The organism is Enterococcus sp. C46, assembly GCF_040887565.1.
Lineage (GTDB): Bacteria > Bacillota > Bacilli > Lactobacillales > Enterococcaceae > Enterococcus_B > Enterococcus_B lactis.
The window spans coordinates 57,672-497,248 of record NZ_JBFOGA010000002.1; the positions used below are offsets into that span (position 1 = coordinate 57,672).

The 439,577-nt window shown below is 38.7% G+C and carries 405 protein-coding genes, 24 pseudogenes, 1 riboswitch and 2 other annotated features (1 of these 432 only partly in view); of the genes and pseudogenes, 321 read left to right on the forward strand and 108 right to left on the reverse strand.

Translation table 11 applies throughout. The features are described from left to right. The 3 genes in view from citF to AB3I27_RS03440 are tightly spaced (each overlapping or abutting the next) and all read left to right on the forward strand, a layout consistent with a single transcriptional unit that may run on beyond the window. On the forward strand, positions 1-137 hold the final stretch of the coding sequence (gene citF, locus AB3I27_RS03430) for a citrate lyase subunit alpha (protein ID WP_104760348.1). 1,396 nt of this gene lie to the left of the window's left edge; the window shows 137 of its 1,533 coding nt (coding positions 1,397-1,533); the start codon falls outside the window, past its left edge; its stop codon occupies positions 135-137. Beyond that, a complete protein-coding gene (gene citX, locus AB3I27_RS03435) occupies positions 130-711 on the forward strand; it encodes a citrate lyase holo-[acyl-carrier protein] synthase (RefSeq protein WP_002309871.1) in 582 nt (193 codons plus the stop codon). The genes citF and citX overlap by 8 nt, the downstream gene beginning before the upstream one ends. Further along, on the forward strand, positions 671-2,074 hold the full coding sequence (locus AB3I27_RS03440; RefSeq protein WP_002309870.1) for an oxaloacetate decarboxylase subunit alpha: 1,404 nt from the start codon (positions 671-673) through the stop codon (positions 2,072-2,074). The genes citX and AB3I27_RS03440 overlap by 41 nt, the downstream gene beginning before the upstream one ends. Before the next feature lie 70 nt (positions 2,075-2,144). Here AB3I27_RS03440 and AB3I27_RS03445 read toward each other — a convergent pair whose 3' ends face one another. Continuing rightward, positions 2,145-2,648 (reverse strand): VanZ family protein, encoded by a 504-nt coding sequence (locus AB3I27_RS03445; protein WP_104760349.1) that lies wholly within the window; start codon positions 2,646-2,648, stop codon positions 2,145-2,147. Positions 2,649-3,271: 623 nt separating this feature from the next. Between AB3I27_RS03445 and AB3I27_RS03450 the strand changes: the two genes are divergently transcribed. From AB3I27_RS03450 to AB3I27_RS03480, 7 genes are all read left to right on the forward strand, one after another. Continuing rightward, positions 3,272-5,257, forward strand: coding sequence for a peptide ABC transporter substrate-binding protein (locus AB3I27_RS03450; RefSeq protein WP_002312321.1), 1,986 nt, complete (start codon positions 3,272-3,274; stop codon positions 5,255-5,257). Positions 5,258-5,338: 81 nt separating this feature from the next. Continuing rightward, on the forward strand, positions 5,339-6,820 hold the full coding sequence (locus AB3I27_RS03455; RefSeq protein ID WP_002313930.1) for an ABC transporter permease: 1,482 nt from the start codon (positions 5,339-5,341) through the stop codon (positions 6,818-6,820). Positions 6,821-6,845: 25 nt separating this feature from the next. Next, on the forward strand, positions 6,846-7,757 hold the full coding sequence (gene oppC / locus AB3I27_RS03460; protein ID WP_050396368.1) for an oligopeptide ABC transporter permease OppC: 912 nt from the start codon (positions 6,846-6,848) through the stop codon (positions 7,755-7,757). A 10-nt stretch (positions 7,758-7,767) separates the two neighbouring features. Then, positions 7,768-8,856 carry an ABC transporter ATP-binding protein gene (locus AB3I27_RS03465; RefSeq protein ID WP_222896949.1) on the forward strand — a complete coding sequence of 363 codons (1,089 nt, stop codon included), beginning with the start codon at positions 7,768-7,770 and terminating at the stop codon, positions 8,854-8,856. Continuing rightward, positions 8,846-9,775, forward strand: a complete 930-nt coding sequence (locus AB3I27_RS03470) for an ATP-binding cassette domain-containing protein (protein ID WP_002316542.1) — start codon at positions 8,846-8,848, stop codon at positions 9,773-9,775. The genes AB3I27_RS03465 and AB3I27_RS03470 overlap by 11 nt, the downstream gene beginning before the upstream one ends. Before the next feature lie 126 nt (positions 9,776-9,901). Further along, entirely contained in the window at positions 9,902-10,333 is a 432-nt protein-coding gene (locus AB3I27_RS03475; RefSeq protein ID WP_002313932.1) for an HIT domain-containing protein, read from the forward strand. A gap of 271 nt (positions 10,334-10,604) precedes the next feature. Further along, positions 10,605-11,630, forward strand: a complete 1,026-nt coding sequence (locus AB3I27_RS03480) for an FUSC family protein (RefSeq protein ID WP_147606806.1) — start codon at positions 10,605-10,607, stop codon at positions 11,628-11,630. Positions 11,631-11,732: 102 nt separating this feature from the next. On the opposite strand, the gene AB3I27_RS03485 is transcribed toward AB3I27_RS03480, so the two are convergent. Both AB3I27_RS03485 and AB3I27_RS03490 read right to left on the reverse strand, forming a co-directional pair. Next, positions 11,733-12,209 carry an NUDIX domain-containing protein gene (locus AB3I27_RS03485; RefSeq protein WP_087063492.1) on the reverse strand — a complete coding sequence of 159 codons (477 nt, stop codon included), beginning with the start codon at positions 12,207-12,209 and terminating at the stop codon, positions 11,733-11,735. A 73-nt stretch (positions 12,210-12,282) separates the two neighbouring features. Then, the gene (locus AB3I27_RS03490; RefSeq protein ID WP_002320656.1) at positions 12,283-13,182 is read right to left on the reverse strand and encodes a hypothetical protein; all 900 of its coding nucleotides are present in this window, start codon (positions 13,180-13,182) and stop codon (positions 12,283-12,285) included. A 408-nt stretch (positions 13,183-13,590) separates the two neighbouring features. Here AB3I27_RS03490 and AB3I27_RS03495 point away from each other — a divergent pair, with 408 nt between their 5' ends. The 3 genes from AB3I27_RS03495 (at position 13,591) to AB3I27_RS03505 (ending at position 14,506) form a co-directional block, all read left to right on the forward strand. Next, a complete protein-coding gene (locus tag AB3I27_RS03495; RefSeq protein ID WP_002309857.1) occupies positions 13,591-13,812 on the forward strand; it encodes a helix-turn-helix domain-containing protein in 222 nt (73 codons plus the stop codon). A gap of 119 nt (positions 13,813-13,931) precedes the next feature. Beyond that, positions 13,932-14,153 carry a helix-turn-helix domain-containing protein gene (locus tag AB3I27_RS03500; protein WP_002335117.1) on the forward strand — a complete coding sequence of 74 codons (222 nt, stop codon included), beginning with the start codon at positions 13,932-13,934 and terminating at the stop codon, positions 14,151-14,153. 236 nt (positions 14,154-14,389) lie between these two features. Beyond that, positions 14,390-14,506 (forward strand): putative metal homeostasis protein, encoded by a 117-nt coding sequence (locus AB3I27_RS03505; RefSeq protein ID WP_002288644.1) that lies wholly within the window; start codon positions 14,390-14,392, stop codon positions 14,504-14,506. Between the two features lie 338 nt (positions 14,507-14,844). Here the strand turns inward: AB3I27_RS03505 and AB3I27_RS03510 are convergent, their stop codons facing one another. The 5 genes from AB3I27_RS03510 to coaA form a co-directional block, all read right to left on the reverse strand. Next, positions 14,845-15,507, reverse strand: coding sequence for an ATP-binding cassette domain-containing protein (locus AB3I27_RS03510; RefSeq protein ID WP_222896950.1), 663 nt, complete (start codon positions 15,505-15,507; stop codon positions 14,845-14,847). 355 nt (positions 15,508-15,862) lie between these two features. After that, positions 15,863-17,623: an ABC transporter permease gene (locus AB3I27_RS03515; RefSeq protein WP_235688704.1), complete on the reverse strand. Its 1,761-nt coding sequence runs from the start codon at positions 17,621-17,623 to the stop codon at positions 15,863-15,865. Positions 17,624-17,684: 61 nt separating this feature from the next. Further along, a complete protein-coding gene (locus AB3I27_RS03520; protein WP_002309853.1) occupies positions 17,685-18,077 on the reverse strand; it encodes a bacteriocin in 393 nt (130 codons plus the stop codon). 514 nt (positions 18,078-18,591) lie between these two features. Beyond that, positions 18,592-20,157, reverse strand: coding sequence for a glutamine-hydrolyzing GMP synthase (gene guaA, locus AB3I27_RS03525; RefSeq protein WP_002298578.1), 1,566 nt, complete (start codon positions 20,155-20,157; stop codon positions 18,592-18,594). A gap of 58 nt (positions 20,158-20,215) precedes the next feature. Then, on the reverse strand, positions 20,216-21,139 hold the full coding sequence (gene coaA, locus AB3I27_RS03530; RefSeq protein ID WP_002288627.1) for a type I pantothenate kinase: 924 nt from the start codon (positions 21,137-21,139) through the stop codon (positions 20,216-20,218). A gap of 195 nt (positions 21,140-21,334) precedes the next feature. Here coaA and AB3I27_RS03535 point away from each other — a divergent pair, with 195 nt between their 5' ends. From AB3I27_RS03535 to deoD, 12 genes are all read left to right on the forward strand, one after another. After that, positions 21,335-21,940 (forward strand): class I SAM-dependent methyltransferase, encoded by a 606-nt coding sequence (locus AB3I27_RS03535; RefSeq protein WP_002309852.1) that lies wholly within the window; start codon positions 21,335-21,337, stop codon positions 21,938-21,940. Positions 21,941-22,248: 308 nt separating this feature from the next. Beyond that, on the forward strand, positions 22,249-23,265 hold the full coding sequence (locus AB3I27_RS03540; protein WP_002291103.1) for a LacI family DNA-binding transcriptional regulator: 1,017 nt from the start codon (positions 22,249-22,251) through the stop codon (positions 23,263-23,265). Between the two features lie 140 nt (positions 23,266-23,405). Further along, entirely contained in the window at positions 23,406-24,707 is a 1,302-nt protein-coding gene (locus tag AB3I27_RS03545; protein WP_002312334.1) for a pyrimidine-nucleoside phosphorylase, read from the forward strand. A gap of 45 nt (positions 24,708-24,752) precedes the next feature. Further along, on the forward strand, positions 24,753-25,415 hold the full coding sequence (deoC, locus tag AB3I27_RS03550) for a deoxyribose-phosphate aldolase (RefSeq protein ID WP_002291107.1): 663 nt from the start codon (positions 24,753-24,755) through the stop codon (positions 25,413-25,415). A gap of 18 nt (positions 25,416-25,433) precedes the next feature. Beyond that, positions 25,434-25,832, forward strand: a complete 399-nt coding sequence (locus AB3I27_RS03555) for a cytidine deaminase (protein WP_002309848.1) — start codon at positions 25,434-25,436, stop codon at positions 25,830-25,832. Positions 25,833-25,897: 65 nt separating this feature from the next. After that, positions 25,898-26,980 carry a BMP family protein gene (locus AB3I27_RS03560; protein WP_002291111.1) on the forward strand — a complete coding sequence of 361 codons (1,083 nt, stop codon included), beginning with the start codon at positions 25,898-25,900 and terminating at the stop codon, positions 26,978-26,980. 211 nt (positions 26,981-27,191) lie between these two features. After that, positions 27,192-28,754, forward strand: a complete 1,563-nt coding sequence (locus AB3I27_RS03565; RefSeq protein WP_002291113.1) for an ABC transporter ATP-binding protein — start codon at positions 27,192-27,194, stop codon at positions 28,752-28,754. Continuing rightward, complete coding sequence (locus tag AB3I27_RS03570) at positions 28,747-29,880, forward strand: ABC transporter permease (RefSeq protein WP_002291115.1); 1,134 nt, start codon at positions 28,747-28,749, stop codon at positions 29,878-29,880. The genes AB3I27_RS03565 and AB3I27_RS03570 overlap by 8 nt, the downstream gene beginning before the upstream one ends. Then, on the forward strand, positions 29,880-30,836 hold the full coding sequence (locus tag AB3I27_RS03575) for an ABC transporter permease (protein WP_002309847.1): 957 nt from the start codon (positions 29,880-29,882) through the stop codon (positions 30,834-30,836). Before AB3I27_RS03570 ends, AB3I27_RS03575 begins: the two co-directional genes overlap by 1 nt. A 98-nt stretch (positions 30,837-30,934) precedes the next feature. Continuing rightward, a complete protein-coding gene (deoB, locus tag AB3I27_RS03580) occupies positions 30,935-32,101 on the forward strand; it encodes a phosphopentomutase (protein WP_002309846.1) in 1,167 nt (388 codons plus the stop codon). 24 nt (positions 32,102-32,125) lie between these two features. After that, positions 32,126-32,944: a purine-nucleoside phosphorylase gene (locus tag AB3I27_RS03585; RefSeq protein WP_002291120.1), complete on the forward strand. Its 819-nt coding sequence runs from the start codon at positions 32,126-32,128 to the stop codon at positions 32,942-32,944. A gap of 16 nt (positions 32,945-32,960) precedes the next feature. Continuing rightward, positions 32,961-33,668, forward strand: coding sequence for a purine-nucleoside phosphorylase (gene deoD, locus AB3I27_RS03590; RefSeq protein ID WP_002309845.1), 708 nt, complete (start codon positions 32,961-32,963; stop codon positions 33,666-33,668). A 381-nt stretch (positions 33,669-34,049) separates the two neighbouring features. On the opposite strand, the gene AB3I27_RS03595 is transcribed toward deoD, so the two are convergent. The 4 genes from AB3I27_RS03595 to rpiA form a co-directional block, all read right to left on the reverse strand. Beyond that, positions 34,050-34,916 (reverse strand): carbohydrate binding domain-containing protein, encoded by an 867-nt coding sequence (locus AB3I27_RS03595; RefSeq protein ID WP_087063506.1) that lies wholly within the window; start codon positions 34,914-34,916, stop codon positions 34,050-34,052. Positions 34,917-35,468: 552 nt separating this feature from the next. Beyond that, positions 35,469-36,155: a 2,3-diphosphoglycerate-dependent phosphoglycerate mutase gene (gpmA, locus tag AB3I27_RS03600; protein WP_002294321.1), complete on the reverse strand. Its 687-nt coding sequence runs from the start codon at positions 36,153-36,155 to the stop codon at positions 35,469-35,471. Positions 36,156-36,325: 170 nt separating this feature from the next. Next, the gene (locus tag AB3I27_RS03605; protein ID WP_047929618.1) at positions 36,326-36,907 is read right to left on the reverse strand and encodes a recombinase family protein; all 582 of its coding nucleotides are present in this window, start codon (positions 36,905-36,907) and stop codon (positions 36,326-36,328) included. Between the two features lie 132 nt (positions 36,908-37,039). Next, complete coding sequence (gene rpiA, locus AB3I27_RS03610; protein ID WP_368022905.1) at positions 37,040-37,723, reverse strand: ribose-5-phosphate isomerase RpiA; 684 nt, start codon at positions 37,721-37,723, stop codon at positions 37,040-37,042. Positions 37,724-38,041: 318 nt separating this feature from the next. Between rpiA and rpsL the strand changes: the two genes are divergently transcribed. The 37 genes from rpsL to truA (AB3I27_RS03795) all read left to right on the forward strand — a co-directional run bounded on the left by rpsL (position 38,042) and on the right by truA (AB3I27_RS03795) (position 60,740). Continuing rightward, entirely contained in the window at positions 38,042-38,455 is a 414-nt protein-coding gene (gene rpsL, locus AB3I27_RS03615; protein WP_002294318.1) for a 30S ribosomal protein S12, read from the forward strand. 83 nt (positions 38,456-38,538) lie between these two features. Next, positions 38,539-39,009, forward strand: a complete 471-nt coding sequence (rpsG, locus tag AB3I27_RS03620) for a 30S ribosomal protein S7 (protein WP_002290440.1) — start codon at positions 38,539-38,541, stop codon at positions 39,007-39,009. A gap of 93 nt (positions 39,010-39,102) precedes the next feature. Then, positions 39,103-41,190 (forward strand): elongation factor G, encoded by a 2,088-nt coding sequence (gene fusA, locus AB3I27_RS03625; protein WP_002309841.1) that lies wholly within the window; start codon positions 39,103-39,105, stop codon positions 41,188-41,190. A 171-nt stretch (positions 41,191-41,361) separates the two neighbouring features. Next, complete coding sequence (gene tuf, locus AB3I27_RS03630) at positions 41,362-42,549, forward strand: elongation factor Tu (protein WP_002290442.1); 1,188 nt, start codon at positions 41,362-41,364, stop codon at positions 42,547-42,549. Between the two features lie 402 nt (positions 42,550-42,951). Next, positions 42,952-43,260, forward strand: coding sequence for a 30S ribosomal protein S10 (gene rpsJ, locus AB3I27_RS03635; RefSeq protein WP_002290443.1), 309 nt, complete (start codon positions 42,952-42,954; stop codon positions 43,258-43,260). A gap of 30 nt (positions 43,261-43,290) precedes the next feature. After that, positions 43,291-43,920, forward strand: a complete 630-nt coding sequence (gene rplC, locus AB3I27_RS03640) for a 50S ribosomal protein L3 (protein ID WP_002290445.1) — start codon at positions 43,291-43,293, stop codon at positions 43,918-43,920. 27 nt (positions 43,921-43,947) lie between these two features. After that, the gene (gene rplD, locus AB3I27_RS03645; RefSeq protein WP_002290446.1) at positions 43,948-44,571 is read left to right on the forward strand and encodes a 50S ribosomal protein L4; all 624 of its coding nucleotides are present in this window, start codon (positions 43,948-43,950) and stop codon (positions 44,569-44,571) included. Continuing rightward, positions 44,571-44,861: a 50S ribosomal protein L23 gene (gene rplW, locus AB3I27_RS03650; RefSeq protein WP_002290449.1), complete on the forward strand. Its 291-nt coding sequence runs from the start codon at positions 44,571-44,573 to the stop codon at positions 44,859-44,861. The genes rplD and rplW overlap by 1 nt, the downstream gene beginning before the upstream one ends. A 38-nt stretch (positions 44,862-44,899) precedes the next feature. Continuing rightward, entirely contained in the window at positions 44,900-45,733 is an 834-nt protein-coding gene (rplB, locus tag AB3I27_RS03655; RefSeq protein ID WP_002290451.1) for a 50S ribosomal protein L2, read from the forward strand. Between the two features lie 42 nt (positions 45,734-45,775). Beyond that, the gene (gene rpsS / locus AB3I27_RS03660) at positions 45,776-46,054 is read left to right on the forward strand and encodes a 30S ribosomal protein S19 (RefSeq protein ID WP_002288655.1); all 279 of its coding nucleotides are present in this window, start codon (positions 45,776-45,778) and stop codon (positions 46,052-46,054) included. A 22-nt stretch (positions 46,055-46,076) separates the two neighbouring features. Continuing rightward, a complete protein-coding gene (rplV, locus tag AB3I27_RS03665) occupies positions 46,077-46,424 on the forward strand; it encodes a 50S ribosomal protein L22 (protein WP_002290452.1) in 348 nt (115 codons plus the stop codon). 13 nt (positions 46,425-46,437) lie between these two features. After that, positions 46,438-47,094 carry a 30S ribosomal protein S3 gene (gene rpsC / locus AB3I27_RS03670; protein WP_002288659.1) on the forward strand — a complete coding sequence of 219 codons (657 nt, stop codon included), beginning with the start codon at positions 46,438-46,440 and terminating at the stop codon, positions 47,092-47,094. A gap of 2 nt (positions 47,095-47,096) precedes the next feature. After that, positions 47,097-47,531 carry a 50S ribosomal protein L16 gene (gene rplP / locus AB3I27_RS03675; RefSeq protein ID WP_002288661.1) on the forward strand — a complete coding sequence of 145 codons (435 nt, stop codon included), beginning with the start codon at positions 47,097-47,099 and terminating at the stop codon, positions 47,529-47,531. Next, positions 47,521-47,709, forward strand: a complete 189-nt coding sequence (gene rpmC, locus AB3I27_RS03680; RefSeq protein WP_002288664.1) for a 50S ribosomal protein L29 — start codon at positions 47,521-47,523, stop codon at positions 47,707-47,709. The genes rplP and rpmC overlap by 11 nt, the downstream gene beginning before the upstream one ends. Before the next feature lie 24 nt (positions 47,710-47,733). Then, a complete protein-coding gene (gene rpsQ / locus AB3I27_RS03685; protein ID WP_002288668.1) occupies positions 47,734-48,000 on the forward strand; it encodes a 30S ribosomal protein S17 in 267 nt (88 codons plus the stop codon). Between the two features lie 57 nt (positions 48,001-48,057). Continuing rightward, positions 48,058-48,426: a 50S ribosomal protein L14 gene (gene rplN / locus AB3I27_RS03690; RefSeq protein WP_002288669.1), complete on the forward strand. Its 369-nt coding sequence runs from the start codon at positions 48,058-48,060 to the stop codon at positions 48,424-48,426. A 36-nt stretch (positions 48,427-48,462) separates the two neighbouring features. Beyond that, a complete protein-coding gene (rplX, locus tag AB3I27_RS03695) occupies positions 48,463-48,771 on the forward strand; it encodes a 50S ribosomal protein L24 (protein WP_002288670.1) in 309 nt (102 codons plus the stop codon). Positions 48,772-48,798: 27 nt separating this feature from the next. After that, a complete protein-coding gene (gene rplE / locus AB3I27_RS03700) occupies positions 48,799-49,338 on the forward strand; it encodes a 50S ribosomal protein L5 (RefSeq protein WP_002288671.1) in 540 nt (179 codons plus the stop codon). A gap of 18 nt (positions 49,339-49,356) precedes the next feature. Further along, positions 49,357-49,542, forward strand: a complete 186-nt coding sequence (locus AB3I27_RS03705; RefSeq protein ID WP_002288673.1) for a type Z 30S ribosomal protein S14 — start codon at positions 49,357-49,359, stop codon at positions 49,540-49,542. A gap of 35 nt (positions 49,543-49,577) precedes the next feature. Further along, the gene (gene rpsH, locus AB3I27_RS03710) at positions 49,578-49,976 is read left to right on the forward strand and encodes a 30S ribosomal protein S8 (protein ID WP_002288675.1); all 399 of its coding nucleotides are present in this window, start codon (positions 49,578-49,580) and stop codon (positions 49,974-49,976) included. Between the two features lie 31 nt (positions 49,977-50,007). Next, positions 50,008-50,544, forward strand: coding sequence for a 50S ribosomal protein L6 (gene rplF / locus AB3I27_RS03715; protein WP_002309839.1), 537 nt, complete (start codon positions 50,008-50,010; stop codon positions 50,542-50,544). A gap of 160 nt (positions 50,545-50,704) precedes the next feature. Beyond that, a complete protein-coding gene (rplR, locus tag AB3I27_RS03720) occupies positions 50,705-51,061 on the forward strand; it encodes a 50S ribosomal protein L18 (RefSeq protein WP_002288679.1) in 357 nt (118 codons plus the stop codon). Between the two features lie 20 nt (positions 51,062-51,081). Beyond that, positions 51,082-51,582 carry a 30S ribosomal protein S5 gene (gene rpsE, locus AB3I27_RS03725; RefSeq protein ID WP_002288681.1) on the forward strand — a complete coding sequence of 167 codons (501 nt, stop codon included), beginning with the start codon at positions 51,082-51,084 and terminating at the stop codon, positions 51,580-51,582. Positions 51,583-51,596: 14 nt separating this feature from the next. Beyond that, entirely contained in the window at positions 51,597-51,776 is a 180-nt protein-coding gene (gene rpmD, locus AB3I27_RS03730) for a 50S ribosomal protein L30 (protein WP_002290455.1), read from the forward strand. Positions 51,777-51,818: 42 nt separating this feature from the next. Then, positions 51,819-52,259 (forward strand): 50S ribosomal protein L15, encoded by a 441-nt coding sequence (gene rplO, locus AB3I27_RS03735; protein WP_368022906.1) that lies wholly within the window; start codon positions 51,819-51,821, stop codon positions 52,257-52,259. Next, positions 52,259-53,554, forward strand: coding sequence for a preprotein translocase subunit SecY (secY, locus tag AB3I27_RS03740; RefSeq protein WP_002345495.1), 1,296 nt, complete (start codon positions 52,259-52,261; stop codon positions 53,552-53,554). Before rplO ends, secY begins: the two co-directional genes overlap by 1 nt. Before the next feature lie 61 nt (positions 53,555-53,615). Beyond that, a complete protein-coding gene (locus AB3I27_RS03745) occupies positions 53,616-54,263 on the forward strand; it encodes an adenylate kinase (protein WP_002288690.1) in 648 nt (215 codons plus the stop codon). A gap of 190 nt (positions 54,264-54,453) precedes the next feature. Continuing rightward, on the forward strand, positions 54,454-54,672 hold the full coding sequence (gene infA, locus AB3I27_RS03750) for a translation initiation factor IF-1 (RefSeq protein ID WP_002288695.1): 219 nt from the start codon (positions 54,454-54,456) through the stop codon (positions 54,670-54,672). A 32-nt stretch (positions 54,673-54,704) separates the two neighbouring features. Beyond that, positions 54,705-54,821, forward strand: coding sequence for a 50S ribosomal protein L36 (gene rpmJ, locus AB3I27_RS03755; RefSeq protein ID WP_002288710.1), 117 nt, complete (start codon positions 54,705-54,707; stop codon positions 54,819-54,821). A gap of 17 nt (positions 54,822-54,838) precedes the next feature. Then, positions 54,839-55,204: a 30S ribosomal protein S13 gene (rpsM, locus tag AB3I27_RS03760; protein WP_002288713.1), complete on the forward strand. Its 366-nt coding sequence runs from the start codon at positions 54,839-54,841 to the stop codon at positions 55,202-55,204. A 27-nt stretch (positions 55,205-55,231) separates the two neighbouring features. Then, positions 55,232-55,621 (forward strand): 30S ribosomal protein S11, encoded by a 390-nt coding sequence (rpsK, locus tag AB3I27_RS03765; RefSeq protein WP_002288714.1) that lies wholly within the window; start codon positions 55,232-55,234, stop codon positions 55,619-55,621. 79 nt (positions 55,622-55,700) lie between these two features. Further along, positions 55,701-56,639: a DNA-directed RNA polymerase subunit alpha gene (locus tag AB3I27_RS03770; RefSeq protein ID WP_002288715.1), complete on the forward strand. Its 939-nt coding sequence runs from the start codon at positions 55,701-55,703 to the stop codon at positions 56,637-56,639. A gap of 27 nt (positions 56,640-56,666) precedes the next feature. Next, positions 56,667-57,047, forward strand: coding sequence for a 50S ribosomal protein L17 (gene rplQ, locus AB3I27_RS03775; RefSeq protein WP_002288716.1), 381 nt, complete (start codon positions 56,667-56,669; stop codon positions 57,045-57,047). Between the two features lie 271 nt (positions 57,048-57,318). Further along, positions 57,319-58,158 (forward strand): energy-coupling factor ABC transporter ATP-binding protein, encoded by an 840-nt coding sequence (locus tag AB3I27_RS03780; RefSeq protein ID WP_002290456.1) that lies wholly within the window; start codon positions 57,319-57,321, stop codon positions 58,156-58,158. Then, a complete protein-coding gene (locus AB3I27_RS03785) occupies positions 58,134-59,003 on the forward strand; it encodes an energy-coupling factor ABC transporter ATP-binding protein (RefSeq protein ID WP_002290457.1) in 870 nt (289 codons plus the stop codon). Before AB3I27_RS03780 ends, AB3I27_RS03785 begins: the two co-directional genes overlap by 25 nt. After that, complete coding sequence (locus AB3I27_RS03790) at positions 58,993-59,790, forward strand: energy-coupling factor transporter transmembrane protein EcfT (protein ID WP_002312339.1); 798 nt, start codon at positions 58,993-58,995, stop codon at positions 59,788-59,790. Before AB3I27_RS03785 ends, AB3I27_RS03790 begins: the two co-directional genes overlap by 11 nt. Before the next feature lie 203 nt (positions 59,791-59,993). Continuing rightward, the gene (gene truA / locus AB3I27_RS03795; protein ID WP_002290460.1) at positions 59,994-60,740 is read left to right on the forward strand and encodes a tRNA pseudouridine(38-40) synthase TruA; all 747 of its coding nucleotides are present in this window, start codon (positions 59,994-59,996) and stop codon (positions 60,738-60,740) included. 327 nt (positions 60,741-61,067) lie between these two features. Here truA (AB3I27_RS03795) and AB3I27_RS03800 read toward each other — a convergent pair whose 3' ends face one another. Both AB3I27_RS03800 and rpmB read right to left on the reverse strand, forming a co-directional pair. Beyond that, on the reverse strand, positions 61,068-63,737 hold the full coding sequence (locus AB3I27_RS03800; RefSeq protein ID WP_002313939.1) for a YfhO family protein: 2,670 nt from the start codon (positions 63,735-63,737) through the stop codon (positions 61,068-61,070). A 238-nt stretch (positions 63,738-63,975) separates the two neighbouring features. Next, positions 63,976-64,164: a 50S ribosomal protein L28 gene (gene rpmB, locus AB3I27_RS03805; protein WP_002290463.1), complete on the reverse strand. Its 189-nt coding sequence runs from the start codon at positions 64,162-64,164 to the stop codon at positions 63,976-63,978. Between the two features lie 269 nt (positions 64,165-64,433). On the opposite strand from rpmB, the gene AB3I27_RS03810 reads away from it, so the two are divergent. The 16 genes from AB3I27_RS03810 to gshAB all read left to right on the forward strand — a co-directional run bounded on the left by AB3I27_RS03810 (position 64,434) and on the right by gshAB (position 86,146). Then, a complete protein-coding gene (locus tag AB3I27_RS03810) occupies positions 64,434-64,796 on the forward strand; it encodes an Asp23/Gls24 family envelope stress response protein (protein WP_002290464.1) in 363 nt (120 codons plus the stop codon). Between the two features lie 51 nt (positions 64,797-64,847). Continuing rightward, on the forward strand, positions 64,848-66,530 hold the full coding sequence (locus tag AB3I27_RS03815) for a DAK2 domain-containing protein (RefSeq protein ID WP_002290465.1): 1,683 nt from the start codon (positions 64,848-64,850) through the stop codon (positions 66,528-66,530). A 117-nt stretch (positions 66,531-66,647) separates the two neighbouring features. Further along, a complete protein-coding gene (recG, locus tag AB3I27_RS03820) occupies positions 66,648-68,684 on the forward strand; it encodes an ATP-dependent DNA helicase RecG (RefSeq protein ID WP_222896956.1) in 2,037 nt (678 codons plus the stop codon). A gap of 48 nt (positions 68,685-68,732) precedes the next feature. Then, a complete protein-coding gene (plsX, locus tag AB3I27_RS03825; RefSeq protein WP_002290467.1) occupies positions 68,733-69,734 on the forward strand; it encodes a phosphate acyltransferase PlsX in 1,002 nt (333 codons plus the stop codon). A 120-nt stretch (positions 69,735-69,854) separates the two neighbouring features. After that, the gene (gene acpP / locus AB3I27_RS03830) at positions 69,855-70,097 is read left to right on the forward strand and encodes an acyl carrier protein (protein ID WP_002290470.1); all 243 of its coding nucleotides are present in this window, start codon (positions 69,855-69,857) and stop codon (positions 70,095-70,097) included. 267 nt (positions 70,098-70,364) lie between these two features. Then, a complete protein-coding gene (locus tag AB3I27_RS03835) occupies positions 70,365-71,369 on the forward strand; it encodes an ABC transporter ATP-binding protein (protein ID WP_002309832.1) in 1,005 nt (334 codons plus the stop codon). Further along, a complete protein-coding gene (locus AB3I27_RS03840; protein WP_222896957.1) occupies positions 71,370-72,314 on the forward strand; it encodes an ABC transporter ATP-binding protein in 945 nt (314 codons plus the stop codon). After that, positions 72,314-73,276 (forward strand): oligopeptide ABC transporter permease, encoded by a 963-nt coding sequence (gene opp4B / locus AB3I27_RS03845; protein ID WP_002290474.1) that lies wholly within the window; start codon positions 72,314-72,316, stop codon positions 73,274-73,276. The genes AB3I27_RS03840 and opp4B overlap by 1 nt, the downstream gene beginning before the upstream one ends. Before the next feature lie 26 nt (positions 73,277-73,302). Then, positions 73,303-74,217 (forward strand): ABC transporter permease, encoded by a 915-nt coding sequence (locus AB3I27_RS03850; protein ID WP_002290475.1) that lies wholly within the window; start codon positions 73,303-73,305, stop codon positions 74,215-74,217. Positions 74,218-74,243: 26 nt separating this feature from the next. Then, positions 74,244-76,025, forward strand: a complete 1,782-nt coding sequence (locus tag AB3I27_RS03855) for an oligopeptide ABC transporter substrate-binding protein (RefSeq protein ID WP_002290476.1) — start codon at positions 74,244-74,246, stop codon at positions 76,023-76,025. Positions 76,026-76,773: 748 nt separating this feature from the next. Beyond that, positions 76,774-77,040 carry an ATP-binding cassette domain-containing protein gene (locus tag AB3I27_RS03860; RefSeq protein WP_368022907.1) on the forward strand — a complete coding sequence of 89 codons (267 nt, stop codon included), beginning with the start codon at positions 76,774-76,776 and terminating at the stop codon, positions 77,038-77,040. 536 nt (positions 77,041-77,576) lie between these two features. Then, a complete protein-coding gene (gene rnc, locus AB3I27_RS03865) occupies positions 77,577-78,263 on the forward strand; it encodes a ribonuclease III (RefSeq protein ID WP_002287896.1) in 687 nt (228 codons plus the stop codon). Positions 78,264-78,282: 19 nt separating this feature from the next. Continuing rightward, positions 78,283-81,864 carry a chromosome segregation protein SMC gene (gene smc / locus AB3I27_RS03870; protein ID WP_235042674.1) on the forward strand — a complete coding sequence of 1,194 codons (3,582 nt, stop codon included), beginning with the start codon at positions 78,283-78,285 and terminating at the stop codon, positions 81,862-81,864. A gap of 8 nt (positions 81,865-81,872) precedes the next feature. Continuing rightward, a complete protein-coding gene (locus AB3I27_RS03875) occupies positions 81,873-82,682 on the forward strand; it encodes a Cof-type HAD-IIB family hydrolase (RefSeq protein WP_002313942.1) in 810 nt (269 codons plus the stop codon). Positions 82,683-82,693: 11 nt separating this feature from the next. Continuing rightward, positions 82,694-83,692 (forward strand): signal recognition particle-docking protein FtsY, encoded by a 999-nt coding sequence (gene ftsY / locus AB3I27_RS03880; protein ID WP_002287900.1) that lies wholly within the window; start codon positions 82,694-82,696, stop codon positions 83,690-83,692. Positions 83,693-83,878: 186 nt separating this feature from the next. Continuing rightward, positions 83,879-86,146, forward strand: coding sequence for a bifunctional glutamate--cysteine ligase GshA/glutathione synthetase GshB (gshAB, locus tag AB3I27_RS03885; protein ID WP_002313943.1), 2,268 nt, complete (start codon positions 83,879-83,881; stop codon positions 86,144-86,146). A gap of 87 nt (positions 86,147-86,233) precedes the next feature. Here the strand turns inward: gshAB and AB3I27_RS03890 are convergent, their stop codons facing one another. Next, positions 86,234-86,686 (reverse strand): YueI family protein, encoded by a 453-nt coding sequence (locus tag AB3I27_RS03890; RefSeq protein WP_002345490.1) that lies wholly within the window; start codon positions 86,684-86,686, stop codon positions 86,234-86,236. Between the two features lie 149 nt (positions 86,687-86,835). Here AB3I27_RS03890 and AB3I27_RS03895 point away from each other — a divergent pair, with 149 nt between their 5' ends. Genes AB3I27_RS03895 through AB3I27_RS03910 form a run of 4 tightly spaced genes read left to right on the forward strand, consistent with a single transcriptional unit; the run spans position 86,836 to position 90,466 of the window. Further along, complete coding sequence (locus AB3I27_RS03895; protein ID WP_002309823.1) at positions 86,836-87,786, forward strand: ABC transporter permease; 951 nt, start codon at positions 86,836-86,838, stop codon at positions 87,784-87,786. Beyond that, entirely contained in the window at positions 87,779-88,738 is a 960-nt protein-coding gene (locus tag AB3I27_RS03900; RefSeq protein ID WP_002309822.1) for an iron chelate uptake ABC transporter family permease subunit, read from the forward strand. Before AB3I27_RS03895 ends, AB3I27_RS03900 begins: the two co-directional genes overlap by 8 nt. Then, entirely contained in the window at positions 88,735-89,490 is a 756-nt protein-coding gene (locus AB3I27_RS03905) for an ABC transporter ATP-binding protein (RefSeq protein ID WP_002309821.1), read from the forward strand. Before AB3I27_RS03900 ends, AB3I27_RS03905 begins: the two co-directional genes overlap by 4 nt. 22 nt (positions 89,491-89,512) lie before the next feature. After that, on the forward strand, positions 89,513-90,466 hold the full coding sequence (locus tag AB3I27_RS03910; protein ID WP_002309820.1) for a siderophore ABC transporter substrate-binding protein: 954 nt from the start codon (positions 89,513-89,515) through the stop codon (positions 90,464-90,466). Between the two features lie 139 nt (positions 90,467-90,605). Here AB3I27_RS03910 and AB3I27_RS03915 read toward each other — a convergent pair whose 3' ends face one another. Further along, positions 90,606-90,902 carry a hypothetical protein gene (locus tag AB3I27_RS03915; protein ID WP_002290488.1) on the reverse strand — a complete coding sequence of 99 codons (297 nt, stop codon included), beginning with the start codon at positions 90,900-90,902 and terminating at the stop codon, positions 90,606-90,608. A 229-nt stretch (positions 90,903-91,131) separates the two neighbouring features. Between AB3I27_RS03915 and AB3I27_RS03920 the strand changes: the two genes are divergently transcribed. From AB3I27_RS03920 to AB3I27_RS03930, 3 genes are all read left to right on the forward strand, one after another. Next, on the forward strand, positions 91,132-91,713 hold the full coding sequence (locus AB3I27_RS03920; protein ID WP_002312367.1) for a GNAT family N-acetyltransferase: 582 nt from the start codon (positions 91,132-91,134) through the stop codon (positions 91,711-91,713). A 63-nt stretch (positions 91,714-91,776) separates the two neighbouring features. Further along, positions 91,777-92,133 (forward strand): iron-sulfur cluster biosynthesis family protein, encoded by a 357-nt coding sequence (locus tag AB3I27_RS03925; protein ID WP_002287910.1) that lies wholly within the window; start codon positions 91,777-91,779, stop codon positions 92,131-92,133. Between the two features lie 9 nt (positions 92,134-92,142). After that, positions 92,143-93,042: a metallophosphoesterase gene (locus AB3I27_RS03930; protein ID WP_002313946.1), complete on the forward strand. Its 900-nt coding sequence runs from the start codon at positions 92,143-92,145 to the stop codon at positions 93,040-93,042. Between the two features lie 147 nt (positions 93,043-93,189). On the opposite strand, the gene AB3I27_RS03935 is transcribed toward AB3I27_RS03930, so the two are convergent. Beyond that, positions 93,190-93,975 (reverse strand): DeoR/GlpR family DNA-binding transcription regulator, encoded by a 786-nt coding sequence (locus AB3I27_RS03935; protein WP_002329750.1) that lies wholly within the window; start codon positions 93,973-93,975, stop codon positions 93,190-93,192. 174 nt (positions 93,976-94,149) lie between these two features. Here AB3I27_RS03935 and AB3I27_RS03940 point away from each other — a divergent pair, with 174 nt between their 5' ends. The 11 genes and pseudogenes from AB3I27_RS03940 (at position 94,150) to AB3I27_RS03990 (ending at position 106,839) form a co-directional block, all read left to right on the forward strand. Beyond that, positions 94,150-94,461, forward strand: a complete 312-nt coding sequence (locus tag AB3I27_RS03940; RefSeq protein ID WP_002309816.1) for a PTS lactose/cellobiose transporter subunit IIA — start codon at positions 94,150-94,152, stop codon at positions 94,459-94,461. Between the two features lie 15 nt (positions 94,462-94,476). Next, positions 94,477-96,138 (forward strand): annotated as a pseudogene (locus tag AB3I27_RS03945) (PTS transporter subunit EIIC). Between the two features lie 11 nt (positions 96,139-96,149). Next, a complete protein-coding gene (lacG, locus tag AB3I27_RS03950) occupies positions 96,150-97,553 on the forward strand; it encodes a 6-phospho-beta-galactosidase (protein ID WP_235042675.1) in 1,404 nt (467 codons plus the stop codon). Between the two features lie 17 nt (positions 97,554-97,570). Continuing rightward, positions 97,571-97,999 carry a galactose-6-phosphate isomerase subunit LacA gene (gene lacA / locus AB3I27_RS03955; RefSeq protein WP_002312375.1) on the forward strand — a complete coding sequence of 143 codons (429 nt, stop codon included), beginning with the start codon at positions 97,571-97,573 and terminating at the stop codon, positions 97,997-97,999. Positions 98,000-98,012: 13 nt separating this feature from the next. Continuing rightward, positions 98,013-98,543, forward strand: a complete 531-nt coding sequence (gene lacB, locus AB3I27_RS03960; RefSeq protein WP_002329748.1) for a galactose-6-phosphate isomerase subunit LacB — start codon at positions 98,013-98,015, stop codon at positions 98,541-98,543. Further along, positions 98,540-99,466, forward strand: coding sequence for a tagatose-6-phosphate kinase (gene lacC, locus AB3I27_RS03965; RefSeq protein ID WP_235042676.1), 927 nt, complete (start codon positions 98,540-98,542; stop codon positions 99,464-99,466). Before lacB ends, lacC begins: the two co-directional genes overlap by 4 nt. A gap of 12 nt (positions 99,467-99,478) precedes the next feature. Then, positions 99,479-100,447, forward strand: a complete 969-nt coding sequence (lacD, locus tag AB3I27_RS03970; protein ID WP_368022908.1) for a tagatose-bisphosphate aldolase — start codon at positions 99,479-99,481, stop codon at positions 100,445-100,447. Between the two features lie 549 nt (positions 100,448-100,996). Then, entirely contained in the window at positions 100,997-101,722 is a 726-nt protein-coding gene (locus AB3I27_RS03975) for a WxL domain-containing protein (protein WP_025476944.1), read from the forward strand. Between the two features lie 146 nt (positions 101,723-101,868). Further along, entirely contained in the window at positions 101,869-103,854 is a 1,986-nt protein-coding gene (locus tag AB3I27_RS03980) for a MucBP domain-containing protein (protein ID WP_368022909.1), read from the forward strand. A gap of 162 nt (positions 103,855-104,016) precedes the next feature. Further along, positions 104,017-105,144: a DUF916 and DUF3324 domain-containing protein gene (locus tag AB3I27_RS03985; RefSeq protein ID WP_235042691.1), complete on the forward strand. Its 1,128-nt coding sequence runs from the start codon at positions 104,017-104,019 to the stop codon at positions 105,142-105,144. 396 nt (positions 105,145-105,540) lie between these two features. Then, positions 105,541-106,839 carry a helix-turn-helix domain-containing protein gene (locus AB3I27_RS03990; RefSeq protein WP_265328425.1) on the forward strand — a complete coding sequence of 433 codons (1,299 nt, stop codon included), beginning with the start codon at positions 105,541-105,543 and terminating at the stop codon, positions 106,837-106,839. A 92-nt stretch (positions 106,840-106,931) separates the two neighbouring features. Here the strand turns inward: AB3I27_RS03990 and AB3I27_RS03995 are convergent, their stop codons facing one another. After that, positions 106,932-107,666: an MIP/aquaporin family protein gene (locus AB3I27_RS03995; protein WP_002290500.1), complete on the reverse strand. Its 735-nt coding sequence runs from the start codon at positions 107,664-107,666 to the stop codon at positions 106,932-106,934. Between the two features lie 326 nt (positions 107,667-107,992). Here AB3I27_RS03995 and AB3I27_RS04000 point away from each other — a divergent pair, with 326 nt between their 5' ends. The 6 genes and pseudogenes from AB3I27_RS04000 (at position 107,993) to AB3I27_RS04025 (ending at position 112,518) form a co-directional block, all read left to right on the forward strand. Then, positions 107,993-108,403: a CidA/LrgA family protein gene (locus AB3I27_RS04000; protein ID WP_002312390.1), complete on the forward strand. Its 411-nt coding sequence runs from the start codon at positions 107,993-107,995 to the stop codon at positions 108,401-108,403. After that, complete coding sequence (locus AB3I27_RS04005; protein ID WP_002309803.1) at positions 108,396-109,097, forward strand: LrgB family protein; 702 nt, start codon at positions 108,396-108,398, stop codon at positions 109,095-109,097. The genes AB3I27_RS04000 and AB3I27_RS04005 overlap by 8 nt, the downstream gene beginning before the upstream one ends. Further along, positions 109,097-110,676: pseudogene (locus AB3I27_RS04010) on the forward strand (helix-turn-helix domain-containing protein). Before AB3I27_RS04005 ends, AB3I27_RS04010 begins: the two are co-directional and overlap by 1 nt. Positions 110,677-110,695: 19 nt before the next feature. Next, entirely contained in the window at positions 110,696-110,917 is a 222-nt protein-coding gene (locus AB3I27_RS04015) for a DUF2829 domain-containing protein (RefSeq protein ID WP_002290506.1), read from the forward strand. Continuing rightward, positions 110,914-111,675 carry a 3-oxoacyl-ACP reductase gene (locus AB3I27_RS04020; protein WP_002312393.1) on the forward strand — a complete coding sequence of 254 codons (762 nt, stop codon included), beginning with the start codon at positions 110,914-110,916 and terminating at the stop codon, positions 111,673-111,675. Before AB3I27_RS04015 ends, AB3I27_RS04020 begins: the two co-directional genes overlap by 4 nt. Positions 111,676-112,008: 333 nt before the next feature. Beyond that, positions 112,009-112,518 carry a QueT transporter family protein gene (locus AB3I27_RS04025; RefSeq protein WP_002309800.1) on the forward strand — a complete coding sequence of 170 codons (510 nt, stop codon included), beginning with the start codon at positions 112,009-112,011 and terminating at the stop codon, positions 112,516-112,518. 74 nt (positions 112,519-112,592) lie between these two features. Here AB3I27_RS04025 and AB3I27_RS04030 read toward each other — a convergent pair whose 3' ends face one another. Both AB3I27_RS04030 and rpsD read right to left on the reverse strand, forming a co-directional pair. Further along, positions 112,593-113,132: a biotin transporter BioY gene (locus AB3I27_RS04030; RefSeq protein WP_235042679.1), complete on the reverse strand. Its 540-nt coding sequence runs from the start codon at positions 113,130-113,132 to the stop codon at positions 112,593-112,595. A gap of 138 nt (positions 113,133-113,270) precedes the next feature. Then, positions 113,271-113,882, reverse strand: a complete 612-nt coding sequence (gene rpsD / locus AB3I27_RS04035; RefSeq protein WP_002294265.1) for a 30S ribosomal protein S4 — start codon at positions 113,880-113,882, stop codon at positions 113,271-113,273. A 261-nt stretch (positions 113,883-114,143) separates the two neighbouring features. Between rpsD and AB3I27_RS04040 the strand changes: the two genes are divergently transcribed. From AB3I27_RS04040 to AB3I27_RS04075, 8 genes are all read left to right on the forward strand, one after another. Further along, positions 114,144-114,995: a formate/nitrite transporter family protein gene (locus tag AB3I27_RS04040; protein WP_235042680.1), complete on the forward strand. Its 852-nt coding sequence runs from the start codon at positions 114,144-114,146 to the stop codon at positions 114,993-114,995. A 28-nt stretch (positions 114,996-115,023) separates the two neighbouring features. Further along, complete coding sequence (locus AB3I27_RS04045) at positions 115,024-115,659, forward strand: DNA alkylation repair protein (protein ID WP_002312395.1); 636 nt, start codon at positions 115,024-115,026, stop codon at positions 115,657-115,659. A gap of 19 nt (positions 115,660-115,678) precedes the next feature. Further along, positions 115,679-116,452: a Cof-type HAD-IIB family hydrolase gene (locus AB3I27_RS04050; RefSeq protein ID WP_002309794.1), complete on the forward strand. Its 774-nt coding sequence runs from the start codon at positions 115,679-115,681 to the stop codon at positions 116,450-116,452. Positions 116,453-116,738: 286 nt separating this feature from the next. Next, positions 116,739-117,536 carry a TIGR00282 family metallophosphoesterase gene (locus tag AB3I27_RS04055; RefSeq protein ID WP_002290518.1) on the forward strand — a complete coding sequence of 266 codons (798 nt, stop codon included), beginning with the start codon at positions 116,739-116,741 and terminating at the stop codon, positions 117,534-117,536. After that, positions 117,511-117,927 (forward strand): YlbF family regulator, encoded by a 417-nt coding sequence (locus AB3I27_RS04060; protein ID WP_002348044.1) that lies wholly within the window; start codon positions 117,511-117,513, stop codon positions 117,925-117,927. Before AB3I27_RS04055 ends, AB3I27_RS04060 begins: the two co-directional genes overlap by 26 nt. Then, the gene (gene mutS / locus AB3I27_RS04065) at positions 117,911-120,556 is read left to right on the forward strand and encodes a DNA mismatch repair protein MutS (RefSeq protein ID WP_235042681.1); all 2,646 of its coding nucleotides are present in this window, start codon (positions 117,911-117,913) and stop codon (positions 120,554-120,556) included. Before AB3I27_RS04060 ends, mutS begins: the two co-directional genes overlap by 17 nt. Before the next feature lie 17 nt (positions 120,557-120,573). Beyond that, positions 120,574-122,682 (forward strand): DNA mismatch repair endonuclease MutL, encoded by a 2,109-nt coding sequence (gene mutL, locus AB3I27_RS04070; protein WP_368022910.1) that lies wholly within the window; start codon positions 120,574-120,576, stop codon positions 122,680-122,682. A 20-nt stretch (positions 122,683-122,702) separates the two neighbouring features. Further along, positions 122,703-123,263, forward strand: coding sequence for a nucleoside triphosphate pyrophosphatase (locus AB3I27_RS04075; RefSeq protein ID WP_002290524.1), 561 nt, complete (start codon positions 122,703-122,705; stop codon positions 123,261-123,263). 84 nt (positions 123,264-123,347) lie between these two features. Here AB3I27_RS04075 and treP read toward each other — a convergent pair whose 3' ends face one another. Then, positions 123,348-125,336, reverse strand: coding sequence for a PTS system trehalose-specific EIIBC component (gene treP / locus AB3I27_RS04080; RefSeq protein WP_002329741.1), 1,989 nt, complete (start codon positions 125,334-125,336; stop codon positions 123,348-123,350). A 222-nt stretch (positions 125,337-125,558) separates the two neighbouring features. Here treP and treR point away from each other — a divergent pair, with 222 nt between their 5' ends. The 10 genes from treR (at position 125,559) to AB3I27_RS04130 (ending at position 132,654) form a co-directional block, all read left to right on the forward strand. Beyond that, a complete protein-coding gene (gene treR / locus AB3I27_RS04085) occupies positions 125,559-126,272 on the forward strand; it encodes a trehalose operon repressor (RefSeq protein ID WP_002309789.1) in 714 nt (237 codons plus the stop codon). A gap of 76 nt (positions 126,273-126,348) precedes the next feature. Further along, on the forward strand, positions 126,349-126,795 hold the full coding sequence (gene msrB, locus AB3I27_RS04090; RefSeq protein WP_002309788.1) for a peptide-methionine (R)-S-oxide reductase MsrB: 447 nt from the start codon (positions 126,349-126,351) through the stop codon (positions 126,793-126,795). A gap of 168 nt (positions 126,796-126,963) precedes the next feature. After that, the gene (gene ruvA / locus AB3I27_RS04095) at positions 126,964-127,566 is read left to right on the forward strand and encodes a Holliday junction branch migration protein RuvA (RefSeq protein WP_002309787.1); all 603 of its coding nucleotides are present in this window, start codon (positions 126,964-126,966) and stop codon (positions 127,564-127,566) included. 12 nt (positions 127,567-127,578) lie between these two features. Then, complete coding sequence (gene ruvB, locus AB3I27_RS04100; protein WP_002309786.1) at positions 127,579-128,580, forward strand: Holliday junction branch migration DNA helicase RuvB; 1,002 nt, start codon at positions 127,579-127,581, stop codon at positions 128,578-128,580. Between the two features lie 28 nt (positions 128,581-128,608). Continuing rightward, entirely contained in the window at positions 128,609-129,187 is a 579-nt protein-coding gene (locus tag AB3I27_RS04105; protein WP_002290530.1) for a TetR/AcrR family transcriptional regulator, read from the forward strand. Between the two features lie 52 nt (positions 129,188-129,239). Further along, complete coding sequence (locus AB3I27_RS04110) at positions 129,240-129,722, forward strand: low molecular weight protein-tyrosine-phosphatase (RefSeq protein ID WP_002344732.1); 483 nt, start codon at positions 129,240-129,242, stop codon at positions 129,720-129,722. Positions 129,723-129,838: 116 nt separating this feature from the next. Next, a complete protein-coding gene (locus AB3I27_RS04115) occupies positions 129,839-130,213 on the forward strand; it encodes a hypothetical protein (RefSeq protein WP_002289815.1) in 375 nt (124 codons plus the stop codon). A gap of 697 nt (positions 130,214-130,910) precedes the next feature. Beyond that, positions 130,911-131,513, forward strand: coding sequence for a hypothetical protein (locus AB3I27_RS04120; protein WP_235042683.1), 603 nt, complete (start codon positions 130,911-130,913; stop codon positions 131,511-131,513). Between the two features lie 91 nt (positions 131,514-131,604). Then, positions 131,605-132,303: a hypothetical protein gene (locus tag AB3I27_RS04125; protein WP_047929630.1), complete on the forward strand. Its 699-nt coding sequence runs from the start codon at positions 131,605-131,607 to the stop codon at positions 132,301-132,303. Between the two features lie 168 nt (positions 132,304-132,471). Beyond that, the gene (locus AB3I27_RS04130; protein ID WP_047929631.1) at positions 132,472-132,654 is read left to right on the forward strand and encodes a hypothetical protein; all 183 of its coding nucleotides are present in this window, start codon (positions 132,472-132,474) and stop codon (positions 132,652-132,654) included. On the opposite strand, the pseudogene AB3I27_RS04135 reads toward AB3I27_RS04130, so the two are convergent. The 10 genes and pseudogenes from AB3I27_RS04135 to brnQ all read right to left on the reverse strand — a co-directional run bounded on the left by AB3I27_RS04135 (position 132,610) and on the right by brnQ (position 141,736). Continuing rightward, positions 132,610-132,820: pseudogene (locus tag AB3I27_RS04135) on the reverse strand (hypothetical protein). The gene AB3I27_RS04130 and the pseudogene AB3I27_RS04135 overlap by 45 nt on opposite strands. 446 nt (positions 132,821-133,266) lie before the next feature. Further along, positions 133,267-133,722, reverse strand: a pseudogene (locus AB3I27_RS04140) (transposase); the annotation flags it as partial. 755 nt (positions 133,723-134,477) lie between these two features. Next, positions 134,478-135,044: a hypothetical protein gene (locus tag AB3I27_RS04145; RefSeq protein WP_002309782.1), complete on the reverse strand. Its 567-nt coding sequence runs from the start codon at positions 135,042-135,044 to the stop codon at positions 134,478-134,480. Positions 135,045-135,249: 205 nt separating this feature from the next. Then, positions 135,250-135,402, reverse strand: a complete 153-nt coding sequence (locus AB3I27_RS04150; protein WP_002335130.1) for a cyclic lactone autoinducer peptide — start codon at positions 135,400-135,402, stop codon at positions 135,250-135,252. Further along, positions 135,374-135,973 carry an accessory gene regulator B family protein gene (locus tag AB3I27_RS04155; RefSeq protein ID WP_087063734.1) on the reverse strand — a complete coding sequence of 200 codons (600 nt, stop codon included), beginning with the start codon at positions 135,971-135,973 and terminating at the stop codon, positions 135,374-135,376. The genes AB3I27_RS04150 and AB3I27_RS04155 overlap by 29 nt, the downstream gene beginning before the upstream one ends. A gap of 91 nt (positions 135,974-136,064) precedes the next feature. Then, positions 136,065-136,817, reverse strand: a complete 753-nt coding sequence (locus tag AB3I27_RS04160; RefSeq protein WP_235042684.1) for a LytTR family DNA-binding domain-containing protein — start codon at positions 136,815-136,817, stop codon at positions 136,065-136,067. A 14-nt stretch (positions 136,818-136,831) separates the two neighbouring features. Next, entirely contained in the window at positions 136,832-138,097 is a 1,266-nt protein-coding gene (locus tag AB3I27_RS04165) for a GHKL domain-containing protein (RefSeq protein WP_321533503.1), read from the reverse strand. 268 nt (positions 138,098-138,365) lie between these two features. Next, a pseudogene (locus AB3I27_RS04170) lies at positions 138,366-138,881 on the reverse strand (hypothetical protein); the annotation flags it as partial. A gap of 104 nt (positions 138,882-138,985) precedes the next feature. Continuing rightward, positions 138,986-139,846, reverse strand: a complete 861-nt coding sequence (locus AB3I27_RS04175) for a hypothetical protein (protein ID WP_065763814.1) — start codon at positions 139,844-139,846, stop codon at positions 138,986-138,988. A gap of 537 nt (positions 139,847-140,383) precedes the next feature. Further along, the gene (gene brnQ / locus AB3I27_RS04180; protein ID WP_002344727.1) at positions 140,384-141,736 is read right to left on the reverse strand and encodes a branched-chain amino acid transport system II carrier protein; all 1,353 of its coding nucleotides are present in this window, start codon (positions 141,734-141,736) and stop codon (positions 140,384-140,386) included. A gap of 146 nt (positions 141,737-141,882) precedes the next feature. On the opposite strand from brnQ, the gene AB3I27_RS04185 reads away from it, so the two are divergent. Beyond that, on the forward strand, positions 141,883-142,473 hold the full coding sequence (locus AB3I27_RS04185; protein WP_368022911.1) for a TMEM175 family protein: 591 nt from the start codon (positions 141,883-141,885) through the stop codon (positions 142,471-142,473). Between the two features lie 165 nt (positions 142,474-142,638). On the opposite strand, the gene AB3I27_RS04190 is transcribed toward AB3I27_RS04185, so the two are convergent. The 4 genes from AB3I27_RS04190 to AB3I27_RS04205 form a co-directional block, all read right to left on the reverse strand. After that, positions 142,639-143,988, reverse strand: coding sequence for an amino acid permease (locus AB3I27_RS04190; RefSeq protein ID WP_002293445.1), 1,350 nt, complete (start codon positions 143,986-143,988; stop codon positions 142,639-142,641). Between the two features lie 168 nt (positions 143,989-144,156). Further along, entirely contained in the window at positions 144,157-144,897 is a 741-nt protein-coding gene (locus AB3I27_RS04195; protein WP_002293446.1) for an amino acid ABC transporter ATP-binding protein, read from the reverse strand. A gap of 12 nt (positions 144,898-144,909) precedes the next feature. After that, positions 144,910-146,502 carry an ABC transporter permease subunit gene (locus AB3I27_RS04200; RefSeq protein ID WP_002293447.1) on the reverse strand — a complete coding sequence of 531 codons (1,593 nt, stop codon included), beginning with the start codon at positions 146,500-146,502 and terminating at the stop codon, positions 144,910-144,912. A 137-nt stretch (positions 146,503-146,639) separates the two neighbouring features. Next, a riboswitch (Lysine riboswitch) is annotated at positions 146,640-146,814 on the reverse strand. A gap of 254 nt (positions 146,815-147,068) precedes the next feature. Next, positions 147,069-147,365, reverse strand: coding sequence for a hypothetical protein (locus tag AB3I27_RS04205; protein WP_002293448.1), 297 nt, complete (start codon positions 147,363-147,365; stop codon positions 147,069-147,071). Positions 147,366-147,540: 175 nt separating this feature from the next. Between AB3I27_RS04205 and AB3I27_RS04210 the strand changes: the two genes are divergently transcribed. From AB3I27_RS04210 to AB3I27_RS04235, 6 genes are all read left to right on the forward strand, one after another. Further along, entirely contained in the window at positions 147,541-148,266 is a 726-nt protein-coding gene (locus AB3I27_RS04210) for an NAD-dependent protein deacylase (protein WP_235042686.1), read from the forward strand. After that, positions 148,259-149,101 carry a chorismate mutase gene (locus AB3I27_RS04215; RefSeq protein ID WP_368022912.1) on the forward strand — a complete coding sequence of 281 codons (843 nt, stop codon included), beginning with the start codon at positions 148,259-148,261 and terminating at the stop codon, positions 149,099-149,101. The genes AB3I27_RS04210 and AB3I27_RS04215 overlap by 8 nt, the downstream gene beginning before the upstream one ends. 2 nt (positions 149,102-149,103) lie before the next feature. Continuing rightward, positions 149,104-149,625, forward strand: a complete 522-nt coding sequence (locus AB3I27_RS04220) for a transcription repressor NadR (RefSeq protein ID WP_002316587.1) — start codon at positions 149,104-149,106, stop codon at positions 149,623-149,625. A gap of 147 nt (positions 149,626-149,772) precedes the next feature. Then, on the forward strand, positions 149,773-150,153 hold the full coding sequence (locus AB3I27_RS04225) for a hypothetical protein (protein WP_235688701.1): 381 nt from the start codon (positions 149,773-149,775) through the stop codon (positions 150,151-150,153). Between the two features lie 231 nt (positions 150,154-150,384). Continuing rightward, complete coding sequence (locus tag AB3I27_RS04230; RefSeq protein ID WP_235688798.1) at positions 150,385-152,460, forward strand: hypothetical protein; 2,076 nt, start codon at positions 150,385-150,387, stop codon at positions 152,458-152,460. A gap of 216 nt (positions 152,461-152,676) precedes the next feature. After that, positions 152,677-154,962, forward strand: a complete 2,286-nt coding sequence (locus AB3I27_RS04235; RefSeq protein WP_325908064.1) for a hypothetical protein — start codon at positions 152,677-152,679, stop codon at positions 154,960-154,962. 249 nt (positions 154,963-155,211) lie between these two features. Here the strand turns inward: AB3I27_RS04235 and def are convergent, their stop codons facing one another. Next, positions 155,212-155,775 carry a peptide deformylase gene (gene def, locus AB3I27_RS04240; protein ID WP_002309767.1) on the reverse strand — a complete coding sequence of 188 codons (564 nt, stop codon included), beginning with the start codon at positions 155,773-155,775 and terminating at the stop codon, positions 155,212-155,214. A gap of 249 nt (positions 155,776-156,024) precedes the next feature. Here def and rpsO point away from each other — a divergent pair, with 249 nt between their 5' ends. The 6 genes and pseudogenes from rpsO to AB3I27_RS04270 all read left to right on the forward strand — a co-directional run bounded on the left by rpsO (position 156,025) and on the right by AB3I27_RS04270 (position 164,192). Further along, a complete protein-coding gene (rpsO, locus tag AB3I27_RS04245) occupies positions 156,025-156,294 on the forward strand; it encodes a 30S ribosomal protein S15 (RefSeq protein WP_002289282.1) in 270 nt (89 codons plus the stop codon). A 187-nt stretch (positions 156,295-156,481) separates the two neighbouring features. Then, a complete protein-coding gene (pnp, locus tag AB3I27_RS04250) occupies positions 156,482-158,608 on the forward strand; it encodes a polyribonucleotide nucleotidyltransferase (RefSeq protein WP_002344721.1) in 2,127 nt (708 codons plus the stop codon). A 193-nt stretch (positions 158,609-158,801) separates the two neighbouring features. Continuing rightward, positions 158,802-159,068 (forward strand): GlsB/YeaQ/YmgE family stress response membrane protein, encoded by a 267-nt coding sequence (locus tag AB3I27_RS04255; RefSeq protein WP_002293441.1) that lies wholly within the window; start codon positions 158,802-158,804, stop codon positions 159,066-159,068. 143 nt (positions 159,069-159,211) lie between these two features. Next, positions 159,212-161,203 (forward strand): KUP/HAK/KT family potassium transporter, encoded by a 1,992-nt coding sequence (locus tag AB3I27_RS04260; protein WP_325908063.1) that lies wholly within the window; start codon positions 159,212-159,214, stop codon positions 161,201-161,203. 215 nt (positions 161,204-161,418) lie between these two features. Next, complete coding sequence (locus tag AB3I27_RS04265) at positions 161,419-162,720, forward strand: hemolysin family protein (protein WP_002309763.1); 1,302 nt, start codon at positions 161,419-161,421, stop codon at positions 162,718-162,720. Positions 162,721-162,981: 261 nt separating this feature from the next. Further along, a pseudogene (locus AB3I27_RS04270) lies at positions 162,982-164,192 on the forward strand (IS110 family transposase). Between the two features lie 262 nt (positions 164,193-164,454). Here AB3I27_RS04270 and AB3I27_RS04275 read toward each other — a convergent pair. The 3 genes from AB3I27_RS04275 to AB3I27_RS04285 form a co-directional block, all read right to left on the reverse strand. Then, a complete protein-coding gene (locus tag AB3I27_RS04275) occupies positions 164,455-165,825 on the reverse strand; it encodes an MATE family efflux transporter (protein ID WP_002293436.1) in 1,371 nt (456 codons plus the stop codon). A gap of 181 nt (positions 165,826-166,006) precedes the next feature. Then, positions 166,007-166,330, reverse strand: coding sequence for a DUF960 domain-containing protein (locus tag AB3I27_RS04280; protein ID WP_002289744.1), 324 nt, complete (start codon positions 166,328-166,330; stop codon positions 166,007-166,009). Positions 166,331-166,655: 325 nt separating this feature from the next. After that, a complete protein-coding gene (locus AB3I27_RS04285) occupies positions 166,656-167,264 on the reverse strand; it encodes a 50S ribosomal protein L25/general stress protein Ctc (protein ID WP_002309762.1) in 609 nt (202 codons plus the stop codon). Positions 167,265-167,592: 328 nt separating this feature from the next. Between AB3I27_RS04285 and AB3I27_RS04290 the strand changes: the two genes are divergently transcribed. The 7 genes from AB3I27_RS04290 to AB3I27_RS04320 all read left to right on the forward strand — a co-directional run bounded on the left by AB3I27_RS04290 (position 167,593) and on the right by AB3I27_RS04320 (position 173,330). After that, a complete protein-coding gene (locus AB3I27_RS04290; protein ID WP_002312433.1) occupies positions 167,593-168,309 on the forward strand; it encodes a 16S rRNA pseudouridine(516) synthase in 717 nt (238 codons plus the stop codon). Positions 168,310-168,321: 12 nt separating this feature from the next. Further along, on the forward strand, positions 168,322-169,017 hold the full coding sequence (locus AB3I27_RS04295) for a YjjG family noncanonical pyrimidine nucleotidase (RefSeq protein WP_002309760.1): 696 nt from the start codon (positions 168,322-168,324) through the stop codon (positions 169,015-169,017). Positions 169,018-169,100: 83 nt separating this feature from the next. After that, positions 169,101-169,730, forward strand: coding sequence for a uridine kinase (gene udk / locus AB3I27_RS04300; protein ID WP_002289751.1), 630 nt, complete (start codon positions 169,101-169,103; stop codon positions 169,728-169,730). A gap of 338 nt (positions 169,731-170,068) precedes the next feature. Then, positions 170,069-170,671 (forward strand): TVP38/TMEM64 family protein, encoded by a 603-nt coding sequence (locus AB3I27_RS04305; protein WP_002293431.1) that lies wholly within the window; start codon positions 170,069-170,071, stop codon positions 170,669-170,671. A gap of 21 nt (positions 170,672-170,692) precedes the next feature. After that, a complete protein-coding gene (locus AB3I27_RS04310; RefSeq protein WP_002293430.1) occupies positions 170,693-171,181 on the forward strand; it encodes an N-acetyltransferase in 489 nt (162 codons plus the stop codon). 324 nt (positions 171,182-171,505) lie between these two features. Then, positions 171,506-172,879 carry a hypothetical protein gene (locus AB3I27_RS04315; RefSeq protein ID WP_235042688.1) on the forward strand — a complete coding sequence of 458 codons (1,374 nt, stop codon included), beginning with the start codon at positions 171,506-171,508 and terminating at the stop codon, positions 172,877-172,879. Then, positions 172,863-173,330 (forward strand): YaiI/YqxD family protein, encoded by a 468-nt coding sequence (locus tag AB3I27_RS04320; RefSeq protein WP_002309757.1) that lies wholly within the window; start codon positions 172,863-172,865, stop codon positions 173,328-173,330. The genes AB3I27_RS04315 and AB3I27_RS04320 overlap by 17 nt, the downstream gene beginning before the upstream one ends. A 181-nt stretch (positions 173,331-173,511) precedes the next feature. Here the strand turns inward: AB3I27_RS04320 and AB3I27_RS04325 are convergent, their stop codons facing one another. Next, on the reverse strand, positions 173,512-175,257 hold the full coding sequence (locus AB3I27_RS04325; RefSeq protein WP_325908122.1) for an AarF/UbiB family protein: 1,746 nt from the start codon (positions 175,255-175,257) through the stop codon (positions 173,512-173,514). 195 nt (positions 175,258-175,452) lie between these two features. On the opposite strand from AB3I27_RS04325, the gene AB3I27_RS04330 reads away from it, so the two are divergent. From AB3I27_RS04330 to AB3I27_RS04355, 6 genes are all read left to right on the forward strand, one after another. Further along, positions 175,453-176,529, forward strand: a complete 1,077-nt coding sequence (locus AB3I27_RS04330) for a D-alanine--D-alanine ligase (RefSeq protein ID WP_002309755.1) — start codon at positions 175,453-175,455, stop codon at positions 176,527-176,529. A gap of 152 nt (positions 176,530-176,681) precedes the next feature. Further along, positions 176,682-178,034 carry a UDP-N-acetylmuramoyl-tripeptide--D-alanyl-D-alanine ligase gene (murF, locus tag AB3I27_RS04335; protein ID WP_002312441.1) on the forward strand — a complete coding sequence of 451 codons (1,353 nt, stop codon included), beginning with the start codon at positions 176,682-176,684 and terminating at the stop codon, positions 178,032-178,034. Positions 178,035-178,355: 321 nt separating this feature from the next. Next, positions 178,356-179,867, forward strand: a complete 1,512-nt coding sequence (locus tag AB3I27_RS04340) for a DEAD/DEAH box helicase (protein ID WP_002309752.1) — start codon at positions 178,356-178,358, stop codon at positions 179,865-179,867. A 129-nt stretch (positions 179,868-179,996) separates the two neighbouring features. Beyond that, positions 179,997-180,347: a holo-ACP synthase gene (acpS, locus tag AB3I27_RS04345; RefSeq protein WP_002293418.1), complete on the forward strand. Its 351-nt coding sequence runs from the start codon at positions 179,997-179,999 to the stop codon at positions 180,345-180,347. Between the two features lie 15 nt (positions 180,348-180,362). Continuing rightward, positions 180,363-181,484: an alanine racemase gene (gene alr, locus AB3I27_RS04350; protein WP_002313979.1), complete on the forward strand. Its 1,122-nt coding sequence runs from the start codon at positions 180,363-180,365 to the stop codon at positions 181,482-181,484. Positions 181,485-181,494: 10 nt separating this feature from the next. Continuing rightward, positions 181,495-181,857 (forward strand): type II toxin-antitoxin system PemK/MazF family toxin, encoded by a 363-nt coding sequence (locus tag AB3I27_RS04355; protein ID WP_002289874.1) that lies wholly within the window; start codon positions 181,495-181,497, stop codon positions 181,855-181,857. A 171-nt stretch (positions 181,858-182,028) separates the two neighbouring features. Here AB3I27_RS04355 and rpsN read toward each other — a convergent pair whose 3' ends face one another. Next, complete coding sequence (gene rpsN / locus AB3I27_RS04360; RefSeq protein WP_002293413.1) at positions 182,029-182,298, reverse strand: 30S ribosomal protein S14; 270 nt, start codon at positions 182,296-182,298, stop codon at positions 182,029-182,031. A gap of 187 nt (positions 182,299-182,485) precedes the next feature. Between rpsN and AB3I27_RS04365 the strand changes: the two genes are divergently transcribed. From AB3I27_RS04365 to AB3I27_RS04375, 3 genes are all read left to right on the forward strand, one after another. Continuing rightward, entirely contained in the window at positions 182,486-183,433 is a 948-nt protein-coding gene (locus tag AB3I27_RS04365) for an NADP-dependent oxidoreductase (protein WP_002313980.1), read from the forward strand. Between the two features lie 307 nt (positions 183,434-183,740). After that, entirely contained in the window at positions 183,741-186,446 is a 2,706-nt protein-coding gene (locus AB3I27_RS04370; RefSeq protein ID WP_104841458.1) for a YhgE/Pip domain-containing protein, read from the forward strand. Positions 186,447-186,797: 351 nt separating this feature from the next. Beyond that, positions 186,798-188,621 (forward strand): APC family permease, encoded by a 1,824-nt coding sequence (locus AB3I27_RS04375; protein WP_002309748.1) that lies wholly within the window; start codon positions 186,798-186,800, stop codon positions 188,619-188,621. Between the two features lie 97 nt (positions 188,622-188,718). Here the strand turns inward: AB3I27_RS04375 and AB3I27_RS04380 are convergent, their stop codons facing one another. From AB3I27_RS04380 to AB3I27_RS04395, 4 genes are read right to left on the reverse strand one after another with little or no spacing between them, the layout of a single operon-like run. Continuing rightward, on the reverse strand, positions 188,719-189,396 hold the full coding sequence (locus tag AB3I27_RS04380) for an ABC transporter permease (RefSeq protein WP_002316601.1): 678 nt from the start codon (positions 189,394-189,396) through the stop codon (positions 188,719-188,721). Next, on the reverse strand, positions 189,393-190,310 hold the full coding sequence (locus AB3I27_RS04385) for an osmoprotectant ABC transporter substrate-binding protein (protein ID WP_002309746.1): 918 nt from the start codon (positions 190,308-190,310) through the stop codon (positions 189,393-189,395). Before AB3I27_RS04385 ends, AB3I27_RS04380 begins: the two co-directional genes overlap by 4 nt. Continuing rightward, positions 190,307-190,948 carry an ABC transporter permease gene (locus tag AB3I27_RS04390; RefSeq protein WP_002313982.1) on the reverse strand — a complete coding sequence of 214 codons (642 nt, stop codon included), beginning with the start codon at positions 190,946-190,948 and terminating at the stop codon, positions 190,307-190,309. The genes AB3I27_RS04385 and AB3I27_RS04390 overlap by 4 nt, the downstream gene beginning before the upstream one ends. A gap of 3 nt (positions 190,949-190,951) precedes the next feature. After that, the gene (locus AB3I27_RS04395; RefSeq protein WP_002309744.1) at positions 190,952-192,127 is read right to left on the reverse strand and encodes a betaine/proline/choline family ABC transporter ATP-binding protein; all 1,176 of its coding nucleotides are present in this window, start codon (positions 192,125-192,127) and stop codon (positions 190,952-190,954) included. A gap of 192 nt (positions 192,128-192,319) precedes the next feature. Here AB3I27_RS04395 and queA point away from each other — a divergent pair, with 192 nt between their 5' ends. Then, positions 192,320-193,351 (forward strand): tRNA preQ1(34) S-adenosylmethionine ribosyltransferase-isomerase QueA, encoded by a 1,032-nt coding sequence (gene queA, locus AB3I27_RS04400; protein WP_002293403.1) that lies wholly within the window; start codon positions 192,320-192,322, stop codon positions 193,349-193,351. An 864-nt stretch (positions 193,352-194,215) separates the two neighbouring features. Then, entirely contained in the window at positions 194,216-196,855 is a 2,640-nt protein-coding gene (locus AB3I27_RS04405; RefSeq protein WP_002312450.1) for a cation-translocating P-type ATPase, read from the forward strand. A gap of 228 nt (positions 196,856-197,083) precedes the next feature. On the opposite strand, the gene AB3I27_RS04410 is transcribed toward AB3I27_RS04405, so the two are convergent. Continuing rightward, entirely contained in the window at positions 197,084-197,782 is a 699-nt protein-coding gene (locus AB3I27_RS04410) for a DUF975 family protein (RefSeq protein WP_002293400.1), read from the reverse strand. A gap of 216 nt (positions 197,783-197,998) precedes the next feature. Here AB3I27_RS04410 and tgt point away from each other — a divergent pair, with 216 nt between their 5' ends. The 9 genes and pseudogenes from tgt to AB3I27_RS04455 all read left to right on the forward strand — a co-directional run bounded on the left by tgt (position 197,999) and on the right by AB3I27_RS04455 (position 208,597). Further along, on the forward strand, positions 197,999-199,144 hold the full coding sequence (tgt, locus tag AB3I27_RS04415; RefSeq protein WP_002294183.1) for a tRNA guanosine(34) transglycosylase Tgt: 1,146 nt from the start codon (positions 197,999-198,001) through the stop codon (positions 199,142-199,144). A 96-nt stretch (positions 199,145-199,240) separates the two neighbouring features. After that, positions 199,241-199,621: a preprotein translocase subunit YajC gene (yajC, locus tag AB3I27_RS04420; protein ID WP_002320627.1), complete on the forward strand. Its 381-nt coding sequence runs from the start codon at positions 199,241-199,243 to the stop codon at positions 199,619-199,621. A 304-nt stretch (positions 199,622-199,925) separates the two neighbouring features. Further along, entirely contained in the window at positions 199,926-202,523 is a 2,598-nt protein-coding gene (gene adhE, locus AB3I27_RS04425; protein ID WP_222896968.1) for a bifunctional acetaldehyde-CoA/alcohol dehydrogenase, read from the forward strand. Positions 202,524-202,751: 228 nt separating this feature from the next. Further along, positions 202,752-203,858, forward strand: a complete 1,107-nt coding sequence (locus AB3I27_RS04430) for a glycoside hydrolase family 105 protein (RefSeq protein ID WP_002309738.1) — start codon at positions 202,752-202,754, stop codon at positions 203,856-203,858. A gap of 16 nt (positions 203,859-203,874) precedes the next feature. Then, positions 203,875-204,903 (forward strand): TRAP transporter substrate-binding protein, encoded by a 1,029-nt coding sequence (locus tag AB3I27_RS04435; RefSeq protein WP_002316606.1) that lies wholly within the window; start codon positions 203,875-203,877, stop codon positions 204,901-204,903. A 5-nt stretch (positions 204,904-204,908) separates the two neighbouring features. Beyond that, positions 204,909-205,388: a TRAP transporter small permease gene (locus tag AB3I27_RS04440; RefSeq protein ID WP_002309736.1), complete on the forward strand. Its 480-nt coding sequence runs from the start codon at positions 204,909-204,911 to the stop codon at positions 205,386-205,388. 15 nt (positions 205,389-205,403) lie between these two features. After that, positions 205,404-206,699: pseudogene (locus tag AB3I27_RS04445) on the forward strand (TRAP transporter large permease). Positions 206,700-206,709: 10 nt separating this feature from the next. Continuing rightward, positions 206,710-207,534: a sugar phosphate isomerase/epimerase gene (locus AB3I27_RS04450; RefSeq protein ID WP_002309734.1), complete on the forward strand. Its 825-nt coding sequence runs from the start codon at positions 206,710-206,712 to the stop codon at positions 207,532-207,534. Between the two features lie 163 nt (positions 207,535-207,697). Further along, the gene (locus AB3I27_RS04455; protein ID WP_002309733.1) at positions 207,698-208,597 is read left to right on the forward strand and encodes an AraC family transcriptional regulator; all 900 of its coding nucleotides are present in this window, start codon (positions 207,698-207,700) and stop codon (positions 208,595-208,597) included. Between the two features lie 115 nt (positions 208,598-208,712). On the opposite strand, the gene AB3I27_RS04460 is transcribed toward AB3I27_RS04455, so the two are convergent. Further along, on the reverse strand, positions 208,713-209,582 hold the full coding sequence (locus AB3I27_RS04460; RefSeq protein WP_222896971.1) for an AraC family transcriptional regulator: 870 nt from the start codon (positions 209,580-209,582) through the stop codon (positions 208,713-208,715). 152 nt (positions 209,583-209,734) lie between these two features. On the opposite strand from AB3I27_RS04460, the gene rhaB reads away from it, so the two are divergent. The 10 genes from rhaB to AB3I27_RS04510 all read left to right on the forward strand — a co-directional run bounded on the left by rhaB (position 209,735) and on the right by AB3I27_RS04510 (position 219,177). Further along, positions 209,735-211,195 (forward strand): rhamnulokinase, encoded by a 1,461-nt coding sequence (rhaB, locus tag AB3I27_RS04465; protein ID WP_002313985.1) that lies wholly within the window; start codon positions 209,735-209,737, stop codon positions 211,193-211,195. Beyond that, a complete protein-coding gene (gene rhaA / locus AB3I27_RS04470; RefSeq protein WP_002313986.1) occupies positions 211,192-212,448 on the forward strand; it encodes an L-rhamnose isomerase in 1,257 nt (418 codons plus the stop codon). Before rhaB ends, rhaA begins: the two co-directional genes overlap by 4 nt. Before the next feature lie 13 nt (positions 212,449-212,461). Continuing rightward, complete coding sequence (gene rhaD / locus AB3I27_RS04475; RefSeq protein ID WP_002309729.1) at positions 212,462-213,307, forward strand: rhamnulose-1-phosphate aldolase; 846 nt, start codon at positions 212,462-212,464, stop codon at positions 213,305-213,307. A 1-nt stretch (position 213,308) separates the two neighbouring features. After that, entirely contained in the window at positions 213,309-213,620 is a 312-nt protein-coding gene (gene rhaM / locus AB3I27_RS04480) for an L-rhamnose mutarotase (RefSeq protein WP_002293379.1), read from the forward strand. Positions 213,621-213,701: 81 nt separating this feature from the next. Beyond that, entirely contained in the window at positions 213,702-214,853 is a 1,152-nt protein-coding gene (gene fucO / locus AB3I27_RS04485; protein ID WP_002312462.1) for a lactaldehyde reductase, read from the forward strand. Between the two features lie 126 nt (positions 214,854-214,979). Beyond that, the gene (locus AB3I27_RS04490) at positions 214,980-215,738 is read left to right on the forward strand and encodes an IclR family transcriptional regulator (protein ID WP_325908119.1); all 759 of its coding nucleotides are present in this window, start codon (positions 214,980-214,982) and stop codon (positions 215,736-215,738) included. 99 nt (positions 215,739-215,837) lie between these two features. Then, a complete protein-coding gene (locus tag AB3I27_RS04495; protein WP_002320629.1) occupies positions 215,838-216,482 on the forward strand; it encodes a bifunctional 4-hydroxy-2-oxoglutarate aldolase/2-dehydro-3-deoxy-phosphogluconate aldolase in 645 nt (214 codons plus the stop codon). Positions 216,483-216,488: 6 nt separating this feature from the next. After that, positions 216,489-217,496: a sugar kinase gene (locus AB3I27_RS04500; RefSeq protein WP_024636233.1), complete on the forward strand. Its 1,008-nt coding sequence runs from the start codon at positions 216,489-216,491 to the stop codon at positions 217,494-217,496. 15 nt (positions 217,497-217,511) lie between these two features. Next, a complete protein-coding gene (gene kduI / locus AB3I27_RS04505) occupies positions 217,512-218,354 on the forward strand; it encodes a 5-dehydro-4-deoxy-D-glucuronate isomerase (RefSeq protein ID WP_002288239.1) in 843 nt (280 codons plus the stop codon). A gap of 19 nt (positions 218,355-218,373) precedes the next feature. Then, positions 218,374-219,177 (forward strand): gluconate 5-dehydrogenase, encoded by an 804-nt coding sequence (locus tag AB3I27_RS04510; RefSeq protein ID WP_002320630.1) that lies wholly within the window; start codon positions 218,374-218,376, stop codon positions 219,175-219,177. Between the two features lie 116 nt (positions 219,178-219,293). Here the strand turns inward: AB3I27_RS04510 and fni are convergent, their stop codons facing one another. From fni to mvk, 4 genes are read right to left on the reverse strand one after another with little or no spacing between them, the layout of a single operon-like run. Beyond that, positions 219,294-220,349: a type 2 isopentenyl-diphosphate Delta-isomerase gene (fni, locus tag AB3I27_RS04515; protein WP_002313987.1), complete on the reverse strand. Its 1,056-nt coding sequence runs from the start codon at positions 220,347-220,349 to the stop codon at positions 219,294-219,296. After that, positions 220,346-221,431 (reverse strand): phosphomevalonate kinase, encoded by a 1,086-nt coding sequence (locus AB3I27_RS04520; RefSeq protein WP_002309723.1) that lies wholly within the window; start codon positions 221,429-221,431, stop codon positions 220,346-220,348. The genes fni and AB3I27_RS04520 overlap by 4 nt, the downstream gene beginning before the upstream one ends. A 12-nt stretch (positions 221,432-221,443) precedes the next feature. Then, positions 221,444-222,421, reverse strand: a complete 978-nt coding sequence (gene mvaD, locus AB3I27_RS04525; RefSeq protein WP_002293367.1) for a diphosphomevalonate decarboxylase — start codon at positions 222,419-222,421, stop codon at positions 221,444-221,446. Then, positions 222,414-223,358: a mevalonate kinase gene (gene mvk, locus AB3I27_RS04530; protein WP_002309722.1), complete on the reverse strand. Its 945-nt coding sequence runs from the start codon at positions 223,356-223,358 to the stop codon at positions 222,414-222,416. Before mvk ends, mvaD begins: the two co-directional genes overlap by 8 nt. Positions 223,359-223,673: 315 nt before the next feature. Between mvk and AB3I27_RS04535 the strand changes: the two genes are divergently transcribed. Both AB3I27_RS04535 and AB3I27_RS04540 read left to right on the forward strand, forming a co-directional pair. Then, positions 223,674-224,333 carry a deoxynucleoside kinase gene (locus tag AB3I27_RS04535; protein WP_002316609.1) on the forward strand — a complete coding sequence of 220 codons (660 nt, stop codon included), beginning with the start codon at positions 223,674-223,676 and terminating at the stop codon, positions 224,331-224,333. An 84-nt stretch (positions 224,334-224,417) separates the two neighbouring features. Then, on the forward strand, positions 224,418-225,323 hold the full coding sequence (locus tag AB3I27_RS04540; protein ID WP_222896972.1) for a magnesium transporter CorA family protein: 906 nt from the start codon (positions 224,418-224,420) through the stop codon (positions 225,321-225,323). 1 nt (position 225,324) lies between these two features. Here the strand turns inward: AB3I27_RS04540 and AB3I27_RS04545 are convergent, their stop codons facing one another. Beyond that, complete coding sequence (locus tag AB3I27_RS04545; RefSeq protein WP_002345456.1) at positions 225,325-225,957, reverse strand: pentapeptide repeat-containing protein; 633 nt, start codon at positions 225,955-225,957, stop codon at positions 225,325-225,327. 150 nt (positions 225,958-226,107) lie between these two features. Beyond that, positions 226,108-226,233, forward strand: a sequence feature (ribosomal protein L20 leader region). A 43-nt stretch (positions 226,234-226,276) separates the two neighbouring features. On the opposite strand from AB3I27_RS04545, the gene infC reads away from it, so the two are divergent. The 6 genes from infC (at position 226,277) to AB3I27_RS04575 (ending at position 231,915) form a co-directional block, all read left to right on the forward strand. Further along, positions 226,277-226,801 carry a translation initiation factor IF-3 gene (infC, locus tag AB3I27_RS04550; protein ID WP_002293357.1) on the forward strand — a complete coding sequence of 175 codons (525 nt, stop codon included), beginning with the start codon at positions 226,277-226,279 and terminating at the stop codon, positions 226,799-226,801. A 71-nt stretch (positions 226,802-226,872) separates the two neighbouring features. Then, positions 226,873-227,073: a 50S ribosomal protein L35 gene (gene rpmI / locus AB3I27_RS04555; protein ID WP_002289309.1), complete on the forward strand. Its 201-nt coding sequence runs from the start codon at positions 226,873-226,875 to the stop codon at positions 227,071-227,073. Positions 227,074-227,125: 52 nt separating this feature from the next. Then, complete coding sequence (rplT, locus tag AB3I27_RS04560) at positions 227,126-227,485, forward strand: 50S ribosomal protein L20 (RefSeq protein WP_002293355.1); 360 nt, start codon at positions 227,126-227,128, stop codon at positions 227,483-227,485. Between the two features lie 251 nt (positions 227,486-227,736). Then, positions 227,737-229,074 (forward strand): hypothetical protein, encoded by a 1,338-nt coding sequence (locus tag AB3I27_RS04565; RefSeq protein WP_002309718.1) that lies wholly within the window; start codon positions 227,737-227,739, stop codon positions 229,072-229,074. A gap of 47 nt (positions 229,075-229,121) precedes the next feature. Next, positions 229,122-231,251 (forward strand): hydantoinase/oxoprolinase family protein, encoded by a 2,130-nt coding sequence (locus AB3I27_RS04570; protein WP_002309717.1) that lies wholly within the window; start codon positions 229,122-229,124, stop codon positions 231,249-231,251. Continuing rightward, the gene (locus AB3I27_RS04575; protein WP_002344704.1) at positions 231,226-231,915 is read left to right on the forward strand and encodes a hypothetical protein; all 690 of its coding nucleotides are present in this window, start codon (positions 231,226-231,228) and stop codon (positions 231,913-231,915) included. Before AB3I27_RS04570 ends, AB3I27_RS04575 begins: the two co-directional genes overlap by 26 nt. Positions 231,916-232,374: 459 nt before the next feature. On the opposite strand, the gene AB3I27_RS04580 is transcribed toward AB3I27_RS04575, so the two are convergent. From AB3I27_RS04580 to AB3I27_RS04595, 4 genes are all read right to left on the reverse strand, one after another. Beyond that, the gene (locus tag AB3I27_RS04580) at positions 232,375-233,061 is read right to left on the reverse strand and encodes a GntR family transcriptional regulator (protein ID WP_002313993.1); all 687 of its coding nucleotides are present in this window, start codon (positions 233,059-233,061) and stop codon (positions 232,375-232,377) included. Positions 233,062-233,195: 134 nt separating this feature from the next. Continuing rightward, a complete protein-coding gene (locus AB3I27_RS04585; protein WP_002315615.1) occupies positions 233,196-233,390 on the reverse strand; it encodes a hypothetical protein in 195 nt (64 codons plus the stop codon). A gap of 50 nt (positions 233,391-233,440) precedes the next feature. Then, the gene (locus AB3I27_RS04590; RefSeq protein WP_002309714.1) at positions 233,441-233,881 is read right to left on the reverse strand and encodes a thioesterase family protein; all 441 of its coding nucleotides are present in this window, start codon (positions 233,879-233,881) and stop codon (positions 233,441-233,443) included. Positions 233,882-233,884: 3 nt separating this feature from the next. Beyond that, a complete protein-coding gene (locus AB3I27_RS04595) occupies positions 233,885-234,730 on the reverse strand; it encodes an NAD(P)H-hydrate dehydratase (protein ID WP_222896975.1) in 846 nt (281 codons plus the stop codon). 148 nt (positions 234,731-234,878) lie between these two features. Here AB3I27_RS04595 and pepV point away from each other — a divergent pair, with 148 nt between their 5' ends. Then, the gene (gene pepV / locus AB3I27_RS04600; protein ID WP_002294157.1) at positions 234,879-236,297 is read left to right on the forward strand and encodes a dipeptidase PepV; all 1,419 of its coding nucleotides are present in this window, start codon (positions 234,879-234,881) and stop codon (positions 236,295-236,297) included. Between the two features lie 56 nt (positions 236,298-236,353). Here the strand turns inward: pepV and AB3I27_RS04605 are convergent, their stop codons facing one another. Continuing rightward, positions 236,354-237,301 carry a glycosyltransferase family 2 protein gene (locus AB3I27_RS04605; RefSeq protein WP_002289860.1) on the reverse strand — a complete coding sequence of 316 codons (948 nt, stop codon included), beginning with the start codon at positions 237,299-237,301 and terminating at the stop codon, positions 236,354-236,356. A gap of 222 nt (positions 237,302-237,523) precedes the next feature. Then, on the reverse strand, positions 237,524-237,874 hold the full coding sequence (locus AB3I27_RS04610; RefSeq protein WP_002309710.1) for a PepSY domain-containing protein: 351 nt from the start codon (positions 237,872-237,874) through the stop codon (positions 237,524-237,526). A 199-nt stretch (positions 237,875-238,073) separates the two neighbouring features. Between AB3I27_RS04610 and pepA the strand changes: the two genes are divergently transcribed. From pepA to ytpR, 4 genes are all read left to right on the forward strand, one after another. Further along, positions 238,074-239,153, forward strand: a complete 1,080-nt coding sequence (gene pepA, locus AB3I27_RS04615) for a glutamyl aminopeptidase (RefSeq protein ID WP_002294156.1) — start codon at positions 238,074-238,076, stop codon at positions 239,151-239,153. A gap of 142 nt (positions 239,154-239,295) precedes the next feature. Further along, positions 239,296-239,616: a thioredoxin family protein gene (locus AB3I27_RS04620; RefSeq protein WP_002292632.1), complete on the forward strand. Its 321-nt coding sequence runs from the start codon at positions 239,296-239,298 to the stop codon at positions 239,614-239,616. Positions 239,617-239,637: 21 nt separating this feature from the next. Further along, positions 239,638-240,102 (forward strand): universal stress protein, encoded by a 465-nt coding sequence (locus tag AB3I27_RS04625; protein ID WP_002292633.1) that lies wholly within the window; start codon positions 239,638-239,640, stop codon positions 240,100-240,102. Between the two features lie 195 nt (positions 240,103-240,297). Further along, complete coding sequence (gene ytpR / locus AB3I27_RS04630; RefSeq protein WP_002313997.1) at positions 240,298-240,903, forward strand: YtpR family tRNA-binding protein; 606 nt, start codon at positions 240,298-240,300, stop codon at positions 240,901-240,903. A 38-nt stretch (positions 240,904-240,941) separates the two neighbouring features. Here the strand turns inward: ytpR and AB3I27_RS04635 are convergent, their stop codons facing one another. Further along, a complete protein-coding gene (locus AB3I27_RS04635; RefSeq protein WP_002290101.1) occupies positions 240,942-242,231 on the reverse strand; it encodes a S1C family serine protease in 1,290 nt (429 codons plus the stop codon). 427 nt (positions 242,232-242,658) lie between these two features. Between AB3I27_RS04635 and rlmH the strand changes: the two genes are divergently transcribed. The 8 genes and pseudogenes from rlmH to AB3I27_RS04675 all read left to right on the forward strand — a co-directional run. Next, positions 242,659-243,138 (forward strand): 23S rRNA (pseudouridine(1915)-N(3))-methyltransferase RlmH, encoded by a 480-nt coding sequence (rlmH, locus tag AB3I27_RS04640; RefSeq protein ID WP_002287841.1) that lies wholly within the window; start codon positions 242,659-242,661, stop codon positions 243,136-243,138. A gap of 84 nt (positions 243,139-243,222) precedes the next feature. After that, the gene (locus AB3I27_RS04645; RefSeq protein WP_002294762.1) at positions 243,223-243,732 is read left to right on the forward strand and encodes a DUF1456 family protein; all 510 of its coding nucleotides are present in this window, start codon (positions 243,223-243,225) and stop codon (positions 243,730-243,732) included. A gap of 99 nt (positions 243,733-243,831) precedes the next feature. Next, positions 243,832-244,482, forward strand: coding sequence for a hypothetical protein (locus tag AB3I27_RS04650; RefSeq protein ID WP_002311759.1), 651 nt, complete (start codon positions 243,832-243,834; stop codon positions 244,480-244,482). 450 nt (positions 244,483-244,932) lie between these two features. Next, complete coding sequence (locus tag AB3I27_RS04655; protein WP_002291914.1) at positions 244,933-245,871, forward strand: 2-dehydropantoate 2-reductase; 939 nt, start codon at positions 244,933-244,935, stop codon at positions 245,869-245,871. A gap of 12 nt (positions 245,872-245,883) precedes the next feature. Then, entirely contained in the window at positions 245,884-246,936 is a 1,053-nt protein-coding gene (locus AB3I27_RS04660; protein WP_002291912.1) for a PTS sugar transporter subunit IIC, read from the forward strand. 265 nt (positions 246,937-247,201) lie between these two features. Beyond that, a pseudogene (locus AB3I27_RS04665) lies at positions 247,202-247,838 on the forward strand (DUF998 domain-containing protein). A gap of 190 nt (positions 247,839-248,028) precedes the next feature. Further along, positions 248,029-248,820, forward strand: coding sequence for a peptide-methionine (S)-S-oxide reductase MsrA (msrA, locus tag AB3I27_RS04670; RefSeq protein WP_104759996.1), 792 nt, complete (start codon positions 248,029-248,031; stop codon positions 248,818-248,820). A gap of 599 nt (positions 248,821-249,419) precedes the next feature. Further along, a pseudogene (locus AB3I27_RS04675) lies at positions 249,420-249,710 on the forward strand (IS982 family transposase); the annotation flags it as partial. Between the two features lie 17 nt (positions 249,711-249,727). Here AB3I27_RS04675 and AB3I27_RS04680 read toward each other — a convergent pair. After that, positions 249,728-249,952 (reverse strand): annotated as a pseudogene (locus tag AB3I27_RS04680) (hypothetical protein); the annotation flags it as partial. An 80-nt stretch (positions 249,953-250,032) separates the two neighbouring features. After that, positions 250,033-250,535 (reverse strand): annotated as a pseudogene (locus tag AB3I27_RS04685) (LexA family protein). On the opposite strand from AB3I27_RS04685, the pseudogene AB3I27_RS04690 reads away from it, so the two are divergent. Next, a pseudogene (locus AB3I27_RS04690) lies at positions 250,498-250,733 on the forward strand (helix-turn-helix domain-containing protein). The pseudogenes AB3I27_RS04685 and AB3I27_RS04690 overlap by 38 nt on opposite strands. Positions 250,734-250,968: 235 nt before the next feature. Next, positions 250,969-253,083: an ATP-dependent protease ClpL gene (gene clpL, locus AB3I27_RS04695; protein ID WP_368022913.1), complete on the forward strand. Its 2,115-nt coding sequence runs from the start codon at positions 250,969-250,971 to the stop codon at positions 253,081-253,083. Positions 253,084-253,263: 180 nt separating this feature from the next. Here the strand turns inward: clpL and AB3I27_RS04700 are convergent. Beyond that, positions 253,264-253,578, reverse strand: a pseudogene (locus AB3I27_RS04700) (transposase); the annotation flags it as partial. A 72-nt stretch (positions 253,579-253,650) separates the two neighbouring features. Here AB3I27_RS04700 and AB3I27_RS04705 point away from each other — a divergent pair. Both AB3I27_RS04705 and AB3I27_RS04710 read left to right on the forward strand, forming a co-directional pair. Then, the gene (locus AB3I27_RS04705; RefSeq protein ID WP_002341366.1) at positions 253,651-253,887 is read left to right on the forward strand and encodes a hypothetical protein; all 237 of its coding nucleotides are present in this window, start codon (positions 253,651-253,653) and stop codon (positions 253,885-253,887) included. 218 nt (positions 253,888-254,105) lie between these two features. Beyond that, a complete protein-coding gene (locus AB3I27_RS04710; RefSeq protein WP_002314345.1) occupies positions 254,106-254,297 on the forward strand; it encodes a hypothetical protein in 192 nt (63 codons plus the stop codon). A gap of 432 nt (positions 254,298-254,729) precedes the next feature. On the opposite strand, the pseudogene AB3I27_RS04715 reads toward AB3I27_RS04710, so the two are convergent. Beyond that, a pseudogene (locus tag AB3I27_RS04715) lies at positions 254,730-255,768 on the reverse strand (IS630 family transposase). A gap of 138 nt (positions 255,769-255,906) precedes the next feature. On the opposite strand from AB3I27_RS04715, the gene AB3I27_RS04720 reads away from it, so the two are divergent. Continuing rightward, a complete protein-coding gene (locus tag AB3I27_RS04720; protein ID WP_104760431.1) occupies positions 255,907-258,150 on the forward strand; it encodes an FctA domain-containing protein in 2,244 nt (747 codons plus the stop codon). A 295-nt stretch (positions 258,151-258,445) separates the two neighbouring features. Here the strand turns inward: AB3I27_RS04720 and AB3I27_RS04725 are convergent, their stop codons facing one another. Together AB3I27_RS04725 and AB3I27_RS04730 are read right to left on the reverse strand one after the other, a co-directional pair. Next, a complete protein-coding gene (locus AB3I27_RS04725; RefSeq protein WP_002331389.1) occupies positions 258,446-258,895 on the reverse strand; it encodes a DIP1984 family protein in 450 nt (149 codons plus the stop codon). 301 nt (positions 258,896-259,196) lie between these two features. Then, positions 259,197-260,090 carry a neutral zinc metallopeptidase gene (locus AB3I27_RS04730; protein WP_104760432.1) on the reverse strand — a complete coding sequence of 298 codons (894 nt, stop codon included), beginning with the start codon at positions 260,088-260,090 and terminating at the stop codon, positions 259,197-259,199. Positions 260,091-260,303: 213 nt separating this feature from the next. Between AB3I27_RS04730 and AB3I27_RS04735 the strand changes: the two are divergent. The 5 genes and pseudogenes from AB3I27_RS04735 (at position 260,304) to AB3I27_RS04755 (ending at position 264,654) form a co-directional block, all read left to right on the forward strand. Further along, positions 260,304-261,941, forward strand: a pseudogene (locus AB3I27_RS04735) (transcription antiterminator). Beyond that, positions 261,938-262,369 (forward strand): PTS sugar transporter subunit IIA, encoded by a 432-nt coding sequence (locus AB3I27_RS04740; RefSeq protein ID WP_002336738.1) that lies wholly within the window; start codon positions 261,938-261,940, stop codon positions 262,367-262,369. Before AB3I27_RS04735 ends, AB3I27_RS04740 begins: the two are co-directional and overlap by 4 nt. Positions 262,370-262,381: 12 nt before the next feature. Then, positions 262,382-262,663 carry a PTS sugar transporter subunit IIB gene (locus tag AB3I27_RS04745; RefSeq protein ID WP_002308010.1) on the forward strand — a complete coding sequence of 94 codons (282 nt, stop codon included), beginning with the start codon at positions 262,382-262,384 and terminating at the stop codon, positions 262,661-262,663. 2 nt (positions 262,664-262,665) lie between these two features. Continuing rightward, positions 262,666-263,915: pseudogene (locus tag AB3I27_RS04750) on the forward strand (PTS ascorbate transporter subunit IIC). A gap of 1 nt (position 263,916) precedes the next feature. Further along, positions 263,917-264,654 (forward strand): annotated as a pseudogene (locus AB3I27_RS04755) (sugar isomerase domain-containing protein). Between the two features lie 251 nt (positions 264,655-264,905). Here the strand turns inward: AB3I27_RS04755 and AB3I27_RS04760 are convergent. Then, a complete protein-coding gene (locus AB3I27_RS04760) occupies positions 264,906-265,745 on the reverse strand; it encodes an aldo/keto reductase (RefSeq protein WP_002301441.1) in 840 nt (279 codons plus the stop codon). Between the two features lie 141 nt (positions 265,746-265,886). After that, on the reverse strand, positions 265,887-266,714 hold the full coding sequence (locus AB3I27_RS04765; protein WP_002316032.1) for a manganese catalase family protein: 828 nt from the start codon (positions 266,712-266,714) through the stop codon (positions 265,887-265,889). A 191-nt stretch (positions 266,715-266,905) separates the two neighbouring features. Here AB3I27_RS04765 and AB3I27_RS04770 point away from each other — a divergent pair. The 5 genes and pseudogenes from AB3I27_RS04770 to AB3I27_RS04790 all read left to right on the forward strand — a co-directional run bounded on the left by AB3I27_RS04770 (position 266,906) and on the right by AB3I27_RS04790 (position 271,093). Continuing rightward, a pseudogene (locus tag AB3I27_RS04770) lies at positions 266,906-267,852 on the forward strand (magnesium transporter CorA family protein). Positions 267,853-268,486: 634 nt separating this feature from the next. Continuing rightward, entirely contained in the window at positions 268,487-268,735 is a 249-nt protein-coding gene (locus AB3I27_RS04775; protein ID WP_002292290.1) for a GlsB/YeaQ/YmgE family stress response membrane protein, read from the forward strand. Positions 268,736-268,934: 199 nt separating this feature from the next. Beyond that, complete coding sequence (locus tag AB3I27_RS04780) at positions 268,935-269,339, forward strand: organic hydroperoxide resistance protein (RefSeq protein WP_368022914.1); 405 nt, start codon at positions 268,935-268,937, stop codon at positions 269,337-269,339. 132 nt (positions 269,340-269,471) lie between these two features. Then, positions 269,472-270,515 carry a hypothetical protein gene (locus AB3I27_RS04785; protein ID WP_002292292.1) on the forward strand — a complete coding sequence of 348 codons (1,044 nt, stop codon included), beginning with the start codon at positions 269,472-269,474 and terminating at the stop codon, positions 270,513-270,515. Between the two features lie 14 nt (positions 270,516-270,529). Further along, positions 270,530-271,093, forward strand: coding sequence for a restriction endonuclease subunit S (locus AB3I27_RS04790; RefSeq protein WP_002294754.1), 564 nt, complete (start codon positions 270,530-270,532; stop codon positions 271,091-271,093). A gap of 751 nt (positions 271,094-271,844) precedes the next feature. Here the strand turns inward: AB3I27_RS04790 and AB3I27_RS04795 are convergent. Genes AB3I27_RS04795 through AB3I27_RS04805 form a run of 3 tightly spaced genes read right to left on the reverse strand, consistent with a single transcriptional unit; the run spans position 271,845 to position 275,222 of the window. Continuing rightward, positions 271,845-272,726 carry an ROK family protein gene (locus AB3I27_RS04795; protein ID WP_002310603.1) on the reverse strand — a complete coding sequence of 294 codons (882 nt, stop codon included), beginning with the start codon at positions 272,724-272,726 and terminating at the stop codon, positions 271,845-271,847. A gap of 21 nt (positions 272,727-272,747) precedes the next feature. Continuing rightward, positions 272,748-273,731 (reverse strand): LacI family DNA-binding transcriptional regulator, encoded by a 984-nt coding sequence (locus AB3I27_RS04800; protein ID WP_002310605.1) that lies wholly within the window; start codon positions 273,729-273,731, stop codon positions 272,748-272,750. A gap of 12 nt (positions 273,732-273,743) precedes the next feature. Then, the gene (locus AB3I27_RS04805) at positions 273,744-275,222 is read right to left on the reverse strand and encodes a sucrose-6-phosphate hydrolase (protein WP_002314000.1); all 1,479 of its coding nucleotides are present in this window, start codon (positions 275,220-275,222) and stop codon (positions 273,744-273,746) included. Between the two features lie 227 nt (positions 275,223-275,449). Here AB3I27_RS04805 and AB3I27_RS04810 point away from each other — a divergent pair, with 227 nt between their 5' ends. Together AB3I27_RS04810 and AB3I27_RS04815 are read left to right on the forward strand one after the other, a co-directional pair. Then, the gene (locus AB3I27_RS04810) at positions 275,450-277,405 is read left to right on the forward strand and encodes a sucrose-specific PTS transporter subunit IIBC (RefSeq protein ID WP_002335153.1); all 1,956 of its coding nucleotides are present in this window, start codon (positions 275,450-275,452) and stop codon (positions 277,403-277,405) included. Next, a pseudogene (locus AB3I27_RS04815) lies at positions 277,395-278,871 on the forward strand (alpha-glucosidase). Before AB3I27_RS04810 ends, AB3I27_RS04815 begins: the two are co-directional and overlap by 11 nt. A 195-nt stretch (positions 278,872-279,066) precedes the next feature. On the opposite strand, the gene AB3I27_RS04820 reads toward AB3I27_RS04815, so the two are convergent. Beyond that, a complete protein-coding gene (locus AB3I27_RS04820) occupies positions 279,067-279,483 on the reverse strand; it encodes a PRD domain-containing protein (RefSeq protein WP_002310610.1) in 417 nt (138 codons plus the stop codon). Between the two features lie 203 nt (positions 279,484-279,686). Between AB3I27_RS04820 and AB3I27_RS04825 the strand changes: the two genes are divergently transcribed. The 16 genes from AB3I27_RS04825 (at position 279,687) to AB3I27_RS04900 (ending at position 295,600) form a co-directional block, all read left to right on the forward strand. Then, positions 279,687-281,573 carry a heavy metal translocating P-type ATPase gene (locus AB3I27_RS04825; protein ID WP_104760325.1) on the forward strand — a complete coding sequence of 629 codons (1,887 nt, stop codon included), beginning with the start codon at positions 279,687-279,689 and terminating at the stop codon, positions 281,571-281,573. Positions 281,574-281,644: 71 nt separating this feature from the next. Beyond that, entirely contained in the window at positions 281,645-281,872 is a 228-nt protein-coding gene (locus tag AB3I27_RS04830) for a heavy-metal-associated domain-containing protein (protein ID WP_002310613.1), read from the forward strand. A gap of 4 nt (positions 281,873-281,876) precedes the next feature. Beyond that, a complete protein-coding gene (locus AB3I27_RS04835) occupies positions 281,877-282,419 on the forward strand; it encodes a ferritin-like domain-containing protein (protein WP_002310614.1) in 543 nt (180 codons plus the stop codon). Between the two features lie 244 nt (positions 282,420-282,663). Further along, the gene (locus tag AB3I27_RS04840; protein WP_104760326.1) at positions 282,664-283,359 is read left to right on the forward strand and encodes a DUF4767 domain-containing protein; all 696 of its coding nucleotides are present in this window, start codon (positions 282,664-282,666) and stop codon (positions 283,357-283,359) included. Positions 283,360-283,694: 335 nt separating this feature from the next. Next, positions 283,695-284,915 carry a serine/threonine transporter SstT gene (gene sstT / locus AB3I27_RS04845; RefSeq protein ID WP_002312678.1) on the forward strand — a complete coding sequence of 407 codons (1,221 nt, stop codon included), beginning with the start codon at positions 283,695-283,697 and terminating at the stop codon, positions 284,913-284,915. A gap of 151 nt (positions 284,916-285,066) precedes the next feature. After that, positions 285,067-285,702, forward strand: coding sequence for a DUF998 domain-containing protein (locus AB3I27_RS04850; protein ID WP_104760363.1), 636 nt, complete (start codon positions 285,067-285,069; stop codon positions 285,700-285,702). A gap of 189 nt (positions 285,703-285,891) precedes the next feature. After that, positions 285,892-286,635: a tRNA pseudouridine(38-40) synthase TruA gene (gene truA, locus AB3I27_RS04855; RefSeq protein WP_002312684.1), complete on the forward strand. Its 744-nt coding sequence runs from the start codon at positions 285,892-285,894 to the stop codon at positions 286,633-286,635. Positions 286,636-286,876: 241 nt separating this feature from the next. Then, on the forward strand, positions 286,877-287,680 hold the full coding sequence (msrA, locus tag AB3I27_RS04860; RefSeq protein WP_002310626.1) for a peptide-methionine (S)-S-oxide reductase MsrA: 804 nt from the start codon (positions 286,877-286,879) through the stop codon (positions 287,678-287,680). 106 nt (positions 287,681-287,786) lie between these two features. Then, on the forward strand, positions 287,787-288,776 hold the full coding sequence (locus AB3I27_RS04865) for an aldo/keto reductase (protein ID WP_368022915.1): 990 nt from the start codon (positions 287,787-287,789) through the stop codon (positions 288,774-288,776). A 288-nt stretch (positions 288,777-289,064) separates the two neighbouring features. Next, the gene (locus AB3I27_RS04870; RefSeq protein WP_104760362.1) at positions 289,065-289,763 is read left to right on the forward strand and encodes a FadR/GntR family transcriptional regulator; all 699 of its coding nucleotides are present in this window, start codon (positions 289,065-289,067) and stop codon (positions 289,761-289,763) included. 149 nt (positions 289,764-289,912) lie between these two features. Continuing rightward, on the forward strand, positions 289,913-291,229 hold the full coding sequence (locus AB3I27_RS04875) for a PTS sugar transporter subunit IIC (protein WP_002312687.1): 1,317 nt from the start codon (positions 289,913-289,915) through the stop codon (positions 291,227-291,229). 17 nt (positions 291,230-291,246) lie between these two features. Then, on the forward strand, positions 291,247-292,662 hold the full coding sequence (locus AB3I27_RS04880) for a glycoside hydrolase family 1 protein (RefSeq protein ID WP_002312688.1): 1,416 nt from the start codon (positions 291,247-291,249) through the stop codon (positions 292,660-292,662). Between the two features lie 312 nt (positions 292,663-292,974). After that, on the forward strand, positions 292,975-293,295 hold the full coding sequence (locus AB3I27_RS04885; protein ID WP_002292494.1) for a PTS sugar transporter subunit IIB: 321 nt from the start codon (positions 292,975-292,977) through the stop codon (positions 293,293-293,295). Between the two features lie 24 nt (positions 293,296-293,319). Beyond that, complete coding sequence (locus AB3I27_RS04890; protein ID WP_002310632.1) at positions 293,320-293,637, forward strand: PTS lactose/cellobiose transporter subunit IIA; 318 nt, start codon at positions 293,320-293,322, stop codon at positions 293,635-293,637. A gap of 28 nt (positions 293,638-293,665) precedes the next feature. After that, positions 293,666-294,919, forward strand: a complete 1,254-nt coding sequence (locus AB3I27_RS04895; protein ID WP_002310633.1) for a PTS sugar transporter subunit IIC — start codon at positions 293,666-293,668, stop codon at positions 294,917-294,919. 222 nt (positions 294,920-295,141) lie between these two features. Further along, the gene (locus tag AB3I27_RS04900) at positions 295,142-295,600 is read left to right on the forward strand and encodes a GNAT family N-acetyltransferase (protein WP_104760361.1); all 459 of its coding nucleotides are present in this window, start codon (positions 295,142-295,144) and stop codon (positions 295,598-295,600) included. A gap of 125 nt (positions 295,601-295,725) precedes the next feature. On the opposite strand, the gene AB3I27_RS04905 is transcribed toward AB3I27_RS04900, so the two are convergent. Together AB3I27_RS04905 and AB3I27_RS04910 are read right to left on the reverse strand one after the other, a co-directional pair. Next, positions 295,726-296,040, reverse strand: a complete 315-nt coding sequence (locus tag AB3I27_RS04905) for a YrhK family protein (RefSeq protein ID WP_002316627.1) — start codon at positions 296,038-296,040, stop codon at positions 295,726-295,728. Between the two features lie 30 nt (positions 296,041-296,070). Next, on the reverse strand, positions 296,071-297,204 hold the full coding sequence (locus AB3I27_RS04910) for an alcohol dehydrogenase catalytic domain-containing protein (protein WP_002292500.1): 1,134 nt from the start codon (positions 297,202-297,204) through the stop codon (positions 296,071-296,073). A gap of 290 nt (positions 297,205-297,494) precedes the next feature. Here AB3I27_RS04910 and AB3I27_RS04915 point away from each other — a divergent pair. Beyond that, positions 297,495-298,368 (forward strand): annotated as a pseudogene (locus tag AB3I27_RS04915) (hypothetical protein). 288 nt (positions 298,369-298,656) lie between these two features. Here AB3I27_RS04915 and AB3I27_RS04920 read toward each other — a convergent pair. Both AB3I27_RS04920 and AB3I27_RS04925 read right to left on the reverse strand, forming a co-directional pair. Beyond that, on the reverse strand, positions 298,657-300,351 hold the full coding sequence (locus tag AB3I27_RS04920) for an oleate hydratase (protein WP_065772619.1): 1,695 nt from the start codon (positions 300,349-300,351) through the stop codon (positions 298,657-298,659). A 56-nt stretch (positions 300,352-300,407) separates the two neighbouring features. Continuing rightward, complete coding sequence (locus AB3I27_RS04925) at positions 300,408-300,536, reverse strand: hypothetical protein (protein WP_002287569.1); 129 nt, start codon at positions 300,534-300,536, stop codon at positions 300,408-300,410. Positions 300,537-300,955: 419 nt separating this feature from the next. Here AB3I27_RS04925 and cas9 point away from each other — a divergent pair, with 419 nt between their 5' ends. The 6 genes from cas9 to AB3I27_RS04955 all read left to right on the forward strand — a co-directional run bounded on the left by cas9 (position 300,956) and on the right by AB3I27_RS04955 (position 305,325). Beyond that, on the forward strand, positions 300,956-302,308 hold the full coding sequence (cas9, locus tag AB3I27_RS04930; RefSeq protein ID WP_235688725.1) for a type II CRISPR RNA-guided endonuclease Cas9: 1,353 nt from the start codon (positions 300,956-300,958) through the stop codon (positions 302,306-302,308). Beyond that, complete coding sequence (gene cas1, locus AB3I27_RS04935; RefSeq protein WP_002310645.1) at positions 302,309-303,175, forward strand: type II CRISPR-associated endonuclease Cas1; 867 nt, start codon at positions 302,309-302,311, stop codon at positions 303,173-303,175. Beyond that, positions 303,172-303,516 (forward strand): CRISPR-associated endonuclease Cas2, encoded by a 345-nt coding sequence (cas2, locus tag AB3I27_RS04940; RefSeq protein WP_002310648.1) that lies wholly within the window; start codon positions 303,172-303,174, stop codon positions 303,514-303,516. The genes cas1 and cas2 overlap by 4 nt, the downstream gene beginning before the upstream one ends. Further along, on the forward strand, positions 303,506-304,168 hold the full coding sequence (gene csn2, locus AB3I27_RS04945; protein WP_025478102.1) for a type II-A CRISPR-associated protein Csn2: 663 nt from the start codon (positions 303,506-303,508) through the stop codon (positions 304,166-304,168). The genes cas2 and csn2 overlap by 11 nt, the downstream gene beginning before the upstream one ends. 429 nt (positions 304,169-304,597) lie before the next feature. Then, positions 304,598-304,963, forward strand: a complete 366-nt coding sequence (locus AB3I27_RS04950; protein ID WP_002310651.1) for a DUF1622 domain-containing protein — start codon at positions 304,598-304,600, stop codon at positions 304,961-304,963. Beyond that, positions 304,960-305,325 (forward strand): DUF1622 domain-containing protein, encoded by a 366-nt coding sequence (locus AB3I27_RS04955; RefSeq protein WP_002292507.1) that lies wholly within the window; start codon positions 304,960-304,962, stop codon positions 305,323-305,325. Before AB3I27_RS04950 ends, AB3I27_RS04955 begins: the two co-directional genes overlap by 4 nt. A gap of 161 nt (positions 305,326-305,486) precedes the next feature. On the opposite strand, the gene AB3I27_RS04960 is transcribed toward AB3I27_RS04955, so the two are convergent. Beyond that, positions 305,487-306,914 (reverse strand): helix-turn-helix domain-containing protein, encoded by a 1,428-nt coding sequence (locus tag AB3I27_RS04960; RefSeq protein WP_104760358.1) that lies wholly within the window; start codon positions 306,912-306,914, stop codon positions 305,487-305,489. Positions 306,915-307,619: 705 nt separating this feature from the next. On the opposite strand from AB3I27_RS04960, the gene AB3I27_RS04965 reads away from it, so the two are divergent. Further along, on the forward strand, positions 307,620-310,172 hold the full coding sequence (locus tag AB3I27_RS04965) for an HAD-IC family P-type ATPase (RefSeq protein ID WP_104760357.1): 2,553 nt from the start codon (positions 307,620-307,622) through the stop codon (positions 310,170-310,172). A gap of 6 nt (positions 310,173-310,178) precedes the next feature. On the opposite strand, the gene AB3I27_RS04970 is transcribed toward AB3I27_RS04965, so the two are convergent. Continuing rightward, on the reverse strand, positions 310,179-311,618 hold the full coding sequence (locus tag AB3I27_RS04970) for a helix-turn-helix domain-containing protein (RefSeq protein WP_002310654.1): 1,440 nt from the start codon (positions 311,616-311,618) through the stop codon (positions 310,179-310,181). 143 nt (positions 311,619-311,761) lie between these two features. Between AB3I27_RS04970 and AB3I27_RS04975 the strand changes: the two genes are divergently transcribed. Continuing rightward, positions 311,762-312,124 carry an MmcQ/YjbR family DNA-binding protein gene (locus AB3I27_RS04975; RefSeq protein WP_002348321.1) on the forward strand — a complete coding sequence of 121 codons (363 nt, stop codon included), beginning with the start codon at positions 311,762-311,764 and terminating at the stop codon, positions 312,122-312,124. 187 nt (positions 312,125-312,311) lie between these two features. Here the strand turns inward: AB3I27_RS04975 and AB3I27_RS04980 are convergent, their stop codons facing one another. Then, on the reverse strand, positions 312,312-313,169 hold the full coding sequence (locus AB3I27_RS04980) for a LysR family transcriptional regulator (RefSeq protein WP_368022918.1): 858 nt from the start codon (positions 313,167-313,169) through the stop codon (positions 312,312-312,314). A 119-nt stretch (positions 313,170-313,288) separates the two neighbouring features. On the opposite strand from AB3I27_RS04980, the gene AB3I27_RS04985 reads away from it, so the two are divergent. From AB3I27_RS04985 to AB3I27_RS05140, 32 genes are all read left to right on the forward strand, one after another. After that, positions 313,289-314,200, forward strand: a complete 912-nt coding sequence (locus tag AB3I27_RS04985; RefSeq protein WP_002345435.1) for an ACP S-malonyltransferase — start codon at positions 313,289-313,291, stop codon at positions 314,198-314,200. Between the two features lie 6 nt (positions 314,201-314,206). Next, positions 314,207-315,853 carry a malonate decarboxylase subunit alpha gene (gene mdcA, locus AB3I27_RS04990; RefSeq protein ID WP_002310660.1) on the forward strand — a complete coding sequence of 549 codons (1,647 nt, stop codon included), beginning with the start codon at positions 314,207-314,209 and terminating at the stop codon, positions 315,851-315,853. 101 nt (positions 315,854-315,954) lie between these two features. Then, positions 315,955-316,254, forward strand: a complete 300-nt coding sequence (locus AB3I27_RS04995) for a malonate decarboxylase subunit delta (RefSeq protein ID WP_002292523.1) — start codon at positions 315,955-315,957, stop codon at positions 316,252-316,254. Beyond that, positions 316,244-317,920, forward strand: coding sequence for a biotin-independent malonate decarboxylase subunit beta (gene mdcD, locus AB3I27_RS05000; RefSeq protein WP_047927897.1), 1,677 nt, complete (start codon positions 316,244-316,246; stop codon positions 317,918-317,920). Before AB3I27_RS04995 ends, mdcD begins: the two co-directional genes overlap by 11 nt. 3 nt (positions 317,921-317,923) lie before the next feature. Next, positions 317,924-318,514 carry a malonate decarboxylase holo-ACP synthase gene (locus AB3I27_RS05005; RefSeq protein ID WP_002335165.1) on the forward strand — a complete coding sequence of 197 codons (591 nt, stop codon included), beginning with the start codon at positions 317,924-317,926 and terminating at the stop codon, positions 318,512-318,514. Positions 318,515-318,537: 23 nt separating this feature from the next. After that, positions 318,538-319,623, forward strand: a complete 1,086-nt coding sequence (locus tag AB3I27_RS05010) for an acyltransferase (RefSeq protein WP_104760355.1) — start codon at positions 318,538-318,540, stop codon at positions 319,621-319,623. A 21-nt stretch (positions 319,624-319,644) separates the two neighbouring features. Next, entirely contained in the window at positions 319,645-320,487 is an 843-nt protein-coding gene (gene mdcB, locus AB3I27_RS05015) for a triphosphoribosyl-dephospho-CoA synthase MdcB (protein WP_368022916.1), read from the forward strand. Positions 320,488-320,625: 138 nt separating this feature from the next. Beyond that, positions 320,626-321,390, forward strand: coding sequence for a TIM44-like domain-containing protein (locus tag AB3I27_RS05020; RefSeq protein ID WP_002310667.1), 765 nt, complete (start codon positions 320,626-320,628; stop codon positions 321,388-321,390). Positions 321,391-321,878: 488 nt separating this feature from the next. Then, positions 321,879-323,960, forward strand: a complete 2,082-nt coding sequence (locus AB3I27_RS05025; protein ID WP_104760353.1) for a PTS sugar transporter subunit IIA — start codon at positions 321,879-321,881, stop codon at positions 323,958-323,960. 35 nt (positions 323,961-323,995) lie between these two features. Beyond that, positions 323,996-324,298: a PTS sugar transporter subunit IIB gene (locus AB3I27_RS05030; protein WP_002292534.1), complete on the forward strand. Its 303-nt coding sequence runs from the start codon at positions 323,996-323,998 to the stop codon at positions 324,296-324,298. Positions 324,299-324,323: 25 nt separating this feature from the next. Continuing rightward, the gene (locus tag AB3I27_RS05035) at positions 324,324-325,613 is read left to right on the forward strand and encodes a PTS sugar transporter subunit IIC (protein ID WP_002312716.1); all 1,290 of its coding nucleotides are present in this window, start codon (positions 324,324-324,326) and stop codon (positions 325,611-325,613) included. An 18-nt stretch (positions 325,614-325,631) separates the two neighbouring features. Further along, on the forward strand, positions 325,632-326,039 hold the full coding sequence (locus AB3I27_RS05040; RefSeq protein ID WP_002330731.1) for a hypothetical protein: 408 nt from the start codon (positions 325,632-325,634) through the stop codon (positions 326,037-326,039). Positions 326,040-326,061: 22 nt separating this feature from the next. Next, positions 326,062-326,931, forward strand: a complete 870-nt coding sequence (locus tag AB3I27_RS05045) for a class II fructose-bisphosphate aldolase (RefSeq protein WP_002310673.1) — start codon at positions 326,062-326,064, stop codon at positions 326,929-326,931. A 1-nt stretch (position 326,932) separates the two neighbouring features. After that, entirely contained in the window at positions 326,933-327,553 is a 621-nt protein-coding gene (locus tag AB3I27_RS05050; RefSeq protein ID WP_002312719.1) for an AAA family ATPase, read from the forward strand. A gap of 328 nt (positions 327,554-327,881) precedes the next feature. Next, positions 327,882-328,487, forward strand: a complete 606-nt coding sequence (locus AB3I27_RS05055; RefSeq protein ID WP_104760352.1) for an NUDIX hydrolase N-terminal domain-containing protein — start codon at positions 327,882-327,884, stop codon at positions 328,485-328,487. A gap of 134 nt (positions 328,488-328,621) precedes the next feature. Beyond that, positions 328,622-329,074: a MarR family winged helix-turn-helix transcriptional regulator gene (locus tag AB3I27_RS05060; protein ID WP_002310676.1), complete on the forward strand. Its 453-nt coding sequence runs from the start codon at positions 328,622-328,624 to the stop codon at positions 329,072-329,074. A 36-nt stretch (positions 329,075-329,110) separates the two neighbouring features. Beyond that, on the forward strand, positions 329,111-329,608 hold the full coding sequence (locus AB3I27_RS05065; protein ID WP_002316636.1) for an N-acetyltransferase: 498 nt from the start codon (positions 329,111-329,113) through the stop codon (positions 329,606-329,608). 17 nt (positions 329,609-329,625) lie between these two features. Continuing rightward, complete coding sequence (locus AB3I27_RS05070) at positions 329,626-330,336, forward strand: B3/4 domain-containing protein (protein ID WP_104760351.1); 711 nt, start codon at positions 329,626-329,628, stop codon at positions 330,334-330,336. A 140-nt stretch (positions 330,337-330,476) separates the two neighbouring features. Beyond that, positions 330,477-330,899 (forward strand): VOC family protein, encoded by a 423-nt coding sequence (locus AB3I27_RS05075; protein ID WP_002349820.1) that lies wholly within the window; start codon positions 330,477-330,479, stop codon positions 330,897-330,899. Between the two features lie 19 nt (positions 330,900-330,918). Then, the gene (locus tag AB3I27_RS05080) at positions 330,919-331,143 is read left to right on the forward strand and encodes a hypothetical protein (RefSeq protein WP_002294687.1); all 225 of its coding nucleotides are present in this window, start codon (positions 330,919-330,921) and stop codon (positions 331,141-331,143) included. Between the two features lie 244 nt (positions 331,144-331,387). Beyond that, complete coding sequence (locus AB3I27_RS05085) at positions 331,388-332,701, forward strand: NCS2 family permease (RefSeq protein ID WP_104760350.1); 1,314 nt, start codon at positions 331,388-331,390, stop codon at positions 332,699-332,701. A gap of 570 nt (positions 332,702-333,271) precedes the next feature. Further along, positions 333,272-334,894 (forward strand): alpha-glucosidase, encoded by a 1,623-nt coding sequence (locus AB3I27_RS05090; protein ID WP_104760323.1) that lies wholly within the window; start codon positions 333,272-333,274, stop codon positions 334,892-334,894. Positions 334,895-335,057: 163 nt separating this feature from the next. Continuing rightward, a complete protein-coding gene (locus AB3I27_RS05095; protein ID WP_002310682.1) occupies positions 335,058-335,492 on the forward strand; it encodes a MarR family winged helix-turn-helix transcriptional regulator in 435 nt (144 codons plus the stop codon). Positions 335,493-335,594: 102 nt separating this feature from the next. Then, a complete protein-coding gene (locus AB3I27_RS05100; RefSeq protein ID WP_104760322.1) occupies positions 335,595-336,686 on the forward strand; it encodes an NADH-dependent flavin oxidoreductase in 1,092 nt (363 codons plus the stop codon). Between the two features lie 29 nt (positions 336,687-336,715). Further along, positions 336,716-337,393 carry a type 1 glutamine amidotransferase domain-containing protein gene (locus tag AB3I27_RS05105; RefSeq protein WP_002310684.1) on the forward strand — a complete coding sequence of 226 codons (678 nt, stop codon included), beginning with the start codon at positions 336,716-336,718 and terminating at the stop codon, positions 337,391-337,393. A gap of 344 nt (positions 337,394-337,737) precedes the next feature. Then, a complete protein-coding gene (locus AB3I27_RS05110; RefSeq protein WP_104760321.1) occupies positions 337,738-339,033 on the forward strand; it encodes an FAD/NAD(P)-binding oxidoreductase in 1,296 nt (431 codons plus the stop codon). Continuing rightward, positions 339,023-340,483 carry a helix-turn-helix domain-containing protein gene (locus AB3I27_RS05115; RefSeq protein WP_002316639.1) on the forward strand — a complete coding sequence of 487 codons (1,461 nt, stop codon included), beginning with the start codon at positions 339,023-339,025 and terminating at the stop codon, positions 340,481-340,483. Before AB3I27_RS05110 ends, AB3I27_RS05115 begins: the two co-directional genes overlap by 11 nt. Positions 340,484-340,618: 135 nt before the next feature. Further along, on the forward strand, positions 340,619-342,115 hold the full coding sequence (glpK, locus tag AB3I27_RS05120; protein WP_002314031.1) for a glycerol kinase GlpK: 1,497 nt from the start codon (positions 340,619-340,621) through the stop codon (positions 342,113-342,115). A 13-nt stretch (positions 342,116-342,128) separates the two neighbouring features. Next, positions 342,129-343,952: a type 1 glycerol-3-phosphate oxidase gene (gene glpO / locus AB3I27_RS05125; RefSeq protein WP_025478097.1), complete on the forward strand. Its 1,824-nt coding sequence runs from the start codon at positions 342,129-342,131 to the stop codon at positions 343,950-343,952. Next, positions 343,953-344,669, forward strand: coding sequence for an MIP/aquaporin family protein (locus tag AB3I27_RS05130; RefSeq protein WP_002292560.1), 717 nt, complete (start codon positions 343,953-343,955; stop codon positions 344,667-344,669). It begins immediately after the preceding gene. A 305-nt stretch (positions 344,670-344,974) separates the two neighbouring features. Then, positions 344,975-346,903, forward strand: a complete 1,929-nt coding sequence (locus AB3I27_RS05135; protein ID WP_104760320.1) for a mannonate oxidoreductase — start codon at positions 344,975-344,977, stop codon at positions 346,901-346,903. A 119-nt stretch (positions 346,904-347,022) separates the two neighbouring features. Beyond that, positions 347,023-347,577 carry a CDP-alcohol phosphatidyltransferase family protein gene (locus AB3I27_RS05140; RefSeq protein ID WP_002310692.1) on the forward strand — a complete coding sequence of 185 codons (555 nt, stop codon included), beginning with the start codon at positions 347,023-347,025 and terminating at the stop codon, positions 347,575-347,577. Positions 347,578-347,736: 159 nt separating this feature from the next. On the opposite strand, the gene AB3I27_RS05145 is transcribed toward AB3I27_RS05140, so the two are convergent. Both AB3I27_RS05145 and AB3I27_RS05150 read right to left on the reverse strand, forming a co-directional pair. Then, positions 347,737-348,051, reverse strand: a complete 315-nt coding sequence (locus AB3I27_RS05145; protein WP_002330734.1) for a DsrE family protein — start codon at positions 348,049-348,051, stop codon at positions 347,737-347,739. Positions 348,052-348,064: 13 nt separating this feature from the next. After that, entirely contained in the window at positions 348,065-348,325 is a 261-nt protein-coding gene (locus AB3I27_RS05150) for a metal-sensitive transcriptional regulator (RefSeq protein ID WP_002292566.1), read from the reverse strand. 167 nt (positions 348,326-348,492) lie between these two features. On the opposite strand from AB3I27_RS05150, the gene AB3I27_RS05155 reads away from it, so the two are divergent. The 6 genes and pseudogenes from AB3I27_RS05155 to AB3I27_RS05180 all read left to right on the forward strand — a co-directional run bounded on the left by AB3I27_RS05155 (position 348,493) and on the right by AB3I27_RS05180 (position 355,631). Further along, complete coding sequence (locus tag AB3I27_RS05155; protein ID WP_002316644.1) at positions 348,493-348,807, forward strand: rhodanese-like domain-containing protein; 315 nt, start codon at positions 348,493-348,495, stop codon at positions 348,805-348,807. 1 nt (position 348,808) lies between these two features. Beyond that, a complete protein-coding gene (locus AB3I27_RS05160; protein WP_002310698.1) occupies positions 348,809-350,464 on the forward strand; it encodes an FAD-dependent oxidoreductase in 1,656 nt (551 codons plus the stop codon). An 82-nt stretch (positions 350,465-350,546) separates the two neighbouring features. Further along, the gene (locus AB3I27_RS05165) at positions 350,547-352,682 is read left to right on the forward strand and encodes a UvrD-helicase domain-containing protein (RefSeq protein WP_104760319.1); all 2,136 of its coding nucleotides are present in this window, start codon (positions 350,547-350,549) and stop codon (positions 352,680-352,682) included. Between the two features lie 174 nt (positions 352,683-352,856). After that, a pseudogene (locus AB3I27_RS05170) lies at positions 352,857-353,366 on the forward strand (hypothetical protein). Then, on the forward strand, positions 353,363-354,667 hold the full coding sequence (locus tag AB3I27_RS05175; protein WP_104760318.1) for a glycosyltransferase: 1,305 nt from the start codon (positions 353,363-353,365) through the stop codon (positions 354,665-354,667). The pseudogene AB3I27_RS05170 and the gene AB3I27_RS05175 overlap by 4 nt, the downstream one beginning before the upstream one ends. Before the next feature lie 106 nt (positions 354,668-354,773). After that, a complete protein-coding gene (locus tag AB3I27_RS05180; RefSeq protein ID WP_104760317.1) occupies positions 354,774-355,631 on the forward strand; it encodes an LPXTG cell wall anchor domain-containing protein in 858 nt (285 codons plus the stop codon). Between the two features lie 110 nt (positions 355,632-355,741). On the opposite strand, the gene AB3I27_RS05185 is transcribed toward AB3I27_RS05180, so the two are convergent. After that, positions 355,742-356,062, reverse strand: coding sequence for a putative heavy metal-binding protein (locus tag AB3I27_RS05185; protein WP_002292575.1), 321 nt, complete (start codon positions 356,060-356,062; stop codon positions 355,742-355,744). A 101-nt stretch (positions 356,063-356,163) separates the two neighbouring features. Between AB3I27_RS05185 and dhaM the strand changes: the two genes are divergently transcribed. The 12 genes and pseudogenes from dhaM to AB3I27_RS05245 all read left to right on the forward strand — a co-directional run bounded on the left by dhaM (position 356,164) and on the right by AB3I27_RS05245 (position 363,952). Continuing rightward, positions 356,164-356,610, forward strand: coding sequence for a dihydroxyacetone kinase phosphoryl donor subunit DhaM (gene dhaM, locus AB3I27_RS05190; protein WP_002316646.1), 447 nt, complete (start codon positions 356,164-356,166; stop codon positions 356,608-356,610). Next, on the forward strand, positions 356,585-357,595 hold the full coding sequence (gene dhaK, locus AB3I27_RS05195; RefSeq protein WP_002316647.1) for a dihydroxyacetone kinase subunit DhaK: 1,011 nt from the start codon (positions 356,585-356,587) through the stop codon (positions 357,593-357,595). The genes dhaM and dhaK overlap by 26 nt, the downstream gene beginning before the upstream one ends. Before the next feature lie 28 nt (positions 357,596-357,623). Then, entirely contained in the window at positions 357,624-358,229 is a 606-nt protein-coding gene (dhaL, locus tag AB3I27_RS05200) for a dihydroxyacetone kinase subunit DhaL (protein WP_002314035.1), read from the forward strand. Between the two features lie 125 nt (positions 358,230-358,354). Continuing rightward, complete coding sequence (locus tag AB3I27_RS05205) at positions 358,355-359,014, forward strand: HI_0552 family protein (protein WP_002344616.1); 660 nt, start codon at positions 358,355-358,357, stop codon at positions 359,012-359,014. 379 nt (positions 359,015-359,393) lie between these two features. After that, positions 359,394-359,908 (forward strand): annotated as a pseudogene (locus AB3I27_RS05210) (hypothetical protein). Then, entirely contained in the window at positions 359,908-360,102 is a 195-nt protein-coding gene (locus AB3I27_RS05215) for a hypothetical protein (RefSeq protein WP_002344614.1), read from the forward strand. Before AB3I27_RS05210 ends, AB3I27_RS05215 begins: the two are co-directional and overlap by 1 nt. Positions 360,103-360,407: 305 nt before the next feature. Beyond that, complete coding sequence (locus AB3I27_RS05220; protein ID WP_226072233.1) at positions 360,408-360,863, forward strand: hypothetical protein; 456 nt, start codon at positions 360,408-360,410, stop codon at positions 360,861-360,863. Beyond that, positions 360,863-362,224 carry a DUF2974 domain-containing protein gene (locus tag AB3I27_RS05225; protein WP_104760315.1) on the forward strand — a complete coding sequence of 454 codons (1,362 nt, stop codon included), beginning with the start codon at positions 360,863-360,865 and terminating at the stop codon, positions 362,222-362,224. The genes AB3I27_RS05220 and AB3I27_RS05225 overlap by 1 nt, the downstream gene beginning before the upstream one ends. A 16-nt stretch (positions 362,225-362,240) precedes the next feature. Then, positions 362,241-362,552 (forward strand): hypothetical protein, encoded by a 312-nt coding sequence (locus AB3I27_RS05230; RefSeq protein WP_002310709.1) that lies wholly within the window; start codon positions 362,241-362,243, stop codon positions 362,550-362,552. A gap of 18 nt (positions 362,553-362,570) precedes the next feature. Next, positions 362,571-362,834, forward strand: a complete 264-nt coding sequence (locus AB3I27_RS05235; protein WP_002312757.1) for a hypothetical protein — start codon at positions 362,571-362,573, stop codon at positions 362,832-362,834. Positions 362,835-363,060: 226 nt separating this feature from the next. Then, positions 363,061-363,258, forward strand: a complete 198-nt coding sequence (locus AB3I27_RS05240; RefSeq protein WP_002310711.1) for a hypothetical protein — start codon at positions 363,061-363,063, stop codon at positions 363,256-363,258. Between the two features lie 34 nt (positions 363,259-363,292). After that, positions 363,293-363,952 carry a Crp/Fnr family transcriptional regulator gene (locus tag AB3I27_RS05245; protein ID WP_002314039.1) on the forward strand — a complete coding sequence of 220 codons (660 nt, stop codon included), beginning with the start codon at positions 363,293-363,295 and terminating at the stop codon, positions 363,950-363,952. A 79-nt stretch (positions 363,953-364,031) separates the two neighbouring features. Here AB3I27_RS05245 and AB3I27_RS05250 read toward each other — a convergent pair whose 3' ends face one another. Both AB3I27_RS05250 and AB3I27_RS05255 read right to left on the reverse strand, forming a co-directional pair. Next, a complete protein-coding gene (locus AB3I27_RS05250; RefSeq protein WP_104760313.1) occupies positions 364,032-365,642 on the reverse strand; it encodes an ABC transporter permease in 1,611 nt (536 codons plus the stop codon). A 12-nt stretch (positions 365,643-365,654) separates the two neighbouring features. Further along, positions 365,655-366,536 (reverse strand): ABC transporter ATP-binding protein, encoded by an 882-nt coding sequence (locus tag AB3I27_RS05255; RefSeq protein ID WP_002310716.1) that lies wholly within the window; start codon positions 366,534-366,536, stop codon positions 365,655-365,657. A gap of 253 nt (positions 366,537-366,789) precedes the next feature. On the opposite strand from AB3I27_RS05255, the gene AB3I27_RS05260 reads away from it, so the two are divergent. Beyond that, positions 366,790-367,389 carry a TetR/AcrR family transcriptional regulator gene (locus AB3I27_RS05260; protein WP_002292597.1) on the forward strand — a complete coding sequence of 200 codons (600 nt, stop codon included), beginning with the start codon at positions 366,790-366,792 and terminating at the stop codon, positions 367,387-367,389. A 69-nt stretch (positions 367,390-367,458) separates the two neighbouring features. On the opposite strand, the gene AB3I27_RS05265 is transcribed toward AB3I27_RS05260, so the two are convergent. After that, positions 367,459-368,760 (reverse strand): polysaccharide deacetylase family protein, encoded by a 1,302-nt coding sequence (locus AB3I27_RS05265; protein WP_002316650.1) that lies wholly within the window; start codon positions 368,758-368,760, stop codon positions 367,459-367,461. Between the two features lie 262 nt (positions 368,761-369,022). Further along, positions 369,023-369,228, forward strand: a binding site (T-box leader). Positions 369,229-369,333: 105 nt separating this feature from the next. Between AB3I27_RS05265 and tyrS the strand changes: the two genes are divergently transcribed. The 5 genes from tyrS (at position 369,334) to AB3I27_RS05290 (ending at position 376,738) form a co-directional block, all read left to right on the forward strand. Beyond that, a complete protein-coding gene (gene tyrS / locus AB3I27_RS05270) occupies positions 369,334-370,590 on the forward strand; it encodes a tyrosine--tRNA ligase (RefSeq protein WP_002310719.1) in 1,257 nt (418 codons plus the stop codon). A 291-nt stretch (positions 370,591-370,881) separates the two neighbouring features. Beyond that, on the forward strand, positions 370,882-372,759 hold the full coding sequence (gene tdc / locus AB3I27_RS05275; RefSeq protein WP_002286400.1) for a tyrosine decarboxylase: 1,878 nt from the start codon (positions 370,882-370,884) through the stop codon (positions 372,757-372,759). A gap of 242 nt (positions 372,760-373,001) precedes the next feature. Next, on the forward strand, positions 373,002-374,423 hold the full coding sequence (gene tyrP / locus AB3I27_RS05280) for a tyrosine-tyramine antiporter (protein ID WP_002286392.1): 1,422 nt from the start codon (positions 373,002-373,004) through the stop codon (positions 374,421-374,423). 108 nt (positions 374,424-374,531) lie between these two features. After that, positions 374,532-375,899, forward strand: coding sequence for a Na+/H+ antiporter NhaC (gene nhaC, locus AB3I27_RS05285; RefSeq protein WP_002310724.1), 1,368 nt, complete (start codon positions 374,532-374,534; stop codon positions 375,897-375,899). Between the two features lie 242 nt (positions 375,900-376,141). Next, positions 376,142-376,738, forward strand: coding sequence for a hypothetical protein (locus tag AB3I27_RS05290; RefSeq protein WP_021465269.1), 597 nt, complete (start codon positions 376,142-376,144; stop codon positions 376,736-376,738). Here the strand turns inward: AB3I27_RS05290 and AB3I27_RS05295 are convergent. The 5 genes from AB3I27_RS05295 to AB3I27_RS05315 form a co-directional block, all read right to left on the reverse strand. After that, complete coding sequence (locus tag AB3I27_RS05295; protein WP_368022917.1) at positions 376,724-378,745, reverse strand: RNase A-like domain-containing protein; 2,022 nt, start codon at positions 378,743-378,745, stop codon at positions 376,724-376,726. The two genes, AB3I27_RS05290 and AB3I27_RS05295, sit on opposite strands and share 15 nt — an antisense overlap. 315 nt (positions 378,746-379,060) lie before the next feature. Continuing rightward, positions 379,061-380,086, reverse strand: a complete 1,026-nt coding sequence (locus AB3I27_RS05300; RefSeq protein WP_010731896.1) for a LacI family DNA-binding transcriptional regulator — start codon at positions 380,084-380,086, stop codon at positions 379,061-379,063. A gap of 21 nt (positions 380,087-380,107) precedes the next feature. Beyond that, complete coding sequence (locus AB3I27_RS05305; RefSeq protein WP_104760310.1) at positions 380,108-381,115, reverse strand: aldose epimerase family protein; 1,008 nt, start codon at positions 381,113-381,115, stop codon at positions 380,108-380,110. Next, a complete protein-coding gene (pgmB, locus tag AB3I27_RS05310) occupies positions 381,108-381,773 on the reverse strand; it encodes a beta-phosphoglucomutase (RefSeq protein ID WP_047927984.1) in 666 nt (221 codons plus the stop codon). Before pgmB ends, AB3I27_RS05305 begins: the two co-directional genes overlap by 8 nt. Beyond that, complete coding sequence (locus AB3I27_RS05315) at positions 381,766-384,060, reverse strand: glycoside hydrolase family 65 protein (protein WP_047927983.1); 2,295 nt, start codon at positions 384,058-384,060, stop codon at positions 381,766-381,768. Before AB3I27_RS05315 ends, pgmB begins: the two co-directional genes overlap by 8 nt. A 258-nt stretch (positions 384,061-384,318) precedes the next feature. Between AB3I27_RS05315 and AB3I27_RS05320 the strand changes: the two genes are divergently transcribed. Continuing rightward, the gene (locus AB3I27_RS05320; RefSeq protein WP_002310738.1) at positions 384,319-386,484 is read left to right on the forward strand and encodes a PTS transporter subunit IIBC; all 2,166 of its coding nucleotides are present in this window, start codon (positions 384,319-384,321) and stop codon (positions 386,482-386,484) included. Between the two features lie 188 nt (positions 386,485-386,672). Beyond that, positions 386,673-387,503, forward strand: coding sequence for an endonuclease/exonuclease/phosphatase family protein (locus AB3I27_RS05325; protein WP_104760309.1), 831 nt, complete (start codon positions 386,673-386,675; stop codon positions 387,501-387,503). Positions 387,504-387,604: 101 nt separating this feature from the next. On the opposite strand, the gene AB3I27_RS05330 is transcribed toward AB3I27_RS05325, so the two are convergent. After that, positions 387,605-389,305, reverse strand: a complete 1,701-nt coding sequence (locus AB3I27_RS05330; protein WP_002316660.1) for a hypothetical protein — start codon at positions 389,303-389,305, stop codon at positions 387,605-387,607. A 503-nt stretch (positions 389,306-389,808) separates the two neighbouring features. On the opposite strand from AB3I27_RS05330, the gene AB3I27_RS05335 reads away from it, so the two are divergent. Together AB3I27_RS05335 and AB3I27_RS05340 are read left to right on the forward strand one after the other, a co-directional pair. Next, positions 389,809-390,969, forward strand: coding sequence for a class C sortase (locus AB3I27_RS05335; protein WP_002314050.1), 1,161 nt, complete (start codon positions 389,809-389,811; stop codon positions 390,967-390,969). 15 nt (positions 390,970-390,984) lie between these two features. Next, positions 390,985-391,428, forward strand: coding sequence for a GNAT family N-acetyltransferase (locus AB3I27_RS05340; RefSeq protein ID WP_002310743.1), 444 nt, complete (start codon positions 390,985-390,987; stop codon positions 391,426-391,428). 485 nt (positions 391,429-391,913) lie between these two features. On the opposite strand, the gene AB3I27_RS05345 is transcribed toward AB3I27_RS05340, so the two are convergent. Then, the gene (locus AB3I27_RS05345; protein ID WP_002314051.1) at positions 391,914-392,444 is read right to left on the reverse strand and encodes a phenolic acid decarboxylase; all 531 of its coding nucleotides are present in this window, start codon (positions 392,442-392,444) and stop codon (positions 391,914-391,916) included. 104 nt (positions 392,445-392,548) lie between these two features. Here AB3I27_RS05345 and AB3I27_RS05350 point away from each other — a divergent pair, with 104 nt between their 5' ends. Then, positions 392,549-393,103, forward strand: a complete 555-nt coding sequence (locus tag AB3I27_RS05350) for a PadR family transcriptional regulator (protein WP_002293202.1) — start codon at positions 392,549-392,551, stop codon at positions 393,101-393,103. Between the two features lie 156 nt (positions 393,104-393,259). Here AB3I27_RS05350 and AB3I27_RS05355 read toward each other — a convergent pair whose 3' ends face one another. After that, on the reverse strand, positions 393,260-393,733 hold the full coding sequence (locus AB3I27_RS05355) for a MerR family transcriptional regulator (RefSeq protein ID WP_002293203.1): 474 nt from the start codon (positions 393,731-393,733) through the stop codon (positions 393,260-393,262). Positions 393,734-393,870: 137 nt separating this feature from the next. Between AB3I27_RS05355 and AB3I27_RS05360 the strand changes: the two genes are divergently transcribed. The 3 genes from AB3I27_RS05360 to AB3I27_RS05370 all read left to right on the forward strand — a co-directional run bounded on the left by AB3I27_RS05360 (position 393,871) and on the right by AB3I27_RS05370 (position 396,689). Continuing rightward, on the forward strand, positions 393,871-395,343 hold the full coding sequence (locus AB3I27_RS05360) for an MDR family MFS transporter (protein WP_002293204.1): 1,473 nt from the start codon (positions 393,871-393,873) through the stop codon (positions 395,341-395,343). Continuing rightward, positions 395,340-396,050: a DUF4811 domain-containing protein gene (locus tag AB3I27_RS05365; protein WP_002310747.1), complete on the forward strand. Its 711-nt coding sequence runs from the start codon at positions 395,340-395,342 to the stop codon at positions 396,048-396,050. Before AB3I27_RS05360 ends, AB3I27_RS05365 begins: the two co-directional genes overlap by 4 nt. 354 nt (positions 396,051-396,404) lie before the next feature. Next, positions 396,405-396,689, forward strand: a complete 285-nt coding sequence (locus AB3I27_RS05370; RefSeq protein ID WP_002310749.1) for a DUF1905 domain-containing protein — start codon at positions 396,405-396,407, stop codon at positions 396,687-396,689. Between the two features lie 42 nt (positions 396,690-396,731). Here AB3I27_RS05370 and AB3I27_RS05375 read toward each other — a convergent pair whose 3' ends face one another. From AB3I27_RS05375 to AB3I27_RS05385, 3 genes are read right to left on the reverse strand one after another with little or no spacing between them, the layout of a single operon-like run. After that, complete coding sequence (locus AB3I27_RS05375; protein WP_002310750.1) at positions 396,732-397,151, reverse strand: hypothetical protein; 420 nt, start codon at positions 397,149-397,151, stop codon at positions 396,732-396,734. A 1-nt stretch (position 397,152) separates the two neighbouring features. After that, positions 397,153-397,737, reverse strand: coding sequence for a UbiX family flavin prenyltransferase (locus tag AB3I27_RS05380; protein WP_002293209.1), 585 nt, complete (start codon positions 397,735-397,737; stop codon positions 397,153-397,155). Between the two features lie 46 nt (positions 397,738-397,783). Then, positions 397,784-399,259 (reverse strand): UbiD family decarboxylase, encoded by a 1,476-nt coding sequence (locus tag AB3I27_RS05385; protein WP_047927977.1) that lies wholly within the window; start codon positions 399,257-399,259, stop codon positions 397,784-397,786. A gap of 188 nt (positions 399,260-399,447) precedes the next feature. Between AB3I27_RS05385 and AB3I27_RS05390 the strand changes: the two genes are divergently transcribed. Next, entirely contained in the window at positions 399,448-399,750 is a 303-nt protein-coding gene (locus tag AB3I27_RS05390; RefSeq protein ID WP_002312788.1) for a hypothetical protein, read from the forward strand. A gap of 263 nt (positions 399,751-400,013) precedes the next feature. Here AB3I27_RS05390 and AB3I27_RS05395 read toward each other — a convergent pair whose 3' ends face one another. Next, on the reverse strand, positions 400,014-402,350 hold the full coding sequence (locus tag AB3I27_RS05395; protein WP_002345400.1) for an ATP-binding cassette domain-containing protein: 2,337 nt from the start codon (positions 402,348-402,350) through the stop codon (positions 400,014-400,016). 141 nt (positions 402,351-402,491) lie between these two features. Here AB3I27_RS05395 and AB3I27_RS05400 point away from each other — a divergent pair, with 141 nt between their 5' ends. From AB3I27_RS05400 to AB3I27_RS05415, 4 genes and pseudogenes are all read left to right on the forward strand, one after another. After that, positions 402,492-403,160, forward strand: coding sequence for a response regulator transcription factor (locus tag AB3I27_RS05400; protein WP_104760306.1), 669 nt, complete (start codon positions 402,492-402,494; stop codon positions 403,158-403,160). A gap of 2 nt (positions 403,161-403,162) precedes the next feature. Further along, a pseudogene (locus AB3I27_RS05405) lies at positions 403,163-404,206 on the forward strand (ATP-binding protein). Between the two features lie 365 nt (positions 404,207-404,571). Then, positions 404,572-404,766, forward strand: a complete 195-nt coding sequence (locus AB3I27_RS05410; RefSeq protein WP_002310761.1) for a hypothetical protein — start codon at positions 404,572-404,574, stop codon at positions 404,764-404,766. Between the two features lie 35 nt (positions 404,767-404,801). Further along, positions 404,802-405,095 (forward strand): hypothetical protein, encoded by a 294-nt coding sequence (locus tag AB3I27_RS05415; RefSeq protein WP_002310762.1) that lies wholly within the window; start codon positions 404,802-404,804, stop codon positions 405,093-405,095. A 262-nt stretch (positions 405,096-405,357) separates the two neighbouring features. On the opposite strand, the gene AB3I27_RS05420 is transcribed toward AB3I27_RS05415, so the two are convergent. Then, entirely contained in the window at positions 405,358-406,239 is an 882-nt protein-coding gene (locus AB3I27_RS05420) for a LysR family transcriptional regulator (protein WP_002310764.1), read from the reverse strand. 161 nt (positions 406,240-406,400) lie between these two features. On the opposite strand from AB3I27_RS05420, the gene AB3I27_RS05425 reads away from it, so the two are divergent. The 10 genes from AB3I27_RS05425 to AB3I27_RS05470 all read left to right on the forward strand — a co-directional run bounded on the left by AB3I27_RS05425 (position 406,401) and on the right by AB3I27_RS05470 (position 414,899). Beyond that, on the forward strand, positions 406,401-407,129 hold the full coding sequence (locus AB3I27_RS05425; protein WP_002293223.1) for a DUF554 domain-containing protein: 729 nt from the start codon (positions 406,401-406,403) through the stop codon (positions 407,127-407,129). 155 nt (positions 407,130-407,284) lie between these two features. After that, entirely contained in the window at positions 407,285-407,602 is a 318-nt protein-coding gene (locus AB3I27_RS05430) for a PadR family transcriptional regulator (RefSeq protein ID WP_002310766.1), read from the forward strand. Further along, positions 407,595-408,203, forward strand: coding sequence for a DUF1700 domain-containing protein (locus AB3I27_RS05435; RefSeq protein WP_047927975.1), 609 nt, complete (start codon positions 407,595-407,597; stop codon positions 408,201-408,203). Before AB3I27_RS05430 ends, AB3I27_RS05435 begins: the two co-directional genes overlap by 8 nt. 14 nt (positions 408,204-408,217) lie before the next feature. Continuing rightward, positions 408,218-409,048, forward strand: coding sequence for a DUF4097 family beta strand repeat-containing protein (locus AB3I27_RS05440; protein WP_104760305.1), 831 nt, complete (start codon positions 408,218-408,220; stop codon positions 409,046-409,048). A 137-nt stretch (positions 409,049-409,185) separates the two neighbouring features. Beyond that, positions 409,186-409,674 (forward strand): DUF5348 domain-containing protein, encoded by a 489-nt coding sequence (locus AB3I27_RS05445; RefSeq protein ID WP_002346166.1) that lies wholly within the window; start codon positions 409,186-409,188, stop codon positions 409,672-409,674. A 49-nt stretch (positions 409,675-409,723) separates the two neighbouring features. Then, positions 409,724-410,596, forward strand: coding sequence for an SPFH domain-containing protein (locus AB3I27_RS05450; RefSeq protein ID WP_002293231.1), 873 nt, complete (start codon positions 409,724-409,726; stop codon positions 410,594-410,596). A 169-nt stretch (positions 410,597-410,765) separates the two neighbouring features. Continuing rightward, a complete protein-coding gene (locus AB3I27_RS05455; RefSeq protein WP_002310770.1) occupies positions 410,766-411,128 on the forward strand; it encodes a YxeA family protein in 363 nt (120 codons plus the stop codon). A gap of 12 nt (positions 411,129-411,140) precedes the next feature. Next, positions 411,141-411,893: an ABC transporter ATP-binding protein gene (locus tag AB3I27_RS05460; RefSeq protein ID WP_002312797.1), complete on the forward strand. Its 753-nt coding sequence runs from the start codon at positions 411,141-411,143 to the stop codon at positions 411,891-411,893. Between the two features lie 13 nt (positions 411,894-411,906). Then, positions 411,907-413,709 carry an FtsX-like permease family protein gene (locus AB3I27_RS05465; RefSeq protein WP_104760304.1) on the forward strand — a complete coding sequence of 601 codons (1,803 nt, stop codon included), beginning with the start codon at positions 411,907-411,909 and terminating at the stop codon, positions 413,707-413,709. A gap of 149 nt (positions 413,710-413,858) precedes the next feature. Continuing rightward, a complete protein-coding gene (locus AB3I27_RS05470) occupies positions 413,859-414,899 on the forward strand; it encodes an aldose epimerase family protein (RefSeq protein WP_235042729.1) in 1,041 nt (346 codons plus the stop codon). Positions 414,900-414,951: 52 nt separating this feature from the next. Here the strand turns inward: AB3I27_RS05470 and AB3I27_RS05475 are convergent, their stop codons facing one another. The 6 genes from AB3I27_RS05475 to AB3I27_RS05500 form a co-directional block, all read right to left on the reverse strand. Beyond that, a complete protein-coding gene (locus AB3I27_RS05475) occupies positions 414,952-417,108 on the reverse strand; it encodes a glucosaminidase domain-containing protein (RefSeq protein WP_235042727.1) in 2,157 nt (718 codons plus the stop codon). Between the two features lie 359 nt (positions 417,109-417,467). Next, the gene (locus tag AB3I27_RS05480) at positions 417,468-418,841 is read right to left on the reverse strand and encodes a PTS transporter subunit EIIC (protein ID WP_002316674.1); all 1,374 of its coding nucleotides are present in this window, start codon (positions 418,839-418,841) and stop codon (positions 417,468-417,470) included. Then, a complete protein-coding gene (rbsD, locus tag AB3I27_RS05485) occupies positions 418,841-419,236 on the reverse strand; it encodes a D-ribose pyranase (RefSeq protein WP_002293242.1) in 396 nt (131 codons plus the stop codon). The genes AB3I27_RS05480 and rbsD overlap by 1 nt, the downstream gene beginning before the upstream one ends. A 21-nt stretch (positions 419,237-419,257) precedes the next feature. Beyond that, positions 419,258-420,181: a ribokinase gene (rbsK, locus tag AB3I27_RS05490; RefSeq protein ID WP_002310777.1), complete on the reverse strand. Its 924-nt coding sequence runs from the start codon at positions 420,179-420,181 to the stop codon at positions 419,258-419,260. A gap of 108 nt (positions 420,182-420,289) precedes the next feature. Further along, positions 420,290-421,303 (reverse strand): ribose utilization transcriptional repressor RbsR, encoded by a 1,014-nt coding sequence (locus tag AB3I27_RS05495; RefSeq protein ID WP_002310778.1) that lies wholly within the window; start codon positions 421,301-421,303, stop codon positions 420,290-420,292. An 81-nt stretch (positions 421,304-421,384) separates the two neighbouring features. Beyond that, on the reverse strand, positions 421,385-421,987 hold the full coding sequence (locus AB3I27_RS05500; protein ID WP_235042726.1) for an isochorismatase family protein: 603 nt from the start codon (positions 421,985-421,987) through the stop codon (positions 421,385-421,387). Positions 421,988-422,167: 180 nt separating this feature from the next. On the opposite strand from AB3I27_RS05500, the gene AB3I27_RS05505 reads away from it, so the two are divergent. From AB3I27_RS05505 to treC, 3 genes are all read left to right on the forward strand, one after another. Then, a complete protein-coding gene (locus AB3I27_RS05505; protein WP_002310780.1) occupies positions 422,168-422,869 on the forward strand; it encodes an ABC transporter ATP-binding protein in 702 nt (233 codons plus the stop codon). A 9-nt stretch (positions 422,870-422,878) separates the two neighbouring features. Continuing rightward, the gene (locus AB3I27_RS05510; RefSeq protein ID WP_235042725.1) at positions 422,879-425,590 is read left to right on the forward strand and encodes an FtsX-like permease family protein; all 2,712 of its coding nucleotides are present in this window, start codon (positions 422,879-422,881) and stop codon (positions 425,588-425,590) included. A gap of 451 nt (positions 425,591-426,041) precedes the next feature. Further along, a complete protein-coding gene (gene treC / locus AB3I27_RS05515; protein ID WP_002314064.1) occupies positions 426,042-427,670 on the forward strand; it encodes an alpha,alpha-phosphotrehalase in 1,629 nt (542 codons plus the stop codon). Between the two features lie 60 nt (positions 427,671-427,730). Here the strand turns inward: treC and AB3I27_RS05520 are convergent, their stop codons facing one another. After that, complete coding sequence (locus tag AB3I27_RS05520; RefSeq protein WP_002293256.1) at positions 427,731-428,912, reverse strand: AI-2E family transporter; 1,182 nt, start codon at positions 428,910-428,912, stop codon at positions 427,731-427,733. Positions 428,913-429,160: 248 nt separating this feature from the next. Here AB3I27_RS05520 and AB3I27_RS05525 point away from each other — a divergent pair. Then, positions 429,161-430,689 (forward strand): annotated as a pseudogene (locus AB3I27_RS05525) (zinc ABC transporter substrate-binding protein AdcA). A gap of 67 nt (positions 430,690-430,756) precedes the next feature. Here the strand turns inward: AB3I27_RS05525 and AB3I27_RS05530 are convergent. The 3 genes from AB3I27_RS05530 to AB3I27_RS05540 all read right to left on the reverse strand — a co-directional run bounded on the left by AB3I27_RS05530 (position 430,757) and on the right by AB3I27_RS05540 (position 433,521). Beyond that, the gene (locus AB3I27_RS05530; RefSeq protein ID WP_002293258.1) at positions 430,757-431,485 is read right to left on the reverse strand and encodes a LytTR family DNA-binding domain-containing protein; all 729 of its coding nucleotides are present in this window, start codon (positions 431,483-431,485) and stop codon (positions 430,757-430,759) included. A gap of 12 nt (positions 431,486-431,497) precedes the next feature. Further along, on the reverse strand, positions 431,498-432,778 hold the full coding sequence (locus AB3I27_RS05535; protein WP_104760300.1) for an ATP-binding protein: 1,281 nt from the start codon (positions 432,776-432,778) through the stop codon (positions 431,498-431,500). 140 nt (positions 432,779-432,918) lie between these two features. Beyond that, a complete protein-coding gene (locus AB3I27_RS05540) occupies positions 432,919-433,521 on the reverse strand; it encodes an accessory gene regulator B family protein (protein WP_002310790.1) in 603 nt (200 codons plus the stop codon). Between the two features lie 225 nt (positions 433,522-433,746). Here AB3I27_RS05540 and AB3I27_RS05545 point away from each other — a divergent pair, with 225 nt between their 5' ends. Beyond that, positions 433,747-433,953, forward strand: a complete 207-nt coding sequence (locus tag AB3I27_RS05545) for a hypothetical protein (protein ID WP_002293266.1) — start codon at positions 433,747-433,749, stop codon at positions 433,951-433,953. 184 nt (positions 433,954-434,137) lie between these two features. After that, entirely contained in the window at positions 434,138-434,857 is a 720-nt protein-coding gene (locus AB3I27_RS05550; RefSeq protein ID WP_002312814.1) for a deoxynucleoside kinase, read from the forward strand. Between the two features lie 79 nt (positions 434,858-434,936). Here AB3I27_RS05550 and AB3I27_RS05555 read toward each other — a convergent pair whose 3' ends face one another. Then, on the reverse strand, positions 434,937-435,620 hold the full coding sequence (locus AB3I27_RS05555; protein WP_002310796.1) for a YoaK family protein: 684 nt from the start codon (positions 435,618-435,620) through the stop codon (positions 434,937-434,939). A gap of 220 nt (positions 435,621-435,840) precedes the next feature. On the opposite strand from AB3I27_RS05555, the gene AB3I27_RS05560 reads away from it, so the two are divergent. From AB3I27_RS05560 to AB3I27_RS05570, 3 genes are all read left to right on the forward strand, one after another. Next, positions 435,841-438,027, forward strand: coding sequence for an ATP-dependent helicase (locus tag AB3I27_RS05560; RefSeq protein WP_002314068.1), 2,187 nt, complete (start codon positions 435,841-435,843; stop codon positions 438,025-438,027). 348 nt (positions 438,028-438,375) lie between these two features. After that, a complete protein-coding gene (locus AB3I27_RS05565; RefSeq protein ID WP_002286258.1) occupies positions 438,376-438,786 on the forward strand; it encodes a Spx/MgsR family RNA polymerase-binding regulatory protein in 411 nt (136 codons plus the stop codon). Positions 438,787-438,799: 13 nt separating this feature from the next. Continuing rightward, positions 438,800-439,156, forward strand: a complete 357-nt coding sequence (locus tag AB3I27_RS05570; protein ID WP_104760299.1) for a Spx/MgsR family RNA polymerase-binding regulatory protein — start codon at positions 438,800-438,802, stop codon at positions 439,154-439,156. Positions 439,157-439,577 lie beyond the last annotated feature (421 nt).

The following is a 439,577-nucleotide window of genomic DNA, read 5'->3' on the forward strand; positions in this document are numbered from 1 at the left end:
AATTTACGATTACTGAACTGAAAGAAAAAGCATATGGGATCGTAGGGACACCAGAACCGATCAATTGTGGCGAAAAGATTGTTGCTTTGGTCGAATATAGAGATGGGACGATTATCGATGTGGTAAAAAATGTGTAATCAATTATTCCAAGGAACAACTGTTGGTTTGGAGCAAATGCTTACAGCACGTACGAAACGAGCAGAAATCCAAAAAGAAATGTTATCGATGAAAGAAAATACTGTTTTGCTTTGTGCAACGTTGAATATACCTGGGCCTGTCAAATACTCTGTAGGATTAGCAGAACTATTTGAACAGATCATTGAAGTTGTAGAAGATGCGATAGCTTTACATGCCATCCTTCGTTTATATCGAAAAGAAGTCACTGGACCAGAATATTATTTGCTACTTTCAATGCCTGAAAAGGAAGCGAAGGAGACCATGTTAGAAATCGAAGAAAGACATCCGTTTGGGCGTCTGGTTGATCTAGATATTTTGTGTTTAGTTGACGGGCAGCCGAACCCAATCAGCAGAAGCAGTTTAGGTCATCCCCCAAGAACTTGTTATCTCTGTCAGGAGCAAGCAAAAGTATGTGGACGTTCACGAAAACATAGTATGAAAGAAATGCAGGAAGCGATTCTGCTAATTACAGCAAAGGGGAGGGGAAAAAATAATGGCAAAAAAAATCCGATTGATGGAAACAGTCTTACGTGATGGACAGCAAAGTTTGATTGCTACACGTATGCCAACAAAAGATATGCTACCAATCTTGCATACAATGGATCAAGCCGGTTATTCTGCCTTGGAAGTATGGGGAGGAGCAACATTTGATTCTTGTATACGGTTTTTGAATGAAGATCCTTGGGAAAGATTGAGAAGTATCCGAAAAGAAGTAAAAAACACAAAATTGCAGATGCTTTTGCGCGGACAAAATTTATTAGGCTATAAAAATTATGCAGATGACGTGGTACGATCTTTTGTCGAAAAGTCAATCCAAAACGGGATTGATATCATAAGAGTGTTTGATGCATTAAATGATACGAGAAACCTGCAAACGGCGATTAGTGCTACAAAAGAAGCTGGTGGTCATTGCCAAACAGCAATCTCATATACCACAAGTGATGTTCATACGGTGGAATATTTTACTGAATTAGCAAAAGAAATGGTTCAAATCGGTGCAGATTCTATTTGTATCAAAGACATGGCGGGCGTATTGACCCCCAATACCGGATACGAATTAGTTAGGCGTATCAAAGATGCTGTAGATGTTCCTTTGGAGATCCACACGCATGCAACTAGTGGAATTTCAGAGATGACTTATTTGAAAACAGCTGAAGCAGGAGCAGATATTATCGATACAGCAATTTCTTCATTTGCTGGCGGAACGAGCCAACCGGCAACGGAGTCTATAGCGATGGCTTTGGAGGATATGGGCTTCGATACAGGATTGGATCTACAAAAAACAGAAGAAATCGCAGAATATTTCAATCCTATCCGAGATCGATTTAGAGAAGAAGGACAATTGAATCCAAAAGTAAAAGATACAGAACCTAAAGCATTAATTTACCAAGTTCCTGGAGGAATGCTTTCCAATCTGTTAAGTCAATTGACTGAACAAGGACTGCAGGACAAATATGAAGATGTATTGAAAGAGGTACCGAGAGTACGGGCAGATCTAGGATTCCCGCCGCTTGTTACGCCTCTTTCCCAGATGGTAGGAACTCAAGCATTAATGAATGTGATTACCGGCGAACGCTACAAGCTTGTCCCAAGTGAAATCAAAGATTATGTACGAGGCTTATATGGGCATCCACCAGTTCCTATACAGAAAGAAATAAAAAAATTGATCATTGGTGAGGAGAATGTAATCACCGTTCGTCCAGCAGATTTCATTGAGCCCCAACTTCCAGCTTTTCGTCAAGAAATTTCAAATTATGCAAAATCTGAGGAAGATGTCTTGATGTATGCTTTGTTTCCAATACAGGCAAAAGATTTTCTAGGAAGAAGAGAAGATCGATTTTACGATGTCCCACTCCAAATGGTAGAGGTGAAAATCGATTTTTTTGAAAATCAATAATTGAATAAAAAAGGACTGTCATAGGTACACACTGGAATGTATCTGTGACGGTCCTCTTTTATGAACGATTTTATCGAAGACGGATAGTACGTGTCAAAAATAAAAAAGCTACGATTAGAAATAACAATAAAATGTACTCCAAAATAACGGCTAGGCGATCCAACTTATTTGTCGATATGTGTTTGTTTAAAAGCTGATAGAACCATAATCCAATCAGACCTCCTGTTGTATTAGTAATTACATCAGTGATATCCGCTACGCCAATACCGAATAGGAATTGAATAAACTCTGCGAAGAAGCTTACAAGGAAAATGATCCCTAATTTTTTAGAAAAGGAAAGCCCTTTGAAATTGACATCCAAAAGCACCCCAAAAGGAAAAAAGACAATCAAGTTATAAGTGGTCTCGCGCAAAACCGTCGTATTTTCAAAAGAAAAAGTAGAAAAAGGGACGAGATTGACATTGCTATAAGAATAAGTGAGAAATTGTGGAAGATTAAATGACAGCTTGAATAAAATCAACCATAATAGAAAGAATAAATAAATACCTAATAAAAATTTTGATACATACCGCATAGACATCTCCTCCATTTAAAAAGTATACCATCGAAAACCGCTGAAAAATCATAAAAAAGTATGAAGTTTAAGGGCCAATGTAGTTATCGTACGAAAATTAGAAGCTTTTTTTGTTGGGAATCCGGTTTCTTTTAAATGAGTTTAAAATGAGAAAATATTCAAATATATAACTTAAGTAATTTTTATTCATCCACTTTTTCCTCTCAAAGATTATTTTTAATAATTATATAAATTACATGCATATATATATTATTTTTCGTATAAAAATGGAATATGCTATACATGAAAAAATTATGGAAAGATAAGTCTTTCAACACTGTTTTCTTCGTATTCATTCGTTTTACGCTTATTTCATTAATGATATTTACTTTTTTATTTTCTTGATGATAAAAAGAAAAAGTTAGATAATTGCATATATAGTTATATATATAAATTTCAGATAATTCGAATTATTTTGCTGAATCACCTTGACATTGCCTAATACCAAATGTATTATTTCAATAACTTTCATTATCTTTTAATTATTTCAGGTGATTTATTAATTAAACATGTTGCGCAATTATCTGGTTAATAGGGGTTGAAAAGGGTGAAAGCAGTATAAATAAGAGGGGGATATACATTATATGAAAAAAGTTTTAGCTTTGCTTCTAGTAAGTGCCGTTATGCTGGGAGCATGCGGGAGTAATGCAAAAGGGTCTAGCTCTTCAAAGAAAAGTGACCTTGTATCAGAATATAGTTCTGTATATGTAACAGATCTTGAAACGCTAGATTACACATTCTCATCCCGTAAAACGAATAGTGACCACTATACTAACTTTGTGGAAGGTCTTTTGGAAAATGACCAATACGGGAACCTGAAAGGCGATATGGCTAAGTCATGGGAAGTTAGTGATGACGGGTTGACTTATACGTATCATCTTCGCAAAGGTGTTCCTTGGGTGGATAGTGAAGGAAATGAGTATGGGGCTGATGTGACAGCCAATGACTTTGTTACTGGGTTGAAACACGCGGTAGATGTACAATCAGAAACGTTATATATCGTGGCAGATAGTATCAAAGGCTTATCTGATTATATAGATGGTAAAACGAATGATTTTTCTACTGTTGGGGTAAAAGCAGTAGATGACTATACGTTGCAATACACATTGAATAAACCTGAACCATTCTGGAACTCAAAAACGACTTACGGTATCTTATATCCAATCAATGAAGAGTTCCTAAAATCAAAAGGGAAAGATTTCGGTAAACCAACACCAGACTCCATCCTTTATAATGGACCCTTCATCCTTGCAAACAATACAGCTAAATCAGTTATCGAATATACGAAGAATGAATCTTATTGGGATCCTAAAAATGTCCATTTAGACACAGTAAAATGGACCTACAATGATGGAAGTGATCCCGATGGGTTATTTAAATCTTACGAAAATGGAGAATTATCTCTTGCTCGTGTTTATCCAAATTCACCAGGATATAAAGACGTAACAAAAGCTTATCCAGATGGTGTGACTTGGTCTCAAACAGGTGGATCCACATACAATTTAACATTTAACTTTAACCGAGGTACATTTGATGCAACTTCAAAAACAACAGATAAAGAAAAAGAAGATACACAGAAAGCTATTTTAGATCGCAATTTCCGTTTAGCTATTCTATTCGGATTTGATAAGAAAAGCTATAACGCACAAAGTGTAGGAGAAGAAGGAGCCAATAAAGCATTACGTAATACACTTGTTCCTACCGATTTTGTAGAAATTGGCGGAAAACCTTACGGTGATACAGTGGCAAGTAAATTAAAAGCACTGGATTCCGATGCTTTTGGCGATGTAAATTTATCTGATGGACAAGATGGGTATTATAACGCAGACAAAGCCAAAGAATATATGGAAAAAGCAAAAACAGAACTAGAAGCAAAAGGTGTGCAATTCCCTATTCATTTAGATATGCCAGTTGAGGAAACTTCTGAGATTAGTGTCAACATGGTCAAATCTTTGAAAAAATCAGTGGAAACTTCTTTAGGATCAGATAACGTAGTGGTTGATGTTCAACTATTGAATGAAGATAAATATTTAGCTGCTACTTATCAAGCAACGACCGGACAAGCTGGCGACTTTGACATTACAAATGCCTCTGGTTGGGGTCCAGACTACACTGATCCATCTTCTTACTTGAATATCTATGATTCACGCAAAGGGGATATGATCCATACACTTGGACTGGAAGCTTCTGCCGTAGTACAAGGAACGGATCCATCAACTGCTGCGAAAAAAGCAATCAACTTACCTGAATACGACGCATTATTGGATAAAGCCGCTGCTATCACTGATGATTTAGATGCTCGTTACACTGCTTATGCAGATGCAGAAGCTTGGTTGTTAGATAATGCTTTGCAAGTACCAATTTATGCGGATGGTGGGACGCCGCGTGTCACAAATGTAGTGCCATTTAGTGGACCATATGGTTGGGCAGGAATTGCTGCAAACAAACTGAAATATGTAGAAGTACAAAGCGATATCGTCACAACAGATCAATACGACAAAGCGAAGAAAGCTTGGGAAACGAAAAAAGAAGAAACTGCGAAAGAAGCAGAAACAACAAGTTCTAAGTAATTTAGCTGAATGAATAGTAAAAAAGGCTTTCAATTTCTATTGTAGCCTTTTTTACTTATATGATGAAAGAGAGGGAAAATTGTGAAAAGATACCTTTTATTTAGAGTCCTGCGCTCTATACTTAGTATTTTTCTTGTAACTACCTTAACCTATGCGGTGATCTATTCACTTGTTCCGAGAAAAACGATATTTCAAAATGATGTGAATTACGGAAAATTAAAGGCAAAACCAGATGAACTGGCAGATTATGAAAACACAGCTTTCAGCAAGATGGGTTATATCGAATACCACACGACGAAAGAACTGAAAAAAGAAGTAGGAAGTAGTTCATCAGAAAAAGCCTCTTCTGAGCAGTTAGAAGAAAAATACCAAGATTGGGCGAAGAAAAATGGTTGGACGCTCAAACAATTTCCAATCAGCAAAGAATATTATGCGACAAAAGATATCCCATTAGTAAAACGCGTAGTGAATTTCTATGCGAATATGATCCAAATCGATCACCCTTGGAAAGTAAAAGATGCCAGCAATCCTAACTTAAAACATTCTCTGCGTATCGAAAACGATGAGTTGGTCGGTTGGGCACTTGTCGGTTCAGGAACACAATATAAATACCAGATCTATTTCAATGGACAATTTCCTTATATCCATCAAAATATCGTTCATTTGAATCTAGGCACTTCATATCCGACATTTGCTGGACAAGCGGTAACAAGCATCCTTTCAGGAGGACAAGGGAAAACAGAAAGTACAGAGACAACATTTAATGATGATTTTACAGCGCGCTCTTCTGCTAACATCTATCTCCGTCAATATCAGAAAACAAAAAACATCTCTTCACGAGACAAAAAATATTTTTCTGATAATTATGTCATCACAGATACGAATTACCAAGACCCATCGATGATCGGCACATCATTTCGTATGGGAGCCATCGCTGTTGTTATTGCTTATGCGATCGGCATACCTGCTGCGATGTTGATGGCTCGTTACAAAGGAAAGATACCAGATAAAGCAGGGATCGCTATCGTAACGGTGCTGATTTCCGTGCCAAGTCTAGCCTTTATCTATTTCTTCCGATTTATTGGAAGCAGCTGGTTTTCTTTGCCAGATTCCTTCCCAGCATTGGGCGCACAAGATATTCGCTCCTATATATTACCGACAGTGATTCTAGGACTATTGTCTGTTTCTGGAATCGTTATTTGGCTGAGACGTTACATGATCGACCAACAGTCTTCCGATTATGTTAAATTTGCGAAAGCAAAAGGTTTGAATGCGAAAGAAATTGCTAGAAAACACATTTTCAAAAATGCAGCTATCCCAATCGTCAATGGGATTCCAGGAAGTATCATCGGAGCGATTGCTGGGGCGACGATCACAGAAACAGTGTTTGCTGCACCAGGTATGGGGAAAATGCTACCTGATGCGATCATTACCCATAACAATCCATTAGTTATCGCAATCGTTTTTGTCTTTACCACAGTATCCGTATTTTCAATCTTAGCCGGGGATATTGCAATGGCATTAGTCGATCCGCGAATCAAACTATCGTCAGGAGGAAAATAGCTTGGAAAATGTGAAAACAGAACAAATGAATGAATTCATTTTTGTAGAAACGAATTCGTTAGCTTCAGAAAAGATTGATACGCCGAAGTATTCGTATTGGCGTTCGGTCATGCGTAAATTCTTTTCAAATAAAGTTGCGATTTTTATGCTGATACTGATGCTGGCTGTCTTATTGATGAGCTTTATCCAGCCATTATTCAGCGGATATAAATTTATGGATGTAAAAGATATCAATGACTTTACGAAACGCTATAATCCACCAAGTGCAAAATTTTGGTTTGGTACAGATGCTAACGGCATGTCCTTATTCGATGCAGTTTGGGCAGGGGCAAAAACATCAATTTCCATCAGTGTCATTGCTACATTGATCACTACAGTTATTGGTGTAGTAGTAGGGGCGATTTGGGGAACATCTAAAGCAATTGACCGTTTCATGTTGGAAATTTACAACATCATCTCGAATGTGCCAACTTTACTGATCGTTATCGTTCTCTCTTATACGTTTGGTTCCGGATTTTGGAATTTGATTTTTGCGATGTGTGTGACGAGCTGGCTGAGCGTAGCTTACTTTATTCGGGTACAAGTCATGATCATCCGCGACCGCGAGTATAATCTAGCCTCAAAAACACTAGGAACACCGACCTTGCGGATGATTTTTCGTAATATCCTGCCTTATCTGATTTCTATCATCGTGACAGATATATCTAGAGCGCTACCTTCGTTTATTTCATATGAAACATTTCTTTCATTCTTAGGCGTTGGGTTAAGCAGTGATGTTCCTTCCCTCGGACGATTGATCGCAAAATATACGAATAACATGAGCAATTACCCTTATCTTTTTTGGATTCCTGTGACTGTACTGGCGTTAGTTTCTGTTTCTTTATACATCGTAGGACAAACTCTTGCAGATGCGGCAGATCCAAGAACACATATTTAGGAGGCAAACAATGGAGAATCAAACAATTTTATCAGTAGAAAACATCTCGGTCAGCTTCCATGTTCGTCACCGTGAATTAAAAGCGATCAGAAATGTCTCATTAGAGCTAAAAGAAAAAGAAACATTAGCCATCGTTGGTGAATCAGGATCAGGAAAATCAGTTCTGACAAAAACATTCACCGGGATGCTGGAACAAAACGGCAATATCACTTCAGGAACGATCCGCTATAAAGACAAGATATTAAGCGAATTGAAAAAGGATGAAGAATGGGAAGATATTCGGGGAAAAGAAATCGCGACGATCTTCCAAGATCCTATGACTTCACTGAATCCTATCAAAAAAATTGGCTCACAAATCTCAGAAGTCATCATCAAACACCAGAAGAAATCAGCGAAAGAAGCGAAACGCTTAGCTGTCGAATTGATGGAAAAAACAGGAATTCCTAATGCGGCAAAAAGATATGATGAATATCCTTTCCAATACTCTGGTGGGATGAGACAACGGATCGTCATTGCTATTGCATTGGCTTGCCGACCTAAAATCTTGATTTGTGATGAACCGACAACCGCTTTGGATGTAACGATCCAGGCACAAATCTTGGAACTAATCAAAGAGCTTCAGGAAGAATATCAATTCACAACGATTTTTATCACCCATGATTTGGGCGTTGTCGCGGCTATAGCAGACAAAGTAGCTGTTATGTATGCTGGACAGATCATCGAAAGCGGAACAGTTGAAGAAATTTTTTATGATCCAAAACATCCCTATACATGGAGCTTGCTTTCTTCTTTACCACAATTAGCACAAAAAGGAGATGTGCTTTACTCTGTACCAGGAACACCACCTTCTTTATATAAAGATATCCAAGGAGATGCTTTTGCGCCTCGCAGCGCCTATGCGATGAAGGTCGATTTTACTAGTGAACCGCCTATGTTCCAAGTATCCGAAACCCATTTTGCGAAGACTTGGCTGTTGGATCCTCGTGCACCGAAAGTACTTAAACCAAAACAAATCGAAAATCTTCATGAAAAAATGATTGCTTTGGCTGCAGAATTGGATAGTGAAGAACAAGACGGGGGGAAGCAAGTTGTCAGCTGATAAAAAAACTTTGTTAACTGTAAAAGATTTAGAAATCACTTTTGGAGAAGGAAAAAGCAAGTTCGTAGCTGTCCAAGACGCCAACTTTGATATTTATAAAGGAGAAACATTCTCTCTCGTAGGAGAATCTGGTTCAGGCAAAACGACGATTGGCAGAGCAATCATTGGGTTAAATCCGACAAGCAAAGGGGATATTCTCTTTGAAGGGAAAAAGATCAATGGTCCCTTGTCGAAAAAAGAACAAGCAGAAAAAATCCGTAAGATCCAAATGATATTCCAAGACCCATCCGCATCGTTGAACGAACGGGCAACAGTAGAATATATTATCTCAGAAGGCCTCTATAATTTTAACCTGTTCCACTCGGAAGAAGAACGTTTGGAAAAGGTGGCAAAAATCATCAAAGAAGTCGGACTACTTCCAGAGCATATGTACCGCTATCCTCACGAATTTTCCGGCGGTCAAAGACAACGGATCGGAATCGCTCGTGCATTAGTGATGGAACCTGAATTAGTCGTAGCAGACGAACCAATCTCTGCTTTAGATGTTTCGATCCGTGCGCAAGTGTTGAACTTACTGAAAGATGCACAAAAAAAACGAGAAGTGACATATCTTTTTGTCGCTCATGATCTATCAGTCGTACGTTTTATTTCAGATAGAATCGCTGTGATCAGACAAGGACATATTTTAGAACTAGCTGAAACAGAAGAGTTATTCAACCATCCGATTCATCCATATACAAAGGCATTGCTTTCAGCTGTGCCTATACCAGATCCTATTTTAGCAAGGAAAAGAAAATTACATGTGTATGATCCTAGCATACACGATTATACAAAACACGGTCCGGTTTTCGAGGAAGTACGCCCCGGACATTTTGTATACGGGAATCAAAAGGAATTAGAAGCGTATCGAAAATTGTGAGATCTGCAGTTTGACTGAGCACCGAAAATCAGGTGATCAAACATAATAGTTAATCGATATTTTGGTAAAAGCAAGGGGAAGACAGAGGAGTCTTACCCCTTCTTAGTCCACAAAGGGGTGGATGAATTGGAGGATTGTTTATTTTGTAAAATAGTGAATGGAAGATTGCACCGAAGAAAAATAGTTGAGAGTGAAAATATTCTTGTATTTTTAGATAACGCAAGAGATGTCGATGGTCATATGATCGCTCTAGTCAAAAAACATTGGGTCAATTTAATTGATTGCGAGCAAGAACTATTTATCGAATTGATGAACGTCATTCGAGCGGTTTCTCTTCATTGTGTCGAAAATTGCGGTTTTGATGGCGTCAATTTGATCAAAGCAGAAGATGAGACAGTAGAAGAACATGTCTCTCACCTTCATTTCCATATTATTCCTAGAAAAAAACAAGATGGGGTGGATGCTTGGCCCTTATTTACCGGCGCGATGAATGATTTAGAGACTATGCACCAGCTTCTTGATATGAGACAAAGGACAGGAGAAAAATCCAGTGCATAAAAGAGAAGAATGTACGCTCTTAGATACGATTCATTCGGTTTTTAATAAAAAAAGATAAGGTAGCGAGTTGCTTAGAAAACTTGCTATCTTTTTTTGTTAAAACGACTCGGAATGTTTGTTCTTTGTTCTGACTTTTCCAAGCCTTTTTCTTCTTGATACTAATTTTATGAAAAATCAAGAAACAATTGTTATACTAGGTAATGCTGACAAACGGGATTGGCATTGCATTTTGATTCAGCTTCTTTTCAAATCACTAGGAAGGAGGGATAGATTGTTCAAGACTTATTTTCGTTTCAATAAAATACAAGATAATCCTTTTCGTATCATGAACCTGATGCTACTTATCTTTATCGTATTGTGGTTAGGTTACATAAATCATGACTTTTTGATTTCAAGTTTTTCATCCTTAGGGATCTTTACTTTTTTCTATTATCAAAACATACCGATGAAATCTTTGTTGAAACGTATGTTTTTGATTGGTTGTGGTCTTTTGTTTGCTTTCGTTCTAGGGATTTTGTCAACTTATGTTTTATGGCTTGAACCATTTGCTGTAGCTTTGGTTGCTTTTTCCAGCAGATTTGTGTTGCGATTATTCCATATCTCTAAACCAGGTGGCTTGTTTTTTGCGATGCTTTCTGCCATGGGAACGAGCATGCAGCTGCCAATCGCTCAATTACCGATCGTCTCGCTTTATTTTTTTATGGGTGTCGTTTTTGCCCTGATTGCGGCAGTGATTACAAAATTACTGGATTCACGGCCTGAGCAGACAATTGAAAAAGCGACTCTAAAAGAAAGGTTTTATGAAGAGCCTTTGGTGATCATTGATTCTGTTTTCTACAGTGCCGCCTTGTTTCTGTCCGTTTATGTCAGTCATGGCTTGAATCTGCATAATCCTTATTGGTTGACCTTGTCATGTGCATCGATTTTGCTGGCGGAAAATTTGGATGCGATGAAGCATCGACAAGTCCAATATCTGATTGGATCGATGGGTGGGTTATGTGTGTCAGCAGTCTTGTCATTTGTGCCGTTCACGCAACTGCAGACGATTTTTCTGATTACGTTTCTTTATGGAATCGCACAATTTCTAGTTGCTAGAAATTACGCGGTTGCTAATATTTTTCTTAATCCCATGGCGTTGATGCTATCTACACTTATTCGCGGGGCCTATCTGATGTCTTTGATCGAATATCGTTTTTTAGGAATCATCATAGGAAGTTTCATCGGTTTAGGTGTTGCGTGGGTAATGAATGTCGGACTGCAACATTATTTAAATGTCGTTCGAAAGAAATTAGAATAGAAGGACAAATAGAAGTATATGTGCTAAAAAAGGTTGTGAAAAAGTCATTTTCACAACCTTTTTCTTAATACTCAAAACTGAGCGGCTTTTTCACAACCTCATCTAATCGAATGATACCTCAAAGCGGACAGAAGAGGGGAATTCCGCAATGATTTCGTTTAACATAGTTGGTTTCACGTTTTTTACCTCTTTTCTGTGTTTCCAAACTGGTCGCACTTTTTCTTCTGATGCAACGATTTTATGTCTATCCGAGTGAGCTACATGTTTCAAAAGATAGACGAAATTGATTTGCTGATAGGCTTTATCTGTGTTTCCTTCAATTGAAAAGGTAGTTTCAATAAGGGCAAGCAAACGGACGATTTCTGTTTCATAACCAGTTTCCTCCAGCATTTCGCGAACAACGGCTTGTCGACTTGTCTCCAAACGTTTGACCGCTCCGCCAAGCAACACTTGGATGACCTGTTTATCGTTTTCCCTGCTCAAAAGAATATCATCTGTTTCCTCATTCCATAAAATTCCAGATGCCCGTATATCAAATTGAAAATTCTCTTCTACCATACGCAAATCATTTGTTTCCATTCCAACGCCCACCAATCTTTTTCGCAAAAAATTTTTATTTATGTTGGCGGATGGATAAACTTTTTTGAGATAATCAACGTTTTACTTGAAAGTCGTACAGATATTCTTGCTTTCTCCATAGTGAAGGTTCTACACGTCGCTTTTCCGTAAGAGACAAGCTAATTAGGTCGAGTTCCCAAATGATTAGATTATTATCATGATCATGGGTAGCAATCGCTACGTGTTCATCATCAATCACGGAGACAATAAATACCCCACTAAGATCCATGTTTGTCGGGAGTTTTTTAGTAGTTTCTGCAGTCTCAAGATCAATAAAGTAGATCGTGCCGTTACTTGAAAAGTAAACAAGCTGATCTTTATAAATAAAACTTCCTTTTGAAAAACTGAATCCTATATCTTCCAGTATTATTTCTCGGTCTGTTTCTTTAAATGTATACGATGAATCTTTCAGCGAATAGCTAAATAATCCAGCTCGCCGATTATTAGCAAAATCAAAAGCCACTCCGTATAAGTGGTTTTCATGAACATTTAGCCGATAACCTATCAGATATTCACTCCCTTCTATATTGGGGAACGAACCAAGGTTCTCACTGATAAGCGTATCTTCAGAAAGATAGAGTCTATCAACAAATAATTTTCCTATTTCTTCGTCACGTAAAATATAGAGAGACTGCTCATCGTTTCCAGTCGAAAAAATATGCCCGTTGATAATCGTATAGTCATTATTAAAATAAAGATTGTTTTGATAAAGGATGTCATTGGTATCTGGATAGCCATGATTGAACAAAGTAACCAGCTTCCCGTCCAATATGACGCTGTCTATTCCTGTATGTTCTTTTGTTTGGCGCTTTTCCTTTTCGATTTTTCCTGAATGAGGTGTATAAACGAAGTCATGCGTTCGATCAGATAAAAAGACTTTTTGATCATGTTGTACGAAAGTGCCTAGTTCCAGTCCTTCTGTTTTTAAAATCACTTGATCCTTCTTTCCGATACCAACGAATCTGCCAGATGTTACAAACTTGTCCATTGTATTCGAAAAATAGAGATAATAATCATAATCACCTGTCAGTTTCTTTTCCTACACCAGTACATCCCGATATCCCTAACAATAAAAGGAACCCCAAGCTAAGAAATAGGTATTTATATTTCATGACATCTCCTTGTTAACGGTCATATTCTAAAAAACATTCCCATATTATTCCACCTATTACCGATTTTTTCATTCTCTAACACTCCTTTTATTTTTTTATATTTCAACAATTACAGTGTATTCTAACTAGCAATCAAATGTAAGACACAAATCATTGCGCCATATATTCAATTCCTAAATTTTCCGTTATAGTTAATATGGGAGAGAATACTTAAATGAAAGGAGCGAGGGATGGAGATCCATCAGTGGTTGCGTGAGAAGAGAAGGGAAAAAGGGTATACTCAAAAATGGGTGTCACTTCAGTTACATATTACAAGACAAGGTTTGTCCAATTGGGAAAATGGCCGGTCATATCCAAGTTATGAGATGCTCTATAAATTGATTTGTTTGTATGGATGCTCAGCTAAAGAGATTTCAGAACTGTTTACAAGAGAAAGAGAAACAAAGAACTAGGATACACCATTTCTTTTTTAAGATCCCAATCGTTATAGACTCTTTTCAATTACAAATGTTTCTAATATAGTTGATATTGAGGGAAATGGATGCGGTTTAACAACGAGGAGGATGCTTGGATGGTATTTGCTCGATGGCTGACAAAAAAAAGAAAAGACCGAAGTTATACACAAGATTTCGTTGCACGACAATTAGGTATCACAAGACAAACACTTTCCAAATGGGAAACAGGTCTATCGCGTCCCAGTTACGAGATGTTACAAAAAATTTTTCGTTTTTACGACTGTTCGCAAAAAGAAGTAGCTGAATTGTTTAAGACAATCGGAAACGGTAAGATGTGAATGTGGGAAGAATAATTGGTAGATCATATGTAATAATAAAACTTATTTCCGAAGAAGCACCTTTTGGAACACTATTCATTCGGAAAAAGTGATTGTGACACGACTTTTGCCATAGCCACGTTTTAGCAGGTTGACTTTCTTTTTGACATTTGATACCATTCAGAATACAAATCGTAATTATTTCGATTTGCATTCTTTAACATGACTACAATCAAAGAAGAAAGTGGGTCGTCTATATGGAAAAAACAGATATCTCAAGTGCGTATCGCCGTTTGAAAAGCCCAAATATCAAAACACGAAAACGTGCGTTGAAAATCATCAAAGATGTGAAACGAAATAGTGGAAAAAGGTAAGAAGAAGGAAACTTAATAAAAAAATGAGGTTGTGACAGAAGTGGTCAGCTTCAAGAAATAAGAAGGAATTGACGAAATTTACTTCTCACATTTTTGTGTAATTTCGGCTTATTTCCGAAGAAGCTACTTCTGGAACACCGGTTATTCGAAAAAAGGAACTGCGACACGATTTTTGTCACAGTTCTATTTTCAATTATTTTTGTTTATTCCCACTCGAAAATAAAAAGATAGCGTATAGAATTATTTCGCTAATCTAAAGGTTTGCAACATATTATAATATGTTTAGAATACGATGGATTTTATAGAGTATTATCATTTTATTTACTTATTTCTACGTATTAATGTGTTAAAATTTTTTCTTGCTTATCTAGGACAGTTAAATCTAACGTATTTTTAGTAAAGTTTATAAACTTTTTGTCATGAGTCACAAAAACAACGGTAGCATGATGTTCGACATTCAATTTTTTTATGATGCGAAAGACTAATTCAGCATTTTTTTCATCAAGATTACCTGTAGGTTCATCTGCAAAAATATAAGAAGGTTTTTTTAAAATTAATCTAGCTAACGCAATACGCTGCTGTTCTCCGCCGCTTAATTCATAAATCTTTTTCTCTAAAACATTGGATAGACCTACTTCGAATAAACTGTGTAACATCATTTCTTTTTTCACTTTTTTATTCATTTTTTGGTTTTTTAATGCTATAAGTAGATTACTTTCGACACTTTCATCGTTTATTAAACCGAAATTTTGAAAGATATAGCCAATCTTATCTTTTTGTAGTAAATGAACTTCTTTAGCACTAGGATTTTCTATACCTTCAAATATGATTTTTCCACTATCAGGTTTTTCCAGCAAGCCTAACAAGTTTAATAAAGTTGTTTTGCCACTCCCGCTTTTTCCATAAATACATAAAAAGTCACCATCTTTAATCGTTAAGGAGAATTGTTCAAAAATTTTATTTTTTCCATATGAAATACCAACGTTTTTTATCTCTATCATCTCTAAACTCCTTTTTTTTCTATGCTTGGCTTGTTAATAGAAGTGCTTAAGTAATACATGGTTAATAAAGTGATAAGTAATTCTAAAATGCTCCAGCAAGTAATTATAAAAATAATATATTGGTTTCTATAAAGGATGAATAATACTGATACAAGAATGATATCTAATAAGATAATTGGCATGACTATTGGAGTAAAGAGTTTTATAAAAGAGTATCCAAAAAGTCTCTTAATATGCAAGCTATATCTATATTTTTCTACGATTAATTGGTAGGATGAAAAAACATTAAAAATTTGGATTACAGTTAAACAAATCAATAGAATTCTTATAGTGTAAATCAATGTTTTCTTTGTATTCAATTCTTCAGCTCGGAAATTGTAAATTGAAATAGTATTCTGGATGCTTGGTAAAGTATTTGTTTTGATAATGGTCGGTAATAAATAATTAAATCCATCCTTTTTTCTGTTTGAACAAAAGAAGATGTCGTCAACCAGGCTGCATAAAAACTAGCATCTAGATTTCCTGTATCTACTATAGAGATTGGATCAACTATAGTAAAGTCTTTTTTATCAATGTGAGGATTATACGTAAAATATTTTTGATGACTTTTCACATATATGATGTTTATTTTTGCATTTATCGGTTCTGAAGACGCGCTCGTAGCTCGCCTCAAAAAAGAAAAATATTCCAGATATTGCGATTCAATTTCTTTTTCAAATTTATTCAAGAAGTCAGGCACTAATAGATTCAAATGGTTAGGTGAATAGATTATTTTATCTATAGGAGATTTTCCTTGAGTATCTATGATCGGGTTGTGCGCGAAATAGTTTTTATTGATAATGATCGATTTTCCAACAGGAGAAGTCAATTGTTCAATATCACTATGAGTATTCATTTCATAGAGCGGTTTTCCATTTGATAGTTTTTCATAATTGGATGAGTTTATTAGGAATAATCCTTTTTTATTTGTTGCCTCGTTAAAAAAATTTTTCAAATTTTTCTCGTAAGGACGATATTCATCTGGATCATTCGTGATAAATCTTAATTGTGTGGCATAGATATTCTTTGTTTTCTCCCAATAGACATTTTGATTTTGGTGCTGAACCAATACCTGTTGATCTTTTAATAATGAAGTACCTAAAATAATAATGGTTGTTGCAACTGCTAATTTACAGAATAGATTAAAGGCTATCCCAAAGCTGCTGTAATTGTTGCCTTTTAAATTATTGGGATGATTCGAGCGATAAATGAGTTTAATAGATAGATAAATACAGATAGAATACAGCGTAATGAGTAAAAGAGTGGTCAATAATGACAAAGAGAAAAAGGAAATTATAAATGGCATTCCTTTATAACGGATAAAAAAGTATGGGACAATAATAAGGCTGACGATAGATAAACTCAATAAAAGTACACGTATGATAGGAATTGTAAAAGAACTTAAAGTATCTTGGATACTCCAGCCAAATAGTTTAAATAGAGTGATTTTTTTAGTTTGTTTAATAAGAAGTTGGATCAATATTGCTAAATTAACTACCAATAATAGAAACCATACTAAAATCAATAAATATTTGTCGAAAAACTCTTTGCGGACATTTAGGTTGTAACTATCATTGTTATCGGTTTGTATAGTTCCTAGTTTATTGATATCTCTGAGAAACGCGTGGATCTGTTTTTGAGTGTTTCCCTGAATATAATAGACGCCTGAAATCCCTGTTTCAGGAATGTCGGCGAACTTTTTTAGCTCTAGGTCAATTTTTGAATTTGTCCAAACGAAATCTTTTCTAGATTTTAAAGTATCTGTACTGCTTTCATTTGGATTCCCTAGAGTAGTAAATTCATTCTTCATTGTTTGATTTGTATATATTTTTAAATCGGAGTCACTAGAAAATATATATTTAAAGATTTCAATTTGATTGTTGTTTGCTGTTTCAATAATAAAATCAGCTTGTTGCTGAGGTTCTCTTAACATTGAATTAGATTCGACTAGAATAGTAATCTTTTCTTTATCTTTATAAAGTAATTTATTTAACTCTAATTGGTCAATAACTGAAAGGAAAATAAAAACAGTTAATATTAATTGGGCAATTATTCCTATGTAAACATATTTTTTCATAATATCTCCTTTAATAATTACTTAAACAGATAGCTTCATACTGTGATTTTTTGTGTTTTAATTAACGAAAGTTATAATATGCTTTATTTCCACCAAAAAGAGTCCAGCCAACACTTGCGTTACTCCATTGATATGGCGCTTTCCAACCACCACTATTAAACGTTCCGTTTCCGTTCTCGCATGAGGCATGGCCCTCTTTTGTATAGTGTTGGTATTCAGAAATATTACGGTTGCCATTCTGGCCTCTACGCCACCAGCCACCACCAACGGCACTTGAAGCATATCTTGATGAACTATCGTTTTTATTATCTTTTGTTTCAATTACAGTAGTATATGCATCTACATTTTCTTGCCCACCAGAGTATAAAGAGTCCTGTGTAGCATTAGCAATAGGTACTACTATTCCAATGGCTGTTCCGGAAATTAACAAAGTACTAATAATTATTTTTTTCATTTATATCTCCTTTTAGTATAAAGCTATCTCAATTAAAGATAGCGCTTACAACGATGGTTGTCAATAGTTGAAAATAAAATGTCAAGCAATTAGCTCAGAATATTTTTTCTATCGGAAAATGTTTGTATTGATTAAGGTAATACTAGAGTTATCGAATATATTTTTATTATGGTTTACCTTATTTAAAATTATTATTGTTATTTAGTATTAACTATAAAAGTTTCATTTTTTATTATTTGAGAACACATATTGAATCATGTCCAGAACTGTTAAATAATTAGCAAGAAATATTTGGTAAGGAACAAAGAAGACTAAAGGAGCGGACATATAAAAAACGCTTATGAAGTACTATTGAAGGAATTTTCATGTTTTGTCAAAAGTAAATCAATTAAAATTACGTATAAAGTAATTGATGAAATCTTTTAAAAACTTTGTAACTGTGATAAAAGTGTGATAATGAAAAAACAAACAGCCAACAAACATTGACATATCAAAATTTGTTGGCTATTTTTGATTATTCCCACTCCACTGTTGCTGGTGGTTTAGAAGTGATGTCATACACGATACGGTTGACATGGGCTACTTCGTTTACGATACGTACAGAGATTTTTTGCAAGACTTCCCATGGGATACGGGCAAAGTCAGCTGTCATTCCGTCGATTGAAGTCACCGCACGGATACCGACTGTGTAGTCGTAAGTACGTCCGTCACCCATAACACCGACAGAGCGGATTCCTGGAAGAACAGTGAAATATTGCCAGATATCACGGTCAAGTCCAGCAGCTGCGATTTCTTCACGCAAGATAGCATCAGATTCGCGTACGATTTCTAGCTTGTCTTCAGTGATTTCGCCAAGAACACGAATACCAAGACCAGGGCCAGGGAATGGCTGACGCCAAACGATTGAATCAGGCATGCCTAATTGAGTACCTAATTCACGGACTTCGTCTTTGAATAGTGTGTTTAATGGTTCGATCAATTCAAATTGCATATCTTCTGGCAGTCCACCTACATTATGGTGAGATTTGATCGTTTGTGCTGTTTCTGTACCAGATTCGATAACGTCAGTATACAACGTTCCTTGTGCTAAGAAAGAGACGCCTTCTTCACCAGCAAGTTTTGTTGCTTCGTCATCAAAAACATATACGAATTCATTCCCAATGATTTTACGTTTTTGTTCTGGGTCAGATACACCTTTCAACTTGTCTAAGAAGCGATCTCTTGCATCGACTTTGATGATGTTCAAGCCGAATTTTCCGCCTAGACTTTCCATTACTTGTTCCGCTTCGCCTTTGCGTAGCAGACCATGGTCAACGAAGATAGATGTCAATTGGTCACCAATCGCTTTTTGTAAAAGAACCCCAACGACACTAGAATCAACGCCGCCTGAAAGACCAAGCAAGACTTTTTTGTCACCAACTTGTTCACGGATTTTTTCTACTTGCATATCGATAAAGTTATCCATTGTCCAGTTACCTTCACAGTGACAAACATCAAAGGCAAAGTGGCGCAGCAATTCGATTCCGTATTCGGAATGACGTACTTCTGCATGGAATTGGATACCGTAAAAATTACGTGTGGTGTCTTGGATAGAAGCAATCGGACAATCTTTGCTTGTTCCGACTGTTTCAAAGCCTTCAGGAACTTTGGTTACCAAGTCGCCATGGCTCATCCATACTGTTTGTTGTTTTGGTGTTTCTTTAAACAAGACAGCTTGATCGCTTGTTACTTCTAACAAGGCTTTCCCATATTCGCGGTTTTTAGCAGGCTCTACGGAACCGCCAAGTTTGTATGTGATCAATTGCATACCATAGCAAATCCCTAATACAGGAATACCTAAATTGAAGATCTCAGGATCGATCCCAAATGCATTCTCATCATATACACTGTTTGGTCCGCCAGAAAGAATGATTCCCTTTGGATTCATCGCTTTTACTTCTTCTGCAGTAATGCGGTGGCTCAATAATTCGGAAAAGACTCCAAGATCACGAATACGTCTTGTGATCAATTGGTTATACTGACTACCGTAGTCTAATACGATAATCTTTTCAACGTTCGTCATATCGGCAACGTTTGTCAAATTTATTACCCCTATCCCTTTAAATTTTATCTCAAAATAGTCAAACTATTTTAAAATGCTAATATTTTCGCATGAAAATCGAATCGATGATATGATTTTCAGTTTTATGGAGAATTATATCGGCTCTTCCTCGTGTAGGCAAGATATATTCCTGTAAATTTTTCAAATTCACATTTTTCCATACATCTTTTGCCATTTTAAAGGCTTCTTCACGATCTCCGATAGCAAAACGATAATAATAATTCTCTGGATTTTGGAAAGCCGTATCCAGTAACGCGCCAAAACGATCCAAATACCATTTTTCGATCAGCACGGGATCGGCATCGACATAGACAGAAAAATCAAAAAAGTCGCTGACGTAGATTTGCTGATTCGCAGGTAATTGAAGCGTATTGATCCCCTCAACGATCAAGATATCAGGTTGCTGGATCAGCTCGTACTTATCTGGAATGATATCATACACATCATGTGAGTAAACAGGTACTTTTATCTCTTCCTGACCAGATTTTACACGATTCAAGAAGTCGATCAGCATCTCCATATCATAACTTTCAGGAAATCCTTTGCGATCCATAATTCCACGCTCTTTTAATATACGATTTGGATAAAGAAATCCATCAGTCGTGATCAGCTGAACATTTCTTCGTTTGAAGGTACGAGACAAAATCGTCTGCAGCAGTCTGGCTGTGGTACTTTTTCCAACGGCTACGCTTCCGGCGATCCCGATAATAAAAGGCGGTACTTCTACGTATTTATGAAGAAATAAACCTTTACTCAAGAACAAAGATTCGAATTCTTTCATATATAGATATATCAGATGAGCAAGAGGTACGTAGATATCTCGAACATCCTGCATGGAAATGCGGTCATTCAAACTTTTGATATTATCTAGTTCATCTTGTGTCAAAGGTGCTTGCCCATTACGATAAAATTCTCGCCATTCTTCTCTTGCCACACGGTAGTAGTTCATTGGATCATTCATATTAGCCTCCTGCGTTCTCCCATCAATGGAACTATTTTAACACAAAATAAACACAAACCCCACCACTTAAGAGAGATTGCCAATCTTTTTGTACAATCTTTATAATAGAAAGAAAAGGAGTTTTATTCTTGACTTGCGCACGGATACATAAAAGGATAGACTGTTGACATGAAAGAAATGAGAAGGATGGAAGACATGACAAATCATTACTATTCTGAACGCCCAGATACGGCGCACGATTTTGAACAATGGGCTTTTGAGTTAAAAGGCAGAACCTTTCAATTTGTAACTGATTCTGGTGTATTTTCACGTGAAACAGTGGATTATGGTTCACGTGTCCTGATTGATGCTTTTGATTGGGAAGAGTTGCCTGACGAAGGAAAGATCTTAGATGTGGGATGCGGGTATGGACCGATTGGGCTAGCTTTGGCATTTGCGACACAACGGTTTGTTGAAATGGTCGACATTAATGAGCGAGCAGTGAGTCTAGCGCAAGGAAACGCAAAGCGTAACCAAATCGAACAAGTGGACATCCACCAATCAAATATCTATGAAGTACTTCATGAAGAAACCTATGCAGCTATCGTCAGCAATCCGCCAATCCGTGCTGGAAAAAAAGTCGTACATGAAATCTTGACAGGCGCATATCCTCGATTGAAGCAGGGCGGTACACTGACAATTGTGATCCAGAAGAAACAAGGAGCGCCGAGTGCGCAAAAGAAGATGGAAGAAACATTTGGCAATGCAGAAATCGTTACAAAAGATAAAGGATATTATATCATCAAAAGTGTGAAAGAATAACTAGCTGAAAAATAATAGAGCGACGAAAAAGTGGAACTGGGCGTGCATGTAAGGGTACGTATCAGTTCTTTTTTTGCTGAGAAGTTTTTAAAAAACAAAGAACTATTTTTTCTTCAAAAATAAATAGTAGGAACAGAGTCGTTGTTTTTTGCGATAAAATAAATAAGATACAGAACTTGTATAGAAGGCTGCCAAGTTGGTAGATAAAGGAGATTTTTATCAAAAAACATACTTTCTTTTTTTCTCTATTCTTTTCTTGGGGGTTTTGGTACACTGATAGGGAATTTAGATAGAAGGGAGCCACTAGGGTGAAGCTGACCATCAGAGATATTGCAGAAATGGCAGGGGTATCAGTAACAACTGTCTCACAGATTTTGAATAACAAAGGAAGCCGATTTAGTGATAAGACAAGAAAAAAAGTGTTGTCGATCGTGAATGAACATCATTATAAACCCGATTATTTCGCTTCAAATGTGATCAATCGACATTCAAAGACCATCGGAATGATCGTTCCTGATGTCACCGATTTCTTCTTCTCCAAACTGATCGAAGGTGTAGAGAGCTATTTGAATCCTTTGGGCTATGTGATCATGTTATGCAATTCTCGTCATAGCCAAGAAAATGAGATCAAGTATTTACAAGAGCTTTCCCACCGCTCAGTGGACGGGATCTTGCTGGCAACACCAAATATTTTACCTGAGAAATACGCATTAGACAGCGGATTTTATCAAAAAATGCCGATTATTTTAATCGATCGCGGATTGAATCGTCGGGATAACGGACGGCTTATCGTAAAGGAATATGAGGGAGCCTATCAAGCTGTTTCACTATTTATTGAAAGTGGCCATACGAAGATCGGCATGCTGAAGGAAACCACTGGATACTATCAATTAGAAGAACGTTTCAACGGATATCGTCATGCGCTGAAAGATCATGGCCTGCCTTTTAATGGGAAATTTGTTGAACATGGAGAGTTGACTGTCCAAGGTGGATATACTGCATCAAAAAAATTACTCAAACATAAAGATATTACGGCTATTTTTTGCGGGAATGATGCCATGGCGATTGGCTGTTATCAGGCGATAGATGAATTGGGCAAAAAAATCCCAGAAGATATTTCAGTCATAGGATTCGATGGATTAAAGCTGTCAGAATACATGATTCCGCAATTGACGACAGTGCAGCAACCAAGTTTTGATATTGGATTTTATGCTGCGCGTTTCCTGATTGATACGATCGAATTTCCTCAAAGAAAAGTTCCGAACAAAGTGTTCGAAACAAAATTAATTATTCGTGAGAGCGTAAAAGTATTGACAAAGGGCTAACTCGGCGGTATATTGCTTATGTAAGCATTTACAAAGGCGAGTTAGTGCTTTTTTTATTTTTAGTAAACCAGTTTACTAAAGTGGTTTACCTTTTCTAAAAATAATGTATAATACCGAATGAAGACAAGGAGGATCAGGCAATGCGAATGGTGGATCTGATTGAAAAAAAGAGGGATGGAAACGAGCTGTCGAAAGAGGAAATCGAGTACATCGTCACGAACTATACGAATGGAAAGATTCCAGATTATCAAGTCAGTGCATTATTGATGGCAATTTTTTATCAAGACATGACAAATGAAGAAATCACGAACTTAACATTGGCGATTGCTAATTCTGGTGATGTCATCGATTTGAGTTCTCTTGAAGGAATAAAGGTAGATAAGCATTCGACAGGTGGCGTTGGTGACACGACCACATTGATTTTAGCCCCCCTAGTAGCTAGTGTCGGAGTGACAGTGGCTAAAATGTCTGGACGCGGTCTAGGTTACACAGGTGGCACATTAGATAAGCTAGAAGCAATTCCCGGATTTCAGATCGAGCTTTCGGATGAAGCATTCGTACGCATTGTCAATGAAAGCAAAGTAGCAGTAATCGGTCAATCAGGAAACTTGGCACCGGCGGACAAAAAATTGTACGCTTTGCGTGACGTCACAGCGACCGTTGATTCTCTTCCGCTGATTGCCAGTTCGATCATGAGTAAAAAGATCGCGGCAGGAGCAGATGCAATCGTTTTGGATGTGACCACTGGAGACGGTGCTTTCATGAAGAATATCGAAGATGCAAGACGTCTGGCAAAGACCATGACAAGCATTGGCAAACTAGCGAACCGAGAAACAGTGGCGGTAATCTCGGATATGTCAGAACCTCTTGGCGAAGCAATCGGAAATAGTCTAGAAGTTGTCGAGGCAATCGAAACATTACAAGGAAATGGTCCAGAAGATCTAGTAGAAATGTGCTACGCCTTAGGAAGCCAAATGGTTGTCCTTGCTGGCAAAGCTAAAACAATCGATGAAGCAAGAACGTTGCTTCAAGAAGCTCTGGAATCAGGTAAAGCGTTAGCAAAATTCAAAGAAATGATCCAAAATCAAGGGGGAGACCCAACCATCGTGGAACAACCAGAACGAATTTTGACTGCACGTTACACAATGGAACTTCCTGCTAAACAAAGCGGAGTCGTGTCAAAAATCGTGGCAAACGAATTAGGAATTGCTGCAATGATGCTAGGTGCTGGGCGTAAAACCAAAGAAGACGATATTGATCACGCCGTTGGATTGAAACTGCATAAAAAAATCGGGGACACTGTGACAAAGGGCGAGTCATTATTGACAATCTATAGTAATGATGAAGAAATCTCTTCGGTTATTGAATTATTATATAAAAATATTGAAATTGGCGAATCAGCAATGAAGCCAACATTGATTCATGACATTATCACAGAATAAAAGGAAAAAAGCGGATTTACCGTTTGAAAGAAAAGGGGAAAAGAAATGGAACTAAACCGAATGATCGACCATACTATTTTGAAAGCAGACGCATCTAAAGAAGCTGTGATGCAAATTATCGAAGAAGCGAAAAAATATCATTTTTACTCTGTCTGCATCAATCCAGCATGGGTTGCGCTAGCAAAAGAACAATTACAAGGCGAACCAGTAGCCGTATGTACAGTGATCGGGTTTCCTTTAGGAGCAAACACATCCGAGACAAAAGCATTTGAAACGACAGATGCCATCAATAACGGTGCTGATGAAGTCGATATGGTCATCAATATCGGTGCGTTGAAATCAAAAGATGATCAAAAAGTTCAAAAAGATATCGAAGCAGTTGTTGAAGCAGCAAAAGATCGTGCACTTGTCAAAGTGATCATCGAAACATCTTTATTAGATAGAGAAGAAATCATCCGAGCATGCGAATTAGCAAAAGCTGCAGGCGCTGATTTTGTCAAAACATCAACTGGTTTCTCAACGGGTGGTGCAAAGGTAGAGGATGTCCGCTTGATGCGTGAAACGGTAGGACCTGAAATGGGCGTTAAAGCTTCTGGCGGTATCCATAACGAAGAAGAAGCAATGGCAATGATCGAAGCGGGTGCTACAAGAATCGGAACAAGCGCAGGAGTAGCAATCGTATCTGGTTCAACTGGCGAAGGCTATTAATTTTCAAAGGAGAAACTCATGGCAGAACTCAAACAAGAATGGATCAACATAGCTATTGAAGCGTTAGATAAAGCATACGTTCCTTATTCCCATTTTCCGGTAGGTGCTTGTCTCGTAACAGAATCAGGCAAGATTTATCAAGGTATCAACATCGAGAATGCATCATTTGGATTAACGAATTGTGCCGAGCGCACAGCTTTCTTCAAAGCCGTATCAGAAGGAGAAAGATCGTTTACCCATTTAGTCGTAGCAGGGCACACCCCGGATCCTATTTCTCCATGTGGTGCATGTCGGCAAGTAATGGCAGAGTTCTGTGCTCCTGATATGCCGGTTACGCTAGTGGGAGACAATGGTGTGACGAAGGCAACGACCGTTCGAGAACTACTGCCTTATGCATTTACTGAAAAAGATCTATAACTCATGTTCATTCAGTCAGCTGACTGTTGAAAAATAAAACAATTATTTTAGGAGGCTTTACAGAAATGAAAAAAGCAAAATTATTTGGTTTAGGTGCTGTCGCACTAGCAGCAGGGTTATTTTTAGGTGCATGCGGCAACAACGGCTCTACTGATTCATCCGGTGGCAAAAGCTCATCAGACACAACAACTGCAGCATTGATCACAGATACAGGTGGTGTAGACGACCGTTCATTCAACCAGTCAGCTTGGGAAGGATTACAAAAATGGGGGAAAGATCAAGGTCTTTCACGAGGCAATGATGGCTTCCAATACTTCCAATCTTCAAACGAATCAGATTATATCCCAAATATCGACCAAGCATTGAATGCTGGATTCAAAACGATTTTTGGTATTGGTTATAAACTAAAACCAGCGATCCAAGAACAAGCAACGAACAATACAGGTACGAACTTCGTTATCATCGATGATGTGATTGACGGATTAGATAACGTTGTATCTGCTACATTCAAAGACAACGAAGCTTCTTATCTTGCAGGGATTGCAGCAGCTTACACGACTGAAACGAACGTAGTCGGCTTTATCGGCGGCGTAAAAGGTGAAGTAATCGATCGTTTTGATGCTGGATTCAAAGCCGGTGTTGATGCAGGTGCGAAAGAACTAGGAAAAGAAATCAAAGTATTGAACCAATATGCTGGTGACTTCTCTGCTCCAGATAAAGGACGTTCAATTGCTCAAGGTATGTATGCACAAAATGCAGATATCATCTTCCATGCTTCAGGTGGTACAGGTAATGGTGTATTCCAAGAAGCAAAATCATTGAACGAATCAGGCGACAAAAAAGTTTGGGTTATCGGTGTTGACCGCGACCAATCAGACGAAGGCGAATACACATTGAACGGCGAAAAGAAAAACTTCACATTGACATCTACACTGAAAGCAGTAGGAACAGTAGTAGAAGATTTGGCACAAAAATCAGCTGACGGTAAATTCCCTGGTGGTGAACACACTGTTTATGGATTGAAAGAAGACGGTGTTGGTCTAACAGAAGGACAACTTTCTGACGAAGCGAAAAAAGCAGTGGATGAAGCAAAAGAAAAAATCATTTCAGGTGACGTAAAAGTTCCAGAAACTCCTGAAGAAAATTAAAACCATTTCTATAGCCTTGTTAGACACATGTTTGACAAGGCTATGGTTTGATTAGAACAAGAATTGTTCATTTATCCAAGCTGCCTTGAGACAGTTTGGATAAGGGAACAATTCCCTGAAGTAATGTTTGTTTCAAAAGAAGAACGCTCGCTAAGCGTGAATCTTAGTCAATCGTTGCCCTAGATAGAAATCGTTAGGATGTGAAAAAAAGGTGGTTCAAGAAAATATTGTCATAGAAATGCAGAATATTACCAAAGAATTTGGAACATTCAAGGCAAATGACAACATCAATTTACAAGTAAAGGCAGGAGAGATTCATGCGTTGCTTGGAGAAAACGGTGCTGGCAAATCTACATTGATGAACGTGCTTTCCGGATTATTAGAGCCGACATCAGGAAAAATTTTGATGCGTGGGAAAGAAGTACAAATCACAAGCCCGACAAAAGCCAATCAATTAGGGATTGGGATGGTCCATCAGCACTTTATGCTTGTTGATGCCTTTACTGTAACAGAAAACATCGTGTTGGGAAGCGAACCTAGTCGTGCAGGGATGCTTGACCATAAAAAAGCGCGAAAAGAGATTCAAAAAGTTTCTGAACAATATGGATTATCAGTCAACCCAGATGCTTATGTTCGTGATATTTCAGTTGGGATGGAACAACGGGTAGAAATTTTAAAAACACTTTACCGAGGAGCAGATGTACTGATTTTTGATGAGCCGACAGCTGTATTGACCCCTCAGGAAATTGATGAATTAATCGTGATCATGAAGGAATTAGTCAAAGAAGGCAAGTCAATCATTTTGATTACGCATAAGTTAGATGAAATCAAAGCAGTAGCTGACCGTTGTACAGTTATCCGCCGTGGAAAAGGAATCGGTACAGTCAACGTTAAAGACGTTACCTCACAGCAATTAGCTGATATGATGGTCGGAAGAACGGTTTCATTCAAAACGATGAAAAAAGAAGCGAAGCCTCAAGAAGTCGTTTTGTCTATTGAAAATCTAGTGGTGAAAGAAAATCGTGGATTAGAAGCCGTGAAAAACTTGAACTTAGAAGTTCGTGCTGGCGAAGTACTTGGTATCGCTGGAATCGATGGAAACGGGCAGTCGGAGTTGATCCAAGCTTTAACTGGTTTGCGAAAGGCAGAAAGCGGACATATCAAGCTAAAAGGGGAAGACATCACCAATAAAAAACCTCGAAAGATCACTGAACATGGTGTAGGACATGTGCCAGAAGACCGTCATAAATATGGGTTAGTCCTAGATATGACATTGTCTGAAAACATTGCCCTACAAACGTACCATCAAAAACCTTACAGTAAAAACGGTATGCTGAATTATTCAGTGATAAATGAACATGCCAGAGAATTGATCGAAGAATATGATGTTCGAACAACGAATGAACTTGTTCCTGCAAAAGCTTTATCAGGCGGAAATCAGCAAAAAGCAATCATCGCTCGGGAAGTCGACCGAGATCCTGATCTGTTGATCGTTGCAAATCCAACTCGTGGACTGGATGTAGGTGCGATCGAATTTATTCATAAACGTCTGATCGAACAAAGGGACAAATACAAAGCAGTGTTATTGATTAGTTTCGAATTAGAAGAAATTTTAAATGTTTCGGATCGTATTGCTGTTATCCATGAAGGAGAAATCGTCGGGATCGTTGATCCGAAAGAAACATCTGAAAATGAATTAGGTCTATTGATGGCGGGCTATACCTTAGAAGAAGCACGAAAAGAGTTAGAAAAGGGGGCTGGCGCACATGAATGATCGCAGCGAGAAATTCCGTAATTTATTAGTGCCTGTACTTTCAGTTGTTTTAGGATTAATCTTAGGCGCGATATTGATGGCTGCTTTTGGTTTTCAGCCCATCCAAGGTTATTCTTCTATGTTAGATGCAGCTCTTGGTTCGCAAAGAGGAATCGGTGAAACATTAAGGCAAGCAACGCCGTTGATTTTTACAGCATTAGGGTTTTCTGTAGCTAACTCAGCTGGGTTCTTCAATATCGGGCTTTCTGGACAAGCACTTTGCGGATGGATCGTCAGTGTCTGGGTGGCACTTGCTTTTCCAGATCTTCCAAAAGTCGTTTTGCTTCCATTGTGTGTGATCCTAGGTGCCTTAGCAGGTGCGATGGCAGCGGCTGTTCCTGGGTTGCTACGAGCATTTTTTGGAACAAGTGAAGTGATCGTAACGATCATGATGAACTATATCTTATTATACGTAAGCACATTTGCTTTACATGAAGTGATGCCTGAAAGCTACCGATCAAGTTTGGACTCTTCCAATATGATCAGTCAAAATGCATCGTTGCGGTTACCTTGGTTAACACAAGCTTTTGGCGGCTCTCGCGTAAACTCAGGTTTGTTTTTAGCCATCATCGCGCTTATTTTTGTTTGGCTATTGATGAAGAAAACGACTTTAGGATTTGAGATCCGTTCCGTTGGTTTGAATCCTTTTGCTTCTGAGTATGCAGGGATGAGTAGTAAACGTACGATCGTTTTGTCGATGGTCATTTCTGGCGCTTTGGCAGGGCTTGGCGGTGTGGTTGAAGGATTAGGAACGTATCAAAACTTCTTCGTTCAAACGACTTCACTATCTATTGGATTTGATGGGATGGCTGTTTCCTTACTTGGATCTGGATCAGCAATCGGTATTCTTTTATCAGCGATTTTGTTCAGTATTTTGAAGATCGGCGGACTTGGCATGCAGACAGGAGCTGGTGTTCCGTTTGAGATCGTCAATGTATCGATTGCTCTGATTATCTTCTTTGTTGGGATCAATTTCTTGATTCGTTTCGTCATGGCTAAGTTCTTCCAAGGAAAAAAACAAGAAGAAATCGTTGCGACAATCGAAGCGAAGCCAACGAATCAAAACCATGAAGGAGGCGAACTATAATGTCGACTATCGAATTAATTGCCTTGATTCTTACTTCAACACTGGTTTATTCAACACCGTTAATTCTAACATCACTAGGCGGAACGTTTTCTGAACGCAGCGGGATTGTAAATGTAGGGTTAGAAGGAATCATGGTCATGGGTGCTTTTAGTTCCATCGTTTTCAACTTGACGATGAGCCCCTCACTTGGTTCCATGACGCCATGGATCGCTATTTTAGTGGGTGGCGTCGTAGGTATCCTATTTTCTTTGATCCACGCAGTAGCAACAGTCAGCTTGCGTGCTGACCATATTATCAGCGGTACAGTGATCAATCTGATGGCACCAGCTTTAGGTGTTTTCTTGATCAAAGCATGGTATGGGAAAGGTCAAACAGATAACATCACGCAGAATCTGGGATATTTCTCTTTCCCAGGTTTAGCAGATATTCCGGTCATTGGACCAATTTTCTTCAAAAATACATTCTTGCCTGCTTATTGTGCAATTTTGATTGCTGTCATTGCTTGGGTGATCATCTTTAAGACGAAATTCGGCTTACGCCTCCGTTCAGTTGGTGAAAACCCTCAAGCTGCCGATACATTAGGTATCAATGTATATGCTATGCGTTATTCAGGCGTGCTGATTTCAGGCTTGTTAGGCGGTATGGGCGGTGCTGTTTTTGCTCAGTCGATTTCCGGTAACTTTTCAGCTGGTACGATCGTTGGACAAGGGTTCATCTCCATGGCTGCTATGATCTTTGGTAAATGGAATCCTTTAGGCGCAATGGGTGCCTCACTGTTCTTTGGTTTTGCACAAAGCTTGAGTATCATCGGTGCACAATTACCAGTTATTTCTTCGATTCCACCAGTATTGCTGCAAATTGCTCCATATCTGCTGACAATCATTGTGTTGGTTGTTTTCTTAGGGAAAGCTTCTGGACCAAAAGCAAACGGGAAGAACTATATCAAATCAAAATAATCTTTTAGCGAATAAAAAGGGTGGGTTACGGGAAGTGTTTTTCGTCTCGCCCTTTTTGTTTTAAAGGTAATAAAAATAAAAAGAAAGAAGGAATAATCATGTTTAAACGCGTACATCTAATCGTCATGGATTCAGTAGGAATTGGAGAAGCACCAGATGCCGAGAAGTTCGGTGACGTTGGTTCTGATACATTAGGACACATTGCAAAAGAAGCAGGATTGAATATTCCGCATTTAGAGCAGCTTGGTTTGGGAACGATTCGGCCTCTTGAAGGTGTGGAATCAGTGAAAGATCATCAAGGCTATGCGACGAAATTAGAAGAAGTTTCTGTAGGGAAAGATACGATGACAGGCCATTGGGAAATCATGGGATTGAATATCAAGACGCCGTTTCGTGTGTTTCCGAACGGATTCCCTGATGATCTGATCAAACAAATCGAAGAGTTTTCTGGCCGTAAAGTCGTATGCAACAAACCATATAGCGGAACGGCTGTTATTGACGATTACGGTGAACACCAAATGAAGACAGGTGATTTAATCGTATATACTTCTGCCGATCCTGTCCTTCAGATCGCGGCACATGAAGAAATCATTCCTTTAGAAGAACTATACCGGATTTGCCAATTCGTTCGTGATATAACAAAAGATGACCCGTACATGATTGGTCGAATCATTGCACGTCCATATGTGGGAGAACCAGGAGACTTCACACGAACAAGCAATCGTCATGATTATGCGTTGAATCCATTCGGACACACCGTCCTTGATTCTTTGAAAGAAGCAGGAAAAGATGTGATTGCTGTAGGAAAGATCAACGATATTTTCAATGGACAAGGAATCACTGAATCTGTCCGCACGAAAAGTAATATGGATGGCGTCGACCAGTTGCTGAACGTTATGAAAAAAGAGTTTACAGGTATCAGCTTTACCAATTTAGTAGATTTTGATGCATTATACGGTCATCGCCGGGATGTAGTCGGTTATGCGCATGCGATTGAAGAATTTGACTTGCGGATCCCAGAATTGCTTGAAGCGATGGAAGAAGACGACTTGCTAATGATTACAGCCGATCACGGAAACGATCCGACATTTACTGGTACCGATCATACACGAGAATATGTACCGTTATTGGCTTACAGTAAAAAAATGAAAGAACAAGGGGCGTTGCCTCAAGGATATTATTCCGATATCTCCGCAACGATTGCTGAGAACTTTAGTGTTTCTTCGACTGAAAATGGCGAAAGCTTCTTAAAATTATTAAAATAATCTTTTTAAAATAGGAGAAAGCAAATGACCAAGTTAAGTGAGATGTTACAAGAAACGACCCAGTTTATCCTTGATAAAGGAGTAAAAGAAATTGATTTTGGTTTGATCCTAGGTTCAGGATTAGGTGAATTAGCAGATGAAATCGAAGATGCTGTAATGATTTCTTATGATGAGATCCCGTTCTTTCCTGTTTCGACAGTAGTTGGACATGCAGGACAGCTGGTTTACGGATCTCTAGCAGGTAAGAAAGTGTTAGCCATGCAAGGAAGATTCCACTACTATGAAGGTCATTCCATGCAAACAGTGACCTATCCAGTACGTGTGATGGCCGGACTAGGTGCCCATTCAGTCATTGTGACCAACGCATGTGGCGGTGTCAACGAATCCTTTGTACCAGGAGATTTGATGCTGATTACCGATCACATCAATTTTACTGGTGAAAATCCTTTGATCGGTCCGAATGAAGATGAAATGGGCCCTAGATTTCCAGATATGAGTCAAGCATATACGCCTGACTATCAAGCAACAGCAAAAGCAGCAGCAGAAAAACTAGGTTTGGATCTTAAAGAAGGCGTATATATGGGCTACTCTGGACCAACTTATGAAACGCCTGCTGAGATTCGGATGTCTCGAACAATAGGGGCCGATGCAGTAGGGATGTCGACTGTTCCAGAAGTCATCGTAGCAGCTCACAGCGGATTAAAAGTGTTAGGAATTTCTTGCATTACCAACTTAGCAGCAGGTATGCAAGCGAATCTGAGCCATGAAGAAGTTGTAGAAACAACTCAGAGAGTCAAACAATCTTTTAAAGCATTGGTTAAAGAAACATTGACATTATTGTAATAGGAGGAGCAACAAAATGAGTGTGCATATCGAAGCGAAAGAAGGCGAGATTGCCGATAAGATTTTACTTCCAGGCGATCCTTTACGAGCTAAATATATTGCGGAGACTTTTTTTGAAGAACCAGTTTGCTACAATCAGGTCCGTGGTATGCTAGGCTTTACCGGCAAATATAAAGGAGAACGTATTTCTGTTCAAGGAACAGGGATGGGGATGCCATCAGCCACCATCTATGCCCATGAATTGATCCAGTCATATGGCGTAAAGAAATTGATCCGAGTAGGTACATGTGGGGCATTGTCAAAAGATGTCCATGTTCGTGATTTAGTACTAGCGCAAGGCGCAGCAACCAGCTCTTCGATGATCGAAAAAAATTTCCAAGCCTTTCATTTTCCACCAATCAGTGATTTCAATCTATTACTGAAAGCATATGAGATAGCGAAAGAAAAGGGCTATACGGTTCATGTAGGAAATGTCCTTTCGGAAGATTCTTTCTACAAAGATGATTTGACAGAGACATTCCAATTAGCTGAACTTGGCGTCTTAGGAGTTGAAATGGAAGCAGCCGCTCTTTATTACTTAGGCGCGAAATACCATGTGCAGACATTAAGTTTGATGACCGTTAGCGACCATTTGATTACTGGAGAAGAAACAACAGCTGCAGAACGTCAATCGACGTTCAATGAAATGATCGAAGTAGGATTGGAAACGGCGATTCAAGGGTAAAGTAATAGCTAAATAGCAAGAAAGTGTGACTGCCTAAACTTCTATTAATAGAAATTAGGCAGTCACATTTTTTGCAGAAACTGTCTCACATAACCTGAAATCAATGACAACCGTTGCTTCAGTTACTTCGAGAGTCCTCCTAAAGTCAACCATTTGAATGTCTAAAATGTGAATCGACATTCTTTTTAAATTGCAGACGAATGGCACAATCTTAATCAAAAAAAAAGAACAGAAAGAAGCGAGTTACGCTCTTTCTGTTCCGAACTAGGCCACCAACAGGAGATGACAAATGGGTCATCTCCTGTTGGTGGTTTCGTCTAAATGAATACCTTAATCATTCAATTGCTCATGTGATGATGCTTGAAGAATGAAAAATTCAACTTAAATCAAGTCTGCATCAATAATAAGTGTTTCGAATAATACAGCGTGCTCAAGTGAGGAACTTGATCCAGGACGTCCTGGTAGGCGATATACTTCTACTCGCTGTCCTGCTTTTCCAGGAATTCCGTGACGTATTTGAATATTACCATCAACTATTCTTGGAATGCTATAGAATGCTGTGCCGTTAAATGTTTCAAAACGATATCTTCCATCAATGTAAACGACCCATCTTTCTTGATTACTGTGAAAAAGTTCAGGTGTCAATGTTAAATAAGCAAATGCTTGAGAGCCTTCTCGCCCTACAGACAACATGTTTGTTTCTGTTACGCCTGTTTCCACTTGGATATTGTCATATTTCGCCCAACCATTCCATGTAGAAGCAAATCGTATAAGGTATGTATTTTCATCGTCTGGAGTCGTAAAAGTAAGTTTGCTACGTTCCCAGTTCTCATTATTATGTTCACTGCGCTCTAATACATCAAAACCGACATCATGATTCATGATCCCTAATTCAACACGTCCTGGTGCTGATTCGCTTGCTGCAACATCATAACTAAATGTATACGTGGTACTTGGTTTTAATGTCACGTATTGATGAACATTTTCACCATCTCTTGCTAAAGCAAAGTTATTTCCATTAACGGTTTGCAGTGTGGGATTATTTGGCTCTTGGCCACTAGTGATCCAGTGATCAAACCCGTCATTAAAGTCACCATTATGGATATACAATTGTTGCTCAATGGCCTGTTTACTTGTACTAACGAAGTCAGTTGTTGATAGACTTGTTGCGAATGTCGAAACGGATCCTCCTAAACTTAAAAATACCATACCTGCTGCCATCACTGTTTTTAAATTATTTTTGATCATCTTGTATCTCCTCGCTCTCTATTTTTATTTTTGATTTTGTTTGTAAGATGCAGCCGTGTAATCTGTCTGTATCTCACAAATTAATCATAACCGAGAAAATAACGGTCTTGTAAACGCTTTTTTCTATATAACATTTATTATTAGAAAAAAATGATAAAATAAATAGTTTTATGAGGTTGACTTCTATCTAAATTCCATTTATTAGCAACATAAGAAAAGATGGAGAGTTGTGGTGATAGCTCATACAAATGAAACTTCCTCTTAGAAACAGGATAAAAGAATGAAATTTAAATAAGTTTCTACAAAAAATGTTTGCTCCACATCTGAATGTTTGTCAGACATTCTTTTTTCTCTCAATGCTACGCCTTCTCTCTTAATTTTTTATTTATTCAAACAGTACTTACTATTATAATCATATAGTTATTATGTAAATTGATGTCATTCGCATTAGATAGCCAAGACTACCGTCTTCCGATATCTAAAAAAACAGCCCCTTCATCTCTTACAATAATAGGAGGTGAGAGGGCTGTCTTACTTACAATAGAGTATCTATTATAGGTAGTATTTTTTAGCTACTGTTAAGTCATCATTTAATTCATAAACAAGTGGTTGACCTGTTGGGATTTCAAGATCCATGATGTCTTCGTCAGAGATACCTTCGATATGTTTAGCTAGAGCGCGTAATGAGTTACCGTGTGCAGCTACTAAAACAGTTTTGTTGTCTAGTAATGCTGGAGCAATTTCATCTTGCCAGAATGGCAAAGCACGTTCTAATGTTACTTTCAAGTTTTCGCCACCAGGAATATCGCGTTTGTCTAACATTGCGTAACGACGGTCGTTTGCTGCAGAACCTTCGTCAGTTTCTTCCATTAATGGAGGAAGAGTATCGTAAGAACGACGCCAGATGTGTACTTGTTCGTCGCCGTATTTTTCAGCTGTTTCTTTTTTGTTCAAACCTTGTAATTTACCATAGTGACGTTCGTTCAAGCGCCATGATTTGATTTGTGGTACCCAAAGTTGATCTGAATATTCTAAAATCAAGTTACATGTTTTGATTGCACGAGTTAAAACAGAAGTATAGGCAACATCAAATTCGATTCCAGCTTCTTTGATTTTGCGTCCGCCTTCTTTTGCTTCTTCGATTCCTTCTGGTGCTAGGTTTACATCAGCCCAACCAGTAAATTGGTTCAATGCATTCCATTCACTAAGACCGTGACGAGAAAAAACTAATTTTGGCATGTTTAGCTCTCCTTTAAGATAGGTTTATATTTCTGAAAATTTCAGTTCTGTTTTATTGTACAATTTTTTGGAAGAGATTTCCATCGAAAAATTGGATAAGATTCTATGAGAAAACGAGTAGAGAAGATAAAAAAACGAACAGCTGCGAAAGCACTGTTCGTTTTTAGGCATTAGATGCATAATTGCTCGATTTCTTTTTCAGGCAAATTGATATATTTATAACATGTTCCAACTGAAACACCGCATTTTGAAGAAATAAATTGGATTGTTTCTTTTTTTTCATAATAGAGACGCCGGATTTTTTTGATCGTTTTTGCATCAATTTTTGGTCTTCCGCCGATTTTTCCTTTTTTACGAGCTTCATCTAATCCAACTAATGTACGTTCTTTGATCAATGCGCACTCCATGTTTGCTAGGTTTTCCATCAATTGGAAATAGATTTTTCCCATTTCGCGCGTATCGATTCCTTCATCAATGCTAATCAAGTGCAGCCCGCGGTCTTTGAATAATTGCGTAAGTTCTGTTAATTGCCGTGTAGATTTGCCCAATCGATGAAGTTGGCAGACGACTAGTGCATCGCCTTGCTGCATGTCAGCAATCACTGACTCCAAATGAATAGCAGTAGCATCGTTTTGTTCCACTTCATATGTCTCATGGAAAATTTCTTGACAACCAAAGTCAGATAATTGTTCAACCTGAGTTGTTAAATCAACATCATTTATGGTTGTGCGTGCATAACCAATAATTTTCATGGTGATTCCTTTCTAGCAGTGATTTTCTAACTGGATATAACAGTAAAAATGTAGCATAAAGTACGTCAAAAAGATAGTTTTTTCGCAAATTTTCCGCTGTCTTTTTTTATTGGATGATCAAGCAGTTTTTCTTTATTTATGGTGGATGGCATCAAGAATCTCAACACCTTTTTCTGAGCCAACAACAACTTTTGAAACCATATTTAGGAAAAGTCCATGTTCGACTACCCCAACAAGTTCATCTAAATAGGTAGCTAAGCTTTCTGGTTGTTCAATAACTTCTAGATGCAGATCAATGATATAATGACCACCATCTGTGGTTAGGACTTCGCCGTTTTCGTCTGTACGCAAAACAGGTTGGAATCCTTTTTCGTCAAAAATATGAAGTAGCTGTTGGGAGCCATAAGGGATGACTTCAACTGGGAGTGGGAACTTCCCGAGTTTATGGACTAATTTAGAAGAATCAACGATCCAAATCGTTTCTTTTGAGTACGTAGCGACTATTTTCTCGAAAAGCAAAGCAGCACCGCCGCCTTTTATTCCTTGAAAATCAGTACTGATTTCATCAGCACCATCTATCGTCAGATCGACTACTGGGACTTCGTCGATACTCTTTAGCGGTATTCCTAATTTTTCCGCTTGTTCTTTTGTCGCATTTGAAGTAGTGACTCCTGTGATACGTAATCCTTCTTCACGCATGCGGCGACCAATCTCTTCTACCATATAATAGGCGGTTGAACCGGTCCCGAGACCAACGATCATCCCGTCCTTTACGAATTTCGCGGCTTCAATGCCAGCTAATTGTTTTAAATTCATCTTTGCATCCACCTTTTTTTAGTTTGAGCTTCGTGCTTTCCTCACTATTTTAGCGTGATTTACGGCAAAAAGATACCATTCTTTTTTATTCCAATAAAGCTTTTTCAAAAAAATTTCCGTCTCTTGTTGACATGCTTTTTCATTCATGATATTCTAACAAAGGTGCTTTATCTACAGGTTTCTGTGAAGAAACGTGCTGACTGTTTATCAAAGCATATTTGATAAGGATGCAGACATTGCATTTATTTTTTATCGCAAAAAAAGAACCACCTGGATGTGTGGAACTAGACGCAAATCGTGGGAAGGAGGAAACAAGGAATGCCTACAATTAACCAATTAGTACGTAAACCTCGTAAATCAAAGGTGGAAAAATCTAATTCACCTGCTTTGAACAAAGGATATAACAGCTTTAAGAAAACTCAAACTAACGTAAACTCACCTCAAAAACGTGGGGTAGCAACTCGTGTGGGTACAATGACACCTAAAAAACCGAACTCAGCTTTACGTAAATATGCACGTGTTCGTTTGTCAAACTTAATTGAAGTTACTGCTTATATCCCAGGGATTGGTCATAACTTACAAGAACACAGTGTTGTATTATTACGCGGTGGTCGTGTAAAAGACTTACCAGGGGTACGTTACCATATCGTTCGCGGTGCTTTAGATACTGCTGGTGTTAACGACCGTAAACAAAGCCGTTCTAAATACGGAACTAAAAAACCTAAAGCTTAATTTTAATTATTAAACAAATGAAACTTGCTTCTATTATATAGAAGTAATTACTATGAACAATATTTCGGAAGGAGGAGTTACGGATGCCACGTAAAGGTCCTGTTGCAAAACGTGATGTTTTACCAGATCCTATTTATAACTCAAAATTAGTAACTCGCTTGATCAACCGTGTAATGGTTGACGGAAAACGCGGGATTGCAGCTAACATTATCTATAATGCCTTTGATTTGATCAAAGAATCTACAGGTAACGATCCATTAGAAGTGTTTGAACAAGCAATGAAAAACGTTCAACCTGTTCTTGAAGTTAAAGCACGTCGTGTTGGGGGTTCAAACTACCAAGTACCAGTTGAAGTTCGCCCTGAACGCCGCGTTACTCTAGGTCTTCGTTGGGTAGTAAACTACGCTCGCTTGCGCGGTGAACACACAATGGAAGAACGCTTAGCAAAAGAAATCATGGATGCTGCAAACAACACAGGTGCTTCTGTTAAAAAACGTGAAGACACTCATAAAATGGCTGATGCCAACCGCGCGTTTGCTCACTATCGCTGGTAAGATTCTCTCTGTTTGGTCGGCTTTTATAAGTCGACCTCAGATAGTGTCCTTATTTTTAGCAACTAGATAGTAAAGAGAGGAGAAACAAGGAGAATGACCAGAGAATTTTCTTTACAAAACACTCGTAATATCGGTATCATGGCCCACATTGATGCTGGTAAAACGACTGCTACTGAACGTATCTTGTACTATACTGGTAAAATCCATAAAATTGGTGAAACTCATGAAGGAGCTTCACAAATGGACTGGATGGAACAAGAACAAGAACGTGGTATTACGATCACTTCTGCTGCTACTACAGCACAATGGAAGGGTCATCGAATCAACATCATCGACACACCAGGACACGTAGACTTCACAGTTGAAGTTGAACGTTCCTTGCGTGTACTTGATGGTGCTGTAACTGTTCTTGATGCACAATCAGGTGTTGAACCTCAAACTGAAACAGTTTGGCGTCAAGCAACAACTTACGGTGTACCTCGTATCGTATTTGCAAACAAAATGGACAAGATTGGTGCTGACTTCTTATATTCAGTATCAACTTTACATGACCGTTTGCAAGCAAACGCTCACCCAATCCAATTACCAATTGGTGCGGAAGACGACTTCACAGGAATTATCGACCTTGTAACAATGAAGGCTGAAATGTATACAAACGATCTTGGAACAGAGATTGAAGAAACAGAAATTCCTGAAGAATACCGCGAATTAGCTGAAGAATGGCGCGAAAAATTGGTTGAAGCTGTAGCTGAAACTGATGAAGAACTTACTTTGAAATACTTAGAAGGTGAAGAAATCACTGAAGCTGAGTTAAAAGAAGGTATCCGCCGCGCAACAGTTAACGTAGAATTCTACCCAGTACTATGTGGCTCAGCATTTAAGAACAAAGGGGTTCAATTACTATTGGACGCTGTTCTTGATTACTTGCCATCACCGTTAGATATCCCAGCAATCAAAGGGATTGACCCTAAAACTGATGAAGAAGTAGAACGTCCTGCAGACGACAGCGCTCCTTTCTCAGCTTTAGCATTTAAAGTTATGACTGACCCATTCGTAGGTCGTTTAACTTTCTTCCGTGTGTACTCTGGTGTTTTAAAATCAGGTTCATACGTACAAAACGCAACAAAAGGCAAACGCGAACGTGTTGGTCGTATCCTACAGATGCATGCCAACTCTCGTTCAGAAATCTCTGAAGTTTACGCTGGAGATATCGCTGCTGCTGTTGGTTTGAAAGACACAACTACTGGGGACACACTGTGTGATGAAAAGAATCTAGTTATTCTTGAATCAATGGAATTCCCAGAACCAGTTATCCAAGTCGCTATTGAACCTAAATCAAAAGCTGACCAAGATAAAATGGGTGTGGCTTTACAAAAACTATCTGAAGAAGATCCTACTTTCCGTGCTGAAACAAACGTGGAAACAGGCGAAACAATCATCGCTGGTATGGGTGAACTTCACTTAGATATCATCGTTGACCGTATGCGTCGTGAATTCAAAGTTGAAGCTAACGTAGGTGCGCCTCAAGTATCTTACCGTGAAACTTTCCGTGCCGGCACTCAAGCCGAAGGTAAGTTTGTACGTCAGTCTGGTGGTAAAGGTCAATACGGTCACGTATGGATCGAATTTACACCAAACGAAGAAGGTGCTGGTTTCGAATTTGAAAATGCGATCGTCGGTGGGGTTGTTCCTCGTGAATACATTCCAGCTGTTGAAACTGGTTTGAAAGATGCTATGGAAAATGGTGTCTTAGCTGGCTATCCATTAGTAGATATCAAAGCTAAACTTTACGATGGTTCATACCATGATGTCGATTCAAATGAAACTGCCTTCCGTGTTGCTGCTTCTATGGCATTACGTGCAGCAGCTAAGAAAGCTAATCCAGTAATCCTTGAACCAATCATGGCTGTAGAAGTTGTTATCCCTGAAGATTACTTAGGTGATGTTATGGGTCACGTAACTGCTCGTCGTGGACGTGTTGAAGGTATGGAAGCTCGCGCTGGCGGCCAACAAGTTGTTCGTGCGATGGTTCCACTTGCTGAAATGTTTGGTTATGCTACAACTCTTCGTTCTGCTACTCAAGGTCGTGGTACATTTACAATGACATTTGACCACTACGAAGATGTACCAAAATCAGTACAAGAAGAAATCATTAAGAAAAATGGCGGAAAAGCTGAATAATTTCTTAAAACCGGATAGTCCTGCAAAGAGATTATCCAAAGAGACTATATTTTTAATATAGTTTCGTGTAAAATAATTATCGATGATATGGGCATGTGATGTACCTAGTGTACATCATATACCTATCAGACAAATAAAAAATATATTGTATTTTTAGGAGGACATTTTAAAATGGCAAAAGAAAAATTTGACCGTTCTAAACCACACGTTAACATTGGTACTATCGGACACGTTGACCATGGTAAAACTACATTAACAGCTGCAATCACAACTGTACTATCTAAGAAAAACGGCGGCCAAGCTATGGCTTACGATCAAATCGATGGTGCTCCAGAAGAACGCGAACGCGGAATCACAATCTCAACAGCTCACGTTGAGTATGAAACAGATACACGCCACTACGCTCACGTTGACTGCCCAGGACACGCGGACTACGTTAAAAACATGATCACTGGTGCTGCTCAAATGGACGGAGCTATCTTGGTAGTTTCTGCTGCTGACGGCCCAATGCCTCAAACTCGTGAACACATCCTATTGTCTCGTCAAGTTGGTGTTCCTTACATCGTTGTATTCTTGAACAAAGTAGACATGGTTGATGACGAAGAATTACTAGAATTAGTTGAAATGGAAGTTCGTGACCTATTAACAGAATACGAATTCCCTGGTGACGATGTTCCTGTAGTTGCTGGTTCAGCTTTGAAAGCTCTAGAAGGCGACGCTTCATACGAAGAAAAAATTCTTGAATTGATGGCTGCAGTTGACGAATACATCCCAACTCCAGAACGTGACAACGACAAACCATTCATGATGCCAGTTGAAGACGTGTTCTCAATCACTGGACGTGGTACTGTTGCTACAGGTCGTGTGGAACGTGGACAAGTTCGCGTTGGTGACGAAGTTGAAGTTGTCGGTATTGCTGAAGAAACTTCAAAAACAACAGTTACTGGTGTTGAAATGTTCCGTAAATTGTTAGACTACGCTGAAGCTGGAGACAACATTGGTGCTTTACTACGTGGTGTTGCACGTGAAGACATCCAACGTGGACAAGTTTTAGCTAAACCAGGTACAATCACACCTCATACAAAATTCTCTGCAGAAGTATACGTGTTGACAAAAGAAGAAGGTGGACGTCACACTCCATTCTTCACTAACTACCGTCCACAATTCTACTTCCGTACAACTGACGTAACAGGTGTTGTTGAATTACCAGAAGGAACTGAAATGGTTATGCCTGGCGACAACGTAACAATGGAAGTTGAATTAATCCACCCAATCGCTATCGAAAACGGTACTAAATTCTCAATCCGTGAAGGCGGACGTACAGTTGGTGCCGGTGTCGTTACAGAAATCAAAGCTTAATTGATTTAAGCAAAACTAAGCAACATTTATTCGGACGTAATCGCTTGGAATGAAGATCTCAGGATCTTTGTTCCGAGCTTTTTTATTTATTGTAGGATCAGGGAAAAAGACAGGAGCATTATAATAGAAGAAACACGAAATAAAAGAGTCAGTATTTTCTAAATGAAACTTTATGAAAACAAAATGTTTTTTACAAGAAAAAGCCTTGCGTTGTGAGTTTATATATATTATAATGACAAAGGTGCGTTTACTTTAGTGAATTGCACAGACGTAATCAGATTGATTTCGTCGGCTAAGAAACGAGAGGTTGCGACACGCCCGGACGCTTTGCCACGAACGAGCGTGACGGAAATTTTCGTGGAGCTATGTCTACTTTTCAAAATAGGCGAAGGAGGGAACAAGATGGCAAAACAAAAAATTCGTATCCGTTTAAAAGCGTATGAACACCGTATTTTAGATCAATCAGCGGATAAAATCGTGGAAACTGCAAAAAGAACTGGAGCTAGCGTGTCTGGTCCAATTCCATTACCAACTGAACGCAGTCTTTACACAATCATTCGTGCGACTCATAAATACAAAGATTCACGCGAACAATTCGAAATGCGTACACACAAACGTCTTATCGACATTGTGAACCCAACACCAAAAACTGTTGATGCTTTGATGAAGCTAGACTTACCATCTGGTGTAAACATCGAAATCAAATTATAAAACTAAAACAAAAATAATGGAGGTGTACTCATGACCAAAGGAATCTTAGGGAAAAAAGTGGGAATGACACAAATCTTCACTGAATCTGGTGAATTAATTCCAGTTACTGTTGTAGAAGCTACGCCAAACGTAGTACTACAAGTGAAAACAATGGAAACGGATGGCTACGAAGCTATTCAAGTTGGTTACCAAGATATGCGTGAAGTTTTATCAAACAAACCTGCGAAAGGTCATGTTGCAAAAGCAAACACGGCTCCTAAGCGCTTCATTCGTGAATTCAAAAATGTTGAGCTAGGAGAATATGAAGTAGGAAAAGAAATTACAGTAGATGTTTTCCAAGCAGGAGACATTATTGATGTAACAGGTACTACGAAAGGTAAAGGATTCCAAGGGGTTATCAAACGCCATGGACAAAGCCGCGGACCAATGGCTCACGGTTCTCGTTACCATCGTCGTCCTGGGTCAATGGGTCCAGTTGCACCTAACCGTGTATTCAAAAACAAACGTCTTGCTGGCCGTATGGGTGGCAACCGCGTAACTATCCAAAACTTGGAAGTTGTACGTGTAGATGCAGAAAGAAATGTTATCTTGATCAAAGGTAATGTTCCTGGAGCGAAAAAATCTTTAATCACTATCAAATCAGCTGTGAAAGCTAAATAATTGTAGGAAGAAAGGAGGAACTAAGGAATGCCGAATGTAGCATTATTCAAACAAGATGGAAGCCAAAACGGTGAAATCACACTTAACGAAGAAATCTTCGGAATTGAACCTAATGAAAGTGTTGTTTACGATGCAATCGTAATGCAACGTGCGTCATTAAGACAAGGAACACACGCGGTTAAAAACCGTAGCGCTGTTCGTGGCGGTGGACGTAAACCATGGCGTCAAAAAGGAACAGGTCGTGCACGTCAAGGATCTATCCGCTCACCACAATGGCGTGGAGGTGGCGTAGTCTTTGGACCAACACCACGTTCTTACAGCTACAAACTTCCTAAAAAAGTTCGTCGTTTAGCAATGAAATCTGTATTGTCAGAAAAAGTTGCTGAAAACAACTTGGTAGCAATCGAAGGCTTGAACTTCGACGCACCAAAAACAAAAGAATTCAAACAAGTTCTTGCTAACTTATCTATCGACTCTAAAGTATTGGTTGTTCTAGAAAAAGGTAACGACTTTGCTGCTTTATCAGCACGTAACTTACCAAACGTTTCTGTAGTAACTTCTGATAATGTGAGTGTGCTAGACGTTGTATCAAATACAAAAGTGTTAGCAACACAAACTGCTCTTACTCAAATTGAGGAGGTGCTTGCATAATGAACTTACTAGACGTAATCAAACGCCCAGTGATCACTGAAAAATCAATGCTTGCCATGGACGACAAGAAATACACTTTTGAAGTGGACACTCGCGCAAACAAAACTTTAGTAAAACAAGCGGTAGAAGCTGCTTTTGACGTTAAAGTCAAAAACGTGAACATCGTGAACGTACGTGCGAAATTCAAACGTATGGGCAAATATGCAGGATATACAAAAAAACGTCGCAAAGCGATCGTTACATTGACTGAAGATTCAAAAGAAATCCAATTATTCGAAGCTGCTGAATAAGCGCTAATAGATAACTCATTAAATTAGGAGGGAAAAACGTGGCGATTAAAAAGTACAAACCTACCTCAAATGGTCGTCGTAACATGACAGGTTCTGATTTTGCTGAAATCACAACATCAACACCTGAAAAATCATTGTTACAACCATTGAAAAACCATGCTGGACGTAACAACAACGGCCGCATCACTGTACGTCATCAAGGTGGCGGACACAAACGCCAATATCGCGTGATCGACTTCAAACGTAACAAAGACAACGTTGTTGCAACTGTTCAAACGATCGAATATGATCCAAACCGTTCAGCTAACATCGCGTTAGTACACTATGAAGATGGAGTGAAAGCTTACATCTTAGCACCTAAAGGACTAGAAGTGGGTATGAAACTTGTTTCAGGTCCAGAAGCAGATATCAAAGTCGGAAATGCTCTTCCATTAGAAAACATTCCAGTTGGTACTGTTATCCACAACATTGAAATGAAACCTGGTAAAGGTGGACAATTGATCCGTTCTGCTGGTACAAGTGCTCAAGTACTTGGTAAAGAAGGCAAATACGTATTGATCCGCTTGAACTCTGGTGAAGTTCGTATGATCTTAGCTGCATGCCGCGCAACAATCGGTTCTGTAGGTAACGAACAACACGAATTAATCAACATCGGTAAAGCTGGACGCTCTCGTTGGATGCGTAAACGCCCAACTGTACGTGGTAGCGTAATGAACCCTAATGATCACCCACACGGTGGTGGTGAAGGTAAAGCTCCTATTGGACGTAAAGCACCAGTTTCTCCTTGGGGTCAACCAGCTCTTGGTTACAAAACTCGTAACAAAAAAGCTAAATCAGACAAACTTATTGTTCGTCGTCGCAAAAATAAATAATTACTTTGACCATGTGTCGCACATTTTGAGAGGAGGTTCACCATGGGTCGTAGTTTAAAGAAAGGACCTTTTGTCGATGAGCATTTAATGAAAAAAGTTGAAGCTCAAGCAGGGGTTGAAAAGAAAAAAGTTATCAAAACTTGGTCACGCCGTTCAACAGTTTTCCCAAGTTTTGTTGGATATACCATCGCAGTTTATGATGGACGTAAACATGTACCAGTTTACATCCAAGAAGACATGGTAGGACACAAATTAGGTGAATTTGCACCTACAAGAACTTATCGTGGACATGCTGCTGACGATAAGAAAACGAAACGCTAATTTGAGGGGAGGATAAATCCAAATGGCAGAACAAATCACATCAGCTAAAGCAACTGCAAAAACAGTTCGCACTTCACCTCGAAAAGCCCGTTTAGTAATTGACCTTATCAGAGGTAAAAGTGTCGCAGATGCAATTTCAATCTTGAAATTCACACCAAACAAATCTGCTGGAATCATTGAAAAAGTATTGATGTCAGCAGTTGCGAATGCAGAAAATAACTTTGACTTAGATGTTGAAAACTTGGTAGTAACCGAAGCTTTTGTTAACGAAGGACCTACAATGAAACGTTTCCGTCCTCGTGCAAAAGGATCAGCTTCTCCAATCAACAAACGTACAAGTCATATCACGGTAGTCGTATCAGAAAAATAAGGAGGGATAATCAGTGGGTCAAAAAGTACATCCAATTGGAATGCGTGTAGGCATCATCCGCGACTGGGATGCTAAATGGTATGCTGAAAAAGAGTATGCTGAGTTCTTACACGAAGATTTAAGAATCCGTAAATTTATTTCAACTAAACTTGCTGATGCTGCTGTATCAACAGTTGAAATCGAACGTGCAACAGGTCGCGTAAACATTTCAATTCACACAGCTAAACCAGGTATGGTTATTGGTAAAGGCGGTTCTGAAGTCGAAAGCCTAAGAAAAGAATTAAACAAATTAACTGGTAAAAGAATCCACATCAACATCGTGGAAATCAAAAAACCAGATCTAGATGCAAAATTAGTAGGTGAAGGAATCGCACGTCAATTAGAAAACCGTGTTGCTTTCCGTCGCGCTCAAAAACAAGCGATCCAACGCTCAATGCGTGCTGGCGCTCAAGGTATCAAAACTCAAGTATCTGGTCGTCTAAACGGAGCAGATATCGCTCGTTCAGAAGGATACTCAGAGGGAACTGTTCCTCTTCATACTTTACGTGCGGACATTGATTACGCATGGGAAGAAGCAGATACAACATACGGAAAACTAGGAGTTAAAGTGTGGATCTATCGTGGAGAAATTCTTCCAACTAAAAAAAACACTGAGAAAGGAGGGAAATAATCATGTTAGTACCTAAACGTGTAAAACACCGTCGTGAATTCCGCGGAAAAATGCGCGGGGAAGCTAAAGGCGGAAAAGAAGTAGCATTCGGTGAATACGGTTTGCAAGCTGTTGATTCACATTGGATCACAAACCGCCAAATCGAAGCTGCTCGTATCGCAATGACTCGTTACATGAAACGTGGTGGGAAAGTATGGATTAAAATTTTCCCTCACAAATCTTATACTGCCAAAGCAATTGGGGTACGTATGGGTTCTGGTAAAGGGGCACCTGAAGGATGGGTTGCACCAGTAAAACGTGGTAAAATCATGTTTGAAATCGCAGGCGTTCCTGAAGAAGTAGCTCGTGAAGCGTTACGTCTAGCTTCTCACAAATTACCAATGAAAACTAAGATCGTAAAACGTGAGGAAATGGGTGGTGAATCGAATGAAGGTTAAAGAAATCAGAGAATTAACCACTGCCGAAATGCTTGATCAAGAAAAACAATTAAAAGAAGAATTGTTTAATCTTAGATTCCAATTAGCAACAGGTCAATTAGAAAACACTGCACGTATTAAAGAAGTACGTAAATCGATTGCACGCATCAAAACTGTGTTGCGTGAACAAGCTAAGTAATTATGGAAGGAGGCCATTAAGCGTATGACTGAAGGAAGAAATCAACGCAAAGTTTATCAAGGTCGCGTGGTTTCAGACAAAATGGATAAAACAATTACCGTTGCTGTCGAAACAAAGAAAAACCACCCTATCTATGGCAAACGCATGAACTATTCTAAGAAATACAAAGTGCATGATGAAAACAACACAGCAAAAGTTGGCGACATCGTGAGAATTATGGAAACTCGTCCATTATCAGCTACAAAACGTTTCCGTTTGTTGGAAGTAGTCGAAGAAGCAGTTATTATCTAATAACACGAGATTTTCCTATATAGATTGAATGCAAAATCTGAAAGGAGGATACACAACGTGATCCAAGCAGAAAGTCGTTTAAAAGTCGCTGATAACTCAGGCGCACGTGAAATTTTGACGATCAAAGTCCTTGGTGGATCTGGTCGTAAAACTGCTAACATCGGTGATGTGATCGTTGCTACGGTTAAACAAGCAACGCCAGGTGGGGTTGTCAAAAAAGGTGACGTCGTTAAAGCCGTTATCGTTCGAACAAAATCAGGAGCTCGTCGTACAGACGGTTCATATATTAAATTTGATGAAAATGCTGCAGTGATTATTCGTGATGATAAAAGCCCTCGTGGAACACGTATCTTTGGGCCAGTTGCACGTGAACTACGTGAAAACAACTTCATGAAGATCGTTTCACTAGCACCAGAAGTTTTATAATCTTGAGACACTTATCAAAGGAGGTGCGAAACAGTTATGTTTGTTAAAAAAGGCGATAAAGTTAAAGTTATCACTGGAAAAGACAAAAACAAAGAAGGCGTTGTACTAGCAGCGTTCCCGAAAAAAGATAAAGTTATTGTCGAAGGTGTAAATGTCGTTAAAAAACACCAAAAACCTTCTCAAGCTGCTCCTCAAGGTGGAATTGTTGAGATGGAAGCGCCAATTCATGTTTCTAACGTGATGGTGGTTGACTCTACTGGTGTAGCTGGCCGAGTTGGCTACAAAGAAGTAGACGGCAAAAAAGTCCGTGTTTCTAAAAAAACCGGTGAAGTTTTAGATAAATAAAAGTTTAAGGAAGGAGGGTCTTACTGAATGAACCGCCTAAAAGAAAAATATCTTAAAGAAGTAACTCCATCATTGATGGAAAAATTTAACTATAGCTCTGTTATGCAAACACCTAAAGTTGAAAAAATCGTCATCAACATGGGTGTTGGTGATGCGGTATCAAACGCTAAAAACTTAGATAAAGCAGTTGAAGAATTAACTTTGATCACTGGTCAAAAACCAATGATTACAAAAGCTAAAAAATCAATCGCTGGATTCCGTTTACGTGAAGGAATGCCAATTGGTGCAAAAGTTACATTGCGCGGAGAAAGAATGTACGAATTCTTAGACAAATTGGTTTCAGTTTCACTACCACGTGTACGTGACTTCCATGGTGTAAGTAAAAAAGCCTTTGACGGTCGTGGAAACTATACTTTAGGTATTAAAGAACAATTGATCTTCCCAGAAGTAGATTATGATTTAGTAGATAAAGTACGTGGTATGGACATCGTTATTGTAACAACAGCAAACTCTGATGAAGAATCTCGTGAGTTGTTGACACAATTAGGCATGCCATTCCAAAAATAATTAAAGGAGGCGAACTACGTGGCTAAAAAATCAATGATTGCTAAAAACAAACGTCCTGCAAAATTTTCAACACAAGCTTATACTCGTTGCGAACGTTGCGGACGTCCACATTCAGTTTATCGTAAGTTCCATCTTTGCCGTATTTGCTTCCGCGAACTTGCCTATAAAGGTCAAATTCCCGGCGTGAAGAAAGCTAGCTGGTAAAAAGTAAATTCGCATAAGAAGGAGGTAAAAGATCAATGGTCATGACAGATCCAATTGCAGATTTTCTAACTCGTATCCGTAACGCAAACATGGTTAAACATGAGTCTTTAGAAGTACCTGCATCAAAAATTAAACGTGACATCGCTGAAATCTTGAAACGTGAAGGTTTCGTTCGTGATGTTGAATACATCGAAGATGACAAACAAGGCGTGATCCGTGTTTTCCTAAAATTTGGTAAAAACGGCGAACGTGTTATCACAAACTTAAAACGTATCTCTAAACCAGGTTTGCGTGCTTATGTCAAAGCTGACGAAGTACCAAAAGTATTGAACGGTTTAGGTATCGCAATCATTTCGACTTCTGAAGGTGTTGTCACTGATAAAGAAGCTCGTGAAAAAAATATCGGCGGCGAAGTTATCGCTTACGTATGGTAATCAAGTAGAATCTACAAGGAGGTGTCTTTAAGTGAGCCGTATCGGAAATAAAGTCGTTGTTATCCCTGAAGGAGTAACAGTTACTCAAGAAGGAAACAACGTTACAGTTAAAGGACCAAAAGGTGAATTGACTCGTACTTTCTCAGCAGATATCAAAATGAATATCGAAGGAAACGAAGTGACTTTCACTCGTCCAAACGACAGTAAAGAAATGAAAACAATTCATGGAACAACTCGTGCGAACTTCAACAACATGGTTGTAGGTGTCAGCGAAGGTTTCCAAAAAGCGTTAGAACTAATCGGGGTTGGGTACCGTGCACAATTACAAGGATCAAAACTTGTATTGAACGTTGGTTACTCACATCCAGTAGAAATCACACCACCAGCTGGAGTAACTGTTGAAGTACCAGCTAACACACAAGTAATTGTTAAAGGTGCGAACAAAGAAGAAGTTGGCGAATTAGCTGCAAATATTCGTGGAACTCGTCCTCCAGAACCTTATAAAGGTAAAGGTATTCGTTATGTTGGCGAATATGTACGCCGTAAAGAAGGTAAAACTGGTAAATAATCGTTTAGAAAAATTGCATAGAAGCCAGCAGCAGGAAAAAGGCATTTGGCTGAAGTTTACCTTCAAAAAAATAAATTTTTACTTGTGCCGCAGCTTCTATTTTTCGAAACGTATTTACTGCTTGAAATAGTAGTACAATAAAAATAAAGAGGTGACAATTGTGATTACAAAACCAGATAAGAACAAAACACGTCAAAAGAGACATCGTCGTGTACGTAACAATATCTCTGGTACTGCTGAGCGCCCACGCTTGAACGTTTTTCGTTCTAACAAAAACATCTACGCTCAAATTATTGATGACGTAGCGGGTGTAACGCTAGCAAGTGCCTCTACCTTGGATAAAGAAATTTCAGGTGGAACAAAAACAGAAGCAGCACAAGCTGTCGGTAAACTAGTTGCTGAACGTGCAGCTGAAAAAGGCATTAAAGTAGTAGTCTTTGACCGTGGTGGATACCTTTACCATGGCCGTGTGCAAGCTTTAGCTGAAGCTGCTCGCGAAAATGGACTAGAATTTTAGAAGAAGGAGGAATACCATTCATGGTTTATATCGATCCAAAACATTTGGAATTAGAAGACCGCGTTGTTGCAATTAACCGTGTAACAAAAGTTGTTAAAGGTGGACGTCGTCTACGTTTTGCTGCTTTAGTTGTTGTCGGTGACAAAAACGGACACGTAGGATTTGGTACAGGTAAAGCTCAAGAAGTTCCTGAAGCAATCCGTAAAGCAATTGAAGATGCGAAGAAAAACTTAGTTGAAGTACCTATGGTTGGTTCAACAATCCCACACGAAGTAATCGGTGCTTTTAGTGGTGGTAGAATCCTAATGAAACCTGCTGTAGAAGGTTCTGGGGTTGCTGCTGGCGGACCAGTTCGTGCCGTATTAGAATTAGCTGGGGTAGCAGATATCACTTCTAAATCTTTAGGCTCAAATACACCAATCAACGTTGTTCGCGCAACAGTTGAAGGTTTGAAACAATTGAAACGTGCAGAAGAAGTTGCAGAACTTCGCGGCAAATCAGTTGAAGAATTAATCGGATAAGGAGGACAACAATAATGGCTGAATTAAAAGTTACTTTAAAACGCAGTATTATCGGACGTCCTCAAAACCAACGCGATACAGTTAAAGCGTTAGGTCTTACAAAGATTAACAGTTCAGTGGTTAAGCCTTCTAATGAAGCAATTAAAGGCATGATCAATACTGTTTCTCACCTAGTGGACGTTGAAGAAGTTTAATTAAAAAAATCAGAACTAGAATATTAAGGAGGTGCCAAACCTATGAAACTTCATGAATTAAAACCTGCTGAAGGTTCACGCCAAGTACGTAACCGTGTTGGTCGTGGTACTTCATCTGGTAACGGAAAAACTGCCGGACGCGGACAAAAAGGACAAAAAGCCCGTTCAGGCGGTGGTGTGCGTTTAGGATTTGAAGGGGGACAAACACCATTGTTCCGTCGTTTACCAAAACGAGGATTCACAAACGTGAACCGTAAAGACTATGCAGTCATCAATCTTGATGTATTGAACCGCTTTGAAGACGGAGCTGAAGTAACTCCTGTTGCTTTAGTTGAAGCTGGAATCGTGAAAAACGAAAAAGCTGGAATCAAAGTATTAGCTAAAGGGGAACTAAACAAGAAATTAACTGTGAAAGCAGCAAAATTCTCTAAAGCAGCTCAAGAAGCAATTGAAGCGGCTGGTGGATCAATCGAGGTGATCTAATGTTTAGACTATTAAAAGATGCTTTTAAAGTAAAAGACATTAGATCGAAAATCCTATTTACTGTATTTGTGTTGTTTGTATTTCGCCTAGGTGCACATATCACTGTACCAGGCGTAAATGCTGCTTCATTGCAAAACCTTTCTTCTTTGCCATTTTTCAACATGTTGAACTTGGTAAGTGGTAGTGCGATGCAAAACTTCTCCATTTTCTCAATGGGGGTTTCACCATACATTACTGCTTCTATCGTCATTCAGCTTCTTCAAATGGACATCGTGCCTCGATTTGTTGAATGGTCGAAACAAGGGGAAGTTGGTCGTAAAAAATTGAATCAAGCCACTCGATATCTGACATTAGTATTGGCATTTATCCAATCTGTCGGTATCACTGCTGGATTCAATCAATACGCTCAATTAGGTTTCGTGAATAATCCTAACGTAGCAACTTACGTAACGATCGGGTTGATTCTAACAGCCGGTACGATGTTTGTTACTTGGCTAGGAGAACAGATCACAGAAAAAGGTATCGGAAATGGCGTATCAATGATCATTTTTGCAGGGATCATTTCTAGATTGCCTGAAAGTATCAGAGAAATTTATGAAGATTACTTTATAAATATCGATCCTTCAGACATATGGAAATCTGCTATTTTTGTGGCCATTTTATTAGTAGCGATCTTATTGATCGTGACATTCGTAACATTTTTCCAACAAGCTGAACGCAAGATCCCGATTCAATATACGAAACGCGTCGCTGGCGCGCCTACAAGCAGCTATCTGCCGTTGAAAGTAAATGCAGCTGGAGTTATTCCAGTTATCTTTGCTAGTTCGTTTATTGCTACGCCAAATGCTGTTTTACAAGCATTGAGTGGTAGATTCGGTTCTGAAAACTGGTATAAAGTGATGATGGAGATCTTTAACTATAATACAGCACCTGGTGCTACGATTTATACGATTCTGATCGTTGCCTTCACTTTCTTCTACGCCTTTGTACAAGTAAACCCTGAGAAATTAGCGGAAAACTTGCAAAAGCAAGGAAGTTATATACCAAGCGTACGCCCTGGTAAGGGGACTGAAGAGTATGTCTCAAGATTACTGATGCGCTTAAGTACAGTTGGTGCAGTCTTCCTTGGTTTGGTGGCATTGCTTCCAATCATTGCTCAAATGGTTTGGGATCTTCCACAATCAATCGGATTAGGCGGTACAAGCTTACTGATCGTTATCGGTGTAGCTTTAGAAACTGCGAAACAGTTAGAAGGCTTAATGCTGAAACGTAAATATGTTGGATTCATTGAGTAAGAAAGCGTGTTGAGGTTCTTCCTCAACACACGTTCTCACACATTTATTAGGAGGGAAAACAATGAACCTCATTTTAATGGGGCTGCCAGGCGCAGGTAAAGGAACACAAGCTGAAAAAATCATTGACGCTTATGGTATTCCGCACATCTCAACAGGAGATATGTTCCGCGCAGCGATGCAAAACGAAACAGCTCTTGGCCTGGAAGCAAAGTCTTATATGGATAAAGGTGCATTAGTTCCTGATGAAGTAACAAATGGAATCGTGAAAGAGCGACTAGCTGAACCAGATACAGAGAAAGGCTTCTTATTAGACGGCTTTCCACGTACACTAGATCAAGCAAAAGCTCTGGACGCAATGCTAAAAGATTTGAATAAAAAAATTGATGCTGTCATCGATATCCATGTTGGTGAAGAAATCTTGGTCGAACGTCTAGCCGGCCGATTTATCTGCAGCAATTGTGGAGCAACTTACCATAAAATTTTCAACCCTACAAAAGTTGAAGACACATGTGATCGTTGCGGTGGGCATGAATTCTATCAAAGAGAAGATGATAAACCTGAGACGGTTAAAAATCGTCTGGCTATCAACATCAAAAATAGTGAACCAATCTTGGCTTATTATAAAGAACAAGGTTTGCTAAACACTATTGATGGTGCTCGTGAAATCGATGCTGTATTTGCAGATGTACAAAAAATCATTGAAAAATAGCACGATTGCCCGTAGCCGACTTGCATTATGCAGTTACTCTTGTCAAGTTCAATAAATTATGATAGAATATGTCAGTCCGACTTCTAGAGAATCCTCTAGATGATCCATTTTGAGAATTTTGAGGTGGGAACTGCAGTTTCCGCCATTTTATCGTGTGAAAATGCGAAACAAGTACAAGGAGGTACTGTGCGTGGCAAAAGAAGATATGATTGAAGTCGAAGGTACAGTCGTCGAAACTTTGCCGAATGCAATGTTTAAAGTTGAACTAGAAAACGGACACCAAGTTCTTGCTACTGTTTCAGGTAAAATTCGTATGCATTACATCCGTATCTTACCTGGTGACAAAGTAACGGTTGAATTGTCTCCATACGATCTTAACCGTGGCCGTATTACTTATCGCTTTAAATAATTGTACTCCGTAAAACTACAGGAGGTATTATCATGAAAGTAAGACCATCAGTAAAACCAATGTGCGAACATTGTAAAGTAATTCGTCGTAAAGGACGCGTTATGGTGATTTGCCCAGCAAATCCAAAACATAAACAACGTCAAGGATAATTGGAGGTGCTATAAATATGGCTCGTATTGCAGGAGTAGATATTCCTCGTGATAAACGTGTGGTAGTTTCACTTACTTATATCTATGGTATTGGTAACACTACTGCTAAAAAGATCTTAGCTGATGCTGGTGTATCTGAAGATGTTCGCGTTCGTGAATTAACGAATGAACAAACAGATGCTATCCGTGCGGAAGTAGATAAATTAAAAGTTGAAGGGGATCTTCGTCGTGAAGTGAACTTGAACATCAAACGTTTGATGGAAATCGGTTCTTACCGTGGAATCCGTCATCGCCGTGGATTGCCTGTTCGTGGACAAAACACGAAAAACAATGCACGTACTCGTAAAGGCCCAGCTCGCGCTATCGCTGGCAAGAAAAAATAATTCTTAAGTGAAGGAGGTTAAAACTTCATGGCAGCAAAAAAAGTGAATCGTAAACGCCGTGTGAAGAAGAATATAGAAGCAGGTATTGCACATATCCATTCTACATTCAATAACACTATCATCATGATCACTGATACTCACGGAAATGCATTAGCGTGGTCATCAGCTGGTTCATTAGGTTTCAAAGGAAGCAAAAAATCAACTCCTTTTGCCGCTCAAATGGCAGCAGAAACTGCTACAAAAGCAGCAATGGAACACGGATTAAAGACTGTTGAAGTAACAGTTAAAGGACCTGGTTCTGGACGTGAAGCAGCAATTCGTTCATTACAAGCTACAGGTTTAGAAGTGACTGCAATTCGTGACGTGACTCCAGTTCCTCATAATGGTGCCCGCCCTCCAAAACGCCGTCGTGTTTAATGAGTGCCGCTCATTTTGAGTTTTATCAGTAACGTCATTGAACAAGACACTTTTCGTTTTGAAAGGGGTAAAGATAAGAATGATTGAGTTCGAAAAACCAAGAATCGCAAAAATTGATGAAGAAAAAGATTATGGCAAGTTCATCGTTGAACCTCTTGAAAGAGGGTATGGGACTACTTTAGGGAATTCCCTACGTCGTATTTTATTATCTTCTTTGCCAGGTGCTGCCATCACTAATATTCAAATCGATGGTGTACTGCATGAATTCTCTACCATCAAAGGTGTTAGAGAAGACGTCACTCAAATCATCTTGAACATTAAAGGCTTAGCGCTGAAAATGTATGGCCAAGAAGAAAAAACCCTTGAAATCGATATTACCGGACCTGCTACAGTAACTGCTGGCGATATTATCGTTGATAGTGATGTAGAAATTCTTAACAAAGATATGTACATCTGTAGTGTCTCTGAAGGAGCTACGTTCCATGCTCGCTTAACAGTGAAACCTGGACGTGGTTATGTTCAAGCAGATGAAAATAAAAAAGAAGATATGCCAATTGGCGTTCTTCCAGTCGATTCAATCTACACACCTGTTCGTCGTGTGAACTATCAAGTTGAGAACACACGTGTTGGACACCGTGAAGATTTTGATAAATTGACGATGGAGATTTGGACAGATGGTTCAATCGAACCGTTGGAAGCAATGAGTCTATCTGCGAAAATCATGACTGAACATTTGGATATTTTTGTGAACTTAACTGATGAAGCAAAAAATGCTGAAATCATGGTCGAAAAAGAAGAAACACAAAAAGAAAAAATGTTGGAAATGACGATCGAAGAGTTAGACTTGTCTGTTCGCTCTTACAATTGTTTGAAACGTGCAGGAATCAATACTGTACAAGAACTTACAAATAAATCTGAGCCTGAAATGATCAAAGTCCGTAATTTAGGACGTAAGTCATTAGAAGAAGTTAAAGCAAAATTGCACGACTTAGGTTTAGGTTTACGTAAAGAAGATTAAAACCTTTTACGAAGGAGGGAAACCAACGTGAGTTATCGTAAACTAGGACGCACATCTAGCCAACGTAAAGCGATGTTGCGTGATTTAACAACTGATTTATTAATCAACGAACGTATTGTGACTACTGAAGCTCGTGCGAAAGAAGTTCGCTCAACTGCAGAAAAAATGATCACTTTAGGTAAACGCGGAGATTTGCATGCACGTCGTCAAGCTGCGGCTTTCGTACGTAATGAAGTTGCCAGCGTGCGTGAAGAAAATGAGGACATCGTCATTGAATCAGCTTTACAAAAACTATTCAACGATATTGCACCTCGTTACGCAGAACGTCAAGGCGGATACACACGCATTTTGAAGACAGAACCAAGACGCGGTGATGGTGCACCAATGGTTGTCTTAGAACTTGTCTAAAATCACACTAATAACATCACTTTATAGATGATTCTTTTAGAGTGTTATGATGTTGGAAGATATTTTTCCGAGTCTAGCTCAGCGCTGCTCCTCAAGCGAATATCGCTTGGGGAGTAAGCACTCATCATAAAGTGTTTTTTTATACCTTCAATTAACTGTCATGACATCTCTGCTTGAAGGCATAAAAAAACATTTTAAGCGAGAAATAATTGAAAATTTTGTCTTTTTTTGATAGTGTTAGTAGGAACTTTAGGATGAAGAAGGAGTAATCATGGAGCCAATTATTGAATTAGAGAAAATAAATTATAAATATCAGCCAGATGATCTTCGCCCCGCATTGAAAGATGTCTCCTTTACAATTGATAAAGGTGAGTGGATCGCTATTATTGGACACAATGGTTCAGGAAAATCGACACTTGCCAAAACAATCAATGGGCTACTTCTGCCAGAATCAGGGGTCGTGAAAGTCGGAAATCAAGTATTGGATGAAGAAAACATTTGGACGATCCGGCAAATGGTTGGAATGGTTTTTCAAAATCCAGACAATCAGTTCGTTGGTTCGACAGTAGAAGATGACGTTGCGTTTGGTCTTGAAAATCAAGGGATTCCCAGAGAAGAAATGCTGATACGTGTGAAAGATGCACTTGAGAAAGTTAGAATGGCTGAGTTTGCTACACGCGAGCCTGCTCGTTTATCAGGAGGACAAAAACAACGTGTTGCTATTGCCGGCGTGGTTGCCTTACGACCTGATATCATTATTTTAGATGAAGCAACAAGTATGCTAGATCCAGAAGGCCGTGAAGAAGTGATTTCTACGATCAAGAAGATCAAAGAAGAAAGTCAATTGACCGTTATATCTATCACTCACGATATTGATGAAGCAGCTAATGCCAATCGGATATTAGTGATGAGGCAAGGAGAACTTGTCCGTGAAGGTACACCAAAAGAAATCTTTTCTGCGGGACCCGAACTGATTGATTTAGGTCTAGATCTACCATTTCCTGAAAAACTGAAGCGTGCACTGAAAGAACGCGGGGTAGATGTGCCAAGTGAATATATGACAGAAGAAAGGATGGTGGATTGGTTATGGACATCCGTTTTGAACAAGTAGACTTCACTTATCAGCCGAATACACCATTTGAACAACGAGCCTTATTTGACATCAATATGACGATCAAAGAAAACAGTTATACAGCATTAGTAGGGCATACCGGAAGCGGGAAATCAACTTTACTCCAACATTTGAATGCGCTTGTTAAGCCAACAAGCGGTACCGTCCATATTGGAGAACGCGACATTCAGCCAGATACGGATAATAAAAATCTAAAGCCGATCCGAAAAAAAGTCGGCATCGTCTTTCAGTTTCCAGAAGCACAGCTATTCGAAGAAACGGTGGCAAAAGATATTGCCTTCGGTCCTAAAAACTTTGGTGTCAGTGAAGAAGAAGCGCTGATACTAGCAAAAGAAACGTTAGAACAAGTTGGACTGGATGAAAGCTATTTGGACCGTTCACCATTTGAACTTTCAGGAGGGCAAATGCGTAGAGTAGCAATCGCTGGTGTGCTTGCCATGAAGCCTGAAGTACTTGTATTGGACGAACCAACGGCAGGACTTGATCCTCAGGGCAGAAAAGAAATGATGGAGATGTTTTGGCGTCTTCATAAGGAACAACAGATTACTATTGTTTTAGTGACGCATTTAATGGATGATGTAGCCAATTTTGCAGACTATGTCTATGTACTGGAGAAGGGGCGAATCGTTAATAGCGGGCAGCCTCAAGAGGTTTTTCAAAACATCAAATGGCTAAAAGAAAAACAGTTAGGCGTACCTACTGCCACAGAATTTGCAGAAGAATTAATGGCTAAAGGGATGGACTTCACTACCTTACCTTTAACAGCTGAAGAATTAGCAGACGCCATCGTCCATTCTGCTGGAGGAAATGCCCATGATGAATAAATTGATATTTGGTCGTTATATGCCAGGAGATTCCTTGATCCATCGATTGGATCCCCGAGCCAAATTATTAGCCAGTTTTTATTTTATTGGTATCATTTTTTTAGCAAATAATTGGGAAACATATCTTGTATTGGCAGTTTTCACATTATTTTCCGTCTTCTTATCAAAAGTAGACTTGAAATTTTTTATCCGAGGTATTCGCCCATTGATTTGGCTGATCCTCTTTACTGTAGCTTTGCAAATCTTGTTCACCAGCGGAGGAGAAACTTATTGGAGTTGGGGTGTTTTCCATATCACTGAATTTGGTGTGATGAACGGTCTCTTTATTTTCTGCCGATTCGTGTTGATTATTTTTATGTCGACGCTACTCACGCTTACTACACCGCCTTTGGAATTATCTGATGCGATTGAGTACTTGCTTCGTCCATTGAAAGCCGTACGGTTCCCAGTCCACGAAATTTCTTTGATGCTGTCGATTGCTCTTCGTTTTGTGCCTACATTGATGGATGAAACAGAAAAGATCATGAACGCTCAGCGCGCGCGTGGTGTTGACTTTGGTGAAGGCAATCTAGTTCAGAAAATGAAAGCAGTCATTCCTTTGCTGATTCCTTTATTTGTCAGCAGTTTCAACCGAGCGGAAGATCTTGCGACCGCTATGGAAGCAAGGGGCTACAAGGGCGGGGAAGGAAGAACGAAATATCGTGTCTTGCATTGGCATAATAGAGACACGATGGTTATCATTGCTTTTATATTATTAACCGTGCTGCTGATCTTTTTAAGAGGATAAACGTTCAGTGGACCGCTATCTATCCTTTTCTTGCTAATCTATTTGCAAGAAAGTATGCGAGCAGTGTATGACAAGAAACATTAGGGTCTGTGGCAGACTAATGTCACAGGCCTCTTTCTTTTATTTGAAAAAAAGAACAAACAACATTATCTGGAAAAACCACTATTTCTAGACAACTTTTTAGAAACAAAGGAGAGAAAACCATGGTACGTTACAAAGCAATCATTGCATACGACGGAACAAATTTCAATGGGTTCCAGAAACAGCCAAATGGACGTACTGTTCAAGAAGAAGTAGAAAAAACATTACAAAAAATGGCAAATGGGAAAGAAATCACGGTCTTTGGTTCGGGAAGGACAGATGCCGGAGTACATGCAATCGGGCAAGTGATCCATTTTGATTATCCAGAAGAACGCCCGTTAGAACGAATGCGTTTTGCGTTAGATACCCAGTCACCAGAGGATATCGCTGTAAGACAAGTAGAAATCGTTTCAGAAGAATTCCATGCAAGATATTTGGTCAAAGAAAAAACTTATCAATTTCGAGTAGATATAGGGAAACCACGCAGTCCTTTTCGACGCCATTATGCAAGTTATTTTCCTTACCCCCTTGATTTGGAAAAAATTCAGCGGGCACTTCCTGATTTATTAGGGACCCACGATTTCACCTCTTTTTGTGCATCAGGAAGCTCGATAGAGGATAAAGTACGTACGATCTACGAGGCTAAGATGGAGGTTAATGAAACAAAAGACGAATTGTTGTTTACTTTTAGGGGAAATGGCTTCTTGTATAAGATGATACGGATCTTAGTAGGAACGCTTTTGAAAATTGGCAATGGCCGATTGCCTGAAGATAGTATCCCAGATATTATTGCGAAAAAAGATCGTAATGCAGCAGGACCTACAGCACACCCTGAAGGACTTTATTTGTATGAAGTGAAATATGAATAAGAGGTTGTGAAAAAGCGGTTCTGCATCAAGTAATAAGAACAGCCAAACCAAAATAGTTTCTCATATTTTGCCATTTGTTGAGCTAATACCGAAGGACAGTTGATTGAACACTGTTTAAGGAAGAGGTTGTGAGCCTGCCATTTAGCTCTGAGTCACAAGAAACAATTTCAAAAAACAGATTCTCACGTTTGATGAATATCACAACTTGTGAACGAAGCATGGATAAGTGAACCTTCTTTTTGCCACACTACTTTTTTGTAACTAAAAACGATGGAACGTTGTTTTGATTGCCCTTGGCAGACAGTCTGAACAGGTTCCATCGTTTCTTTATTTTCTTCGTCTTCTTCTGTGTGTATTTCGCGGTTTTTCTTCTATTGTTGGATCAATCGTGCCATAGAAGGGTTGATTGCGGTCAAGGTACCAGACATAGAGAATAAACAATGCAATGCATAGTACAAAAAGGATTGCACCTATTATAAATCCTTCAGGCAAGTAGCTGAAAGTAACCGTGTGTTTACCTGCTGGAACTTTTAGCATCAAGAATGCGTTTTTGAAGTTGCTGACTTTGACTGGCTTCCCATCGATTTCGGCTTTCCATCCTTTGTCGTAAGGAATAGTTGTCACCAACATAGAATCTTCTGCGGTATCTACAGTTCCAGAAGCTTTTCTGCCAGAGGCTTCCATTTCGACACCTTTTTCTTTGATCTGATTCATTGCGGCTTGATAGGCTACAACATCTAGACCAACGACTTTCGGCTCCATGAAACTTACTTCTTTCGTCCCATAAAAACTTGCAGTAAATGTCACCGTTGTCTCTTGGGGATAATAGCCAAGATCATAGTATTGTCCAGAAATATTGATTTGCGTTTTCCTCGATGTACCATTGACAGTAATCGTTGCACTAGAACTTTCTAATTGTGCAAAATTGGTTGGGAACAAACTTAAGTAAGCTTGTGTATTTGCAGGTACATGGACTTCCCATGTGAGCTCTTTCGGTTGATTGTCTGCCGTCTCTGAATAAGTCACACCAGTCGTTGTTTTTGTGATTGTCGTATTTAACTGATTCTTCAAAGTAGGCGTATAGAATGTAAAATACTGTTCATTTAGACCAGATAATGTATTGATCAAGTTTGTCTGACTAGTTAAATTATCTGTTACGGGCTGCTCAATATCATTAACGGATAACGGTGCGGTAAATGCCAGTGGCAATGCATTGACATTCTGATACAGTGTATAGTCGCCGCTTTGACCAGCTTGGCGGAAGCCATATTTGCTGAACGTGCTTTCGTTCTTAGAAATGTTGTATTTGATCCCTGTAAAGCCATCCATCAGCAAAGTATTATTATTGTAACGGATATTCAAATTTGTCCCTCTTGAACGAAACCCTAATGTATCCAGATAAGAGGAAGAATTACGATTTCTTATAGAAGAAAACAAGCTGATGCCACTGTAACCGTAGTTGATCGAATCGTTTGGCGATACCGGATCCAGATTTTCTAAGCGGTAAAACGAGTCAGAATCTTCTTTTGTTTCATTTACAAGAGCTTTCAAGTCAGGAGAAGGATCCGTATACAAACTGCGGGAAGCATAATTCCAATCATCAAGGATACCATGGATCATGCTGTTCGTATTGACTAGAGCCTCAGCAGACATGATCAATAACAACAATATACTTAGATGATTGAAGGAAAGTTTTTTATGCTGATAAAATCCCACAGCAAAAGCATAGATCCCTAAGAAAACAACTGTCAATACAAAGGAAGTCATCGTCACATAGGTGTAGCTTCCTTCAGGTTTGATGCCCCATGCCACCGCAAAGAGAGCAGCTACGACCAAAATGATTCCTAACAACAGCCCACGATCGTCTTGTTCTATCTTTTCCCATCCTTTTCCTGCAAGCAGGAGAACTAAGAAAGAGAACAGATAGGCATAACGGAATAAAAACATATTCGGTGCATGCATACCATGCCAGAACAAATTCAATGGGACAAGATAAAAACTTGCGATAAGTATGGCGAAAAGACCACCGTACAAAAACTTATTTTTCAACGGTACTTTCCGACTGGCAAAATAAAACAAGCAAAGGACCAACGGAAGTAGACCTGCGTAAATGAACGGAATCGAACCGTATTTTGTGGTGTCATAAACACCAATCATGTTTTTCATGATCAGATCCAGATAAGAAGTCGCTTCTGTTTTCAACGTAGTGATTTGACTCAATGCTTCGCCATTTGAGCGAAGATCCAGTACTGCTGGCAATACAATGATCATTGAAGCGCCGCCTGCCAGTAAAGAAGTGATCCCATAAGGAACAATCGATTTTTTGTATTCTGACCAGTTTGTCAATAGACGGGCAATAAAATATAAGAAAGAAAAGACACCAATCATGAAGCCCATATAAAAACTGGATAGAAACAAGAGCAAATAGCTGATGAATAAAAGTTTCGGCCGTTTCAGATCCATGACACGATGAATCCCCAAAATCACTAATGGAAGATAAACAAATGCATCCAGCCACATGATGATCTCCGAATGTGCAGTAATGAATGAGATCAATGCGTAACTGACGCTAAGTGCAACATGCCCCCAGCGAGGAATCTTGAACGTGCGTGCAAGAAACCAAAAAGCTAATCCGGCACAGCCGACTTTAAGTAAAGTCAGAACATAAAGTGCATCTGGCATCATCTGGTTTGGAAAGAAGAAAACCAGTGGCGTGAAGATCCCGCCGAGATAATAAGAAATCAAAGATAGATAATTCAAGCCCAGAGAAGCATTCCATGTATAGAAAATACTTTGCTTTCCAAGAAGGACATTTCGGAAGCTTGCATGAAAATTAGAAAATTGTGAAAAGGCATCACTTGCCAAAATACTTCTGCTGCTCCCAGGATAGATCCCGATACTTAAATAAACAAGTGCTAAAATCAAAAACGGAATCAGGAAACTAGCTGCTGCGTAGCGTCCGTTTTCTCTAAAGAATGACTTTAAGTTTTTTTTCATATTTATTTTCCACCAAATTTCTATGAAGTTGTATTTAGTTTATCATATCCTTGTTTTTCTCTGCTTAAAAAGAGTCTAGTTTTCATAAAAAAATAAAATTTGGGAATAAATAACTTCACAATTTGTTCGTATAACAAAAATAAACACAAAAAAAGGGGAGGAATCAAAAATTCCACCCGCCAAAATTTTTATTAAATAAAAAACCGTTCACTATCTGAACGGTCCAAGTATCATTCAATTAAACGCGTTCAACTTTTCCTGATTTCAAAGCACGAGTTGACACCCAAACTTTTTTAGGTTTTCCGTCGACCATAACGCGAACTTTTTGTAAGTTAGGTTTAACAGTACGTTTTGTTGAGTTCATAGCGTGTGAACGGTTGTTTCCACTTTTTGTCTTGCGACCTGTAAAGTAACAAACTTTTGCCATGGTAATTTCCTCCTTTGCCTTGATTTGGAGCAATAGAATAATTCAGCTCATACCAGACTAACATATCATATAGATTGGAAATTTGCAAGTACATTTTCATGGATACAATTGACATTTGTGAAGAATAATTGTAAATTAAACAGGGTTATACCTGAAATTTTGCAAGGTTTTTGAGTACTTTGGGTAACTGCCTTTTATTTCAAGTTGCGCTATGATAAAATATGATAGAAGAAAAATGGGAGTATTTTACCCGTTAAGGAGGCTCATTCATGGCTGTAAAAATTCAAACGTCAGCTGGAACCATTGAAATTACCAATGATGTAATTGCAACAGTTGTTGGTGGCGCCGCGACAGATGTGTTCGGTGTTGTAGGAATGGCCAGCAAAAATCAAATTAAAGATAATATTACTGAGATTTTGCGTAAAGAAAATTACTCAAGAGGAGTAGTTGTCCGCCAAGAAGATAATGGTATTGCTGTAGATGTTTATACGATTATCAGCTATGGTACGAAAATCTCTGAAGTTTCTCGCAACGTCCAAGAAAAAGTGAAATACAATCTAGAGGCATTATTAGGTGTAGCTGCCAATTCGGTTAATGTCTTTGTACAAGGTGTTCGTGTACTGCCAGACTAGGCAGGAGACTGGCTGATAACTCAGCAGTCGATCTGAAGGAGGATTATCTAGGTGAGTGTAACAGAAATAAGTGCAAGCCAGTTCCAGGAAATGGTGCAGGCTGGTGCGAATCGTCTGCAAGTAAATGCAGAATACGTCAATTCATTAAATGTATTCCCTGTGCCAGATGGTGATACGGGAACAAATATGAATCTATCTATGACTAGTGGAGCGAAGGCAGTAGTAGATTCAACCTCAGAAAAAGTAGGAGAATTAGCAGCAATGCTTTCAAAAGGATTGTTGATGGGTGCGCGCGGAAATTCCGGCGTTATTTTGTCTCAATTGTTCCGAGGATTTTCTAAGCAAATTCCAGATGTTGTCTCATTAAATGCTTCTGATCTTGCTGCAGCATTCACTCATGGTGTTGAAACTGCGTATAAAGCAGTAATGAAACCAGTAGAAGGAACGATTTTGACAGTAGCTAGAGAAGCAGCAAAAGCTGGAGAAAAGAAAGCTAAGAGTACAGACGATGTCGTTGAAGTGATGACAGCTGTTGTAAAAGGAGCAAAACGTGCTTTAGCTAAAACCCCAGACTTGCTTCCAGTCCTAAAAGAAGTCGGTGTTGTAGACAGTGGAGGACAAGGATTGCTGTTTGTTTATGAGGGCTTTTTAAGCGCATTGAATGGAGAATTCCAAGCGGATGAAACATATGAACCTTCTCCAGCAGAAATGGATGATATGGTCAATGCAGAGCACCATCGCAGTGTCCAAGGACAAATGGCGACAGAAGATATCCATTTTGGTTATTGTACAGAAATCATGGTGAAAATCGGTGAAGGACCTACTGTTGATAGCACGTTCGACTACGAAGAATTCCGTAACTATTTAGATGGTATTGGAGATTCTTTACTTGTGGTCAATGATGACGAGATCATCAAAGTTCACGTGCATACAGAAAACCCAGGAGAAGTCTTGAACTATGGACAAAAATTCGGTTCATTAGTCAAAATCAAAGTCGACAACATGCGCTTGCAGCATGAGACGATTTTGGAACATGATGAAGAAGTGAACGAGTTTGCGAAAAAAGAAACACCACGTATCCCGTATGGTATCGTAGCAATCGCTGCTGGTAAAGGCGTCCAAGAGCTGTTTGAAAGTTTAGGCGCTAATTATGTTATCAGTGGTGGGCAAACAATGAACCCAAGTACGGAAGACATCGTTAAAGCGATCCAAGAAGTGAACGCAGATAAAGTGATTGTCTTACCGAACAACAAAAACATCTTCATGGCAGCTGATCAAGCGGCAGAAGTAGCAGATATCCCAGTAGCAGTCGTTCCTTCAAGAACGATTTCTCAAGGATTGACGGCTATGCTTTCATTCAATGATCAAGCTTCTTTAGAAGAAAACAAAGAAACGATGACAGAAATGTTGTCTAGCGTCGTAAGTGGTCAAGTCACTCACGCAATCAGAGATACCTCAATCGACGGTGTAGAGATCAAAGAAGGCGACTTTTTAGGCATGATTGATGGAAAAATCATGATCTCTAACCCAGATATCACAGCAACAGCGTTAAGTACACTAGAACAAATGATCAATGAGGACACAGAGATCGTAACGATCTTAGCAGGTGATGAAGGAACAGTTGAACAAGCAAATGAATTTGCTGAGAAACTAACAGAAAAACATCCTGATTTGGAAATCGAGATCCACCAAGGAGATCAGCCTGTCTATCCTTATCTATTTTCTGCTGAATAATTCCTGTGACAGAATATCTTTCTAACACAGTATTCATTCATAAAAGGCCTTCGGTTAGTGATCAGGTATGATCACTGACCAAGTCCTTTTTTTGTTAAAGGAGGGAGGAAAAAATATATGCGTTCTTTAGATGATCCAATCACTATGCTGGCAGGAGTCGGAGAAAAAAGAGCAGCTAGTCTTGCCAGCTTGGGTATCCAAACGATTGAAGACTTACTGACTTATTATCCTTTTCGCTACGAAGATATTCAGGAAAGAAATCTAAACGAGATCCAAGATCAAGAAAAGGTTACTTTGAAAGGAATCGTAGTCTCTCCTCCTGTGATGAATCGATTTGGTTATAAAAAAAGCCGATTGCAATTTCGTATGATGCAAGAACATGATGTGTTCAACGTTTCTTTTTTTAATCAACCTTATCTAAAAGAAAAAGTCATTTTATCGGAGGAAATCGCCGTATACGGTAAATGGGATGCAAAGCGTAAAGCCTTGAACGGGATGAAGATTTTAGGTTCTCAAACAATGGATGACTTTTCGCCGATATATCACGTCAATAAATCGATTCGTCAAACGACATTAGTTGATCTAATCAAAAAAGGGTTCCAAGAATACGGCACATTGATCGAAGAAAACCTGCCGAACAACCTTGTGGAGAAATATCGACTACTTGACCGAGCTTCCGCTGTAAGAAGTATGCACTTTCCGAAAAACCACGAAGAAAATCACCAAGCCAAACGACGTGTCGTTTTTGAAGAATTCTTTTTATTTCAAATGCGTCTTCAAGGATTGAAAAAAGCAGAAAAAGCAGAAACAAATGGCTTGGAGATCCTTTATGATGTCCAAAAATTAAAAGAATTTACTCAAAAGCTACCTTTTGAACTGACAAATGCCCAAAAACGAGTAACGAATGAAATCTGTCGGGATCTTCGCAGTCCTCAACATATGCAGCGACTTTTGCAGGGAGATGTAGGTAGCGGAAAAACAGTGGTTGCCGCAATTGCATTATATGCCACCGTTACAGCGGGTTTCCAAGGTGCGTTGATGGTGCCTACCGAAATCTTGGCACAACAGCACATGGAAAGTTTGCAACAGCTGTTTGATCCCAATGAAGTAACGGTCGCATTGCTTACAGGGTCAACGAAAACAAAAGAACGACGTGAACTCCTTGAAAAACTAGAACGAGGAGAAATCAACGTCGTGATCGGTACACATGCATTGATCCAAGATGGAGTTGAATTTCATAATTTAGGTCTAGTTATTACGGATGAACAGCACCGTTTTGGTGTGAATCAGCGGAAAGTCCTTCGTGAAAAAGGCTGGCGACCTGATGTCTTGTTTATGACAGCCACTCCGATCCCTAGAACGCTAGCTATCACAGCGTACGGTGAAATGGATGTATCGATCATTGATGAACTTCCAGCTGGGCGTATCCCTATTGAAACACGCTGGGTAAGAACACCTCAATTAGACAGTGTACTGGATTGGACAAGGAAAGAACTGGCAAGAGGACATCAAATGTATGTCATCTGTCCACTGATCGAAGAATCAGAAGCATTAGACGTAAAAAACGCAGTGGAAATCTATGAAAAACTTCGTGAACTATTTGCGCCAAAATATGAAGTTGGCTTGTTACATGGTAAAATGAAGAATCAGGAAAAAGAAGTGATCATGGAAGCTTTCAAAGATAACCAGATGCAGATATTAGTTTCTACTACGGTAATAGAAGTAGGGGTAAACGTGCCAAACGCAACCGTCATGCTGATTATGGATGCGGATCGATTTGGTTTGGCACAGCTGCATCAGCTTCGTGGACGTGTTGGACGCGGAAGTGATGCTTCCTACTGTATCTTAGTTGCTAATCCCAAAAATGAACTAGGCGTGGAACGGATGAAAATCATGACAGAGACCACCAATGGTTTTGTACTAAGTGAAAAAGATCTGGAATTACGCGGTCCCGGTGAAGTATTCGGCTTCCGACAATCTGGTTTACCTCAATTTGCGATTGCTGACTTGGTGACGGATGGAAATGTTTTGGAGGTAGCCAGAGAAGAGGCTGCAGCTCTTTGGCAGATAAAGAATTGGCAGATGATGCCTGAGTATCAGCCTCTAGCACAAAGCCTCCAGATAGAAAATCAGGATAATCGTTATTTCGATTAGCAGACTATGCTATACTTTATAATGATGATGGAAAAAGGAGTGGGAACAATGAAAATTGCCGTAGATGCAATGGGCGGAGATCACGCACCTCAAGCAATTGTAGAAGGCGTGGCTTTAGCTCAGCAAGATTTTCCAGAAGTAGAATTCTTACTTTACGGAAAAGAAGCAGAAATCAAGAAATACTTAACAAATGAAAAAAACATCACGATTATCCATACAGACGAAAAAATCAATAGTGATGATGAGCCAGTAAAAGCGATCCGACGGAAAAAGACTGCTTCAATGGTCCTTGCTGCACAAGCAGTGAAAAACGGCGAAGCGGATGCTATATTTTCAGCAGGGAATACAGGTGCGCTGCTAGCAGCGGGTTTGTTCATCGTAGGACGTATCAAAAATATCGAACGCCCTGGCTTGATGTCTACCTTGCCAGTAGTAGGAAAAGAAGGTGCCGGTTTCGATATGCTGGATCTTGGCGCTAACGCAGAAAACAAACCAGAACATTTGTTGCAATACGGTATTTTAGGTTCTTTCTATGCACGTAAAGTCCGAGGGATCGGACGTCCCCGCGTTGCTCTTTTAAACAACGGAACAGAAGCCACAAAAGGTAGTGAAGTGACGAAAAAAGCCTATGAACTTCTTCAGAATGAAACCAGTTTGAATTTCATTGGAAATGTAGAAGCGCGCGAGTTGCTCAATGGGGTGGCTGACGTAGTAGTCACAGATGGATTTACAGGCAATGCTGTTTTGAAATCCATTGAAGGAACGGCAATGAATATGATGGATCTATTAAAATCCGCTATTCTAAACGAAGGGATCAAAGGGAAAATGGGCGCCATGCTTTTAAAAGACGGCTTGCGTTCTTTAAAATCTGAAATGGATTATTCCAAACATGGCGGAGCTGTTTTGTTTGGCTTGAAAGCACCAGTCATTAAAACCCACGGAGCAACAGGTCCTGATGCTGTCCGCTATACGATCCGCCAAATCCACACGATGCTTGAAACAAATGTAGTAGGGCAGTTAGTCGAACAATTTGAAAAAAGCGAAGAATAATATTCAGATAGCTGAGGCAATCCGGTTCGTTAAAAAAAGGTGGACAATCCTGAAAAATGTCAGTAAAATTAGCCATGGTGTAGGTAATTGACAAGTGTATGATTCTTGGAGGTGAAAAAGTTGACTCGCGAAGAAGTATTTAACAAAGTAGCGAAAATTATTTCAAATCATTTTGAGATAGATACCGATAAAGTGTCGGATGAATTGAACATCAAAGATGATTTAAAAGCTGATTCAATTAGTATTATGGAGTTCGTTTTAGAACTTGAAGATGAATTCGGTACAGAAATTTCAGATGAAGACGCTGAACAAATTGAAACAGTTGGCGGTGCAGTAGATTATATTAGCAGCCATCTCAAATAATTTCAATAAAAGCAAAGAAGGATAAAAAGTTATATGCAACTTTTTATCCTTCTTTTTTTAATCTTTCTGACACGGAAAAGACATTTTTCTGATAATTCTGGCGATAATTAGAAATTATGTTGCAAAGTAAAGCAGTTTTCTATATAATTATTAATAATTCATTACACAAAGATAAGAATAACCTTTGTTATAAAACGCTTTATTCTGTGTAATGTTCTTTCTTTACTAAGAAAAACTTCCGTTTAGGAAGCAGAGAGGGGTATTCGATTGTCAGATAATCAATTATTAGAAGTTCAGAACCTACATACAGGCTTCCGACTCAAAGATGACTATTATGATGCAGTAGATGATGTTTCATTTACTTTAGACAAAAACGAGATCTTAGCAATCGTTGGGGAATCTGGGTGCGGGAAAAGTACATTAGCTACTACGATTATGGGATTACTTGATCCTAATAACACAAAAATTACAGGTGAAATTTTATATAACGATCTGAATTTAATCGAACTGAACGAAACGCTTTATAATAAAATCCGCGGAAATGATATCGGAATGATTTTCCAAGATCCGTTGTCTGCATTAAATCCTCTCATGAGAATCGAAGACCAGATCAAAGAAGGACTTTCCTATCACACAAAGATGAATGCAGAACAGCGTCAAGCTCGCGCACTGGAATTACTAGAACAAGTAGGGATTCCTAATCCAGCAAGAGTTGGACGTCAATATCCCCATGAATTATCAGGCGGTATGAGACAACGTGTCATCATCGCGATCGCAATCGCCTGCAAACCTCCAATCGTCATTGCAGATGAACCGACGACAGCCCTAGATGTAACCATCCAAGCACAGATTCTTGATTTACTGAAAGATCTTCAGGAAGAAACAAAAACAGGAATCATCCTGATCACTCATGACTTAGGAGTCGTAGCAGAAATGGCTGATCGAGTGGCAGTGATGTACGGCGGACAGTTTGTTGAAGTAGCGGGTGTAAAAGAACTGTTTGATCATCCGAAACATCCTTATACGCGCTCTTTATTGAACTCTATACCTCAAGAAGGAAATCATGATGCAGAACTCCATGTGATCGAAGGTGTGGTTCCTTCTCTGAAAAACATGCCTCGTAAAGGGTGCCGATTTGCTCCACGTATTCCGTGGATACCAGCAAGTGATCACGAAGAAGATCCTATCCTTCATGAAGTCGCTCCGAACCATTTGGTACGTTGCTCTTGCTACAAGCATTTCCACTTTAGAGACGAAAAAGGAGAGGTGTAGATGACAGAATTAATCACAATCAAAGACCTGAAAGTTCATTACCCTATTCGCAGTGGATTCTTCAATCGAGTAACGGATCATGTATATGCTGTAGATGGTGTGGATTTTATTATCGAAAAAGGAAAGACGTATGGTTTGGTGGGAGAGTCCGGTTCCGGAAAATCCACTACAGGAAAAGCAGTCGTTGGTTTAGAAAAGACGACAGCTGGACAAATCATGTATGAAGGAAAAGATGTAACGAAGCGAAGCAACCGAAAAAAAATGGGTTATAACAAAGACGTACAAATGATTTTCCAAGATTCAATGTCTAGTTTGAATCCTAAAAAACGAGTATTGGATATCATTGCAGAACCTATCCAAAATTTTGAACGGTTAAGCGATCAAGAAGAAAAGAAGAAGGTAAAAGGATTGCTAGATATCGTTGGGATGCCGGAAGATGCACTTTACAAATATCCTCATGAATTTTCAGGGGGACAACGCCAACGTCTAGGAGTAGCCCGCGCTGTTGCTACTAATCCAAAATTAATCGTGGCCGATGAACCGGTATCTGCTCTGGATCTATCTGTTCAAGCACAAGTATTGAATTTCATGAAACGGATCCAGCAAGAATACGGTCTCAGCTATTTATTTATTTCTCATGATTTAGGTGTAGTAAAACATATGTGCGACAACATCGCAATTATGTACAAAGGTCGATTTGTAGAAATCGGTACAAGAGAGGACATTTATAATGACCCGCGCCACATCTATACGAAACGTCTGCTTTCAGCAATTCCGCAAATCGATGTAGAAAATCGGGAAAGCCACAAAGAAAATCGCCGAAAAGTAGAACAAGAGTATATCCAAAACCAAAGAGAATACTATGATGCGACTGGCCGAGTCTACGATTTGCGTACGATCACAACTACACATAAAGTGGCGTTGAAAGATGGAGGTGCGAGCTAATGTGGAAAACGATTCTGCGACGTGTTTTATTGATGATCCCGCAAGTTATTATTTTAAGTGTTCTGATCTTCTTATTAGCCCAAGCGATGCCAGGGGATCCATTTACTGGTTTGATCAACCCAAACCAAGATCCGGCAGTGATCGAACAAATGCGACAATCAGCTGGATTGAATGACCCATGGTATGTCCAGTACTTCCGTTGGATCGGAAATGCTTTGCAAGGCGATTTTGGTCAAAGTTTCTTATACAAACGCTCTGTTGCTGACCTAATCGGTGAACGGATCATCAACACGTTATATCTATCGATCTTGACAGTTGTCCTTACTTATTTGATTGCTGTGCCTCTAGGGATGCTAGCAGGCCGGTATCAAAATTCGATCTTGGATAAGATCGTCGTGATTTATAACTTCTTTAGTTTTGCTGTTCCGTTATTCATCTTCGGCTTGATCATGCTGTTTGTTTTTGGTTATCGTTTAGGCTGGTTCCCAACAAGCGGTTCTCAAACACTAGGTTTGCAAGGGGGATTTATCACTCAGTGGATAGATCGCTTGAAATATATTCTGCTACCATCGATTACCCAAGCATTTCTGGCGACTGCCGTTACGATCCAATATCTGCGAAGCGAAGTAATCGATTCGAAGTCGCTTGATTTTGTCAGAACAGCCCGTTCCAAAGGGGTACCGACGAATAAAGTATTCAGTAGACATATCTTCCGGAATGCAGCGTTGCCGATGGCTTCGCAAATGGGGTATGAAATCACTTCGTTGATTGCTGGTTCTGTAGTTATCGAAAAGATTTTTGGCTATCCAGGAGTCGGGAAACTATTTATTGACTCTATTGGTCAACGAGACTACACCGTGATCACATCCTTAGTATTGATTTTAGGAATCGCGACGCTAGTGGGGACGTTACTGTCAGATATCATTATGAGTATCGTTGACCCGCGTATTCGGATTCAATAAAACCAATCAGAAAGGAGAATGGATCGATGAGTGAAAAAAACAATACAGCAGTTCAAGAAAGTATCCCTCCTATGGGGATACGAATGATTGCTCGAGAATTTAAAAAAGATAAAATCGCTATTTTTTCATTAGGTTTGCTAGTGGTTTTATTATTAGTGATTTTTATCGGTGCGATGCTGACCGATCAAGATAAAGTGATGTATGTTAGTATTTTTGACAAATATGCTGCCCCAGGAGCAGTTTCGACACAAGGACAAAAGTTCATTCTGGGAGCAGATGAAGGCGGACGTGATGTATTAGGTCAATTGATCATAGGTGCTAGAAACTCTGTCACGATCGGATTTGCGATCACGATCCTTACTTCGATCATCGGGGTTGGATTAGGGATCATCTCTGGCTACTACGGAGGGATCATTGACAACATCTTGATGCGAATTGTTGATTTTATCATGATTCTACCGATTATGTTGATCATCATCGTCTTCGTTTCGATTATTTCCAGATACAATGTCTGGTCCTTTATTTTCATCATGAGTGCATTTTATTGGGTAGCTAAAGCCCGATTATTCCGAAGCAAGACATTATCTGAAGCAAGAAGAGATTATGTCAGTGCCTCAAAAACAATGGGAACAAGTGATTTTAAAATCATGTTCCGCGAAATTATGCCGAATCTAAGTTCATTGATCATTACGAACTTGACAATGAACTTTGCGGCAAACATCGGTATCGAGACAACTTTGACTTTCTTAGGTTTCGGTTTGCCGGCAAATGTACCTAGTTTAGGTACACTGATCGGTTATGCAAGTAATGGAGAAGTCTTAGTGAATCGGCAATGGATCTGGTTACCCGCATCAATCCTCATTTTAGTTTTGATGTTGAGTATCAATTATGTTGGACAGGCATTCAAGCGTTCTGCAGATGCACGCCAACGGTTAGGCTAGTTATAGAAGCGAAGGGGGAAATAGGAATGAAGAAAACGATTTTTGGATTTGCAACGCTGATGTCTGCTGTTGTTCTTGCAGCATGCGGGGGCGGAGGTACAGATACTTCTGGAAATAACTCTGGAGGCAACAGCAATAACAAAGAGGAATTAACTTTTCCAATCGCAACAAAAAACAATGATGATGCAATCGAAGACGGTGAATTAGAAGCTGCGGTCGCAACGGACAGTCAGTTCAAAGGATTGTTCCAGTGGGAGTTTTATCAAGATTCTTTTGATGCAGCTTTCATGGCTCCTTCTCATGAAGCGTTATTTGCAAGTAACGATGATTTCCGAATCACCGATGATGGAGCAGCTACACTTGACCTAGATCAAGATACGAAGAAAGCAACAATCAAAATAAAAGACAATGTCAAATGGTCAGATGGTGAAGACGTAACAGCTGATGACGTGATTTTCCCATATGAGATCATCGGTCATAAAGATTACACTGGTATCCGATACGACGATACGTTCCGTAATATCGTAGGGATGGAAGAGTATCATGATGGAAGTGCCGATACGATCTCTGGTATCAAAAAAGTGGATGACAAAACAGTTGAGATCGAATATAAAGATGTAAACCCAAGCATGCTGCAAGCTGGTGGCGGGATTTGGTCTTATGCAGCACCGAAACATACATTGGAAGGTATAGCAATCAAAGATATGGAATCTAGCGATCAAGTACGTAAAAACCCAGTAACTTTCGGACCGTACTACATGAGCAACATCGTAGCTGGAGAATCTGTGGAATACTTGCCAAATGAGCATTACTGGAATGGTACGCCTAAACTGAAAAAAATCACGATGAAATCTGTACCAACAGCCAGTGCAACTGAAGCATTGAACTCTAAATTATACGATATGATTTTCCAAATGCCAACAGACACATATGATACGTATAAAGAAATTTCCGGCTATACAAATTTAGGTCGTGAACAAACATCTTATACTTATCTAGGATTTAAACTAGGTAAATGGAACGCGGAAACAAAGAGTGTAGAATACAACCCGGATTCAAAAATGGCAGATAAATCATTACGTCAAGCAATGGGCTATGCTTTAGACAATGATGCAGTAGGCGAACGTTTCTATGCAGGATTAAGAAGCAATGCTACTTCATTGATCCCTCCAGTATTCCAATCTTATCATGATGATGAATTGAAAGGATTCACGCAAGATTTAGACAAAGCGAAAAAACTATTGGATGATGCCGGCTACAAAGATGTGGACGACGATGGGTTAAGAGAAGACAAAGATGGAAACAAATTAACCATCAACTTTGCTTCGATGTCTGGTGGAGAAACAGCGCAACCATTGGCAGATTACTATATCCAACAATGGAAAGAAATCGGTTTGGATGTCCAATACACAACAGGTCGTCTGATTGAATTCAACTCTTTCTACGATAAATTAGAAAACGATGATCCTGAAATCGATGTTTACCAAGCTGCTTGGAATACAGGAACTGATCCAAATCCAAGTGGACTATGGGGACCGAATGCAGCATTCAACTACACTCGTTATGAATCAGAAGAAAATACAAAATTGATCAACGATATCAGTTCAAGCCAAGCATTTGATGAAGACTATTTGAAAGAAGCCTATCAAAAATGGCAACAGTATGCGTTTGAAGAAGCATTTGCGATTCCAACGTTGTTCCGTAACGAAGTATTGCCAGTGAACGACCGCGTCAAAGACTGGGATTGGTCTTATGATGTACCAAACCCATGGGCAAATGTTTCTGTTACAGCAGATTCACGTTCATAATCAATAAAAATGACCGAAAAAGGGCGATGTCCTTTTTCGGTTTTTTTTATTATCGTTATTTTTGATAGCAAATAAAAATAAATGTAGTTTTTTAAAACTTTATTTTAAAAACACGTTGAATATAAATGTGTCATTATATATAATTTAAATAGATTTTAAAGAAGGAAAATGTATAAAATGTGTGTTATTTAATTTAAATTGAATAAAAATTATTGTTATTTTAAATTGATGGGAATTTTTCGCGTAGTTAATAAAAGAGAAGGTTCACACTTATCTCTTTTTAAAATAAAAAAAGGGGGACCGAACGACTGTCGCCTTTGCTTGTTCAAGTATGTTTCAATAGTCACTCGTGAGACACTTTAGGCACTCAAAAAAGGGAGCGGATACAAATGAAGAGAAATGTGAAAAAGATGATAGCAAGTTCATGTACACTTATTGCCTTGAGCAGCTGGATCGCACCAATCAATGCCGTTAGTGCGGCTGATCCAACCGCTTCTTTCTTCTAAACGATGAAAAAAATCTATCGCTTCTTTTTTCTATTCACAGTCACCAGTTTTTTATATGCTATTTCTTTTGTTGGAACCGAAATGATCAAATCAGCGATTCCAGAAATCCATTCATCGATCATCATCGAAGCAGCGAGTGGTGAAGAAAATCAGCAGGAAATGTACCAGACGATTACTTGACCTTGGTCTCAAAAGAGGAGCAGAAAATCAAAGAATCCCTCGAAAAATTTCAGGTAGACCATTTGATAGACAAAAAAATATTTCTCTTAAGCGGAGGAGAACAGCAGCGAATTGCTCTTGCTCGTTTATTTTTGAAAGAACCAAAGATCATCTTTGCAGATGAGCCAACAGCCTCTCTTGATCAAAAGAACAAAGGAATCGTCCTTCAAGCATTACAAGAACTGAATGCAAAAGGAGCTACGGTCCTTGTGGTCACCCATGATCCAACATTGGCAGCAGAATTCGATCATGTGTTGGACATGAATGAATGGAAGAAATCAATCCAATAAACCTTATTTATGTGTTCATTCTGTTGGTTTTGTCTGATAGTTTACCAGTGATTGGACTGTTTTTTTCAATCGTTTTATTGAAAAGTCATCAGCCAAAGATTCACCCACGATGGATAAAATGGTGTGTGTTCATTTCGCTCCTTTTTCAAGTGTTACTAACGGTGTTTCTTCTATTGAGCATTCATGTTTCAGAGGTTCAGCTAGGACCCGCCGTCCAAGAAGTCATTTAAAACATACGAGAATAAGGGATTGTACAAAAAAGGAATGTGACAATAGTCGTGTCACATCCTTTTTTTGTATGAACAGTGTTCAATCAGCTATTCCACGGTATTCGTTCAAGAAACGGCAAAATATGAGAAGCTGTCTTTTTGTTTATTTCTCTAATACTCCGAACTAAACGGCTTTTTCACAACCTCTCGTCAATCACTAGGATTATTAAAGCTTTACTTACCTTTTACCCGAACCATTTCAAATTTAACAAAAAACCAGTATAATAAGGAAGTATCGAAAAAATATCCATAAAAGGAATGTGGAAAATGGACAACCAGCTGACAAAAGAACTAAAAGAAAATTATAACATCGTTTTTCACGATCTAAATTTGCTTGAACAAGCTTTTACCCATTCATCCTATGTGAATGAGCATCGCAATCTGCAATTATCGGATAATGAACGACTTGAATTTTTGGGAGATGCCGTTTTAGAATTGATGGTTTCTCAGTATTTATTCCGTTTATATCCTCATTTGCCAGAAGGAAAATTGACAAAAACACGAGCAGCGATCGTTCGCGAAGACAGCTTATCGAAATTTGCCAAAGAATGTCACTTTGATCAATATGTTCTGTTGGGCAAGGGAGAGGAGAATTCAGGAGGACGTACGCGACCAGCATTGCTTTGCGACCTATTCGAAGCTTTTTTAGGCGCGTTATATCTTGACCAAGGATTCGACACGACCCATGCGTTCATCGAAAAAGTGATTTTTCCTAAAGTCAAAGCAGGTGCTTTTTCACATGAGATGGATCATAAAACAAAATTGCAAGAAGTCTTACAAAAATCAGGTGATGTATCGATCGAATACCGATTGATCAATGAAGAAGGTCCAGCTCATGAACGAGTATTTTGGATCGAAGTTTATGTAGATGATCAATTGATTGGCACTGGACAAGGAAAATCGAAAAAATTAGCAGAACAAGCTGCGGCGGAAAATGCATTAGCAGCACTGTAAAAGTAAGTGAGGGAAAGCTTTGTATTTGAAACGAATTGAAATAGCCGGTTTTAAATCATTTGCAGACAAGACAGTCATTGATTTTGAAAACAGCGTCACAGCAGTGGTTGGACCAAATGGCAGCGGAAAAAGCAATATTACAGAAGCTATCCGCTGGGTATTAGGAGAACAATCTGCTAAAAGTTTGCGAGGCGGAAAAATGCCGGATATCATCTTTGCCGGTTCCGATACCCGAAAGCAGCTGAATATTGCAGAAGTCACAGTGATTTTAGACAATAGTGATCATTATCTGCCATTGGAGTACAATGAGATCAGTGTAACCCGCCGTTATCGACGGACTGGGGAAAGCGAGTTTTTCATCAATAAACAAAGCTGCAGATTAAAAGATATCCAAGAATTGTTCTTAGATTCTGGATTAGGAAAAGAATCATTCTCAATCATTTCTCAAGGAAAAGTAGAAGCAATTTTCAGTAGTAAACCGGAAGACCGTCGTGGGATCTTTGAAGAAGCAGCTGGTGTGTTGAAATACAAGCAGCGGAAAAAGAAAGCAGAACAAAAGCTTTTTGAAACAGAAGACAACCTCAGCCGCGTCCAAGACATCATCCATGAATTGGAAGAACAGTTAACTCCTTTGGCCGCCCAGAGTGAGGCAGCAAAGGAGTTTTTACAGCTAAAAGAAACACTGACTCAAACCGATGTTTCTTTGATGGTTGCTGAAATCAAGACAGCAAAAAAAGATTGGGACAACAAACAAGCACAGCTTGCGAAATTCAATCTAGAATTAGGTGAACTATCTGAGTCGATCCAAGAACAAGAATCCATTTTGGCGAAGCAGCGTAAAGAAAATGCGCAAGCCGACCGTCTGATCGAAAAAAATCAGCAAGTATTATTAGATCTTTCGGAAAAACTGAAGCAGACAGAAGGACAAAAAGATGTTTTGCAGGAGCGGACAAAGCATACACAAAAAAGCTCGCAAGAATATCAAACTTCATTAGCAGAAGCACAAAAAAAGGTTAAACATTTTGAAAAGCTTCAAGAAAGCTTGATGAAAGAAGCAGCAGAAAAAGAAACAGAGATCCAAAAAGCTGAAGCAAATCTCATAAAAACACAGCAAGAATTAGAAAAATACCAAAAATCAACGAAAGAATTATTGGCAGAATTAAGAGATCAATATGTTGATTTAATGCAAGAACAAGCAGCTGTAGGAAACGAACTGAAGTATCTGGAACGTCAATATGTACAAGAAACAGCAAAAAGCAAGCAGACGTTAGCCAAGCAATCGGAAGTAGAAGCATCAGTAGACCGATTGATCTTACAAAAAGAAGAATTGATACAAAAGCAGGCGCAGCTAAAATCATCTTTAACTGAAACAAAAGAGAAGTTAGAAATGATCCAACGAAACGGGAAAAAGTTCCAAGAAGCATTAGCAAAAGAACAGCCTAAAATGTATCAATTGATGAATCAAGTCCAGCAGCTGCGTGCTCGTCAGAAAAGCCTTCAAGAGATCCAAGAAAACTATTTTGGTTTTTACCAAGGCGTTCGATTGGTCTTGCAGCATAAACAGCAGCTTTCCGGTATTGTCGGAGCAGTAGCTGAACTGATCGACGTCCCTGCAGATTTCACGTTAGCCATCGAAACAGCTTTAGGTGGAGCAGCTCAACATGTTATCGTTGAAAATGAAAAAGATGCTCGGCAAGCCATCACGTATTTGAAACAGCAAAGAGGAGGAAGAGCAACATTCCTTCCGCTGACGACAATCAAACCAAGACAGTTACCAGCTCATATATTGACACAAGCGGCAGCTATAGAAGGGTTTATAGGGATTGCCAGTGAACAAGTTGCTTATCCTGATCAAATCCAAACAGTGGTTCAAAACCTGTTAGGAACGATCCTTTTAGCAAAAGACTTAACTAGTGCCAATGCGATCGCACAAACGATCCGCTATCAATACCGAGTGGTTTCCTTAGAAGGTGACGTGATGAATGCCGGAGGATCCATGACAGGTGGAGCGAACAAACGAGGAAACCAAGGCAGTTTGTTTGTACAAAACCAAGAATTGAAACAGTTGACTAGTGAATTCGAAGAAGCAGATAAACAACTTCAAGTGCAAGAAAAGAAAGTTCAGGAGCTGCAACAAGAAACAGCTCGTTTAGCCGAAGAACAAGAAGTTTTGCGTACACGAGGCGAACAATTACGTTTTGAAGAACAAGAAGCGACAAATCAGCTGCAAAACATCATAAACGAACTTGAACGTTTTGAAAAAGAAAAGCAAATCTCAACTTTTGAGACACGTGAGCTACAGCAGTTTATCGAAGATTACGAAAAACAAACGAACGAGTTGAAAGACAAACAAACAAATCTTGAAACGCAACGTCAACAAATCGACGAAGAAATCAAATCTTTAAGTCAAGAAAGTGACCAGATGGAAGCCAGAAGAGCACAAGTGCAAAGTCAAAAAGCACAAGAACAAGCAGATCTTGCTGTCTTGAAAGAGCAGTTTAATCATCTGCAGATCCAGCTCCGCGGTGCCCGAGTCCAAAAAGCAGAGGCAATCGAACGCCAAGAAGCGATAGAAAAACAGTTGGCGACATTGACAGCAGACTTTTCTGATCATGAAGTCACAGAAGAAAGTTTGGAAAAACAAATTAACGAATTATCTGCTCAGCGAGAAACATTAAAAGCCGAGTTGGCAAAAGCCAAAGAGCAGCGAGATAGAAGGCAAAGGGAGATCGATGAGCTTGAAGCAGTCTTGGCAGAGCGTAATCGTGAGCAAAAAGCACGACTGTCGGAACAATCCAAATTAGAAGTCCAAAAAGACCGAGCTGAAATGATTTTAGATAATCATTTGACCTATCTGCAGTCAGAATATCAGCTGACATTTGAGAAAGCTTCCCACGACTATCAAGAAACAACCAATATTGAAGACAGCAGAATAAAGGTTGCCTCCTTAAAAGAACAAATTGAAAAACTGGGGCCAGTAAACTTAAATTCAATCGAACAATACGAACAAGTCAGTGAAAGACATACCTTCTTAGCGACACAGCGAGATGATCTGTTAGCAGCGAAAAACCAGTTGTTTGAAACGATGGATGAGATGGATGATGAAGTGCGGACAAGATTCAAAGAAGTATTTGAAGCTATCCGTCAAGAATTCAAAATTGTCTTTCCCAATATGTTTGGCGGCGGTAAAGCTGAATTAGTACTGACAGAACCAACTGATCTGCTGAAAACAGGTATTGAGATTGAAGTACAACCTCCTGGCAAGAAACTGCAAAGTTTAAGTTTGCTTTCCGGAGGAGAACGAGCACTTACAGCCATTGCGCTGCTCTTTTCTATTATCCGTGTCTGTCCTGTTCCGTTTTGTATCTTAGATGAGGTAGAAGCAGCGTTAGATGAAGCAAATGTAAAACGTTTTGGTCGTTACTTAAGCGACTTCCAAGATGACACACAATTTATCGTAGTCACACACCGCAAAGGAACGATGGTCGCAGCAGATGTACTGTACGGAGTGACGATGCAAGAATCCGGTGTATCAAAAATCGTTTCTGTACGGATGGAAGATATCAATGAAGAGGCGAAAATCAACGAAACGAAAGTGTAGGAACGAAAATGATCAAATTAGTAGCAATCGATTTGGATGGTACATTATTAAATGAACAAAAGCTGATTTCAGATGAGAATAAACAAGCATTAGCACAAGCAAAACAGCAAGGGGTCAAGATCGTTCTATGTACAGGACGCCCCTTAGCGGCGATGGCGCATTATCTGCAAGAATTAGGGCTGGTAGATGAGGGTGATTACAGCATCACTTTCAACGGCGGTTTAGTACAAAAAAACGATACTGGTGAAATCATGGAAAAGAAAGTGATGGAAGTATCAGATATCCAACGCTTATACAAATTGGCTCAGCAATTGGATCTGCCACTAGATGTTTTGTCTGACAATGTGGTTTTACAGCTGCCTAGTGCCCCAAGAAAGCAATCCTTGTACAATGTGTTGAATAAGCTGCTGCAATTCCAACCAGCGGATATAAGCGATATTACAGATGAATTTGTGCTTAATAAGGCAGTAATCGCTTATGACCAAGAAGAATTAGATCCTAAAATCAAAGAAATACCAGTAGAATTCCATGAAATGTATGAGATCATCAAAACGAGAAGTATGCTTTTGGAATTTATGCCAAAAGGTGTCACAAAAGCTTATGGTATTTCTTTATTGGCAAAAGATCTTGGTTTGAAACAAGAAGAAATCATGGCAATCGGTGATGAAGAAAATGATTTACCGATGATCCAATACGCTGGTCTAGGCGTAGCGATGGAGAATGCTGTGCCTTTCGTCAAAGAAGCAGCAGATTTTGTGACAGTCAGCAATGAAGAAAATGGCGTAGCCAAAGTGATCCAAAAATTTGTATTAGATTAGGGGGGAGTCAAATGGGATTTTTTGATAAAATCAAGCGTGCTTTTACTGGCGAAGAGAAAACGGAAGAAGTTGAAGTACAGGAGAAGTATGACAAGGGTTTAGAAAAGACGCGTAAAACATTTGGTGAACGGATGAATGAGCTGTTTGCCAATTTTCGAACAGTCGATGAAGACTTTTTTGAAGAATTAGAAGAAACACTTATCGGGGCAGATGTAGGTTTTGAAACAGCGATACGAATCACCGAAGCGTTACGTCAAGAAGTGAAACTCAGAAATGCGAAAAAATCGGCAGAAGTTCAAAATGCGATCATCGAGAAACTTGTGGATCTCTATGAAGCGGAAGGAATCAATGAAGTAAATGAACTAAATATCCAAGAAGACGGACTAACAGTTATTTTGTTTGTCGGCGTCAATGGTGTAGGGAAAACAACAAGTATTGGTAAACTTGCTCATCAGTTCAAAAACGAAGGTAAAAAAGTATTGATGGCAGCAGCAGATACCTTCCGTGCTGGAGCAATCGACCAATTAGTTGTCTGGGGCGAACGCGCTGGTGTTGAAGTTGTTCGTGGCAATGCAGGCGGCGATCCAGCAGCTGTCGTATTCGATGCTTTGGAAAGAGCAAAGACAGAGCAGGCAGATGTTTTATTAGTTGATACTGCAGGCCGACTGCAAAATAAAGTGAACTTGATGAACGAATTAGAAAAAATAAAACGAGTAATCCAGCGGGAATTACCAGAAGCACCCCAAGAAACACTACTTGTATTAGATGCAACAACTGGTCAAAACGCGATGGTTCAAGCAAAACAATTCAAAGAAACAACAGATGTGACCGGTCTTGTTTTGACAAAATTAGATGGTACAGCAAAGGGCGGTATCGTACTTGCTATCCGTAATGAACTGCATTTACCAGTGAAATTGGTCGGGTTGGGTGAAGGCATCGATGACTTGGAGCCGTTTGATCCAAACGATTTTGTCGTTGGATTATTCAAAGGATTACTAAAAGAAGAATAACCCATGTCTAAAAAGCAGGAGCTGTAACAAAAGTTGCAGCTCCTTGTTTGAATGATTGTTTTTAACATAGCTGTGTTTTTGATGCCTTCATTTTTATACTTATTTGTAAGCGGTTCTCAAACAATTTCGTTCTTTTTCTTAGACTTTTTGATTATAATTAGATTCATATGAATTGGAGGTCACTTAATGATGAATTTTAAGCAATTATTATTGCATGTCAATGCGCGCCCTTTTATCGACCAAGCTCGATTTGGTATAGAACGGGAAGGACAGCGGGTTGATCTTGCAGGAAATCTAGCAAAAACCGATCATCCAGCAATCTTTGGCGATCGATCCTATCACCCCTATATCCAAACAGATTTTAGCGAAACACAAACAGAAATGATCACCCCTGTTACCGATTCTATTCCCGAATTATTTCAGTATCTGGCTGCTGTTTATGATGTGACTGCTCGTTCTATACCGAAAGAAGAGATGATCTGGCCATTAAGTATGCCACCTGCCTTACCGGAAAAAGACGAAGAAATCATTATTGCAAAATTAAAAAATTTCGAAGATGTTTTGTATCGACGTTACTTAGCAAAAGAATACGGGAAGCGAAAACAAATGGTGAGCGGTATCCATTTCAATTTTGAATTTGGCGATGAGTTGCTAAGAACATTGTTCAGCCATCAGGAAGAATTTCAAGATTTTTCTGAATTCAAAACAGAACTTTATTTGAAAACAGCGAGAAACTTTATGCGCTATCGCTGGATGATCACTTATTTATTCGGTGCTTCACCGATGAGTGAGAAGAACTATTTTATAAATGAATCACATCCGCAAGAACCTGTTCGCAGTATTCGCAACAGTGCGCTGGGGTATACGAATCATCCAAATGTGAAAGTTTCCTATGCTTCTATGAAACAGTATTTAGCAGATATTGAGCGAATGATCGAAGAAGGGAAACTTTCAGAGGAGAAAGAATTTTATACACCGCTTCGTTTCCGAGGTGGAAAGAAAGTCGCAGATTTAGCAACAACAGGCGTTCGTTATATTGAATTGCGGAATATCGATCTGAATCCTTATGCAAGGCTGGGAATCAATCCAGAACAAGTTCGTTTCTTACAATTATTCCTGATGTATATGCTATGGACAGAAGAAAAAGAAGACAGTGACCAATGGGTGGCAGAAGGTACGACTCGAAATAACAAAGTAGCACTAGAACAACCATCAGATCAAACAGAATTTCATCAAGAAGGTAGAGAAATTCTTGAAGGGATGAAGCAAATGCTGGTTGAATTGGATTGGTTGGATTCTCTTTATTTAGTAGAGGAAGCATTGACTCAAATGGATTATCCTGAACAAACGTTAGCAGCGAAACTCTATCAAGAAGCACAGTTATCGAGTCAGCAAGAAGTTGCTGTGGCATTGGGGCATCAATATTATAAAGAAAGTCATGAACGTCCCTATCAGTTGGCCGGTTTTCGCGAAATGGAACTTTCTACTCAGATATTTATGTTCGATGCCATCCAAAAAGGCGTCCAAGTCAAAGTATTAGATGAGTCGGATCAATTTTTGCGTCTGCAATTCCAAGACCATGTAGAATATGTGAAAAATGCAAACATGACAAGTAAGGACAGCTATATCGTTCCACTTATCATGGAAAACAAAACAGTAACGAAAAAAGTTTTAAAAGAAGCTGGGTTCCGAGTACCAGGAGGCGCAGAATTTTCATCCATGGAAGAAGCCGTAAAAGCTTATCCAAGATTTGCCGATCAGGCATTTGTGATCAAACCTAAGTCCACAAATTACGGATTAGGTATCACGATTTTCAAGGAAGGGGCTGATCTGGAGGATTATCAAGCAGGATTGGCGATTGCTTTTCGTGAAGACAGCTCGGTTTTAGTAGAAGAATTTATGCCGGGAACGGAATATCGTTTCTTTGTAATCGGTGGAGAAGTCCAAGCCATCATGTTGCGAGTCCCTGCTAATGTTATTGGTGACGGTATCCGAACAGTGAAAGAACTTGTTGAAGAAAAAAATAGTGACCCTTTGCGTGGAACGAATCATCGTGCACCGTTGGAATTGATCCAATTAGGCGAATTAGAACAATTGATGTTGAAAGAACAAGGGTTAACGATCGAATCAGTTCCCCAAGCCAATCAAATTGTTTATCTAAGGGAGAACTCAAATATCAGTACGGGCGGTGATTCGATCGATATGACTGATGAATTTTCTGAAGCTTACAAAAAAATCGCCGTTTCTGCGGTAGAAGCACTAGGAGCTAAAATCAGTGGTATTGATTTGATCATACCAGATAAAGAAATCGATCCTACAACCGATAAAAAAGCATACGGGATCATCGAAGCAAATTTCAATCCAGCGATGCATATGCATGTTTATCCTTTTGCAGGAAAAGGCAGAAGATTGACGATGAATGTATTGAAATTGTTATATCCTGAAATATTTTAAACGAAAAAGCTTTTGACAGATTGTCCTATTTGATGTCAATCTGTTCAAAAGCTTTTTTGCATGTAAAAATTTATGTGTTTTTTCGTTTTAAAATAAACGATCCCAGAAGCTTTTTTTCTTTTTTGGTTTTTCTTTTTCAGATGGCGAAGAGTTTTCTTCTGGGTATTTTTTTTCGATATCGATCACAGGTTCATTTACTGCTTCTTTTGCTGTTAAGAGCAATCCGAATTCCTCAGGATTTGCAGTGACGTAATCGTTGACTACAGTAAATCGGCTATTGTTTTTCGTTGCTATCTGGATATATTGGTTTTGGACAGAAAGGGGTAGAGCCCCATTCAAGAGTATGGAAGCATCTGGATGTTTTTTGAGTTCTTTTAAAAAGTTTTCTTTGTTTTTCGGTTGGATCATTTCAGCAACAGTCATACTAAGATAGCAACGTTCCCTGAATGTCCCTAAATATTTATGCTGTTCTTCAGGGTTCACTAAAGGTGTACCATAAAGTCCCTTATCCAAATGGCTTTTTACATCATCTTGTGCCATAAAAAATACCCTCCTTCTTCTCTTTGTCTTTCTTACGATTATAGCATATTCCCAATAATACCTAAAACATATGAAAAAGCGGTTGCTTTTGTTCAACGATTCACTTAAAATAAGAATGAAAATCATTCTCAATTAGAAAGGTGGATTGGATGCGCTACGGACGACTAGTAGCATTATTAGTTATTTTAAGTAGTATTTCATTGTTCATTGGAGTATCAAATGTACAATTGTCAGAATTGCTCCAGTTAAATGGGCAAAGTTTACAAATTTTGCTAGCGACTCGTTTGCCGCGAACGATTTGTTTGATCCTTGTGGGAGCGACTAGTAGTATTTGTGGGTTGATTATGCAACATTTGACCCAAAATAAATTTGTTTCACCAACGACTGCGGGCACGATGGATAGTGCGCGTTTAGGTATTTTAGTGGCCATGATTTTCCTACCTGGTGCATCCTTGATCGTCCGATCCTTGACTGCATTTTGCTTTGCTTTTGCAGGAACATTGCTTTTTTTATCCCTTACGCGATTGTTCCCCCAGAAAAATCAATTGATGCTTCCGTTGATTGGGGTCATGTTAGGGAATATCATTGGTTCAGTTGCTACTTTTTTTGCTTATCAATTCCAGTTGGTACAAAATATGACTTCGTGGCTTCAAGGGAATTTTGCGACTGTGATACGAGGAAATTATGAGTTACTGTATGCTGTTGTTCCATTGCTGCTCTTGGTTTGGCTATTTGCTTACCAATTTACGATTATTGGTCTGGGCGAATCGTTTGCAGTAAATTTGGGAATAGATTACCAGAAGATGCAGTTTTTAGGCATTGGCTTGGTTTCATTGGCTAGTGCAGTCATGTTGATCATGGTGGGAAGCATTCCTTTTATCGGAGTGATTATTCCGAATCTTGTCTCTAGAATATATGGAGATCAAGTGCACAAAACCATTGGCGTAACTGCTTTAGCAGGTAGTTTGTTCTTAGTATTTTGCGATCTTGTCGCTCGTGTGTTGATTTTTCCTTATGAAATACCAGTCAGTGTGATCGTTGGAATCATCGGTGGGGCTATCTTCCTTTGTCTTCTGATAAGGGGGCGACGATATGCTTAAAAAAAAGCCGTCTATTTTTATTGGTATGCTTGTTCTTGTTCTATTTGTTACAGGAGTGTACTTGATGATCCATACATATGGAAACTGGCATTTTGCGTGGGTATTGAGGAGCAAGAAAATTTTTGCATTTATCCTTGTCTCGCTAGCTGTCAGCAGTGCTACGATCAGCTTTCAGACAATTACGCATAACCAGTTTTTGACTCCTTCCGTATTGGGACTTGAGTCGTTATACGTCCTTGTCCAAACGGTCCTTTTCTTCTTTATCGGAGGAGTGACGATGCTTCAGCAGACAGGTACAGGTTTTTTCTTATTGAACGTTGGGCTGATGGTCGGGTTGAGTCTGTTGTTATTTTTCTTTCTTTTGAAAAAAATGAAAGCAAATCTTTTTTTGTTACTGATGTCAGGGATGATTTTAGGCACGCTTTTTGGTAGTGTCAGTACCTTTTTACAAGTCATCATGGATCCAAATGAATATGATTTGCTTCAAGGGAGATTATTTGCAAGTTTTGGCAATATCCAAAGCCAGTATCTTTTGCCTGCTTCTTTGATTATTATCGGCTGCTGGTTCCTGTTATTTCGATATCGACATGTGCTAGACGTTTTCCATCTTGGGAATGAACAAGCTGTAAACCTTGGGATAGACACAGATCGATTTGAATTTTTTATTTTATGTTGTGTCAGTCTTTTGACAGGAACAGCAACGGCTCTTGTAGGTCCAGTTACTTTTTTAGGGTTTATTGTCGCAAATGTCAGTTACCGTATATTTTCTACTTATCGTCATGGTCTGCTATTTATCGGAAGCTTTCTAATAGCTATGCTGTTTCTGACAGGCGGACAGCTCGCAGTAGAGCAGATTTTCGGCTGGAATACAACAGTGAGTGTCGTTGTTGAATTTGTCGGAGGAATTTATTTTGTCACAAAATTGATTCGCGAAAGGAAGAGTATCCTATGATCGATTTACAAAAGGTCAATAAACTGTACCATGGAAAATCAGTGGTCAAAGATGTACAGTTAACGATTCCTGAAAAGAAGTTGACTGCTTTTATCGGTCCAAATGGTGCTGGAAAGTCAACAGTGTTGTCGATGATCAGTCGTTTGATACCAAAAGATACAGGTGAAATCTATTTAGACCATAACGAAGTAAAGGCTTGGAGATCCAATGAATTAGCCAAAAAATTGTCGATCCTGCGACAATCGAATGAAATAAATGTCCAAATCACCGTGAAAGAATTAGTAGAATTTGGACGATTTCCTTATACGAAAGGAAAATTGACGACAAAAGATCAGAAAATCGTTCAGGAATCACTGGAACACCTCGGGCTAGAAGAAATAGCAGATCAATCGATTGACACTCTTTCAGGAGGTCAACTCCAACGTGCGTATATTGCAATGGTGCTAGCGCAAGACACGGATTATATTTTACTGGATGAACCTTTGAACAATCTAGATATGAATTTTGCGGTTCAAATCATGCAGATTTTAAAAAATTTAGTACAAAAAATCGGAAAAACGATTGTTATTGTTCTTCATGATATCAACTTTGCTGCAAGTTATGCAGACGAAATTATTGCAATGAAAGATGGGAAGTTATTCACGCAAGGAACGACCCAAGAAATGATAAAAAAAGATGTATTGGATGAATTGTACGAAATGGACATACGGATTTGTGAGATTGAAGGCCGCAGATTCTGTCTTTATTTCTAAAACTAACATTAGGAGAGAAGAGATGAAAAAATTAGTAGTAGGTATCTTGATTCTAGCATCATTTGGTTTAGCAGCATGTGGAAATAGTAACAATACCAGTCAGGCAGACACAAAGAAAAGCAGTACGCAAGCTGAAACGGCATTAACGATAAAAGACAGTAATGGTGATCAAATCGAGGTGCCAAAGAATTCTGAAAAAGTCGTCGTATTCGATAATGGTTCTTTAGATACGATGGATGCTCTTGGTGTTGGAGATAAGGTAGTTGGAGCAGCTACGAGCAGCCTTCCTGAGTATCTTTCCTCCTATAAAAAAGTGGAATCAGCAGGTGGGATCAAAGAACCAGACTTAGAAAAAATCAATCAACTTCAGCCAGATCTGATCATCATTTCTGGTCGGCAAAGAGATTTTCAAAAAGATCTAAGTCAAATCGCTCCGACCATTTTCCTTTCTTTAGATGCGAAAAAGCCATGGGAATCTTTCCAGCAAAATGTCACTACTTTAGGGGAGATCTTTGGCAAGCAAGAAGAAGCCAAAACTCAATTAGAGGAATTATCCAATGCAATCGATCAGACGAAAAAGAAAGCAGAAGCGTCTGACAAAAAAGCACTAGTCACACTTGTGAATGAAGGGCAATTATCAGCCTATGGATCAGGTTCTAGATTTGGTTTCATCCATGATTTATTTGGCTTTGAACAAGCGGATGATCAAATCGAAGCATCCACTCACGGTCAAAGTGTTTCTTATGAATATGTGCTAGAAAAAAATCCGGATATCTTATTTGTGGTAGACCGAACAAAAGCTATCGGTGGAGACGATAGCAAAGATGATATTTCTGCCAATGAACTGGTAGCACAAACGAATGCTGGTAAAAATCAGCAGATCATCTCCCTTGAACCAGATGTCTGGTATTTAAGCGGGGGCGGTTTAGAATCAATGAAACTGATGATTGAAGATGTGGATCAAGCATTTAAGTAGAATCAATAATAATCGAAAAAATTGAACCGACCTCTAAAAGTTAGATTTTCCAGCTAATTTTTAGAGGTCGATTTTTATGTGTTTGGGCAATCTTTTTTCTTTAATACTAAGGTCAGAGCGCTGATTTCATAACCTCTATTCACGCATGTGTCTCAGCAAGCGGTTGATAGTTGATGATCTGCATTTTTCGATAAAAATCGGCGGGAAGCTTACTCCAACGTTTTAATAATTGATAGAAATAACTTTCTTCTGCTTTGATCTTATACTCGCTTAATATCAATCCAAAACTATTCGTTTGTTTTGCAGCTAATTTTTTATAGATATCCAATGCTTTTGTTTTATCTTCATTGACAAAAAGTGTTTTTACTTCAATATAAGAACCCTCGATGTTTTGTGTTTCTTCGATAAAATAGATACTTTTTATATATTCTTTCATAGTGATTCCTCCAAAGAAGTCTTTTTATTTGATAAGTTTACTTTACCGAAGAGTTGTTAATAATCCGTGAACAAAAAGTTATTCTTTTTCCAATAGTTATTAAGGGATGTTTATTTTTTAGAATATATTTTGTTATTTAAGGAATGGATAAGGTTGGACAAATAACAGGTTGCTTTTTGGGGCCTGCTTCGCTATAGTAGAGAAAAAATAACGAAAGAAGCGGATTTAGATGGGAGAAGAAATTAAAACAGACCTTGTACTGGCAGAAAATCAATGGATAGAAACAGAACGACTTATTTTACGACCCGTCACTTTAGCAGATACAGAGGATGTATATGAATATGCAAGTGATGAGGTAACGACACGGTTCCTCTTTCCCGCAAACCAATCATTAGCTGAAACAAGAGCAAATATTGCTACATCCTTTATAAAGGACCCTTTAGGAAAATATGGTATAGAACTAAAAAAATCAGGTAAACTGATCGGAACGACAGATATCCGTGTGAATGACCATAATGGGACTGCCGAAATTGGTTATGCGCTAAATTCTGCCTATTGGGGTAATGGCTATATGCCTGAAGCTACCGCTGCTTTGCTGAAACTAGGTTTCGAACAATTAGATCTTGTAAGGATCTTTGCTACCCATGACGTGAGAAATTCCAATTCGGGACGGGTAATGGAGAAGTTACATATGAAAAAAGAAGGATTGATCTCAGATGCTGAGCGAAGAAATGGTGAAGTGGTTTCTTTAGTGATAAGAGGAATCACAAGGTCCGAATGGTTGGCTCTCCAACAAACAGAAAACAGCTAAAACCAGACAAATTAGTTGCATCTGATGAATAAAGTGATTATTCTATGACGTGAGGTGATACAGATGAAATTAGAAGTGACAAAAGAAGCACAAGAAGTATTGAAAAATAAATTAGAAGCAGATGATCAACTGTTATTAGATATCGAAAACGGCGACGGTCCATTTGCAGAAAGCCAAGTCAGTTGCCAATTAGACACGGCATTTCGATTGATCATTGTCAAAAAAGATACACAAACAGATCTAAGTCTTTATTCTGTAGTGGCTGATACACCAGTTGGACCAATCAAAATCAAAGACAGTGCAATACTTTACATGGATGATCCATCAACACTTGCTTTAGAACCAACTTATAATAGTTTACAATTAAAAGGACCCAGCGGCTTGAGAAAAGGCAACTTGCAAGTTGTTCGAAAAGACTAGAGGGATAAAATGGGAAAATTGGCGATCATCAGCGACTTACATGTGGACATCAATAAATTCGGCGAATCAGAGCTGAGGCAGCTTTGGCAAGTTTTGCAAAAGCACAAGATCACTCGGCTTCATCTAGCCGGAGATACGGCCAATAAAGTAGATCGTTGCCTAGCTGTTGTCGAATTTTTCGTCAATAAAGGATTATCTACGACCTTTCATTTCGGCAATCACGAGTTGGCAGATGTGCCCAATGAACAGATGATGGACCATTTTCCAGACCCACATTTTTTAAATGAACGGTATATTGCTTTAAATGAGCAGACCGTTCTTTTAGGGATGAATGGCTGGTACGACTATCAGTTTTCTGAATTGAAAGATTACGATGCAATCGTACGAATGAAACGTTTGTATTGGTATGATCGGTTTATCCAGCGTGGGAAAACAGATCTCGAGGTCAATGCAGAAATGCTTGCAGCTGCAAAAAATTTGCTAGACCAGTTGGAAGCAAAAAAACTTGAGGTCATTCTATCCACTCATTTCGTTCCTAAACGAGCATTTATCGTGTATCAATCTGCTCCTTATGAGCGTTGGAACAAATTAAATGCGTTTTTAGGATCAGAATCATTCGGAAAATTACTAGACCATTACTCAAATATCAAACAAGTAGTTTTTGGTCATACGCATCGGCGGTTCGAAGATCAGTTGATCCATGGAGCAATTTATAGTTGTCGACCATTCGGTTATTATTATGAATGGCAACTGACTCGTGATTTTGTTTTGAAAGAACAGTTGTTAGACAGCTATGATCCTATGAAATTACGTGTACTCTTGCGTGCCCATCACCCAGCTTTTCATGCCTATCAAACACAACATTTGCAAGAAGAATTTGAACAAGCGATGACGATCATTTCGTATTGAAAGAAACAGTTACACCTGTGTATGATTGATCGATAAACCATTCTAGAAAAACAAAAAAACTTGGTACACGAATGTTGTACCAAGTTTTTTTGTTTTTCTATATCTATGGCATCATGAGAGAAAGCAATAGTGGAAAACTCATTCTATTCAAGATAAATCAAGTCGTACCTTAGAAGATAATATAGGGATCTTCTTTCCAAATATTTCTTGATCTTCCGCAGTAATCATTGAGTCAGTGATTAGGTAGTCAGCGTCTTTTAAAGAATAAAAACTGTAAAAATCTTTTTTATTTATTTTGTGGTGATCAGCAACAATAAATCTCTGTTCAGCAATATTCAACGCACATTTTTGAGTTAATCCTTCGTCTTCATTTGAAGTATAGATAGCAGATGTATCTAATCCATTTACTCCGATAAAGCTTTTCATCACATGGATTCCAGAAATAAAATCATTTGCAATCGTCCCCACAAATGCACCTGTTTTACTCCGATAAGAACCGCCAATCAAAATCAATTCAAATCTTGAATCATGTTTGAATTTGTCGAATACATGTATGGAATTCGTGATAATCTTGGCATGGTTCACGGTTAAAAACTCATAGACCAGTTCGATGGTTGTACCTGCACCCAAAAAAACAGTCTCGTCTTCGAATATATTCTCAGCAATGATCTTTGCAATCTCCAATTTTTCATTGAGATGGATATGTTGTTTTTCTCGATGGCTTAGCTCAGTAAGTATATCGTTCTTATTGTCTTCAATAATTCTTGCACCGCCATGTACACGAATGATCAGTCCTTTATCTTCTAATTCTTGAAAGTCTCTGCGAACAGTCATGTCAGTTATTTTAAGTTCATTGACGATGTCTCTTACTTTTAAGAATTTATATTGGCTCAATAAATCCATCAAATACTTTTGACGTTCTTCTTTTATCATTTTTTTCTTGCCCCTCGTTCAAGTCCTTCTTTTATGTCCGAATTAAACATATTATATTTTGAAAATAAAGTCAATTTTAAACAGTAAATCTGCTATTGACAGGAATGGATTCTTCTTTTATGATATGTTTGGAAGAAACAAAAACAAACAAAAATAAACAAAAAGGAGAAGTCGATGAATAAAGAAGAAGCAGCAATGATTGGATTTGAAGTAGTTGCATTTGCAGGAGAAGCACGATCCAAATTAATGGAAGCGCTTGAAGAAGCGGAAAAGAAAAATTTTGAGCAAGCAGAGCGGCTAGTAGAAGAAGCTCATACCAGTTTGATGCAGGCACATAAATCTCAAACACAAATGTTAGCAGCTGAAGCAAACGGTGAATCAGTCGAAATCGGTTTTATCATGGTCCATGCACAAGATCACTTGATGACGACGATGTTGTTGAAAGATACGATCAGACATTTATTCAATATCTACAAAAAAGCGTAAGGGGGCAGAAGCAGTATGAAACAGCTGATACAAACAATCGAAAAGATGAAACCTCATTTTGAAAAGATTTCGAATAATCCTTACTTGAGAGCGATTAGAGATGGCTTTATCAGCCTTATACCAGTGATTCTTTTTTCAAGTTTCTTTTTGTTAGCTGCTTATGTTCCAAATGCTTTCGGTTTCCATTAGGATACATCAATCGAAACGATTCTAATGAAGGCTTACAACGGATCAATGGGTATTCTAGGTTTGCTTATGGCAGCTACTGTGACAAAAAGTTTGACGGAGACTTTTAATAATAAACTACCTAAAACCAATCAAATCAATCCTACTTCAACGATGATCGCAGCATTTATTGGATTTGTGATTATTGGCGTGGATGCGATTGAAGGCGGTTTCTCTTCTGATTTTATGGGAACAAAAGGATTGTTGACAGCTTTTGTAGTCGGATTTATTGTCCCAAACGTCTATCGTTTCTGTGTCAAAAACAATATCACTGTAAAAATGCCTGAAGAAGTTCCAGGGAATATTTCGCAGACATTCAAAGATCTTATCCCAATCACGTTAGCAACTGTCTTTTTTTGGTTATTCGACTTAGGGTTCAGGCATTTAGCAGGAACAGGATTCTCAGAAAAGATTATTGAATTGTTCCAGCCAATTTTTAGTGCTGCAGATGGATATTTAGGACTGGCATTGATTTTTGGGGCAATGGCTTTTTTCTGGTTTGTCGGTATCCACGGACCTTCTATCGTAGAACCTGCAGTTGCGGCAATCTATATTACAAATGTTGAAGCGAATCTTCAGCTCTATCAAAGTGGTGAACATGCACCACGGATTCTTTCTCAAGGGATCCAATATTTTGTCGCTACTTTAGGTGGTACAGGGGCTACGCTTATCCTAACATTCATGTTTGCTTTTTTGGCAAAGTCGAAGCAAATGAAAACGATTGGTCGTGCTTCTGCTATCCCTGTGTTATTTGGTGTGAATGAACCGATCCTATTTGGTGCACCAGTTGTTTTGAACCCGATTTTCTTTATTCCTTTTGTGACTGCGCCAATCTTAAATGTGTGGATTTTTAAGTTTTTCGTTGATACTTTAGGGATGGATGGATTTATTTATAATTTGCCATGGACAACGCCTGGACCAATTGGTTTGATTTTAGGAACAGGATTTGCTGGATTAGCAGTTTTATTAGTCATACTATTACTGATCGTTGATTTTTTAATATATTTTCCATTTTTCAAAGCATATGACAATGAATTAGTGGCAAAAGAAACCCTTGAGGAAGTAAAGGCTGAACCGATTTTTACAGAAGAACCTCCTATAGCTGAACAAGTGACTACAGGGTTAATGGAAGAAGGTGGTCAAAAAAATGTATTGGTTCTATGTGCAAATGGTGCAACAAGTTCTATGTTGGCTAATGCAATCAAAAAAGGTGCTAAAGCTCGAGCTATCGATATTGAATCTACAGCAATGGCTTATGGGCAACACAAAGATTTAATCAATGAATTTGATTTGATCGTTTTAGCTCCACAAATGGCTTCAATGTTTAAAGAATTGGAAGAAGATGTAAAAAATTACAAAACAAAAGCTGTTTCTACTAGTGGAGCGGAGTATGTGGCTTTAGCGAAAGCGCCGAATCAAGCAGTAGATTTTGTTTTTAAGAATTTAATTTAAGGAGGTAAAGAATGAATAAGTTTCCGGAACATTTTGTTTTTGGTGCTGCGACAGCTGCTTTTCAAGCAGAAGGTGCACTATTAGAAGGAAATCGAGGGAAGAATTATTGGGATGATTATTTAAAAGAGCAAGGTATGTTTGATCCAAGTCTAGCAAGTGATTTTTATCATAAATACCCAGAAGATCTAGAATTATGCCGTACATTCGGTATCAATGGTCTTCGTATTTCTATTGCTTGGTCACGGATATTTCCTTCAGGTGTCGGAAAATTTGATCCATCCGGTGTCCAGTTTTATCACAAATTGATTGATGAATGTATAGCTAATGGAGTGGAACCCTTTGTTACCTTGCATCACTTTGACACCCCTTTATCTTTGTTCGAAAAGGGCGATTGGCTTTCTCAAAAAACGATTATTGCTTATGTTGATTTTGCGGAGTTTTGTTTCAAAGAATATGGGAACAAAGTAAATTATTGGATCACGTTCAATGAGCCTTGGTCTGTAGTAGCTGGTCAATACATTATTGGTCATTTTCCACCGAATATAAAATACGATCTTCCAAAAGCAATCCAAGCTATGCATAACATGATGGTTGCTCATGCAAAAGTAGTTGAAAAGTATAAAAAGGCGGAGTACCTAGGAGAAATCGGTATTGTCCACATCTTGGAATCAAAATATGGTATCACTAATCATCTTGAAGATACACGTTCTGCAAGAAAAGAACATATTTTAGCAAATCAATTTTTATTAGATGCTACTTATAGGGGACATTACGCTGAAGATACTTTGGAGAACATTGAAGAAATTCTTCGCGAAAATAAAGGAGTGTTGAAGACTACACGTGAAGAATTTGAGATGTTAGCTTATGCAGCTGATCAAATTGATTTTATTGGAGTCAATTATTATGCTAGCCATTTCGTAAAAGCTTATATTGGTGAATCTACTATCCATCACAACGGTACGGGAGAAAAAGGAAGTAGTCGTTTTGCATTGAAAGGGGTTGGAGAAAGAGTCAATAACCCTGAAGTTCCAACAACAGACTGGGATTGGCCAATTTATCCGCAAGGGCTAGAGGATATGTTGGTCTTTATCAAGGAACGGTATCCAAACTATAAAAAAATCTATGTAACAGAAAATGGAATGGGCGAAAAAGATGTGTTATGTGACAAGCAAGTGCAAGATGATTCTCGAATCGCTTATATTTTCGTACATTTGAAAACCATTTTAAAAGCTATTGAGCGCGGGGTAAATGTAGAAGGTTACTTTGTATGGTCATTGATGGACGTGTTTTCATGGACAAATGGCTATAAGAAACGCTATGGTTTATTTTATGTCGATTTTAAAAATCAAAATCGATATGCGAAAAAAAGTGCCTATTGGTATAAGAAAATCAGCAACAGCAAATTGCTTGAATAAGGAAGAGAGGTAAGAAGATGCGTATAGTAATCGGTTCGGATAAAGATGGAATGCAACTGAAAGAAGTGATCAAGAAAGATCTAATCGAAAAAGGATTTATGATAGCAGATAAAAGTGAGACACCTTCTGAAGATTTTGTAGCATCTGCTTTAGCCGTCGCGAATGATCTAATGAATAATGAAGGAAGTTTAGGTATTACAGTAGACGGTTACGGAGTAGGAAGCTTCATCTCAGCAACAAAAGTCAAAGGGATGATTGCAGCAGTAGTTTCAGACGAACGTAGCGCTTATATGACTAGAGAGCACAATAATTCTCGCATGATTGCTCTTGGGTCGAAGATCGTAGGAGAAGAGTTAGCGTTATCAATCGTAAAGGAATTTTTACAAGCAACTTACGCAGGTGGTAGACATCAAGTTCGTGTAGATATGTTGAATAAAATGGCATAAAAAAGGAGAAAGTATGAAAATCGCAATTGGTTGTGACCACATCGTCACAGATACTAAAATGGCTCTATCAGATTTTTTGAAAGCAAAAGGACATGAAGTATTAGACATAGGAACCTATGATTTCACACGGACTCATTATCCTATTTATGGAAAAAAAGTAGGAGAAGCAGTAGTGATGGGAAAAGCAGATCTAGGGGTCTGTTTATGTGGGACCGGGGTAGGAATCAATAATGCAGTAAACAAAGTTCCAGGTATTCGGAGCGCATTAGTGCGTGATATGACAACAGCTATCTATGCAAAAGAACAATTGGATGCAAATGTGATCGGGTTTGGCGCTCGGATTACTGGAGAATTTTTGATTTGTGATATTCTTGATGCTTTCATTCAGGCAAAATATCAAGAAACGGATGAGAACCAGCAACTGATTGCTAAAATCAAACAAATCGAAAAAGCTAATGAGTATCAAATTGATCCGAATTTTTTTGATGAATTTATCGAAAAATGGAATCGCGATGAATACCAAGATTGTGAGGCTAATCAATGATTCTAACGATTACGATGAATCCTTCAATCGATGTTTCTTATCCATTAACAGAATTTAGTTTAGATGCAGTCAATCGTGTGAAAAATGTGAAAAAAACAGTCGGTGGGAAAGGATTGAATGTCACACGCATTTTGAAACAATTAGATGCAGAAGTGATGGCGAGTGGATTAATTGGTGGGGTTTTAGGGGAAGAAATCAAAGAGAGGTTAACACAAGATAATATCCTTCATGAATTTTTGTCCATCAAAAGCGAAACACGAAATTGCATCGCTATTTTACATGAAGGTCAGCAGACGGAAATCTTAGAAAGTGGACCAATTGTTTCTACACAAGAGGCTTCTGACTTTCTCAATCATTTAGGAAAATTGGCAGTAAAAGCTGATGTTATTTGTTTTTCTGGTAGTTTGCCTCAAGGACTTCCGATAGATTTTTACCAGCAAATGATACAAGTCTGCAGACCCAAGCCGGTCATGTTAGATTGTTCTGGCGAAGCATTGATGACAGTACTTAAAGGAGAGTCTAAACCGTATTTGATTAAGCCAAACATACAAGAACTAGCGGAGTTATTAGATCAGCCTATCACTACAGATGTGAAGAAACTGAAAGTAGCTTTATCGGATCCGTTATTTGCTGGTATTGACTGGGTTGTAGTCTCGATGGGTAGAAAAGGTGCATTTGCTAAACATTCGAATCGATTCTATCATGTGATGATTCCTTCAATCAAAGCCGTAAACCCTGTAGGTTCTGGTGATGCAATGTTAGCTGGTTTAGCGGTTGCTATTGAAAAAGAAAAATCAGTTGATGTGGTGCTGAAGCAAGGAAATGCTCTGGGAATACTAAATGCACAAGAAGAAACCACGGGTTATATTGAGTTAGTAAATTATCATACATTAATTAAGCAGATGCAAATAAAAGAAGTCTAGGAGGATATCAATTTGAATGAAGAAAAACGACGATTTATCAATCGCTTATGTAGTAGCGAGGGGATAATTGGTGCTTTAGCAATCGACCAACGTGGTGCATTGAAGAAAATGATTGCTCAATTCAAGGGAAGTGAAGCAGAAGACACAGAGATTGTAGAATTTAAGAAAATCGTTGCCTCTGAATTAACGGAATATGCATTATCTATTTTATTAGATCCAGACTACGGGCTACCTGCTGCTGATGTAAAGAACGAAAATTCAGGATTATTGTTAGCTTATGAGAAAACCGGCTATGATACCTCCACTCCTGGACGCCTCCCAGATTTGTTAGCTTCTTGGTCAGTCAAGCGCTTGAAAGAAGCTGGTGCGGATGCATGTAAAACCCTGCTATATTATGATATTGATGAATCTGAAGAAATCAATCATCAAAAGCACGCCTTTATTGAACGAATTGGTTTGGAGTGCCAAGCAGAGAAGTTACCATTCTTTCTAGAATTGCTGTCTTATGATGCAACCATTCCTGATTCAACATCGAAAAAATATGCACGCGAAAAACCCCATAAAGTGATTGAAATGATGAAAGAATTCTCTAAAACACGTTACGGGGTGGATGCACTAAAAGTAGAAGTGCCAGTCAATATGAAATATGTCGAAGGGTATGGGATAGATGAAGCTATTTATACAAAATCAGAAGCAGCAGCTTTTTTCAAAGAACAAGCTGAATCTACTCCTCTGCCTTACGTTTTTTTGAGTGCTGGTGTAACCTCTGGATTGTTCCAAGAAACCTTACATTTTGCAAAACATGCCGGTTCTACTTTCAACGGTGTTCTTTGTGGTCGTGCCACTTGGGCTGATGGAATCAAACATTATGTCCTTGATGGAAAAGAGGCAGCAATTGAATGGATGAATACACAAGGACGAGCAAATATCGAAAGCTTAAATACCGTATTGAAGGAAACCGCGACACCTATTGAATTTTAATAGGTTCTAATATTTTTTCTGTTATTACTACGGGAGTGATGGAATATCATCAACGACAAAGAAAATCCCTGTTAATTATAAGGATAAGTAAGAGCAGTAGATCCATTTATTGTGGATATGCTGCTTTTTTGCTGTGAAGAATAGTTGGCGAATGTTTATTTGATCGATCGATTCATAACATAGGGAGTACTAGATGCAAGCGTTTATTCTTTTTTTATCTGATACTGTCAAAAAATAATATAATATGTATTTTTTATTTACTTATAATAACTATTGATTGCAGTCTTGACAGTCAAGTCATATTTGATGGATGGGGGTGTGAGATGTACAAATGATTTTAAAGACTATGACAGCTACAGTTCTAATTTTAATTGCATCAAGCGGCAATAGAAAAATAAGAATCAAAACGGACTGATAATCATCTAACAACTAATCGACATATATGAGCAGATACGGAACGATATTCTTCTCTCTCATAAGTTCCGTAAAGCAAACATGTGCTATGGATCGATTGTATATTTATTAAAAAAAGAAAGAGGAATGGCAATGATGAAAAAAGAAACTATATTAGTGGCAACGATGTTATTCAGTATGGCAGTAAGTACGACTTTCGTCTCTGCAGCTGAAGTATACCCAAAGGAATATAACACAGACGGAACAATCACATTTGAAGCAGGAGATGAGGGAATAACTCCTCCAGTTGATCCGGAAGATCCTGATCCCAACGTCCCTGTCGATCCAGTAGACCCTCCAAGTCCTGGAACAGGAGGAGCATTATCGATTGACTATGGATCAAAATTCAAATTTGGGACTCAAAAAATTTCTACTGCAGATAAAACGTATTATGCATCTGCTGATGAAATGACTGATGGTTCTAAAAAACCGACATATGTCCAAGTGACAGATAAAAGAGGAACACTATCTGGGTGGAAATTAAGTGTAGCCCAACCAGAACAATTTAAAACTGCCAGTGGGGACGAACTAGTTGGAGCACAGCTGAAGTTTACGAAAGGGCAAGCTGTTTCTTTGGTTGATCCAACATATACACCTGAAACGGTCAATTCTGAATTAACGCTGACACCAGGAGGAAATAATACGTTAGCAATCAATGCTAAATCAGGAACAGGTGTGGGGACTTGGGTCTATCGATTTGGTGCGAATGAAAATGAAAATAAAGATGCGGTACAGCTTTCGGTACCTGGTACATCTGTCAAGTTAGCGCAACAATATTCTACTAAATTAATTTGGACATTAGAAGATACACCCAATAACTAGTTTACTTACAAGAACAGTTGAAAATAAGCATGTAGTCAAACGGTTTTGTGAAGACAATCTAAACAAAGGTTGGTAAAGGCCAAGCTATATTAGTTTGGACAGGAACAGTTCATCTGGGAATTCAACGATCAGGAGGAAAAGATATAGTGAAAAAGAGAAGGATCGTGCTCATTTTAAGCAGTCTATTAGCGACTAATATCTTTCCGATTATAGGGTATTCTTTGGAATCGAATCAGTTGGTCAGTGATAATAGAAGAGTCGAAGAAAGCAAAGAGGCTTCGACACTCGATCGTTTAACAGAATCCAGCCAGATCCAAGAAAGCAGTGAGAATTTAAGTACTACTGACAGTAAAGAGACCACTGACAAAGAAGAATCTGAAGAGTTAATCAAACAGCCATTGGAGAATGCCCCGACTTATCGAGTGGGGCTGCCTAATGATCCCAATATTATTTCTATTGATAAGATTTTTCAACAACCTATCGGTACCAGCACGTCCATATTGGAAAACGGGAAGCTATTGCAACTGAATCCAGCAGAGAGGTCTCAAAGAGGAGCTATTTGGTCAAACAATAAAATCGATTTACGCTCAGATTTTACATTTAAATGTTATTTATATTTAGGAAATCAACGAGATAAAGCAGGAGATGGTATGACTTTTACATTGACTGGTGATTCTAGAATGGCTAATGATCCCAGTCAAGTTATCGGTTCCCCAGGTATGGGAATTGGTTCTTATTCGACTCGATCAGGACAGCCTTATGTCGCAAATGCACTCTCGATTGAGTTCGACACATATAAAAATAGTGGTTCTTCTGATCGAATGGATCGTGAAATAACTGCCGATAATAAGGGACATGGGCATGTCGCCTTTGTCACTCCTAAACCAAATAACAACAATTATTCCGGAGAGCATACTGGCGTAACAGTAGCACCTACCTTTCTCTCTGATGGTACATGGCGTACATTAATCATTCAATGGGACGCGTCTCAAAGAAGTCTCACCTATGATCTGGAAGGTGTCGGACGCTCTTCTCACATTGTACCTGATCTCATCAGTCAATTCGGTTCTACACAAGTAAATTGGGGATTTACTTCTTCAACAGGTACATTTTTTCAAGAAAACGCTATTGCTATGACGCAACTTCCATCTAATGTGTCATCAACAGCTGATGTAAAAGTCAATGATAGTGATTATGGGGCCATCGCTGAAGTTGAAAGAAACGATAAGATAACTATCAGAAATACATTGAAAGTTACTGGGAATTTTCTTGAAGATAAGAAATTGGAGACTAGTATAGACCTAGCACAAGAATTAAATATTCCTGAGCGTATCTTGATCAACGGAAATCAAGTTGATACCAAAGATATCCTGATAACAGGAAACCGAGTCACACTCAATCTAGGAGATTATTTTGTTCTTGGAGATACATTGATTATTGAGTTGGAAACAGATTTGCGAGAAGTCATTCCCGAAAAGGTACTCACTATGCACTTTGAATATCTTGAGGATGCAAAGTTAATTGAGCAGTCAAATGATATAAGTCTGACGATTGCGAAGCTGAAGGAAATAGATGTCCATGTTTACTATAAAGAGAAAGAGAGTCAAAATGATCTCGCAGAAATGAAAACAATCACTGGAAAAATCGGAGAGAATTATAAAGAATTTCCTATTGATATTGAGGGATATGTTTTTGACTCTGATTCAGCGAATACAGAAGGTGTCTTTTCCGAAAATACAGCGGATATCTATTTTTATTACAGAAAAGGAAAGCTTTATCTTTCAGCGGCTCCTCAGTATGTTGATTTTGGGCAACACAAAATATCCAATAAACCATTAAGTGTATTTGGGCAGTTCTCAGGTGGATTGAAAATCATGGATGAACGGGCTTCTGGAGGTTGGACATTACAATTGAAACAAGAAAAAGTTCTTACAAATGGAACGTTTGAACTCCCGGAAGCTCTTTCGTTTGTTACTTCTGAAGAGACAACGGTTATAGGGTCATCTGCTGTTACGATTTTTGAAAGTGACCAAAAAGGCGAAAGTGATTTGTCTGCTATTTTAGATTCTACATCTCAACATGGAATCAGAATAGATATTCCTGTAGAAAATCAAAGGATTGGAACATTTTAGGGGAAACTATCCTGGATTCTTGCAGATGTTCCAGAAAATTAATAAAAAGAGAAGATGAGGACAAAAGCATGGTGCACCAAGGACAACAGGAACCATAAATACTTATTTCCTGCACAGCTTAAAATGGCAGAGACACGCTTTTGTTCCCATCTTTTCTTACATATGATGAAAGGAGCGATTTACTTGAAACCAAAACAGCAATTATTTGTAACACTCCTAGTTATTATAGGGACACTTTTTAACCATTTACCAGTGACAGCTAGTGCATTCAATTTTTCGGTGACGCCAATAACTTCGGAGAATCAAATCGATAAAAGAAAAACTTATTTCGATCTCCAACTTGTTCCAGATCAGGAAGTAGAATTAAAAGCAGAATTGAGAAATGATACGGAAAAAGAAGTGAAAATCGACATTTCTGTGAATAGCGCAACGACTAATTCAAACGTGATGGTTGAATATGGAAAAAATGAGATTGAAAAAGACGAAAGTCTAATCTTTGATCTGATCGACTATGTGAGTTATCCAGAGACAGTGACACTGGAACCTAAAAGCGTTCAAACCGTGGTTTTTCATGCTAAGATGCCAAAAGATCGATTCGATGGTGTATTGGCCGGTGGGATCACATTCAAAGAAATTGTGACGGAAAAGGATCAAACAGAAAACAAGGATCAAAGCTTATCGATTGAGAATGAATACGCCTATACTGTTGCCTTGTTAATGCGACAGACACTGAATGAAGTTGCTCCTAACTTAGTTCTCCATGAAGTTAAACCTGATCAAATCAATGCAAGAAATGTCATTTTAGCAAACGTTCAAAATGATCAAAAAACCTATATCAATCAGGTAGTTATTGAAACAAAAATTACAAAAAAAGGGCATTCTGAAGTTTTATATCAGGAGGAAAAAGAAGGATTGCAGATTGCGCCGAATACAAACTTTTCTTTTCCAACAGCTTTGAATGGTCAGCCACTAACTCCAGGCGAATATCATCTCACAATGACCATTCTAGGAAATGAAAATGAAAACGGAAAATTCTCAAGAAAAAAAGAAAATACCATCATCAACTATACCGACCAATGGATATTTGAAAAAGCGTTTATGATAGACGAGAAAGAAGCCAAGGAATTGAATACGAAGGATGTGACGATTAAAAAGGCCAATAATTGGATCTACATCTTAGAAGCGCTGATTTTCTTGTTGTTCGTTTTAATACTTATCCTTTGGTTTATTTTGAGAAAGAAGAGAAAGAAAAGTAAGATCAAAATAATAAATATTTTCCTTATTGCGTGATATTTACGTTCTTTTTCGATAGTATAAAACGCTTTTGTATTAGCGTAGATGCCTATAAGTAAATGATATAATCATTATAATAGGTCTAACAGCAAGAATGGTCAATAAACGGATCCTCCAGTTTGTGTAGCGTACAGTTGGGACGATGTAGGAAATACGAATAAGAAGGGATAGTAGCAGTGAAGGAATGGAAACAGCAATATACGTAGAAAGAGCTGATCGCTAATGAATTATGAGTTTTTTTTAAGCAAGGAAGATTATAGAAGTTATTCATTACTTAAATATTTAGAAGCAAGCTCAAATTTATCAGAATCAATCTCGGATATTCAAGAGAAACTATCGTTATCGACATTTCTCTTGAAAAAAACTATCGATAAGCTAAAACATGATTTACAAATGTTCGATTTAGAGAAAAACTTTCGTCTAACTGTTAGTGAATTGGTGATATGTTTGGAAATCAATGGTAAAAGTTCTAGTAATGCCCTATTATCTCGCTATATAACAGATTCTTTATCCATAAAAATGGTATTGGCTTTCTTTCAGGAAAAATATATCTCAATAGAAAATTTTGCTGAACAGCATCATGTGAGTTATTCTGTGGCTTATAAAGTATTGCAAGGGCTGAAAAGAAATCTAAAAAAGTATCAAATTTTTTTTGAGAAGAGAAAGTTGACAGGAAATCCTAAAAACATCCGCCTTTTTTTATATAATCTTTTTAACTCAACAGAAATAAGTGTTGAAAAGTTGTATTCGCTACCTATAATTATAAAAACAGAAAAAATGGTAAAAAATTTAAATCGGTATTATCCTCTTTCCGCTTATGAAAAAAAGAAATTATTCCACTTTTTAGCAATCAATCTATTGTCTGAACAAGAAGATTCTTTAGATATTGCCAACAATCAGCCGCTGTTTTTCTCAGATATAGGATTTTTCTATCTAAAAGGAGTACTGGAGACAGAATCAGTTGTTTTTATCTGTAAGACACTCTCGTGGCTTTATCTCCATGATAAGTTAGATCAAAAGTATTTGAGGAAAAAAGAAGATGAAACAATCGAATGGTTGAATGAGCGGTTCATTGAAAGTTTTGAAAAACGGTTTAAACGGTTACCGAAAGAAACGAGAAAATCGATCCAAAACGAGTTAACCAAAATACATTTTAAACTTTTGCATTATACCCTTAATAAATCGGATGAATTTCCACTAGATATTTCTTTTTTTAATCAAAACTATCCTACATTTTATTGCTATCTGTTAGAGTATATGAATGATCTAATGTCAAAACACAAAGAGTTGCTTCAAGATAAATTTTTTCTTTTTTTCAGTTATTTATTGTTATTGATCAATCACATACCCGTTCAACTGGTTTCTGAGCCAGTAAAAATCATTATCGATTTTTCTTATGGTGCTGCCTATAATCGATTTATCAAGAAAAATTTAAGTTTGTATATTAATCTGAATACGGAAGTGATAGAGGCTGGAAAGTCTGATTTTCCGGATGTTATAATCACGAATAGAAACAATTTATATGAAGAAAGTGTGTCCCAAGTAGTGGTTTGGCTTGATCCGCCAAGAGCAGTAGACTGGGGGAACCTTACAAAGATTTTGTTGACTATCCAAGAAGAGAAATACAAAGACAGCAAAATTGACAAGCAAATAGACGATTTTCCTGAAGAAATCATCGACAGGATCGAATAGTGAATTTCTTTTAGAAAGTCCGTCTGCTTTTTCTAAAAATAAAAAAACTTGGTACGCAATCGCTGTACCAAGTTTTTTTATTTAGCTTTTAATTAAGCCATAAATAATAATTTATATAAGAATACTGCTACGACACCAGCACAGATAGGTGCAACAACGGGTACCCATGCATATCCCCATTGAGAAGAACCTTTATGTTTCAATGGAAGTAGTGCGTGTACAAGACGTGGTGCAAAGTCACGAGCTGGGTTCAGGCCAGGACCTGTAGGACCACCAAGTGAAGCAACTAATGTCCATACAAGGAAACCAAGTGCTAAGTGAGCTGTACCAAGGTTATCTTGGAAGAATGGTGCTTTTGTAATACCTAAAGCTCCAAAGAATAAAACGAATGAACCAAAGAATTCATTGACGAAACCATTGAATTTAGAACCAACACTGTTGATTGTTGAGAATGTACCTAACACATGGTTTACATCTTCTGTTTGGTCGTAGTAAGGTTTGTAACAAGCCACTACGATCAATTGTCCGATCGCTGCACCAATCAATTGTGCAATGATATAAGGAACAACTTCAGCCCAAGGGAACAATCCGTTAGACGCTAAGGCGATCGTAAATGCTGGGTTGATGTGGTTACCGCTGATTCCGCCAAAGATCATTGCCGGCATCATAACCCCAAATCCATATCCGACAGCAATCAGCATCCAGTCGCTGCCATATCCTTTTGTACCTTTTAAATCTACGTTTGCTACAGCACCGTTACCTAGCACGATTAGTAATGCTGTACCAATCATTTCCGCCGCAAGACGGGTCATTAGTGAGTAATCCATAAATACCTCCAAATGTTATAAAAATGCAAAAAAAAAAGAAACATCAACACGAAAAGCCTCGGTGCAGTGTTTCGTGTCGGAAGGATTTCTGCAGTCTTAACAAATGTGAATAAAAAAATGATTTCCATTACGTATAAGAAACCAGACCAACAGCAAAACTCCAACTCTTTTTAAAAGTTCTCCACAAATCACCAAGCTTAACTATAAATATACCAAAAAAAAAACGTTTTTTTTCTCAAAAATTGTATCTTAGAAACAGCATGTTTTGAAACTTTCAGAAAAGGTTTGTTAGTAAAATGAAAGCTATACGTAAGGAGTGTTGTTTGATGAAATTTTTTCAAGAGTTTTTCATTATTATTTTCTTTTCTGTATTAGGAGAAGGTATCCGAATTTTTGCTCATTTACCTATTCCTGGGAGTATCTTAGGTATTCTTTTTTTATTTTTAGCATTTGAAATGCATCTTGTTGATCCTGAAAAAATCGGAGCAACTGGTGATTTTTTATTGAATAATCTAGCTATTTTATTTGTTCCAGCTGGTGTAGGTTTATTGGAATATTTCGATGATATCGCTTCGATATGGCCTATTTTACTGGGGGCAGTCGTCGTGTGTTCCATCGTCACGATGGTCGCAGCGGGAAAAACGGCAGAAGGGGTAGAAGCTTTGCTAGGCTATGTCCGTAAGAAAAAAGCAAGCAGGGTATCTGTAAACGAAATGGAGGAGAATCAAATTGACTGAGTTTTTTGTGAATCCATTATTTGGCTTAAGTTTGACTTTAGGAGTGTACGTATTATCTGACAAATTTTTGCGGAAATATAAACTGCCTGTTTTGAATCCTCTCGTATTATCGATTGTTGTTATTATCTTATTTTTGCATTTTTCTGGCATCAGCTATAAAGAGTATAATATCGGCGGCAATTTTTTGACTATGCTGATTACTCCTGCGACAGTGGCACTTGCCATCCCGCTTTATAAAAACTTCCGTTTGCTGAAAGAAAATTTTTATCCTGTAATGGCTGCGATTTTAGCAGGAATAGTCGCAAATTGCTTGGTTAGTGTAGGGATCGGTTATTTTTTCTCTCTTCATAAAGAGATGGTCATCTCATTACTACCGAAATCTGTAACGACGGCTATTTCTGTCGATTTGTCTCATACGATGGGCGGGGTGAATGCCGTGACTCTTGCAATTGTTGTCTCTACAGGTATTTTTGGCTCGCTGATCGCTACTCATATTTTCCGCTTATTCAAGATTGAAAGTCCCGTTGCTCGCGGTGTGGCGTTAGGAAGTACTTCTCATGCTATCGGTACAGCAAAAGCAATCGAGATTGGCGAAGTAGAAGGGATCATTTCAGGGCTTGCGATATGCGTAAATGGGATATTGACCGTTTTGTTGCTACCGTTATTCTTTCAGCCTTTTGCTGGCTTGTTTTGATGCGAAAACCACTATTTTATGCTACAATAACCAAAACGTTCTAGCATAAAAAGGAGGGAAAGACGTGTATTTGTCTTCCGAGTATCTTAAACAATTTGATAAAGATCTATATTATAAGATTCTCCTCCTAGAAAGTTTTGAGGATCAAGCTTGGCATACTGCTGCACAATTAGCGCAAGTTGTTCAGCTGGATGCCCGCAGTGTGTCGAAATACCTAAACGAGCTGTCTAAAAACTATCAGCAGTTTAGCGGTAAGACGCACCCTTTGTTTACAAAAAATCACCGTTCTGGTTATAACTTTTATGATGCGCTCGATTCGATTGAACATGAGCGTTTTTTGATCTATCTCGTGCAAAGTACGCTGAAATTCCAGCTGCTGCACGACATTTTTTTTGAAGAATTCCACACGATGTACCAATTTGCGCAAAAGCATTACATTAGTGAATCCACTGCTCATCGAAAAATCAATAAATGGAAACAGCAACTGCAAACTTATGGCATTCGTCTGCAACGAGGTACATATATCGCGCAAGGCGAAGAAGAAATCATTCGACTTTACTTGCATATGACATTCTGGCAGTTGTTTCGAGGGAAAATCTGGCCGTTTGAAACGATTTCTCAAATGGACGTAAAGAATATGGCAGAACATATCATGGCTTTTTTCAACGTTCGTTTGAATGAAATCAAAAAAAGACGTTTGGAATACATGCTAGGTGCCTTTTTTTTAAGAAAATCACAGAAGCATTATGTGGTATTGAATGAGAAAAAAAGACGGCTGATCGCAGACAATCTGTTGTTCCAGCGATTCTGCCAAGTCATGGAGCCGGTATTTCCTAATTATTTTCAAGTAGAAGACGAATTAGGCGCATTATTTCTTGTTCTGATGACGCGTGAAGAATATTATAGTGATCCTAAGATACGGAAGAAAATTTTTGATTTCCATCAACAAGCAGAAACACCGCCTTTTGCAGCTCTTTCTGAAGCAAAAGCAGCTCTTTCTCTTTATCAAGAAGAGCAGGAGTTACCAGCGGAAGATCTGACCTTTGAGGCAGAAAACTATTTGTTCAGTAGTCATTTTTTCGCCTATCTTTTTCCTAACGCAAAAGAAACGATTGATGGAAACAGTAGTGACTTCATTAATCATTTAGTCATTGAAAACAAGGAATTAAAACAATGGTTAGTACGCTTTTTTGAAAGCAGACACAAACAGCCTAATCATCTGGCGTTTAAAAATCATGCGTTTTTGATGGGACGGTATCTGACTGTGTTTAAAACATTAGGAGCCTTTACTCCACAGCTTCCAAAGATCACGATCCTCTTGATGACAGATTTTCCATTATTTGAAGAGCAACTGTTAGAGGAGGGGTTACGGACGTTTTTCCGTAATGATTATCAGCTGATTTTTCTACCAACGGATTATCGGGGAAGAGAAGTAGATCTTCTGATTTCAACAAGTAAAGTTCATCGAAAACCGTGGGCGGATCTTGACTATTTTATTGTGACCGAAGAATTAAAATTGATAGATTACATTCAGCTATCTCAAAAATTTGAAATGATTCAAAAACAATCAAAACAATAACAAAAAAAGGAGAATAAAGATGACATTTGAAGAAATTTTACCAGAATTGAAAAAAGGTGCAAAGATTATTCGTAAAGGATGGAGTGGATTTGAGCTGTATGTTGTTCTCGTATCCGATGATGAATTTGATGGCTGTCCGGTGACGCCTTACTTATTGATCAAAACAAGTGATGAAGGTTTTTCTAGCTTTGCTCCTACAGTTTGCGATATTTTAGCAGATGATTGGGCGATCGTAGAATGAAAAACCGTTATCCAGATTTAGCTAAACAGGTCGTATTTATTACAGGAGCTGCTTCTGGTATTGGTGCCGCGCAAGCCCAAGCTTTTCTGGAACAAGATGCCTTTGTTTTTGGATTAGATCAAAAATTTGGAAAAATGGAAGAACTTTCTTTTCGATTTCCTGAAACTTTTGCCTACGCACTAGGGGATGTCCGACAGAGGAAGGAACTCCAACAAGCGGTATCGAAATGCCAGAATCATTTTGGTGAAGTTACAATTTTATTGAATACTGCGGGGGTACTAGATGCATACAAATCCTTGATGGAAACTGACGAATCGCTGTGGGATCTGATTTATGAAACGAATGTGAAAAGCATGTATCATCTAACAAACATCATCCTTCCTGATATGATCCGCCGAAAAAGCGGAACAATCATCAACATGGCTTCGATTGCGGGTTTGGTTGCTGGCGGAGGTGGGATTGCTTATACAAGTGCCAAACATGCAATCGTCGGTTTTACCAAACAACTCGCTCTGGATTACGCAGAGCAGGGGATCCGAGTAAAAGGAATTGCTCCAGGAGCCATCCAAACGCCGATGAATGCGGCTGATTTTGAAGGGAAAGGTGAGATGGCAGAGTGGGTGGCAAATGAAACACCAGTCAAGCGATGGGCACAGCCGGAAGAAGTAGCGGAGCTGACATTATTTCTTGCCTCTCCTCAAGCAAGCTATATACAAGGAACGATTATTCCAATCGATGGTGGCTGGTTGCTAAAATAACCTTGTGTTTTTTTCAAGCTTCTGTATGATAAGAAATAAAGAGAGAACCAAATGGTTGATGATAAAAGAAAGTCGATGATTGTTCCCGGCATTTGATGTCAGACAGCTTTTTCACAACCTTCTAATATAAACAGTGTTCAAAAGCTTGCAACTGCGGTAATAAGTCCAACCAAATGGAAAATAGGAGGAGCTATTTTTATTTGACTGTTCTTATTACTTGTTGCAGGGCAGCTTTTTCACAACCTTCTGCGGCACTTCAGTTGGAATTTTCTTCCCATCCTTTGGTCGCAGTCATTACCAAGATAAAATTATCTTGCAAAGGAGAAATAGAACATGGAAAAAAATAATACCCGTTCAGCCAAACGCTGGACAACGACAGATGTGACTTGGATGGCGCTAGTCACTGGTTTATATGTGGCAGTGACGCTGGTTTTGTCTGTTTTTAGCTTTGGAGTGATTCAGATTCGTCTCTCGGAGATGTTCAACTATCTGTCCTTGTATAACAAAAGATACATCGTTGCGGTAACAGCAGGAGTAGCTTTGGCTAATATTGCTTCTCCTCTTGGACTGATAGATGTTGTAGTAGGAAGCGTCAGCACGCTGATTGTATTGCTTATCAACTATAAAATCACTAGTCGCATCAAAAACATGAAAATCAAAATGGCTGTGACAGCATGCGTATTCGCTTTTTCCATGTTTACAGTAGCTGGTCAGCTAACGATTTTATATCAACTACCTTTTTTCTTGAATTGGTGGGTGATTGCTTTAGGAGAATTGGCATCAATGATTGTCGGTGGGATAATTATTTATTGGATCAGTAAAAAAGTAGATTTGACAAAATAAAGATCTGTTTAAATTAAAATATGGCAGCGTGGAAGAGACCGGATGTTGAGTCTTCTTCCATGCTGCTTTTTTGTTCAATTCGTTCGAAGAAATCGATTTAGCCGTTTCTTCAACAAGACACCGATATAGGCTGCTCCAGTTGCTTTGATTGATTCCGGCAGTAAAAAAGGCAGCAGCCCACTGGCAAATGCAGTTGTAAAAGTAAGGTCGCCACTTATCTTCAGCCAGATCGTCCCACAGACTAATGCGGCAAGAGAACCCATTAGATTGGCAAAGATTGCGTACAAGTAATGAGCGTCTGTTTTTTCGATCATCCAGCCAGTTAGCCATGTTTGAAAGAGAAATCCAATCAAATATCCGCCAGTTGGACCAAATAAAACAGCTATGCCGCCAGTCATCCCTGAAAATACAGGAAGACCGATCAAACCCAGTAAAAGATAAACCGTAACAGATATCAATCCCAGTTTTCTTCCGAGAAAAGTGGCTGTCAGTCCAATAGCAAATGTTTGCCCTGTCAAAGGAACCAAACCAAAAGGAATGGTCATCTGAGAAAGGACAGAAATAATCGCGGCAAATTCCGCAGCAAGTATCAATTCTTTCAATGTTCGGTTCATAACGCCCTCTTTTCGTTAACTTAATATTTTTTATTGGTTAACGAAATTGTAAAACAAAGTGATTGCTTTGTAAATAGAAAATAAAAAAAAGACCAGCTATCCAATAGATAGCGGCCTTTTTCAAGAAAGCTTTTGAAATTATAAGCTTTGGTTGTAGTATTCAACGACAAGAGCTTCGTCGATTTCTGGATATAGTTCGTCACGTTCTGGTAAACGAGTTAATGAACCTTCCAATTTTTCAGCGTCAAAGCTTACGAATGCTGGACGTCCAACAGTTGCTTCTACAGCTTCTTTTACTGTTACGATGTTTTGTGATTTTTCACGAACTGAGATCACTTGACCCACTTCTACGTGGTATGAAGGGATATCAACGCGTTTGCCATCAACTAAAATGTGACCATGGTTAACTAATTGACGTGCTTGACGACGAGTCGTTGCAAGTCCTAAACGGTAAACAACATTGTCTAAACGTTGTTCTAGTAAGATCATGAAGTTAACACCGTGTTTACCTTCTTTGATTTTGCTAGCTTTTACGAACAAGTTACGGAATTGACGTTCGTTCATTCCGTACATGTGACGAAGTTTTTGTTTTTCAGTTAATTGCATGCCGTATTCTGATTGTTTGCCACGGCTGTTAGGTCCGTGTTGACCTGGTGCGTAAGGGCGACGTGCTAATTCTTTTCCTGTGCCTGACAATGAGATGCCTAAGCGACGAGAAATTTTCCATGATGGTCCTGTATAACGAGACATTAAAATTTCCTCCAATGAATATAAGTTTTTGGAGTAAAATAATCCGTTGAAAAATTCATAATCATATAGTTTGTTCTTCAATCTTCACCTTTGCAGCCGCGGTTACACAATCGAACCCGAGACGGGGCAACAAACTAGGGATGAGTTATTATTTTTCTGCTGCATTATTTTACACAAACTACAGTATATGATAGATCATCCATGAATGTCAAGATAATTAGTATGTAAAAACGCTTTACAAACCTAGGCTCTCTTTATAAAATGAGAAGGTATGTGCAAATGGAAAAAAGTGAAGGAAGTTTAAGGAGAAAATCAATGAATCCGGTATCACCATTATTTGAGAAAATCGATGCTTCAATTGAAAAGAAGGCGAACCTTTTTGAAAACAGCTTTTCACGTTACGCTGTTCGAGCGGTTCTTGCCTGTTTGTTTTTGACTTTAGGAACGGCTGTGGCATTTGCGATTGCGATGAAGGGGGAAGATATCGCGCACGGTCTAGGAAAGATTTTATACGCATTTATGTTCAGCTGGGGGCTGGTCATGATTCTATACATGAACGCCGAATTAGGAACATCGAATATGCTTTATATGACCGTGGGTGTTTTACGGCAGAGACTTGCTTTAAGTAAGGCAGCCAAGATTCTATTTGCCTGTATTTTTTTCAATATGATTGGCGGTATGTTATGTGGATTTCTTATTTCTATGACTACGCCATTTCAAGATTTAACGTTGGACAACTTTATGTTAGAATCAATAGCAGTAAAACTAGCAAAACCTGCAACAACGATTTTGGTGGAAGGGATGTTTGCGAATATCGTTGTCAATACCGCTGTACTGATTAGCATGCGGATGAAAGAGGATGCTGGGAAAGTAATCACGGTCGTATTCATTATTTTCATTTTTGCTTTTTTAGGATATGAACACGTGATAGCGAATTTTCCTGCCTTTACGCTTGCTTACTTTGCTTCTCATGGTCAGATGGATGGAATGACAGCCAGTAATGTGTTACATAATTTGTTTTTTGCTTTGGCAGGGAATTATATTGGTGGCGGTTTAGTGATGGGACTGGGTTATGCTTGGCTGAATCAATCAAAATCATCCTATGTGGACTAAAAAGTCGTTCATTAAGGGAGGAAATACTATGGAAGTGTTAGTTTTTCCAAAAAATGAAGAAAAAGCGTTACAAATGGAAAAGTACATGAAAAATCTCTTTCCTTTTGCTGGAGTACCTAAGCCGGAACGCGCTCTTTTGCAACAGCCGTTATTGGATGAAAGCAAACATTTATCTGTTTCTGAAGTTTTAGCTTTTGTTCATTACTATTATGAACAAATCGAAAGAGAATATCAGTATGTGGCGATCGATTTAGTCCAAAAAAACATCAAACGGTTTACCTTTGAAGAGCTAGTTACATTGTTACCACTAGTCCAGAAAAAAGAATGGTGGGACAGCATCGATTCTTGGAGAAAAGTATACAGTACATGGTGTAAAGTCCATCCAGAGCAACGTAAAGAAGTCTTTCAGTTGTTCGAAAAAAAGGAAGATTTCTGGTTGCGTCGAATAGCAATCACGTTGCAATTAGGTTATAAACAGCAAACAGACACAGCACTATTGATTCGAGCAATAGACGAAGACCGTCAAACAAAGGAATTCTTTATCCAAAAAGCAATCGGTTGGGCATTGCGTGATTATAGTAAGACCGATGCTGCTTGGGTAAAAAGTCAGCTGACAACAGATTTGAGCAAGTTAGCTGTTCGAGAGGCAAGCAAGTATTTATAAGAAAGCGAGACGACAAGAGATGAGACGCAAATTATTTGCTTTTGATATTGATGGAACGTTGTTAGATTCAAATAAACAAGCTTTAGATAGCACGAGAGAAGCATTGGAAAAATTACGCAAAGCCGGTCATCTGGTCACGATTGCTACAGGGCGGAGTCGATTCCATGCGCAAGAAGTCATTCGAGATCTGGATTTTACGAACTACATTTTATGTAATGGAGCGGCCGGTTTTTTAGACCATGAACAAGTATATAAGAATTTACTAGATCGCGAACAGTTAGATGCATTCGTCCAGGAAGCGCATCATGAACAGATCGACACAGCTTTTGTCAGCTTAGACAATATCAAACGTTCTTCTTCCAATGATGTAACGGTGATGGAAGAGGCGATGCATTCTTTCGGCGCTGTCTTGCCTGAACTAGATCAGTTTTTTGCAGAGGAACAAGAAATCTATCAAGCGTTAGCATTTTTCGATCAAACCTATGATGGAAAATTCTCTTCATATGATAAGATCCGATTTGTCCGTTGGCATGAGAACAGTGTAGATGTCGTTCCCCAAAACGGTTCTAAAGCGGCGACGATCCTACACTTAGCAGAACAAGTAGGTATCCCGCATGAAGATATTATCAGCTTTGGTGACGGACAAAATGACCGTGAAATGTTGCGTATGTCAGGAATCGGAATAGCTATGGGGAATGCTGTGCCAGAAGTACAAGCAGAAGCCAAGATGGTCACTGATACAAATGATCAAGATGGCATCTGGAAGGCATTGAAAGAGTTAAGTGTGATTTAAAAGAGGTTGTGAAAAAGCTGTCCTGCATCAAGTAATAAGAACAGATTTATGAAAATTGTTTCTCAAATTTTTGAAAAATTTCGGCTTATTTCTGAAGAAGCAGCAGATGGAACAACGTTTATTCGGGAAATGGGACTGTGACAAGATTTTTGCCACAGTCCCATTTCTTTATTTTATTTTTCAAATCTAAGAAATATCAGGAAAGTGTTCCTTTTGTTTGACCTTTTCTTTCTTATTGAAAACAACTATAATATAGAGTGATGTTAAAAGAGAAGAGGAATTTAGTGTGCGGGTATTGTTTATTGGTGATGTAGTAGGTTCAATGGGACGAGAGATGATTACTGAATATCTTCCTAGGTTGAAGAAGAAGTATCGTCCGCAAGTAACGATCGTAAATGGTGAGAATGCCGCTTCTGGACGTGGAATCACAGAAAAAATCTATAAAAAATTTTTGCAAGACGGTGTAGATGTCGTGACGATGGGAAATCATACGTGGGACAACCGCGGGATTTTTGAGTTTGTAAATGAAGCCAAAAAGATGGTTCGGCCGGCAAATTTTCCGGAAGGGACGCCTGGACAAGGGATGGTCTTTGTCAAAGTGAATCAGATCGAATTGGCAGTAATCAACATGCAAGCTCGTTCTTTCATGGTGGACTTGGATGATCCTTTTCGTAAAATGAAGGAACTAGTAGAAGAAGCTAGGAAACGTACGCCAATCATTTTTGTAGATTTTCATGGAGAAACAACAAGTGAAAAACAAGCGATGGGCTGGTTTTTAGATGGGAAAGTTTCAGCAGTGGTCGGTACACATACACATGTCCAGACAAATGATGCGCGAATTTTGCCAAAAGGTACAGCGTATCTGACAGACGTTGGGATGACAGGACCCTACGATGGTATTTTGGGTATGCGCAGAGAACCTGTGATCGAAAAGTTTCTGACCGCATTACCAAAACGTTTTGAAGTTGTCGAACAAGGCCGATCGATTTTAAGCGGCTGTATCTTAGAATTGGATGATACGACAGGTCATGCAAAAGAAATCCAGCTGATTCAAATCAATGAGGATCGACCGTTCATGGAGTAGAAAGAGAGGCAGTTTTTTGCAGCAGGAGCCGGAAATTCAAAAAGAAGTAAGGAAACTGACAAAACTTTTAAGAGAAAATGAAACGATCATTCGCTACAAAGCACTTGAAGAAAAGATCCAGCAAAACCAGTATTTAGCTGAGTTGAGAGAGAAAATCAAACAAGCGCAAAAAGAAGCTGTTCATTTTGCCCACTATGACAAACCAGCAGCAGAACAAGAAGCAATCAAGCGAGCGGATCAATTCATGAAAGAATTTGATCAGCATCCGCTTGTTATAGCTTATAGAAAACAGCTGTTGGAAGCAGATGATCTGCTTCATCATTTAACAACGATGATACAAGAAGAAATCAATGGACAAATAGAGGAGGAAAAACATGCCTCAAAAAACTAAAAACACTCCTATGATGGAACAATATCTAAGCATCAAGGCACAATACCAAGATGCTTTTTTGTTCTATCGTTTAGGAGACTTTTATGAATTATTTTATGAAGATGCGATCAAGGCATCACAGCTTTTGGAATTAACGTTGACGAGCAGAAATCGAAATGCAGAAGAACCTATTCCTATGTGCGGTGTACCTCACCATGCAGCACAAGGATATATCGATACCTTGATTGAAAAAGGCTATAAAGTAGCAATTTGCGAGCAGGTAGAAGATCCAAAGACGACTAAAGGGATGGTCAAGCGCGAAGTGATTCAGCTAGTCACTCCTGGTACAGTCATGGACAGCAAAGGATTGTCGGCAAAAGACAACAATTTTTTAACAGCTGTAGTTAGTCAAGGAAATGAATTTGGCTTTGCTTATGCCGATCTAAGTACGGGAGAATTGAAGACGGCTCGGTTGCATGATGAAGAAGCTGTTTTAAATGAAGCCTCTGCATTGCAGACAAAAGAACTCGTATTAGGTAGTGAGATCACTGATACCCTTCGTGAACAGCTAAGCGGGCGTTTAGGGCTAGTCTTTTCTCAACAAAATGAGATGGAAGAAAATGCCGAATTTAGCTTTTTGACAAGTGAACTAGTCGATCCGCTGGAAAAAGAAGCAACTGGTAAACTATTGACTTATTTAGCGGTGACACAAAAGCGGAGTTTAGCTCATATCCAAAAAGCAGTAGAATACCAACCAGATCATTTTTTGAAAATGGATTATTATTCAAAATTCAACCTAGAATTAAGCCAATCTATTCGGACTGGGAAAAAGCACGGCACCCTTCTATGGTTATTAGATGAAACAAAAACAGCAATGGGTGGCCGCTTACTAAAACAATGGCTAGACCGTCCGCTTATCCAGGCAAAACAAATTAAAGCAAGACAAGAAATGGTCGCTTCTTTGCTAGACAGTTATTTTGAACGTATCGATTTGCAGTCAGCATTAACGAAAGTCTATGATCTGGAACGCCTAGCAGGTCGAGTAGCTTTCGGTAATGTCAATGGGCGAGACTTGATCCAGTTGAAAACGTCTTTAGAACAAGTGCCAATGATCAGAGGGTTGATTGAAGGAATTGATCAAGGTCAATGGCAAAGTCTGCTTTCAGAAATGCAACCGATGGACCATCTCGTCCAATTGATTGACCAAGCTATCCAAGATGATCCGCCGTTACAAATAACGGAAGGAAACATCATCAAAGATGGATTCAATGAGCAGCTCGATACGTACCGTTCTGCTATGAGAAACGGAAAGAAGTGGCTAGCAGAACTTGAAGCAAAAGAGCGTCAAGAAACAGGAATCAAGAACTTAAAAATCGGATTTAACCGCGTTTTCGGTTATTATATAGAAATCACAAAAGCAAATCTTGGGAATGCAGAACTGGAGAAGTATGAACGAAAACAAACCTTAGCAAATGCAGAGCGTTTCATCACACCAGAACTAAAAGAATTGGAGACACAAATCCTCGAAGCAGAAGAAAAATCTGTTGATTTAGAATATCAGTTGTTTTTAGCTGTGAGAGAAGAAGTCAAAAAGGCTATCCAACCGCTACAAGTACTTGCAAAAGCAATCAGCGCAGTAGATGTGCTACAAAGTTTTGCAACAATCAGCGAACGCTATCAGTATGTTCGGCCAGAACTTGTCAGTGACAAGCATCAGCTTCTGATCAAAGACGGACGACATCCTGTAGTAGAAAAAGTATTAGGACATCAGGAATATATCCCTAATAGCGTAGAAATGGCAGAAGACGAAATGATTTTGCTGATCACAGGACCGAATATGTCTGGTAAAAGTACGTATATGCGCCAGTTGGCATTAACTGTTCTGATGGCGCAAATGGGCTGTTTCGTTCCGGCAAAACAAGCAGTTTTACCTATTTTTGATCGGATTTTTACCCGAATTGGTGCAAGTGACGACTTAATTGCTGGACAAAGTACTTTTATGGTAGAGATGATGGAAGCCAATCAAGCCCTACGTTATGCGACGCCAAACAGTTTAATTTTGTTTGACGAACTCGGGCGAGGAACAGCAACCTATGACGGAATGGCGTTGGCCCAAGCAATCATCGAATATATCCATCGTCATGTACAAGCAAAAACACTCTTTTCTACCCATTATCATGAACTGACGGTACTTGAAAAAGAACTTCCGCAGCTTAAAAATGTCCATGTTGGAGCTGTTGAAAAAGACGGAGAAGTTGTCTTCTTGCATAAAATGATGGATGGACCTGCGGATAAAAGCTATGGTATACATGTGGCAAAAATCGCAGGATTGCCTGCCAATCTACTTGAGCGAGCAGCAGATATCCTGCATACGCTAGAAAATGGCGATAACGGACACCATACTGTTCCAGCTGAAATAGGAGAGAAGACTAAAACAGCCAAACAGGAGCAAATAAAACCACCTGCAGAAAAAGTAAACCAAGACCCTATACAAGACAGTGTCAAAGAAGAAACCCAACAACTTTCTTTATTCGGTGAATTATCCGAAAATGAAACAGAAGTCATTGAATCACTGAAGCAAATAAATTTACTAGAAATGACGCCAATGGATGCACTAAACACATTATATGAATTACAAAAACAACTGTAGGAAGAAGGCGGATATCGATGGCCAAAATCCAAGAATTATCTGAACTTTTAGCTAATCAGATCGCTGCGGGAGAAGTAGTGGAACGACCAGCTTCTGTCGTGAAAGAATTAGTGGAAAATGCAATTGACGCCGGTAGTACTCAGATTGATATCTTAGTTGAAGAAGCGGGACTGCGGACGATCCAAGTGATTGATAACGGAGAAGGCATTTTGGCAGACGACGTAGAGAATGCCTTCAAGCGGCATGCGACAAGTAAGATCCATAATCGTGACGATCTTTTTCGCATACGAACGCTGGGCTTTCGAGGGGAAGCTTTGCCAAGTATTGCCTCTGTTTCTGAGATGACTCTGGAAACGGCGAACCAGGAAGAAAAACAAGGTACTTATCTTTCGCTCAAAGGTGGCGAGGTCATGGAGCATCGGCCAGCACCTCTGCGTCAAGGAACGAAGATTACCGTCAGCAACCTGTTCTTCAATACGCCAGCCCGCTTGAAATACGTGAAAACACTGCATACAGAATTAGCGAACATCGGGGACATCGTCAATCGTCTGGCATTAAGTCATCCAACAATTGCTTTTCGTTTAGTACATGATGGAAACAAAATGTTGGCAACTGTTGGAAATGGCGATTTGAAACAAACGATTGCGGGAATCTACGGATTATCTACCGCTAAAAAAATGTTGAAAATCGAAGGAAAAGATCTAGATTTTGAGTTATTTGGTTATGTTTCATTGCCAGAGGTGACTCGTGCCAGTCGGAATTACTTATCGACGATCATCAATGGACGTTTTATCAAGAATTTTTCCTTAAATAAAGCAATCGTTGCAGGTTATGGATCAAAATTAATGGTCGGCCGTTTTCCTATTGCTATATTGGAAATCAAGATGGACCCGCTTTTAGTCGATGTAAATGTCCATCCGACGAAGCAGGAAGTCCGGTTGTCGAAGGAAAAAGAACTAACAGAGCTAATTAGTAACGCCATTCAAAAAGCATTGTCACAAGAAAACCTGATTCCAAGTGCCGCGGATAATCTACGGTTCAAGAAAAAAGTACCAGATCAGCCTAAAACGGAACAAATCGAAATCGATTTGTCCTATGCTTTTGAAGAAGAAAAACCTAAAAAGCCAAGTAGTTTGAATTTTGACCGAGAGACAGGAACCTTTTTTGTAGAAGAACCAAAGAGCACATTTGTTGACAGATCTGTTGATAAGTCTGTGGAAAATGTTAAAAACTTTTCTGGCTTTTCTGAAGGAAACACTAGTTATCCAGAAAAAACAGCGAAAACGGTGGATAAGTTTGGTGAAAATGTTGATAACTTTGTAGAAAAAACAGTGGAAAAATCTGAAAAGAAAGAAATTCCTACTGTGGATAACACGAAAGAAACAAATAAAGAACAGATAGATATATCCTTAGAAGAGAATGAACAGATTTACGAGGAAGAATTGACACTGCATCCTGAATTTGATTTCACTCACGGAAACGACAAAACATTAGAACAAGCGATCAAGAAACTAGAAACGGAAACACCAGTTCAACGTTTTCCTCAATTGGAATATTTTGGACAGATGCACGGAACGTATCTTTTTGCCCAAAGTAGCGACGGATTGTACATCATCGATCAGCATGCTGCTCAAGAGCGTATCAAATATGAATATTTCCGGGAAAAAATTGGGGAAGTATCTGATGATCTACAAGAATTACTTGTTCCATTTGTGTTGGACTATCCAAACAGTGATGCTTTGAAACTAAAAGAGCAAAAGCATTTGCTAGAAGATGCAGGGATTTATTTAGAAGAATTTGGTCAAAACAGCTTTATTGTACGGGCCCATCCTACTTGGTATCCCAATGGTGAAGAAGAATCGATTATTCGCGAGATGATCGACATGCTATTGACGACAGGAAGTGTGAGCGTAAAAAAATTCCGTGAAGCAACAGCAATCATGATGAGCTGTAAACGATCGATCAAAGCCAACCATTATTTGAATGAAGCACAAGCACGTGTGCTGCTGAAAGATTTAGCACAATGCGAAAATCCATTCAATTGCCCCCATGGCCGCCCAGTATTGATTCACTTTACCAACTCGGATATGGAAAGAATGTTCAAACGGATCCAAGATCCGCATTAAGTCAGAGAGAAGAGGGAAACATGAAGATTATACTAGCGTCCCAATCACCAAGAAGAAAAGAGTTATTGGCTCACATCGTTTCAGAATTCGAGATCGAACCTGCTGATATTGATGAAACGCCATTTCCAGACGAACTGCCAGTCGATTATGTACGCAGAATGGCTGAAGAAAAAGCACGAACTGTTTGGGAACAAAAAGAAAAGAAAGACAGCTTAGTGATTGCTAGCGACACGACTGTTGTTCTCAACCAGGAGATCATGGGTAAACCAGAAGATATGGCTGAGGCTGAAGTCATGTTGAAAAAATTAAGCGGGGAAACACATACTGTATACACAGCAGTTGTTTTAAAAACAAAGGAGCGAGAAGAACGAATACTAGCAGAAGCACATGTCACTTTTTATCCACTGACAGATGAAGAAATCAATCGTTACTTGGAGACGGGAGACTATGCGGATAAAGCAGGGGCATACGGCATCCAAAATGCTGCCAGTGTATTCGTCAAAGAAATTTCTGGAGATTACTACAGTATCGTAGGGTTTCCGATTGGTGCTGTCAATCAGGCACTGAAAACATTCAATTAAACAAAAAAAGCGGACTATCTGATTTTCGATTGAAATCCATGATAGCCCGTCTTTTTTATTGAAAAGATTACTTATCTACTCTGACTAAGATTTTACTTCAGCGTTACCGACTGCTTCGCCTGGGCGAACAAGTCCTGATTGGTCAAGGGATAGACCAGCAACTTTTTCGTTATTAGTTAAAGCAACAATAATGTCAGTTTTCTTACCAGCTTGTTCTATTTCTGGCAATTCCATTTCAGCAATCAGAGTTTCTGGTGTGACAAGATCTCCTTCTTTCACGAATACAGTGAAAGGAACGCCTTTTAGTTCAACGGTATCTAATCCCATGTGAACGAGTACTTCCAGCCCCTCATCAGAAAGAATACCAATGGCATGTTTTGTTTCAAAAACACTCGTCACTTTACCATTTACTGGTGCATAGACTTTGCCATTTGACGGTTCGACAGCATAACCGTCACCCATCATTTTTTGTGAGAAAACTGGGTCATTTACTTCAGTAATTTCCTTGATGTTCCCAGCAGCCACTGCGAATAATGTTTCTTTTGTTGCAACTGCCGTACCAGTTGCTGAAACAGGTTCAAAAGACTGTGGCATTGCTGTTGCACCATTCGCTGTTTGAAGCTGTACATCAGCAGCATTTTCAGGAACAGCAGGATCAATCTTATTCAAGATTCCCTGGCGTCTAAAGACGATCGTCAAGCCAAATGGAATGATGATAGCGATGATCATTGCGATGATGAAAGGTACCCATGTTTCTGCTTGGATAGCTAGTATTCCTGGTAACCCACCTACTCCGATCGCGTTTGCTCGAACATCCATCAAGTTGGCAAACATGCCAGCTAATCCAGAACCGACCATTGCTGCGACGAAAGGATAGACGTATTTCAAATTGATCCCGAACATAGCAGGTTCAGTTACGCCTAAGTAACAAGAAATCATTGCTGGAATCGAGATTTGTTCTTCTTTTTTGTTTCCACGATGCAAGAAGACGATGGCTAAGACTGCAGAGCCTTGGGCGATATTTGATAAAGCAATCATCGGCCATAAATTCGTTGATCCGAAATCTGCAATCAGCTGCATATCAATCGCATTGGTCATATGGTGGAGACCAGTAATTACTAAAGGTGCATACAGGAACCCGAATACAGCACTAAACAACCAGCTGATAGAAGACGTCAACCCGGTATTTACGATAGTTGAAATCCAGCTTCCGACTGTCCAACCGATAGGACCTAAAATAACGTGAGCAGCTAAAACAGTTGGTAACAATGAAAACAATGGAACAAAGATCATTGAAATCGACTGAGGGATATATTTGCGGAAGAAGATCTCTAGATACGCTAACATAAACCCTGCCAGCATAGCTGGAATAACTTGTGCTTGATAACCGATCATTTGGACTTGAGCAAAACCAAAATCCCAAAATGGAATATCTGCTGCAGCTGTGGAAGCTACACTATAAGCATTTAATAATTGCGGAGAAACTAATGTAATTCCTAAAACGATTCCTAATATTTGTGTAGTACCCATCTTTTTCGCAATACTCCAAGTGATACCTACTGGAAGAAAATGGAAAATTGCTTCACCTGGCAGCCATAAAAAGGCATTGACGCCATTCCAAAATTGCGAGTGTTCAACGATCGTTCCACCAAGACTTTCAAACTGGATACCTTCAAGTACATTTCTGAAACCAAGGATCAATCCGCCGACGATAATTGCAGGAATCAGTGGTGTAAAGATTTCTGCCAAGACGGCAATGGCGCGTTGTACGGGATGAAGGTTTTGTTTTGCTGCTGCTTTTCCTTGTTCTTTAGAAACCCCTTCAACTCCGGATACTGCAACGAAGTCGTTATAAAAAGTAGAAACATCATTTCCTATGATGACTTGGAACTGCCCAGCATTCGTGAACATCCCTTTCACACTAGGAATATCTTCGATTGCTTTTTGATCTGCTTTTCCAAGATCATTTAGGACAAAACGCATACGAGTTGCACAATGACTAACTGCAGCAATATTTTCTTTTCCGCCGATATCATGTAGCAGTTTCTCGGCATCTGCTTGATACTTTGCCATATCAATAAACCCCTTTCTTTTAACTTGTCTATGCAAGTTGCTTCTTTGTTTACTATACTTTTTTTCGGGAAGAATTGCAAGCGTTTTATCCAAAAACGTCCAGAAAAATGATATCGTTTTAAAAAGCATAAAATAAGCTTTTCGTAAAAAGAGGAACATTGAAATACAAAAAGAGCTGTAGTATAGTGAAGAAATGATGGAAGAACGAGTGAGGGAAAAAACATGAACAAGTTCAATGAAATTTTTTTAGATTTGGAACAGAAAATTTTAGCGAAAGAATATCCTCCGCATTCGCTTTTGCCTAGTGAGAACCAATTGATCAAAATCTACGGTGTTTCACGAGAAACAATTAGAAAAGCACTGAATCTTTTGACGACGGAAGGATATATTCAAAAAAAACAAGGAAAAGGGTCGATCGTACTAGATCGAAACCGCTTTGATTTTCCTATTTCTGGGCTGACAAGCTATAAAGAGCTACAGGAAACCCAACGTATTCCAAGTGAAACGATCGTTCATACGTTAGAAGAAACAGAAGTAACAAAATCACTGAATGAGATTACTGGCTGGGAGATTGGTGCACCTGTCTGGCATTTGATACGCGAAAGAAAAATCGATGGTGAAGTGGTTATATTAGATACTGATTATCTATTAAAGGAGATTGTTCCTCATTTAACCCCAGTACAAGCACAAGGGTCGATCTATGAATATTTTGAAAATGAGCTTTCTTTAACGATTGCTTACGCACAAAAGGAAATCACAGTAGAAGAAGTAACAGATATCATGAAAACAACGATGGATCTTCACGATGACACTTACGCAGTAGTCGTCAGAAGTCTTGTTCATTTGGAAGATACCCGCTGTTTTGAGTATTCTGAGTCGGTACACCGATTAGATAAATTCCGTTTCGTTGAGTTTGCCCGGCGCCGAAAAGTGTAAATGATTCGAAAGAAAGCAAATTGTTGGCATCTGTCTGCTTTGGCGCTATGATAGGAACACAAAGGGGGCATTTTTAATGGATAAACCAACAAGACCAGAAAAAGAAGAACTGAAAGAAAAATTATCACCGATGGCTTATGCAGTCACACAAGAAAATGCAACAGAACGTCCATTTACCGGAAAATACGATGATTTTTACGAAAAAGGGATCTACGTCGATATCGTCAGCGGCGAACCGTTATTTAGCTCTGCGGAAAAATATGACGCTGGTTGTGGCTGGCCATCATTCAGCAAACCAATAGCGAAAAGACAAGTACGTGAAAAAGCCGATTTTTCTCATGGCATGCATCGAATAGAAGTCCGAAGCAAAGAAGCAAACTCTCATCTCGGACATGTATTTACCGATGGCCCAGTAGATAAAGGCGGTCTGCGTTACTGCATCAATTCTGCCTCACTAAAATTCATTCCCTATGAAAAGATGGATGAACTCGGTTATGGCGAATACAAATCACTGGTAGAATAATGAAAATACAAAAAGAGCGGTACAATACGGGGATTCACTCGATCGTCCGCTCTTTTTTATTCAAGCGATTGCTATTTGAAAGAAACGCTCCCCAGACTCCTTTTTTCACAAGGTGAAATGTGCTACAATAAAGGGAACGTATGTGTGCAAAAGAAAGAGGACTAGAATATGTATGAATATCTGACAGGTGTGGTTACCTTTATCAACCCCTATTACATAGTAGTAGAAACCAATGGTATCGGCTACCAGATTGCACTAGGAAATCCTTACCGCTACAGCAGCAAACTAAATCAAAAAATAAAAATTTATGTCCATCAGGTGATCCGCGAAGATGCACATCTTTTGTATGGATTTGATTCTTTAGAAGAAAAACAACTGTTTTTGCGATTAGTCAGTGTTTCAGGAATCGGTCCAAAAAGTGCTCTTGCGATCATGGCAAGTGAAGACCACTCCGGTTTGATCCAAGCAGTGGAATCCAGTGATGTCACTTATTTGACAAAATTTCCAGGGGTAGGGAAGAAGACGGCGCAACAAATGATCTTGGATCTAAAAGGAAAATTTGGTGAGCTGAGTATCGATACGCCCTTCAGTCTATTCGATGAAGCAACTACAAAAGACGCTACCGCTCTATCTGAAGCAATGGAGGCTCTCTCAGCTCTTGGTTACAGTGATAGAGAAATCAAACGTGTAGAAAAACAATTAAAAGAAGTCGATAATCAGACAACGGATGAGTATTTACGCCAAGCACTCAAGCTGATGATGAAAAAATAAGGAGGAGACCAAATGACAGATGAATACTTGTTATCACCAGAAACTGGCGAAAATGAACTGAGTTTGGAAAAATCTCTTCGTCCGCAGTTGCTTTCTCAGTATATCGGGCAGAGAAAAGTCAAACAAGAGCTTCAGATCTACATCGAAGCTGCCAGAAATCGGGAAGAACCATTAGATCATGTTCTGTTGTATGGGCCTCCTGGATTAGGGAAAACGACGATGGCTATGGTCATTGCTAATGAGATGAACGTGAACATTCGTACGACAAGCGGCCCCGCTATCGAACGTCCGGGTGATTTAGTAGCGATCTTAAATGAACTGGAAGCAGGGGATGTCCTATTTATCGATGAGATCCATCGATTGCCTAGAGTAGTAGAAGAGATGCTTTATTCGGCCATGGAAGATTTTTATGTAGACATCATGGTAGGACAAGGACCAACCGCACATCCGGTCCATTTTCCTCTTCCTCCCTTTACTTTGATTGGGGCGACGACGCGAGCAGGTATGCTTTCTGCACCTTTACGCGATCGATTTGGCATCATTTCACATATGGAATATTATGACGAACAGGATCTGCAGGAGATCGTTTTACGTTCTTCGGATATTTTTCAAACAGAGATCATTGAAGAAGGGGCATTGGAAATTGCTCGCCGATCGCGAGGAACGCCTAGAATCGCGAATCGCTTACTCAAACGGGTTCGTGATTTTGCGCAAGTTCAAGGAGACGGGAAAATCGATCGTCCTATAGCAGATCAGGCTCTTACTTTGCTACAAGTCGATCAAGCTGGTTTGGATTATGTTGACCAGAAATTGTTACGGACGATGATCGAATTATATGGCGGCGGACCCGTAGGATTAAGCACGCTTTCCGTAAATATAGGAGAAGAACGAGAAACAGTCGAAGATATGTATGAACCGTACTTGATCCAAAAAGGATTTTTAAAGCGTACACCTAGAGGGCGAATGGCTACGGCTTATGCTTATGAACATTTCGGATACGACTATCATATGTGATTTTTGCTTTTAGATTGGAGGAAAATGAATGAGTGATACAACACGTACGAAACAATTGATCAAAAACGTATTGATTGATTTGTGCCAAACACAATCTTTTCGAAAAATCAGCGTCCAAAAAATCGCAAATGAAGCAAAAATCAATCGTCAAACATTTTATTATCATTTTACAGATAAATACGATTTGCTTCGTTGGGTCTATTGTGAGGATGCCTTGCATTATTTAGACCCGCAATGTCTTACTCTTGATAATTGGGAAGAGCAAGCATTGAAAATGCTGAAAGCAATTGCTGAAAAGAAAGAGTTTTACGCAAATACTGTGCTTTCTGACCAAGAAATTTTACAAAAAGAATTCTCTCAACTAATCCAAAAATCTTTTATCAAGATTTTTGAGCAAATGGATGAAGAAAGACAGCTTTCTGCAAAAGATAAACTATTTTATGCTCGTTTTTTTTCTTACGGTTGCAGCGGCGTGTTAGTCAATTGGATCACGAATGAATATGAAGAAACACCGATGGAAATCGCTATGCAGCTTTTCCGTTTAGCTAAGGATACGGAATTATACTCTTATCGTCTTTATGCAAAAGAAGAGTTGGAAGAACAGTAATAGAAATAATCTTTCGTTGAAAAAGCCATGATCGTTAAAAGGAGATGGGAAAATGACAAAAATTTTATTTGTTTGTTTGGGAAATATTTGCCGTTCACCAATGGCAGAAGGCTTGTTGAAGAAACGAGTAGCATCAGAAGGAAAGGAAGCAGAGTTTTTTGTGGATTCTGCTGCTACAAGTACGTATGAAGTTGGAAAGACACCGCACTCTGGAACGAAAAAAATATTAAACCAAGAAAATGTAGATATGACGAATATGGTTGCTCGTCAAATCACGCCCCACGATTTTGAAACTTTTGATTGGATCATTGGCATGGATCAAGAAAATGTAGAAGAACTGAAAAGAAGAGCACCACGCTCAGCACAGGAAAAAATCCATTTGTTTTTAAGTAGCATCCCTGGAAAAGAAAAAGAAAATGTTCCTGATCCATACTATACCAATAACTTTGATGAGACATATCAATTGATCACAGAAGGGTTAGATCATTGGTGGAACATTTGGATGGATGAAAATAAAATAACAAACAATTTCTAAGATTAGCGCTTTCTTTTTTTAGAGATGTTAGAGCATTTCCTTGTTTTTTTGTAAAATGTTAGGTAAAATAAGATTAATTAAGTAACACTTTCTTAGCTAAAGGAGGAGTGCATTCGATGAACGAAGAGACAGTATCACCAATGAAGAAGCTTACGAAGTTAGTTACTCATACCTCGTATCAACTTTTTGATTCTTTTGTAAATGACACTGAAGAACATGCTAAGAATGTACGATTGCAAGGAAAGTTTATTCTTGAGCTGCAAAAAGCTGCGACTGAACATAGTTTAGTTATCTTACAAGTAAGAGCGAATCGTTTGAGTAGCAAGTATGAAACGATCTCAGGTTGGGTGGCGACAAAAACGGTCGAAAAAGACCGAGTAATGATCCGCCTACAAAACGAAGAGCAGCAGATCCGCATGGTTCCCGTAGAACAAATTGAAAAAATAACAATCCTTTCGCCAGCAGGAGAACAGGAACGGTTATCAAAATAATTTATACCAGATAGAAAAGCACGTATGAGCTTGTACCATCAATCATTACTAATCAAAAATAACCGAATGCTTTAAGCGGATATCGATAAAACGAAACGTTTTACGATGAGTATCACAGCATGAGAGCATTCGGTTGATTAGTTGAATCGATTGTATGGGACAAATTTTTTTGATAAAAAAAGGTCCTGCTAGCCGGGGAGCTAGCAGGATAAGGAGTTAAAAATGAAAAAGTGTTGTTAGGGTTGTTTGTTGGTATGCTTATATAATAGTCATTAGTTGTGAATATTTTGTGACGAAAGTTTTCGAAAGTTGTTAAGTTTTTTTGCGAAATTTATTTTTATATCATGTATTTGTCTAAAATTTTATACTATAAAAAGATACGTTGTGCAATCAGCTACCCTTTGGTATTAGTGCAAAAAACGGTAAAATAGCTCCTTATATTTTGCTGTTTTGCTTTTCTAATACTTAAGCCAAGGCGCTGATTTCACAACCTTTTTTTACAAATCAAGCGATTCCCATGAGTCAAGAACTATCTTTTCTTCAAAAAGAAATAATAGGAATAGAAGCTTTGATAGTTGCGATAAAATAAAAATGGATAGATAAAATTCGAGAGAAACATGTATTGACGTAGCAGATGAAAGGGTCAGATTTGTTAGTGTATCAGGAGTGCCGTTAGAAGAACAAAAGGAGAGAGAAGATGGAATTATTAGAAAAAGAAACTGTTAGTTTATACTTAAGACATGATTGGACTCCATTCCATTATGTTTTTTTAAAAGAGGAAAAGTATAGTGGGATAAACAGTCATCAGGAAGCAGTTTTAGAATTTCTTAATTGCTCAAACAGGTTTCGAGAGTGTCTGCGTCTGATGTGGAGTGATAGAAATCCTATGAAAATAGATCATGAAGCATATGCTCGTAAATTTCATGAGCTTAACGAAGAAAAAATCAACTATACGGATATCCGATTTTTTGACAAGATGAAAGAGTACCCTATTTATGTGAATAAAGAAATGATGAAGGCGAAAAGAGTCACCCCTAAAGCATTATGGGCTGAGGATGGTATCTATCGGACTTCTTTTCTTAATGCACCTCAAGGAGCGGCAGGAACGGAAGAAGAATTTAACCAGTTGAATGATCGTCTTTTCCCAGATAAAGATCATCTGCACATTTACCTTTGGAATAATGAATTTACGAATTATTATAATAATGGTCGTTATTGGGATGGCGCTTATGTGTGGTCAGTGTATGACGAAAAAAGAAAGCGATTTACTGTTTTCGATGCTATATTGGTATTGGATTGAATTACTTCATAATAGTGAGATAGCGAGAATCTACATCTTTAAAATCCTCATGTAATGAAACGAGAGGTAGTAAAAATCGGAGGAGGACAAAATGAAACTTTTGAAGGAGGTAACAGATCAATTATACAAGAAGTATATTCTAGATTTAGATTATGTTATTTTATCTGTATCAGATTATCAAGGATTAGATAGCCATCAAGAAGCTGCAATCATATTACTGAAATATGTAAATAATGAATGGTATAAAGGTGTTAGAGGGACAAAAACTATACGTAAACCTACGCCGTTTGTAGAGTTCATATTCCAAAAATGGTTACAGCAAAAAATGAAAGGTAAACCATCGGGTATGACTTTTCGTGAATATTTTCGTGAGCGTCGGAGTTTAAAAAGAACTGTAGATAACTATTGGCGAACGGAAAAGCCGATAAAAATGAGATTAGTACATACCGACTGGATATCTTTTGATCATGTGGCTGGTTACCCAATTTATTTGAATAAAGAGCGAATGATTCCATCGCCCATCGATTTTGAAGAAATGCTTCAGCCAGAAAGTCTTTATGAAAAGGTTTTTTTTGAAACGCCTTATGGACTTTATGTAACAAAAGAAGAATATTTAGAGCTGAATAATTATTTGTTCCCTAATAAAAAGAACTTAGTAGCCTATAGCTGGAATGACAGTTGGTCTAGTTATTTCACACCTGGGAGAGGATGCCGTGGAGCGCATATGTGGACGATTTATGACTCTTTAGAAAAGAGGATGGTTGCCATTGGTACTTCAACGACGGATTAGTTTATATTTGTAAGAGTTAGCTAATATTACTGAATATAAAATGTATCAAAATAAAAAACCCGCGTTGCGGGTTTTTTGTAGACTGTAGACAAAGAAAAAAATTTCTTTGTTCTACAGTTTTTCTGTTACAATTAAAGAAAACGTTTGCTTTTAGAGGAGGAATGTATAATGATGTCCAAACAAACAATGGATAGTCGGATGGAAGAAGCCAAAATTTCGCTAGATGCACTTGTTCCTAAAAATCATTTGGTCCGTAAAATTGATAAATCATTGTCATTTGATTTTATTTATCCAGCTGTCTTCTTTTTATTGGCTTACTTTTTGAAATACTGTTATAACTTTCACAAATAACTTCTCAACCAAACTCTCATGCACTCTTTCCAAAAAAATATACGCTCTGACTTTCATAATCAATTGTCGTTAGTTGATCTAACAGTAATTTTCCTGTTTGTTCATGTCCAAATTGAGGAACTGTATTCAATAATAGATTATCACCTTGTCTAGGTTTTCTCACCATTTTTCATTACCTATAGCTTCACCTAAATTTTTGAATTACCATGTGATTTCTTTCGTCAGTGTAATTTTCAAATAACTGTTCAATCGTTAGCTCATTTTCTAAATTTACTACGAGTATTGTGCCCTGATTAATTTGATTTATTAATAAAATTTAGTTAATAGAGTGATAGAAAAAAGCTTCTTACAAACCGATTTCTCCCTTAAATCCTCATTATACAATGATTCTTTCTAATCGACTTGAGGAACTATATCCATTGGAATAGAATAAACTACATCAAATATACTGATAAATTTTCTTGATAGAAATATATTAGTGATGTTAGTATCATATCTTAAACATCTTTTCGTAAAGACAGAAATAAATTAAACTTATCTACGAGAAGATGTTGTAAACGGCCAAGTTAAAATGTAGAAAAGGGGGTGCGGACGTTTTCTTGCACCTTTATTCTATAAAATACCTAACTGTTTACGATAATCTATCGAGCTAAGTCCAACCAGCGAGCATTTGATTTGTTTCTGATTGTACCAAAGAATATACTCGTCTAACTCAGCGATGAATTGATCAATAGAGACCAATTTCCAATCATGACCATAAAAAAATTCATTTTTAAGACGACCCAAAAATCCTTCACAGGCTGAATTGTCTGGAGAATATTCTTTCTTTAACATTGAACGAATTAAATTGCCTTGTTTCATTCGTTCAATCCATCCTGGCCAGCGATAATGTGCTGCCCCACGATCAGAATGAACAATAGGAGAGTTCCCTGGACTCAAAGTAGCCACGGCGTTGTCTAACATAGAATTGACCATTTCAGCATTCGGTTTTGTACTTATAGTCCAACTGATAACCGCACCGTCAAAACAGTCGATTATAGGTGACAGATACACTTTTCCTGAAGGAATGTATTGTTTATTTTTCTCTGTAGATAATTTATTTCTAGCTAAGTAATATAATGAATAAAAAATAGAGATCAAAAACTTAAAAGTTTTTGACCCAATAAATTTTTCAAGCGACTCTATCTTGCACAGTCTAATTGACCTTTAATACAGTCTATATTTGTAGAGAATCAAAAAGCCCAACAAGGCATGCTCCGTTGACCTTTAAAAAAGTAACTTTCTGAACTAATTAATTGTGCTACTAAAAGAGCTGTGAAATGAGAAATAAAAAAGGGGGCAAAAACTTTTAAGTTTCTGACCCTTTTGATTTATTTCTTTTACTTACTTCTTAAAACTATCTAAAATCATTTTTTTTACTTAGATGTCGCTCATTTAATGTGAACCCAATAACAGCAACTAATAGCGCTATAACTGAAAGTATAACATCGTAAGAAGTTATATCATGAAATCTAAGTATAGGTGAAACTAATGTAACAAGACTGCACAAAAATATTCGTTCGCTCCTATGAGATTGCGGATCATACGTCATACTTTTCCATGTTACATTTACGATATTTTTGCGTAGCAAATATGTCCACAAAACAATCACTAATAGGATAGTTACGACAATTAGAATCCACGCAATCAAACCATAATACTTAATTTGCTGTATTAGAGAAGATGCTATTACCAAAAGAACATATAGTCCAATCAACCCTATATATCTCTTTTTCTTATTATTAGCCATCGCTAAACACCCTCTCTTTAAATGCACCGATTAATTAGGAAGCTTTCCAAGTTACATGATCTAAATACATATAAATTGCACCACCTGAAGGATGCGCCTGAACAGCTGTAATGGATTCTTTACAACGACTTCTAAAGCCATTGAAGCCAAGTCCTACAAAACCGCCAACAATACTACCAGGTATTCCACCTAGAGCGCTTGAAAAGATTGCTATTGCATCTCCAATTGCTCCCATTCCATAAGTTTTATTAAACATTGCAATTAAATTTTTACCATCTGCTGTTGATGTATATCTTATTTTAACACCAATATAGATAATTGACGAAGTATATCGAAGATTAGGACTGTTTGGATCAAGAATATGTTCATTTCCATTCTCGTCAATTCCTATAATTTCAAAATTTTGAAAATCATTTTGATCTAAAATAGAAGATGCTCCCAATGTTTGGTTCAATGTTACCGGTAATGTAGTTGAATTTGTAGTCGTAGCAGTGGATGTTGGAACCTCTGCCGCTGAAGCAGTTACAGTTGGAACAACTGTCGATCCAATAATAGAAACACCCAGTGTAGCAACAACAATTTTCGACACAGTTTTTAACATAAGTACACCTCTTCATTATATAATTTTTAACTAAATCTCAGGACTAGAAATTTCTTTTTCATTCCTCTTTTCACCTCAGTATTATCCTAAAAAATAGTATTTGATAAAGAATAAATATTTAATAAAATAGAACACAAGCTCAGAAAACAACCTAGTTTTTTAACAGATTATCTTTGCTTCTGATAAATTGTCGTTTAACCTATGTCTATTTAACTATCTCTTTTAACTCGTCAGGCATATCAGGTTCATAAGTCGCTAAAAAACAGCAATTTTGAATTGAATGACTGAAAATACTTAGTGCTAGAGTTGCTAAACATCCTAAAAGAACTCTATTCAACTTTAAAACTTTTACCAACACGATACCTCCTCTTTAATTCATTAAGTAATACCAATAAGTTACTGATAAAAACTCCCCAAACCATGAATACCGTTAGGTCTGTAAAAGGTGATAAAACACAAAGAATTAGAATATTGATAGTTGTTAAGAGAGGTTTTATGCGACTGTGATTTCCTACATCCTTACCAACGTATTTAGTATATGAAGGAGCAAACCGCCATGTCACAGCGATGAAAGTAATCGACACAATAACCAACCCCAATAAAGAGAACCTAAAATTCATCCAGTTTAAAAGAACAGCTGAGATAGGGAAACTAAAAATCCCAAAGAGAGTACATATCAAGCTGTTTTCAAAATGAAATCCATAGTTATTATGTCTCAAAATGCAAAAAGTAACATTAGATAAAAGCGTTTCCAAAAACACCCCGAAAATAATAGCACTTAGATATATGGCGAGCGCTTTAGATAAATTAACAATTAGAATTGTCAATCCATAATTAATTTTGAGAGAATCTTCTCTAGAGAATTCAAAATAGTTTACCATTTTTTTTAAAAGCAAATCAGATAATCTCTCTTCGATACTATTTCCCATTGGATTGCTCCTCTCTTACAAAAACAATGATAATACAGAAATTGAATCGACAACGAAACTTTCAAAAGAAACGTTTTTCATTTCATAAGTGTTAAGATAATGTTTTTTGCTTCTCTTTTAATTTAAATAGTAACCCTTTTAGATAACGTACTGATACATTACATTTTTGTCCATCAATCATTTGAATTAATTTTGTTTTAGTATTGACTACTTCAATATTGTTAATATTAACCACAGTAGACTGGTGACAACGATAAAATGCACTGTTGTAAGCAGAAATGTCCTTGATATTTGCATAAAATTCTAATTGCCGATTAAGCAAATGAACACTCAATTTATGAGCTACAGGTGTTGTTTCAAAAAATAAAATGTCATCTATTACAAGCTTGATGTCTGTGTAATTACTGCGTATCAGGATAAATTCTCGTTTATCAGGAGAAAACTTACTAATCCGATTAACGGTAGTATTTATTACTTCGATTATCTTTGGTTTAAGTTCCTCTTCACTCTTTTTCTGAATGAAGTCTAAAGCTTCAACTTTATGCAAAAAAGAAAGAAACGCCATCTCAGTATGGCTGGTGATGAAAACAATTTTTGCATGCGGATAACTTTCTCTTAACTGAGATGCTAAGATTATCCCATTCATTTCATGATTTAGTTCAATATCTAGTAAAAATAAATAATCATGTTGTTCCTGCGTTCTCCACTTTAGAATATCGTTTGGAAGATCAGTAGAAAGTTCTAATCGAGCATCTAAATCTACCATCATCAAATAATTCTTTACAATACGTTCAATTGATTGCCGTTGATCCTTATTATCCTCGCAAATAAATATCTTTAGCATTTGTATTCTCCTTCTTAATTAACAGTTAAAATTTGACAAAACTTATTGTCCTGAATAGATGTTTCTAGGGATAAATGGGCTTCGTGTGCAACAATAGAATCAAGGTTAGATAAACCCAAACCTCTATTCGATCCTTTTGTTGAATACCCTGAAACCTTCAACTGGTGAAGAGGTGGTAAATTTTCAGATACCGAGTTTGAGATAATAAAACTTACACTTCCCATATCTTTTAAAATGGCACATTCAATAAACCCTTCAGATTTCGCCATTCGGGTTGCTTCTACAGCATTATCTAAAATAATGCCAAGAGAGCGAACTAAAACTAATTCATCAACAGCAACAGAATCGACTTCATTAAAAACAAAAATTGATACCTTAGTTCTTTTTGTATCCACTGAATTGAGTTTAGATAAAAAAATGCTCTTTAAAGAAACTACCTTTAGATTTCCTAACTCCGATAGTTCTAATGAATTATCAAAAATTGTTTTTGATGTTTCCAAAATATTCTGTTTAAAGTATTTCGTAAGTTCTTCAAGATTACCTCGCTCGATATAATTTCCCATTGAAATTAACATATTCTTATAATCGTGTTTAAATGCTCGAAGGTCACTATACTTTTTTTCAATGTCAGTCGCATATTGTTTAAGATAGTGTAAATAATTCTCAATTTCCTTATTTTTATAATACTTTCTTGCACTGAAAACAAAAATTGAAGCAGAAAAAAGAGATAAAAGAGAATACACGATGACGAAGTAACTATTGATCATTTCCATTTCTCGTTGATTTGTAACATGGCGCTCCATCGTAATTACGATAAAGTGTATGAGAAACGTTCCTGTTGCAATTAATGAAATCATCGGCATGTACAAATCATTCTCAAACAAAGAAGTCGTATTTACAAGCTTTCTAAAAGCAAAAGAAAGTAATAAAGCTACAATAACCGTATAAAAAAATCGGGTATATTCTCCTACATTTACATTGAACATAGGATTGATAAATAAAGTTAGATAGTCAGAAAATATAACAATGAGAATTGCAGAACTACTTGAAATCAAAGATTTATGTATCGTTGATTTGGCAACAAAAAAGTTCATTGCAATTAAATAGACCCACAAAAGACCAGTTGCAAATAATTCGAACTGTAAGTACACAAGTGAAAAAATTACAGCACTAATCACACTTAAAACAATAAATTTTCTATTTTTTTCTCGAAGTATTCTAAAACTTAAACTACACATCAAAAAATATTGGACAGATAATAAGATAATAGTTATCAACACGATCCACCTTCCCTAACATAAAATATGCACCCATTTATTACTACCACTTTAAACAGTCAAAAAATAATAATATTATTTAACTCTATTGCATTTCTTTTCTTCACTTTTTCTATAAATATTCGTTTTCATTACAAATAATACAGTATATTTAATTATATTGCGACATAAATTAAATACACTGTAGTTTTTTTTAGGGATTATATTGTTATCTAATAGACTTACCATTTGGTCCTGTATAAGAGTACCAACCGATACCTTCATACTTTCATCCGTATTTCGTGATATTGTCACGTTCAGCGGCATTCAGCGTGTAGAAATGTTCGCCGTTGTAACGATTGTATAGACGATAAACTGGATCGTCACTTGTTGGAGCTTGCCAACCAATACCTTCGTAATTCCAACCAATTCTTCTTAGATTATCTCGTTCTCCAGTATCTTGAGTGTAGAAGTGTTCTCCGCTATTTGGATTATACATGCGATACATAGGTATTGTTCTTACTGCACTACGAGCAAACCGACTCATTTGATCTTGTTGTAACTCTTCTTTTGGTGCTTGAGTCGCTTCAGCTTCAGACTGTCCTTCTTTCACTGGCGCTTCTAATTTTACTTCTTCTCCATTTACAATTGCTGTTTGCTCTTCGCTAGAACTATTGCTAGTTACTGTTTGTTGCGTAGTGTCATAAGTTGCATTATTCCCTGCTTCTTCCGCGAGGGCATTTTGTGTAGGAATCGTCCAAGTTGATAAAATAGTTGCACAAATCAACACTGTCCATTTATTTTTCATTTGATTTAATCCTCCGTCTTTTCATTAAAAAATTATATGATCAGAACCTTAAAAAATAAAACCGCATTATCGCTTGCTTTTTTTAGTATATCTTCTATAACTGACTAAAAAGGCATGCATAACATGCCATCAGACTGTAGACAAACCTTGACACGAACCATTTCCAGCAAGAAGAATTGATCTTCGATGAACATTCGATCAGCTACCGAGGCATCACGTCCGATTACGCCAGTCCGAGCCGTTTCAGTAGAAAGAGAACCATAAGAGATCAGTTTACGAAAAGCCGGATGGTCATTGATCGAAAAGCGATAAGCACCATGATCCGTTGTTCCTGTCAAATATTCCCGCATCAATGCATGACTGGTCACATCTTGCGCGTATCTTTTTTGCAGACCTTGCGAGAAATTATAGGTACTAGTAGTAGAATCAATTCCCGAAGTGGCAAAAGCGGCCAATTCTTGTTGCAGGGCAGGATTATTGGAAGATAATTCATACAAGCTCGCATTCGTTTTGAGTAAGTCTGCAGTGGCGACGCCTAAGGAGGAACCTAATTGGTAAAAACTATAACCAAGTCCTGCTCCTAGGATAGCAGAAACTACTGTAGCAGAAGCAGGGAGGGAAACCAATGCAGAACTTAATGTAGCACCAACAGCAGAAAAAGGAGAGAGGAAAGAGGAGAAACTGACGCCACCGGTTAAAGGAACCAATGCTGCGTTGTGCGGATCTGGTTCTAGGGTAGTGACAGGGATACGAGAGATAGACGGGAGTTCAGGAACAACTTCGGTCGTCGCATGTTGTTCTGCTTTAATCGTATACGTTTCTTGGGCGTGCGTTTGGATAGGCGTGGCAGCAAATGGCAGAAGTGTCAACACAACAAAAAACAAATGAGTGAGTTTTTTCATGTTTTCTCTTTTCAAGAACACGTGCGGCTGATCGACAAGGGGGTCTTTTGCACCTCCGTTCATTCGTATTCGCTTACACATTTAATTATTCTTGAAAAAACAAAAGAATACAAGGCGTAATAGAAAAAATCAATTTAAAAAAATGTTTTTTATATTATTGGTGTTTCCTTCGTGTATTCTCATGGAAGATAGTAGTTATGTCAAATAATCGTTTGTTTTGGATGCATAATCGTTCGCGTAACTGATAAAGAAAAAGAAGGGAGGAATTTATTTGTTTTGGAATTAAAGTTATTTAATGTTTGCTTTTTTATTATGTAAAAATAACTTTATTTATAAAAAAGAGGTTGTGACTGAAGTGGTCAGCTTCAAGAAATAAGAAGGAATTGACGAAAATTGCTTCTCAAATTTTTGTAAAATATCGGCTTATTTTTCGAAGAAGCTACTTCTGGAACACCGTTTATTCGGAAAAAAAGGTCTGTGACAAGACTTTTGTCACAGACCTTTTGCTTTTTATTGATCCTGCGATTACTCGTCGCAATTTTTGTGAGAGCTTTTTCGCAAACTCTTTCTTAAAAAGTGTTCAAGAGACAATCTCTTTTATCAATCCGCTACTTCTTCTTTCTTAGCGAAACTCCAAATCAGTCCGATAACAAAACCGATAACTGCTGGTACGATCCACCCCATCCCCAATTTGAAAAACGGCAAGTAGCTTTCCGCAACATGTAAAAGATTTTGAACGATAGGGGTTTGCTTGATAGATTCTGGGCAGGCATTCAACCCATCAAAAATCGAAGCAATCAACGTAAAATAGGTAGTCATCCGATAAACAGCTGTACGCTGCTTAAACAAAGGACCAACCAACACTAACAGAATCAATGTCATTGCTAATGGATAGATGAACATCAAAACAGGCAATGAAAATTGAATGATATTCGTCAAGCCAACATTTGCCGCTAAACAGGGAAGGATACTGGCAAGTGCAACAAAAAAGGCGTAATTTCTTTGCGGGAACAAATCTGTGAATGTTTCTGCAAAAGCTGTAATCAAACCAATACCAGTCTTCAAACAAGCTAATATAACGATGAATGCTAATAAGATACTACCATAAGTGCCTAAATAATGATCAGCAATCTGAGCCAGCGTGATTCCGCCATTTTCACTTAGAGCAAAGCTACCTAAGCTCATAGCACCTAAATAAGCGAGCAAAGTATAAATGATTCCCATCAATATAATGCTGATCGCACCAGATTTGATCGTGTCTTTAGCAATTTCAGCAGGTTTTGTTACACCCATGTTTTGGATCGTCGTAACGATGATGATTCCAAATGCTAAAGCAGCAAGCGCATCTAATGTGTTATATCCTTGAGTAAATCCTGTGAAAAAAGCATGGTCTTGGTAATTTGGCTGAATAGGCGCTTGATTGACAGAGCCTAGTGGATTCAAAAAAGCAAGGAGAAGCAATGCCCCTAATAAAGCCAAAAATGCAGGATTCAGGAATTTTCCAACATAATCTAATATCTTTGTCGGTTTTCTTGAAAACCACCAAGCCAGCACAAAAAATACAATACTGAAAATTGCTAGATATAGCGTCTGTCTGCTAGGATCGATAAATGGTGCTAAACCAATCTCGAAAGATGTGGTTGCAAGGCGAGGTAAAGCAAAAAACGGTCCGATAACTAAGTAAAGCAAGATGGTAAAAACCATCGCATATGTTTGATTTATCCGTTTTGCTAATTCATATACACCTGAGCTTTTCGATACACCAATGGCAATCACTCCTAAGAAGGGAAGACCGATACCGGTAACCAAGAAACCTAGATTCGCCCAAAAGGTAGCAGCACCTGCTTCTTGACCCAAATGAACGGGAAAGATAAGATTTCCAGCACCAAAAAATAGACCGAAAAGCATGGAGCCTATAAAAAGATAGTCTTTAAATGATAATTTTTTTGTCATACATAACTCCTTTACGGTTTTTTTAAAAGTAACAAAATTTCGAAAAATATGCAACAATTTTCAGAAAATTTCCTATATAAAACGATGGTTATTTAATAACACAAGTGATAAAATAAAAGCGCTGAATCATCTGAGGAGGAAACATCGTGACAAAGTCGAGATTAGAAGCATTTACTGATGGAGTAGTGGCCATCGTTTTGACAGTTCTTGTATTAGACATCAAGATTCCTGATCCATCTGGTATCCATTCTTTATGGGCCATCCGAAATACATTATTAGCTTATGCAATCAGTTTTATATTTGTTGCGGTAATCTGGGTGAACCATCATCGTATATTACAGATGGCAGAACGCATCAATTACCGAGTGGTCTGGTCGAATATCTTTTGGCTCTTCTGGCTGACTTTATGTCCTTCCGTTACTAGTTGGGTCGGGCGTAACCCTGAAGCTTTTTGGCCTGAGATGGCTTATGTCTTAGTATACACGATGTGGAGTTTTTCTTTTGGTATATTGATGAGGCAAATCATGAAAGCAAATAAACCAGATTCCCATGTCGTGAGAGTTTTGTCAAAGGACCATCGAAGTTTTATCTCCATGTTTATTAACTTATGTTTGATTGCCGGTATCTTTTTTGTACCGATGATTGGGTTATTCGGACGTTTTTTCGTATCTGGTATTTGGATTTTTTCCTATAAAAAAGCAGATGCCTATTATAAGCGGTTGTTTCCGGGGAAATAAAAAGAGCTGTGACAAAAATATTGTCACAGCCCTTTTTCCGAATAAACGGTGTTCTCCTGCCACCTCCTCGGTCACAAGTCACAATATTCAACAAACATGAGAAGCTGTTTTTTTGAAATTGATCCTTGTGACTCATAGTGAAACGGCAGGCTCACAACCTCTTTCTTACTTCTTACGTTCATATTTCATATGATAGATCAGTAAGAGAAGCAAGAACCACACAGGTGTCAGTAATAAAGCGATTCTCGTATCTTTTCCTAGGAACAAGACGACACACACAAAGGCCATATAAAGAAAGACCAAATAATTACTCAATGGGTACAGCGGCATTTTAAATGAATGAGCTTTTTTGCCGATGATACTTTTACGATATTTCATATGCGTGTAGACAAGCATACTCCAAATAAACAAGAAACAAGTAGTGGCAATACTGCTTACGAGTGTGAATACTTCACTAGGCATCACGTAATTCAAGATAACCGAAATGAAAATGACGATCGTAGAAAATGTCAAAGCATTCCCTGGAACATGATGTGTTGTTAACTTTTTGAATTTTTTAGGAGCACTTCCTTCTTGTGCTAAAGAACGAAGCATACGTCCTGTACTGTATATGGCGCTGTTGCAGGCAGAAGCTGCTGCACTTAATACGACTAGATTGATCAAGGATGCAGCAATCGTGATCCCAATTTCCGAAAATACCTCTACAAATGGACTATTATCTGGATTCAAGCTATTCCATGGATAGATGGCCATAATGACAAAAAGAGAGCCTAAGTAAAATAAGATGATCCGGATAGGAATATTATTGATAGCTTCCGGCAATACTTTTTCAGGATTTTCTGTTTCCCCAGCGACTAATCCAACTAATTCGATCCCAGCAAAAGCAAAGGTCACCATTTGGAAAGCCAAGATGAATCCTTTAGCACCAGTCGGAAAGAATCCGCCATGAGACCATAGATTCGTGATGCTGGCTGTGCCAATATCTGTCGTATAGTGGGTGAGGATCATATAAGCACCTACGAGGATAAAGGCAATGATCGCTACAACCTTGATCAAGGCAAACCAAAACTCTAACTCACCAAACAATGATACAGCCACCATATTCAAGCAAAGAAGAAGACCTAATGCAATCAGTTCAGGAAGCCACTGAGGAACACCAGGTGCCCAGTAGCGTACATACATCCCAATGGCTGTTAAATCTGCCATTGCAATCGATACCCAGCAGAACCAATACGTCCAACCAGTGATGAAAGCCGCTTTTTTGCCAAGATATTCTGCAACAAAATCCAGAAAAGAATGGTTATTAGTGTTTGATAACAGAAGTTCGCCTAACGCACGCATAATGAAAAAACAGATACATCCAGTGATGAGATAGGCGAGCAATATCGAAGGGCCAGCTAGCTGGATAGACTTTCCGGAGCCTAAAAACAGCCCCGTTCCAATCGCTCCGCCAATAGAAATCAGTTGGACATGTCTATTTTTCAGTCCACGCTGCAGTTCTTGCTCTTCATTCATTTTTAAATCATCCTAACTAAAAAAGTTTATATTACTTCCATATTAAGAGAGTTTTCTGAAAAACACAACTAAGATTCCAAAATTTTCAGAAATTTACTATTTATGAGTAGGCGCAAAAAAAGAACTGCGGTAAACACCGCAGCTCTCTGTCCCAATCAGCGATTGATCCTAAGCATTTAAAATACGTGAAAGGAATTCTTTTGTACGTTCTTCTTTCGGATGGACAAAGATATCTTCTGGTGTACCTTCTTCTGCAATCACACCTTTATCCATAAAAATGACACGGTCAGATACATCTTTTGCAAATTCCATCTCATGCGTCACGATAAGCATCGTCAAGCCAGTATGTGCTAAGTCTTTGATCGTATTAAGCACTTCACCAACCATTTCAGGGTCTAACGCCGAAGTAGGTTCATCGAATAACAATACATCTGGATTCATCGATAATGCCCGAGCAATTGCGACACGCTGCTTCTGCCCGCCAGACAATTGTGCTGGTTTAGCTTCGACATAACGATCCATACCAACTTTTTCCAGATTTTCGATTGCTACTTTTTTGGCAGTTTCTTTATCTCGTTTCAGGACAGTTGTTTGTCCAGACATACAGTTTTCCAAGACGTTCATATTATTGAAGAGATTGAAGGATTGGAAAACCATACCTAGATTTGTTCGATATTTAGGTAAATTATATTTAGGAGCTAATACATTTTCTCCATTATAAATGATCTCGCCGCCTGTTGGTTTTTCTAGCAAATTGATACAGCGCAAGAAAGTAGATTTACCAGAACCAGAAGAACCGATGATCGTCACAACTTCACCTTTGTTGACTGTCACGCTGATATCTTTCAATACTTCATTTTCACCGAAGCTTTTTCTTAGATGGTTGATTTCAATAATTTTTTCACTCATGATTCTTCCTCCTTATTCCTGCAAATTTGAATTGTCGATTTCTTCAAGCTTTGTGTAAGCAGAAGGTCCATCGATTTTCTTTTCTACCGCACGCAGGATTCTGGTGATCGTAAAGGTCATGACTAAGTAGATGATCCCGACGATCGTAAATGTTTGGAAGAATTGGAAATTCGCACCGGAAGCAGAGTTCCCCTGGAAGAACAAGTCAGCTACGCCGATTACACTTAAAACGGCTGTATCTTTGATATTGATAACAAATTCATTCCCCGTTGCCGGCAAAATATTCCGTAAAACTTGTGGAATAACAACTTTTCTCATCGTTTGGCCATGGGTCATACCAATGGCTTGCGCAGCTTCGAACTGTCCTTCATCTACTGCAAAAATTCCCCCACGGACGATTTCTGTCATGTAAGCTCCAGTATTGAGAGAGACGATAAACAAAGCGGCAATCGTTCGATTCAACGAAATACCAAAAGCGAGTGCCAGGCCGTAGAAGATGACCATTGCTTGTACCATCATCGGTGTTCCGCGGAATATTTCGACATAGATAGATAGAAGTGCATTTCCGATTTTTTGGAAGAAGCGAGTCAGTGCATTTCCTGATTCAGGTACCGAACGGAAGACACCAATCAGTAATCCAAGTGTGGTACCGACAACTGTCCCGATCAATGCGATGAACAAGGTAAGTCCAGCACCTCGTAAGAACATATTGCCGTATTGTTTCCAAATCGTAGTGAAGTCAGAAATGATGCCGGGTTTTTCTTCACTATCAGTTGCAGCAGGCTGATCTTTGACTGCTTGGTCCATGATTTTTGTTCGTTCATCGTTAGAGATGCCAGAAAGAATCTGGTTTACTTTTTGGATATCTGGGTCGCCTTTACGCATACCAACAGAAATCTGAACATCTTCCGGGTTTGTCTGGAAGCCATCTGCACCACTGAATTCGAGCATTTCCAAGTCTTTGTTCACACTAGTTGCCGTTACACCTTCCGGACGTTCGCTGACATAACCATCGATCATCCCAGAAGCTAACGCTGTTCTCATGGCTGAGAAATTATCCATTGCTTGTTGTTTCTGCACATCCGGTATCTGATCGATCACAGTATAATGGAAGGTATTTAACTGAGCAGTAATCTTTGCTCCAGAAAGATCTGCTAAACTTTTTGCTTTTGCGTATTTGCCATCTTTCTGGACTACTACTACTAATTGTGATTCATAATATGGATCGGTAAAATCAATTTCTTTTCGTCGTTCAGCAGTAGGGCTCATTCCGGCGATGATCGCATCGATCTTGCCTGATTGAAGGGCAGGAGCCAGACCATCCCATTTTGTTTGGACGATGACTAATTTTTTCCCTAAACCATCTGCTACTTTTTTAGCGATTTGAACATCATAACCGCCGGCGTAACTATTTTGGCCTTGGATTGGCAAGGCGTTATTCTCGTCTGTTTGTTGAGACCAGTTGAAGGGTGCATACCCAGCCTCCATACCTACGCGAAACTCATCGCTCGGTGTTTTTTCATCTGCATTTGCCAGAGATCCCACACTGAATAGTGAGAAGACAAAAGCAAATAGTACGGCAACTGAAACCATATTTTTTTTCATTTTTTTCTCCCTTTCTGATTATATGATACACGAGCGGTCTAGATGAAATGCGGTAAAGCTTTATCTGAAAAAATAAAAAGCGACCGATTTATAGATATAAAAAGGCCGCTAAAATTCCATAAGGTGATAAACCTCTCACAAAACATAGCGCAACTTAGCATCACTGCTAAGACAGTCCGCAAGCTCTTAACTTGCGTCCCAACATACACTTCAAGCAAAAAAGTGTACATTTCGGCGATCCTCCCTATTCCTGCTTCTCCATGTTTGCTTCACTCCACAGGGTTAATGATTCTCGCGACCTCTACCTCATTGATTGAGGCATCTCGTATTCAGTTATTTATACAAAAAAAGTTTACGATACTCGAGAGGCTTTGTCAATCTATAACTGCTGTTTTTTGAAAAATACTGATAAATATAGAAATCTTTACTTTTACCGAAAAAACAATCAAAATGTGAATCATCTATCCATTGCAAACGATAGTATAATTATACACAAAAATGTATGTAACACAATAAAAAAAGAACTGAAACAGAAAATTTCCTGCATCCAGTTCCACCTCGATTATTTAAGCAGCCGCTTTCTTTGGCTCACGTCCTAGGATCGCTTGCAAAAGAACAACGACACCGTAAATGGCTAATATTAGATAAATCAAACTTGAGTATTGGGTGATTCCCCAGCCCCATGTTCGATAAACGGCTAATGTAATGGCTAAAACAATTGCGGCAATCACGTTGAATAAAGCAAAAGCCCAAAGATTTCCGTTTTCTTTGCGTACAAGGTAAAAAACAGAGAAATAAACACTTAACGCTAACCAGGCGATGCAAGCCAGAATAACGCCCCAGTAAATAAAGAATGGTAACATATCGATTCACCTCACTTTTATACAGCAGTATTGTAACACGTTTTCATTCTTTTGTCAGTGAGGATTGTGATAAATTGTTCAAATGTCCCTCACACTTTTTTATTCCTATTTTTCACACTTTTCAACAATAAATTTGTTTGAGTATGGGCTATAATGGAAAGTGAGGTGACAAAACATGAAACAAGGAACAGTAGACGAAGCAGCAAAAGAGATATTGACTCATCAGAAAATCACGTTTTTGACCGGTGCTGGGGTATCCACACCTTCTGGAGTGCCAGATTATCGATCACTGACAGGAATCTACCACGGAATGGAACAGCCGGAATACTTGCTGAGTCATCAAGCAATGGTGAATGAACCGGATAAATTCTATCAATTTGTCAAAAAGATCTATCATCCTGAAGCAAAACCAAATATTATTCATTTAGAAATGGCACATCTAGCGAAAGAAAAAAATATCTGGGTCGTTTCGCAAAATATCGACGGATTGCACGCAAAAGCTAAGAGCCCGCAACTCGTCAATTTTCATGGAAGTTTGTATCAATGTCATTGTCGAAAATGTAAACAAACAGTAGACTGGAAAGAATATCTTCACAGCGACAAACATCAAGCATGCGGCGGACAAATACGCCCAAACATTGTGTTATATGGTGAAGGATTTCAAGGTGAAGTCATTGAGCAGGCGGCTTACGCCGTCAGCCAAGCAGAGCTGGTCGTCATTGTTGGAACGAGTTTTCAAGTTCATCCATTTTGTGATCTGGTACAATTTCGCCAACCGTCAGCCAAAATTTTAGTAATCAATCAAACGCCTGTTTATTTAGCGGAACCTTATACGTTTATTCAGGAAGACGGAGCGGTTGTTTTCAAAAAAATACAAGAATTAGGAGTAGACTATGACTGAATTCAAAACAGAAAAAGAAAAGATGATTGCAGGCGAGCTTTATTTTGCCAATGACCCTGAGTTGGTTTCCGACCGTATGTTTGCAAGAAGTCAAAGCCAAATCATCAACCAAGCCGAATCAGCGGAATTGCGATCCCAATTGTTGAAAGAAACATTTGGTCGTACAGGGAAAAAAATCTATATGGAGCCAGTTATCAATTTTGATTACGGATATAATATATTTGTCGGTGAGAATTTTTATGCAAATTTCAACTGTACATTTTTAGATGTCAGCACGATCGAAATCGGTGATAACTGCATGTTTGCTCCCAATGTCCAGCTGTATACGGCAACACATCCATTACATCCAGTGAAACGTAACAGTGGTTTGGAGTACGCAAAACCCATAAAAATCGGTGATAATGTTTGGTTAGGCGGAGGCGTGATCGTCACGCCGGGTGTCACGCTAGGAAACAATGTAGTGGTCGGCGCAGGTTCGGTTGTGACCAAATCTTTCCCCGACAATGTAGTGATTGCAGGAAATCCTGCTCGTATCATCAAGACAGTAGAGGAAGAACCGTTAGAAGAGTCTCTTGAAACATTACGTCAAAAGATTGATACGATCGATCGAGAATTAGTTGCTTTATTAGAAAAAAGAATGGATACAGTAACTAAAATAGGACAAGTAAAAAAAGAAGGAAACCAAGCAGTTTATGATGAAAAAAGAGAGCAGCAAGTATTGGATAAAGTTGCTAAACTGCTGAAAAATAAGGGATACAAGGAAAAAATAACAAACACATATGTTGATTTGATGAAACACTCGCGCGAATACCAAAACAAAATGAAGGAGGAATAAGTGTGATCGAAGGAGAGGCACGACGAAAACAAATCATGCAAACCTTGGCAAATACAGAAAAACCAGTGAGTGCTAGCAAGTTTGCGAAAACTTTTGGAGTCAGCCGTCAGATTATTGTCGGTGATATTGCTTTACTACGAGCGGCAGGTAAAAGTATCGTGGCAACAGCAAGAGGTTATATCCTTGAAACAGAAGAAACCAATACTGGACATATCAGTAAAATCGCGGTCCAGCACGGAAAAGATCAAACAGACGAAGAGTTGAGACTCATCGTTGAAAATGGCGGCGAAATCATTGATGTAATCGTAGAACATCCGCTTTACGGTGAATTAACAGGTACGTTGCACATTAAAACGCCACAAGACATCGATTCATTTATGAGACGTTATCAAAAGAGCAATGCTTCTTTATTATCCGAACTCACAGGAGGAATCCATCTGCATACGATCCGATACCCAGAAAAGCATATGCTGAAAACAATCAAGCAAAAACTAGCTGAAGCAGGTATCTTGTACGAAGGATGACTAGCTCCATAAAAAACAGTACCGAAGAACTGGCGAAATTTAAACGCCAGTTTTTTTATTTTCAAGAAAAAGGTGTTCGCTTTGTCTGCACAAAGTATTGTACGCTTTTTTTGTCATAACTAGCAAGATAATGGGGGCGGATATGAGATGGATCCAAATAAGCAAGATCAAGGAGCGTTGGAAGCACAAAAAATCAAGCTGTATTATAACGAAGTTGGTGAGGAAAAATTAGATCAATACATAGAGACGCTCGCGCACAGCCTAATTAAATTCATCCGAAACTTTGAGGACTCTGAATACGTATCTGAAAGATTAAAAAAATTTTCTGAAAATTTTTCTGAGAATATTTACACTTACAATCGAAAGTGGCCATTATGGAATGACCTTTACAAAGCAACTCGCTCTTCTGAAGCACTCCATCTAGAAACAATTTTTAGAGATGTAGGATTTAACAAACCTTCCTTCGGTTCGCAAGACTTATCAGTAATATATAAGCAAGCAGAAGAGCTTTTAAATGAAAAAAAATAAGCACTGATAGTAGAGATACTAAAGGGAAATCCAAACGTTGAACTGTATATCTCTTATGATCCTAAGGCTGAACAAGGAAAGCTATTAAATAAGAAGCTGAAAAATGGCGAGTATAAAACAAAAGAAGAACGGATAGAAGCTTTAGCAGATGGGTATGAACATCGAGATGAAAAAGCGAAAGATATTGAGAAGGATATCATTCAAGGAGTAGATGAAACGGAAATAGGGGCTATGATACGGCTGATATATCCTCTTGAAAAAACAGTGAGAGATAGAGTGAATTTTTATAAAAACGACCACATAATTTTAGCACCATGGGCTAAAAACAAGGAACTTACTGATCTATGGAGCGGTGTGATTCCACCAAGTGAAGAAAAATTCGTGGGATTAAAAGAAAGCCTGATCCATAAGAGTGAACAAGAAAAAATTTTATTGACTTATGGAAACGGAAAAGAATTCAACGCTACTTTTCATGATTTAGAAGAGAAGAATTACAAATGGGAAAGCTGTGAGAAGTATATAGAAATAATTGCAGAAATGTTAGAGGAGAAAAATGGGATACAAGGAAAGCTAAACCAAGATGTTTTTGAAAATTTCGACCAGTATATCCCTTCTACAAAAAGACAAGGACAACTATGGGGAGAATTTCAACGAGTCAGTCGTAAGTTTGAAGAATTCCATTTAGAGAATATAGCAGGATGGGATGAGTTCATGAAAAAAGCGTATCCTGAACAAGGATTTAAGCATTCCTTGAATCAATGGTTTGGGAAAATGTCAGTAGAACTAGCAAAAGAAAACCCGAAAATAGAACTCGGTGTTTTTTATGATCCAGCTTGGGAAAGCGTAAAAAATTTAGAATTTTATACGCCAATTTCAAAAACAAAATGGAAAAAGCGTGTAGAATCGACAGAGAATGCTATTGCTAAAAAATTGCATCTGGCTGAAACTTCAGATACGTTACACCATTTATATCATAATGAGAGCTCATTAGGTGGTCGGATTTATTATTATGACAGAAAAAATGTGTTGACTAATGTAGCTCCTTGGGCCAAGTCAAAAGAGCTTGGTACAGTCTGGTCAAGAAGTAGTAGAGAAGAGACTTTGACATTTCTACTTCCACAGATGGATGGACAAAGTGATTTATCTGCTTCAATTAAACCGCAAGAGCACCGGAAAATCAGTTTATTTGTGTCAGAAACTGGAAAATATGCAGATGAGGATAATTTTCGACAGAAAAACCCTACAAAAGCAGAGCATACGATAGAGTCTATTGATGGCTATATTTCTGCTACGATAGGTGCAATCTTCAAAAACCAAAGGAAATTTTATGATCCAGATTTCAGACAACATTTTTATGAGAATTTTACAAAATATATCCCATCAGATAAAAAACATTGGGAGCTATGGGACGATTTCCAAAAAGTCAGTAGAAGCTTTGAGGAATTCAAATTAGAAAACATATATAAAAAATTAGATATCAATTTTGAAATACCAATGACGTGGTCTAAGGAAACCCTCATATCCTACTTGCATAAGATTAAAGGGGAGATAGCGGTAGAAATAGTAAAAAGAAATCCCATGACTGAATTGACACTTTTTTATGATCCGATACAAATTTATGCAGCATACGATGTTATTGGCTGGACTAATTCTGATTATTCTGATTATTATGATAGTGATACTAGCAATTCTAGTGATAGTAGCAGGCGTAGCATAGATATCGATCAATATGCTGATAAGATAGAACGGCGTGGTACTGATAGAGCTGGTATATTAGATATTGAAGAAAAATTTGCAAAAGGAACGGAAAGGGAGAATGAAAAATGTCTTGGTAGGATACTCAGATATGCATTTCACAATAAATCAGAGTTAGAAGGAAGAATTGTTCTGTTTGATCGTCATAAACAAATTGCCGATAGATTACCATGGGAAAAAGAAGAGATTGCAGAAGCGTGGAGAAATGCATGCAAAAGTGTCGTTCTTACACCTAGCATTAATAATGAAAATAAACTTCATGAAAAGAAGGAAAGCGAAACAAGTTTACACCAATCAATAGACACTCAGGTAAAACATCGAAAGAGTCCAGAACAGTTGATAAAAAAACAGCCACAGCAGTTATCGAGTCTTTTAAAAACAGTGGGTATAAGGAATGAACAGCCATCAACAAGCACCGATCAACTAATAAGTGCTTCCACATCCCAAGTTGGACAACAAAGAATGGCACAAATCAGACAGCAAGAAGAGAGAGAAACTTCGGCTAATAAAAAGCCATGTGTACGAGAAATAATAAGATTCTATGAACGTTAAAAAGAGATAGACTTGAAAAAAATGCTAAAAACAATCAAGTAAAAACTAGCTGAAGCAGGTATCTTGTACGAAGAATGACAAGCACCATAAAAAAACACCGAAGAACTGGCGAAATTTAAACGCCAGTTTTTTTGTTTTCAAGAAAAAGGTGTTCACTTTGTCTGTATGAAAGTAATGTATACTTTTTTATAACAAAATAATGGGGGCGGATATGAAATGAATCCTGAAAAACAAGAAGAACAAAGAATTGGCTTATGTATTGATAAGGAATCTGGGCGTAAGAGATTTGAAGGAGTATACTGTACTGATTATCTAACTGCTATAAAAAATACTATGTTCGACCATGCGAAACAGCTTTCTGATAAGAAGTTCCAGCAGCACTTTTTTCAAAACTTCACGGAGTATCTTTCCCCTGAGATCAAAGGATGGGTTTTATGGGACGATTTCCAGAAGGTCAGCAGGAAGTTTGAAGAACTAAAACTAGAGAATATCTATAATAATCTAAATCTAACTGTTGATGGTACATCACAGCTTTCTGAGGAGGAAAGAGTCGAAAGAGTCGACGATTATTTGTACGACTTGAGAGGACAGATAGCCGTAGAAGTAGCAAAAACGAATCCAAGAATCGATTTATACCTTTACTATGATCCTGAACATACACATGCATTTGATGTGCGGACTTCAGATTCTATTTTTGTTAATCACTTAATGACTATAGTAGCAGAATGGAGCGATGGAGTAGCATTTGAAGAAAGACAAGTTGCTAATGGAGGTGAAGAGAGTTATCCCAGTCACACGCTCCGTTATGTTTATCATAACAAAGAAGAACTGGCAGGGAGGGTGTATTTATATGGAGAAGGGTATGATAACAGTATTGTTATGTACGATTTAAAAGGTAAGCTGACTAATATAATGCCTTGGGAAAGAGATAAGGATCTTGCTGTGACATGGAAAGAAGAATGTAGGATTACGAATCTTACGTTGGATCCAGCCTATGCAGCCAATCATTTACAGCAAAGCAGTACAGTAAGACAAAACAGTGGAGAAGAAAAAGATATAAAAGAATTTGCTGATAAAAATCCAGTGTTTGAAAATGAACTTAGAGAAGGAGAGGAAAAGAATATTCCTTCCACTCCTGACGCTTCTGCTTCTGATCTTAAGATTGTAAACGAACAAGCCAAAAATTTAGAGAGTACTACCCCAAGCAGTACAGTAAGGCAAAACAGTGGAGAAGAAAAAGACATAAAAGAATTTGCCGATAAGAATCCAGTGTTTGAAAAAGAACTTAGAGAAGGAGAGGGAAAAAATATTCCTTTCATTTCTTACTCTTATAGTTTTGGTCTTAAGTCTCTAGCTGAACAAGAACATTACAAAAGAATTGCCAGAATTGCCCCAAGCAGTACAGTAAGGCAAAGTGATAATCAAAGGATGTATATGATTTATGGAGAAGAAAAAGATATAAAAAAATTTCTCGATAAGCACCCGATGTTTGAAAAAGAACTTAGAGAAGGAGAGAAAAAAAATATTCCTTTCACTCCTTACGCCTATGCTTCTGAATTTAAGTCTAAAAACAAAAAGCTTATTTTGTGGAACGAAATCAATTCAATTATAAATTCTCGTAGGGAATTTCAACCAGAAAACCTTACAATAAGAAAAAATATAGATGCCTGTTTTGAAAAGATAATGTTAGAAGTCGCAAAAGAACGATCTGATATAACGATCGTGATGTGTAACGATTACAGCATTGATAAAGATGTGAGAATTGTCAATGGAAGCCGGATAGACTCACGTGCTGCAGCTCTTCGTTATATTTATCATACGCCAGAGCTTAGGGAGAAAGTAGTTTTCTACAATGGAGCACAAAACAGAATGGCACCATGGGAGGCAAATCCCGAATTATGGAAAGCATGTGTCAAAGACTTTGGCATGGATCTAAGACCAAATGAACAGTTGACTCAGCCAAAAAGTACGGCAAAACAAGACAATAGTACGAGGACAGAGACGCTAGTAGAAATAAATCCTTTGGAAAATAGAGAGGAATCAAAGCAAAAGACAGATCAAACGATTCAGCCAAAAAATACACATCAAGACAAGCCGTCACAACTAAAGGATTTAGCTTCTCGACATAACCATCAATCCTTATCAGATATCATGCAAGCAGCTGATATACAGCATAAAGAAAATAATCAATCAAACAACTGGAAACAAGATAGTCCAACAAAGCAAAATGTAAGTACAAATACACAAAAAGAAATATCGTTGATAAAAGCAGAATCTTGGGCAGACAGCAATGAATCGAAGCGAGTGGGACAGTTAATAAAGACGTGGGAAACTCCCTCCCAAACGACGAGTGCAACCACATTAGATTCAAGAAAACAGGGGTTAGGGCAACTTCTAGAAGACGTAACGACACGTAAAAGTTATCCTTCTGGAGAGAAAAAACAGGTAATTCCCAATAAAGCTTTATCTCTATCCAAGACACAGCCACATCTTGAATTTTGATTTCAGGAAATTTCATTTTAAATTTAGTAGCGAAACATAAAAAAGGGGCTGTGACAAACGACGTGTCACAGCCCCTTTATTCCGAATATGTTCAAAAGCTTGCATCTGAGGTAATAAGCCTAACTAAACGAAAAATAGGAAGAGCTATTTTTGTTTGGCTGTTCTTATTACTTGATGCAGGACAGCTTTTTCACAACCTCTTTATAAAGCTTTCTTATGCCATTAGAATCGAAGGATCAATCCAAATCTCTATTCGATCACCAATACGCCTTCTTTTAATGCAAATGGATTTTGATCGTTGATGTGGTCATAGAACATCACACCGTTGATATGGTCGATTTCATGTTGAACGACGATCGATTCATAATTCTTCAAACGAATCTTGTGTTTTTCACCATTCATATCATAATAAGACACAGTGATTTTGGCGTGGCGAACGACATATCCTGGTACTTCTCGGTCAACAGATAAACAGCCTTCGCCTTCCCCTAAACAAGCATCTTGAACAGAATGGCTCAAAATTTTAGGATTATACATAACAGTACTTAGAGAAGGTTCATCTACCTCTGGGTCTGCACTTGGTACGTGAACAGCAATGATTCTTTTAGAAATATCTAATTGAGGCGCAGCTAAGCCAACACCGCCTCGTAAGTGCAATTCTTCAGCTTTGATTGGATCTTGGCTGTTTTTTAAGAACTCAAGCATCTCTTTTCCTAAAGAGAGATCTTCTTCGCTTAATGGAAGAGAAACTTCTTCTGCAACTTCGCGTAAGGTCGGATTTCCTTCACGAATGATATCATCCATTGTAATCATGGAATATGTACCCCTTTCTTAGAAGACTATATTCAAGTCTATTTTCGCATTATAGTTTACCACAAAAATGGAAAAGTAGTAGTAAGATTGTTTGAAAACTACTTTTTCTTAATGATTAACCACTTGATTTCCAGCCCGGTTTCAGGTAAAGTATAGCTGTGTGCTCTAGGCGCACGGCCTGCCACTTGGTTAAGCGAATCACCAACGTTTTACTCAGTCGCAGGGGAATAATCGAAAGAGGTGAAAGAAATGGCAATTTCAAAAGAACGCAAGAATGAAATCATCAACGAATATGCTCGCCATGAAGGGGATACTGGTTCTCCAGAAGTACAAATCGCTGTATTAACTGAAGAAATCAACCACTTGAATGAACATGCACGCGTGCACAAAAAAGACCATCATTCATACCGCGGCCTAATGAAAAAAGTTGGTCACCGTCGTAACTTGTTAGCTTACTTACGTAAAACTGACGTTCAACGTTACCGCGAATTGATCAAACGTTTAGGCTTGCGTCGTTAATTTTAGTCAAAAAGAGTGGGATTCACATGAATCTCACTTTTTTTACTCGTATATCAATTAAGCAAAATTCCGTGATCAAGCTAGATGGACTCCTACTAACCAAATGAAAGCTGCTCAAAAAACGGCTTTCGGCAGTTTTCATTTGTTTAGTAGCGTCTTGCTTTCACGAGAAGGAAAAGGAGAAGTTATGTCAGAAAAACAAGTATTCAAAACGACATGGGGCGGCCGTCCCTTACAAATCGAAGTCGGTCAGCTAGCAAAACAAGCAAACGGAGCCGTTTTAGTCCGTTATGGAGATACAGTGGTCTTAAGTGCAGCTGTGGCCTCTAAAGAAGCAAAAGATACAGACTTTTTCCCATTAACGATCAATTATGAAGAAAAAATGTATGCAGCAGGGAAAATCCCTGGAGGTTTCATCAAACGAGAGGGTCGTCCAAGTACAGAAGCAACATTGACTGCCCGTTTGATCGACCGTCCAATCCGCCCGATGTTTGCGGAAGGCTTCCGTAATGAAGTCCAAGTAACGAACATCGTTATGAGTGTAGAAACTGACTGTTCACCAGCTATGGCAGCGATGTTAGGTTCTTCTTTAGCACTATCAATCTCAGATATCCCATTTGATGGTCCAATCGCGGGTGTAGAAGTTGGTCGTGTAAATGGTGAGTATGTCTTGAATCCAACGGTAGAGCAAGCAGAACAAACAGATATCGAATTAACTGTTGCTGGTACGAAACAAGCGATCAACATGGTTGAAAGTGGCGCGAAAGAAGTTTCAGAAGAAGACATGCTTGGTGCATTGCTGTTTGGTTTTGACGCTATCAAAGAATTAGTTGCTTTCCAAGAAGAAATCGTTCAAGCAGTAGGAAAAGAAAAAATGGAAGTCACTTTACTGCAAGTTGATGAAGTATTGAAAAAAGAAATTTTTGATGCTTCTTACGCTACAATGAAAGCAGCAGTAATGACCGAAGAAAAACTTGCTCGCGAAGAGAACATTGAGCAAGTGAAACTCGATATTCGTGAAGCTTACGCTGAGAAATTTGCAGGTCACGAAGATGAAGATCACTTATTGAAAGAAGTCAAACAAATCACGGAAGATTTAGAAAAAGATGTCGTACGTGAATTGATTACCATCGATAAAATCCGTCCTGACGGGCGTAAATTGGATGAAATCCGTCCATTGTCATCAGAAGTCAGCTTATTGCCACGTGTACATGGATCAGGATTGTTCACACGAGGACAAACACAAGCTTTATCTGCTTGTACACTCGCACCTTTAGGAGAGCACCAAATCATTGACGGTTTAGGGGTTGAAGTCAGCAAACGATTCATCCACCACTACAATTTCCCTCAGTTTTCTGTTGGTTCTACAGGACGTGCAGGATCTCCAGGACGTCGGGAAATCGGACATGGCGCATTAGGAGAACGAGCATTGGCACAAGTAATCCCTTCAGAAGAAGAATTTCCTTATACGATCCGCTTGGTAGCAGAAGTATTGGAATCAAATGGTTCTTCTTCCCAAGCAAGTATCTGTGCTGGCACGTTAGCATTGATGGACGCAGGGGTACCAATCAAAGCACCTGTTGCCGGTATTGCGATGGGACTTGTTTCTGATGGTGAGAACTATACGATCTTAACAGATATCCAAGGGCTGGAAGATCATCTTGGCGATATGGACTTTAAGGTTGCCGGTACAAAAGATGGTATCACTGCTTTGCAGATGGATATCAAGATCCAAGGAATCACAGAACAAATCCTAACTGAAGCATTGACTCAAGCAAAACAAGCACGTATGGAAATCTTAGAAGAATTGACTTCAACGATTGCTGCTCCACGTGAAGAATTAAGCCAATATGCACCAAAAATCGAAATGATCCAGATCGAACCTGCTAAAATCAAAGATGTCATCGGTAAAGGCGGAGACACGATCAATGGAATCATCGATGAAACGGGTGTAAAAATCGATATCGATCAAGATGGAAAAGTAAGTATTGCTTCTGCTGATGCAGAAATGATCAAAAAAGCCATCAAGATCATCGAAGATCTGACAAAAGAAGTCAAAGTCGGTGAAGTTTATCTAGGGAAAGTTGTCCGTATCGAAAAATTCGGTGCATTCATCAACTTGATCAAAGGAAAAGATGGACTTGTCCATATTTCTCAATTGGCAAACGATCGTGTCAATAAAGTCGAAGATGTTGTTAAACTAGGTGATGAGATCCTTGTGAAAGTAACGGAAATCGATAAACAAGGACGCGTAAATCTGTCAAGAAAAGCAATGTTGAATGAAGATGGTTCAACGAAAAACGAAGCAAAATAATTTTAATTCTTATGAATATTGTGTTTTGTGATCAAGAAGTTGACAGGAGAACAACAATTATTCGAAAAAAAGGGAGGTGACGATTTTTGTCATCTCTCTTTTTTTACTGAAGTTTCTTGGTGCATATTTTTGGAGTCCTTCTAAATAAAGCGTAAAATAAAAGTGAGATAAAAGGACGAAGGAGGGGAAGGCTATGCTGAACTTTTTATGGTCGTTGTTTATCGGCGGTGTGTTAGGTTTGATAGCTGGTGCCATTTTGGGAAAGGAGGTCCCAGGTGGTGTATCTGGAAATATCATTATCGGCTTTTTAGGCAGCTGGCTTGGCGAATTTTTACTAGGACCGCTAGGACCGGAACTTGGCGGTTTTTATTTGATCCCAGCACTATTGGGTGCAATTTTTTGCCTTGCGCTTTATTCATTTGTGGCAAGACGTATCAGGGAACGACCAAAGAAAGAATAATTTTATTCAAATAAGTTGACACTTCAGTGTGTTACTTGGATAATTAGAAGCAATTTAGGAAAGCGGGTGTCATGGATAAGAATATCGTCTATCATTCAACCTTACCTAAAGGATATCCATATAACAAGAAATGAGGGGAAAACGTGGCAACAACGCACAATACCAAAAAAATATCAATGGCTGGCCTGCTTGTAGCGATGGGAGTCGTCTACGGTGACATCGGGACAAGTCCGCTTTACGTGATGAAATCGATTGTTGAAGATAATGGCGGATTGACAGGAATTAATCCTGATTTTGTTATCGGATCAGTCTCATTGATTTTTTGGACATTGACTCTACTGACAACGATCAAATATGTCGTGATTGCACTAAATGCAGATAACCATGGGGAAGGTGGAATTTTCTCACTCTACACACTTGTCCGAAAAGGTGGGAAATATTTGATTATTCCTGCAATGATCGGAGGAGCTGCCTTACTAGCAGATGGGGTATTGACCCCTGCTGTGACGGTAACGACTGCGATTGAAGGATTGCGGGGAATTCCGCAGTTTTTTGACCGGTTCGGTAATAACCAGAACGTGATCGTCATTATCACTTTAGTTATTATTTTTGTCTTATTCATGGTCCAACGCTTTGGTACAGATATTGTCGGAAAAGCATTCGGACCAATCATGTTCGCTTGGTTTACTTTTTTAGGAGTAATGGGGTTGCTGAATTTTAGCCAGGATTGGACAGTTATCCGTGCATTGAACCCTTATTACGCACTCCAGCTGCTTTTTAGTGCAGATAACAAATTAGGCTTGTTCATTCTTGGAAATATTTTCTTGGCTACGACAGGTGCAGAGGCGCTTTATTCCGATCTTGGACATGTCGGCAAACGAAATATTCGTTTGAGCTGGCCTTACGTCAAAATTTGTTTGGTCATCAATTATTTTGGGCAGGCTGCATGGTTATTGAATGTTTATCAAAACCCTGAAGCACAGCAAATCAAGAACTTGAATCCATTCTTCCAAATGATGCCTCAAAGTTGGATCGTGATTGGCGTTGCTTTTGCAACAGTTGCTGCGGTGATTGCTTCGCAAGCATTGATTACAGGCTCGTTTACGCTGGTTTCGGAAGCCATCAAGTTGAAACTGCTGCCTCGATTAAAGATCATGTATCCTGGGAACAGTATCGGGCAAATGTATATCCCAGCAGTCAATCTGATTCTATGGATCGCCTGTTCTCTAGTGGTCGTCACATTCCGAACTTCCCATCATATGGAAGCTGCTTATGGTCTGTCGATCACGGTGACCATGTTGATGACGACGGCATTGCTTTACTTTTATCTTATCCAAAATGGGCATTCTCGTTGGTTTGCATATTTAGTTACCTTTTTCTTTGGTGCAATAGAAGTCGTTTTCTTTATCTCAAGTGTCGTCAAATTCTTCCGTGGCGGTTTTGTAGCCGTTCTGATTGGTTTGATCATCTTAGTCGTGATGTTCATTTGGGAACAAGGGAACATTATCCGCGAATCGTCAACAGAGGATGTGTCTTTGAGGGATTATATCCCACAGCTTAAAGAATTACGTGATGATGCTTCTTTACCAATCTATCAGACGAATGTTGTCTTCCTAGTTCCTGATATGGCTGAAGATAAAGTGGGACGACAGTTCATCTATTCGATTTTAGATAAGCGACCTAAAAGAGCAAGAGTCTATTGGTTTGTTCATGTGGAAGTGACGGATGAGCCATATACGAAAGAATATCAAGTAGATATGATGGGCACCGACTTTATTGTCCAAGTGAATCTGTTCTTAGGTTTCAGGGTCCAACAGGAAATTAACGTATATGTTCGCCAAGTCATCCATGATTTGATGAAACAAGGTCGTTTGCCAAAACAGCCACAAAGATACTCTTTGACACCGGGACGGGAAGTTGGCGATTTCCAATTTGTTCTGATTGATGAAGTAGTCTCAAATGTGACAACTCTAGGAAAATGGCAACGTCAAATCATGCAGGCAAAACTGGCAATCAAAAAAATCGCTACCTCGCCAGAAACATGGTTTGGGCTAGAGTACAGCGAAGTAAAACATGAAACTGTTCCGCTTATCATTGGAAATACTCGGAAAACATGGTTGAAAGAGCGGTTGTGAAAGTAGCGCTTTGATCTAAATTCAGCTTTTGAATACCGTTTTTATCAGAGATCATGAAAAAGCTGTTTAGCAACAAGTAACGCAATCCTTTTAATAGGAAGGAGATGTGGCATTTTTCAGCCACATCTCTTTTTTTACTCCTAATATAAATACGCATTATTTTCAATTTTTTTGTAGAAAAAGGGTACAATAGAAAAAGAGAAAGGCGGGAGAATATGGTTATCAATTTCATTATTTTATTTTTGATGATCGCAATTACTTCATTTTTTGTAGCAAGTGAATTTGCTTTAGTGAAAATCAGACGATCAAAATTGGAACAATTAGAAAAGGAAAACGTGAAGAACGCCAAGCTAGCTCTTCATGTTACACACCATTTAGATAATTATTTATCAGCTAGTCAATTAGGAATTACGCTAACCGGGTTGATCATCGGGTGGGTCGGTGAAGGCTCTGTCGCGGCTCTACTGGAACCAGTGATCGGTAAACTACCTTTCAGTTCAGCTATCAGCAGTACAATCTCTGTGGCGCTAGGATTTATTTTAGTGACGTATATCGATGTGGTTATTGGCGAACTGCTTCCTAAGAGCTATAGTATCGTCAATACGGAGAAGGTCGTCTTGTTCGTAGTCAAACCGCTTCATTATTTTTATAAAGTAATGTTTCCTTTTATTTGGGTATTGAATCATTCAGCAGCGGGTCTAGGAAAGCTTTTAGGTGTGCGCCTCGTATCTGAAGGAGAAGAAACCTTGTCTCAAGAAGAGCTGACACTAGTCGCATTGAATTCTTATGAAAAAGGTGAGTTAACCAAAGAAGAATATCATTATTTGGAAAACGTGTTTGAATTTGATGATACCTTGGCAAAAGATATACAAGTAGATCGTACGTCTATGCAAGTATTCGAAGCTTCGGAAACAGTAAAAGAAGCGATAAAAGCTTCGATTGAGCAAGGACATACTCGCTATCCGGTGATTTTAGAATCCAAAGACAATGTTCTAGGTTATGTTACCTTACCAGATTTGATCAAGCAATCTTATAAAGATGACCAACTGACAGTAGAACATTTGATTGAAGAGCCAATCGTAACAACTGAAACAATCCCTATAAAAAAATTATTGACGATCATGCGAAAAAAAGGAAAACATATTGCTATCTTAAAAGATGAATATGGAGGGACAAGCGGCTTAGTAACGATTGAAGATATTTTAGAAGAAATCGTCGGGGAAATCCGGGATGAGACAGATTTGGACGAAGCGTTGATAGCGGAACAGTCAGATGGCTCTTATATCATCTCCGGCAAACTAACATTAGATGATTTTCAACGTTATTTTCATGTAGAGATTCCAGAGTTTGAAGAAACGAATTTTACTACACTTGCGGGATTTGCTTCTAGCCGATATAAAGAAATAAAAGCAGGAACGATCATTGAGATTGCCTCATTCCGTTTCACGGTATTAGAATACCAGCATGCGCATATCGATTATTTCAAAGTAGAGACCATGGAAAGAGATGCAGAATAAAAGAAAAACATACTAAGATTAGAGGGGAACATCATTGACGAATGATGTTCTCCTCTATTTTCTATTTTTAGATTATAGTGAAGAGTGAAAGAAAGTTCGAACAAAGCCTTGAGGACTACGAGTCCCTATCAAAAACCGAACTTCTTTACTGTCATTTTAGAATCAGGTTTACGTATGTTGGGGCCATGAGCCCGTGTATAGGAAATTGGAATCGAAATGAAGCAGTAAAGTTCTTTCAAAACTTAAAAAGGAGGAAAACAAATGCCTTACATTCTTGCATTAGATGTTTCAATGGGACACAGCTACAGTGTCCTATACAAAGACGACACCTGCTTATTTGAAGACGAGATCGAACACACTCAAAGAGGATTTCATGCATTACTCGAAGAGATCCAGCACTTGCCTGAACGTCCATTGATTGTTTTTGAAGCAACGGGGATTTATTCCAGACCAGTCGAAAAGTTCTTTCAAGATCATCACTTTTCTTACTGTTTGTTAAACCCGTTAGAAGCGAAAAAACAGATGGAAGAAAGCACCTTACGCAGTTGGAAAACAGATAAATCGGATGCCCACCGGCTCGCACAGACTCATCTTAAAAATCAACGTCAGCCAAAAGAAGTACAAAGCAATTTTTACTTAGAGATGCGCGATTTAGCCCGTTTTTATCAAGAAATTGAGAAGAAAATCACTCGTCTGCGCATGGATTTACACAACTGCCTTCAATTGACTTTTCCAGAGCTTGAACAGTTCTTTTCAAACAGGCTGACCCCTTACGCATTGACATTGATCCGTCTTTTTCCCCATCCAGATTTTGTATTGGCATCTACTCGGACAAAAATAAACTGATCAACGAAACACGGAAAAAAATCTCCGCGAATCGTGCCGAGCAAAAGGCAGATCAAATCATCCACTATGCACAGTGTGCCTATCCAGCTGTTGAAAAAGACAGTATCCACTGTCAAAAAACGATCTATTACGCCGAACTTCTCCAAGATTTACTCGAACAAAAAAAAGCACTGGCGACACAAATGATCAAAAAAGCCGAAGGGTCTCCTTGCTTTTTGTTGTACCAAACGTTCCCTGGGATTGGCGCACTCACAGCCGCTTTATTGCTCGGTGAATTAGGAGATATCACACGATTTAAAACCCATAAACAATTGAATGCTTTTGTCGGAATCGACATCCGACGGTATCAATCAGGTAAGTATACTGGCCAAGACCGCATCAATAAGCGTGGTAATCCCAAAGCACGGAAAATTATTTTCTTCACCATTCGAAATATGATTCGCCAGCAACGCGCAGCTCCTAATCATATTGTCGATTGTTACTACAAATTAAAAAAGCAACCTATCCCTAAGAAAGAGAAGGTTGCCACAGTTGCTTGTATGAACAAGCTTCTGAAATGTATGCACGCTATGGTTAGGGCACATACAGAGTACGACTATGCGTACGCGGTCTCAGTGGACCATTAACTAAACCACTTACAGTATACCACTTCTTTGCCCAGATCGAAAATTTTTTTACGAACGGGGCTTTATTTGGTGTGCCTTGATTTTGTCGCTTTCGTTTACGAGCTATTTTTCTTGCACCTTTTACTTGACTAATCGTAGGAAAAGGCTGTGACAAAAAATGTCACAGCCTTTTGTTATCTAAAAAAACTGTTTTCGGTAAACGAAGAAGATATTTTCAATAAAAGTTTTCATTTTTAGCCGCACCGATTTCTTTTAATCAAGGTTACCTTGCTTCGGCATGTTCTAACGTGAAATGTTCCTCTTCACCCATATGTTTCAATTGTTTCATCGAACGCATGTAAGAGTAAAGCAACACTGCAACAGAGCCGATCCAAGCTAGAGGAGAAGCTGCTGCGGCTCCTGGATACCCCCACATTCCTGTAAGAACGATAGCTGCAAAAGAACGCATAAGCAATTCCATCATACCGGCGATCGTAGGAATCTTGCTTTGTCCAAGACCTTGAAGCGTGTAGCGTAAAATGAACAGGACTGCTAAGATCCAGTAAAGAGACCCATTGATATTGAAGTAGGTTTGTGCTAATTCAAATACATGTGTTTCTGATGGGCTAACAAACAGTTGAACAAAGAAATGTCCAAAGAAAATGACGATAGCACCTGCTAAAAGACTAAATCCGACACTCATCAATAAAGTTTGTCGTACACCTTGCAAGATTCGACCATATTCTTTTGCACCATAGTTTTGTGCAGTGAAAGTCGCCATTGCGATACCAAATGACATCATCGGTTGATTGGCAAATTGATCAATACGACCAGCAGCGGCTTGAGCAGCCACAACATCTGTCCCTAAGCTATTTAGTGCCGCTTGTAATACGATAGCACCGACAGCGATGATTGAAGACTGGAACGCCATTGGCAAAGCTGCATTTAGATGTACACGAAACTCTTCTTTATCAAAATTGAAATCTTTTTTGCGTAACTGTAACAAAGGCATCTTTTTCTTGATATACACAAGACACAGTACGCTAGAAGAAACTTGTGCGATTACGGTAGCAATAGCTGCACCTTCCACACCCATACCAAAATAGATAATAAAGATCAAATCAAGTACGACGTTGATGATAACCGCAATGATCAGAAAGAATAATGGTGTGCGGCTGTCACCAAGTGCGCGAATGACATTAGAAAGCAAATTGAAACTGACGGATGCAAAGATTCCTAACAAAATAATTGAAATAAACGTTTGTGCTTGATCAATTATTTCAGGAGGAGTTTGCATCAACTGAAGCATCGGACGAATAAACAGGAGACTCAGGACGGTTAAAATCACAGTGACGACAAGACTAATAACAACACTAGCAGCAAAACTTTTCTTCAGACCCCGATAATCTTTTGCACCGTAACGTTGTGCAGTAATAATGGCTAAACCAGCTGTTAACCCTTGGGCAAAACCAATGATCAAAAATGTCAGGCTTCCAGTTGCACCAACCGCTGCCAGCGCATTTTTACCTAGCGTCTGACCCACGATGATCATATCGATCATATTATAAAACTGCTGAAAAACGTTTCCGATCAGTAAAGGAACAGTGAACAGCAAAATCAGTTTAGCGGGGCTTCCCTTTGTTAAATCGCGCATCTTTTAAACTCCTTATATCTTTAAAATTTAGTTAGTAGTATATAGCGTTTATCCTGAGAATACCAATTAGAAATCAATGATAATTGATGAAATTCCATAAAAAGAAGCCAAGAATTGAGTCAAAGAATCAACAACTTGGCCTGGTCTGTAAAAAAAGGGACATCCACGTTTATCTATCATCTTAATATTGTCTGATCTCACTTGGTAAAAGGATCGTTTCTCTCGTACCGTCATCATAGGCGTATACTTGAGCAGGAAATTGGTTCGAATAGGCAAACGGCAAATCAATATCCATTTCCACATTGCTTCCTGCTTGAGAAAAATGCATCGTCACTTTTCCACGATTTTCGATCAAATCAAAGGTTAATATATTTTCTAATGGAATGACTCCCTTAAGATCTAGGTCAATAATAAACCATATACTGTCAATCAATTCATCTGGCAAACTTGATACTACACCAACTGAAGCGTAACGGTTGCGGCTGCTATCAAAACTTTCAAACATCTGGTTAACCTCCTTCGAATCAACGAATGTTTTTATTTTTATAATCAATCATAGGATAAACTAGAAATACTTACTTTAACGAGGGTTCATTCTAATAAAGAATCAGGAAAAATGCAACAATAATTGAATACTTTTTTTCAAAGTATAAATTTTTATAAAGGTACGATAAAAATATGCGAGGGAAAGCTTGGTAAATCAGGATTTTTCGTTTGCAAAGCTATTTACAAAAGTGGAAGCCCCATATGAAAATAAACGATTAGAAATAAAAAAGGCGTGTTAAAAGCTGCTGACCCGCCACTTCTAACACCACCTGATTGTTTCAGTATTATTCTTCTTTTGAACCGATTACTTCTGGTTCGCCGCCTTCACCTGTGCTTTCTTCTTCTTCACTTTGAGCGACTACAGCAGCAATTTGTTCTTCACTGTCGGTCACGAACTTGTAATCGTCGTTTTTTGGAAGATCGGCTACTGTAATAGAATCGCCTAATTCCAAGTTTGTCACGTCGACTTCAATTCGTTCAGGCAATTTGTCTGGTGTAGCAGATACGACTACTGTATACAAGTTTTGAGCTAACACTCCACCCGATTTAACACCAATTGATTCGCCAACAAGAACGACTTCTGTTTCGACTTCTGTTTCTTCCGACATGTTGACAGATAGAAATTCTGCATGTTCGAAATGATTAGTAAAAGTGTTCGTTTGAATCTTATGAACCAATGTATTGACTTTTTGTCCGTCAATGTCCATCGTGATAACTGTGTTTGCTCCATGTTCACGCAACAATTTGCTTAGTGTCAAACCATCGAATGAGATAGGGGTACTTTCTATTTTATACCCATAAACAACAGCTGGAACTTTCCCTTCGTGACGAAGTTTATTTCTTAATGAACGGGGACGTACTTCTCTTTTACTTACTTCTAATGATACTGACATAACCAAAATTCCTCCTTAAAATGTGACTGTCTGCTTTGGTAACGGACAGATTTTATTTAAGTGAATTCTAAAGGCTAATCTCGTGCACATCATCGAAGGCAGGGCGCTTAAAAAAACGCAAAAGGAGAGATGTGCGCATCTCCCCTTAGAAAGTCAGGATTCAACTTTTCTCCACCAGGTCATTACGCTGTGTATGAGAAATCCAATTCACTTTACTCTTTAACCGTAACGCGAACTACTGGTTAAGTCAAGGAATAACGCTGCTGATTTATTTGCAAGCAAACATATTCAAGGTATAATTCTTATTAGTAATAAGAAAGGAAACGGTATGCGCTTAGATAAATTAATAGAAGAAAAATTAGAAACGACACGTAAGGAAATGAAGCGGCTGTTTGCTTTGAAGCAAGTGATGGTCGATGGCACAGTCGAATTTCGACAAAATCGAAATGTAGACAGTTTGCTGCATCGGATTGAAGTAGCAGGTGAACATTTAGAAACAAATGAGTCCTATTATCTTCTCAACAAGCCTAAAAAAGCTGTGACTGCCGTGTCAGATCCAGAAAAGACGACGGTAATCGATCTGATTGCAAGTGCCGATCGTTTTCAGCCGCTCTATCCGGTGGGAAGACTGGATAGAGATACAACAGGACTGTTGCTGATTACTTCGAATGGCCAATTGGGATATGAAATGCTCCTTCCTGAAAAAAAGGTCTCAAAGACTTATCAAGCAGTGGTGAACGAAAGGGTGACATCAGCAGACGTAGCAGCATTTGAAAAAGGAATCGTATTCGCTGATGGGTACCAGTGCCAGCCGGCTAATCTAAAAATACTCAAAGCAGACAAGCACCAAAGTACTGTTTTATTGACGATCCAAGAAGGAAAATTCCATCAAGTCAAAAAGATGTTTTTAGCCCAAGGAAAGAAAGTGATCGCATTGAAGCGGTTAAGCATGGGACCATTGGAATTAGATGAACAGTTGGCAGTAGGCGAGTACCGATCGTTGACGCTAGCAGAGATGAAAAAGTTAAGTATTTATTTTAAATAGGAGATCAAAAAGATGAGATATAACACTTTATTGTTTGATGTTGATGATACATTACTAGACTTTCAACAAACTGAAGCAAATGCTTTAAGTACTTTGTTCGCAGAGCAAGGAATCACGTTGACACCAGAAATCAAAACGAGCTATAAGGCTTTGAATCATCATTTATGGCAGGAATTTGAAAAGGGCAGACTATCACGAGAAGAAGTAACAGGCAGTCGTTTTGGATTACTCTTCCAGCAATTTGGGAAAACAGTAGATAGTCGCCAAATGGAGAAACGCTATCGTCACTACTTGAACCAAGGACATGACCTTGTTCCAGGGAGTCTAGAACTTCTGAAAAAGGTCCACCCTCACGCCGAACTTTATATTGTAACGAACGGTGTGTCGCATACTCAATATCAGCGTTTAACAGATGCAGGAATGCTTGATTATTTTAAGGATATATTTGTCTCAGAAGCTGTTGGAGCGCAAAAGCCGATGAAAGAATTTTTTGATCATGTATTTTCCCGCATTCCTGATCTTGATAAAAAGCAGACGGTGATCATTGGCGATTCACTGACTTCTGATATCAAAGGAGGGAACATGGCAGGGATCGATACGATTTGGTTCAATAAAAACAAATTGCCGGAAATCGAAGAGATCCAACCCACTTATCGAATCGATTCTTTAGAAGAACTTTACTCATTATTGGAAATTGAAAAGGATTAATTTTCAGAAAAATATAGCATTTTCGTGTTTTTTCGCTATAATAGATTAGAATGAAAAAACGGATACGAAAGAGGTTTTAGTCAATGACAAAAAGCAAGCCAATTATCATTGGTGTGACGGGTGGGTCAGGAAGCGGAAAGACAAGTGTCAGCCGTGCGATTTTCAACAACTTCCCGGACCATTCCATCATGATGCTTGAACAAGATTCTTATTATAAGGATCAGAGCCATTTGAGTTTTGAAGAACGATTGAACACAAATTACGATCACCCTTTTGCCTTTGATAATGATCTGCTGATTCAGCATGTAGGCGACTTACTGAACTATAAAGCCATTGAAAAACCCGTGTATGACTATGTAGCGCATACAAGAAGTCAGGCAACGATCATTCAGGAACCAAAAGAAGTGATCATTCTAGAAGGAATCCTGATCTTAGAAGATGAACGTCTGCGTGACTTGATGGATATCAAGGTATACGTAGATACAGACGATGATATTCGTATTATTCGTCGTATCAAACGGGATATGGAAGAACGGGGACGCACATTGGACTCCGTGATCGAGCAATATTTGACAGTTGTTAAACCGATGTATCATCAATTTATCGAACCAACGAAGCGCTATGCGGATATCATTGTTCCAGAAGGCGGAGAAAACCACGTTGCTATTGATTTGATTACAACAAAAGTGGCTAGTTTCTTAAACCATAAATAGTGCGCAGTGAAACAGTTGAACGGACTGCGACCGTTTGAAAAGCAAGGATCCTGCTTTTTGAACAGTCACCAGTCAACTGTTTTTTTATTTATAACAAGAGGTTGTGAAATCAGCGTCTTGACTTGAGTATTAGAGAGAAAAAACGGAAAAATAGCTACTTATATTTTACCGTTTTTTGAGCTAATACCGAAGGTCAGCTGATTGAGCACCGTGAATCAGAGGTTGTGACAGAAGTAGTCAGCTTCAATAAATAAGAAGGAATTTTCCGAAGAAGCTACTTTTGCATCACCCCCTAAGGAGGCAGTTTTAGCAAATGAAAAAAGATATGAGGAAGAAAGATGTCTAAAAAAGCATCAGTTTTACAAAAATGTCTTCAGATCATGCCAATCATCGGTCTGTTGTTTTTCTTTGTGTTGATTCTCTATGCTTATCATCATGGGATTTTTCGTTCAAGCACCTCTTTGCAAGCGTTTATCCAGGAATTCGGCAAGTATGCAGTGATAGTATTTGTTCTGCTGCAAGTGATCCAAGTGATCATTCCTATTTTGCCGGGAGGGATCTCTTCGGTAGCTGGCATGCTGATGTTTGGCAATGGATTTGGGCTTTTATATAGTTGTATTGGTCTAGTGATTGGGGAAGCAATCGGATTTTTGCTTGTCCGTTACTATGGTGTAGCCTTTGTCCAGCTTATTTTATCGCCAAAAAAGTATCAAAAATTTGATGAATTGCTGACAAGAAAAACGAAAGATATCAAAAAAGTATTAGTCGTTACCTTGCTGCTTCCCTTTGCGCCAGACGACTTGATCTGTCTAGTAGCTGGTTTGACGAAATTATCTTTTAGAGAGTTTATGCAGATCGTGATTTTCTTGAAGCCGTGGTCGGTAGGTGTGTACAGTATGATCATGCTCTTTTTATTCCATCAAGCGCAAGGTCATTTATAATGTAAAAAAGGACGTGGGTGTATGGAAAAAATAAAAGTAACAGAAAATGAACTGGATGAGCTGATGGCAGTCATTCAAGAAGTATGGCCGGAAGCTTTTGTACCAATTATTGGTCAAAAACAAGTCGATTATATGCTGAAAACTTATCAGTCAAAAAAGCAGATCCAAAAAGAACTGGCAGAAGGCGTTTCTTATTTTTTATTAAAAAGTGAAGGAAAGACTGTCGGTTACACTGCTTATGAAGAGATAAAAGGTAAAATCTATTTAAGCAAATTATATTTGCTGAATAAAGCCCGTGGCCAAGGATTGACTTCTTCGGTTTTTCGCTGGTATGAAGAACTTGCTGCGCAAACAAAGGAAAAAGAGATTTTTTTACGAGTGAACCAGGGAAATCACCAAGCAATCGAGGTTTATAAGCATGAAGGGTTTGAGATTACAGAAGAACTTGTTTCAGATATCGGTCAAGGATTTCAAATGGTCGATTATAAAATGAAAAAAGCTCTCGCATAATCTTAGGAACTGTGTTAAAGTAACTTCATGCGACGGGTCGAGAAGGACTCTGGTTTACAGAGCTCCTAATTGATTTTGGAGGCACAGGATAATTGATTTCTATCTTTATCACCTGCCGGATGCAGGGGTGTCGGGCAAGACTTTTGTGGAGAAGGGCTTGTCTGCTTGAGTAATCAAGTACCGTAAAAATGCGGAAAGAAGCTTATGCTTCTTTCTGCATTTTTTTTTTTACAAGAATATATTCTGTAAAATTGGTTTATTTCCCCTTTAATGCTAAAATCGAAGAGCAGATTAGTTATAAGACTGTTTAAGGGAGCCATTGTCATGTTCGAAAAACTCAAACGATTTGGGCGCAATTTTACGCAAACAACGCCCTTTATTTTAAGCAATACGGTTATTTTGATTCCTTATCTTTTATTTTTGGGAATAACAGATTCGCATAATTGGCTGACGATTTTGCCATTTACGCTGTTTTATGCCTTTCGGATGACTGGGCTGTTTTTAGTCAATAGTCTACGATTTGGTCTAGATAGTTACACGTTGCTGATGATCGCTCTGCTGATGGGTGGTACTGGTTCATTACTTGGAATACTAGGCGTATTTTATTTTCCTTTGTTTTATTTTTCAAGTGTTCTTCTAGGGCTAAGTGCAGCATGGCTTGTACCTGCTAATATCACGGTCAATTTCCATGAGAAGATGCAAGGCTTTATCAATATGGATGGGAAAAAGTACTTATTTGCAGCTATCTGGCTATTCCTCCTGTATCAAGCAATCGGACTGCCTGCACCGACTCAGATTGCAGCAAGCTTTACGATTTATACACTTTTTTACGTCATGGCCTACCACACGGTCAGTCATTATCCGCGTTACGAACTGGATTTCAAAGATATGAAAAGAAATCTAGTGGCTACGCGGGAGCTTGTTTTATTTTTGGTGTTCTTTGGCTTATTGTTTCTTTTGAGAAATGCCCGATTGTTATTCGATGAAAGGCTTTTTGATCTTGCTGTTTATGGTTTCTTGGTGTTGTTCATTGTGTTCGTGTTCGTCTTAGGCCACCAGAAGAAGGAATGGAAGTTGCCAAGTTGGCTGAATCTGTTTACTTTTCTAAATGGAATGTTAGGGAATTTTCTTTTTTTGTTTAGCAATTTTTATGTTGGCATACTGTACGGATTAGAGAAACTTCCGTTTTATATGTATTTTCCTTATGCTGCCGGTTTGATTGCAGCAAAAATAGTCGGACCATTGATTTTGAAACGTTTATCATGGTCTCCATTGGCTACGCAATTGCTTGGACTGAGTTCTTCTTTGTTGGTCCTCTTGATTCCAAATGGTTTTGCGATAGGTGTCTTTTTGCTTAGTTTCTGGCACGTAGTAACAGGCAGTTGGCTAAATAAGGAATACTATCAAACCGATGTAGCTATTCCAATGGATCGTCGGATTATTGCCAAGTACACTACTCAAAATAAAGGAAGTGTGATCCACCAGTTTTTATTGATGACGCTTTTGTTTATTTTATCAAAAGAAATGGGAGAGCCAATCCATCTACTACTGATCATGCTGAACCATGGAGCAGTGCCGATAGCAAGTGCGCAACTGCTTATTTTAGCCAAATGGATCAATGTCGGTCTCTTAATGAGCGGATTGGTGACTGTATATCATTTATGGAAGAAGGCGAAAAAGAATGAGGCTATTCATTGATGGGGATGGTTCTCCAGTAAAAGACGATGTCATAAAGTTAGGAGAATCCTATGGTCTCGACGTGATTATCGTAACCAGTGTAGATCATTATACGACCAAAGAATACGCTAATCATGTCCAAATCGTCTACGTAGACCGTGGAGCTGATAGTGCAGATTATAAAATCGTCGGTATGGTTAAGAAGAATGACTTTTTGATCACGCAAGATTATGGTTTAGCTTCACTTGTATTGCCGAAGGGTGTGCGAGTGTTCCATCACTCTGGAAAAGAATTTGATGAAGCGAATATCGGCACGCTTCTCGAACAACGTTACCATAGTGGGAAGTTAAGAAAAGCTGGCATAAGGACAAAGGGTCCAAAACCCTTTACAGATAAAGATCATACGACTTTTCGTCAAGCGTTGAAAAAGGCAATTGACCAAGGTTTACCAAGTACAGAAGATAGTAGGTAACGAAGGTAAGTTTACTTGTGCGCGAATACACCAAAAAAGGAACAGGGAAACAGGATAAATGGATTCCTTGTTCCTTTTTTTGTTGTTCGGTACTAGCTCAAAAAACGGTAAAATAGGAGGAGTTATTTTTATTTGGTCATTCTTATTGCTTGAGACAGAACAGCTTTCTCCCAACTTTTTTCTACTTTTTCCTCTTCTTATACATTTGGATCAATGCATCGATTGCTAAAAAAATAATGACAAATGCTGCAATAGCATACGTAAATATCCCTAATAAGGAAACGACCTCTGCGTTTTCTACAGGTGCAGCTTGGACAAGCAGGGAAGATCCTACGATCAATGCAGCTAAAATCATACCGAAAACAAGTCGATTGATCATACTTTCGATCCTGTTCAATAATTTGTCTTGCTTTTTTAATTCCAAATTGACTTTTCCTTGTCCCGAAGTCCACATTTCTAATAGATGATGAAGTTGTTTTGGAATCTTAGGCACAGCCTTCATTCCTTCTAATAGGTCTAATCCACTTTGTTTCAATGTATCTTCTACATCCAAATGGGTGAGAAAGTAATGTTGGGCAAAAGGCGAAGCAATTTCCATGAGGGAAACTTCAGGGTCAAGGACACGGATCACCCCTTCTAATGTCCCGAATGCTTTCAGCAAAAGCGTGATATCACGGTCGAACTGCAGATTATTTTGATGACAGATCATCACGACTTGTGCGAATACTTCTTGCAAGTTGATTTCATCAATAGGGGAATCATAATATTGTTCAAGAAAACTTGTCAGTTCTTGGTGAAACCGACTTTCATCAAATAAGCCTTCTTGCTGACAAAGTCGAAGGACCGCTTTTTCGATTCGATAAGCATCTTTCGTATACAGCGCTAAAACGGCTTGTGTGAGCTTTTGCCTAAGACCTGCAGAAAGATGCCCCATCATGCCAAAATCAATGTAGTTGACTGTATATGGCGCAACAGGGTTTTCTATAGAAGTAGAGGCTCGAAAAGCAAAGGGACCGAACTCTTTTTCATGAACTGTTTCAGTTGTTCGGCGAGCTCGTGTCTGTTCTTCTTTTGTTAGCACATGGAACAGCAAATTCCCCGGATGAGGATCAGCATGGAAAAAACCATCATCAAACACCTGCTTCATAAAGTTCTCAACTAAAAGCTTTGCAACTTCTTGTTTCAGCTGCTTGTTTTGAATACCGGTGATAAAAGTTTCTGTTCCGTTTTCGGCATTCATCAAATGATTCAAGTTTTTACCAGACATTTCTTCCATCACGATCACTTTTTTCGAACAAAAAGCGTCATAAATTTTGGGGCTGCGGATCTCTTTCCAGCCATTGTTCTTTTGATAGAATTGTTCGCCATTTTGACTTTCTTTTAAGAAGTCCATTTCATTGATCAAGGAACGTTTTACTTCTTGGAGTACCCCTTTTAGATCAACTACGCTAGTTTCAGGAATGTATTTGATCAAAGGGATTGCACGTTCAAATAGTTGAAGATCAAGGCGAATCTCTTCGGCAATGTTAGGGTGTTGGATCTTAACAACTACCGCGTCACCGCTTTTCAGCTTGGCACGGTGAGCCTGTCCCATAGAAGCGGAGGCAAAAGGCGATTTGGAAAAATCATCGAATATATCTGATACCGAAAGAGAAAGTTCCGTTTCGATCGTCTTTTTGACCGTTGAAAATGTGTCGCTAGGTACACTGTCTTGTAATGTTTTAAATGTCTGAGTGAAGGCAGAGGAAAGCAAGTCCTCTCGAACAGAAAGCATCTGTCCTATCTTGATGAAGGTGGGGCCTAATTCTTCAAAGGCTTTTTTTACCTGTTCGGGATTTTTTTGCTGTACAAAGTTTGGCACTACATTGTAGTTGATGAACACTCGAATGATTTCTGCCAAGCGGCTGCGTGGATTTGTTTGCGCCATCATCATCCCTCCTTTTCTTTATCATAACTTTTTATAAAAAATGGGACAAATAATCTAGCTGGCAAAAAATAAATGACGTTTGTTCTTTTAGAAACCAACTCGTTTTTTTATAAATAAGTTATTCGTTTATTTTTGTTTTGTGCTAAAATATGAGAGTAAATCACTGAACGATTTAGAATACAGGAGGACAATCTTTTGAAGATTACTTTACTATATGGCGGACGCAGCGCAGAGCATGAAGTGTCCATTCTTTCCGCATTTTCAGTTTTAAATGCCATTTATTATAATTATTACCAAGTTCAACTCGTATTTATTACAAAAGAAGGACAATGGGTCAAAGGTCCATTACTAACAGAAAAACCTGCAAGCAAAGATGTCTTGCACCTTTCATGGGACCCAAGTGGACAGACAGAGGAAGGCTTTACAGGAAAAGTGATCAATCCGGGCGAAATCAAAGAAGAAGGAGCCATCGTTTTTCCAGTTTTACATGGGCCAAACGGGGAAGATGGAACGATCCAAGGCTTCTTAGAGACATTGAATATGCCTTATGTCGGCGCAGGCGTATTGACCAGTGCATGTGCCATGGATAAAATCATGACCAAATATATTTTACAAGCTGCTGGTGTGCCACAAGTTCCTTATGTACCAGTACTTAAGAATCAATGGAAAGAAAATCCTAAAAAAGTATTTGATCAATGTGAAGGTTCTTTGCTTTATCCGATGTTTGTCAAACCGGCGAATATGGGTTCTAGTGTCGGCATTACAAAAGCAGAAAACCGAGAAGAATTGCAAAATGCTTTAGCAACAGCCTATCAGTATGATTCTCGAGCAATCGTTGAACAAGGAATTGAAGCTCGCGAAATCGAAGTTGCTGTATTAGGAAATGAAGATGTTCGGACGACTTTGCCTGGCGAAGTCGTAAAAGACGTAGCATTCTATGACTATGAAGCCAAATATATCAATAATAAAATCGAAATGCAGATTCCAGCCGAAGTGCCGGAAGAAGTTTATCAAAAAGCGCAAGAGTACGCGAAGTTAGCTTACACGATGTTAGGCGGAAGCGGATTGAGCCGGTGTGATTTCTTTTTGACAAATAAAAATGAATTATTCCTGAATGAATTAAACTCTATGCCAGGATTTACGGAGTTCAGTATGTACCCGCTCTTATGGGAAAACATGGGCTTGAAATACGGTGATTTGATTGAAGAACTGATTCAATTAGGAATGAATCGATACCGTCAGCGTCAATCTTTTTTTGAAAAAAATGAATAAAGAGAAATAAAGAAGAAGCTGGAGTGATTGCGTAACCGCGTTCATTCTAGCTTCTAAATACGAATAGAGAAATTTACTTGGAAGTGAGAGTCATGCGAACCCGCCGTTTAGGCCAAACGCTTTTTTCACAACCTTTTTTAGGAGAGATCTCAATGAATCTAACAATACAAGAAATTGCACAAGCCGTGGGCAGCGAATGCTCTGAACTGACAAAGATTACCAATGTCGAATTTGACAGCCGGAAGATAACCGAAGGAAGTTTATTCGTTCCTCTTGCTGGTACGCGAGATGGACATGAATTTATCCAGCAAGCAATCACAAACGGCGCATCTGCTTCATTTTGGAGCTTGCCTGTTGAACAAGCACCAAAAGATTTTCCAGTTATCCCTGTAGCAGATCCTTTGAAAGCCATGCAGCAATTGGCAACCTATTACTTGGAAAAAGTAGGTGCAGAAGTCGTTGCAATTACAGGAAGCAATGGTAAAACCACCACGAAAGATCTAACCGCGTCTGTCTTGTCTGAAAAATACAAAACATATAAGACGCAAGGAAATTACAACAATAATATTGGTCTTCCTTACACGATTTTGCACATGCCGCAAGATACAGAAAAGATCGTCTTGGAAATGGGCATGGATCACGCCAATGAAATCACGGAACTTTCACTTATGGCTCAACCAAAAGCTGCAGCAATCACAATGATCGGTGAAGCACACATAGAAAATCTTGGGTCGCGAGAAGGAATCGCTAAAGCCAAAATGGAAATCACTGACGGACTTGTACCAGACGGATTACTCGTTGTGCCCGCAGATGAACCGTTGTTGACACCTTTAACGGCAACATTAGTACAAACAGTCACAACATTCGGTATTGGAAATGGCGATGTTCATGCGGAAGTGACAGCAGAAGGAAAAGCACAAACCGATTTTGTAGTAGAAGGAGAAACATTTACGATCCCGCTGCCTGGAAGTTATAATGTAACGAATGCTTTGATTGCGTATACGATTGGGCGCTTCTTTGGACTGTCTATACCTGAGATACGCCAAGGGCTCGCTCATGTTTCTATCACACAAAACAGAACTGAATGGCTAACGGCAGGAAATGGTGCAGCTATTTTGAGCGATGTCTACAATGCAAATCCAACAGCCATGGGACTGGTATTAGATACTTTTAAAAATCTGCCAACAAAAGGGCGTAGAATCGCTGTGTTAGCAGATATGCTGGAATTAGGGAAAGATTCTTTAAACATGCATGCGCAAATGAGTGAACATATCGATCCTGAGAAATTTGCCATGATTTTCTTGTACGGGGAACAAATGCATGCATTAAAAGAAGACTTGAATCAAAAATATCCGCAACTACCTGTGTTCTATTTTGAAAAAGAAAAGAATAAATTGATTGAGGCTGTCAAACAAAATCTTGAATCAACAGATAGTATTATGCTGAAAGGCAGCAACAGCATGGGCTTATTCGAAGTAGTAGAACAGCTTCAGCAAATGAAATGAAAATCTGTAAACTTGCAGAAAATGAAAAGCTATGTTAGAATAACCTATTGCCGAAAGATGAAGAGAAATTGGACTGGTTTTGCCATGGAAGCAACTTGTCGAAACCAGATGTCATAATCATGATAAAGCTGAACGCGACCCGTTTGGCTTTTCTAATGCCTAAACTTCGCAAAGTGATTTTTCGGTGGTGCCACAGGGGCTAAGAATGGGTAAAAACGTGCGTGGCCACTGTCAAAAAGAAACAATACACTTTGACCGAACAAATCGACGGGGTAGCAAAAAAGCTACATCCTCAGTTAACAACCATATAGGAGGATTCATTTGAAATTTAAAGAACTAGAATTATCACCAGAATTGTTGAAATCAGTCGAACGCGCTGGTTTTGAAGAAGCAACACCTATCCAAGCAGAAACGATTCCGCTAGCATTAGTTGGAAAAGACGTTATTGGACAAGCACAGACAGGTACAGGGAAAACAGCTGCATTTGGATTACCAATGTTAGAAAAAATCGATCCAGATCGTCACGAATTACAAGGTCTGGTTATCGCACCAACACGTGAATTAGCTATCCAAACACAAGAAGAACTATATCGTTTAGGGCGCGACAAAAAAGTGCGTGTACAAGCTGTCTACGGTGGAGCAGATATTGGCCGTCAGATCCGTGGCTTGAAAGATCGTCCACATATCGTTGTGGGTACACCAGGACGTATGCTTGACCACATCAACCGCCATACATTGAAACTTGGAACTGTTCAAACATTAGTCTTGGATGAAGCAGATGAAATGTTGAATATGGGCTTCTTGGAAGATATCGAAAAAATTATTTCCCAAGTTCCTGATCAAAGACAAACATTACTTTTCTCAGCAACAATGCCGCCAGCCATCAAGAACATCGGCGTTAAATTCATGAAAAGTCCACATCATGTGAAGATCAAAGCGAAAGAAATGACAGCTGACTTGATCGATCAATACTATGTCCGCGCAAAAGAATACGAAAAATTTGATATCATGACTCGCTTGTTTGATGTTCAAACACCGGAACTAACAATCGTCTTCGGACGTACAAAACGCCGTGTAGATGAATTAGCACGCGGATTGGAAGCACGTGGTTATCGTGCAGAAGGAATCCATGGCGATTTGTCTCAACAAAAACGGATGAGCGTATTGCGTTCATTCAAGAGCGGTCACTTAGATATCCTTGTAGCGACAGACGTTGCCGCACGTGGATTAGATATCTCAGGTGTCACTCATGTGTACAACTATGATATCCCTCAAGATCCAGAAAGCTACGTTCACCGTATCGGACGTACAGGCCGTGCCGGAAAAGGCGGTATGTCTGTGACTTTCGTTACACCAAATGAAATGGACTACTTGCATGTGATCGAAAACTTGACGAAAAAACGGATGACGACTTTACGTCCGCCAACCGAAAAAGAAGCATTCAAAGGTCAATTAGGTGCTGCAGTTGAACAAATCGAAACAAAACTTGCAGAAAACGGTCTAGATAAATATCTGCAAACAGCAGATAAATTATTAGAAGAATATTCTGCACAAGATTTGGTTGCATTACTGCTGAAAACGACAGCAAAAGATCCAGCTGATGCAGTACCAGTGAAGATCACACCAGAACGCCCATTGCCAATGCAGAAAAAAGGATACAACAAAAATGGCAAACGTGGCGGCGGAAACAACCGTAATCGTCGTGACGGCGGGAATTATCGTGGAAACAAATCAAAAGGCGGTTATAGCAAAAACAATAACAGCCAAAAAGATGGCGGTAAACGTCACAATGATAAAAAACGCGGATTTGTGATCCGTTCAAATAACGATTAAACCTAAAATGAAAGTTTCTCTGTTTTAAGAGAAACTTTCATTTTTGTTATTTGTGGACTTATTTGTGGCAAAATGGTTATAATTTGGTAGAATGAGAGTGTTCTAAATTTATTGAAAAGAGAAAAGCATATGATAAAAGGAATTGGGATCGATGCAGTCGAATTGTCTAGGATCACTCGGCTGATCGAAGAAAAACCAAAATTCATTGCACGAATCTTGACCTCTGAAGAAACGAAACTGTTCCAATCCTTGCCTTTTCATCGCCAAGTAGAATTTTTAGGCGGACGTTACGCTTGTAAAGAAGCTTTCTCTAAAGCTTGGGGAACGGGAATCGGGAAAGTTACCTTTCAAGATATCGAGATTTTAAAAAATGAAAACGGTCAGCCCGTTGTTACGCGCTCACCCCATGAAGGCAATGTATGGGTCAGTATTACTCACACAAATGAAACAGCTTTTGCACAAATTATTTTGGAAGACTAGAAAGAAGGAAAAATGATGGTTGTCGCTTGGCACCGCCCAACGAAAGCAGTGATACATAAAAAAGCTATAACTGAAAATGTAGCAAATGAAGTGGCAAGACTTCCGCAAGGGAAAGAATTGTTTGCAGTAGTAAAAGCAAACGGATACGGTCATGGAGCTGTAGAGACAGCTGAAGCAGCAGTTGCTGGTGGAGCTTCGGGCTTTTGTGTTTCAAATTTAGATGAAGGAGTCGAGTTGAGAGAAGCTGGATTTACTCAGCCTATCCTTATCTTGAACATGGTTCCTTACGACGCACTGGCTTTAGCTGTTGCTCATGATTTGTCAGTAACTGCAGGTACACGGGAATGGTTGCAGGTAGCAGCTGCTATTTTAGAGGAAGGTAAGCTAGAAATGCCTCTTTCGATCCATTTAAAAGCAGATACTGGGATGGGACGTATCGGTTTTTGTACACCTGAAGAAGTAAAAGAGGCAGCTGCATTCATCAGAGAAAGTCGTGTATTAGAATGGGAAGGATTATTTACCCATTTTTCTACAGCAGATCAACCAGATGATACGTATTGGAACCTGCAAAAAGAACGCTTTATGGAAGTGCTAAAAAAACTTCCTGAACTTCCTCGATATGTACATGTCAGTAACAGTGCAACGGCTTTATGGCATGATGAAACAATCGGCAATATGATTCGTTATGGTGTAGCAATGTATGGACTGAACCCATCTGGACATGCACTTCCGGAAGTTTATCCGTTACAGCCAGCACTTGAACTGGTTTCTGAATTGATCCAAGTCAAAAAACTCCCAGCAGGTGAAGGAATCGGCTATGGGGAAACATATATCACTCCTGAAGCAGAATGGATCGGAACGATACCGATCGGTTATGCAGATGGCTGGTTACGAAAGATGCAAGGTTTTTCTTTATTAGTAGAAGGAAACTATTGTGAAACGATTGGACGTGTATGTATGGATCAACTGATGATCCGATTGCCTCAAGAATTTCCGGTCGGAACAAAAGTGACGCTTATCGGCAAAAATGCAGACAAAGAAATCACTATGCAAGACGTAGCAGATCAATTAGGTACGATCCACTATGAAGTGGCATGCGGATTAGGACAGCGGATACCAAGAGAATATCAAGAATAAGGAGGATCCTATGGTAAAAAGAGGAGATATTTATTTTGCTGATCTTTCTCCAGTCGTGGGATCGGAGCAAGGCGGAACACGCCCAGTTTTGGTTATTCAAAATAATCTAGGTAACCATTTCAGCCCGACGATCATTGTTGCGGCCATAACGGCAAAAATGGCTAAGCCTAAGCTTCCGACTCACATTGGGATCAAAGCTACTGGAACAGGAATAGAAAGAGACTCCGTTATCCTGTTGGAGCAGATCAGAACGATCGATAAATCAAGATTGAAAGAAAAAGTCTGTCATTTGGATCGACCAATTATGGCAGAAGTTGACCGAGCATTAAAAATTAGTGTGGGCATTGAGGCACTGACTCCTGTTACTAAATAAGTATAGCGAAGTAACCATGCAGCCTTTACATATAAAAAAAGGACCAACTGTGCGTAAAAAAAGATACGTCCGCTTCTAGTACCAGCATTTCTGCTAGAAGAAGCGAACGTATCTTTTTTGATGATCCAAGGAGTGGTCCATGCGCCCTCCTCCTTTACAGCCAGACTTGGACTACCAGCTGGCTTTTTTTACTCCTGGAATCAAACCTTTATGTGCTAACTCACGGAATTTTATACGGGACATCCCGAATTTACGCATGTATCCGCGAGGTCGTCCATCGATTAGATCGCGATTTTTCAACCGTTCTGGACGAGCATCTAAAGGAAGTTTACGCAAGCCTTCATAATCTTTTTGCGCTTTTAATTCCTGACGTAAAGCAGCATAGCGTTCAATCGTTTCTTGCTGTTTTTTTGCTTTGGCAATCTTTGATTTTTTAGCCATCAACAAATTCCTCCAATTTTTTTATTAGCGTAAATCGTAATCTTTACGCTTTTAGATGAATAATTTAACACGATACGCGAAAAAAAACAACTATTTTGTTTTGGATTATGTTCCAAATTGAAAAGACATTTTTTTTGTCAAAATAAAGGCATAAACGTAAACTTAAAGAAAAAGGGAGATGGTAACTATGCGAAGATTTGCAATTAATGGTTACGGAGAAGCGCAAGATGTTTTTGAAGAAATCAATGCTCATCCCAGAGAAGTCGATTCTGGACATATTCGTGTAGAAATAAAAACATTCAGCGTGAATCCGTATGATGTTGCCTTGCGTTCAGGAGAGATGAAAGAGATACGAACATTGAAATTCCCTTATGTACTAGGTAATGATGGCGCTGGTATCGTGACAGAGATTGGTTCAGATGTCACAACTGTTCATGTAGGTGATCGAGTAGCTGTCCATGCAGTCGGCGGGACTTACGGAGAAGAAGTCGTACTGCCATCAACAAAAGCAGCAAAAATTCCAGATGAAATGAGTTGGGAAGAAGCAGCCGGAATGGTCACACCAGGGATTACGGCGTATAATCTAATCAATCATTTGACGGAAATCCAGCCGACAGATACAGTGATGATTCTAGGTGCATCAGGTGCGGTCGGGTCTAGTCTGATCCAGCTTCTCCACGAAAAGGGTATCCGAGTCTTAACCAGTGCCTCTAGTAAAAACGAAGAAAAAGTAAGGAAACTAGGAGTTTCAGCATTTGCTGCTTATGATAAAACAGACCCAGGTATGCAATTTGCTGATCAAGCAGACCTTGTGATTGATGCCACGAAAGGAAGCATCAAAGGAGAAACCGGCATCCAGATCCTGAAACCAGGTGGGAGATATGTTGCATTAAATGACCTCCCAGACCTAAATTTGCGGCAAAAAAAGGAAGGCTTTTATGAATCATTTGTTCCAAGAAAGGAATATCAAGATGCAGAAGCCTTTGCTGGCATAATCAAATCCTATCAAAAAGGTGCCTTTCATATTTTTATTTCAATGAATCTGTCTGCTTCACTTGCACATGTTATCCAAGCACATCAGCAAGTTGAAGGGCATCCTCCTGCCGGGAAAATCATTTTGTCATTCGAAAAGTAAGAAACATAGGAATAAAAAATGAAAAAAGCTGAAACATTTTTGTAGGGGCAAAGACCAAAAAAGTGTTTTAGCTTTTTTGCGTATACGTATAATAGATAAAAACTTTGGCATAAAATTATCTTTCCCTTTTATTTCATGATAAAGTAAAGGCTGTAATCCTTAATTATTTCTCAATATATAAGAGATTACAATGAGACAATTGCCGTGATATGTCCAAAAATTCGACTTTTTTGAAAAAAGCCGATTGAAAAAAGTATGAAATACATGGTAAAGTAATTCAGCTGAAAAAAGAAGAAGGGGGAGAACTATGCAGTCAATCAAAAATACACTTCGTTTATATTTGCTTGACTGGAAACGGATTTTCAAAAACCCGATTGCTACACTTTTGATCATTGCGATCATGATCATCCCTTCGCTATATGCGTGGTTTAACATTAAAGCACTATGGGATCCATATGGAAATACTGGAGAGCTGCCAATTGCTGTTTACAGTGCAGACAAGCCAGCAGAGTTTCAAGGTAAAGAAGTGGCCATTGGGAAGCAAGTCATCGAATCGCTTCATAAAAATAAACAATTAGGATGGCAATTCGTTGATTCAAAAGAGCAATTAGAAGACGGAGTCCGTTCCGGAAAGTATTACGCAGGTATTTACCTGCCAAAGGATTTCTCAGAAGATCTGCTGAGTTTTACTAGTGGTGACATCAAGAAACCGAAAATCGAATATACGGTAAATGAAAAAATCAATGCGATTGCACCGAAAATCACCGATAAAGGAGCAAGTTCGATCCAATCGCAAATCACAAATGAATTTATCAAAACAGCCAGTTCGACTTTATTGAAAGTATTCAATGAAATAGGTTACGACATCGATACGAACCTAGTAAGTATCAATAAAGTCAAAGAGATGATTTTATCAACAGATGAAAATCTGGACACGATCGACGGCTACACAAAGCAAGTCCTCGAATTACAAAGTCAATTACCTGACATCAAGGAAAAATTGAATAAAGCAAATGAATTCGTGGATTACATCCCTAAAGTAGATGAGATGGGCGAAAAAGTCGTTGCATTGAATGACAAAATGCCTGAATTGAAAGACCAAGCAAAAATCATCCTTGATTTGCAAGAAAAAATCCCAGAGATCCAAAATGCTGGTAAACAACTAGCAGAGATCGACGGCGATTTTGCTTCGATCCAAGAGACAATGAATCAAGGAATCGATGAAGCAAAACAAGGCTTGACGATCATCCAACAAGTACAAGATATCTTGCCAGATGTGAAAAATTTAGAAAACCAGGCAAGTGATCTAGCAAACCAAACAAAATCAGGTGCCTCTCAGCTGAAAGATGCGATACCAAGCATCACAAACAGTGTAGATGTTACATTGAAGTCAATTGGACAAGTGGCAACAACGACTAGTTCGTTAATAGATACTGTAAGAATAGCTATTGAAGATGGTAAGCTGACTGATGATGAAAAGAAAAACATCAGCAATGTATTGAACGGCTTTATTGACGGAATATCTCAACAACAAAATGCAATCGATAAACTGGTCGAGTTCCTGACTAAATTGCAAACAAGTGCTGGAAATACGAAATTGCAGCCAATCATTGATCAGCTAAATCAATTAAAACCCTTGCTAAGCAATCTGCAAAACCGCCTATCTGCTTTGAACACAGCTGTTCAAAATGAAGACACGAAGGCTATTGATGAATTGCTAGATCAAATTGATGCCGTTGCTAATAATATCAATGGCATCATTGCTGGTATCAATACAGGTCAAATCAGCTCAACCGTCACTTCTCTACTAGACCAAGTCATCGATACGATTGGGACTGCACAAGGCGCACTGAGCAAAGCGGACCAGATCGACTTTGATTCGCTTCTCAGCTCAACGAAAGCAACTGTAACAAATGCAGTGGCAATCTTAGAAAAATATCAAAAAGAAATGCCTGCAATTGGACAAGAAATCCACGATGCCAATACAATGTTGAATGGCAATATGGAGACCATCGTCAATGGCATCAATGAAGGGGCAGACCTATACAACAATGAATTACCGATCCTTCAGCAAAAATTAGGGTTGGCCGCTGATTTTATCCAAAATGATTGGCCCACACTAAAAAATGAAATCACCGGTACATTGACAACAGTAAATGAAAAAATGCCAGAAGTCGAAACAGCTGTGAACGCTGCTGCGGACTTGATCAACAATGACTGGCCAAATATCAAAGCTGGTATCCAAAAAGCAGCAGATGCGATCCGAAAAGGCGAACAGGAAGTCGATCTAGGAGAAGTCATCAAATTATTGAAACTAGATGCAACAAAAGAAAGTGACTTCTTTACACAACCTGTTGAGCTGCAAACCAATGCGCTTTATCCAATCGCAAATAACGGTTCAGCTAGCACTCCATTTTATACTGCACTATGTCTGTGGGTCGGCGCTGTTCTTCTTTCAAGTGTTGCTACGACAGAATACTATTTAGGAAAGAAAGACCGAAACAATTTTACGAAACGAGAACAATTCGTTGCTCGTATGCTGACATTCTTGACAATGGCAATCGCGCAAAGCTTGATTGTTACATTAGGGAATATTTTCTTACTAGGAGTAGATGTCCAAAATCCAGTCTACAGCGTGTCATTTGCTGTCTTGATTGCCTTAGCATTTATGATGATCGTTTACGTCCTGGCTGCATTATTCGATAATGTCGGTAAAGGGATCGCTATCATCATTTTAGTACTGTCGATCTCTGGTGGAGGCGGGAACTATCCGATCCAAGTCTCAGGGAAATTCTTCCAAATGATCAATCCGTTCTTGCCATTTACTCATGCGGTAAACTTGTTACGGGAATCTGCAGGAGGAATTTATTGGCCAAATGCTACGAAAGCAATCTGGATCATGATCGGTTTGTTTGTTGTCTTTGGAGTCGTAGGAACGGCAGTCTATCCGTTCATCGAAGAAAAAATGACGAAATTCAAAGAAGCGGCGCATGAGAGCCATATTTTTCATTAAAGAAAAGAGGTTGTGAAAAAGCTGTTCTGCAGTAATAAGAATGACCAAACAAAAAAACAGCTTCACATTTCTCTTTTAAAAGTTAAGATATAAAAAAGGATAGAACCTGATTTTCTAAGTCAAGTTCTATCCTTTTATTATAGAATTCAAAGAAAAAGCCCATAAAAAAATGTTAGATTTTTGCTGTATTAAAGCGTTTGAAAAAGCGCTTGATATTTTTCTGTTTTTTTCCAATTATTTTCTTAAAGTTTATTGACTTTTAAGGTCAGTGAGCGTACTATAACATCTTGTTTACTATAAATTTTCGACTATCATACTTGAAGTAAAATTGCGTGTAAAGGAGTTTAAAAATTGGATTACTTAAAAAGGTTGTTAGTAGGTAAGCCTTTAAAATCTGCTGAAAATGATGAGCACAAATTAACCCGTTTTGCTGCTTTGGCATTATTGTCGTCTGATGCGTTATCATCTATTGCATATGGTACGGAACAAATCGTTGTTGTTTTAGTCGCTTTGTCTGCTGCAGCTATCTGGTATTCGCTGCCCATTGCCGCTTTTGTTATTATTTTATTGATTTCCTTAACGCTATCATATCGTCAAATCATCCATGCTTATCCTCATGGCGGTGGAGCATATGTCGTCAGCAGTGAGAATCTTGGGAAGAATGCGGGCTTGATTTCCGGTGGCTCTTTATTGATCGACTACATGTTGACGGTAGCAGTATCTGTCTCAGCAGGTGCTGAAGCAATCACATCAGCGGTCCCAGCATTATACGGGCATCAAGTTGCTATTTCTGTGACAATCGTTTTACTACTGATGATGCTGAATCTTCGTGGTCTGAGAGAATCTGCATCGTTCCTGTTATTTCCGGTGTACACATTTATCCTTGTAATCTCGTTGCTAATCGTTGTTGGGTTATATAATATCGTGACAGGTGCTGTGCCATTGCAAGCTACTGCGTTGCCAGGGGCGGTTGTTCCAGGGGTTTCTATCGCCTTGATTTTACGGGCATTTTCTTCTGGTTCCTCCTCTTTGACTGGGGTTGAGGCTATCAGTAATGCCGTACCATTCTTCAAAAAGCCAAGAGCCAAAAATGCCGCTGCTACATTGACGATGATGGCCTTGATCTTAGGTTTCTTCTTCGTTGGAATCACATTTATCAATTATTGGTATGGAATCGTTCCAGAAAAAGAAGTCACTGTTTTGTCTCAAATCGGTAAAGCTGTCTTTGGACATGGTATTTTGTATTACGTCCTTCAATTTGCTACAGCGCTGATTTTAGCCGTTGCTGCCAATACCGGTTTTTCTGCTTTTCCAGTTCTTGCATACAATTTGGCAAAAGATAAATTCATGCCCCACATGTATCAAGATCGTGGGGATCGACTAGGCTATTCCAATGGGATTATCACACTAGCGCTAGGTTCAATCGTGTTGCTGTTTATTTTCCATGGCTCAACAGAACGCTTGATTCCGTTATACTCTATCGGCGTGTTCATTCCATTTGCTTTATCTCAAACAGGGATGGTCGTCAAATGGAAAAAAGAAGGAAAAAGATGGTTAAGCAAATCGATTGCCAATATTACAGGTGCGTTCATCTCATATGCAATCATTGCGATTTTGTTCGTCTATCGGTTAGGGGACATTTGGCCTTTCTTCATCATCATGCCAATCGTTATGTTCATTTTTTATAAGATCCATGATCATTATAAAAAAGTGGCAGAACAGCTTCGTTTAGAAAATGATGCAAAACTACATGACTATGACGGAAATACCGTTCTTGTATTAGTTGGGAATGTGACACGGGTGAATATCGGTGCGTTGAATTACGCACGTTCGATCGGTGATTATGTCGTTGCAATGCATGTTTCGCTAGACGAAGATGTCGAAAAAGAAAAAGAAATCGAAGCAGAATTTAAAAAGCATTTCCCAGATGTCCGTTTCTCAATCGTCCATTCTTCTTATCGCTCGATTGAAAATCCGATTATCCGGTATGTAGATATCGTAAGTAAAAATGCAGCGAAACAAAACTATACAACTACTGTGCTGATTCCTCAATTTGTACCAAACAGACGTTGGCAGAATATTCTCCATAACCAAACAAGTTTGCGGTTAAGATTGCGGTTGTCTTGGCGTGAAAATATCGTTATCAGCACCTATAGTTACCATTTGAAGAAATAAGTCCATCAAGAATCTGGGACACAAAGTAGTTTATTGAATATCATTTAAATAAAAAAGGTCGTAGCGCTCAAGCGCTACGACCTTTTTTTGTCTTGATTCATTCTGTCTGCGATTTTTTTGAAGCAGGATCTAGCCGTTTTTCCAAAATACCTAAAAGCCAGTCTGTGATGATCGCCATTAATGCAGTTGGCAATGCACCGGCTAAAATAATCGATGTGCCATCTGTTGCATTGGTTCCTCGGATAATGATATCTCCAAGACCACCAGCACCGACGAATGCACCAATCGCGGTTATCCCGATGGCAACAACTAGCGCGTTTCTTATGCCTGCCATGATAACAGAAACAGAGAGTGGTAACTCTACCATGAACAGCCGTTGTCTAGCAGTCATCCCCATGCCTTTGCCGACATCCAGGATATTTTTGTCTACTTGGATCATCCCGGTGTACGTATTCTTGATAATGGGTAATAGGGAATATAAAAATACAGTAACAATCACGACATTGACTCCTAGACCTAATCCAATAATCAGAATGGAGATCATGGCTAAGGAAGGAATCGTCTGGATGATATTCGCCAAACGAATCACCCAGTTTGCTAATTTACGTCTCCTAGAAATCATGATCCCGACCGGAATCCCGACAACTGCTGCAAAGAGGACACCATAGATAGAAATCAGGAAGTGACGGATAAATTGTGCAAAGATATAGGAGCCATTTTCCTGGAAATAATAGAAAAATTGTTGAAAGACATTCATTTTATCCAATTGCTTCACTTCCCTTCAAAATAGTGGTTTTCTTGTAAGAAACGTTGTGCTACTACTGATGGTTCCACTAGATTATTATCTGCTTCGTAGTTCAATTCCTGCATTTTTTCCGTACTGATGGTATGACCTAACTTATTTAAGGCTTCTTTTAAATGAGGCGTATCAGCTAATACCTTGTTGTCTACAACTGGAGCAGCATCATATGGTGGGAAGAATTGACGATCATCTTCCAACATGACTAGATCATAACTGGCGATCCGTCCATCCGTAGAGTAGCCAAGAACAATATCCATTTTACCTGCTTCGACTGCATCGTAAACAAGTCCAATCTGCATAGGTAAGATCGAATTAAAAGAGAAACCATAAGTTTCCTGGAAGCCGTCGTAACCGTCTCCTTTACGATTGATCCAAGAAGTATCTACACCAGCTACTAATTCATCCGCTACATTTTTCAGATCGCTGACTTTAGATAGATGGTATTTTTGTGCGGTGTCTTTTCGAACAAGAAAGACATACGTATTTTCAAAACCATAGGATGGGAACCACGTTTGGTTATATCTTTTCTCAAATTCATCTTTCACGATTTCAAAAGCTTTTTTCGGATCTTTTTCAGGAGGAAGATTCAATGTAGTGGTTAAATCTGTTCCTGTGTAGCGAGCTGCTGAAATCGAAGCATCTCCGTTCATCATCGCTTGGTGGTTGATAGTTGTAGTAGCGAGATTGTTGATGATCGCTGTGTTTTTATCTGTATAGTGTTCAACCATCCCGGCAACTAGGCTTGCTAAGATCTGAGCTTCAGAAGTGATCCCACCTGTGATCGAGATGGTGTCTTCATCTGTATTGCTGGCAAGTCCAGGGAAGGAACAACTTGCAAGTATAAGAAGAGAGAAAAGAACCATAGTCATTTTTAGTATACGTTTCATTCGTCATTCTCCTCTCTAAGTGCAATCGGTGTCAGCCGGTGTTCCAAGAGACCCAGAAGCCAATCAGCCAACAGAGCTAAAATCGTTACAGGGATCGTACCTGCCAAAATGAGATCTGGTTGGTAATTATTCAGTCCACTAAAAATCAAATCACCTAAACCACCAGCCCCGATATAAGAGGCAAGGGTAGCCCATGCAATCACGTAAACAGCAGCTAAACGAATGCCGGCCATGATCGTTGGCATAGCAATAGGCAGTTCGACGGAAAAAATGGATTGGAACTCAGTCATTCCCATCCCTTTTGCCACATCCCGATAATTCCAATCGACATTTTTCATCCCGATATACGTATTTCGTAGAATTGGCAATAATGAATAAATAAAGAGAGCGATGATTGCAGGTAATTTACCTACGCCAAATAGCGGGATCATCAATGCCAATAAAGCAAGAGAAGGGATTGTTTGCAAGGCGCTGGTTAAACCAATCACAATCGTAGCAGCTTTCGGAAAACGTGTCAGTAAGACACCAAGCGGTACAGCAATGATGATACCAATGATCAAAGCAAGTCCTGAAATATAAAGATGTTCAAAACCTTTTGAGAGAATTTCTGAACCGTGCTGATGAAAAAACTGCTGCATAGGTCAGACCTCCTTAGATTCTTCAGGAGTAGCTGACTCTGCAACATCAGTAGTTGCGGGGTCTTCTCCCCAAATCACATCGTAGACGATATCCACTAATGATGCGCGAGTCAAGATACCTACGACTTTGTTCTGTTCATCAACGACCGGCACGTATTTCAGCCCGCGTTTTAAAATGCGTTGCAAGGTATCACGAAGATAAGCGGATTTTTTTACGTAAAAAACATGTTTATTCAAAATGTCGCCTACACTGGATACTTTTCCTCGTTTTTTATTCAACGTTTCTACATCGATAAATCCTTTTAATACATTCGAATTATCGGTAACTAACAACGTATCTACACGTTTTTCCCTCATCAGTTTGATTGCTTCTTGTAATGATTTTTCCGGTGTAATCGTGATTGCTGTATTTAGCATAACTTCTCCGACTCTTGTCGCATTTGGTTTTGCTTGTAGTAAGCGATCTTCTCCAATCAACTCTTCTACAAAATCGTTTGCAGGATGACGTAAAATATTTTCTGGTGTATCGAATTGGATCACACGACCTTCACTCATGATGGCGATACGGCTTGCTAGTTTAATCGCTTCGTCCATGTCATGGGTTACAAATACGATCGTTTTTCCCAAGCGCTCTTGTAAATCTTTGACAAGGTCTTGCAAAGAATCGCGAGTGATGGGGTCAAGCGCACCGAATGGTTCGTCCATCAAGATGATATCTTGATTCGCTGCAAGGGCACGAACGACTCCAATACGCTGCTGCTGACCACCAGATAATTCATGTGGGTAGCGATCTAACATCTCACGGGGCAATTCCACAAGATCAATCATTTTTTCAGCTGTTTTATTTCGTTCTTCTTGACTGACTTTCAACAATTTTTGGACAAGAGTGATATTTTCACGGATCGTCATGTGAGGCATCAATCCAATACTTTGGATAACATAGCCTATCTGACGTCGCAATTCCACTGGATCAATTTCTTGGATGGATTTTCCATCAATCAAAATTTTCCCTTGTGTTGGATCAGTCATTCGGTTGATCATCCGCATTGTCGTCGTTTTTCCGCTCCCGCTCGTACCGATAAAACAAATGAACTCACCCTTTTCAAATGAAAGATTGACGTCCTCTACAGCAACTTTCCCACCTTTATAAATCTTTGACACATTTTGAAATTCAATCATGGTGCCACCTCTTTTTCTATTTTCAATGAAGAACTATCTATTACTAGTATGCCTAAAACAATAAAAAAATACAAATAGGGTAGTTTTTTTATTTAGGGAAATAAAAAGCTAGGATAAAAATGTGCTGATTTTGCCAACAGAACGAAAAACATGATAGAATGATGAAGCACATGATAGAAAGTGAGTGACGATATGTTAACAACAGAAGATTTTGATTTTGACTTGCCGGAAGAGTTGATCGCACAAACACCATTAAAAGACCGCGATCATTCTCGTTTACTTGTTTTGGATCGGAAAACTGGAGAAATGAAAGACAAGCATTTCCATGAAATCATTGAAGAATTACATCCTGGTGATGCGCTAGTCATGAATAATACACGAGTTCTGCCTGCTCGTTTATATGGAGAAAAACCAGATACTGGTGCTCATTTAGAAGTCCTTCTTCTAACGAATACAGAAGGAGATACGTGGGAGACATTGATCAAACCTGCGAAACGTGCCAAAGTTGGGACAAGAATCTCTTTTGGTGATGGCAGATTGCAAGCAGTAGTGAAAGAAGAATTGGAACACGGCGGACGGATCATTGACTTTGAGTATGAAGGAATTTTTCTAGAGATTCTTGAATCGTTGGGAGAAATGCCATTGCCTCCATATATCAAAGAACGTCTGGAAGACCCAGATCGCTATCAAACTGTCTATGCGAAAGAAAATGGTTCTGCTGCAGCACCAACAGCGGGTTTGCATTTTACGAAAGAACTGCTTGATGAGATCGAAGCAAAGGGTGTTGAATTAGTCTATCTGACACTACACGTAGGGTTAGGCACATTCCGTCCTGTCAGCGTAGATAAGATCGAAGAACACCATATGCATAGTGAATTCTACCGTTTGACGGAAGAAGCAGCTGAGCGATTGAACCAAGTACGTAAAAACGGCGGGAAAATCGTGGCTGTCGGAACGACTTCGATTCGAACATTAGAAACGATTGGAACGAAATTCAATGGAGAAATCAAAGCAGACAGTGGATGGACCGATATTTTCATCACACCTGGCTATGAATTCAAAGTGGTGGAAGCTTTTTCAACCAATTTTCATTTGCCAAAATCAACTTTAGTCATGTTAGTAAGTGCTTTTGCCGGCAGAGAATTGACATTATCTGCTTATCAGCACGCGATTGACGAGCGCTATCGTTTCTTTAGTTTCGGAGATGCGATGTTCGTGAAATAAGACTGGTTAGAACGATCGTACTCTGAGTATGAAAAAGTCAAGAATATCTCCGTAAAAACAAAAAAAAGCTGCCGATTTTTTTAACTGGCAGCTTTTTTCGATGCTTCTATTCGCAGATAATTATACAGTTGCGTTTCTGCTTTGAAACACGTGTTATTACTAGAAACTTCATTAACGAGTAATAACATTGAAGAAGTTAAGAACTATCTTTATGATACACCAACTTTTCAGCGACAATCGATCAATTTTTGTATGAAAAATGTAGTAAGATGCAAGTTAAAAGATAAGAAAAATGCGTACAAATAAGAAAAAGCCGAGCTCTCGATAAGCTCGGCTTTCTTGTATCTCGGAAGGATTCAAATAAACAGAAATGATTGTAACTTTCCATCATACATGCAAAGCACGGTGTTGAATTTCTTCATGTTAAACAAAAATTTTGTTTTCGTTACATCTTCAACATTTGAAACATCTCTTGTTCCTATTCAATTTTCAGACGTTTACGTTATTCAATTGTTACGTATCGCATTACTTCTTGTTTCGGATACTTCGTGATCCAAACATCCATACGCATTCACTATTTATAGGTTTGTACTCTACACGCATGTCTGAGTGAAACCTGTACTTCTAACAACTTTGTTTGCTTACACTGTTCTATCGAGAAATTCTTCTGTTTATTTGATGGTATCCTCCTTCCTTACATCTATATAATAGCACCTTTTGGTAGCGTTTGCAAATATAAGTGCTTTGGATTTTATGCTTTCTTAACAAATAATCAATAAGCCCTTTGGTTGAAGTAATTAAAAAAAGGATGTTATAGTAAAATTAGTACCTTTTTTTGTACGAAGATTTTAAAGGAGGAATAGGATGGAAGAATACAAGCAGACAATAGAAGAAGTAAGGAAGGTTACGGAAGCAGATCCAGATACTGGGTTGTCTTCACAAGAAGTGGATGAACGTCGAAAAAAGCAGGGATTGAATAAATTCGATGAGGCACCAAAAGAATCGATAATCAAGAAATTCTTTCGAAGCTTGTCGGATTTTACAACGATCATCCTTCTTATAGCAGCGGTGATTTCCTTTTATACTGCATTTGCTACAGAGCATGGAGATTTATTTGAAGGACTGTTGATCATCGCTATCGTTGTGATCAACTCGGTATTGGCGATCGTCCAAGAAGGAAACGCAGAAAAAGCACTGGAATCCTTGCAAGATATGAATAAACAAACGGCAACTGTCATACGTGACGGCAAAGTGACCACTGTTGAGTCAGAGCAACTGGTGGTTGGTGATATTCTTGTTTTAGAGTCCGGTGATGCTATTTCTGCCGATGCCCGTTTGATCGAAGCATCACAATTACGTGTAGAAGAATCGGCGTTGACTGGGGAAAGTGAAGCAGTTGAAAAAGATGCAGCATTCGTCGCAAAAGAAGATGAGTCATTAGGTGACCAACTCAATATGGTATTTAAAGGATGTACGGTTGCTGCAGGTCGTGGGAAAGCCATCGTCACTGCTATTGGTATGGCTACTGAAATGGGTAAGATCGCGGATCTTTTGAACGAAAACACCATGCAAAAAACACCTTTACAGGTCCGATTGAATCAGCTAGGCAAACGAATCAGTATGATCGCTTTAGCGGCTGCGGCTTTAGTATTTGTGATTGGTGAATTACAAGGAGAACCACTCCTTGAAATGTTCATGACTTCGATTTCCTTGGCTGTTGCAGCTGTACCGGAAACCTTGACTGTTATTGTTACGTTGACACTTGCATACGGTGTGCAGAAGATGGCGAGGAAACATGCGATTATCCGGCAGCTACCAGCAGTAGAGACTCTAGGAACTGCTAATGTTATCTGCTCAGACAAAACAGGAACGCTGACACAAAATGAAATGCGCGTCCGCCGAGTCTGGAGCAAAGACGATGAAGTAACGAATATCGAAGACTCAATGACGAACAGCGCGATGGAAATATTGAAAATGGCCGCACTATGTACAGATGTGACGGTCGAACAAGAAGATGACGACCTTGTTATCAAAGGTAATCCAACAGAGGTAGCCATCGTCAGGGCTGTTGAAGAGAATTATCATACAAAAGCAGAATTAGAAGAAAAATATCCACGAGTAAACGAGCTTCCTTTTGATTCTGAACGAAAAATGATGACAACGGTTCATCAAATGGGCGAAAAATACATCTCAATCACCAAGGGAGCATTCGATGTTCTGGCTCCGCGCTTTAGTTCAGGCGATGTAGAACAAGCAGCAATTGTTAATGATCGCTTTGGTAAACGGGCACTGAGAGTGATTGCTGTTGGTTATGCTACTTATGACGAAGAACCGCAAGATATTTCTTCTGAAGCATTGGAAAAAGACTTACGTTTGATTGGCCTGATCGGAATGATCGATCCACCACGTCCAGAAAGTAAAGGAGCAATCAAGCGAGCGAAAAAGGCCGGCATCAAAACAGTCATGATCACTGGAGATCATGTGGTAACTGCCAGTGCCATAGCGAAAGAATTAGGTATCTTGAATGATCCGTCAGAAGCACTCTCAGGATCAGAACTGCATCAATTATCAGACGAAGAATTAGATGCGCGTGTCAAAGCTCTCTCTGTCTATGCTCGGGTAACGCCAGAAGACAAGATCCGGATCGTCAAATCTTGGCAACGTACGGGTGCAGTCGTAGCGATGACTGGTGATGGTGTGAATGATGCACCAGCGTTGAAAGCAAGTAACGTCGGATGTGCTATGGGGATCACAGGGACAGACGTGGCGCAAAGTGCCGCAGATATGATTCTGACGGATGACAACTTTGCGACGATCGTCGATGCTGTCAGTCAAGGACGCTCGGTTTATCAGAATATTCGTAAAGCAATCAACTTTTTGCTAAGTTGCAACATTTCGGAGATTTTTATTGTTTTGATTGCGATGCTGTTAGGTTGGGGCGCACCATTCACAGCTGTACAGTTACTGTTTGTCAATGTAGTTGCCGATGGACTTCCAGGATTTGCTTTAGGAAGAGAACCAGCAGAACACGGCATCATGGATCAGCCTCCTATTCCGAAAAACGAAGGGATCTTTGCTCGAGGCTTATTGCAAAAAATCGCCATAAACGCAGGGGTCTTCACCATCGTAACTTTGTTTGGTTATTATTTAGGTAGTTATGTCGATACTATCAGCCCATGGGTAGACGCAAGTCAACATGTCGGTCAAACAGTTGCATTCTTGATCTTAGCTTACTCATCAATTTTGCATGTGTTCAATGTACGCAGCAGTCAATCGATCTTCAAAGTCAATTTAGCAACAAATAAAGCGTTGTTTGAAATGGCGTTACTGGCATTAGCTATTACAACGGCTGTTGCTTTGCTGCCGTTTACGCAAGAACTATTCGGCCTAGTACACATCAGTTTGAATCACTGGTTCTTGGTAGGGATTTTGTCTATCGTACCAATCGCGGTCAATGAACTGATCAAGTTCCACCGATTGCCGGAAGCAGAAGAAGAGGAATGATCAACTGTTTCTAAGTTGATTTTCTTTTTACTGGAACTATACAAAAAAGGAGGCGTGACATGAATGTTGTCACACCTCCTTTTTTGCTAATAGGCTGAATGTTTCTTTTACTGCCTCTTGATAAACGGTGTTCTCCTGCCAACCCTTCGGTCACAAGTCACGATATTCATCAAACATGAGAAACTGTTTTTTGTAACTCGGAATTAAACGGCAGGCTCACACTCTCTTTTAAATATCTTTTGGCAATTGTTCATAAAATGCTGCTTTTGTTGCAGAAATGTATGGGCTGAGCCATAGATAACCGATACCAGCAGTTGCTAATGCTAAGATATGCCAGCCGATAAATGAAAGATCTAACCAGAAAAGTTTTCCTTTGTAACCATCCATCAATTTTCGACTTGCGGTGATTGTATCCAGTACTTTAGGCGTTTGGCCTGTTTCTTGGACGATATCATAATAGATAAAATAGCTTTGAGAATAAGAATAGCTTTTAATGATTCCAGGAATAACTAATAACAAACCCCATAATGTTGTAAAGATTGAAATCAACACAGCTAAACCGATCACTCCGCCGATAAACAAACCTTTGAATCCACGAAATGCATCTTTGAATGGTTCAATCTGATCTTTTTGACCACGTAAAACATCAAGATAAGTCCAAGAAATACCACTCATGAACAAAGCGCTGATAATGCTAGAAATAATTCCACCACCACCTCCTGAACTACCGCTTCCTGATGCCATCGCATCTGAGACGTTCGCTGATCCATCATATGTGGCAATAGCAAACAAGATAATAGGAATCATAATAAGAAGAATAGCAACAATACCAATCAATGTAGGGATTAGATTTAATAAAACAGCTTGACCCCACCGACCTTTTAAACTCTCTTTTGCTTGGCGTTTTAATTCTGCAGAAGATTGCATGATTTTCCCCTCCTTTCTTTCATAAAACCAATATACCATGTATCAAAAAATATTTCTGTCATAATGTTTTTTTCTTTTTTGTTATTCATGAAAAAAAGATAAAAAAAAGAATATTAAATAAAGTAGAAGGAAGCCGAGGGAACTTGCAAAAAGCACTTGAAACGATTATGATGGTGGGAGTTGTCAAGATATTTTATATAGAAAGTAGGGAAATGAATGACGCAACCTGCCATTCGCTATCGTTTAATCAAGAAAGAAAAACACACTGGCGCGCGTTTAGGGGAATTGATCACGCCACACGGAACTTTTCCCACACCAATGTTCATGCCAGTAGGAACATTAGCTACAGTAAAAACAATGTCCCCAGAAGAGTTGAAAGAAATGGGTGCTGGCGTTATTTTAAGTAATACATATCATTTATGGCTACGCCCTGGTGAAGACTTAGTAGAAGAAGCTGGCGGACTGCATAAATTTATGAACTGGGATCAACCGATTTTAACAGATTCAGGCGGCTTTCAAGTTTTTTCATTAAGTGATATGCGGAATATCGAAGAAGAAGGCGTGCATTTCAAAAACCACTTGAACGGTTCGCGTATGTTTTTATCACCAGAAAAAGCAATCAACATACAAAATAAATTGGGCTCTGATATCATGATGAGTTTTGACGAATGTCCACCATTCGATGAAAGTTACGACTACGTGAAAAAATCAGTAGAACGTACGTCTCGATGGGCAGAACGAGGATTGAAAGCTCATGCTAACCCAGACCGTCAAGGATTATTTGGAATCATCCAAGGCGCAGGATTTGAAGATCTTCGTCGTCAAAGCGCGAAAGATCTAGTCGGCATGGATTTCCCTGGTTACTCAATCGGCGGATTATCTGTCGGGGAACCTAAATCAGAAATGAATCGTGTATTAGAATTCACTACACCGTTGATTCCCGAAAACAAACCACGTTACTTGATGGGTGTCGGTGCTGCTGATTCATTGATTGATGGTGTTATCCGTGGAGTAGACATGTTTGACTGTGTCTTGCCTACTCGAATCGCTCGAAATGGCACATGCATGACTTCTCAAGGCCGTCTAGTAGTGAAAAATGCGAAATATGCCCATGATTTCCGTCCAATTGATGAGAAATGTGATTGTTACACATGTAAAAACTATACACGTGCCTATATCCGCCATTTGATCAAATGTGATGAAACATTTGGCATTCGTTTGACTTCTTACCATAATTTATACTTCTTGTTGAATTTAATGAAACAAGTACGTCAAGCGATCATGGATGATAATTTGCTTGAATTTAGAGAAGCCTTTTTTGAAGAATACGGGTTCAATAAAGAAAACGCAAAAAGTTTCTAAAGGAAAATCTTTTAAAAATTAAGTAAAAAACTAGTGTTAGCAGCATTTTTCTGCTAAAGTGTTTTTTGTAGATACAGAATTAGTGAGGTGAAAAAAATGGGATCATTACCAATGCTTGTGATGTTTATCGCGCTATTAGCAATGTGGTTTTTTATGTCACGTTCGCAAAAGAAACAACAGCAAGAACGTCAAAACTTGTTAGATAGCATGAAACCAGGTGATTCAGTCGTAACGATTGGCGGATTACACGGAGTTGTTTCAGAAATCGACAATGATAAACGGACAGTCGTTTTAGACTGCGAAGGGATCTTCCTTGAGTACGATCGTGCAGCAATCAAAACGGTCAAACCAGGGACTGTCGTAACAAATGATGCAACAACGACTGTTGAAACAACAGAAGAACCAGCTGATACAGTTGAAGTAAAAACTGAAACAACAGAAACGCTGGAAGAGACAGAAGAGAAGAAAGAAAAATAAGTATCAAAGCTTATTTAAAGACGAGGTAGGGCAGAAAGATGTCCTACCTCGTTTTTTGTTCAAAAAAGAAAGAGATAAGAGCATGGGATACATTGCTCAATATTGAATAATCGGGTGTGTCATATAAATAATAATAAATAACTTTATATATTTTTCTATACAAATACTTGTAAATAAAGCAATTTTGTATTTAAAAATAACTGTGAAAAAAATCACAAAAAAGTGTTTACATAGAAAAACAAATATTGTATGATATACATGTGAATGATTTAACAAATAACCATGACCCATTAGGAGGATAATGATGGCTAAAGTAATGGAAAAAGAAAAAACGAAGACAATTGACGTACAAGCAATGATTGATGGTTTGGCAGAAAAAGCAAATGTAGCATTGAAAGAAATGGAAAGCTTTGATCAAGAAAAAGTAGACCATATCGTGCATGAAATGGCAATGGCAGCTTTAGATCAACATATGCCATTAGCAAAGATGGCTGTGGAAGAAACAGGTCGCGGTGTTTACGAAGATAAAGCAATCAAAAATATGTATGCGTCCGAATATATTTGGCATAATATCAAACATGATAAAACAGTTGGTGTAATCAACGAAGATGTCCAAAAAGGATTGATTGAAATTGCTGAACCAGTCGGTGTGGTTTGCGGAGTAACTCCAACAACGAATCCGACTTCCACAACGATTTTCAAATCAATGATCGCGTTGAAAACAAGAAATCCAATCGTTTTTGCTTTCCATCCAAGTGCCCAAAAATCTTCTGCAGAAGCAGCACGAGTGGTACGTGATGCTGCTATCGCTGCCGGAGCTCCTGAAAATTGTATCCAATGGATCGAACATCCTTCGATCGAAGCGACTTCTATGCTAATGAACCATCCAGGTATCGCGATCGTCCTAGCGACAGGTGGAGCTGGAATGGTCAAGTCTGCTTACTCTACAGGAAAACCAGCTTTAGGTGTAGGTCCAGGTAACGTACCAGCTTATATTGAAAAAACAGCAAAAATCAAACGTGCAGTGAACGATTTGATCGTTTCGAAAACATTTGATAATGGGATGATCTGTGCTTCTGAACAAGCTGTGATCGTGGACAAAGAAATCTATGCAGCAGTAAAAGCGGAATTCCAAGCACACCAAGTTTATATCGTAAAACAAGATGAATTGCAAAAATTGGAAGATGCAGTGATGAACGAAGGAAAATATGCGGTCAATCCATCGATCGTTGGACATTCTGCGATGGAAATCGCCAAATTAGCAGGAATCAGTGTACCAAAAGGAACGAAAATGCTGATTGCTGAATTGGAAGGCGTAGGACCAGATTATCCGCTATCAAGAGAAAAACTTTCTCCAGTTCTTGCCATGATCAAAGCTAACAACACGGACCATGCGTTTGATTTGTGTGAAGGTATGTTGAATCTTGGAGGATTAGGACATACAGCAGTTATCCATTCAGAAAACGAAGAGTTGCATGTCAAATTCGGTCTTCGAATGAAAGCTTGTCGTATTTTAGTGAATACACCATCTGCAGAAGGCGGTATCGGTGATATCTATAACGAAATGATTCCGTCATTGACTTTGGGATGCGGTTCTTATGGTAAGAACTCTGTTTCTCGTAACGTCTCTGCTGTAAACTTAATCAATGTCAAAACTGTAGCGAAACGGAGAAATAACATGCAATGGTTCAAATTACCGCCAAAAATCTTCTTTGAAAAGAATTCTCTATTGTACTTAGAGAAAATGGAAAATGTTGAACGTGTCATGATCGTTTGTGACCCAGGTATGGTCCAATTTGGTTACTGCGATACAGTTCGTGAAGTATTGTCACGACGCAAAAATGATGTGAAAATCGAAGTCTTCTCAGAGGTTGAACCGAATCCATCGACAAATACCGTATACGCAGGAACGAAATTGATGGCAGACTTCAAGCCGGATACAGTAATTGCTCTGGGAGGCGGTTCTGCAATGGACGCAGCTAAGGGAATGTGGATGTTCTATGAACACCCAGACACATCTTTCTTCGGTGCAAAACAAAAATTCTTGGATATCCGTAAACGGACATACAAGATCGATAAACCAGAAAAGACACAATTCGTGTGTATCCCGACAACATCAGGAACTGGTTCTGAAGTAACACCATTTGCGGTCATCACTGACAGTGAAACACATGTGAAATATCCGTTGGCAGATTATGCATTGACACCGGATGTCGCAATCGTCGATCCTCAATTCGTCATGTCAGTTCCAGCATCTGTCACAGCAGATACAGGAATGGATGTGTTGACACATGCAATTGAATCTTATGTTTCAGTCATGGCTTCAGACTATACACGCGGATTGAGTCTGCAAGCAATCAAATTAGTCTTTGACTATTTAGAAAAATCAGTGAGAACACCTGATATGGAATCACGTGAAAAAATGCACAACGCTTCTACAATGGCTGGTATGGCGTTTGCTAACGCATTCCTAGGTATTTGTCACTCAGTCGCACATAAAATCGGTGGGGAATACGGGATCCCTCATGGACGGACAAATGCGATTCTTTTACCGCATATTATCCGCTACAATGCAAAAGATCCACAAAAACATGCGATGTTCCCTAAATATGACTATTTCCGTGCAGATACAGATTACGCAGATATTGCAAAATTCTTAGGTCTGAAAGGCGAAACAACAGAGGAATTAGTCGAAGCTTTAGCAACTGCTGTTTATGAATTAGGAAAATCTGTCGGCATCAACATGAGTCTAAAAGCTCAAGGAGTCACACAAGAAACACTAGATACAACCGTAGACCGTATGGCTGAATTAGCTTACGAAGACCAATGTACGACAGCTAATCCGAAAGAACCATTGATCTCTGAATTGAAACAGATCATCATTGATGCTTACAATGGATAAGCAAAAGAAAGCATAGAAAAGAGATAAAAAAATAGATGAAAAAGAACTTGGAAAACGTTGTTTCTCCAAGTTCTTTTTTTGTTTTCTAAGTATTTGAAAGTTACTTTTGTTATTTAACGTTTAGGTCAATTTTAGACAGTTTTTGTTCAAAAAGCGATATTTATAGTGAACGGTATTACTGCTATATTAAGGATATAAAATGAAAGCGTTTAAAAAGGTGGCATAAAGATGATTATTAAAGAAGAGATTTTTGTACCTAAAGAATTAGTGAAAGAAAAAATTGACCTGCTCGTTGAAAACCTGACAACGATCAAAGACGATAACGGTGAATTTTTATTGGACTTTGATGGATTGAAAGTAGATGACAAAAGCTGGACAGTATGGAATTGGCCACAAGGTGTCGGATTATACGGTATTTATAAAAATTACCAGATGACAAAAAATCCTCGCGCTTATCAAGTAGTCAATGAATGGTTTGAAGATCGGATGGAAGAAGGCGCTCCGCCAAAAAACGTCAATACAATGGCCCCATTGTTGACGATGGCTTACTTGTATGAAGACACGAAAGATTCACGCTATTTGCCTTATTTAGAACAATGGGCAGAATGGGTCATGAATGACATGCCTCGGACAAATGAAGAGGGGTTGCAACATGCCACATATGGACCGGAAAATAAGAATCAGTTGTGGGACGATACATTGATGATGACAGTGCTTCCTTTGGCAAAAATCGGGAAACTGTTGAATCGCCCAGAATATTTAGAAGAAGCTCGTTACCAGTTTATGATCCATATCAAATACTTGATGGATAAACGAACAGGGTTGTGGTATCACGGCTGGACGTTTGAAGGAAATCATAACTATGCCGAAGCATTTTGGGCTCGTGGAAACTGCTGGTTGACGATTGCTATTCCAGAGATCATTGAAATCTTAGAACTATCGAAAGAAGATGCATTGCGCAAGTTGTTGATTGAAACACTTGAAGCACAAGTGCGCGCATTAAAAACTTATCAATCTGAAAGCGGTTTATGGCATACGTTGTTGGATGATCCTTCTTCTTACGTAGAATCTTCTGCAACTGCAGGATTTGCTTACGGTATTTTGAAAGCGGTCCATAAACGTTATTTGCCGCAAGAATATAAAGAAGTCGCTTATCGTGCTATCCAAGGATTGCTTGAACAAATTGATGAAAAAGGAGAAGTCCAAAACGTTTCAATCGGGACAGGAATGGGGGATAGTTTAGATTTTTATCGGAATATCGGAATCACAGCAATGCCTTATGGACAGTCGTTAACGGTGCTTTGTTTGACAGAATTGCTCGTCTCTTATTGTTAAAAGAAAGGAAACCCATATGAAAAAAACATCACTGCTGTTTGCAGCAAGTTCGCTTAGCCTAGGTCTGCTAGGTCTAAGCGGCTGCGGAAATAATTCTAGTGTGGCAACTGTCGCAGATGCAGACGTAAATGAGACAGTTACCTTGCGCTTTGCTTATGCAAGCAACAGCCAGCCGGTAATTGATGCAATGAATGAATTTGGGCGTTTAGTAAAAGAAAAAACAGATGGTTCCGTACAGATCCAGTATTTCCCAGATGGACAACTGGGTGGAGAACGTGAACTAATCGAATTGACACAGTCAGGAGCAGTAGATTTCACAAAAGTAAGTGCCTCAGCGTTGGAAAGTTTCTCTAAAGATTATTCGATTTTTTCAGTTCCTTATCTATTCAATGATGAAGAACATTTCTTTAAGGTGATGGATAATGAAGAAATAATGGAACCGATCTACCAATCGACCAAAAATTTAGGGTTTACCGGATTGACCTATTATGATTCTGGTCAGCGCAGCTTTTATATGGTAGACGGTCCGATCCATACGCCGGAAGATTTGAAGGGAAAGAAAATCCGTGTGATGCAAAGCGAAACAGCTATTAAAATGGTCGAGCTTTTAGGTGGTTCGCCAGTCCCTATGGGAAGTGATGAAGTGTACACGTCTCTTCAATCCAATTTGATCAACGGATCAGAAAACAATGAATTTGTCTTGTATACAGCTGGACATGGTGGGGTAGCTAAATACTATTCTTATGATGAGCATACACGTGTGCCCGATATCATCATCATGAATGATGCTATCAAAGAACAGCTAACTGCTGAACAGGAAAAAGCGATTGAAGAAGCAGCAAAAGAATCGACGGTTTTTGAAATCGAAGCTTTTGCCAGAGCGATTGAAGAAGAGAAAGCTTTAGCACAAGAAGAACATGGAGTTCAATTCAATGATGTAGATAATACACCGTTTCGAGAGGCAGTCGCACCGCTTCATGATACATTCAAAAACGATCCTGCCTACAAAGACCTTTATCAAAAGATCCAAGAGCAAGGAGCGTAGCTGTAATGAAAATGATTTTAAATAAGGTGTTAGAGATCCTAGGAGCTGTTTTGCTTGTTGGGATGGTCGCTGTCGTTTTATGGCAAGTATTTTCCAGAACGGTTTTAGGAAATCCGAATACGGTGACAGAAGAGCTTGTCCGATTCGGACTTGTCTGGTTTGCTATGTTGTCTTCTGCGTATGTTGTGGGACAAAAAGCACATTTAGCCGTAACGGTTTTAAGTGAAAAATTATCTGGTAAAAAAAGTAAAATTTTAGAAGTCGTTGTTCAAAGTTTATTTCTGGTATTTGCTACGATGATCATGGTGTATGGCGGATGGAATGCTGTCACGTTGACAATGGGGCAGATCTCGCCTTCTTTAAGCATTCCGATGGGGTACGTCTATTTGTCAGTACCTGTCTCAGGGATACTCATCATTATCTATAGTCTGATCAATCTAATCGATACATTAAGCAACAAGCCAGCAATTCAAGAAAAAATATAAAAATGGAGGAATAAAATGGCAATAGAAGCCGGATTAGTGTTATTTTTTGTATTTGTCGTGTTGCTTGTATTAGGGATGCCGATTGCTATAAGTATTGCATTCTCATCAATGATGACTTTATTGTTAGTTATACCGTTTGATGTTTCTGCTTTTAGTTCAGCTCAAAAAATGGTGGGAAGTATCAACAGTTTTTCGCTCATCGCTATTCCGTTTTTTGTTCTTTCAGGTATTATCATGAATAATGGAGGGATAGCCAAGAAACTAGTGGATTTTGCGATGTTGTTCGTCGGACGTGTACCGGGGGCTTTGGCTCATACGAATGTGTTAGGGAATGCTTTATTTGGTTCCATCTCTAGCTCAGCCATTGCCGCTTCTACCGCGATTGGCGGAGTCTTGATCCCTCAGCAAGTGGAAGAAGGATATGACCGGAAGTTTGCGACAGCAGTCAACATCGCGTCAGCTCCGACAGGTATGGTCATTCCTCCAAGTACTGCTTTTATCATGTATTCACTTGTTGCTGGTGGTACTTCGATTTCTGCTTTGTTTATGGGAGGGTATCTCGTAGGTATTTTTTGGTCATTAGGGATCATGCTAGTAGCATTCATCGTTGCTAAAAAGAATAAATACCCTGTTGTTGAAAAAGGGCAGATGGCTCATGCTGGAAAAATAATAAAAGAGGCGATTCCTAGTCTTCTATTGATTGTCATCATTATCGGTGGTATCTTGACCGGGATATTTACAGCAGTAGAAGCTTCAGCGATAGCTGTCATTTACTCCCTGTTGATTGCTATGTTCTACTATAAGACGGTAAAACTCAAAGATATACCTAATATGTTGTTTCAATCGGTAGCGATGTCAGGGACAATCATGTTCTTATTAGCTACTTCTTCCATGATGTCTTTTGCCATGGCATTTACTGGTATTCCTCAGGCAATCAGTTCGTTGATTATGGGGGTAACGGATAATAAACTAGTTATTCTGCTGTTAGTCAATCTCGTTTTGTTACTTGTGGGGATGTTTATGGATGTAGCGCCTGCTATCTGAATTTTTACACCAATATTTTTACCAATCGTCACAAGTGCAGGGGTTGATCCTGTACATTACGGGTTGTTTTCAATCATGAATCTGTGTGTAGGCTCAATTACACCTCCTGTGGGTACAGGGCTATATGTCGGTGCAAGTGTAGGAGGCGTAAAAGCAGAGGCAATGCTGAAACCACTTCTTCCGTTTTATGGGATTATCCTAGTCGTCTTGTTTTTGATTACCTATTTCCCGCAAATCGTCATGTGGCTACCCAATATGCTGAGTTAGGAGAATAATTATGTTGAACATTACAATTAGAGGACATGATCTTTCCCAAGTCCAAACGATAGAAGATCTTGCAGAAAAAACAAAAGAACAAGGAATCCATACACTGCAGCTCGCCTTAGGTCTTTCGTTTCCTGAAATGTCTTCTGGCGCAAACGAAATCAATTCTGGGATGGGAAATTATGTCAAACGAGTCTTAGAAAAGCAAGAAGTGTCCGTAGGAATTTTAAGCTGCTATATCAATATGATTCATCCAGATTTAACGATACGAGAAGAGTTGCTGACAAAGTTCGAGCAGTATCTTCACTATGCTTCTTCCTTTGGTGCGTCGATGGTTGCTTCGGAAACGGGATGTGTCTTGCCGGAAATTCAATATACGGAAGAAAATTTCACAGATGAAGCATTTGCTGAAGCAGTGTCCGTTATCCGTCGCTTGGTAAAAGCTGGAGAAAAATACCAAATGATGGTGGGGATAGAACCAGGTTTGAATCATCCGGTGTATTCTTTAGCAAGAGTAGAGCAGCTGATCCAAGCAGTGGATTCGGACTATCTAGGAATCATTTTAGATCCGACAAATTTGATTACAAGCACTAATTATCAAGAACAAGTCCAATTGGTAGAAGAAGCTTTTGAGCGTTTTGGTGAAAAGATATGTGCGGTTCATTTGAAAGATTTTCGTGTCGAACAGGAAAAAATCGTGCCGGTAAATTTGGGAGACGGTGTGATCGAGTACACAAAAATCAAAGAAATCATCAAGAAGAACCGTCCGTATCTGTATGTGGTTCTTGAAGAAACAAAAAATGATGGGATTCGTTATGGAAGAAGTCTTCTTGAATAATGTAAAGAAGACATTGATTAACTAATATTTAGAATGGAGGGGGCGGGGCTAGAAGATGTCACGTCTCTTCTTTTTTATAAGAGTATATAAAAGCAGCTCTTTTTGATTACAAAAAACGTGATATAATATAATTGTTCAAAACTGAACAAAGGAGGTGCAGCACATGCTCCAAAAGAAAATAAGCGGTGAGCAAGTCAATACGATGGTTTCTGATCAGTATGAAATCTATCATGTCAAAGATGTCGTCAGCCAAAATAAAACAATCTACCATCACCATGATTTTTATGAAATCCATGCTACATTAAAGGGTGAAGCGACTTTTTATTTGAATGGACGGCAATTTACGATCAAAGCAGGAAGTGTGCTGCTCATCCATTCCAACGATTTGCATCGTATCGTCCGCCAGTCTTCAGATGTATTCGAGCGTGTCTATATCTTTGTTACCCCTTCTTTTCTGGAAAGTCGTTCCACGCCATGGTCTAATCTATCGGCTTGTTTTCAACCAATGGGAGAGAAAAGGAGTCGTGTATTGCAAGTCGAACAGGAAGTATTGAAGCAAAAATTATCATTTATCGACCACCCTCCTGATAAAAAAATTTACGGTGAAGACATAAAATATGAACAAGCTCTAGTAGAATACTTGATTTTTCTCAATCAAGTAGTACAAAAAGAAGAGAGTGCGCAAGAACAAAATGCTGTAGTTCCAAATGAGCGTGTGGAACAAATGTTACAATATATCTCAAAAAATTTATCTCATCCGCTTTCTTTAGAGGAAATGGAGAAGCAATTTTTTGTCAGCAAATACCATATCACCCGAGAATTCAAAAAGTACACTGGATTTACGTTTCATCAGTATGTAATGAAGAAAAAGCTGATCTATGCCAAGCACTTGTTGCGAGAGTACCGTAGTTCTAGTGCTGTATATAGTAAAAGTGGTTTTTCGTCTTATCCACATTTTCTGAAAGCATTCAAGAGAGAGTTTGGTATAACGCCTAAAGAATTTTTGAAACGCGATACGCAAAACCAGCTTATTCATTATGAACATTTTGAAGATGAAAAATGAGAATAACCACTCCCGAATAACCGAAGTAGCTGCTGTTGTTTATATAGAAGCAGAAACTGCGGTTATTTTATTATTCTACTATATCTTTTAAAAAAGTGCGTACATATTATATGAATCAGCTAAATTTACGAAAATCTCTCGGTGATAATCCAGTTTTTGCTTTGAACAAGCGACTAAAGTAAGCAAAATTCTCGATTCCGATTTCTTCGGAAATCATTCGAATAGTAAATTCTGTATACCGAAGAAGGTCTTTAGCGTAAGAGAGTTTTTTGCTGATTAAATAATCAATTGGAGGAGAACCGATGAATTTGGAAAAATCTTTGCTCAGCTGATATTTATTCAGTAAAAATTGCTGTTCTAATTGATCAAGTGTGATCGTTTCTTTGAAGTGTTCGTCCAAGTATTGCTTAAGCTTATAAACGTAAGGGGGAATATCTTCTTCTTCGAAATCCAGTTGATACTTCTGCAAAATCAGTTCATTCAACAGCTCGTGGATAGCTACAGAGGACTGGAAATCGGTACGGGCATTCGCACCTTGCTGCATGTGGATCAATTCTGTGATCAGATGATGGATCTTGTTTTCTGATGGATCGCCTGTCGAATGGAAGGTGTTATGCCCGTCTTTTGTGAACTCTTGATAAAATGATTGGACGCTCTGACCATTCAAATGAATCCAATCCATTTCCCATGGTTCTTCGCTAATTGTTTGATAACGCTGATATTCTTGGCAGTCAATAAAAAAGAGGTCTCCAGCTTTTAGCTGGTGCTGATTATCTTTATATGTAAGCAAACCTTCGCCAGACAAAGTAAATTTTATCAAATAAGAAGGTAAATATGCTCGTTCAGTATAGTAAGGGACCGGCGCTTTAAAGTAACCGATTTCTTGGATATAAAAAAATAAATTCCTACTTCTTTGCGTAGGTGTGAAGATCACTCTTTTTGAGTCTTCCGACCATGAGTGATTGGCTTTTTCCCAGTAATCCATGTAAACACTCCCAACTTGTCAAGATAATGCAATTATATACCAAAATAGTGTGAAGCAAAATATAAGTTTATGTAATATGATAGCATTGTTAATAAATGATAACGCTTTATTAATGGAGTGTTAATCAACAATAAAGTAAAAGAGGTGGAGAAATGAATCCGACATTTGTTGCCATCGATATCGGTGCGTCAAGCGGACGACTAATGAAAAGTACGAGGAATGATGAAGGTTCTTTAGTCTTGGAAGAAGTACACCGATTCAAGAACGGCTTTCGGAAAAAAGACGGTCATGACCGCTGGAAGATCGATTATCTTATCGAAGAGATTTTGATTGGATTTGAAAAATTAAAGAAAACAGGAATCGAGCGTTGTTTTGCAGGGATCGATACATGGGCAGTCGATTACTGTTTGATTGACGAACAAGGGGAACGGATGAATGATCCGATCGCTTATCGGGACGATCGTACCGATGAAGCAGTAAAACAGTTTTCTGAAATCTATTCTCTAGATAAGTTGTATGAGCAAACAGGGATTCAGATCCAACCTTTCAATACCTTATTTCAATTGTTTGTCGAAGAAAAAGACCATTTGGCAAAAGCACATAAATTATTATTGATTCCTGATTATTTAGGCTACGTCTTTACTGGCAATATGGTGACGGAGAAAACCAATGCGTCTACTATGCAGCTGCTGAATGCAGGAACAAAAGAGTGGGAAACAGAACTTCTTGAAAAAGTTGGTGTCGCGAAAGAATTATTTCCTCCATTGACAGAGCCGGGAACGATACTAGGAGATTTGCAAAAAGAAAAATTCTCAAAATATGATTTGCCAGATGTGACCTTTATCACAGTAGCAAGTCATGATACGGCGTCAGCTGTATTAGGCACACCAGGGCAAGGAGAACAGTGGGGCTATATCAGCAGCGGGACATGGTCGCTTTTAGGGATGGAAACAAAGATCGCCAATGTTTCTCGCGCCGCTTTTTCTGAGAATTACACGAATGAATGGGGCGCTCATAATACGGTGCGTTTCTTGAAAAACATCATGGGGATGTGGTTGATCCAGGAAGTTGCTCGAATGCAGGAGTACGAATACAGTTACGCGGAATTGGCAGAACTTGCTGCAAAAGAAAAGCCGCTGCAACAAGTGATGGAAATCAATGACCCTCGATTTTTGAATCCTAAAAATATGATAGAAGAGATTCAGCAATACTGTTTTGAAACAGAGCAACCAGTCCCTGTCTCACCGGGAGCTATCGCTCGTTGTGTGTATGATAATCTTGCTCTTTGTTACGCACAAGAGCTAATCAAAGTAGAACACTTGACTGGAACGAAATTGGAAAAACTGCACATCGTAGGGGGCGGATCGAATAATCGCTTACTGAATCAATTGACAGCAGATTATGCCGGAATCATTGTAGAAGCAGGTCCTAGTGAAGCCACAGCAATCGGGAATATTGCCATGCAAATGCTCAGTACAGGTCAGTTTTCGAATATAGAACAAGCAAGAAATGTAATCAAACAGTCGTTTCCATGTGAAACTTTTTACCCAGATGAAAATAAGCAAAACACGAATGAATGGTACGTGAATAAAATCAAAGGAGTAATCGTATGAACACGATTGAAAGAAATTACGAACAAGCAAAAGAAAAATATGCAACTATCGGTGTAGATACAGATGCTGTACTAGAAAAGATGCAGAACATCAAAATTTCTATGCATTGTTGGCAAGGAGACGATGTCAAAGGTTTCTTGACACCGGATGGCGAATTGACTGGTGGAATCATGGCAACAGGAAATTTCCCAGGAGCTGCACGGACACCCGAAGAGCTTAGACAAGATTTGGAGAAGGCATATTCGTTGATACCGGGCAAACATAAATTGAATCTTCATGCTATCTATTTGGACACAGAAGAAGCGGTCGATCTCAATGAAATTGAGCCGAAACATTTTGAAAAATGGGCAGAGTGGGCAAAAAAAGAAGAAATCGGTCTTGATTTCAACCCGACTTTCTTTTCGCATCCAATGATGAAAGACGGCTTTACATTGGCTCATCCAGATAAAGAAGTTCGTGAATACTGGATCGAACACGGGAAAAGAAGCCGTAAAATCGCAGAATACTTTGGAAAAGAAACTGGACAAACATGTATCAATAACTTTTGGGTACCTGATGGGATGAAAGACAATCCAATCGACCGTTTTACCCCACGGAAACGTTTGATGGAATCGCTCGATGAAATTTTTACAGAAGAGCTAGATGAACGGTATGTACAAGATGCAGTAGAAAGCAAACTATTTGGTTTAGGCGCTGAAGCTTATACAGTCGGTTCCCATGAATTTTATATGGGTTATGGGTTGACTCGTGACAAACTTGTTTGTCTAGATGCTGGACATTTTCATCCAACAGAAGTGATTTCCAATAAATTGTCTTCCTTAGCTTTATTTAGCAAAGGAATCATGTTGCACGTTTCTCGTCCAGTTCGTTGGGATTCAGATCATGTCGTTTTGATGGATGATGAATTGCAGGAAATTGCTAAAGAATTAGTCCGTAACGAATTATTGGAAAAAACGAATATCGGTCTGGATTTCTTTGATGCAACGATCAATCGTATCGCTGCTTGGGTCATTGGTACGAGAAATACACAAAAAGCATTGATGAAAGCTATGCTGGAACCAGTTGAGCGATTGAAAGAAATGGAGCTGGCTTTTGACTTTACTTCAAGAATGGCTTACACGGAAGAATTGAAAGATTTCCCGTATGCCGATGTATGGAATTATTTCTGTTACAAAAATCAAGTTCCAGTTGGTTTGGATTGGCTGGAAGAAGTCCAAGAATATCAAAAAGACGTGTTGGGATTAAGAAAATAGGAGTGTGGCTATATTGAAAAAAATAGATATTTTACAAGCGCCTTATGTGAAAGAAATGATTGAAACGACATCGAATCTTTATCGCTTGGGTTGGGATGAACGAAATGGCGGGAATATTTCTTATTTACTCAAAGAAGAAGAAATCACACCGTTCTTGGATCCTGAAAAAGTGACCCGTCGCATCTCGATGATTTTTGATGCCAGCCGTTTAGCAGGATGTTATTTTATTGTAACTGGTTCAGGAAGATATTTTAAAAATGTAGCGAGCGAACCTGCCGAAAACCTTGGAATCGTTCGAGTTGCCGAAGATGGCAAAACATTAGAGCTTTTGTGGGGGTTAGAAAATGGCTGCCTTCCTACAAGCGAGTTGCCAAGTCATTTTATGAGTCATATCGCCCGTTTAGAAGTAGACCCAGATAATCGGATCGTTATGCATTGCCATGCTAGCCATTTATTAGCGATGAGCTTTACGCATGAATTAGACGAACGTTCCTTTAGTCGTACGCTGTGGCAAATGTGTACGGAATGTTTAGTTGTTTTTCCAGAAGGGATTTCCATCATTCCGTGGATGGTTCCGGGAACAAATGAGATTGGAGAAGCAACAGCTGAAAAAATGAAAGAAACTCGATTGGTTTTATGGCCGCAACATGGAATCTACGGGTCAGGAAAAGACATGGATGAAGTCTTTGGTTTGATCGAGACAGCAGAAAAGGCAGCAGAAGTCTATACGTACGTCAAAGCGCAAGGACCAATCTTGCAAACAATCACAGATGAGAATTTGTGGCGTTTAGCAGATGCGTTTGGTGTTACTCCGAAAGCAGGTTATTTGGAGGAAGTTCATACGAAAGTAGGGGTCTGACATGGTGAAAAAAGCCTTTTGCATGAAAGTTTACCCAGAAAAACAAGAAGAATACAAAAAAAGACATGATGAACTTTGGCCAGAGATGCGCACAGCACTTCGTGAACATGGGGTCATCGACTATTCGATCTATCTTGATCCGAGTACAAGTTTATTATTTGGTTACTTAGTGGTCGAGGATGAAGAGTTATGGGGAAAAATGGCAAATACACCGATCAATCAAAAATGGTGGAAATACATGGAAGATATCATGGAAACAAATCCAGATGCCTCCCCAGTCAGCCGTGAATTGACACCAGTCTTTGAACTGTAGAAACAAGCAACTGGGCAGCCGGTTGCTTGAGATTCTTTCGTTTTCATTGTGAAAAATAACACAAATTAGAAGGAATAGAAAATGAGTAATCGAATGATTTTAAATGAAACATCGTATTTTGGAAAAGGAGCGATTGAGTCAATCGTTCCCGAATTTCAGCAGCGAGGATTCAGCAAAGCAGCTGTCATTACTGATAAAGGATTGATCGAACATGGCATAGCGACAAAAGTAACAAAGCTTTTGGATAATGCAGCAATCGATTATGCTTTATACGACGGGATCGTACCTAACCCAACAATCCAAAATGTAAAAGACGGAGTGGCTTTTGTTAAAGAGGCAGAGGCAGACTGTTTGATCGCAATCGGTGGAGGTTCGCCAATCGATACGGCAAAAGCCATTGGGATTATTTTGACGAATCCAGAGTTTTCAGATGTTATCAGCTTAGAAGGTGTTGCTGATACAAAAAATCCATGTTTACCTATCTTAGCTGTACCAACGACTTCTGGGACAGCAGCAGAGGTAACGATCAACTACGTCATCACAGATGAAGCAAATCACCGAAAATTCGTCTGTGTCGATCCTCATGATATCCCAATCGTTGCGTTCATCGACAGTGACATGATGATGGGAATGCCAAAAAAATTGGCTGCGTCAACAGGGATGGATGCTATGACGCATGCTATCGAAGGGTTGATCACAAAAGGCGCTTGGGAAATGACTGATATGCTGCATTTGAAAGCAATTGAAATCATTGGTCATTCTTTGGAAGCTTCTGTAGAGGGTGATCAAAATGGACGAGAAAAAATGGCATTAGGACAATATATTGCAGGAATGGGCTTCTCAAATGTAGGTTTAGGACTGGTACATGGGATGGCTCATCCGTTAAGTGCATGGTACAACATCCCGCATGGTGTAGCGTGTGCAGCGCTCTTGCCAACGGTCATGAAATATAACAAAGAATATACTGGAGAAAAATACCGTGAAATCGCTCTTGTGCTAGGGATCAAAGGAGCAGCTGAAATGTCTTTAGAAGATGTAAGAGATGCAGCTTGCGGTGAGATCGATCGATTGAGCAAAGCGGTTGGAATCCCAGCGACCATTTCTGAGTTAGGTGTAAAAGAAACGGATATCCCAGCAATTGCAGAAGATGCTTTGCGAGATGTATGTACACCAGGAAATCCAAGAGAAACGACAGTAGAAGAAATCATTGCCTTATATCAAAGCTTGATGTAAAAACGAAGCGGATCTTTAACTTTGAGTTGCCTATAAAGAGAAATAGCAGTTTGTATCCGGTTCTCTCTTTTAAATTGATGATATTTCCGCTATAATTTTTCTTATAAAGAAATAGGAGAATATTATATGAAAAATAAAAAACCTTATGGAACTGTATTGATCAAAGCTTCTAAAATACTAGACTATTTAGCAGAAAATCCAGACATCTCTTTGCAGACAATCGCAAAGGGTGTGGGAATGACTTCTTCTACAGTCTTGAAAATACTAGATACTTTACTGATGATCGGCTATGTAAATAAAAATTCAGAGAAAAATTATCGTTTAGGTGCAAAGCTTATTCGCTACGCGAATAAAAACATTGAACAAATCGATTTGGTAGAACTGACTTTACCATTTTTAGAACAGTTGCAGCAAAAGATCGATGAGACTATCCACTTAGGGGTATTGGACAACAATGAGATTTTGTACGTGAACAAACTAGATCCAAAACATCAAACGATCCGTATGTCTTCAAAAATCGGAATCACCCGACCATTATACAATTCTGCGATGGGTAAAGCCGTATTAGCAGAATTCAGTGAAGAGCAGTACACTGATTATCTTGAAAAACATCCGTTGATTCCTTACACGGAGTACACGATTACCAATGCCTTGCGTTTGAAAAAGGAAATCCAAACGGTAAAAGAAACCCACGTCGCATTTGACGATGAAGAAATCGAACGTGATATTTTTTGTATAGGAGCCTCAATCGTGAAAAACGAACAAATCATTGGTGCATTTAGTGTAAGTATGCCGAAATATCGTTTAACAGATGAGACAAAAGAACAAATAATCAGTGCCCTCAAGCAAACAAAAAGCGAAATCGAGCAAAGAATTCAAAAATAACGAAAAAAGCGTTTGCATTTTTTCTTTTCTGCCGTATAATATGGGTATAGATTTCCAAGTTATAAAATAAAATTTCTAAATAGGAAATAGGTGGAGAAGATGAAAAAAATTGATATTTTATCTCGATTGAAAAACGCCGGAGTGATTGCGGTGGTACGCGGAAAAAGTAAAGAAGAAGCTTTGAATGCTTGCCACGCAATCATCAAAGGTGGTCTAACTGGTATTGAGTTGACTTTTACAGTCCCTCAAGCGGATCAAGTAATCAAAGAACTTTTGTCATTCTACAAAAATCAACCAGAAATAGTGATTGGCGCAGGTACAGTATTAGACGCTGTCACAGCTCGCTTGGCTATCTTAGCTGGCGCAGAGTATATTGTTAGCCCTTCCTTTGATCAAGAAACGGCAGAGATGTGCAATCTGTATCAAATCCCTTACTTACCAGGATGTATGACGATTACCGAAATCAAAACAGCGCTGAAAAGCGGGGTAGATATCGTCAAACTATTTCCTGGAAGCGCTTATGGACCAAGTATCATTTCTGCCTTCAAGGCACCGATGCCTCAAGTCAATATCATGCCAACTGGTGGTGTGAGTCTGGACAATATGAAAGAGTGGTTCGATGCGGGTGTCGTAACAGTCGGAGTAGGTGGGAACCTTTTAGCACCTGCAGCTACAGGAGATTTTGACAAAGTAACGGAAGTCGCGCAACAGTATGCAGCAAAAATGAAAGAAATCAAGAGGTAACTGCTTATGGGAAAAGTAGTGACACTCGGAGAAATCATGTTGCGATTGTCCACAGAACAGGGAACCCGCATCGATTCAAGTGAACGATTCGCTGCCCATTATGGCGGAGGGGAAGCAAACGTAGCAATTTCTTTAGCTAATTACGGACATGACGCGGTTTTTGCTACCAAAGTACCTGATAACGCATTGGGAAAAGCAGTCAAAAAGCACTTGCAATGCTATGGAGTAGATACGAAACAAGTATTATCTGGCGGGCCAAGACTAGGTACTTATTATATGGAAACTGGTAGTGGCGAACGCGCCGCCTCAGTGATCTATGATCGTGCCGGATCAAGCTTTGCTGAAATGGATCATTTGGAATGGTCGCTAGAGGAGTTATTCCAAGGAATAGATATATTTCATGTTTCAGGGATCACCCCAGCTTTGTCTAAAAAATGGCAAAAAATGACGAAACAAGTGATAGAAGTTGCAAAAAAAGCTGGCTGCCTGATCAGCTTCGATATCAATTATCGCGGGAAATTATGGACACAGAAAGAAGCCAGCGAAGTAATCCATCAGTTTTTACCTTTAGTAGATATCTGTTCAGCTGGAAAAATGGATGCTCTTTATTTGTTAGGTATCGAGAAAGCACCAGAAGCAGAAGAACAACCGCTGATTTATTATTATCAAAAAATGCAGGAAAAGTTCCCGAATATTCAGGTGTTTTATTCGACCAAACGTACCGTTCATTCAGCAAGTGAAAATGAATTGAAGGGGACATTGTGGATGAACCATGAATATGTGGAATCCCAAGTCCATAGAATCACCCCAATCGTGGATCGAGTAGGTGGCGGAGATGCTTTTGCAGGTGGCGTGCTCCATGGGATTTTATCCAATATGCCCCCGCAAGAAATCATTGATTTTGCTACGGCAGCTTCTGCCTTGAAGCATACGATCCATGGGGACTGCAACCAATTCAGTCAAGAAGAAGTCGCACAATTTTTAGCATGCGGCTCTGGAAAAATCATTCGATAGAAGGAGTAGAAGAAAATGCAAGAAATGGAAACACGTTATACACACAGTCCAGAAGATATCCGTCATTATTCAACGGAACAATTGAGAAAAGAGTTTTTAGTAGAAAAGGTATTCGAACCAGGAAAAATCAGTTTGACTTATACACACAACGATCGAATGATCTTTGGTGGCGTGACACCTACTGAAAAAGAATTAGAAATCACATTAGACAAAGAACTAGGTGTCGATTACTTCTTAGAACGTCGCGAACTAGGTGTGATCAATATCGGTGGACCAGGATTCATCGAAATCGATGGGCAAAAAGAAGAAATGAAAAAACAAGACGGCTATTATATCGGAAAAGAAACACGACATGTCGTATTTTCTTCTCAAGATGCTGAAAACCCAGCTAAATTCTATATTAGTTCTGTTCCAGCACATCATAAATATCCAAATGTAAAAATCAGTATTGACCAAGTAAAACCAATGGAAACTGGTGAAGGTCTGACATTGAATGAACGTAAAATCTATCAATACATCCATCCAAATGTATGCGAAAGCTGTCAATTACAAATGGGTTATACGATTTTAGAACCAGGAAGTGCTTGGAATACGATGCCTTGTCATACACATGAACGTCGTATGGAAGCTTATGTCTACTTTGATTATGCCAATGAAGATACACGTGTGTTCCACATGATGGGCAAACCAGATGAAACAAAACATTTAGTCGTAGACAATGAACAAGCTATTATTTCACCAAGCTGGTCGATCCATTCAGGTGTAGGTACAAGCAATTACTCATTCATCTGGGCAATGTGCGGAGAAAACATCACCTATACAGACATGGATATGGTGCAAATGGATCAATTAAAATAAGCATAAGGGAGAGAAAATGATGGAATTTAATATGGATATGTTTCGTTTAGATGGAAAAGTAGCATTAGTCACCGGTGCCGTCTATGGTATTGGATTTGAGATTGCACGCTCTTTAGCTACAGCAGGGGCAAAAATCGTATTTAATAACTTGAATCAAGAATCAGTTGATGAAGGTATAGCGCATTATAAAGAAGCGGGCATCGATGCAAAAGGTTATGTCTGCGATGTAACTGATGAAGAAGCGGTTCAAGCGATGGTTCAGCAAATCAAAGAAGATGTAGGTTCAGTTGATATTTTAGTCAATAATGCAGGGATCATCAAACGGACACCGATGATCGAAATGGATGCGGCTGACTTCCGTCAAGTGATCGACGTGGATTTAAATGCTCCATTTATCGTTTCAAAAGCAGTTATTCCAGATATGATCGAAAAAGGCGGCGGTAAAATCATCAATATCTGTTCTATGATGAGTGAATTAGGACGCGAAACGGTCAGTGCTTATGCTGCGGCAAAAGGCGGATTAAAAATGCTAACGAAAAACATCGCTTCTGAATACGGTCAATACAATATCCAATGTAATGGAATTGGACCAGGTTATATTGCTACACCACAAACTGCCCCATTACGCGAAACACAAGAAAACGGTGAACGTCATCCATTCGATCAATTTATCGTTGGACGTACGCCAGCAGCACGTTGGGGCGAGCCAATCGATTTGGCTGGACCATCTGTCTTCTTGGCTTCTAGCGCATCGGATTTCGTTAACGGTCATGTCTTGTATGTAGACGGCGGCATACTTGCCTATATCGGAAAACAACCTTAAACGAGGTTTAGTACACTATTTAGTGGAGAGGTTATGAAATCAGCAGCTTGAACGAATACCGAAGGACAGCTGATTAAATATCATTTATCCAAAAAAAGGAGTATGACGTAAATCAGTCATACTCCTTTTTCTGTGCGTCTTCCATACTTCACTAAGTGGATCCCTCTTGCTTCACACCAATCCTTCACTGGACCGGAAAAGATGAGAGATTGTTGGTGGAGGGACGCGGTATTCGTTGCGCCGACCATGGTATAAAGCAGACGAAGTTCCTCTTGCCATTGTTTCATCAGCATAATGGTTTCTTCCACGCCATGATTCATCAGATGAGTCAATACAGTTCCTGAAGTGCCCACTGCTTTTGCGCCGAGACAAAGGGCTTTAAATATATCATAGGCATTGCGGATACCTCCGGAGGCTAGGATTTCCATAGAAGTGTCTGCTTCATTTGCTTCAAGCAATGAGGCGACTGTCGATTGCCCCCAATCAGCTAGATAATTCAGTTCTCGCTTGGAGCGACGGGCGTTTTCAATCTGGGTGAAACTTGTCCCACTTCGACCGCTGATATCAACTGTATGAACCCCTAAAGAAGCTAAATCATTGATTGTTTCTCTTGTCATGCCAAACCCGACTTCTTTTACGATAAGGGGAACGTCAATGGCTGTTTGAATCTCTTGGATAAGTGCTTTCCAGTTAGTAAAATCACGGTCTCCCTCAGGCATGACCAACTCTTGAGGTGCATTCAAATGAATCTGTAAGGCATCTGCGTGAAACAATCGGATAGCTTCTTGGGCTCTTTCGACAGAAGTTCCTGCACCGATGTTGGCAATGATTTTCCCGTGAGGATATTCTTGTCGCATAATTGTATAAGTATCGGCTAAAGAAGGGTCCTTCAAGGCAGCGCTGACTGAACCAGTGGCAATCATCAAATCTGCTTCTCTTGCGATGATTGCAAGGTCTTGATTGATTTTTTTTGTTTTTTCGCTTCCGCCAGTCATCGCATTGATATAAAACGGGCTGCTTAGTGTAAACCCAGCTGCTTGTGTACTTAGATCGACATCAGCAACTGCTGTTTGCGGCAAAGGGTTATGAATGACCCGTACGAAATCAAATTCATTTTTTTGCTTATCATGAAAGGCTTTAGCTAGTGAAACATGTTCATCTTTTCGATTCATCGGTTTTCCTTTCTTTGATCGCTATAGACATGTAACGGTAGGGGGGTGATTTCTGCTTTTTCCCATGCACTCATTAAAGGAAGGATGCCAGATTTCTGATCAACGATTACGATGCCGCAATCCCCACCACCTGCACCGGAAGACTTTGCAGCCCCTTCATACTGTTCAGCTAAATTACATAATTTATTCAAAGCAGGTGTTTCGATAACAACCCCGGTGATAGCCGATAAATCATGCAGTAATTGTCGGTTTTTTCGAATCATCTGTTGGATCAACGTAACATTATCTTCTTTAAACCCTTTGATCATTTCGTTGACGCATTCTGTACTGTTTTTTAAGAAAAGCTGATAAGCCACCATTTTATCTTCTCTCGAACGGTGAACTTGATCGACCAAATCAGAGGTAGAGGCAGGGCTACCCGTCCAACCAATCAATAAACGTAGATCTTCAGGAGCAATCAATGGCTCAATTGAGAGACCTGGCCAATCCATGGCAAGTAACTGACTGATGGAATGCTGAGTTTCTTGTTCTTGGAGCCAAGGATGGTCGAAGGTCGAGAAGGCGATCCAGCCACCATAACAGCTAGCAGCGATGTCGCCGCAAGAACCATTATCTTGAACTGCTAAATTAGCGAGTGCTGCGATCTTGAAAATCTCTAGCTGAGATAAATTCAATGCGTAAAAAACATTCAAGGCTTTGACCGTTGCAACAGTAACAGCGCCGCTAGAACCTAATCCGTATTTCCGACCATTTGAACTGTCTAGCTCGCTTGTTACTTTCAGATCATAAAAGGATAAAAGAATGTTTTTTTCTTGTGCATACTTTTCAGTCAATCGAATAGCAGCAAGGATATAATGAAAAGGATTTTCCCGAATATCTAAAACTAATTCCCCGTTACGTCTTGTCCAACGTACAGGCATCCCGCTATATTGTGCAGATTGGATACTTCCGACTTTTCGTGCGGACTCTACAGTGACTGTCACGAATTGATCGACTGCAGCGATAACTGCCGGATGACCTGTTTCAACAACTGCATATTCTCCGGCAATATAGAGTTTGCCTGGTGCAGATACTTCAATCATAAAAATCTCCCTTTATTCAATAATCGCAATTCCTGGACCAGCGTGGGCAGTAATTACTTGTTCTTTGCTAAATAATTTAGTAAATGTTTCTTGTACCTCAGATAAATGGCTGTTTTCCACTAAAACTTTGACATTAGGGCCAGCATCCATCGTAAAGTAGCATGGAATGCCTTGCTTTCTCAATTGCCGCACCGCATCCATCGCTTTTAAGCTGTCAGGAGACCAGTAAGTGAAAGGTGGTTGGGCAGCTAAAGTCGTTCCGTGCATTTTTAGTCCGTTTCTTTCCATCGTTTCTCCGAGAAGTTGGAAATCTTTTGTTTTGATTGCTTGTTTCAATTGATATAGATCCCCTTCAACGGAATCTAACCAGCCTTGATAAAAACTGGATGTTTCGACTGTCCGACGCATCCCATTTCTGCTAGACACTTCTTTTTTCTGATCGTTGATCAAAATGAAAACCATTGCTAGATCGTCTTCGAAAGAATCAGAAGGGACTGGTTTGGCATAAGAGCTTAAGTCATCATGACCTTTTTCCCATTCGACGAAACCACCAAAAATACTTCGGCAAGCTGAACCAGACCCGCGTCGAGCAAATCTTGAAAGAGAAAGATCGTCTAATCCAAGCTTAAGGGCAGTATTACAAGCGCCTGCTAAAGCAGCTAGCCCGCTAGCAGAGGATGCTAATCCGGCTGCGGTAGGAACGAAATTCTGACTGATTACTGAAGCTTTTAGTGAGATGCCGGCTTCTTTACGAAAAAGGTCAAGAAACTGACTAACTTTTTTTGTTGCTTTTTCGTCTTGCAAGGTGTCATCTAGATAGAATTCATCTGCTATATAGCTATCAGAAAAGATAACTTCTGTTTCGGTATAAAATGCATCCAATGTCAACGAAAGACTGTTGTTCATCGGAAGGATGAGTGCTTCATTTTTCTTACCCCAATATTTGATTAGGGCAATGTTGGTATATGCGCGTGCTTTGCCTTTAAACATAGGTATGTACTCCTAATCCTTGTATCCAAGTTTCAGCCGCACCCACATCTTCAAGTGCTTGACTGATTTCTTGGGCTTTTGTTTTTGTTTGTGCTAATGCAATCATGCAGCCACCGCGTCCGCCGCCAGTTAATTTAGCCCCTAATGCACCGGTATCTTTAGCTGTTTGGATCAGTAAATCAAGGAAATCGTTGCTGATCGTCAGTTTTTCCAGAAGTGATTGTGATTCATCCATTGTTTGAGCTAACATTCCTGGTGAATTTTCAATGATTGCTTGCTTCGCTTGCTTTGTCAAGTATCCTAATTTTTGAATCATTTGTCCAGTTTCATGTGGTTGTCTTTCAAACAGGTGAGCGACATCTTTGACGGCTTCTCTTGTTTGTCCTTTGATTCCTGTATCAGCGACAATCAAAAAAGCATCAATATTCAAAGAAAAATAATCAAAAGGATGCCCTTTTGTAAAATAAATTGGCTGCAAGCTGCTAGTAGCGGCTGCATCGATCCCACTAGGATTACCATGTGCGATTTTTTCCGAAAGTTGTACATTCTCTAATAGTATTTCACGAGACAAAGGGAGTGCTAAGTAATCATAAAAAGCACGAGTGACTGCTGTGGCGACCGCAGCACTTGATCCCATTCCACGTTCAGCAGGAATCGTGCTTTCGATGGTTAGTTGCAAGTTTTTATGGATATCATGCTCTTTTTTTAAATGGATGAATAATTTTTTGATATTTTTTAATGTATGAGGAGCTTCGGCTAAATTTCCTGAATAGTAGGAAGAAACCAATTGATCGTCCATTGCATCCAGCTCTTCAAGGAATGCGGTGACTTTTGTTGCATAAAAAGGAAAGGCAATCGCCGGTTCTCCATAAACAACCGCGTGCTCGCCCATCAAGATAATCTTTCCGCTTGATTCTCCTTGGCCATAGTTTGCCATAATCTAACTCCTTCTCACGTAAAAGTGATTTTTAAGCAAAAAATAAAGCGCCCAAAACGAGTTGCGCTGCTTCACGAAATTTTTTGTCCGCTAAGGGTCTCAAAAAACATTCCTTCTTTATTTTACTAAAATCATCCCAGAAGTAAAACTAAGAATACGTTTTCTAAAGGAAAAACCCTTTTTTCTTAAGAATTTTTTGACCTTTTTACTTTTTTGACTAGAAAAAAATACGATTGACACTACTAGATATTGGGGGTATATTTAAAAAGGTTGGAGTTAAACACAATATTTAGTGATGAAGTGAGCTGGAGGTAAATGAGCGTGATCGTTTTAGCAGGTACAATTGGTGCCGGAAAATCAAGTTTGACAGAAATGATGGCTGAACACTTTGATAGTCAGGCATTTTATGAATCAATTGATGATAATGAAGTCTTGCCCTTATTTTATGCAAACCCTGAACAGTATGCTTTTTTGCTGCAAATTTATTTTTTGAATAAACGTTTTGCAAGCATCAAACAAGCAATGAAAGATGACAATAATGTATTGGACCGTTCGATTTATGAAGATTCGCTGCTTTTCCATCTAAATGCAGATCTAGGAAGAGCGACGGAAACGGAAGTTCGTGTGTATGATGAACTTCTGGAAAACATGATGGAAGAGCTGCCCTATGCTGCCCATAAAAAACACCCGGATTTATTAGTTCATATTCGTGTATCATTTGATACGATGCTAGAACGGATCGAGAAACGTGGTCGTTCATATGAACAATTGTCCTTTGACCCAAGTCTGTACGATTATTACAAAGAATTGAACAGACGGTATGATCAATGGTATGAAGAATACAAAGAAAGTCCAAAAATCCAAATCGATGGAGATCGCTATAATTTTGTGGAAGATTCTCAAGCAAAAGAAGAAGTCTTGAAAATGATCGAAGAAAAATTAGCAGAAATCCGCCAAACTGAATTAGCCATTTGATATAAAGCTACTCAAAAAAAGGATGCTCCTTTATTTGAGTAGCTTTTTTCTTTATACTAGAAACAAATATCAGGAGGATGGAGTATGCGGGAAAAACACTATTTTAATCAAGAACGTAATTTTTGGATCAATATACAGCAAGATGATGTGCTAGCTGTTAAAAATTTAAAAGAAGAATATGACATCAGCGATGAGATGCTGACTTATTCTCTAGATAAAAATGAGCGGGCGCGCGTAGAATATGACTCTTTTGATGAAGCGTTACTACTTGTATCAAATGTCCCACACCAACAAAAAGTCGATAATCATTACGAAACTAGCCCTATCGCTTTTATTTTAAAAGAAGATGGTTTGTTTACATTTACCACGCCGAATACCGAGTATGTGATTCGACTGATTCGATCACTTTTGGAGCGAATGCCAGACATGAGTGTATACAGTTTATTGTTTCGTACATTATTTTTAATTTCTGATTCCTTTTTTCCTTTAATCGAGGAAGTAAATAGCGAACGTCAACGGCTCAACCTAAAGTTAAGGGAAAAAACAACAAACAAGAATCTACTGCAACTTTCAGATTTAGAGATTGGTTTGGTTTACTTAGTTACAGGAACAAAACAAAATGTAGTACTTTTGGAACAAATCAAGGCATTGGCCATTTATCGCAAGTTGTCAGAAAAGGAAAAGGAAGAGTTGGACGATGCACTGATCGAAGCACGACAAGCAGTTGAAATGACGAACTTAGCTTCGCAGATTTTAGATCAGCTTTCTGGCACTTATAATAATTTGCTGAATAATAATTTGAATGACACGATGAAGTTTTTGACTGTCTGGTCGCTGATCTTGACTGTACCGACTATTGTGACAGGATTTTTCGGGATGAATCTTAAGCTACCATTTACCCATTCCGTTTTCGGATGGGGAATCGCCTTGATCATCAGTCTGGTTTTATCTGTTTGGATGCTCATTGCACTATGGAGGCGGATTCGTTGATCTAGTCTTTGACCTGCAAACCAAGGGCTTGAGCAATCACAAGTGCTTGCTCCTGGTTGACAATCAGTCCTGCCAAATAATCTTGAGATAAAGCAATGGTAGTGAAGAAATTAGTCGTAAAGTCTAATCCCTTCAGAGAAGTTCGGAACCAATTCGAACCAGTTAACTGATTGTCAGACAAAAAAAGATTTTTCCAAGTGACCTCATAAAATTCGCTGTCTTCTAACTGGCAATGATCGAAGGATACGGCTTTCAAGTTTGTGCTGCTAAAGGAAGCCATCGAAGCAATGCAGTCAGTGAAAGTGCAGTCTCTAAGATAACTTTCGGCAAAATTCGTACCTGTTAATTTACATTGATGAAACACGACTTGGTGGAAACTGCCACCAATCCACTCCAGATTGGAAAAATCACACTTTTCAAAAATGACATTACTGCATTCAAAATGACGTAAAGCTGTTTTTTGCATGGTCAGTTTTTGGACATGACTCTCTCTTAATACCATATTTTTAGCATCAAGATAGCTTTGATCACCTCCATTGACCAGAAGACCAGAGAGGATTTCTTCATCTTCTAAATAAAAATCTCCTTTTGTCAGAGGAGGAAGAGAAGGTGGGATAGGTTCGATTTTTTTCATGTGAATTCACCTCGTTTTTCTTTAGTATAGCAAAGAAGTGGGAGTCACTGCTAGAAAGTCTGCTAGACCAATCATTTTCAGAAAAGGAAGAAAAACTGTATGAAAAACATTGACATAAGGATTGGTTTTTGCTATACTATGATGGTTGAGAAATAAAAGCAGAAGCACCCGCTTCTCGCCTTAGTTGATAATGTCACTGGGCTAGATAGTTTTCACTGGTTCTATTAGGTGAAGTACGCGCGGGTTCTGTAAGAGAACTCGTTTTTTTATTGCCGTTTATTCGGTAAGCTTTTCTTTCTCTCATAATATTTGGAGGTGAATGACCATAGCAAAGGATATGATGGTTAACGACGGCATTCGTGCACGAGAGTTACGATTGATCGGTTCAGATGGTGAGCAATTAGGAGTTAAGACAAAAGCAGAAGCATTGAATATTGCAGAACAAGCAAACTTGGATCTTGTGTTAGTTGCCCCTGGTGCGAAACCACCAGTTGCGCGAATCATGGACTACGGTAAATACCGTTTCGAACAACAAAAGAAAGACCGCGAAGCGCGTAAAAAACAAAAAGTGATCAATGTAAAAGAAGTTCGCTTAAGTCCTACGATCGACTTGAATGACTTCAATACAAAACTTCGTAATGCACGTAAGTTCTTGGAAAAGGGCGATAAAGTGAAAGCTTCTATCCGTTTCAAAGGCCGTGCCATTACCCATAAAGAAATTGGTCAAAAAGTCTTGAATCGCTTAGCTGAAGAAACTGCTGATATTGCAACAGTGGAACAAAAAGCGAAAATGGACGGACGCAGCATGTTCTTGACGCTGGCACCGAAAAACGACAGTAAGTAATTTGAATGACTAACTGGCTGTTGGACAGCCGATAGTCGGATAACGAAAGATTTTGAGGAGGAAATATAGTCATGCCAAAACAAAAAACACACCGCGGATCAGCAAAACGTTTCAAACGTACTGGTAAAGGCGGATTGAAACGCTTCCGCGCGTTTACAAGTCACCGTTTCCACGGCAAAACAAAAAAACAACGCCGTCAATTGCGTAAAGCAAGCATGGTTTCTAGTGGCGACTTCAAGCGTATTCGCCAACAACTAGCAAAAATGAAATAAGAAGTACAAATAACAGAATCTGAAGATTTATTTTTATTAGGAGGAATTATACATGGCACGTGTTAAAGGTGGAACAGTAACTCGTAAACGTCGTAAAAGAGTGCTAAAATTAGCAAAAGGTTACTACGGTTCAAAACACACTTTATTTAAAACAGCAAAAGAACAAGTAATGAATTCATACAACTACGCATATCGTGATCGTCGTCAAAAGAAACGCGACTTCCGTAAATTGTGGATTGCTCGTATCAACGCAGCAGCTCGTATGAATGGCTTGAGCTACTCAAAATTAATGCACGGTTTGAAAGTTGCTGAAATCGACATCAACCGTAAAATGTTAGCTGACTTGGCTGTAAACGATGCAGCAGCATTTACTGCATTGGCTGACCAAGCAAAAGACGCTTTGGCTAAATAAGCTAAACAATTATAAAGAGGAAAGAAGATAACGAAAAGTTATGTTCTTTCCTCTTTTTTTGTTTCCAATTCTTCACCATAGAAAACGGGATAACAACGTATAAGTCTAAAATAGCATAATTAAGGTTTTTTAATTGAAATCCGAACATTTATGGTCATCCTCTAATGAAAGCGCTAACTACATAAGCTAGAATGAACTTAACTGATATATTAGTTTGTTTATCAGAAAAATAAAATGGACGGAGGAATAACATGAGTGATATTATTATTGGTATTTTGTTAGTTATCTCATTCTTTTTCATGGTCTGGTACTGTGTAAAGGGCTACAACTTGATGGTCGGTTTTGCCATCATGGCGACTGTATGGATGGGATTAGCACTAGTGGGAAACACGTTTTCGCCGAACCCGGCGATGGAAGGGCAAGGAGTAATCGATGTATTGACGCATATCTATACGACTGGACCTGCTGAGTACGCGAAATCGATCTTGGTAAATGTCTTCTTTGGTGCCTTTTTCGGTCGTGTTCTAGTAGATAGCGGAATCGCAGCCACATTGATTCGTAAAGTAGTCGAACTTGGAGGGGACAAACCAAGAATCACGATGAGTTTGCTGTGTGTTGTAACCGCTGTTATATTCATGTCGATGACAGGAATTGGACCAGTGATTTCTATCGCAGTCATCGTTTTGCCGATCTTGATGTCTTTAGGAATCTCAGTACCAGTTGCGTTGTTCTCATTTATGGGCTCGATCATGGCTGGAATCTTTGCTAATATCGTCAACTTCAAACAGTATCAAACGATTTATGCTGGTTTCAACCCAGCAGCTGAAAGTTACACTTATAACGACTATTTCCAAATCGGTATGATTGGGATGGTTGTAAGTTTAGTTGTTGTACTAACGGTGGCTAATATATCAATGAATAAAAAGAAACGCTATGCAATGGCAGCAAACGTACCGGCTGAAGGTGGCGACGCACCAATGATCTCATGGTTAGCCGTATTATTACCAGTTTTAGGGGTCGTTTTGTTAGATCTTCCAATCATCTTAGGTTTTATTCTAGCAGGTATTTGGGCATTGTTGTTTACTGGAAAATTGCGCGGAGGTTATAAAGAAATCTGTCGTCAATTTGCGAAATTATTTACAGATGGTGCAGTCGACGTCGCACCAATGGTCGGTTTCTTGATGACCTTAGCGATGTTCAATAACTCAGCTGCGTACGCTTCTCCTTATTTTTCAGCTATTTTCGGAGACTTGATACCGCAATCACCATTAGTCTTGTCAATCGTATTTGCTATATTGACACCACTAGGATTTTTCCGCGGTCCAATGAATCTAGTCGGTTCAGGATCAGCTATTTTAGCTGTTGTATTAGCTGTAAACCCAACAATGTCGCCAGCCTTTTTGTTCCCATTGTTTGCAATCACAACGATTGCCCCTCAGCATTTAGATATTACACAATCTTGGGTCGCTTGGGGATTAGGGTATACAAAAGTAACGTCTCGAGAGTACATGAAGAAATCCATCCCAACTGGTTGGATCGTCGGTGCGATCTTATGTTTGATTACATTCTTCTTGTACGGGAACGCCTAGTAAACAAAACGTCGATAGAAATGATTAGATGAATGGAGGAAAAGAAAATGAAACGTTTTGTGCGAATGGGAATTGATGTCGGTGGTACGCATACGAAAGCAGTGGCAATTGATAATGCGACACATGAAATCATCGGAAAGTCTTCAGTGAAAACGACCCACGATGATGTTCGTGGGGTAGCTGCAGGAGTCGTTCAATCTTTTCAAAATTGTTTGCGGGAAAATAATATTAGTCCAGAAGACGTTGTTTTTGTTGCACATTCTACTACGCAAGCGACGAATGCGCTGATTGAAGGGGACGTAGCAAAAGTCGGTGTAATCGGTATGGCAAAAGGGGGATTAGAAGGCTTTTTAGCAAAACGACAAACTAGATTGAACGATATCGATTTAGGGAATAAGAAAAAAATAGAGATCGTCAATGCATTCTTACCTGTCAAACACTTAAATGTAGACCGTGTTTCAGAAACGATTTCTTCTCTAGAAAGAGAAAGAGCGGAAGTTTTGGTTTCTTCTATGGCATTTGGAGTAGATAATGGGGAGCCAGAACGGGTCGTTTATGAAGCAGCATCGGTAAAATCGATTCCTACAACGATGGCTTCTGATATCACAAAATTATATGGATTGACAAGAAGAACTCGGACAGCAGCGATCAATGCGTCTATTTTACCCAAAATGCTAGATACGGCAACATCGACAGAAGACTCCGTACGAGAAGCAGGAGTCAATGTCTCTTTGATGATCATGCGCGGAGACGGCGGGGTAATGGAAATCAATGAAATGAAAAAACGACCTGTTTTAACCATGCTTTCCGGTCCAGCAGCATCAGTCATGGGCTCTTTGATGTACTTGAGAGCGTCTAATGGGGTTTATTTTGAAGTAGGCGGAACAACAACCAATATCGGGGTCATTAAAAATGGACGTCCAGCAATCGATTATTCAATTGTAGGTGGCCACCCAACATATATCTCTTCATTAGATGTTCGGGTTCTAGGTGTGGCAGGCGGTTCGATGGTACGGGCCAATCAGTCAGGAATCATCGATGTCGGTCCACGTTCTGCACATATTGCCGGTTTAGATTATGCAGTATTTACGGAGACAGAAAAAATCAAAGGTCCTAAGGTTGAATTTTTCTCTCCTAAAGAAGGAGACCCTGCTGATTACGTCAAGGTAGTGATGGAAGACGGAGAAGAAGTGACTATTACAAATACATGTGCAGCCAATGTCCTTGGATTAGTGCAAGAAGAACATTTTTCTTATGGAAATGTCCCATCTGCACGAAAAGCCATACAGGCATTAGCAGACTATTGTCATACGACGGTTGAAGACATCGCAGAGCAGATCATGGAAAAATCCTATGCTAAGATTGAACCAGTGATTTTAGAATTGGCAGACAAGTATCATTTGGAGAAAGATCAGATTTCTCTTGTAGGTGTAGGGGGCGGCGCTGCCTCTTTGATTACTTACTTCAGCAATAAAATGGGTGTGAAATATTCGATTCCTGAAAACGCCGAAGTGATTTCTTCTATTGGTGTAGCACTTGCAATGGTCCGAGATGTTGTAGAACGTATCATCCCTTCGCCAAGTAAAGAAGATATACGATCGTTGAAAAATGAAGCGATGAATAAAGCGATTGAATCAGGCGCTACACCAGAATCGATCGAAGTCCACGTAGAAATCGATCCACAGACTTCAAAAGTAACGGCTATCGCTACTGGTTCTACGGAAGTGAAAGCAACCGATCTAACCAAGGAGATCACAACAGAAGAAGCACTAGAGCTTGCTGCAGAGGATATGCGATTAAATAAAAATGAAGTTTGCTTATTGGAAAATACACCTTTCTTTTATGTATGCGGCGAACAGCATCGTTCAAAAAATGCTGGAAGTCTTCGGATCATCGACCAAAAAGGATTTATCAAGGTCCAACGTGGACATGCTTCTTGTCTGAAAACAACTGCAGCCAATTATATGGCAGCAGTCGAACAACTTTGGGAAGATATGGCAGTTTATCAAACGGAGTTGATCGCCCGACCAGAATTTTATCTCTGTTTAGGAGCAAGAGTCTCTGATTTTACAGCGACGGATCTGGAACAACTCCAGCTTTTGATGGATCTGGAAGTATCTACTATGGAACCAGAGGAAGAAGTGATCGTCGTTGCCGGAAATATCAAACAAACATAAGTTAGAAGAGTTACTAAACAAATTACAACAGATCCCCGAAGAAATTTGGGGATTCTATCAGTTTCAGCGAGATTTGTTTTGGAAAAAGATTCCTTTGTCCAAGCAGAAAATCCTCATACAACAATCAATCGATTGTGGTATCGAAACGGCATGTAGCATCCAAAAAAAGTACCCTTTTGCCGATGTAGGAGAAATTTGTGAACAAATGGCTATTCCAATCGTTCCTTGTGAATCAGAGCAAATAAACGAACGAATCACTTTTGCAACTTATGCAGAAGATGAAGGGATCCGATTGATGACGGAGCCGTTAGAAAAATTAAAATGTTCAGGACTTACTTCGATCTCTAAAGAAACAGCGCAAGCTTTGATTATTGGACATGAACTATTTCACCACATTGAAGCTTCTGTTAAGGGAATTTATACGCAAAACGAAAAAATTGTGCTATGGCGGCTGCCTTTTTATACACACCAATCAACCATTCGTGCATTGAGCGAGATAGCAGCGATGAGTTTTTCAAAAGAGATGAATCAAAGCCGTTTTTCGCCTTATGTATTAGAGGCAGTCTTGCTTTGGCCATATAATGAAACCCGTAGCCAAGGGATTTTAGAAGAAATAAAAGAAATAGAAAAAAGATGTGCGGAGTATGATTTCGCTCACAAATAAAGAGGTTGTGACAGAAGTGGTCAGCTTCAAGAAATAAGAAGGAATTTACGAAAATTGCTTCTTAAATTTTTGTGACATTTCGGCTTATTTCAAAGAAGCTACTTCTGGAACACCGTGAATCAGAGGTTGTGAAAAAGCTGTCCTGCATCAAGTAATAAGAACAGCCAAACAAAAATAGCTCCTCATATTTTTCGTTTGGTTGGACTTATTACCGCAGATGCAAGCTTTTGAACACCGTTTAAGGAAGAGGTTGTGAAATCAGCGTTTGAGCTAATACCGAGGGTCAGCTGATTGAACACTGTTTAAGAAAGAGGTCGTGAGCCTGCCGTTTGACTATGAGTCACAAGTCACAATATTCAATAAACATGAGAATCTGTTTTTGGAAATTGCTCCTTGTGACTGAGGAGTTGGCAGGAGAAAACTGAAAGGGACTGTGACACGATTTTTGTCACAGTCCCTTTATTTGATGGGTCTTTCCTGAATATCTTCAAAATAATCGGGGTAATTATGAATCACGTATTCTTGCTCTTCGATAATCATATGTAAATGCATCGTACAAAGAAACCCGACTTCATCAAAGTTATGATCAATCATTGTTTGAAGCATTGTCTGATGTTCATCCAATACTCGACCCCAATCTAATTCTGAAATCGTCAAACGCAACCATCTGAAACGGTTCAAGTGCGTACTATAACTTTCCAGCCAGTCCCAAATCTCTCGTTTTCCTGCAATTTCATAACAAGTTCGGTGGAAATCAGTATCCAAATCAAAAAAAGCTTTTTTATTTTGAGCGATCACTGCCTGATCGGTTTGTTCTAATATTTTTTCTAGTTTAGCTTGATCTTGCGCTGTCATTTTCGCACTACATTCTTGCAGGATCGGTTTTTCCAGCTTTTCCCGCGTATAACGGGCTAATGAAGCAGATCGGATATCGATTTTTGAAACATAGGTGCCGGACTGTGGAATGGTTTTTACAAGCTCCTGATTACGAAGCTGGATCAGTGCTTCCCGAATCGGTGTGCGCCCGATAGCTAGTTGTTCTTCTAACACTTTATCGGAGATTTTACTTCCAGGTGCTAACTCGGAATAAATGATCTGTTTACGGATAGATTCATAAGCTTGCTGCTGTAAATTATTGATACCCATTAAAACTTCCTTTCTGTGTAAGTATAATCTATTATAACATAAATCGCTTACAAAACGTGTGGGTGCAAAGACGTATTCTTGAAAAAAAGCCCTGATAGGCATGCCTATTAGAGCCTCGAAAAGAAAATACTGAATCAATCTGGTCGTACCTCTTGGATCGGTTTGACACGACCGCCAATTCTTTTAGCAAAAGCTTCGGATTCTTTTTTGTCTTTGAAAATGAGCAGATTGTCTAAGTTTTTTTCCCGAGTGCGGCAGCCAGTTTTATCGATGTAACCGTGCATTACTTTAACGACATACATGGGGATCACCTGCTTTTTTCTTTTCATTATACGAACTACTCGACACAATACAAGAAAAATGCTTAGACGGTTTTTTATTAAGAAATAGCATTATCCAGAGAAGCGTACGCTTGGAATAACTGATCTAGCTCCGAATTGACTTTGCTCAGCTTCACTAATCGTTGCGAATCAGAAAGTAAGAAACAGTGTTTACTGCTACCAATAGTTTTTAATTTTTTGTCTTCAGTTCCCACAATTTCGTAGCTAAAATCCAAACGTGTCCCCGTATATTTTTGGATAGTTGGATGGATGCTCACTTTTTCTCCGTAATGGATCATTTCTTTATAGCTGCAATTTACTTCCAGAACGGGGATAATGATTCCAGATTCTTCGATTTTTTTATAGGGAAACCCTAGATGTACCAATAAGGCTACCCGAGCCTCTTCGAACCAGCGGATATAATTGCTATGATGAATAATCCCCATTTGATCTGTTTCATAATAAAAAGGTTCTCGTACATAACCTGTAAATTTCTCCATGATTCATGCCTCGTTTTCCATTGATTTTTTACAAAAATAATTCATCCACTTCGGAAGTGCTTCGCTGATCTGTGTCGGCAAAACGACATATTGTTCTCTTGCTAGCTGGTCTCCGATGAAACTATGAAGATAAACAGCTGCCGCAATCGTTTGGTCATTTTGAGGGAATTGGGCCAAGAACCCTGTGATCATCCCTGCTAAAGTGTCACCCATTCCGCCTGTTGCCATAGCAGCTGAACCTAAAGGATTGGTGTAGAAGTGTTGGTGACCATAAATTTTTGTCTCATGACTTTTCAAAACGAGCACAGCACCGATTTCCTGTTGCTTCTTTTTGTTTTCTTTATCCCGTTGTTCTTGTATCGGTAGAGAACTCAACCGTTGCCACTCCATTTGATGAGGTGTAAGTACAGTTTGTTCGGGATAGGGTAGCAAAAGATGATTAGCAGCAAGTAAACTTAAAGCAGAGCCATCAATCACCAGCCATTGTTCTTTTGATTGGTTTTCTAGTACTTGTTTGAAACGTTCCAAACTCTTAGAAGAAGTACCCAATCCGGGACCAATCAAGAGTACATCTGCTTGCTTTATTACGGAAAGAAACTGGTCAGTATCCGTCCAATCTACAATCATTGCTTCTGGCAGATGACTGTGAAGAGCACTCCGATTTTTTTCATCAGTTACTACAGTCGTGAGACCCGCTCCACTGTGTACGGCAGCTAAAGCACTCATAATGATTGCTCCGCCATATTGTTCATTGCCGCCAATCAAAACGATACGTCCAAATGTTCCTTTATGTGAAATTTTTGGACGAGGTGTGATGACTCTTTTCACTAGTTGTTCGTTTATCAGCATCGAAAAACCTCCTTTTACTCATTATAGCGTATATTTTTTTTAGAGAAAAACAGATAAGAAAAGGAATTGTCAGATTTTTTGAACTATTTTTTTCTGTAATTTGTGGTATCATGAACACGAAGACTTAAATAAGTGGAGGATTAACTTTATGACAATTGATTGGCAAAAAGAAGTAGAAGCACGTAAAGAAGACTTGCTTGAAGACTTGAAAAATCTTTTACGTGTCAACAGCGAGCGCGATGACTCAAAAGTAACACCAGATGCACCATTTGGACCTGGACCTCGCGACGCATTGAAACATATGTTAGCTTATGGCGAACGTGATGGATTTAAAGTAAAAAATGTCGATAACTATGCAGGGCATATTGATCTTGGCGAAGGAGACGAAACGCTAGGGATATTTGGACACATGGATGTCGTTCCTGCAGGAGATGGCTGGGACACAGATCCTTATGAACCAGTAATCAAGGATGGAAAGATCTTTGCACGCGGATCAAGCGATGACAAAGGTCCAAGTATGGCAGCTTACTATGCGATGAAGATCATTAAAGAACTTGACTTGAAACTATCAAAAAAAGTTCGCTTCGTAGTCGGCAGCGATGAAGAAAGCGGCTGGGGCGATATGGCTTATTATTTCGAACATGAAGAAGAACCAGATTTTGGTTTCTCACCAGATGCTGAATTCCCAATCATCAATGGTGAAAAAGGAAATGTTTCTTTAGCTTTACGCTTCAAAGGCGACAATGCAGGAGATTATGTCTTGAAATCTTTTGTTTCCGGACTTCGCGAAAATATGGTGCCAGGAACAGCAACTGCAGCACTTCAAGTACCAAGTGCAGATGCAGCTATCGCGATGGAAGAAGCATTTTACCAATTCATCGAAGCAAATCCAGTAAGCGGAACGATTGAAGCGGACAATACGTATGTAAAAATCGAATTAGTTGGTAAAGGCGCACATGGTGCAAGCCCACAATCTGGTATCAATGCAGGTTCTTTCTTGGCATTGTTCTTAGATAACTATGAATTCCTAGGATCTGCTAAACAATTTATCCATGTAGCAGCTGCTTATGTCCATGAAGATTTTTATGGAGAAAAACTAGGAGTCGCTTATGAAGATGAAAAAATGGGCAAATTGACAATGAATGCTGGACTATTTGCTTTTGAAGAAAATGGTACAGAGGAAGCGAACTTCATCAATATGAATTTCCGTTTTCCAAAAGGTGTAACAGTAGACGGATTGCAAAGTGACATCGAACAAACAGTGGGGCAAGAAGGCGCAACAGTTACTCGAGGTGCTCGCGTAATGGAACCACATTACGTACCAATGGATGATCCATTGGTGGCTACATTATTGCAAGTCTATGAAGACCACACTGGAGAAAAAGGCTACGAACAAATCATCGGTGGCGGAACTTACGGACGTTTGTTGAAACGTGGCGTTGCTTATGGAGCGATGTTCCCAGGATATACTGATACAATGCACCAAGCAAACGAATTTATGAGTCTTGATGACTTGTTCAGAGCAACAGCAATCTATGCAGATGCCATCTATCGTTTGGCAAAATAATTAATTAAAAAGAGGATCAAGAATTGCAAATTATTTTTGCAGTCTTGATCCTTTTTTTACTTTCTACTGTGGTATTCATGATAAACATGATATAGATTCAATTCATATTCTTTCTTAGCGTTCGTGACGACTGTATCCAAAATCAACCCTGTTACTAATGAAAGAAGTGCTAAAGTCATCAATCCAGTACTTAAAATCGCAGAAGGGATGCGTGTAATAAAGCTTGTCAGCATATATTCGCGAATCACAGGAATCCCCGTGACCAATCCAAATAAAAAGAAGAAGATGGTCCAAATCCCAAAGAAAAGCAAAGGCTTATAATCTTTAAACATTTTAATAATCATCATGATCACTTTGAATCCGTCAGAGAATGTATTCAATTTTGATTCGCTGCCTTCAGGACGATCACGATAATCGATTGGGATCTCAACGAACTTGAATTTTTTATCTAAAGCATGGATCGTCAATTCCGTTTCGATTTGAAAACCAGAACTCATAATAGGAAAACTTTTGACAAAGATACGATTGAATCCTCGATAGCCGGTCATGACATCAAGAATTTTTGTTTTATACATTCTAGTAATTGTATTTCTAACAAGGTTATTTCCAAAATCGTGGAAAGGTCTCTTATTCTCATCAAAGTAGGTTCCATTTGATAGGCGATCACCAATGACCATATCTGCTTCACCAGAACGTAATTTCTCGAGCAAACCATGTACAGCTTCTGCAGGATAAGTATCATCGCCATCTACCATTAAATAATAGTCGGCATCGATATCAAAGAACATTTGGCGGATCACATTTCCTTTTCCTTGACGAGGTTCTTTTTTTACGATTGCTCCACCTTGAACGGCCAATTCGTATGTTCGATCGGTCGAATTATTATCATAGACATAAATATCTGCTTCTGGTAATTCTCGTTTAAAGTCTGCAATGACTGTTGAAATTGTTGCTTCCTCATTGTAACAAGGAATCAGAACAGCAATTTTTTCTTGTTGTTCCATTTTTCACTCTCCTTAACTATAGAAAACAAAAGCTAAATTAAAAATACCTCATAATCAAAGGAAATGCTAGTTTTTCCCGCTAAATATCATTTATTTAAAAAGAAAATACTGGAATATATGTTTGGAAAGCTCTATCTAAAAAACCACCCACTACAAAAGAAGGACATGATACCTCTCTTTTAGATAGTGGGTGCGTATTCGTTATTTCATTTTTTTGACGTATTAATCTATTGCGCCCTTTTTTCTTGAAATGTCTAATACGGTTCCTGTATGAGCATCTGCTAAAAATTCATAATAAACAGTTTCGCCATCTTCTATCCGGGAAAGCCCACCCCGATAAGCACTCGACCGAACGGCGAATTTCCGAATAGGTTCTTTTTCAAAAGAGATCCAAGCACCTTCGATTGCGCCTTCTTTTAAAAAAGATGTTTTGATATTTTCAAGCACTTGGTCTGCTGATAACACTTTTTTGCGATGATACCAAATCGTTGAAGCTACCCCACTCAATAATCCTAGACCGATCCCAACGGCTAACCCGCCTTTAAAATAGCTTAATTCGCTTTCTTCATACATGTGGATATACCTCCTTCTTCTCACTTGCTACTCCTTGTGCTTATTTTACCACACTCTCATAATTTCTTTGAAATAAATAACCGCTACCAGGAAAAATAAGCTATAATAAATACGATCGGTCTGCAGAAAAAATCATATTTTATCCGCAGATCAATATAAGTCTGAGAGGAGTTTAGTCTGAAATTTAGACGAATAGCATATGGAAGAAAAAACATTTCAACGAATCAAAGAGTTAACAGAATTACAAGGAACAAGCGGTTTTGAACAAGACGTTCGCGCTTATATGGAAAGTCATATGGAACCGCTGGTAGATGAGTTACAGTTAGATGGTTTGGGCGGCATTTTTGGGCTGCGCCACCATGAAGAAGCGGATGCACCTCGTGTAATGGTCGCAGCACATATGGATGAAGTCGGATTCATGCTGACACAAATCCAAGAAAACGGGCTTTTTAAAGTCGTACCTCTAGGCGGATGGAACCCTTACGTTGTTTCTGCTCAACGTTTTACACTTAAAACCTCTACTGGTAAGAATTATCCATGTATTTCTTCTTCCGTTCCCCCACATTTATTACGAGGAACAAGCGGACAAAAATCAGTAGAAGTAACAGATATTTTGTTCGATGCTGGGTTTGAATCAAGAGAAGAGGCAATGAGTTACGGTGTTCTTCCAGGAGACACAATCGTTCCTTACGCTGAAACGATCAAAACAGCCAACGGGAAGAATATCATCAGCAAATCGTGGGACAACCGCTATGGCTGTACAATGGTATTAGAAGCTTTAGAAGCGTTACAAAATGAAACATTAGGTCATACATTGATTGCAGGCGCGAATGTCCAAGAAGAAGTAGGCTTGCGTGGTTCTAAAGCTTCTGTCAATAAATTCAAGCCAGATCTGTTCTTTGCAGTAGACTGCTCTGCAGCAGATGACACAGTGACGAAAAATGGCACATTCGGACATTTAGGAGAAGGTACATTGATGCGTATCCAAGATCCAGGTTTGATCATGCTTCCTCGTTTGCGTGAGTACTTGCTAGATATCGCTGAAACAAACAACATCCCTTATCAATACTTTGTTTCAAAAGGCGGTACAGATGCAGGTGCTGCTCATACACAAAATGAAGGAATCCCAAGTACAGTGATTGGCGTAGTGGGACGTTATATCCATACGCATCAAACGATGTTCAGTATTCGCGATTTTGAAGCTGCACGAGAAATGTTGATTCAAACATTGAAAGGTTTAGATAAATCAACAGTGAACACAATCGTATACGGGAAATAACGCGATAGTGAAACTATAAAATCTGGCAAAAGCAACCTTTTGTCAGATTTTTTTTATAAAAAGAGGATCAATGTTTGTTAGTTCGAAAGAAAGGTGTATAATTTAATTGAAAAATACATAAACAGAAAGTAGAGGAAAAAGAATGATTATCCCAAATAGTTTAGAAGAATTAGCAGGCTACGTAGAAACTGGAAAAAGTGTATTTTTCTTTACTGCCGGCTGGTGCGGAGACTGCCGTTTTATCAAACCGCAAATGCCTGAAATCGAAAATGACTTTTCTGATTGGCAATTTATTGAAGTAGACCGTGACAAGTACATAGATGTAGCCGCTGAATGGAACATTTTTGGTATCCCAAGTTTTGTCGTGATCCAAGACGGAAAAGAATTAGGTCGTCTAGTGAATAAAGATCGTAAAACAAAACAGGAAATCGAATCGTTCCTAGAAAGTGTAATAAAAGGCTGACATCTGTTAGGAGGGGTCAAGATGAATCAAGAATATAAGAACATTTTAGTAGGTATTGACGGTAGTGAACAAGCACTTGCTGCTTTCAAAAAAGCGGTAGAAGTGGCTCGCCGTAATAATGGGAAAGTATATGTAGCAAACGTAATCGATCAGCAATTTTATAATTTTATGGGCTATGCTCCTATTGATCAAAATCTAGTCGATCAGCAAACTGAAACAGCCAAGCAAATGATCGAAGAATGTAAAGAATATGGAAAATCTGTTGATTACACAAATATAGAAGGAATTATTGCATACGGCTCTGTTCGTGAATCCATGGCAGTCAAATTGCCAAAAAAATATGCAATCGATCTAATCATGGTTGGGCAGTCTGGACTAAATGCAGTCGAACGCTTTATGACAGGAAGTGTAGCCAGCTACGTCATACGTCATTCACCTTGTGATGTCTTGATCGTTTCTGACGAAGAAGAACAGCCAAGTAATTAAGCAAGTGGAACTTGTATAACCTTTTTAATCAAACAGTAAAGGGACTGTGACAAAAGTCTTGTCACAGTCCCTTGTTACGAATAAATGGTGTTCTAGAAGAAGCTTCTTCGGAAATAAAGCATGAAAAAAATCTCATGCAGTGAATGCAATTTTTTGTTAAGATAAATCTCAGCAAAGGATAATGGAGGAAAGAACATGATTTTTGCTTATAACAAAGCACACGTCGGAGACACTTTGATGGTTATCATAGCCGACGATAAAGGAACAGAAAACACTGTCGAACGTAAATGGAATGTTGCTCGGATCAAAGATGAACAAGGTCAAGTTGTTGCTTGGAACTTTTTCCATATCTCCGATCATCTAACAATTGAAGGGAACGGCCAAGTAAGCTTAACAGATGAAGAATTAGCGAAATTGAATCGATTGATTAAAGAAGCAGGATTCGAAGAACAGCTTGAAGCTGATCATGAACCGAAGATCGTTGTCGGGTATGTAAAAACATGCGTCCCGCATCCTGACTCTGACCATTTATCGATTACTGAGACAGAAGTGGACAATGGGACAGTATTGCAAATTGTTTGCGGTGCACCAAATATCGAAGCTGGACAAAAAGTTGTCGTTGCAAAACCAGGAGCCATGATGCCAGATGGAATGATGATCTGGCCAGGAACTTTGCGAGGGGTAGCCAGCTATGGAATGATTTGTTCTGCTCGTGAATTGCATTTGCCAAATGCTCCAGAAAAAAAAGGAATCTTAGTATTGCCTGAGGATGCCGTAGTCGGAGAAGTATTTCCAAAATAAAGAGGTTGTGACAAGTCTTTGTCACAACCTCTTTTTTATTAATTTTCACTATTTTGATTTTGTTTTAATGCCGATTGATCGATCGTCAATTCAACAGTAGTTGTTTTTTCTTTCGAGCCTTCATAGTAAGTGATTTTGACAGAATCTCCCACTTTTTTCTTATACAAAGCAGATTGAAGTTCTACACCAGAAGAAACTTCTTTGTCATCGATCTTAGTAATGACGTCGTATTGTTTCAACCCAGCTTTTTCTGCCGGTGTAGCTGTTTGGACATTTGTCACGATGACACCGTTAGTTACAGATGAAGGAATCTTCAAGATTTGTTCTTGTTGCTGAGTAGAAACGGCAGATAAGTCGACCATTGTGATACCTAGAGCTGGACGTGTCACTTTTCCGTCTTTTTCCAGTTGGTTGATGATATTCACTACATCGTTACTTGGGATGGCAAATCCCATTCCTTCTACGCTTACATTAGAAGTCGATTCAGAAGTACTTGCGATCTTACTTGAGTTGATACCGATAACTTGTCCTTCGATATTCACTAAAGGACCACCAGAATTTCCCGGGTTGATCGCTGCATCTGTTTGGATCGCATTGATATTGACTGTTTCGTTCGATTCATTCGTACTTGTTACTTGTCGGTTCAAGGAAGAAATGATTCCTGAAGTGACAGAATTCGCATATTCAGATCCTAATGGGGAACCAATCGCAATCGCAGGTTCACCAACCTTCAAAGCACTTGAGTCCCCAAAAGAGGCAACCGTTTCGACTTTGTCTGAATTGATCTTCAACACCGCTAAATCTGAATAGGCATCTGTTCCAACTAATTCAGCTTTTACCTTCGTACCGTCTTTCATCATGACTTCCAAACCTTGCTGTCCATCTACTACGTGATTGTTTGTGACTACATAAGCAGTATTCCCGTCTTTTTTGTAGATTACGCCGCTTCCTTCACTATAAGCTTCCAAATTACTATCATCTGAGCTGCTACTTTCTTCTTGCTGCCCGAATAATCCGCCAAAACCGCTTGATTGGTTTTGACTTTGTAAGTTGATAACAGAAACGACAGCGTCTTGAACTTTATCTACCGCTTTGGTGATATCAGAATCTACATTGACTTTGACATTTTCCACAACTGTTTCACCGGCAGAATTTTGATTGCCGCTTGTAGCAGTAGAACTATTGTTGCCAGTGCCCATCGCTGCATAAAAAATGCCAGCTGTCAGTAGTCCTCCAACGATCCCTCCAACAAGCCCCAGACCCAACTTACGCCAGAGGCTATTATTTTTATTTTTTTTCATCTTTGGTGTCACATTTTTTCTATCCATGTGTTCCTCCTCCAATTACATTCATTTATCTACTGTTAGTATAGTCTTATTTGTTGACTTTAGTCTACTTTGAGACTTTGAACTTTTTATGAAAAACTTTAGGAAAAATCATTGTTTTCAGATGAAAATATTTGATTTTCTTTTTCCACAGATATTGTGTAAAACTACGCGGATAGGATTGGAAAAATAAGGGATAAAACATATCCACAGCCTGTGTATAAAGTGGATAAATTCTTATAAAACGTATGTTTGCCTAATGAATGTGATGAAATAAGGTAAAACAACGCTGTTTTCTGTGGATAAACCTGTGGATGTTGTGCATAACTGTTGGGGAAATCTTTTTAACAAAAATAGTCAAAATAAACATATAGACGAAAAAATTGATTATAATAAACAAAGTGAGCGTGAAGATCAAAGGAGAGAAAACATGAATATCAAAATTATTTCAGTAGGAAAATTAAAAGAAAAATACTTGATTCAAGGTATCAATGAGTATGTCAAACGGCTGAATGCCTATGCGAAAATCGAATTGATCGAAGTTCCTGACGAAAAAGCCCCGGAGAATTTAAGCGAAGCGCAAATGAGACAAGTAAAAGAAAAAGAAGGAGAACGGATCTTAGCGAAAATCAAAGAACAAGAATACGTCTATGCCTTAGCAATTGAAGGGAAAAATCCCACAAGCGAATCTTTTGCTAAACAAATCGACCAATTAGGTATCCAAGGAAAAAGCCACCTTGTTTTTGTTATCGGCGGTTCTTTAGGACTCAGCGAAGCCGTCATGAAAAGAAGCAATGCTCAGATCTCTTTTGGCAAAATGACGTATCCACATCAATTGATGCGCCTGATCCTCGTCGAGCAAATCTACCGTGCCTTCCGGATCAACGCGGGGGCTCCGTATCATAAGTGATGCGGTTTTTATCATTGATCCTAAAAATCTTAGCAAGACAAAAAGTACGTAAGAAAGTAAAGACTAAATACTTCGGAGGAACAAATGAATAACAATGATAGGTTATTGCGATTGCGTTATGCGATTGATTTGAAAGATACGGATTTGATTAAAGCTTTTGAGCTAGGCGGTGTACCACTGACTAAAGAAGAAGCTCAGGCGGTACTGACCAAAGTACAGGATAAGAACAAAGATAATGCAGAAAATAATGTGTATGAAAAAACCATCAACAACCAAGTTTTTGACGCATTCCTAAATGGCCTGATTCTCTTGGCGCGTGGTCCGCAAAAAGATAAGCCGATAGTAGACACGCCGCAAAAAAGCAAGGAAATCAAATATATCAACAATGTGTTGCTAAAAAAATTAAAAATCGCCTTGTCTATGACCACTGATGATATTTTAGAAGTTTTTGCTGAGGCAGAAATCTATCCATCAAAAGGCGAAATCGGGGCATTTTTGAGAAAAGAAGGCCAACGAAATTTTAAGCCTTGCGGAGATAAATATATGCGTAATTTTCTCAAGGGGTTAGGAATTTATAATCGGAGAAAAGTATAAAGAAATTTCATGAGAAATCAAAACAATGGTTGTTTTGATGAGAGCTAGTTTTTGTATGAGATTAAAATATTATCTTAATCGAGGAGCTGGATTGGTTTTATGAATGATGAATATAAGAATGATGAAGATAAGATGCTTTTTGAAGAGATAGAGAATCGATGTAGGCTCAATTTTGAGCTTTGGGGAAAGATGTCTTTAATACAACAAAAAAAGTATTTAGCGAATAAATCAGAGTTTACTCTGGGACATGTTGAAAAATTAATCTCGGATTGGATTAGTAGTAGAAGCGAATTTACAAAAATAAAACAGCCGATTAAATTTGACATGAAAAAACTTTTGTTAAATAAGAGTGAGATAGGTAATAGAGATCAATATATTAGAGCTAAAGGGCAAGAAATAATTGATTCATTAGGTGAAATGAGGTCATACAATTATTTGTATGTAACACATAGAGCTGATGGAATGGTCATTACTGTGGGTAAATCTTCTTCTAATGATATTTTTTTAGATGGAGATCTTTTTTATCAACTCAATACAAATCACTTGTCTGGCACTGAAAATATAATTTTAAGGACGGAATATGGCAATGAAATATTTGCAAAATATGATGAGATTTTAAAAAATTATTTGGACTGGGCTTGGATAATTCCGGTTGAGTCAGGAGATGCTAAGAAACTGGAGAGATTATTGGGCGATGAACTAATTAATAAAAAAGTACCAATTTTAAATTATTATTCCCATAGACAATAAGAGGCTATTTTTCATGATAATACTAGTTATAACTGTAAAAATGGAAGAAAATCTGGGAAAGAAGTTTTTAAATAAGTGTATTGTTCGATTTTAATAAATAATAAGCAATACCATCCGTCTGTGTTGCGCAACATCGTACTACAATGAATATTTTTTCACAAAAAGAAAATCATCCATCGAATGAATGGAAGGTTTTAGTATACACGAGGTTAATGCCCCCTCTTTTATAATCAGAGGAGTGAGGTTTTTTCTATGAATGTTTCTATTTTCTTATTGCTAGTCTAGTTTCTCTTACGATGAAATTGGGATTCTATTCCAGTTTTTATTGATTTGCTGATAAAATAACTTGAATGGTGCATATAAACATGATAAATAAGAGAAGAATAACAAAACAAGGTTGTGAAATGATTCTCAAATGAATATAATAGAAAGAAAAAGGAGGAAGAATCAATGAAAATAGCAATTGCAGGCGCTGGCGCAATGGGAAGTCGCTTTGGGTTAATGCTTCACCAAAGTGGGAACGAAGTATTATTAATCGATGGCTGGGCAGAACATGTCCAACAAATCAAAGAACATGGATTACAAGCAAATTTTAATGGTAAAGAGGTAGAAGCAAAACTACCAATCGTTCTTCAATCCGAAGTAGAAAAAGAAGATCAAGTTGATCTGATTATTCTATTTACCAAAGCGATGCAGCTGGAAAAAATGCTGCAGGATATCCAATCATTAATCAAAAAAGATACAGAGGTCTTATGTCTATTAAATGGTATCGGGCATGAAGATATTATTGAGAAATTTGTACCAATGGAAAATATCTATATTGGAAATACCATGTGGACGGCAGGTCTTGAAGGTCCTGGTCAGGTCAAATTATTTGGAAGTGGTTCAGTAGAATTACAAAATTTAGGTGATGGAAAAGAAGCAGCTGCAAAAAAATTAGCAGACAAATTGTCTGAATCAGGATTAAATGCTCATTTTTCTGACAATATTCACTATTCTATTTATCGCAAAGCATGTGTGAACGGAACAATGAACGGACTATGCACAATCTTAGACGTTAATATGGCTGAGCTAGGAAAAACATCGACTGCTCATAAAATGGTGGCGACGATTGTCAATGAGTTTGCCAAAGTAGCAGCAGTAGAGAAGATTGAACTAGATGTCCCAGAAGTCATTGCACATTGTGAGTCTTGTTTTGACCCGGAAACAATTGGGTTACATTATCCTTCAATGTATCAAGACTTGATTAAGAACCATCGATTAACAGAAATCGATTATATCAATGGCGCAATTTCTAGAAAAGGGAAGAAATATGGTGTTGCGACGCCTTATTGTGATTTCTTGACTGAGCTTGTCCATGCAAAAGAAGATAGTTTGAACGTAAAATAAAGGAGAGATTGAATGGAAACTTCACAAAAAATATCACCGAAAATTTTTCTGAATAAAGTCCTCGCTGGTACAGCAACAGGAATCATTATTGGATTGATTCCTAATGCAGTATTAGGTGCCATTTTAAAATATTTTAGTGCGTATCCCTTTGCGGTAACGATCGCACAGTTAGCAGTTATTTTTCAACTAGCAACACCTTTGATCATTGGTGGTTTGATTGCCTTACAATTTGGATTTGATCCGATGAGAATGATGGTTGTAGCCGGAGCTTCTTTTGTTGGTTCTGGTGTAGTCAAATTCACACCTGATTTGGGTGAAACGGGTGTTTACGTTGGTGCTGGTACAGGCGATATTATTAATACGATGCTGACAGCATCGATTGCTGTCGGGCTGATTTTACTGATTGGAAATAGTTTTGGGTCAGTGTCGATTGTGTTAACACCGATTGTTGTAGGTGTAGGTGCAGGTTTACTTGGTTTTTATTTATTCCCTTTTGTAACAGCAATTACTTCTGCAATTGGATCATTGATTAATAACTTCACTACCTTACAACCGCTGTTAATGTCTATCTTGATTGGTTGTTCCTTTGCCTTTTTGATTATCTCTCCTATTTCAACAGTAGCAATCGGAATGGCAATCCAACTAGATGGTGTTTCTGCTGGTGCGGCTGCGATGGGCGTAGCTGCAACCACTTTTGTTTTAGTAGTGAACTCTTGGAAGGTTAATAAGTCAGGTGTGACAATTGCGATTGCTTTAGGCGCTATGAAGATGATGATGCCTAATCTATTTAGAAAACCTGTGATTCTTATTCCTTGTTTAGTTAGTGCAGTGATTACAGCTATTCCTGTCGCTCTATTTTCTATTTCAGGTACGCCTGCTTCTGCTGGTTTCGGCGTGGTCGGACTTGTTGGTCCGTTGGCTTCTTTAGATGCAGGGCTAAATGGCTTTCTTGTTGTTCTTTGTTGGTTAGTCATCCCTGTTTTTGCGGCACTAATTACTCAATTTTTATGCGAGAAAGTATTTAAACTGTATGATCGAGAAGAAGTCTTCAAATTTTTAGGCTAGTAGATTTTACTAAGAAATTTTCAATCAATGGATGCGTAAGTGAGATGTCAACAACATCTGACTTACGTTTTTTTGCCTTTTTGAGTAGGAGATTGATGCTGACAACTGAACTCTTCAGTGCCATTCGATTTTTTAAAATGTAGAAGAAACTCACCTTTATGTTATTGATTGTTCAAAAGGCAACTAGAATAAAAATATGTGTTAAAATGAGAAAAAATTTGATTGTTGGATGTATCGAATAATCACTAAAAAGTAGGGGAAGAAAATGATTTTTTTGCAAAAATATGGTTTTTATTTTTTATTATTAGGTGTGATTAGTGATTTATCGACACCGTATATCCTTGGCCTTTTTTATCCCAAACTGAATCAAATGACTACCGTAATTAGTGTGTTTGGTGACGTAGATAGTCCAGTCAGACGTGCTTTCTTGGTCTGGTCAGTTGTATCTGGACTTTTTTTTTGTTCTTTCGTTGCCTGCGTTGTATCACCTATTTGTTGGAACATCAAAAACACTTGCAATACTTGCTGTTGCAACAGTTGGTTTATATGGGATAGGTGATTGTATTTTTACTGGGTTATTCAGTATCAATACGAATGAAAGCTCTTGGAATCTATCGACTTGGATCCATAATATAGGTTCTGGGCTAGGCTATGCAGGCTTTCTACTTTTCCCATTGTTACTTGTTCTGCTTTATCGTCAAAGTGGTCAAGGTACGCTTAGCCATTTTTATCTTGTTTTAACAGTTATTAGTTTACTAATTGCAGGTCTTTACGGATTAGCGCGGATTCCGTCGATTAGTCAGTTTGCCTTCTTTAAGCAATTGGGCTTCTTTCAACGATTAAGTTTTTTCTTTAACTATTTGCCGATGATTTGTTTAAGTTTTTTTCAACTACGAAAGTAGAAAAAGCAGTGTGAAGCTGATTAAGTAAAAGAATTTCTCTATGGGTAACCATTCGTGTGGATGTGTTCGACTAAGAATAGAGATGAGGAGAGCGAAAAGCAAGTTAGTCTTAACTTGTTATGCGTTGTGCTAAATTTCAGGTAGTCATTTTTTGAATGAATAAGAAGAAAACTTGAAAGAGGGTGACTTCATGTTAGATGTGGAGCAGATGGAAATAGACCTTTATAATATTATTTTAAATCGAAATACAAGAGAATGGGAAAGAACACAATTTGAAGAGGCAAAAGAAGACCTAGCAAAAATGTCGATAAAGCAGGTGATAGAAAAACTAGAGGTCAACTTGCGTCCGCTAGCACTACGAGATAATTTGACACCAGATGCGATGGATTTTTATTTAAGAATCACAGGGGAGTCAGCGAGTGCAAAGGCTTATGATTATGCCAAACATAAGATAACTTCACCCTTATACCAAGAACGGGCGATTTTTGCCGGTGGCTGTTTCTGGTGTATGGTTGAGCCTTTTGAAACAAAACCAGGTGTAATCTCAGTGTTATCTGGTTATACAGGTGGAGAGACCAAAAAACCAAATTACGATCAAGTCAGTGGTGGATATACTGGGCATGTTGAAGCTGTTGAGATCATATTTGATACACGTCAAATAACCTATGAAGAGCTGTTGGAGATTTATTGGCAAATTTCAGACCCTACAGATGCCTTTGGTCAATTTCAAGATCGGGGGAAACAATATCGTTCAATTCTATTTGTTGTTAATGAAAAGCAAAGGCAATTGGCTGAAAAATCAAGAGAACAACTGATTCAATCTAACCGATTTAGCCGTCCTATCGTTACAGAGATCCGCCAAGCAAAGAATTTTTGGCCAGCTGAAAATCATCATCAACAATTTTATCAGAAGCAACCTAAAAGATATAAAAAGATCAAGCATTCGCATCAGCTTCATTTATTTTTTCAGCGACATAGATAGAGGAAGGTTGTGGCGCAAAGCGTTCAGCTCCGACAAAATAATGAGCAACTGACAAAAATAGCTTTTCATATTTTTGGACAGTTATGAATTATTTCGAGGAGTTGCTTTGAGAACACCGAGGAAAAGGTTGTGGCGCAAAGCGTTCAGCTCCGACAAAATAATGAGCAATTGACAAAAATAGCTTTTCATATTTTTGGACAGTTATGAATTATTTCGAGGAGTTGCTTTGGGAACACCGAGGAAAAGGTTGTGGCGCAAAGCATTCAGCTTCAAGTCGCAAGGAAACAGGAGGTATGACAAGTCTTTTGTCACAACTCCTGTTTTTTTACTAGCCTTTATTTCCATGTGAAAGAGAATTCGAATTGTAGAATCTTGATTTTTCTATGGAATTTTGTAGAGAATCATCTTGATAATTAATAGACACCTAATCGAATTCCACATTAATGATGAACTAAATTCCGTATAAAAGCGCAAACAATAACTATAAAACCCGTGGTGCTAGTTAATTTTTTCCTAGAGGAAAATGTCTAAACATGTTGGTAAATCAACAAAAAAACGCATATAGTAGTCTCAAAACTCCCAAGAAATGAGGACTACATATGCGTTCATCAAAATATACTGAACATTATACAGATACTTTTATAACATTCAAGGAAATTATGAGAACTGTTTCTAACATATACCACAATTGTGTACCAGATAAGATTAAAAACCGAAGAAATACTGATCAACTGAAGCAACGCGATACAGTGATTATTGCTTGTGTTATATGGGGCATAATTAATGGCTATACTTGCAAAAGAGCCACGTATAGAGCGGTTTGTTCCGTCTTATTTCCTAATGGTGACTTTGCTAGTAGGAGTCGATTCACTCGCTTAAGTTCAAACTTGTTTTCGATAACGTTTTATTTATCAGGGTTTTGAATAGTAGCATCTTCATTTTTTTCTATCGTTTGTTCTTTGATGATTTCTTTCATTTTATGAGAAAAACTCAAGAAAAGAATTCCTACCACGACAGAAAATCCACCTGATAAAAAATCTCCACTTGCTATGATTCCACCAAATAAACCTATAAATACAAGAAAAGCGCCTATTGAAAGTAATAATATTCGTACAATATTTTCATTTTTCATCCCCATCTCTGATATAATAATATACACAGTCTCGGAAATGAGAACCCTAGCCGCAGCTCCAACTGCGAATGGGGTATTTTTTATAGGTCAAAACTTACTTTTACCGCTTTACCCAAAATTCTTGCTGGATTATTTTCATCAATGATATAAGGATGATAATCATTATTATCGGGCATTAGCATTACAACATCATTAACATGTTTAACTCTTTTGAGAGTCGCTTCAGAGTCGCCGTTTACTATAACTGGTGCAATTTCTCCATCTTCCACAACTGGTTGTCTTCGAATCAACACGTAACTATCAGAAGGGATTGTAGGAACCATGCTATTACCTCTGATTTTTAAATAAAAGACTTCACCAGTGGGCAAGTTTTCGTCTATCTCTTCTCTATATTCTTCAATATTTTCTTCAGCTAAAATAGGATCTCCACAAGCAATTTCTCCAAAACAGGAATCTTTCTATATTTTTTAACAGGTATTAAATTTTTCGGTATCTCGCCATACTGCGGATCAATCGTAGACTTCAATACGCCAAAATAATCTGCTATGTCGTTAAAGGCAGCGCGCGTTAATGCTGGATTCACTAGCAAAGAAGCCGCTAAAGCTGCTGATGTGCATTTTCAAACGTTGTCCAAATATGAAATAGATAGTTCTGATATTCCATTTTCTCTTTTAAAAGAGCTGTCTAATCTGTATCAAGTTCCTATTAACAATTTTTTTTGAGCAAAGAGTACGCTTTAATCCGTATCATAAATAATAAAAGAAATGAGGTAATGAATTGAACGAAGTTTCAAAGGACGTTCTGGCAATCGAAGCCCACGAAAAAGCAAAGTCTTAGTCTGATACGCTTAACACTTCTTTACTATTGTTTAAACAAAATATCCTAATTATTTCTAATTGATTCTATAAGCACTTTACTTAGCGATACATAAAAATTGTGATACAATCCAGTTGTAGTTTTAAAGGATATTATGGTCACTAAGTTACACATATAAATTTTTATGGAGGTGTGGTAATATGGCAAATTTCTACGGAAATGATCCTTTTTTCAACAATGATATGGATGATGTTTTCAATCAATTATTTCGGCGCATGGATAATCAAAATTCGGGGCGTGCACGGTATTTAGTTAATGGACAATCGTTGACACCAGATGAGTTTGCTCAATACCGAGCAACTGGTAAGCTACCCCAAAATAATAAAACAATAGAAGTATCTAAAGATGGTAAACAGGCTGTTAAAAAAGGAGGGATTTTAGAAAAGTTAGGGACTAATTTGACGGAACAGGCTCGTGATGGATTACTAGATCCAGTGATTGGACGTGAGAAAGAGATTCAAGAAACTGCAGAAATTTTGAGTCGTAGAACGAAAAATAATGCAATCTTAGTTGGTGATGCCGGTGTAGGTAAAACTGCAGTCGTCGAAGGTCTGGCACAAGCAATTGTGGCTGGTAAAGTTCCAGAAACGATTCAAGATAAAGAAATCTATTCGATTGATTTATCGTCTTTGGAAGCGGGAACTCAATATCGCGGTTCTTTTGAAGAAAATATTAAACAGCTGGTAGAGGAAGTTAAAGCAGCTGGTAATATTATTCTATTCTTCGATGAAATTCATCAGATTCTCGGCACGGGTGCCACTGGTGGTGAAGATGGTGGCAAAGGATTGGCTGATATCATTAAACCTGCTTTGTCACGTGGCGAGCTGAGTGTAATCGGGGCTACGACTCAAGATGAATATCGCAATACTATTTTGAAAAATGCGGCTTTGGCACGGCGATTCAATGATGTTGTGATTAATGAACCGACGGCCGCTGACACTTTACGTATATTACAAGGTGTTAAAGAGCTGTACGAAAAACATCATCATGTTGCATTACCAGATGATGTTTTGAAGGCGGCTGTGGATTATTCAATCCAATATATACCACAACGCACTTTGCCAGATAAAGCTATCGATTTGATCGACATGACTGCGGCTCATTTAGCGGCTAAAAATTCGCAAACTGATGTTGAGACATTGGATCAACGCCTTAAAAAATTAGAGGCAGCTAAGGAGGCCGCCATTAAAGCGGAGGACTTTACAAAAGCCGCTGATATCAAGAAGTCGATCGAGGAAACCAAGCAAAAAATTAAAGAAACGGATCAAAAAGAAAAAATCACTGCCACGATTGATGATGTGGCACAATCGGTTGAACGTTTAACTGGTATACCAGTTTCTGATATGGGCGCTAATGATATTGAGCGCTTGAAAAATCTTGATAAGCGTCTGAAAAGTAAGGTAATCGGTCAAGATGAAGCGGTTGAAATGGTAGCAAAAGCAATTCGGCGTAACCGTGCGGGCTTTTCAGAGGGTGATCAGCCGATTGGAAGTTTTCTGTTTGTGGGCCCAACTGGCGTAGGAAAGACTGAATTAGCTAAGCAATTAGCCTTAGATATGTTTGGAAATGAAAATGCGATTATTCGGCTAGATATGAGTGAATATGCTGATCGTACAGCTGTGTCGAAATTAATTGGTACCTCGGCTGGATACGTAGGCTATGAAGATAATGCTAATACTCTAACTGAACGGGTTCGGCGTAATCCATATTCCATTGTATTATTAGATGAAATTGAAAAGGCTGATCCACAAGTATTAACGTTACTGTTACAAGTGATGGATGATGGGCGCTTAACGGATGGACAAGGCAATGTCATTAATTTCAAAAATACGATTATTATTGCTACTTCTAATGCTGGATTTGGTAATGAAGCATTAAGTGGTGACAAGCAACGAGATCAGTCATTAATGGATAAGTTAGCACCATTTTTCCGCCCAGAATTTCTGAACCGTTTTAATGGAATCGTGGAATTTTCACATCTGACTAAGCAAGACTTAAGTCAAATTGTCGATTTGATGTTGGCGGATGTACAAAAAACTTTAGCCAAAAAATCCATCAAACTTGAGGTAACTAAAGCGGCCAAAGATTGGCTGATGGAACAAGGCTATGATGAAGCAATGGGTGCGCGGCCATTACGGCGAGTAATTGAACAACAAATTCGTGATAAGGTAACAGATTTCTACCTTGACCACTTAGATGTCAAAAACTTGAAGGCTGATTTAGTGGATGATGAGATTGTGATATCGGCAGCTTAGCTTAAATCAGTGTTCATAAATAACTTTATATAAGAGGAGATTTATTGGGAAGGAGATTGCTTGATAGATCTCCTTTTTTCGTTGATTTTCACCATTTGATATTAATCTATTGAGTAATATGGGTAGCGTCAAGAATCTTGTGTAAATGAAATGCCTCCGTACATATAATATGTAGTTAATTTAAATAAAGGATGATTCCAGGGTGTCCTGAAGTCCTTTGAATCCGCGATGGATTCGCTTCATAGACTTCTCGTTGTAGACATTAAACTGAGAAACCAGGAATCGATCCAGTGAATCTTCCGTTGGAAATTGTTCTTTGTGGTTGGTGTTGCGTTTGAGATGTTTGTTAAAGTTCTCAATGAAGTTGGTTGAATACAATGAACCGCGAATAGCTGGTGGGAAATCCATGAAAGTGAGCAGATTCGGCATTTTAAGCAGATTTTTGATTAACTTGGGATAGGTCTGATGCCAGTTGTTGGCGAAGTCATTCAATTTTCGTACCTGGCATGACATTTAGTGGGACTTCTGAACGAAATGAAGTTGATTACTGATGAATATAACTAGGAAATGACGCAATCGATTGGGGATATGGACCTTGAAGATGCCAAAATTAGCATAGAAGATCTAAGTGTTTATACGAACGATGATCAAACCTATTTCGTCGTTTTTGATCTCAAATATGAAGGATTGGATTCAAATCAAGTCCTTGTTTATGTAGCATCCGATCACGTCAGTTATTCCAATATAATCGATCATTATGAGCTAATCGCAACAAATACCAAATTAAAAAAGTGGAATAGATGATGGCTATTTTCGAAAAAGTCTCTTACTTTATTTCTATCGATCATCGGTAAAGTATCGTCGGTCGGTCACAAATCAAGTCAAACACCTGGAACGGGTGACGAGCAATGAATTTGATCAATTCAAAAATAAAGTAGCTTTTGAAAAGCTGCAGCGTGAAATCGAACAAGCAAAAATGAGTCAAGAGTCAGACCTATTCAATTAGGAGAAAGAGGAAAGTCATGGAAAATTATTACTTTATCAATAGCGTGGATCCAGAGAACCAAATGATGCGTATTCAAGAAGTGGGTGCTGGCGAAATGAGTGCGCAACAGGTACGTATCACGAAAGAGGATGCCGATGTTTATTCTTTAATGTTGGATGAAGCAACGCAAGAAGGGGAGCCGCTGATCGTTCAGCTGGATCTAAAATAAAGTCAAAATCAGCCGTAGAAAAAATTTTTTCGACCAGTACAAATAAAAACCGATTTTCTTTTTTTAGAAAGTCGGCTTTTAATAACGAAGCTAATTTAGTTGAAGTAGTTGCTCAATAATCGAAGAGCTGCCTGGTAAAAATAAAAGTAGACTACCTATGACTAACAAGATCCCTAAAACAAAACAGGCTATTACGAATTTGGTTGATCTAGATACTTCTTTATTTGAAACACTTATGATCAACAAAGTTATACCGACAGCTAACGTTAAAAAATACCAAAATCCCATTGTTATCGCCCACTTTCTTTGAATAGTTTTTCCTTTCAAACTGTTTAATAAATTTTATCATAGACAAGAAGAACTAATCCTTGTACAAGAAAAATATATGTAAAGTTTAAACTTTCTTATACTATATAGGTTGAATTAAATACTTTACATCCGCACGCACAGTCGGTCAATCACCTCAAGGGGACGCTCGTTTACATCGGCTAAGAAACCGCGGACCGACTGTTTGATTTTCTGGACGTGGTCAAAAAAACATTGTTGATGACCGATTCCTTGAGCCACTTCCAAACGCCTTCCATTAGGTTCAACTGAGGGCTGTAGGGAGGGAGGAAGATGAGTGCCAGGCGCCTAGCGTTTTCTTCAAGAAAAGACTGGATCAGCTTGGCGTGGTGGATAAGGGCATTATCCAATACCATCACGATTTTTCCGGTGGGGTATTCCCGCAACGTCCGCTCCAGAAAACGGAGGAAGGCCGCTGCGTCGTATGCCCCTTCTTCTGTACAAATGATCCGACCGGTTTCATAATCCAAGGTGCCTATCAATTTTACCCCTTTGTGTTGTCCATAAGTAGGGATTTTTCGCTGGTGGCCGCGGAGAAACCAGGTGCAGCCAATGGCTTGGTAATCCCGGATCAGGGTTTCGTCCTCGAATAGGAGGTGGTCAATATCGCTATTCAGCAATTTTTTTTTAGGCTCGGGAAGGTTTCTTCCAAAAATACCTGTTGTTTCTTGGAATCCGCTTTTTTGAGGGTATACGTCGGACGGGTCCAGCTTAGTCCTAGCCGGTAAAGGAGGTCCGCCACGCCTTTTTGCGTATATCCATAACTCCATTCCCGGAGAATCAGGTCACACACAATCGCCAATGTCCAATTGGCACGGGATTTGAAACCTACTTCCTCCAGAGTGTGGTAGGCGACGATTTGGACCGGTTCCGCTTCCTGTTCATCTGTCAGCCGTGAAGGTCGTCCGCTTTGTTTTTTGGAGACTAAACCTTGGATTCCATTATGGCAGTAGTTTTTCACATAGTGGCTGACAGTATGCTCGTCGCGGCCGATGGTGTGCCCGGCTTCTTTCCGGGTGTGGCCTTCAAGAACCAACTTGACTGCCAGGAAACGCTCGTACAACCGGCGGTTGTCTGTCGTATTCATCGCTTTTTCCAATTCACGGATTTGGCGTTCTGTTTCCATGTTCCCCACTCCTCAAGTGTTTTCTTTAGTATACGCCTATAGGAGGAAAAACGAATACAATTTAACTCAATTTATATAAAAGGAAACTATGCAAAGACAGCAGACAAAATTACGGTCAGATTCAAAACGACTTTTGATATGACGACACAGATCGCTTTAGGAAGTGCCAAAACACGTTTTAGTAATTCTGCTTTTGTCGATTATGAAATTGACGGTAACTCTTATAGGGAAGCCGCTCAAGCAAATTCATGGATGGACACTACTTGGACCTTAAACGCGCTAAAAGCAGGGCTTTTTATTCCAAAAGGAGGAGATGTAAAAGCATACTTGCAAGCAGCTTTTAACCGTAATTTCCCAAATATCTTTTCAGAAGATGTTGCTACAAGTGATCAAATCTATTGGATGGGATTATTTAATACGTATAAAGCGACACTTCATGAAGGAACCAAGATTGTCGATCAATTACAAGATGGTCAAACGTTTAAAGAAGCAGTAGTTTATACAGTTGACGTATCCGGAACAGGAAACCAAGTAAGATCTCTGAAGGAAGAATTGAGCTCAGCTGATTATCGCTTGACGTATGATCCAGTGACAAAACAAGTGACAGTAGAACTGTTGAAAGACACTTCAGAAACGATTGCTGTCTTCATTGCTGTCGAAGCTGCTACAGATGTTTACAAGTACAATAATATGATCTCTTTGACAGATGGTACAACGGATTTAACTGCTGAAGCGCAAGTTGAGAGATCCGCAAAAGGAAACTGGTTAACAAAAAATGGCACTCAAAATGTTGACAATAATCGACTGTTGGGTTGGGAAGTGCTGGTTAACCAAGATAGTCTAACGATCAAGAATGCTGTGATTGAAGATACGATCAATTATAATCAACAGACTTTCTTGTACGATGAGACAGGAAAAGTCCTTGTTGATGTGTATAAAGCCGTCAAAGACGGAGATCAATGGATAAAAGGTGAGAAAGTTATTTTCAATAATCAAGACAATCCAAATGTAACAACGAATGGTATTGATGGAACATTCACATTACGTATTGCTTTTGAGGATGTCATTGACAGTCCATACTTCATCGTTTATCAAACGAAACTTGATCCTGGCATTCGAAATAATGAAGTTGTTTCAAATGATGTGTCTCTTTACGGAAGTCAGACGGAAATCCATCAAGTAACAAAAGACGTAATCGTCAAATCTACCAACGGTAGCGGTACTTCAACGGGAACAAATGGCTCGTTGACAATCAAGAAATATGACAGAGAAGGGGATAAGGAAGCTGGGATCAACAAAGAGGCACATTTTCAACTCAGTCGTAAAAATGCCGAAGGAAATTACGAAGTTGTTTTCTCCGAACTTGTTGTCAGAAATAATAAGTTGATTCAAGGAACTAGCGAATTTGACCGCTTAGATGGGCTACGATATGGAGATTATAAAATCCAAGAAACGAAAGCACCAGATGGATATGAGCGGGATGAAAAAGAATATACGTTTACGATCTCGAGCGAGGAAGTCGATTATGTCTTTGAACTAGCTAATACAAGGGAAATTATCGAAACTAGCCTAGCTTTAACGGCTACGAAAGCTTTGGAAGGCCGACAGATCGAAGACGGGGAATTCACTTTTGTTTTGGCAGATGAAGAAAATAAAATCCTTCAAGAAAAGACGAACAAGGCAAATAATATTCTTTTTGATGAAATTACTTATCAAAAAGAAGGAACCTATCGATATAAAATTTATGAAGTACAAGGACATGACGCTACGATTAGCTATGATGATTCAATCACCAATGTTACAGTAGAGGTGAAAAATAACGACGGACAGTTAGAAGCAACAGCGATTTATGAAGGTAACGCGATCTTTACTAACACCTATACGCCAAAAGCTGGCAGTGTAGTGTTGGAAGCTGAGAAAGTCTTGACTGGCCGTTCACTAGTCGCAGGAGAATTTACTTTTGAATTAGTCGATCAAGAGGGACAAGTGATTCAAAGTCAAACCAACGATGGTAGCGGAAAAATTTACTTTGATGCGATTCCGTACGACAAAGCCGGTGAGTACAACTATACGATCCGGGAAAAAGCCGGACAAGACAGTACAATCACTTATGATGACGCAGAGATTCCAGTGACCGTAAATGTCGAAGATCAAAACGGAACATTGGAAGCGAAAGCAGATTATGGTAGCGAGCCAACCTTTACTAACCGCTACACGCCAGAAAAAGCTCCTGATCCAACAAAAAATCAGAATACAAAAACACCGACGAAGAAAAACGAACTGCCAAAAACCGGTGAAACGTATCAAGTCAGCTGGATGTTAGTAGGCTTGTTACTAGTAGGCATTGTGGTAGTGGTATATCGCAGACAGAAAAGAAAGTAACTAGCTAAACGATCAAAGATTCCTTGATCTGGTTTCCTATGTTGGAAACGGATCAGGGGGTCTTTTGCTTTTGAAAGAGGTCTTGTTGAAAAAAAACCTCTTTTACCTTTTGAGTAACAAAAGATAAACAGAGGCACCCACCTTGTCAAACCAGCACGTGGTCGTTAATTGAAAAATATAAGTTGTACGCTTGTAACTGAACAGCAGTCATTAAACTGGTCCCTGCCAGACCCCATTGGTGTACATATAAGCCTGTACCTGCTTTGTGCTCACTTTTGACTCCCACCCAGCTGTTTTATAAATCAACAAGCCAATTTGTTTGTTGAATCTGCCCGTCTAATTCACGTAAGGCTTTTGCGGTTTGATTCAAACGGTCGGTGATTTGCTTGGTATCGATCGTTCGGATCATACGAATCTCATTACGTCCCATCCGTGGAGCAACCTTGGCTGCTTCCAATGTTGCCGTTAGCATCGCATGCGAACGCCTTAAAGCTTCCCGTTTCTCTAATGCAGCAGCAATCGTTTCTTGTTCACCGATTTTGGCGACCGCATTTCGCTGATTGATTGCAATGACCAACTGGGCAAATTCTTGGTTTGTTGTTTCATAATCCAGCAGTAAGTCGTCGATGCTGCGGTCTAACGTATCGCCTTCTTGGATCACGGCACTACTGGCAATCTCTTCTCGTAACAGAGTGAGTTTGGATTCAAGATCTCTTCGTAGTAATAATGCTTCAGCAAGTTTCATTGATTTCATCCTTTCGAGCAAGGTTTCTTTTCTTTATCTTAGAAAAAAAACACTAAGCTGGCAAGTATTTGCCCTCCAAAAAGTCTCGAAGCCATTATTGAAAAGATTGAAAATTCTAAAAACTGTTTGACTTGAAAAACGAGGAAAGGTTAAAAAAAACTAAAATAGCACCATGAAAAAAAAGGGCCTGCCAGCGGGGACTGGCAGGCAAGGAGTAAAATGAAAAAGTTAGGGTTTGTTGGTATGAATAAACTATACCGCCCAAATGTGAAAAAAGAGTGACTAAAAAGGAACGTTTTTGTTATGTTCCGTAGACCAAATCAAGGTTTTTTTCATTGAAGGTGTCTCCATGCTCCAAATCACCATATTTGAACCCCCGGTTGAACCATTCAACTCGTTGTTTTGAAGTCCCATGAGTAAAACTATCTGGTACGACATATCCTTGGTATTCCTTTTGTAACGTATCATCACCGATGGCATTAGCAGCTGTGATAGCCTCTTCGATATCATCAGCTTCTAAAATCGGTTGGCCGTTATAAGTTTTTCCTTGTAGATACTTGGCAAATGTACCGGCTAAATAATCCGCTTGTAGTTCCAAACGAACACTATATTGATTGTATTCTTTTTCAGAAACCTGTTGGCGGATCTTATCGAGTTGCTGTGTAATACCAAGTTCGTTTTGTACGTGATGACCAACTTCATGAGCAATGACATAGGCCATAGCAAAATCTCCGCTGGCCCCATACTTTTGAGAAAGTTCTGTTGCAAAGCTGACATCCAGATAAACATTTTGATCGGCAGGGCAATAAAAGGGACCAACTTGAGAAGTTGCATTCCCACAAGCCGATTGAACACTTCCTGTAAATAAAACCAGTTTAGGAACTTGATACGTAGTCTGTTCTGCTTCAAAAACACCATTCCAATAATCTTCCAAATGGCCGAAGACGACAGCGGAGAATTCTTTTTCCTCTGTATACTCGTCTGAAGCCACATTTTCTGTTTGATAATTAGCGGCTTGTCCGCCTCCCAAAATATCTGTGACGGAGTTTAAATCACCTCCACTGAATAGAAAAAAGAGGACTGCGATAACAATCGTACCGATACCACCGCCGGCCATTATTTTTCCTCCTGAACCTGCGGAACGACCAGAGCGGTCTTCCACATTGGAACTTTGTCTACCCCCACGCCATTTCATTTTGTTTCCTCCTCATTTGACTGTTTACATTTATTATAAGAGAAAACGAGGAAGATGAGAAAAGTTTGGCTTGCTTGAAGCGATTTTGCGGAACAAACGACCGATATTGCTATCAAGGGAAAGGGTGTGCACACCTTTTAATCATTTTTTAATCTAACAATTGGTCTTCATATTTGTTAAGGTATCACTAGAATAAAGGTAGAGGGTGAGCAAATGAAAAACAATTATTCTTTGATCGAAGACCGACGCATGCAAATTTTTAAGCGGCTGATCAATGAGGAGCACTTGAGTTACCAGCAACTTTCTGATGAGTATTATGTTTCTAGGAGCAGTATCGCCAAGGATATCGCTTATCTAAAAACACTGTTTGTCAAAGAAAATTTACTGTTGCGTTTTGATAATTCAGGCACTTATTTTCAAGGAAGCGAGTCACAAATCTAACGAATGTTGAAGCGATTCATTCTCCTTACTATGGAGCATGGGGAGAACCTTTCTGTACTGACAAATGTGTCATTATTTGAAAAGATAAATGCGGCTTTTCGCCATTCGATCACCGAAAAGCAAATGGAGATCCCAGAAAGCTACATCCAAAGCATCGTTGTTTCGATCTTGCTGATTGTCGAGCGCTCGAATCAGGCAAATCAGTTGGATATAGAAGAGGAGCGCCAATTTGGAAAATTGTTTTTGGAATTTGACAAGTATCCGTTGATTTATGAATTGTTGAAAGAAATTGAAGAACAAGAAATCTACCATTTTTCATCGAAAGAAGTTCAGTACCTAACCTATCTCATTGTAGGTAGTGGCTTACGTTTTTTTATGAAGAACGAATCGATTCCGTTCTCTTTTCGAGGGAAAGTCAGAAATCTGATTCAGAAAGTCAGTGAAGGCATCCAGATCGATTTGACACAGGATAGTCGCTTAGAAGAAGATTTGACGATTCATTTGTACCAGCTGTTTTTACGCATTGAGGCCCAAACTACTGTAGTCAATCCATTGCTAGATGAGATCAAACAGCATTATCCGGCGTTGTATGGGGTCGTTTGGTTCTCTTTGAACGACTTTCTAAAGGCCTACCATATTGGAATATCTGAGGATGAAATCGGGTTTGTTTCGATTCACTTTCAAGCTGCAGTAGAACGGATGCGGCAATTGAATAAAATCGTCTTTGTTTGTCCGAACGGTGTTGGCACCAGTTCATTTATTTCTACCAAGATTCGTCGAATATTGCCTAATGTCGATAGTATTGAAACCGCTTCTGTCGCTAAGTTCAAAGAGATGGATATTTCTGCCATCGATTTCATTATTTCCACGATCGATTTACCTGATGTTTCCAAACCAGTCGTCCGCATCTCGCCGATGGTGACCAATCGAGACATGAAGCGGATCATGAATCACTATATCGATTTGATTATTGATAATGAACCGATTGCGGATAAGGTGAAAATCCTGCAAGATACACGGATGTTGATTGCACCGAAGATTTATTTTGAACGATTTGAGACCAAAGAACAAGCACTGGATTTTCTGATCAGTCAAAATGACTTTTCGTCGGAAAATCAGCGTACGGACTTTCAGCGTTCCGTTTTAGAACGAGAAGCATTGCAGTCGACCTATTTAGATAACGGTTTTGCCATACCTCATGGCAATCCTGAGTTTGTTTCAAAAACGACCTTCTCTGTATTGATTTTGGATCGTCCTGTTGATTGGGGCAACCAAAAAGTCGATATCATCGTGTTACTAATGATACGAGAAGATGAGGCCCAAGAAGTAGAACCTGTCATGAAGTTGATCATGCAAGGGATCGAAGACAAAGAATGGTTCATTTCAAAAATGTTGGAGGTAAAATCATGATCAATTTAAAAAAATTACTGCCTGAGGATCATATCGAGACCACGAATCAAATCCTCACTTGGCAAGAAGCAGTTCAATTGGCGAGTCAGCCGCTATTAAATGAAAAAGCCATCGATCAACAATATGTCACTAATATGATCCATAGCGTTGAGGAGAACGGCCCGTATATGGTATTGGCTGATTACTTTGCATTGATGCATGCTCGTCCGGGGGAAGGTGTCTTTCATCAAGGGATGAGTTTGCTAGTGACTAAAAACGAAATCGATTTAGCTGGCAAGCCGGTCCGTATTTTCCTTGTTTTAGCTGCAAAAGACAGTCAAAGTCATTTGGAAAGTTTACAGGAAATCATGGAAGTGTTTATGGATCAGGAAAAGTACCAACTTATTCTGAATGGTGACAAAGAACAGATTTGCCAATTATTCCAATAGGAGGAAAAGAAGATGAAAATTTTAGCTGTGTGTGGATTTGGTGTTGGAAGTTCAATGGTGTTAAAGATGACGATCGATAAGGTGATTAAGGAGCTGGGGCTGAAGGCGACTGCTGAGAATATGGATTTGTCTACTGCAAAAGCCACTCCTGCAGATGTTTATTTTACAAGCCACGAATTATTGAATGATTTGCAAGCTTCCGTCAAAGCACCTGTCTATCCCATCAAAAAATATATGGATGTCGCTGAAGTCAAAATGCAAATGGAAAAGTTTTTAGCTGAAAGAGAGGGATAATCATGAGTTTTGTCACAGATCATATTTTAAAGAATCCGCCAGTATTGCTCGGACTGATTGCAATGATCGGGTTGATCGTGCAACGAAAAACTTTTGCCGAAGTGGTGAAAGGCTCGTTGACAGCAGTCTTTGGGATGGTAGCATTGACCGCAGGGGTCAATATGCTGACGGGAACGATCGCACCAATCAACACAGCGGTTCAGACACAGTTGGGGGTTCAAGTAGCCGATGGCCTTTCTGATGTGACCTTCACAGCAGAATACGGGGGAACTGTTGGGTTAGCCATGTTTTTGGATTGATATTGCACTTATTGATTGCTCGTTTTACACCAGTTAAGACGATTTTCTTGACGGGTCATATGTTATGGTGGTTCCCATTTGTGATCGTTGCTGGTGGGGTTGAAGGTGGAATGTCGGGGATTCCATTATTGATTTTAGGAGCTGTTTTATCTGCTTGTTATTGGTCATTTATGCCTTGGATCATGCGGAAATATGTGTGGGATGCCACTGGCGATGATTCGTTCTTGATTGGACATCCTACAGGGATCTTATCGATGGTGTCCGGCTTCGTGGCAAAACGAGTAGGAAACAAAGAAAAATCGACAGAAGATTTAAAAGTGCCAGAAAACCTGTCCTTTTTCCGTGAGATTTCCATTACAGGTGCCTTGGTGATGTTTTTGATGAATATTGTTGTAGGAATTATCGCACCAGTTCTTGTCCCAGAAGGTGGGAATCTGGTCATGTTTGCTGTTCAAGCAGGCTTGAACTTTGGCGCAGGACTCTTGATCATGCTTTATGAGGTCCGCCTATTGATCAACCAAATTATTCCAGCTTTCCAAGGGATTGCCGAAAAAGTCGTCCCTGGAGCCAAACCAGCTTTTGATGTACCGATCCTATTCAATTATCGTCCGAATGCCGTGATTATTGGCTTTATCGTAGCTATGATCACCTCAACGATCCTTGTGATCATTGTCAATACGACGAATGTTTTTGGAATCTTGATCGTACCATTAGTTATCACCAGTTTCTTTGAATGTGGCGGCGCAGCAGTTATTGGAGAAGGACAAGGCGGCTTGCGTGGCGCAGTCATTGGTACCATTGTCGCATCATTTGTGATGGACTTGTTAGTTGGTGTATCTGCCGTTCTATTCAGCACAACGATTCAAAACTGGATTCTGATCTTTGGTGGCAATGACTTATCACTTTGGGGAATCATTGGTCGTGGTCTCGGCAGTCTATTTTGGGGAATTTAATATGTATCAATATGTTGATAAAATTCATGCATTACTATAAACCGTTGAAAAAAAGGAACAGCATGCAATCGATGAGGCAATTCGTCTCTTGACTACAGCAAATCTAGAAAAGCATTCGATTTATATTTTTGGGGTTAGTCATGCGGGGATCTTGGCAGAAGAAATGTATTATCGCGCGGGAGGGATGATGACGATCAATGCGATCTTTGGGCGAGAACTGATGTCGGATCGCAGTCCCATCACCTTTACTAGCAAAATGGAACGACTAGAAGGCTACGGCACCGCATTAGCGGAAATCCAACTGTTCAAAGAAGGAGACGTGCTGATTTTACACTCAGTTTCAGGTCGTAATCCCGTCATAATCGATTTAGCACTAGCGGCAAAAGAAAAAGGCGTCAAAATTATCGCTTTAACAAACAAAACGTATTCGCAATCAGTCACTAGCCGGCATTCTTCGGGCCTTCGTCTGTTTGAAGTCGCTGATCTTGTAATTGATAATCATGGGGAAATTGGTGATGCAGGTTGTCAGATTAAGGGGATGGATCAAAAAGTGGGGCCTACTTCAACGGTGATTGGCGCTACGATTCTTAATACCATTATCGTCGAAGTTTGCCAACAATTGAAACAAGCAGGAATCGATTATCCGCCCATCTTTTATTCCGCAAATATGGATGGCGGCGATGAATTGAACCAATCATTGTTTGAACAATACAAAGAAGCCATTCATTATCAGTTGTAACGATGATTGTACAGAAGTTTTAACTCAGAAAAAGAACTGTGAAAAAAGCATAATCCAAATGAAAACTGATCGTGTCAGAAGTTTTTACTTCTCATAAAATAGCAGCAAGACTTCAGTAGAGCCTTGCTGCTAGTAGATCTAAGGAATTCAATTGGGGCAAGTCATCTCGCAGTTCTTTTTTTGTGACCATTCCAATTCCTATAATTGATGTGAGCCTATGAAATCCCTCAGGAGCTTTATGCTGTCTCACTTTACTCAAATTCTTCATATTCATTCGGATCTTGACCTTCAATACGTCCATCTTCTTTGTTCAAGCGATTGATTGCATTGATTTCTTCTTCAGTCAATTCAAAGTCAAAAATAGCTAAGTTTTCTCGCTGATGGCTCAGGTTTCGGGATTTTGGTAGTGGTAGAATCCCGCGATCGACGTGCCAGCGTAAGATGACTTGACCCGCAGATTTTTGATATTTATTTGCTAGATCAGTGATGATGGATTCTTTGAGCGCCGCGCTGCCGCGACCTAATGGACTCCATGCTTCAGTAATGATCCCACGTTTTCTGTTTTCTGCTACCATTTGTTCTTGGACCCAGTAAGGATGGATCTCGATTTGATTGATGGCTGGTGTGACACCAGTTGCCTCAATAATGGCATCTAAATGTTCAGGTTCAAAGTTAGATACACCAATAGAACGAATCAAACCTAATTTTTGCGCAGTCACTAACGCCTGCCACGCTTCAATGTACTTGCCGCGTTTAGGCAGTGGCCAGTGGATCAAAAAGGCGTCAAAGTAATCTAATCCCATGCGCGCCAGCGATTCTTGAATACTGGTCAGTGCATCATCATATCCATGATATTTTCCTGGTAATTTTGAGGTGATATAAAACTCAGAACGAGGGACACCGGATCGGCGAATCGCTTTACCGACGATTCCTTCATTGTCATAGTTCGTTGACGAATCAATCAAACGATAGCCATCTGCAATCGCTGCTTGCAACTGGCTTAAGCCTTCGCCACCGCGAATTTGATAGGTACCGATGCCCACGGCTGGGCGCATATTGCCGTCATTTAGTGTAAGTAAAGGTGCTTTCATATAATGATTCCTCCTTTTTCTTATACATTCTACTCTAACGCTTTTTTAGCTTTAAGGTAACCAACTTGCTCAATAAGACAAGAAAAGAGCAATGATTTCTTGTGAATGGAATCATTGCTCTTTTTATTCGTTTCGATCAATTTATTTTTCAGGTGGCGTGCCATACATTTTTGGTGTGACAGGATCTAGTTTTGGCGCTTTGCCTTCAACTTTAGGTGTAGAAAGCCATTGGTATTCACCTTCACCATCAAGTGCTTTTCCTTTTGCCCAAGAGCCTTCTTTACTTTGATCTCCTTCAGAGAAATTGTAAAAGTCATAGGCGATGTCTAACCGTTCTTCATTACGAGGGAAAGTGCTCGGTACTAAGATTGTACCCTCTTTTTCTTCAAGTTCTTTGACAGCTTGTGCCCAAAGGTTTTGGTGATAGCTGTCCCGAGCTAATAGCACGGATAAGAGGTCTTTAACTCCACGGTCATTAATCATTTCATAGATTCGAGCGACTTGTAATCGTCCTTGTGATTCTGCATTTAAATTGGCACGGAAGTCTGCCAGTAAATTACCGCTGGCAATGATATAAGCGCCACTCCATGGATTACCGACACTGTCAGCTGGACGTGGTCCTAAGCCAGCAACGATCGCATGTTGTGGATTCATTCCAGAGATAATTGCGCCAATTGCTGGGTCTTTTTTCATTGCGGCTTCTTGATCTTCTACCGGTGCACCTTCTAATAAACGAGCAACCATTGTAGCAAGCATTTCAACGTGTACAATTTCTTCTGTCGCAATGTCCATCAACATATCTTTGTACTTTTCTTCTCCACGGCAGCTCCAACCTTGGAAGAGATACTGCATTGCTACACTCATTTCGCCATACTGGCCACCGATCAATTCTTGAAGATACTTCGCAATTAATGGATTTGGTTTGTCTGGTTTTGCTTCGAACTGTAGTTCTTTCTGATGTAGAAACATAGTTGTCCTCCTCTAAAATGATTTTTATTGGGCCCAAAAATATTCTCTCACGTTTATTTAGAATGGTCTGATCAAACGCTTGCTTTATTTCCGTATTAATAAAAACCGTTGAAATAGCGCTTTTTCTTGACAAAAAGCAGTCACCATTAGATAGTTGAAGAGAAGTGAAGGAGTTAAAGGAGAGAGGCAAAATGTATTCGTACTATAAAATCGAAAAGAACCAAATCAGAGAATCATCCGAAGAAGACTATAATTGGTTGGTAGTCAAACATGGAAATGAAGAAGAAAAAAAGAGCTGCTGACACTTTTTGATTTACCGGAAGATATTTTTATTGGCTCCGATGAACCAGAGGAAGTTTCTCGATTAGAACATTTACGAGACACTAAATTAAACAATCCGTTTCTTTATACATTGATCGATCTTTCTTCAAATCATCAAGAACGCATTGAAAAACGCCTTGAACCTGTCACATTTATTCTTTCCAAAGGATTGATGATCGCCTATGTCTCTAGAGAATCGAATCTCGTTGAGCGATTGATCGAGAAACATGGAAGTGAGCTTCGACATTTTGAGGATATCATTGCTTTTGCCACATTAATGATCTATACCCACTATATCAATGGGTTGAAAGAGATTAAAAAGCAAATCGACCAATTGGATGCGGCTGCCCGTAAAACAACCGAAAATAATGAACTATTTAATCTGGCAGACACAGAACGAGATATGGTTTATTTGGATCACACGTTGAAAGATCAGAATCTTACAGTGAATCACTTGATGGAACGAAAAGAGTTTTTAGACAAATTAGATAATGAATCGTTAGTTTACGACATTAAACTGCGACAGAAATTTGCCAACAAGCTTGTCACGATCTATCGCGATTTATTGGAAACCATCGGTGGTCTATTCTCGGATATGATGGACAATAATTTGAACCATTTGATGAAATATTTAGATTCAGCAGCATTAGTGGTTGCAGTGCCATCATTGATTGCTGGACTTTGGGGGATCAACACTGGCGGACTGCCTGGGAAGGATAACACGATAGGAACGATTCTAGTTTTTGGGTTAGCTGTCTTAGTAGGCATCCTTACTGCTGTCTATCTTTCAAAGAAAGACTTTTCAAAAACAAAATAAAAAAGCAACTTTGTCTAGCATTGAACGCTGGGCAAAGTTGCTTTTTTTCGTGACTTCACAATCGCGAAGACTGTCCAATAAGCAGAGGGGAGAAGCGAGAAATGAAAAATATTAAGAAGAAAGGCCGGGGTACAATCCGAACAATTTATATTTTACTTTACTCGCTATTGCATACGCTCACTTCTATCGTTGCTTTTTCTCATAATCCTTTTACATAGTGAGGGGAAGCAGGTTTCAAATACAAAAGGCAGAATCAAAGGAATGCCAATTGTTTTGATGTTTCATCAGAAGGATGTAGTGAATGAGGTGTGTACGACAATCAGGTTTCTTTAATTGCTTTTATTCATAGGGAAGATGACGGTTGAAAGCAGACAATGAAAGAAAATCGTACATAGTCTAGGTACCCTTTATCAGAAAATAACTTTTTGCTGATCGAAACGCTTTCAAAGAGCTGCGGCAGTTTTTTTGACCTCTTGCAGTGAGTGTTAACGATTCTAAAAAAGTTGACTTATCCTTAATATAACAACGTTTTAAATTTTTTTGTTTTTTTTAAGAGCAAAATTTTTGTGTATTTTTAAGAAGAAGCGTAACATAATATGTGTAATAAATATTTCACAGAAAGAAAGAGAAAATTATGCATTGGTTATGGGTATTAATCGTAGGAGCTATTATCGGTTTGATTGCCGGAGCAATTACAAATAAAGGTGGATCAATGGGATGGATAGCTAACATCGTTGCAGGTTTAGTTGGTTCAGCAATTGGACAAGCATTGTTAGGTAGCTGGGGTCCTCAATTAGCAGGAATGGCTTTGATTCCTTCTATCATTGGTGCGATCATCGTTGTTGCTGTAGTATCATTTTTCTTGGGACGTTCAAGAGGTTAATCGTCAAATATATCAGCAATTTTACCTATTATCTTAAGGAGCAGCTTTTCGCTGCTTCTTTTTTTGTATAGATAAACTGCTTCTATCACTGATCATCGATGTTGTCTAACTGATGTCGCCGAATGCAAGCATTACCTTTGTCAGATTAAAAAATACTCGTTACACTTAATATAGAACGACGAAAGAAAGGATGATCTCAATGAAAAAAATGTACGAAACAGCAATGATCAATCGTGGAGGCCGTGATGGCGAGGTTGAGGCACCAAACGGAAGTATGCACATGAAGATCGACCGCCCAGGAATCCATAGTGAAGGGACAAATCCGGAACAACTTTTTGCGGCTGGATACGCATCTTGCTTCAACGGCGCGGTTCAACACATGCTGGAAGAAAATAATCTTGAGTCTGATTCTGAAGTCAAAGCACGGGTATCTTTATTGCAATTAGAAGATGGGGGCTACCAAATCGGGGTTGTTTTAGAAGTTTCTTTGCCAGGACTTGAGAAGGACCAAGCAGAGAAAATCGCAGAAGAAGCCCACGCATTTTGCCCATACTCTAAAGCAACAAGAGGCAATATTGATGTGGAAGTGACTATAGTAGAATAAGGGATTCTTAATGTTACTATAAATGAGATTATGAAAGATCCTATAAAGAAACGCTAGTAAAAGAAACATGTAGTTACGGTAATTAATAGCGGTATATGGACGATTGATCGAATAGAACAAGGAGGCAAAAAAATGACACAGCGGGTAGCAATAATGATTTTAGTGTTGCTGGTCATTGGCCTCCTTGTTTACTATGTCCTAAAGTTTAAGCATTGGAAGCAGCAACGGATACATCAGGATATTGAAAAAAAGTTAAAACGGTATCCTATTGTTCAAGCAGCTTGGGAAAAGGCTGAAGCAAAACAATATAACATTCCTGGATTAACAGAAACAAGAATGGTGGTGCCGGAAACCGGCGAAAATGAGGTTTGTCAATGGATGACGCCGCAAGGGTTGGCTTTTTCTCAAGATTTTGTGTTTATTTCTGCCTACTGCTATGACCATCAGCATCATTCTATTATTCATGTACTGGATAGAGAAACAGGACAGCCGATCAAACTGCTGATTTTACCTAAACGGCCACATGTAGGGGGCTTAGTATATGATACAAAACGGGAACTTTTATGGTTGACAATCACAGGATCTGCTACTGGACGAGTAGCCGCTTTACGTTTGATCGATATCTTAGCAGATACATCTGAAGAGACGGGACAGCCAATCGCTTATTGGCTGACAACTGATCTCTCAGAGATTCCACAAGCATCGTATTTGACTCAAAACAATGATCAACTGGTATCTGGCAACTTCACACTAAAAGGTGAAGGACAGTTGACTTTCTATCTATTGCCGACGATAGCTGAAATGAAAACAGCAATTCGCCGCAAAGACAAAATCCAACCAACCGTGACAATGAGCAGAAAAACATCTGATAAGATTCAAGGTGTGGCTTTTTATGGCCATTATCTCTTAGCCAGTCGTTCTTATGGTCCTTATACCTCGGAACTCTTAGTGTCCGAGCGGGACTCTCCTAGCCGGATCCTAAAACGAATCAAATTTCCACCGTATTTGGAACAAATCGTTGTTGTAGAAGATCGTCTAGCAGTATTGTTTGAAAGTGGCGCCGCAGCGTATCGCGAGAAAGCCAATCCTGTGTTAGCCAATGTTTTATTACTAGACTTAGCAACGTTGCTTCATGCAAATAAGCGTCCCAAAAAGATTGCTGCAACTAAAAAATAGTCGGACAACTCAAGATGATCACTGTTGTTCATAAAGAACGACAAGAAAAATCATCTAGCGATGTTCGACTATGGGTTTATTTAGGAAGTATTTCTACTAAGATTCAATATGGCTATACAGATTCGGCGAAAAAACAAGGCAATGTTAAGTTTTTGAGAATCACAGATATACAAGAGGGACGTGTAAATTGGTCCAGTGTGCCTTACTGTGATATTAGTAATTCTAAACTAGTTGATTTAAGATTGGAAGAAAATGACATTTTGATAGCAAGGACAGGAGGAACTATGGGAAAAAGTTTCTTGGTTAAGGAAATAAGTGAGGAATCTGTTTTTGCTTCTTACTTGATTCGAATTAGGTTAGTTGAGAAATTATTATCAGAATACGTAGACTGCTTCTTAGACTCGCCATTATATTGGAAGTTATTAGAAAAAATTTCTTACGGAACTGGGCAACCAAATGTAAATGGTACAAATTTATCTAAACTACTTATACCATTACCACCTTTAGAAGAACAACAACGCATGACTACTAAAATAGAAATGATAAGAAGATCTATTCGTAGAATCAATTTTGAGTAAATATAACGGACCTAGCATCCATTTTATACCAGATGATGCTAGGTCTATTATTTATATTTTATGGAATTTAATTGATTTGTTCTAGTGTTTTAATATTATTACGACAGTAAAAAAATAGTTTGATTCTTCTAACATGAATGACCATCTAGAAGTGGAAATGTATAAAAGATTTATTTTATGAAGTTTTCCTAATATCATTCACTCATGATACGCAGCTCCGTATCATAAGTGATGATATTTTTGTAATGTGTTCGGGCATGCTCTCTACTTACTAGTAGGTCAAGTGATTGATCATTAAATAGTAGAAATAGCATGTCCAAGGAGACATTCCACAAAATCATTAACATACATTAAATAAATTGAGCTGTTGCATAATAGACATAAGGATGTGTTCTTTTCTATATTTTGAAAAGCTGTCAGGGCGAAGTTTAAATATCACAAAAATTAATTGGAAAAGATAAACAACTGGAACTTGCTAGCGTTGCAAGTTGAATAAAAAAACAACCAAGATTAGATTGTAGGAACTTGTAGAAGATCATAATTTGAAGTTAACAAAAGAATTCCACGACACCTCTACTCTGTTAAGTACAGGAAACAGAGAGTTAAGGGCAAGAAAAATAGGCGAGGATACCGGGTTGAAAGGCCGATTGGAGAACATAAGTTAATAGTAAATAAAAAGACGAAGAAATCGCGTCAAGTGGATTCTTCGTCTTTTTATTGATGAGATTGTTGTGACAACGTGCTTATTTTATTAGAAGATATCTTTTTCTGATTTTTCTAATGCTAAAGCTAAACACCCAATGATTCCAGCATCATCTCCTAATTTTGGAGGTAATACATAGTTTTCGAATGCTGGGTAGTCTACATAGTGATTCATCAAACCAACCAAAGCTTCTTGGACTCGTTCTCTCAGATGTGCTTGTTTCATTACACCTCCGCCAAAGATGATGACATCAGGTGAAAATAGAAGAGTTGTGTTATAGACACATTGAGCGATGTAATAAGCTTCTAATTCCCAAGAAGGATCAGCGGCAGACAACTCTTGACCTTTCATGCCTGTTCTTTGTTCGATTGCAGGTCCAGAAGCCATTCCTTCCAGGCAATCGCTATGATAAGGACAAACACCTTTAAAGGTATCCACAGGGTGTCGGCGCACAAGCATATGTCCCATTTCAGGGTGGCTGAAACCTTCTACAAAAGTGCCATTTTGCAAGGCACCGCCACCAATACCTGTTCCAATCGTGTAGTAAACAATAGTGGAACGCCCTTTTCCATTCCCCGCGACATATTCTCCGTAAGCAGCTGCATTGACATCGGTGGTAAAGACAATCGGTAGTTCTTTTAAATTTTTATTTAAATAACCGATAAAATCAAAATTCTGCCAAGCTTTTTTTGGCGTAGAGGTGATATATCCGTATGTTGCTGAATTGGGATGAATATCAATCGGTCCAAAAGAACCTATTCCAATCGCTGCCAGTTGCTCTTGGTGTTTTTTGAAGAAATCAATAACGTTATTCATCGTTTCTATCGGCGTGGTTGTAGGGATTTGTATTCTTTCAATTACTTCTAAATCTTTCGTACCTACTGCGCAGACGAATTTTGTTCCGCCAGCTTCAATTGCTCCATATAACATAAAACATTTGCTCCTTTGCAGTTAAGTCGTTTTACCTTGAATCAGCTTTACTGGTAAAACGTAATGTGATTCCAGTGGTTTTTCAGCATCTTGGATTCTTTGCAGTAGCAAGTCTACAAGGATGTCGGCAATATCCGTTATTGGTTGAGCGATAGTAGACAGATGCGGAAAATAATTCTGGATAAATTTTGTTCCGTCATATCCAATGATTTTCAATTGCTCAGGGATGCGGATATCGAGCTCTTGACACAGATTGTATGCCAATACAGCTGTAAGATCATCTGTGCAAAAAATACTGTCAATCTCTTCATTTTGCAAAATCCGTTTGATTTCTAAATTTTTTAAAGCAGTGGAACGAGCAGTTGAATGGAATTGAAAAATCTGTGGTTCTAGCTGCTGCTCATCCATAAATTTCAAATAGCCGTTCATTCGGTCATTTGTGGGGGAGTTGGATTCTTGCGAGCCCGTCAAAATAGCGATTTTACGAGCTCCTTTTAGATAGAGATTTTCTGTCGCGAGATAACCGCCTCGGAAATTATCACTGCTGACGATTGGTGTTCCGTCTGCCAGATAGCGGTCAAAAGAGACGATTGGCAACTCAATATTTTCGTACTCCTGTATCCCGAGATTATGAGCGCCGGCGATGATGCCGTCCACTTTATTTGCTGCTAACATGTTGAGATAATTTCGTTCTTTTTCTTTATTATTAGCACTGTCACATAAGATCGAACGATAGCCTAAATCAAATAATTTACTTTCCAACTGTTCGACTAATTCGCCAAAAAACGGATTAGCAACTGTTGGGAAAATCAAGCCGATCAATTGAGTGTTTTTTCCTTGAAGTGAACGGGCTAACGAATTCGGCTGATAATTGAGTTCTTTCATTGCTTGATTCACTTTATCGATTGTTTTTTGACTTAAAGAACCATAATTATTTATCACTCTCGAGACAGTAGTAGGAGAGACTCCTGCTTTTTTTGCCACATCTGTCAATTTAACAGCCATTTTCTTCATCCTTTATTTGTTCATATTCCGCAGATGCCATAATTTCCCTTTAAATTCCCTGTCACTTTTTATATACAAGCCCGTTTGATCATCTGTCGGAAAGACACGGGCAGTCGCTGTTTGCTGTCCATCATTTACAAACACCTCTACAACGGAACGATCAACAAATATTTGTAATTTCAGCGGTTTCTTTTCAATTGAGAATTCACGTACAGTTCCAAAATTTTCAGCGAAAGATTTGCCGGCATGGCTGCGATCCATACTCATTTTACCATGTATCGTATCAAAGGATAGTGTTAAACCGTGTTTTTGTTGATCATCTGCAAACAATAAAATAGTACCTTTCTGTGAGTAATCGAATTCTAACTGGAGTTCATATTGATTTATTTCCGCGTCAATAGTGGTTTCCAAACCGCTAAAGTGATAAGGTTTTCCTTTTCGCAACTGTGCTGTTTCTTTCACCGGTCGTTGATAGAGCTGCTCTTTTTCAATAGTAAGTTCTTTTACGATGCTCAAGCAGTGTGCCCATCCTTCTTCGTCAGTTGGATAGCTGATTTCAGGCAACCCAATCCAACTGATTGCCAAGGTTCGTCCATTTCCATCACTGAAACAATGCGTCGCGTAAATGTCAAATCCTTCATCTATATTTTTTATGTGAGTAGGGTCGGAAAGCTCATTTTTTTCAAAATCAAATGTTTGACCGATCACGTAAGTATTCGGGTAAATATTACTGTATGAGTGGATCTCGTGAGATAAACCTTGTGGGCAGAAGACCAGTAGTGCTTTGCCGTTCACAAATAATAGATTTGGACACTCGATCATAAAACCCATTTCTTCCTCTGTAAAACCCAAAGTTCCTAAAAACTGCCAATTTTGAAGATCTTTACTGTAATAAGTTAGGATACTTCCTTGTTTTTGTTCAGTTTGTGCTCCGACAATGAGCAAGTAACCGTCATCATAAGCAATCAGCTGAGGATCACGGATTTCTTGTGTATATCCCGGAGGTGGGGAGCTGATCAAAGGAGTCGGTATCTTAGTGATATTACCATTTTTGTCCATCCATGCCCCTAACTGGAAGGAATGACGTCCCCAATTCGAATCACGCACATTTCCGGTATATGCAAGGAACAGTTGATTATCAATCGGCAAAGCTGAACCTGAGTACACACCGTGACTGTCAAATGAATTATCCGGAATCAGTTTGAGGCCATCGTTTTTCCAATCTATCAGATTAACTGAGGAGAGATGGTACCAAGATTTCAGACCATGAACAGACCCCATCGGATATGCTTGATAAAATAGCTGCCATTTCCCGTCGAAATAGGAAAAACCATTCGGATCGTTCAATAAACCAGTAACTGGTTGTATATGGTAGCCTAAGCGCCAATGGGAAGAATTGATTTTTTTCTCTAAGGAATGCAAATGTTCTTCAGACCATTCTTTATATGGACGATAACGATCCGTTCGTGACCAATTTTCTTTAAGTTTCATGACAAACTCCTTGTAAACGTATTCTTGACGTTATAATATATTTTTCTTGATGAAATGTCAAACGAATATCAAAATAAAGTAGCTTATAAATGCTATTTTTTATATATAAAAAATTATTTTATTTAAGATTTGATAATCGATTGACAATTGTTTTAAATCATGGCATATTGTGCTTAAGAAAAATTTATAGTTACTGCTTCAATAATTTTGGATTAGGAGGAAATGAAATGGATTACAAAAAAGTAGCTGAAGAAATCAGCAAAGCGCTTGGAGAAGACAATGTACAAGCAGCTGCTCATTGTGCAACACGTTTACGGCTTGTCTTAAAAGATTCAGACAAAGTAGACCAGAAGGCTCTGGATGATAATGAAAGTGTGAAAGGAACTTTTGAAGCAAATGATCAATTTCAGATCATTATCGGAGCAGGTGATGTGAATAACGTATATGATGAATTCGTTAAGATCACCGGCGTAAAGGAAGCTTCAACTGACGTTTTGAAAGCGGTAGCATCGAATAAGAAGAATAATCCTGTCATGTCCTTTATCAAGGTGTTGTCAGATATCTTCGTTCCGATTGTCCCTGCATTGGTTGCGGGTGGACTGTTGATGGCTCTGAATAATGTTTTGACGGCACAGGATTTGTTTGGTCCTCAGTCAGTGGTTGAGTTGTATCCATCAGTGAAAGATTTTGCTGGCATCATTAATTTACTTGCTTCAGCGCCGTTTGCTTTTTTGCCGATTTTGGTAGGTTTTTCAGCAACTCGACGTTTTGGAGGCAATCCGTATCTTGGAGCAGCAATGGGGATGGCGATGGTCATGCCGGATTTAGTGAATGGATACAGTGTGACGAATGCTATTGCAGAAGGATCGATGCCTTATTGGAATATTTTTGGAATGAATGTGGCACAAGCCGGTTATCAAGGATCTGTTCTTCCAGTCCTTGCAGTTTCTTGGATTTTAGCTACTTTAGAAAAATTCTTCCATAAACGGTTGGCTAATGCTTTCGACTACACATTTACTCCAATGCTAGCTATTATTATTACTGGTTTTTTAACTTTTACAGTAGTAGGGCCGGTGATGCGTACTGTCGGAGACGGCTTAGCTGATGGATTAAGCTGGTTATACAGTACTACTGGAGCTTTCGGCTTAGGTGTCTTTGGTCTCTTCTATTCGCCGATAGTCATTACCGGATTACATCAAAGCTTTCCAGCAATCGAGACTACTTTACTAGCAGATGTTGCCAGAACGGGTGGCTCTTTTATCTTTCCAGTTGCCTCAATGGCAAATGTAGCGCAAGGAGCGGCTGCTTTGGCGATTATGCTGCTGACAAAAAATAAAAAGCAAAAGAGTCTAGCTACCACTGCAGGTGTTTCCGCTATGTTGGGGATTACTGAGCCAGCGATATTCGGTGTGAATTTGAAACTGAAATTTCCGTTTATTTGTGGAATGATTGCTGCAGGAATTGCTTCATTCTTTATCGGCTTGTTCCACGTATTAGCAGTTGCGATGGGACCGGCAAGCATCATTGGTTTTATTTCCATTGCACCTCGTTCGATTCCTTCATTCATGATCGGAATTGTTATCAGTATAATGATCGGTTTTTTAAGCACTTACTTCTATGGAAAAAAACATATGGAACTTCTAGCAGATGGTGAATCAAAAGGAACAGAAGCAGCTGAGTCAATCAGTTCAGCTCCTAAAACGACTAGGAAACCGCAAGATGAAGTTTTAGCTGCATCAGTCAGCGGGAAGATTCTCCCTTTAACGAAGGTAAAAGATCCAGTTTTTTCCACTGAAATGATGGGAAGAGGTATAGCAGTCAAACCAGATGACGGGGTAGTCCATGCTCCAGCAGATGGTATATTGACAGTTGTCCACGAATCTAAACATGCATATGGCTTGAAAACAGAGAAAGGAGCGGAAGTACTGATCCATATCGGTATTGATACAGTGAATCTAAAAGGGGCCGGATTCACGACACAGCGACAATATGGTGAATTAGTGAAAAAAGGGGATATTCTCGGTACATTTGATCGTAAATTGCTTAAAGAAGAAGGGTACGACGATACAATTATGGAAATTGTCACTAATTCCTCTGCATATGCTAATGTAAAAATTCTTGAAAAAAACACGGTCAAAAGTGGTGAAGATATTCTGATAGTGAGTGAAACAGATGAAAAATAAATGGTGGAAAAATGCAGTAATCTATCAAATCTATCCTCGAAGTTTTCAAGATACAAATGGAGATGGCATTGGAGATATTCCTGGTATTCTTTCAAGGTTAGATTATCTATAAAAACTGGGAATCAATGCGATATGGTTAAGCCCGGTTTATGAATCACCTAATGATGATAATGGCTATGATATCAGTGACTACAGAAAAATAGGCGCAGAATATGGAACGATGGCAGATATGGATTTACTGATAAAAGAAGCACGACAAAGGGGAATAAGAGTCATCATGGATCTTGTTATCAATCATACGTCAGACAGACATCCATGGTTTCAATCGGCAAAAAAAGTGTTACCAGTCCCTATCACGACTATTATGTTTGGCGTAAAGAACCGAATGGATTAGAGTCGAACTTCGGCGGTTCAGCATGGACCTATGTGCCCGAAGTGAATCAATATTATCTGCACTTGCATTCGAAAAAGCAGCCGGAACAATCTATTACTAAAAATGGTCCTCTTTTACATGATTTATTGCAAGAAATGTACCAAAAAACATTTGGTCATTATGATGTAGTGACAGTGGGAGAGACTTGGGGGGCAACGCCCAAGATTGCGCAGCTGTATTCAAAAGAAGAACGCAAAGAATTATCAATGGTCTTTCAATTCGAGCATATTAATCTAGACAAACAGAATGGCAAACGAAAATGGGATCTAAAGGATTTAGATCCACAGGAATTACATCGGACTTTTTCTAAATGGCAGATTGAATTAGATGGTTGTGATTGGAATTCTTTATTTTGGAATAATCATGATCTCCCACGAATCATTTCTCGCTGGGGGGACGATCAAGAATATCGAACAATCAGTGGAAAAATGCTAGCGATATACCTCCATTTTATGCAAGGTACACCTTATATCTATCAAGGAGAAGAGATCGGCATGATCAATTATCCAGTAAAGAATATTGATGAGGTAGATGATATTGAAAGCCAAAGAATGTATGCAGAACGTATAAAAAAAAAGGCTATTCGAAGGAAGAGTTGATCCAATCAATCAACTCGAAGGGGCGAGATAATGCTCGCCCTCCGATGCAATGGAACAATCACAAAAATGGTGGATTTACAGAAGGAACTCCTTGGTTGCCAGTGGGGAATACAGAAGAGATCAATGTAGAAGCAGCATTAGCTGCTCAAAATTCCTTGTTTTATACGTATCAAAAACTGATCGAATTGCGCAAAGAATTACCTGTGATTGTCTATGGAAAATATCAAGTCATTGAGACAGAGGAACCGAATGTTTTAGCATATCTACGCAGTTTAAAAAACCAAAAAATACTAGTTGTAGTTAATTTTTCTGATCAAAAGACTACTTTTCCAATCGGTAAGTATCGTGTCAAACAATTCTTGATCCAAAATTACAAAAAGAAAATTACTAACAATTTACTCCCATATGAAGCTTTTAGCGCGCTGATCTATTAAGTGTTTTTTTCTATAGATGAATCTTTGTTATGAGGTAGATAGTTCAATGAAACAGTTATTCGATTTGTTTATAGAAAACAATTTAGTCAGCAAAAAGGGGGACAAACTTTTAATTGTCTCCCTTTAATTGTTAGGATGGAATATTATCACTCTTAAACAATAAGTTAAAAAAATACTCATTTACATAAAAAAAGATTATTTAGATGCGATAATATCATAGATAAAGAAACATTCATCATAAGAAACAGTGATCCCAAATTCTGTTTCAATATTTTTGAAGGCCTTTTTTACATGAAAAATTGTTTCATGAGAAGGTCTTGTGTCATCTTCTGATATAATTTTAAGTTCATGACCGTTTATCAATGTACGCTCAATTAAACACGCTGTATGAATCAAAAGTTTTAAAAGAATGGAATGAGTGAATTTTTTGTGGAAAGTACATTCCAATTCTTGGATGAAATCCATTAAGCTTTTTTGGATCTTATTCCCAGCTAATAAGTAGAGATATTTGTCCACTGCTTCAATTCCCATATCAAAAACGATATTTCTTGTGAATGAGTGGCTGCTGCCCTTTTTTGATTGTTGTTCTTCAGTCGTAAGATGACAAAGCATCTTATCTTTGAATAAAAAAATAGAACTACCTAAGGAAGCGTCTCGGCGCTTCCTTTTTCTATATGATCGTTTAATGACTGTAGGAATTCAGTATACCAAAAGAAAACCACCTTTTTGACTAAACTTGATAGTGGTCAATTTTTTATGATGGATAAGTATCTATACTTAGTCTCGTAAGAACGAAAAGGAAAAGAGGGAGAAAGATGAAATTTCAAAAATGGATCCAAGAGCATCGAAATCATATCACCGCCTTATCAGCTGTGTTGATTATTTTTGGTTTTATCGGAAAATTTACTGGATTTGTCTTGTTCTATAACATTGCTCTAGCCATAGCTTCTATTATTGCGGTCATACCTATTATGATCTATGCGTATCAGGCAGTAAAAGTCAAAGTTATCTCAATTGATTTACTCGTTACTATTGCTGTGCTTGGTGCCTTTATGATCGGAGAATACAAGGAGTCAGCTATCGTTACATTCTTGTTTTTGTTTGGTAGTTATCTGGAACAAAAAACATTGACCAAAACGCGGGAATCAATCAAGGATTTGACCGAGATGGCCCCATTGACTGCCAGCGTTGTCCAAGAAGATGGAACGACTGAAGAAGTGGAAATCGATGACGTGGAAGAAGGCGATATCGTCTTAGTAAAAACTGGTGGAGCTATTCCTGTGGACGGCCGAGTCATTGACGGGAAAGGGTATGCGGATGAAGCCGCAGTGACGGGTGAATCACGACAAGTCGTCAAAATCAGTGGAGATGACGTATTTTCTGGAACGATTTTAGCAGATGGCTACGTGACGATTGAAGCAACTAAGGTCGGAGATGATACGACCTTTGCCAAAATTATCGAATTAGTAGAAGAAGCACAAGATACCAAATCACATGCGGAAAAATTCATTGATCGATTTTCTCAGTATTATACTCCAACCGTTTTACTTATTGCATTGCTTGTTGGTCTGATCAGTCGTGATTTTCGTTTGGCCATCACTGTTTTGGTTCTTGGTTGTCCTGGCGCTTTAGTCATTGGTGCGCCTGTTTCGAATGTAGCAGGAATCGGTAATGGAGCGAAACGGGGCATCTTAGTCAAAGGCGGTGAAGCAATGGATACTTTTTCCAAAATCGATACTTTTGTCTTTGATAAAACCGGTACATTGACCAAAGGAACTACTGCTGTATCCACTATCAAGAACTATACAGAGGATGAAGGGGACAGCTTAGCTTTAGTGGCTCGATTAGAAACGTTATCCGATCATCCTCTGGGGCGCGCCGTGATCCATTATGCTCAGGAGAAAGTCCTTGATTTTCAACAATTAGCAGTCAAAGATAATCAGACGATCAAGGGACAAGGAATCACAGCTGAGATTGATGGTCATGCAGTTTGTGCGGGCAACACCAAATTGATTGCCGCTCACAAACTTTCTCTTACACCAAAGCAAGTACAAGATTTACATCAATTACAACAAACAGGCAGCTCAGTCATTATTGTAGCAATCGACAAAAAAATCACTCAAATCATTGGTGTGTCAGATGTGATTCGACCAGAAGTCGCTGAACAATTAGCTAAGTTGAAACAAGCAGGAGCAAAACATTTAGTGATGCTGACAGGTGATAATCAGATGACTGCTGATTATGTTGCTGATATGTTAGGCATTGATGAAGTCCATGCTGAATTATTACCAGACGAAAAGGTTCAATTTGTGAAAAAATACCAAGAAGAAGGATTGCGCGTTGCTTTCATTGGAGATGGAATCAATGATTCTCCCTCTTTGGCTGCGGCTGATATCGGGATTGCTATGGGATCAGGAACGGATGTCGCTATCGAAACGAGTGACGTTGTCTTGATGCAATCTAGTTTTGGATCGTTGGTTCATGCCTACCGTTTGGCTAAGAAAACTGTTTTGAATACCCGTGAAAATGTAGTGATTGCCATTGGTGTCGTCTTATTTTTACTCATCGGCTTATTTGCCGGATTTATTTACATGGCTAGTGGGATGTTCGTTCACGAAGCTAGTATCTTGATCGTTATCTTTAACGCAATGCGTTTATTGTATTTTGGACACGAAAGCAAAGAAAAAAATCGTAAAACTTGATAAGAATCAATTTTTTTATGGAAGCTGTAATCTAGAATAAGACTATCAAGAAAAAGGAAGGAAGAACTACGATGAAAAAAATGATTATGCAATTAGATACACTAACTTGTCCAAGCTGTATGCAAAAAATCGAACATGCGGTTTCTCAACAGCCTGGGGTAAGCAATACGAAAGTTTTGTTTAATGCGAGCAAAATCAAAGCAAACTTTGATCCAGATGAAGTCCACCCTGAACAATTAGCTGCAGTTGTGGAAAAATTAGGTTATGAAGTCCAATCAACAAAAGTAAAAGAGGCGTAAATCAATGAATATAGTGGAAGAAAAATTTGCTCAAGAAACAAAACAAGCAGATATCGACCATCATAAACCAACTGCTGGCGCCATGGTGGGTCATGTATTAGCAAATTTTAAATTAGAAGAAATGAAATTGATCCAAGCACAATTGTATGTTTTGGGTACATCTTCGCAAGAATTAAGTACCCTTTTTTCGGAATATGCTGATCAAGAAGCGAGATGGTTCAATAAAATCTCTCATGAGTTAGTGATTGAGAATGAAATCGTTCCGTCTACTTTAGAAGAAGTCATGCGTTATGGAAAAATTTACGAACATGGTCAAAACAAATATTTACCAGCCTCAACAATGTTAGAAAACTTTGCAAAAGATTTCGATTTCCAAAATGTCTTTATCACACGGGCAATCAAGTTAGCTGAAAAAGAAGAAAAGTATGGCTTGCAACAATTGCTTGTTGAACTTTTAAGTTTCAATAAAGAAATCATCTACCAAGTACAAAGACTCCAAGGAAAAACTCTCCGACAAGATTTGGATGAAGAAGACGATGATGACTAAAAGTCTATGTTTCTTCAAATACAAATATAAAGTGTGAGAAAAACAGGAAAAAAACACAACGTTTTGTCTTAAAAATAAAATAAAAAGAAGCACCCGCTGATGTTGTCTATAAGACATCAGCGGGTGCTTCTTAGTTTTTAAATGGTTTAAAAGATGGATGAGAAAATACAAAAAATCAATAAAATCACATTGCTTATTTGATAGAATAAAGAAGTGGGGGAGTAATCGAAAGGAGTTTTTTTAATTGAAAAAGAGGATTTTATTAACAATGGGCCTAGCTTTTTTGTTAGCTGGTTGTACCAACGGGAATGAACCAAGAAAAGAATCAACAAAAGAAACAATTGCAACTATTACAACAACTAGCACAGAGAGCAAGTCAACTGCAACAAGTACAGAAACAGCAGATACCTCTACTTCGTCAGAGTCTTCCAAAACGACTGAAACGACTCAAACATCTACTTCAAGTTCTTCTTTAGAGGCTTCATCTTCCTCTTCAGAAAGCAGCGAACAAGTTGAACAAACACTGTGGAATGCAGACAAAGCCGCACAATTAGAGGCATTTATGACCACATGGGGCCAAACAATGGGGCAACAATACAAAAGTTATACGAATCAAATGAGTGTGGACTTATATGGTCTTAAAGTCCCTCAAGCTATTTTGAATGGGGAGTGGAAGATGGCTATTGGTGGAGTGCCTGCTTCTGCAGAATGGTCAGAAAGTGGGACAGGTCAAGCAGATTATCAAATTACAGCCGTCTATTCCGATGCAGAGACAGAACCATATCTGAAAAAGCACGTCTATCTATTTGGATTTCAGCAAAATCAGCCAAAAGTATTGGTGACACAACAAAATCAGGGGAATCCCGATAATTATCTTTACTTCAACGAGACAGCGAATAATGAATTGAAAAATGGCTTTAATCAAATCGTTTATAGGTAAGTAAATTAGTGAGAGAAAGAAGAGACTCAGTGGAAAATATTAATTGATTGCTATGTCTAAGAATTAAGATGAAGGATGAAACTTCCAGTTTCATCCTTCATCTTAATTACGTTTTACTTGGATAACTTTAATAATAACGATAAATAGTTTTCTCTCGACTTCTTTAGAGATTGAATAAACCCTCCAATACTAAAACTGAATGTTGCAAGAGCATGAATTACCAATTGTATTGTTAGAATTTTTAGAAAATTACACCTTTAGTTTCTTTAGATAAAATGATACAATGATTGTTAAAATTGTGAAAGGGTGGTCATTTGTTAGAGAAGTTTTTGGATATGTCGTTAGTTCAACGTATTGTTGTTGGTATTTTAGTCGGAATATTGTTGGGTATCTTTTTCCCCACATGGACATTTATTTCAATATTGGGGACGTTGTTTGTCAGTTGCTTGAAAGCAATTGCGCCTCTTTTAGTTTTTTTCTTGACGATGGCTTCAATTGCCAAACATAAAATAGGAAATAAGACATTTGTGAAGCCTATTTTAGTCTTATATTTAGTAGGAACATTGCTTTCGGCACTTGTAGCAGTGATTATAAGTTCAATTTTTACTGTTCCTATTACTTTACAAGAAACAGTATCTGAACAAGCACCGCAAAATTTGGAAAGTGTTTTATCTACGATGTTGACAAATGTCACACAAAATCCTGTTCAATCGCTTATTGATGCGAATTATCTTGGTGTCTTATTCTGGGCTGTGTTGTTAGGTCTAGCTTTTCGATCACGTTCAGAATCGACAAAAGAATTGGTGGACCAAATATCTGTAGCATTATCACAAGTCGTACAAGTGATTATTGCATTCGCTCCGATAGGGATTTTAGGATTGGTTTATCAATCGATTGCCACGACTGGAATCGCTGGATTGGCAGAGTATTTGCAGCTTTTACTTGTGTTGATCGGCACGATGCTGTTTGTCGCATTAGTTGTGTACCCGTTCCTCACGTTTTTGTTTATTAAAGAAAACCCCTATCCATTGATTCTCTTTTGTTTGAAAGAAAGCGCGCTTCCAGCTTTCTTTACCCGAAGTTCTGCCGCAAATATTCCGATAAACATGATGCTGGCTGAAAAATTGAAATTGACGAAAGAGTCTTATTCCATATCAATCCCATTAGGTGCTACGATCAATATGGGCGGTGCTGCGATTACCATTTCCGTGATGTCATTGACGGCTGTACATTCCTTAGGGATTGAAGCACCGTTTGTTTTGAAAGTCCTTTTATGTATTTTGTCTGCTTTAGCTGCTTGTGGGGCTTCAGGTGTTGCGGGCGGTTCACTGTTATTGATTCCACTAGCATGTAGTTTGTTTGGTATCTCTAATGATGTTGCGATGCAAATCGTCGGTATCGGATTTATTATCGGTGTTATCCAAGATTCAATGGAAACTGCCTTAAATTCGTCAAGTGATCTGTTGTTTACTGCAATAGGAGAATTAGGCGCGCGTAAAAGAAGTGGAGAAAAAATCAAATTGAAAGATCGATTAGACGGATTAAATGAACATTGAACATTAGATATTTAGGGATGAACCTTAAGACGATTCAAATTTTTAATGAGTTATATAGATGTTCCTGTAGAATAGAGGTTCCTGTTAAATCGAGATAAAGTCGTTTATAATAACAATTAAAAGCATAGGTAATTGTTATTGGAGGCGCATCATGGATTTTTTACGTAAATTTGGTTTTTTCTTTTTACTATTAGGCGTGTTGAGTGATTTTTTGACTCCGTACGTATTAGGATTGTATTATCCTGAATTAGATCAAATGAAGAGTGTGATCAGTGTATTTGGAGAGGTTTCCAGTCCTGTAAGAAAGGCGTTTCTTATTTGGTCAGTGGTTTCAGGGATTTTTTTCATCCTGTCATTGCCTGCGTTGTATGCTGCATTTGCAAGTACATCTCGTATGTTAGCTACCTTAGTTACAGCATCTATCGGTTTCTATGGTATAGGTGATTGTATTTTTACAGGTTTGTTCAGTATCAATACTCATGAATCTTCGTGGAATATCTCGACATGGGTTCATAATATCGGATCAGGTTTAGGTTATAGTGGATTTTTATTGTTTCCAGTTCTTCTTTTCTTGATCTATCGAAAAAATGAGCAACTGGACGTAAGCCACTTATACCTTGGACTGTCTGTGATCAGTTTGCTTTTTGCGGCGATTTATGGTCTGGCAAGAATCCCTTCTATAAATTCTTGGCCATTACTGAATAAAATAGGATTTTGCCAAAGAATCAGTTTTTTCTTTAATTATGTGCCCATTGCCTGGTTGAGTATCTTGCATCTCAAACAGTAAAACTTGAGTCGTCAAATTGAACAGTCAGCGGACATTTCGTCCGTTGGCTGTTTTTTTGTTTTTCTGAAATATAGTTCCATAATTTTCTTGTAGAGCTTCTGTCTTAGAGAAGCAAGGAGCTATATTTTGTGCTACAATCTTAAAAAGGTAGAGAGAAGACCAAATGGAAGACAGAGGAGCCACTAAAATATGAGAAACATCAAGTTGACAATCGAATATGACGGAAAAAGATATTCAGGATGGCAAAGACTTGGAGATGACGATAAAACCATTCAAGGAAAAATTGAAAAAGTATTGCATCAGATGACAAATGAAGAGATAGAAATTATTGGATCAGGAAGAACAGATGCTGGCACCCATGCGCGAGGACAAGTAGCAAATTTCAAAACAAACACAGAAATTGAGCTGTCAGAAATGATCGACTTTATGAATCGTTACCTTCCGCGAGATATTGTCATCAAAAGAATCGAAGAGATGCCTGAGCGCTTCCATGCAAGATATAATGCGGTGGGCAAAAAATACAGCTATTATGTTTGGAACAACGTGATTCCTTCAGCATTTGAACGAAACCACAGCTTTTATTTTCCTCAAGAGTTGGATATGGATAAGCTGAATGCAGCTTGCGAAAAATTGATGGGTACACATGATTTCATTGGTTTTTCTGCATTGAAAAAATCAAAAAAATCTACGGTACGTACGATTGATGAATTATCTATCGAACGTAAGGGAGAAATGCTTCATTTTACTTTTGTCGGAGACGGATTTCTATATAAAATGGTGCGAATCATCATGGGAACATTACTAGAAATCGGTACAGGTGCCATGCCGATAGAAACAATCGATGAAATATTCGAAAGCAAAGTGCGGCAACATGCAGGAGAAACCGTCCCTGCACAAGGTCTGTTTTTGGATGAAGTTTATTATCGTTCATAAAAAAAGAATCATCTTTACTCGACTTCTGAGAACTGGAAAACATCCCTTTTTTCAGAGGTCGTTTTTTAGTTAAATCAAACCATAGACCATAGAGTATGCTTTTTAAGATAAAGATCATCTTATATCATCTGAAGCCGCTTATCTTCTTTGAATAAATACGATTCAATCGCTTATTTCCTCACTTTATGATAAATTACAGCTAAAGTCACTAGCTTGTCTTCTTCGGAAAGGAGGAGAGTCTATGGATAAGGAACAAGTATTCATTCAAACACTTTATAATCTGATTTTAAATCCGAATACACGAGATTGGGAACGAAAAGTATTGATCCAGACAAAGAATGACATAAGAGAAAATACATCCGTTAAAGAACAGTTATCGAAACTAGAAGCAACACTACGTCCATTAGCTATCCGGATGAACCTAACGCCTGATGTAATGGATTTTTATTTATTGCTTACAGAAGGATTTGACACGCAGCAAAAATATGACTTTTCCAAGCATGCTATGCAAGATGCTGACTATCAAGAACGTGCAGTATTTGCAGGGGGATGTTTCTGGTGCATGGTCGAGCCGTTTGAATCGAAAAAAGGGATCCTATCTGTTTTGTCAGGATACACGGGCGGACATGTTGAAAAACCAAATTATGATCAAGTGAGCGGTGGCTACACAGGTCACATGGAAGCTGTGGAGATCATTTATGATACGAGAGAGATAAGTTATAGCGATTTATTGACAATCTATTGGCAAATAACTGATCCCACAGATGCCTTTGGACAATTTCAAGATAGAGGGAAGCAATACCGTCCGGTGATTTTTTATCAAGACGAACGTCAGAAAGAATTAGCGGAGCAATCGAAACAGGAACTAGTCAGTTCAGGAACGTTCCACCAACCAATCGTCACAAAAATTGAACCAGCTAGTACGTTTTGGCCAGCAGAAAATTATCATCAGCAATTTTACAAAAAACAACCGAAACGCTATAAAAAAATTCAGCAAGCACGTAAGCAATTTCTGATTTATCAACGAATAAAAAACAAATGGTAAAAAAATACAAGAAAAAATCATTTTGACTAACTCCTTTTCTTTAAAATGTAGTAAACTAAAAGCAGAATAAAAGAAAGCGTTTTAAAAGTGGTAAGGAGGAGAAAATTTGTATATTGCAGATAGTGCACGTTATGAAAAAATGGAATATCGTAAATCCGGTCATTCAGGTTTAAAATTACCAATTTTATCTCTCGGATTATGGCAAAATTTTGGAGATTATGATCCTATCCATAACCAAAGAGAGATTTTAAGAGGTGCTTTCGATATGGGAATTACCCATTTCGACCTTGCGAATAATTACGGAGGCCCTGCTGGAGCTGCAGAGAAAAACTTCGGGCGTATTTTTAGAGAAGACTTTCAAGCCTACCGTGATGAACTGATTATTTCTAGCAAAGCAGGTTATCATATGTGGGAAGGTCCATACGGAGAATGGGGCTCGCGTAAATCTATCATTTCAAGTTGTGATCAGAGTCTCCAAAGAATGGGGCTAGATTATGTTGACATCTTCTATCATCATCGTCCAGACCCTGATACACCTTTGGAAGAAACAGCAGAAGCATTGATGCAACTTGTAAGACAAGGAAAAGCATTATATATTGGTATATCCAACTATAATGGAGAAGACACCAAAAAAATGACTGAAATTTTAAAAAGAAAAGAAGCACCGTTCATTATTCAACAGATGCGCTACAATATGTTTTCTCGCGAACTACTAGAAGACGACTTATCTCCAGTATTAGAAGAAGAAGGGCTAGGAGCAATCACGTTCAGCCCGCTTGCCCAAGGTTTGCTGACAAATCGTTATCTGCATGGGATTCCTGAAGATTCTAGAGCACATCGTAAGGAAATACCATTCCTTTCAGAAGAACAAGTTGGATCAACTCTGGAAAAAATCAAAGCACTGCAGACAATCGCCGTATCACGAGGGCAATCATTAGCGCAAATGGCCCTTGCATGGAATTTGCGACAAAAATCTGTTACGAGTGTACTGGTTGGAGCAAGTCGGTTAAGTCAGTTACAAGAAAGTGTTCGAATGATGGATAATTTAGATTTCTCACCAGAAGAAGAATTGAAAATCGACCAAATTCTAGAATAGAAAAGATGTAATCAAATTTTTTATCCATCTATCAAAAAATGAACAAAAAATGTCATCAAGAATCGAATGAAGATCATCTATTATTGAACATCATACGTTTTGTCGTTCAAAATAAAAAGGATCGAAGGCTAGGAGTGAATTTTATCCTAGTCTTTTTTTATGGTAAATAGCTTCGTTTGTATATCCATGAACGGATGAATCGATTTTTTATACAAAAAATCATCAGATGATTCAAACGTGTTATAATAATTACGAAAAAATACATCAGATGAAAAGGAGGTATGTGGTTTGGAAGAAAATAAAACCCTAGTAGAAGTAACCACGGACAAGATCCTTAGATATTTAAAGGAAAAGCAGTTGCAAGTAGGAGATAGGTTGCCGAATGAATATGAGTTGTCCGATTATTTAGAGGTGGGACGCAGCACGGTGCGAGAAGCTGTCCGAGCGCTTGCTTCTAGGAATATTCTTGAAGTTCGGCAAGGGGCGGGGACATTCGTCAGTGATAAGCGAGGGATTGCTAATGATCCGCTCGGTTTTTCTTTGATTGAAGATCAGGATCGGATGATACGAGACTTGTTTGAGCTGAGATATTTATTGGAGCCAAAGATGGCAGGGTTAGCGGCGGAATATGCAACGAAAAATCAAATCAGCCGAATGAAAAGCTTAACGCAAAAGATTGAAACGTCTTTTCGAGAAGGTACACAAGATCATGTTCAATTAGACATCGATTTTCATACGACGATTGCAGAAGCTAGCGGAAACGTAGCGTTACTGCATATCATTCCGATCATTAATGAATCGATTGCTTTATTTAATAAAAATTATGATATCCAGCATTTGAAAATCGAGACGATCGATATCCATACAGAAATCGTTCAGGCTATCGAGAGGCGGAATGTACTTGCGGCATTTGATGCGATGACTGTCCATATGGCAATAAATCGGAGAGAATTACAGAAAATAATTGGGAAGAAAGAAACTAATTGACAGTTCATCTGATGTATTTTATGATAAATACATCAGATGAATTTTTGCTTTATATTTGGTAAAACGGACAAGCAAATAGTTTTTATTCACCGGAATGTAAGCGCTGACTAACAGACGAAAAGAGATGACGGCAAGGAGAAGAAGTAGGAATGAGGGGATCTGGAATGAGTTTTATGGATAAATTAGCCAATGTTTTAGGGAATGTGGCAACGAGAATCAATAATTTAAGGTATATCATGGTGATAAAAAACGCATTTGCTGCATTGATTCCGGTAATTATTACGGGTGCTTTTGGCACGTTGTTTTCAGCAATGGTCTTTGATTCGGAAAATGGGTTAGCACAGATAAGTTTTTTGCGTTTTTTAGAAGAATTAAAACCTATCGCATCTGCCATCAGCTATGTCACACTAAGTTTCTTGACCATCTATGCTGTTTTTCTGATAGGGATCGAATTAGCAAAGCTGAATAAAGTGAATGGTGTATTCCCTGGTATCATCGCAGTGATGTCTTATTTATCTGTTAATCCAACTGTTTATGAATTAGTGAATGAAAATCAGACTGTTATAGTAGAAAACGTATTGGCTAAACAATATACAGATACGAAAGGGTTATTTTTGGGAATGTTGGTCTCCATCCTTTCCATTGAACTTTATTGCTGGTTGAGGAAACAGAAGAAACTACAGCTGAGAATGCCTGATACCGTGCCAACGAATGTTTCTGCCAGTTTTTCTGCGTTATTTCCCACGATTCTGACAGTATCAGGTATCGCGGCTGCGGGATTTATCATCAAAGAACTTACAGGGATGTACCTTTATGATATCATTTACAATATCGTACAACGCCCATTAGAAGGTGTCGTTCAAGGGCTACCTGGTATCTTGTTACTGATGTTTATTGCACAAGTCTTTTGGGTGATTGGTATCCATGGGAATCAAATGGTGAAGCCAATTCGAGAACCGTTGCTTTTAGCGGCAATTGCTGTAAATACGGAAGCTTTTGAAGCTGGAAAAGAAGTACCAAACATTATCACTATGCCATTTTGGGATATGTATATGAGTATGGGCGGGTCTGGGGTCACGATAGGTCTACTGATAGCAGTATTGCTAGTGGGAAAGCGAGAAGATATGAAACAAATCACCAAGTTATCTCTTGCTCCTGGGATCTTCAACATCAATGAACCAGTTATTTTTGGTATGCCGATCATGCTGAATCCTATTTTAGCTATCCCGTTTATCTTAACGCCGCTTGTTACAGGAACGATCGGTTATTTTGCAACCGCTTTAGGATTTGCGGCAAAAGCAGTTGTAATGGTTCCTTGGCCGATGCCGCCGATTGTCAATGCTTATCTGGCCACAGCAGGAAATATCGGTGCAGTTATTACGCAACTTGTTTGTATTGTTGTTTCTATTTTGATTTATCTGCCATTCGTAAAAGTAGCAAATCGTGTGGAAAATGATGGGATCTAAAAAAACAGGAGGAAATCATGAAAATTACTATTCCAGAAAATTTTATTCTTGGTGCAGCATCTTCTGCTTGGCAAACGGAAGGTTGGAAAGGAAAAAAAGAAGGACAGGATTCGTTTATAGATAGCTGGTATAAAAATGAACATTTTGTTTGGCATGATGGGTATGGTCCAGCCATAGCAACTAATTTTATGGAGCAGTACCAACAGGATATAGATTTGATGAAATCCATCCATCTGACACATTATCGGACTTCTATCAATTGGGCTCGTTTTTTCACTGATTACGAGAATTGTATAGTAGATGAAGAATATGCTCAGCATATAAGTGAAATGATCGACTCTTTGATCGAAGCAGACGTAGAACCGATGATTTGTTTAGAACACTACGAAGTCCCTGCTTTTCTTTTGGAAAAATATGATGGCTGGTCTTCAAGAAAAGTGGTTGATTTTTATGCTAAGTACGCAAAGATTGCTTTTGATCGTTACGGTGACAGGGTAAAAAACTGGTTTACATTCAACGAACCAATCGTTCCCCAAACGCGTTGCTATTTGGATGCTGTTCGCTGGCCGCATGAACAAAACACAAAAAAATGGATGATGTGGAATTATCACAAAGTTTTAGCAACGGCTAAAGTTGTAGAAATTTACCATAGTGGCAATTATGGCGGAAGGATTGGCTGTATTTTAAATCCTGAGATGGTCTATGCTCGTTCCAGTTCTCCAGAAGATCAAAAAGCTGCTTATATGTATGATCTGTTTTATAATCGAGTATTTTTTGATCCGATGGTAAAAGGATACTACACAGAAGAGTTCCTGGAGTTGTGTCGAAAACAATCGATTTATTTTGATCCTGCAACAGAGGATTTAGAAACGATCCAACATCATACAGTAGATTTCCTTGGAATCAATCAATATTACCCTAAACGCGTTCGTGCTCCTCGTTATCAATGGAATGAAGAGACACCGTTTCATCCAGAACGATATTATGAAGTCTTTGATTTACCTGGAAAGAAAATGAACAATTCCAGAGGGTGGGAGATCTATCCAAAAATCATGTATGATATAGCTATGTATCTAAAAGAAAATTATCGTAATATTCCTTGGCTGATAACAGAAAACGGTATGGGAAGAGAACATGAAGAACAGTATATGGATGAGAAAGGGATCGTGCAAGATGACTATCGTATCGAATTTATCGGACAGCATTTGCGTTATTTGATCAAAGCAGCAGAAGAAGGTGCCAATTGCGAAGGCTATATGCTATGGGCATTCACTGACTGTGTTTCACCAATGAATGCATTTAAGAATCGATATGGATTAGTTCGAATCGAATTGAACGATGAACGAAGCAGAACACTGAAAAAGTCTGCTTCATGGTATCAGTCTCTGATTGATAAGAGAGAATTAAGCTTACCTGATGAAGTCTATAAATAACTAGAATTTTTTCGAAGATATTGATTCTATTTGCTGGCTATTTGAAATAAAAGAGGTTGTGAAAGTAGCATTTTAACCTCTTATTCAAAAAAGTTGTGACAAAAGATTTGTCATAACTTTTTTTGTGCACGTTAAAAGAAATAAACACAATAAAAAAGAATTTGTGTGTTTAGTGTGCGCTTTCTTTTTTAGTGTGTATGCAACTTGGTATAGACCATAAACGTGATAATATCAACTTTTTAAAGCGCTTTTAAAGTTGGCACACTACTTGCTTTATATACAAGTGTAAGAATAGAAAGGAACGTGTTTAAAATGGAAAAGAGAACAATCATGCTTGTATGTTCAGCTGGAATGAGTACAAGCCTCCTAGTCACAAAAATGCAAAAGGCAGCAGAAGCAAAAGGAATGGAAGCAGATATCTTTGCTGTCTCTGCCTCAGATGCAGATAATCAACTAGAATCTAAAAATGTAGACGTTTTACTTTTAGGTCCGCAAGTACGTTTTATGCAAAATCAATTTGCTGAAAAGCTAGCACCTAAAGGCATTCCTTTAGATGTGATCAATATGGCTGACTATGGCATGATGAATGGTGAAAAAGTACTTGACCAAGCAGAAAAACTAATAAACAAATAATAAAAATATCGGAGGAAACAAGAAATGGAAGATCAAAAAAATCTAGAAGCCATCATGGGTCTGATTATGTTTGGCGGAAATGCAAAAAGCGATGCAATGGAAGCGATTGCTGCGGCGAAAAAAGGAGATTTTACTTTAGCAGAGGAAAAAATCAAAGATGCAGAGGAATCTTTAGTCCAAGCACATCACTCTCAAACAGAGATGCTGACGCAAGAAGCACAAGGAAACCACGTTGAAGTAACACTTTTGACAGTTCACAGTCAAGATCACCTGATGACATCTATTGCTTTTACAGATTTAGCAAAAGAGATCATTGATCTGTATCGTCGGTTGGACGCGTAATCCACAGTAAAGAAAAGAGGGAAGATTTATGGATAAATTTGTTGCATTTATGGAGAAACATTTTATACCTGTCGCATCAAAAATTGGTGCACAACGGCATTTAGTTGCGATTCGAGATTCATTTATGGTGAGTATGCCGTTAATGATTTTAGGAGCATTAGCAGTAATGATCAATAACTTACCGATTCCCGGTTTCCAAGAATTGATGAATTCAATTTTTGGCGGTGAATCATGGAAAGGATTCGGGGCTGCAGCTTGGAACGGCACATTTGCCATTCTTTCTGTCTTGATTGCTTTCTTACTTGCGTATCATTTAGCTAACGGCTACCGAAAAGACGGTGTTTCCGCAGGTGTGATTTCTTTAGGCTCTTTCTTTGCTTTAGGCGGAGCATTAGGTATGAGCTCAAACGGTTTGTTTATTGCTATTATTGTTGGGATTATTTCAACAGAAATCTTTGTACGTTTAAGCGGAAATGAAAAATTGATCATCAAAATGCCTGATGGTGTGCCACCAGCAGTTGCGAAAGCATTTGCTTCATTACTGCCAGCAATGATCACTATCTCTGCCTTTGCTTTAGTTGCTGCAATTTTTGCTGCATTTGGGGTTGATGATATCGTGGGTTCATTCTATACAGTGGTCCAAGAACCATTTATGGGACTTGCGAACTCTTATCCATCTGCATTATTGCTTGCATTTATCACCCCATTCTTATGGTTCTTTGGTTTACACGGGGCGAATATGGTCGATCCTTTGATGCAAACGATCAATGCGCCAGCAATCGAAGCAAATGTCAATGCGATCGCAGCTGGACATAGCGCGCCATTTATCGTGAACAAACCTTTCTTCGACAGCTTTGTCAATTTAGGAGGAACAGGTGCAACATTAGGTTTACTGTTAGCTATTTATTTAGTAGGACGTAAAAACAAACCATATATGGTTGTAACAAACTTGTCGATTGCGCCAGGTGTTTTCAATATCAATGAACCAACGATGTTTGGTTTACCAATCGTATTGAATCCAATTATGTTCATTCCATTTATTTTGACACCAATGGTTTTAGTTAGTGTTGCGTACTTTGCGACTTCTACAGGTTTAGTGCCAGCAGCTACCGTTATGCCACCATGGGTAACGCCACCAATTATTGGCGGTGTATTGGCAACGAAGAGTATTGCAGGTGGTGTACTGGCCGCTGTCAATCTGATCCTTTCTATTTTGATCTATCTGCCGTTCGTCAAGGTAGCTACGATCCAAGAAAGAAGAAAAGAAGCTTTGGATGCTTAATGAATAAAGAAAGCAGAACCGGTTATCTGGTTCTGCTTTTTTTATGAAAACAAGTAATTTAAAACTTAGGATCGAATAATGAATGAGAAAATCGAGGTATATTTGTCTTGGAATTTGTGTATAAATAAAAAATCCCATTCATTCAAAAAAATCGAGCGATTGAAAAGCTATTTGAAATACAAGGTGCTATAATAGACCAAATATGAATGGGAGAGAGTACAAATGGAGAGAAGAACAGTCATAAAATTGCGGGATCGACCGACGTTGATAAAAGAAACAGCCGAATGGTTTGCTTCAAAATGGCATCTGCCAGTTGCTGTTTATGAAGAAAGTATCCAAGCAAGCAAGAGAAAAAACGCATCGGTTCCGCAATGGTATGTGGTGTTGGATGAGTGGGGAGAGATTATTGCAGGTGCAGGTGTTGTTGACAATGATTTTCATGATCGAGTAGATTTGACTCCAAATGTCTGTGCGCTGTTTGTTGAAAAAGACTACCGAAACCAACGGATTGCCAAAATGATTTTAGAAACGATCAAGCAAGACTTTGCAGAAATGGGCGTAAAGATGCTTTATCTTGTGACGGATCATACGGATTTTTATGAAAAATACAATTGGCAATTTATCGGGATGGCTCAGGATAATGAAGGAATTCCTGTGCGAGTGTACCAAATGCCGCTGTAAGAGCAGGTACATGAAACAGCATATAGAGAAGGAAACCGAAAAATTGTTCTATACTTAGAAATTTTTTCGAATCGCAGTAGGCGAAATATGCACAACACAAGAATAACAAAAAAGCATGGAGATGGCTAAACGGCCTTCCCATGCTTTTTCCTTGTTCTTTTCTCGTCGTAAATAAAAATGTTCCTAACGATTCTGAGAATAGGACGAATCGTCAAGAAAATAGCACCAGCCAAATAAAAATAGGTGCCATATCGATCGGGGATTTTAGTTAAGGAAGCAAGGCTTCCAAAAATATAGAAAATCCCGGTTAATAAATCGACAGCTAGTGAGATCAATGTGTAACGGTTTTGGAAATAGAAGCGGAAGCGACGCCCTCGTATTTCGATATCTTCTTCTTTTCCTATTTCAATCTCATGGGTATTTCGTTTGATTTTGGGCATAAAGAAAATCACCTGTATTTTTTACTGATTTCAAGGTTTCAAAACAACTTTTATATTTTTATCTTCTTTTTTGTCAAAGATCTCATATGCTTGTGCTGCTTCTTCTAGTGGTAGCGAATGAGTAATGATCTGTGTAGGATCAAATAGTCCTTCTGCAATCATTTCGTAGATTTTCGGCATCAGATGGATAATGGGTGCCTGTCCATGTTTGACCGCAATATCTCGCATGAAAAACTCTTGAAGCGGGTAAGAAGAAGCTGGCGTCATATACACACCAGTTACTTGGACGGTTCCGAATTTTTTGACAGCTTGCGAAGCCATCTGTAAAGGCGAAATCGTGCCGCTTTGTAGGCTCACCAAATTTTTTGCTTTTTCTTTTACAGGCTCTAACCCGTCCATTCCTACACAATCGATGATGACATCGGCACCACCTTTAGCCAACTCATATAATTCCGTTCCAGCTTGTGCTGTGTCTTCTAAGAAATAAGTTTCCACGCCGTTGTAATTAGCCGCTTTATCTAAACGATGTTGTACTGGATCCACTGCAATCACGCGCTCTGCTCCAGCCATTACAGCGAATTTTTGAGCAAATAGACCGACTGGACCAGATCCTAGAATCACAACTGTATCGCCTTTTTTTACGCCTGCATTTTCAACGCTCCAATAAGCTGTAGGCAAAATATCTGATAGAAACAAAACTTTTTCATCAGGAAGATTATTATCTGGAACGACAAACGAAGTAGAGTCTGCATAAGGTACTCTTAGGTATTCTGCTTGCCCACCCCAATGATTGCCATTCAACTTGCCAAATCCGAAAAGCCCACCATATAACTGATCTGGATTTGATTCATCACATTGGCTTTCCATGTGATTCAGGCAGAAATGACAATGACCACAACTGATATTAAAAGGGATAACCACTCGTTGCCCTTTTTTCAATGTTTGAACTTGTGATCCTACTTCTTCAACGATTCCCATAGGTTCGTGACCTACAACATACCCTTTTTCCAAAACTGCTTCACCATGATGGTAAAGATGCAGATCGGATCCGCAAATGGCGGTTGCTGTGATACGGATGATTGCGTCTGTTGGTTCTAATATTCTTGGATCATCTACGTTTCTGATTTCCATTTTTTGTTTTCCTTGCCAAGTGACTGCTTTCATTGGAGATGCTCCTTTCAGATTCACAAAATTGTCTGCATTATTGGTACTACAGATAGTTTCATTCTAAAGGAGTTCTTATCTTTTTGATAATGAAACGCTTTTTTCTCAAAATAAAAATCCTCAAAAAAGCAAGAGTTCCAAATTTTTTTTTTATTAGAAAAAGAAGGTGTGTGCCTTCATTGTATCCTTACGTACAGTAAAGTATAGTTGAACTATTGAATCATTTTAACTATTTAAACAATAACCAACCATCATTCGTTTCAGTGAAAAAACAAATACGAGGAGGCGTAATGAAACAAATTCAAAATAAATGGAATAAACGGATCATTGTTATGATTAGTTCTGTCTGCCTGTTTTGCCTGACTGTTATGCCTGACTGTTATGCTTTGTTTAATAAGCACCTTGGCAAATCAACATTTTATGTTAGAGCAAAACATGCAATCGGACTATGCGAAAAAAGTAGCTGCTGAGATCAATCAAGAGATCCAAAGCTATCATTATGAGATTGGAGCTCCGGCTGAAGCATTGGAAAAGATTGTTTCTGAAGAACTAGTACAAAAAAATATCGAGCTTTTCATCCGCAACAGATATGAAAAAGAACCAGTAGAACTGATCGGAGAAAAGGAAGTAGAAGAAAAGCTCCAAGAGATAATCAATACATACAAACAAGAAGAAGCAGAGGATGATCCATTTGCTAGTGAAGAAAACAATTTACTCATCTATATGACTTCTGGGATTTTTCGACGAGGAATACAATCAATTTATTTGATGTCGTTCATCGATCAGATATTGACGATACGAGAGCGAATGGTTTCTTTTCTTCCAGTGATCAGTAGTATCTTACTTGTATTGCTGAGCGGAGTGTTTTACTTATACAGAATGTCTTGGAAAAAAGTTCTTTGGTCATTTGCAGTGGTGATTGGAGGAGCAGGCTTCCAATTATTAAGTCTGTCAGTCAGTCTCTATTTGTACGATATGACCAGTCAGTTAGATATTCGAACCCAAGCACTGCAACATTTGTTAGACACATATATTTTGTCATTCATCCAATTTTTTAGTGTAGTGGCAATCGTTGAAGTAGTGATAGCAGCTGGATTATGGTGGATTGGCAAGAGAGTGAATACTGAAAAAATGGTTTTTTCAAAAAGAAACGAATATAAATAACAAGAGGTTGTGACATGAAATCTGTCACAACCTCTTGTTATGAATAAACGGTGTTCCCCTACCAACTCCTCGGTCACAAGTCACAATATTCATAAAACATAGGAAGCTATTTTTTGAAATTGTTCCTTGTGACTCGGAGCTGAACGGTAGGCTCACAACCTCTTGGTAAACGGTGTTCAAAAGCCAGTTTCTCGGTATTAAGCCAAATTTATGCAAAAATATAGAAAGCCATTTCCACAAAATTTTTCTTAATACTCGAAACTAAACGACTTTTTCACAACCTCCTGATTATTCAAACATTTTTTTTGCGGCACGAGCTAGAGTAGGGATGTCTTTGTCGTAACGCGGTGTTTTGACAAGACGGGACATAGGGATGCCCGCAAAATGGAAAGCAGCGATTTCTCCAGAACGTACAGCACTTTGTTCAGTAAAGATCATCTGATAAGGCTGCTCAACAAATTCTCCTGTAAAGGCCAGATTAGTTGAATGTTTAGGAATGACTTTTGGTCGATCACTTTTTGCACGGTTATTAAATAATGCGGAAGCATAAGGCATATAGACAGGGATATTATTTATTACGCTGTCGAAAATCTCTGTTTCTTTTTCACGAATATTCACTGGTCCAGGATCTACTTTTGAAAGTTGTCCAATCAGTTCTTCCAACATTTCTTTTCCGTTCATCTTAATATACTGTTTATCCACAAACTCGCCACGTCGTCTTGGATAAAGGAAATAACCCCAAATAACTGTTTCATTTGGTTTTTGAGACGTAAAATGCGGTTGATGATGCACGACGATAGACATATTGACATCTTTTTGGCCTAACGGCGTGATCGGTGTGGTTGAAATAAATGAATTCAAGGCATTTCCTGGTTCTTGAGTCGTGATACGGGTGATTTCATTCAACAACAAATGGTTTTTCGTCGTCAGGGTAAAGCTGACCCATTCGCTCGCATCTCGATCCGCGAAAAATTTATCGGGATTTCCTAAGTTATAGAAACGTTCGCTGGCTTTTTTCCAGAGACTAGAAGCTGCACCATAATCCATATTTTCTACAGCTGGTGTTTCGTAATCTCCCAAAGTAGCTGAATCTGTAATGGAACCATTCGTGAAAATGACCGCTGTATCTTCATCTACCGTGACATGTTCCTCTTCCTGAGTCAATGTATTGGTCATTTTCAAACCAGTCACAGTGATTTCATCTTGCATCGGTGTTTCTTTGAATTCCCAGTCAGTGACACGGCGGTTCAAAATGATTTTGCATCCTTGTTCTTTCAAGTACTCGATCAAAGGAAGCATGATACTTTCGTACTGATTGTAACGTGTTCGATTGACGCCCACTAAATGTTCGATTTGAGTGAATTCATAAATCATTTGATGCATATAGCGACGCAATTCTTGAGCAGAACTACGTGTTCTGAAAGCAAATGTTGTTTCCCACATAAACCAGAAGTTTGTTTCAAAAAAGTGTGGATCATCTTTGAAATATTCTTCGATAGTGATATTGTCTAGTTTTTCTTCTTCTGAATCAGGCATGGCAATCAGTTTAGTCAGAAGAATACGGTCCTTGTTGTTGAAGCCCAGTTTTCCGCCGTCAATGATCCCTTTACCACCTTCCATCAAACGTGCTTTGTCAAAGGTACGGTGTTTTGCATCAAAATCTCTCGTATCTTCTTCAGCAGTCATTCCTGGCTCAGTAACAGAAGGTATTCGACTTAATAGATCCATCAAATCTACATAGGTACGGTAATTAAGCATACGACCGCCTCGAGCAATATAGCCTTTTTGGTTTTCTAATGGATGATTTTTATTCCAATATTCATCCACTACAGTGTCGGTCGGTGCACCATCATTTGAACCGTGATCATCCAATGAATAAAAGGTAATCTGATCCCCTTTCCATTTGCCTTCTTGAATCAAATAAACAGCCGCTGCCATATTGGCAATACCGGCACCAATCATTATTGCTTTACTTTTTCTCATTGTGATTCCTCCAATGTCTTCCAAGTATGTCCGTAGTGATTCAACGAAATAGGATGCTAGATGGATTCAAATTCATCATATAAATGACTGTCATCTTCGAATAGCCCTGTTTTTTTTCCTAGATATGCAGCGCCAAGGGCAAGCAAACCTAAACCGATGCCGACTTTGATTAATTTTTTACTCATGAAAAACGCCTCCTTGTTTTCTCTTTCTATATCCAAGGATAGTTCGTTTTTATGAGAATGCCAAATGATAGGGTGAGAAGAAAAAGGAAATTTTGACAAAAAAGAAGAAGTGTCTGAATGCCGTGTAAGAAAACAAGAAAATGGAAGAAGGAAAAAAGTAGAAAAAGACGTACAAAAAATAACAATAAATATTTTTGATGAATGATAAAACAACGTACAAAAAGTCTGAATAGCAGAAAAAAGTGAATCATATTAAAAAAATTATATGATATAATTTTAGTGAAAATGGTTTCCTGTCTGGCAAGAAGATGAAGGGATGATTTTGAAAAGCAAAGCACAAAAAAAGCGCCGAGAACAGCGCTGCTTTAAAAAATCGTCTGAAAAAAGACGATGTACCAAGTGAGAAAGTCGTGAAAAAAATGCGCAGTTTCTGGTACGACCTTTATTCGTCTAAGCTGATCAGTAAAAGAAAACTTGATAATCTGACAAAAATCAAATTGACGGAAGAAGACAAGGCAGGATTCATCAAACGGCAGTTGGTGGAAACGCGTCAGATTACCAAACACGTAGCCGGTATTTTACATCATCGGTTCAATAAAGCAGAAGACACAAATGAACCGATACGTAAAGTTCGGATCATCACGCTCAAATCTGCACTAGTCAGTCAATTCAGAAACCGTTTCGGGATCTATAAAGTACGTGAGATTAATGAATATCATCACGCACATGATGCATATCTGAACGGTGTGGTCGCTCTTGCTCTTTTGAAGAAATATCCGCAACTAGCACCGGAATTCGTTTATGGCGAATATCTGAAGTTCAATGCGCATAAAGCAAACAAAGCGACGGTAAAAAAAGAATTTTATTCGAACATCATGAAATTTTTCGAAAGTGACACACCGGTTTGCGATGAAAATGGCGAGATTTTCTGGGACAAATCAAAAAGTATCGCACAGGTAAAAAAAGTCATCAATCACCACCATATGAATATCGTGAAAAAAACAGAAATTCAAAAAGGAGGCTTCTCAAAGGAAACAGTTGAGCCTAAAAAAGATTCTTCTAAGCTGTTACCTCGGAAAAACAACTGGGATCCAGCTAAATACGGCGGGTTAGGTAGCCCAAACGTTGCTTACACAGTCGCTTTCACTTATGAAAAAGGAAAAGCGCGCAAACGGACAAATGCGCTAGAAGGCATCACAATCATGGATAGAGAAGCATTTGAACAATCCCCCGTTTTATTTTTGAAAAACAAAGGGTACGAACAGGCAGAAATTGAGATGAAATTGCCTAAGTACGCGCTATTTGAACTAGAAAACGGGCGTAAACGAATGGTCGCAAGCAATAAGGAAGCACAAAAAGCCAATTCATTTCTCTTGCCGGAGCATCTAGTCACACTTCTTTATCATGCAAAACAGTACGATGAGATTTCTCATAAAGAAAGTTTTGATTATGTGAATGAACACCACAAGGAGTTTTCAGAAGTGTTTGCCCGTGTCCTCGAATTTGCAGGGAAATATACCTTGGCAGAGAAAAATATTGAGAAACTGGAAAAAATTTACAAAGAAAACCAAACGGATGATCTAGCTAAACTAGCAAGTTCTTTTGTCAATCTCATGCAGTTCAATGCGATGGGCGCACCGGCTGATTTCAAATTTTTTGATGTGACGATCCCGCGAAAAAGGTACACTAGCTTGACTGAAATCTGGCAGTCAACGATTATTCATCAATCAATCACCGGATTATATGAAACTCGTATCAGGATGGGGAAATAAATGGGATGGCGCACAGTAGTGGTCAACACACATTCAAAATTAGCATACGTAAATAATCATTTGATTTTCAAAAATGCTGAAAAAACCGAACGTCTCCATCTGTCAGAAATTGATGTGCTGTTATTGGAAACCACAGATATCACTATCACAACGATGCTCTTGAAACGATTAGTCGATGAGAAAATACTCGTGTTGTTTTGTGATGACAAGCGACTTCCTGTTGCTAAGCTGTTGCCGTTCTACAGTAGACATGACAGCAGTTTGCAGTTAACGCGACAATTGGCGTGGTCTCCTGAAAAAAAGGGGCAGGTATGGACAGCAATTATTTCCCAGAAAATCCAGAACCAAAGCAATTTCTTGCAAAAGCAATTATTTACTGAAAAAGCAGAGTCAATACAAGAATTGCACGAAGGTTTACTTGAATTTGACCCAACGAATCGCGAAGGCCATGCTGCAAGAATCTATTTTCAAACATTGTTCGGCACGAAGTTTACTCGTGAAGAAAACAATGAGATCAATGCAGGATTAGATTACGGATATACACTGTTGTTGAGCATGTTTGCCCGAGAAATCGTCAAAAATGGTTGCATGACACAATTTGGATTGAAACATGCGAATCAATTCAATGATTTTAATTTGGCTAGTGATTTCATGGAACCATTCCGACCGGTCATAGACGAGATTGTTTATCGCTACCGCAACTGCGAATTTCCTGTGATCAAGCGGCGTTTGTTTGATTTATTTACCAATAAATACAGTTATGGAAAAAAAGAAATGTTTCTTACCAACATCGTATCGGATTATACGAGTAAAGTAATCAAAGTATTGAATAACGAGACGGAAGGAGTCCCTCAATTTCGGATATGAGTTATCGTTATATGAGAATGATTTTAATGTTTGATATGCCTACTGAAACAGCCGATGAACGAAAAGCATACAGGAAATTCAGAAAATTTTTATTGAGCGAAGGATTCATCATGCATCAGTTTTCCGTGTACAGTAAATTGTTGCTGAATCCTACAGCTAGCCAAGCAATGCTGAAACGATTAAAAAGCAATAACCCTAAAAAAGGATTTGTCACACTACTCACGGTAACGGAAAAACAATTCGCGCGTATGGTTTATTTGAGCGGGGAAAGAGATACAAGTGTGGCTAATTCGGATAAGCGAGTCATTTATCTAGGGGAGGACGAAGATGCTGAATCTTAATTTTCCATTATTGGAACAGCCTCTGTCACTGGAAAAAGCTACATTTTTAATCGTAGAAGATGTCACTGTGTTTGCAAAAATCGTGAAATGGTTCTATCAGTACAGTGAATCCCATGAACTAAAGCTGTTCAACGATAAATACAAAGAATTAAAAGAGTCAGATTTACTGATTATCACAGATGTTTTAGGTTTTGACATCAATTCGGCATCGACTTTAAAATTGATCTACGCAGATTTGGAGCGCCAGCTCAATGAAAAAGTAGAAGTGAAATCAATGATTGATAAACTGACAGCGACAATCAGTGAGCTGATCGGGTACGAGTTGTTGGATCACGAACTCGATTTAGAAGGAGACGAGATCACGGTCTTGGAATTATTCAAAGCATTGGGTATCAAGATCGAGACAAGAAGTGATACTATTTTTGAGAAATTACTTGAGTTGCTTCAGGTTTATAAATACTTGTCTAAGAAAAAATTATTGGTTTTGATCAATGTGTGTTCCTATCTCACGGAAGAAGAAATAAGCGAAGTGCAAAATTATATTTCGTTATATCATATGGAAGTGCTATTTGTAGAGCCGCGTTCGATCAAAGGGATAAAACAATTTGTCTTGGATAAAGACTATTTCTTGAACTTGGAAAACATGGTATAATGGTAAAAAAGAGAAGCGTTCAAAGCTGAAGTTTTGCTATGAACGAGTAGCGTGAGTATGAAACATTGACGGAAAAATTTTTTCTGCGAGGTTTTAGAGCTATGCTGATTTGAATGCTTCCAAAACAGGAAGCACTACAGCGTTCTTAGTAGTCTTGTTTTAGAGCTATGCTGATTTGAATGCTTCCAAAACCAAAGAAATAATTGCAGAAGTCCAAAAGCTGTTTTAGAGCTATGCTGATTTGAATACTACTCTAGCAAAAACAGCCTTGCACTTATCGAAAGAGGATTAGTGTCAAGGGTGTTTTTCATGTGAGTGGACGGAATTATCTGTTTTCTTTTACAATTGATAATAGATACTTTGCTGTATAGTCAGTAGCTGATATAAAAGTATCGGCTCTTAAATGGAAAAAAGATAGGTGGCGACGCAATGTTTAACACACAATTGATCGGTTATTTAGAATGGATCATTGCTATTTTAAATATTTGTTCTATCGGTATCTTAATTGCTGGGATCGTTCTTGTTCTATTCAAACTTTTTGATTGGTCTCATGTCAAGAAAAACTATGCAGAACGTAATGCTCGTAATGCAGATACAAGAAAACTGTTAGCAAGTTATATTTTGTTAAGCTTGGAAGTACTAGTCGTTGCTGATATCATCGAGTCAGTTATCAAGCCGACTTGGACAGATATTTTGAAGCTTGCACTTATTATTATCATTCGAACAGTCATTTCTTATTTCTTGAATCAGGAAATAGAAGACAAAGAGAAACAAAGAAGAGGAGAGGTAGGATGACGACAGAGTTGATGCAGTTTCTTCTTCCATATTTTGAAAAACTTGTACTGGGACTTGATATTTTTGCTATCTGTTTATTGATTTGGGGAGTTTGTCTGTCGATTAAGGATTTCTTGAAATACTTATTTGTCCATACAGAAGCGAAAAACGACCGAGTCAGCGAGAACAATGCTATTAAAAAGATGTTAGGAGGCTATATACTTCTAAGTTTGGAAATTCTTGTTTCAGCTGGGATCATCGAATCGATTATCAAGCCTACTTTGCAGGATATTTTCCAACTAGCTGCATTGGTAGTTATCCGAACGATCATTTCTTATTTTTTAAATAAAGAAATCGGGCCAGTAGACGTTCCAAATAAGTGAGGTTATGAGCCCGCTGTTTATCGAGAGGTTGTTAAGAAGTGGGCAGATTCAAGGAATGAGAAGAAATTTACGAAAATTTCGGCTTATTTCCGAAGAAGTTACTTTTGGAATATTGTTTACTCAGAATAAGAGGCTGTGACATGATGTTTTGTCACAGCCTCTTATTTATTTTGCACAGCTGAAACGATTGCTCGTTCGATCGTATTGATTGAAATAGGAATAATATTCTCATATTGGACTGCATCCGGTGTATATAATGTACGTTCACATAACACTCGGTTCGAGGATTGCTGTGCATACTTCTTTATATCAGATATACTTGCATAAATTGTTGGTGCAACTTGAAAATCAAAAATAGTTACAGCTTCCAAGGCTTCCCGATAAATCAGATAATGAACATCCGAATTTGTGACGATATAGATAGTCAGACGTTCTTTTGTCAGACGGAGAATTCCACTTAATTCGATGACAAAAGCTCGCATGCAATTAGGATTAAACCGTAGATCATAAGGTAGTCGTTTGGCCCAACTGGAAAAAAGAGTTTGGACTTCTTTATACAAATTTGTCTGTTCCTCATTTAGAAGATAAAATTTTTCTGGCATGAATAATTGATAGTTATCCCAAGCCGAACGCATCAGATGAATCAGCGCACGTTCAAATGGCTGATTCCCGAATAATTCTTGATGGAAATGAGTTTCAAAGATAGCAACTAGTTCTTTTATTTCGGGAGTATTGTCAATAAACACTTGGTGTAGCTGTTGAAAATCTTCCGCAATCAACTGATAAGAATGGAAACCATAATTACAAAGATTGAACAGTGTCAAAATAAAGGCAAATTCTTCTTTTTTATAATAGGTTTGGAAATCAGTGGTTTCCCATGCTGACTCGACATAATTGTAAATAGGACGTTTTTTGATTTCTTCGATAAATGTTGGATCTATTGTCACAGTACATAACTGTTGGCGTAAGAAACTAATAGCAAAACCAATCGATAAGATTTCTTTATTTTCTTTATCATAAAATCTACCGCTATTCTCCGTTACAGATTCAATGAAACGATCCGCACGTTCAAAAAATGATTCAGGTAGCTCCCAGGACTTAAAGCTGCCTAAACGATAAGCCACATTAAGAAGCAACAGACGTCTTTCCATTTCAGTGAATCGAGGGGAGTAGCGGTCGATTTCGATCCCACAATCATGAAAATAAGCCAATACTTGTTTTTTTAAGGAGTAAGCTTTGCTGACAGAGATGAATTCACACTCAGTTAGTTGGAGATAATCAGGTTCATTTTCTTCCAAATAAAGCAGGCAAGTTTTTAAAAACAACGAATTTTGGGTCAATTGCTGCATGATCTTACATCGAGGTATATGTTCTGAAAAATATAAAGTGTAACAATCTTTTTCTCGATGCGTATAAACAATTTGTTCTTCAAATTCTTTTTTTATGTTATTGATATCATTGAGTAAAGTGGTTTTGCAAACATGTAGAAGATAGGAGAGCTTTTCTAGATTGACTTCTTTATTTACATAGAATTGCCCACATAAAAACAGCTGTCTCAAAATATTCTTCTCAATATATTCTTCAATCATAGTAAAGCCTCCATCTTGTATTTTTTTGCACAATATGGAAAACATTATGACATGTTTTCTTTTTGAAATCATCAGTTAATTTCTGAAAAAGCCTTTAAAACCCGTTAATAAAAGATTTTTATGTTATAAAAATTGAAAAATAAATATTTTCATTAGAAAATAGATTGTGAATTTTTAACAATTAAACGGAATGCAAATACAGTTGATGAATGAATGATAGTCATTTAAGTTATTTGTTCGTTTTTTTTAGACTATCCATTTTAGAAGTCTGATTTATTAAAAAATTGTTCGTTTTTCCACGTGCAATTATCAGAAAAATCCGACTTTATTTATTTTTGTTTGAAATATTCTACGTGAATCTGATGTTATAAAAAAAATTTTCTCATTTTTGGCGCTATAGTGAAGAGGTGTTACAGATAAGCACATGTATCTGCGAGACATTGACAAACGAAATATGGAGGGAAGAAACATAATGGAAAATAGACAACTGGTTATTCTGGCAAATTAGTTGTATTCCCCCTGTTTTCCATCTATTTTTCCCACGAGATAAGTGCCGTTATCCTATAAGAGGCAACAAGCGACAATCTAATATTTATGTTTTTTGCTCGGCAAAACGAATTATTTCAGACATCCCTGAAATAATCGATACGCCTGAAAAATCTTCCTACGTATAATAAAAGTATCAATTAAGTAGGAGGAGATAGGATGAACTGGTACAAATTGACGGTAGAAGATACATTGAAAAACCATCAAACATCAACAGAAGGGTTGTCGCAAGAAGAACGGCAGAAACGCCTGACTGATCAAGGATATAATGAGATAGAAGCAAGACAGCAGACAAAACGATGGAAAAAAATAGCAAAACACTTTACTGATCTGCTGATGATCGTGTTGATCATTGCCTCTTTTTTGAAATTTGCTTCGAGCGAATACATCGAAGGAAGTATTATTTTATTCGTAGTGATCGTCAACGGACTCGTTAGTTATTGGCAAGAAAGAAAAGCAGAAGAATCGTTGAATGGTTTGAAGCAGCTGATGGGACAAGAAGCGATAGTACTATCGAACGGGATGCAAGTAAAAATCCCTGCGAAAGAACTAGTAAAAGGAGATGTCATTGTCTTACGTGCCGGATATGTCGTTCCAGCAGATGTTCGGTTGATCGAAGTACATGATCTACTAGTAGAAGAATCGATTTTGACGGGAGAATCAGAAGCATCTGAAAAAAATCATTCCGTTTTGGCAGCAGAAGAATCAATCGGTGACCAGAAAAATATGGCTTTTTCAGGAACACTTGTACAATTTGGTTCTGCAGTCGGTGTCGTTGTAGAAACAGGAAACACGACAGAAATCGGTAAAATCAATCAAGCACTGCAATCGGTCGAACAACAAACGACGCCTCTGATCAAAAAGATCAACCGATTGAACAAACAAATTTTTCAAGGCATTCTTTGTTTAATCTTGTTCTTAGTTGTTTTTACAACATTCCGCTATGGCATGGATTGGCATATCCTTCTTTCAGCTATGATCGCTTTGGTGGTGTCAATGGTACCCGAAGGATTACCAGCTGTTTTGACCATGATTCTATCCGTTGGAGTACATGAAATGGCAAAAGAAAAGGCGATCATCAAAGGACTTCCTTCGGTAGAAACATTAGGTTCTATGACAGTGATCTGTTCAGATAAGACAGGGACATTGACAAAAAATGAAATGACAGTTGTGGATGTAGCAGCAAAAGAAGAAACTCGCGTACTGTCTATTATGAAAAATTGTCAGGAATTAAAGACGAAAGAAGAACAGAAAATAGAAAATTTAAGTGGCAATCCGACAGAACTTGCACTGATTCGACACACAGAAACAGCCAATCTGCCTTTGAAAAAAATAGAAGCAAAGATTCCGTTCAGCTCTGAATACAAATATATGGCAACGATGCATACGGAGGAAAAAGGAACGGTGATTTACGTCAAAGGTGCGCCAGAAGTATTATTGGCTAAATCAACTCTTTCTTATTCAGAACAAGAAGCATGGAGTCAAACAGCCACAGCGTTTGCGAAAAAAGGTCAGCGTGTTTTAGGATTTGCTTACAAAAAAGTAGATTCGAAACAGGAACTCACGCATGAGTCTTTAACCCAATTAACTTTTGCAGGGATTGCCGGGTTGATTGATCCGCCAAAAGAAAGTGCAGTCAAAGCTGTAAAGGAATGCCAACAAGCAGGGATCTCAGTGAAAATGATTACAGGGGATCACAAAGATACAGCAAAAGCAATCGCGGAACAAATTGGCTTAAAACATACTGCTAAAGTTTTAGAAGGAATCGATTTGGATCTTATGTCTGAAGAAGAGTTGACTCGACAAGTACCAAAAGTCGATGTCTTTGCTCGAACGACACCAGAACACAAACTGCGAATCGTGAAAGCTTTGCAGAAAAATGGAGAAATCGTCGGAATGACCGGAGACGGCGTAAATGATGCACCTGCTTTGAAAAGAGCCGATATAGGAATCGCTATGGGAATCAAAGGTAGTGAAGTAAGCAAACAGGCAGCTGATATGGTTTTAGGAGATGATAATTTCCATACGATTGCAAAAGCCGTAAAAGAAGGTCGGCGCATTTTGGATAACTTGCAAAAGACCATCAATTTCTTCTTACCAACTGCATTAGCTCAAGGATTGATTTTGATTTGGGCGCTGATACTGAATCGCCCGCTACCTTTGTCCCCAGTACAGATTTTATGGGTCAATATGGTAACGACAATCACTTTATCTTATGCATTAGGGTTCGAGTCGCCAGATCCAGAAATCATGAAGCGTCCACCGAGAGATCCAAAGCAAGGAATCCTATCTGGTTATCATTTGTTTCGGATCATCTATGTCGCACTACTGATCATGGTTCCTGCCTATTTATTGGCTATGCAATTTGAAGGGCAAAGCTTACAACAAACCATTCTTCTGCAAAATATCGTCTTAGCTCAAGCTGTTTACATGATCAATTGCAGAGAGTTGTCCAAGCCGTCACTGAACCAAGGTCTTTTGCAAAACAAATCGCTTTTTCTTTCATTAGGTATCCTTGCTTTATTGCAGGGGATGGTTATTTTTCTGCCAATCGCTCAGCAGCTGATCGGTACAGTAAGTTTAACGATGACACAACAGTTATTGATTGGGGCAAATGTGATTCTTCTATTCTTAGTTGTAGAAATAGAAAAAGGGATCATGAATAAACTGTTTCGCAAAAAAGAAAAAACAGCTAGAGAATTCAGTCGCTAGCCGTTACTATAAAAAAGTTTTGAAAGTGAGTTCAGTCAAACGATTGAGCTCATTTTTCGTTGGAATAGAAGAAATGTATACAATAGGGATATCTAGAGAATCCAACGGGAAATTGGAAATCAAGATATCTGTTTTTTCAAAAGAAATAGTGGAAAGATCGGTTAGTTCGATAGGTAAGAAGCAGACACGTTTTCCCAAGTAATCTTTTAATTCCTGCTGCAAGAACGCCTTCCATGAAGGTTCTCCTTGGAAAATAAAATAGACATTGAACAAATTCGGTTTGATAGAAAAAATCGTTTGTTGGATCAGTAAAGACAAGAGTTGAAGAAAGTAATTTGGTTCATTGATTTCCATTTCTTTTTTTAGATCGTTCAGTAAATTCTCTTTCTGCTGATACAAGTGTGCATATTGCTGATCATACGTCTCTAAAAAACGATGGTATTGGCGTTCCAAAGGTTCGATCAGTATTGGCGATTCATGATATTTTAATACGAGGAGAGCCAAGTTATCAGTCAGAGATGTTTTTTTTAGTTGATCAAGAGACAGCTCTGAAGCTAGTTCCTCTACAAACGTTTCGAGGACCTCTAAAAATGGAGAATGATGCAGGCAGCGAGCGATTTCTTGTCCATAGTTATTGTTGTAATTCCAACTTTCCAGAAAGCAGAAAGAAGCAAAAGAAAGCTCAGTGTCTTTAAGGTAAATACCTTCCTTTAAATACAATTTTTTCAATGCAGAGTCATACAGGGAGGAGAGTGTGCTGTTGATATGGATAGAAGAATCTAACCGGCAATTCGCTTTTATACGGATCGTATTGATAAAGAACCAACATGTTCCGAAAATCTCTTCTGTTTCAACAGCTAGTTCAGTTTGACTGAGGTTTCTTAAAAATTGAAAATAATGGGATTCATGGATTGAATAATCCTCGAAAAAATAGTTGTTATGAGTGAAAGGAATCAGCAATCGATGATAGAAAGTACGAATCGCACGCTCTTTTCCAAGAATACAAGCTGTATATTTCGTCAAATCGATCTGCAAGTCGTAACTTGCTAAACGCTGATTGATTTTAGTCACATGTCTTTTCAATGTTCCATAAGAAAGCCCATGATCCGCTAGAAAATCAGGGACAGCAACTTTTTTTGTAAAAAGCAGATTTTTCAGCAGTTCGACACTGACTGATTGTTTGAAAAAAATCTCCCAAAGGTCATTTGTTAATAAATTTTGCTGGTTTTGCAAACTGATTCCTGCTTGATCGCTGAAGATGTCCCAGCCTTCGGGCAGATGAGAGCGAATAGATTGAAGGTCAGAAAAAATCGTTCGTTCGGTTGTCCCTATGATTTCAGCTAATTCATTTACGGTTATCTTTGTATGATTCAGCAATTGTTCGACTAAAGAAACATGACGTCGAATATCTTTTTCGGTAATGATTTTTTTCATTAGTGAATACATAAACCAGGCTCCCTTCTATTCTAAGAATACGGAGAAAATAAACGGTGGTCAAGTTTCATCTGATCTTTCAACCAGTATTCATTTTTCTATTCTTACGTGGTATGTTTGAATAAAGAGAATCAATAAGAAAGAGATGGAAGCAGATGCTAACGAAAAAAGAATTAATCGATCACATCGATGAAACATACAATTTGTCTCCAGAATATATTTTTAAAAAATTTCCTGATTATTGCGTATTCAGACATCAAAAAAGCAAAAAATGGTTTGGGGTCCTGATGTCTGTTCCAGAAGAAAAAATCTATGATGATGCAAGTGACCATAGGATCATCGATATCCTTGATTTGAAGGTCGATCCTGAACTTGGCGGTATTTTGCGAGGAAAAGAGGGGTATTTTCCAGCCTATCACATGAATAAAGAACATTGGATCTCTGTTGATCTACGTAAAATAGAAAAACTAGATGAACTAGCAGGTTTGATTGATGAAAGTTTCAAATCAACGCAATGAATGTATAGGACAATAGAGAAGAGGTTGTGACAGAAGTGTTTAGCTTCAAGAAATAAGAAGGAATTTACGAAAATAGCTTCTCAAATTTTTAGGAAATTTGGGCTTGTTTCTGAAGAAGTTACTTCTGGAACACCGTTTGTTCGAAAAAAAGAGCTGCGACAAGAATTTTGTCACAGCTCTTTTCTTTTTATTTTCCTAAATAAAATTCTCGCATCGTTTTTGCAATCATTTTGATCAAAGGATGATCTTCTGTGAAGCTAGAAGATAAATAAATTGTTCGTGTCAAGGGCAAATCTTTGATTTCCCGCAAGACGAAAGGATCATTTTTATCGTAAGACCAAAAAACTTTTGGGAAAAAGCTAACAGCTAAGCCTTGCTTGACAATAGAACGTAATGTCGCAGGATCATCTGTCGTCGAACTGATCGTCAATTCGATACTTTTCGCTTCAAGTGCTGCATCCAGTGTATGACGGAAGGCATTGCTCTTTGACAGCATCAAGATGGGGGTGCGTTGGATATCTTCTAATTGCAGATGTTCTTTTTTCGCAAGAGGATGTTTCTTAGGAATGGCTACATAAACAGGTTCTTTCATGATAGGAATATTGGTCATGCCAGGCTTCATCTCCGAAGTGATGTACAGTACAGGGTCGGTAATATCATCTGGTAAATGATGTTGCATGATCGTTAATTGGATATCAGGATGCTTTTCCATAAAAATTCGGAGCAAGTTCGGAATAGAAACAGAGGCTACCTCTAAATACAAAATGACGGAAGTAACGATCTTCTCATTGACCGAAGACAATAATTTGATTCCTTCTTCTAATGTGTCTAATGTCTTGACTGCATATGGATAGAATTCTTCTGCATAAACAGTTGTCTCAATGTTTCTGCCGCTATGGTAAAACAAAGGGACTCCTAATTCGTTTTCCAAATGTTTGATCGCACGGCTCAAGGCAGGTTGAGAAATAAATAATTCTTTGGCTGCTTGGGTGACATTTTTTGTTTCGAACACTTTTTTAAAATACTGTAGATGAAGCAATTTCATAATTATCCATCCCATCCATACCTTTTTGTTATGGTTTTTTCTTTTTTTGGCATTTTTTATTATAGCAGAAATTGACTAAGATAGCAGTGGAAAAAGTAAGTGCTAAGGAGGCGAGGCTCATGAGTACAGGTTTCTTATTTCCTGGGCAAGGCAGTCAGAAGTTAGGGATGTTAGCGGATATCCCTGAAATGTACATGGAACGTTTAGAAAATGTGACGGGGTATCGGTTAGTTGATAAAGAAGAAAACTATCAAGATACGGTTTTTATCCAGCTAGCATTACTGACAAAAGCAGTATTTTATTTAGATGAAATGGAAAAAAACGGTATTCAGCCTGATATTGTAGCAGGACATTCGATCGGTGCTTTTTGTGCAGCTGTTGCTTGTCGATCTTTGACATTTGAGAATGCAGCGGAACTAGTCTATCACCGCGCAGTCTTAATGAAAGAAGCTTATCCAAGCGGTTATGCAATGGGCGTAGTAGTAGGTGTGACGAGAAGTGAAGCAGAGGAAATTGTAGCAAAAACATTTGATCCTGACCACCCAGTTTATTTGTCAAATGAAAATTGTCCCATGCAACATACGTTATCTGGGAGTATCGAAGGTTTATCCGTTACGTTGGCAGAAGCCAAACGACACCAAGCGCAAACAGCGAAGCTGCTGAAAGTTCCTGTGCCATCTCACTGTCTCTTGATGAATGATACGGTCAAGAAATTCAAGCCGTATATGCAGTCTGTCCATCTATTTGATGCTAGATGTTTGTATATAAAAAATACGGATGGAAGAGCCACTCAGGAGGCAGAAGAGATTCGTAAAGATTTGTTGGAAAACCTAGCTTTCCCTGTGCAATGGAACCAAATGATGGACTTGGCAAAAGAATTAGGAATGGATCTGACGATTGAATTTCCCCCCGGCAATACTTTGACAAAGCTGATTCATACAAAATTTGGTGTAGATAAAGGGATCCGTACGATCAATCTAGACCAACATGGTATTGATGACGCCACGTTTCTATATCAAAAATGGAGATGACTAATTATGGAAAAACCAAACCGCAACTGGGCTTCTAAACGCGAAAAAAAAGCGCAGCGATTGGAAAAAATCAGCAACTTGCTCAATGGCAAGTATGTAGAAACTGAAAAAATCGTAGAAGTGATGGAAAAACTGATTGCTCCCGGCGACAAAGTTGTATTAGAAGGCGACAATCAAAAACAAGCAAGTTTTCTTTCAGAAAGTCTTGAAAAAGTCGATGCAGAAAAAGTAAATGATCTGCATTTGATCATGTCTAGTATCTCGCGACCAGAACATTTGAATATTTTTGAAAAAGGAATCGCAAGCAAGATTGATTTCTCTTATGCAGGTGCCCAAAGCTTGCGTGTCGCCCAAATGATTGAAGACGGCACAATGAAATTAGGAGATATCCATACTTATTTGGAACTTTATGGACGCTTATTCATCGATTTGATTCCAAATGTCGTTTTAGTAGCTGCAGATAAAGCAGACAAAGACGGCAACTTGTATACAGGTTTCAATACAGAAGAAACACCAACAATTGTCGAAGCCGCAGCTTTCAAAGACGGTATCGTGATTGTTCAAGTCAATGAAGTCGTTGATAAACTTCCTCGTGTCGATATTCCTGGAGACTGGGTAGATGTTGTTGTAAAAGCAGATCAACCTTATCAATTAGAAGCACTATTTACGCGCGATCCTCAAAACATCACAGAATTGCAAATCCTAATGGCGATGATGGCAATCAAAGGAATCTACGCAGAACACGGCGTACAATCTTTGAATCATGGTATTGGATTCAATACAGCAGCTATCGAATTGTTATTGCCAACTTATGGCGAATCACTAGGGTTGAAAGGGAAAATCGCGAAGAACTGGGTATTGAACCCACATCCAACGATGATCCCAGCCATCGAATCAGGTTGGGTCGAAAGTATCCATAGTTTCGGTGGCGAAGTCGGTATGGAAAAATATATTGCTGCTCGTCCAGATGTATTCTTTGTCGGAAAAGACGGCACGATGCGTAGTAACCGAACATTATCACAAGCTGCAGGACAATATGCCATCGATATGTTTATCGGTTCAACCTTGCAACTAGACTATGAAGGAAATTCTTCGACCGTAACAAAAGGACGACTATCTGGCTTTGGCGGTGCGCCTAACATGGGACATAATCCTGGCGGTCGTCGTCATTCTACACCAGCATGGCAATCACTTCGCAACAATGATGATCCATTAGGGAAAGGACAAAAATTAGTTGTTCAAATGGTGGAAACATATGGTTCAAATAAAAAACCAGTCTTTGTCGAAGAATTAGATGCACTAGCTGTTCAAAAACAAGCAGGCTTAGCCAATGCACCAGTGATGATCTATAGCGAAGACACCACACATATCGTGACAGAAGAAGGAATTGCTTATTTGTACAAAGCAAAAACAAAAGAAGAACGCCAAGCAGCAATTGCAGCAATCGGCGGTGTTACACCTCTTGGAATGACAAGTACGAAAGAATCACTAGACCGTTTGCGCGATGCCGGCATCGTGAAATTGCCAGAAGATCTAGGCATCAAACGTAGTGAAGCGAAACGTTCATTATTAGCTGCACAAACCATCGATGATTTGATCGAATGGTCAGATGGCCTGTATGAGCCGCCAATGAAATTCAGAACTTGGTCATAAAATTGGCGAGAAAAACCTTTTGTCGCCATTTACCCAGGTGGAAGAAGAAAGACGAATAAGCAGAACGTGTATGCTCTGTTTTACAAAAAGGGGAGAGATCCATGGAACAATTAGCTTATAAATATCCAACGAAACAGCCGATCAATAAGAAAATCCATGTAGGAGTGGTCGGTTCAGGTGATTTGGAAATCTTGATGTTTCCAACAGAAAAAAAAGAATCTACTGTAAAAATCTGTACAGGAAGCGATGGCTTCGGCGAAGTATGGAACAACGTATTAACGAGATTTTTTGATCGTTATCCAATTTCAGCAGATATCGTGATCAATGACTTCGGTGCTACACCAGGAGTTGTGTACCTACGATTGACGCAAGCAATGGAGGAACTTTCAGATGAAAAATAGTTTTGTAGAATTAAACGCCAGAGAACGAGTGAACGCTCTACTTGACAATGGACGTGAATTGATTGATCCATTCGATCAAATCATCGCGCCAAGTTTGCCGGCACAAGGAATCGTCCCTGAAAGTGATGACGGGATTGTTGTCAGCCGTGGCACGATCAATGGCAAACAAGCAGTAGTAATCGCTATGGAAGGAAAATTCCAAGGTGGCGGTATCGGTGAAGTTTCCGGTGCAAAAATCGTTGCTGCACTCGAACATGTATTAGAAGAAAACAAAAAAGGAAATGAAATTTTCCCAGTCATCGTACTAGATACAGGCGGTGTTCGTCTGCAAGAAGCGAACTACGGACTGTTATCTATTTCAGAAATCGGAAATGTAATCATTGCTTTGAAACAATATGTACCAGTCATCGGTTTGATTCCAGGACGTGTAGGATCATTTGGCGGTATGTCGATTACTTCAGCATTGATGAGTTATTTGATCGCAACAAAAAAAGCGAGAGTCGGTTTGAATGGTCCAGAAGTTATTGAGCAAGAAGCAGGTGTTCGAGAATTTGATTCTAGTGACAAAGACTTGATTTGGAATACATTAGGATCTCGTCAACGGGTAGAATCAAAAATCATTGATGAACTAGTGACTGATAGTGTAGAAGCAATCAAAGCTGCTGTCATCGCAGCAATGGACGAACGAAAAGACACGCATCGCAGTGAAAGCTCAGCATTTTATTTATCATTACTTGATTCTTTGGATCTTTCAAAACCAATGAGCATTGACGATTACAATGAAGCAATTGCTAACCATCAAGCAAAATCAATGGACTTACCAGAAGTAGCAGAAGGAAATGAACCAGCTGCAACAAGTGTTGGTTACGATTGGTTTGCGGCACTAACTGGCATGAAAAATCCAGCTTCTTCTATTAGTACTGTGTATTATGGCAAATCAAGTAAATTCGTAGAAGAAGCCATCGTGACATCGATCGTACCTGATCCTAAAAACCCGATGTACCGTGTACGAAACGGTGAAGTTGGTTTAGTTGAAGGTTTCCGCATGGGACAAATTTTAACTCATGTTTACGAAGAAGATAAAGATAAAAAAGTGAAACGGCCAATCGTCGTTGTGATCGATGTACCAAGCCAAGCATACGGTTATAACGAAGAATTGATCGGTATCCATGTGGCTTTGGCTAATAGTGCTGCTGCTTATGCAAAACTCCGTCAAGCTGGACATCCAGTTATTGGATTGATTGCAGGAAATGCTATTTCAGGTGCGTTTTTAGCACATGGATTACAATCAAGCCGCTTGATTGCTTTAAATAATAAAGAAATCACTGTCCAAGCGATGTCTAAAGAAAGTGCTGCACGTGTGACAAAACGTTCGGTTGCTGAAATCGAAGCAGCTGCTGAAAAAGTTCCAGCTATCGCTTACGATATCAATAATTATACAAAACTAGGAGCAATCTATCATTTCCTAGAAGATATCACCGACCAAGCTGCTTCAGAACAAAATGTCAGCAAAGTCATCGAAGCAATCAATGAAGCCATTCAAGATGTCCGCAATACAAATGATACGATGCTGACAAATCGATACACGAATGAAACAGCCAAAACATTCGGACGTGTCGAAACAAATAAAGTCCGTGCCAAAATGGACGAAGAATGGGATGCATAAAAAATGATTCAAGCACATGATATTGTTGTTTTTGATAAAAAGGAAATCAAGAAAGAGTTGCCAGAATGGTTGAAGCTTTCTCAACAAGTGTATGGTGTCGTTCGGCGTGCTGAACCTGCTGATCGGGGGTTTTTGCCGATTGGTCTGCGAGGTACGGCACGAAATCAGCGCTTGGCTCTTGAGATTCCAAGTGACTCTGTTCAAAAAGTGATCTATCCATGGACAATCATTGATCGAGAATCTTTTCGAGAAAAGGAAGTTGCCCCCTTTCCTGTTTATCAGCAATTTCATGCGGCTAGAAACATATTATCAGGGTGCAAATGGGGGATCGGCGGCAGCTTAGGATTTGAATTATCAACTGGGATTCCGGCAGTAAAAGAAACCAGCGATTTTGATTTGCTGCTGTACGCAGATTCACCGATTGAATTGCCAATTCAGGCAATTCAATCGCATCCTGCTTTTTTTGAGCAATTCGATACCCAAGTCATTACATCAAAAGGCGGATTTTCGCTAAAAGAATACTTGCGGACACCAGAGAAAAAACTCCTGTTGAAAACAACAACAGGGCCAAAACTAACCAAAGAGATTTGGTAATAAACTAAAAGTGAGAGAAAGAGATGTTTGAAAACAAAAAAAACAAAATCAACGTAAGTGACTTCCAGAAAGTATCAGCTGTAACGGCTGTTATGATGCAAACGATATTGAGCTTTGCTTTGGCAAACAGCCACAGCGCAACAAATACAGCTTTTCTTGGTACCTTTTACGTCATCGTTAAATACACAGCACCAATGTTTATTTTTGCAATTGTCTATAATATGGTAAAAACAAGTCAGCATTTGTCTTATTGGGAATTTTTGAAGGAAAAGTTTTTTGAACTAGTCGTTCCGTATCTTCTATGGACGACGGCTTATCTTTGGCTATTCCCAGCAGTCCAACAACAAACTCCGTATACGGATACTGCAAGCTTTTTACTGAAATATGTCACAGGTGATGGAGCACCTCATTTATGGTATACCGTGATGATGCTGCAGATCCAATTGTTCATGCCGTTTTTTGTTTGGCTCGGTTACAAAGTATTTGCTAATAAAAATTATGTATGGCCAGTATTGATTGGCTCAACGATTTTATATGTTGCATGGTATCTGTTCTATCAAACACAAGTATTGACTGGTCCTTATCATGACAGCTGGTACTTGTTAGATCGGTTTGTTGCTAGTTTTATGATTTACGGGATTTATGGGGTAGCCGCATTTGTTTATCACGAAAAAGTCTATCAATATTTGGACAGAGTACGTTATCTTTTCTTACCTGTTGGCTTAGTTATCGCGTTCTTTTCTGTCCGTTCATTGCTCGCACATCCAGGAGACTTGAGCTTTGCGAATGCGCCTTACTTGAATACGATCCAAAGTTTGTACAGTTTAGTCATCATCTTTGCTGTCTTCATGGGCGCTTCAAAAATGATTGTAAACGATTCGCCAAAATTACCATTGTTCAAATGGTTGTCTGTTTATGCTTACCGTACGTATTTAGCAAATGTCTTTGTTTTCCAAGTACTGTTGTTATTATTTAAAGATAATTGGCTGCAGTTACCTTCAGGAGTCATGATTCTTGTAGCGTATCTAATGACGGCAAGTTGTGCATTTGCTTTAAGCTGGTTGCTTCACATCATTTGGGTAGCCATCAAAAAAGGGTTCAACAAGTAATAGAAAGAAGGAGTGAGTGTCATGATAAATGACGAACGAAAAAAAGCAGTGACTCAGCAACTCGCTGCGTTGGTAGAGGAAGCATTGATCGCAGAAGTAACATTAAGCCCAAAACCTGGATTAGTGGATGCACTGGATGCGGGTGCACATTCCGATATGGACTATGCTTTATTTCTTAAGTCTGCGAAGACGCTGACTCCTTTTTTTGAAGAAATGGCTCAAATAGCATGGCAACATGCTATCGATCAAGAGTTAAGAGAAAAGATTGCTGAGATTGGACGGAAAGCGGAAAAGGCAATGTTGATTGCTACAGATGGCATCAATACCCATAAAGGATCGATTTGGGCAATGGGGCTATTGATCAGTGTCACTGCGCAAAAAATCAGTACGGAACAGCCTTTTTCTTTATCCAAAATACTTGATGATGTCAGTAAACTTGCTGCTTTTCCTGATACAAAATATCGTCATAAAAAAAACACTCATGGGCATACGGTGAAGCAAAAATACGGCATAAATGGTGCATATGAAGAAGTAGTGTTGGGTTATCCGCATATAAGGCTTGCAATCCAAGCTGCTAAGGAGCTAGATAATGATTCTGATGTACAGAAACAAATGCATATGTTGTTAGTTTTGATGAGTTCCTTAGATGACACCTGTGTCTTGCATCGCAGTGATCAGAAAACGTTAGTGGAAATGCAGAAACTTGCTCATGCTGCTAGTCAAAGTGCTTTACCAAATCGTCCATTTATAGCACTGTTGCACTTTTGTCAGGAAAACCAAATCTCTCCTGGAGGAAGCGCAGATCTTTTGTCTGCCAGCTTGTTCATGCTGAAGATAGAGGAAATATGGACTGCCAACACCTAGGTCTGTCCGATGTCACTTAATGATTAAATTAAGACAAAGCTGCTAAAAAAACAGTTTATGCATCTGGTTATTGACTCTTCCTTTTAGCAAGGCTATGATAACAATAGTTTTTTGTAATAAAAGATAACGAGGAAGGCAATGAAAAAAATCAATTATTTAGCAATCATTTTGTTAGTGGGCCTATGTTTGTTTGCTCTGCCGACCCAAGGATTCGCTATCGCGGGTGGTCATGGTGGAGGTACATCTAGCGGTCGAAGTTCGGGCAGAGGTTCATTTGGCGGTCGTTCATATGGGGGCAGTTATTTTAGCAGTCGTTCTTACGGCAGAGATTCTTATGGGTATTATGGTCCAAGTACAGGTCCTTCTAGTTATGAGCAAACGGGATTTCTTGCATTAGCTGTTTTGTCAGTAGGAGGGGTTTCTGCTTTTTCTATCGTCAAGAATAAAAGACAAAAGAAAAGGCTGAAAGCGGAGATATTGTCCCGCATGTCAGGAACGGCTAAAGAAAAGAAAGCACAGTTTCTGGAAATCCAAAAGATATTCATGAAGATCCAATCTGCTTGGGAAGAAGAAACTCCTGAAAAAGCCAGAAGCTGTTATACAGACAAGCTGTTTGCCGAACATCAGAAAGTTCTGCAAAAAAACAAAGCAGACGGTGTAAGAAATCATACTAAAAAAATAACTATTCAGGAAGTAGGGAATTATCGACAGATCCACGAAAATAGTTTTGCCATCCGAATTGATTTCAGATGCTGTGATTATTCAGTCGATCGAAAAGATGGGCGAGTGATCTCAGGAAGTAAGACACAACGACAGTATTTTTCTCAGATATGGTATTTTGATTTTTCTGAGAAAGAAAAAAGATGGCAAGCAGATTTTATCCAGCCGATTATGCTGGATTGACAGAAAATACTTATGAACGGAACTGTGACAAAAATTTTGTCGTAGCTCCTTTTTCTGAATAAACGGTGTTCCAGAGATAGCCTATCGGCAATAAGGCACGATTTTGTAAAATATGGGAAGCTATTTTTCAAAATCGCTTCTTGTCGCTCAAGGCTGAACATCTCTGTCACAACCTCTCCACTAAATGGTGTTCAAAAGCTTGCATCTACGATAATAAGCCCAACCAAATGAAAAATAGGAAGTACTATTTTTGTTTGGCTGTTCTCATTACTTGATGCAGGACAGCTTTTTCATGACCTCTTTTTTGTATAGATGGGCAAAATTTTTGTAATAATAGGCGTATGTCTTTTTCGTTGAGAAGTTGAAAAAGCATACGGCTTATTTTTTGTTTGCTATGCTTACTTTCTTTCCACTTCAAGTGGCAGAAATATCTACTTTTTATTATGTAAGCGGAATCATATACTTGGAATCAGAAGGAGATCATTTCTATGAAAACAAGAACAATTGAAATACTTCACAGAATCATGACAGCCCAATATCCAGTAAAAGCGGAACATCTAGCAGCTGATTTCCATGTCAGTCAGCGGACGATCCGACAGGAAGTTCTTGAAGCGAATATCTGGTTGAGCAGTAAAAAGCTTCCGGAAATCAGAACAATTCGCAACAAAGGTTTTTTGTTGAAACTGGAGAATGACAAGCAAGTTCGATTAGAAACTGAAATAAAAGAGGTGAAAGACGGCTTTTTGAATCGGCGGGAACGTATTTTTGATTTAGTTTTAGCCATTGCTTACAGCCGAAACCCGATCCATCTAAACAAAAAAGAAGAAGAATTTCAAATCTCTAAAAGTACGTTAGATGAAGATATGCGACGATTACGAGCAACACTGGTCAGTTATGGAATCGAGATCGTCAGTTATGGAAAGCAGGGACTGGTTTATAAAGGTTCAGAACGATCTATCCGTACGATGATCTATGATTTTATCAATCAGAATCTGGGGATGACCGACTTCTTTATGAATCAAGACGCGCAACTAACACCGGCTCAAAAAATCTTTTTCCATTATTTTCCTTTGGTGGAAATCAAAAAAATAGAGGAGATCTATTCCAATAAGTTGTTAAAACAAGAGGATGATATTTATAAAAAGCAAATTCTGCTTTTTACATTGATCTGGATCCAGCGAATCAGGAAACATGAATTCATCTCCGCCATTAATTGGAAAAATACAGAAATAAAAGACAGCAGCTTCTCTGCATTTATCGACTACATGATCACGGAATTTCAGTTGAACAATGTCCCACAAGTAGAAAGAAATTATCTTCGTTTCACTATCGAGACGTTCAATGCTAGAGATATCTCCAATTCGATTGAGTGGGTACAAGCTCAACTACTAACGATCCAATTGATCCAATTTGTAGAGAACGAGACACACATACCTTTTCATCTAAAAGAAGAAGCTTTATTCGAAAATCTCTATAAACACATGGCTGCACTGATCATAAGAATCAAGCATGCTATCCAAGTCATGAATCCATTGAAAGAAAACATCCGAACAAATTATTTTCCAATCCACCGCGCAGTCACTCATTTTGTTCCTACGATCGAAGAAGTAATTGGCGGCAAGATACTGGAGGACGAGATAGCTTTTCTTGTCATCCACTTTTCGACGATTGCCAGTGTGATCAAGCGAGACCTGAATTATGTTTATCAATCAGTTGTTGTCTGTAATCACGGCATGGCTACCGGGAATCTGTTAGCAGAAAATCTGAAAGAAAAATTTCCTCAGATTGAGATTACTGCAGTTTTAAGTTCAAAAGAAATCGAATTAGTGGATAAACTGGATGTCGATTTGGTTTTCAGCACCTTTCAATTGAATTATCGAAACAAGCCGCTTTTAGTTGTCGATCCAATTCTGACTGAGACGAATATTTTAGTTATAGAAGATTTTTTGAAAAGAAATGAAGAACTGCAGCGGTTAAAACCTAACAGTCATGAATCGACGCAGTTATTCACTCAAATAATCGGTGTCATGGAAGAAAGTGGTGGCCGAGTGGACCGCATCATCTATGGCAAGTTGGAAAAATTATTCGAAACAAACAATTTAGAAATCAACAAAAGGGAGATCCAGCCTATGTTAAAAGATATTTTGACGGACAGCAATATCATAATTAAAGAAAAAGCCGTTACTTGGGAGGAATCGATTGAACGAGCTGCTAAACCATTGGTCAAAGAAAACATTGTTGAAGAACGCTATGTCGAAGCGATGATTCGTGCAGTGAATGAATACGGGCCATATATCGTGATTGGTAAACACATGGCGCTAGCCCATGCTCGACCAGAAGATGGGGTCAATAAGTTAGGAGTCAGCGTAGCTACGATTGAGCAACCAATCGATTTCGGTAATCCTGAAATGGATCCAGTAAAGATCATTTTTTGTTTAGCAGCAGTAGATTCCTACTCGCATCTGAACATCATGAAAGAACTGATCGAACTGATCAACAACGAAGAGAAGTTGGATCGATTGATCGAATGCACCAATGTGGAAGATTTCAAACAACTGCTTTTTCAGTAGTTGAGAAATAATAAATGATACGGGGGAGAACAAAGATGAACAAATTGAACATTTTATTCGTATGCGGCGCAGGTTTAGGAAGTAGTTTTGCAGCACAGATGTCTGCTGAGGATGTTTTGAACAAATTAGGAGTAGAAGCCAAACTGGACCATTGTGATATTTCTTCTGCAGTGTCCATGAAACCAGATGTGATCATCACAGCAGAAAATTTTCGCTCGCAGTTCGAAAAATTCTCAGTCGATCCTAAAACAGCGATGATCTATTTGAAAAATATTGTCTCGAAAAATGAAATTGAAGAAAAAATCACCCCAGTTTTACAAGATAAGGGAGTTATCTAAATAAAAAAGAAAAGAGGATAAAAACATGGGCGTTATCAATTTTATCATCGAAAATATTTTGACTCAGGCATCGATCACCATTGCATTGATTGCTATGTTGGGTCTACTGCTGCAGAAGAAATCAGCAGGACAAGTCATTTCTGGCACGTTAAAGACACTCCTAGGATTCCAAGTGTTGAGTGCTGGTTCGAGTATCATCGTTGGGAGTTTAACTTATTTCGGGAAAATTTTTACTGAAGGATTCCATATGCAAGGGATCATCCCTTCGATTGAATCTATCAATGGTCAAGCAATGAATGATTTAGGTTTAGGCAGAGATATTGCGCTGACGTTCTTAGCCATTTTTGTATTCAATATTCTTTTAGCTCGGTTCACAAAATGGAAGTACATTTTTCTAACTGGTCAAGCCATTTTATGGATGGCGACGATGACGACAGTCTTTGGTTATTTCGCCGGTCTGCGAGGAATCGTATTGATCTTAGTCGGTGGTTTTATCGGAGCTTGTTTCGCCATTGCTATGCCGGCAGTAGCACAACCAATCATTCGTAAAATCACAGGATCAAATGATATTGCTTTAGGGCATTTTTGTACGATTGGGTACTTATTTGAAGCCGGTGTGGCTAAACTTTTTGGTGAGAAAGGCGAAAATAAAAAATCGATCGAAGATATCAAGCTGCCTACACATTTCGAGTTTTTGCAAGATACTTATCTGTCTGTCATGGTCGTGATGGTTCCACTATATATCATCACTGTTTTATTTGCAGGTGAACCATTCGCTTCTGAATTATCAGGAGATCAAAACTATATCATGTTTGCCTTTTTACAAGCCATCCAATTCGTAGTGGGTGTGTATGTATTGCTAGCTGGTGTACGTCTACTGTTAGGTGAAATCGTGCCGGCATTTCGAGGGATAGCTATGAAATTAGTTCCTGATGCGATTCCTGCCTTAGATTGTCCAGTTTTCTTTCCCTACAGCCCAAATGCTGTTATTTTAGGTTTCATTACGACAACGATCGGTACGATTATTGCCATGTTCACTTTGCCGATGTTCGGCTTAGCGATGATTTTACCAGGTATGCTAACGAATTTCTTTGCCGGAGGAACAGCGGGGATATTTGGTAACGCAGTTGGCGGACGTCGAGGAGCGATCATTGGCGGTATTGCTCATGGCTTCTTTATTACATTATTGCCTGCTTTGCTAGTAACGATCTTTAATTCGATGGGGTTCATCAATGCTACAGCAACCGATGTAGATACAGTAGCCGCCGCACTCTTATATGCCTGGATTTTAAGCCCAATTTTGAAAGCATTTTAATTGAAAGTAGGGAAAATGATGTTCGGATTTTTTAAGAAAAAAGAAAATGAACCAAAAAAAAGATCGATAAAAGAGGAAAAAATCCTCTCGCCAGAAGCGATCGAAAAGATTCAATCAGAGATTACACAATTAAATCAAGAGATTTCAACGACTCAAGAGAAGCACGAATTAGCGGAACTTTATGAACAAATTGGACTTAAATTTTCTGAATTGTATGAGAACGATCAAGCCATCCAATATTTAGAAAAGAGCTTGGAAAATAAACAGACGATCGGAGATGGGTATAAAAAACTGATGAGCCTCTATAACCAGAAGCGTGCAGATGCTGCTCGTGCTGGGGATGATCAAGGAATCGATTACTACATGGGCAAAATGGATGAGATGCGACAAATTGCAAAACAAGTAACGATCAAAGGAAATAAATAAAAAGATAAGGTGGCAATAAAAGATGTATACAACATTGAAAGAAGTAACAAAAACAGCAGAAGAATTGAATTTTACAGTTGGAGCTTTTAATACACATAACCTAGAAATGCTTCCTGCCATGCTAGGCGCAGCAAAAGAAATGGGCTCGCCGATCATTATTCAAACAAGTGTCGACACCGCAAAATATATCGGCATGCATGTGTTAGTCAATGTAATGACAGCTATTGCAGAAGAAGAAATGGTTGATGCAGTCTTGCACTTAGACCACGCCCGAGACTTTGATGATATCAAAGAAGCAATCGATAGCGGATATACTTCTGTCATGTATGACGGGTCCCATCTGCCTTTCAAAGAAAATATCTTGAAAACGAAAGCAGTGGTAGAATATGCCCATGCACACGGTGTTTCCGTAGAAGGAGAACTTGGAACGATCGGCGGTACAGAAGAAGGGATCCATGTCGCTGAAAATGACAAGGTATATACAAGACCGGAAGATGCAGTGAAATTTGTAGAAGCTACAGGTGTGGATGCATTAGCTATTGCTATTGGTACGAATCATGGACAATTCAAATCAAAAACAGAAGTGAACATTCCCTTGCTGAAAGAAATCGATGCAGTAGTCGATGTCCCCCTCGTTATCCATGGCGGAACAGGTGTGAAAGAAGAAGATTATCCTGAATTGATCAATAACGGGATCCGCAAATTCAATGTTGGAACGGAGCTTTTAGTCAACTGGACAAAAGTGGCTAAAGGAACCTTTAGTGAAACAGAAATCAACAAGTCTCTTCGCCATAATGTGATTCCAGCAAATGAAGCAGTAAAAGAAATTGTCAAGCATAAGATTGGACTGTTTATGAACTTGGAAAGTCCAATTAACTTAGGAAACAAATGAGATGAAAAAGTATTTCATTCTTCTAGCTGGTAGTCCTGGTACAGGAAAAACATATCTTATGAATAAACTACGGGAACGATTTCCAGATATGTATGCCATCACGCTCGATGAAATCAAGGAATATTATGCAGAATCCATCGGTTTTAACAACTTGGAAGAACGGGCGGAACAAGAAAGGACGAAAGTTTATCCTTTCTATTACAAAGCACTTGATCTGTATATGGAAGCAGGAAAGAAAGTGATTGTGTCCGAGTATCCTTTTAGTGATAAGCAAAAAACTCGACTCCAAGAATTAGCAGAAAGATACGGATATCAGGTGATTACGATTCGCCTGACAGCAGATTTTGAAGTGTTATGGCAACGTCGGTACAAACGTGATCGTGAACCAGATCGTCATTTGAGCTATATCATGGATCATTATCACTATGGCGACATATTGGAAGATCGATCGAAAGGGACGAACCATATTACGAAAGAAGCATTCAAAAAGATCATCACTGACCGAAAATATGATGAATTCCAGTTAGGAACACTATATGAATTTGATGTAACAGACTATACTCAAGTGGATTACACTCCATTATTGGATAAATTAGAAAAAGAAATCAATGACAATAAGTAACGAAGAAATGGTTTGATAGTGACAGGTAATAAAGACAGGCGGCTCTTCTCTTGAGGTTGTGAAAAAGCTGTCCTGCATCAAGTAATAAGAACAGCCAAACAAAAATAGTTCCTCCTATTTTTCGTTTGGTAGGGCTTATTACCGCAGATGCAAGCTTTTGAACATCGGTTATTCACAGCACAGAGGAGTCGAATGTCTTTTTGTTCTAAAATGTTTTTTTAATATTCTTTTATTTATTGCCGATTTCCTTGTGTTTATTTGCCGTAATTAGGTCAGTCTTCTATACTTGATTACATAGTCATACATTCGATGAAAAGAAGGGAAGAGAATGAATAACAAGTTGGCTCAATACAAAAGACTACTCGCACTTTCTCAAGCTGGTCTGTATTATGGAAAAGATGTATTCGATAAAGAACGATTTGAGGAGATTCGGACGATCTCATTGGAATTGATCAGTGAAATAGGAAAAGAAACTTTCGAAGAAATAAAAGCACTTACAGTTATTGAAGAAGGTCATCCCACACCAAAAGTTGATGTTCGTGCCTATATCAAAAAAGACGGCAAGATCCTACTAATCGAAGATAAACGGACGAAAGAATGGTCACTGCCAGGCGGATTTGCCGAAATAGGTTTATCTCCTGAAGAAAACGTGCGGAAAGAAGTCTATGAAGAAACGGGTTTAACAGTAGAATCTACACAGCTGCGAGCGGTTTTTGATACGAATAAACAAAAAGATATTCCGCAGCTTTTTCAGTATTATAAGCTTGTTTTTGCTTGTACGATCCACGATGAAGATGCAAAATTTATTGAGGACAACGAAACTTCCGACATGGGTTTTTTTAGCATAGAAGAGTTGCCAAAGCTATCAGAAAAACGAACAACAAAGAAGCAGTTGCTCATTTTAGAAAACAAAAACCAGCTTTATTGCGATTGAGTTTTTTCGTAAAAGAAGAAAGCTATTTACTCTGCGAGTTCTCTAAAAAGAACTCGTTCTTTTATCAAAAAATAGTTGCATTTGCAACAAAAAGAGGTAAACTAGTCTTACAAACAAAATAAAGGTGGGGTGAAATGGCTGAAATTCTTCGAGACATCGGAATGATTGCCCGAGCGCTGGATTCTATCAGCAATATCGAATTCAAAGAAGTTGATTTAACAAGAGGGCAGTATCTTTATTTAGTACGTATTTGCGAAAATCCAGGAATCATCCAAGAAAAACTAGCAGAAATGATCAAAGTAGATCGTACAACGACTGCACGAGCAATCAAGAAATTAGAATCCAATGGGATGATCGAACGTTTGGAAGATAAAGAAAATAAAAAAATCAAGAAACTCTATCCGACTAAAAAAGGAGCAGAAATCTATCCTTTCATCATCCGAGAAAACAACTACTCTAATGCAGTCGCATTAAATGGTCTGTCTGACGAGGAAGCGAAACAACTGGAATATCTTTTAAAGAAAGTATGCAAGAATATTAGCGAAGATTGGAATTTTGTCAAAAAAGGTAATAAAAGGATCTATTGAAAGGAAGAAGCCGTGAATAAATACGAAATTCGAAAAATGACGCCTTCAGATGTAGACTTACTACAACAAATCAGTATCGAAACATTTACAGATACATTTGGAAAAGATAATTCGCCGGAGCATCTAGCTGCTTACTTGAGACAAGCTTATGCGCCAGAAAAACTTACAGAAGAGCTAAAAGAGAAAGAAACTGATTTTTTACTAGTAAGTATCGACCAAGAGCCTGCGGGTTACCTGAAACTAAATATAGGAACGAGTCAATCTGAGGAAATGGATGATCATTTTTTAGAAATCGAGCGAATCTATGTACGAAAAAAATTTAAACATCAAGGTATTGGTACATTTTTACTAGATACAGCTATCAAAAAAGCAAAAGAAAAGCAAAAAACAGCCATTTGGCTCGGTGTGTGGGAACACAACGATGTTGCGCTCGCTTTCTATCGCAAAAGAGGATTTACCAAGTACAGTGAACATATTTTTTATATGGGAGATGATCCCCAAACAGACGATCTATTCATCAAGGAATTATTCTAATCAAGAGGTGTAAACATATGAAAAAAGTAATAGTGGATGCCAATTTTTGGGAAGTATTTCCTGAAGCAACCATCGAAATCTTATCCGCGAGTGGTATCGATAATCACGTAACAGAAGAAACTGAAGAAACGTATCATCAATTATTGAATAGCGCGGCAAAAGAAGCAAGAAATTACCTTACAGAAGAAACATTCAGCCAAAACGAAGTCATTGCTCAGTGGCGTCAGGCTTTTACCACATTCAAGACTAAAAAAGGTGCACGTTCTTCTATTGAAGCTTTACTGAAACGTGCAAATCAAGAACGAGAATTTTTCCCAATCAATCCGCTTGTAGATATTTATAATAGTATTTCCTTGTCTTTTGGCGTACCTTGCGGCGGAGAAGATATCGAAAAGATTTCAGGAAATCTGCATCTAGGAAAAGCCCAAGGTGGCGAATCATTCCTGCCTTTAGGTGCAGATTCCGATGCTCCGGCACTTCCGGAAGAAATCATCTACTATGATGAACAAGGAGCAATCTGTCGCTGTCTCAACTGGCGTGAAGCCCAAAGAACGATGCTGACGGAAGAAACGCAAGCAGCGGTGCTGGTCATTGAATCCATCAATGCTGAACAAGCGGCACGTGGCGCACAGGCAATCGAAGCGTTGAAGGAAAAAATCGATCAAACATTTGGCGTAACTAGTGTTAGACACACACTAACCAAAGATGAATCAGAAGCAGAATTATAAAAGAATCGAAAAAAGAAGAGCGGCATTCATTGCCGTTTTTTTTTGTAAAAAAAGTTTGTGGAGGAAAGCAATCCTAGTAACTATTGCTTTATTTTTCTTGAATAGTATCAAACACAAGGTGTTTGCGCTTTCGTGATATAATGGAATCAGTTTATAGACAGGAAAGAAAATCAAATAGAAAGAAGGGTCAAACGATGATACAAAAAACACGTGTGATGCTTTATGTCAATGACGTAGAGATGATTTGCCGATTCTTTGTAGAAAAAATTGGTGCAGAAATTTCTGAAACAATCGAATTGCCAGAAGAATTTAAGAGTATTGTACTCAGCATCTCAAAAGAATTAGAATTAGGCGTATTCCCAAAAGTATTTGTGCAGAAGTTTTCACCAGAGGTATTAGGACCACCGCCTTCTTTAGTCTTTTTTACGGATGAATTTGAAACTATCTACGAGAACATGGAAGAACCAGGAGAAATCACAGACAACAATGGCGTCTTGACTTTCAATTTTTCGGACCCTGAAGGCAATTATTTTGTTATAGGAAAAGCTGAGTCGTCTGATTGAATAAAAAGGAGGAAAAACAGTGGATCTAATGGGAAGATTAGAAGGTTATTTGAAGTATCGGCGAGCAAAACATAGTGAGAAGCTTCGAGCAAAGAATCTCAAATCAGGAAAAAAGAAGACAAAAGGCTGGGGAAAAATGGTCGATACAGGTTTTGGCGGACTAAATAATCTGAATCCTGTCGATACAAAAGAATTCATCAAAGAAGAACAGAAACGAAATGGTAAAATCAAATCACACTATTGATTTTTGAGACTAGAATGAAGAAACTTTATTAACACAATAAAGAAATTCTTGTAATCCAAAGTGAATGTTCATGAACTTTGAGATAAAGGGATTTAATCAGATGGAACGTTCGGATTTTGCTTAAAATCCGAATTTTTTGTTTACTTATGTTTTGTTTTAGTATATGATAAAACACGTTGTTTTATTAATAAATCGAAATTTTAACGGACTTTATTTATAATGTTCGGATTTAGGGGGATGGAAGATGAAGGAAAAAATACTTTCCTACTTCGAAATAGAAAAATTGAACACCACGGTAAAACGTGAGGTACTGGCAGGATTTACGACATTTATTTCAATGGCCTATATCTTATTTGTAAATCCAACTGTATTAGGCGCTTCTGGAATGGATGAAGGAGCGGTGTTCACTGCGACTGCATTAGCCAGTGCGATTGGCTGTATTTTGATGGGGGTATTAGCCCGTTATCCAATTGGAACGGCACCTGCTCTTGGGATCAATGCTTTCTTTGCTTATTCTGTTTGTTTAGGGATGGGGATCCCATGGGAAACAGCATTGTCCGGCGTATTCGTTGCTTCTTTGATCTTTATTTTGATTACAATCTTCAAACTGCGGGAAATGATCATTGATGCGATCCCAGCAGATTTGAAATATGCGATTTCTGGCGGTATCGGTCTATTTATCGCTTTCCTTGGTCTGAGCGAAGGTGGGATCATCGTTTCGAATGAATCTACATTAGTAGGATTAGGATCACTCAACGTTGGTTCTACTTGGTTGACGATTTTTGGATTAGTCGTAACTGCTATCTTGCTTGTTCGGCGTGTACCAGGTGGCATCTTCATCGGGATGGCAGCTACAACGATTTTAGGTCTGGTCACAGGTTTGATTCCAATGCCTTCTGAAATTGTTGCCGCAGCACCAAGTTTGAAACCAACATTTTTAGTTGCATTAAAACATGTAGGGGACATCAATTCTCTTCAAATGTGGGTCGTAGTGCTGACATTCTTGCTTGTGACTTTCTTTGATACAGCAGGAACTTTAGTTGGATTAGCAAACCAAGCAGGTTTCATGAAAGACAACAAGATGCCTCGTGTAGGGAAAGCTTTAGCTTCTGACTCAACAGCTATGCTTGCGGGTTCCTTATTAGGTACTTCTCCTGTTGGTGCATTTGTAGAATCATCAGCTGGTATCGCCGTTGGAGGACGTTCAGGTATCACAGCTATTACTACAGGGATTTTCTTCTTGTTAGGCTTGTTCTTTTCTCCATTACTATCAGTTGTTACTTCACAAGTAACTGCACCAGCATTGATTATGGTAGGAGTATTGATGGCACAATCTTTGCGACAAATCGAATGGGGAAACTTAGAGATTGCGATCCCTTCATTCTTGATCTTGATCGGCATGCCTTTGACTTATAGTATTTCAGATGGGATTGCATTAGGTTTTATCTTCTATCCAATTACCATGTTAGCAGCTAAAAGAGGAAAAGAAGTATCTCCAATCATGTATGGTCTGTTCTTTGTATTCGTGGGATTCATGTGGATATTGAATGTGAAATAAAGAGGTTGTGAAATCAGCGTTCTGGCCTGAGTATTAGAGAAAAAAACGAAAAAATAGTTTCTTATATTTTGCCGTTTTTTGAGCTAATACCGAGGGACAGCTGAGTGAACACCGTTTATAAAGAGGTTGTGAAATCAGCGTTCTGGCCTGAGTATTAGAGAAAAAAACGAAAAAATAGTTTCTTATATTTTGCCGTTTTTTGAGCTAATACCGAGGGACAGCTGAGTGAACACCGTTTATAAAGAGGTTGTGAAATCAGTGTTCTGGCCTGAGTATTAGAGAAAAAAACGAAAAAAATAGTTTCTTATATTTTGCCGTTTTTTGAGCTAATACCGAGGGACAGCTGAGTGAACACCGTTTATAAAGAAGTTGTGAAATCAGCATTCTTCCCTGCATAAATCAATCCTTTCAAAAAACAGTTGAGGGAATTTCCTCAGCTGTTTTTTCGTTTTATTCTGTTACCGATAACAAGGTGCAATAGCTATTTGAAAGCGTTACAATTTTTAGTGAGAGAGACTAAAATAAATGATTAAGCAAAAAATAGAAACATCCATTTATAGGAGGAAAATCATGGAACAAAAATGGTGGCACCAGTCAGTTGTTTATCAAATCTATCCAAGAAGTTTTCAAGATTCAAATCAAGATGGTATTGGAGATTTGCAGGGGATTATTTCCAGGTTGGATTATCTGGCGTATTTAGGTATTGATGCAATTTGGCTTTCTCCAGTATACGAGTCTCCGAATGATGACAATGGGTATGATATCAGTAATTATCAAGCAATCATGGCAGAATTCGGTACGATGGAAGAAATGGAAGAACTGATTGAAGAAGCAAAGAAAAGAAATATCCGTATCATCATGGATCTGGTGGTGAATCATACTTCTGATGAACATCCGTGGTTCATTGAGGCCCGTAAAAATAAAGAAAATCCTTATCGGGACTATTATATTTGGCGTGATCCGGTCAATGGAAAAGAGCCTAATAGATTGCGCTCAATATTCAGTGGTTCTGCTTGGCAGTTGGATGAAAAAACGGGGCAATATTTTCTGCACTTGTATAGCAAGCGTCAACCTGATTTGAATTGGAAAAATAAACAGGTTCGCCAAGAGATTTATCAAATGATGAATTTCTGGATCGATAAAGGTATTGGTGGCTTTCGTATGGACGTGATCGATATGATTGGCAAAGAACCGGATAAAGAAATCACAAGTAATGGACCTAAACTGCATGAGTATCTTCAGGAAATGAATCAAGCAACTTTTGGTGACAAAAATCTGATGACTGTTGGCGAAACATGGGGAGCAACTACCGAAATCGCTAAACTTTATTCCAATCCTAAAAGAAATGAATTATCCATGGTCTTCCAATTCGAACACATAGGATTAGATCAGCAAGAAGGCAAAGACAAATGGGATTTGAAACCCTTGAGTATCTCTGAACTGAAAAAAGTATTATCCAAATGGCAAACATCTTTAGGTGATGAAGGATGGAATAGTTTATTTTGGAATAATCACGATCTTCCGCGAATTGTTTCTCGTTGGGGAAATGACGATGTGTATCGAAAAGAAAGTGCCAAGATGTTTGCTATCTTGCTCCATATGATGAAAGGCACCCCTTATATCTATCAAGGAGAAGAGTTAGGCATGACGAATTGCCCAATCGATGATATCGCGGAAGCAAAAGATATTGAGACAATCAATATGTATAACGAAAGGATTTCTTCTGGATTTACAAAAGAGGAAATCTTGGAATCAATCAATGCGAAAGGAAGAGACAATGCTAGGACGCCTATGCAATGGAACGCCCGTGAATATGCTGGGTTTACTACTGGAATTCCATGGCTTCGAGTCAACCCAAATTATAAAGAAATCAATGCAGAAGAAGCGTTAGCAGATCAAGATTCTGTTTTTTATATGTACAAGAAATTGATCGATTTGCGTAGAAAACATGACATCATCGTCTGGGGAGACTATGAATTAGTGGAAAAGACGCCTGAGCATGTCTTTGCCTATTCTCGCATATATGAAGACCAGCGATGGCTCGTTGTTTGCAATATGTCCAGTGAAAAACAGGTGTTCACTGTTCCACGTGAAGCTTTAAGGATTATTGTGTCAAATTATCCTCTGAAACAGTTACCAGACGGCAAAGTCGAGTTACGACCATATGAAGCATTTGTGGTGGAAGTAAAATAAAGAAAAGCTTATTTGATTGAAACGTATTACCGAGAGGTTGTGACATATTTTTTGTCACAACTTCTTTTTCTCAAAACTAAACAGAGGAGGCGGTCATTACTCCGTGTTTTTTGACAAAAAATAAAAATCATACTATGATATGTACGCCAATGGAGGGGATGAAATGGAAAAGCCAATTGAAAAAGCGTTGGATGAATGTCTTTTCTTTAGTGTGAAAAAGCTTGATCGCATGTTGAATAAATTAGCTGATGAAGCATTTAGAAAAACAGGCCTGGCACCAACATATGGATTTATTTTATTGATATTAAAAGAAAAAGATGGTATACCGCAAAAAGATATTGCGCAAATGCTCTATTCTGCGCCTTCAACAATCGCTCGTTTTGTTGAAAAATTAGAATATAAAGGATACGTCAAAACAGTTAGCGAAGGACGCTTGTCATTGGTTTATCTTACAGAACAAGGACGCCAATTTACTAAGGAAGTCGATGGTAGCTGGGAAGAACTCCATCAGTCGTACAAAGCAGTCTTGGGAAATGAAGCAAGTAAAGAATTAGCCGAGATAATGAATGAAGCAACAGATAAGTTACAAAAAAAATAAAAATTTTTTTAAGCAAAATAGTTGCATGTACAACTAATCGAGTGGTTTAATGATAGATGATTCTCGATAGGTTAATTAGAGCAATTCATGGGAGGAATAACAATGTCACAATTTGATCAATCAATTACTTTACCTTCAGGAGTTCAATTGAAGAATCGATTGATGCTGTCGCCTATGACGACACAACTCAGCTTCTTCAATGGTGTGATCACCGAAGATGAGATTACTTATTATAAACAACGTTCTAAAGGACTTGGTGCTGTTATTACTGGTGCTGCAAATGTCCAAGATATCGGAAAAGGTTGGCCAGGTGAACTGAGCATCGCTCATGATGAAATGATTTCTCGGTTAAGTGAACTAGCTAAAGCAATCCAAGGAGACGGTGCAAAAGCGATTGTTCAGATTTTCCACGGTGGACGAATGACTAGTCGAGCTACTCTATCCGGAGAACAGCCTGTATCTGCAAGTGCAGTTGCAGCGGAACGACCTGATGCAGAAACACCGCGAGCATTAAGTGAAAATGAAATCAAAGAAACAATCCAAGCATTTGGCGAAGCCACACGCAGAGCGATTGAATCAGGATTTGATGGTATCGAGTTGCATGGAGCAAATACGTATTTGATCCAACAATTTTTCTCTCCACATTCGAATAGACGAGAGGATCAATGGGGCGGTAGCTTAGAAAATCGCTATCGTTTTATTGACGAATTATTAACAACGGTTTTCTCAACGGTTGAAAAATATGCAAAAAAACCATTCATCGTAGGGTATCGTTTCTCACCAGAAGAATATGAAACACCAGGTATTCGTTTTGAAGACACGATCTGGCTTCTTGAACGATTACGTGAGACAAAACTAGATTATCTGCATGTTTCATTAAATGCGTATGATCGAAGAGCCCGTTCTGATAAATACAGCGATCAGTCGATTCTTGAAGCTGTCCACGACACGATCCAAGGAAAGATCCCTTTAATTGGTGTTGGAGGCATCCGTACTCGCAAAGATGTAGAGCAAGTACTGAAATATGCAGAACTTGCAGCAATTGGACAGCAAATGATCGTCGATCCTGACTGGGCAGAGAAGTTATTGGAAAACCGTGAGGATGAATTTGTAACGAAACCTTTTGAAGAAGCATATAAAGAGCTTTATTTGCCAAGTCCATTATATAATTTCTTGAAAGCACGTTATCAATAACTCAATTTTTATAGAAAGAGGATGGAAAAATGAAAGTATTGATCGTATTAACAAATGTAGAAAAGTACGAAAAGATCGAGCGTCCTACAGGTTTGTGGTTAAGTGAACTAACTCATTTTTATGATGTATTAGTAAAAAATGGAATCGATGCAGATTTTGTCAGTCCTAAAGGTGGATATGTACCTTTAGAACCGCAAAGCGTTTTGAATATGGATGAAATCGATTGGGCCTATTATAAAGATGAAGATTTCAGAAATCGGGCCTTGGGAAATACCTTACGTCCTGATGATGTGGATGCAAAAGATTATGCAGCAGTTTATTATGCTGGTGGCCACGGAACAATGTGGGATTTTCCAGAAGCAACAGATCTTGGGAAAGTTGCTTCACAAATCTATCGAAATGAAGGACTGGTCTCAGCTGTTTGTCACGGTGTTGTCGGATTGTTGCCAGTTACAGATGAATCTGGAAAGTCTATTTTAGCTGGACGCACAGTGACTGGATTCAGTAATGAAGAAGAGGAAGCCAATGGTACAACGAATGAAGTACCATTCTTAGCAGAAGATGCTTTGAAAGAAAAAGGAGCTGACTATCAGTCAGGTCCAGCTTTTTCAGAAGTCGTTCAAATCGATGGACGTCTTCTTACAGGGCAAAACCCTCAATCTGCTCATCAATTGGGCGAAGTAGTGGTTGAAGCATTAAAGCATTAAAAATTGTCAACATAAAAATGATAGGTCTATTCTAACTATTACATTACACACGCTAAAACTCGTCTTTTCGTTCTTTTCTGTTTCCTATTTGGACAGAGGTACGCAAAAGGCGAGTTTTTTGCCTTTCTAAGAGTACATTTTTTGAAACATCTCTTCAGAAATGATACTCTTCAATTAGGTCAACTAATTTATTACTGAGAAGCAGACCTAGTCACACGGTAGGATGGAGAGAGTGTGTTCTGCTACGCTGCTATGGATCATAGGAATGAGTAAACATGGTTTAAGAACATTGTGATTTCAGCCCATGTTGGCAGTCGCACACTTAATAAGAAAGAGGAATGCAGATGAACATTGTAATTGTCGGCGGGTCGTTTGCAGGGATTCATGCGGCTATTTATCTTCGCCAATTGATACCAACAAGTGAAATATATTTGATTGAAAAGCAATCGAAGTTAGGGTGGATTCCCAGCGGATTCAATCTGATAGTAAAAGGAAAGGTCACCAGTGAAAAACAACTTTCTTGGATCACCAAAGAAGAGCTGATTGACCGCTATCGTATCCATGTTTACACAGAAAAGACGGTAATAGGATTGGAAGAAAAGAAAGTCATTTTAGCAGGCGGAGACAAACTGGATTTTGACCGTTTGATTTTGGCGACTGGCTCAAATCAAAATTTTCGAAATGTTCCTGCAGAAGCAAGATTCATTCACTCAGTTAAAAAGATACAAAACATAGCTTCTCTTCAGCAAAAGATCATGGATGCAAAAAAAATTGCCATCATTGGAGCAGGTCAAGCAGGGATCGAAATAGCTGAAGGGTTAGCATCAGGAAAAACACAAATCCATCTTTATGAAAGTCGAAAGTCGATTCTTTTTCGTTACCTAGACCCTGAAATGACGGAACCGTTAGTAAAGGAAATGAAAAATCAAGGGATATCGCTTTTCTTAGAAGAGCAAGTCGTATCTTTATCCGAAAATGAAACCGCTGTAGTAGAGACGGAAAGAAGATGGGAAAACTATGATCTTGTTTTGCTGGCTAACCATTCTCGCCCCGACAATCAGATGTGGGAAGAACAATTAACATTGAATGATGATGGAACGATCTGGGTAGATGACTATTTGCAAACGTCTCAAAAAGACGTCTATGCAATTGGCGATGCAATCCAAGTCACTTTTCGCCCAACAAATGAAAAAATGTACGTTTCTCTAGTAAACAACGCTGTCCGTACAGCGCGAAATGTCAGCAAGACAATTAGCGGCTCCGCGACAAAGGATCAGGGAACCTACCGACCAGTCGGCAATCAGTGGTTTGGCTATTTCTTAGGAAGCGTAGGTATGACAGAAGAAGAAAGCATTTTTTATCCCCAAAAAATTGAAACAGGGTACGCGGAATACAAGCTTGCAGCAATAAACCAAAGCAAAGTCAAAATCAAATTCCTATTTGATTCTGAAAAAAAGATTCTTGGAGCACAGCTCCAAAGCAGAAAAGAAATGTTCCATCTTCTTGACCAACTGACAATCGCAGTAGAAGAAGGCTGGACGTTCGAACAGTTAGAAGAACATGAGCTGTTTTTCCAGCCAGAATATCGTGTGCCTGATATGGTGTGGTCAAAGGTGGCGAATACTGCCTATGAAGATTGAAGCATTATTAGAAAGAAAAGAGCAGTTACAGATCCTGATTTTGCGAAACCTTGTTCTGCAAGGGGGAACAGCCTCTATCAATGGATTGAGAGAGCATGTCCAACTGTCAAAAACTTCTTTTGATCAATATTTGGAAGATATTGAATTGATTGGCCGGATGATGGGAAAAAAAGTAGAAGTACAGCGAAACGAGTATCAGGCGCTGCTTGTGTTGGACGAAGATGTCAGTTTGGAAAAAATTCTTTTGTTTTTATTACAGGAAAGCTTGAAGTTTAAAATGCTTGTCTATTTATTAGAACACCAGCAAGTATCCATCGTTCGATTAGCGACAGCGTTTAATATCAGTGAGTCTTCTGTTTTTCGAAAAATCAAAGAATTGAACCAGCTCTTAGAGGAATTTGGATTACAAATCAAAAACGGTCAATTATACGGAGAAGAGCTACAGATCCGATATTTTTATTATGAATTATTCCAATATATCCCGGAAGACCAACGACCGTTTTTTTTGCAAAATACACCAGAAAAAAGACCATTCATTCTAGGATTGGGTCGCGTATTAGAAACGACGTTTACGGCATCAGCAGAAGCACAGATTGCTTGCTGGCTCGGGATCACGAAAAAAAGACTATTGAATGAAAAAAGTACGTACGCAACTTTGGAAGAAAAGAAATTACTCTATCAGTCGGATCGGCTTTATCAAGCAATCGATCCAATCATCGTGATGCATCTTAGTCGAACAGCAGCAGAACTGAATGTATACGAAACAATGATGTTTTACAGCTTTTTTGTTTCTTTTTCGATAGTAGACGAAGAAATATTTTATCAATATGATTTGACACGGAGCAAAAAGTTACCCACAGCTGTTTTGGATACTTATATTCGGGAAACGATGCTATGGCATTATCGTCCTCGTCGTTTGAAAATCAAAGAGGAAAAAGCAGTAGGCTACCAAATTTCACAAATCAACAATGAATGGTTTTTCTTTGTTGGAAAGATCGAAGTCTACGAGCGTGATCGGCTTTTGGAGCAGCAGCAAAAAATGCTTGGGCATTCCTTAACACAGTTATTGGAGAAACTGCAGGAAACAGCGATGCAGCAATTGCCAAGGAAAAGCGCCGAAGACAGTGCACTTAGTTATCTGATGATCCAGTATGCCAATGTTCTTTTGATGATCGATTTTTATATTGCGAAACCAGTAGTGATAGGGATCGATTTAGAAAGTTTGCCTATTTATCGTATTGCTTTCCAACAGTATCTGATCAGAGAACTGAGAGGAGTCAGCGGTATTGAGATTGAAAGTTATGAAGAAGGAAAAAACTATGATTTGGTCATAACGTTTTGTCAGAGAAACAAGCAACAGAGTGAATATTATCTATCAGAATTTGCGTCGCCTTATGACATTATCCGATTGAAAAGAAGAATAGAAATGTTGAAAAAAGAAAAGAATTAATCAAAAACTAGCATCATAATGAAAAACTGTCAAAAAAAGAAAAAACGAATAAAATTTTGACAGTTTCTTTTTTTAAATGAGTAGTATGATAAAAGTAGTTAAAGAAAGCGTTTGCAGATAATGGAGGGAATCACAATGACAGAACCAACGTATATCATGGCGATTGACCAAGGTACAACTAGCTCACGAGCAATTATCTTTGACAAGAAAGGAAGACATATCGGCAGTTCTCAAAAAGAGTTCACGCAATATTTCCCGCAAGAAAGCTGGGTTGAACATGATGCAAATGAAATCTGGAATTCTGTACAGTCAGTTATTGCCGGAGCTTTCATCGAATCAGGGATCAAACCAAATCAGATTGCTGGGATTGGCATAACGAACCAGCGTGAAACAACAGTAATCTGGGAAAAAGATACAGGACGTCCAATCTATCATGCAGTTGTTTGGCAATCCAGACAATCAGCTGGAATTGCAGATAACTTAAAAAATGAAGGATATCAAGAATTTTTCCACGAAAAAACAGGACTAGTGATCGATGCCTATTTCTCAGCAACGAAGATTCGCTGGATTCTTGATCATGTAGAAGGTGCGCAAGAACGCGCTGAAAAAGGCGAGTTAATGTTTGGAACGATTGATTCGTGGTTAGTATGGAAACTGACCGATGGACAAGCACATGTTACTGATTACTCGAATGCTAGTCGGACGATGTTGTTCAATATCCATCAGCTAGATTGGGATCAGGAAATTTTGGATTTATTGAATATTCCTCGAGTGATGTTACCAAAAGTTACTTCTAACTCAGAAGTTTATGGTTATACGCAAGGTTATCATTTTTATGGAAGCGAAGCACCAATTTCAGGGATGGCAGGAGACCAGCAAGCTGCATTATTCGGACAAATGGCATTCGAACCAGGGATGGTCAAGAATACTTATGGTACAGGTTCATTTATTGTCATGAATACCGGTGAAAAACCGCAATTATCCAAAAATAATTTATTGACGACAATTGGTTACGGCATAAATGGAAAGGTGTACTATGCTTTAGAAGGAAGTATTTTTGTGGCTGGTTCTTCGATTCAATGGCTGAGAGATGGACTTCAAATGTTGCAAAAAGCTAGTGATTCGGAAGACGCGGCAAAACGCTCCACAAACGAAGATGAGGTCTATGTTGTTCCTGCATTTGTTGGACTGGGGGCTCCTTATTGGGATCAGTCAGCGCGAGGGGCTATGTTTGGTTTGACACGTGGAACGACAAAAGAAGATATCATTAAAGCTACTTTGCAGTCGATTGCCTATCAAGTGAGAGATATCATCGATACGATGCAAGATGACACTGGAATCAATATTCCTGTATTGAAAGTGGATGGCGGTGCAGCAAATAATGAATATCTGATGCAATTCCAAACAGATATCTTGAATGTACCGATCCAACGAGCAGAAAATTTGGAAACAACAGCACTAGGGGCAGCATTTTTAGCAGGATTAGCTGTCGGTTATTGGAAAGATACAGATGAGATCCGCGAATTTTATGAAGCTGGTAAGTTATTTGAAGTTCAAATGGAGGAAGAGCGCCGAGAAAAACTTTACAATGGCTGGAAAAAAGCAGTAAAAGCTACCCAAGCATTTGAATAAGGAGGAAATCCATATGTTTTCAAACAAGACAAGACAAGATAGCATTCAAAAAATGAAGCAAGAAGAATTGGATCTGTTGATCATCGGTGGCGGAATCACTGGTGCCGGTGTGGCAGTCCAAGCAGCAGCATCAGGAATCAAAACAGGATTGATCGAAATGCAAGATTTTGCAGAAGGGACGTCCTCTCGCTCGACCAAACTTGTGCATGGCGGTATTCGTTATCTGAAAACATTTGATGTGGAAGTAGTAGCTGACACAGTTGGTGAACGTGCAGTCGTACAAGGTATTGCCCCACACATCCCAAAACCAGATCCAATGCTTTTACCAATCTATGAAGATGAAGGAGCAACAACCTTCAATATGTTCTCCGTCAAAGTAGCAATGGACCTTTACGACAAACTGGCAAATGTGACAGGAACTAAATATGAGAACTATACCCTGACACCAGAAGAAGTATTGGAAAGAGAACCATTTTTGAAAAAAGAAGGACTAAAAGGTGCAGGTGTTTACCTTGATTTCCGCAACAATGATGCCCGTTTAGTGATCGATAATATCAAAAAAGCTGCAGAAGATGGGGCTTATCTAGTAAGTAAAATGAAAGCGGTTGGCTTCTTATATGAGGGCGATCAAATCGTTGGCGTCAAAGCTCGTGATCTGCTGACAGATGAAGTGATCGAGATCAAAGCAAAATTAGTGATCAATACGAGTGGTCCTTGGGTAGATAAAGTACGGAACTTGAATTTTACGCGTCCAGTCTCTCCTAAAATGCGTCCAACCAAAGGGATCCATTTAGTCGTAGATGCGAAAAAACTGCCTGTACCACAACCCACATACTTCGATACAGGAAAACAAGATGGGCGGATGGTCTTTGCTATCCCAAGAGAAAACAAGACTTACTTTGGCACAACAGATACGGATTACCAAGGAGACTTTACGGATCCGAAAGTCACACAAGAAGATGTGGATTATCTATTGGATGTAATCAACCATCGCTATCCAGAAGCAAATATCACATTGGCAGATATCGAAGCAAGCTGGGCAGGACTTCGTCCACTATTGATTGGTAATTCTGGTTCTGATTATAATGGTGGAGATAATGGATCGATTTCAGATAAGAGCTTCAATAAAGTAGTTGATACAGTGAGTGAATATAAGGAAAATAAAGTTTCACGTGCTGAAGTAGAAGATGTGTTAAACCATTTGGAAAACAGCCGTGATGAAAAAGCACCTTCTACGATTTCCAGAGGTAGTTCTTTAGAAAGAGAACCAGATGGATTGCTGACTTTATCAGGTGGGAAAATCACCGATTACCGTAAGATGGCAGAAGGAGCTTTACGATTGATTCGTCAGCTGTTAAAAGAAGAATACGGAATAGAGACGAAAGAAATCGACTCTAAAAAATATCAGATTTCAGGTGGAAATTTCGATCCAACGAAATTAGAAGAAACAGTGAAGGAATTAGCAAAAGAAGGAGTAGCAGCCGGTTTAGAGGAAGAAGATGCTACTTATATCGCTGATTTTTACGGGACTAATGCTCGACGTATCTTTGAATTAGCAAAAGAAATGGCACCTTATTCTGGTTTGAGTCTCGCTGAGTCAGCTCGGTTACGTTATGGCTTAGAAGAAGAAATGGTTTTGGCTCCAGGTGATTATCTCATTCGTCGGACGAATCATCTGTTGTTTGAACGAGATCAGCTGGATGAGATCAAGCAACCTGTGATCGATGCAATTGCTGGGTATTTTGGGTGGACAGAAGAAGAGAAAGCGCAACAGACTAAACGTTTAGAAGCATTGATCGCAGAATCAGATCTGCGGGAACTAAAGGGGGAGAAATAAATGAACAGTGATATGACTCAAATCATGGGGGAGTTTATTGGGACATTGATCCTAGTCTTGCTTGGAGATGGTGTGTGTGCAGCTGTGAATCTAAACAAAAGTAAAGCACAAGCTTCTGGATGGATTGTCATCGCATTTGGTTGGGGACTTGCTGTAACAATGGCTGTCTATATTTCTGGATTCATGGGCCCAGCTCATTTGAATCCTGCAGTCTCTCTAGCTATGGCGATGACAGGGGCAATTAGTTGGAATCTTGTCGTTCCTTTCATCATTGCGCAAGTTTTAGGAGCTTTTGCAGGGGCCATTCTTGTTTGGCTTTCTTATTTGCCACATTGGAATGCAACGAAAGATGAAAGTGCGATTTTAGGTACGTTTGCAACAGGTCCTGCTATACGGAATTATCCAGCAAATGTAATCACAGAATTAATTGGTACATTTGTATTAGTTCTTGGGTTGCTAGCTTTTGGACAAAACGAATTTGCACCTGGAACGAACGTATTCGCTGTAGGTGGATTGATCTTAGCTATCGGTCTTTCATTAGGAGGACCAACAGGATACGCAATCAACCCTGCTCGGGACTTTGGTCCTCGATTAGCACATGCGGTATTGCCAATAGCTAATAAAGGAACTTCAGATTGGGCATATTCATGGGTACCAATTGCAGGCCCAATGATTGGAGCAATTATCGCGGTAGGTGTCTATTCGTTAATGGTGTAAGTCTATAAAACATACTAATATTTGACAATCAAAAGGCGTCTTGCTATAGTTAAGTGGAAAATAAATAAGACCTAGAAGAATGGGGAATGTTTTGTGAGTGTAGCTGGTATCTAATCAGTAAGTCGAATAGCCAATAAACAAGGTTTATTTGGTGTGCTTATGAAACGGTACCTGTCAGGAAAACAATATCTTTGTATTCTAATGAGGATAGGACATGACTTTTTTAAGCTGTGTTCTATCCTTTTATTTATCTCTAGGCCCTTATTTATTTTGGGACAGGTATCTCTTCAAGAAAAGGAGAGAGTATGAACAACGAAATGATTAGTCAATTACAATTTGATCGGATCAAAAAGGAAATCCAAGCAAGAGCAATCGGAAACTATAGCAAAAAACGAATCAGCAATATGACGGCCTCGACAAACCTACAAACCGTCTTAGATCGTCAAGAAGAAACAAGAGAAGCACGCTTGATCTTAGAAAGTAGTCAGCATGTTCCATTTATGGGATTGCCGAGGATCGATACACTGACAGAACAAGTCAAAAAAGGGTTGGTTCTGTCGCCCGCTGATTTGATCGAATATGCGGATTTTCTAAGAAGCAGTCAGATGATCACAAAGTTTTTTGATAAGAATCAATACCAGGCACCTTTGTTGTTTGCTTATAGCAAGCATCTTCCTGATTTGATAAATGTAGAAGAGTTGATTGACCAAAAAATAAAAAATAATAAAGTCAGTGACGATGCTTCACGTAATCTGCGTAAAGTACGCAAACAATTACAAATAATCGAAAAAGAAATCCAGTCAAAATTGCTGAAATTCTTACGTCATCCGAAAAACAAAGAAATGATCCAAGAAGCAATGATTGTTCAAAAAGGTGAATATTATACGATTCCTATCAAAGTCAGCTATAAAAATAAAGTAGATGGGACGATCGTCGATGAATCGAACAAAGGAACGACGGTTTTTATTGAACCGACTGTGGTTTCTAAACTGAATGAACACTATCAATTGTTAAAAGCTGAAGAAATCAGTGAAGAATATCAAGTTCTGGCTGCATTGACTGGTGCTATTGCAGAAAATGAAGAAGCAATCGATTTATTGATCGAAACGATGACGGTATTAGATATCATTTTTGCTCGGGCAAAACTCAGTCGAGAAATCAATGGGATCACGCCTAAAATCAATAAATCAGAACATATCGTCATCAAACAAGGCAGACATCCATTTTTACCTGATCATGCGGTACCATTGGATATTGAAATCGGTAAAGACTATCGAGGCTTGATTATCACTGGAGCAAATGCCGGCGGTAAAACAGTCGTGTTGAAGACGGTCGGTTTATTGACTTTGATGGCGATGTTCGGCATGCAAGTTCCGGCAAAAGAAGGGACAGAGCTTGCTGTCTTTGATGAGGTTTTCGTCGATGTCGGTGACCACCAAAATTTAGAAAATGCGTTGAGCACATTTTCTGGTCATATGCAAAACATCGCTGCTATTTTGAAAAAGATAAAAAGGAATACATTGGTACTTCTGGATGAGATTGGCAGTGGAACAGAGCCAAATGAAGGGGCTGCATTAGCGATTGCAATCATGGAATCTATGTATGAGCAGGGGGCATTGATCATTGCCACGACCCATTATGGAGAAATTAAGAAATTTGCCAGGGATCATGAAGATTTTGTGCCGGCTGCTATGGCTTTCGATCGGGAAGCACTTCGTCCTAAATATCAATTGCGTGTTGGAGAAACAGGAGAAAGCCAAGCTTTATGGATTGCACATAAAATGGCTATGTCTATGAAATTGATCCAGCAAGCAGAGCGTTACCTGGAGGAAAAAGCCTACCGGACACAGAAAAAAGAATTTCCTCCTAAGACAGCAGTTATAACTAGGAAGGACAATAAAAAAGAACGCCAGCTCTTTGCAAAAGGCGATCGAATATTTGTGAATGAATACCAAAAAGAAGCATTAGTTTATGAGGATATAGGTGAAGATACGATTGCCGTATATTTAGAAAAAGAAATGATCCGTGTGCCTCGTCAGCGTGTTCGTCTGGTGCGTTCAGCAGAAAATCTGTACCCGACAGGTTACGATTTAGACAGTCTGTTTATCGATTTTAAAACACGGAAACAGCAGCGTGACCTAGAGCGAGGATCAAAAAAAGCCCATAAAGCGTTAGTAAAAGAAATGCGTAAACGACAGGAAGAAAGAAGAGCAAAAGATGAAAAAAGCAAGTGATTATTTCAGACCAACTCATATGATCAGTGATTGCAAAAAAATAACAGCAGTAAAATCATTGGTTTTATTCTCTATGTAAGCTAAAATAAAAAAGAGTGCTGAGGAGGTGGGTCGGTCAAATGAAAATAAGCACAAACTGGCGTAAAGAAATCCAAACGATTCCGAATCTTTTATCGATATTCCGTATTCTCTTGCTGCCGATTTATCTTTATTTTGTGCTGAGACAGTCGTTTTATGTAGCAGGCACGATAATTGTTGTCTCAGGATTGTCTGATTATTTAGATGGGGTCATTGCTCGGAGATATAATCAGGTAACAGACTTAGGGAAGGTACTTGATCCGTTTGCAGATAAATTGACACAACTTTTCCTGATTTTGTCTATGGCATGGTATCGACCGTGGCTTTGGCTATTGTTTGGTCTATTCTTGATAAAAGAAGGCTTTATGTTTGTAGCTGGATTAATCGGGCTATCTAAAAATATCAAATTAAGTGGTGCGAAGTGGTATGGCAAAGTAGCGACTGCTGTCATCTATGTTGGCATGATCCTTTTGTTGCTTTTCCCAGAATTACCAACGCTGTGGGTGAGAGTCATTTTTGCCGTCATCACTTACGGTCTTTTACAATCTTTTATCTTGTATGCTGTCGAGTACCGAAAGATGTTTCAAAGAAAATAAAGAAGGGGTGTGACCTATGTCGCACTCCTTTTTTTGATAAATAGACTTCCAATAGCTACTTCTCGATAATAAGCCAACCAAACCAAAAACATGAAAAGTTGTTTTTAATATTATTTCTTGTAACTCGGAGTTAAATGGTAGGATCACAACCTCTACTGACTAGGGCTTGATATAAGCATAACCTTGGGATTGCAGTTCAACTAAATCAAGTACACCTGCTGGTACAACGATTACTTGTTCAGGTAAAGAACTTTCTGAAACATGATTAGCACGCATAGCATTCGCACAAGCGTGAAAAACGACTTCTTTCAAATTTAAGAATTCTGCATTGGCAGAGTCTAGATAACCGGTAATCGCGATGCCGTTGACGGAAACGACGATCGTCGTTTCAGGAGAAGCTTTTATCAGGTTTTTTACGTTTTTCCCTGTTTCTGACCATTTTTCTAATTCATCAATATGGAAAACGACTTTCATTGAAATCATTCCTTTACTTTTTAATAATCATCTTGATTGCTTGCTCTAATTTAGCTGCTTGTTCTTCTGGATTACTATCAGGATTTTCAAAGCAATTTTTCAGATTATCTGCAACGATCATTCCCATTACGCGATCAATGCTAGAACGAACAGCGCTTAATTGAGTGATGACATCCATACATTCTTTTTCATCTTCGATCATTTTTTGGATACCACGAATTTGTCCCTCTGTACGTTTCAAACGGTTCAGGATATTTTTATTCTCAATCTCCATAGCACATTCTCCTCCATTTTTATAACTCGATAATACCCCTAATCGGTATTTTATGCAAATATAAAAAGCAGTAAAAAAATGAAGAGTCATTCTGGTTGACAGAATAAGAAAGCTCTTGTTTAATATACCCCATAAGGTATTTATAAAATATAAATGAGGTGCAGAAAATGAGTTTGTTATTTCAACCCATAAAATCGATAACAGTCCCAGAATTAAAGGAAAAGCTTTTAGAAAAGCCAGTATTACTTGATGTTAGAACACCTGTAGAATACCGGGGTGGGCATATAAAAGGAGCTAAAAATATTCCATTACAAGGCATAAACAGATATGATGGAGACAAAGAAAAGACCGTTTATGTGATTTGTCAATCAGGGATGAGGAGTAAACAAGCAGCAAAAGAATTAAAGAAATCTGGTTATGATGTGGTGAATGTACGTGGCGGTATGAATCAATGGTTTGATCGAACAGTAGGAGGGAAATAAGATGAAAATCGTTATTGTCGGAGGTGTAGCGGGTGGGATGTCTGCTGCTACACGGCTTCGCCGTTTAATGGAAGATGCAGAAATCATTGTTTTTGAAAAAGGACCGTATGTTTCTTTTGCAAATTGCGGCTTGCCTTATTATCTTTCGGGTGAAATCAGTGACCGGGAAAATCTTCTGGTCCAAACGCCAGAATCATTAGCTGCTCGTTTTTGTTTAGATGTGCGTCCAAACCATGAAGTGACAGCTATCTTTCCTGAAAACAAAACAGTAGAAGTCGTACATGGAGGTCAAAAACACCTGGAACAGTACGATGTATTGGTTTTATCTCCTGGCGCAAAACCAGTTGTTCCGTCAATTCCAGGGATAACAGAAGCCGACAATGTTTTTTCTATTAGAAATGTACCAGACATCGATAAAGTGATGCATGCGTTAGAAAAACAGCCAAACCGTGCCGTGATCGTTGGTGCAGGATTCATCGGATTGGAAATGGCAGAAAACCTAAAAAAAAGAGGTTTAGAAGTCATGGTGATCGAACAAGCGCCGCATATTCTTCCGACACTGGATGAAGAAATGGCAGCTTTTATAGAAAAAGAATTGTCTCATCAAGGAGTAGAAGTGATTACTTCTCATGCTGTCGCTAGATTTGAAGACCACGGGAAACGATTGCGACTGGATGACGGGCGTACCATCCCTGCTGATTTAGTTATTTTATCCATTGGTGTTCGTCCTGATAACCAGTTAGCAGTGACCGCTGGAATCGAATTAGGTATACGCGGGGGTATCCTAGTAGACGAACGATATCAAACGAATATTCCTGATATTTATGCGGTGGGGGATGCTATCGTTGTAAAACAGCTAATCACTGGAAAAGATGCACTTATTTCTCTTGCTTCACCAGCCAATCGTCAAGGTAGACAAGTTGCAGACACGATTTCCGGAATTTCTCGAAGAAATCAAGGCAGTATTGGAACAGCAATTATACGAACATTTGGAATGACCGCCGCATCCACCGGATTAAGTGAAAGAACAGCCAAAGAAAACGAGCTGTCTTTTGAAGTCGTTCATGTGTCAGGAAAAGATCATGCAAGCTATTATCCAGAAGCAACAGATATTTTACTGAAGTTGATCTTCCATCCAGAGACTGGCGAGATTTATGGTGCACAAGGTGTTGGGGCAAAAGGTGTGGATAAACGGATCGATATTTTAGCAACAGCAATCAAAGGGCATTTGACGATCTTCGATTTGCCGGAGTTAGAATTGACGTATGCACCGCCATTTGGCTCAGCCAAAGATCCAGTAAACATGCTAGGATATGCAGCAATGAACATTGCAGAAGGGCTTAGTGAAACCGTACAATGGCATGAATTGCCAACAGAATTAGCCAAAGGAAAAATTTTATTAGATGTGCGAACAGCAGAAGAATTGGAAAAAGGCAAATTCAAGGAAGCCAAACATATCCCTTTGAATGAACTTCGGGACCGATTAAATGAATTAGACAGTCAACAAGAATATATCGTCAGCTGTCATAGCGGCTTACGTAGCTATCTAGCAGAAAGAATCTTGAAGCAGTCTGGCTACCACGTAAAAAACCTTGATGGAGCATTTTCTTTATATCAAACTGTCCGACCTGAAGAACTGATATATCCTAACAAATGATACTCGTTAAAAAGCTTGCATTCGACTCTTAAAAGAGGTAAACTAATCGGTTCCACCACTTTAAAAAAAGAGGAGAATGTGTATGGTCAACACACAAAAGCAGTTAGAAGAAGCATATCTGAAGAATGTGTATCAAAAGCTAATCGATAAAAGAAACGAACTGGGCGAATCGATGGATACGGCAAAAATAGAAGGAAACCAGTCGCTGAAAGAAATGGCTGGCGAGCTTCGATTGAATTTTGACAGTTACTTAGATAACCTGGATACTTTTTCGATGATTGAAATGAAAAATAGAGAAATCGATCAGATGAATATCAAACAGAAAAACGCAGAAAATCAGCTGGCAAAGATCGAACGTTTATTGAAAAGTCCCTATTTTGGAAAAGTCATTGTAGACTTTCTGGATAATGAGCCAAAAGAATCCTTTTATATCGGTACAGCAAATTTCACAGATGATGTAGATGAAAATCTTGTTTATGATTGGCGTTCACCAATTGCCGAACTTTTTTACAATAACGTGATTGGTCCGTCTTCTTATACGGTTCGTCAAAATAAAATCGATACGGTTATCAAAGAAAGACGACAATTTATTTTGGAAAGAGATCGTTTGGTCAAGTTTTTTGATACGTCTGTAGCTATCCAAGACGATGTGTTATTAGAAGTGTTAGGTCAAGATGAAACCAATGAAATGAAGGCTATCACTGCTACGATCCAATCGGAACAAAACACAATCATTCGGGATGTGAAAAGTCAAAATATCTTGGTAAATGGCGTAGCAGGAAGTGGTAAAACCTCTGCTATCATGCAGCGTATTGCGTATCTGCTCTATTTATATCGAGATACGATGACATCTGATGACTTGCTGATTCTATCGCCTAATCATCGGTTCATCGACTATATCTCGAATGTCCTACCATCATTAGGCGAAAGAAATCCACTGAATCTAACCATCTTGCAGCTGGTTTCACAGCTTTCAGCAGAGGAAATAGAAGGTGAAGAAGCTTATTTCAAACGTATCACGAAAGAAAATGTATCAGAGCAAGCAGAACATTTGCGTAGTAAAGAGTATATCGATGATCTAAAACGATCAGATCCTTTGTTTCTAGATCATCCTGATTTTATCCGTGGACTTACTAAAAATGGAAAAACAGTTCTTTCTAAAAAAACGATCGAAAAAATATATGAGAAAGTTCCTGCTCATCCTAAATTGATCGATAGGCTTCAAGCAACGAAAAAGGCACTGATGAGCGAATGGAAGAACCATCTTTTGAAACAAGCAAAAAGTCCTGCAGTGCAGAATCAGGTACTCTCGTTGACAGAAGATAGGCAGTTGAAATTATTCGGTGAATTGATTTCTGATGATTCGGAACAAAGTATCGCAACTTATGCAAGGAAACTTTTACAAAAAAACTATCGAAAAATAACCAGACAAATCGAAGAAATGGCGTGGGTGGATGAGCATCGATTGTTTGAAAGAATTTATGAAAAACGATATGGCTCAGCTTATGTTTGGCAACACACACGTACTGTTGATGAAGCAGTCATTTTATTAGCTATTCATCATTTGCTTGTTGAAAAGGTAAATGTACCAGTGTTTCGCTATTTATTGATTGATGAAGTACAAGATTATACCCTGGCACAATTAGGTCTATTGATTGAATTATTTCCAAAAACTCACTTTACTTTAGTAGGTGACGAGAATCAAGCAATCTTTAATTCTTCCACTACTTTTGCTGATATTATGCGTTGTTTCGATGACTACCATCTGCCGATCCATCGATATGATCTTAGAAATAGTTACCGTTCTAGCGGAGCAATCACAGAGCTTTTCAAAACCTATGCTGTGGATCAAGAGATGATCGACATCGTATCGATCCGACCGCAAGGAAAAGAACCCGAATACCGCTCTTTTCAATCCTCTGAAGAATTGTTGGAAATACTAGCTGAGATTTTGGCTTTTCTAAATGGAGAAAAAGCGGCAATTATCACCCAAACAGAAGAGGAAACCCAAACGCTACAAGAATCGATTAAAAAAAGTTCATATGGATTAGAAAACTGCCAGATCATTCCTTTGGGTCTAGCAAAAGGACTAGAATTTGATCATGTAATCTTGTATCCATTTGAAAACAATAGAGATGAGCAAAGAAGACGCAGACAAATGTACACGGCGATATCTAGAGGAATGAAAAGCATTGTCGTATTGGAAAGAGAAACATAATTAAGAGATAAAAAAATAAAAAGAACAACTGATAAAAAGAACAAAATATTTTTCATTTGCCGATGAGAAATGTTTTGTTCTTTTTCTTAGGAAAAATTTAGGAACACTTTATGTGAAAAGAAATGAAAAGTATGGTAAACTCCTACGTCGTAACAAAAAATGTGAGGTGAGGATATGAAAAAAGTAACAAGAGAAGAAGTTGCATCGATTTTGGTGAAAGATAAGTATTTTTCGAAAGGTAATTATTGGTTGAAAATTTGGCAAACGCTAGTGGCTCTTTTCGGTTGGATGATCGTTGTTCTTCCTTTTATATAGGTGTTTTTTCCATTGACGAGACCAGAAAGAGCCAAAGATTTTTACTTGTACGCTTTTTTATTGGAAAAGAAAATGCTGTATTTCTTCATCGGCTTTTTTGCATTGATCTTTTTCAGCTTCCTGATTATCTCATTTGTGTTGACTAGATGGAACAATCGAAATTTGTATAGAAAAGTAAATAAGTCTTTTGAATATGAAGATGAAGAATTGAAAAAAAGACAAGAATTACTTGAAGAAATGTATACGGAACGTTTTGGAACAAAGGAAGAGAGAGAAACGGTCCGTTTTTATTCTGTCTCCGAAGAGAAAAATCTAGATACGACACTCATTGCAGATTTGTATAAAGAAAATGGGGTGGAACTGAAATGACCTCAATCACTCATACAGGTAATCAATTCCTAGATACTTGTTTGTCTATCATGTATTTTTTTCTCGTTTCTTACCCGATTTTAGGCGGATTTGCATGGTTTATTGGTGTCTGGTGTTATGTTTTTTTATACAAACACAAACAAAAAGAATGGGTAGATGTTCCATCAGGTGTCGAACCGTTCATTACGATCATGGTACCAGCCCATAATGAAGAGATTGTGATCGAAGATACGATCGAGTATTTGATGACGAAATTGAATTATCACAACTATGAAGTATTAGTGACAGATGATGGTTCAACGGACCAAACACCAGAAATATTAGCCAGACTGATGAAAAAATACGCTAATCTTCGTGTGGTTCGGATCGAAAAAAATAAAGGAAAAGCCCATGCGTTTAATATCGGACTTGCCTTTGCAAAAGGGAAATTGATTTTAAGCAATGATGCAGATACGGTACCGGAGCCAGATGCACTGAAGAGGTATGTGAATTATTTTATTCGCCCTGGTGCAAGACATATTGCTGCGGTCACTGCAAATATGGATGTCCAAAATCGTACAAAGTTGATTGCAAAATCGCAAACGGTTGAATTCTCAAGTATCGTTGGTATTATCAAACGAACACAGTCAGCTGTTTTCGGTGGCCTTTATGCGTACAGTGGGGCAAATACGATGTATCGAAAAGAAGCCTTGATCGATGTGGGCGGATTCAGACAAGATCGAGCGACAGAAGACATCAGTATTGCTTGGGATCATCAGTTGAATGATTGGGTATCTGTTTTTGCTCCTGGGATCATCTTTTTCATGGAAGTACCTGTGACGTTGAAGATGCTATATCGACAAAGAAAATGTTGGGCAAAAGGTGGAACAGAAGTCTGGCTGACGAATTTCAAAAAAGTGATGCTCCATCCTTTTGAACATATCGGAAGAACGATCATCTTCATTGATCAAACATTGAGTATTGTCTGGTCAATATTCTTTTGTATTTCCGTGATTCTTTTTATTGGATTGATTGGGCATTATGTGTACCAAGGAAACTATGAACAGATCTATGTCACTTTTACATTCAGTTTTGTGTTCATCTGCTTTGAAATGGTCGCAGGATTTTTCCAGTTGTTAGCTTCGCTGATTGTAGATGATCGACGAAGAAAATTGAAATACCTTCTTTTCGCACCCCTATATATGCTTTTGTTCTGGATAGTGAACGCGATAACGATCGTGACGACTTTCATTCCAGCGGTCAAAACGATTTTAGGTTATGGAAGCGGGACATGGAAAAGTCCGGAACGTACAAAAAAATAAAAGATGCACCGTTTTTTAGACAAACAGCCTGTTGTGTTTATGGTTCTTCCAGACATTTTTGCTTATAATAAGAAATTAGTTAAAAAGTAGTAAGGATGGGAAAGTGATGAAAAAAAGAATGAAGCCGTTGATCTGGCCGATTGCTGTTTTCGGTATTTTCTTCTTCGGACAAACAGCTTTTGCAGAAACTTCTGAACCTGCTCAAACAGAGCCTTCAACAACTATAAGCTCTTCTGATGCTGAAAACGGAACCTCAGAAACAGAAATGACTTCCAATGTACCGACAGATAACTCAGGAGAAACGATTTCGTCTTCAGAAGATACATCAACGAATAGTTCTACCTCTTCTGACCAAATCGATCATTTGCAAGACTTGGAAAATAAAAGAAAAGAACTCGAAGAAGCATTAGAAGCTGCAAAAAACAAATTGAAAGAAGACCAAGCAGCAATCGATCAAGATTTAGCTGATCTTAAAAATAAAGCGGGAAATGACCGTGCACAACTTGAGAAAAAGCTTGCTGAAGCGAAAGCAAAAGCGGAAGCTGTCCAAACAGATCTTGACGGGAAGATCCAACAAGCAAAAGAATTCAATCAACAATTAGATCAGGTTGCTCAAACAGCTTCTGGAAAGCTAAGTCAAACTCAAGCGGATATCACAGCGGCCAGTCAAGCGATCCATGGAAAGATCAGCGAAGCGCAAACAGTTGCTAATGATTTTGAAGCAAAAAAAGCAGACTTAGCAGCTAGTTTCCAACGAATAAAAGATATTTTGCATTCGGCAGGAGAAAAATCAGTGGCCTCTGGAACCACGACAGAAACAGTTCATCAAACGACAGAGCCATCCGAATCAACAAGTCAGACTTTACCAAAAACAAATGAAAAAACAGCTTCTGTCAATTATTCCTTCGTAGGCACAGGTGTGCTAGTTGCAGCAGTTTACGGAATCATTCGCAAAAAGAAATAAAAAAGAGAGAATGGGAAGGTAGTGAACCTCGAAGTTAGACTGAAAAATCTAACTCTTGGGTCCCACTACATGTCCCATCTCTTTTTATTTATTAAGACAGCTATTCCTACTTATCTTGTGGAGACAGCTGTTCCACTACACGTGACCATCAGCATACCATTGTCGCTACCTAATACTTCGTAGTCCATTTTTACGCCAATGATTGCATCAGCTCCTAATGCTTTTGCACGTTCGGCCATTTCCGCAAGTGCTTCTTCTCTTGCGCCCATTAGTTCATTTTCATAACTTTTTGAACGACCGCCAAAGACGTTTCGCAAACCAGCCCCAAAATCTTTCAATACATTGATCCCAGTAATAACTTCACCAAAAACGATTCCTTTATAAGCTACTACGGTTTTTCCTTCCACACTATTCGTGGTTGTTGTAATCATTCGATCACTCCTCTCTTTAACGAAAGTATAACAAAGTTCAAGATGCGCAACACATATTTTCCCAAAATTAGGAATTTATTATATACTTGAATTGTTCATTAATGAAAGCGAAACCAATCGTTAGCAACTATGTAAAAGAAAGGAAGATTCTTGTGAAAAAGAGTATTTTGCTTATTTCTCATAGTCAAAAAGTAACAGATGGTATTAAAGAAATGATTGAGCAGATGCAAAAATCCCAAGAGGTGCAGATCTTTTCTCTCGGTGGAATAAATGGCGAGATCGGATCAGACCCGATGAAAATCGTAGAAGCTGTCAATGAATCAAGTGATGCAGCTAGTTATTTTGTTTTTGCGGATATCGGCAGCGCGGTATTGAATTCGGAACTGGCAAAAGACATGTTGGAAGAAGAACAGCAGCAACGTTATCATCTGGTGGATGCGCCTTTAGTGGAAGGAGCTTTTGCAGCAGCCATCACTGCCGGTATAACGGATGATACTCAGCAAATCTTAACAGAAGCACAAAATGCCGGAAAGAAAGGATGGGAATAAATTGAAAAAAATCATGAATGATCCAAGCAATATTGTCGAAGAAATGCTGGAAGGATTAGTAAAAAGCTATCCAGAACTTGTTCATCGTGTAGAATCTTCCCGTGTTGTAGCCAAGAATCAGAAATCGGAACAAGTTGGTTTGGTTTCTGGTGGAGGAAGCGGACATGAACCATCCCATGCCGGGTTTGTAGGGGAAGGAATGTTAAGTGCAGCGGTGCTCGGTGATGTATTTACTTCTCCAACTCCAGATCAGATTCAAACGGCTATCAAGGAAGCGGATAGTGGCAAAGGAGTTTTACTAATCGTTAAGAATTATACAGGGGATGCATTGAACTTCGATATGGCAAAGGAACTAGCTGCTATGGACGATATTGAAGTAGAAAGTGTAATCGTAGATGATGATATCGCCGTTGAAAATAGTACGTATACTGCTGGAAAACGCGGAGTCGCAGGTACTGTCCTTGTACACAAAATCGTGGGCGATGCAGCAAGAAACGGTGCTTCCCTAGCAGAGTTGAAAGAATTGGGAGAAAAGGTCGTACAGGCAACTAAAACAATCGGTGTAGCGCTTCGAGCAGCAACTGTACCAGAAGTAGGGAAACCAGGATTCGAACTAGGAGAAGATGAAATCGAGTACGGTGTTGGTATCCACGGTGAGCCAGGCTATCGTCGAGAAAAGATGCAGCCTTCTAAAGTACTGGCAAAGGAACTTGTTACTAAGATTTTAGATGATTACTCGAATTTGCCAAAAGAAGCAGGTGTATTCGTCAACGGAATGGGCGGGACGCCTTTGATGGAACAGTTCGTATTCATGAATGATGTTTTAGCTCTGCTGGAAGAAAGAGGCGTCAATGTAGTTTTCCGAAAAGTCGGTAATTTTATGACCTCACTAGATATGCAAGGCCTTTCTCTTACGCTGATCGACTTGACGGAGACACAATGGAAAGATTCTTTAGAAAGCAATGTACAGACGATTTCATGGTAAGACAATCTCAAGATAAAAGGGTGATAATATGAAACTAACCGTTCAAGAAATCCAAGAATGGCTCTCACAATTTGCAGAGGCAATCAATCAGAACAAACAATATCTCAGTGATCTAGATACCCCGATTGGCGATGGAGACCACGGAAATAATATGGGAAGAGGGGTTTCAGCTTATGAAGAAGCTTTTCAAACCGATCATCCTGGAACAATTAGTGATACATTCAAAGTATTCTCTATGGCGATGATATCGAAAGTCGGTGGGGCTTCTGGTCCGTTATACGGATCTGCATTCATGAACATGATGAAAGCGACAAAAGGGGTCGATTCTATTGATTCTCAAGAAAAATTAGGAGAAGTGATCGAGCAGGGAACAGCGGGTATTCAAAGCCGAGGAAAGGCAGAAGCTGACGATAAAACGATGTTAGATGTTTGGCTACCAGTTACAGAGGCGTTGAAAGCAGGGAATCTAACAAAAGAAATTATTGACCAGGCAAAAGAACACACCAAAGACTTGGTAGCTAAAAAAGGACGAGCTTCCTATCTAGGAGAGCGTGCAATCGGACATATCGACCCGGGAGCTGCTTCCAGTGCCATTTTATTTACGTCACTACTCAATGTGATCAAAACTTCATGACCATTCCTGTAAATGGAAACAGAGGCTGAACTCGAAAAGCAATCAGTTGCTTTTTCGATTCAGCTTTTTTACAGTTGTTTCTTTTAAATAACATAGTTAAAATAAAAAAGAAAAGAGGGAACAAAATGGATTTAATGAAAGAAGACTATCAGTTATTTGACAGAGACAATTATGCATTCAAACAACTCAAAGAAATACATACACCAGATGAAGTCGAACTAATCAAACAAGAATACAAAGCACACTGGCAAAAATGGAAAGAGATCCAGCTCCAGACAGCTGCACTTTTGCCTGATACATATGGCATGAGCAAACCTAAAATCGAAAGCTGGACGAATGGCTGGAATTTACGCAGTCATTTTTGGAGTGCTTATCGAAGTGAAGATCGGCAAAACGAGAATGCCTGTCTAGCAGTTTTGTTGAATCAAAAACAATACCAAATCTATTTGATGTATCAGCACTATAAAAGTGACACGAGAGAAGGAAGCGTTGAAGGATACAATCAATTGCTATCTTTACTGCAGGAATGGAGTACCCAGGTAGCGATTGAAGATTATTATATCTGGCCTCAGCCTGAAAATGAGCTGGAAGATCATTTGCCTTTATCCGCTTATTTATCAGATAAGAGCAAGCAAGAAGAGCTGCGAGAAACAATGGGCGATCGAACCTTCCAACTTGGCAAACTGTTTTTTTCTCCAAATGAATACACAAACATCGAAGAGAAAACTGCTGAGGCACTCAAAGAACTAGCGCCATTGTATCACGCGATAAAAAAGAAGTTATGAAAAAGCTGATTTGCGTTGCGTACTAAATAGATGGCACATCATCGAATCCACTGCTCTCATGATGCAATATAAACAGACACCTGCGAAAAATCATTTTTTTGCAGGTGTCTGTTTGGTTTTTCCATCAGTCAAATCAGAATAAAAATTTAAACAAATCTAAAAACATAACAGTTAACAATCTCTAAAAAACAACAATTACTTGCGCCTGTTTATTCTTTTGTATATGTGTTTCGAATTACATAACAGAAAAAATGAAAAAATATTCATTTCGTTATCAAACAAGGAAAAGTAAGAACAAGGCTTCTTTTTTCACTGATAAGCCTATGGTAAAATCCATTTAAAGCGTTTTCTTTACGAAGAGAAGTAAGAAGGAGCAAGTATGAAAAAAATCATTTTCAGAGGAGTCATAGTCATCATCGCACTAAGTATAGGAGGGAAAATATTGATGGATAGAAGAGAAAAAGACAACGAAGAACTGCGTACCATCCAAACCGATCTGGCAAATTATTTGTATAATCATTATGAGATTTCAACAGTAGATGAAAAGCTAGAAAAGGAAATCTTCAAAGAATTTAATCAAGGTAAAGGAGACATGACTGAACAGGAATTTTTTGAAAGATTAGATTCTATAACTGAGTATATGGATATTGAGAAAATAGAATTTACAGGTTTTTCTGTAGGTCCGATGAAAGGGTTGGTAGTTGGATTTATCATCAATGATGTTTACCCAGATGAAACAACGCTAGATACGAGATTAGCCGAAACAAATAAGTGGCTGTATTCCTTCAACACTGGGAATACTAGGAATTCATATGTACTAACTAAAAAAATTCTTCGACAGATGAAAAAATGCCTGAAGAAAACATTATCTATTATGACAAGGGAGTCAAGTGATGGACCAAAACAAAGAATTCTCTAAAGCAGTATATGGCGTTGAAACAGGGAAAGTAATAGTCAACGAAAAAATCGTTGAGGATAAATATCTTGTTATTGATGTCATTGATACCGACAAACATACGATCGGAAAAGAAAAAACACCAAAGCAAAACGGTATGCAGGCCATGGTTGAGATTCCAACCAAGCTATGAAAAATTTAATAAAATCTAAAGACATAACAGTTAACAATCTCTAAAAAACGACGATTGCTTGCGTCTCGCTCATTCTTTTGTATATGTGTTTCGAATTACATAACAGAAAAAATGAAAAAATATTCATTTCGTTATCAAACAAGGAAAAGTAAGAACAAGGCTTCTTTTTTCACTGATAAGCCTATGGTAAAATCCATTTAAAGCGTTTTCTTTACGAAGAGAAGTAAGAAGGAGCAAGTATGAAAAAAATCATTTTCAGAGGACTCATAGTTGTCATTGCACTAAGTATAGGAGGGAAAATATTGATGGATAGAAGAGAAAAAGACAACGAAGAACTGCGTACCATCCAAACCGATCTGGCAAATTATTTGTATAATCATTATGAGATTTATACAAAAGATAAGGACAAAATCGATGAAGCAGATAAGAAATACAATGGTGGTAATGGAACAATAACAGATGACGAATACTTAGAGAGTTTAAAAAATGCTAGGCAATATTTCAACATCGAAAAAATAGAATTTACAGGTTTTTCTGTAACCCCTATGAAATCTTTAGAGGTACACTTCGAAATCAATGACCTGCTTTCCCACACTGCGACATTAGGAGTAAAGTCTGCAGAAACAGGTCAGTGGATCTATAGGATTGATAGTGGTATAGAAAAACCGGGGCAAGATCATTATCTCAGTAGAAAAGACCAAGAGATGAATATGAGCATACCCATGAATATCGTCACATTCTATGATGGGGGGATCGACTGATGGATCAGAATCGAGTTTTTTCAGAAACAGTTTATCAAGTAGAAGTAGGAAAAATTAAAAATGGTGATAGAACGGGGAAACGCAATGAATATTTAATTCTTGATACGGTAAACACCGACAAACATACGATCGGAAAAGAAAAAACACCAAAGCAAAACGGAATGCAGGCCATGGTCGTGGCTGAAATCAAGGATAAATACAAAGGCTATGATAAAGATGATTTGAAAAAGCAAGCCGACTACCCCAAATCCGTCATCAAAAAAGACCTGACTATCGCCTACGCAGGTACCAAAAGTTGGCAGGACTGGAAAACGAACATCCGAGAAGTCGGCTTCGAGGACAAACACGACAACGGCGCCTTCCAGTCGGCTTTAGCGTATGCCGATGCAATCGAAAAGACCTATTCTGTCAAAGACGGCTACACCATTTCCACGACCGGTCATTCTTTAGGTGGAGCGCAGGCAATCTATGTCGCTGTTTTAAAAGGTTATCACGGATTTACATATGCAGCGGCAGGCCCAGGCTTGAGTGAGAAGCAGCTCATGAATTATGAAGGGCAGATCATCAATCTGTATGACACTTCAGACATCGTGACTGGTGGCTGGCTGACTGGCGGGAAAGGCCAACTGCCATTTCACAGTTTCGGAATCGACAACGCCGGCTGGAAAAACTATGGACACGATCTAAATCAGTTCAATCTCGACAAAAACGGGAATTACATCGATAAATATGGCGATATCATCATCTATTCCGACCAACATGGAGGGGTCGCCCTCGAACAGACCTTACTCGCCCAGCAAATCATCAAAAACAAAGCTATGATCCGTCAAATGGAGACATATGGCGAAAAAAATCAATGGGAGAAAGATCGGATCAGTCAACTGAAAGAAGAAAACAAGTGGCTCCAGCTACAAATCAGTGCTTTCTCCAAGCTAGTGACTTGGCGGAAAAGATTCACAGCTAGCAGCGGCGGTCTGTCGACCAATGAACAGATCTATTTAGACGACCAGCAGGCGCTGATGATCGTGAAACATGCGGCTTCCGTCTTCGATCAAGCGATGGAACAAGTGCTAGTCATTTACCAGCGTGGAATTCGTGATTTGGAACAGCTGTGGGCAGATGGTCTTGCGATGGTCCGCAGACAGACACCGCTTTTGTCTCAGAACGAAATGCTCGATGCTCTGCGAGAAGTCGGTTGTACAAAGCAGACGATCGTTGATGAACCTACGCAGGAATTCAGGGAAAAAATCTTCAAAATCAAGCAGCTTTCAGCAGAATTCTCTACCTTGGCAAAAGAGATCGAAGCGAAAATCAATGAGCTGGTCCAACGTGATCGAGACTTGGCACGACAATTATTTTAAAACAAGGAGTAGTGAGATGGAAAAAGAAAACCAGATTCATGAAACATACCGAAAAGAACGACTGCAGCTAGAAAATCAGGAAGATCAGCTCAGACAGATGCAAAAGAACATGCAGCAGCTGGCAGAAACGACTTATTCCAATATACGTTTTTCGGTGTGTTCCTTTGAATGCCCGAAGGATTCTTTGTATTTTGCACAAAAAGAACTCAGACGTTTAGAAGAGAGGTTCTCTCATGAATTGATGCAGAAACGAAAAAAAATCTATGATCAGCAAGATGAAGTCGAACGCCGTTATCGTGCTGATCTGCAACGATTAAACAAAAAGTAACAGGAAAGGAGATAATAAGTGATCATTCTAGAGGAAAAAATTTGGGAAGATTACCAGAAAGAGATACAAAAAATCTCAGCAAGAGCTTTAGGGATTGCGATGACTCAAGACAAAGTCACGAAATGCAAAAAGGCGAAACAAGCCGCAGAGGTGGAAGCAAGTACGGCAAAAAAAGCGGTATCCTCTGCAACGACTGGATTGGAAAAAGCAGTAAAGGGTCGTTTCGGCAAACAAGTAACAGCGGCATTTAGTAAAAAAAGCCGAATGTTAGTAAGTTTTTGAACACTGTGAATCTCGGAGGTTGTGAACTTGCCGTTTAACCCTGAGTCACAAGGAACAATTTCAAAAAACAGCTTCTCATGTTTGATGAATATCGTGACTTGTATCCGAGAAGTTGACAGGAGAACACCATTTATTCAAAAAATAGGAGTTGCGACAAGGCGTTTGTCACAGCTCCTATTTGACATAAGAGGCAATTTTCAATTTTACTTATAGATAGTATCAAAAAATGATTTTAAGGCATAAAACACTCACCGCCATTATTACCGAGAGTCTGATCCTAGTGGCCGAGGTGGCAAACGGTATGCTTTTCCATGAAATGAGTATTCTGATCGTGGTCATAAACGGCATGTGTCTGCTTACTTATCGCACAAAAAGAAAAATCTTGATACAACAATTACCCAAGTTAAACGAACAAGTAGAATAACAAACAAGGAAGAAATCCAAAGGAGGAATCTGCTATGAGACATGAAGGATTGTGTGTTTCACTCGTTCCATTATTCAATCATCTCGAGATAGAAGATCAGCAAAAAATCCACTCGTTAGTGACACACAGAAAAGTGGAAAAAGGAGAACAGCTTCTTGCGCCGAATGGAGAGTCTCAATTAGTAATCGTGGCTTCTGGAAGTATGAAAGTGTATCAATTATCTGCTAGCGGAAAGGAACAGCTTTTACGAGTAGTAGAGCCGGGCGGATATGAGGGAGAGAGCCAGTTGTTAGGCGTTCCAAATGAATCTTTATTTGGCGAAGCACTAGAAAAAACGGAAATTTGCGTATTGAGACAAAAAGATTTCTCGGAACTTTTACTGCATTATCCCGCCCTTAGTCTGAAACTTTTAGCAATCAACGCTGAGAAATTAACAAAAGTACAGCAGCAGACAACTTTTTTGATGATGGAAAAAGTAGAAGAACGAGTCGCTGTCTATCTGCTTGACTTAGCTAAAGCGACAGGGAAGGATCACTTTTTCCTACCAATGAAAATGAAAGAACTTGCTGCATTTATCGGTACGACCCCCGAAACTTTATCTAGAAAATTTAAATTATTAGAGGAGAATGGTTATGTAAAAAGAGAGAATCGGGAAGTCTGGATCATTGATAAAGAACAGTTAGAAGACATGTAAATACAAAAATGACCTCCAAATGTTGGATTTTTGATCCCAATTTGGAGGCTAGCATGAAATTGAACATGCTCTTTTTTTGTTATCCTTCCACTAAATCTCTTCTCCTATAACCGATAGCACCAAGGACGATCAGTGCAAGGCTGATACAGGATAATGTAAGGAATACGGAAAGATCGAAAGAATCGTTTGGCATCCGTGGTACCCAGCTAGGGACCGCTGTTTTGGAGAACCATTCTGGTAAATCCAAAATCCCGCCAAAGTAATTGAGCGCAAAGGAGTAAGCTAAGTAGATATAAGCAAATTTACCCATTCGAGGAAGCCATCCGAATAGAAAGCCACTCATTCCGATAAACACTAAAACAGCAGGCAGAAAGTTGAATCCGGCTTTAAGAAACAGCAATAGATCCATATCTTTCGCATCCTTCATCGATGCCAAAGCAGAAAGTCCTAGCGCACCAGAACTAATCAGAATCGACAATATAGAAAACAGGATCGCTAGTAACAGATTTGTCCAATAAAGTTGGTTCCTAGAAATTTTTGTTGCGAACAGCTGATTCATACGTCCGTGGGTTTCTTCTGTAAATAAACGATTGATGCTAGCAATTGGTAAAATAGCAGCTAAACAAATCAAGACGACCATGATCGTGCTTGTAAAGTTTTTTTCAATTGAGACGCCAGATTGGATAAACATCTGTTTCATTAAGTCGTTACTTTCTAAAAACTGTTGCATATTCCCGTAGATAGAGCCGTATGCCGCCCCCATCAAACCAAAAGTGATAAGCCAACTGATGGTCATTCCTTTATTTAGATAGAATAATAAACCACGCAAGGATAGAAGAGAACGTTTAGCATACGGTTTTCCTTCACGTTCGGGGATATAGCCGGTGTTCAAGTCTCGATGTTCCTCTAAAACAAATGAACTGATTATCAAGATGAGACTGAACAAAAACAAATAAAGCAAAGGAATCCAGTTATTAGTTGTAAATGGATAGGACAAATAAGACCAGCCTAAAGGATTCCACATCGAAAGGGAGGAATCAGCTACATCTGTTATTGCTCTTAGAAGGTAAAGTCCACCTAAAAACGCTAGAGACAGACCATTCGAACTGGCTGCACTTGGCATCAGTTGTGAAGCAAACAGTGCAACGGCACTCCCCAAAATCCCCGTACTACCTACAGATAGCCCAAAAAGCCAAGCACCTTCTGCAGTGATCGAATCTGCTTGAAAAAAAATCATCGTACAGCTGATCGATATTGCTAAAAGCAAATTAATCAGAATACTTTCAGCGATGACAGCTAAAGAGTTTGCTTGACGTCCGACTCGAAAGGAACGAATAAGTTCAATCAGACCAAGCTCCTCTTTTTTTCTCGTTTGGCTCACCACATGCAAAACAGAGATCACAGCAGCAAACAAACTGCAAAAAAGCAACATTTCATTTGCATACATAGCTCCTAAAGTATACTCAGCAGCATTCGAAGCGGGAGTTGGTCCGACCATTGCTATCATTGCCGGGTTTTGCATTGTTTCGTATAATCCAGCTAACCCTTGTCCTGAAGTCAATTCTTCAAACGCAGGGACAAAACCACCAGAAAAAGCAGTGACACCGACTAGCCATATCAAGATCTTTTTCCAGTCACGGCTAAGGTTTTGAGAAAAAAGGGTAGACCAGTGTGAAAATTTATCAGTCATTTCGATTCCTCCTCATCCTTCATAGTGCCTCATGAATAAATCTTCAAGAGTCGGTGGAATAGATTCAAATTTTTTCACACCTAATTTGGAAGTTTCAGCTAAAATCACATCGAAAGCTTCGTTGTCAGCAGCAAATTGAGCAAGGTGGCCTTTTTGCACAAAATCATGGACACCGTTCAATTGTGCTAAGTGGCTGTTATCTGCTTCTGTTTCTATAGTAATGGTCGAGCGGGTCAAATGACGCAATTCATCGAGTGTTCCTTCTTCTACGACTGTTCCCTCGCGGATGATCACGACTTTATCTGCCAGCCGTTCGACTTCACTGAGAATATGAGAAGAAAGCAGGATGGATTTGCCCTGTTCTTTCAGTTTTTCAACTTCTTCTTGAAAAATGGTTTCCATCAAGGGATCTAAACCAGAAGTAGGCTCATCAAATAAATAGAGATCCGAATCAACAGCTAAAGCAGCAATCAAGCCCACTTTTTGACGATTTCCTTTTGAATAGTTTTTTGCTTTTTTCTTAGGATCAAGAGAGAAACGTTGAATCAGTTCGTCCTTTTTTTGAGCATTCCCTTTTCCATGAAGCTTCATGAAGAGATCGATGATCGCTCCTCCAGTCAAATTTCCCCATAAAGAGATGTCACCTGGAACATAAGAAAGACGTTCATGGATAGATAAACTATCTTCCCATACATCTTGACCAAAAATCGTTGCCGTTCCGCCGTCTTTTTTTATAATCCCTAAAAGTGTCCGAATCGTCGTGGATTTTCCAGAACCATTTGGTCCGATAAATCCAACGACTTCACCTGAATGTACGGTGAAAGAGACATCTTTTAAAGCTTCGAAACGACCAAAGCTCTTTTTCAAATGTGTGACTTTGACGATTTCTGCCATAAAAACCCCACTCCTTTTTCTTAAAATATATACTAAAAAAGATTAATCAGTTTAATAAAATGGTTTTATACCTTTTTATAAAACTTTTTTTTATATTTTAGTACATAATATTCTTTTTATAAATTTCTGTCAATGAATTCATAAACAAGGAATTGCTAGCTTGATACTTTCTCAATAGATAGTTATAATAAACCTCAGAATAAATTTGAACTATATATATTATAAAAGTTTAAAATTACGGGAGGCTCTATAAATGAACGGTTTTGAAAAGAGAGCACAAGAGAAAAAGAAAGAGATTTTACAAGCAGCTTTTGACTTGATGAACACAGACATAGGAACCGCTGGAGTGACGATGGATAAGGTTGCTGAGAGCGCTCAGGTAAGTAAAGCGACGATTTTTAAATATTTTGGCAGCAAGGAAGGGCTGATTTATGAAGTATTTTTCACATTTATGAATGATTTAGGGCAAGAAGCGAAAGCGTTGATTGCGGAAAATCTTCCATTTGAAGAAACGCTGATTGCTATGAGTGAAAATAAAATCCGCTATCTCAATCGAGTGAACAAACAATTTTATATCGATTTGATGACATACTATACAAAAAAAGAAAAAAAAGAATTTTCTGACGCGATGGATGCGTATACGCAAGAAAGTTTCAGTATCATGCTTGATCTTTTCCACCGAGGACGTAAAGAAGGAAAAGTGGATTTGAAATATTCGGATGAGTTTTTGATCCTCTATTTTCAAGCAATGGTAGAAGGAATTTCTAAGCCGGAGATATACGCAAAACTGCTTCCATATACAGCAGAATGGACAGAAGTCCTGATCAAAGGTATCGCGCCGAAGAAGAAATAAAGCATAAAAAAAGCCGAAACTGACGATAAAATGTCAGTTCGGCTTTTTTTGTTTATAAATGATGTAAAATCAAGCGGATTCGCGTGCTTCTTTGTCGTAGACCTCATGAACATTGATGAATGGATCAAGAATAGGGTTTTGTCCGTCTAAATCTGATTGGAACCGAATGCCATCAATATTGATTCGAGCATTTCGATAGAAATCCGTACCTAATTGTCCCCAAGCGGGAGTAGAAGCATCTACATTGCAGAAAATATCGAAACCTTGACTCTTCAAGTAAGCAAATTTTTGATTTTCTGCTGAATAAGGCTGCCAGTCGCTAATATCTGCACCAAATGGATAAATCAGGATATTTGTTTTTCCTAGGATAGGTGCAACTTCTTGCTGCCATAATTCATTGTCTTTTTTGACATCCTCTAATGAAGCTTGAGTCATATTCAAGTGTCCCCAGGTATGGGAAGCAAAGCTCCAACCATCTTTCTTCAACTGATCAGCCACTTTTTTAGCTTCTTCGCTCTCTTTTTTTGTTTTTTCGTTATCTCCGTATTGAGACTTGGATGTTCGATAACCTAAAACACCGTTGTAACCTGTCAGGGCCAAGGTGCCTTTTGCGCCTCGATAAGAAAAATCAGGATGTTTCTTGACAAAAGCATCGATCAGAGGAACCATGTCAAAGTCCCCAATTTCTTCCTTATCATTCTCTTTATAAACATTTTTGATTTCATTGTTATTTGATACGACTAATCGGCTAGGAAAACCGGAATTATCCATATATTCATAATAGCTGACATCATCTTGTGAAAGAATTAATGGTTTTTTTCCTTCAGGTAGCGCAAGCCCGTTAAAGGAAAGATTCCCTTGTTCGTCTTTTTGGATCAAATCATTCAAATTGACTAAAACAAAATCATTTTGATAGAGTTGTTCGATTGAACGGTTGAATTCTTCAACAGTTACCATATAGTCTTTGTATCCTTGAGCCTGTTGAGAGTGGAAGGCTTTTTGTGGGTCCACGATCAAGCTGTGAAAAAAGACGTGAGAGATCTGAGTAGGATCAGACCAGTCAATTAGTTGTTCTTTCTCCTTTTTCAGTGTTTGAAGAAGCTGCTGTGTTTCCGCAGATCCGTTTTTACTGTTTTTCTCCAATAAAGCAATCGCTTGGTCATAATCATAGCTTTGTGCCAGATTTTTTGCTTGAGTCACTAGCTGTTGCTTATCATCCATTGGCTCTTTTGTCTTTTCTGTTATTTTTTTTTCATGAATAATCGGTTCTTTTTTTGTGTATGCTCGGATGACAAAAAAAAGACTTAAAATTAAAATAACGACAGTTAAAGCAGAAGTGGCTCCTAAAATAATTTTTTGCTTTTTTTCCATATACCTCGTCCCTTACTTTTTCATTTTTTTACTCGTCCCGTTCTTCATTGTAACGAAGAAAGAATAAGAGGAAAAGTAAAGTGACTTCTCGATAAATTGCAGAAAAAATACAGAAAAAATAGTTTCTTTTAACAATAGTTGAAAATAAAATGTTCGGGATTAGAGCGGATTCAAAAAAGAAAAAATGAGGAATTTAAAAAAAATATCCTTTTTCTGTTGACAAAGAAAAAGTTGCGCTCTATGATAGACACATATTAATAATAACAAGACGAAGATTGAAACGAAGTAGTTGTTAAAGCCAATGTTTCAGAAAGCTGGTGGTTGCTGCAAACCAGTACATGCTTTAAAGCGAATTACATTTCAGGAGTCTCTGGCAGTGATTGCCACGCGACAGCGTTAAATGTTCGAGAGGTATGTTGGATATCTAGACATACAAATTGGGTGGTACCGCGAGATTTCGTCCCTTGGCTATATGCCAAGGGACTTTTTTTATTTTCCATCCCGAAGAAATACTTAATGACGCATGCTAGCAGGTTCCTGCTTTCATAAAAAAACTACACGGAGGTCAGTAAAATGAATATTATTGATGAATTAACTTGGCGCGACGCCATTAATCAGCAAACAAACGAAGAAAGACTTCGCGAGCTCGTTGAAGAAAAGAGCATTTCACTTTATTGCGGCGTTGATCCAACTGGTGATTCGATGCATATCGGACATTTGATCCCATTTATGATGATGAAAAGATTCCAATTGGCAGGCCATCATCCATATATTCTGATTGGCGGCGGAACAGGAACAATCGGCGACCCAAGCGGCCGTAAAACAGAACGTGTGTTGCAAACGATGGAACAAGTACAACATAACGTGGATGCACTTTCCAATCAAATGAGAAAATTGTTTGGTAAAGACGCAAATATCACATTTGTGAACAACTACGACTGGTTATCAAAAATCTCTTTACTTGAATTTTTGAGAGACTACGGTAAAAACTTCAACATCAACACGATGTTAGCAAAAGATATCGTTGCCAGCCGTTTGGAAGTAGGGATCTCATTCACAGAATTCACTTACCAAATCCTGCAATCCATCGACTTTTTACATCTGCATAAAACATACGATGTACAACTACAAATCGGTGGAGCAGACCAATGGGGAAATATCACAGCTGGTTTAGACCTGATCCGAAAATTAGAAGGACCAGAAGCAGAAGCGTTCGGTTTAACGATTCCATTGATGTTGAAAGCGGACGGAACGAAATTCGGAAAAACCGCAGGCGGTGCCATTTGGCTTGATCCTAAGAAAACTTCACCATTTGAATTCTACCAATTCTGGTTGAATCAAGATGATCGTGATGTAGTGAAATACTTGAAATTCTTTACGTTCTTATCTCAAGAAGAAATTGAAGAATTAGCGAAAAAAGTAGAGACAGAACCTGAGAAACGTGAAGCACAACGCCGTTTGGCAGAAGAAGTTACAAGATTTGTGCATAGTGAAGAAGACTTGAAAGAAGCGCAAAAAATAACGCAAGCATTGTTCTCTGGAAATATTAAAGAACTAAATGCGGAAGAAATCGCGCAAGGATTCGGTAAAATGCCGAACGTTGAAATTTCAAGCACACCTGAAAATATCGTGGAGCTACTTGTTTCCACAAAAATTGAACCATCTAAACGTCAGGCACGGGAAGATGTTTCAAACGGAGCTATAAGTATTAACGGTGACCGCGTTACCGATTTAAATTTTGTCATAAATCCATCCGATGAATTCGATGGTAAGTTTGTGGTTATTCGAAAAGGTAAGAAAAATTACTTTTTGGCCAAAGTAATTGATTAGAATTTAGTAAGTTTTTGCCTTGAAAAAGGGAAATACTATTACAACATTCCAATTTTGAAACCCATCCTAAAATAGAACGCTGGTTGTCGTTAATACAATCTTTGCGAGGGAGTTTACTTTTGTAAATTCCCTCGTTTTTTTTAATTATTTCAAAAGTGCGAACAATTCGAATAATTGATACATATTAAAATACGATTAAAAAACGGTCGAAAGCTTAGTTTACAGAATAGGAGAACAGGTGTAATGTAGGGCTCGACAAAATTTAAATATTTTTTTTAGGAGGGTTTCACTATGAGTGAATCATTGTCGAAAGATCTAAACCTAAATGCCCTATTCATTGGGGACAAAGCTGAGAACGGCCAAATCTATAAAGCTTTGTTGAATGAATTGGTGGACGAACATTTAGGCTGGCGTCAAAACTACATGCCTCAAGACATGCCTATCATTACGCCAGAAGAAAAAAGCAGTGCTAGTTTTGAACACACTGTGAATAAAACAAAAGATGTTCTATCAGAAATTTCAGCGCGGATGCGTACCCATTCCGTTCCTTGGCATAATGCCGGACGCTACTGGGGTCATATGAACTCTGAAACATTGATGCCATCTTTACTAGCGTACAATTTTGCTATGCTATGGAATGGTAATAACGTTGCTTACGAATCTTCTCCTGCAACAAGCCAAATGGAAGAAGAAGTAGGCATGGAATTTGCAAAATTAATGAGCTATAAAGATGGCTGGGGACACATCGTTGCTGATGGTTCTTTAGCAAACTTAGAAGGACTTTGGTATGCCCGCAACATCAAATCATTGCCACTTGCTATGAAAGAAGTGACACCTGAACTAGTTGCTGGAAAAAGCGATTGGGAATTGATGAACTTGTCAACAGAAGAAATCATGAACTTGTTAGACAGTGTTCCAGAAAAAATCGACGAAATCAAAGCTCACTCAGCACGTAGCGGAAAACATTTAGAAAAATTAGGAAAATGGTTGGTTCCACAAACAAAACACTATTCATGGCTAAAAGCTGCCGACATCATCGGTATCGGTTTAGACCAAGTAATTCCAGTGCCAGTTGACCATAACTACCGCATGGACATCAACGAACTTGAAAAAATCGTTCGTGGTCTAGCAGCTGAAAAAACACCAATCTTAGGTGTAGTCGGTGTTGTAGGATCAACAGAAGAAGGAGCAATCGACGGTATCGATAAAATCGTTGCATTGCGTCGCGTATTAGAAAAAGACGGTATTTACTTCTACTTGCATGTAGATGCTGCTTATGGCGGATACGGTCGTGCGATTTTCTTAGACGAAGACAACAACTTCATTCCATTCGAAGATTTAAAAGATGTTCATTACAAATACAACGTCTTTACAGAAAACAAAGATTATATCTTAGAAGAAGTACACAGTGCATATAAAGCAATCGAAGAAGCAGAATCTGTAACGATCGACCCACATAAAATGGGCTATGTTCCATATTCTGCCGGTGGTATCGTCATCAAAGATATCCGCATGAGAGACGTTATCTCTTACTTCGCAACATATGTATTTGAAAAAGGTGCAGATATCCCAGCATTACTTGGAGCGTATATCTTGGAAGGTTCAAAAGCAGGGGCAACAGCAGCCAGCGTTTGGGCAGCACACCATGTCTTACCTTTGAATGTCACAGGATACGGTAAATTGATGGGTGCATCAATCGAAGGGGCACACCGTTTCTACAACTTCTTGAATGACTTGTCATTCAAAGTAGGTGACAAAGAAATCGAAGTTCATCCATTAACTTATCCAGATTTCAACATGGTAGACTACGTATTCAAAGAAAAAGGCAACGACGATTTAGTTGCGATGAATAAATTGAACCATGACGTATATGATTATTCTTCATACGTGAAAGGAAGCATTTACGGTAATGAATTCTTAACTTCACATACTGACTTTGCTATCCCAGACTATGGCAACAGCCCATTGCAATTCGTGAACCAACTAGGATTCTCAGATGAAGAATGGAACCGTGCCGGAAAAGTAACTGTATTGCGTGCCAGCGTAATGACACCATACATGAACAAAGAAGAACACTTTGAAGAATATGCTGAAAAAATCAAAGCAGCTCTTCAAGAAAAATTGGAAAAAATCTACGCAGACCAATTATTGGCAAGCGAAGCAAAATAAGCAAGGTAATCATGTTAGAAAACAGCTTGAATGCTAACTGTTTCTGACGCATGTTTGGATCTGAAGAGCAAGGGGTGACCTAAGCTCTTCGATCCCTTTGTTTTGAGGTTGTCTTTGAAGAGCTCCTTCAAGCAATAGACTCAAAGAATCCCCTCAAATATTCGCTGAATTGTTTCGTTTATTGCTGAAACTACTTCAAAGACACCGTTATTTTATCCAAAAAATCAAGGAGAGTGTCAACGGTGAGTAAATCTGAAGTAAGTAAAATGGGTCTTGGGACCTTTATCGGTCTGACAATGGCACTGTGTGCAACGGTTCGGAGTATTCCTACGTTAGCCGCAGTCGGTTGGACATTGATTTTTTATTCAATTTTTGCAGTTTTGTTTTTTGCCGGTCCGATATCAATGGTTTCCGGTGAACTTTCAACGATGCTTCCTCAAGAAGGCGGTCCTCAGTTATGGGTAAAAACAGCACTGGGCAGCAAATGGGGATTTGTCGTTGCATGGCTATTATGGGTGCAAATGTTCCCAGGTATGGTAATGGTCGCTTCTACTTTAGGACCATTGTTAGGAAACACATTTGGTAATGTAGAACTTGGCAATAATCATTGGTTCGTTTTAGGTTGTATTTTAGTTATTTACTGGATCATCACGATCTTGAACTTGAAATTCGATATGGCAAAAGTCGGCGGGAACATCGGTGTATGGCTAGGGGTATATATCCCAGTAGTCATCATGTTCGTTTTAGGTGTTTTGGCAGCCTTCAAAGTCGGACTAGTCTCAAACGGCTATCTAGGTGACTTTTCATGGTCAAAAGCTTTCCCTGACTTGGAACATATTGATTCATTGAAATACTTAGCTGGTATCACATTTATTTTTGTTGGGATCGAAATGAGTTCTGTTTACATGCCTCGTTTGAAAGACGCAACAAAAAATTATACAAAAGGCGTATTTATCGCTTTGATCGGATTAGTTTTATTGAATGTCATCAATGCGATGCTTGTTGCCAATGTCGTACCAGATGGAAAAATGGAATTAGCAAATATCACGCAGCCAATCTTGATTGATTGCCAAATCCTAGGCTTACCAGAAGTGATCGGAAATATCTTCAGCTTCATGGTATTTATTGGTGTGCTTTTACAATTATCAGCTTGGGTTACTGGACCATCAAAAACAATCATCCAAGTAGCTCGTGAAGGATTCCTTCCACCAAAATTCGGATTCCATAAAGAAAACAAATACGGCGTATCTAGAAATGTCGTTCTAACACAATCAATCGTTATTTCATTATTTGCTTTGCTTTATGGTGTAATGGATGACGTAAGTGCTGTATTCTTGACACTTACAAATGCTACAACTGTTATTTATTGTATCGTGTACATTTTGATTGCTGTTTCATTGCTTAAAATGCGTAAGAAACATCCAGAATTCGAACGCCCTTACCGAATTGGTAAAAACGGAAACGGCTTAGCTTGGGTAGTCAGCTGCATGCTGATCTTCTCTATCATCGTTGTCGTATTTGCTACATTAGGTACAGCGACATTGAGTGATGCATTATTAGTAGCAGCTATCACAGTGGTCATGTTCGTTATTCCATTGATCATCAATCACTTCAAGAAAGATTCTTGGGGGATTGAGGTAGAAAAAAGTTTAGAAGAAAAATAAAAAAATAAGTCTTTCAGCCGACGATCTGTCGCTGATTTAGTAGGAGGTCCTGCCAAGTGAATAGTTTTTTCATGGCAGGGCCTTTTCATTTGAAATAGGAGATCGACGATGAATAAAAATATTTCTTTAAAAGAAAGTATCGCTGTATTGATCGTGTTGTTGGCACTCCTAGGAGTACTGATCATCGGATTCCAACTCTCGCCACATATCCCGATCCTTGCAGCTTTCATGTGCTTGTTGTTTTATGGCAGATTTAAAAAGTTCTCATGGGATGAGATCCATGACGGGATCGTCAAAGGAATCACTCCGGGGATCATCCCAATCCTGATTTTTCTTTTGATTGGCGTCTTGGTTGCCTCTTGGATTCTATCTGGAACCATCCCTACGATCATGGTTTATGGTTTCAAACTTGTCTCTGTACGTTTCTTTTTGCCGACAGCATTTCTTGTTTGTGCAATTGTCGGAGTGACAGTCGGCAGTTCATTTACAACGATTTCGACGATTGGGATTGCTTTTTTGGGAATCGGACATTTGCTTGGATTCAACGATGCAATGACTACAGGTGCGGTCGTTTCTGGTGCATTTTTAGGGAATAACTGCTCGCCTTTATCGGATACGACGAACTTGGCAGCTGGTATCGGTGGAGTCAATCTATTCGAACATATCGCTGGTATGCGTTATACGGATTTTCCGGCATTCGTCCTTTCGTTGCTTTTTTATACGATATTAGGACAGAACAGTCATTCAGCCGACCTAGCCAGTATCAATGAAATGATCCAAAATATGAAAGCAAGCTTTTGGATCTCTCCTTGGACATTGATTCCGTTAGTTATTTTATTTGGCGGGGCAATCAAAAAAATTCCAGCTATCCCTACATTATTAGCAGGATCGACAGCCGCCCTCGTTCTTTCCTTTATCCATGAGAAAAGTTTGACAATTGGAAAAGCAGCAGACATCTTGATGAATGGTTATGTCGCGCATACACCTGATCCTAAGCTAGATGAACTGCTTTCTCGAGGCGGTATCATGAGTATGTTGGGCTCAGCCAGTTTGATTTTACTGGCATTGGCATTAGGTGGTTTATTGATCAAATATTTGATTGTTGAGACCATCGTGCAAGAATTAAAAGAAAAGATGGATCGACCTTCTCGTTTAGTCGGGTTTACTGCCTTGAGTTGTATCGGAGTCAATCTGATCGTTGGAGAGCAGTACTTGTCCATCATTCTTCCAGGAGAAACATTCAAACGCTCCTTTGATGAGGTTGGCTTATCAAAAAACTATTTGACACGGACGCTAGCAGATTCAGGAGCAACCGTCAATTCTCTTGTACCGTGGGGAGTTAGCGGCACATTCATTATGGGGACGATGAAAGTTAGCGCGTTGCATTACTTGCCATTCGCTTTTTTCTCGATCCTTGCTCCTGTCTTTACAATAATAGGCGGTTTTTTATTGAATCGCCGACATGTGAAAAATTGAAGAAAAGATCAAAAGGTTGTGACTATTTTTGTCACAGCCTTTTTTGCGAAACTGGCGATTTATACGATTGAAAACTATCTTTTCTTCAAAAAGAAATAATAGGAATAGAAGCTTTGATAGTTGCGATAAAATAAAAATGGATAGATAAAATTCGAGAGAAACATGTATTGACGTAGCAGATGAAAGGGGTAGATTTGTTAGTGTATCAGGAGTGCCGTTAGAAGAACAAAAGGAGAGAAAAGATGGAATTATTAGAAAAAGAAAGTATTGATTTTTATTTGGAGCGTGCTTGGACTGTGTTACGGTATGCTTTTTTCAAGGAAGAAGAATATGACGGGCTAAATAGTCATCAGGAGGCAGTTTTAGAATTTCTCAATTACTCAAGCAGATTGTGTGCTGGTTGGTCATGGCGAATCAAAGAAGGGCTTATAGTTTCTAAAAAAATATATACACAGAAACTTTACGAATTCAGAGAAGAAAAAATCAACTATACGGATATCCAATTTTTTGACAAGATGAAAAAGTATCCTATTTATGTGAATAAAGAAATGATGAAGGCGGAAAGGATCACACCTGAATCATTCTGGGCAGAAGATAGTATTTATCGGGCTTCTTTTCTTGAAGCAACTCAAGGAGCAGAAGGAACGGAGGAAGAATTTAACCAGTTGAATGATCGTCTTTTCCCAGATAAAGATCATCTGCATATTTACCTTTGGAATAATGAATTTACGAATTATTATAATAATGGTCGTTATTGGGATGGTGCTTATGTGTGGTCAGTGTATGACGAAAAGAGAAAGCGATTCACTGTTTTTGATGCTAGTTTAGTGATGATTTGATTTTTTCAGGCTAAAAATAAATAAAAATTTTGAAGAGGAAGGAGCCGCCCTTGGCGGCTCCTCTTTTACAGTTCTTCGTAAGTCAGGATAAGCGGTTAGGATATAATACTTTCGTTTTTTCCATACGATGTTGGGCATTCTTTGAATAACTACTTTAGCGTAATAGATCGAGTCGTATTGAATATAGTTGTCAAGGTTTAATCTATAAAATCCCCACCCTAATGTCTTTCCAAGAGCAATCGATTTATACGATCGATAGATTACACGATTACCATCTTGTAAAGAACAATCACCTAGAGGTAACTTGATCGTACCCTCTAAGTATTTTTTATTGGCAGTATAGATCGCGCAGTTGATAAATATCAAAGCTTGTTCCGTAGTATGGAAGGCAGCGGAATAGGTTATTTCTTTTAATCGGGCTTGTAGGGCATCCGCAGTCTGTCCCACATGCCGTTCCATCGTATGCCCTTTCCCGCCGTCTGCATACCATTCGTCATAGTACAAATCAAGAGGGGAATACCATTCGAATTCATCGTCATCATCGTCATCCCCTTTGAAGTTTTTGATTGCTTCAAGGACGCGAGCTAGACTCAACGCATTCCATGCAGCGCCCATTGCGCCTTCAACTAATGTTTTACCTGTTCCATCTTCTACGATGTCTCCAGTTTCTTCATCTAATACACCTCTTCGCCCATCGATCGTGATCGAGTCATCTATTGGGATGGCTGCTTCACTGTAAGCAAAATCGATCGCCCCCCACTGGTATTCTGGAACGGCTACTCGAGTGTCAGCGTACACGAACTTTCCTGTTGCATCAAGGACAACCGTTTGTCCGTATAAGGTAGCGATTATACCAGAAGGATCGAAGCTCAATCCGTTTTCAGTCGGTGCCAAGACTTCCGCTAAGTTCTTTTGTATATCGGCAGTGCGTGTATGATAGGCTTGCGCCATTTGCTGAGCCGTCTGGACAGCGACTTCTCTTGAGGGTGTTTCGATCACCCCAAATTCAAAAGTGGTGTTTTGCTGGATGTATTCCAGAAAGTCTTCTTGAGTCGCGATCTGGCTCATCAAGACAGACATCGGGACACTTAATTCGACTTCATGGACAAAGGAACCGTGACTACCCCGATGGCCATAATTGTGACCGGAGATCGTTAGTAATGTTGTATCACTGCCGACTCGAGTTTCCATGACACGAACCATTTCCAGTAAGAAGAATTGATCTTCGATGAACATTCGATCAGCTACCGAGGCATCACGTCCGATCACGCCAGTCCGAGCCGTTTCAGTAGAAAGAGAACCATAAGAGATCAGTTTACGAAAAGCCGGATGGTCATTGATCGAAAAGCGATAAGCACTATGATCCGTTGTTCCTGTCAAATATTCCCGCATCAATGCATGACTGGTCACGTCTTGCGCGTATCTTTTTTGCAGACCTTGCGAGAAATTATAGGTACTAGTAGTAGAATCAATTCCCGAAGTGGCAAAAGCGGCCAATTCTTGTTGCAGGGCAGGATTATTGGAAGATAATTCATACAAGCTCGCATTCGTTTTGAGTAAGTCTGCAGTGGCGACGCCTAAGGAGGAACCTAATTGGTAAAAACTATAACCAAGTCCTGCTCCTAGGATAGCAGAAACTACTGCAGCAGAAGCAGGGAGGGAAACCAATGCAGAACTTAATGTAGCACCAACAGCAGAAAAAGGAGAGAGAAAAGAGGAGAAACTGACGCCACCGGTTAAAGGAACCAATGCTGCGTTGTGCGGATCTGGTTCTTGGGTAGTGACAGGGATACGAGAGATAGACGGGAGTTCAGGAACAACTTCGGTCGTCGCATGTTGTTCTGCTTTAATCGTATACGTTTCTTGGGCGTGCGTTTGGACAGGCGTGGCAGCAAATGGCAGAAGTGTCAACACAACAAAAAACAAATGAGTGAGTTTTTTCATGTTTTCTCCTTTCAAGAACACGTGCGGCTGATCGACAAGGGGGTCTTTTGCACCTCCGTTCATTCGTATTCGCTTACACATTTAATTATTCTTGAAAAAACAAAAGAATACAAGGCGTAATAGAAAAAATCAATTTAAAAAAATGTTTTTTATATTATTGGTGTTTCCTTCGTGTATTCTCATGGAAGACAGTAGTTATGTCAAATAATCGTTTGTTTTGGACGCATAATCGTTCGCATAACTGATAAAGAAAAAGAAGGGATAGATTTATTTATTTTAATATTAATGTTATTTAATGTTTTCTTTTCAAACTTATAGAAATAACATATTTTATGTAAAAAACTGACCATAGGATAAATGGTCAGCAAATTCAGTGATTTAACTAAGTTTCGTGCTTTCTAAAGGAACGACTGTCTCTCTTTTGATCAAGCGATGAGGGATGACCAAACGTACGCCGCTACTTAATTCTTCATGAATCAGTTCACGCAGTTTTTGCATAGCGACACGTCCTAATTCGGAGATATCGATATCGATGCTTGTAAGGTAAGGATGTGTCAATGTTGAGAAGATCGAGTTGTTGAAGCTAATGACAGAAAGTGTCTCTGGAATGACATAACCATACATTTGTGCCAACTGCATCGTGCGAAGGGCGAAGATATCGTCAATGACTACCAATGCTGTGGCTTCGTTTTCTTTCAACGTTTTCTCAAAGGTCAGATAATCTTCTGTATGTTCCAGTACTACACTGGAAAACGCAGGAAGATCAGCCATCATCATCGCTTTTTGATAACCGAAATATCGTTCGAAATACAAACTCTCATGAGTCGTATTCGTCACGAATAGGATATTCTTATGTCCGTTCTGAATCAAAAATTCTGTTGCTTGTTTGCCTAGAAGTTGGTTGTCATTATCTACATAAACGATTTCGTTTTCGTGATGATAAGGCTGTCCGATCAAAGTGAAAGGGATATGGTTTTGGTATAAATAATCAATGACAGGGTCTTGACTATCTGAATACACTAGAATAAAACCATCTACTTGTTTTTGTAGATGCATACGCTGGACGTTCTCTAACAGTAAATCAAAATTTTTAGCAGTAGCAATCGCTGTCGTCATATCATAATTCCGCGCTTCTTCGTTGATTGCTTCCATGATCTCAAGATAAAAGGGATTCCCGATCCGCTCTTTTGAATCAAGAGGAGGTAAGATCACGCCGATGGCACTGGAAATGCGTTTTCCTAGATTGCGGGCAGTCATGTTAGGAACATAACCTAGTTCATCCATGATTTTTCGGACTTTCTTCTTTGTTGCCTCGGAAATACTAGGATGATCATTGATAACACGAGAGACGGTCGAGGTAGCAACACCGGCTTTTTTCGCCACATCTTTTACGGTAATAGCCATGATAAAAACACCTTTCTCTTGTTATTGTGCAGAGAACCGATAAATCGTCTGACTGATCCGTTCTTGACCAGGATAGAGGTTGATCGATCCAAAGTTGGGGAAATGAACGATATCAGGGATTTCTTGCGGTTCGATTGCTAATCCGTAGTTTGAATGCATCTGTTTTCCGTTGACAGAGAAATCAGCTTCAAATCCAGTCGTAGAAAATAATACCATACTTTTATTGGAAGTTGCTATAGTCATTTGACGACCAGAATGCTTCTCGAATAATTGTAAGGAAGTTCTGGAAAGCCTAGGATGATGCAAAAGAAATACATCATCTAGTCCAGCTGGATAACAAGCAAGGATTTCTTGCAGTGTTGGAGATTTTCTAAAGTCGATGGGCAGGTCTTCTTTTTTCGTCCAATTTCCAGTAGGTAGTTTTTCTTGATCTAATTCAAGGATACCATCTAAGAAGACTGTTAACTGATGGTCATAGATGTCTCTTTTTCCATTTCCTGAAAGGTTGAAGTAGGCATGATTGGTCGGATTGCAGATGGTTTCGACCAGGCTACTGGCAGAGGTCGTCATCTCTAACTCGTTTTTTGTCAAACGGTAAGTGATCGTAGCAGTGATTGGTCCTGGATAGGTAGAAAATTCATCTTTTAAGTAAAAGACCACGCCTATTGATGAAGGAGTTTTGAAAACTTCTACTTCCCAATACTGGAAAGACCAGCCTTTCGTGCCACCGTGGATATGGTGTGATCCGCAGTTTTTTTCCAATCTATGCTCACCCCAAGAAGCATCTCGGATCCTTCCAGCTACAGGTCCGACAATTGCGCCAAAAAAGCTTTTATCTGTTAGAACATCTTCGAAACGATCGTAAGACAATAAAATATTTTCTGATTTTCCTTCTTTGTCTGGCGCGAAGATTTGATGCAGGCGGGCACCATAGTTGAGAAGAACGACTTCTAAATAGTCGTTCTTCAACGTGATTTTCTTTATTTCAGTCTCTGGAACTGGTACGACGGAGATTTCTGGATTATCCATGGTCATGCCACTTTTCTTTCAAGTAATCGATCGTAAGAAAAGTCGTATCAGGGACAAGCGGGATCTCCTCTCCAAGGTCTTCAGCACGTCCCACGCCAATTGGTTGAGCACCACTTGAGAGGATGGCTTGGATACCAGCTTGCGCGTCTTCGATCCCGATACATTCTTCTGCTTTTAGTCCGACAGCTTTTGCTGCAAGGAGAAAGATATCTGGCGCAGGTTTTCCGTTTGCTGCTTCTGCCGGGTCGGCAATAGCGTCAAAGTAAGGTGTGAGACCCATTTTTTCAAGTAGGAAAGGCCCATTTTTACTTGCAGAAGCAAGAGCGATCTTGATTTTTTCTTTTTTTAAAGAATCTAGTAAAGGGACGACTCCAGGGAAGACATCTTTTGGTTCGATCGTCTGGATCATCTCTAAATAATAATCATTTTTTCTTTTTGCTAATTCTGCAAATTCTTCCTTTGAAAAAGAGTGTTCTTTTCCGCCATAAGCTAAAAGCAAAGAGAGAGAGTCTTCTCGGCTAACGCCTTTTAGCTGTTCGTTGAATGTACGGTCGATCGTAATGCCGATTTCCTGACCAAGCTTTCGCCAAGCACGATAATGGAATTCGGCAGTATCGGTAATGACGCCGTCTAAATCGAACAATACCCCTTTAAACATTTGCTTCCTCCTTTCTTAGCGTTATTTCTAGGCGATCTTCTAAAGTGTAAGACTGTTCATAGACGAAAAGTTCCAGAGGCATACCTTCTAATAACTCGAAAGTAACTTGTTCGTCTGTAACTGAGATGAATAATAAACGTCCGCGATAATTGATATGGAAAGAATAAGCATTCCAGGTTTTTGGCAGAAATGGTGCGAATTTCAATTGATCATGGGCGGTTTTCATTTGAGCGAATCCTTGGACGATCGACAACCAGCTGCCAGTCATGGAAGTGATGTGCAAGCCGTCTTCTGTGTCGTTATTGTAATTATCCAAATCCAAGCGAGCTGTTCGTTGGTACATTTCTACAGCTTTGTTTTCCATTCCTAATTCTGCTGCTAAAATCGAATGGATACTTGGTGAAAGGGAAGACTCATGGACAGTCATTGGTTCATAGAAATCAAAGTTTTTTTGTTTTTCTTCTTTTGTAAAAGTATCGTTGAAGAAATAAATCCCCTGTAATACATCTGCCTGCTTGATGAAGCAAGATCTAAGGATTTTGTCCCAAGACCAATGCTGGTTCAGAGGAAGATCGCTTGTGGGAATATCGGATACAGGCATGAGATCTTTATCTAAGAATGTGTCATGCTGGACAAAGATCCCCAATTCTTCGTCCACTGGGAAGTACATGTTCTCTGCGATATCTTTCCATTTGGCTAGTTCTTCTTCGCTGATAGTGATAGCAGCTTCTTTTTGATAAGTTAAATAATTTTCTCGCGTGTAACGCAAGACCCAAGCTGCGATCGTATTTGTATACCAATTGTTATTGATGTTGTTTTCATATTCATTTGGTCCAGTCACTCCGTGGATCATGTATTTATTTGCTCGTTTTGAAAAATGGACACGGTCTGCCCAGAAGCGGGCGATTTCTGCTAAAACTTCTAGACCTTCATTTTTCAAATATTCTGTATCACCGGTGTAATTCGTGTAATTGTAGATTGCATAGGCGATTGCACCATTTCGGTGAATCTCCTCGAAAGTGATTTCCCACTCGTTATGACATTCGACGCCAGTGAAGGTGACCATAGGATAAAGCGCGCCTTTTAATCCTTGCTGCTGAGCGTTGTGGATCGCTTGCGGCAGCTGGTTATGCCGGTATTTCAGAAGATTCTTAGTTACTTCGGGTTTGGCTAAAGCGAGATAAAGAGGGACTGCATACGCTTCTGTATCCCAGTAAGTGGCACCGCCGTATTTTTCTCCTGTGAATCCTTTGGGTCCAATATTCAATCGTTCATCTTCGCCGTAGTAAGTAGAGAATAGTTGGAACAAATTGAAGCGAATACCTTGCTGTGCTTCTTCGTCTCCTTCGATGACCACATCGGCAAGCTTCCATCGTTCTGCCCAAGCCGCTGTTTGTTCTTCTTTTGCTTGGATATAATTGTTTGTCTGATTTGCTAATTCTGAGAGGGCTTTTTCTGCTTGCTGCGCTTCTGGGATATCTCGACTAGTAAGAACGATGATTTCTTTCTCTACTGTCCATGTCTCGCCTTGAGATAATTCAGCAGACAGGCAACCATGTAAGGCTAAAGTATCTTCGTGATAGTCAGGAACGACTGCTTTTCCGTTAACGAAATGACGCATTGCTGCAGTAACAGTGAATTGTTCGATCCCAAAGTTATTTGGAATAGTTTTAGTTGTCAAATAGCCGATTTCTTCTATGGTTCCACGATCGATCTCATTCCAAAAATGTTCATCATAGTTGCTGTCTTCGTTTTGGACATTTCCATCCAATTTCGATACGAGGTCGACTGTTCCATTACCTTCAAGCATTTCTATAGTCAAATGGATGTAAGCTGCTTCTTTTTTGATAATGCTCAAAAAACGTTCAAATGAAATACGTACTTTATTAGTAGAAGTAGTGATTGTGAATGTACGAGATAGCACACCGTTTTTCATATCTAGTTCCCAATAAAAATCTTCTGGTTCCAAAGAAGCCAAGTCGATCAGTTGATCGTTGATCGAAATATCTATTGCGATAAAGTTCAAGGCATTGATCACTTTTCCAAAGTACTCTGGATAACCGTTTTTCCACCAGCCGACACGTGTCTTATCAGGATACCAGACACCTGCCAAATAAGTACCTTGATGGTGATCCCCTGAGTAAGTTTCCTCAAAGTTCCCACGCATCCCCATATAACCGTTTCCAATACTTGTCAGAGATTCTTGCAGTCGAAGATTTTTTTTATCTAATTGGGTCGTGCTGATTTTCCATGGATCAATAGCAAATAGTCGTTTGATCTGTTTCATTGTTCTCCTCCTAATGAGCTGTTTTATACGTTCATAATAAACGCAACCGATTGCGCAAGTCAATAGACAATAAGAAATATTTCAAAGAAAAAAGCATAAAAATAAATTTTTTTCGAGCTATTTATAGAAGGAAACTTATGTACTATAGGTTTTGAAGAATGGTATAGACAGAAGAATGAAAAATAAAGCATTTACAAAAAAGAAAACGTACGCTATAATACATTTAACGAAACCGATTGCGTAAAGGAGCTAAACGGAATGAAAAAGATATTTAGTTTTGAGTTTTGGCAAAAATTTGGAAAGGCTTTAATGGTTGTGGTGGCAGTGATGCCGGCAGCTGGATTGATGATCAGTATAGGGAAATCAATTCCTTTGATCAATCCTGAGTGGACGCCGCTTGTTACAACGGGCGGAGTAATAGAAAATATTGGTTGGGCAATTATTGGTAATCTTCATATTTTATTTGCTTTAGCAATAGGAGGAAGTTGGGCAAAAGAACGAGCAGGTGGGGCATTTGCTGCTGGGATCTCATTTATTCTGATCAATCGGATCACTGGGGCCATCTTTGGTGTCACAAGCGACATGCTTGCGAATGAAGACGCGTTTACTCACACTCTTTTCGGTACGAAGATTATGGTTAAAGGGTTCTTTACAAGTGTGTTGGAAGCACCAGCTTTGAATATGGGTGTATTTGTAGGGATCATCGCTGGTTTTGTCGGGGCAATGGCTTATAATAAGTACTATAATTATAGAAAATTGCCGGATGCTTTGTCTTTCTTCAATGGAAAGCGCTTTGTTCCGTTTGTCGTTATCTTATGGTCAACGATTGTGGCATTGATTCTTGCTGTTGTGTGGCCAAACGTACAGGCCGGAATCAATAATTTTGGTTTATGGATTGCAGAATCCCAGGAAAGCGCACCGATTCTAGCACCGTTTTTATTTGGTACATTGGAACGTTTGCTATTACCGTTCGGATTGCATCATATGCTGACGATTCCTATCAACTATACACAGCTTGGCGGATCGTACGAGATTCTATCAGGTGCACAGGCAGGAACACAAGTTTTTGGACAAGATCCGTTATGGTTAGCTTGGGCCACTGATTTAGTGAATCTTAGAGGTGCAGGGGATATGGCGCAATATGAATTTGTGCTGCATAACTGGACACCGGCCCGTTTCAAAGTAGGACAAATGATTGGTTCTTCGGGTATTTTGATGGGGATGGCATTTGCGATGTACCGTAATGTCGATCCTGATAAGAAAGCAAGATATAAATCAATGTATTTTTCAGCAGCGTTAGCTGTCTTTCTAACAGGTGTAACAGAACCATTGGAGTTCATGTTCATGTTTGCGGCTGTACCATTATATGCCATTTATTCAGTCATTCAGGGAGTGGCATTTGCAATGGCAGACATTTTACCATTGCGGGTCCATTCATTTGGAAATATCGAATTGCTGACGCGGACACCGTTAGCTATCAAAGCGGGTCTAGGTGCAGATCTTATCAACTTCGTGTTATGTGTAATCGTTTTTGGTGTTGTTACTTATTTCTTAGCAAATTTCTTAATCAAAAAATTCAACTTTGCTACACCTGGGCGTAACGGAAATTATGACAATGACAGTGAAGAAACCACTGTATCTAACAGTGGAACAGGAACAGCAGATCAGCAAGTGGTCCAGATCATTCATTTGTTGGGCGGAAAAGAAAATATCAAAGATGTCGATGCCTGTATGACTCGTTTACGTGTAAGTGTAAACGATCGGGAAAAAGTTGGGACTGAAGAAGCCTGGAAACGAGCAGGAGCAATGGGGCTAATCGTCAAAGACAATGGAGTCCAAGCAGTTTATGGACCAAAAGCAGATGTCTTGAAATCAGATATCGAAGATTTGTTGCAATCAGGAGCAGAGATTCCAGAGCCGCAAATGGTTTCTACAGGAAATGGACAAGCAGATAGTAAGCATTACTTAGGTATAGAACAAGAACTAGTTTCCGCAGCTTCTGGGGAAGTGATTCCATTAGCTGAAGTAAAAGATCCAGTATTCTCACAAAAAATGATGGGTGATGGCTTTGCTGTTATTCCAACGTCAAGAGAAGTTGTTGCGCCGATCGCTGGAAAAGTTACAAGTATTTTCCCTAGCAAACATGCAATTGGGCTAGAAACGAAAGATGGCGTCGAAGTTTTGATCCATATGGGGATTGATACAGTCCAAATGAATCAGTCAGCTTTTGAGATTGCTGTCAAAGAAGGACAAGAAGTAGGAACAGGAACGAAATTAGCTGAGATGAATCTTGAGGTGATCCAAAACGAAGAAAAAGATCCAACGATCATGATCGTATTTACGAATGATAAAGTGGAAGAAGTAGTGATCAAGCAAGTAGGGACAGTGGCAGCTGGTAAAGTGATCGGCTCCATTAAAATATAAGGGGAGGTTGTGAAATCAGCGCCCTGACCTGAGTATTAGAGAGGCAAAACGGAAAAATAGCTCCTCATATTTTGTCGTTTTTGAGCTAATACCGAAGGTCAGCTGATTGAACACTGTTTACTGGGGAGGTTGTGACAAAATTTTGTCACAACCCCTTTTGTTTCGAAATGAAAAGAAGGAGAAGAACCATGAAATTCATGACATTGAACACACATAGCTGGCTTGAGCCAGAACCAGAGAAAAAATTACAGGAATTAGCAGAGAAGATCCTGTTAGAAGATTATGAAGTGATCGCTTTACAAGAAATCAACCAATTGCTGGAATCTGAAGAAGCAGACCCTGCAAAACTAATGAAGTTCTGTCCAGTAGAGAATCAAGTTCCTATCCGCAAAGATAATTTTGCCTACTGTTTAGTCCAGCTTTTAAAAGAACAAGGAAAAGAGTATTTTTGGAGTTGGGAAATGAGCCACATCGGTTATGATAAATATGAAGAAGGAAATGCGCTGCTTACGAAAAGACCATTGGAAAGTCAGGTCCTCACCGTCTCCGAATCTCAAAAGAAAGAAGATTATCGGACGCGCAAGATCTTGATTGGAAAAACAAAGATAGATGATCAAGATATTTTTGTCTCTAGCTGCCACTTTTCTTGGTGGATAGATAAAAAAAGCGGCTTTTATTTTGAGTGGAAAAACTTGGAAAACTACTTTTTTGAAACACGCGCACCACTTTTTTTCCTAGGTGATTTCAATAATCCAGCAGATTCTGAAGGTTATCATATAGTAAAGGAAAGTGGTCTTCTTCTTCAAGATTCGTATGTTATCGCGAATGAAAAAGGCAAGGCTGCTACTGTGGAAAAGAAGATTGATGGTTGGGAACAAAATACAGAAAAATTGCGTATAGATTTCATTTTTGTCCCTGAAGGAGTACAAGTAAAAAAATATCAACGGATTTTTGACGGGATCGATAGCCCAATCATCAGTGATCACTATGGGGCTGAAATCGAAATAGATGGACGATGAACGAACAAAAATATGACACAAAAAAACTAAACAAAATAAAACTCTCCGATCGATCCTACCGTTCGGAGAGTTTTTTTGATTGGATGTATCATCCGTTTTGACTAAGCATGTAGATGCTTGTATCTATGATAAATAAATAAGCACAGCAAGGTAAACCAGCCAATCAAAGTAAGAGAAAGAATGAAATAGAAATAGATTGGCGTTCGATAGTGAAGCGTGAGCTCGTTGATCCCTTTTTGCTGATTCACAATTGGGGTCCCGATATCCGTTAATTCATAATCAGTCAATGTTTTTCCATTTTGCTGTAGTACAGTCCGATCATAAACGATAACAGGGATATGAACCGTTTTGTCCCCAGTATTTTTCCACTTGATTGTCAAAAGACCGCCTGGATGTGTTTTTATGAAAGTTGTTTCGTTTTCTAATATTTCTTCGTTATATCGGTCGTATTTGTTGTCTTTTGTCTCCTTATAGATTGGGAGATAGTCAGGGGTGGTTTTTTGGAAAACGAATAAGCTGGTAGACATATCTTTACTGAAGAATGTTTTCCTTGCTTCTTCCGGTGTATCGAAGAGATAAGTATGTCGACTGACAAATGTTTCATTCTCCCACTTTTCTAGATGCTGGTATAAGTTTTGGATCGTCTGTGCAGAAAAAATAAGAATACCCAATATACCTAAAAGACGGAACCACTTTTGCTCAGACCATTGATTTAGTGATAGGGCAAGGTAAAGCAGAAGCAATAGCGTAAATGGGACGAAAAATCGAAATGGAAATTGAATTAAGCTAATAAAAGGTACATTTTTTTCGATCAATGTCGTCCATGGAATCAAGCTAGTAGAAAGAAAAAAGAAAACAAGACTTGTATACAACACGATTTTTTGGAACAAGGTGTTCTTTTGTTGAAAGAAAATAAAAAGCAAAAAACCTGACAATATCAATATCGGAAAGGCTTTAGGGTAATGAAGCCAATAACTGCCATCTAGGTCAATCGCCTTTTGACTCATTTCTCTGTTAACAAAGGGGGGAAGAATCTTATTCCCGCTGTAAACAATAGCTAGTCCTGCCCAAATATTTGCTGTCAGGACAAAATAAAGCAAGACCGACTTGATCAGTTGAAGCAGTGCTTTTCCTTTTTCAGTCTGGTTAAAAAAGTAATAAAGATAAAAAGGAATATACATCAAGGCTAACATGATCGAAGACAGCAGATGAATCTGCGTCATAAGTCCAACTGAGATCGCAACTTTGATCACAGGAAACTTTTTATGAAGGACGAAATCAACAATAGGGATCATGCATAAAGGATAGAAACAAGTCCCCCAACTAGTGAATCCTTGATTGATAGACCAATATTGAATAGAATACGTACTCATGAATAAAACGGCTACTGGTACACTTACCCAGTTCCGAACATTGACATATCTCAGTAAAATCAGCATAGAAAATCCTGAAATAAGATAAAGAATGAAGTTTGAAAGAATCTGATAGTGAAACCAACTACCTGCAAGCAACACGATCAATCCTTGTAAATAAGCAAAAAATGGGCCGTAAACGGCATTAACGATCCTACCGCTTTGCTGGAATCCATAAAGGGAAGGAAAATAATGGAAATCCCCATGTTTGATTTGTTGCGCAGCATCGTAGAACCGATTGTAATGGAAGGGGGCATCAGCACCCAAAATTAGTTTATGTGTGAATAAATGAGGCATGAGAAATACCAAAGCAATGAAAAAAATTGCTAAAAACGGGCCATATTTTTTCAATTGTCGAACTCCTTTGCAAACTTTAGATAAATTCATCATATATCCTATGCGATAGGGAGGCAAGAAATTAGAAAATTCATGAAAATATTTATGAATTTTACAAGAAAAACACAAGTGAAATTTCTAAGGAGAGAGGATGTGACAAAGCCATGTCGCCTCCCTTGTTTTGGGTAATAAGCTCACTAGCCTAGAAAATATGAAAAGCTATTTTCTGACTAGCGCTCTTATTACTCAAAGCATAACGCAGTTTTCACAACCTCTTCCTTAAGCGGTCTTCAAAAGCTTGCATCTGCGGTAATAAGTCCAACCAAACGAAAAATATGAGGAGCTATTTTTGTTTGGTTGTTCTTATGACTTGATGCAGGACAGCTTTTTCACAACCTCTGATTCACGGTGTTCCAGAAGTAGCTTCTTCAGAAATCTCTTCTTATTTCTTGAAGCTAACCACTTCTGTCACAACCTCATCGGCTTTCATTTTCTATTTTTTTCCTGAACCCATATAATAAAAGAAAGAACAAAAAAACTTGCAAGGGAGGAAACATGTGAAGCAGAGAAAGCAAAAACAGTCTCGTCGGCTTTTGTTTCGTTTATTTTTATTGATATGTATCGCCGTAGGGTTATTAATCGCTTTGTATCCATTTTATGTGGATTCTTTAAATAGTCTTATGGATCAAAAACGAATGGAACAAGTACAAAAACGAACCGCAGCCGAAAATGAAGCGCAACGAAAGAAAATGGAGGAGCAAAACCAACGATTAACTGACCAAGGATTCAATCCTGGGGCTGATCCTTTCGATGAACAGAACAGAAATGAAAGCACGACATCCAGCCAATTAGAGGAATGGCTGATCGGAAGTGTCAATATACCTAAAATCCAAATAAGTATTTCACTTTATGACCGGCTTAACGGCATGATTCTTGAGAATGGAGCAGGCGTCTTACAAGGAACTTCTTTCCCACTTGGTGGAAATTCGACGCATTCAGTGATTTCTGCTCACAGCGGGTTACCCAATCGACGATTATTTACCGAGTTAAATCGCTTAGAACACGGAGATACGTTTATTTTGACTGTTTTGGGGGAGAAATTGGCTTATCAAGTTGAAAATATACAAGTGGTACTGCCAGATGACACGTCTGTTCTAACGATTGAAGAAGGAAAAGACTTAGTCACCTTGCTTACATGTACACCATATATGATCAACACGCATCGTTTGCTAGTGACGGGACATCGGATTCCTTATAGTGAATCGGTAAAAAAGGAAGAAGAAAAAGGAAATCAGGAAAGAAATTTGCGACAGTTGCTTATTCTTGCAGGAACGATAATAGCTGTAGTCATACTGTTACTGTTTATTGGTCGATTGATTTATCAGTATCGGTTAAGTAAAAAAGTGCTTGATTTTTCATTTATTATAAGTGATTCAGCAGGAAATCCAGTAAATGGTGGCTCATTTATTTTGAAACATAAGAAAAAAACACTTACTAGAAATGGTGTGCCGTTTTCAGTGCAAAGCGATCATTATGGGAAAGTCAAGCTGGATCAATTGCCTGGTGGGACTTATCGAATCGTATCAGTTGATGATCCTAAAGTCGCTGCATCTTTTGGTATCAGAAAATTAAAACAAGAAAAGATGTACTTTTTTGAGGGGCGAAAACTAGTGAAAGAACTTCAAAAAAATGGTTTTTGGTTTAAACTCAATGACTAAGTAAGGAGAGAAAAAATGATTCGTACAACAACAGAGTTGTCTGCTGAAGAACTGGAAACTGTTCTATCGATTTGGCTGCATGCTAATTTGGATTCTCATGGATTCATCTCACCAACTTATTGGGAGAATCAAGTAGAATCTGTTAGGAAAGCTTTACCAGATGCGGTGATTTACTTAGCAGAAATAGATCAAGAAATCGTCGGTTTTGCTGGGGTGATCGATCAGTTCATCGCAGGAATCTTTGTAAAAAGGGAATACCGGCAACAAAGAATCGGTACGCAACTAATGAAAAAAATAAAAGAAACCAATAAAACATTGACTTTGACAGTTTATCAAAAAAATCAATCAGCTATTCATTTCTATCTTTTACAAGGCTTTACCGTTCAAATACTGCAAAAAGATGAAGCAGTAAATGAGGAGGAGCTTGTGATGCAATGGAATCAAACCACTGATTTTTGATGAACAGAATAACGAAATAATGCTCCCAGCCTATTTTTTTGCTGGGAGCATTATTTCATTTTGAAGTCACTATTTTAACTGTGTGAAGATGCAGTTGTTACAATCTTTGATAAACAGTGTTCAAAAGCTTGCATCTGCGGTAATAAGCCCAACCAAACAAAAAATATGAGGAGCTATTTTTGTTTGGCTGTTCTTATTACTTGATGCAGAACAGCTTTTTCACAACCTCTCCACTAAACAGTGTTCAATCAGCTGACCCTCGGTATTCGCTCAACAAACGGCAAAATATGAGAAACTATTTTTCCGTTTGTTTCTCTAATACTCAGGTCAAAACGCTGATTTCACAACCTCTTGATAAACGGTGTTCAATCAGCTGCTTCTCGGTAATAAGCCCACTAGCCTAGAAAATATGAAAAGCTATTTTCTGACTAGCGTTCTTATTACTCAAAGCGTAACGCCGATTTCACAACCTCTCTTTCACAACCTTATTTTACTCGTTTATAATTTTCATCGAAATATTTTCCGCTACGGATATCATCAGGCATTCCATCATATGGTGCTTCACTAATAACATCTTCATTGTCTATACCTGCATCACCCATATAAGTGATCGTAGCAAATTCAGGAACAAGTAATTTTGGATAAGTTTCATATTTTTCACGAGCTGCTTCCATTTCTGCGATATGTTCATTTTGGAAAGTAACAGTGATTTCTGGATGTTCTTCAACCCATTTAGGGAAAAAGATCATTCCGTGAAGTTTCTTTTCATTTGGCATAAAGTCTAATGCAACGTCTGTCCCTGTTGGTTCTGTCCAAGTAATTTTGAATACGCCATCTGTCAATTTAACGATATCAGCTTCTTGGTCTTTTACCCAACGACCTTTGACCATTCCGCCGTGGATACGGTAATCGACAGTATGGTCATTTTTTGCATACCATTCATATTCCCAACCGTTGTCATACGTATAAATAAAGTGAGTTCCAATAAAATCTTCCAATTCTTTAAATTCTTTCATGTTTAAGCATCTCCCTCTAAATTAAAACATGTAATAAACTACATGTTTTTGGTTACTTGTTTATGATAGAATGGATTTAAAGATTTGTCAAGGAGGAAAAACTGATGGCAAGAAAAAATACACTTCGCTATATTTTATTAGGATTATTAAGTAAGAAGCAGATGACAGGATATGAATTGAATCAATCATTCAAAAATGAAATAGGAGAATTTTGGCAAGCAAAACATAGTCAGATTTATCCTGAGCTGGCAAAAATGGAAGAGCAAGGAATCATTCAGCATCAAGTAGAGATCACAGGCGAAAAATTGGAAAAAAAAGTTTATGAATTAACAGAAGAAGGGAAGGAACAATTAGCAGAGTGGATTCATACACCGACCAATGAACTGCCGGTTAATCGAGACGAATTCGTTTTAAAATTGTATTTCGTCAAAGACGTAAATGATCCGGCATTAGTAGAAATTATCCAGCAGCAACGTGATCTTCATGAAGAAAAACGCCTTCATCTATTAGAGCGGAAAAAAACAATCTTTCCTACAGAAAAAGAAAAACATGAAAATTACGGACATTACTTGATTTTAGCGCATGCGATCAATCGGGAAACAGAATATGCAAGTTGGCTGACAGATGTATTGGAAGAAGAAAACAACCGAAAAAAATAAACTAAAAAATATCCGAACAGTGATGGATGCTTCCTTTCTATATGAAAGAAATGCAGATCACCGTTCGGATATTCTTATGTTCAAGCAGGCTTTTTCTAAGTGTTATATGTATCATCTACTTTTTAAAAAGTCTGATGTTTAGGAGATTAGCGGAGCTTAGAGTTCTTTTAACAGCTGCTCGTAGTCAGCTTTTTCATCGACAGGAAGGAGTTTGTAAGACAATTCGTCTGTCTCGTTGTCATGAATGATGTACATCTTCGCATTCTCTTCTTTGAAGTTACCGATTTGTAAAATCGTATAGCGTTCGTCGATCAATTCGATATCTTTGATTGCTTTTGAAAAAACTTTGCGGACATGATGCATTTTCTTTTGTCGGATTTCTGCCTTTTCTGCAGCTTTAGATAAGGTAAATCCGTCATCTAAGTATTTTTTGATCAGTTCTACTTTTATAACTGTAGGCAAACGATATTTTCTAGGACAATTCGCATCAGCTTCGATCGAACGAATGAATCCCTTTTGTTCCCAATACCGTAATTGACGTGGAGACACACCGACGATATCACTTAATTCACTGATGCCAACAACCAATTGATCGTTTTCCAACAAACGTTTAAGGGAAGCCCCAACCATTTTTGTCACTCCTTTTGTCCTCTTACTTTCTTTAATTATATCTGTATTAACTAATGTGTCAAGTAGGTTGACAAATGGTGGATTTAGGACTAAAGTATTCTAGTAGTTTCAGAAAAAATTCAGAAAGAAGGAGAAATATGAGTAACAACCAACCCGTAGATATTTACGGAAAACCATATAATCGGACACTTTTAGTTGTTGTCTTATTAATTGGTACATTTTGTACCGTTTTGAATCAGACCTTATTGACGACAGCTTTTCCTACATTGATGAAAGCTTTCGATATTTCAGCGTCTGATGTGCAATGGTTAACGACTGGTTTCTTGCTAGTCAACGGGATCATGATCCCAATAACAGCATGGCTGATCAATAAATTCAGTTCAAGAAATTTATATCTTTCTGCCATGACGATCTTTTTGATCGGAACGATTACTTGTTTTACAGCACCTAATTTTAGTACATTACTAATCGGTCGCTTGATCCAAGCTTGCGGTGTGGGAGTATCGATGCCATTATTGCAAAATATCATGTTGTCTATTTTCCCACCAGAAAAAAGAGGATCAGCAATGGGGATGTCAGGAATCGTTATTGGGCTTGCTCCTGCTTTAGGCCCTACATTATCTGGTTACATCATTGATAACTACCATTGGCGTGACTTGTTTGGTATGGTACTGCCAATCGTTGTTCTTGTCTTGGTTTTAGCATTCTTCCTAATGAAAAGTGTTATTCCATTGTCAAATCCTAGCATTGATATTTTATCAGCTATTTTGTCAACGATTGGATTCGGTAGTTTGCTTTATGGATTTTCTAGTGTAGGTGATGATGGCTGGGGAAGCTTGAAAGTAATTGGTTTCTTAGTCGTTGGTGTGATTTTCATCGCCTTGTTCTCATGGCGTCAATTACATTTGGAACATCCATTCTTGGAGCTTCGTGTATTCAAATCATCTACATTTACGATTGCAGCTGTTTTAGCTGGTGTAACGAATATGGCGATGGTAGGGGCAGAAATGGTCGTGCCGTTGTATATCCAAAACATTCGCGGAGAATCAGCATTCCATTCTGGCTTGATGTTGTTGCCAGGTGCTTTGATCATGGGGGCTATGATGCCTGTTACAGGTGCGATTTTCGATAAATACGGCGCGAAACGTTTAGCCATTACAGGGATGTTCATTTTGACAGCCGCAACTGCACCATTTGCTTTCTTGACAAAAACGACTCCAGTTTTATATATCGTGATCCTTTATGCGATCCGTATGTTTGGGATCTCCATGGTCATGATGCCGGTAACGACTTCTGGTATGAATGCATTGCCAAATAACTTGATCAGTCACGGGACAGCGGTAAATAATACATTCCGTCAAATTGCAAGCTCGATCGGTACAGCTATTTTGATCAGTGTGTTGACGAATGTGACAAAAGCAAATATCCCAAGCAAATCTGTATTGGACAATACACCATTAGCTTATAAAGATCAGGCAATTAATGCCACACTGTCAGGTTACCATGCCGCGTTTATCGTAGCGATCATCTTTGGGATCCTTGGCTTTATTATTGCCTTTTTATTGAAGAAAAAAGAACCTGTTCTAACGAAAGCGGGGGATAATGCATGATTATTGGAGTTTTGATTGTCAGCTTGCTTGCTTTTGCTTTAACGAACGTGTTCGCTAAAAAAACATGGCAAACCTTTTTATCTTTGATTTTCGGACTACTCTTCGTCGCTTCACTAAGTTTGATCGTCGCTAATTTGTCCAATCACTTTGGAATGGAAAAAGTAACGGAAACGAAAACAGAAAAAATTGTTTCCAGTGCTGATTCCCAAGGAGCAGATATGCTTTTGTATAAAGCTTTAGGGAATGGAAAAGAAAAAGTGTATCTTTACCGAACGAATGAAAAACAAGAGAAACCAAAAGCAACTGGTACGGATAACGAAACAAATAAAGTAGAAAAGACAGACGGCGATGCTGAAAAAGTGACGAAAACTACTTATTGGGAATACAAAAACGATATGTATAAATTCTGGTTCAATATTGCTGATAACAATCACGAATATGACAGCCGAGTGAATACATTCAAAATCCCAGAGACATGGGTAGAATTAAGTACGGACCAAGCAGCCAAGTTAGCTGAATTAGTGAAGAAACAGCAAAGTACGATGGAAAGTGAAGCAAAAGCTTATGTGCAAGACGGTATGGTAAAAGCAATGACTGAAAATCCGCAAATGAGCAAAGCAGAACAAGAACAACGTACGAAAGCCTTAACTGCTGAATTCCAACAACAAGCATTCGCGAAATTAGTGAAAGAAGCAAAAGGCGAATAATATTTTGAACACCGTGTAGGAGGTTGTGAAAAAGCTGCTCTGCATCAAGCAATAAGAACAATCAGATAAAAATAGCACTCCATATTTTTCATCTGATTGGGCTTAGTGCCGTAGATGCAAGCTTTTGAACACCGTTTAAGGAAGAGGTCGTGAGCCTGCCGTTTCACTCTGAGTCACAAGGAGCAATTTCAAAAAACAGCTTCTCATGTTTATTGAATATATTGAATATTGTGACTTGTGACCGAGGAGTTGGTAGGAGAACACCGTTTATTCGAAAAAAGGAACTGCGACAAGACTTTTGTCGCAGTTCCTTTTTTTTTTGCTATACTAGATGTAAAAAATAGGAGAAATAAAATGAGGAAAACTTATTCTTTTGAATCAAAAATCTATGCTTCCGAAGTCGGCAAGGGTGGCGCATATATTGTTTTTCCATATGATATAAGAGAAGAATTCGGTGCTGGAAGAGTGAAAGTCCAAGCAACTTTTGACAATGTGCCGTACGAAGGCAGTATCGTGAATATGGGCGTGAAAAATTTAGATGGTTCGGTCTGCTATATCCTTGGACTACGAAAAGATATTCGTAAAAACATCGGAAAAGATATTGGTGATATCGTAGTAGTTACAGTGAAGCAAAAATAAAAACAAGAGGTTATGACAAAAGATGTGTCACAACCTCTTCTTTCATAATGGTTTTTCACCATCTGTATAATAAACTGGTTCTTTGATATGGAAATCTGTTTTTTCCAACCAATCTAAAATCTTGTAACCTAACTCTTCTGACATCGGAAAAGAAGCGTTGATTTGTGCATTGGAGATATGGTCAACATGGATACCGGAAGTGATTGTACAGCTTCCTGGAACGGCATTTTTGATGATCACAGCTATTTTTTCGGCTAAGACATCGTCTTTGTGGAAACGACCATCGTGGCTAGGGAAACGTACAGTTTGGATCTCTGTATCACGAGAAAATGTAGTGACTGTTCCGATATGTGGTGTATCTCCGCCTGTTAAAGTAATCAATAAGTCTTTACCGATTACTTTAACAGCAGCTTGGATCGTGAAACCTAGTTTTGTTACTTCAACTATCGTTTCTTTTTCCATATTAATCACCTTGCCAACGTTTTGAATGTTCATTTACAATCCCAAATTGATCCAAAAGTTTCATTGTATGGTGATCAACAAGATCTTGGATCGTTTGAGGCTGATTATAAAAAGCAGGGATCGGTGGTATGATTTGCACACCTAGTCGTGCTAATTTAGTCAAGTTTTCCAAGTGAATGGCATTTAATGGCGTTTCACGAGGGACAATGACTAACTTTCGTTGCTCCTTCATTGTTACATCAGCAGCACGTGCAATCAGGTTGTCGCCTAAACCAACAGAGATACCTGCGACTGTTTTCATACTTGCCGGTACGATGATCATTCCATCGGTCAAAAATGATCCGCTGGCGACAGCAGCCCCTAGATCTTTGTTTGAATAATGGTAATCAAACAGGCTTTCGAATTCATTTAGGGATAAATCGGATTCCAGCTTTAAGTTCTGTTTTGCCCATGGACTGATGATTCCGTGTGTTTCTACCATCGGATATTCTTTTAGTTTCTTCACTAGGTTGATGGCATAAATGGTGCCCGAAGCGCCACTTACACCAATCACGATTTTTTTCTTCCGTTGTGCCAATTGTTCCATTTTCCGCACTCCTTTTTATGATGTCAAAACAGTTGCAGATCATTCATTATTTCAAATATTTTTCCCAATCTTCTACTTCTTGGAATTTTGCACGTACAAAATGTTCTTTCATATCGAAAGGAACTGTACCGTCAAAGATAGTTTTTGCACTCATCCCACGGAAACGAATAGAGCCAGGATTATATTCTGGTAATTCTGATGGGTCCAATGGATGGTTTCTCATTCCTGGGATCACAATGACGTCTTTATCTCCTTGGAACCGAGTGTTGAAAGTCCAAACTACATCGTTCATGTCGAAAATATCAACATCTTCATCGACTAAAATGACTGTCTTCAATTCTTTGAAGGCTGATAAAGCAAGAATAGCTGCTTGGCGTTGGATACCTTCATCCGCTTCGTTTTCTTTACGGATCTGCATGATGGTCATCAATTTACCGCCACCTGCAGGAGGATTGTAGACATTTACTACTTTTCCTGGAATAGCTTTATCAACCAAGGCAAGAATACTTGCTTCTGTAGGAATACCGGCCATAGATACGTGTTCTTCACTTGGACCAATCGTTGTTTGCATGATTGGATTGTCTTTTCGATGAGTAACTGCTTTGACTTTCACTACTTGTACAGCTGGATTAGCATCCCCAGTATAGCCAGGAAATTCTGGCATTGCTTTTCCTGAGTTCGTGTTGATATCTTCTTGCATTGTTTCATTTGGCATGATTTCTGCTTCAATGATAAATTCAGCACGAGCAATACCCACTTCATCGACTGCTACACCATCAACGATTTGAATAGGTTCGTTACGCAAAGCTCCTGCACACCATAGTTCGTTGTAGCCAAGTGGAGTGGTAGGTGGTTCGAAAGTCGTACCAATGGCAATTGCTGGATCTAAACCAATATTGATAGTGATAGGCATTGGTTTATTCAATGCTTCAAATTGTTTTTGGAAGTGACCAATGTGGCGTCCACCAGGCATGATGTACATACCGATCGTATCTTTGTCTTCTAGGACCATACGATGGATCGTTACATCGCTCATTGTTTTTTCTGGATCTGATCCTAAGACTACACCCATCGTGATGTATGGACCTGCATCTTCAGGAGTATTTGTAGGTGCAGGCAAAATGTTGCGAATATCGAAGTCTGCATCGGTAGCTAGATGAACGACTTCTTGTGCTGGAGCGTCTGCTTTGTCTACTTTCACAGGTTTGATTGGATTTTCTACAGCGTCTTTCAAGAAACGGCCAAGTGTTCGATAATCATGGTGCAAAATTTCACCTACACGTTTACGACTAGCCATTGTCCCGATGTTCACACGTGTGCCGGGGAAACCTTTGATATTGTTGAAAGTGATAGCTGGTCCTTCTTGAGTCGGACGTTTTACTGTACCGCCAGCACCGATATAACGGTAAACACCAGATAATTCTGCTTCAGGATCGATTTCAATATCTGTTTCGTGATATTGACCTGGAAGTGTTTTTAGTTCTTCGATGACTTTTCTTAAATCATACGGTTGATCTGTTATGAGAAATTCCTCCTTAGTTGTCTTTACGTATCTATAGTAAAAGGTGCAAAGGAGGAAAACAATTCAACTTGTTTGATAAAATATTCCTTAATGGAATGAATACGTTTTTTGCTAATAGAATAAACTATGATATACTTACAGCAATAAGAAAGCGCATACTAAATGCTGATGGAAGGAAAGTGAAAAAAATGGAGGAGTCGTTTCCTAAAGCAGTAAAAGTAGAAAATATAGCGAATATTTTGAAAGTTACATTTGAAAACGGGGAAGTAAAATACGTGAAATCTCATTGGACAGAAGAGATAACCGATGCCTTGCAATTTGGAAAAAAAGGAAGAGGAAAAAGAAAAAATCTTCTCGCTTTGTCTACTAATATGTGGATTGGGACTGAAGTAACGATTGAAGCAGATGGAACAGTATTCATAAATGGAAAAGACAAATATACACCGCAAGAACTGTGGCTCAAAGGGGAAAACCATATTCCAGAATTATAAATAGGCAAGAGGTTGTGACAGAAGTGGTCAGCTTCAAGAAATAAGAAGGAATATACGAAAATTGCTTCTCAAATTTTTGTGACATTTCGGCTTATTTCCGAAGAAGTTACTTCAGGAACACCGTGAATCAGAGGTTGTGACCGAGGAGTTGGCAAGAGAACGCCGTTTATCGAGAGGTTATGAAAAGCTGTTTATTCGCAAAAAAGAGTGGTGACAAAATTGTTGTCACCACCCTTTGTAGTAATCGGAAAAAACGAATAGCTTTATTCTGCACGCAAAGCGATAGCAGCGTCTTTTTTCGCTGCCATTCGTGCAGGAAGATGACCGCCAAGCATCGTCAATACAGTAGAGACAATCACTAGAATGATCGCATGGACAGGATTTAGTTGCGCAACATTTTTTAGATCCGTCATGCTGTACAAGATGCTATTGATAGGGAATGTAGCTAGCCAGGCAATAAACACACCTAGTATCCCAGAAGAAATACCTAAAATACACGTTTCTGCGTCAAATACGCGAGTGATATCTTTTTTCCGTGCACCTAAAGCTTTTAGTACACCGATTTCTTTTGTCCGTTCAATCACAGATGTATAAGTAATGATACTGATCATGATCATACTTGTTACTAAAGAGATCCCTGCAAAAGCAATGAGGACATAAGTGATAGCATCCATCAATCCGCCAGTCAGTTCAGTCATCGTTCCAGCTAAATCAGTATAAATGATTTTATCTTCATCTGATTTGCCTTTATTGTAGTCATCTAAATAATCCAAGATTTTTTCTTTGTCTTCAAAATTGTTCGGATAAATCATGATACTTGAAGGCAAGCTGTCTCCACCTAAATAACTAAGCAATGTTTGTTTGGTACTTTCGTCAACTTTTTCAGTAGTTAAGACATTTACATCACTGTCTTTTTGGGCTTTGACGATTTCTGATTCTTTGTTTTCATTGACGATTTGAGTCGTTAATTGATCACTATAAGCGATTCCTGGTGATAAGAGATTCATTGTAGAAGAAGACTTCACCCGTAGGATTCCTGAAATCTTTAATTCATCTGAAGCATTCTGATACATCGCATCATAATCTGTATTAGGGATAAAATTCCCAGTTGGAAGTTTTGTATAGTAAGTATTGTTGTTTACTAATTTGAATGTTGTACCGACGATCTCATCGAAATCAAGTTTTTCGTCTTCCTTCACATCAAATCCAAGATTTTTCAATGCATTGATATTAGTATTATTGTTGCCGTCTACGATCAGCACGACATCTGTTGCTGAGGCTGGATAACTTCCGGCAAGTAAAGAATAATTATCTTTTAAAAAGTTTTCTTTACTAGTGTCAAGCTGTGTAGGGAAACTTGACACTCCCACCCCTGTCATTGCTGACATCGTGCTAGACAAGGAAAGAGATTCCGCATCAGGGTTTTGATTCGAGAAGCTGACAGGCTGTACTTTGCCATTTACATCACGTAAAAGATTGATTCCTGTTGTACGAGTAAACCCAATATTATTACTTAAATTAGGATCGATGTCTGTTACATAATCGACGTATGTTTGATCGATTTTATTCGTATGCTGTGCCTTGTCTTCTTCGCTGACTTTTGCTGTGATCGTTTTGCTGTCTGGATAATCTGCTTTGCTTGCACCCAATCCAGCATCGTCACGGGTCTGGTTAGTCGTTACCTTAGAAATAGTGATCGGAAATTTCGCCATTGTTTCAGCTTGTGTGTTATCGATTTGCTTTTGGAAACCAGAAGAAAGGGAAAGGACGATCGCGATTCCGATGATCCCGATACTGGAAGCAAAGGAAGTCAAGAAAGTACGTCCTTTTTTTGTTCGGATATTGTTGAAAGAAAGCTTCAACGCTGTCCAAAAACTCATCTTCGTTCTGCGCAGGTTAAATTGATCATCTTTTGGTCGTTCGATGTGAGGATGGGAATCTGTTAAGATTTTACCATCAGAAAATTCAATGATTCGGTCTGCATATTGATTGGCCAGCTCAGGATTATGTGTGACCATGATCACTAATTTTTCTTTCGATAACTCTTGGATCAGTTCCATGATCTGAATACTTGTTTCTGTATCTAAAGCTCCAGTTGGCTCATCACACAAAAGGATATCTGGATCATTGGCTAGCGCTCGAGCGATTGCTACCCGCTGCATTTGTCCACCAGATAGCTGATTTGGCTTTTTGTGCATATGATCTGTCAAGCCGACTCGATGCAAAGCATCTTCTGCCCGTTTTCGTTTTTCGTCTTTAGAAACACCACTTAATGTCATCCCAAGTTCAACATTTTCAATAATGCCTAAATGACCAATCAAGTTGTAACTTTGAAAAATGAACCCGATAGAGTTGTTTCGGTAGGCATCCCAGTCGTTGTCCTTGAAGTCTTTAGTAGACTTTCCGTTAATTACCATATCACCGGAATCATAATTATCTAGTCCACCAATCACATTCAGCATAGTCGTTTTACCAGAACCACTAGGACCTAAAATCGCTACGAATTCTTTTTGTCTGAAAGCAACAGACACACCATCCAATGCTTTAGTGGTGGTTTCGCCGACTTTATAATATTTTTTTATATCTTTTAATTGAAGCATAATCACCCTTCTCCCGTATTGAAATATTCGGTATACTAATAAGTATACCAGAACAATAAACGTAGTATACGAAATAAATGTTAACTGAAGATGAACTGCAAGAAAAAATCTAGAAATTTTTCAAAAAACAGAGGGAGAACAATGAATCGTATTTTAATAGTAGAAGATGATCCGCAATTACAGTTGCTTTACCGTTCTGTGTTGGAACGAGCGGGCTTTTCAGTTATCACTGCACTGAATGGAGAGGATGCGCTGAAAAAACTAGAAGCGACACGTATAGAATTGATCATTACAGATATCATGATGCTGAAAATGGATGGCTATGACTTGCTAGACTCATTACGTAGCACCAGATTTGACACACCTGTTCTAATGATTACGGCAAAGGCCGATTTTGAGGATAAGAAACGTGGGTTCAAATTAGGAGCAGATGATTATATGACAAAACCCATCGATGTCAACGAGATGATCCTACGTGTGGAAGCATTGCTTCGACGTTCAAAAATCAATTACAGCAGTAGCTTGATGATTGGACAAACAAAATTAGAGCTGGATACTTATACAGTGTTACAAGATCAGCATTCGTTGATTCTGCCTCAAAAAGAATTTCTGCTTCTGTATAAATTACTGTCTTATCCCAATAAGATCTTCACTCGCCAACAGTTGATGGATGACATTTGGGGATTAGATACGAATACAGAAGAACGAACGATCGATGTACATATCAAACGTTTAAGGACCCGTTTTGAACAGACGGAAGACTTTCAAATCATGACAGTACGGGGATTAGGCTATAAGGCGGTTATTTAAAGATGAAAAAAAAGCTATTTTCACAATTATGGATCTATTTTGCTAGTATCGTCTTCATTTCGATCTTAGTGACACTGCTGTGTTTTCTCGGTTTTATTTTCTTATTGTCTCGGCATTCTATCTCACCTGCTGAATCGGCTGGAAAACCAACGCTATACCCGTTATTCGTCTTTGCAGGGTTCAGTATGATCGTGGGTACAGGAATATCGATTTTTGTTGGGCGGCGTATTCTGCATCCAATCAGTGCACTAGGGACAAATATGAGTCTGGTAGCAACGGGAGATTTTTCGATTCGAATGGATGAGCATCAGAAAGTAGCAGAAGTACAGCAACTGTATAAAGATTTCAATGTTATGGTCCAAGAACTCAATAGTATCGAAACATTGAGGAATGATTTTGTGTCCAGTGTATCCCATGAATTCAAAACACCATTAGCAACGATCCAAGGATATGTACAATTGTTACAATCCCCAAATCTCTCTGACGAAGAACGCTAAATATTTTTATATCGGATTATCGAAAGTATCACGCAGCTTTCACAATTAACAGAGAACATCTTAAAATTGAACAAACTGGAAAACCAGCGTATCCAACTGGAAAAGAAAGAGTACCGATTAGATGAACAAATCCGAGAAGTAATCGTTTTTTTGCAGCCTAAATGGGAGAAAGAACAGCTAGAATTAGATATCGAACTTGCTGCAGTAAATTACACAGGCAATGAAGAGTTTTTGTACCAAGTGTGGTTGAATATCATGGATAACGCCATAAAGTACAATCAAGTCAATGGACAGATTCATATCAAACTATTTGAGACAGCCACAGAGATTGTACTGGAAGTGACCGATTCAGGTGTAGGAATGAATGAAGAGACCAGAGATCGAATGTTTGAAAAATTTTATCAAGGAGATACAAGCCGTCAAATTTCTGGGAATGGGCTAGGACTTTCACTGGTCAAAAAAATTCTAGAACTGCATGATGGACGTATTGATTATAGCAGTATCGAAGGAGTAGGAACGACAGCAATGATACGGTTAAGTAAACAATAGGAAAAAGAATAAAACCCCCTAAAATTCTATTGAAAGTTTTTAGGGGGGTGTTTTTTAAAAATAAAAGTTATTTTATTTGTGTTTAACCCTTTATATTATGAATATTTTTTATATGATTAGTTATTTAACGTTTATGAATCTAAAACGTTTTTTTATTATTTACTTTTATTATTTATCAAATTAAATGCTATGATTTTCTTGTGAAAAGGAAAAAGGATGGCTGTTGAAGAAGAAAAAGGAAAAGTTAATGTACTTATTTGCAATACGAATAATGAAGGCGGGTAGGAACAATTTTGTGAAGAAGCTTTTTTATAAAGAATGGAAAAAATAGGAAATAAAAATAAAAAAACAATTAGCAGTCTTCCATGAAAAAATATTTTGTAGCTGGTTTGTCGTTTATTGTCTTTAGCTCGGTGGGTTTGCAAAATATGACTGTTTTTGCTGAAAGTCAAGTTATTAAAGAAGAAGGCACAGTTAAATCTGAAGATATCTCTCAAGAAGACATTGAAAAAATTGATAACGTCACAGCTAAAGATGTGGTTGAACATGCAAAAAATTAGGTTATAACCCAGAATTAATATGGACACGTCAGGAATTGCAAGAAGCCTATCAATCAATTCAGACAAGAGCTGGTGTAAATAGACTAATTACTATGAGTAATGATTTAAAATATTTGTATATGAGCAGTTTTACAGCAAAATTGGCTCTTTCTGGAGGGGCTGCAGCAGTTGCTGCATTGTTTCCTGGGATTGGAGTTTCAATAATTGCCACAGCGGTTACCATTATTATTGCAGAAAGAATTAATCTTGACAGAGGGATTATTGTTAGACTTTCTAGAAATAAAACAACAAATTTACTTGTTCCTACAGCAGTATGGCAACAGGGATGAGGGCTCAATCCATTTTATCAAGTGTGATTTTTGTGTTTGGTCTATTTTGGGCAGGAGTAGGTGATGGAGATTTTTCTTTAGACAATTTTTTTGTATTTAGTGGCTTGTTCTTACTGTTCTTTAGGCATAAAATCGCTGCTTTCTTATTGAAATACGAGAAATGATAGATGTGTCATTGAAACAAAGACATGATGCAAAAAAGAGAGCGAAAGTCATGAGTTGCTCTCTTTTTGGATGGATAGATAGACAGAAAATGAAGGGCTTAGTGTTCTTCTTGTCTCAAATACTCCCAAAATGTATCTGAAGCCAAAGAATGTTCACCGATTTTACGCGTAAATGCGAGATAACTTTCTTTTGTTGGAGAGATGGGGAGGATCACAGTATTTTCTTTTAACAGATTTCTGACTGTTTTTTCCATAACAATAGCAATCCCCATGTCATTTGCAATCATATTGATGATCAAGTCGATCCTAGATCCTTTATAAGAGATTCTCGGTTCAAATCCAGCTTCGCGACACAAGTTCAGCACAGGTTGATACAAGTTCGTAGTAGGGCCAAGAACCAAAAAATTTTCCTTTTTCAGTTCACTTAGATCCAATTTCTTTTTAGCAGCTAAAGGATGGGTTTTAGGCAGAACTGCTACAAAATCGTCTGTTTCAGTAGGTAGCCACTCAATCGAACTTGGTGGGGCCTGGAAGCTCCTGGCAAAGTGGATCGTATCACTATGTTCATTTGTATCGTCGTAAGTCAGTTCGATACTTTCCACTTCTTTCAACTGGACCGTAAATTCAGGATGGCGTTTCAAAAATTCGGTAATTTTGGAAAAGCCTTGGTAATTGATCATGGTTGGTATCGTTAAGATATTTAATGAAAGATTGTTTTCTTGCGTATAGGTTTCAAGCACTTCTTGCATGGCATGGTATTGTTCTACGACATTTTTTACATAAGGGAGCAACAAGCTTCCAGCTTCGGTCAACTCGATTTTTCTATGGGCACGTTCGAATAATTTGACGTCTAGTTCTGTTTCTAACGAAAGAATCTGTTTAGAAATGTTTCCTTGGGTGGTGAATTGTCGTTCAGCAGTTTTGGTGAAATTCATTGTTTCGGCTAAATCAAGAAAAACTTCAAATTTATGGATATCCATCATATTCCTCCTACTTATTCCAATAAAGAATACTTTAACACAAAAAATGAATTGGTGTAACCTACTCTGTCTGGTACAATCTTTCTTGCAATGAAAGCAATGATTGCAGAAAATTTTCTGTAATAATTTTCGCTTTATAGAGAAAGAGAGGAGTTTTTTTGATGCCAACTGGAGTTTTGATCAATGTAGGTTCCGTTTTGCTTGGCGGACTAATTGGCGGATTAGTAGGAAATAAATTAAGCGAACACTTTAAAGCGCAGCTGACGATGGTTTTTGGTGTGTGTTCGATGGGGATGGGGATCTATTCCATTGCGCCAATGAAAAATATGCCAGCTGTTATTTTCGCTTTGGTGATAGGAACAGCGATTGGACTGATTGTTCATTTAGGTAATGGGATAAACAAGGGTGCTGCGTTGATGCAAGTACCTATTTCTAAAATCTTCCCTAGCGAAAAGCTTGGTATGACCCACGATGAATTTATCAGCACATTAGTGACGGTCATTGTTTTATTTTGTGCAAGTGGTACGGGGATTTATGGAAGCTTAGATTCTGGGATGACTGGAGACAGTACGATTTTGATTTCTAAATCTGTCCTTGATTTTTTCACAGCAGCAATTTTTGCATGTAATTTAGGATATGTCGTTTCTGTAGTAGCGATTCCCCAATTCATTATTTTTTATATCTTGTTCTTATTAGCAAAATTTATTTATCCATTGACTACACCAGATATGATCTTAGACTTTAAAGCTTGCGGTGGATTCTTGATGGTTGCTACCGGTTTTAGAATGATCAACGTGAAAATGTTCCCAGTAGCTGACATGATACCAGCGATGATCGTTATTATGCCACTAAGTTGGATGTGGACGAATTGGATTATGCCACTGTTATAATAATAATCAAAGAGAAGCCATTTTTTACTGACTAAAAGGGATCAAACCTTTTAGTCAGTTTTTTTGTATTTGACAAACTGATTTTGAAACTATATTATATGTTGTATAATATAGATTGGAATAAAATATTACACTTGAGAATAGAAGGTGACGTAATGCACATCCAGATTCCAACTGTTCTTCTTGATGGTACTGTGTTAGCAGCATTAAGCAAAGAAGATATGTATGGTTATGCCTTAACAAAAATCGTACAAGAAAGTCTCTCAGTCAGTGAATCTACACTGTATCCGGTTTTGAGAAGATTGAAAAAAGAAGGGTATCTTGAGACCTATGATGAACCTTTTGAAGGCAGGAACCGTCGATATTACTCGTTGACACCAATAGGAAGTCGTCATTTAGAAGAAATTATTGATGAATGGATTGTTTTTCGAGATTCTTTAGACCGGTTATTGGAGGAGAACACAAATGAATGATTATTTGAATGAAGTTGTGGATCATCTTCAAGAAATTCCTGAAGACGATCGTTTTGATTTGATCCAATATTATGAGGAATATTTTTTAGATTCCGGAAAAACATTAGATCAGGTCATTGATGAATATGGTACACCAAAGCAGTTTGCTTTAAAATTAAAAATCAGTTACTTTTCAGAAGAAGAACAAGCAGAAGATGAGTTAGTGAGAAGTCCAAAAAGACAAATACGTCTGATTTGGTTAATCATTATCGGTTTATTTGCTTCTCCTGTCCTCATTCCACTAGCATTGGGGTTTATATTGGTTATTGGGGGACTATTGATTGCTTTGCTGGCGCTCATTTTTAGTATCTATGTCCTATGTATCAGTATCTTAGGTATTGGCTTATTCATGATCATCTCAGGAATCAGTGTGTTTGGTCAATCGATTCTGAGTGGGTTGTTCTTTATCGGTGTCGGTCTGTTCGCCACGGGAAGCGCAGTATTTATTTCGCCACTGTTGCTGAAAGGAACAAAATGGCTTTTTTATGTCATGATGAAATTTGTTAAATGGATGGGGCGGCGTTTTATTACAAAAAGAGATCTGCATTCAGCGGGCGTTTGAAGGAGGACAGATAAATGAGATTAAAACATTTTTTGATTACCGGTATTATCCTGATGGTTACTGGCGGACTCCTAGCAGGTGCAACTTATACATTAGGCGCTCAAAAGAGTCTGACTTGGGATAATGGTCCTCGATTGATCAATATGGTGACGGAGACGAAAAAAATCAAAGAGGCAAACAAAATCGTCATCCATGCAGAACATCAAACAGTGTCAGTCACACGCGGATTGGATTTTGAGATAAAAACGACCTACGATAAGACAGAAAAGCCAGAAATAAAGGAGAAAAATGGTGTATTGACCGTGAATGCAGTCAAAAAATCAGAAGGTGAGATTATTGGTTTGGAAGACACCAGTGCACAAATCACTATTGTTGTCCCTACAGATCAGGAATTATCTGAATTGACGATTGAAGGGAATAATAGTGCGATTGACATCAATGAAGTATCAATCAAAAAAGTGAATACTACGACACACGATGGTTGGGTATCATTCAATGAACTTACGGGAGGAACAATAACGGCGAAAGATGAATTAGGTTCTCTTCGTTTAGATGAAGTCAAGGTGGATAACTTGACCGTCATAGGAGAAAGCAGCAATTTACATCTAGAAGACAGTTTGGTCAGTAAAGAAGGAAAAGTTACTCTAAACAGTAGTAATTTATCTTTGCATGAGATGGAAAACAGTGGCTATACTCTCCAAACATCTGGTGAATCTCATATTGAAAAAGACTACCAGCCAATAACAAATACGTTGTTAGAGCAAGGACAGAAACGGTTGAAGATTACTGCCAAAGACACTTCTATCAATATCATGACAGATCAAGAGGACAATGAAACAGATTGATCTAGCAAACAACTGGATAGTTTAAGAAAAAACAGCAAAGATCGGAAGGATCTTTGCTGTTTTTCATCGCTTAACACACATAACTATAGTAAAATAAGTAAGAACATATCTATAAAGAAAACAGGGTGAAAAAGTATATGAAGGCAGAAGAAGGTCAAAGAGAAAAGTTAAAAACAGAAATGGAAAGATTACATACTTATATCACTCAACTAAGTCAAACCTTCTATGATCCAGATAAAGAAAAAGTGATGGTCAACTATCCGAACAATTCAGAAGGTCGTCAATTAGAGCAAGTATACCATGAAGTTTTCAAACATTTATTGACGGTGAAGAAAGAACTGGACTATTATTCTTTACCGATTATCGATACAGGAATATTGAAGTATGATGGGGAGAAGGAACGATTTATCTTTAAATCTGTTCGGGAAGATTTGCCTCTTTCAGCAGGGATGGATCTAGAAATCTTGGTAGAAGACTATTTTACAGAAGAAAAACACTGGATTCGAACAAGATTGGATTATTTGCCGCAAGCAGCCGGAGGAACACAGGCAAGCGGTTGGTACATCACTGAAGACAAAGATTTGGAACTAGAAGGTGCAATGGCGCGAATTCGAAAAAAGGATTAAAAAGCAACGCTATATATTTATTGAAGGATAAAGGAGCGCAGAAAGTAGAATGAGAGAAAAAAGAGCAATTTATATCAATGGTTATGCAGGAATCGTCGGTTTGGTCGTATTAGCTTTAGTTGGTTTATTTTTCTTCTATTTAGGCATGTGGCAAGCGAAAGTTTGGGCACTATTTTTAAGTATTTTTCTTTGGTTGATCGCGTTACTGTTGCTAAGTTCGGCAACTGTAGTCAGTCCTAATCAAGCAAAAGTGATTTTGTTTTTTGGACAATATTTAGGTACGATCCGGGAAAATGGCTTTTTCCTTACGATCCCTTTGGCACAAAAAATGACTGTTTCGTTGAAAGTTCGGAATTTCAACAGTTCTGTTTTAAAAGTCAATGATTTAGACGGAAACCCCATCGAAATCTCAGCGGTAGTCGTGTTTAAAGTCATTGATACAGCAAAGGCATTATTCGATGTAGCGTATTATCAAGATTTTGTAGAAATCCAAAGTGAGACGGCCATCCGGCATATCGCTAGCCAATATCCGTATGATACCTTCAATGATGATGATTTAACGCTTCGAGGAAACACTACGGCAGTGTCTGACGAGTTGAAAAAGGAGTTGCAAGAGCGTTTAGCAGTAGCAGGTGTCGAAGTAATCGAAACACGTTTGAACCATTTAGCCTATGCAACAGAAATCGCCAGCGCCATGCTGCAACGTCAACAAGCAAGAGCTATTTTGTCTGCTCGACAAACCATTGTTGAAGGAGCTGTCACGATCACTCAAATGGCTTTGGAGCAAATCGAAGAAGGACAAGAAATCAATTTCACCGATGACCGGAAAGTCCAATTAATCAATAATTTACTTGTCTCAATCATTACAGACAAAGGAACGCAACCCGTTATCAATACAGGCGACATGAAAGACCGTAAGTGACATACTTTTTGTAAAATAGGAAGAAGGAGTTTAGGACGATTGTCTTAAACTCTTTTTTAGTTGTTTAAAGAAAATGACAAAATTGAAAGAAGAATGATAGATGATTCGAAGGCAGAATTGTTCGTTTTTTTCTATAATCAATATATAAAGTAAGAGAGAAGGAAAAAAAGTGAAAAAACTTCTGATCGGACTACTTGTTTTCATCGTTGTGGCACTTGCAGGGGTGAAAATCGCAGATTACGTAGTGATGGGCGGAGAAGAATACTATGTACAGATTACGACAGATGGTGCAAAAACAGTATCCAAAGCAGACTCTGGACAAGAAACAGTCAACTATAGATATATCCTGCCTGGTTATACAAAAGAGGGTAAGGAAAAAGAACTAGATTTCAATGGGCAATTAACTCGACCGCTTCGTAAAGGAGCATATTTAAAAATCACCTGGAATAAAAAGAAAGGTGTCACTTCATATGAAGAAGTCGAAAAAAAAGATGTGCCGAAAACAGCACTAGAAAAACTAATTAAAGGGTAGGGAAAGAAAGAAATGAACAAAATAGTCGAAGTACAGAATGTAACAAAAGTATACGGGAAAAACAATGAGAAAAAGACGCAAGCATTAAGCGGCATCAGCTTCGATGTAGAAAAAGGTGAATTTATTGGCATCATGGGGGCTTCCGGTTCAGGTAAATCAACACTTTTGAATATCTTATCCACATTAGACAAACCAACAGATGGACATATCCGAATCAATCAAAAAGATGTGACGACATTAAAAGGAAATCAACTAGCAGATTTTCGTGCGAATGAAATCGGCTTTATTTTCCAAGATTTCAATTTATTAGAAAGTTTGACAGCACAAGAAAATATCGCTGTTCCTCTTTCTTTACAAGGTGTCAGACCAAAAGAAATCAAGCAACGTGTCCAAAAAATTGCAGAACGTTTATCGATTGCTCATATTTTGGAAAGCTATCCTTCTGAGATTTCCGGTGGACAAAAACAACGGGTCGCTGCCGCACGTGCGTTGATCACCCAACCAACGATTTTATTAGGCGATGAGCCTACAGGTGCGCTGGATTCTAAAAGTGCCCGTGATCTTTTAGATACGATGGACGAATTGAATACAAAAGATCATGTATCGATTCTTCTAGTGACACATGATCCGTTTTCTGCAAGTTATTGCCAACGTATTTTATTCATCAAGGATGGCGGTATCCATCAAGAAGTGAAACGTGGAGATCAAAGCCGGGATTCCTTCTATCGGGAAATACTATCTATTCTTGGAAACTTGGAACAGTAGGGGGAGATTGACTATGCTTTGGAAATTATCACTTACTGGGATCAAGAGCCGTTTAAGAGATTACTTGGTATTATTCTCAGGATTAGTTATGGCATCTGCTATTTTTTACATGTTTGAATCAATGGCGAGCAACGAAGCCTTTTTGAAAAGTAATACGATCGTTGCAGCTACAGTTATCATTTTCCGACTAGGTTCTGTTTTACTAGGGATCATTACCTTCGTTTATATTTTGTATGCGAATTCCTTTTTGATGACGATGCGGCAAAAAGATTATGCCATGTTTATGATGCTAGGAGCAAAAGGCAGAAAAATCGCACAGATGATTTTTTCTGAAACATTCGTAGTAGGGATCGCGGCTACTTTAGTGGGTTCAGCTGTCGGTGTAGGATTGACAAGTATTGTCCACCAATTATTAGTGGATCAGTTAGATATCAATATTTCGCATTTTACACCTTTTAGCATTCATGGGTTGTTGATCACCGTTTTGTTTTTTGCTATTTTGTTTTTATTAGCAGCTATTGTTAATGCTTTTTCGATTGTCAAAAAACCGATTTTAGCATTGATTCGTGCGGATCAGACACCAACAAGAATCAAGCAGCATAAATTCTTGTTCTTCCTTGAAGTAGTACTTGGGATTGCTTTTCTAGGCTGCGGTTATTATATGATGAAGCACGTGAAGACCTATCAAGTTTTTGGTATGGGAGTAGCTCTAGTCACGATCGTGTTAGGAACTTATTTCATTTTCCACTCTGTGATCATTTTCTTCTTATCATTACTAAAGAAATCAGAACAGATTTCATTGAAAAAATTGAACAATTTCACATTGTCACAGTTAAGTTTTCGTATTCGTGAATATACACAAATGCTCTCCATGGTTGCTATGCTGTTTGCTTTAGCACTTGGTGCTTTGACAGTAGGTCTAGGATTTAGAAATGAAATTTCGGAAATGACGGAAAATGCTGCTGGTTATGACCTAGTGATGAATAATCCTCGGGCAGAAGATCAGCAAAAAATCAAAGAACTATCACCAACACTTTCTGCTTCTTATACTCAAAAAGAAGATGCGGGAACGATTTACTATAATGCAAGTGAATTTGTGGCTCAACCATTGATTATGATAAAATATGAAGATGGAACACCGCCAAAAATCACGAAAGAAAAAGTTCCTGCTGAAAAAATGAATGAACTGACTGTACAAGATGAGCTTCGTGGCTATGAATTGCCTGAGCAACAAGAAAAAGAAATCAAGGTAGTCAGTCAATCGGAATTTGATCAACTGAGCTTGCCACAATCCACTTTACAGCTAGTTCAGGTCAAAGACTTCCAAGCAAACTTGGAACCAATCCAAGCACTTGCTACACAAAATAAAACGAACAATCCATCTTTGCAAAAAGTAGAGTACAGTAACCAGAAGTATGAAATGTATGAAGGATATAATAGTCTATTCTCTGGTTTTGAATTTATGGGATTCTTCTTAGGTTTAGCTTTCTTGACTATGCTTGCTAGCTGTTTGATGTTCAAGATCTTGTCAGGAAGCAAGAGTGACATCGCTCGTTATGAAATGCTTGAAAAGATAGGAACACGACGCGGATTGCTTAAACAATCGATCCGTAGAGAAGTAGGTGTGTTATTCTTAGCACCAGGAATCTTAGGTGTAGTCCATGTCTTATTCGGATTACAAATGTTTGGTCTATTCATGCAAAATCCATACAAAGATATTTGGGTGCCATTTACGATCTTCTTCGTATTGTATTTCATCTACTATGTACTGACGACATGGTTGTATACTGGAATCGTATTGAAAAAGAGGTTGTGACAATATTTTTGTCGCAACCTTTTTTTTTCTCGGTCTTTTATTAGAATATAGTAAATTTTTTCTCGTTACTCACGGAATAAGCTGTTAAGAAAGCGGTTTCCATGTATACTGGAATCAGTACAAATGAAAGAAAAGAGGTTGCAAGGAACATGGAAATCAATGAACAAAATTTTGGCGGAAACTATCACTTGATCACGATCACGAATCAAAATGGGACATCTTTGTCTGTCAGTGATCTAGGTGCACGAGTCGTCCATTTTCAAACAACGATCGATAATGAAAAACGAGAGTTGGTTCTAGGCTTTGATGAAGCAAAAGAATATCTGGAAAAAGACCCTTATATTGGAGCTTCAATCGGACGTATGGCTGGACGGATCACGGATGGCACATTCAAATTAGATGATGAAACATTCAAAGTAAAAACAGATCCAGATACTGGACATTGTTTACATGGCGGTGCACCTAGCTTTGAAGCCAAGCAGTGGCATTATACAGTTATTAATGGTGAAAACGAATCCTCGGTCATTTTCTATCAGACTAGTCCAGACATGGAAAATGGATTTCCTGGCACGTTAGACGTAGAAGTACGGTATACACTGACGAATGATGATACATGGCGAGTGACAGTCCAAGGGATCAGTGACCGGAAAACGGTATTCAATCCGACAAATCATGTTTATTTCAATTTAACTGGTGATCCAGCACAGCCAATCGACGAACATACGCTTTGGTTGAACAGCCGATTATTCGCTACGCTCAATAAAGATACGACGCCTACAGGAGAAGTGGTTTCAGTAAGCGGTACAGCATTTGACTTTCAACATCCTAAAAAATTAGGTGAGGTATTCGCCAGTGATTTTCGCCAATCAATGATGGTAGGCGGTATCGATCATCCATTTTTATTGAAAAAACAACCCGATCTGCTAAAGGCAGCGGAATTGACGAGCCCTGATGAAAAAGTATCAATCCAAGTAAAAACGGATGCTTCGGGAATCGTGATTTTTACCGCAAATTTTGGAGAAGATGGGCCAAAAATGCGTGGGAAGAAATTAGTAAATCATGGCGGTATCACATTTGAGACTCAAGAATTGCCAGGTGCGGAGCGGCTTGAAAGCTTTGGAGATGTCACTCTGGAACCTAACCAAGTACGCGAATTTGTAACGGAATACAAAATAAATATAAAGAAATAGAGTAAATTAAAAAAGGGAATGTGACACTGTCACACGCCCTTTTTTATTTATTCTATTTCTTTAAAGGCAGATCAAGCCAGAATGATTTGTCTAAACTTAACAAAGTTAGTACCGGAACAGTTGCAGCTTTAACTGTACGAGTAGTTGTTTCTGGTATCTGTCTTGCCGTGAAAGTGTTCCACAAATCCCAGATTGAAGCGACACGGAAGATGGAAGCAGCATTGTCGACGCGTTTTATCGTTGAAAATTCTAATCCTGTGATTGGCACGCCATCTGTTGTCCATTTGATTGGCACATCGAATCGCTTAGACATATGGAGGATTTCAGTGCTTGCTTCTTCAGTTGTTGCTGCTTCTTTTTTCGGTTCGTCATATTTTGTCAGGTCGTACGCTTCGATGATCGCGTTCAATTTTTGTGAATATTGGCGATCTGTAGCATAACGTCCTTCCAAATATTTGGTTGCTTCTTTGTAGTCTTTTGTTTCCGACTTCCAAGTTGGTTTGTAGAAGTCAGGATTGCCAGTCAGTCCATTTTTGATCAAGTCGGCATAGTCTTCCAAACTTTCCTTGTAAGAAGGATACTTACGGAATTGGGCGCGGATTTGGTAGCTTTGTCCCGAACTATCTTGTTCAAGTGTATTGAAGGTCACGCTGCTTCCTTTATACGATCCTTTGATACCAAAAAGGTTATGATTTGGTTCGCTTGATAATAAGCTGTTTCCAGATCCACTTTCAAGGATAGCTTGAGCCATCATGACTGATGCGTAGATTCCTTCTTTTTGGCCGATTTCCTGTGCATCATCTGCAATCTTTTTCAGGAACTGATCAGTTGTTTGGTTTTGACTGAAATGGAACGAGCCATCTAATCCATCTAAAATAGATGAGCCGCCTGTCAGCGAACCTGAAGCAGCAGGTAAACCTGCTAAGTTTACTCGGACAGCAAAATCAGGCGTGAAATCTGAAATAGAAGTTACTCGAACTTTATCTCCTGGTTGGGGCGCATGGATAAATTGTCCGTTCCCAATATAGATACCTACATGGTGAGTAACACCGGAAGAAGGTCCCCAGAAGACGAGATCGCCAGGTTGGGCCTGACTTACTGGAATCTGCGTACCTGCATATTGCTGTTCGCCTGTCCAGCCACCGATATAATGACCGGTTGCTTTCATATATACGTAATAAGTCAAACCAGAACAGTCAAAAGTATTTGGACCTTTTGCTCCCCATACGTATGGTTTTCCAAGATGCTTGAATGCTTCTCGAACGATTGCTTGTTGGACATTCGTTGCATTTGTAGGCAATACAGCATCAATTGGTGATTTTACAACAAAATCAGAAGAAGCAGAAGATGGATTCTCTATACTGCTTTGATTTGCTGTATTTGGACGAGACGAAGCATTGTTTGTTCCGCCATTCGATGAACCATTGTTTGGATGGTTTGGTTCTCTCTGAGTATTTCCATTGTTATTCGATCCAGATGGGTTTGTTTGATTCGAAGAATTCCCGCTGTTCGAATTATTGTTATTATTGTTTGAATTATTTGAACCATTATTATTGTTGTTATTGTTGCTATTGTTGTTATTACCCTCATCTGGTTTATTTGGCGTTTCCGGATCTGGTGTACTAGGGACTTCTTCACTAGGATCAGTTGGTTCCTCTGTTGAAGTATCCGGTACAGGTTCAAATTCTGCAGTAATAGATAAATTGTTCGTACCTACTGTAAAAGTCTTTGCCTCATAGTTCACTTCTTTAGCACCATTCACAGCGACTGAAGCAATTTGTTCACCTTCAGCTGGCGTAATAGTGTAAGTCACCTTCATTCCTGCTGATAAACCTTCTACCGTTCCGCTTTCTGTGATATTCAAAGGTTGCTGTTCAGCGGTATCCTCTGACGAAGCAGTTAGTTGGATCTTCCCAATCAAAGAAGGAGCAATCGTAAGGGTATATGTCTCGGCTGGCTTTTCATTTTCTGATGGATCAGCCGGATCAGTTGGTTCGGTCGATTCTGTTGATGAGTCAGTTGTTCCGGTTGTGCCTTCTGCAGAAGAATCCGTTGTTTCGCTAGTAGCTGAGCTGGAAGTAGATGTACCTGTTGTGACTGTTTGATCGGTTGTTTGATTATCTACAGCAAATACGGCATTAGTCGACAAAACAGTAGGAGCAATCAGCCAAGTAGCAGCTAGCAAACGCATCGTTTTTTTGTTTTTCATAATAAACTAGTCCTTTTCCTTTCATTGATTTTCTGTTTTATTCAGCATTCATAAGTTATTCGTTTGAACAGATAATCGTGTCGAAAAGCTTTTTCATTCCATGAATCTGCTTGAGTATTCTAAATAAAACAAGTTGTAAAAAAGCAACGAGCAGTCATTCGTTGTGGTTTGATGTTCATTTTATTGCATAAACCATCTTTGTTTGGGGATAAACAAGTGGGGATAAAAATGGTCATGCATATGTAAATTATACCAAAGATTGGAGAGTATCACAAAAAATTTATAAAAATAACGATCCTAAAAAAGAAAAAAACTGAAATATGTGATAAGCATCTCATACTTCAGTCTTTTTTCGTTCATTATTCGTAAGACATCAGGTCTTCATCAAACCCGCTAACAAGGGTGGTGATCATTGCTACGACTAGACTAACAGCCAATCCTGCTAAGTACCAGAAAAAAGTACCGGAAATAAAGGCTGGCAATGTGGTCAGACTACCAAATACAAAAGCGATCGCTTTCACTTGAGCAAATCCCATGACAGCTCCACCAGCAGCTGCACCGATGCAAGCAGCAACAAATGGTTTTTTCAATGGAATCGCGATTCCGTAAACAGTAGGCTCGGTCACTCCCGCAAGTAAAATCGAAGCGAAAGCAGAACCGGAGATCGAACGTGTTTTTGAACGTTTACTTCGTAGGAATACCCCTAAAGCTGCACCAGCCATTCCAAAATTAGCTGCTCCTGTCAGCGGAACGATACGGTCGAACCCATAAGCTGAGATATTGCTGATCATGACAGGATTTACAGCCCATTGGATACCAAATATCACCAAAATGTTCCAGCCTCCAGCGATGATTGCTCCACTGATCGGACCGTTAATATCCATCATCCAAGTAATTGCTGCAGCTAAGCCTTCACCAAGATAAACACCGGCAGGTCCGAAGACCATTAATGTCAAAGGAACCGTGATGACTAATGAAAGTAAAGGTACAAATACTAATTGCATGTTTTCGCGAATATATTTTTTAAGGAATCTTTCGACAAAAGAATAAAAGAAAATACCTAAAATCGCCGGCATGACAGTAGACGTGTACTGCATCAGTACTACAGGGATCCCCAGAAAATCAGTAGCTGCTTTTCCACTATCTGAAAGTAAAGAGGTCAAATTTGGCTCAATCAGCGCTGCAGCAATGACAGCCGCGATATATCCATTTACTTTAAACGTTTTGGCGGCAGAAAAAGCGAGAAAGATGGGCAGAAAATAAAAGACAGCATTCGACGCGGCAGACAAAATATGATAAGTCCCGCTCGTTTCACTAAGCCAGCCAATCGTAGTCGCTAAAACAACCAGACCTTTTAATATACCAGAACCGGCAAATAGGGGAATGATTGGCGTAAAGATTTCCGATATCAAACCAAATAGTTTTTCGATCGGATTTAACTTTTCTTTCGGAGCTGAATGATCGATTTGACGTGTCAATTCCTTATAAGCAGGGGCCAATCCCTGATCCATAATTACTTCTGCATATCTATCGAGTAAAATGAAATATTTGATAGAAGGGATTTGCTGCTTTAATTTTTCTACATTTGCTGCTGGCTGTTTTTGTAATTTGATACGAAGCCGAGTCGCACATGGGAGGACAGAATCAATATTGTCTTTTCCCCCTAACTGATCAATCAGCAGATGAATCTGTTCGGACAGTACCATCTGTTCAGGATTCATTGTCGTTTCCATTAGAAGACCACTCCACTCACTAAGATAATATTGGCATAAGGTGTCATCTCGCCTGTACGAATAAATGCATGGCAGTTATTCAAGTCTTTTTTCATTTCTTCATGTGGGATAAAGCTAATCGGTGTATCTGGTAACAGTAATTTGATTTTTTCCAATATTTCCGGATTCATTGTCTTTATTTCTTCCGCCAATTCAATGGATTGTACTTCAAGTTCTTCTAAAACGTTTTCTAAAACAGATAAAAAACTTGGAAGTCCATTTGAAACAGCTAAATCTATTTTTTCAGTACCAAAGGGAACAGGCATGCCTGCGTCCCCGATACTTAATTTGTCAAAGTGTCCCATTTGCGCGATTACTCGTGAAATATCTGAATTGATTACTTTTCCTTTTTTCATGTTTGTTTCTTCCTCTCGTTGTTAATTTATGACTGCTGATTGTTCTAAAGCTTCACGGTAAGGGATAGAAGGTTGCGCACCATAAGACTGTACGGCAATAGAAGAGGCTAGATTTCCATAAAGGATCGCTTCTTTCAAATTACCAAGATCTGGCTGAAGTGTGCTACTCAATGCCCCAATAAATGTATCACCTGCGGCTGTCGTATCGATAGCATCTACTTTAAAAGCAGGGACGATACCTTGTTCTTTTTCTGTGTGGTAGAAAGCACCGGTACTACCCAATGTAATGATTACTGTTCCGATGCCTAATTCATGCATTTTTTCAGCTGCTGCGACCAAACTGTCATGGTCTGTAACTCTGATTCCTGTAATAATTTCTGTTTCTGTCTCATTTGGTATAATGATATCTGTCTTTTCGAGTAGTTCAGTAGGAATGGTTTCTCTAGCTGGTGCAGGATTCAGGATCGTTGTTTTTCCTGCGTCTTTTGCAATAGAAAAAGCTAGGATCGTCGCATCTAAACTACTTTCGAATTGAGCAATAATAAAGTCACTGTTTGTAATCAATTCTTTGTTCTTTCGAACTTCTTGTTCATGGAAAGCATTATTTGCGCCTGCATGAATCAAGATACTGTTTTCTCCTGCTGCGTCCACCATAATCATTGCTTGTCCGGTTGCGGCGCCCTCAATTTCAGCAATTCCAGATGTATCGATGTTTTCTTTCGTCAGTAGATCCAACAATTGCTGTCCTTCACTGTCAGTTCCAACACCTCCAATAAAAGATGTTCGTGCGCCTGAACGTTTGGCTGCCACTGCTTGGTTGGCGCCTTTGCCTCCGCCAGCGTGAAAAATCTCATGTGCATGCATCGTTTCTCCTGGTTTTGGCATTTTGGTTAAACGAAGGGTAGTGTCCATATTAATACTTCCAATTACTGTAACCGTGTTCATTTCACAAACCTCCAACTATCTCATTCATTTTGATGGGAAGAATTATTTTTCAAAACGTTTTAGTAAAACGTTTTAATAGTTCGATAAAAATATAGCACACCTTGAAAGCTATTTCAAGGGTGCAGTCGAAAATCTTTTTTCTAGTCGTACAGGTAGCCGTTTTTCTTCCCACTCTTTTTCTGGGAATTGGATTCGATCTAACAATAATTGGGCAGATGTTTGCCCCAATTCGAAGATTGGTTGTGCGATCGTCGTCAGTTTTGGCTTGATATATTCGCACATGTCTATATTATCATAGCCAATAATGCTATAGTCTTCTGGGATGCTTTTTCCAGCTTCCTCTAATCCGCGATATAATCCAAAAGCTAATTCATCATTTAAAGCAAACACACCAGTTGCAGCAGAATCAAGAAGTTTGGCTGTGATTTGGTAGCCGCCTTGTTTTGAGAACTGTGTAGGCAAGAGGATCAGACGGTCGTGAGGGATTTGGTAAACATCAAGAGCAGATTTAAACCCATCAATTCGAGCGTGGACATTTTCTGGCAGATTTTCAGGATAGATAAGGGCGATCGTTTGATGTCCTAGACTAAGCAGGTGCATACCTGCCAGATAACCACCGCGAAAATCGTCTGTTCGTACGGCATCACTAAATCCTTCAGATTTTTTTTGATCCAAAACAATGAAGGGCCGGCCTTGTTTTTTCAAATTTTCGTTGATTGCATCTGTAGAGACAGCAGAAGTCGCGATAATGAATCCATCCACACCTCGACGTGTGAGTTCGGCTAGGTACTCGATTTCTTTTTGATGATCAGAATCAGCATTACATAATATCGTGACGAAGTTCTGATTGTACAAGATATCTTCAATTCCTCGCATCAATGTACTGAAGAATGGATTCGTGATATCAGGAACGAGTACGCCAATCGTTTTCGTTTCCTTGGTAATCATTTGTCTAGCAAAATAATCAGGTTGATAACCTAATTCTTCTTTAGCAGCTAAAACTTTCTGAACGGTTTTCGGACTGAATTTCTCCGTATTTCCATTTAATATCAAGGAGACAGTTGTGATTGAAACGCCGGAAAGTTTAGCGACTTCTTTGATTGTGATCTTTTTTTTCACCATGTTCATACTCCTATCTAAATCCTGTGGTTATTTTCCCATGAAATCAAAAAGAAGTAAATGAAAATCATATACGCTAGTACCCTATTTACTTTGTTGGATCGCTTCGATTATTTGTTTCGTTGAGCGTATTCGTGCAGTTTTCGGAAATATCTTGTTTATGAGCAATTGATGCGATTCTTTGTCGCGATCACTACAAGCATCTTCAGCAAGTACGACATGATACCCGTGTTGGAAGGCATCCAATGCAGTAGCGTATACACCGTTTGTTGTCGCTACACCGCTTAAAATGATGGTTTCAATTCCACGACGACGAAGTTGAAGATCAAGAGAAGTACCAAAAAAAGCACTTGGATTGTATTTTGTGATAGTCAACATATTGTCTGTATCTTTCAAAGAATCCTTCAAAAGTAAATCAGTGAATTCTGGAGGTACAGAAGCAGCAGTCATTCCACCCATATCAGTTTGTTGACTCAAATAAGGGAAAGTGGAGATGTCTACATTCACTAAAACTTTCAAGGCAACGGTATGTTTCAATGCTTTTGCTAACAAATCATTGTTTGTCAGAATAGATGCTGCAGTGTGTGGAGAGAGTGTACCGTTATTTACGATCCCTTTTTGCATGTCGATCGCGACAAAAGCAGTTTTTGATAAATCAAAAATCATATTTTCCTTTAAATCATTCATGATGTTCCTTCTTTCAAATAACAATGTTTTTTATGTAAGTAAATCATAAATCGTTTATTTGTCAACTAAATAAAGAATTCCTTTCTTTAGTCTAGAGAAATTCAATGGTAAAATAAGTGTGAGAAAACGTATTCGATGCATAGATAAAGCGAGAAATATCGTGAAAATGGAGGAATCAGCGTGAAGTATGTCGAAGTAAAAAATGAATACAAACGATACAAGATGGGAGAAACGACCATTACAGCAAATGACGATATTTCTTTTTCAATTGAAAAAGGCGAATTAGTGATTATACTTGGCCCAAGTGGAGCGGGAAAGTCAACGATTCTTAATATTTTAGGTGGGATGGACACACCTGATGAAGGACAGATCATTATTGATAACACAGATATTGCGCAATTTTCAGACAAGCAGCTTACTGCTTACCGACGAACAGATGTAGGGTTCGTCTTCCAATTCTACAATCTCGTTCCTAATCTAACAGCAAAAGAAAATGTGGAATTGGCAACGGAAGTTTCCCCTGATGCGCTTGATCCTGTAGAAGTATTGACGCAAGTGGGCCTAGCTCATCGATTGAATAACTTTCCGTCCCAATTATCAGGAGGCGAACAGCAGAGAGTTTCCATTGCTCGAGCATTAGCCAAAAACCCTAAACTGCTTTTATGTGATGAGCCGACAGGTGCACTGGATTTTGAAACAGGAAAGCAAGTATTGAAATTATTGCAAAATGCTAGCAGACAACATGGCAATACTGTTTTGATCATTACACATAATTCTGCTTTAGCGCCCATCGCTGATAGAGTCATCCACATCAATGATGCAAAAGTAAGGTCAGTGGAATTGAATGAGCATCCTTCATCCATTGATGAGATTGTATGGTAGGAGGATTTTATGAAAACAAAAACATATCTTAAAGCAGGTTTTCGCGAAATCCGGCAATCTAAAGGGCGGTTCATTGCAATCATCCTTATTGTCATGCTAGGAACACTTTTATTTGTAGGTGTCAAAACTGCTGGACCTGTCATGCAAAAAACGATGGACCACTATGTTGGTACAGCAGGACTTTCTGATTTGCAAATCGTTTCTACTGGTGGTTTGACACAAAAAGATATCGCTCAAGCAGAAAAGATCCCAGATGCAAAAGTAGAAACAGGAAAACAGATCTATTATTCCAATACTGGAAAAAATGAAGTGATCCAAATCTTTTCTTATAACAAAAATAGCAGGCAGAACAAGCTACAATTAATTGATGGAAAACGCCCGGAAAAACCCAACCAACTTTTATTAGATGAAAAAGCGGAGAATGCAGGGTATAAAATCGGAGATGTCTATCAGATTGATTCAGATGAATTGAAAGAAAAAGAGTATACCATCACTGGCTTTGTCCGTTCTCCATTGTTCATCAACAATTTGGAGAGAGGATACGCGAATGTCGGAAATGGTAGCGTTGATTATTTTGTCTATTTGCCTGAATCCAATTTCAAGTCAGATATTTATTCTGTCTTATATCTTGATTTTACGAACGTAAAGAATTTGAATACGTACAGCAAAGCTTACAAAGATAAAATGGAGCAAAATCAAGAAAAGGCAGAAAAGTATTTACAAGATCGACCCGAAGAACGCTTAGAAGAGCTGAAAAAATCGGCAAACGAAGAATTAGAACCAGCACAGCAAAAAATAACAGAAGGCAAAGCACAAATAGCGCAGGGAAGAACACAGTTAGAAGATGCTAAAAAACAGGTAGCGCAGCAGTCAGCAGCTATCCAGCAGCTTCCTGAAGAGCAACGGACAATCGCTGTACAAACTTTGTCTCAACAAGAAGCTCAACTCGCTGATCAAGAAAGGCAGTTAGTTGAGAAAGAACGAGAACTAGCTTCTGCAGAGGAAGAATGGAACGAAAATGCAGAAAAAATTGAAAATTTAACTAAACCATCATACCTATACAATGAACGTTCAGAAAATGTCGGGTTTCAAGAATTTGGTGATTTGGCTGAACGTATCGCAGCAATCGCCAATGTTTTTCCTGTTTTCTTTTTCTTTATTGCCGCATTGATCACTTTTACGACAATGACGCGTATGGTAGAAGAAAACCGTAGGGAAATAGGAACATTGAAGGCGTTAGGTTATACGAAAGTTGAAATCGCAAAAAAATATGCAATCTATGCAAGTCTAGCTTCAGGAATAGGCATTGTTTTAGGAACGATATTAGGAACGAATCTTTTACCAAGAATCATTTTTGAACTATCTAACGAGCGATATGACATTGGGAGTGCTCTTGTTTTTTATGACTGGCCACCGATTTTACAAGCAGCTGCCGCATTCTTCATTGCCGCATTTGGCGCTGCAATGATTGTTTTGTTCAAAGATCTAAGAGAACGGCCTGCTGCACTGCTTCATCCGAAAGCACCGAAGCCAGGGAAACGTATTTTTCTTGAATACATCACTCCGCTGTGGTCACGCCTTAGCTTTAATCAAAAAATCAGTTATCGAAATCTCTTCCGATACAAGTCAAGAATGCTTATGGCGATTATCGGAATTGCTGGCTGTGCCGGTCTGATGGTTGCGGGCGTGGGATTGAGAGATTCTCTAAGTTCTGTCTCAGCCAAACAATTTGGACCGATCATTGACTATCAAGCAATCGTTACATTAGATTCATCCACGGAAGAGAGTCGTCAAAAAGCAGTGGATATGTTGCAGCAGCAAGAAAAAGTAAATGAGATCCTAGCTATTCATACTCAAACCGTAGAATTGAGAAAAAAAGGGCATGCTTCGCAAAGTCTGACAGTGATCGTACCGAGTAAAACAGCTGATTTTGATCGTTTTATCCATTTAACAAATCTTGAAGAGAACCCACGTTCCTTACCTAAAGCAGGAATCGCTATTACGCAAAAAGCAGCAGAACTATTTGACTTATCTACAGGAGATCATATATCGCTTTATGATGAAAATCAAAAAGAATGGAAAGTCGAAGTAAAAGAAATCGTGAAAAACTATCTAGGCAGCTTTATTTATCTGTCCCCTGAATATTACGCTTCAGTGACTGATCAATCGATGACGGATAATGCATTTTTGGTGCGTACAGATAAGATGACAACGAAAGAAGAAGAAATGCTTTCCGAGAAACTGCTTGCTACAGACGCTGTGACAAATACGTCTTTCATGTCCAAACAAATCGAAACGCAAGAAGAATCAATGGCAAACTTAGACTCGGTTGTATTAATCTTTGTCGTATTGTCAGGATTGCTGGCTTTTATCGTCTTGTATAATCTAACTAATATCAATATTTCCGAACGTGTACGCGAATTATCTACGATAAAAGTCCTTGGATTTTTTGATAAAGAAGTCACGATGTATATTGTTCGAGAAAATATCATTTTTACTCTCTTAGGGATCATTGGAGGATTTGGTGTAGGATATGTATTGACTGACTTTATCTTACAACAAGCATCTATGGAAAATGTCATCTTTCCATTAGTGATTACATGGTGGGCTTATGTTTTATCAGCAGGATTAACCATCGTATTCACGGTTATTGTGATGATTGTTACCCATTTCAAATTAAAGCATATCGATATGATTGATGCGTTGAAATCGAATGAATAAAAACAGAGGTTGTGAAATCAGCGGTTTGACCTGAGTATTAGAGAAACAAACGGCAAAATAGTTCCTCATATTTTGCCGTTTGTTGAGCTAATACCGAAGGTCAGCTGATTGAACACCGTTTAAGAAAGAGGTTGTGACAGAAGTGGTCAGCTTCAAGAAATAAGAAGAAATTTAAGAAAACAGCTCCTCATATTTTTCATTTGAAAGGACTTATTGTCGTAGATGCAAGCTTTTGAACATCATTTATAGAAGAAACAAGAACATTTTGCTATTTTAGACAAGAGACTAGACAAATACATGTCTGATCTCTTGTTTTTTATTGGACAACACCCTCTTAGGAAGTATAAAGATAAATTTTACAAACGCTTTCGGTTCAGTTATAATAATAAATGATAACTTGTATATATAAGTTGTGATAGGTAAGAAATCAGTTGAATGGAGGCAAATATCCATGACATTTAAAGACAAAGTCATTTATCAAATCTATCCCAAATCTTACAAAGACAGTAATGGTGATGGAATTGGAGATTTAAAAGGAATTAAAGAAAAACTGCCATATTTGAATGATTTAGGGATCGATATGATCTGGCTAAATCCTATTTATCCAAGTCCTCAAAAAGACAACGGTTATGATATCTCTGATTACACAGCCATCGATCCTATCTTTGGTACGATGGAAGAATTCGAGCAACTAATAGCTAAAGCAAAAGAATATCAAATAGAAGTCATGCTCGATATGGTATTGAATCATGTTTCGACAGAACATGAATGGTTCAAAAAAGCACTAGCAGGGGATCAGTATTATCAGGACTTCTTCATTTTAAGAGAAGAACCAACGGACTGGGTATCAAAATTTGGTGGGAGTGCTTGGTCGCCCTTTGGAGATACAGGAAAATATTATCTGCACTTATATGATCAGACACAAGCTGATTTGAACTGGCGGAACCAAGCAGTAAGAGAGGAATTATTCAAAGTAGTTCGTTTTTGGATGGAAAAAGGGGTAAAAGGATTCCGTTTCGATGTTATCAATGTTATCGGTAAAGACGAGCAATTGAAAAACAATAAAGAAAATGATGGTAAACCTGAATATACGGATAAACCAATCACCCATACGTATCTAAAAGAATTGAACCAAGCAACGTTTGGGACGGATTCCACTATCATCACAGTCGGTGAAATGAGCTCTACGACGATCGAAAATTGTATCTTGTATACAGAACCTAGTAGAGAAGAATTATCAATGGTCTTTAATTTTCATCACTTGAAAGTCGACTATGAAAATGGCAATAAATGGTCAACTCCTCCATTTGATTTTTCAGAATTAAAGCGACTGTTCCATACTTGGGGAGAAAAGATGAGTGATGGTAATGGCTGGAATGCTTTATTTTTTAATAACCATGATCAGCCACGTGCGCTCAATCGGTTTGTAGCTATCGATCAGTATCGAAAACAAGGAGCAGAGATGCTAGCAACCATGATCCATTTAAATCGTGGAACACCATACATTTATATGGGAGAGGAAATCGGCATGGTCGATCCAGACTATTCCTCAATTTCCGACTATATTGACGTAGAAAGTTTGAATGCTTACAAGTTGCTCCTTGCACAAGGATTCACAGAAAAAGAGGCGTTCCGTCGAATCAAAGCAAAATCTCGTGATAACTCTCGAACACCCATGCAATGGTCCGATGCAGAACAAGCAGGCTTTACTACAGGAAAACCTTGGTTAAAAGTTGCAGGTAAGCTAGAAGAGATCAATGTAGAGAAAGAACGATCTTCTGAGGATTCTATTTTGTCCTATTATAAGAAATTGATTCGGTTGAGAAAAACATATCCAATCGTTGCACAAGGCGATTATCATGCTTATGGAGCAGATCATCCGCAAGTTTATGGCTATCTTCGCCAATTTGAAGGGCAGCAGCTGCTTGTATTAACAAATTTCTATGATAAAGATACAAGGATCACCATTCCAGAAGGATTCACAGAAGCCGATATTCTTATCGATAATTATTCCGATACTGTTCTTCATCAAAATCTGGAGCTAAAACCATATCAGGCAATTGCTTTACTAAAAAACTAAAACCAAAAAGTATAAAACGCCGATCCTACGAGTATTCTCGTGAGATCGACGTTTTTTATTTTATTTAAAATAATCTTCTTCAGAAAATGAAGAGTGTTCATATTCTCCTTTGTCGCCATAAAATTTATTGTAGCGTTGTTTGAATTTACGGAAAATAAAAGTAACGAGTAATTTGACTAACGTATAGATAGGAATACCGAAAATAACGCCCACAATTCCCATTAGATCACCCATGACAAGCAAAACGATTAAGATCGTAATCGGATGGATCTGCAACCGATCACCCATTACTCGAGGAATTACCAAGTCACCATGGAGAAGCTGTACGGCAAACCAGACAATGACAAATTTGACAGCCATAAAAGTAGAGTCTTGGAATGCAATGATCAAACCCGGGAAAAAAGCGATAAACGGTCCAATATATGGAATAATACATAATAACCCAGCAGAAATAGCTAAAACACTGGCAAATTCTAATCCGATCAGTAAGAAACAAACCCAGTAGACTGCTCCAAGGATAAATGAAGCAATGATCTGCCCCTTTAAAAATGAACCCAATTGTTGATTAGCAATCTTTGTCAAATTTTTAAAATCTGTACGAAAGGCTGGTGGGACAATCGCTAAAACTGACTGATAAAATTTTTGAGGATTTCTCAAAAGAAAAAAAGTGACAATGGGCCCAGTAAATAAAGTAATGAAAATAGCTGTAACAGTTGAAAAAATATTGCTGATCCGTTGTGCGCCACTTTCCCAATAATTTCCAATAAAGCCAGCTATATCAGACGTCACGTCATCAATAGAAGTAAAAAATTGATTAAATGAATCGGCAAAAGGTGTTTTCTCCAAAAATTGACGGAGACTCTCTTGGAAATCTTGAAATAAATCTGGCAAACTGCTAATCAATGTTTTTGTCTGTTCTTCAAGAAAAGGAACAAGCCATACGCTTCCAAGCCCCAATAAAAATAAAATAATCACATAAACAATAATGACTGACAGGTTCCTCGAAAGGTGCTTGCTTAAACGTTTGATGACTGGTTCCAAAAGATAATATAAGATCAGCGCAAACAATAATGGGGGCAAGATAGTAGCGATAATAATCCCAACAGGCTTGAATATAAATGAAATCTGATGGAAAAAATAAATGATCAGTGCCAGCAGGATCACCATACCTAAAACATAGTAAGAGGTTTTGCCTCCCAAAAAGCGGATCAAACGATTCGTTGTATCTGTTTCTTTTTTCACTAATTTTCCTCCTTTGTCTATAACTTTATTATAGACAAAAGAGGGGATAAAAGGAAAATGATAGAGTTGATTGAAAAAATATCGTGAATCATCCATACGAAAGTTCTCCTCAATTAAAATAAGAAAACGCTTGACAGCTCTTTTAGCCCTATGATAAATTAAATCCTGTTGCTAAAACGTAACTATTACGATTTGTTAGAGGCGAATCGGAACATTCAAATGAAAGAAGATGAGAAGGAGTGTTATAAATGAAACGACTGATAGGTATATTGGCTACACTGGTTTTAACAGGTATGTTAGCTGGTTGCGGGGCAAGTGGAGAAGCAGGGGACAGTAAGGAAAAATTGAGCGTGATGACGACCTTTTATCCTATGTATGATTTTACAAAAGCAATCGTCGGGGATGAAGGAGAAGTAGAATTATTGATTCCAGCAGGGACTGATTCCCACGATTATGAACCTTCTGCTAAAGACATGGCAAAGATCCAAGATACAGATATCTTTGTTTATAATGATGAAAATATGGAAACATGGGTCCCCACAATCCAAAAAACATTACAAGAAGGCAACGTCCATACGATAAAGGCGACAGAAGGTATGCTTTTACTTCCGGGAAGTGAAGAAGGACATGATCATGACCATGAACACGGGGAAGAAGGTCATACACATGAACATGAGCTAGATCCGCATGTATGGCTAGCACCAAGTTTAGCAATCAAGCAGGTAGCAAGCATACGTGATCAGTTGATTGAAGCTTACCCAGAAAAACAGGAAGTATGGACAAAAAATGCAGCAGCCTATACCGAGAAACTTCAAGCACTCCATCAGCTTTATCAAGAAACATTTAAGCAAGCAAAACAAAGATCTTTTGTCACGCAACATGCTGCATTCAACTATCTGGCATTAGAATATGGATTGAATCAAGTATCTATTGCTGGTCTTTCTTCTAGTGAAGAACCCTCTGCGGCGAGAATCGCTGAACTGAAACACTTTGTTAAAGAACACGGGATCAACTATATTTATTTTGAAGAAAACGCCAAAGATAGTATTGCCAGAACGTTAGCAAACGAAGCAGGTGTATCTTTAGAAGTATTGAATCCTTTGGAGGGGCTGACGAATGAACAAATAGAAAATGGAGAAAACTATCTTTCTATCATGGAAGCCAACCTCGAAGCGTTGAAAAAAACGACAGAGACAGAAAACCTGTTAGAAGATACTTTGACTCCCAAAAAAGAAAAGAGCGTCTATAACGGTTATTTCGAAGACGAGGATGTACAAGATCGCTCTCTTTCAGATTGGGCAGGAACTTGGCAGTCAGTAGATACGTATGTAGAAGATGGGACATTCGATCCTGTTTTTGAATATAAAGAAAAATTGAATCAGGATAAGACAGCACAAGAATATAAAGAATACTATACGAAGGGCTATCAAACAGATATTGCTTCAATCAAGATCGGTGAGAAAGAGATGCATTTACGTTTAAGGATGGAACAACGAAACGTTCAAATTATCGTTATGTAGGGAAAGAAATCTTAACCTACGAGGCAGGAAACCGTGGTGTAAGGTATCTATTCGAAGCAGAAGATAAGGAAAGTGGCGCGTTTAGATATATTCAATTCAGTGATCACACGATTGCACCGGCTGACTCCGAACATTTTCATTTATATGCAGGAAATGAAAGTCAAGAGGCATTGCTAAAAGAAATGGAAAATTGGCCAACATTTTATCCAGACACAATGGATGGCCGTGAAATTGCACAGGAAATGCTTTTGCACTGAGAAGCAAAAAGAACCGAAGGGTTTGGATCGGCTGATTATTTAGTCGGTCCAAACTATTCGGTTCTTTTTATGAAATTAACTTTTTTAATCCACGGATAGAGACAGGGATAGTCTCACCGTTTGCCAACGTGACTTCTCTGGTTTTTTTATTAATCGACCGCACGTTTTGTGTATTGATAACATAAGATTTATGACAACGAATAAAATTCCGATGCATTTTCTCGATTTCTTTGATCTTCTCGTAGAATTGCAATTGAGCATGAGTCAAATGAACTTCCAATTTATGTGGTGCGCCTAACGAAGTAGAAAAATATTGGATTTCTTTGATCGGTAAAAATTTGATCTCATCATTGAACTCTATTTTGAAGATATCTTTTTGGATCTGGGACATTTGAAAATCTTCAAAAATTTTGCTCAGGATCTGCTCGACATTTTCTTTTAAATCATAAAGGTCTTCTTTCACAATATAGTCAGTCGGCTCAATGTTGCTTTTTAAGATTTTCATCGACATTTCCGTATGAGAAGTCACATAGATTATTTTTCCTAAAGGATCTAATTCACGGATCAATTTACCAATCGCTACGCCATCCATTTCACTGTCTTCTAATTCAATATCTAAAAAATAAATACCAAAAGAAGAAGTTCTGATCTTGGCCGCATTGAGAAGTTCTTCCGGATCAGAGGTAGAAATATGAACATAACTGTCTAAGTTTTCAATCATGATCCTGTTTTTGATCACCGTTGATAAAACTTCCAATTGTTTTGGATCGTCTTCACAAATATAAATGGGAATCATATCATTACTCCTTTATTTTATTTGTATATAAATCGTTTGAGAAAAACGTTGGTTTTCAATTGATGTTTCAAGGAAAAGATAAGGGTTTGTCTTTGTCAATTCATCCAAGATAAACAAGCCAAGTCCTTCGTTTTTTGGATTTGTTTTTGTTGAGAAACCTTTTTGTTTCAACTGGTTTAACGGTAATGTATTGGTTGTTGTATTGATTACACGAATCATCACGGAATGATTTTTCTTGATGATTGTCAATTCGATCTTTTTCTTCTTTGCAGCACTAGCTCCTTCAATCGCATTGTCCAAGATAATACCAAGCATACGTACAAGGTTTACCGTATGTTTCGTATCCAACTCGATTGGCTTAGGAAAATGAAGCTGGACGATCAATCCTTTTTCCTGTGCCATCATAAGTTTTAATGACAGCAAACTGCTTATTTCAGGAACTTTCATATTATCCAACATACTTAGATTGGCCGGGAAAAGGTTCATCATCTGGCGTGTAGGCAATATCGTTTGATCGTAGTACGACCGTAATCCTTCCAAGTCGCCTTCTGCAATATAGCTGTGAAGAGAAAAGAGCAGATTTTGGTAATCATGTTTGAATTCTCTCAAGTCTTGATAGTTTTTTTCCAGATCTTTGATATAATCCTGCTGCATCCTGACTTGTTGCTCTAACAACTGATCAGCTAATTTCTTATTAGAGATTTTCCAATAATAAACCAAGATGATCAAGCCGACACACAGATAGAGAATGAAAAAACTAGTATTCAAAGCTAAGACATCAGGTGTTTCACCAGAAAAACGGGTATAAAAAATAATGATATAGTATGTAAATAATATCAACGTCCCAATCGTACCGATCATACGGCGGTCCACTGTGTGAAACCAAGTCTCTAACGATTTTTTAAAACAAAAAGCTAATAAAGCAGATAAAAGAGCGGATAAGGCAATGTGAAAATACTGCAAGGAATCTCCTGGTTCAACAACCGCAGATTTCAAAACAAAAAAATCGCCGATGCTTGTTAAATGATCTCCTAAAAGCGACGTCAATAATCCACAAGGAAGCGCGTAAACTAATTGTTGACGCGAAGTCGAAAAGAAGAAAAAAGTAAGCATCAGCATTCCTATAGCAATTAGAGCAGTAAAAATCCCTAAAACTGAGTAGACCCATCCAATCAAAACGCAAGAAATCAGAGTGACTCCTACAAACAGATAGTTGTATCGGATATGATGGTCAATCAATAAGATACAAATTGTGTAAATCAAATATTGCAACGCTATGGACCATAAAAACATAAAGTACAGCTCCCATTGATTTTTACCAAATTATAGCACAATTAGCGTATTATTTTTTTAATTTTTCAGGGATTTTGAATTCAGAACTCATACCAAAGCAGCAGCCAGATACAAAAAAGTCAGATAAGTTAGTTAATTGTTTAATGATTGTTTTTTTCATGAAAGATTCCTCCAAAATTCATCAAGTATTTTGTAATAGGAAGCAACGTAGCTATTTCTAAAACAATCCCAAGTAGCAAATAGGTAGAAAAGTAAGAAGCTGAGAAAAATAAAGTGATGAGAGAAAAAATTAGAAACATGCTGATTGCCTTCTTTAATAATGGTGGACGTTTCTCGGGTTCAATGGGATTGATTGCTGTACCTCTTGATCCATAGCGAAGCAGTAACAAAAAGCAGCTGATTAACAAAAAGACCATCATTGGGAAGGAGATAGTCAATTGCAGATGTTTCATCACCAAGGGAACGCCCCATAAATAAAGCAGTGTCCACAGCAGACAAACGAATTCAGAGTCGGAATGCAATCCATAAGCATATCTGCGGATGCAGATATAGGAAAGAAAGGTGATTCCTGTTTCCGCCCATGAGCCCGTCACCAGAGAAAAGACTAGAACGACCGCTAGTTTTCCAAGGTTGTTCAATAAAACTTCTAAGGCAAATTTTACTTGGACATACACCATATCTTCTTCCGATTTATCTCCGCTGAATAAGGTTTCTAATAATTTGTTCACAACTTTATCTTTCATCTCATACGTACCTCCACCACAAATTCTATGCTAAAAAAAATAAAAAACGTGTTTTGTTTCATAAAAAGTGGTTTTGACATCAAAACCGTCATGATTTCCTTAAATCCTTTCCAAAAAAGGTGACAGTTTTGATACGAAAAGTACTTTTTATGACAAGTTTGTGTTTTTTTGATTATTTTATGTTAAAAATTTACTGACCTTAGAAAAGGTGATGGAGGGATTCTTATGGAAAATGAACAATTGTTTGAAGTCGGCGAAACATATGCATTTAAATCTGATTTATTTGAATCACCAATAAAAGGAAAAATAGAAAAAATCTATGAAAATAGCGTGATGATACGTGTCATGAATTGCGCAGCAGAAGACAATGATACCGCTCATAATCTGCACTGGCAGTTAGTTGTACGCAAATCAAGTACAATAGAAGAATAAAAACAGATAAAATGTTGAGAGCATAAAAGAGTAGAAGTTCATCCATTCTACTCTTTTATTTTCATGAATAGGCGTGACTTCTAGCTACTATTGGCGAAGCAGTCTTTAAGGAGCAGATAAAGTCAAGGCTTTTATTTCTATAAATGAAGTAGTAAAATGAAGAACAGATTTTATTACAGGAAGGATGCCGATAATTGTGATCATTGTTGCAGGAACGATCGGTGCAGGGAAAAGCACACTGACTGAAATGCTTGCCCAAGATTTAGAAACAAAACCTTTTTATGAGAACGTGGAGGATAATGAAGTATTGCCACTGTTTTATTCTAATCCGGAAAAGTATACTTTTTTATTGCAGATATTTTTTCTAAACAAACGTTTTTTGGCGATTAAAGATGCTTTCAGCCATGATGATAATGTACTAGACCGCTCTATCTACGAAGATAGTATGTTGTTTCATCTGAATGCCGATTTAGGGCGTGTTTCTGAAGTAGAAGTAAAGCAGTATGAGGGCCTTTTAGAGACGATGCTGAAGGAATTAGAAGAAATTTCGCCACAAAAGAAACCGGATCTACTGGTTTATATTCGTGTGTCTTTTGAAACTATGTTAGCAAGAATCAAAAAAAGAGGTCGGGAATATGAACAGCTAGAGCAAGATCCTGAACTCTATTCCTACTATAAAGAACTCAATCGACGTTATGAAGAATGGTATGAACAGTTTGATATATGTCCCAAAATAGTAATCGATGGGGATAAATACGATTTCGTAGCCGATCCAACATGTGGAGAACAAATCGTACAAGAAATCAAGATGCGGGCAAAGAAAATGACAGAAGAGGCAGATGCCCAATCGATCCGCTACACTACAAATAACCCGAAAGCAAAGGGTATCTTTACAACTGAATAATAAAAAACTAAGCAAATTGCTCACTCACAAATATTTCTTTGTGAACAGCATCCTGCTTAGTTTTTTTGATTCAGGGGAATCAAAAGGTGAAACGGTTCGTATGATAAAACTGCCATAACTGAAATGTCTGAGTGAGGGCCATGATCAAGAATAAAATAGAAACAATCAAAATCGAATGGGCGCCAAACAAATGATGACAGAATACAAGGACAATAGCCCCTGCGATAAAGGCAAGAACGACAGTTAAATAGTGGAAAAATCGATCAAAATCTGCTTTTTCTTTAGAAATACAATAATCATATAAATTTGTTGCTACCCCTTTTAAATTTCCTGTTGTGAATAAATTGGTGTAGGCACGCCCGTTGATTTTATCAAAAGCCACCCACTGGATCGAAGCCGTAAAAGCAATTAAAATCGTTACTAATGCGGGATGTTCATGGACAGGTGTCAAACTAACAAAGAAAAAAATCACCGCTTCATAATATAGAACAAATAAACGCCAGAAATGTTTTTCTTTTTTTCTAAAATAATCAATCAAATACTTTGTTAGAAGAATCCCTAAGAAAAAGAAAAGGGTAGACAATACTTTTTTGCCAACGCTTAGCCACTCTCCGTCAAAAGCTTGGATGATCGATAGGATGATATTGCCAGTTTGGGCAGAGGCAAAAGCACCATACTGGATATAAGTATAACTGTCCATTGCTCCTCCGATAAATGTCAGCAAAAGACCTATTGTACGCCCCTCGTGAAAGGAAGTCTGCATTTTTTTCATCACCTTTTATGAATATAATTTTGTCTTCCTTATCTTAGCATAAACGATTGAAAAAAAGGAAACATTTTCAGAAAACCAAAATCATCTCGCTCCCCATTTTCATTTTTAGAAAGGTCTGTTAGTATAAAGAAAAAAATAGACAACGAGATTTTAAATAATCAAATTGGAAGAAACAACTTCAAAGAAGAAAGATGGGAAGGAAATCAATCAGTTGGATGAAAAAGAAATTCTCCGATTACAAAAAGAACTGAATCGTTGGGAGAACAAATATAAAAAGCTTCAACAAGTCTTTCGGCTACAAGAAGAAATCATTGCTACCTATGAAGCGGCTTATGGAGAAGCCCCTGGACTTATTGAGGAAGAGATGCAGGAAAAAGAAAGCAAAGGAAACAACTCTTTCTTTAAAATGATGGAGAAACGTTCTTATAATCGCTTCAATCAAGAACAAAAAGCAGCTATCACATACGACATGGAGAAACATCTTCGAATCATAGCGGGAGCTGGGAGCGGCAAGACGCAAACAATCTGTGCAAAAGCGGTGTACCTGATGACACAAAAACAAGTAGACGAAGAACGCATACTGATGATCACTTTTACACGGAATGCTGCAAATGAACTAAAAAAACGAGTAGATAATTTCAGCCAAAGGAAAACTGCTGTCCATATCGGAACATTCCACAGTATCTTTTTTAGGATATACAATGAGATTTGTCGAAAATTCCCTGAAGTGGCAATGCAAGGGATACAAGGAGACTTTTCAAAAGATACTGCGCAAAAAGTAAATGCTGTTTTGCAACAGCTGATACGTAAATATAATCTTTATCTATTTGATCAATATGGAGAAAAAACGATTGCTTCTCGCTTAGACTATTGGCAGAATATGAACCTATCAATAGAAGAAATGATTCAGTTAGTTAAAGAAAAATATGATTCCATTGATAAGAATACAAGACAACCGATATCAGAACGACTGTATGGATTGCTCACAGAACTCCAAGAACAAAAAAGAAGGCAGCAATTGTTAGAGTTCAATGACGTACTCCAAAATTTGAAAAGCGCTTTGGAGAATGAAGAGATTCAGCACTATATTGGACAGAAATATGATTATCTATTTATTGATGAATTTCAAGATACTAATCCACTTCAATGGGAAATCGTGAAGCGGATGACAAAGGAAAACGGGATCAAGTTAATCGTTGTTGGAGATGATGACCAAAGTATCTATGGATTCAGAGGATCAGAGCCAGCGTATATCAAGAACTTTGAAAAAGAATATCCTACTAAAACTCTTTTCTTATTAACTAATTACCGCTCTCGGGCAGCTATTGTCCAAGGAGCGAATAGATTGATCAGCTATAACAAAAATGATCGGATACCAAAGGCGATGATTCCAGCACAAAAAGAAGCGGGTGTTATGGAGGCTTATTTGTTCTCAGATACAAAAGCAGAAAGCCAGTGGCTGATAAGTCAAATTCAGTCATTTATTCAAAAAAATGGGAAATATAAGGAATCGATCATATTATACCGATCGGCTTCGCAAACACAGCAACTTGTCCAATCTCTGCTAAAAACGAATATTCCTTTTGTACTGGAAGCAGATAGTCCATATGAAGGTATCTTTGGTATCAAGTCTTTCCAACAGTTCTATCAAAAAATCGTTCATTGGCAAACAGCTCAGAATCCGCAAAAGAAAAATCAAACCTATCAGCAATTGCTGCGGCAGCTGATGGTAGACTGCTATCTGAAAAAAAGTGAATGCGATCAATACTTTTCTCCTAAATATCAAAATACAGCCATTACGGATTATATTTTGTCGGTAAGACCCAATTTAAAATCCAAATCTGCAGAAATCCGCCAGTTTGAGGAAGCGTTGCGTAAAACAGACCAGCATCAAGAAGTCTATTCGCTTGTACAAAGCTATCTTCATCTGCCACGTATAGCTAAGGAAATCGATCAGAGTGATCAAGAATGGATACGAGAAGAAGTAAAGCAACATGCTACTTTTAGAAGTATCCAAGCCTTATCGCAAGAAACCCAAGCAACAGCTAAAGAATTAAAAACCCGCTTGATTGCTTACAGACAAGGAAAACTTGATGCGCTATGTATCCAGAGCATTCATAAAAGTAAAGGTCTTAGTTACAGAAATGTCTTTTTAATTGGCTGTAACGAAGGAAGTTTGCCTTATAACGGAGCAACAGAAAAGAAAGTCATCGACTCTAATGAAATAAAAGCAGAACCAGTGACGACGATAGAAGAAGAACGAAGACTATTTTATGTTGCGATGACTAGAGCAAGAAATCGTCTGTATCTATGTGTACCTCAAATGAAAAATACAAGAAAATTGAAAGTATCGAGATTTGTCAAAGAAACCGGTAGTCGTATGAAAAAAGGAAAGTGATGGAAAAGAGGTTGTGACAGGAGTGGTCAGCTTCAAGAAATAAGAAGGAATTTACGGAAATTGCTTCTCAAATTTTTGTAAAATTTCGGCTTATTTTTGAAGAAGCTACTTCTGGAACACCGTTTATTCGGAAAAAGGAGGTGTGACAAGATTTTTGTCACACCTCCCTTATTTATTTTTGAAAAATGAGAATACTATTATTAAAATAGGAAGTACATAGAATAATTCTCATTATTTAAACGTAAATAATCGATTTTTTTCGACTTTTTTTATTTTTTATTAGCTAATAATTGGTATTTTAAAAGAAATTGCTGTAGAATTGGATTATAATTAAAAAGGAGTGAGAAAATGATAAAAGTATATACTTCGCCTAGCTGTACTTCCTGTAGAAAAGCAAGAGCATGGTTGCAAGCGAATCAACTTGAATTTGAAGAGAAAAATATTTTTGCCGAACCGTTAACAGAAAGTGAGATCAAAAAGATTTTAGCAGCGACTGAAGGAGGAGTTCAAGATATTATTTCCACTCGGTCGAAAATTTACGAGAAGTTGGGAATAGATTTTAACGAATTAACTTTAAAGCAAATGATCGTCCTATTCAAAGAATATCCTTCATTATTGAGACGACCTATTTTGATTGATGAAAAAAGAATACTAATCGGATTCAATGAAGATGAAATCCGTTCATTTGTCCCTCGTGAAATTCGGTGTGTTGCTAGAAACCTAATCTATTTACAAAACAATAACATCTTAAATTCATAGGGAGGGAGTCTTCGTGGAAGTGAAAGTCTACGGATCGGCGCACTGTGTAACCAGTCTGAAGGCGAAACAATGGTTAGAATACCATCAATTGCCTTATCAATTTGTTGACTTAGAAGAACGCGATCTAAGTACAGAAGAAGCAGAAGAATTATGCAGTTTTGAAGAAGTGCAAGCAGAACAGCTATTTGTGACTTGGTCTGAGGCTTTCCATAACATTGCGATAGACCTTTCTTGTGTAGGTAAGAAACAACTGATTTCTTTATGTACACAACATACAAAACTCCTCAGACGTCCGTTGATCATTATGGATGAAGTTCTATTTATTGGATACAATGAGCAGTTGATGGAGCAACTTATCCTAAATAAATAGTCTTTACCTATTTTAATCAAATTTCTGAGCGCTTCGTACAGTTAGAGCAGTTGAACACTTAACATCAAGTGTGTTATGTGTTCTTTTTTTGTCTTTATTTTTCTACTATAAAAGATATAATCGATTTATGTGGTCAAAATTCAAATGTACGAGGGAAAATAGGCTGAGAAATATATTGACATGTGTAAATTTACATGATATATTCATTTTTGTTGTTTTAAGTAATATGCAAATAAAATAGCATTAAAAAAACTTGAAAAATAGTTATTGACATGTTGCTAATGACATGATAAGATAACTGAGTCGTTAAAAAAGAACAGCTTGCGAAGGTTGATTCTATTGAAAAAAACTTCAAAAAAGTTCTTGACAAATAACAAACGATAAGTTATGATAAATGAGTTGCTGAAAGATTTCAAAAAAC

Coding starts and splice junctions, on each gene's coding strand:
- AB3I27_RS04835 (WP_002310614.1), top strand. CDS start 281,877: ATGAATATAGTGGAAGAAAAATTTGCTCAAGAAACAAAACAAGCAGAT.
- AB3I27_RS05465 (WP_104760304.1), top strand. CDS start 411,907: ATGCTTTGGAAATTATCACTTACTGGGATCAAGAGCCGTTTAAGAGAT.
- AB3I27_RS04520 (WP_002309723.1), bottom strand. CDS start 221,431: ATGATTGAAGTATCTGCACCAGGCAAACTCTATATTGCCGGAGAATAT.
- AB3I27_RS04745 (WP_002308010.1), top strand. CDS start 262,382: ATGAAAATTTTAGCTGTGTGTGGATTTGGTGTTGGAAGTTCAATGGTG.
- AB3I27_RS03500 (WP_002335117.1), top strand. CDS start 13,932: ATGGTATTTGCTCGATGGCTGACAAAAAAAAGAAAAGACCGAAGTTAT.
- AB3I27_RS04925 (WP_002287569.1), bottom strand. CDS start 300,536: ATGAGTAAAAAATTAATCAAAGTCGGCATCGGTTTAGGTTTGCTTGCC.
- AB3I27_RS04305 (WP_002293431.1), top strand. CDS start 170,069: ATGTCTAAAAAAGCATCAGTTTTACAAAAATGTCTTCAGATCATGCCA.
- treP (WP_002329741.1), bottom strand. CDS start 125,336: ATGGCAAAGTATCAAGCAGATGCCGAGAAACTGCTACATGATATCGGC.
- cas9 (WP_235688725.1), top strand. CDS start 300,956: ATGCGCAGTTTCTGGTACGACCTTTATTCGTCTAAGCTGATCAGTAAA.
- AB3I27_RS05480 (WP_002316674.1), bottom strand. CDS start 418,841: ATGGAAACGACAATGAATCCTGAACAGATGGTACTGTCCGAACAGATT.
- AB3I27_RS04975 (WP_002348321.1), top strand. CDS start 311,762: ATGCTAACGAAAAAAGAATTAATCGATCACATCGATGAAACATACAAT.
- AB3I27_RS04805 (WP_002314000.1), bottom strand. CDS start 275,222: ATGAAACTTAAAGAAAATTGGTCACGAACGGATCGTTATCGTCCATAT.
- gshAB (WP_002313943.1), top strand. CDS start 83,879: ATGATGAATTTTAAGCAATTATTATTGCATGTCAATGCGCGCCCTTTT.
- AB3I27_RS05295 (WP_368022917.1), bottom strand. CDS start 378,745: ATGAACGGAGGTGCAAAAGACCCCCTTGTCGATCAGCCGCACGTGTTC.
- AB3I27_RS04645 (WP_002294762.1), top strand. CDS start 243,223: ATGAATAACAATGATAGGTTATTGCGATTGCGTTATGCGATTGATTTG.
- AB3I27_RS04875 (WP_002312687.1), top strand. CDS start 289,913: ATGAGGGGATCTGGAATGAGTTTTATGGATAAATTAGCCAATGTTTTA.
- AB3I27_RS04440 (WP_002309736.1), top strand. CDS start 204,909: ATGAAAATGATTTTAAATAAGGTGTTAGAGATCCTAGGAGCTGTTTTG.
- pepA (WP_002294156.1), top strand. CDS start 238,074: ATGGAAGAAAAAACATTTCAACGAATCAAAGAGTTAACAGAATTACAA.
- murF (WP_002312441.1), top strand. CDS start 176,682: ATGAATCTAACAATACAAGAAATTGCACAAGCCGTGGGCAGCGAATGC.
- AB3I27_RS04610 (WP_002309710.1), bottom strand. CDS start 237,874: ATGTATGAAGAAAGCGAATTAAGCTATTTTAAAGGCGGGTTAGCCGTT.
- AB3I27_RS04125 (WP_047929630.1), top strand. CDS start 131,605: ATGAAACTTTTGAAGGAGGTAACAGATCAATTATACAAGAAGTATATT.
- fusA (WP_002309841.1), top strand. CDS start 39,103: ATGACCAGAGAATTTTCTTTACAAAACACTCGTAATATCGGTATCATG.
- AB3I27_RS04000 (WP_002312390.1), top strand. CDS start 107,993: ATGAAATTTTTTCAAGAGTTTTTCATTATTATTTTCTTTTCTGTATTA.
- AB3I27_RS04730 (WP_104760432.1), bottom strand. CDS start 260,090: ATGAAATGGCGTGGGGGTAGACAAAGTTCCAATGTGGAAGACCGCTCT.
- AB3I27_RS04825 (WP_104760325.1), top strand. CDS start 279,687: ATGAAATTTCAAAAATGGATCCAAGAGCATCGAAATCATATCACCGCC.
- rpsN (WP_002293413.1), bottom strand. CDS start 182,298: ATGGCTAAAAAATCAAAGATTGCCAAAGCAAAAAAACAGCAAGAAACG.
- AB3I27_RS05025 (WP_104760353.1), top strand. CDS start 321,879: ATGAAAACAAGAACAATTGAAATACTTCACAGAATCATGACAGCCCAA.
- AB3I27_RS05375 (WP_002310750.1), bottom strand. CDS start 397,151: ATGGAAAAAGAAACGATAGTTGAAGTAACAAAACTAGGTTTCACGATC.
- ytpR (WP_002313997.1), top strand. CDS start 240,298: ATGATTTTTGCTTATAACAAAGCACACGTCGGAGACACTTTGATGGTT.
- AB3I27_RS04030 (WP_235042679.1), bottom strand. CDS start 113,132: ATGAACCGAACATTGAAAGAATTGATACTTGCTGCGGAATTTGCCGCG.
- AB3I27_RS03895 (WP_002309823.1), top strand. CDS start 86,836: ATGCGCTACGGACGACTAGTAGCATTATTAGTTATTTTAAGTAGTATT.
- AB3I27_RS04020 (WP_002312393.1), top strand. CDS start 110,914: ATGAAAAACCGTTATCCAGATTTAGCTAAACAGGTCGTATTTATTACA.
- AB3I27_RS04225 (WP_235688701.1), top strand. CDS start 149,773: ATGGATCCAAATAAGCAAGATCAAGGAGCGTTGGAAGCACAAAAAATC.
- AB3I27_RS05445 (WP_002346166.1), top strand. CDS start 409,186: ATGAAGGCAGAAGAAGGTCAAAGAGAAAAGTTAAAAACAGAAATGGAA.
- AB3I27_RS04255 (WP_002293441.1), top strand. CDS start 158,802: ATGCTGAACTTTTTATGGTCGTTGTTTATCGGCGGTGTGTTAGGTTTG.
- AB3I27_RS05305 (WP_104760310.1), bottom strand. CDS start 381,115: ATGGATAATCCAGAAATCTCCGTCGTACCAGTTCCAGAGACTGAAATA.
- AB3I27_RS05390 (WP_002312788.1), top strand. CDS start 399,448: ATGGAGGAGTCGTTTCCTAAAGCAGTAAAAGTAGAAAATATAGCGAAT.
- AB3I27_RS05225 (WP_104760315.1), top strand. CDS start 360,863: ATGGATCAGAATCGAGTTTTTTCAGAAACAGTTTATCAAGTAGAAGTA.
- infC (WP_002293357.1), top strand. CDS start 226,277: ATGACCATAGCAAAGGATATGATGGTTAACGACGGCATTCGTGCACGA.
- AB3I27_RS04280 (WP_002289744.1), bottom strand. CDS start 166,330: ATGTTTGAAAGTTTTGATAGCAGCCGCAACCGTTACGCTTCAGTTGGT.
- AB3I27_RS04605 (WP_002289860.1), bottom strand. CDS start 237,301: ATGGAACAACAAGAAAAAATTGCTGTTCTGATTCCTTGTTACAATGAG.
- clpL (WP_368022913.1), top strand. CDS start 250,969: ATGGCAAATTTCTACGGAAATGATCCTTTTTTCAACAATGATATGGAT.
- AB3I27_RS04705 (WP_002341366.1), top strand. CDS start 253,651: ATGACGCAATCGATTGGGGATATGGACCTTGAAGATGCCAAAATTAGC.
- AB3I27_RS05555 (WP_002310796.1), bottom strand. CDS start 435,620: ATGCAGACTTCCTTTCACGAGGGGCGTACAATAGGTCTTTTGCTGACA.
- deoB (WP_002309846.1), top strand. CDS start 30,935: ATGTTTAAACGCGTACATCTAATCGTCATGGATTCAGTAGGAATTGGA.
- AB3I27_RS05105 (WP_002310684.1), top strand. CDS start 336,716: ATGAAAGTATTGATCGTATTAACAAATGTAGAAAAGTACGAAAAGATC.
- AB3I27_RS05145 (WP_002330734.1), bottom strand. CDS start 348,051: ATGAAAGTCGTTTTCCATATTGATGAATTAGAAAAATGGTCAGAAACA.
- cas2 (WP_002310648.1), top strand. CDS start 303,172: ATGAGTTATCGTTATATGAGAATGATTTTAATGTTTGATATGCCTACT.
- AB3I27_RS04970 (WP_002310654.1), bottom strand. CDS start 311,618: ATGTATTCACTAATGAAAAAAATCATTACCGAAAAAGATATTCGACGT.
- AB3I27_RS03940 (WP_002309816.1), top strand. CDS start 94,150: ATGAATAAAGAAGAAGCAGCAATGATTGGATTTGAAGTAGTTGCATTT.
- AB3I27_RS05290 (WP_021465269.1), top strand. CDS start 376,142: ATGGAATTATTAGAAAAAGAAAGTATTGATTTTTATTTGGAGCGTGCT.
- AB3I27_RS04985 (WP_002345435.1), top strand. CDS start 313,289: ATGAGTACAGGTTTCTTATTTCCTGGGCAAGGCAGTCAGAAGTTAGGG.
- rplV (WP_002290452.1), top strand. CDS start 46,077: ATGGCAGAACAAATCACATCAGCTAAAGCAACTGCAAAAACAGTTCGC.
- AB3I27_RS04310 (WP_002293430.1), top strand. CDS start 170,693: ATGGAAAAAATAAAAGTAACAGAAAATGAACTGGATGAGCTGATGGCA.
- coaA (WP_002288627.1), bottom strand. CDS start 21,139: ATGAATGATCCAATGAACTACTACCGTGTGGCAAGAGAAGAATGGCGA.
- AB3I27_RS04120 (WP_235042683.1), top strand. CDS start 130,911: ATGGAATTATTAGAAAAAGAAACTGTTAGTTTATACTTAAGACATGAT.
- kduI (WP_002288239.1), top strand. CDS start 217,512: ATGCAAGAAATGGAAACACGTTATACACACAGTCCAGAAGATATCCGT.
- AB3I27_RS04660 (WP_002291912.1), top strand. CDS start 245,884: ATGGAAACTTCACAAAAAATATCACCGAAAATTTTTCTGAATAAAGTC.
- rhaA (WP_002313986.1), top strand. CDS start 211,192: ATGAACACGATTGAAAGAAATTACGAACAAGCAAAAGAAAAATATGCA.
- AB3I27_RS04720 (WP_104760431.1), top strand. CDS start 255,907: ATGACGACACAGATCGCTTTAGGAAGTGCCAAAACACGTTTTAGTAAT.
- queA (WP_002293403.1), top strand. CDS start 192,320: ATGTTAACAACAGAAGATTTTGATTTTGACTTGCCGGAAGAGTTGATC.
- AB3I27_RS03570 (WP_002291115.1), top strand. CDS start 28,747: ATGAATGATCGCAGCGAGAAATTCCGTAATTTATTAGTGCCTGTACTT.
- tyrS (WP_002310719.1), top strand. CDS start 369,334: ATGAATATTATTGATGAATTAACTTGGCGCGACGCCATTAATCAGCAA.
- AB3I27_RS03510 (WP_222896950.1), bottom strand. CDS start 15,507: ATGATAGAGATAAAAAACGTTGGTATTTCATATGGAAAAAATAAAATT.
- AB3I27_RS05180 (WP_104760317.1), top strand. CDS start 354,774: ATGAAAAAAAGAATGAAGCCGTTGATCTGGCCGATTGCTGTTTTCGGT.
- AB3I27_RS04710 (WP_002314345.1), top strand. CDS start 254,106: ATGGAAAATTATTACTTTATCAATAGCGTGGATCCAGAGAACCAAATG.
- rplP (WP_002288661.1), top strand. CDS start 47,097: ATGTTAGTACCTAAACGTGTAAAACACCGTCGTGAATTCCGCGGAAAA.
- rplT (WP_002293355.1), top strand. CDS start 227,126: ATGGCACGTGTTAAAGGTGGAACAGTAACTCGTAAACGTCGTAAAAGA.
- AB3I27_RS05185 (WP_002292575.1), bottom strand. CDS start 356,062: ATGATTACAACAACCACGAATAGTGTGGAAGGAAAAACCGTAGTAGCT.
- AB3I27_RS05115 (WP_002316639.1), top strand. CDS start 339,023: ATGAAGATTGAAGCATTATTAGAAAGAAAAGAGCAGTTACAGATCCTG.
- mutL (WP_368022910.1), top strand. CDS start 120,574: ATGGCCAAAATCCAAGAATTATCTGAACTTTTAGCTAATCAGATCGCT.
- AB3I27_RS04725 (WP_002331389.1), bottom strand. CDS start 258,895: ATGAAACTTGCTGAAGCATTATTACTACGAAGAGATCTTGAATCCAAA.
- AB3I27_RS03785 (WP_002290457.1), top strand. CDS start 58,134: ATGGACATCCGTTTTGAACAAGTAGACTTCACTTATCAGCCGAATACA.
- AB3I27_RS05320 (WP_002310738.1), top strand. CDS start 384,319: ATGAAAAAGATATTTAGTTTTGAGTTTTGGCAAAAATTTGGAAAGGCT.
- AB3I27_RS05130 (WP_002292560.1), top strand. CDS start 343,953: ATGAACAGTGATATGACTCAAATCATGGGGGAGTTTATTGGGACATTG.
- AB3I27_RS05050 (WP_002312719.1), top strand. CDS start 326,933: ATGAAAAAGTATTTCATTCTTCTAGCTGGTAGTCCTGGTACAGGAAAA.
- AB3I27_RS05420 (WP_002310764.1), bottom strand. CDS start 406,239: ATGGATATCCATAAATTTGAAGTTTTTCTTGATTTAGCCGAAACAATG.
- AB3I27_RS04810 (WP_002335153.1), top strand. CDS start 275,450: ATGGATTACAAAAAAGTAGCTGAAGAAATCAGCAAAGCGCTTGGAGAA.
- AB3I27_RS05410 (WP_002310761.1), top strand. CDS start 404,572: ATGAAAAAATATTTTGTAGCTGGTTTGTCGTTTATTGTCTTTAGCTCG.
- treC (WP_002314064.1), top strand. CDS start 426,042: ATGACATTTAAAGACAAAGTCATTTATCAAATCTATCCCAAATCTTAC.
- glpO (WP_025478097.1), top strand. CDS start 342,129: ATGTTTTCAAACAAGACAAGACAAGATAGCATTCAAAAAATGAAGCAA.
- AB3I27_RS04295 (WP_002309760.1), top strand. CDS start 168,322: ATGAGATATAACACTTTATTGTTTGATGTTGATGATACATTACTAGAC.
- msrA (WP_104759996.1), top strand. CDS start 248,029: ATGTTAGATGTGGAGCAGATGGAAATAGACCTTTATAATATTATTTTA.
- AB3I27_RS04200 (WP_002293447.1), bottom strand. CDS start 146,502: ATGAAAAAAAATATGGTTTCAGTTGCCGTACTATTTGCTTTTGTCTTC.
- AB3I27_RS03555 (WP_002309848.1), top strand. CDS start 25,434: ATGGCAGAACTCAAACAAGAATGGATCAACATAGCTATTGAAGCGTTA.
- dhaL (WP_002314035.1), top strand. CDS start 357,624: ATGAAACTAACCGTTCAAGAAATCCAAGAATGGCTCTCACAATTTGCA.
- AB3I27_RS04920 (WP_065772619.1), bottom strand. CDS start 300,351: ATGAGAAAAAGTAAAGCAATAATGATTGGTGCCGGTATTGCCAATATG.
- pepV (WP_002294157.1), top strand. CDS start 234,879: ATGACAATTGATTGGCAAAAAGAAGTAGAAGCACGTAAAGAAGACTTG.
- AB3I27_RS05300 (WP_010731896.1), bottom strand. CDS start 380,086: ATGGCTATTACCGTAAAAGATGTGGCGAAAAAAGCCGGTGTTGCTACC.
- AB3I27_RS04790 (WP_002294754.1), top strand. CDS start 270,530: ATGATCACTGTTGTTCATAAAGAACGACAAGAAAAATCATCTAGCGAT.
- mdcD (WP_047927897.1), top strand. CDS start 316,244: ATGAAAAATAGTTTTGTAGAATTAAACGCCAGAGAACGAGTGAACGCT.
- def (WP_002309767.1), bottom strand. CDS start 155,775: ATGATTACAATGGATGATATCATTCGTGAAGGAAATCCGACCTTACGC.
- AB3I27_RS04195 (WP_002293446.1), bottom strand. CDS start 144,897: ATGAGTGAAAAAATTATTGAAATCAACCATCTAAGAAAAAGCTTCGGT.
- AB3I27_RS04370 (WP_104841458.1), top strand. CDS start 183,741: ATGCAGTCAATCAAAAATACACTTCGTTTATATTTGCTTGACTGGAAA.
- ftsY (WP_002287900.1), top strand. CDS start 82,694: ATGGGATTTTTTGATAAAATCAAGCGTGCTTTTACTGGCGAAGAGAAA.
- rpsO (WP_002289282.1), top strand. CDS start 156,025: ATGGCAATTTCAAAAGAACGCAAGAATGAAATCATCAACGAATATGCT.
- rpsH (WP_002288675.1), top strand. CDS start 49,578: ATGGTCATGACAGATCCAATTGCAGATTTTCTAACTCGTATCCGTAAC.
- AB3I27_RS05370 (WP_002310749.1), top strand. CDS start 396,405: ATGAGGAAAACTTATTCTTTTGAATCAAAAATCTATGCTTCCGAAGTC.
- AB3I27_RS03990 (WP_265328425.1), top strand. CDS start 105,541: ATGTTCGATTTAGAGAAAAACTTTCGTCTAACTGTTAGTGAATTGGTG.
- yajC (WP_002320627.1), top strand. CDS start 199,241: ATGGGATCATTACCAATGCTTGTGATGTTTATCGCGCTATTAGCAATG.
- rplC (WP_002290445.1), top strand. CDS start 43,291: ATGACCAAAGGAATCTTAGGGAAAAAAGTGGGAATGACACAAATCTTC.
- ruvA (WP_002309787.1), top strand. CDS start 126,964: ATGTATGAATATCTGACAGGTGTGGTTACCTTTATCAACCCCTATTAC.
- AB3I27_RS04155 (WP_087063734.1), bottom strand. CDS start 135,973: ATGGGAAATAGTATCGAAGAGAGATTATCTGATTTGCTTTTAAAAAAA.
- AB3I27_RS04275 (WP_002293436.1), bottom strand. CDS start 165,825: ATGCGCGATTTAACAAAGGGAAGCCCCGCTAAACTGATTTTGCTGTTC.
- pnp (WP_002344721.1), top strand. CDS start 156,482: ATGTCAGAAAAACAAGTATTCAAAACGACATGGGGCGGCCGTCCCTTA.
- AB3I27_RS05245 (WP_002314039.1), top strand. CDS start 363,293: ATGAGACATGAAGGATTGTGTGTTTCACTCGTTCCATTATTCAATCAT.
- AB3I27_RS05540 (WP_002310790.1), bottom strand. CDS start 433,521: ATGAAAGATAAAGTTGTGAACAAATTATTAGAAACCTTATTCAGCGGA.
- AB3I27_RS04595 (WP_222896975.1), bottom strand. CDS start 234,730: ATGCTGATAAACGAACAACTAGTGAAAAGAGTCATCACACCTCGTCCA.
- AB3I27_RS05010 (WP_104760355.1), top strand. CDS start 318,538: ATGTTTGAAAACAAAAAAAACAAAATCAACGTAAGTGACTTCCAGAAA.
- pgmB (WP_047927984.1), bottom strand. CDS start 381,773: ATGTTTAAAGGGGTATTGTTCGATTTAGACGGCGTCATTACCGATACT.
- AB3I27_RS03515 (WP_235688704.1), bottom strand. CDS start 17,623: ATGAAAAAATATGTTTACATAGGAATAATTGCCCAATTAATATTAACT.
- AB3I27_RS04025 (WP_002309800.1), top strand. CDS start 112,009: ATGGAAAAAAATAATACCCGTTCAGCCAAACGCTGGACAACGACAGAT.
- AB3I27_RS05030 (WP_002292534.1), top strand. CDS start 323,996: ATGAACAAATTGAACATTTTATTCGTATGCGGCGCAGGTTTAGGAAGT.
- ruvB (WP_002309786.1), top strand. CDS start 127,579: ATGACAGATGAATACTTGTTATCACCAGAAACTGGCGAAAATGAACTG.
- rpsD (WP_002294265.1), bottom strand. CDS start 113,882: ATGTCTCGTTATACAGGACCATCATGGAAAATTTCTCGTCGCTTAGGC.
- AB3I27_RS03850 (WP_002290475.1), top strand. CDS start 73,303: ATGAGTGAAAAAAACAATACAGCAGTTCAAGAAAGTATCCCTCCTATG.
- AB3I27_RS04460 (WP_222896971.1), bottom strand. CDS start 209,582: ATGGATTACTGGGAAAAAGCCAATCACTCATGGTCGGAAGACTCAAAA.
- AB3I27_RS03770 (WP_002288715.1), top strand. CDS start 55,701: ATGATTGAGTTCGAAAAACCAAGAATCGCAAAAATTGATGAAGAAAAA.
- AB3I27_RS04395 (WP_002309744.1), bottom strand. CDS start 192,127: ATGATTGAATTTCAAAATGTGTCAAAGATTTATAAAGGTGGGAAAGTT.
- AB3I27_RS03445 (WP_104760349.1), bottom strand. CDS start 2,648: ATGCGGTATGTATCAAAATTTTTATTAGGTATTTATTTATTCTTTCTA.
- AB3I27_RS03560 (WP_002291111.1), top strand. CDS start 25,898: ATGAAAAAAGCAAAATTATTTGGTTTAGGTGCTGTCGCACTAGCAGCA.
- AB3I27_RS04430 (WP_002309738.1), top strand. CDS start 202,752: ATGATTATTAAAGAAGAGATTTTTGTACCTAAAGAATTAGTGAAAGAA.
- AB3I27_RS03605 (WP_047929618.1), bottom strand. CDS start 36,907: ATGAAAATTATTGGTTATGCACGCACAACCATAAATGATGTTGATTTA.
- adhE (WP_222896968.1), top strand. CDS start 199,926: ATGGCTAAAGTAATGGAAAAAGAAAAAACGAAGACAATTGACGTACAA.
- AB3I27_RS04625 (WP_002292633.1), top strand. CDS start 239,638: ATGAATCAAGAATATAAGAACATTTTAGTAGGTATTGACGGTAGTGAA.
- AB3I27_RS03920 (WP_002312367.1), top strand. CDS start 91,132: ATGGGAGAAGAAATTAAAACAGACCTTGTACTGGCAGAAAATCAATGG.
- AB3I27_RS05155 (WP_002316644.1), top strand. CDS start 348,493: ATGAGTTTGTTATTTCAACCCATAAAATCGATAACAGTCCCAGAATTA.
- cas1 (WP_002310645.1), top strand. CDS start 302,309: ATGGGATGGCGCACAGTAGTGGTCAACACACATTCAAAATTAGCATAC.
- AB3I27_RS03855 (WP_002290476.1), top strand. CDS start 74,244: ATGAAGAAAACGATTTTTGGATTTGCAACGCTGATGTCTGCTGTTGTT.
- AB3I27_RS03935 (WP_002329750.1), bottom strand. CDS start 93,975: ATGATAAAAGAAGAACGTCAAAAGTATTTGATGGATTTATTGAGCCAA.
- fni (WP_002313987.1), bottom strand. CDS start 220,349: ATGAATCGAAAAGATGAACATGTTTCACTAGCTAAAGCCTTTCATGAT.
- AB3I27_RS04740 (WP_002336738.1), top strand. CDS start 261,938: ATGATCAATTTAAAAAAATTACTGCCTGAGGATCATATCGAGACCACG.
- AB3I27_RS05070 (WP_104760351.1), top strand. CDS start 329,626: ATGAAAAAAGTAATAGTGGATGCCAATTTTTGGGAAGTATTTCCTGAA.
- treR (WP_002309789.1), top strand. CDS start 125,559: ATGAACAAGTTCAATGAAATTTTTTTAGATTTGGAACAGAAAATTTTA.
- mutS (WP_235042681.1), top strand. CDS start 117,911: ATGCCTCAAAAAACTAAAAACACTCCTATGATGGAACAATATCTAAGC.
- AB3I27_RS04215 (WP_368022912.1), top strand. CDS start 148,259: ATGACTGAATTCAAAACAGAAAAAGAAAAGATGATTGCAGGCGAGCTT.
- rbsD (WP_002293242.1), bottom strand. CDS start 419,236: ATGAAAAAAGGAAAAGTAATCAATTCAGATATTTCACGAGTAATCGCG.
- AB3I27_RS04785 (WP_002292292.1), top strand. CDS start 269,472: ATGACACAGCGGGTAGCAATAATGATTTTAGTGTTGCTGGTCATTGGC.
- AB3I27_RS04580 (WP_002313993.1), bottom strand. CDS start 233,061: ATGGGTATCAATAATTTACAGCAGCAAGCTTATGAATCTATCCGTAAA.
- AB3I27_RS03900 (WP_002309822.1), top strand. CDS start 87,779: ATGCTTAAAAAAAAGCCGTCTATTTTTATTGGTATGCTTGTTCTTGTT.
- AB3I27_RS03485 (WP_087063492.1), bottom strand. CDS start 12,209: ATGGAAACAAATGATTTGCGTATGGTAGAAGAGAATTTTCAATTTGAT.
- AB3I27_RS05260 (WP_002292597.1), top strand. CDS start 366,790: ATGAACGGTTTTGAAAAGAGAGCACAAGAGAAAAAGAAAGAGATTTTA.
- AB3I27_RS04075 (WP_002290524.1), top strand. CDS start 122,703: ATGAAGATTATACTAGCGTCCCAATCACCAAGAAGAAAAGAGTTATTG.
- rplW (WP_002290449.1), top strand. CDS start 44,571: ATGAACTTACTAGACGTAATCAAACGCCCAGTGATCACTGAAAAATCA.
- AB3I27_RS04285 (WP_002309762.1), bottom strand. CDS start 167,264: ATGTCAGTATCATTAGAAGTAAGTAAAAGAGAAGTACGTCCCCGTTCA.
- AB3I27_RS05150 (WP_002292566.1), bottom strand. CDS start 348,325: ATGGAGATTGAGAATAAAAATATCCTGAACCGTTTGAAACGTACAGAG.
- deoC (WP_002291107.1), top strand. CDS start 24,753: ATGGAACTAAACCGAATGATCGACCATACTATTTTGAAAGCAGACGCA.
- AB3I27_RS03495 (WP_002309857.1), top strand. CDS start 13,591: ATGGAGATCCATCAGTGGTTGCGTGAGAAGAGAAGGGAAAAAGGGTAT.
- AB3I27_RS04160 (WP_235042684.1), bottom strand. CDS start 136,817: ATGCTAAAGATATTTATTTGCGAGGATAATAAGGATCAACGGCAATCA.
- rnc (WP_002287896.1), top strand. CDS start 77,577: ATGGACAACCAGCTGACAAAAGAACTAAAAGAAAATTATAACATCGTT.
- rpsE (WP_002288681.1), top strand. CDS start 51,082: ATGGTTTATATCGATCCAAAACATTTGGAATTAGAAGACCGCGTTGTT.
- AB3I27_RS04955 (WP_002292507.1), top strand. CDS start 304,960: ATGACGACAGAGTTGATGCAGTTTCTTCTTCCATATTTTGAAAAACTT.
- AB3I27_RS03595 (WP_087063506.1), bottom strand. CDS start 34,916: ATGATCAAAAATAATTTAAAAACAGTGATGGCAGCAGGTATGGTATTT.
- AB3I27_RS05250 (WP_104760313.1), bottom strand. CDS start 365,642: ATGACTGATAAATTTTCACACTGGTCTACCCTTTTTTCTCAAAACCTT.
- AB3I27_RS05165 (WP_104760319.1), top strand. CDS start 350,547: ATGGTCAACACACAAAAGCAGTTAGAAGAAGCATATCTGAAGAATGTG.
- AB3I27_RS05110 (WP_104760321.1), top strand. CDS start 337,738: ATGAACATTGTAATTGTCGGCGGGTCGTTTGCAGGGATTCATGCGGCT.
- AB3I27_RS03465 (WP_222896949.1), top strand. CDS start 7,768: ATGGAGAATCAAACAATTTTATCAGTAGAAAACATCTCGGTCAGCTTC.
- rpmB (WP_002290463.1), bottom strand. CDS start 64,164: ATGGCAAAAGTTTGTTACTTTACAGGTCGCAAGACAAAAAGTGGAAAC.
- AB3I27_RS05400 (WP_104760306.1), top strand. CDS start 402,492: ATGAATCGTATTTTAATAGTAGAAGATGATCCGCAATTACAGTTGCTT.
- AB3I27_RS04105 (WP_002290530.1), top strand. CDS start 128,609: ATGAGTGATACAACACGTACGAAACAATTGATCAAAAACGTATTGATT.
- AB3I27_RS03890 (WP_002345490.1), bottom strand. CDS start 86,686: ATGGCACAAGATGATGTAAAAAGCCATTTGGATAAGGGACTTTATGGT.
- truA (WP_002312684.1), top strand. CDS start 285,892: ATGAGAAACATCAAGTTGACAATCGAATATGACGGAAAAAGATATTCA.
- secY (WP_002345495.1), top strand. CDS start 52,259: ATGTTTAGACTATTAAAAGATGCTTTTAAAGTAAAAGACATTAGATCG.
- AB3I27_RS04115 (WP_002289815.1), top strand. CDS start 129,839: ATGAACGAAGAGACAGTATCACCAATGAAGAAGCTTACGAAGTTAGTT.
- truA (WP_002290460.1), top strand. CDS start 59,994: ATGGTACGTTACAAAGCAATCATTGCATACGACGGAACAAATTTCAAT.
- AB3I27_RS04590 (WP_002309714.1), bottom strand. CDS start 233,881: ATGGAGAAATTTACAGGTTATGTACGAGAACCTTTTTATTATGAAACA.
- AB3I27_RS03800 (WP_002313939.1), bottom strand. CDS start 63,737: ATGAAAAAAAACTTAAAGTCATTCTTTAGAGAAAACGGACGCTACGCA.
- AB3I27_RS03535 (WP_002309852.1), top strand. CDS start 21,335: ATGACAAATCATTACTATTCTGAACGCCCAGATACGGCGCACGATTTT.
- rpmC (WP_002288664.1), top strand. CDS start 47,521: ATGAAGGTTAAAGAAATCAGAGAATTAACCACTGCCGAAATGCTTGAT.
- AB3I27_RS04545 (WP_002345456.1), bottom strand. CDS start 225,957: ATGAAAAAAATCGAACCTATCCCACCTTCTCTTCCTCCTCTGACAAAA.
- AB3I27_RS03910 (WP_002309820.1), top strand. CDS start 89,513: ATGAAAAAATTAGTAGTAGGTATCTTGATTCTAGCATCATTTGGTTTA.
- AB3I27_RS04800 (WP_002310605.1), bottom strand. CDS start 273,731: ATGGCTGTTAAATTGACAGATGTGGCAAAAAAAGCAGGAGTCTCTCCT.
- AB3I27_RS04145 (WP_002309782.1), bottom strand. CDS start 135,044: ATGTTAAAAACTGTGTCGAAAATTGTTGTTGCTACACTGGGTGTTTCT.
- AB3I27_RS05440 (WP_104760305.1), top strand. CDS start 408,218: ATGAGATTAAAACATTTTTTGATTACCGGTATTATCCTGATGGTTACT.
- AB3I27_RS05535 (WP_104760300.1), bottom strand. CDS start 432,778: ATGTTTTTATGGTCCATAGCGTTGCAATATTTGATTTACACAATTTGT.
- AB3I27_RS05345 (WP_002314051.1), bottom strand. CDS start 392,444: ATGAAAGAATTTAAAGAATTGGAAGATTTTATTGGAACTCACTTTATT.
- AB3I27_RS05205 (WP_002344616.1), top strand. CDS start 358,355: ATGGATTTAATGAAAGAAGACTATCAGTTATTTGACAGAGACAATTAT.
- AB3I27_RS04620 (WP_002292632.1), top strand. CDS start 239,296: ATGATTATCCCAAATAGTTTAGAAGAATTAGCAGGCTACGTAGAAACT.
- AB3I27_RS03520 (WP_002309853.1), bottom strand. CDS start 18,077: ATGAAAAAAATAATTATTAGTACTTTGTTAATTTCCGGAACAGCCATT.
- plsX (WP_002290467.1), top strand. CDS start 68,733: ATGAAAATTGCCGTAGATGCAATGGGCGGAGATCACGCACCTCAAGCA.
- AB3I27_RS04410 (WP_002293400.1), bottom strand. CDS start 197,782: ATGCAATCTTCTGCAGAATTAAAACGCCAAGCAAAAGAGAGTTTAAAA.
- AB3I27_RS05020 (WP_002310667.1), top strand. CDS start 320,626: ATGAAAAAAATCAATTATTTAGCAATCATTTTGTTAGTGGGCCTATGT.
- lacA (WP_002312375.1), top strand. CDS start 97,571: ATGCGTATAGTAATCGGTTCGGATAAAGATGGAATGCAACTGAAAGAA.
- AB3I27_RS04510 (WP_002320630.1), top strand. CDS start 218,374: ATGGAATTTAATATGGATATGTTTCGTTTAGATGGAAAAGTAGCATTA.
- AB3I27_RS03505 (WP_002288644.1), top strand. CDS start 14,390: ATGGAAAAAACAGATATCTCAAGTGCGTATCGCCGTTTGAAAAGCCCA.
- AB3I27_RS04325 (WP_325908122.1), bottom strand. CDS start 175,257: ATGGCGCAAACAAATCCACGCAGCCGCTTGGCAGAAATCATTCGAGTG.
- AB3I27_RS03995 (WP_002290500.1), bottom strand. CDS start 107,666: ATGGATTACTCACTAATGACCCGTCTTGCGGCGGAAATGATTGGTACA.
- AB3I27_RS03780 (WP_002290456.1), top strand. CDS start 57,319: ATGGAGCCAATTATTGAATTAGAGAAAATAAATTATAAATATCAGCCA.
- AB3I27_RS05230 (WP_002310709.1), top strand. CDS start 362,241: ATGGAAAAAGAAAACCAGATTCATGAAACATACCGAAAAGAACGACTG.
- rpmD (WP_002290455.1), top strand. CDS start 51,597: ATGGCTGAATTAAAAGTTACTTTAAAACGCAGTATTATCGGACGTCCT.
- AB3I27_RS04540 (WP_222896972.1), top strand. CDS start 224,418: ATGCGGGAAAAACACTATTTTAATCAAGAACGTAATTTTTGGATCAAT.
- AB3I27_RS04450 (WP_002309734.1), top strand. CDS start 206,710: ATGTTGAACATTACAATTAGAGGACATGATCTTTCCCAAGTCCAAACG.
- AB3I27_RS04390 (WP_002313982.1), bottom strand. CDS start 190,948: ATGCAGCAGTTTTTTCATCAGCACGGTTCAGAAATTCTCTCAAAAGGT.
- AB3I27_RS04435 (WP_002316606.1), top strand. CDS start 203,875: ATGAAAAAAACATCACTGCTGTTTGCAGCAAGTTCGCTTAGCCTAGGT.
- rhaB (WP_002313985.1), top strand. CDS start 209,735: ATGAATCCGACATTTGTTGCCATCGATATCGGTGCGTCAAGCGGACGA.
- AB3I27_RS05095 (WP_002310682.1), top strand. CDS start 335,058: ATGGAAAAGCCAATTGAAAAAGCGTTGGATGAATGTCTTTTCTTTAGT.
- deoD (WP_002309845.1), top strand. CDS start 32,961: ATGAGTGTGCATATCGAAGCGAAAGAAGGCGAGATTGCCGATAAGATT.
- AB3I27_RS05435 (WP_047927975.1), top strand. CDS start 407,595: ATGAATGATTATTTGAATGAAGTTGTGGATCATCTTCAAGAAATTCCT.
- AB3I27_RS04775 (WP_002292290.1), top strand. CDS start 268,487: ATGCATTGGTTATGGGTATTAATCGTAGGAGCTATTATCGGTTTGATT.
- rplX (WP_002288670.1), top strand. CDS start 48,463: ATGTTTGTTAAAAAAGGCGATAAAGTTAAAGTTATCACTGGAAAAGAC.
- AB3I27_RS05530 (WP_002293258.1), bottom strand. CDS start 431,485: ATGATTCCCATTTATATTTGTGAAGACGATCCAAAACAATTGGAAGTT.
- AB3I27_RS04900 (WP_104760361.1), top strand. CDS start 295,142: ATGGAGAGAAGAACAGTCATAAAATTGCGGGATCGACCGACGTTGATA.
- AB3I27_RS05380 (WP_002293209.1), bottom strand. CDS start 397,737: ATGGAACAATTGGCACAACGGAAGAAAAAAATCGTGATTGGTGTAAGT.
- opp4B (WP_002290474.1), top strand. CDS start 72,314: ATGTGGAAAACGATTCTGCGACGTGTTTTATTGATGATCCCGCAAGTT.
- AB3I27_RS04235 (WP_325908064.1), top strand. CDS start 152,677: ATGAATCCTGAAAAACAAGAAGAACAAAGAATTGGCTTATGTATTGAT.
- AB3I27_RS04500 (WP_024636233.1), top strand. CDS start 216,489: ATGGGAAAAGTAGTGACACTCGGAGAAATCATGTTGCGATTGTCCACA.
- AB3I27_RS05090 (WP_104760323.1), top strand. CDS start 333,272: ATGGAACAAAAATGGTGGCACCAGTCAGTTGTTTATCAAATCTATCCA.
- AB3I27_RS04650 (WP_002311759.1), top strand. CDS start 243,832: ATGAATGATGAATATAAGAATGATGAAGATAAGATGCTTTTTGAAGAG.
- AB3I27_RS04230 (WP_235688798.1), top strand. CDS start 150,385: ATGATACGGCTGATATATCCTCTTGAAAAAACAGTGAGAGATAGAGTG.
- AB3I27_RS05470 (WP_235042729.1), top strand. CDS start 413,859: ATGGAAATCAATGAACAAAATTTTGGCGGAAACTATCACTTGATCACG.
- AB3I27_RS03875 (WP_002313942.1), top strand. CDS start 81,873: ATGATCAAATTAGTAGCAATCGATTTGGATGGTACATTATTAAATGAA.
- AB3I27_RS04495 (WP_002320629.1), top strand. CDS start 215,838: ATGAAAAAAATTGATATTTTATCTCGATTGAAAAACGCCGGAGTGATT.
- AB3I27_RS05240 (WP_002310711.1), top strand. CDS start 363,061: ATGATTTTAAGGCATAAAACACTCACCGCCATTATTACCGAGAGTCTG.
- AB3I27_RS03985 (WP_235042691.1), top strand. CDS start 104,017: ATGATGAAAGGAGCGATTTACTTGAAACCAAAACAGCAATTATTTGTA.
- rpsK (WP_002288714.1), top strand. CDS start 55,232: ATGGCAGCAAAAAAAGTGAATCGTAAACGCCGTGTGAAGAAGAATATA.
- sstT (WP_002312678.1), top strand. CDS start 283,695: ATGTCGTTAGTTCAACGTATTGTTGTTGGTATTTTAGTCGGAATATTG.
- AB3I27_RS04585 (WP_002315615.1), bottom strand. CDS start 233,390: ATGAAAAGAAAAAAGCAGGTGATCCCCATGTATGTCGTTAAAGTAATG.
- AB3I27_RS03450 (WP_002312321.1), top strand. CDS start 3,272: ATGAAAAAAGTTTTAGCTTTGCTTCTAGTAAGTGCCGTTATGCTGGGA.
- AB3I27_RS04995 (WP_002292523.1), top strand. CDS start 315,955: ATGGAACAATTAGCTTATAAATATCCAACGAAACAGCCGATCAATAAG.
- tuf (WP_002290442.1), top strand. CDS start 41,362: ATGGCAAAAGAAAAATTTGACCGTTCTAAACCACACGTTAACATTGGT.
- AB3I27_RS05495 (WP_002310778.1), bottom strand. CDS start 421,303: ATGGTGAAAAAAAAGATCACAATCAAAGAAGTCGCTAAACTTTCCGGC.
- tdc (WP_002286400.1), top strand. CDS start 370,882: ATGAGTGAATCATTGTCGAAAGATCTAAACCTAAATGCCCTATTCATT.
- AB3I27_RS04050 (WP_002309794.1), top strand. CDS start 115,679: ATGAGACGCAAATTATTTGCTTTTGATATTGATGGAACGTTGTTAGAT.
- alr (WP_002313979.1), top strand. CDS start 180,363: ATGGTTGTCGCTTGGCACCGCCCAACGAAAGCAGTGATACATAAAAAA.
- AB3I27_RS04830 (WP_002310613.1), top strand. CDS start 281,645: ATGAAAAAAATGATTATGCAATTAGATACACTAACTTGTCCAAGCTGT.
- acpS (WP_002293418.1), top strand. CDS start 179,997: ATGATAAAAGGAATTGGGATCGATGCAGTCGAATTGTCTAGGATCACT.
- AB3I27_RS05055 (WP_104760352.1), top strand. CDS start 327,882: ATGAATAACAAGTTGGCTCAATACAAAAGACTACTCGCACTTTCTCAA.
- AB3I27_RS04315 (WP_235042688.1), top strand. CDS start 171,506: ATGTTCGAAAAACTCAAACGATTTGGGCGCAATTTTACGCAAACAACG.
- AB3I27_RS05500 (WP_235042726.1), bottom strand. CDS start 421,987: ATGAATGATTTAAAGGAAAATATGATTTTTGATTTATCAAAAACTGCT.
- AB3I27_RS03440 (WP_002309870.1), top strand. CDS start 671: ATGGCAAAAAAAATCCGATTGATGGAAACAGTCTTACGTGATGGACAG.
- rpiA (WP_368022905.1), bottom strand. CDS start 37,723: ATGAATTTAAAACAATTAGCTGGCATTGAAGCCGCGAAATTCGTAAAG.
- AB3I27_RS04040 (WP_235042680.1), top strand. CDS start 114,144: ATGAGAAGGTATGTGCAAATGGAAAAAAGTGAAGGAAGTTTAAGGAGA.
- AB3I27_RS04795 (WP_002310603.1), bottom strand. CDS start 272,726: ATGTTATATGGAGCAATTGAAGCTGGCGGAACAAAATTCGTCTGCGCA.
- AB3I27_RS04765 (WP_002316032.1), bottom strand. CDS start 266,714: ATGTTTCTACATCAGAAAGAACTACAGTTCGAAGCAAAACCAGACAAA.
- brnQ (WP_002344727.1), bottom strand. CDS start 141,736: ATGACAAAAAAATTATCATTTAAAGACTATCTTTTTATAGGCTCCATG.
- AB3I27_RS05100 (WP_104760322.1), top strand. CDS start 335,595: ATGTCACAATTTGATCAATCAATTACTTTACCTTCAGGAGTTCAATTG.
- AB3I27_RS05075 (WP_002349820.1), top strand. CDS start 330,477: ATGGAATCAGTTTATAGACAGGAAAGAAAATCAAATAGAAAGAAGGGT.
- AB3I27_RS05545 (WP_002293266.1), top strand. CDS start 433,747: ATGGAAAATGAACAATTGTTTGAAGTCGGCGAAACATATGCATTTAAA.
- AB3I27_RS05425 (WP_002293223.1), top strand. CDS start 406,401: ATGCCAACTGGAGTTTTGATCAATGTAGGTTCCGTTTTGCTTGGCGGA.
- AB3I27_RS05160 (WP_002310698.1), top strand. CDS start 348,809: ATGAAAATCGTTATTGTCGGAGGTGTAGCGGGTGGGATGTCTGCTGCT.
- AB3I27_RS04045 (WP_002312395.1), top strand. CDS start 115,024: ATGGAAGTGTTAGTTTTTCCAAAAAATGAAGAAAAAGCGTTACAAATG.
- rplO (WP_368022906.1), top strand. CDS start 51,819: ATGAAACTTCATGAATTAAAACCTGCTGAAGGTTCACGCCAAGTACGT.
- AB3I27_RS04385 (WP_002309746.1), bottom strand. CDS start 190,310: ATGAAACGTATACTAAAAATGACTATGGTTCTTTTCTCTCTTCTTATA.
- AB3I27_RS03975 (WP_025476944.1), top strand. CDS start 100,997: ATGAAAAAAGAAACTATATTAGTGGCAACGATGTTATTCAGTATGGCA.
- recG (WP_222896956.1), top strand. CDS start 66,648: ATGCGTTCTTTAGATGATCCAATCACTATGCTGGCAGGAGTCGGAGAA.
- AB3I27_RS05040 (WP_002330731.1), top strand. CDS start 325,632: ATGTTCGGATTTTTTAAGAAAAAAGAAAATGAACCAAAAAAAAGATCG.
- AB3I27_RS04535 (WP_002316609.1), top strand. CDS start 223,674: ATGAGCGTGATCGTTTTAGCAGGTACAATTGGTGCCGGAAAATCAAGT.
- AB3I27_RS04205 (WP_002293448.1), bottom strand. CDS start 147,365: ATGTTACCATTCTTTATTTACTGGGGCGTTATTCTGGCTTGCATCGCC.
- AB3I27_RS04490 (WP_325908119.1), top strand. CDS start 214,980: ATGAAAAATAAAAAACCTTATGGAACTGTATTGATCAAAGCTTCTAAA.
- AB3I27_RS03810 (WP_002290464.1), top strand. CDS start 64,434: ATGGCTGTAAAAATTCAAACGTCAGCTGGAACCATTGAAATTACCAAT.
- AB3I27_RS05360 (WP_002293204.1), top strand. CDS start 393,871: ATGAGTAACAACCAACCCGTAGATATTTACGGAAAACCATATAATCGG.
- rpsG (WP_002290440.1), top strand. CDS start 38,539: ATGCCACGTAAAGGTCCTGTTGCAAAACGTGATGTTTTACCAGATCCT.
- AB3I27_RS04210 (WP_235042686.1), top strand. CDS start 147,541: ATGAAACAAGGAACAGTAGACGAAGCAGCAAAAGAGATATTGACTCAT.
- rpsS (WP_002288655.1), top strand. CDS start 45,776: ATGGGTCGTAGTTTAAAGAAAGGACCTTTTGTCGATGAGCATTTAATG.
- AB3I27_RS04455 (WP_002309733.1), top strand. CDS start 207,698: ATGCTCCAAAAGAAAATAAGCGGTGAGCAAGTCAATACGATGGTTTCT.
- AB3I27_RS03905 (WP_002309821.1), top strand. CDS start 88,735: ATGATCGATTTACAAAAGGTCAATAAACTGTACCATGGAAAATCAGTG.
- AB3I27_RS05340 (WP_002310743.1), top strand. CDS start 390,985: ATGATTCGTACAACAACAGAGTTGTCTGCTGAAGAACTGGAAACTGTT.
- msrA (WP_002310626.1), top strand. CDS start 286,877: ATGGATAAGGAACAAGTATTCATTCAAACACTTTATAATCTGATTTTA.
- AB3I27_RS04110 (WP_002344732.1), top strand. CDS start 129,240: ATGACAAAAATTTTATTTGTTTGTTTGGGAAATATTTGCCGTTCACCA.
- AB3I27_RS05510 (WP_235042725.1), top strand. CDS start 422,879: ATGAAAACAAAAACATATCTTAAAGCAGGTTTTCGCGAAATCCGGCAA.
- udk (WP_002289751.1), top strand. CDS start 169,101: ATGACAAAAAGCAAGCCAATTATCATTGGTGTGACGGGTGGGTCAGGA.
- AB3I27_RS05140 (WP_002310692.1), top strand. CDS start 347,023: ATGAAAATAAGCACAAACTGGCGTAAAGAAATCCAAACGATTCCGAAT.
- AB3I27_RS04850 (WP_104760363.1), top strand. CDS start 285,067: ATGGATTTTTTACGTAAATTTGGTTTTTTCTTTTTACTATTAGGCGTG.
- mdcB (WP_368022916.1), top strand. CDS start 319,645: ATGATAAATGACGAACGAAAAAAAGCAGTGACTCAGCAACTCGCTGCG.
- AB3I27_RS05365 (WP_002310747.1), top strand. CDS start 395,340: ATGATTATTGGAGTTTTGATTGTCAGCTTGCTTGCTTTTGCTTTAACG.
- AB3I27_RS05255 (WP_002310716.1), bottom strand. CDS start 366,536: ATGGCAGAAATCGTCAAAGTCACACATTTGAAAAAGAGCTTTGGTCGT.
- lacB (WP_002329748.1), top strand. CDS start 98,013: ATGAAAATCGCAATTGGTTGTGACCACATCGTCACAGATACTAAAATG.
- rlmH (WP_002287841.1), top strand. CDS start 242,659: ATGAATATCAAAATTATTTCAGTAGGAAAATTAAAAGAAAAATACTTG.
- AB3I27_RS04890 (WP_002310632.1), top strand. CDS start 293,320: ATGGAAGATCAAAAAAATCTAGAAGCCATCATGGGTCTGATTATGTTT.
- AB3I27_RS05085 (WP_104760350.1), top strand. CDS start 331,388: ATGAAGGAAAAAATACTTTCCTACTTCGAAATAGAAAAATTGAACACC.
- AB3I27_RS04965 (WP_104760357.1), top strand. CDS start 307,620: ATGAACTGGTACAAATTGACGGTAGAAGATACATTGAAAAACCATCAA.
- AB3I27_RS04910 (WP_002292500.1), bottom strand. CDS start 297,204: ATGAAAGCAGTCACTTGGCAAGGAAAACAAAAAATGGAAATCAGAAAC.
- AB3I27_RS03925 (WP_002287910.1), top strand. CDS start 91,777: ATGAAATTAGAAGTGACAAAAGAAGCACAAGAAGTATTGAAAAATAAA.
- AB3I27_RS05045 (WP_002310673.1), top strand. CDS start 326,062: ATGTATACAACATTGAAAGAAGTAACAAAAACAGCAGAAGAATTGAAT.
- AB3I27_RS05175 (WP_104760318.1), top strand. CDS start 353,363: ATGACCTCAATCACTCATACAGGTAATCAATTCCTAGATACTTGTTTG.
- AB3I27_RS05060 (WP_002310676.1), top strand. CDS start 328,622: ATGGCTGAAATTCTTCGAGACATCGGAATGATTGCCCGAGCGCTGGAT.
- AB3I27_RS05325 (WP_104760309.1), top strand. CDS start 386,673: ATGAAATTCATGACATTGAACACACATAGCTGGCTTGAGCCAGAACCA.
- AB3I27_RS05215 (WP_002344614.1), top strand. CDS start 359,908: ATGGACCAAAACAAAGAATTCTCTAAAGCAGTATATGGCGTTGAAACA.
- AB3I27_RS04570 (WP_002309717.1), top strand. CDS start 229,122: ATGAAACGTTTTGTGCGAATGGGAATTGATGTCGGTGGTACGCATACG.
- lacC (WP_235042676.1), top strand. CDS start 98,540: ATGATTCTAACGATTACGATGAATCCTTCAATCGATGTTTCTTATCCA.
- AB3I27_RS05460 (WP_002312797.1), top strand. CDS start 411,141: ATGAACAAAATAGTCGAAGTACAGAATGTAACAAAAGTATACGGGAAA.
- AB3I27_RS05550 (WP_002312814.1), top strand. CDS start 434,138: ATGCCGATAATTGTGATCATTGTTGCAGGAACGATCGGTGCAGGGAAA.
- AB3I27_RS03745 (WP_002288690.1), top strand. CDS start 53,616: ATGAACCTCATTTTAATGGGGCTGCCAGGCGCAGGTAAAGGAACACAA.
- AB3I27_RS05005 (WP_002335165.1), top strand. CDS start 317,924: ATGATTCAAGCACATGATATTGTTGTTTTTGATAAAAAGGAAATCAAG.
- AB3I27_RS04355 (WP_002289874.1), top strand. CDS start 181,495: ATGGTAAAAAGAGGAGATATTTATTTTGCTGATCTTTCTCCAGTCGTG.
- AB3I27_RS04760 (WP_002301441.1), bottom strand. CDS start 265,745: ATGAAAGCACCTTTACTTACACTAAATGACGGCAATATGCGCCCAGCC.
- oppC (WP_050396368.1), top strand. CDS start 6,846: ATGAATGAATTCATTTTTGTAGAAACGAATTCGTTAGCTTCAGAAAAG.
- AB3I27_RS03915 (WP_002290488.1), bottom strand. CDS start 90,902: ATGAAAGAATATATAAAAAGTATCTATTTTATCGAAGAAACACAAAAC.
- fucO (WP_002312462.1), top strand. CDS start 213,702: ATGAGTAATCGAATGATTTTAAATGAAACATCGTATTTTGGAAAAGGA.
- AB3I27_RS04950 (WP_002310651.1), top strand. CDS start 304,598: ATGTTTAACACACAATTGATCGGTTATTTAGAATGGATCATTGCTATT.
- rpmI (WP_002289309.1), top strand. CDS start 226,873: ATGCCAAAACAAAAAACACACCGCGGATCAGCAAAACGTTTCAAACGT.
- msrB (WP_002309788.1), top strand. CDS start 126,349: ATGGATAAACCAACAAGACCAGAAAAAGAAGAACTGAAAGAAAAATTA.
- AB3I27_RS04015 (WP_002290506.1), top strand. CDS start 110,696: ATGACATTTGAAGAAATTTTACCAGAATTGAAAAAAGGTGCAAAGATT.
- AB3I27_RS04060 (WP_002348044.1), top strand. CDS start 117,511: ATGAGGATCGACCGTTCATGGAGTAGAAAGAGAGGCAGTTTTTTGCAG.
- AB3I27_RS04880 (WP_002312688.1), top strand. CDS start 291,247: ATGAAAATTACTATTCCAGAAAATTTTATTCTTGGTGCAGCATCTTCT.
- AB3I27_RS03930 (WP_002313946.1), top strand. CDS start 92,143: ATGGGAAAATTGGCGATCATCAGCGACTTACATGTGGACATCAATAAA.
- AB3I27_RS04635 (WP_002290101.1), bottom strand. CDS start 242,231: ATGGATAGAAAAAATGTGACACCAAAGATGAAAAAAAATAAAAATAAT.
- AB3I27_RS05135 (WP_104760320.1), top strand. CDS start 344,975: ATGAACAACGAAATGATTAGTCAATTACAATTTGATCGGATCAAAAAG.
- AB3I27_RS05315 (WP_047927983.1), bottom strand. CDS start 384,060: ATGAAACAGATCAAACGACTATTTGCTATTGATCCATGGAAAATCAGC.
- rpsQ (WP_002288668.1), top strand. CDS start 47,734: ATGACTGAAGGAAGAAATCAACGCAAAGTTTATCAAGGTCGCGTGGTT.
- AB3I27_RS04365 (WP_002313980.1), top strand. CDS start 182,486: ATGCGAAGATTTGCAATTAATGGTTACGGAGAAGCGCAAGATGTTTTT.
- AB3I27_RS05430 (WP_002310766.1), top strand. CDS start 407,285: ATGCACATCCAGATTCCAACTGTTCTTCTTGATGGTACTGTGTTAGCA.
- AB3I27_RS04405 (WP_002312450.1), top strand. CDS start 194,216: ATGGAAGAATACAAGCAGACAATAGAAGAAGTAAGGAAGGTTACGGAA.
- AB3I27_RS03585 (WP_002291120.1), top strand. CDS start 32,126: ATGACCAAGTTAAGTGAGATGTTACAAGAAACGACCCAGTTTATCCTT.
- rbsK (WP_002310777.1), bottom strand. CDS start 420,181: ATGAACACGGTTACAGTAATTGGAAGTATTAATATGGACACTACCCTT.
- AB3I27_RS03840 (WP_222896957.1), top strand. CDS start 71,370: ATGACAGAATTAATCACAATCAAAGACCTGAAAGTTCATTACCCTATT.
- lacG (WP_235042675.1), top strand. CDS start 96,150: ATGAATAAGTTTCCGGAACATTTTGTTTTTGGTGCTGCGACAGCTGCT.
- AB3I27_RS05475 (WP_235042727.1), bottom strand. CDS start 417,108: ATGAAAAACAAAAAAACGATGCGTTTGCTAGCTGCTACTTGGCTGATT.
- dhaM (WP_002316646.1), top strand. CDS start 356,164: ATGAAAGCGAAACCAATCGTTAGCAACTATGTAAAAGAAAGGAAGATT.
- AB3I27_RS05355 (WP_002293203.1), bottom strand. CDS start 393,733: ATGGTTGGGGCTTCCCTTAAACGTTTGTTGGAAAACGATCAATTGGTT.
- rpsJ (WP_002290443.1), top strand. CDS start 42,952: ATGGCAAAACAAAAAATTCGTATCCGTTTAAAAGCGTATGAACACCGT.
- AB3I27_RS04980 (WP_368022918.1), bottom strand. CDS start 313,169: ATGAAATTGCTTCATCTACAGTATTTTAAAAAAGTGTTCGAAACAAAA.
- mvaD (WP_002293367.1), bottom strand. CDS start 222,421: ATGTTTAAAGGCAAAGCACGCGCATATACCAACATTGCCCTAATCAAA.
- AB3I27_RS04820 (WP_002310610.1), bottom strand. CDS start 279,483: ATGCTTTGTCATCTTACGACTGAAGAACAACAATCAAAAAAGGGCAGC.
- AB3I27_RS05265 (WP_002316650.1), bottom strand. CDS start 368,760: ATGGAAAAAAAGCAAAAAATTATTTTAGGAGCCACTTCTGCTTTAACT.
- AB3I27_RS04320 (WP_002309757.1), top strand. CDS start 172,863: ATGAGGCTATTCATTGATGGGGATGGTTCTCCAGTAAAAGACGATGTC.
- AB3I27_RS04780 (WP_368022914.1), top strand. CDS start 268,935: ATGAAAAAAATGTACGAAACAGCAATGATCAATCGTGGAGGCCGTGAT.
- AB3I27_RS05220 (WP_226072233.1), top strand. CDS start 360,408: ATGGATAGAAGAGAAAAAGACAACGAAGAACTGCGTACCATCCAAACC.
- rpmJ (WP_002288710.1), top strand. CDS start 54,705: ATGAAAGTAAGACCATCAGTAAAACCAATGTGCGAACATTGTAAAGTA.
- mvk (WP_002309722.1), bottom strand. CDS start 223,358: ATGGCAAACTATGGCCAAGGAGAATCAAGCGGAAAGATTATCTTGATG.
- tgt (WP_002294183.1), top strand. CDS start 197,999: ATGACGCAACCTGCCATTCGCTATCGTTTAATCAAGAAAGAAAAACAC.
- gpmA (WP_002294321.1), bottom strand. CDS start 36,155: ATGCCAAAATTAGTTTTTTCTCGTCACGGTCTTAGTGAATGGAATGCA.
- AB3I27_RS04290 (WP_002312433.1), top strand. CDS start 167,593: ATGCGCTTAGATAAATTAATAGAAGAAAAATTAGAAACGACACGTAAG.
- AB3I27_RS05350 (WP_002293202.1), top strand. CDS start 392,549: ATGGCAAGAAAAAATACACTTCGCTATATTTTATTAGGATTATTAAGT.
- glpK (WP_002314031.1), top strand. CDS start 340,619: ATGACAGAACCAACGTATATCATGGCGATTGACCAAGGTACAACTAGC.
- AB3I27_RS04265 (WP_002309763.1), top strand. CDS start 161,419: ATGGTTATCAATTTCATTATTTTATTTTTGATGATCGCAATTACTTCA.
- rplD (WP_002290446.1), top strand. CDS start 43,948: ATGCCGAATGTAGCATTATTCAAACAAGATGGAAGCCAAAACGGTGAA.
- AB3I27_RS05395 (WP_002345400.1), bottom strand. CDS start 402,350: ATGCTTCAATTAAAAGATATAAAAAAATATTATAAAGTCGGCGAAACC.
- AB3I27_RS03545 (WP_002312334.1), top strand. CDS start 23,406: ATGCGAATGGTGGATCTGATTGAAAAAAAGAGGGATGGAAACGAGCTG.
- nhaC (WP_002310724.1), top strand. CDS start 374,532: ATGAATAAAAATATTTCTTTAAAAGAAAGTATCGCTGTATTGATCGTG.
- AB3I27_RS05035 (WP_002312716.1), top strand. CDS start 324,324: ATGGGCGTTATCAATTTTATCATCGAAAATATTTTGACTCAGGCATCG.
- dhaK (WP_002316647.1), top strand. CDS start 356,585: ATGCCGGAAAGAAAGGATGGGAATAAATTGAAAAAAATCATGAATGAT.
- rplE (WP_002288671.1), top strand. CDS start 48,799: ATGAACCGCCTAAAAGAAAAATATCTTAAAGAAGTAACTCCATCATTG.
- AB3I27_RS04960 (WP_104760358.1), bottom strand. CDS start 306,914: ATGATTGAAGAATATATTGAGAAGAATATTTTGAGACAGCTGTTTTTA.
- AB3I27_RS05450 (WP_002293231.1), top strand. CDS start 409,724: ATGAGAGAAAAAAGAGCAATTTATATCAATGGTTATGCAGGAATCGTC.
- AB3I27_RS04190 (WP_002293445.1), bottom strand. CDS start 143,988: ATGAATGAAGAGCAAGAACTGCAGCGTGGACTGAAAAATAGACATGTC.
- AB3I27_RS04895 (WP_002310633.1), top strand. CDS start 293,666: ATGGATAAATTTGTTGCATTTATGGAGAAACATTTTATACCTGTCGCA.
- AB3I27_RS04655 (WP_002291914.1), top strand. CDS start 244,933: ATGAAAATAGCAATTGCAGGCGCTGGCGCAATGGGAAGTCGCTTTGGG.
- rpsM (WP_002288713.1), top strand. CDS start 54,839: ATGGCTCGTATTGCAGGAGTAGATATTCCTCGTGATAAACGTGTGGTA.
- AB3I27_RS05065 (WP_002316636.1), top strand. CDS start 329,111: ATGACGCCTTCAGATGTAGACTTACTACAACAAATCAGTATCGAAACA.
- AB3I27_RS03790 (WP_002312339.1), top strand. CDS start 58,993: ATGATGAATAAATTGATATTTGGTCGTTATATGCCAGGAGATTCCTTG.
- AB3I27_RS04175 (WP_065763814.1), bottom strand. CDS start 139,846: ATGAACGGAGGTGCAAAAGACCCCCTTGTCGATCAGCCGCACGTGTTC.
- rpsL (WP_002294318.1), top strand. CDS start 38,042: ATGCCTACAATTAACCAATTAGTACGTAAACCTCGTAAATCAAAGGTG.
- AB3I27_RS04565 (WP_002309718.1), top strand. CDS start 227,737: ATGAGTGATATTATTATTGGTATTTTGTTAGTTATCTCATTCTTTTTC.
- mdcA (WP_002310660.1), top strand. CDS start 314,207: ATGGAAAAACCAAACCGCAACTGGGCTTCTAAACGCGAAAAAAAAGCG.
- AB3I27_RS05330 (WP_002316660.1), bottom strand. CDS start 389,305: ATGATGAATTTATCTAAAGTTTGCAAAGGAGTTCGACAATTGAAAAAA.
- AB3I27_RS04905 (WP_002316627.1), bottom strand. CDS start 296,040: ATGCCCAAAATCAAACGAAATACCCATGAGATTGAAATAGGAAAAGAA.
- AB3I27_RS05565 (WP_002286258.1), top strand. CDS start 438,376: ATGATAAAAGTATATACTTCGCCTAGCTGTACTTCCTGTAGAAAAGCA.
- AB3I27_RS04130 (WP_047929631.1), top strand. CDS start 132,472: ATGATGTCCAAACAAACAATGGATAGTCGGATGGAAGAAGCCAAAATT.
- rhaM (WP_002293379.1), top strand. CDS start 213,309: ATGGTGAAAAAAGCCTTTTGCATGAAAGTTTACCCAGAAAAACAAGAA.
- AB3I27_RS04885 (WP_002292494.1), top strand. CDS start 292,975: ATGGAAAAGAGAACAATCATGCTTGTATGTTCAGCTGGAATGAGTACA.
- AB3I27_RS03575 (WP_002309847.1), top strand. CDS start 29,880: ATGTCGACTATCGAATTAATTGCCTTGATTCTTACTTCAACACTGGTT.
- citX (WP_002309871.1), top strand. CDS start 130: ATGTGTAATCAATTATTCCAAGGAACAACTGTTGGTTTGGAGCAAATG.